Annotated in this window: 382 protein-coding genes, 6 tRNA genes, 1 other RNA gene, 4 pseudogenes and 1 riboswitch (1 of these 394 only partly in view); of the genes and pseudogenes, 223 read left to right on the top strand and 170 right to left on the bottom strand. The window is 65.5% G+C overall.

Going from position 1 to position 407,087, the window contains the following annotated elements; genetic code table 11:
- The 8 genes from CXY77_RS12430 to CXY77_RS12465 form a co-directional block, all read left to right on the top strand.
- Window positions 1-451 carry the 3' portion of a GntR family transcriptional regulator gene (locus tag CXY77_RS12430; protein WP_104130151.1) on the top strand. It extends 245 nt beyond the left edge of the window, so 451 of the gene's 696 nt are visible here — the last part of the coding sequence; the start codon falls outside the window, past its left edge; its stop codon occupies window positions 449-451.
- A gap of 31 nt (window positions 452-482) precedes the next feature.
- The gene (locus tag CXY77_RS12435) at window positions 483-2,018 is read left to right on the top strand and encodes an MmgE/PrpD family protein (protein WP_104089397.1); all 1,536 of its coding nucleotides are present in this window, start codon (window positions 483-485) and stop codon (window positions 2,016-2,018) included.
- Window positions 2,018-2,947 (top strand): methylisocitrate lyase, encoded by a 930-nt coding sequence (gene prpB, locus CXY77_RS12440; protein ID WP_092340579.1) that lies wholly within the window; start codon window positions 2,018-2,020, stop codon window positions 2,945-2,947. The genes CXY77_RS12435 and prpB overlap by 1 nt, the downstream gene beginning before the upstream one ends.
- Before the next feature lie 9 nt (window positions 2,948-2,956).
- Window positions 2,957-4,096, top strand: coding sequence for a bifunctional 2-methylcitrate synthase/citrate synthase (locus CXY77_RS12445; RefSeq protein ID WP_104130152.1), 1,140 nt, complete (start codon window positions 2,957-2,959; stop codon window positions 4,094-4,096).
- Window positions 4,097-4,189: 93 nt separating this feature from the next.
- Window positions 4,190-4,753, top strand: a complete 564-nt coding sequence (locus CXY77_RS12450; protein WP_104130153.1) for a phosphoribosyltransferase — start codon at window positions 4,190-4,192, stop codon at window positions 4,751-4,753.
- A complete protein-coding gene (locus CXY77_RS12455) occupies window positions 4,750-5,457 on the top strand; it encodes a Type 1 glutamine amidotransferase-like domain-containing protein (protein WP_104130154.1) in 708 nt (235 codons plus the stop codon). Before CXY77_RS12450 ends, CXY77_RS12455 begins: the two co-directional genes overlap by 4 nt.
- Window positions 5,458-5,528: 71 nt before the next feature.
- Window positions 5,529-6,251 (top strand): uracil-DNA glycosylase, encoded by a 723-nt coding sequence (locus CXY77_RS12460; RefSeq protein ID WP_104130155.1) that lies wholly within the window; start codon window positions 5,529-5,531, stop codon window positions 6,249-6,251.
- Window positions 6,244-6,822 carry a GNAT family N-acetyltransferase gene (locus CXY77_RS12465; protein ID WP_199181920.1) on the top strand — a complete coding sequence of 193 codons (579 nt, stop codon included), beginning with the start codon at window positions 6,244-6,246 and terminating at the stop codon, window positions 6,820-6,822. The genes CXY77_RS12460 and CXY77_RS12465 overlap by 8 nt, the downstream gene beginning before the upstream one ends.
- An 18-nt stretch (window positions 6,823-6,840) precedes the next feature.
- On the opposite strand, the gene CXY77_RS12470 is transcribed toward CXY77_RS12465, so the two are convergent.
- Window positions 6,841-7,659 carry an SDR family oxidoreductase gene (locus CXY77_RS12470; protein WP_104130156.1) on the bottom strand — a complete coding sequence of 273 codons (819 nt, stop codon included), beginning with the start codon at window positions 7,657-7,659 and terminating at the stop codon, window positions 6,841-6,843.
- Between the two features lie 77 nt (window positions 7,660-7,736).
- On the opposite strand from CXY77_RS12470, the gene CXY77_RS12475 reads away from it, so the two are divergent.
- On the top strand, window positions 7,737-9,167 hold the full coding sequence (locus CXY77_RS12475; protein WP_104130157.1) for an amidase: 1,431 nt from the start codon (window positions 7,737-7,739) through the stop codon (window positions 9,165-9,167).
- A 15-nt stretch (window positions 9,168-9,182) separates the two neighbouring features.
- Here CXY77_RS12475 and CXY77_RS12480 read toward each other — a convergent pair whose 3' ends face one another.
- The gene (locus tag CXY77_RS12480; RefSeq protein WP_104130158.1) at window positions 9,183-11,240 is read right to left on the bottom strand and encodes an MMPL family transporter; all 2,058 of its coding nucleotides are present in this window, start codon (window positions 11,238-11,240) and stop codon (window positions 9,183-9,185) included.
- 96 nt (window positions 11,241-11,336) lie between these two features.
- Between CXY77_RS12480 and CXY77_RS12485 the strand changes: the two genes are divergently transcribed.
- Together CXY77_RS12485 and CXY77_RS12490 are read left to right on the top strand one after the other, a co-directional pair.
- A complete protein-coding gene (locus tag CXY77_RS12485) occupies window positions 11,337-11,819 on the top strand; it encodes a Fur family transcriptional regulator (RefSeq protein ID WP_104089387.1) in 483 nt (160 codons plus the stop codon).
- Between the two features lie 46 nt (window positions 11,820-11,865).
- Entirely contained in the window at window positions 11,866-13,356 is a 1,491-nt protein-coding gene (locus CXY77_RS12490; protein ID WP_104130159.1) for a catalase, read from the top strand.
- A 67-nt stretch (window positions 13,357-13,423) separates the two neighbouring features.
- Here the strand turns inward: CXY77_RS12490 and CXY77_RS12495 are convergent, their stop codons facing one another.
- The 5 genes from CXY77_RS12495 to CXY77_RS12515 all read right to left on the bottom strand — a co-directional run bounded on the left by CXY77_RS12495 (window position 13,424) and on the right by CXY77_RS12515 (window position 18,133).
- Window positions 13,424-13,783, bottom strand: a complete 360-nt coding sequence (locus CXY77_RS12495; RefSeq protein ID WP_104130160.1) for a Fe-S oxidoreductase — start codon at window positions 13,781-13,783, stop codon at window positions 13,424-13,426.
- 9 nt (window positions 13,784-13,792) lie between these two features.
- Complete coding sequence (locus CXY77_RS12500; RefSeq protein ID WP_104130161.1) at window positions 13,793-15,259, bottom strand: NAD(P)/FAD-dependent oxidoreductase; 1,467 nt, start codon at window positions 15,257-15,259, stop codon at window positions 13,793-13,795.
- A gap of 169 nt (window positions 15,260-15,428) precedes the next feature.
- Window positions 15,429-16,217: a crotonase/enoyl-CoA hydratase family protein gene (locus CXY77_RS12505; protein ID WP_092340774.1), complete on the bottom strand. Its 789-nt coding sequence runs from the start codon at window positions 16,215-16,217 to the stop codon at window positions 15,429-15,431.
- Window positions 16,218-16,427: 210 nt separating this feature from the next.
- Window positions 16,428-17,261: an arginase family protein gene (locus CXY77_RS12510; RefSeq protein WP_092340591.1), complete on the bottom strand. Its 834-nt coding sequence runs from the start codon at window positions 17,259-17,261 to the stop codon at window positions 16,428-16,430.
- A 140-nt stretch (window positions 17,262-17,401) separates the two neighbouring features.
- Entirely contained in the window at window positions 17,402-18,133 is a 732-nt protein-coding gene (locus CXY77_RS12515; protein ID WP_092340592.1) for a PspA/IM30 family protein, read from the bottom strand.
- A 210-nt stretch (window positions 18,134-18,343) separates the two neighbouring features.
- Between CXY77_RS12515 and CXY77_RS12520 the strand changes: the two genes are divergently transcribed.
- Window positions 18,344-19,111 carry a gamma-glutamyl-gamma-aminobutyrate hydrolase family protein gene (locus CXY77_RS12520; protein ID WP_104130162.1) on the top strand — a complete coding sequence of 256 codons (768 nt, stop codon included), beginning with the start codon at window positions 18,344-18,346 and terminating at the stop codon, window positions 19,109-19,111.
- A gap of 39 nt (window positions 19,112-19,150) precedes the next feature.
- Here the strand turns inward: CXY77_RS12520 and CXY77_RS12525 are convergent, their stop codons facing one another.
- The 3 genes from CXY77_RS12525 to CXY77_RS12535 form a co-directional block, all read right to left on the bottom strand.
- Complete coding sequence (locus CXY77_RS12525) at window positions 19,151-20,398, bottom strand: PLP-dependent aspartate aminotransferase family protein (protein ID WP_104130163.1); 1,248 nt, start codon at window positions 20,396-20,398, stop codon at window positions 19,151-19,153.
- Between the two features lie 654 nt (window positions 20,399-21,052).
- A complete protein-coding gene (locus CXY77_RS12530) occupies window positions 21,053-21,253 on the bottom strand; it encodes a hypothetical protein (protein ID WP_092340595.1) in 201 nt (66 codons plus the stop codon).
- A gap of 169 nt (window positions 21,254-21,422) precedes the next feature.
- Window positions 21,423-23,249, bottom strand: coding sequence for a gamma-glutamyltransferase family protein (locus CXY77_RS12535; protein ID WP_104130297.1), 1,827 nt, complete (start codon window positions 23,247-23,249; stop codon window positions 21,423-21,425).
- Between the two features lie 302 nt (window positions 23,250-23,551).
- Here CXY77_RS12535 and CXY77_RS12540 point away from each other — a divergent pair, with 302 nt between their 5' ends.
- Window positions 23,552-24,058, top strand: a complete 507-nt coding sequence (locus tag CXY77_RS12540) for a hypothetical protein (protein ID WP_092340596.1) — start codon at window positions 23,552-23,554, stop codon at window positions 24,056-24,058.
- 50 nt (window positions 24,059-24,108) lie between these two features.
- On the opposite strand, the gene CXY77_RS12545 is transcribed toward CXY77_RS12540, so the two are convergent.
- From CXY77_RS12545 to CXY77_RS12575, 7 genes are all read right to left on the bottom strand, one after another.
- On the bottom strand, window positions 24,109-25,053 hold the full coding sequence (locus tag CXY77_RS12545) for an FHA domain-containing protein (protein WP_092340597.1): 945 nt from the start codon (window positions 25,051-25,053) through the stop codon (window positions 24,109-24,111).
- Between the two features lie 2 nt (window positions 25,054-25,055).
- Entirely contained in the window at window positions 25,056-25,328 is a 273-nt protein-coding gene (locus CXY77_RS12550) for a hypothetical protein (RefSeq protein WP_369827297.1), read from the bottom strand.
- 142 nt (window positions 25,329-25,470) lie between these two features.
- Window positions 25,471-25,749 (bottom strand): HPr family phosphocarrier protein, encoded by a 279-nt coding sequence (locus CXY77_RS12555; RefSeq protein WP_092340598.1) that lies wholly within the window; start codon window positions 25,747-25,749, stop codon window positions 25,471-25,473.
- Between the two features lie 53 nt (window positions 25,750-25,802).
- Window positions 25,803-27,554, bottom strand: a complete 1,752-nt coding sequence (gene ptsP / locus CXY77_RS12560) for a phosphoenolpyruvate--protein phosphotransferase (protein ID WP_092340599.1) — start codon at window positions 27,552-27,554, stop codon at window positions 25,803-25,805.
- Window positions 27,555-27,658: 104 nt separating this feature from the next.
- Window positions 27,659-29,671 carry a fructose-specific PTS transporter subunit EIIC gene (locus CXY77_RS12565; RefSeq protein WP_104130164.1) on the bottom strand — a complete coding sequence of 671 codons (2,013 nt, stop codon included), beginning with the start codon at window positions 29,669-29,671 and terminating at the stop codon, window positions 27,659-27,661.
- A complete protein-coding gene (locus CXY77_RS12570) occupies window positions 29,668-30,669 on the bottom strand; it encodes a 1-phosphofructokinase family hexose kinase (protein ID WP_104089380.1) in 1,002 nt (333 codons plus the stop codon). The genes CXY77_RS12565 and CXY77_RS12570 overlap by 4 nt, the downstream gene beginning before the upstream one ends.
- On the bottom strand, window positions 30,666-31,454 hold the full coding sequence (locus CXY77_RS12575) for a DeoR/GlpR family DNA-binding transcription regulator (protein WP_092340602.1): 789 nt from the start codon (window positions 31,452-31,454) through the stop codon (window positions 30,666-30,668). The genes CXY77_RS12570 and CXY77_RS12575 overlap by 4 nt, the downstream gene beginning before the upstream one ends.
- A gap of 173 nt (window positions 31,455-31,627) precedes the next feature.
- On the opposite strand from CXY77_RS12575, the gene CXY77_RS12580 reads away from it, so the two are divergent.
- From CXY77_RS12580 to CXY77_RS12600, 5 genes are all read left to right on the top strand, one after another.
- Window positions 31,628-32,824: an exonuclease SbcCD subunit D gene (locus CXY77_RS12580; RefSeq protein ID WP_104089377.1), complete on the top strand. Its 1,197-nt coding sequence runs from the start codon at window positions 31,628-31,630 to the stop codon at window positions 32,822-32,824.
- A complete protein-coding gene (locus tag CXY77_RS12585) occupies window positions 32,821-35,808 on the top strand; it encodes an AAA family ATPase (protein ID WP_104130165.1) in 2,988 nt (995 codons plus the stop codon). Before CXY77_RS12580 ends, CXY77_RS12585 begins: the two co-directional genes overlap by 4 nt.
- Before the next feature lie 160 nt (window positions 35,809-35,968).
- Window positions 35,969-36,508: a hypothetical protein gene (locus tag CXY77_RS12590; RefSeq protein WP_092340605.1), complete on the top strand. Its 540-nt coding sequence runs from the start codon at window positions 35,969-35,971 to the stop codon at window positions 36,506-36,508.
- A 387-nt stretch (window positions 36,509-36,895) separates the two neighbouring features.
- Window positions 36,896-37,225 (top strand): hypothetical protein, encoded by a 330-nt coding sequence (locus CXY77_RS12595; protein ID WP_092340777.1) that lies wholly within the window; start codon window positions 36,896-36,898, stop codon window positions 37,223-37,225.
- Window positions 37,222-37,518: a hypothetical protein gene (locus CXY77_RS12600; RefSeq protein WP_092111002.1), complete on the top strand. Its 297-nt coding sequence runs from the start codon at window positions 37,222-37,224 to the stop codon at window positions 37,516-37,518. Before CXY77_RS12595 ends, CXY77_RS12600 begins: the two co-directional genes overlap by 4 nt.
- Before the next feature lie 35 nt (window positions 37,519-37,553).
- On the opposite strand, the gene CXY77_RS12605 is transcribed toward CXY77_RS12600, so the two are convergent.
- The 5 genes from CXY77_RS12605 to CXY77_RS12625 all read right to left on the bottom strand — a co-directional run bounded on the left by CXY77_RS12605 (window position 37,554) and on the right by CXY77_RS12625 (window position 42,382).
- Window positions 37,554-38,414, bottom strand: coding sequence for an amino acid ABC transporter ATP-binding protein (locus CXY77_RS12605; protein WP_092340606.1), 861 nt, complete (start codon window positions 38,412-38,414; stop codon window positions 37,554-37,556).
- Window positions 38,401-39,069 (bottom strand): amino acid ABC transporter permease, encoded by a 669-nt coding sequence (locus CXY77_RS12610; RefSeq protein WP_092340607.1) that lies wholly within the window; start codon window positions 39,067-39,069, stop codon window positions 38,401-38,403. Before CXY77_RS12610 ends, CXY77_RS12605 begins: the two co-directional genes overlap by 14 nt.
- A gap of 9 nt (window positions 39,070-39,078) precedes the next feature.
- Entirely contained in the window at window positions 39,079-39,882 is an 804-nt protein-coding gene (locus tag CXY77_RS12615) for an amino acid ABC transporter substrate-binding protein (protein WP_104130166.1), read from the bottom strand.
- A 179-nt stretch (window positions 39,883-40,061) separates the two neighbouring features.
- The gene (locus CXY77_RS12620) at window positions 40,062-42,215 is read right to left on the bottom strand and encodes an ATP-dependent DNA helicase RecQ (protein WP_104130167.1); all 2,154 of its coding nucleotides are present in this window, start codon (window positions 42,213-42,215) and stop codon (window positions 40,062-40,064) included.
- Window positions 42,212-42,382 carry a DUF2087 domain-containing protein gene (locus tag CXY77_RS12625; protein ID WP_104130168.1) on the bottom strand — a complete coding sequence of 57 codons (171 nt, stop codon included), beginning with the start codon at window positions 42,380-42,382 and terminating at the stop codon, window positions 42,212-42,214. Before CXY77_RS12625 ends, CXY77_RS12620 begins: the two co-directional genes overlap by 4 nt.
- 458 nt (window positions 42,383-42,840) lie before the next feature.
- Between CXY77_RS12625 and CXY77_RS12630 the strand changes: the two genes are divergently transcribed.
- Together CXY77_RS12630 and CXY77_RS12635 are read left to right on the top strand one after the other, a co-directional pair.
- Window positions 42,841-43,587 (top strand): hypothetical protein, encoded by a 747-nt coding sequence (locus CXY77_RS12630; protein ID WP_104130169.1) that lies wholly within the window; start codon window positions 42,841-42,843, stop codon window positions 43,585-43,587.
- Between the two features lie 49 nt (window positions 43,588-43,636).
- Window positions 43,637-44,917, top strand: coding sequence for a M18 family aminopeptidase (locus CXY77_RS12635; protein WP_104130170.1), 1,281 nt, complete (start codon window positions 43,637-43,639; stop codon window positions 44,915-44,917).
- A 12-nt stretch (window positions 44,918-44,929) separates the two neighbouring features.
- Here the strand turns inward: CXY77_RS12635 and CXY77_RS12640 are convergent, their stop codons facing one another.
- Window positions 44,930-45,838, bottom strand: a complete 909-nt coding sequence (locus CXY77_RS12640; RefSeq protein ID WP_104089365.1) for an oxygenase MpaB family protein — start codon at window positions 45,836-45,838, stop codon at window positions 44,930-44,932.
- Window positions 45,839-46,336: 498 nt separating this feature from the next.
- On the opposite strand from CXY77_RS12640, the gene CXY77_RS12645 reads away from it, so the two are divergent.
- The 3 genes from CXY77_RS12645 (at window position 46,337) to CXY77_RS12655 (ending at window position 49,800) form a co-directional block, all read left to right on the top strand.
- On the top strand, window positions 46,337-47,800 hold the full coding sequence (locus CXY77_RS12645; RefSeq protein ID WP_092340614.1) for a sugar porter family MFS transporter: 1,464 nt from the start codon (window positions 46,337-46,339) through the stop codon (window positions 47,798-47,800).
- A 103-nt stretch (window positions 47,801-47,903) separates the two neighbouring features.
- Entirely contained in the window at window positions 47,904-49,142 is a 1,239-nt protein-coding gene (locus tag CXY77_RS12650; RefSeq protein ID WP_104130171.1) for an exonuclease domain-containing protein, read from the top strand.
- A gap of 223 nt (window positions 49,143-49,365) precedes the next feature.
- On the top strand, window positions 49,366-49,800 hold the full coding sequence (locus CXY77_RS12655) for a hypothetical protein (RefSeq protein WP_104130172.1): 435 nt from the start codon (window positions 49,366-49,368) through the stop codon (window positions 49,798-49,800).
- A 146-nt stretch (window positions 49,801-49,946) separates the two neighbouring features.
- Here the strand turns inward: CXY77_RS12655 and CXY77_RS12665 are convergent, their stop codons facing one another.
- Both CXY77_RS12665 and CXY77_RS12670 read right to left on the bottom strand, forming a co-directional pair.
- Window positions 49,947-50,333 carry a TraR/DksA C4-type zinc finger protein gene (locus CXY77_RS12665; protein ID WP_104130173.1) on the bottom strand — a complete coding sequence of 129 codons (387 nt, stop codon included), beginning with the start codon at window positions 50,331-50,333 and terminating at the stop codon, window positions 49,947-49,949.
- 72 nt (window positions 50,334-50,405) lie between these two features.
- Window positions 50,406-51,200 (bottom strand): RNase H family protein, encoded by a 795-nt coding sequence (locus CXY77_RS12670; RefSeq protein WP_104130174.1) that lies wholly within the window; start codon window positions 51,198-51,200, stop codon window positions 50,406-50,408.
- Window positions 51,201-51,466: 266 nt separating this feature from the next.
- On the opposite strand from CXY77_RS12670, the gene CXY77_RS12675 reads away from it, so the two are divergent.
- From CXY77_RS12675 to CXY77_RS20165, 7 genes and pseudogenes are all read left to right on the top strand, one after another.
- Entirely contained in the window at window positions 51,467-52,879 is a 1,413-nt protein-coding gene (locus CXY77_RS12675) for an MFS transporter (RefSeq protein ID WP_092340620.1), read from the top strand.
- 6 nt (window positions 52,880-52,885) lie between these two features.
- Window positions 52,886-55,043, top strand: a pseudogene (locus tag CXY77_RS12680) (molybdopterin oxidoreductase family protein).
- Window positions 55,036-56,688: an FAD-dependent oxidoreductase gene (locus CXY77_RS12685; RefSeq protein ID WP_104130175.1), complete on the top strand. Its 1,653-nt coding sequence runs from the start codon at window positions 55,036-55,038 to the stop codon at window positions 56,686-56,688. The pseudogene CXY77_RS12680 and the gene CXY77_RS12685 overlap by 8 nt, the downstream one beginning before the upstream one ends.
- Window positions 56,689-56,816: 128 nt before the next feature.
- Entirely contained in the window at window positions 56,817-57,029 is a 213-nt protein-coding gene (gene tatA / locus CXY77_RS12690; protein ID WP_104130176.1) for a twin-arginine translocase TatA/TatE family subunit, read from the top strand.
- Between the two features lie 65 nt (window positions 57,030-57,094).
- Window positions 57,095-57,850: a twin-arginine translocase subunit TatC gene (tatC, locus tag CXY77_RS12695; RefSeq protein ID WP_092340779.1), complete on the top strand. Its 756-nt coding sequence runs from the start codon at window positions 57,095-57,097 to the stop codon at window positions 57,848-57,850.
- A 222-nt stretch (window positions 57,851-58,072) separates the two neighbouring features.
- Window positions 58,073-59,026, top strand: a complete 954-nt coding sequence (locus CXY77_RS12700; protein ID WP_092340623.1) for a ferritin-like domain-containing protein — start codon at window positions 58,073-58,075, stop codon at window positions 59,024-59,026.
- 102 nt (window positions 59,027-59,128) lie between these two features.
- The gene (locus CXY77_RS20165; RefSeq protein ID WP_158252830.1) at window positions 59,129-59,287 is read left to right on the top strand and encodes a hypothetical protein; all 159 of its coding nucleotides are present in this window, start codon (window positions 59,129-59,131) and stop codon (window positions 59,285-59,287) included.
- Between the two features lie 61 nt (window positions 59,288-59,348).
- Here CXY77_RS20165 and CXY77_RS12705 read toward each other — a convergent pair whose 3' ends face one another.
- Window positions 59,349-60,986: a molybdopterin-dependent oxidoreductase gene (locus CXY77_RS12705; RefSeq protein ID WP_104130177.1), complete on the bottom strand. Its 1,638-nt coding sequence runs from the start codon at window positions 60,984-60,986 to the stop codon at window positions 59,349-59,351.
- 246 nt (window positions 60,987-61,232) lie between these two features.
- On the opposite strand from CXY77_RS12705, the gene CXY77_RS12710 reads away from it, so the two are divergent.
- Window positions 61,233-63,731 carry an RNA helicase gene (locus tag CXY77_RS12710; RefSeq protein ID WP_104089361.1) on the top strand — a complete coding sequence of 833 codons (2,499 nt, stop codon included), beginning with the start codon at window positions 61,233-61,235 and terminating at the stop codon, window positions 63,729-63,731.
- A gap of 136 nt (window positions 63,732-63,867) precedes the next feature.
- Here the strand turns inward: CXY77_RS12710 and CXY77_RS12715 are convergent, their stop codons facing one another.
- From CXY77_RS12715 to CXY77_RS12740, 6 genes are all read right to left on the bottom strand, one after another.
- Window positions 63,868-64,809 carry a sulfurtransferase gene (locus CXY77_RS12715; RefSeq protein ID WP_104089359.1) on the bottom strand — a complete coding sequence of 314 codons (942 nt, stop codon included), beginning with the start codon at window positions 64,807-64,809 and terminating at the stop codon, window positions 63,868-63,870.
- Between the two features lie 92 nt (window positions 64,810-64,901).
- Window positions 64,902-65,282 (bottom strand): LysM domain-containing protein, encoded by a 381-nt coding sequence (locus CXY77_RS12720; protein WP_233197385.1) that lies wholly within the window; start codon window positions 65,280-65,282, stop codon window positions 64,902-64,904.
- A gap of 216 nt (window positions 65,283-65,498) precedes the next feature.
- Complete coding sequence (locus tag CXY77_RS12725; RefSeq protein ID WP_104089464.1) at window positions 65,499-66,884, bottom strand: L-serine ammonia-lyase; 1,386 nt, start codon at window positions 66,882-66,884, stop codon at window positions 65,499-65,501.
- 107 nt (window positions 66,885-66,991) lie between these two features.
- Entirely contained in the window at window positions 66,992-67,333 is a 342-nt protein-coding gene (locus CXY77_RS12730) for a hypothetical protein (RefSeq protein ID WP_104130179.1), read from the bottom strand.
- Entirely contained in the window at window positions 67,287-68,387 is a 1,101-nt protein-coding gene (locus CXY77_RS12735; protein ID WP_104089357.1) for an acyl-CoA desaturase, read from the bottom strand. Before CXY77_RS12735 ends, CXY77_RS12730 begins: the two co-directional genes overlap by 47 nt.
- A gap of 155 nt (window positions 68,388-68,542) precedes the next feature.
- The gene (locus tag CXY77_RS12740; protein ID WP_104089356.1) at window positions 68,543-70,099 is read right to left on the bottom strand and encodes a dolichyl-phosphate-mannose--protein mannosyltransferase; all 1,557 of its coding nucleotides are present in this window, start codon (window positions 70,097-70,099) and stop codon (window positions 68,543-68,545) included.
- A gap of 62 nt (window positions 70,100-70,161) precedes the next feature.
- Here CXY77_RS12740 and rsmI point away from each other — a divergent pair, with 62 nt between their 5' ends.
- The 9 genes from rsmI (at window position 70,162) to CXY77_RS12785 (ending at window position 80,213) form a co-directional block, all read left to right on the top strand.
- Window positions 70,162-71,025, top strand: a complete 864-nt coding sequence (gene rsmI, locus CXY77_RS12745; protein ID WP_104130180.1) for a 16S rRNA (cytidine(1402)-2'-O)-methyltransferase — start codon at window positions 70,162-70,164, stop codon at window positions 71,023-71,025.
- Window positions 71,026-71,089: 64 nt separating this feature from the next.
- Entirely contained in the window at window positions 71,090-72,661 is a 1,572-nt protein-coding gene (gene metG / locus CXY77_RS12750) for a methionine--tRNA ligase (protein WP_104130181.1), read from the top strand.
- Window positions 72,662-72,668: 7 nt separating this feature from the next.
- Window positions 72,669-73,652 carry a TatD family hydrolase gene (locus tag CXY77_RS12755; protein WP_104130182.1) on the top strand — a complete coding sequence of 328 codons (984 nt, stop codon included), beginning with the start codon at window positions 72,669-72,671 and terminating at the stop codon, window positions 73,650-73,652.
- Window positions 73,649-74,521, top strand: a complete 873-nt coding sequence (gene rsmA / locus CXY77_RS12760; protein WP_092340637.1) for a 16S rRNA (adenine(1518)-N(6)/adenine(1519)-N(6))-dimethyltransferase RsmA — start codon at window positions 73,649-73,651, stop codon at window positions 74,519-74,521. Before CXY77_RS12755 ends, rsmA begins: the two co-directional genes overlap by 4 nt.
- 51 nt (window positions 74,522-74,572) lie before the next feature.
- Window positions 74,573-75,499, top strand: coding sequence for a 4-(cytidine 5'-diphospho)-2-C-methyl-D-erythritol kinase (locus tag CXY77_RS12765; protein WP_092340781.1), 927 nt, complete (start codon window positions 74,573-74,575; stop codon window positions 75,497-75,499).
- 55 nt (window positions 75,500-75,554) lie between these two features.
- Window positions 75,555-77,348 (top strand): ABC-F family ATP-binding cassette domain-containing protein, encoded by a 1,794-nt coding sequence (locus CXY77_RS12770; protein ID WP_092340638.1) that lies wholly within the window; start codon window positions 75,555-75,557, stop codon window positions 77,346-77,348.
- Window positions 77,349-77,530: 182 nt separating this feature from the next.
- Window positions 77,531-78,421 (top strand): MetQ/NlpA family ABC transporter substrate-binding protein, encoded by an 891-nt coding sequence (locus tag CXY77_RS12775; RefSeq protein ID WP_233197386.1) that lies wholly within the window; start codon window positions 77,531-77,533, stop codon window positions 78,419-78,421.
- Window positions 78,422-78,525: 104 nt separating this feature from the next.
- Window positions 78,526-79,554: a methionine ABC transporter ATP-binding protein gene (locus CXY77_RS12780; protein WP_104130184.1), complete on the top strand. Its 1,029-nt coding sequence runs from the start codon at window positions 78,526-78,528 to the stop codon at window positions 79,552-79,554.
- Complete coding sequence (locus CXY77_RS12785; RefSeq protein ID WP_104130185.1) at window positions 79,554-80,213, top strand: methionine ABC transporter permease; 660 nt, start codon at window positions 79,554-79,556, stop codon at window positions 80,211-80,213. The genes CXY77_RS12780 and CXY77_RS12785 overlap by 1 nt, the downstream gene beginning before the upstream one ends.
- Before the next feature lie 13 nt (window positions 80,214-80,226).
- Here the strand turns inward: CXY77_RS12785 and CXY77_RS12790 are convergent, their stop codons facing one another.
- Complete coding sequence (locus tag CXY77_RS12790) at window positions 80,227-80,718, bottom strand: MarR family winged helix-turn-helix transcriptional regulator (protein ID WP_104130186.1); 492 nt, start codon at window positions 80,716-80,718, stop codon at window positions 80,227-80,229.
- Window positions 80,719-80,841: 123 nt separating this feature from the next.
- Here CXY77_RS12790 and CXY77_RS12795 point away from each other — a divergent pair.
- The 3 genes from CXY77_RS12795 (at window position 80,842) to CXY77_RS12805 (ending at window position 83,372) form a co-directional block, all read left to right on the top strand.
- Window positions 80,842-80,913: transfer RNA gene (locus CXY77_RS12795), tRNA-Gln, on the top strand.
- A 35-nt stretch (window positions 80,914-80,948) separates the two neighbouring features.
- Window positions 80,949-82,394 carry a bifunctional UDP-N-acetylglucosamine diphosphorylase/glucosamine-1-phosphate N-acetyltransferase GlmU gene (gene glmU / locus CXY77_RS12800; protein WP_104130187.1) on the top strand — a complete coding sequence of 482 codons (1,446 nt, stop codon included), beginning with the start codon at window positions 80,949-80,951 and terminating at the stop codon, window positions 82,392-82,394.
- Entirely contained in the window at window positions 82,395-83,372 is a 978-nt protein-coding gene (locus CXY77_RS12805; protein WP_092340644.1) for a ribose-phosphate diphosphokinase, read from the top strand.
- Window positions 83,373-83,449: 77 nt separating this feature from the next.
- Here CXY77_RS12805 and CXY77_RS12810 read toward each other — a convergent pair whose 3' ends face one another.
- From CXY77_RS12810 to CXY77_RS12820, 3 genes are all read right to left on the bottom strand, one after another.
- Complete coding sequence (locus CXY77_RS12810; RefSeq protein ID WP_104089342.1) at window positions 83,450-83,815, bottom strand: hypothetical protein; 366 nt, start codon at window positions 83,813-83,815, stop codon at window positions 83,450-83,452.
- 111 nt (window positions 83,816-83,926) lie between these two features.
- Complete coding sequence (gndA, locus tag CXY77_RS12815; protein WP_369827301.1) at window positions 83,927-85,330, bottom strand: NADP-dependent phosphogluconate dehydrogenase; 1,404 nt, start codon at window positions 85,328-85,330, stop codon at window positions 83,927-83,929.
- A 154-nt stretch (window positions 85,331-85,484) separates the two neighbouring features.
- Window positions 85,485-86,267, bottom strand: coding sequence for a FadR/GntR family transcriptional regulator (locus CXY77_RS12820; RefSeq protein WP_104130298.1), 783 nt, complete (start codon window positions 86,265-86,267; stop codon window positions 85,485-85,487).
- Between the two features lie 259 nt (window positions 86,268-86,526).
- Between CXY77_RS12820 and CXY77_RS12825 the strand changes: the two genes are divergently transcribed.
- The 9 genes from CXY77_RS12825 to mfd all read left to right on the top strand — a co-directional run bounded on the left by CXY77_RS12825 (window position 86,527) and on the right by mfd (window position 97,698).
- A complete protein-coding gene (locus CXY77_RS12825) occupies window positions 86,527-87,699 on the top strand; it encodes a sugar ABC transporter substrate-binding protein (protein ID WP_233197387.1) in 1,173 nt (390 codons plus the stop codon).
- Between the two features lie 95 nt (window positions 87,700-87,794).
- On the top strand, window positions 87,795-88,718 hold the full coding sequence (locus CXY77_RS12830) for a carbohydrate ABC transporter permease (RefSeq protein WP_233197388.1): 924 nt from the start codon (window positions 87,795-87,797) through the stop codon (window positions 88,716-88,718).
- Complete coding sequence (locus CXY77_RS12835) at window positions 88,715-89,596, top strand: carbohydrate ABC transporter permease (protein WP_092340648.1); 882 nt, start codon at window positions 88,715-88,717, stop codon at window positions 89,594-89,596. The genes CXY77_RS12830 and CXY77_RS12835 overlap by 4 nt, the downstream gene beginning before the upstream one ends.
- A 2-nt stretch (window positions 89,597-89,598) precedes the next feature.
- Entirely contained in the window at window positions 89,599-90,132 is a 534-nt protein-coding gene (locus CXY77_RS12840) for a gluconokinase (protein WP_233197389.1), read from the top strand.
- The gene (gene dgoD, locus CXY77_RS12845; RefSeq protein ID WP_092340649.1) at window positions 90,119-91,267 is read left to right on the top strand and encodes a galactonate dehydratase; all 1,149 of its coding nucleotides are present in this window, start codon (window positions 90,119-90,121) and stop codon (window positions 91,265-91,267) included. The genes CXY77_RS12840 and dgoD overlap by 14 nt, the downstream gene beginning before the upstream one ends.
- A gap of 54 nt (window positions 91,268-91,321) precedes the next feature.
- Window positions 91,322-92,551, top strand: a complete 1,230-nt coding sequence (gene manD, locus CXY77_RS12850; RefSeq protein WP_092340650.1) for a D-mannonate dehydratase ManD — start codon at window positions 91,322-91,324, stop codon at window positions 92,549-92,551.
- 243 nt (window positions 92,552-92,794) lie between these two features.
- On the top strand, window positions 92,795-93,409 hold the full coding sequence (locus CXY77_RS12855; RefSeq protein WP_104089338.1) for a 50S ribosomal protein L25/general stress protein Ctc: 615 nt from the start codon (window positions 92,795-92,797) through the stop codon (window positions 93,407-93,409).
- A gap of 56 nt (window positions 93,410-93,465) precedes the next feature.
- The gene (pth, locus tag CXY77_RS12860; protein ID WP_104130189.1) at window positions 93,466-94,050 is read left to right on the top strand and encodes an aminoacyl-tRNA hydrolase; all 585 of its coding nucleotides are present in this window, start codon (window positions 93,466-93,468) and stop codon (window positions 94,048-94,050) included.
- Between the two features lie 18 nt (window positions 94,051-94,068).
- Entirely contained in the window at window positions 94,069-97,698 is a 3,630-nt protein-coding gene (gene mfd / locus CXY77_RS12865; protein WP_092340653.1) for a transcription-repair coupling factor, read from the top strand.
- 185 nt (window positions 97,699-97,883) lie between these two features.
- Here mfd and nhaA read toward each other — a convergent pair whose 3' ends face one another.
- Window positions 97,884-99,251 carry a Na+/H+ antiporter NhaA gene (nhaA, locus tag CXY77_RS12870; RefSeq protein ID WP_104089337.1) on the bottom strand — a complete coding sequence of 456 codons (1,368 nt, stop codon included), beginning with the start codon at window positions 99,249-99,251 and terminating at the stop codon, window positions 97,884-97,886.
- Window positions 99,252-99,398: 147 nt separating this feature from the next.
- Between nhaA and CXY77_RS12875 the strand changes: the two genes are divergently transcribed.
- On the top strand, window positions 99,399-100,151 hold the full coding sequence (locus CXY77_RS12875; protein WP_104130299.1) for a MazG family protein: 753 nt from the start codon (window positions 99,399-99,401) through the stop codon (window positions 100,149-100,151).
- Between the two features lie 3 nt (window positions 100,152-100,154).
- Here CXY77_RS12875 and CXY77_RS12880 read toward each other — a convergent pair whose 3' ends face one another.
- Window positions 100,155-101,237: an ABC transporter permease gene (locus tag CXY77_RS12880; protein ID WP_174776433.1), complete on the bottom strand. Its 1,083-nt coding sequence runs from the start codon at window positions 101,235-101,237 to the stop codon at window positions 100,155-100,157.
- On the bottom strand, window positions 101,234-102,241 hold the full coding sequence (locus CXY77_RS12885) for an ABC transporter ATP-binding protein (RefSeq protein ID WP_174776432.1): 1,008 nt from the start codon (window positions 102,239-102,241) through the stop codon (window positions 101,234-101,236). Before CXY77_RS12885 ends, CXY77_RS12880 begins: the two co-directional genes overlap by 4 nt.
- Before the next feature lie 95 nt (window positions 102,242-102,336).
- On the opposite strand from CXY77_RS12885, the gene hisS reads away from it, so the two are divergent.
- The 7 genes from hisS to CXY77_RS12920 all read left to right on the top strand — a co-directional run bounded on the left by hisS (window position 102,337) and on the right by CXY77_RS12920 (window position 109,138).
- On the top strand, window positions 102,337-103,590 hold the full coding sequence (hisS, locus tag CXY77_RS12890) for a histidine--tRNA ligase (RefSeq protein WP_104130190.1): 1,254 nt from the start codon (window positions 102,337-102,339) through the stop codon (window positions 103,588-103,590).
- A 116-nt stretch (window positions 103,591-103,706) separates the two neighbouring features.
- Window positions 103,707-104,987 carry a phosphopyruvate hydratase gene (gene eno / locus CXY77_RS12895; protein ID WP_104130191.1) on the top strand — a complete coding sequence of 427 codons (1,281 nt, stop codon included), beginning with the start codon at window positions 103,707-103,709 and terminating at the stop codon, window positions 104,985-104,987.
- A gap of 120 nt (window positions 104,988-105,107) precedes the next feature.
- The gene (locus CXY77_RS12900; RefSeq protein WP_233197390.1) at window positions 105,108-105,611 is read left to right on the top strand and encodes a septum formation initiator family protein; all 504 of its coding nucleotides are present in this window, start codon (window positions 105,108-105,110) and stop codon (window positions 105,609-105,611) included.
- Window positions 105,608-106,150 carry a DUF501 domain-containing protein gene (locus CXY77_RS12905; RefSeq protein ID WP_104130192.1) on the top strand — a complete coding sequence of 181 codons (543 nt, stop codon included), beginning with the start codon at window positions 105,608-105,610 and terminating at the stop codon, window positions 106,148-106,150. Before CXY77_RS12900 ends, CXY77_RS12905 begins: the two co-directional genes overlap by 4 nt.
- Complete coding sequence (locus CXY77_RS12910; RefSeq protein ID WP_092340659.1) at window positions 106,147-107,463, top strand: S8 family serine peptidase; 1,317 nt, start codon at window positions 106,147-106,149, stop codon at window positions 107,461-107,463. The genes CXY77_RS12905 and CXY77_RS12910 overlap by 4 nt, the downstream gene beginning before the upstream one ends.
- Window positions 107,464-107,485: 22 nt before the next feature.
- Window positions 107,486-108,988, top strand: coding sequence for an NAD(P)/FAD-dependent oxidoreductase (locus tag CXY77_RS12915; protein WP_092340660.1), 1,503 nt, complete (start codon window positions 107,486-107,488; stop codon window positions 108,986-108,988).
- Window positions 108,989-109,061: 73 nt separating this feature from the next.
- A tRNA-Leu gene (locus CXY77_RS12920) sits at window positions 109,062-109,138 on the top strand.
- A gap of 35 nt (window positions 109,139-109,173) precedes the next feature.
- Here the strand turns inward: CXY77_RS12920 and CXY77_RS21125 are convergent.
- From CXY77_RS21125 to CXY77_RS12945, 5 genes are all read right to left on the bottom strand, one after another.
- Window positions 109,174-109,692, bottom strand: coding sequence for a tyrosine-type recombinase/integrase (locus CXY77_RS21125; RefSeq protein ID WP_369831306.1), 519 nt, complete (start codon window positions 109,690-109,692; stop codon window positions 109,174-109,176).
- 343 nt (window positions 109,693-110,035) lie between these two features.
- A complete protein-coding gene (locus CXY77_RS12930) occupies window positions 110,036-110,875 on the bottom strand; it encodes a DUF6671 family protein (RefSeq protein ID WP_104130193.1) in 840 nt (279 codons plus the stop codon).
- On the bottom strand, window positions 110,872-111,189 hold the full coding sequence (locus CXY77_RS12935) for a transcriptional regulator (protein ID WP_233197391.1): 318 nt from the start codon (window positions 111,187-111,189) through the stop codon (window positions 110,872-110,874). The genes CXY77_RS12930 and CXY77_RS12935 overlap by 4 nt, the downstream gene beginning before the upstream one ends.
- A complete protein-coding gene (locus CXY77_RS12940) occupies window positions 111,186-113,624 on the bottom strand; it encodes a putative inorganic carbon transporter subunit DabA (RefSeq protein WP_158252831.1) in 2,439 nt (812 codons plus the stop codon). Before CXY77_RS12940 ends, CXY77_RS12935 begins: the two co-directional genes overlap by 4 nt.
- Window positions 113,621-115,075 carry a proton-conducting transporter membrane subunit gene (locus tag CXY77_RS12945; protein ID WP_092340664.1) on the bottom strand — a complete coding sequence of 485 codons (1,455 nt, stop codon included), beginning with the start codon at window positions 115,073-115,075 and terminating at the stop codon, window positions 113,621-113,623. Before CXY77_RS12945 ends, CXY77_RS12940 begins: the two co-directional genes overlap by 4 nt.
- Before the next feature lie 106 nt (window positions 115,076-115,181).
- Between CXY77_RS12945 and CXY77_RS12950 the strand changes: the two genes are divergently transcribed.
- The 7 genes and pseudogenes from CXY77_RS12950 to CXY77_RS12980 form a co-directional block, all read left to right on the top strand.
- Window positions 115,182-115,505 (top strand): helix-turn-helix domain-containing protein, encoded by a 324-nt coding sequence (locus CXY77_RS12950; RefSeq protein WP_104130195.1) that lies wholly within the window; start codon window positions 115,182-115,184, stop codon window positions 115,503-115,505.
- A 107-nt stretch (window positions 115,506-115,612) separates the two neighbouring features.
- Window positions 115,613-115,843, top strand: coding sequence for a ribbon-helix-helix domain-containing protein (locus CXY77_RS12955; protein ID WP_104130196.1), 231 nt, complete (start codon window positions 115,613-115,615; stop codon window positions 115,841-115,843).
- Window positions 115,830-116,177, top strand: a complete 348-nt coding sequence (locus tag CXY77_RS12960) for a type II toxin-antitoxin system PemK/MazF family toxin (protein ID WP_104130197.1) — start codon at window positions 115,830-115,832, stop codon at window positions 116,175-116,177. The genes CXY77_RS12955 and CXY77_RS12960 overlap by 14 nt, the downstream gene beginning before the upstream one ends.
- A 379-nt stretch (window positions 116,178-116,556) precedes the next feature.
- The gene (locus tag CXY77_RS12965; protein WP_104130198.1) at window positions 116,557-116,997 is read left to right on the top strand and encodes a GyrI-like domain-containing protein; all 441 of its coding nucleotides are present in this window, start codon (window positions 116,557-116,559) and stop codon (window positions 116,995-116,997) included.
- Between the two features lie 555 nt (window positions 116,998-117,552).
- Entirely contained in the window at window positions 117,553-117,828 is a 276-nt protein-coding gene (locus CXY77_RS12970; protein WP_255410028.1) for a DJ-1/PfpI family protein, read from the top strand.
- A 412-nt stretch (window positions 117,829-118,240) separates the two neighbouring features.
- A complete protein-coding gene (locus tag CXY77_RS12975; protein ID WP_233197392.1) occupies window positions 118,241-118,678 on the top strand; it encodes a GNAT family N-acetyltransferase in 438 nt (145 codons plus the stop codon).
- 61 nt (window positions 118,679-118,739) lie between these two features.
- A pseudogene (locus CXY77_RS12980) lies at window positions 118,740-119,220 on the top strand (2OG-Fe(II) oxygenase family protein); the annotation flags it as partial.
- A 20-nt stretch (window positions 119,221-119,240) separates the two neighbouring features.
- On the opposite strand, the gene pdxH reads toward CXY77_RS12980, so the two are convergent.
- A complete protein-coding gene (gene pdxH / locus CXY77_RS12985; RefSeq protein ID WP_233197393.1) occupies window positions 119,241-119,882 on the bottom strand; it encodes a pyridoxamine 5'-phosphate oxidase in 642 nt (213 codons plus the stop codon).
- A 254-nt stretch (window positions 119,883-120,136) separates the two neighbouring features.
- Here pdxH and CXY77_RS12990 point away from each other — a divergent pair, with 254 nt between their 5' ends.
- A complete protein-coding gene (locus tag CXY77_RS12990; RefSeq protein ID WP_140425527.1) occupies window positions 120,137-120,391 on the top strand; it encodes a hypothetical protein in 255 nt (84 codons plus the stop codon).
- A 44-nt stretch (window positions 120,392-120,435) separates the two neighbouring features.
- Here the strand turns inward: CXY77_RS12990 and CXY77_RS12995 are convergent, their stop codons facing one another.
- The 4 genes from CXY77_RS12995 to CXY77_RS13010 all read right to left on the bottom strand — a co-directional run bounded on the left by CXY77_RS12995 (window position 120,436) and on the right by CXY77_RS13010 (window position 121,586).
- Entirely contained in the window at window positions 120,436-120,696 is a 261-nt protein-coding gene (locus CXY77_RS12995) for a Txe/YoeB family addiction module toxin (protein WP_104130201.1), read from the bottom strand.
- Window positions 120,693-120,944, bottom strand: coding sequence for a type II toxin-antitoxin system Phd/YefM family antitoxin (locus tag CXY77_RS13000; protein WP_092340671.1), 252 nt, complete (start codon window positions 120,942-120,944; stop codon window positions 120,693-120,695). Before CXY77_RS13000 ends, CXY77_RS12995 begins: the two co-directional genes overlap by 4 nt.
- A gap of 106 nt (window positions 120,945-121,050) precedes the next feature.
- Entirely contained in the window at window positions 121,051-121,302 is a 252-nt protein-coding gene (locus CXY77_RS13005; RefSeq protein ID WP_369827295.1) for a type II toxin-antitoxin system RelE/ParE family toxin, read from the bottom strand.
- A gap of 8 nt (window positions 121,303-121,310) precedes the next feature.
- Entirely contained in the window at window positions 121,311-121,586 is a 276-nt protein-coding gene (locus CXY77_RS13010; protein WP_104130202.1) for a type II toxin-antitoxin system Phd/YefM family antitoxin, read from the bottom strand.
- 365 nt (window positions 121,587-121,951) lie between these two features.
- Here CXY77_RS13010 and CXY77_RS19950 point away from each other — a divergent pair, with 365 nt between their 5' ends.
- The 4 genes from CXY77_RS19950 to CXY77_RS13030 all read left to right on the top strand — a co-directional run bounded on the left by CXY77_RS19950 (window position 121,952) and on the right by CXY77_RS13030 (window position 124,105).
- A complete protein-coding gene (locus CXY77_RS19950) occupies window positions 121,952-122,383 on the top strand; it encodes an ArsR family transcriptional regulator (protein WP_140425528.1) in 432 nt (143 codons plus the stop codon).
- A 167-nt stretch (window positions 122,384-122,550) separates the two neighbouring features.
- Entirely contained in the window at window positions 122,551-122,694 is a 144-nt protein-coding gene (locus CXY77_RS20170; RefSeq protein WP_158252832.1) for a hypothetical protein, read from the top strand.
- Window positions 122,695-123,179: 485 nt separating this feature from the next.
- Window positions 123,180-123,425, top strand: coding sequence for a hypothetical protein (locus tag CXY77_RS20175; RefSeq protein ID WP_158252833.1), 246 nt, complete (start codon window positions 123,180-123,182; stop codon window positions 123,423-123,425).
- A 215-nt stretch (window positions 123,426-123,640) separates the two neighbouring features.
- Window positions 123,641-124,105: a GNAT family N-acetyltransferase gene (locus CXY77_RS13030; protein ID WP_158252834.1), complete on the top strand. Its 465-nt coding sequence runs from the start codon at window positions 123,641-123,643 to the stop codon at window positions 124,103-124,105.
- A 28-nt stretch (window positions 124,106-124,133) separates the two neighbouring features.
- Here CXY77_RS13030 and CXY77_RS13035 read toward each other — a convergent pair whose 3' ends face one another.
- From CXY77_RS13035 to CXY77_RS13055, 5 genes are all read right to left on the bottom strand, one after another.
- Entirely contained in the window at window positions 124,134-124,664 is a 531-nt protein-coding gene (locus CXY77_RS13035; protein WP_199181923.1) for a GNAT family N-acetyltransferase, read from the bottom strand.
- Window positions 124,665-124,894: 230 nt separating this feature from the next.
- Window positions 124,895-125,305, bottom strand: a complete 411-nt coding sequence (locus CXY77_RS13040) for a RidA family protein (protein ID WP_092340677.1) — start codon at window positions 125,303-125,305, stop codon at window positions 124,895-124,897.
- Between the two features lie 12 nt (window positions 125,306-125,317).
- Window positions 125,318-125,869, bottom strand: coding sequence for a dihydrofolate reductase family protein (locus CXY77_RS13045; protein ID WP_104089328.1), 552 nt, complete (start codon window positions 125,867-125,869; stop codon window positions 125,318-125,320).
- 35 nt (window positions 125,870-125,904) lie between these two features.
- Window positions 125,905-126,831: a Ppx/GppA phosphatase family protein gene (locus tag CXY77_RS13050; protein ID WP_092340679.1), complete on the bottom strand. Its 927-nt coding sequence runs from the start codon at window positions 126,829-126,831 to the stop codon at window positions 125,905-125,907.
- A 26-nt stretch (window positions 126,832-126,857) separates the two neighbouring features.
- Window positions 126,858-129,158: a hypothetical protein gene (locus tag CXY77_RS13055; protein WP_140425529.1), complete on the bottom strand. Its 2,301-nt coding sequence runs from the start codon at window positions 129,156-129,158 to the stop codon at window positions 126,858-126,860.
- A gap of 186 nt (window positions 129,159-129,344) precedes the next feature.
- Here CXY77_RS13055 and CXY77_RS13060 point away from each other — a divergent pair, with 186 nt between their 5' ends.
- Window positions 129,345-130,811 (top strand): glycoside hydrolase family 1 protein, encoded by a 1,467-nt coding sequence (locus CXY77_RS13060; protein ID WP_104130206.1) that lies wholly within the window; start codon window positions 129,345-129,347, stop codon window positions 130,809-130,811.
- Window positions 130,812-130,905: 94 nt separating this feature from the next.
- On the opposite strand, the gene CXY77_RS13065 is transcribed toward CXY77_RS13060, so the two are convergent.
- The 3 genes and pseudogenes from CXY77_RS13065 to CXY77_RS13075 all read right to left on the bottom strand — a co-directional run bounded on the left by CXY77_RS13065 (window position 130,906) and on the right by CXY77_RS13075 (window position 133,076).
- A complete protein-coding gene (locus CXY77_RS13065; RefSeq protein WP_104130207.1) occupies window positions 130,906-131,640 on the bottom strand; it encodes an ABC transporter permease in 735 nt (244 codons plus the stop codon).
- Window positions 131,637-132,390, bottom strand: a pseudogene (locus CXY77_RS13070) (ABC transporter ATP-binding protein). The gene CXY77_RS13065 and the pseudogene CXY77_RS13070 overlap by 4 nt, the downstream one beginning before the upstream one ends.
- 95 nt (window positions 132,391-132,485) lie before the next feature.
- Complete coding sequence (locus CXY77_RS13075; protein WP_092340790.1) at window positions 132,486-133,076, bottom strand: cysteine hydrolase family protein; 591 nt, start codon at window positions 133,074-133,076, stop codon at window positions 132,486-132,488.
- A 156-nt stretch (window positions 133,077-133,232) separates the two neighbouring features.
- Between CXY77_RS13075 and CXY77_RS13080 the strand changes: the two genes are divergently transcribed.
- The 3 genes from CXY77_RS13080 (at window position 133,233) to CXY77_RS13090 (ending at window position 135,467) form a co-directional block, all read left to right on the top strand.
- On the top strand, window positions 133,233-133,817 hold the full coding sequence (locus CXY77_RS13080; protein ID WP_104130208.1) for a heme-binding protein: 585 nt from the start codon (window positions 133,233-133,235) through the stop codon (window positions 133,815-133,817).
- Between the two features lie 187 nt (window positions 133,818-134,004).
- The gene (locus CXY77_RS13085; protein WP_092108227.1) at window positions 134,005-134,571 is read left to right on the top strand and encodes a LemA family protein; all 567 of its coding nucleotides are present in this window, start codon (window positions 134,005-134,007) and stop codon (window positions 134,569-134,571) included.
- Window positions 134,572-134,582: 11 nt separating this feature from the next.
- Window positions 134,583-135,467 (top strand): M48 family metalloprotease, encoded by an 885-nt coding sequence (locus tag CXY77_RS13090; RefSeq protein WP_092340685.1) that lies wholly within the window; start codon window positions 134,583-134,585, stop codon window positions 135,465-135,467.
- A gap of 79 nt (window positions 135,468-135,546) precedes the next feature.
- On the opposite strand, the gene CXY77_RS13095 is transcribed toward CXY77_RS13090, so the two are convergent.
- Window positions 135,547-136,767, bottom strand: a complete 1,221-nt coding sequence (locus CXY77_RS13095) for a winged helix-turn-helix domain-containing protein (RefSeq protein ID WP_104130209.1) — start codon at window positions 136,765-136,767, stop codon at window positions 135,547-135,549.
- Between the two features lie 115 nt (window positions 136,768-136,882).
- Here CXY77_RS13095 and CXY77_RS13100 point away from each other — a divergent pair, with 115 nt between their 5' ends.
- Together CXY77_RS13100 and ilvA are read left to right on the top strand one after the other, a co-directional pair.
- On the top strand, window positions 136,883-138,307 hold the full coding sequence (locus CXY77_RS13100; RefSeq protein WP_233197394.1) for an AI-2E family transporter: 1,425 nt from the start codon (window positions 136,883-136,885) through the stop codon (window positions 138,305-138,307).
- A 3-nt stretch (window positions 138,308-138,310) separates the two neighbouring features.
- A complete protein-coding gene (gene ilvA / locus CXY77_RS13105) occupies window positions 138,311-139,546 on the top strand; it encodes a threonine ammonia-lyase (protein WP_092340687.1) in 1,236 nt (411 codons plus the stop codon).
- Window positions 139,547-139,700: 154 nt separating this feature from the next.
- Here the strand turns inward: ilvA and greA are convergent, their stop codons facing one another.
- Together greA and CXY77_RS13115 are read right to left on the bottom strand one after the other, a co-directional pair.
- The gene (gene greA, locus CXY77_RS13110) at window positions 139,701-140,192 is read right to left on the bottom strand and encodes a transcription elongation factor GreA (protein ID WP_092340688.1); all 492 of its coding nucleotides are present in this window, start codon (window positions 140,190-140,192) and stop codon (window positions 139,701-139,703) included.
- A gap of 106 nt (window positions 140,193-140,298) precedes the next feature.
- Window positions 140,299-140,787: a DUF4307 domain-containing protein gene (locus CXY77_RS13115; RefSeq protein WP_158252835.1), complete on the bottom strand. Its 489-nt coding sequence runs from the start codon at window positions 140,785-140,787 to the stop codon at window positions 140,299-140,301.
- A gap of 100 nt (window positions 140,788-140,887) precedes the next feature.
- On the opposite strand from CXY77_RS13115, the gene mca reads away from it, so the two are divergent.
- Window positions 140,888-141,736, top strand: coding sequence for a mycothiol conjugate amidase Mca (gene mca / locus CXY77_RS13120; RefSeq protein WP_104130303.1), 849 nt, complete (start codon window positions 140,888-140,890; stop codon window positions 141,734-141,736).
- On the top strand, window positions 141,733-141,996 hold the full coding sequence (locus CXY77_RS13125) for a hypothetical protein (RefSeq protein WP_092340690.1): 264 nt from the start codon (window positions 141,733-141,735) through the stop codon (window positions 141,994-141,996). The genes mca and CXY77_RS13125 overlap by 4 nt, the downstream gene beginning before the upstream one ends.
- Before the next feature lie 6 nt (window positions 141,997-142,002).
- Here the strand turns inward: CXY77_RS13125 and CXY77_RS13130 are convergent, their stop codons facing one another.
- Window positions 142,003-142,704, bottom strand: coding sequence for a hemolysin III family protein (locus CXY77_RS13130; protein ID WP_092340691.1), 702 nt, complete (start codon window positions 142,702-142,704; stop codon window positions 142,003-142,005).
- A gap of 69 nt (window positions 142,705-142,773) precedes the next feature.
- Between CXY77_RS13130 and CXY77_RS13135 the strand changes: the two genes are divergently transcribed.
- The 3 genes from CXY77_RS13135 (at window position 142,774) to CXY77_RS13145 (ending at window position 146,309) form a co-directional block, all read left to right on the top strand.
- A complete protein-coding gene (locus CXY77_RS13135) occupies window positions 142,774-143,559 on the top strand; it encodes an isoprenyl transferase (RefSeq protein ID WP_233197395.1) in 786 nt (261 codons plus the stop codon).
- A gap of 61 nt (window positions 143,560-143,620) precedes the next feature.
- Complete coding sequence (locus CXY77_RS13140) at window positions 143,621-144,742, top strand: aminotransferase class V-fold PLP-dependent enzyme (RefSeq protein WP_104130210.1); 1,122 nt, start codon at window positions 143,621-143,623, stop codon at window positions 144,740-144,742.
- A gap of 217 nt (window positions 144,743-144,959) precedes the next feature.
- A complete protein-coding gene (locus CXY77_RS13145; RefSeq protein WP_369827294.1) occupies window positions 144,960-146,309 on the top strand; it encodes a PhoH family protein in 1,350 nt (449 codons plus the stop codon).
- A gap of 53 nt (window positions 146,310-146,362) precedes the next feature.
- Here CXY77_RS13145 and CXY77_RS13150 read toward each other — a convergent pair whose 3' ends face one another.
- The 5 genes from CXY77_RS13150 to xseA form a co-directional block, all read right to left on the bottom strand.
- Window positions 146,363-147,787 (bottom strand): aspartate ammonia-lyase, encoded by a 1,425-nt coding sequence (locus tag CXY77_RS13150; RefSeq protein ID WP_092340694.1) that lies wholly within the window; start codon window positions 147,785-147,787, stop codon window positions 146,363-146,365.
- A 65-nt stretch (window positions 147,788-147,852) separates the two neighbouring features.
- Window positions 147,853-148,503: a carbonic anhydrase gene (locus tag CXY77_RS13155; protein WP_092340695.1), complete on the bottom strand. Its 651-nt coding sequence runs from the start codon at window positions 148,501-148,503 to the stop codon at window positions 147,853-147,855.
- Complete coding sequence (locus tag CXY77_RS13160) at window positions 148,500-149,153, bottom strand: DUF4245 domain-containing protein (protein WP_092340696.1); 654 nt, start codon at window positions 149,151-149,153, stop codon at window positions 148,500-148,502. Before CXY77_RS13160 ends, CXY77_RS13155 begins: the two co-directional genes overlap by 4 nt.
- Window positions 149,150-149,404 carry an exodeoxyribonuclease VII small subunit gene (locus tag CXY77_RS13165; protein ID WP_104089319.1) on the bottom strand — a complete coding sequence of 85 codons (255 nt, stop codon included), beginning with the start codon at window positions 149,402-149,404 and terminating at the stop codon, window positions 149,150-149,152. The genes CXY77_RS13160 and CXY77_RS13165 overlap by 4 nt, the downstream gene beginning before the upstream one ends.
- Window positions 149,405-149,409: 5 nt before the next feature.
- Entirely contained in the window at window positions 149,410-150,627 is a 1,218-nt protein-coding gene (gene xseA / locus CXY77_RS13170) for an exodeoxyribonuclease VII large subunit (protein WP_104089317.1), read from the bottom strand.
- Between the two features lie 147 nt (window positions 150,628-150,774).
- Between xseA and CXY77_RS13175 the strand changes: the two genes are divergently transcribed.
- Complete coding sequence (locus CXY77_RS13175) at window positions 150,775-151,815, top strand: 4-hydroxy-3-methylbut-2-enyl diphosphate reductase (RefSeq protein ID WP_104089316.1); 1,041 nt, start codon at window positions 150,775-150,777, stop codon at window positions 151,813-151,815.
- Window positions 151,816-151,877: 62 nt separating this feature from the next.
- Here CXY77_RS13175 and CXY77_RS13180 read toward each other — a convergent pair whose 3' ends face one another.
- Together CXY77_RS13180 and fbaA are read right to left on the bottom strand one after the other, a co-directional pair.
- Window positions 151,878-152,453, bottom strand: coding sequence for a DUF6264 family protein (locus tag CXY77_RS13180; protein WP_140425530.1), 576 nt, complete (start codon window positions 152,451-152,453; stop codon window positions 151,878-151,880).
- Between the two features lie 4 nt (window positions 152,454-152,457).
- Complete coding sequence (fbaA, locus tag CXY77_RS13185) at window positions 152,458-153,483, bottom strand: class II fructose-bisphosphate aldolase (RefSeq protein ID WP_092340701.1); 1,026 nt, start codon at window positions 153,481-153,483, stop codon at window positions 152,458-152,460.
- Between the two features lie 209 nt (window positions 153,484-153,692).
- Here fbaA and glpX point away from each other — a divergent pair, with 209 nt between their 5' ends.
- Window positions 153,693-154,625 carry a class II fructose-bisphosphatase gene (gene glpX, locus CXY77_RS13190; protein WP_092340794.1) on the top strand — a complete coding sequence of 311 codons (933 nt, stop codon included), beginning with the start codon at window positions 153,693-153,695 and terminating at the stop codon, window positions 154,623-154,625.
- 120 nt (window positions 154,626-154,745) lie between these two features.
- On the opposite strand, the gene CXY77_RS13195 is transcribed toward glpX, so the two are convergent.
- Together CXY77_RS13195 and CXY77_RS13200 are read right to left on the bottom strand one after the other, a co-directional pair.
- The gene (locus CXY77_RS13195) at window positions 154,746-156,173 is read right to left on the bottom strand and encodes a DNA recombination protein RmuC (protein ID WP_104089313.1); all 1,428 of its coding nucleotides are present in this window, start codon (window positions 156,171-156,173) and stop codon (window positions 154,746-154,748) included.
- An 89-nt stretch (window positions 156,174-156,262) separates the two neighbouring features.
- Window positions 156,263-156,877, bottom strand: a complete 615-nt coding sequence (locus tag CXY77_RS13200) for an exonuclease domain-containing protein (protein ID WP_092340703.1) — start codon at window positions 156,875-156,877, stop codon at window positions 156,263-156,265.
- Between the two features lie 63 nt (window positions 156,878-156,940).
- Between CXY77_RS13200 and ychF the strand changes: the two genes are divergently transcribed.
- The gene (ychF, locus tag CXY77_RS13205) at window positions 156,941-158,014 is read left to right on the top strand and encodes a redox-regulated ATPase YchF (RefSeq protein ID WP_092340704.1); all 1,074 of its coding nucleotides are present in this window, start codon (window positions 156,941-156,943) and stop codon (window positions 158,012-158,014) included.
- Window positions 158,015-158,067: 53 nt separating this feature from the next.
- The gene (locus tag CXY77_RS13210) at window positions 158,068-158,742 is read left to right on the top strand and encodes an SDR family oxidoreductase (protein ID WP_104130212.1); all 675 of its coding nucleotides are present in this window, start codon (window positions 158,068-158,070) and stop codon (window positions 158,740-158,742) included.
- A 71-nt stretch (window positions 158,743-158,813) separates the two neighbouring features.
- Here CXY77_RS13210 and CXY77_RS20680 read toward each other — a convergent pair.
- Window positions 158,814-159,495 (bottom strand): annotated as a pseudogene (locus tag CXY77_RS20680) (transposase); the annotation flags it as partial.
- Between the two features lie 216 nt (window positions 159,496-159,711).
- Here CXY77_RS20680 and CXY77_RS13225 point away from each other — a divergent pair.
- The 7 genes from CXY77_RS13225 (at window position 159,712) to CXY77_RS13255 (ending at window position 165,053) form a co-directional block, all read left to right on the top strand.
- A complete protein-coding gene (locus CXY77_RS13225) occupies window positions 159,712-160,845 on the top strand; it encodes an acyl-CoA dehydrogenase family protein (RefSeq protein ID WP_198412712.1) in 1,134 nt (377 codons plus the stop codon).
- A 7-nt stretch (window positions 160,846-160,852) separates the two neighbouring features.
- Window positions 160,853-161,677, top strand: coding sequence for a phosphate/phosphite/phosphonate ABC transporter substrate-binding protein (locus CXY77_RS13230; protein WP_092340708.1), 825 nt, complete (start codon window positions 160,853-160,855; stop codon window positions 161,675-161,677).
- Between the two features lie 2 nt (window positions 161,678-161,679).
- Window positions 161,680-162,669: a radical SAM protein gene (locus CXY77_RS13235; RefSeq protein WP_199181924.1), complete on the top strand. Its 990-nt coding sequence runs from the start codon at window positions 161,680-161,682 to the stop codon at window positions 162,667-162,669.
- Window positions 162,670-162,680: 11 nt separating this feature from the next.
- Window positions 162,681-163,235, top strand: coding sequence for a TQO small subunit DoxD (locus CXY77_RS13240; protein WP_092340710.1), 555 nt, complete (start codon window positions 162,681-162,683; stop codon window positions 163,233-163,235).
- Window positions 163,232-163,627 carry a hypothetical protein gene (locus CXY77_RS13245; protein ID WP_092340711.1) on the top strand — a complete coding sequence of 132 codons (396 nt, stop codon included), beginning with the start codon at window positions 163,232-163,234 and terminating at the stop codon, window positions 163,625-163,627. Before CXY77_RS13240 ends, CXY77_RS13245 begins: the two co-directional genes overlap by 4 nt.
- Before the next feature lie 134 nt (window positions 163,628-163,761).
- Window positions 163,762-164,331: an HhH-GPD-type base excision DNA repair protein gene (locus CXY77_RS13250; protein ID WP_104089302.1), complete on the top strand. Its 570-nt coding sequence runs from the start codon at window positions 163,762-163,764 to the stop codon at window positions 164,329-164,331.
- A gap of 2 nt (window positions 164,332-164,333) precedes the next feature.
- The gene (locus CXY77_RS13255) at window positions 164,334-165,053 is read left to right on the top strand and encodes a DUF2461 domain-containing protein (protein ID WP_104089301.1); all 720 of its coding nucleotides are present in this window, start codon (window positions 164,334-164,336) and stop codon (window positions 165,051-165,053) included.
- Between the two features lie 39 nt (window positions 165,054-165,092).
- Here the strand turns inward: CXY77_RS13255 and CXY77_RS13260 are convergent, their stop codons facing one another.
- The 5 genes from CXY77_RS13260 to CXY77_RS13280 form a co-directional block, all read right to left on the bottom strand.
- Window positions 165,093-165,890 (bottom strand): hypothetical protein, encoded by a 798-nt coding sequence (locus CXY77_RS13260; protein WP_104130305.1) that lies wholly within the window; start codon window positions 165,888-165,890, stop codon window positions 165,093-165,095.
- A gap of 98 nt (window positions 165,891-165,988) precedes the next feature.
- A complete protein-coding gene (locus CXY77_RS13265) occupies window positions 165,989-168,322 on the bottom strand; it encodes a hydantoinase B/oxoprolinase family protein (RefSeq protein WP_104130215.1) in 2,334 nt (777 codons plus the stop codon).
- 52 nt (window positions 168,323-168,374) lie between these two features.
- A complete protein-coding gene (locus CXY77_RS13270) occupies window positions 168,375-170,501 on the bottom strand; it encodes a hydantoinase/oxoprolinase family protein (RefSeq protein WP_104130216.1) in 2,127 nt (708 codons plus the stop codon).
- Between the two features lie 2 nt (window positions 170,502-170,503).
- Window positions 170,504-170,959 (bottom strand): acetone carboxylase subunit gamma, encoded by a 456-nt coding sequence (locus tag CXY77_RS13275; RefSeq protein ID WP_092340716.1) that lies wholly within the window; start codon window positions 170,957-170,959, stop codon window positions 170,504-170,506.
- 41 nt (window positions 170,960-171,000) lie between these two features.
- Window positions 171,001-172,857 carry a hydantoinase/oxoprolinase family protein gene (locus CXY77_RS13280; protein ID WP_104130217.1) on the bottom strand — a complete coding sequence of 619 codons (1,857 nt, stop codon included), beginning with the start codon at window positions 172,855-172,857 and terminating at the stop codon, window positions 171,001-171,003.
- Between the two features lie 168 nt (window positions 172,858-173,025).
- Between CXY77_RS13280 and CXY77_RS13285 the strand changes: the two genes are divergently transcribed.
- Window positions 173,026-174,882, top strand: coding sequence for a sigma-54-dependent Fis family transcriptional regulator (locus tag CXY77_RS13285; RefSeq protein WP_104130218.1), 1,857 nt, complete (start codon window positions 173,026-173,028; stop codon window positions 174,880-174,882).
- On the opposite strand, the gene CXY77_RS13290 is transcribed toward CXY77_RS13285, so the two are convergent.
- The gene (locus tag CXY77_RS13290; protein ID WP_104130306.1) at window positions 174,869-176,146 is read right to left on the bottom strand and encodes an MFS transporter; all 1,278 of its coding nucleotides are present in this window, start codon (window positions 176,144-176,146) and stop codon (window positions 174,869-174,871) included. The two genes, CXY77_RS13285 and CXY77_RS13290, sit on opposite strands and share 14 nt — an antisense overlap.
- Before the next feature lie 204 nt (window positions 176,147-176,350).
- Here CXY77_RS13290 and CXY77_RS13295 point away from each other — a divergent pair, with 204 nt between their 5' ends.
- The gene (locus CXY77_RS13295) at window positions 176,351-178,015 is read left to right on the top strand and encodes an ABC-F family ATP-binding cassette domain-containing protein (RefSeq protein ID WP_104130219.1); all 1,665 of its coding nucleotides are present in this window, start codon (window positions 176,351-176,353) and stop codon (window positions 178,013-178,015) included.
- Window positions 178,016-178,033: 18 nt separating this feature from the next.
- Here the strand turns inward: CXY77_RS13295 and CXY77_RS13300 are convergent, their stop codons facing one another.
- Together CXY77_RS13300 and CXY77_RS13305 are read right to left on the bottom strand one after the other, a co-directional pair.
- Entirely contained in the window at window positions 178,034-178,975 is a 942-nt protein-coding gene (locus CXY77_RS13300; protein WP_104130220.1) for a Brp/Blh family beta-carotene 15,15'-dioxygenase, read from the bottom strand.
- Window positions 178,972-180,153, bottom strand: a complete 1,182-nt coding sequence (locus CXY77_RS13305) for a lycopene cyclase family protein (protein ID WP_158252836.1) — start codon at window positions 180,151-180,153, stop codon at window positions 178,972-178,974. The genes CXY77_RS13300 and CXY77_RS13305 overlap by 4 nt, the downstream gene beginning before the upstream one ends.
- Before the next feature lie 237 nt (window positions 180,154-180,390).
- Between CXY77_RS13305 and CXY77_RS13310 the strand changes: the two genes are divergently transcribed.
- A complete protein-coding gene (locus tag CXY77_RS13310; protein WP_092340722.1) occupies window positions 180,391-181,233 on the top strand; it encodes a bacteriorhodopsin-like in 843 nt (280 codons plus the stop codon).
- A 100-nt stretch (window positions 181,234-181,333) separates the two neighbouring features.
- On the opposite strand, the gene CXY77_RS13315 is transcribed toward CXY77_RS13310, so the two are convergent.
- Window positions 181,334-181,693 carry a LysR family transcriptional regulator gene (locus CXY77_RS13315; RefSeq protein ID WP_092340723.1) on the bottom strand — a complete coding sequence of 120 codons (360 nt, stop codon included), beginning with the start codon at window positions 181,691-181,693 and terminating at the stop codon, window positions 181,334-181,336.
- A 174-nt stretch (window positions 181,694-181,867) separates the two neighbouring features.
- Here CXY77_RS13315 and CXY77_RS13320 point away from each other — a divergent pair, with 174 nt between their 5' ends.
- Window positions 181,868-182,470, top strand: a complete 603-nt coding sequence (locus tag CXY77_RS13320) for an LON peptidase substrate-binding domain-containing protein (protein ID WP_104130222.1) — start codon at window positions 181,868-181,870, stop codon at window positions 182,468-182,470.
- A 3-nt stretch (window positions 182,471-182,473) separates the two neighbouring features.
- Here CXY77_RS13320 and CXY77_RS13325 read toward each other — a convergent pair whose 3' ends face one another.
- Together CXY77_RS13325 and CXY77_RS13330 are read right to left on the bottom strand one after the other, a co-directional pair.
- Entirely contained in the window at window positions 182,474-182,980 is a 507-nt protein-coding gene (locus tag CXY77_RS13325) for a hypothetical protein (RefSeq protein WP_140425531.1), read from the bottom strand.
- Window positions 182,880-183,905, bottom strand: coding sequence for an ABC transporter ATP-binding protein (locus CXY77_RS13330; RefSeq protein WP_104130307.1), 1,026 nt, complete (start codon window positions 183,903-183,905; stop codon window positions 182,880-182,882). The genes CXY77_RS13325 and CXY77_RS13330 overlap by 101 nt, the downstream gene beginning before the upstream one ends.
- A gap of 77 nt (window positions 183,906-183,982) precedes the next feature.
- Between CXY77_RS13330 and CXY77_RS13335 the strand changes: the two genes are divergently transcribed.
- The 4 genes from CXY77_RS13335 (at window position 183,983) to gcvP (ending at window position 189,388) form a co-directional block, all read left to right on the top strand.
- Window positions 183,983-184,609, top strand: a complete 627-nt coding sequence (locus CXY77_RS13335; RefSeq protein WP_092340726.1) for a DNA-3-methyladenine glycosylase I — start codon at window positions 183,983-183,985, stop codon at window positions 184,607-184,609.
- 31 nt (window positions 184,610-184,640) lie between these two features.
- A riboswitch (glycine riboswitch) is annotated at window positions 184,641-184,736 on the top strand.
- A gap of 170 nt (window positions 184,737-184,906) precedes the next feature.
- Window positions 184,907-186,055 (top strand): glycine cleavage system aminomethyltransferase GcvT, encoded by a 1,149-nt coding sequence (gene gcvT, locus CXY77_RS13340; RefSeq protein WP_104130224.1) that lies wholly within the window; start codon window positions 184,907-184,909, stop codon window positions 186,053-186,055.
- Between the two features lie 54 nt (window positions 186,056-186,109).
- On the top strand, window positions 186,110-186,481 hold the full coding sequence (gene gcvH, locus CXY77_RS13345; protein WP_092340728.1) for a glycine cleavage system protein GcvH: 372 nt from the start codon (window positions 186,110-186,112) through the stop codon (window positions 186,479-186,481).
- A 6-nt stretch (window positions 186,482-186,487) separates the two neighbouring features.
- Window positions 186,488-189,388 carry an aminomethyl-transferring glycine dehydrogenase gene (gene gcvP, locus CXY77_RS13350; RefSeq protein WP_104130225.1) on the top strand — a complete coding sequence of 967 codons (2,901 nt, stop codon included), beginning with the start codon at window positions 186,488-186,490 and terminating at the stop codon, window positions 189,386-189,388.
- A gap of 8 nt (window positions 189,389-189,396) precedes the next feature.
- Here gcvP and CXY77_RS13355 read toward each other — a convergent pair whose 3' ends face one another.
- A complete protein-coding gene (locus tag CXY77_RS13355) occupies window positions 189,397-190,203 on the bottom strand; it encodes a CPBP family intramembrane glutamic endopeptidase (RefSeq protein ID WP_104130226.1) in 807 nt (268 codons plus the stop codon).
- Window positions 190,204-190,487: 284 nt separating this feature from the next.
- On the opposite strand from CXY77_RS13355, the gene CXY77_RS13360 reads away from it, so the two are divergent.
- From CXY77_RS13360 to CXY77_RS13370, 3 genes are all read left to right on the top strand, one after another.
- Window positions 190,488-192,275, top strand: a complete 1,788-nt coding sequence (locus tag CXY77_RS13360; protein ID WP_104130227.1) for an ABC transporter family substrate-binding protein — start codon at window positions 190,488-190,490, stop codon at window positions 192,273-192,275.
- A 137-nt stretch (window positions 192,276-192,412) separates the two neighbouring features.
- Entirely contained in the window at window positions 192,413-193,945 is a 1,533-nt protein-coding gene (locus tag CXY77_RS13365; protein ID WP_104130228.1) for an ABC transporter permease, read from the top strand.
- Entirely contained in the window at window positions 193,946-194,986 is a 1,041-nt protein-coding gene (locus CXY77_RS13370) for an ABC transporter permease (protein ID WP_104089293.1), read from the top strand.
- Window positions 194,987-195,006: 20 nt separating this feature from the next.
- On the opposite strand, the gene CXY77_RS13375 is transcribed toward CXY77_RS13370, so the two are convergent.
- A complete protein-coding gene (locus tag CXY77_RS13375) occupies window positions 195,007-195,615 on the bottom strand; it encodes a PH domain-containing protein (RefSeq protein ID WP_140425532.1) in 609 nt (202 codons plus the stop codon).
- A gap of 50 nt (window positions 195,616-195,665) precedes the next feature.
- Here CXY77_RS13375 and CXY77_RS13380 point away from each other — a divergent pair, with 50 nt between their 5' ends.
- The 3 genes from CXY77_RS13380 to CXY77_RS13390 all read left to right on the top strand — a co-directional run bounded on the left by CXY77_RS13380 (window position 195,666) and on the right by CXY77_RS13390 (window position 200,061).
- Window positions 195,666-197,453, top strand: coding sequence for an ABC transporter ATP-binding protein (locus CXY77_RS13380; protein WP_104130229.1), 1,788 nt, complete (start codon window positions 195,666-195,668; stop codon window positions 197,451-197,453).
- 145 nt (window positions 197,454-197,598) lie between these two features.
- Window positions 197,599-199,509: a translational GTPase TypA gene (gene typA, locus CXY77_RS13385; protein ID WP_092340745.1), complete on the top strand. Its 1,911-nt coding sequence runs from the start codon at window positions 197,599-197,601 to the stop codon at window positions 199,507-199,509.
- A gap of 93 nt (window positions 199,510-199,602) precedes the next feature.
- Window positions 199,603-200,061 carry a hypothetical protein gene (locus tag CXY77_RS13390; RefSeq protein ID WP_104130230.1) on the top strand — a complete coding sequence of 153 codons (459 nt, stop codon included), beginning with the start codon at window positions 199,603-199,605 and terminating at the stop codon, window positions 200,059-200,061.
- A gap of 7 nt (window positions 200,062-200,068) precedes the next feature.
- Here CXY77_RS13390 and efeB read toward each other — a convergent pair whose 3' ends face one another.
- The 3 genes from efeB to efeU are packed head-to-tail and all read right to left on the bottom strand — an operon-like array spanning window position 200,069 to window position 203,464.
- On the bottom strand, window positions 200,069-201,376 hold the full coding sequence (gene efeB / locus CXY77_RS13395) for an iron uptake transporter deferrochelatase/peroxidase subunit (RefSeq protein WP_104130308.1): 1,308 nt from the start codon (window positions 201,374-201,376) through the stop codon (window positions 200,069-200,071).
- 20 nt (window positions 201,377-201,396) lie between these two features.
- Window positions 201,397-202,566 (bottom strand): iron uptake system protein EfeO, encoded by a 1,170-nt coding sequence (gene efeO / locus CXY77_RS13400; RefSeq protein WP_104130231.1) that lies wholly within the window; start codon window positions 202,564-202,566, stop codon window positions 201,397-201,399.
- Window positions 202,567-202,594: 28 nt separating this feature from the next.
- Window positions 202,595-203,464 (bottom strand): iron uptake transporter permease EfeU, encoded by an 870-nt coding sequence (gene efeU, locus CXY77_RS13405; RefSeq protein WP_104130232.1) that lies wholly within the window; start codon window positions 203,462-203,464, stop codon window positions 202,595-202,597.
- Window positions 203,465-203,626: 162 nt separating this feature from the next.
- On the opposite strand from efeU, the gene CXY77_RS13410 reads away from it, so the two are divergent.
- The 4 genes from CXY77_RS13410 to CXY77_RS13425 all read left to right on the top strand — a co-directional run bounded on the left by CXY77_RS13410 (window position 203,627) and on the right by CXY77_RS13425 (window position 207,652).
- Window positions 203,627-204,640 carry a PIG-L deacetylase family protein gene (locus CXY77_RS13410; protein ID WP_134505150.1) on the top strand — a complete coding sequence of 338 codons (1,014 nt, stop codon included), beginning with the start codon at window positions 203,627-203,629 and terminating at the stop codon, window positions 204,638-204,640.
- A gap of 59 nt (window positions 204,641-204,699) precedes the next feature.
- Window positions 204,700-205,023 (top strand): ferredoxin, encoded by a 324-nt coding sequence (gene fdxA, locus CXY77_RS13415; RefSeq protein WP_092340750.1) that lies wholly within the window; start codon window positions 204,700-204,702, stop codon window positions 205,021-205,023.
- Between the two features lie 9 nt (window positions 205,024-205,032).
- The gene (dapC, locus tag CXY77_RS13420; protein ID WP_304466266.1) at window positions 205,033-206,133 is read left to right on the top strand and encodes a succinyldiaminopimelate transaminase; all 1,101 of its coding nucleotides are present in this window, start codon (window positions 205,033-205,035) and stop codon (window positions 206,131-206,133) included.
- 232 nt (window positions 206,134-206,365) lie between these two features.
- Window positions 206,366-207,652 carry a citrate synthase gene (locus CXY77_RS13425; RefSeq protein WP_092340800.1) on the top strand — a complete coding sequence of 429 codons (1,287 nt, stop codon included), beginning with the start codon at window positions 206,366-206,368 and terminating at the stop codon, window positions 207,650-207,652.
- 114 nt (window positions 207,653-207,766) lie between these two features.
- Here the strand turns inward: CXY77_RS13425 and CXY77_RS20685 are convergent, their stop codons facing one another.
- From CXY77_RS20685 to CXY77_RS13455, 7 genes are all read right to left on the bottom strand, one after another.
- Window positions 207,767-207,994 carry a hypothetical protein gene (locus CXY77_RS20685; protein WP_233197396.1) on the bottom strand — a complete coding sequence of 76 codons (228 nt, stop codon included), beginning with the start codon at window positions 207,992-207,994 and terminating at the stop codon, window positions 207,767-207,769.
- A gap of 180 nt (window positions 207,995-208,174) precedes the next feature.
- Entirely contained in the window at window positions 208,175-208,426 is a 252-nt protein-coding gene (locus tag CXY77_RS20690) for an AAA family ATPase (protein ID WP_233197397.1), read from the bottom strand.
- 122 nt (window positions 208,427-208,548) lie between these two features.
- Entirely contained in the window at window positions 208,549-208,878 is a 330-nt protein-coding gene (locus CXY77_RS13435; protein ID WP_092340752.1) for a metal-sensitive transcriptional regulator, read from the bottom strand.
- A 224-nt stretch (window positions 208,879-209,102) separates the two neighbouring features.
- The gene (locus CXY77_RS13440; RefSeq protein WP_092340753.1) at window positions 209,103-209,366 is read right to left on the bottom strand and encodes a YHS domain-containing protein; all 264 of its coding nucleotides are present in this window, start codon (window positions 209,364-209,366) and stop codon (window positions 209,103-209,105) included.
- Between the two features lie 53 nt (window positions 209,367-209,419).
- Entirely contained in the window at window positions 209,420-211,738 is a 2,319-nt protein-coding gene (locus CXY77_RS13445) for a cation-translocating P-type ATPase (RefSeq protein WP_092340754.1), read from the bottom strand.
- A 64-nt stretch (window positions 211,739-211,802) separates the two neighbouring features.
- On the bottom strand, window positions 211,803-212,597 hold the full coding sequence (locus CXY77_RS13450; protein ID WP_233197398.1) for a DUF748 domain-containing protein: 795 nt from the start codon (window positions 212,595-212,597) through the stop codon (window positions 211,803-211,805).
- A 131-nt stretch (window positions 212,598-212,728) separates the two neighbouring features.
- Window positions 212,729-212,941, bottom strand: coding sequence for a heavy-metal-associated domain-containing protein (locus tag CXY77_RS13455; RefSeq protein WP_092340756.1), 213 nt, complete (start codon window positions 212,939-212,941; stop codon window positions 212,729-212,731).
- 155 nt (window positions 212,942-213,096) lie between these two features.
- On the opposite strand from CXY77_RS13455, the gene CXY77_RS13460 reads away from it, so the two are divergent.
- On the top strand, window positions 213,097-214,536 hold the full coding sequence (locus CXY77_RS13460; RefSeq protein ID WP_092340757.1) for an MFS transporter: 1,440 nt from the start codon (window positions 213,097-213,099) through the stop codon (window positions 214,534-214,536).
- Between the two features lie 286 nt (window positions 214,537-214,822).
- On the opposite strand, the gene CXY77_RS20695 is transcribed toward CXY77_RS13460, so the two are convergent.
- Window positions 214,823-214,969, bottom strand: a complete 147-nt coding sequence (locus CXY77_RS20695; RefSeq protein WP_233197399.1) for a hypothetical protein — start codon at window positions 214,967-214,969, stop codon at window positions 214,823-214,825.
- Between the two features lie 31 nt (window positions 214,970-215,000).
- Here CXY77_RS20695 and CXY77_RS13465 point away from each other — a divergent pair, with 31 nt between their 5' ends.
- Complete coding sequence (locus CXY77_RS13465) at window positions 215,001-215,615, top strand: HNH endonuclease signature motif containing protein (RefSeq protein WP_092340758.1); 615 nt, start codon at window positions 215,001-215,003, stop codon at window positions 215,613-215,615.
- A 205-nt stretch (window positions 215,616-215,820) separates the two neighbouring features.
- On the opposite strand, the gene CXY77_RS13470 is transcribed toward CXY77_RS13465, so the two are convergent.
- Together CXY77_RS13470 and dapD are read right to left on the bottom strand one after the other, a co-directional pair.
- Window positions 215,821-218,436 carry a penicillin acylase family protein gene (locus CXY77_RS13470; protein ID WP_104130234.1) on the bottom strand — a complete coding sequence of 872 codons (2,616 nt, stop codon included), beginning with the start codon at window positions 218,434-218,436 and terminating at the stop codon, window positions 215,821-215,823.
- A gap of 94 nt (window positions 218,437-218,530) precedes the next feature.
- Window positions 218,531-219,514, bottom strand: coding sequence for a 2,3,4,5-tetrahydropyridine-2,6-dicarboxylate N-succinyltransferase (gene dapD / locus CXY77_RS13475; RefSeq protein WP_104130235.1), 984 nt, complete (start codon window positions 219,512-219,514; stop codon window positions 218,531-218,533).
- A 17-nt stretch (window positions 219,515-219,531) separates the two neighbouring features.
- On the opposite strand from dapD, the gene dapE reads away from it, so the two are divergent.
- From dapE to CXY77_RS13490, 3 genes are all read left to right on the top strand, one after another.
- Window positions 219,532-220,644, top strand: a complete 1,113-nt coding sequence (gene dapE / locus CXY77_RS13480; RefSeq protein WP_233197400.1) for a succinyl-diaminopimelate desuccinylase — start codon at window positions 219,532-219,534, stop codon at window positions 220,642-220,644.
- A 27-nt stretch (window positions 220,645-220,671) separates the two neighbouring features.
- Complete coding sequence (locus CXY77_RS13485; protein ID WP_233197401.1) at window positions 220,672-221,907, top strand: hypothetical protein; 1,236 nt, start codon at window positions 220,672-220,674, stop codon at window positions 221,905-221,907.
- A gap of 93 nt (window positions 221,908-222,000) precedes the next feature.
- Window positions 222,001-222,177 (top strand): DUF3117 domain-containing protein, encoded by a 177-nt coding sequence (locus CXY77_RS13490; protein ID WP_092108645.1) that lies wholly within the window; start codon window positions 222,001-222,003, stop codon window positions 222,175-222,177.
- 77 nt (window positions 222,178-222,254) lie between these two features.
- Here CXY77_RS13490 and CXY77_RS13495 read toward each other — a convergent pair whose 3' ends face one another.
- Window positions 222,255-222,887, bottom strand: coding sequence for an O-methyltransferase (locus tag CXY77_RS13495; RefSeq protein WP_092340762.1), 633 nt, complete (start codon window positions 222,885-222,887; stop codon window positions 222,255-222,257).
- 87 nt (window positions 222,888-222,974) lie between these two features.
- Between CXY77_RS13495 and CXY77_RS13500 the strand changes: the two genes are divergently transcribed.
- Window positions 222,975-223,364 carry a sec-independent translocase gene (locus CXY77_RS13500; protein ID WP_092340763.1) on the top strand — a complete coding sequence of 130 codons (390 nt, stop codon included), beginning with the start codon at window positions 222,975-222,977 and terminating at the stop codon, window positions 223,362-223,364.
- 21 nt (window positions 223,365-223,385) lie between these two features.
- Complete coding sequence (gene ppk2, locus CXY77_RS13505; protein ID WP_104130237.1) at window positions 223,386-224,210, top strand: polyphosphate kinase 2; 825 nt, start codon at window positions 223,386-223,388, stop codon at window positions 224,208-224,210.
- A gap of 3 nt (window positions 224,211-224,213) precedes the next feature.
- Here ppk2 and CXY77_RS13510 read toward each other — a convergent pair whose 3' ends face one another.
- The 3 genes from CXY77_RS13510 to CXY77_RS13520 all read right to left on the bottom strand — a co-directional run bounded on the left by CXY77_RS13510 (window position 224,214) and on the right by CXY77_RS13520 (window position 227,882).
- Window positions 224,214-225,380 carry an Mrp/NBP35 family ATP-binding protein gene (locus CXY77_RS13510; RefSeq protein ID WP_104130238.1) on the bottom strand — a complete coding sequence of 389 codons (1,167 nt, stop codon included), beginning with the start codon at window positions 225,378-225,380 and terminating at the stop codon, window positions 224,214-224,216.
- Entirely contained in the window at window positions 225,377-225,934 is a 558-nt protein-coding gene (locus CXY77_RS13515) for a DUF1003 domain-containing protein (RefSeq protein ID WP_092340766.1), read from the bottom strand. Before CXY77_RS13515 ends, CXY77_RS13510 begins: the two co-directional genes overlap by 4 nt.
- Window positions 225,935-226,550: 616 nt before the next feature.
- Window positions 226,551-227,882, bottom strand: a complete 1,332-nt coding sequence (locus tag CXY77_RS13520) for a magnesium transporter MgtE N-terminal domain-containing protein (RefSeq protein ID WP_092341551.1) — start codon at window positions 227,880-227,882, stop codon at window positions 226,551-226,553.
- Window positions 227,883-227,991: 109 nt separating this feature from the next.
- On the opposite strand from CXY77_RS13520, the gene CXY77_RS13525 reads away from it, so the two are divergent.
- The gene (locus CXY77_RS13525) at window positions 227,992-228,507 is read left to right on the top strand and encodes a general stress protein (protein ID WP_092341532.1); all 516 of its coding nucleotides are present in this window, start codon (window positions 227,992-227,994) and stop codon (window positions 228,505-228,507) included.
- A 70-nt stretch (window positions 228,508-228,577) separates the two neighbouring features.
- On the opposite strand, the gene CXY77_RS13530 is transcribed toward CXY77_RS13525, so the two are convergent.
- Window positions 228,578-230,134: an aminopeptidase P family protein gene (locus tag CXY77_RS13530; protein ID WP_104130239.1), complete on the bottom strand. Its 1,557-nt coding sequence runs from the start codon at window positions 230,132-230,134 to the stop codon at window positions 228,578-228,580.
- Between the two features lie 86 nt (window positions 230,135-230,220).
- Window positions 230,221-231,261 carry an endonuclease/exonuclease/phosphatase family protein gene (locus CXY77_RS13535; protein ID WP_104089272.1) on the bottom strand — a complete coding sequence of 347 codons (1,041 nt, stop codon included), beginning with the start codon at window positions 231,259-231,261 and terminating at the stop codon, window positions 230,221-230,223.
- Window positions 231,262-231,349: 88 nt separating this feature from the next.
- Here CXY77_RS13535 and CXY77_RS13540 point away from each other — a divergent pair, with 88 nt between their 5' ends.
- Entirely contained in the window at window positions 231,350-232,219 is an 870-nt protein-coding gene (locus tag CXY77_RS13540) for a PHP domain-containing protein (protein ID WP_104089271.1), read from the top strand.
- Between the two features lie 121 nt (window positions 232,220-232,340).
- On the opposite strand, the gene CXY77_RS13545 is transcribed toward CXY77_RS13540, so the two are convergent.
- Complete coding sequence (locus CXY77_RS13545) at window positions 232,341-233,915, bottom strand: DEAD/DEAH box helicase (RefSeq protein ID WP_104089269.1); 1,575 nt, start codon at window positions 233,913-233,915, stop codon at window positions 232,341-232,343.
- Window positions 233,916-234,060: 145 nt separating this feature from the next.
- Between CXY77_RS13545 and CXY77_RS13550 the strand changes: the two genes are divergently transcribed.
- On the top strand, window positions 234,061-234,789 hold the full coding sequence (locus tag CXY77_RS13550; protein ID WP_092341527.1) for a ferritin-like fold-containing protein: 729 nt from the start codon (window positions 234,061-234,063) through the stop codon (window positions 234,787-234,789).
- A gap of 15 nt (window positions 234,790-234,804) precedes the next feature.
- On the opposite strand, the gene CXY77_RS13555 is transcribed toward CXY77_RS13550, so the two are convergent.
- Both CXY77_RS13555 and CXY77_RS13560 read right to left on the bottom strand, forming a co-directional pair.
- Window positions 234,805-235,113 carry a hypothetical protein gene (locus CXY77_RS13555; RefSeq protein WP_104130240.1) on the bottom strand — a complete coding sequence of 103 codons (309 nt, stop codon included), beginning with the start codon at window positions 235,111-235,113 and terminating at the stop codon, window positions 234,805-234,807.
- Window positions 235,114-235,118: 5 nt separating this feature from the next.
- Window positions 235,119-235,343, bottom strand: coding sequence for a DUF3107 domain-containing protein (locus CXY77_RS13560; protein ID WP_092108379.1), 225 nt, complete (start codon window positions 235,341-235,343; stop codon window positions 235,119-235,121).
- 95 nt (window positions 235,344-235,438) lie between these two features.
- Here CXY77_RS13560 and CXY77_RS13565 point away from each other — a divergent pair, with 95 nt between their 5' ends.
- Together CXY77_RS13565 and CXY77_RS13570 are read left to right on the top strand one after the other, a co-directional pair.
- Complete coding sequence (locus CXY77_RS13565; protein ID WP_233197402.1) at window positions 235,439-238,660, top strand: ATP-dependent DNA helicase; 3,222 nt, start codon at window positions 235,439-235,441, stop codon at window positions 238,658-238,660.
- The gene (locus CXY77_RS13570; protein WP_104130241.1) at window positions 238,657-242,028 is read left to right on the top strand and encodes an ATP-dependent DNA helicase; all 3,372 of its coding nucleotides are present in this window, start codon (window positions 238,657-238,659) and stop codon (window positions 242,026-242,028) included. The genes CXY77_RS13565 and CXY77_RS13570 overlap by 4 nt, the downstream gene beginning before the upstream one ends.
- Here the strand turns inward: CXY77_RS13570 and CXY77_RS13575 are convergent.
- On the bottom strand, window positions 241,911-243,059 hold the full coding sequence (locus CXY77_RS13575; protein ID WP_134379310.1) for a phosphotransferase: 1,149 nt from the start codon (window positions 243,057-243,059) through the stop codon (window positions 241,911-241,913). The genes CXY77_RS13570 and CXY77_RS13575 overlap by 118 nt on opposite strands.
- 86 nt (window positions 243,060-243,145) lie before the next feature.
- Here CXY77_RS13575 and nudC point away from each other — a divergent pair, with 86 nt between their 5' ends.
- Both nudC and CXY77_RS13585 read left to right on the top strand, forming a co-directional pair.
- Entirely contained in the window at window positions 243,146-244,129 is a 984-nt protein-coding gene (nudC, locus tag CXY77_RS13580; protein ID WP_092341524.1) for an NAD(+) diphosphatase, read from the top strand.
- A 2-nt stretch (window positions 244,130-244,131) separates the two neighbouring features.
- The gene (locus CXY77_RS13585; RefSeq protein WP_092341523.1) at window positions 244,132-245,841 is read left to right on the top strand and encodes an ATP-dependent helicase; all 1,710 of its coding nucleotides are present in this window, start codon (window positions 244,132-244,134) and stop codon (window positions 245,839-245,841) included.
- On the opposite strand, the gene CXY77_RS13590 is transcribed toward CXY77_RS13585, so the two are convergent.
- From CXY77_RS13590 to CXY77_RS13600, 3 genes are all read right to left on the bottom strand, one after another.
- Window positions 245,732-246,577, bottom strand: a complete 846-nt coding sequence (locus CXY77_RS13590) for a TOMM precursor leader peptide-binding protein (RefSeq protein ID WP_140425533.1) — start codon at window positions 246,575-246,577, stop codon at window positions 245,732-245,734. The genes CXY77_RS13585 and CXY77_RS13590 overlap by 110 nt on opposite strands.
- Window positions 246,578-246,717: 140 nt before the next feature.
- Window positions 246,718-247,728 (bottom strand): alcohol dehydrogenase AdhP, encoded by a 1,011-nt coding sequence (adhP, locus tag CXY77_RS13595; RefSeq protein WP_092341549.1) that lies wholly within the window; start codon window positions 247,726-247,728, stop codon window positions 246,718-246,720.
- A gap of 150 nt (window positions 247,729-247,878) precedes the next feature.
- Window positions 247,879-249,180, bottom strand: a complete 1,302-nt coding sequence (locus CXY77_RS13600) for a zinc-dependent metalloprotease (RefSeq protein WP_104130310.1) — start codon at window positions 249,178-249,180, stop codon at window positions 247,879-247,881.
- Between the two features lie 210 nt (window positions 249,181-249,390).
- Between CXY77_RS13600 and CXY77_RS13605 the strand changes: the two genes are divergently transcribed.
- The 14 genes from CXY77_RS13605 (at window position 249,391) to CXY77_RS13665 (ending at window position 265,425) form a co-directional block, all read left to right on the top strand.
- A complete protein-coding gene (locus CXY77_RS13605) occupies window positions 249,391-250,494 on the top strand; it encodes a PDZ domain-containing protein (protein WP_104089266.1) in 1,104 nt (367 codons plus the stop codon).
- Window positions 250,495-250,627: 133 nt separating this feature from the next.
- On the top strand, window positions 250,628-253,543 hold the full coding sequence (locus tag CXY77_RS13610) for a UPF0182 family protein (RefSeq protein ID WP_233197404.1): 2,916 nt from the start codon (window positions 250,628-250,630) through the stop codon (window positions 253,541-253,543).
- A 222-nt stretch (window positions 253,544-253,765) separates the two neighbouring features.
- Window positions 253,766-253,839 (top strand) — tRNA-Met (locus CXY77_RS13615).
- Between the two features lie 81 nt (window positions 253,840-253,920).
- Window positions 253,921-254,046 (top strand): hypothetical protein, encoded by a 126-nt coding sequence (locus CXY77_RS20875; RefSeq protein WP_255410030.1) that lies wholly within the window; start codon window positions 253,921-253,923, stop codon window positions 254,044-254,046.
- A gap of 228 nt (window positions 254,047-254,274) precedes the next feature.
- The gene (gene iolC, locus CXY77_RS13620; RefSeq protein WP_104089265.1) at window positions 254,275-255,237 is read left to right on the top strand and encodes a 5-dehydro-2-deoxygluconokinase; all 963 of its coding nucleotides are present in this window, start codon (window positions 254,275-254,277) and stop codon (window positions 255,235-255,237) included.
- On the top strand, window positions 255,234-256,115 hold the full coding sequence (locus CXY77_RS13625; protein ID WP_104130243.1) for a class I fructose-bisphosphate aldolase: 882 nt from the start codon (window positions 255,234-255,236) through the stop codon (window positions 256,113-256,115). The genes iolC and CXY77_RS13625 overlap by 4 nt, the downstream gene beginning before the upstream one ends.
- Before the next feature lie 36 nt (window positions 256,116-256,151).
- A complete protein-coding gene (locus CXY77_RS13630) occupies window positions 256,152-257,663 on the top strand; it encodes a CoA-acylating methylmalonate-semialdehyde dehydrogenase (protein ID WP_104130244.1) in 1,512 nt (503 codons plus the stop codon).
- An 8-nt stretch (window positions 257,664-257,671) separates the two neighbouring features.
- Entirely contained in the window at window positions 257,672-258,625 is a 954-nt protein-coding gene (gene iolB / locus CXY77_RS13635) for a 5-deoxy-glucuronate isomerase (protein WP_104130245.1), read from the top strand.
- An 11-nt stretch (window positions 258,626-258,636) separates the two neighbouring features.
- Window positions 258,637-260,523 (top strand): 3D-(3,5/4)-trihydroxycyclohexane-1,2-dione acylhydrolase (decyclizing), encoded by a 1,887-nt coding sequence (gene iolD / locus CXY77_RS13640; protein WP_092341516.1) that lies wholly within the window; start codon window positions 258,637-258,639, stop codon window positions 260,521-260,523.
- A 124-nt stretch (window positions 260,524-260,647) separates the two neighbouring features.
- On the top strand, window positions 260,648-261,646 hold the full coding sequence (locus CXY77_RS13645; RefSeq protein WP_104130246.1) for a Gfo/Idh/MocA family oxidoreductase: 999 nt from the start codon (window positions 260,648-260,650) through the stop codon (window positions 261,644-261,646).
- The gene (locus CXY77_RS13650; protein ID WP_092341514.1) at window positions 261,643-262,542 is read left to right on the top strand and encodes a TIM barrel protein; all 900 of its coding nucleotides are present in this window, start codon (window positions 261,643-261,645) and stop codon (window positions 262,540-262,542) included. The genes CXY77_RS13645 and CXY77_RS13650 overlap by 4 nt, the downstream gene beginning before the upstream one ends.
- A gap of 80 nt (window positions 262,543-262,622) precedes the next feature.
- The gene (locus tag CXY77_RS13655; RefSeq protein WP_233197405.1) at window positions 262,623-263,594 is read left to right on the top strand and encodes a sugar ABC transporter substrate-binding protein; all 972 of its coding nucleotides are present in this window, start codon (window positions 262,623-262,625) and stop codon (window positions 263,592-263,594) included.
- Window positions 263,591-264,631, top strand: coding sequence for an ABC transporter permease (locus tag CXY77_RS13660; RefSeq protein WP_092341512.1), 1,041 nt, complete (start codon window positions 263,591-263,593; stop codon window positions 264,629-264,631). The genes CXY77_RS13655 and CXY77_RS13660 overlap by 4 nt, the downstream gene beginning before the upstream one ends.
- Window positions 264,628-265,425, top strand: coding sequence for an ATP-binding cassette domain-containing protein (locus CXY77_RS13665; protein WP_104130247.1), 798 nt, complete (start codon window positions 264,628-264,630; stop codon window positions 265,423-265,425). Before CXY77_RS13660 ends, CXY77_RS13665 begins: the two co-directional genes overlap by 4 nt.
- An 87-nt stretch (window positions 265,426-265,512) precedes the next feature.
- Here the strand turns inward: CXY77_RS13665 and CXY77_RS13670 are convergent, their stop codons facing one another.
- The 8 genes from CXY77_RS13670 to CXY77_RS13705 all read right to left on the bottom strand — a co-directional run bounded on the left by CXY77_RS13670 (window position 265,513) and on the right by CXY77_RS13705 (window position 274,504).
- The gene (locus CXY77_RS13670) at window positions 265,513-266,235 is read right to left on the bottom strand and encodes a GntR family transcriptional regulator (protein ID WP_369827293.1); all 723 of its coding nucleotides are present in this window, start codon (window positions 266,233-266,235) and stop codon (window positions 265,513-265,515) included.
- Between the two features lie 123 nt (window positions 266,236-266,358).
- Window positions 266,359-267,495 carry a cysteine desulfurase family protein gene (locus CXY77_RS13675; RefSeq protein WP_092341509.1) on the bottom strand — a complete coding sequence of 379 codons (1,137 nt, stop codon included), beginning with the start codon at window positions 267,493-267,495 and terminating at the stop codon, window positions 266,359-266,361.
- 3 nt (window positions 267,496-267,498) lie between these two features.
- Window positions 267,499-268,377, bottom strand: coding sequence for a carboxylating nicotinate-nucleotide diphosphorylase (nadC, locus tag CXY77_RS13680; protein ID WP_092341508.1), 879 nt, complete (start codon window positions 268,375-268,377; stop codon window positions 267,499-267,501).
- A complete protein-coding gene (nadB, locus tag CXY77_RS13685) occupies window positions 268,371-270,032 on the bottom strand; it encodes an L-aspartate oxidase (RefSeq protein ID WP_092341507.1) in 1,662 nt (553 codons plus the stop codon). Before nadB ends, nadC begins: the two co-directional genes overlap by 7 nt.
- Window positions 270,032-271,342, bottom strand: coding sequence for a quinolinate synthase NadA (gene nadA / locus CXY77_RS13690; protein WP_104130248.1), 1,311 nt, complete (start codon window positions 271,340-271,342; stop codon window positions 270,032-270,034). Before nadA ends, nadB begins: the two co-directional genes overlap by 1 nt.
- Window positions 271,343-271,379: 37 nt before the next feature.
- The gene (locus tag CXY77_RS13695; RefSeq protein ID WP_369827300.1) at window positions 271,380-272,096 is read right to left on the bottom strand and encodes an NUDIX domain-containing protein; all 717 of its coding nucleotides are present in this window, start codon (window positions 272,094-272,096) and stop codon (window positions 271,380-271,382) included.
- Between the two features lie 91 nt (window positions 272,097-272,187).
- Window positions 272,188-272,952, bottom strand: coding sequence for a polyprenol monophosphomannose synthase (locus CXY77_RS13700; protein ID WP_198412786.1), 765 nt, complete (start codon window positions 272,950-272,952; stop codon window positions 272,188-272,190).
- A 4-nt stretch (window positions 272,953-272,956) separates the two neighbouring features.
- Window positions 272,957-274,504, bottom strand: a complete 1,548-nt coding sequence (locus CXY77_RS13705) for a glycosyltransferase family 39 protein (RefSeq protein WP_140425534.1) — start codon at window positions 274,502-274,504, stop codon at window positions 272,957-272,959.
- Between the two features lie 129 nt (window positions 274,505-274,633).
- Between CXY77_RS13705 and CXY77_RS13710 the strand changes: the two genes are divergently transcribed.
- Complete coding sequence (locus CXY77_RS13710; protein ID WP_092341504.1) at window positions 274,634-275,509, top strand: carbon-nitrogen hydrolase family protein; 876 nt, start codon at window positions 274,634-274,636, stop codon at window positions 275,507-275,509.
- Here CXY77_RS13710 and CXY77_RS13715 read toward each other — a convergent pair.
- Complete coding sequence (locus tag CXY77_RS13715; protein WP_233197407.1) at window positions 275,496-275,888, bottom strand: ATP-dependent DNA ligase; 393 nt, start codon at window positions 275,886-275,888, stop codon at window positions 275,496-275,498. The genes CXY77_RS13710 and CXY77_RS13715 overlap by 14 nt on opposite strands.
- A 142-nt stretch (window positions 275,889-276,030) precedes the next feature.
- Window positions 276,031-277,128, bottom strand: a complete 1,098-nt coding sequence (locus CXY77_RS13720; protein WP_104130250.1) for an alpha/beta fold hydrolase — start codon at window positions 277,126-277,128, stop codon at window positions 276,031-276,033.
- 194 nt (window positions 277,129-277,322) lie between these two features.
- On the opposite strand from CXY77_RS13720, the gene CXY77_RS13725 reads away from it, so the two are divergent.
- Window positions 277,323-278,396, top strand: a complete 1,074-nt coding sequence (locus CXY77_RS13725) for an alkene reductase (RefSeq protein ID WP_104130251.1) — start codon at window positions 277,323-277,325, stop codon at window positions 278,394-278,396.
- Between the two features lie 117 nt (window positions 278,397-278,513).
- Here CXY77_RS13725 and CXY77_RS13730 read toward each other — a convergent pair whose 3' ends face one another.
- Window positions 278,514-279,713: an aminotransferase class I/II-fold pyridoxal phosphate-dependent enzyme gene (locus CXY77_RS13730; protein ID WP_104089441.1), complete on the bottom strand. Its 1,200-nt coding sequence runs from the start codon at window positions 279,711-279,713 to the stop codon at window positions 278,514-278,516.
- Between the two features lie 147 nt (window positions 279,714-279,860).
- Here CXY77_RS13730 and CXY77_RS13735 point away from each other — a divergent pair, with 147 nt between their 5' ends.
- From CXY77_RS13735 to CXY77_RS13755, 5 genes are all read left to right on the top strand, one after another.
- A complete protein-coding gene (locus tag CXY77_RS13735) occupies window positions 279,861-281,552 on the top strand; it encodes a S1C family serine protease (protein ID WP_104130252.1) in 1,692 nt (563 codons plus the stop codon).
- Between the two features lie 139 nt (window positions 281,553-281,691).
- Window positions 281,692-282,747 (top strand): glycosyltransferase family 2 protein, encoded by a 1,056-nt coding sequence (locus CXY77_RS13740; RefSeq protein WP_369827299.1) that lies wholly within the window; start codon window positions 281,692-281,694, stop codon window positions 282,745-282,747.
- A 4-nt stretch (window positions 282,748-282,751) separates the two neighbouring features.
- Window positions 282,752-283,576 (top strand): CDP-alcohol phosphatidyltransferase family protein, encoded by an 825-nt coding sequence (locus CXY77_RS13745; protein WP_092341500.1) that lies wholly within the window; start codon window positions 282,752-282,754, stop codon window positions 283,574-283,576.
- A complete protein-coding gene (locus CXY77_RS13750; protein WP_092341499.1) occupies window positions 283,563-284,450 on the top strand; it encodes a glycosyltransferase family 2 protein in 888 nt (295 codons plus the stop codon). Before CXY77_RS13745 ends, CXY77_RS13750 begins: the two co-directional genes overlap by 14 nt.
- A gap of 19 nt (window positions 284,451-284,469) precedes the next feature.
- Window positions 284,470-285,744, top strand: a complete 1,275-nt coding sequence (locus tag CXY77_RS13755) for a CDP-glycerol glycerophosphotransferase family protein (RefSeq protein ID WP_104130253.1) — start codon at window positions 284,470-284,472, stop codon at window positions 285,742-285,744.
- 111 nt (window positions 285,745-285,855) lie between these two features.
- Here the strand turns inward: CXY77_RS13755 and CXY77_RS13760 are convergent, their stop codons facing one another.
- The gene (locus CXY77_RS13760; RefSeq protein ID WP_369831305.1) at window positions 285,856-286,701 is read right to left on the bottom strand and encodes a hypothetical protein; all 846 of its coding nucleotides are present in this window, start codon (window positions 286,699-286,701) and stop codon (window positions 285,856-285,858) included.
- Window positions 286,702-286,851: 150 nt separating this feature from the next.
- On the opposite strand from CXY77_RS13760, the gene CXY77_RS13765 reads away from it, so the two are divergent.
- A complete protein-coding gene (locus tag CXY77_RS13765) occupies window positions 286,852-287,166 on the top strand; it encodes a helix-turn-helix domain-containing protein (RefSeq protein WP_092341497.1) in 315 nt (104 codons plus the stop codon).
- Window positions 287,167-287,168: 2 nt separating this feature from the next.
- Here the strand turns inward: CXY77_RS13765 and CXY77_RS13770 are convergent, their stop codons facing one another.
- The gene (locus tag CXY77_RS13770) at window positions 287,169-287,912 is read right to left on the bottom strand and encodes an ABC transporter ATP-binding protein (protein ID WP_174774971.1); all 744 of its coding nucleotides are present in this window, start codon (window positions 287,910-287,912) and stop codon (window positions 287,169-287,171) included.
- Window positions 287,913-287,941: 29 nt separating this feature from the next.
- On the bottom strand, window positions 287,942-288,742 hold the full coding sequence (locus CXY77_RS13775) for an ABC transporter permease (protein WP_233197408.1): 801 nt from the start codon (window positions 288,740-288,742) through the stop codon (window positions 287,942-287,944).
- A gap of 177 nt (window positions 288,743-288,919) precedes the next feature.
- Here CXY77_RS13775 and CXY77_RS13780 point away from each other — a divergent pair, with 177 nt between their 5' ends.
- A complete protein-coding gene (locus tag CXY77_RS13780) occupies window positions 288,920-290,908 on the top strand; it encodes an aconitate hydratase (protein WP_104130254.1) in 1,989 nt (662 codons plus the stop codon).
- A gap of 45 nt (window positions 290,909-290,953) precedes the next feature.
- Here the strand turns inward: CXY77_RS13780 and CXY77_RS13785 are convergent, their stop codons facing one another.
- Window positions 290,954-292,429, bottom strand: a complete 1,476-nt coding sequence (locus tag CXY77_RS13785) for a hydroxymethylglutaryl-CoA synthase family protein (RefSeq protein WP_092341494.1) — start codon at window positions 292,427-292,429, stop codon at window positions 290,954-290,956.
- A 163-nt stretch (window positions 292,430-292,592) separates the two neighbouring features.
- Between CXY77_RS13785 and mvaD the strand changes: the two genes are divergently transcribed.
- The 8 genes from mvaD to CXY77_RS13825 all read left to right on the top strand — a co-directional run bounded on the left by mvaD (window position 292,593) and on the right by CXY77_RS13825 (window position 302,264).
- Window positions 292,593-293,585: a diphosphomevalonate decarboxylase gene (gene mvaD, locus CXY77_RS13790; protein ID WP_092341493.1), complete on the top strand. Its 993-nt coding sequence runs from the start codon at window positions 292,593-292,595 to the stop codon at window positions 293,583-293,585.
- Between the two features lies 1 nt (window position 293,586).
- Window positions 293,587-294,585: a mevalonate kinase gene (locus tag CXY77_RS13795; RefSeq protein ID WP_158252838.1), complete on the top strand. Its 999-nt coding sequence runs from the start codon at window positions 293,587-293,589 to the stop codon at window positions 294,583-294,585.
- Window positions 294,582-296,864, top strand: a complete 2,283-nt coding sequence (locus CXY77_RS13800) for a hydroxymethylglutaryl-CoA reductase, degradative (protein ID WP_104130256.1) — start codon at window positions 294,582-294,584, stop codon at window positions 296,862-296,864. Before CXY77_RS13795 ends, CXY77_RS13800 begins: the two co-directional genes overlap by 4 nt.
- 127 nt (window positions 296,865-296,991) lie before the next feature.
- On the top strand, window positions 296,992-298,644 hold the full coding sequence (locus CXY77_RS13805; RefSeq protein WP_104130257.1) for an ABC transporter substrate-binding protein: 1,653 nt from the start codon (window positions 296,992-296,994) through the stop codon (window positions 298,642-298,644).
- The gene (locus tag CXY77_RS13810; protein ID WP_233197409.1) at window positions 298,641-299,609 is read left to right on the top strand and encodes an ABC transporter permease; all 969 of its coding nucleotides are present in this window, start codon (window positions 298,641-298,643) and stop codon (window positions 299,607-299,609) included. The genes CXY77_RS13805 and CXY77_RS13810 overlap by 4 nt, the downstream gene beginning before the upstream one ends.
- Entirely contained in the window at window positions 299,606-300,466 is an 861-nt protein-coding gene (locus CXY77_RS13815; RefSeq protein ID WP_233197410.1) for an ABC transporter permease, read from the top strand. Before CXY77_RS13810 ends, CXY77_RS13815 begins: the two co-directional genes overlap by 4 nt.
- Complete coding sequence (locus CXY77_RS13820; protein WP_104130258.1) at window positions 300,463-301,992, top strand: ABC transporter ATP-binding protein; 1,530 nt, start codon at window positions 300,463-300,465, stop codon at window positions 301,990-301,992. Before CXY77_RS13815 ends, CXY77_RS13820 begins: the two co-directional genes overlap by 4 nt.
- 116 nt (window positions 301,993-302,108) lie before the next feature.
- Window positions 302,109-302,264 (top strand): hypothetical protein, encoded by a 156-nt coding sequence (locus CXY77_RS13825; protein WP_199181925.1) that lies wholly within the window; start codon window positions 302,109-302,111, stop codon window positions 302,262-302,264.
- Between the two features lie 65 nt (window positions 302,265-302,329).
- Here CXY77_RS13825 and CXY77_RS13830 read toward each other — a convergent pair whose 3' ends face one another.
- Both CXY77_RS13830 and CXY77_RS13835 read right to left on the bottom strand, forming a co-directional pair.
- The gene (locus CXY77_RS13830) at window positions 302,330-303,067 is read right to left on the bottom strand and encodes an NAD-dependent formate dehydrogenase (protein WP_255410034.1); all 738 of its coding nucleotides are present in this window, start codon (window positions 303,065-303,067) and stop codon (window positions 302,330-302,332) included.
- 164 nt (window positions 303,068-303,231) lie between these two features.
- Complete coding sequence (locus CXY77_RS13835) at window positions 303,232-303,615, bottom strand: LysR family transcriptional regulator (RefSeq protein WP_104130259.1); 384 nt, start codon at window positions 303,613-303,615, stop codon at window positions 303,232-303,234.
- A gap of 117 nt (window positions 303,616-303,732) precedes the next feature.
- Here CXY77_RS13835 and CXY77_RS13840 point away from each other — a divergent pair, with 117 nt between their 5' ends.
- The 10 genes from CXY77_RS13840 to CXY77_RS13885 all read left to right on the top strand — a co-directional run bounded on the left by CXY77_RS13840 (window position 303,733) and on the right by CXY77_RS13885 (window position 313,525).
- Window positions 303,733-304,494 carry a metalloregulator ArsR/SmtB family transcription factor gene (locus CXY77_RS13840; RefSeq protein ID WP_092341488.1) on the top strand — a complete coding sequence of 254 codons (762 nt, stop codon included), beginning with the start codon at window positions 303,733-303,735 and terminating at the stop codon, window positions 304,492-304,494.
- A complete protein-coding gene (locus CXY77_RS13845; RefSeq protein ID WP_104130260.1) occupies window positions 304,491-305,870 on the top strand; it encodes a SufS family cysteine desulfurase in 1,380 nt (459 codons plus the stop codon). The genes CXY77_RS13840 and CXY77_RS13845 overlap by 4 nt, the downstream gene beginning before the upstream one ends.
- Entirely contained in the window at window positions 305,867-306,187 is a 321-nt protein-coding gene (gene fdxA, locus CXY77_RS13850) for a ferredoxin (protein ID WP_092341486.1), read from the top strand. Before CXY77_RS13845 ends, fdxA (CXY77_RS13850) begins: the two co-directional genes overlap by 4 nt.
- A gap of 50 nt (window positions 306,188-306,237) precedes the next feature.
- Entirely contained in the window at window positions 306,238-307,701 is a 1,464-nt protein-coding gene (sufB, locus tag CXY77_RS13855) for a Fe-S cluster assembly protein SufB (protein ID WP_104130261.1), read from the top strand.
- Window positions 307,701-308,477, top strand: coding sequence for a Fe-S cluster assembly ATPase SufC (sufC, locus tag CXY77_RS13860; protein WP_092341484.1), 777 nt, complete (start codon window positions 307,701-307,703; stop codon window positions 308,475-308,477). The genes sufB and sufC overlap by 1 nt, the downstream gene beginning before the upstream one ends.
- Window positions 308,474-309,799 (top strand): Fe-S cluster assembly protein SufD, encoded by a 1,326-nt coding sequence (gene sufD / locus CXY77_RS13865; RefSeq protein WP_199181926.1) that lies wholly within the window; start codon window positions 308,474-308,476, stop codon window positions 309,797-309,799. Before sufC ends, sufD begins: the two co-directional genes overlap by 4 nt.
- Window positions 309,796-310,296 carry a Fe-S cluster assembly sulfur transfer protein SufU gene (gene sufU, locus CXY77_RS13870; protein WP_092341483.1) on the top strand — a complete coding sequence of 167 codons (501 nt, stop codon included), beginning with the start codon at window positions 309,796-309,798 and terminating at the stop codon, window positions 310,294-310,296. Before sufD ends, sufU begins: the two co-directional genes overlap by 4 nt.
- Before the next feature lie 3 nt (window positions 310,297-310,299).
- Window positions 310,300-310,851, top strand: a complete 552-nt coding sequence (gene sufT / locus CXY77_RS13875; protein ID WP_092341482.1) for a putative Fe-S cluster assembly protein SufT — start codon at window positions 310,300-310,302, stop codon at window positions 310,849-310,851.
- 64 nt (window positions 310,852-310,915) lie between these two features.
- Complete coding sequence (locus tag CXY77_RS13880) at window positions 310,916-312,088, top strand: folate-binding protein YgfZ (protein WP_092341481.1); 1,173 nt, start codon at window positions 310,916-310,918, stop codon at window positions 312,086-312,088.
- Window positions 312,089-312,175: 87 nt separating this feature from the next.
- The gene (locus tag CXY77_RS13885) at window positions 312,176-313,525 is read left to right on the top strand and encodes an MFS transporter (protein WP_369827290.1); all 1,350 of its coding nucleotides are present in this window, start codon (window positions 312,176-312,178) and stop codon (window positions 313,523-313,525) included.
- A 242-nt stretch (window positions 313,526-313,767) separates the two neighbouring features.
- Here CXY77_RS13885 and idi read toward each other — a convergent pair whose 3' ends face one another.
- The 3 genes from idi to CXY77_RS13900 all read right to left on the bottom strand — a co-directional run bounded on the left by idi (window position 313,768) and on the right by CXY77_RS13900 (window position 315,763).
- On the bottom strand, window positions 313,768-314,325 hold the full coding sequence (gene idi, locus CXY77_RS13890; protein ID WP_233197413.1) for an isopentenyl-diphosphate Delta-isomerase: 558 nt from the start codon (window positions 314,323-314,325) through the stop codon (window positions 313,768-313,770).
- Window positions 314,326-314,649: 324 nt separating this feature from the next.
- A complete protein-coding gene (locus CXY77_RS13895) occupies window positions 314,650-314,835 on the bottom strand; it encodes a hypothetical protein (RefSeq protein WP_092341479.1) in 186 nt (61 codons plus the stop codon).
- A 208-nt stretch (window positions 314,836-315,043) separates the two neighbouring features.
- Window positions 315,044-315,763 (bottom strand): phosphocholine cytidylyltransferase family protein, encoded by a 720-nt coding sequence (locus CXY77_RS13900; protein WP_255410035.1) that lies wholly within the window; start codon window positions 315,761-315,763, stop codon window positions 315,044-315,046.
- Window positions 315,764-316,404: 641 nt separating this feature from the next.
- On the opposite strand from CXY77_RS13900, the gene CXY77_RS20700 reads away from it, so the two are divergent.
- The 3 genes from CXY77_RS20700 to CXY77_RS13915 are packed head-to-tail and all read left to right on the top strand — an operon-like array spanning window position 316,405 to window position 319,362.
- The gene (locus CXY77_RS20700; RefSeq protein ID WP_369827298.1) at window positions 316,405-317,502 is read left to right on the top strand and encodes an ABC transporter ATP-binding protein; all 1,098 of its coding nucleotides are present in this window, start codon (window positions 316,405-316,407) and stop codon (window positions 317,500-317,502) included.
- Complete coding sequence (locus tag CXY77_RS13910; RefSeq protein WP_104089231.1) at window positions 317,478-319,052, top strand: hypothetical protein; 1,575 nt, start codon at window positions 317,478-317,480, stop codon at window positions 319,050-319,052. Before CXY77_RS20700 ends, CXY77_RS13910 begins: the two co-directional genes overlap by 25 nt.
- A gap of 25 nt (window positions 319,053-319,077) precedes the next feature.
- A complete protein-coding gene (locus CXY77_RS13915; protein ID WP_092341477.1) occupies window positions 319,078-319,362 on the top strand; it encodes a DUF3039 domain-containing protein in 285 nt (94 codons plus the stop codon).
- A gap of 8 nt (window positions 319,363-319,370) precedes the next feature.
- On the opposite strand, the gene CXY77_RS13920 is transcribed toward CXY77_RS13915, so the two are convergent.
- Window positions 319,371-320,732: a nicotinate phosphoribosyltransferase gene (locus CXY77_RS13920; protein WP_255410036.1), complete on the bottom strand. Its 1,362-nt coding sequence runs from the start codon at window positions 320,730-320,732 to the stop codon at window positions 319,371-319,373.
- A 42-nt stretch (window positions 320,733-320,774) separates the two neighbouring features.
- Here CXY77_RS13920 and murI point away from each other — a divergent pair, with 42 nt between their 5' ends.
- The 4 genes from murI to CXY77_RS13940 all read left to right on the top strand — a co-directional run bounded on the left by murI (window position 320,775) and on the right by CXY77_RS13940 (window position 323,968).
- On the top strand, window positions 320,775-321,644 hold the full coding sequence (murI, locus tag CXY77_RS13925; protein ID WP_104130315.1) for a glutamate racemase: 870 nt from the start codon (window positions 320,775-320,777) through the stop codon (window positions 321,642-321,644).
- Window positions 321,645-321,653: 9 nt separating this feature from the next.
- The gene (gene rph, locus CXY77_RS13930) at window positions 321,654-322,388 is read left to right on the top strand and encodes a ribonuclease PH (RefSeq protein WP_092341476.1); all 735 of its coding nucleotides are present in this window, start codon (window positions 321,654-321,656) and stop codon (window positions 322,386-322,388) included.
- Complete coding sequence (gene rdgB / locus CXY77_RS13935) at window positions 322,388-322,984, top strand: RdgB/HAM1 family non-canonical purine NTP pyrophosphatase (protein ID WP_092341533.1); 597 nt, start codon at window positions 322,388-322,390, stop codon at window positions 322,982-322,984. Before rph ends, rdgB begins: the two co-directional genes overlap by 1 nt.
- 75 nt (window positions 322,985-323,059) lie before the next feature.
- A complete protein-coding gene (locus CXY77_RS13940; RefSeq protein ID WP_092341475.1) occupies window positions 323,060-323,968 on the top strand; it encodes a cation diffusion facilitator family transporter in 909 nt (302 codons plus the stop codon).
- Between the two features lie 22 nt (window positions 323,969-323,990).
- Here the strand turns inward: CXY77_RS13940 and CXY77_RS13945 are convergent, their stop codons facing one another.
- The 4 genes from CXY77_RS13945 to CXY77_RS13960 form a co-directional block, all read right to left on the bottom strand.
- Window positions 323,991-324,725 carry a DedA family protein gene (locus tag CXY77_RS13945; protein WP_174774970.1) on the bottom strand — a complete coding sequence of 245 codons (735 nt, stop codon included), beginning with the start codon at window positions 324,723-324,725 and terminating at the stop codon, window positions 323,991-323,993.
- Window positions 324,726-324,848: 123 nt separating this feature from the next.
- Window positions 324,849-325,526 carry a DedA family protein gene (locus CXY77_RS13950; protein ID WP_092341473.1) on the bottom strand — a complete coding sequence of 226 codons (678 nt, stop codon included), beginning with the start codon at window positions 325,524-325,526 and terminating at the stop codon, window positions 324,849-324,851.
- Window position 325,527: 1 nt separating this feature from the next.
- Window positions 325,528-325,609 (bottom strand) — tRNA-Leu (locus CXY77_RS13955).
- A gap of 15 nt (window positions 325,610-325,624) precedes the next feature.
- Window positions 325,625-326,551: a LysR family transcriptional regulator gene (locus CXY77_RS13960; protein ID WP_092341472.1), complete on the bottom strand. Its 927-nt coding sequence runs from the start codon at window positions 326,549-326,551 to the stop codon at window positions 325,625-325,627.
- 159 nt (window positions 326,552-326,710) lie between these two features.
- Here CXY77_RS13960 and CXY77_RS13965 point away from each other — a divergent pair, with 159 nt between their 5' ends.
- The 11 genes from CXY77_RS13965 (at window position 326,711) to CXY77_RS14010 (ending at window position 335,278) form a co-directional block, all read left to right on the top strand.
- A complete protein-coding gene (locus CXY77_RS13965; protein WP_092341471.1) occupies window positions 326,711-328,117 on the top strand; it encodes an MFS transporter in 1,407 nt (468 codons plus the stop codon).
- A 99-nt stretch (window positions 328,118-328,216) separates the two neighbouring features.
- Entirely contained in the window at window positions 328,217-329,026 is an 810-nt protein-coding gene (locus CXY77_RS13970) for a 3-hydroxybutyrate dehydrogenase (protein WP_104130263.1), read from the top strand.
- Window positions 329,027-329,184: 158 nt separating this feature from the next.
- On the top strand, window positions 329,185-330,417 hold the full coding sequence (locus CXY77_RS13975; protein ID WP_092341469.1) for a CpaF family protein: 1,233 nt from the start codon (window positions 329,185-329,187) through the stop codon (window positions 330,415-330,417).
- Complete coding sequence (locus CXY77_RS13980; protein ID WP_092341468.1) at window positions 330,414-331,271, top strand: type II secretion system F family protein; 858 nt, start codon at window positions 330,414-330,416, stop codon at window positions 331,269-331,271. Before CXY77_RS13975 ends, CXY77_RS13980 begins: the two co-directional genes overlap by 4 nt.
- A gap of 13 nt (window positions 331,272-331,284) precedes the next feature.
- Window positions 331,285-332,247: a type II secretion system F family protein gene (locus CXY77_RS13985; protein WP_104130264.1), complete on the top strand. Its 963-nt coding sequence runs from the start codon at window positions 331,285-331,287 to the stop codon at window positions 332,245-332,247.
- A 42-nt stretch (window positions 332,248-332,289) separates the two neighbouring features.
- Window positions 332,290-332,466 (top strand): hypothetical protein, encoded by a 177-nt coding sequence (locus CXY77_RS20355; protein WP_166789937.1) that lies wholly within the window; start codon window positions 332,290-332,292, stop codon window positions 332,464-332,466.
- Between the two features lie 9 nt (window positions 332,467-332,475).
- The gene (locus CXY77_RS13990) at window positions 332,476-332,907 is read left to right on the top strand and encodes a TadE family protein (protein ID WP_338061591.1); all 432 of its coding nucleotides are present in this window, start codon (window positions 332,476-332,478) and stop codon (window positions 332,905-332,907) included.
- Window positions 332,882-333,340, top strand: coding sequence for a hypothetical protein (locus CXY77_RS13995; protein ID WP_104089223.1), 459 nt, complete (start codon window positions 332,882-332,884; stop codon window positions 333,338-333,340). Before CXY77_RS13990 ends, CXY77_RS13995 begins: the two co-directional genes overlap by 26 nt.
- On the top strand, window positions 333,337-333,783 hold the full coding sequence (locus CXY77_RS14000; protein ID WP_092341366.1) for a pilus assembly protein TadG-related protein: 447 nt from the start codon (window positions 333,337-333,339) through the stop codon (window positions 333,781-333,783). The genes CXY77_RS13995 and CXY77_RS14000 overlap by 4 nt, the downstream gene beginning before the upstream one ends.
- A gap of 257 nt (window positions 333,784-334,040) precedes the next feature.
- A complete protein-coding gene (locus tag CXY77_RS14005; protein WP_104130265.1) occupies window positions 334,041-334,310 on the top strand; it encodes a hypothetical protein in 270 nt (89 codons plus the stop codon).
- 83 nt (window positions 334,311-334,393) lie between these two features.
- Complete coding sequence (locus CXY77_RS14010) at window positions 334,394-335,278, top strand: DMT family transporter (protein ID WP_092341368.1); 885 nt, start codon at window positions 334,394-334,396, stop codon at window positions 335,276-335,278.
- Between the two features lie 47 nt (window positions 335,279-335,325).
- Here the strand turns inward: CXY77_RS14010 and CXY77_RS14015 are convergent, their stop codons facing one another.
- From CXY77_RS14015 to CXY77_RS14025, 3 genes are all read right to left on the bottom strand, one after another.
- A complete protein-coding gene (locus CXY77_RS14015) occupies window positions 335,326-335,976 on the bottom strand; it encodes a pentapeptide repeat-containing protein (protein ID WP_104130266.1) in 651 nt (216 codons plus the stop codon).
- A gap of 26 nt (window positions 335,977-336,002) precedes the next feature.
- Window positions 336,003-336,440 (bottom strand): nitroreductase family deazaflavin-dependent oxidoreductase, encoded by a 438-nt coding sequence (locus CXY77_RS14020; RefSeq protein WP_092341370.1) that lies wholly within the window; start codon window positions 336,438-336,440, stop codon window positions 336,003-336,005.
- A 223-nt stretch (window positions 336,441-336,663) separates the two neighbouring features.
- Window positions 336,664-337,953, bottom strand: coding sequence for an MFS transporter (locus CXY77_RS14025; RefSeq protein WP_092341371.1), 1,290 nt, complete (start codon window positions 337,951-337,953; stop codon window positions 336,664-336,666).
- A 66-nt stretch (window positions 337,954-338,019) separates the two neighbouring features.
- Between CXY77_RS14025 and prfB the strand changes: the two genes are divergently transcribed.
- The 5 genes from prfB (at window position 338,020) to ssrA (ending at window position 342,253) form a co-directional block, all read left to right on the top strand.
- Window positions 338,020-339,132 (top strand): peptide chain release factor 2, encoded by a 1,113-nt coding sequence (prfB, locus tag CXY77_RS14030; RefSeq protein ID WP_092341372.1) that lies wholly within the window; start codon window positions 338,020-338,022, stop codon window positions 339,130-339,132.
- 76 nt (window positions 339,133-339,208) lie between these two features.
- The gene (gene ftsE / locus CXY77_RS14035; protein WP_092341373.1) at window positions 339,209-340,285 is read left to right on the top strand and encodes a cell division ATP-binding protein FtsE; all 1,077 of its coding nucleotides are present in this window, start codon (window positions 339,209-339,211) and stop codon (window positions 340,283-340,285) included.
- On the top strand, window positions 340,282-341,196 hold the full coding sequence (gene ftsX, locus CXY77_RS14040; protein ID WP_092341374.1) for a permease-like cell division protein FtsX: 915 nt from the start codon (window positions 340,282-340,284) through the stop codon (window positions 341,194-341,196). The genes ftsE and ftsX overlap by 4 nt, the downstream gene beginning before the upstream one ends.
- 88 nt (window positions 341,197-341,284) lie before the next feature.
- Window positions 341,285-341,761: an SsrA-binding protein SmpB gene (smpB, locus tag CXY77_RS14045; RefSeq protein ID WP_092108491.1), complete on the top strand. Its 477-nt coding sequence runs from the start codon at window positions 341,285-341,287 to the stop codon at window positions 341,759-341,761.
- 117 nt (window positions 341,762-341,878) lie between these two features.
- Window positions 341,879-342,253, top strand: a transfer-messenger RNA (tmRNA) gene (ssrA, locus tag CXY77_RS14050).
- Window positions 342,254-342,482: 229 nt separating this feature from the next.
- Here the strand turns inward: ssrA and CXY77_RS14055 are convergent.
- Genes CXY77_RS14055 through CXY77_RS14095 form a run of 9 tightly spaced genes read right to left on the bottom strand, consistent with a single transcriptional unit; the run spans window position 342,483 to window position 352,154 of the window.
- Window positions 342,483-343,214 carry a PIG-L family deacetylase gene (locus tag CXY77_RS14055; RefSeq protein ID WP_092341375.1) on the bottom strand — a complete coding sequence of 244 codons (732 nt, stop codon included), beginning with the start codon at window positions 343,212-343,214 and terminating at the stop codon, window positions 342,483-342,485.
- Entirely contained in the window at window positions 343,211-344,377 is a 1,167-nt protein-coding gene (locus CXY77_RS14060; protein ID WP_104130267.1) for an XdhC family protein, read from the bottom strand. Before CXY77_RS14060 ends, CXY77_RS14055 begins: the two co-directional genes overlap by 4 nt.
- Window positions 344,378-344,394: 17 nt before the next feature.
- A complete protein-coding gene (locus tag CXY77_RS14065) occupies window positions 344,395-345,234 on the bottom strand; it encodes an SRPBCC family protein (RefSeq protein ID WP_092341377.1) in 840 nt (279 codons plus the stop codon).
- On the bottom strand, window positions 345,234-346,520 hold the full coding sequence (locus CXY77_RS14070) for a VWA domain-containing protein (RefSeq protein ID WP_233197414.1): 1,287 nt from the start codon (window positions 346,518-346,520) through the stop codon (window positions 345,234-345,236). Before CXY77_RS14070 ends, CXY77_RS14065 begins: the two co-directional genes overlap by 1 nt.
- Window positions 346,513-347,415 (bottom strand): MoxR family ATPase, encoded by a 903-nt coding sequence (locus CXY77_RS14075; RefSeq protein ID WP_104087827.1) that lies wholly within the window; start codon window positions 347,413-347,415, stop codon window positions 346,513-346,515. The genes CXY77_RS14070 and CXY77_RS14075 overlap by 8 nt, the downstream gene beginning before the upstream one ends.
- A 30-nt stretch (window positions 347,416-347,445) precedes the next feature.
- Window positions 347,446-348,360 (bottom strand): XdhC family protein, encoded by a 915-nt coding sequence (locus CXY77_RS14080; RefSeq protein ID WP_104130269.1) that lies wholly within the window; start codon window positions 348,358-348,360, stop codon window positions 347,446-347,448.
- 3 nt (window positions 348,361-348,363) lie between these two features.
- Window positions 348,364-350,757 carry an aerobic carbon-monoxide dehydrogenase large subunit gene (locus CXY77_RS14085; RefSeq protein WP_104087830.1) on the bottom strand — a complete coding sequence of 798 codons (2,394 nt, stop codon included), beginning with the start codon at window positions 350,755-350,757 and terminating at the stop codon, window positions 348,364-348,366.
- Entirely contained in the window at window positions 350,754-351,254 is a 501-nt protein-coding gene (locus CXY77_RS14090; RefSeq protein ID WP_092341382.1) for a (2Fe-2S)-binding protein, read from the bottom strand. The genes CXY77_RS14085 and CXY77_RS14090 overlap by 4 nt, the downstream gene beginning before the upstream one ends.
- Before the next feature lie 12 nt (window positions 351,255-351,266).
- Window positions 351,267-352,154, bottom strand: a complete 888-nt coding sequence (locus tag CXY77_RS14095) for a xanthine dehydrogenase family protein subunit M (protein ID WP_092341383.1) — start codon at window positions 352,152-352,154, stop codon at window positions 351,267-351,269.
- A gap of 129 nt (window positions 352,155-352,283) precedes the next feature.
- Between CXY77_RS14095 and CXY77_RS14100 the strand changes: the two genes are divergently transcribed.
- Both CXY77_RS14100 and CXY77_RS14105 read left to right on the top strand, forming a co-directional pair.
- Window positions 352,284-353,258: a LysR family transcriptional regulator gene (locus CXY77_RS14100; protein ID WP_092341384.1), complete on the top strand. Its 975-nt coding sequence runs from the start codon at window positions 352,284-352,286 to the stop codon at window positions 353,256-353,258.
- A gap of 20 nt (window positions 353,259-353,278) precedes the next feature.
- Window positions 353,279-353,944: a hypothetical protein gene (locus CXY77_RS14105; RefSeq protein WP_092341385.1), complete on the top strand. Its 666-nt coding sequence runs from the start codon at window positions 353,279-353,281 to the stop codon at window positions 353,942-353,944.
- 17 nt (window positions 353,945-353,961) lie between these two features.
- Here CXY77_RS14105 and CXY77_RS14110 read toward each other — a convergent pair whose 3' ends face one another.
- The 3 genes from CXY77_RS14110 to CXY77_RS14120 all read right to left on the bottom strand — a co-directional run bounded on the left by CXY77_RS14110 (window position 353,962) and on the right by CXY77_RS14120 (window position 357,248).
- Entirely contained in the window at window positions 353,962-355,479 is a 1,518-nt protein-coding gene (locus CXY77_RS14110) for a CYTH and CHAD domain-containing protein (RefSeq protein ID WP_104130270.1), read from the bottom strand.
- Window positions 355,480-355,525: 46 nt separating this feature from the next.
- Window positions 355,526-356,689 carry a globin domain-containing protein gene (locus CXY77_RS14115; RefSeq protein WP_092341387.1) on the bottom strand — a complete coding sequence of 388 codons (1,164 nt, stop codon included), beginning with the start codon at window positions 356,687-356,689 and terminating at the stop codon, window positions 355,526-355,528.
- A 115-nt stretch (window positions 356,690-356,804) separates the two neighbouring features.
- Window positions 356,805-357,248, bottom strand: a complete 444-nt coding sequence (locus tag CXY77_RS14120) for an Rrf2 family transcriptional regulator (protein ID WP_092341388.1) — start codon at window positions 357,246-357,248, stop codon at window positions 356,805-356,807.
- A gap of 54 nt (window positions 357,249-357,302) precedes the next feature.
- On the opposite strand from CXY77_RS14120, the gene CXY77_RS14125 reads away from it, so the two are divergent.
- Window positions 357,303-358,046 carry a trimeric intracellular cation channel family protein gene (locus CXY77_RS14125; RefSeq protein ID WP_092341389.1) on the top strand — a complete coding sequence of 248 codons (744 nt, stop codon included), beginning with the start codon at window positions 357,303-357,305 and terminating at the stop codon, window positions 358,044-358,046.
- Here CXY77_RS14125 and CXY77_RS14130 read toward each other — a convergent pair.
- Window positions 358,043-358,861, bottom strand: coding sequence for an inositol monophosphatase family protein (locus tag CXY77_RS14130; protein WP_092341390.1), 819 nt, complete (start codon window positions 358,859-358,861; stop codon window positions 358,043-358,045). The two genes, CXY77_RS14125 and CXY77_RS14130, sit on opposite strands and share 4 nt — an antisense overlap.
- 125 nt (window positions 358,862-358,986) lie before the next feature.
- Between CXY77_RS14130 and CXY77_RS14135 the strand changes: the two genes are divergently transcribed.
- From CXY77_RS14135 to CXY77_RS14145, 3 genes are all read left to right on the top strand, one after another.
- A tRNA-Lys gene (locus CXY77_RS14135) sits at window positions 358,987-359,062 on the top strand.
- Window positions 359,063-359,280: 218 nt separating this feature from the next.
- Window positions 359,281-360,450, top strand: a complete 1,170-nt coding sequence (locus tag CXY77_RS14140) for an enoyl-CoA hydratase/isomerase family protein (RefSeq protein ID WP_092341391.1) — start codon at window positions 359,281-359,283, stop codon at window positions 360,448-360,450.
- 23 nt (window positions 360,451-360,473) lie between these two features.
- Entirely contained in the window at window positions 360,474-361,250 is a 777-nt protein-coding gene (locus tag CXY77_RS14145) for an enoyl-CoA hydratase (protein WP_092341453.1), read from the top strand.
- Here CXY77_RS14145 and CXY77_RS14150 read toward each other — a convergent pair.
- Together CXY77_RS14150 and CXY77_RS14155 are read right to left on the bottom strand one after the other, a co-directional pair.
- Window positions 361,237-361,944 (bottom strand): response regulator, encoded by a 708-nt coding sequence (locus CXY77_RS14150; protein WP_092341454.1) that lies wholly within the window; start codon window positions 361,942-361,944, stop codon window positions 361,237-361,239. The two genes, CXY77_RS14145 and CXY77_RS14150, sit on opposite strands and share 14 nt — an antisense overlap.
- Before the next feature lie 7 nt (window positions 361,945-361,951).
- The gene (locus CXY77_RS14155; RefSeq protein WP_104130272.1) at window positions 361,952-363,622 is read right to left on the bottom strand and encodes a sensor histidine kinase; all 1,671 of its coding nucleotides are present in this window, start codon (window positions 363,620-363,622) and stop codon (window positions 361,952-361,954) included.
- A 135-nt stretch (window positions 363,623-363,757) separates the two neighbouring features.
- Here CXY77_RS14155 and CXY77_RS14160 point away from each other — a divergent pair, with 135 nt between their 5' ends.
- From CXY77_RS14160 to CXY77_RS14175, 4 genes are all read left to right on the top strand, one after another.
- Window positions 363,758-365,155 (top strand): cation:dicarboxylate symporter family transporter, encoded by a 1,398-nt coding sequence (locus tag CXY77_RS14160; protein WP_092341393.1) that lies wholly within the window; start codon window positions 363,758-363,760, stop codon window positions 365,153-365,155.
- 338 nt (window positions 365,156-365,493) lie between these two features.
- A complete protein-coding gene (locus tag CXY77_RS14165) occupies window positions 365,494-366,798 on the top strand; it encodes a glycine betaine/L-proline ABC transporter ATP-binding protein (RefSeq protein WP_233197415.1) in 1,305 nt (434 codons plus the stop codon).
- Window positions 366,795-367,721, top strand: a complete 927-nt coding sequence (locus tag CXY77_RS14170; RefSeq protein ID WP_092341394.1) for a proline/glycine betaine ABC transporter permease — start codon at window positions 366,795-366,797, stop codon at window positions 367,719-367,721. Before CXY77_RS14165 ends, CXY77_RS14170 begins: the two co-directional genes overlap by 4 nt.
- Window positions 367,722-367,842: 121 nt before the next feature.
- Window positions 367,843-368,730, top strand: a complete 888-nt coding sequence (locus CXY77_RS14175) for a glycine betaine ABC transporter substrate-binding protein (RefSeq protein WP_092341395.1) — start codon at window positions 367,843-367,845, stop codon at window positions 368,728-368,730.
- Between the two features lie 60 nt (window positions 368,731-368,790).
- Here the strand turns inward: CXY77_RS14175 and CXY77_RS20705 are convergent, their stop codons facing one another.
- The 7 genes from CXY77_RS20705 to CXY77_RS14205 form a co-directional block, all read right to left on the bottom strand.
- Window positions 368,791-369,201 carry a DUF1801 domain-containing protein gene (locus tag CXY77_RS20705; protein ID WP_134505269.1) on the bottom strand — a complete coding sequence of 137 codons (411 nt, stop codon included), beginning with the start codon at window positions 369,199-369,201 and terminating at the stop codon, window positions 368,791-368,793.
- A 167-nt stretch (window positions 369,202-369,368) separates the two neighbouring features.
- Window positions 369,369-370,370 carry an FKBP-type peptidyl-prolyl cis-trans isomerase gene (locus CXY77_RS14180; RefSeq protein ID WP_104087841.1) on the bottom strand — a complete coding sequence of 334 codons (1,002 nt, stop codon included), beginning with the start codon at window positions 370,368-370,370 and terminating at the stop codon, window positions 369,369-369,371.
- Window positions 370,371-370,510: 140 nt separating this feature from the next.
- Window positions 370,511-371,104: an energy-coupling factor transporter transmembrane protein EcfT gene (locus CXY77_RS14185; protein WP_104130273.1), complete on the bottom strand. Its 594-nt coding sequence runs from the start codon at window positions 371,102-371,104 to the stop codon at window positions 370,511-370,513.
- Window positions 371,105-371,114: 10 nt separating this feature from the next.
- Window positions 371,115-371,795, bottom strand: a complete 681-nt coding sequence (locus tag CXY77_RS14190) for an energy-coupling factor ABC transporter ATP-binding protein (protein WP_092341398.1) — start codon at window positions 371,793-371,795, stop codon at window positions 371,115-371,117.
- A complete protein-coding gene (locus CXY77_RS14195; protein WP_104130274.1) occupies window positions 371,792-372,400 on the bottom strand; it encodes a biotin transporter BioY in 609 nt (202 codons plus the stop codon). The genes CXY77_RS14190 and CXY77_RS14195 overlap by 4 nt, the downstream gene beginning before the upstream one ends.
- 90 nt (window positions 372,401-372,490) lie before the next feature.
- Window positions 372,491-373,012 carry a PKD domain-containing protein gene (locus CXY77_RS20180; RefSeq protein ID WP_158252839.1) on the bottom strand — a complete coding sequence of 174 codons (522 nt, stop codon included), beginning with the start codon at window positions 373,010-373,012 and terminating at the stop codon, window positions 372,491-372,493.
- 332 nt (window positions 373,013-373,344) lie between these two features.
- A complete protein-coding gene (locus CXY77_RS14205) occupies window positions 373,345-373,935 on the bottom strand; it encodes a hypothetical protein (protein ID WP_104130276.1) in 591 nt (196 codons plus the stop codon).
- A 323-nt stretch (window positions 373,936-374,258) separates the two neighbouring features.
- Between CXY77_RS14205 and CXY77_RS14215 the strand changes: the two genes are divergently transcribed.
- Together CXY77_RS14215 and CXY77_RS20185 are read left to right on the top strand one after the other, a co-directional pair.
- A complete protein-coding gene (locus CXY77_RS14215) occupies window positions 374,259-375,926 on the top strand; it encodes an HNH endonuclease signature motif containing protein (protein ID WP_158252840.1) in 1,668 nt (555 codons plus the stop codon).
- Between the two features lie 66 nt (window positions 375,927-375,992).
- Window positions 375,993-376,145 carry a hypothetical protein gene (locus tag CXY77_RS20185; RefSeq protein WP_158252841.1) on the top strand — a complete coding sequence of 51 codons (153 nt, stop codon included), beginning with the start codon at window positions 375,993-375,995 and terminating at the stop codon, window positions 376,143-376,145.
- Window positions 376,146-376,264: 119 nt separating this feature from the next.
- Here the strand turns inward: CXY77_RS20185 and CXY77_RS14220 are convergent, their stop codons facing one another.
- The 3 genes from CXY77_RS14220 to CXY77_RS14230 all read right to left on the bottom strand — a co-directional run bounded on the left by CXY77_RS14220 (window position 376,265) and on the right by CXY77_RS14230 (window position 378,910).
- On the bottom strand, window positions 376,265-378,109 hold the full coding sequence (locus CXY77_RS14220; RefSeq protein ID WP_104130279.1) for a glycoside hydrolase family 15 protein: 1,845 nt from the start codon (window positions 378,107-378,109) through the stop codon (window positions 376,265-376,267).
- 62 nt (window positions 378,110-378,171) lie between these two features.
- Window positions 378,172-378,564 (bottom strand): hypothetical protein, encoded by a 393-nt coding sequence (locus CXY77_RS14225; protein ID WP_104087846.1) that lies wholly within the window; start codon window positions 378,562-378,564, stop codon window positions 378,172-378,174.
- A gap of 157 nt (window positions 378,565-378,721) precedes the next feature.
- Window positions 378,722-378,910 carry a hypothetical protein gene (locus CXY77_RS14230; protein WP_092341404.1) on the bottom strand — a complete coding sequence of 63 codons (189 nt, stop codon included), beginning with the start codon at window positions 378,908-378,910 and terminating at the stop codon, window positions 378,722-378,724.
- Between the two features lie 159 nt (window positions 378,911-379,069).
- Between CXY77_RS14230 and CXY77_RS14235 the strand changes: the two genes are divergently transcribed.
- From CXY77_RS14235 to CXY77_RS14270, 8 genes are all read left to right on the top strand, one after another.
- Complete coding sequence (locus CXY77_RS14235; protein ID WP_233197416.1) at window positions 379,070-381,280, top strand: bifunctional alpha,alpha-trehalose-phosphate synthase (UDP-forming)/trehalose-phosphatase; 2,211 nt, start codon at window positions 379,070-379,072, stop codon at window positions 381,278-381,280.
- A 31-nt stretch (window positions 381,281-381,311) separates the two neighbouring features.
- Window positions 381,312-383,006 carry a dihydroxy-acid dehydratase gene (ilvD, locus tag CXY77_RS14240; RefSeq protein ID WP_092341406.1) on the top strand — a complete coding sequence of 565 codons (1,695 nt, stop codon included), beginning with the start codon at window positions 381,312-381,314 and terminating at the stop codon, window positions 383,004-383,006.
- Window positions 383,007-383,091: 85 nt separating this feature from the next.
- Entirely contained in the window at window positions 383,092-384,885 is a 1,794-nt protein-coding gene (locus CXY77_RS14245) for an acetolactate synthase large subunit (protein WP_092341407.1), read from the top strand.
- Between the two features lie 2 nt (window positions 384,886-384,887).
- Complete coding sequence (gene ilvN / locus CXY77_RS14250) at window positions 384,888-385,397, top strand: acetolactate synthase small subunit (protein WP_166792332.1); 510 nt, start codon at window positions 384,888-384,890, stop codon at window positions 385,395-385,397.
- Between the two features lie 46 nt (window positions 385,398-385,443).
- Window positions 385,444-386,472, top strand: coding sequence for a ketol-acid reductoisomerase (gene ilvC / locus CXY77_RS14255; RefSeq protein WP_092341409.1), 1,029 nt, complete (start codon window positions 385,444-385,446; stop codon window positions 386,470-386,472).
- An 81-nt stretch (window positions 386,473-386,553) separates the two neighbouring features.
- Window positions 386,554-387,267 (top strand): DUF998 domain-containing protein, encoded by a 714-nt coding sequence (locus CXY77_RS14260; protein WP_104130280.1) that lies wholly within the window; start codon window positions 386,554-386,556, stop codon window positions 387,265-387,267.
- Window positions 387,264-387,779, top strand: coding sequence for a DNA polymerase III subunit gamma/tau (locus CXY77_RS14265; RefSeq protein ID WP_104130281.1), 516 nt, complete (start codon window positions 387,264-387,266; stop codon window positions 387,777-387,779). Before CXY77_RS14260 ends, CXY77_RS14265 begins: the two co-directional genes overlap by 4 nt.
- Window positions 387,776-388,147 carry a bacitracin resistance protein gene (locus CXY77_RS14270; RefSeq protein ID WP_104130282.1) on the top strand — a complete coding sequence of 124 codons (372 nt, stop codon included), beginning with the start codon at window positions 387,776-387,778 and terminating at the stop codon, window positions 388,145-388,147. The genes CXY77_RS14265 and CXY77_RS14270 overlap by 4 nt, the downstream gene beginning before the upstream one ends.
- On the opposite strand, the gene CXY77_RS14275 is transcribed toward CXY77_RS14270, so the two are convergent.
- Window positions 388,148-388,543: a DoxX family membrane protein gene (locus CXY77_RS14275; RefSeq protein WP_092341413.1), complete on the bottom strand. Its 396-nt coding sequence runs from the start codon at window positions 388,541-388,543 to the stop codon at window positions 388,148-388,150.
- 86 nt (window positions 388,544-388,629) lie between these two features.
- On the opposite strand from CXY77_RS14275, the gene serA reads away from it, so the two are divergent.
- Window positions 388,630-390,222, top strand: a complete 1,593-nt coding sequence (gene serA, locus CXY77_RS14280) for a phosphoglycerate dehydrogenase (RefSeq protein WP_104130283.1) — start codon at window positions 388,630-388,632, stop codon at window positions 390,220-390,222.
- 58 nt (window positions 390,223-390,280) lie between these two features.
- Here serA and CXY77_RS20880 read toward each other — a convergent pair whose 3' ends face one another.
- Window positions 390,281-390,844, bottom strand: a complete 564-nt coding sequence (locus CXY77_RS20880; protein WP_134505267.1) for a TetR/AcrR family transcriptional regulator — start codon at window positions 390,842-390,844, stop codon at window positions 390,281-390,283.
- A gap of 274 nt (window positions 390,845-391,118) precedes the next feature.
- Between CXY77_RS20880 and CXY77_RS14290 the strand changes: the two genes are divergently transcribed.
- Entirely contained in the window at window positions 391,119-392,612 is a 1,494-nt protein-coding gene (locus CXY77_RS14290) for an MFS transporter (protein WP_233197428.1), read from the top strand.
- Between the two features lie 74 nt (window positions 392,613-392,686).
- Here CXY77_RS14290 and CXY77_RS14295 read toward each other — a convergent pair whose 3' ends face one another.
- Window positions 392,687-392,938: a DUF6458 family protein gene (locus CXY77_RS14295; protein ID WP_092341415.1), complete on the bottom strand. Its 252-nt coding sequence runs from the start codon at window positions 392,936-392,938 to the stop codon at window positions 392,687-392,689.
- Window positions 392,939-393,050: 112 nt separating this feature from the next.
- Between CXY77_RS14295 and CXY77_RS14300 the strand changes: the two genes are divergently transcribed.
- Genes CXY77_RS14300 through CXY77_RS14310 form a run of 3 tightly spaced genes read left to right on the top strand, consistent with a single transcriptional unit; the run spans window position 393,051 to window position 395,996 of the window.
- Entirely contained in the window at window positions 393,051-394,121 is a 1,071-nt protein-coding gene (locus tag CXY77_RS14300; RefSeq protein ID WP_104130284.1) for a 3-isopropylmalate dehydrogenase, read from the top strand.
- Complete coding sequence (locus CXY77_RS14305; protein WP_104130285.1) at window positions 394,118-395,215, top strand: branched-chain amino acid aminotransferase; 1,098 nt, start codon at window positions 394,118-394,120, stop codon at window positions 395,213-395,215. The genes CXY77_RS14300 and CXY77_RS14305 overlap by 4 nt, the downstream gene beginning before the upstream one ends.
- A 40-nt stretch (window positions 395,216-395,255) precedes the next feature.
- Window positions 395,256-395,996 (top strand): fumarylacetoacetate hydrolase family protein, encoded by a 741-nt coding sequence (locus tag CXY77_RS14310; protein ID WP_104130286.1) that lies wholly within the window; start codon window positions 395,256-395,258, stop codon window positions 395,994-395,996.
- A gap of 107 nt (window positions 395,997-396,103) precedes the next feature.
- Here the strand turns inward: CXY77_RS14310 and CXY77_RS14315 are convergent, their stop codons facing one another.
- Window positions 396,104-396,709, bottom strand: coding sequence for a TetR/AcrR family transcriptional regulator (locus CXY77_RS14315; RefSeq protein WP_104130287.1), 606 nt, complete (start codon window positions 396,707-396,709; stop codon window positions 396,104-396,106).
- Window positions 396,710-396,810: 101 nt separating this feature from the next.
- Here CXY77_RS14315 and CXY77_RS14320 point away from each other — a divergent pair, with 101 nt between their 5' ends.
- Window positions 396,811-397,845: an NADP-dependent oxidoreductase gene (locus tag CXY77_RS14320; protein WP_104130288.1), complete on the top strand. Its 1,035-nt coding sequence runs from the start codon at window positions 396,811-396,813 to the stop codon at window positions 397,843-397,845.
- Window positions 397,846-397,898: 53 nt separating this feature from the next.
- On the top strand, window positions 397,899-398,606 hold the full coding sequence (locus tag CXY77_RS14325) for a type 1 glutamine amidotransferase domain-containing protein (protein ID WP_092341421.1): 708 nt from the start codon (window positions 397,899-397,901) through the stop codon (window positions 398,604-398,606).
- A 102-nt stretch (window positions 398,607-398,708) separates the two neighbouring features.
- Here CXY77_RS14325 and CXY77_RS14330 read toward each other — a convergent pair whose 3' ends face one another.
- Window positions 398,709-399,782: an aminotransferase class V-fold PLP-dependent enzyme gene (locus CXY77_RS14330; protein ID WP_104130318.1), complete on the bottom strand. Its 1,074-nt coding sequence runs from the start codon at window positions 399,780-399,782 to the stop codon at window positions 398,709-398,711.
- Window positions 399,783-399,930: 148 nt separating this feature from the next.
- On the opposite strand from CXY77_RS14330, the gene CXY77_RS14335 reads away from it, so the two are divergent.
- From CXY77_RS14335 to CXY77_RS14360, 6 genes are all read left to right on the top strand, one after another.
- Complete coding sequence (locus CXY77_RS14335) at window positions 399,931-400,896, top strand: LysR family transcriptional regulator (protein WP_199181927.1); 966 nt, start codon at window positions 399,931-399,933, stop codon at window positions 400,894-400,896.
- Window positions 400,897-400,986: 90 nt separating this feature from the next.
- Window positions 400,987-402,510, top strand: a complete 1,524-nt coding sequence (gene gltX, locus CXY77_RS14340; protein WP_104130290.1) for a glutamate--tRNA ligase — start codon at window positions 400,987-400,989, stop codon at window positions 402,508-402,510.
- A gap of 104 nt (window positions 402,511-402,614) precedes the next feature.
- Window positions 402,615-402,686: transfer RNA gene (locus tag CXY77_RS14345), tRNA-Gln, on the top strand.
- Window positions 402,687-402,882: 196 nt separating this feature from the next.
- Window positions 402,883-403,077 (top strand): AlpA family transcriptional regulator, encoded by a 195-nt coding sequence (locus CXY77_RS14350; protein WP_104130291.1) that lies wholly within the window; start codon window positions 402,883-402,885, stop codon window positions 403,075-403,077.
- Window positions 403,070-404,275, top strand: coding sequence for a site-specific integrase (locus CXY77_RS14355; protein ID WP_104130292.1), 1,206 nt, complete (start codon window positions 403,070-403,072; stop codon window positions 404,273-404,275). Before CXY77_RS14350 ends, CXY77_RS14355 begins: the two co-directional genes overlap by 8 nt.
- 666 nt (window positions 404,276-404,941) lie before the next feature.
- On the top strand, window positions 404,942-405,502 hold the full coding sequence (locus CXY77_RS14360) for a recombinase family protein (protein ID WP_092341426.1): 561 nt from the start codon (window positions 404,942-404,944) through the stop codon (window positions 405,500-405,502).
- 26 nt (window positions 405,503-405,528) lie between these two features.
- Here CXY77_RS14360 and CXY77_RS14365 read toward each other — a convergent pair whose 3' ends face one another.
- Window positions 405,529-406,395: a DNA/RNA non-specific endonuclease gene (locus tag CXY77_RS14365; RefSeq protein WP_104130293.1), complete on the bottom strand. Its 867-nt coding sequence runs from the start codon at window positions 406,393-406,395 to the stop codon at window positions 405,529-405,531.
- A 130-nt stretch (window positions 406,396-406,525) separates the two neighbouring features.
- The coding region (locus CXY77_RS20190) for a hypothetical protein (protein WP_158252842.1) at window positions 406,526-407,087 on the bottom strand (562 nt) is incomplete at its 5' end.

The raw sequence follows: 407,087 nt of genomic DNA on the forward strand, positions 1-407,087 counted from the left end.
ACTGTACGAACTGCGCCAGGCGCTCGAGGTGCAGGCGATCCGCCTGGCCGCGACTCGGCGCGAACCCGCACCGTTCCTGAAGCTGCGCGACGCGTTTGTGACGGCGCCGGAGCTGCTGGACCAGGGCGATATCGGTGTGCACCGCTACTACGTGCTGATCGACGAACTCGAAGATGCCGTCGACGCGGCCGTTGAAAACCCCTTTCTCGTCGGCGCCCTGCGCGCCGTACGCACCCACTTGGCCCGTATCCGTCGGCTGGCCCAGAGAAATCCGATGCGGCTTCGTGCCGCAGCGTCCGAGCACCTGCTGATTATCGACGCCATCATCGCCGGCGACCCGTCGCTGGCAGCCCATGCCACCCATATTCATCTTCACCAAAGCCTCTTGAGCGTCCTCGCGACGATCGACGAGGACTCGGCAACTGGTGTCAATCCGGCTCTTGTCGATTAACGACTCCGGCCGACTAACGAAGGGATCCACCGTGCAACTGCACCACGTTCGAGTTCACAAGAGCGACGAGAATCTGGCCCGCGAGGACCAGCTGGCCTGGAAGATCGCCGAGGTCGCCGCCGACCCCGCTCTGGTCTCCGAGGAAGTGACCGAGATGGTCATCAACCGCGTCATCGACAACGCCTCCGTTGCCGCGGCCAGCCTGACCCGTCGTCCAGTGATCGCCGCTCGCTCGCAGGCACTCTCGCACCCGCGTTCCAACGGTGGCGACGGCGCGACCGTGTTCGGCCTCGCGCCGGCTCGCCGGGTGTCCCCCGAATGGGCAGCCTGGGCGAACGGCGTCGCCGTGCGTGAACTCGACTATCACGACACGTTCCTGGCCGCAGAGTACTCGCACCCGGGTGATAACATCCCCCCGATCACCGCCGTCGCCCAGCACCTCGCCGCCTCTCGCGGCCTGACCGGCGGCGACCTGATTCGCGGCATCGCCACCGGCTACGAGATTCAGATCGACCTGGTGAAGTCGATCAGCCTGCACGCCCACAAGATCGACCACGTTGCCCACCTCGGCCCGTCCGTGGCCGCCGGCATCGGCACCCTGCTCGGCCTCGACAAGGAGATCATCTTCCAGGCCGTCGGCCAGGCGCTGCACACCACGACCGCAACCCGCCAGTCACGGAAGGGCGAGATCTCCAGCTGGAAGGCGCACGCCCCGGCATTCGCCGGCAAGATGGCCGTCGAGGCCGTTGACCGGGCCCTGCGCGGCGAGACCAGCCCAACGCCCATCTACGAGGGCGAAGACGGCGTCATCGCCTGGCTTCTCGACGGACCGGAGGGCTCCTACGACGTATCGCTGCCCAAACCCGGAAGCATCAAGCGCGCGATCCTGGACAGCTATACCAAGGAGCACTCGGCCGAGTATCAGGCGCAGGCCTGGATCGATCTCGCTCGCAAGCTACACAACGAGCACCCGGAGCTGCTCGTGGCCGGTGCGATCAAGAGCGTCGTGATCCACACCAGCCACCACACTCACTTCGTGATCGGCTCCGGCGCCAACGACCCGCAGAAGTATGACCCCACCGCGAGCCGCGAAACCCTCGACCACTCCATTCCGTACATCTTCACGGTGGCGCTGCAGGACGGCACCTGGAACCACGTCGATTCCTACAGCCCCGAGCGCGCGGGTCGACCCGACACCATCGCCCTCTGGAACACCGTCACCACGACCGAAGATGCGGAGTGGACGCGTCGCTACCACTCCCTCGACCCGGCCGAGAAGGCCTTCGGCGGTCGCGTGGAGATCGAACTGGCCAATGGAACCCGCCTGGTCGACGAGATCGCCGTCGCCGACGCGCATCCACTTGGCGCTCGCCCGTTTGCCCGCGCGGAGTACATCAACAAGTTCCGCACCCTGGCCGCGCCGGTGATGGAGGTGTCCGAGATCGAACGCTTCCTCGCGCTGGCCCAGCGCCTGCCCGAGCTTGGTGCTGCCGACCTCGGGGGCCTGACCATCGTGGCCAAGCCCGGACTGCTCTCCGGGGTCGCCACGCCGAACGGAATCTTCTAATGCTGTACGCCGGCACGACCGCCGCCGACAAGCGGATTGCCCTGCGCCAGGGCCTAAAAAGCGGCAAGATTTTGCGCTACCCCGGCGCGTTCAACCCGCTGTCTGCCAAGCTCATTCAGCAGAAGGGGTTCGAGGGCGTCTACATTTCGGGCGCCGTGCTCTCGGCTGACCTCGGCCTACCCGACATCGGCCTGACCACCCTCACCGAGGTGGCCAGCCGGTCGCAGCAGATCGCCCGCATGACCGACCTGCCGGCGATCGTCGACGCCGACACCGGGTTCGGCGAACCGATGAACGTGGCCCGTACCATCCAGACCCTCGAAGACGCCGGCCTGGCCGGCATGCACATCGAGGACCAGATCAACCCGAAACGCTGCGGTCACCTCGACGGCAAGCAGGTCGTGGATGCCGACACCGCGATCAAACGCATCCGCGCAGCGGTCGACGCGCGGCGGGACCCGAACTTTCTCGTGATGGCGCGCACGGACATCCGTGCCGTCGACGGGCTGGACGCGGCCGTCACGCGCGCCAAACAGCTGCAGGATGCCGGGGCCGACGCGATCTTTCCCGAAGCGATGGGCAGCCTGGCCGAGTTTGAAACGATTCGCGCTGCGGTGTCGGTGCCGATCCTCGCGAACATGACCGAGTTCGGCAAGGGCGAGCTGTACACCGTGCAGCAGCTCGAAAACGTGGGCATGAACCTGGTGATCTTTCCGGTGTCGCTGCTGCGCCTGGCCATGGGGTCGGCCGCCCGCGGACTCGACGCGATCGAAGAGACCGGCTCGCTCACCACGATGCTGCCGGAAATGCAGCACCGCGCGGACCTGTACGAGTTGCTCGATTATGCGTCGTACAGTCAGTTCGATTCGGGTATCTTCGATTTCACGTTGAACCCGCACATTTCGACGCCCAGTTCGACGCAGGCCTAAAGGAGCACAATGTCTGACACCCAAACTGTCGAACCACACATCTATAAGGGACTGACCGGCGTCGTCGTCGACACGACCGCGGTCTCCAAGGTCAACCCGGAGACCAACTCGCTGCTCTACCGGGGCTACCCGGTGCAGGAACTCGCGGCGAAGAAGAGCTTCGAAGAGGTCGCCTACCTGCTCTGGCACGGCGAACTGCCCACAGACCAACAGCTCGCCGACTTCGAGGCACTCGAACGTTCGCTGCGGCACATGAGCCCGGTGGTCAAGCAAATCATCGACGAGCTGCCGCTGACCGCGCACCCGATGGATGTCGTGCGCACCGCGGTGAGCGTCATCGGTGCGAGCGACCCCGACGCCGAGAATCCGTCGGCCCAATCCGACCTCGACAAATCAATTCGTCTGTTCGCCCAGCTGCCCGCGATCGTCTCCTACGACCAGCGTCGCCGGCACGGACAGGGTCTGGTCGAGCCGCGTGACGACCTCGGCTACTCGGCAAACTTTCTGCACATGGCCTTCGGCGAGGTGCCGGAACTCGTCGTGGTCAACGCCTTCGACGTGTCGATGATCCTCTACGCCGAGCACTCCTTCAACGCGTCGACCTTCACCGCTCGGGTCATCACGTCCACCCTGTCCGACCTGTACTCGTCCGTGACCGGGGCGGTCGGGGCTCTTAAGGGTGCACTGCACGGCGGCGCGAACGAGGCCGTCATGCATACGTTCGCCGAGATCGGTCTCGAAGCCGGATCGGCGGCGCGGGCCGAACCGTGGCTGGAGAAGGCGCTCGCTGAGAAGCGCAAGATCATGGGCTTCGGGCACCGCGTCTACAAGAGCGGCGACTCGCGCGTGCCGACGATGCGGGCCTCGCTCGTCACCCTCGTGGAGCATTACCAGAAGCCGGAACTGCTCGAATTGTACGAAGCCCTCGAGACGGCGATGACGAACCGCAAGGCGATTCTGCCGAACCTTGACTACCCCTCGGGCCCGGCGTACCACCTGATGGGGTTCGACACCCTCACCTTCACACCGATCTTCGTGGCGGCGCGCATCACCGGGTGGACCGCGCACATTATGGAGCAGAAGAAGAGCAACGCGCTCATTCGTCCGCTGTCGGCCTATAACGGCGTCAATCAGCGGCAGGTGCCGTAGCGCTGTTCTTTTCAGAGCGGATGTCGCGCTGCCAGCTGGCAGCGCGGCATCCGCTGTGTGCGTGACGGGTCGGGATCTAGCTAGCATTGATGAATGACACTTGATGCCGAGGCCGTGCCCACTTCGCCCGCTATTGACCGCGAAATTCTGCAGTGGACCGACTTCGCTGAAGCGTCGCGCGAGTTGGCGACCCGAGTGCGGGAGAGCAGTTTTCACCCGGATGTCGTGATCGCCATCGCCCGCGGCGGCCTGCTGCTGGCCGGTGCCATCTCCTACGCGCTCGGCACCAAGAACTGCGGCAGCATCAACGTGGAGTTCTACACCGGCGTCGACGAGCGCCTGCCCGAGCCGGTGCTGTCGGCGCCGATGCTCGACGCACCGGCCCTGGCCGGCAAGAGGGTGCTGCTGGTCGACGACGTCTCCGACTCCGGCCACACCCTCGCGCTCGTCATTCGCCTGCTTGGCGAGACCGCCATGGAGGTGCGCACCGCGACGCTCTACACCAAGCCGCGCACCGTGCACGTGCCCGACTTCACCTGGCGCGAAACCGACAGGTGGATCGTGTTCCCCTGGTCGGCGCTGCCGCCGGTGCCGGGTGCGCCCGAGGATATTGCGCCCGAAGCGCTCGCCGACCTGACGGATGGGGTGCCCGCATGAGCGTGCACCTGGTCGGCGGCGGGGGAGACGCCGAGAGCGACATTCCGGTCTTCGCGACGTTCCTGTCCGAGGTCACGGCTCAGGCTTTCACAGCCGACCGCGACGAACCGATCGTGGCGATCATCACCGTCGGCCCGGGCTTAGCCCACGCCGAAGAACTGGCCGCTGCTCTCGGGCTTACCGCCGAGGCTCGACTGACCGTGCTCGCCCCCGGCGACGTCGCGGCCCTCACCTCCGTGTCCGCGGTCGACGGTATCATCATCGGCGGCGGCGTGACCCCCGACTATCTCGCCGCACTGCTACCGATCGCTGGGGAGATTCGCCGCCAGGTCTCGGCCGGCGTGCCCTACCTCGGTTTCTCGGCCGGCGCCATGATCGCCGCCGAACGCGCCCTGATCGGTGGCTGGCGCATCGGCGGCGTCGAGGTCACGCCCCAGGACGTGTCGGAGGGCCTCGACGAGATCACCCTCGCCCAGGGCATCGGACTGCTCGACGTGACGGTGGACGTGCACGCCGCCCAGTCCGGCAGCCTGTCCCGCCTGATCGCCGCGACCGAGGCCGGCCTCATCGACGGCGGCCTCGCCATCGACGAGAACACCGTGCTCGTGGTCGGCGAGGGGGCCCTCCGCGTGCTCGGAGCCGGCAGTGTCTGGAACGTCAGCCAGGCCGATGGCGGCGTGCTCGTGAGCACCATCGGTGCCTGATCTGCCCACCTGATGGCGGTAATTCAGCGGATACGCCCGCTTCCGCGCACGCGCCGCTGCGCAGTGCGCTCGTGAACCTCGACGCCCTTGCGGCCAGCGGTGAGATCGACCCGGGGTGGGCGCGAGCACTCGCGCCCGTGGCCGATGACCTGGCTCGGGTTTCCGAGTTTTTGACGAGCGAACGGGCCGCCGGCCACGAGGTGTTACCAGTGCCGGAGCACCTGCTGCGTGCGTTCCGGCAGCCGTTCGACGCCGTGCGGGTGCTCATCGTCGGGCAGGATCCGTACCCCACTCCGGGGCATCCAATCGGTCTGGCCTTCGCCGTCAATGCCGACGTGCGGCCCGTTCCGCGCAGCCTCGGCAACGTCTTCACCGAACTCGGCACCGACCTGGGCCTGCCGCGCCCCGAGCACGGCGACCTCTCCGCCTGGTCGAACCAGGGCGTGCTGCTGCTCAACCGAGTGCTCAGCGTGCGGGCCGGCGCTGCCGGTTCGCATCGGCGGCACGGCTGGGAAACCGTGACCGACCAAGCCATTCGCGCCCTGGTGGGGCGGCGACATCCGCTCGTGGCGATTTTGTGGGGCAAGGATGCCGCAGCGCTCACGTCCCTGCTCGGCGACACACCCGTGCTCGAATCGGCGCACCCGAGCCCGCTGTCAGCCCGGCGAGGATTCTTCGGCTCGCGCCCGTTCAGCGCGGCCAACCGGTTGCTCACCGAGCAGGGGGCGGCTCCGGTTGCCTGGGAGCTTCCGGTAATCTGGAACCAACCAGAAAGGGGAGTGCCCGGTGCTTGAGGAAGAATACGAGCCTCGTCGTCGGCTGCCCCGCCACCTGCGGCCGGAAGTTGCCGCCGAGGCACCGTTCGAATACGAGATGCGCGAGGTGCGGGCGACCGATCTGCCGCACATTCGCGAGATCTACAACTACTACGTGGCCAACAGCACCGTCACCTTCGACGAGGATGCGATGACGCTCGCCGAGTGGCGCGACAAGTTCTACTACCTGAACAAGCAGGGCATGCCGTTCATCGTCGCGGTCTCGCCGGCCGGCCAGATTCTCGGGTATGCCCTGGTCAGCCCGTGGAAGCAGAAGAAGGCCTACCGCTTCACGGTGGAGAACTCGATCTACCTCGGCGCCGCATCGACGGGCAAGGGTCTCGGGCGCGAGCTGCTCGGCGAGCTGATCAAACGCTCCAAGGCGGCCGGCCTGAAAGAGATCATCGCCGTCATCGCCGACCAGGGAGCGGATGCCTCGATCAAGCTGCACCGCGACTTCGGCTTCGAGGAGATCGGTCGCATGGGCAAGGTCGGCTTCAAGTTCGAGCGCTGGCTCGGCACGATTCTGCTGCAGAAGAGCCTGAAGTAGCCCCTCTCTCGCGACCTGTCAGAGGCGGGGGGTGTTCAGGCGGCCCACCGCGTTGAGCACCGCGCGGCGGGGGTAGATGCCCGCGACCCGCGCGAGCACGGCGTTGCGCGTTCCGACCAGCACAACGGATGGCGTCACCGAGCGGTCGAGCGCAGAGAAAGAGGCGCGCATGACTTCCTCTACGGTGAGCGGCGTCCCCTTCTTGCCGCCGCTGGTCTGGGCGACCTCGAAGAACTCGGTGTCGGCCGGGCCGGGGCAGATCGCGGTCACCTTGAGGCCGCTGGCCCTGGTCTCGTAGCTGACCGCCTCGGTGTAACTGAGCACATACGCCTTGGTCGCTCCGTAGACCGCCATGCGCGGCACCGGCTGGAACGCCGCCGTGCTGGCCAGATTCACCAGCGCCGCGGTGTGCGGATTCAGCGAGGCCGTCTCGACCAGGTCGGGCAGAAAAGCGTGGGTCAGCGCGGTCAGGGCGTGCACGTTGAGGGCCACCTGCTCACGTTCCCGATTCTCGTCGGAGTCGAGCACGGTGCCGAAGGTCGCGAAGCCCGCATTGTTCACGAGCGTGCCAATGGTGATCGAACGCTCGCGCAGGTCGCGCACCAGCTCGGTGACGGCATCCGCTTCGGTGAGATCGAGCGGAATCACGGTGGAGACCGTGCCGTATTTCTCGGCCAGGTCGACCGCGAGGGCTTCGAGGCGGGCCTGACGACGGGCGACGAGAACGAGATCCGCGCCGCGCTCGGCGAGCTTGTGGGCGTATCCGACCCCGAGTCCACTCGACGCTCCGGTGATAAGCGCGGTGGTACCGATGGGGTTGTACAAAGCGCTGGCCATGGCTTGAGGCTAGCTTTACTGCGCGTGCATAACCAGTGTTGGCTGCCCGCCGGTCCCGGTCGAACTAAGCTCGGCACATGGCTGATCCACACGAATTGACCGCCCTGGAACAATGGCAGGCCCTGCAGAGCCGCGAAATCAGCCCGAGCGAACTCACCGAGCATTACCTCGGGCGCATCGAGAAATTCAACCCGGCGCTCGGCGCTTTCGTCACCGTCACCGCGGATGCCGCTCGTGCCAGGGCCCGGTTCGTCGAAGAACGGATGCCCCGCACCGCCCCGCTCTGGGGTCTCCCATTCGCCGATAAAGACCTGTACCTGCGCGCCGGGGTACACGCCGGGTTCGGGTCGCGCCTGTTCGATGGCTACGTACCCGACCAGTCCGACGACCTCGTTCAGGCGCTCGACGACGCCGGCGGGGTCAGCCTCGGCACGACCAACACCCCCGAATTCGGCCTGGCCTCCTACACCGAAAGCCTCGCAGCGCCGCCCGCGCGCACCCCGTGGAACCTCGCGCTCGGTGCCGGCGGATCCAGCGGCGGCGCCGCCGTCGCGGTCGCAGCCCGGCTGCTGCCGTTCGCGCCCGGCTCCGACGGCGGCGGGTCCATTCGCATTCCCGCTGCCGCCTGCGGACTGGTCGGGCTCAAGCCGAGCCGCGGGCGCGTGCCCGCCGCCTCCGGCATCGACAAGCTCGGCGGCCTCCCGGTCGGCGGCCCGCTCGCCCGCACCGTAGCGGATGCCGCGCTGCTGCTCGACGCCATGATCGCTCCCCGAGACGGTCACCCCGACCACCACTACGCCCTGCGCGCCCCCGGCGATGAAACGCCGCTGCTCGCGGCGGCGGTGCGCGGCGAAGGCCGGTTTCAGCTCGGCGTCATGACCACCTCGGCCTGGGATAACGACTACTCCATAGCGATCGCCCCCGAAGCGCAAGCCGCCCTCGACCTGGCCGTCGCAGGGTTCGCCGCCCTGCACCACGGGCTCGAAGAGACCGCTTTGAAGCCCGACGCCAGCTACGTGCCGGCGTTCCGCACCATCTGGCAGGCCGGAGCTGCCGGTATCCCGGCTGAAACCGAGGCCGAGATCGCCCTGCTCGAACCGCTGACCCAGTGGCTGCTGGCCCGCGGCCGCGCGCTCGGTGCCCGCGACCTGGCCGAGGCGCTCGCCGCACTGACCGCGTTTGAGCGGTCGTTCATTCACCAGTTGTCAAAATTCGATGCCGTGCTGACCCCGGCCATGGCCCTGACGCCGCGACCGGTCGGCTGGTACGACGCCGACGACGCCGAGGCCAACTTCGCCCAGCAGGTGCAGTACACGCCGTTTACCTCGATGATCAACGTGAGCGGGTTGCCGGCCATCGTGCTGCCGGTGCACCAGACCGACGACGGCCTGCCGATGGGCGTGCAGCTCATCGGCAGGCCGGGCGGCGAGGCCACGCTGCTCGCGCTCGGCGCGCAGCTGGAGCGGCGCATCCGCTGGCAGGATCGGGTGCCGCCCGAGCCGGCGTAACCCTGGCAGCCGGGGCTACTGTCGGGTGGACACCGGCCGCGACGGCCACCAGAACCGGTCATCGACCAGAAACACCAGCGCCGGCACGAGCACGGTGCGCACGACGAGGGTGTCCAGCAGCACCCCGATGCAGACGATCACACCGATCTGGGTGAGGGCCACCACGGGAAGCACCCCGAGCACGGCGAACACCGCCGCGATCAGAATTCCGGCGCTCGTGATCACCGCGCCGGTCGACGAGAGCGCCCGCACCATGCCCTCGCGCGTGCCGTAGCGTTTGGCCTCTTCGCGGGCCCTGGTGGTCAGAAAGATGTTGTAGTCCACACCGAGTGCCACCAAGAACAGGAACGCGAACAGTACGACGTTGGTGTCGAAGGCCTTGAAACCGAGCAGGTTCTGAAAAATCAGGTTCGAGGCGCCGAGGCTGGCGAAGAAGGTGCCGAGCACGGTCACGATGAGCAGCACCGGCGCCACGAGCGAGCGCAGCAGCAGCGCCAGAATCAGAAAGACGATGCCGAGGATCAGTGGCAGAATCAGGTCCTGGTCGCGTTCGGCCGTGGTTTTCGTGTCGAGGGCCGTGGCATCGCTGCCACCGACCAGCGATTGCGACACCGCGGCCGGGGCATCCGCTAACTCGGTGCGCAGCGCGGCGATGGCCGTGAAGGTTTGGTCGCTGCCCGGCTCGCTGTCAAGCGTGACATCGATGCGGGTGAGGCCGCCGGCGTTCTCGCCAGCCACGGCCGAGGAGACGCCAGGGGTTTTCAGTGCGACCGCTACGGCGTCGGCGGATGCCGCATCCGGCGCCAGCACAACGGTCTGGCTGGTCAGCCCAGCCGAAAAAGACGCATCCACGATGTCCTGTGCAACGACCGACTCCGGGTTGCCGAGCAACTGATCGGTCTGGCTCAGCCCGACGGCGGCGCCGTTCAGCCCGAACGCGAGCGACCCGATCGCGAGCACGGACACGACCGTGATGATCACCGGATGCTTCGACACGCCTCGGCCGAGCCTGGTCCAGAAGCCGGTGCGCGTGGCGGCGGCCCCTGCCTGCACCCGCGGAATGAACGGCCAGAACAGCCCGCGCCCGCACACTACGAGGGCGGCCGGCAGCACGAGCAGGGCGAACAGGATGGCGATGATCACGCCGATGGCGCAGGCGATGCCGAGCGCCCGGTTACCAGCCAGTTCGGCGAACACCAGGGTGGCCAGGCTCAGCGCGACCGTTCCGCCGCTCGCCGCGATCGCCGGGCCGGCGCTCGTCACGGCGGTGCGCATCGCCTGGTTGCGGTTCTCGGTGTGCAGCAATTCCTCGCGGTAGCGGGCCACGAGCAACAGGGCGTAGTTGGTGCCCGCGCCGAAGACCAGCACCGACAGGATGCCCGAGATCGACGCGTCGAGGGCGAAACCGAGCGGCTCGGCCAGCGCCCCGGCCACCTTGCCGGCCAGGCCGTCGGCCAGGCCGACCACGACGAGCGGCACGATCCAGAGCACCGGGCTGCGGTACGTCACGATCAGCAGCACAGCCACGACGACCACGGTCACCAGCAGCAGGCGAAAATCAGCTCCGGCGAAGGCATTGGTGATGTCCGCCTGAAAACCGACCGGCCCGGTGACATAGGCGTTCAGACCGCTGGGCATTCCGGCCGACGCCGTAGAACGAATGTCGGTGGCCGTCTTCTCGACATCGGCCGTTGCCGTCGCGGCCTGAAGTGGCATCACGCTCAGGGCGGCCTGGCCGTCCTTGCTGAACTGGGGAGTCGCTGCCCGGGGGGCGATCGACGCGGCACCGAGCTCCTCGACGGCGGCGGTGATCGCGGTCTTGTCGGCCGGCGTTAGTGCGGCACCGTCGCGGCTCCAGACCACGATCGCCGCGGTCTGATCGGCCGAGGGAAACTCGGCGAGGAGCTTGGTGACCTGCGCGGCCTGGCTGCTTTCCGGCAACCCCGCGGCCGGAAAATCTGCGGATTCATTAGCCGGAAGCAGGGCGAACAACAGTCCGACGGCAATGATGGTACCGAGTAGAACCGCCCAGGCGGTGCGTTTGCCGGTGATGAAGCGTGAGATGGCGAGCACAGTTCCTCCCAGAACCTCGATAATCGCTATCCTAGCTAGGTAAACGGGGCTCCAAGATTGTTTTGAATTAATCAAAACAACTGCTAGGGTCGAAGTATGCCTTTGACCGATGCCAGCCACGATGACGCGGGGCTTCGCCTGGCCGCAGCCGACGCCGCCGCGCTGGCCGACAGCATCCGTTCTGCCGGTCTCAAGGTGACCGCGCCGCGGCTGGCGGTGCTGCGCGCCCTTACCGACAAGCCGCACTCCAACGCCGACGCCCTCTTCGGCGCGGTACATTCCGACCTGCCGGGCACGTCGTTGCAGGCGGTCTACGGGGTGCTCGCCTCGTTCACCGCCGCCGGGCTGGTGCGCAAGATCGAACCGGCCGGTTCGCCCGCGCTGTTCGAACGCCGAGTGGGCGACAACCACCACCACATCGTCTGCACCCGCTGCAGCGTGGTGCACGACGTGGACTGCGCCGTCGGCCACTCTCCCTGCCTTACTCCAGCGGATGCGCTCGGTTTCGACGTGCGCGCCGCCGAGGTCATCTACTGGGGCCTCTGCGCACGGTGCCAGGCCGACACTTTGGCCCCCTAAACTTCCCCCGACAACCTCGCGTTGCTGTTCACAATCAAGGAGCACCATGACTATCAAGCCCACAACAGACCAGACGGGAACGCCCGTCGCCAGCGACGCGCACTCCCTCACCGTCGGTGCCGACGGCGTTACCGCCCTGCACGACCGTTACCTGGTCGAGAAGCTCGCCCAGTTCAACCGCGAGCGCATTCCGGAGCGCATCGTGCACGCCAAGGGCGGCGGAGCGCACGGCGAGTTCGTCGTCACCGGCGACGTCTCCCAGTACACCCGCGCGGCCGTGTTCCAGCCGGGCACGAAGACCGAAACCCTGCAGCGCTTCTCCAGCGTCGCTGGCGAACAGGGCAGTCCAGACACCTGGCGCGATGTTCGCGGTTTTTCGGTGAAGTTCTACACGAGCGAGGGTAACTACGACATCGTTGGAAACAACACCCCGGTGTTCTTCATCCGCGACGGCATCAAGTTTCCCGACTTCATCCACTCGCAGAAGCGTCTGCCGGGCACGGGCCTCCGCGACGCGACCATGCAGTGGGACTTCTGGACCCTCTCCCCGGAGTCGGCACACCAGGTCACCTACCTCATGGGCGACCGCGGCTTGCCGCGCTCCTGGCGTGAGATGCCCGGCTTCGGTTCGCACACCTACCAGTGGATCAACGCGGCCGGCGAGCGCTTCTGGGTGAAGTACCACTTCGAATCCAACCAGGGCAACGTGGAGATGGAAGGCTCTGAGGCTGAGCTCATCGCGGGAGCGGATGCCGACTACTACCGTCGCGACCTCTCCGACGCCATCGCCGCCGGCAACTTCCCGTCCTGGAATGTCTCCGTGCAGGTCATGCCGTACGAGCAGGGCAACACCTACCGGTTCAACCCGTTCGACGTGACCAAGGTCTGGCCGCACGCCGACTTCCCGCTGATCCCGGTGGGCACCCACACCCTCAACCGCAACCCGGCGAACTTCTTCGCCGAGATCGAGCAGGCGGCGTTCTCTCCGGCCAACCTCGTTCCCGGAATCGCGGCGAGCCCCGACAAGATGCTCATGGCGCGCATCTTCTCCTACCCCGACGCTCAGCGCTACCGCGTGGGCACCAACTACGCGCAGCTGCCCATCAACGCTCCCCAGAGCCCGGTGAACAACTACTCGCAGGACGGCGCGCAGCGTCACCACTTCAACTCAGCCGACCAGCCGAACTACGCGCCCAACTCCCTCGGCGGCCCCGTCGCCGACCCGGCTGCTGCCGGCGAGGGTGCCTGGGAGGGGGACGGTACGCTGCTGCGCGCCGCCGCGACCCTGCGCAGTGAAGACAGCGACTTCGGCCAGGCCGGAACGCTGTACCGCGAGATCTACGACGACGCCGCCAAGGCCCGGTTCCTTGACACCATCACCGGTGCCATCAGCGGTGTGACCCGTCCAGAGGTCACCGAGCGCGCTATCTGGTACTGGACTAGTGTCGACACCGACCTCGGTGCCAAGCTGCGCGCGAACCTCGCCGTGTTCGCCGAAGCCGCTGCCGTTGACGCGGAGTACGTCGCCGCGAAGTAGCACGTCTCGGTTGATCACAACCGCCCGGCCTGTTCGCAGGCCGGGCGGTTTCGTGCATCCGCTCGCGCTAGCGGATGTAGCCGCCGTTTTTCAGGCCGGCTTCGATCTCGAAGCGGTTCGTGAGTGGATTGCGCCCGGCGACCGCGTAGAGCAGAGGAAAGACCATGCCGAAGCGCTGCCACTGGCGTTTGTGCACGGCCTCGTGCTCGAGCACGGCCGCGGTGACGTTCTGGTTGGTGAGGTAGCAGCCGCCCACACAGGAGCCGCCGCGTCCGAAGGTCCACGGCGGCATGCCGCGAAACACTAACAGTCCGGCCCGTTTTTCGACCCGCCCGGTGCTCCAGATCGAGCCCCAGACCAGCCCGAATGCGGTTGCGTACAGGAAGCCGGCGCGGCTGAACGGTGAATCGAAGAGGAGGCGGCGCATCCGCTCAGCCTAATTCTTCCGCCCGTCGTTCTCGGTGAACCCGGGACGACCGTAGGCCTCGAGCAGGCGCAGCCACACCTCGCTAAGAGTGGGGTAGCTCGGGACCGCGTGCCACAGCCGGTTGATCGGAACCTCGCCAACGATGGCGACCGTGGCCGAGTGCAGCAGTTCGGCGACGTCCTGCCCGACGAAGGTGACGCCGAGCAGTACCTCCCGGTCGAGGTCGACGATGGCCCGGGCCTTGCCGACGTAGCCGACTGCGAGCACCGCGGCGCCACCCAGGTTGGCCAGGTCGTAGTCCAGGATGCGGATGCGATATCCCGCCTTCACAGCGGATGCCGCGGTCAGTCCCACCGACGCCACCTCCGGGTCGGTGAAGATCACCTGAGGAACGGCGGCGTGGTCGGCCGTCGCCACGTGAGCGCCCCACGGTGCGTTATCGACCGGGGTGCCGGCCGCGCGGGTCACGATGGCATCGCCGGCCGCGCGGGCCTGGTACTTGCCCTGGTGGGTGAGGAGCGCCCGGTGGTTGACATCGCCGGTGGCGTAGAGCCAGTCGCCAGCGAGCGTTGGGGAGTCGCCCTGCACGAGCAGCGTGTCGTCGACGGCGAGCCAGTCGCCGCCGTTGAGGCCGACGGTGTTGAGGCCGAGGTCCTGGGTGCGCGGCGTGCGGCCGATGGCCACGAGTACCTTCTCGGCTGTCACCGTGCTGCCGTCGTCGAGGGTGAGCGTGACAGCGCCGCCTTCGCGGTGCGCCTCGGTGGTGGAGGGCCCGACGAGCACGGTGACGCCGTTCTCGATCAAGGCGGCGGTGACGAGTTCGCCGGCGAACGGCTCCTGGCCGCCGAGCAGGGGGCTGCGGGCGATGACGGTCACCGCCGACCCGAGCGAGGCGTAAGCGGCGGCCATCTCGGCGGCGACGACACCGCCGCCGATCACGGCCAGGCGGGGTGGAATCTGCTGGGCGCTCGTCGCGTCCCGGCTGGTCCAGGGGTCAATGTCTGTCAGCCCGGGGATATCGGGCAGCAGCGCCGCTGACCCGGTGCTGATGACGACGGCGTGGGTGGCGGTGAGAACGGTCACCGCGCCATCCGCTTGCGTCACGGTGACTTCTTTGATGCCGGTAAGGCGGGCGTGGCCGCGTACCAGGGCAATGCCGGCGGAGTCGAGCCACTTGGCCTGGCCGTCGTCTTTCCAATTGCTCGCAATGGAATCGCGTTGTTTCAGGGCGGCGCGCACGTCGACGGTACCGGTGACGGCCTCGGCGGCGCCGGGTACCCGGCGGGCTGCCGCGAGGGCGGCGCCGCTGCGCAGCAACACTTTCGACGGCATGCAAGCCCAGTAGGAGCATTCGCCCCCGACCAGGTCGCTCTCGACGACGACCGTGGTGAGGCCGCCCTGCGCGGTGCGATCGGCGACGTTCTCGCCGACAGCGCCGCCGCCGATCACGATGACGTCGTAGCTCTGACTCGACATTGAATCTCCTTGACGGGGGGTGGCGGTGTGCGGGTTTGGAGTAGCCTACCCGAGGTTCTGGCGAATGAGTTGGTCGCCTCGGCGGCTCCGGGCCCACCTTCTGGCCTTGGGCCCAGTTTATAAACTGGGCCCAAGGACGGGGCCTGGGCCCCGTCCCAAAAGGGAGGGGTCAGCGGCCCACGAAGATGGCGGGGGTTCGGGTGAGAAAGGACTGCATGCCGATTAGGGAGTCCTCGGTTTGCACCAGGCGGGCGAGGGCGGGCTGCAGCGCTGCCTCAGCGGATGCCGCCCCCTCCCGCTCTGCCAACCGCGCGTTGGCGAGGGTGGCCTGGATGGCGAGGGGCGCCTGGGCGGCGATCTTGTCGGCGAGCTCGAGGGCGCGGTCGACCTGGGTGCCGTCGGGCACGATCTCCTGCACGAGTCCCATTCGGTGGGCCTCGGTGGCGTCGAACAGGTCGCCAGTGAGCAGCCAGCGCATGGCATTGCCCCAACCCGCCGTGCGCGGAAACCGAATGGTCGCCCCGCCGAACGGCAGGATTCCCCGGGCCACCTCGATCTGCCCGAACTTCGTGGATTGCGCGGCGACCACGATGTCGCTCGCGAGCATCAGCTCGATTCCGAGGGTGAGACAGGTGCCCTGCACGGCGATGACGACCGGTTTGCTCACCGAAATGCCATCCACTTGCCACGGATTGATGCCGCCCTCCGGCACCATGTCGAGTCCGTTCGGGCCGAGCCTCGGGCCGATATCGGCGAGGTCCAGCCCGGCGGTGAAGTGCTCGCCGACCGCGTAGATCAGTCCGACGCGCAGTTCGGGGTCGCGGTCCAGCTCCCCGTAGGCGAGTGACAGCTGCTGCAGCAGGGCGAAATCGGCGGCATTGCGTTTCTCGGGCCGGTTCAGCCCGATCAGCAGAATGTGGCCGCGGCGTTCGGTGAGAATGCGGGGCTGGTCGGTCATGCGGGCCTCCATTGGCTGGTGTGAATTCTGACTCGTGTGAAATCCTGCGGTCCTGGCCGGACTGTATGGTCCTGCGCCCGGGCATAACTCCTGCAATTTGTGTGGGGTCCCACGGAGTTGCCCGGAAAGACACGGATACGCCGTCAGCCGGCCAGAAATTGCAGGAGTTATGCGGCAACGGTGCCCGCTGACTTTGTGGGGAAGCCGGGCTCAGCGCGTGAGCGCCCCGATGATGCGCAGGATGCTCGGGAGGTCGTCGTTCGCCGCCTCGGGCGAGGCGGGCGCGAACCCGGTGATGGTCGCGCCGGCGAGGGTGAACTCGGCGCGGAGCGCGGTGATCGCGCCGCCGAGATCGGCCACGCTCAGCCCGAATGGAATCAGGTCGCTCAGGCCGTCGAGCGCCGACGGGTCGAGTACGTCGAGGTCGATGTGCACGAAGACATGCGTGGCGCCGGTCGCCGCGATGGCCGCGACGAGCGCGGCCGGGTCGGCCAGCTCCGAGCACGACACGCTCACCAGGCTGCGCTCGTGCAGCAGCACGTCTTCGGCGTCGTCGACGTCGCGAATGCCGGCCAGCACCACGTTCTCAAGCGGCACGGTGCTCGAAGCCTGCAGGTCGAGTTCGGTCGGCCCCTCGCCGCTGATCGCGCGCAGCACCATGCCGCAGAACCCGCCCGACGGCGAGGATTCCGGCGTGTGCAGGTCGGGGTGGGCGTCGAACCAGACCACGGCCAGATCATTCGGATGCGTGCGCGCCGCGTGCTCCACCGCGGCCAGCGTGATGCCGCAGTCGCCGCCGATCGACAAAGCCCAGTCGGTGGTGTCCTTCAAAATCTTGGTGTGGCGCTCGCGCACCTGCGCGATCGCGGAGAACCGGTGCACGCCGGTATCGAGCGCATCACCGGCCTCGACCGGCACGTCGACCAGGCGCGTGGCCGAGAACGGCAGGTCGCCCTGAATGGCCGCCGCCCCGTCGACCAGGCGCATCGCGCGCGGAGAAATCGAACCCTGCCACTGCGGCACTACAACGAAGGTGGGAGCCATACCTCAGTATGGCGCAGCCGCCGGGGCCGCAAGCATCCGCTTCGCCAGCAGCGAATTTCTCCTCCGTCAAACGACGCCTCAGTGGACAACTTTGGTGGGTGTGACGGGCTCGCAACCACTCAAAGTTGTCCACTCAGCGACTAGCCCTCGATGGCTGCGGTGTTGCCGGCCTTGAGAGCCGCTAGTCGGGCATCCACTTCGGTCAGCTCGCCGAGGTCATCGAGGCTTTCGAACTGGGCATCGAGGCTCGACGCTGCGAGCTCCTGGGCACCGCGCACACGGGCTTCTTCGCGGCGGATCTTGTCTTCGAACCGGTTGACCTCGCTGGTGGGGTCCATCATATCGATGCTCTTGACGGCGTCCATCACCTGAGCCTGCGCCTGGGCGGTCTTCGACCGGGCGATCAGCTCGGCGCGCTTGTTGGTGAGCTGCACCAGCTTCTCTTTCATGGCGTTCAGGCCGGTCTTGAGCTGGTTGACGATGGCCGTCTGCGACTGGATCTGCGGTTCGGCGGCCCGCGCCTCCTTCTCGTCGCGGAGCTGGCGGCCGAGCGCGACCTTGGCAAGGTTGTCGAACTTGTCGGCGTCGGCGGCGTTGCCGACGAGGCGCAGGTCGTCGGCCTTGCGGCTGGCCGCGAGGGCCTTGTCGCCCCACTCCACGGCAGCTTCCTGATCTTCGCGGTGGTCGTCTTCGAGCAGTCGCAGGTTGCCAATGGTCTCGGCGATGGCGCTTTCGGCGTCGGAGATGCTGCTGGAGAAGTCGCGCACCATCTGGTCGAGCATTTTCGCGGGGTCTTCCGCCGAGTCGAGGATCGAGTTGATGTTCGCCTTCGCGAGCTGGGCAATACGGCCGAAGATGGACTGCTTGGTCATTCGGAGGTCCTTTCAAAGGAGTGACCCTGGGCGAGGTCTCGCCAGGAACGTGCGTGCCTGTTGCAAAGTTTAGGGTGACCGGCAGACACGAGTCTGGGAACCGTCGAAAATCCGAACCGGGAGCGATGTTGCCTCGTGTTACAGGGGCGCTCGCGTGCCACGCGCGCCTCGCCCACAATGGAAACAACACGACACGACGGGAGCCGCGCCATGAACCAAGAATTCACGAACCGGATGCTCGCCGTCGTCGAGGTCACCACCGCGCGTCCCGACCGCCCCGCGTATCACGCCAAGGTGCAGGTGCTCAATGCCCGCGTCGTCACCGAGGCCGACAAAGCCGGCTGGACCGTCACGCGGGTCGCTGCGGCCGACGTCACGCCCGCCGCCCTGCTTCGCCTCACAGCGGATGCCGACGCCCTCGTCATCGTCGGCGGCGAAGACGTCACCCCCAACCTCTACGGCGGCTCCACCGGCTATGAGGGCGAGACAGCGCACTTCGCCGCCGCCGACGAGGGGCAGATCGCTCTCGTGCAGCGCGCCCTCGCGCTCGGCACCCCGCTGCTCGGCATCTGCCGTGGCCTGCAGATCATCAACGTCGCCCTCGGCGGCAACCTGGTGCAGCACATCGACGACGGCATCCACAAAAACATCGGCGTGCCGATCGACCAGATCCTCTCCACCCACGACGTCATGCTCAGCAATGACAGCACCCTCGCCGCGAGCCTCGGCCGCGTCGACATCTCGGTGCAGAGTGCCCACCACCAGATCGTCGACCGCCTCGGTTCCGGCCTCGTTGCTGCCGCGCACGCTCCCGACGGCCTGATCGAAGCCCTCGAACACGAGACCGCGCCGATCACCGGTGTGCAGTGGCACCCCGAGGCGCCCGATGCCCCGGTCGACCAGCTGGCGCTGCTCCTGGCCGGCCTCGCCGCCCAGCACGACGCCCGGGCGCGGGTCACGAACGCGCTCGCCGCCTAAGTTCGCACCGCCGAAGCAAGCCGCAGCACCTCGCACGCCTTAGGCAGCAGCCGAGAACGTAGCATCGAGCGCCGCCACGAGATCCGCCACCAGATCAGCGGTGTCCTCGAGGCCCACCGAGAAGCGCAGGTGCCCGAACTCGCGAAACGCGGCCGGGTAGGCCGCGACGCGCGGCCCGGAATTGTCGACGTGCACGATGAGGGACTCGTCGTGGCCGAGTGACACGGCCGAGGTGATCACGCGCAGGTTCGCGACGAACCGGTTCTGCGTGGCCTTGTCGCCGGCGACCGCGAAGGCGAGCACCCCGCCGAACCCGTGCGACAGCTGTCGCAGCGCGACGGCGTGCTGCGGATGCGACGCCAAACCCGGGTAGGCCACGAACGCCACCCGCGGGTCGGCCTCCAGAAGGCGGGCGATGGCCAGCGCCGACTCGCAGTGCTGCCGAATGCGCAGCGGCAGGGTGACCGAGCCGCGCATGATCAGCCAGGCGTTGAACGGGCTGATCACACCGCCGACATCGACCATCGCGTCGAGCTTGATCCGGCGGATCAGCGCTGCCCCGCCGATCACCGCGCCGCCCATCGCATCGCCGTGCCCATTGATGTACTTGGTCAGCGAGTGCACGACCAGGTCAGCTCCGTGCGCGATCGGGCGAAACAGCGGTGGTGGCGTGAACGTGTTGTCTATGGAGAGCAGCGCGCCGGCCTCGTGCGCGATCGTCGCGACGGCCGCGACATCCGTTACCGCGGTCGTGGGGTTGCCGACCGTCTCAATGTGAATCAACCGCGTCGACGAGCGGATGGCGCCGCGCACCGCCGCCAGGTCCGTCGCGTCGACGAAGGTGGCCTCGATCCCGTACTTCTCCGGCAACAGCTCCGTGAACAGTCGATAGGAGGCCTCATAGGTCACGTTGGCGACGACGACGTGGTCGCCGCTCTTCAGCAGGGTGAAGAACACGGCGTGCAGCGCCGCGACCCCGCTGGCCAGCGTCACCGCGTCCTCGCCGCCTTCGAGCACGGCGAGCTTCTGCTGCAGGCCCTGCTGGTTAGTGCCGGTGTTGCGGGTGTAGAGACCGGGGGTCGCGCCCGACCAGCTCAGCGTCGACGGGTCCTCCGGCAGGGCATACGAGTTGGCCATGACGATCGGCGTGCGCAGCGCGCCCGACCCGGCGTCGATCTCGTTGCCGGCATGCACCGACTGGGTCTGGAAGCCCAGCGTGGTCGGGTCGTGTTTGTCGGGCCGCGGTGCCGGGCTCGTGGTGGGCGTCGGTTCGGTGCGAAGGCTCATTCCACCACGCTAGGCCCATCGCGGAGTGCGGCGCCGAACGTTACGCGCCATCGGCATCTGGCCGGGCCGAGATCACGAAAAAGCCCCGGCACTTCTCGCCTGGGGGGAGGTGAGAAATATACCGGGGCCAATCGTTGGAGTGGGGGAACTCCGTTTATAACCGTACGGGGGACGGCCTGAGAAGAGGCTGATAAAAATGGAAAAAGGAGTCTACCCCCACCGGGCAGCCAGCCGTTCCCGGTCGGTCGGTTTGTTATGCATCCGTTGCAACCGCAGGCATCGCGGGCCGCCCCCGTCCGGGTGCACCCCGCCGCGCTGTTTTAACTCTTTGGAAACATCTAGGAGACATCCCGACAAATCCACGTGGTCATTCGTGAGCAAGAAAAGTCACTGACAGTGAATTTACGAACAGTGACCCACCCGGATGGGAGGTCGAACAGTTGAAGATCGCAGGCTGTGGGTATCGACCACGAATTGCGCGAAGCGGATGCCGCCCACCAGCGCTACCCCAACCCCGCGCCGCCACAACGCGCGAGAGCGGAAAAATTGTTGCTTCAGGAGTGCTTAGGCAACGAATTTCCCGCTCTCGCGAACCGGAACGGGGAAGGCATCGATTGGTCGGGTGAGTCGATGTCGATCCCGGGGAGCAACGGGTCAGGCGGCCTGGTGTTTGCCGGCGCCGACCGCGCTCGTGGCGTGGGTCCAGGCGAGCAGCTCGGCCTGCGCGCGCCGACGGCTCGCAGCAGTCTGTTTGGGGGGTACCGGAACGTTCATGCGGGAGCCGGGGCAATCCGTGGTGGAGTTGGCCAACGAGTGATAGGTCGCGAACCGGGTATCCGACGTGATCCATACCATTTGCTGGCATTCTGGGCACTCTGTCTGCAACATTTTCACGATTGTCCGTTCCATCGCCGACTCGGGTAATCGGTTCGATAGCTCCAATCTAGTGGGGATAGACAGGTCAATGTCCTCCCCACTCGTGGGGACAGCAGAAAACCCGGAAGGGTGGTATTTTGCCGCGGAGTCAGCGACCGGCCGCGTAGCCCTGAGCCCCGCGCGGGTTAGCCGCCGCCTGCAGCAGCCCGGTCTGCGGCTCCCGAGTGACCGCCGAGATGCGGCCGAGTGCCCAGTCGCCGGCGCGGGTAATGCGGTGGCCACGCTGTTCCAGCTCGGTGATTACCGCATCGCCCAGCCGATCCTCCACCACGGCGCCGCCGGGCTCCCAGGTGCGCGGCCAGAACGAACCCGGAAACGAGGTGCTGTGAAACGCGGGCGCATCGATCGCCTGCTGCGGGGTGTAGCCGCCGACGATCGTGCGCAGCAGGTACAGCAACTGCCACTGGTCCTGCTGGTCGCCGCCGGGGGAGCCGAGCGCCGTCACCGCCTGCCCGTCCTTCAGCACGAGCGTCGGCGTGAGGGTCGTGCGCGGCCGCTTGCCGCCGGTCAGTGCCGAGGGTGCGCCCGGCTCGAGCCAGGTCATCTGCAGCCGGGAGCCGAGGCAGAACCCCAACTCGGGAATCGTCGGCGACGATTGCAGCCAGCCACCCGACGGCGTCGCCGAGACCATGTTGCCCCAGCGGTCGACGACGTCGATGTGGCAGGTGTCACCGCGCAGTTCGCCGGTCGAGAGCGTTTCGGGCTCGGCCACGGTGCGAGATGGTGCAGCGCTGGCCGGCGCGGCCACCGTCGGTTCGCCCACCCCAGCGGATGACCCCGCACCCTGATCTAACAGCGCCTCCGTTGTGTAGTCGGTGCGCAGTACCGGGTAGTACGGGGCGTGGCCGGGAACGATGCCCGGGCGAAACTCGTGCGAGGCGGTATCCGTGATGAGTGCCCGCCGGGTGGCCGCGTAGTCGGCCGAGAGCAGGTATCCGAGCGGCACAGAGTTAGTGGGCACCGCGGCATCGCCGTAGTAGGCCTCCCGATCGGCGATGCTAAGTTTCTGGGTCTCGAGAATCGTGTGCGCGCCCAGCGCGGTCGAGGGGTCGAGGTACTCGTCGCTGAAGCCGTCCAGAATCATCAGGGTCGCCAGCAGCGCCGGTCCCTGGCCCCAGGCGCCGGTCTTGGCGATCGTGTAACCCCGAAACTCGACGGTCACGGCCTCTTCGATGCTCGCTTCGAAGCCGGCCAGATCCGCCAGGGTCATAACACCGGCGTGGTCGGTTCCCGAGGAATGGCGGTGCGGCGTGTGCCCGAAGTTGACGATGGCCCGGGCCACGAACCCCTCCCGCCATTCCTGCCTGGCCGCGTCGATGCGCCCCTCGCGGGTCGCGACGGCCGCGTCCGCGCTGGCCGCGAGCAGACGGTCGAGGCTTCGCGCCCAGGCCGCATTGGTCACGAGGTCGCCGGCCTGTGGAAGGCGACCATCCGGCATCCACTGCGCTGCCGAGGTGGGCCAGTGCTCGGTGAACAGCGTCGCGACGGAGGTGATCGTGGCGACGACCCGTCCCAGAATCGGATGCCCGTCGCGCGCGTACCCGAGGGCGAACGCGAGCACGTCAGACAGCTCCCAGGTGCCGTAATCGCGCAGCAGCACGAGCCAGGCGTCGACCGCGCCGGGAACGGCCGCGGCGAGCACACCAGACCCGGGAACCAGGTCGAGGCCTTCCGACCGGTAGTGCTCGATGGTGGCGTTCTTTGGGGCCGGGCCCTGCCCCATCAAGATGCGGGGGGCATCCGGTTCGCTGGCGGTGACGAAGACGCCGGTCATGTCGCCGCCCGGACCGTTGAGATGGGGTTCGACGATGTGTAGCACGAAGGCGCCGGCCACGGCCGCGTCGAAGGCGTTGCCGCCGCGTTCGAGCACGGCCTGGGCGCAGGCCGTCGCGAGCCAGTGCGTCGAGGCGGTCATGCCAAATGTTCCCTGCAGGGTCGGACGGGTGGTGAAGGTGTTCGCAGCGGTATAGGTCACCCGTCTACCCTCGCACGAGTGTGGGCGGGGTGCCGGTCGGCACCCCGCCCACCGCTGATTACGGCGTGACCAGATAGCGGGTGAGCATGCCGACGGCTCGCCACTTCGACTCATTTACGTCGAATCAGCTCGATTTGTGCAATGATCAGGCGCACTAAGTGCCCGCTCAGGCCGGAGGTCTCCGGCCGGTCGAGCACAACCTGCGCGGCGCGGCGCGAACTCGACATCGGGAGAGACGCACCATGAACTTTGATTGGGAATTCAACGGATTGCCGCTGCACGTCCTCATCGTGCACGCCGTCGTGATCGTGGTTCCGCTGGCGGCACTGTGCACGCTGCTCACTGCATTCTGGCCGGCCGTTCGGCGGCGGCTGGGTATCGTGACGCCGCTCGTGGCCCTCGCCGCGCTCGCGCTGGTCCCCCTGGCGGTGCAGGCGGGAGAGTGGCTGCAATCCCGCCTCGTCAACGTCACCCCGCTGCTCGGAACCCACACTGCGCTCGGTCGCACCATGCTGCCGTGGGTGATCGCCCTGTTCCTCGTGGCCGTCGTGCAGTGGGTCTGGTATCGCTATTTTGTCGGTGCCGGCGGGCGTTTCGCATCCGCTGTGCCGAGCCGCAGGGGACGTCTAGTAGCCACCATCATTCTCGACCTGGCCGTTCTGGTCAGCGCGATCGGAGCTGTGGTGACCGTGGCGCTCATCGGAGAATCGGGATCACGCGCGGTCTGGACCGGTCTCTTCACGTCGTAACTTCCTAGCCCTGTGGGTGCCGCACAGAGGTGCGGCACCCACCGGGCCGGTCAGCTGCGCGGCCGGGGCGGCTGTGGTTTCTGGAAGGCCAGTTCGCCGCCGACGCGCCCGCCGAACGGGCGGCCGTGATCGGCGAACTCTTCCCGAAAATAGCCCATCCGCCACGGGCCCATTTCAAGCCGCGAACCGGTGCGCAGAATCTGTCCGTTGCCGATGCTGCGGCCGTCTTCGGCCGGCCGGGAACTGCCCCCGACCTCACCGATCGCAAACAGGCGGTACTCGTCGTTGTCATCGTGGCGAATCTCGGCGTGCAGGGGTTTCAGGCCGGGCAGTTGCAGGTCCGCGTCGGCCGACGAACCGATAGTCGTCGTGCCCGGAAGCAGGTTGAACTCTCGGGGCATCTGTCCGTTCCAATTCTTCGACCCCACGACGAAAATGAGGCGCGGGCGCCCGCTTCCCGGCGTGTAGTGCGTCGTCGTGACCCGGCGGCGGCTGCGCCGGTCGAAGGTCGGCGCGAGCGGAAACACGGTCGACGGTGGAAGCGGAATCGCCACCGGCATGCGGGCCTGCCCGCGCATGCGGGCCTGCACCAGCGGTCCGAGTGCATTTCTCGACCCGAGAACGATGTGCGGTGACCGCGTCACCAGACGTTGCGTGACGGATGCCTGTACGTCGCCCAGTCGGGCGATGAGCCCGACGGGGCCGGTGACGGACACCGTCAATCCACGATTCGCCAACTCGCCGGCCAGTGCGCGCAACGGTTCCAGGTTGAGTGCCCGGCCCTGCACGAACATTTCCGGGTTGCTCGTGTAGATGGTCACATCTCTGCCGTCTGCAGTGATCGTGCCTTGCATGGTGTCGGCGGCTCCAAAAGTGTCGCCGGTCGAACCGTCGGAGGAGCCATCGGGCCGGGCCGATGGCTCCTCCAGCGAGAAGGCGAGATCGATGTGCAGATCGATGTTCGAGGCCGGGGGCACGCTCGCGGAGGAGCCCATGATTAGCCGCGGAAGGGATCGGAGCCGACGGATTTCTGGTCGCTCGTCGTTACACGCAGGGTGCCGTTGAACTTCCACACGGCTCGCGGAGCGTCGGGACCGATATCGCGGGGAACCTCGACGACCATATCGATGAAGCTGTAGTTGATCGCTGCACCCTTGCCCGTGAGATAGGACCACATTTCCTGGCCGAGATCGGTCCAGTCCTTGATGGTGCGCTCCTCGGAGTCAGCGGAGTTCTCGACATTGCCCAGGTATGTCTGTCGTTCGGTCACGGTAAGTTCCTTTTCGCTCGCACAGAGAATGGTGCAGGTTCCGGCAAGTGCACCGGTCAGGAGGAAGAGAACCTCGAGATTTACCTAGCCTATTTACCTAGCTGTGTGGCGTAAAGGATTTTGGGTAAAACGGGAACGGGCATTATTCGGCGTCGAGGTCGGTCTCGAGAATCTTCACGAGTGAGTCGAGAGCCTCCTCGGCGCCCTCACCCTCGGCCCGCAGCACGACGGTGTCGCCGTTGGAGGCGCCGAGGCTCATGATCGAGAGGATGCTCGAGGCGTCCATGGCGTCGTCGGCCGGTTCGCCGGCCATGGCGATGGTCACTTCGAGGGGCAGCTCGCCCACAGCGGCGACGAAAATTCCGGCCGGGCGAGCGTGCAGGCCGACGCGGCTGGCGATGACGGCGGTTCGTTCAGACATGGGATCCTCCAGGGGTAGGCGCGTGAAAAGTACGGTGAAACGGGTGTGGCGGGTTAGAGCCCCAGCGTGTTAAGTATGGGTAGTTTCTCGCGAACGATGCGACGGGCATCCGCTGCCGAATGCGCTGTCAGAGCCAGTTTGGCCAGCTGCTCGGCCTCGGGGAGCGTCACGCTGGCGAGCACAGCGGCGACGGCGGAGAGAGCCCGTGCGGTCATCGACAGCGTCGTGACGCCAAGGCCGACCAATACGACCGCGAGGGCGGGGTCGGCAGCGGCCTCGCCGCAGACACCGACGGGTTTGTTGTGGCCCTCGTCGCGCGATCCGGCCACGGTCAGCCGAATCAGCTGGAGCACGGCGGGCTGCCACGGGGTGTTGAGGCCCGCGAGCGGGCCGAGCTGGCGGTCGGCCGCCATGGCGTACTGGGTGAGGTCGTTGGTGCCGAGGCTGACGAAATCGACGTGTTCGAGAATGCTCGCGGAGGTCAGGGCAGCGGAGGGGACCTCGACCATGACGCCGGGCGTTTTCAGGCCAGCTGCGGCACAGAGGCTGGCGAAATGTTCGGCTTCCTCGGCGGTGGAGATCATCGGCGCCATCACCCAGACCTGGGCTTCGGTGCCCTCGGTGGCCTGCGCGATGGCCTGCAGCTGGCGTTCGAGCACGCCGGGCGAAGTAAAATCGGTGCGGTAGCCGCGCACGCCGAGGGCCGGGTTGGGCTCGGAGGCATCGGTCAGAAACGGCAGTGGTTTGTCGGCGCCGGCATCAAGCGTGCGCACGACCACCTTCTTGCCCGGAAAAGCGTCGAACACGCCGCGATAGGCCTCAACCTGTTCGGCGATGGTGGGCTCGGTGTCGCGTTCCAGAAAGCAGAACTCGGTGCGCAGCAGCCCGACGCCCTGGGCACCGGCTGCCGCGGCCTTGACCGCATCCTTTGCGCCACCGACATTGGAGAGCAGCGGAACCAGGTGGCCGTCCTTCATTCGCCCGGTCCCGTCGAACACGGCGAGGGCGGCGGTGGTTGTCTCCCACGCCTTGGCGAGCGCGACCTCGTCGCCGCCGGGGTCGACCAGGACCGTGCCGGCGGCTCCGTCGACGAAGACCAGGGTGCCGTCAGTGAGAGAGTCGACCCCCACTGCGGCGACCACGGCCGGCAGCCCGAGGGCGCGAGCAATGATGGCCGTGTGCGACTGGGGCCCGCCGCTCGAGGTGACGAGGGCCATGACTTTCGCCGGGTCGAGGGTGGCGGTGTCGGCCGGCGCGAGGTCCTCGCCGACCAGAACGAACGGAGTGTCCGAATAGGGAATTCCGGGCGCGGGAACGCCGCGCAGCTCGGCGACGATACGCCCCCGCACATCGAGGACGTCGGTCGCTCGCTCGGCCATGTAGCCGCCGAGATTGTGCAGCATCTCGGCCACCGACGCGGCGGCGTCCCAGATTGCGCGTTCCGCCGAGGCGCCGTTGTTGATGAGCTTCACCGCGGCCTTCACCAGCATCGGGTCGTTCGCCATTAGTGCTGTGGCTTCCAGCACCTCCCGGCCGGTGCCCGAAGCCGAGGACGAGCGGGCCGTGAGGTTGGTCTGCACGGCTTTCGCCGCGGTGCGCAGCAGAGCGGATGCGTCTTCCGCGCTTGTTCCCGCAACCAGCTGCTCGCCGACTGCGGGTTCACGAACCGCTTTGGGCATCAGCAGGATGGAACCGATGATGCGTCCGGGGCTGACTCCGACTCCGGAGAAGGTGCGGCCGGTCTCGGCCTGGTCTGCCGGTGCCTGGCCTGCACCGGCACTGCCTGAAAGCGTCTGCACGATCATCCTCGATTCCTTCATCCCAGCATTCGGCTGGCGTCACTGTATTGCGGAACTGCGGTCGCGCGTGTCGTTTTGGCTGCGCTGGTTCGCGCGGCGCCGGCACCGGATCAGGCGTTGACGAGCACGGCTTCCGGAGCGTCAACCGGACGCTTCCGCACGGCGTAGCGCTTGAGTCCGACAACGGCAAACGCTGATACAACAGTACCGATCGCGATTGCGAGCAGGAACAACCAGAAGTTGTCGATCGCAAAGAACACGAAGACGCCTCCGTGCGGTGCCTTGCTCGTGATGTTCCAGGCCATCGACAGTCCACCGGTGACGGCGGCGCCGAGCATGCTGGCCGGAATTACGCGGAAGACGTCGGCGGCGGCGAACGGAATGGCACCCTCGGAGATGAAAGAGAGCCCGAGAAGCCAGGCCGCCTTGCCGTTCTCCCGCTCAGCGAGGCTGAACAGCTTGCGGTCGACCACGGTGGCCAGGGCCATCGCGAGCGGCGGCACCATGCCGGCGGCCATGACCGCGGCCATGATCTGCCACGGTGCCTGGTTGGCGAGGGTGGCTGCGCCGAGGCCGGCGACGGCGAAGGCGTAGGCCACCTTGTTGACCGGGCCGCCGAGGTCGAAGGCCATCATGAGGCCGAGAATGACACCGAGAATCACAGCGGATGCCCCGGTCATGCCGTTCAGCCAGTCGCTCAGTCCCACGGTCAGCAGGGCGATCGGACCGCCGAGCACGATGAACATCAACCCGGAGGCGACGATCGACGCGATCAGCGGAATGATGACGACGGGCATAAGGCTGCGCAGCCAGCGTGGAACGTTGATTTTGGCGATGTTCACAGCGACGACACCGGCGAGCAGTCCGCCGACGATGCCGCCGAGGAACCCGGCACCCATGAATCCGGCCACGGCACCGGCGACGAAGCCGGGAGCGATGCCGGGGCGATCGGCGATGGCGAAGGAGATGTAGCCGGCCAGGGCGGGAACCAGGAAGCCCATCGACAGGGCGCCGATCTTGAAGAAGACCGCTCCCAGATAGATGTTCAGGCCCCCGTCGGGAAGGTTGAACAGGCTGTTGTTCAGCACGACTGCATCGGCGACCTTGGTGATCTCGAAGCCGCCGAGGGCGAAGCCGAGGGCGATCAGCAGGCCTCCGCCGGCGACGAACGGAATCATGTAGCTGACACCGGTGAGCAGGGCTCGCTTGAGCTTCTGGCCCAGGTGCTCACTCTTCTCCTCTGACGAGCCCCCGAGGTCAACGGTGCCGCTGACGCGACGGGTGTTCGGGTTGAGCGCGGCGGCCAGGGCTTCCTCGATCAATCGTCCGGGTTCGTCGATTCCGCGCTTGACCGGGGCATTGATGACGGGCAGTCCGGCGAAGCGTTCCCGGCCACGCACGTCGACGTCGACGGCGAAGATGACGGCGTCGGCCGCTGCGATGACGGTGGGGTCGAGCGGGGTGAGTCCGGCCGAGCCCTGGGTCTCAACCTGCAGGTCGACTCCGACGGCCTTGGCGGCGGCCACGAGGGAGTCGGCGGCCATGTAGGTGTGGGCGATGCCGGTTGGGCAGGCCGTGACGGCGACAATGCGCTTCATGCCGGACCGTGCGGGGCCGGTGCCGGCGTTCGCGTTTTCGGCACTGCCGGCGGGGGCGCCGGCAGCAACCGGCACCGGGGCGACGACGTTGCCCACGAGTTCGACGATCTGCTGCGCGGTCGACGCGTCCCGCAGGGCCGCGGTGAAGTCGTTCTTCATGAGCGACCGGGCCAGCTTGGCCAGAATCTTCAGGTGCTCCTGGTCGGCGCCGTCCGGCGCCGCAATGAGAAAGACGAGGTCGGCCGGGCCGTCCTTGGAACCGAAGTCGACCGGCGTCGACAGGCGGGCCAGTGCCAGGGTGGGCTCCAGCACGGCCGTGGAACGGCAGTGCGGAATGGCGAGCCCGCCCGGGATGCCGGTGGCGGTCTTCGCTTCGCGGGCCAGGGCATCCGCGTAGAGAGATTCGATCTCGGTGGCTCGGCCGGCGCCGACGACGAGCTCGGCCAGGTGCCGAATGACGTCTTTCGGCTCGGTACCGAGATAGGTGTCCAGAGCAACAAGCTCCGGGGTAATCAGTGCACTCACTGGTCATCCTCCTTTGGATGTGTGGCCAGGACCGGCTCGGAGGCCAGGACTGGGGCAAGGTCCGTCACGGTGACGGCGCTGGGGTTGGTTTGGTGCAGGGCGGGAACAGTGGAACCGGGCAGGGAGGCGGCGGCAGCGCCGTGGGCGGCGGCTTGGCGCAGGCAATCGGGGGCACTCGCGCCGAGGTTGCTCTGCAGCAGGTAGCCGGCCAGGGCCGAGTCGCCGGCACCGACCGTGCTCACGGCGAGCATTGGGGGAGTCGTGGCGAGCCAGCTTTCGGCGGCAGTGACGAGCACGGCGCCCTTCGCTCCGAGGGTGGCGAGCACGGCGCCGACACCACCGGCGATGAGAACGCGAGCTGCGTCGACGACGAGATCGGGGTTTGCTTCGAGCGTGTCGCCGTCGAAGAGGCCGCTCAGCTCGGCGAGTTCCTCACCGTTGGGCTTGAGCAGGTCGGGGTGGGCCAGAGCTGCCGCGGCGAGCGGGCCGCCGGAGGAATCCACGGCGACTTTCGGCGCCTGGCTACCGAGTCGGGTGCGCAGCTCGCCGATGATGCGCGCGTAGAAGTCGTCGGGCACGCCGGGGGGTACCGATCCGGCCAGCACCAGCCAGCTCGCGCCGACCGACTGTTCCAGAACGAGTTCCACCAGGGCATCCTGCTGGGCGAGGCTCAGTACGGGGCCGGGTTCGTTGAGCTTGGTCGTGGTGCCGTCGGGTTCTGTGATCGCGACATTGCTGCGGAGGGGCGCGCCGATCGGCAGGCCGAGGTGTGGAATTGACTGGCTGGTGAGGGCGAGCAGCACCGGATCGTCGGCGTCACCGGGCAAAATGGCGAGGCTTGAAATGCCGCTCGCTTCGAGGGCGCGGCAGATGTTGACGCCCTTGCCGCCGGGTTCGCTGTGGGCGGCCACGGCCCGCTGCACCTCGCCGCGTTCGATCGGGCCGGCCAGCTCGATGGTGCGGTCGAGGCTCGGGTTGGGGGTCAGGGTGACGATCATGCGATCACCACGTCGACGTCGGCCGCGGCGAGGGCTGCGGCCAGATCAGCGGATGGCGGGGCATCCGTTATCAGGGTATCGATGGCCGCGAGGGCGGCGAAACAGACGAGGGTCTCCTGGTCGAGCTTGCTGGAATCGGCGAGCACGACGACGCGCCTGGCTGAGGTGACGATGGCCGCTTTGACGGCCGCTTCGACCGAGTCGGGGGTGCTGAGTCCGAAGGTGGCGCTGATGCCGTTGGTGCCGATGAAGGCGATGTCGGGGCGCAGCAACCCGAGCTGCGCGACGGTTCCGGCGCCGACGATGGCGCTGGTCAGCCCGCGCACGCGGCCCCCGAGAATGTGCAGCTGGATTGTCTCGTTGCTGGAGAGTTTGCCGGCGATCGGCACCGCGTTGGTGATCACCAGAAGTTGGTCGCCGCTGACAGCCGGAGTGAAGCTGGCCAGGCGGTCGGCGAGAAGCTCCGTGGTGCTGCCGGCGTCGAGCAGGATCGAACCGGTGCGACTGGCCGGAATCATGCGCATGGCGGCGTCGGCGATGCGCGACTTCTCGTCGAGGTGCTGGGTCTGGCGTTCGTCGAGGCTCGGTTCGGACAGGCTCAGGCGGTCGATGGCGACCGCGCCGCCGTGCACGCGCCGCAGCTGGCGGGCGGCTTCGAGGGTGTCGAGGTCGCGGCGTACGGTCTCGGCGGTGATGGCGAATCGCGTGGCGAGGTCGGTGACGGTGACCCGGCCCTGGGTTGCCACGAGTGCGGCGATCAAGAGTTGACGTTCTTCGGCGAACACGAATGGCTCCTCGACGGTGAGTGATGTTGGTCACGAAGTTGGTTTCATTGACTTTAGCTGTGTTTATTTTTGTTTGTCAAGAAAAGAGAAGATAAACAAAGAAATATTGCTGCGCAGCGGCACGCGGATGCTGCCGGTCGGGCATGTCGGTGGGCCCCGGTAGCGTAATTGGTATGAAGATTCTGCACACCTCGGACTGGCACATCGGGCGCACCTTCCATACCCATTCCACGCTCGAGCACCTCGGTCTCGTGCTGAACGCACTGGTTGCGGTGGTGGTGCAACGCGGTGTCGACGTGGTGGCCGTGGCCGGTGATGTCTTCGATTCCGCAATGCCCTCCAAAGAGAGCTACGCGCTGCTGACCGACACGCTGCGGCGGTTGAAAGAGGCCGGGGCATCCGTTGTGATGACCAGCGGCAATCACGACTCGGCCACCCGGCTCGGGTTTCAGGCTGAGTGGGCAGCGCTGGCCGGCATCCACATCCTGACCCGGCCCGAGCAATACGCCTCACCGATCACCCTCACCGACGAGCACGGCCCGGTTCATTTCTATGGCATCCCCTACCTGGAGCCGGCCCTCATTCGCCACCTGCACCCCGGTGTACCGTTGAAAACGCAGGAGCAGGTGCTCGACTTCGCCATGACGCGCATTCGGGACGACCTGGCGCTGCGCCTCACTGCGGCCGGCCGGGGTGGCCGCAGCGTCGTCCTCGCGCACTGTTTCGCGGCCGGCGTCGCCCCGGCTGCCGAGTCGAGCGATGTGGAGCGCGATATCACCGCCGGCGGGCTCGACCTCGTACCGCTGTCGGTGTTCGACGGCTGCGACTACGTCGCGCTCGGCCACATTCACGGGCGAGCCACCCTCACCCCGCGGGTGCGCTACTCCGGGGCGCCGCTGCACTACTCTTTCGCCGAGGCCGGCAAGCCGCGCGGTGCCTGGCTGGTCGAACTCGGCGCCGACGGCCTGGGCTCCGACGCTGGTGCCGTGGAGTGGGTCGACCTGCCCGTTCCGCGCCGGCTCGCGGTACTCACCGGCGAACTCGCCGACCTGCTCGCTGACGAGGCATTCGCCGACAACGAGGGCGACTGGGTGAAAGCCATTCTCACCGACCGGGTGCGCCCGCTCGACGCGATGCGGGCGCTGCAATCCCGATTTGTCCACGCGGTGACGCTCGAGCACCGCCCCACGATCACTCTCGATGCGGAGGGCTCCACCTACGCCGAGCGCATTCGCGCTGCCACGGGGGATACCGAGATTGTGGCTGGCTTCCTGTCGTTCGTTCGCAACGGGGTCGGTCCCAGCGAGTTTGAAAGTGCATTGGTCGCAGAACTGTTAAACGAACAGAGTGTGAAGGAGGTGAACGCATGAAGATCCAGCGACTGCGTCTGGCCGGATTCGGGCCATATAAGACTGAACAAATTGTCGATTTCGAACGTTTCGATGCCGACGGCATCTTTCTCATCACCGGCAAGACCGGCGCCGGCAAATCCAGTATTCTCGACGCTATCTGCTTCGCTCTCTATGACCAAGTGCCGCGGTTTCCCGATGGAAAGCAGCCGTTGCGTAGCGACTACTGCGAGCCCGATGATCCCACCTTTGTCGAACTCGACTTCAGCCTGCGCGGGCGTGAGTATCGCCTGTTGCGCAGCCCCGCCTACGAGCGGGCGAAGAAGAACGGCACCGGAACCACCACCGCGGCGCCCACCGCTGTACTGCAGGTGCTCCACGGCACCGAGTGGCAAGGCCTTGCGGCCAAACCACACGCGGTCGGCCTGGAACTGAGCGCGATCCTGCCCCTGAAGGCCGACCAATTCCTGCAGGTGATCCTGCTCGCCCAAAACCGGTTCCAATACTTTCTGCTGGCCAAGACCGATGAACGCCGTGCCGTGCTGCGCACCCTGTTCGGGACCACCCGATTTGAGCAACTGGAAACCGCGCTCGTGCAGCGCCGCAAATCACTCGACGACCGGCTCGCTGACGTGCAGCGCGACATCGTCGAACACACCACCGCTGCCATGCACCAGCTTCGGCTTTCTGAACCGCCCATCGCCCCCGACCTGGGCTGGTTTCAGGGCGCTCTGGCCGACTTGACCAGCGCAGTCGACGCCGCCGCAGAGGAGTCGGCCAGTGCGGCCGCTCTGCTGTCTGAAGCCACTGCCGACCACCGCGCGGCCACGGAGACCCAGCGGCGTCAGGGCCGCCGCGCTCTGGCCGACACCGCTCTCGCCACCCTCGACGGCCGCCGGGCCGAGGTCGAGGAAGAACGCAGCACACTGCTGCGGGCCGCCCGAGCGGCACGGGTCTGGCCGCACATTCGCAGCAGCCGGGCCGCGACTGCCGACTGGCAGGCCGTTCTGGCCGCTGAAACCTTGGCGCGGGTCGCCTGGCTGCCGTTCGGCGACAGCAGCGCCGGTGTCAGCGGCAGCACGGCGCAGAGCGAGTCCGAGCCGGCGCTGCGTCCGATCATGGACGCCCTGGTGGGACGGCTCGGAGCGCTCGCGGAGGTACTCGCGGAAGAGAAGCAGCTCCCTGCCCTGAACCACGAGATCACCGCTTTGTTCGACGTGCTCACCGGCCACACCAACGGTTTGACGCGTGCGCAGAATCGCATCGATGAGCTGCCTCAGCAGATCGATTTCGTCGGCGAGCAACTCGCGGCCGCAACCCTCGCCGCCTCCGGCGAGACTAACGCCGACGACGCCGTGCGCCGGTCCGACGCCGCGTTCACGGCCGCCGAAAACGTGGTGTTGTTGCAGACCGAGCTGGCCGGGGCGGGCGCTCAACTGCTCGACCGCAGTCGGGACAACGCGGCGGCCGCCGTTGCCTACGAGGCCCTCGTGGCTCGTCGGTTCGCCGGGCAGGCGTCCGAATTGGCCAGCCGCCTCGTCGATGGTGTGCCCTGCCCGGTCTGCGGTTCGGTCGAACACCCGGCTCCCGCAGCAGCGGAGGGCGAACAGGTCACTGCAGCCGACCTCGATTCGGCCCAACTGCAGATGCAGGGCCGGCAGCGCGAACTGGCCGATGCTCAGGAGACCCAGGCCGCCCTGACGAATCGTCTCGGGCAGGCGCAGGCGCTGGCCGGGCAACGAAGTGTTGACGAGCTCCGCGCCGAAGGCGTGGCTGCCCGGGCCCGGTTGGCCACCGCGCGCACGGCTGCCGACCTGGTCGGTGGGCTTCGGCAGGAAAACGCCGACCTGCGGGACGCCCAGGCCGACGCACGAGCCGCGGTGGTGAGCCTCCGGGCGGCACGCGATACTGCGGCAGACACCCACAGCGAACGGTCGGGGCAGCGTGACCTGCTCGTGGCCCGCGTGGGAGCGCAGCGTGGTGATCGCGATACCGTGACCGACCAGGCGCGCGCTCTGCAGCACGAGCTGGACTGCGCTCGCGCCCTCGACGACGCCCTCGTGCTCAGCCAGCAGCGCGCCGCGGCTCGTGATGCCGCCGACCTCGACCTCGCGAGCCAACTGGCGGAGCAAGCCTTTGATGACGAGGAAACCGCTGCCGCGGCGCGGCTCGACGAGCGCCAGACCGCACAGCTGGCGAACGATGTGCGGTCCTATGACGACCAGCGTGCAGCGGCCCTGGCGGCAGTGGCAGATCCTGAGCTGATCGATCTTGCGCCAGATCCGGTCGATCTTGAGCCATCCCGGCTGGCGTTCGCAGCGGCGAGCGGCGCGCGCGATGACGCTGTGGGCGCGCACAGCTCGCTCGCCGAACGTGCCGGCCAGCTGGACGTGCTCGTGCGGGGCGTTACAACGCGATTCGCGGCATCCGCTGATCTGCTCGACGAACACTCCCAGGTACGAGGCCTGGCCGACGTCGTGCAGGGAGACGAACCGAACACGAAACGGATGCGGCTGGAGACTTACGTTCTAGCCGCCCAGCTGGAAGAGATCGTCGTGGCGGCCAACCTGCGGCTGCGCACGATGACCAGCGGCCGCTACGCCCTCGAACACGATGACTCCCGAGTGAAGGGCGGTGCTCGGTCGGGACTGGGGCTGGCGATCCGCGATGAGTTCACCGGGCGAGCCCGGGCGACGCACTCTCTTTCGGGTGGCGAGACCTTCCTGGCCTCGCTTGCTCTCGCGCTCGGACTGGCGGAGGTGGTGACCGGGCAAGCCGGCGGCATCACGCTCGACACCCTGTTCGTCGACGAGGGGTTTGGCTCGCTCGACAGCGAGACCCTGGAGACGGCCATGAGCACCCTCGACACCCTGCGCGCCGGCGGACGCACGATCGGCCTGATCAGTCACGTCGACTCCATGAAAGAGCAGATCCCGGCGACCCTGCGTATCTCGGTCACCGACCAGGGCTACAGCCGAATCGAGGCCAACGCACCCGCCGAATGACCGTTCGTGGGCGGTACGGAATCGTTCCCGGACCGTCCAAGCGCCGTTCGAGGCCACCGGGCTGACCACAAGAGGTGGGCTTCAGCCATTGCCCATCCGCGGTGAGCCTGTCACGATCGGAGCGTTGCCGCAACGAAGCGAGCTGCGCCAGGGAGCCCGAATGAAGAAGATCCTCTATATCGACCTCGACAACACCCTCGTCAACGTGCAATCGGGGATCGACCGACTCACCAACGCCGAGTACATCCGCTATGAGAAGCGGCTCGACGAGGTGCCGGGTATTTTCGCCCGCATGGAGCCGATCAGCGGTGCCATTGACGCGTTTCACACCCTCGCCCAATCGTTCGACACCTACATTCTGTCGATGGCACCGTGGGGAAATGCGAGTGCCTGGCAGCACAAGCTGGAGTGGGTGCAGGAACATCTCGGAGTGGATGCCGGCGGGCCGGCCTATAAGCGGCTCATTCTTTCGCACCACAAGCACCTGAACCGCGGCGACTTTCTGGTCGACGACGGATTGGCCGTTGGCGCTGACCGGTTCGAGGGCGAGCTGATCAAATTTCTGACCCCGCTGTTCCCCGACTGGAACACGGTGACCCGCTACCTGCTCGAACGTGCCGACAACAATTCATCCCCGACGAGCGAGCCCTATTCTCGGCACCGCCCGGCGCTGCAGCGCGGGGCGGCGCTGCAGCGCTGACCGCGCATTCTACGGGCTTCGTACCGGTCCAAATGCTGTAACCCGATTTCGCTCATCGCGCAAGAAAACAGGTGAATTTGGCACTTGAGCAGGGGTGCTCGCCGTTGTATATTGATCCTGCTTAGACCAGTCCGATTGCCCTGCCGACCGGACTGGTCTTTCCTTGTCTGCCCTCCCTGCCGGCGACCTCGCTGACAACCCTGGGACGCCCCTGCCGCCGGCTCGCGGCGAATCATACAGGGTCCTGAAGTCTTGACTAGGGGTTTACCCACATGTGAATCTGGGGTAATCTCACTTTCAGACAGGCTCGGATGGGTCCCGGCGGCTTACCCGGACAGATTTGGGCCACCAGATGATTGGGTGAAGATGATGGTGGAACTAAAGAAGATGACGGAACTGAAATCGGATTTCGTTCCGATGGGTGAAGTCAGCGCTGATGAACGCTCCCGAATGGCGTTCGGTAAGGCTGGTGTGCACCGCGACGATCGTTACGCCGTCGCGGTGAACGCTGAGGGCGAGATCCTGCTCACCCCGCTCGTGTCCATTCCGCGCCGTGAACTCTTGGTGTGGGATGACGAAGGCATCCGCGCCGCTCTGGTGCGAGGTCTCGAGCACAGCAGCAAGGACGAGACCAACGAGGGTGGCGACTTCACCCGGTACGCCGATGAGGAGCACGCTGTCGACGAGTCGGCCGCGCCCGCCGAGCCTCAGTCATGAGTTTTACGCTTCTTCTCACGAGGGAAGCGGCCTCGGGATTATCCATCCTCGAAACAAAACCACAATTGGTCGGCCGTCTGAAGCGGGTGCGTACGGCCCTCGGCCGGCTGCAGCTGAACCCTGACGACCCGGCATTGCGCTCACACAAGTATGTGTCGCTCGCTGGCAAGAAGGGGGAGGCCGTCTGGGACTCCTACATAGAGCACCGCACGCCGACGGCCGGGCGCATCTACTGGCACTACGGTCCCGGCCTTGATCGCATCACCGTTGTGATAATCACGCCGCACCCGTAGCGGGTGCCGCGCCTGCACGCATCGGCTGCTCCGCTCTAGAACGGGTGGAGCAGCCGGTGCAGGAACTGGCGGGTGCGTTGCTGCTGGGGGTTCCGCAGCAGCTGCTTCGGGTCGCCGTGCTCGACGATCGTGCCGCCGTCGACAAAGGCGATCTCGTGCGCGACCTCGCGGGCGAATTCGAGCTCGTGAGTGACGATGACCATGCTCCAGCCTTCGTCGGCCAGCTCCTTGATCAGGCGCAGCACGTCGCCGACGAGTTCGGGATCGAGAGCGGATGTCGGCTCGTCGAATAAAAGCAGCTGTGGTCGCAGCGCCAGCGCGCGCACGATGCCGACGCGCTGCTGCTGCCCGCCGGAAAGTTCGAACGGGTAGCTGTCCCGCTTGTCGGTCAGTCCGACACGCTCGAGCAAAGCGAACGCCTCGGCAGTTGCCTCGGCAACCGGGCGGCGCTGCACCACGACCGGTCCCTCGATCACGTTCTGCAGAACGGTCTTGTGCGGAAACAGGTTGTAGTGCTGAAAGACCATGGCCGAGCGGTCGCGAAGGGCGGCCAGCTGTTTCGGCGTGGTCTTCGCGGCGAAATCAAGGGTCACGGGCACGGAGGTGGCTCCGCGTCCGGGCGTCCGGCCGGCACCGGGTCGGTCAACAGGGGAGGCTGCCGCGACCTCGATCGTGCCGCCGTCGGGCAGTTCGAGCCCGTTCAGGCAGCGCAGAATTGTGGTTTTTCCCGAGCCCGACGGACCGATCAGGGCGAGCACCCGGCCGCGGCCCACCGTGAGGTCCACCGATTCCAGCACGCGGTTGGTGCCGAAACTTTTCTGCAGGCCGCGCACGCGGAGTAGTGGAACAACGGGCTCGGCCGCACGATCTGCGGCCGGAAGATCAGCGGGCGACATAGCGGTCCAATCGTCTCTCGAGAAAACCCTGGCCGGTGGAGAGCACCAAACAGATGACCCAGTAGATGAGGGCTGCTTCGAGATAGAGCAGCATGAACTTATTGCTGAACGCAGCCACTTGCTGCGCCTCGCGGAACAATTCGGTGACCAGGATCAGCGAGGCCAGCGAGGTGTCCTTGACCAGGCTGATGAACGTGTTCGACAGCGGCGGCACCGACACCCGAGCTGCCTGCGGCAGGATGATGCGGGTGAGGGCGCGCCGGTGCGACATGCCGATCATGTAGGCGGCTTCCCACTGGCCCTTGGGCACCGAGAGAATTGCGGCGCGAATGACCTCGGCTGCATAGCCGCCGACGTTGATGGAGAAGGCCACCACGGCGCTCGGCCACGGGTCGATGGTCACGCCGATCGACGGCAGCCCATAGAAGATCACGAACAGTTGCACCAGGAGCGGAGTGCCGCGCACGATCGAGATGTAGCCGCGGGCGATGCCCGATAGCCAGCGGCGGGTCGACAACCTCATCAGGGCCAGCGCAATCGCGAGCACGAGCCCGATCGCAAACGACATCAGGGCGAGCGGAATCGTGCCTCGAATGGCGCCGTCCAGCATCGGCCAGAACGAGCTGACGAATAACTCCCAATCAGGCTGGATCATCGATGAGCGTTACTGGCTGACGTCGGCGCCGAAGTACTTGTCGGAGAGCTCGGCGAGCGTTCCGTCGGCCGTGAGGGTCGCGAGGGCTGCGCTCACGGCGTCGGCCAGCGCGGTGCCGTCCTTCGCGAAGGCGAAGGCGCTTTCCGAACGGTCTTCGGTCTCCGCAGCGATCTTCAGATTGTCGGCGCCGTTGGACTTCTGGTAGTCGAGAAAGGTGAGTTTGTCGTTGACTGTGGCATCGACTCGACCCTGTTCGACCAGGGCGACCGACTGGGCCCAGCCCTCGACTCCTTCGACGGTCGCGCCGCTCTCGGTGGCCAGGGCGTTCCAGTTGCTGGTGAGGGACTGCGCCGTGGTCAAGCCCTTGAGACTCGCGAACGACGTGATTGACGTGTTGTCGGCGGGAACGACGATGACTCCGGTGGAGTAGGTGTACGGCGTGGAGAACACGTACGATTCGAGGCGTTCTGGGGTTATCGACACCTGGTTGGCAATGGTGTCCCAGCGGCCGGCGGTGAGGCCGGCGAAGATGGCGTCCCACTGGGTCTCTTCGAATTTCGCTTCGACGCCGAGCTCGTCGGCAACGGCGCGGGCCACCTCGACGTCGTAGCCGGTGAGCTCGCCCGAACCGTCTTCGTGGAACGAGAACGGCCGGTAGGTGCCTTCGGTGCCGATGGTGAGGGTACCGGAGTCGAGCACGCTGCTGAGCGAGTCGTCGGTGCCAGTTGCGCTGTCCGCCGCGGGGGCGGAGCAGCCCGTAAGGGCGAGGGCAGCGATCGACAGCACGGCGACGGGAATGAATCTGAGCTTCATGAAAGGAATGCCTAACGAACTCGTTGGGGCGGGCGGGTTGTGCCGCGCTGCCCCAGAATGTGCGGAGGCCGCGGGTAGCGGCGTCCTAAGCGTAACAAGGCGCTGGCGGCCCTGAATATTCCTGTTACGTTCAATGAAGCGGCGCACTCGGCCGATCTGCCGGCCGCTCAGACCGCCGGCTAGGAGCGCACGGCCAGGGCGAACGGCAGCACCGCCGAAGCCCCGTGCTGGCGCAGTACGCGGCTCGCCACGGTCAGGGTCCAGCGGCTGTCGGCCAGGTCGTCGATGAGAAGAATGGGGCGGCCGGCGAACGGGGCAAGGGCCTCGGCCAGCTCGGGGCCCACAGCGAAGCGGTCCCACACGCTTGACAGCCGGTAGGCACTGTTGCCGCCCGGCTCCCCGGTGGGGCCGCCGTTCGCCCAACTCAGGGAGCCGAGCCACGGCAGCCGACCGATACTAGCGAGTGACGCTGCCACCGAATCGATCAACAACGGATGCCGCCGCGACGGCACCCCGACGATGGCCGCCGGCCGGTCGGCCCACCCCCACTCGGCGAGCACGCGCACACAGGCGGCCAGCATGGCCGGCGGGGCGGCGGCATCCGTGCCTTGCGTCTCGAACAGGTCGCGCAGGGGACCGCCCCAGCCGAGGTCGGTCAGTCGGGCCAGCGCGCGGCCGGGCTCGGCGCGATCGCCGAGCGCAATCTTTCCGGTCGCCGCGACGCCCAGGTTGTTCATGCCGGTGGGCCACTGGGCGCGTACGTCGATGGCGACGCCGACCCGGTCGAGCGATTTCGCGGCCGTCGCAGCGGCGTCGTCAGCCACATCGCTTGGATACCAGACGCCCTGGCAGTTGTCGCAGCGACCGCAGGCCACTGCGCTGTCGTCGTCGAGGGCTCGCTGCAGAAATTCCATCCGGCATCTCGTGGTGTTCTCAAATTCGAGCATGGCCTGCTGCTCGCCGAGCCTGGCGGCCGCGATGCGTTCGTAGCGCTCCTGGTCGTAGACCCAGGGCTGCCCGGTGGACTGCCAGCCGCCCTTGACCCGGTGCACGGCGCCGTCTACGTCGAGCACCTTGAGCAGCAGCTCGAGCGGCGTACGTCGAAGGTCGACCCGGGCTTCGAGCGCCGGCGTCGACAGGGGAGCTCCGGCGGCTTCGAGTGCGCCGATCACGGCGAGGGCCTTGGCCTGGTTGGGCATCGAGGCGGTGGCGAAATAGTGCCAGATGGCCTCGTCTTCGGCTCCGGGCAGCAGCAACACATCGGCCGACGCCGTGGCCCGGCCGGCACGGCCGACCTGCTGGTAATACGCCACGGGGGAGGACGGCGCGCCCAGGTGCAGCACGAAGCCGAGGTCGGGTTTGTCGAAGCCCATCCCGAGGGCGCTCGTGGCGATGAGGGCCTTGACCTGGTTGGTCTTGAGCAGCCCTTCGGATTCCTCGCGTTCGGCCGTGTCGGTCTGGCCGGTGTATGCACGCACGGCGTGACCGGCTTCGCGGAGCAGCCGCGCGGTGTCCTCGGCGGCCGCGACCGTGAGGGTATAAATGATGCCGCTGCCCGGCAAGTCACCGAGGTGGCTGAGCAGCCAAGCCAGCCGGGCCCGCGAATCGGGCAGGCGCAGCACCCCGAGTCGCAGCGACGACCGGGCGAGCGGGCCGCGAATGGTGACGACCTCGGCCGTGCCCGCCGTGGTGCCGGTGCCGGCACCGTTGAAGCCGGTGGCGACCATACCCACTTGCTCCGCGACATCCTGCACGACCCTGCTGTTGGCGGTGGCCGTGGTGGCGAGCACCGGGACGCCCGTCGGCATCTGCGCGATCAGCTCGCGCAGGCGGCGATAGTCTGGGCGAAAGTCGTGGCCCCAGTCCGAGATGCAGTGTGCTTCGTCGACCACGAGCAGGCCCACACGGGCGATCAGGGTGGGCAGCTGCTCATCCCGAAAGGACGGATTGTTCAGTCGTTCCGGCGACACCAGCAACACGTCGACCTCATCGGCGTCGAGCTGGCGCAGCACATCGCTCCACTCGTGCGCGTTCGACGAGTTGATCGACACCGCACGCACCCCGGCCCGGGCCGCAGCGGCCACCTGGTCGCGCATCAGCGCCAGGAGCGGAGAGACCAGAATGGTCGGGCCGGCGCCCTGGCGTCGAAGCAGCAGCGTGGCCACAAAATACACGGCCGATTTTCCCCACCCGGTGCGCTGCACCACGAGGGCGCGGCGGCGGTGGTCTACCAGGGTTTCGATGGCCTCGTACTGTCCGTCATGCCAGGAGGCGTCGTCTCGCCCCACGAGCGTACGCAGAATAGCCAGAGCGGATGCGCGGGTGTCGGTCATCCTTCAAGGGTGCCAGATGCCGCCGACACTGCGGGGCGCTGCACGACCTGGTAGACCGCACCATCCGGCGTGCGAGAAACCAGCCCCGCGTCGACGAGATACCGGCGCAGGGTGACGACGTCGTCCACGACCAACGCGAGACGGATGCCCAACTCGCGTTCCGACATTCGCTCTGGTGGCAGCGCAGCGGCGACCCATCCCAGTTAGTTCGTCACGATCAGGCTGCTTCGCCGGGTATTGCTCTATCCGCTCGTTTCGAATGAACCGTTCCGCACCGTCGCGCCGCACTTCGGGTGTGCTCTCCAGGAGTTCACCGAACACCGCGGTGACGGCATTACCGTCAGCATCGAGCAAACCGGCATCCTGGAGCGCGGCGGCGGCCTTCGCTCGTTTGGATTCGGCCAGGTCGGCAGACCCCTCAAGTGCCGCAGCGGCCCACACCGTCCTGCGATCGGGGTGGGCGAGTGCCGCGACGACGCGGCGCCATTGGTTAGCCATGTCCCCAGTGTGTTGCCCGCGGCAATCCTCTGCAACCTCCTCAGATTCTCACTGCTCTCGCTGGTCACTGGTGCGTGTCGCGGGGCATCCGTCGCGTTCCGACGGGATCGCTCAGTAGGCTCGGTGGGTGAACGTGATTCAGGAGATCGAAACGCGACTGCCGGAACAGGCCGTCGTCGGTTTCCGCCGACTCATCGGGCAGGCCCGCGTGAAAGATGCGGTGCTGTTGCAGGAACGGGCCATGGCGCGCATGGTAGCCCCGGCGCAGTGGATTCTGACCCGGGTCGGGGCCGACGGCATCCGCTTGACCAAAGCCGGGCACCTGCCGCCCGCGGTCGTCGTCGAAGCCTCCGCCGAGCTCGACTGGGGCTGGCCGATCAGCGTCAACCGCGAGGTGCACCTGCGACCGCTGCAGGAGCTGCGCGGGCACCTGCGCGACGTCGGACTGCTGCGGGTCAGCAAAGGAATGCTGGTGCTCACCAAAAAGGGCGCCGCCCTGTCCGGCTCTCCCCGCGAACTCTGGTGGCATCTCGCCCGCACCATTCACTCCAGCCGCACGCCCGCCGTCGCTGACGCCACCCGCCTGCTGCTGCTCTTCGTCGCGACCCGCGGGCTGGCTCGCCGCGACGACTACCTCACGACCCTGTCTCGCGCGCTCGGATCGCTGGGCTGGGTCCAGTCCGACGGCCAGGAACCGACGACGGAATCGGTCTGGCACCTCGTCGACACCAAATGGCGCCTGCTCGACCGGCTCGGCGCGTTCGAGCAGACCGAGGCCTGGCACGGCGACCGCGGCACCGTCACGGTCGGTGGCGCGGCCTTCGCGCGCGCTGCATTGCAGGCCGACGCACCGGATGACGCGCCCGCCGAGTAGGTAGCCGGCCGCGGCATCCGCTTGTCTGCGCGGGTGGTTGGATGGATGAATGGATGCCACACCGGACTACATCGCTGATTTCTCCGTTTTTCTGCAAGCGTCACCGTCGTCATATCACGCCGCCGCTGAAGTCGCCCGGCTGCTCGATGCGGCCGGTTTCACCCGGCTGAGCGAGTCGGAGGCGTGGACCGATGCCGCCACCGACTGCTACGTCGTGCGCGACGGCGCCGTGATTGCTTGGTCGCAGCCGGCCAACGCCGGGCCCACCACGCCGTTTCGCATTCTCGGCGCCCACACCGACTCCCCGAGTTTCAAACTCAAGCCGAAGCCCACGATCGGCTCGCACGGCTGGCTGCAGGCCGGCGTCGAGGTTTACGGCGGGCCGCTGCAGAACTCCTGGCTCGACCGTGAGCTCGAATTAGCCGGCCGGCTGGTCACGCAGGATGGCACCGAGCACCTCGTGCGTACCGGGCCGTTCCTGCGCATCCCGCAGCTCGCTGTGCACCTCGACCGCGAGGTCAACAACGGCCTCACTCTCGATCGGCAACGTCACCTCACGCCCGTCTTCGGTGTCGGCGAGGCATCCGAGGCTGACCTGCTCGCCCACCTGGCCGGTCTGGCCGGGCTCAAGGCAGCGGATGTTGCCGGTTACGACATCCTCAGCAACGACACCCAGCCGCTTGCCACCTTCGGGCTGGGTAACGAGCTGTTCGCCGCCGGACGCCTCGACAACCTTTCCTCGGTCTACGCCGGCCTGCACGCCCTCATCGCGACCAGCGACCAGAAATCGGGCGGCTCGATCAGCGTGCTCGCCGCATTCGACCACGAGGAACTCGGTTCGCAGTCGCGTTCCGGAGCGAGCGGACCGCTGCTGGACGACATTCTCACCCGCATCGGCCACGGCCTCGGCGCTACCGGCTCTGATCGCCTGCAGGCCTACGCCGAATCGTGGTGCCTGTCGGCCGACGCAGGACACGCCGTGCACCCGAACTATCCCGAGCGCCACGATCCGGCCAACCATCCCATTCTCGGCGGCGGCCCGCTGCTCAAGATCAATGCCAACCAGCGCTACGCAACGGATGCCCACGGCGCCGCCCTCTGGGCCCGCACCTGCGCCCAGGCGGGCGTCGACTACCAGGAATTCGTCTCCAACAATACGGTTCCCTGCGGCTCAACGATCGGACCGCTGACCGCGACCCGGCTGGGCATCCGTGTGGTCGACGTGGGCGTGCCGCTCTTGTCGATGCACTCGGCCCGGGAGCTGTGCCACGTCAACGATCCGCAGGCGCTCGCCGCGGCAACCGCAGCCTTCTTCGCACCGGAAGTGTAGCGGACCGCCGGCTCAGGCGGTCAGCTCGTCGGCACCATTGATGCGCGCGAGCCGCGCGCGGGCGGCATCCTCTGAGGTTGAAGAGGGACCGAGCAGGGTCCCCACCACCCCGAGAACGAGCCGGGTACCTAAAACAACAGGCAGACGAGACCGCTTGAGGCCCAGCATGTCGCGATACTCGCGGGGAATCGACGCCACGGCGCCGGCGAACATGATGCGGTAGAACGGCAGCATGCCGCGGCTGAGCGGCGGGTAGCGGATGAACCGCACGGCTTCCGCGACGCGTGCGTCACTTTTCAGGGTGCCGGAGCTGCGAAATCCCTCAAGCTGGGCGGCGAGTTCGTCGGCCGAATGCGGTGCATTCTGCACTCCAATGAGTTCGCCGGCCGTGGCCCATTCGTTGACGTAGCGGTCGGCGCCGCCCGGAATCGTGTCGCCCCAGAGCAGATGGGATTGCAGAAAAGCGTCGGTGAAGACGACGTGCACCCACGACAACAGCTCGGGATCACCCGCGGCATAGGGGCGTTCCTCGCCACGCGCGTCGAGGTAGGTGCCGCTCACCCGGTCGTGAAAATGGGCGACCCGACCGGATTCCCGCTGGGCGACGACGGTATCGGCGAAAGTCACCGTGATGAGCCACTGAATGGTGCCGGAGAGACGGCCGAGAGGGTCTGCGTGATACCGGGACCAGTCGTGCACGCCGGCCATAGCGCCCGGGTGCAGGGTCTGCATGAGCAGCGCGCGAATGCCGGCGACCATGGTCGCCATGCCCCCGTGAACGGCCCAAGCGGCACTGCCAGGGCCAAAGTAGCCGGCATCGTCGCCGGTGGCGATCTGGCCGACCCATTTCGGCCGACCTTCGCTGTTCCCCGAGAGCGTCACCAGGAGGTGCGAGCGCCAGCTGTCCGTGAATCTGCCCATTCTCGGATGATAGCCCCGACTCGCTGGACGCCCGCCGCGAACGACGGCGGCACAAGCGGTGAGTTTCGAAGTTCTTCGGGGAAGACCCGGCATTACTGGGCACGGGGCCCGGGCCGAGAACGGGGCCCAGTTTACAAACTGGGCCCCGTTCGCAACATGGAACATGTTCGTGGAAAACCCGAGCGAGACCAGTTCGAATCCCGTCATCACGGCGGTGAAGCAGGATCGGGAGATTCTGTTGGCGGCAGACGAGTTCCATCGCCACGGTCGACCAGGTCGGCGTCAGAAATCGTGCGTGAACTGGTCATGGCGGTACTCCCACACGGTCGTCGGCCGGGGCCGAAAGGACGACCCATCCGCACCTGTTGCGCAGAAGGCAATTGCTACGACAGCTGTACGCCGGTTCGGTCCCGGGCACACCCCTTGATTGCCCGCTCGGCACTGCATCCGCTGACACCCGAAGTAGGCTAGTTAGGTGAACAAGGGATACACAACACGATGACCGCGTCCGTGAAGGCAACTGATCTGGCAGCACCCAGTACCAACAGAAAAGTCATCGCGCTGGCCGTCGCCGGTGCCCTCGGCGGGTTTCTGTTCGGGTTCGATTCTTCGGTCATCAACGGCGCGGTCAATGCGGTGCAGCAGGAATTCGGGCTGAACGCCACTTTGACAGGTTTCGCGGTAGCGTGCGCGCTGCTCGGCGCCGCGGCCGGAGCATTCTTCGGTGGGCGCTTCGCCGACCGCTACGGACGCATCCCCATGATGGTGCTCGGCGGCGTCGTGTTCCTGATCAGCTCGATCGGCTCCGGCTTCGCGTTCGGCGTCGTCGACCTGATCGTCTGGCGGGTGGTCGGCGGACTCGGTATCGGTCTCGCATCCGTCGTCGCACCGGCCTACATCGCCGAAATTTCACCCCGGCAGATGCGCGGCCGGCTCGGCTCGTTGCAGCAGCTCGCGATCACCCTCGGAATCTTCACGGCCCTGCTCTCCGACGCCGTGTTCGCCGAGAGCGCGGGCGGCGCCGGCAGCGAGTTCTGGTTCGGCGTCGAAGCCTGGCGCTGGATGTTCCTGGCCGGTGCCGTACCCGCCATCGTCTACGGCGGTATCGCGTTCATCCTGCCGGAATCCCCACGTTTTCTCATTCTGAAAGACAAAGAAACGGATGCCCGCGCCGTCTTCACCCGGCTCTGGCCGAGCGGTGACGTGGACCGGGAGATTCGCGACATGCGCCGCTCGATCGAGGTCGATGCCCGCTCGCACAAGTCCGGTTCGCTGCGCGGCAGAGCGTTCGGTCTCAAGCCGATCGTCTGGGTCGGCATCATCCTCTCGGTGTTCCAGCAGTTCGTCGGCATCAACGTGATCTTCTACTACTCGACCACCCTGTGGTCGGCGGTCGGTTTCGCGGAATCGAACTCACTTACCATCTCGGTGATCACCAGTGTGACCAACATCCTGGTCACCCTGGTCGCGATCGCCCTGGTCGACCGGATCGGACGGCGACCAATTCTGCTGGCCGGGTCCATCGGTATGACGGTGTCGCTCGCCACAATGGCGGTCGCGTTCAGCCAGTCGGTCACTCTCGACGGTGAGCTCAGCCTGCCCGGGGCCTGGGCCCCGATCGCGCTGGTTGCCGCGAACCTATTCGTGATCTCGTTCGGAGCTTCCTGGGGACCGGTGGTGTGGGTGCTCCTCGGTGAAATGTTCCCCAACTCCATTCGCGCCAAGGCCCTCGGGTTGGCCGCGGCCGCCCAGTGGATCGCGAATTTTCTCATCACGGTCAGCTTCCCCCCGATGGCGGATGCGTCCCTGCCGATCACCTACGGGCTCTACGCTCTGTTCGCCGGGCTCTCGTTCTGGTTCGTGTTGCGCAAAGTGCCCGAAACCAACGGAATGTCACTCGAGGAAGCCGACACCCTGTTGCCGCCGAAAAACTCGGCCAGGAAGACTACTGCGACCAACTAAGCACTAAAGCAGTGCGCGGTAAAACCCTCAAGCCCCCGAACGGGCTGTCGCGTCGAGCGGGGTTTGCGGATAACTTCACAACACAAGATTGTGGAGTGTGACCATGCCCGAACGTGGATACGCCGTTATATGTTTGAAAACCACCGGACTGTTCCCGTATCAGCGGGATCGGGTCGTCGAGGTCGCAGTGGTGCACCTCGACGAGGGTGGTCGCATTGCTGAGCGCTGGGAAACGGTGATCAACCCCGGAAGCAACGCCGGCGACGTGGCGAACCACGGCGTCAGCACGGCCGAACTGCTTCGCGCGCCGACCTTCGAGCAGATTGCACCGCGCCTGGTCGATCTGCTGCGCGGCCGGGTATTGGTGACGCACAACGCCCAGTTCGTCACCGGATTTCTGATGCGCGAGTTCGAGCTGATTGGCTACGCCCCCGGGCGCGGACTGGAGGCGGTCTGCACCATGCAGTTGGCCCGCACGTATTTGCCCGGGGCCGGTCGGCTCCTCGTCGATTGCTGCGCCGCCTATGACATCGAAATCGGACCAGGCCCCGGTGCTCTGGTGCAGGGCGTGGCGTGCGCGAGCCTGCTGGCCGCCTACGTGCACGGCTCGCCGACAGCTGCACCGTGGATCGACGCGCTTGACCGCGCCGAGCGTTCTGCCTGGCCGAGAATTGCGGCGGGTACCGACGCCGAGTGGGTGCAGCGCGACCCGTTAACTCCGCGCGACGTGGTGGCAAGACCGAGCTTCCTGGCCCGCGCGGCCGTGAAACTCCCCGACTACACCGGCCCTGAGGAACACCTCGACTACCTCGCCCTGCTCGATTTGTGCCTGCTCGATCGGGTTCTCGGGCCTCGAGAAACACATGAACTTCGGGTCCTGGCCGAATTCAGTGGCATCAATGCCGCGGAGGGCACCGCGCTGCACCGTCGCTATTTCGAGGATCTCGTGCGGGTGGCCTGGTCGAACGGAGCTCTCAGCATCGCGGATTCCGCCGATCTGATCGCGGTCGCACGCATGCTCGACGTCGCTCCGGAGGTCGTTGCCGCAGCACTGGCGGCACCCGCATCGGTGGTGCAGCTGCCGATCGCGTCGATCGACACCTTGCTGCTGGAGCAGGGCGACATCGTCGTGCTGACCGGTGACATGGCCCGTGCCCGCTCCGACTGGAGCCGGGAATTGGTCGCACGGGGCCTGTCCCTGGGTACGGCGGTCACCCTGCGCACCCGGCTGCTCGTGGCCGCGGACCCGGCGTCACTCACCGGAAAGACCGGCAAGGCTCGGGACTACGGCATTCCGATCGTCTCCGAATTCGGCCTGCGCTCTCTCATCGGGGTGCGCTGACCGCGTTCATTCGTGGCGTGAGCCCTCGCCGGCCGATCATTTCTCTTCAACGTGGCCGAACCGCCAGGCGGCGAGGGCTATGACCCAGGCGAGGGCCAAAAAGGCGACCACCGCAAAACCTACGTTCCCTGGTCGAGGTGGCCGATCGTGGCGAGCGCGTCGAGCAGACCCCGACACGGACTAGCGCCGACCCCTCGCTAGACTGGCTGCCGGGGGCAATGACATGAAGAAGAACTACAAGGCGGCCGCGATTCTGCTGATCGTGCAGGGCGGACTGATGGAATTCAGCGTCTTCATCGGAGTCATTCCCCTGCTCCTGCTCGGGATAGAGCAGGGAACCATCTCGGAACATTTCTCGTTCATCGTGCCGTACCTGCAGGACAATCTTTATCTCATGATGGTGATGAGCGGAGTGTTCGGTGCCCTGCGACTGATCGGGGCGATCGGAATTCTGCGCGATCGCCTGTGGGGCCTGGCACTCTCGGTCATCAATTGCATCGTCACGATGGCACTGATGATCTCTCTTCTTCCGGCCGGAATTCTCGACGGAATCTTCTCAGGAACAGCACTGATCCTGATTCTGACCGCCTACTTCGGCACCCAGAAAATCTCCGATGCTGTGGCCGAAGCGCCGGCGAGGGTCGAGCAGCACCAATGACCTGTCGAACTGGTCAGAGGGTCGCCCGGCGCCAAGCCGGTGACGGCCACCAGCTCTCCCCAGCGGATGCGGCACCTGTCCAGCACCGTCAGTGCCGTACCCGACCGGCGGTCATCGCGCAGCAGTCCCAGCAACGGATTGCCGGGCTAGCGGCGGCGCGGAGCGGCTTTCTCCGCGCACATGATGCAGAGGTCAGCGGCCGGTTTAATCTCCAGCCGCCCTTGCGGAATGCGTTCGCCGCCGCGCACGCACAGGCCGTAGCTGCCGTCGACGATCCGCTGCAGGGCCCGATCGATCGCCGCGAGTTCTTGGACGGCTTCGCCCTGGAACCCCGACATGCGTGACCATTCGGCGCGCAGCGAGGACGCCTCAGCGTCGTGGGCGCCGTCGGCCGAGCCGTCGCTGCGCGAGCTTTGCACGCCGGCAAAGGTGTCTGCGAGGCGCTGGGACTCTAGGTTCAGTTCACGCCGGCGTTCGCTGAGAGCGGTCTCAAACGCGTGTAGTTGAGCGGGGTCAAAGGGTGAAACGGTCATGTTCCATGGTCTCACGGCCCGGTTGGCCGCTGTGGGCTGGTCCGTCAACGGGCCGGTGTGAGCAAGCGCGGCTCAGATCTGGCCGCGCAGGTACTCCTCGATCGTCACTCCGCGGGCCGTAGCGCGCTGCACCAGGCGCCGGTGTTCCTCGGCGCTGAGCGAGAGCATCACCCGGTGCAGCTCACTGGTGCTGCGCATCGCGTCGGGGCCGTGCGGGTCGGTGAGGTCGCGGTGGTCCTCGCCGATGTCATCCCCGAGGTCGTCGAACGAGAACAGCTCGTCGTGCGAGTAAGCGGCGGCCCGCTCGGTGACCCGGCCCGAGGTGAGGGTCGGCGCGCCCGTGCCGCTCTGCCCGACGGATGCCGCAGCTCGCGCCCCCACCACCGGTTCGGCTACCGCAGCAGCCCCGGCAAAACCAGGCCCGGCCGGTGCCGGCCGACCGCGTTGAAACGCCTCGGCCGCGCCGCGCGCACGCTCATCGGCAGCCTCGTTGAGCGGATGCCCGACATGTCCCTTGACCCATTCGAAGCGGTACCGGCGGCCGGCGATGGCCTTGTCGATCTCCTTCAGCAGGTCGAGGTTCATCACCGGTTTGCCGTCGCCCTTGCGCCAGCCCTTGGCCTTCCAGCCCTTCATCCACTTCGTCACCGAGTTGATCACGTACTGGCTGTCGCACAGCACCAGCAGGTCGTCGTCGATGTGTGCTGTCGCGCGAAACAGTTCGAGCACGGCCTTCAGCTCGCCCTGGTTGTTGGTGGCGTGCTTCCAGCCGCCGGCCGCCCACGACGAGTCGTCGACGTACCAGGCCCAACCGGCCGGTCCGGGGTTTCCGAGGGCAGAACCGTCGGCGGCGGCAGTGATCGTCATGTGCGGGCCTTTCAAACAGCGGATACGCAGGGCGCAGGTCGTCCAATTCTGCCACGCCCGGCATCCGCTGCCCGTATCACCGGACCACGCCTGGAATGTGTCCGTCATGTAACAGCGCCCCAACATCCCACCGAACAGCCTGTGATGATCTGGTGATCGGAAGGTAACGGGTGCCACGTTGGCCGGAAACACGCGCTGGCTAACGTCGAAGCAGGGAAGCCGCCCGGGCTGCCTGCAGCTCTGCACCACCTCCTGAGGGGATTTCGATGACATCCAGCACCGTTGAATCAGCACCAGGCACCACCGCACCCAGTACCGATGAGGCGGTGCTGGTGCACCGTCCGGGTCGATGGATCGACAATTGGAACCCCGAGAACAAGAAGCAGTGGCAACAGGGTGGCAAACTCATCGCCTCCCGCAACCTGAAATGGTCGATCTTCGCCGAGTTCCTCGGCTTCGTGGTCTGGCAGCTCTGGAGCATCGTCGTCGTGTCGCTGCCGGCCGCCGGCTTCACCTTCTCCACCGCCGAGGTGTTCTGGCTCATCTCCATGCCGAGCCTCGTCGGCGCCACGCTGCGCTTCCCGTACACCTTCCTGGTCCCCAAGTTCGGTGGCCGCAACTGGACGATCATCTCGGCCGGACTGCTGTTGATCCCTTCGATCGCTCTCGGCTTCTGCGTCGGCAACCCGGACACCCCGTTTGGCGTCATGCTGTTCGTCGCCGCGCTCGCCGGCTTCGGCGGCGGCAACTTCGCCAGCTCGATGTCGAACATCACCTACTTCTACCCGCAGAGCCAGAAGGGCTACGCGCTCGGCCTGAACGCGGCCGGCGGCAACCTCGGCGCTTCGATGGCCCAGCTCATCGTGCCGATCGTGATCACCCTCGGCGCTGTCGGTACCCTCAATATCTCGCTCGCCGGCTGGTTCTGGATCCCGTTCATCCTGGTGGCCATGTGGGGCGCCTGGAAGTACATGGACAACCTCACCAACGCCAAGGCCGACTTCGCCGGATCCATCGCCGCAGTGAAGGAGCCGCACTTCTGGATTCTCGCCGTGCTCTACATCGGCACCTTCGGTTCCTTCATCGGCTTCGCGAGCGTCTTCCCGAAGCTCATCGCCGACCAGTTTCCCGCCTACTCCACCTTCCAGGTCGCGTCCGCCTCGCTGTCGCTCGCCTTCATCGGCGCCTTGGTCGGTTCGCTGGCACGCCCGGCTGGCGGACGCCTCGCCGACCGCTTTGGCGGGGCATCCGTCACCGTCGCAGCCTTCGGCGTCATGGCCGTCGGTGCCCTCGTGGTGGTCGCGGTGCTGCCGCTCGGAAACTTCTGGGCGTTCCTCGGCAGCTTCCTGCTGATCTTCGTCGCCACCGGAATCGGCAACGGCTCGACCTACCGTATGATTCCGAGCGTGTTCTCGGCCAAGAGCGGAGTGAAAGACGCCCACCAGAACTCGGGTGACGTCAACACGCAACGCAAGACGGCAGCAGCCCTCGGCCTCATCTCGGCTGTCGGAGCCTCCGGCGGATTTATCATCCCGCAGGTGCTCGGCCACTCCAAGACAACGACCGGCGACTACTCCAGCGCGATCTACGCCTTCGCCATGGCCTACGTCGTCATGATGTGTGTCACCGCCTTCGTCTACCTCCGCCGCGGCTCGTCCGTCGCCGGCCAGAAGATCTAGGAACCCATGCCCGTGGCCCGAACCCACTGCCCGTACTGCGCCCTGCAGTGCGCGATGACGCTGACCCCGGTCGAAACGCCGGTTGAAACGGATGCCGCAGCATCCGTTTCGCAGGCCACCGCAGTCGTGACGGTCACGGGCCGGGAGTTTCCGACCAACCGCGGGGGCCTGTGCAAGAAGGGCTGGACCTCTGCTGAACTGCTCACATCGCCGGACCGCATTCTCGAACCCCTGCTGCGACAGGCTGACGGTACCTTCGAGCCGGCCTCCTGGAGCGACGCACTCGACCTCGTCGCCTCGAAACTCCGCGAGGCCCGGGCGGAACACGGGGCTGACGCGGTCGGCGCGTTCGGCGGCGGCAGCCTGACCAACGAGAAGGCCTACCAGCTCGGCAAGTTCACCCGAGTGGCGCTTCGTTCCAGCCGCATCGACTACAACGGCCGGTTTTGCATGTCGAGCGCCGCCGCCGCGGGAAACCGGGCGTTCGGCCTCGACCGGGGATTGCCGTTTCGGGTCGACGAGCTCGACGCGGCCGACACCATTTTGATTCTCGGCTCCAACTTGGCGCAGACCATGCCGCCGTTCATCGGCCACCTCGAGGGCGCCCGCGCCGCTGGCGGACTCGTGGTCGTCGACCCCCGCCGCACCGCGACCGCCCGACTCACCGACGACGGCGCCGGCATGCACGTGCAGCCGACCCCCGGCAGCGACCTCGTGCTGCTGCTCGGCCTGACCCACATCGTCATCGCCGAGAAACTCGCCGACCTCGATTATCTGGCGAGCCGCACCACGGGCTTCGACGCGGTGCGCCGCAGCGTGAGCCAGTGGTGGCCGGCCCGGGTACAGGAACAGACCGGCGTGCCGGTCTGGCAGCTGCGTGAACTAGCCCGGCGCCTCGCTGGCGGGGCTGCGCGCGGAGCAGCGACCGGCAGCGGCACCTACATCCTTACCGGGCGGGGCGTCGAGCAGCACGCCGATGGCACCGACACGGCCACCGCCGCGATCAATCTCAGCCTGGTGCTCGGCCTTGTTGGCACGACGCACTCCGGCTACGGCACGCTCACCGGCCAGGGCAACGGGCAGGGTGGACGTGAACACGGGCAGAAATGCGACCAGCTGCCCGGCTACCGCAAGATCAACGATCCCGCCGCGCGCGCATGTCGCTGAGGTCTGGGGTGTCGACCCCGATAGCCTGCCTGGCGTTGGGCTTCCCGCGGTCGAGTTGCTCAGCTCGCTGGGCGAGCCGGGCGGCATCCGCTGCCTGCTCGTGCACGGCTCTAACGTGGTCGTCTCGGCTCCGAACGCAAACCGGGTGCGCGCCGCCCTGAAAACCCTCGACTTTCTGGTCGTCGCCGACTTCTTCTTCTCCGAAACTGCGGTGCTCGCCGATGTCGTGCTGCCGGTGACCCAGTGGGCCGAAGAGGAGGGCACGATGACCTCGCTCGAGGGCCGCGTCATCCGTCGCCGCCTGGCCGTCGACGCGCCGGAGGGCGTGCGCAGCGAACTGTGGATCTGGCAGGAACTCGCTCGCCGGCTCGACTCGGCGTCAACGTTCAGCGCCGAAGCGTCCGAGGTGTTCGACGAACTCTGCCGGGCGTCGGCGGGAGGCCTGGCCGACTATTCCGGGCTCAGCTATGAGTTGCTCGACTCCGAAGAGCCGGCCTTCTGGCCGTATCCCGCAGGGTCCACCGGAACGCCCCGCCTATTTCTTGACCGCTTTGCCCACCCCGACGGCCGCGCCCACCTCGTCGCCGTCCAGGCCCGTCGCCTCGGTGCACCGGCGCAGGTCGACGGCACCCTCACGCTGATCACCGGCCGCCTGCTCGAGCACTACCAAAGCGGCACCCAGACCCGGCGCGTGCGCGAGCTCGCCGATGCCCAGCCGGAGGCCCGACTGCAGCTGCACCCGGCTACCGCGGAGCAGCTCGGCATCATCGACGAGGCCTGGGTCGAGGTCAGCAACGACCGGGGAACGGTGCGCTGCCGGGCCGAGGTGAGCACCGACATCCGCTTTGACACGGTCTTTCTGCCGTTTCACTTTGCCGGCGATCAGCGTGCCAACCTGCTGACGGACGACGAGACCGATCCCGTGAGCGGTATGCCCGAATTCAAGAAGACGACCGTTCGAGTGCGTGCGCTCGTGGAAGCAGGCGCCCATGTCTGAACACCGGAACCCTGAGCACATCGTGCTGGTCGGCTACGGCCCGGTCGGTGCCCGTTTCGTCGACGAGCTGCTGCCGCTCGTGCGGCAGGGCGCGGCGATACTGACCGTAGTCGGGGCCGAGAGCGCGGACGCCTACAACCGGGTGCTCATCGCCGAATATGCCGTCGGCAACGCCGACCGGGAGAGCCTGGATATCACCGACACGCTCGCCGCCCGGGAGGCTGGCGTGCACCTGCGCCTGGGCCTGAGCGTCACGGCCATCCTCCGCAGTCGCCGTGCGGTGTCGCTCAGCGATGACACGCTGTTGCGCTACGACCGGCTCGTGCTCGCCACCGGCGCCCGTGCCAACGTGCCCACCCTCGACGGCGTCACCCGCGTACACCGCGATCGCCAGGCGCCGCCAGCGGATGCCGCCACCCTCGACACCAGCGGCGCCCCACTCCCGCGCGGGGTCACCGTGCTGCGTGACCTCGACGACGCGCAGCGGGTGCTCGCGGCCGTGACTGCCGGAGCCCGCATCGTCGTGCTCGGCGCGGGCGTGCTCGGTATGGAGATTGCTCTCGCTGCGGCGACCGCCGGTGCCCAGGCCTGTGTGGTTTATCACGGCGAGATTCCCATGGCACGCAACCTCGACCGCGGCGGCGGCAGCGTGCTCGCGCAGAGCGCCCGCCGGGCCGGCGTGACCATGGTCAACCACTCTCGCGCCGAGAGCCTGCTCTTTCACGAGGACGACGACGGAGTGGACCGGTTCGACGCCCTGATCTGTGCTGACGGCAAGCAGATCCACGGCGACCTGCTGCTGCTCTCCTGCGGTGTCGGCGCCCGCATCGAGCTGGCCCAGCTGGCGGCCCTGCCGGTGTCGACCGGAATCCTGGTCGATGAAAACCTACAGAGCTGGGGAGACCCGCGCATCTACGCGATCGGCGACTGCGCGCACGTGGCTCCTGCGCCTCGCGCCGGCGCTTCCACCGCGCTGCCCTCCGGCGGGCTCAGCGGCCTGATCGGGCCGGGCTGGCGCCAGGCCGACTGGTTGGCAGCGCGATTCACCGTCGAGATGGTAGGCCGGGGTGCGGCGTTGCCGCTGGCGGCTTCGGTGTCGGCCGTGGTCATGCTGAAGGCCGAGGGCATCGACGTCGTGTCGGTGGGAAACACTGGCGCCGACCCGTGGGATCGTGCCGCTGATAACGCCAGCATCGACGCCCACGCTGCCGGCTGCTCCGGGGCACCGCTGAGCGTCTCGCAGTGGGCCGACCCCGAGCACGGGCGCTACGTGAAAATGGTCACCCGTGACGGTATTCTCGAGGGGTTCGTCTGCGTCGGCATGCCGCGCACCGCCGCCGAACTGACGCTGCTGTTCGAGCGCGGCAGCGAACTGCCAGCCGATCGCTCCGTCCTGCTGCGCTACGACGGGCCGGACTACGAGTCCTCCGCGGGCAGTGCGTTCGACCCGGGTGCGACCGTGTGCTGGTGCAACGGGGTCACGGTCGGAGCCATCGCCGACTCGGCCGCGGCCGGCAACACCAGCGTCGCCTGCATCAGCTCTGCCACCAGGGCCGGCACCGGATGCGGCGGCTGCAAAATGCGCATCATCGACGTTCTCGAGCGCTTCGCCACGTCCGAACCCGCCGCTGGAACAGCCGGGTAGGCATCCGTTTCTCCCGGATTTCTAGGGAAAATGTTACAACGCAAGAAAATGCTGAGCTTTAACCGGTTTCGCCACGGGTGTGGCCGTTACACTGCTGCACGACCGACTTGATTCGAGGGAGAATTTACATGCTCAGCAACCTGACCGGATGGCATTTTCTGATCATTCTCGTCGTGATTCTGCTCTTGTTCGGCGCTCCGAAACTGCCAGGGCTCGCCCGCAGTCTCGGTCAGTCGATGAAGATCTTCAAGAGCGAGATCACCCCGGAGAGCACCGAAGAAACACCGACCGACAGCAGCTCCGGCACCGATTCGAGCGGCACGCCGAACCCGAAGGTCTAGGCCAGATGGTCGTGCAGGGGGTGCGGAGCGCCCCGGATAAAGGTGCAAACAAGCGCACAGGCAAGATGTCTCTCGGACAGCACCTGCTGGAGTTGCGCAAGCGGCTCTTTCTGGCGGCCCTCGGCATCCTGGTCGGTGCGATCGCCGGCTGGTTTCTGTCGAGTTTCGTCTGGGACGGCCTGCGCGAGCCGATCTACGCGATCGTGCGAGCTCAGAATCGCAACGCGCAGATCAACTACCCCGACATTACGAGTGCGTTCGACCTCAAACTGCGCATCTCGTTCTATGTCGGCCTGATCGTCTCGAGTCCGATGTGGCTCTACCAGATTTTCGCGTTTCTCACCCCCGGGCTCACCCGCAAGGAAAAGCAGTACACCTTCGGTTTCTTCTTCACTGCCGTGCCGCTGTTTCTGGCTGGGTGCGCGGCCGGTTGGTACGTGCTGCCGCACGTGGTCGAGCTCATGACGAGCTTTGCGCCCCGACAGGATGCTGCGCTCATCAACGCGCAGAACTACTTCGACTTCGTGCTCAAGCTCATGATCGCCATCGGAATCGCGTTCGTGCTGCCGGTGTTCATCGTGCTGCTGAACTTCGCCGGGGTGATCAGCGCGCGCTCCATCATCAAATCCTGGCGCGTGGCGATGCTCGTCATTATTCTGTTCACCGCCATCGCGACCCCGGCCGCCGACCTGGTGTCGATGTTCCTGCTCGCCATTCCCATGGTGGTGCTCTACTTCGCCGCCTACGGTATCGCGGTGCTCCACGATCGCCGGGTGGCTCGCCGGCTACCCCCGGTCGGCAGCGACGGGCTCCTGCTCTGACTCGCTAGCTGGCACGAGCGGGCGCGGGCTGCCGGCATCCGCTCTGCTGGCGTCCAGTCGCGCCGGAAAACATACAGAAGGCAAAAACCTACAAAGTGAGCATAATTCTTATCGTTTGCTTACGTCCGTGTCCAGCCATCCGGGAGATTGATTTGAGCGGGTAGGTTGCCGTTGTTACTTCAGACACACCCGGCACATTCGCCAATCGACAGGAGAACAAGGATGTTTGATCAGGGTTTCATTACCAGCGCTATCAACCGCAGTGCAGAGAATTCTTCGGACCGCCGAAACTTTCTGCGGGCGGCTGGTGTGGCCGGGTTCGGTGTGGGAGCAGCCATGCTCGCCACTGGCTCACCGGCTTTGGCCGCGGAATCGACCGGCCCGGCAGCCGCGCCGAGTGACGCGTCCATTTTGAACTTCGCACTCAACCTCGAGTACCTCGAGGCAGAGTTCTATCTGCGGGCCACGACCGGCAGCGGGCTGCCCGACAGCATGACGACCGGAACCGGTACCCGCGGCGGCGTGACCGGTGGTCGAATGGTGCACTTCAAGACGTCGATCATCAAGAAGTACGCCGCCGAGATCGCCGCCGACGAGAAAGCTCACGTGGCCTTCCTGCGGTCCGCGCTCGGCAGCGTCGCCGTGTCACGCCCCAAGATCAACCTCGACGCGAGCTTCACCGCCGCCGCCCAGGCGGCCGGACTGGTCAAGCCCGGACAGAAATTCGATGTGTACGCGAACGAGGCGAACTTTCTGTTCGGCGCGTTCATCTTCGAAGACGTCGGAGTCACCGCCTACAAGGGCGCGGCGCCACTGATCTCGAACAAGACCTACCTCGAGGCGGCCGCCGGCCTGCTCGCGGTCGAGGCCTACCACGCCGGCGTCATCCGCAGCACGCTCTACGCGCTCGGTGTGGCGCTGCCCTCGGTGTACACGACCGTGCAGGCGATCTCCGATGTGCGCGACGCCGTCGACGGCCCGACCGACCTCGACCAAGGCATCGGCAACGCATCGAAGGCGAACCTCGTGCCGACCGACGCCAATGGCCTGGTGTTCAGCCGCAGCGCCGCCCAGGTGCTCAACATCACCTATCTCAACGCGGCTCCGGTGCGTTCGGGCGGGTTCTTCCCGGCCGGCGTGAACGGTGTCATCAACACCAGCGGTGCCAACGGCTAGCCCGTCATCCCAAAGCGCGCGGGAGTTGCGCCAGTACGCGGGAGGCGAAACTCCGGCGTACTGGCGCAGTTCCAGCGTCGCGCGTGACGCGGAAAAGTGCAGGTGGGGCCGCGAACACTGACAGTGACGGTGCGGGTGGCCGCTGAGGCCGAGCGGGCGACACTGTGGCGCGACGTGATCGTGGCGAGGGCGTTGTTCTTCGCGCCCTACGAGCACAAGGCCGGCTGCACCGTGCCGATCGCGGTGCTTTGCCCACGCTAGACCGGCCCGGGTGCAGGTTCAATCATGAGCTCGGCAGGCAAACCTACGCCCAGCGCGTCACTTACGAGACGGACACCGAAATCTCGTGCAGTCCGGTGGCCCCGTCGGGCGCGACGTCGGCGGTGGCCGACGTTTGCACGAGACCCTCGGCATCCGTTGCCCGCACCTTGACGGTATGGTTACCGATGGTCGCATCGCTCCAGGTGTAGGCCCACTGCCGCCAGGTGTCGACGGAGATCGCGTCGGCGAGGGTGGCGTCCTTCCACGGGCCGTCGTCGATCTGCACGGAGACACTGCTCACTCCCACGTGCTGCGACCAGGCGACGCCGGCGATGACGACGGATCCGGCGGGCACCGAGGTGCCGTCGCGCGGCACGTCGACCCGGGAGGACAGCTTGACCGGGCCGAGTTCGGACCAGCCGCGCGGAGTCCAGTAGCCCTGTTCCTGATCGAATCGGGTGAGTTTGAGCTCGACGATCCACTTCGTGGCCGAGACGTAGCCATACAGCCCGGGCACGACCATGCGCACCGGGTAGCCGTGCTCGAGCGGCAGTGGTTCGCCGTTCATACCCACGGCAAGAATGGCGTTGCGACCGTCGGTCAGCGCTTCGATCGGGGTGCCGGCCGTGAAGCCGTCCTGGCTCGTGGAGAGCACCATATCCGCCCCGCTCGTGGGCGTGGCGCGGGCCAGCAGCTCGCGAATCGGGTAGCCGAGCCAGGTGGCATTACCGATCAGGTCGCCGCCGACGTAGTTCGACACACAGGCCAGGGTGGTCGTGCTCTCCTCGAGTGGCAGCGCGAGCAGCTCGGCGAAGTCGATCTCGACCTCATTCTCGACCATGCCGGTGACTCTCAGCCGCCAGGTCGTGGGGTCGATCCGCGGCACGCTCAGGGCGGTGTCGATGCGATAGAAGTCCGCGTTCGGCGTGATCAGCGGGGTGATGCCCGCCACGTCGAGGCTTGCCCCGGCCGGTATTGCGGCCTGCCGAACGGATGCCGCTGGCAGCGTGAATAACGTGCGCGCGGCATCCGCTGCCCTGGTCGCTGCGGCGCTGAGCTGGCCGCCGACCAGGGCGAGCAGCCCGATGCCCGCAGTGACGCTGGTGTAGACGAGAAAGCGGCGGCGGTCGGGGCCGGGCGTTTCGGCGCGGTCCGAGGTGTCAAAGGGTGCGCCCGGTTTGAGCGCCCCGTCGCGTGTGGCGGCGGTGCTCTCGGTGGCTCGAAGTATCGGCAGCCTCGTGGTGAGGAAGGTCAGCGCGATCGCGGCGACCCCCATGGCGACAACCGGCGGCACCGCGTCGAGGGTGGAGGCGCTCGAGCGGGAGAGCGCCGCGAACAGGGCGATCGCGCCGATCAGCACGACAAGCAGACGGCCGAACGGCGGACGCCTCGATTCAAGAATGCCGGCCAGAGCGGCGACCACGGCCAACACGAGCACGATGGTGACGATGAGCACGAACTTGTCGGCCGTGCCGAACAAGCCGATCACGAGTTCTTTGACACCGGGCGGAACAATGTCGATGACGAGCGCGCCGACGGTCAGCACCGGGCTCGCGCCGGGGGCGATCCATGCGGCAGTCAGCTCGGCCAGGCCCAGGCCGGCCAGGGCTGCGGCGAGTCCCGCGGCCGCCGGGCGCCAGAGGGCCCGGGCGCGGCGGGGGGTCGCAGCCGCAGCGGTATCGGGGGTGACATAAACCATGCCGCCAGCCTAGAACCGGCGGCTGTGATTAGCACTCTGCCCGGGGTCCGCGCCGGTTTCGTCAGACATCCGTCACATCTTGGCTCCGGGTTTGGTGGCTAAGTCAGGAGATCGGCGCTGACATGACCGATTGCCCGGCCTTCGTGCACCTTTCCGAGGGGATTTCCTGAATTAGCCACGGGGGAGGGACGGCGTGGGTACCGTTCGGGGGCGGGAGCGGCAGAAGTAGTGCAGTGTTAAGGGACTATGTCTTTGCTTGCGCGCCTCGAAAACGAAACCGACCCCGACGTTCTCTTCGAGGCGTTCGAATCCTGGGCGACCGACCAAGGCCTCACCCTGTACCCGGCCCAGGAGGAGGCGGTCATCGAGATCGTCTCCGGGGCCAACCTGATCCTCAGCACCCCGACCGGAACCGGCAAGTCGCTCGTGGCCGTCGGCGCGCACTTCGCCGCGCTCTCGGCCGGCAAGCGCAGCTTCTACACCGCGCCAATCAAAGCCCTCGTGAGCGAGAAGTTCTTCTCCCTGGTCGAAACCTTCGGCGCCGAGAACGTCGGCATGATGACCGGCGACTCGAGCGTCAACGCCGACGCCCCGATCATCTGCTGCACCGCCGAGATTCTCGCCAACCTGGCACTGCGTAACGGCGAAGACACCGAGGTCGACCTCGTCGTGATGGACGAGTTCCATTTCTACGGCGACCCGGAACGCGGCTGGGCCTGGCAGGTGCCGCTGTTGCTCCTGCCGCGCGTGCAGTTCATCCTCATGTCGGCCACCCTCGGCGACGTGAAATTCATCAGTGACGACCTGACCCGGCGCACCGGGCGGCCAACCGCCGTCGTCACCGGGGTGGAACGCCCGGTCCCGCTCAGCTACTACTACGAGCAGACGCCGGTGCATGAAACGGTCGAAGAGCTGCTGCACACCGACAAAGCGCCGGTCTACATCGTGCATTTCTCCCAGGCGGCCGCCCTGGAACGCGCGCAGGCCCTCGCGAGCGCCAAGGTCGCCACTCGTGAACAGCGCGACGTCATCGCCGAACTGATCGGCGAGTTCCGGTTCACGACGAGTTTCGGCAAGACCCTGTCGCGGCTCATCCGCATGGGAATCGGCGTGCACCACGCCGGCATGCTGCCCAAGTATCGGCGGCTGGTCGAGCAGCTCGCGCAGCGCGGCTACCTGCGGGTGATCTGCGGCACGGACACCCTCGGCGTCGGCATCAACGTACCGATTCGCACCGTGCTGTTCACCGCTCTCACCAAATACGACGGCGTGAAAATGCGCCAGGTGAACGTGCGGGAGTTTCACCAAATCGCAGGGAGGGCCGGGCGGGCCGGCTACGACACGGCTGGCACGGTGGTCATCCAGGCGCCGGAGCACGAGAGCGAGAACCTCAAGGCCATCGAGAAGGCCGGCGACGACCCGAAGAAGAAGCGCAAGATCGTGCGCAAAAAGGCGCCGGACGGCTTCGTGTCCTGGGGCGAACCAAGCTTTCGCCGTCTGGTCGATGCCGAACCCGAGACCCTGTCGCCCTCCATGCAGATGACCGCGGCGATGCTCATCAACGTGATCGGGCGCGGCGGCGATGCTTTCGCCCACGTGCACTCCCTGGTCTTTGACAACCACGAACCGTGGCGCCGCCAGCTGGTGTTGGCCCGACGCGCCCTGGGCATCTACAAGACCCTGCGTGAAGCTGGAATTGTGGAGCAGAGCGCGAGCGGCAGCATCCGTTTGACCGTTGACCTGCAGGCGAATTTTGCGCTCAACCAGCCGCTGTCACCGTTTGCGCTGGCCGCGTTCGAACTGCTCGACCCGGAATCGCCTACCTACTCGCTCGACATGATCTCGATTCTGGAGTCGACCCTCGACAACCCGCGGCCCGTGCTCATGGGGCAACAGTTTGCCGCCCGGGGTGAGGCCGTGAACGCGATGAAGCGCGAGGGCATCGAATACGACGAGCGGATGGCGCTGCTCGAGGAGATCACGCACCCCAAGCCGCTCGAAGAACTGTTGAACTACACCTTCGACACCTATAAGGCTTCGCAGCCGTGGATCGCGGACTTCGAGCTCCGGCCCAAGTCCGTGGTGCGCGATATGTATGAGCGGGCGATGTCGTTCGGCGAGTTCATCGCGTTCTACAAGCTGGCCCGCAGCGAGGGCGTGGTGTTGCGCTACCTCTCGGACGCCTATCGGGCCGCGCGGCAGACCATTCCCGACGAGGCCAAGAACGAAGACTTGCTCGACCTCATCGAATGGCTCGGCGAACTCGTGCGTCAGGTGGACTCGAGCCTGCTCGACGAGTGGGAAGAGCTGCTGCACCCCGACCTAGCCGCGCACGAAGCGGATGCCCACGCGATCCTGCCGCCGCCGCCTCGCCGCCTGACCACCAACGTGCGGGCCTTCCGCATTCTGGTGCGCAACGAGCTGTTCCGTCGGGTGCAGTTGGCCGCGCTGGAACACTACGACGAGCTCGGCGAACTCGATCGCGAGCATGGCTACTCGGCCGATGTCTGGGCAGACGCGATGGACGGCTACTTCGCCGAGCACGACGAGCTACTCACCGGCGGCAACGCGCGCAGCTCCGACCTGCTCATGATCGGGGAGGGCGTCGAGGAGTGGACCGTGCGGCAGATTCTCGACGACCCGGCCGGCGACCACGACTGGGGGATCAGCGCGAGCGTGAACCTGGCCGATTCCGACGAGCTCGGCGCGGCGGTCGTGCGCGTCACCGGGGTGAACCGCCTCTAGCGCGGCGTCGCGCAGGCGCGTGCCAGTGGATCTGCCCAGGACTGTGCCCGATCTCGGTGGCCGCTAACGAACCGACCTAGCGGCCACCGAATTCCGGCGCGCTCACCGCGGCGGGCGTCGGCGCGGGTGCTGTGGGCTACGCGCCGGGCGCGTTCAGCGGCGCCGCGGCGTCGGCGGCCCACTCGTTGAGCGAGCCGTCGTAGATCGATACGTGCTCGTTACCGGCGCGGATGAGCGCGAGAGCACTCGCTGCCGCGGCGATACCGCCGCCGCAGTAGGTGACGAGGTGACCCGACGCACCCGCCGCTGAAGCCGTGACGGCTGGGGAAAGCGTTGCATCGAGCTGGTCACCGCGCAGGAACGCGTTCGTGGCAGGATCCACGAGCGTGCTGGCCGGCAGGCTGATGCTGCCGGGGATGTGCCCGGCACGCGGGCGGGAACCGGCCGTGCCGGCGAATTCCGCCGGCGGCAGGGAGCAAACGAGGGCGGCATCCGCTACGCCTGCCACGATGGACTCGACGAAGCTCTTGTCGACCCACAGCTCGGGACGCGGCGCTGCCGTGAACCCGCCGACGACCCGCGGACGCACGCCGCCGGTCGCAAAGGGGCGTGTTTCGGCGTGCCACTTGGTGAGGCCGCCGTCGAGCACGGCGACATCGTCGTAGCCAAAGGCGCGGAACAACCACCAGATGCGGGCCGCCCACTGGCCGACCACGGCGTCGTAGACGACTACGGTCGTGCCGTTGTCGATACCGACGGATGCCGCCGCCTTCTCGAACAGGTCGGCGTTCGGCCGGGAGAAATCAAATTCACCGGCCGGGTCGGAAAAGACGTCGAACAGGTCGGCGAACACGGCCCCGGGAATGTGCCCCTTGGTGAGGTAATCGTCACGACCGCTGAGGTAGCGGGGACCCGCCGCCCCCGACTCGGTCGTGGACGGGGCTAGCGCAAACACGGTGGCGTCGAGAATGACCAGGTTGTCGGAACCGAGATGATCGGCAAGCCACTGGGTCGAGACAACGGGGCTGGAGACAACGGGGCTGGACACAAGGCGCGAAGGCGGAACGGGAGAACTCATGGTGCAAGGCTAGCGGGGGCCGCCGACACCCGACGGAACCGGTGCCGGGTCGAGTCATCCGGCGACACAGTGGCCGGTGAAACTCCGGCCGGTTAGCGCGTCGTGGTCCAGTCCAGGTTGATGACCTGCTTGATGTAGATGTTTTCGCCGAGCCCCGGTACCGAGGGGTTCATGGTGAGCAGCAATTGCACCGGAATATTGAACCGCTGAGCGATGTCGAAGAACGCGTCGCCTTCGACGACGGTGTAGGTGAGTAGTGCGCCCGCACCGTCGGCGGTCGTGGTGCCGCGGGCTCTAGGCGTAGCGCCCTGGTCAGCGGCCGGCCCCTGCGGGAGCGGCACCGGCTCTGCGTTGGGAACGAGGTCGGGCACCGTCGGGTTCGGAATCAGCGCCGCCTCCTCGGTGGGAACGGGCGTCGGTGTCGGCGTGGGACTCGGTGTGGGCGTCGGCGTGACGGCCGGGGTGATGGTCACAGTGACGGCCGGAGCCGGTTCGCCGGCACAGCCAGCCATCACCACGAGCAGGAGAGCGGCAACGATGATGCCCCACGGGCGGCGTGCGAGTGTGCTGCGAATGGTTCAACCCTTTCAAGAGGCGCGATGCGACATCGTCGATGCACGCGTTCAGCCAGTTTAGGCTGCCGACATGGCGGCAACACGGAGCTGACTACCCCCATTCAGGGGTGTCCGTCAGCACTCGATGACGTTCACGGCGAGCCCGCCCTCGCTGGTTTCCTTGTACTTCGTCATCATGTCAAGTCCGGTCTGCCGCATGGTCTCGATCACGGTGTCGAGCGAGACCAGGTGGGTTCCGTCGCCGTGCAGCGCCAGCCGGGCTGCCGACACCGCGGTCGACGAGGCAATGGCGTTGCGCTCGATGCAGGGCACCTGCACGAGGCCCCCGACCGGATCGCAGGTGAGCCCCAAATGGTGTTCCATGGCAATTTCGGCCGCATTCTCCACCTGTCGCGGAGTGCCGCCGAGCACAGCGCAGAGCGCGCCGGAGGCCATGGCGCAGGCCGCGCCCACCTCGGCCTGGCAGCCGCCCTCGGCTCCGGAGATCGACGCGTTGGCTTTGACCAGGGAACCGATGGCCACAGCCGTGAGCAGATACCGACGGATGCCGGCGGCATCCGCTCCGGGAACGAAGCGCAGGTAGTAGTGACCGACGGCCGGGATGATGCCGGCCGCCCCGTTGGTCGGTGCGGTGACCACCCGGCCGCCAGCCGCGTTTTCCTCGTTCACCGCGAGCGCGAAGGCGTGCAACCATTCGGTGGAGGTGTCGCGGTCGCGCAGCGGCAGCCCGTCATATTCCTCCAGGCGCATACGTACCGCCGCGGCCCGACGCTTGACCTTGAGGCCCCCTGGCAGCAGCCCCGTGTGACTGAGCCCGGCGTCGACGCAGGTGTGCATGGCGTCCCAAATGGCGTCGAGGCCCGCGTCGAGTGTTGCGGCACCGTGGATCGCTTCCTCGTTGCGGCGGGCAACCTCGCAGATGGTGAGCTCGTGCGCGTCACACAGCGCGAGCAATTCGGCACTGGAATCGTAGGGGAGTGGTTGAGCGACACGGGCCTGTGCGCTCGAGCGTTCGGTGCCGCGGCGGATGAACCCGCCACCGATCGAATAGAAGGTCTCCTCGAGCAGGGGCGGGGCATCCGTTGCGCTGTCGGTCGCCCAGGCCGAGAGGGTGAGCGCGTTGGGGTGGCCGGGCAGACGGGTGCGCGGCTCGAAGCGCACGTCGCTCGTGCTGATCGGAATGCGGTGCCCACCGAGCAGAGTGAGGGTGGCGCCATCGCGCAGGCCGGACCAGGCGAAACGCACCTGGTCGGGGTCGCAGGTCTCCGGGCGCAGCCCGGTCAGCCCGGCGAGGACGGCGTCGGGCGTACCGTGGCCGAGACCGGTTGACCCGAGCGATCCGAAGAGGGAACAGCGGATGCGTCCCACCTCGGCCAGACGGCCGGTCGCCACGAGGTCTTCGGCGAAAACGCGGGCAGCACGCATCGGACCCACCGTGTGGGAACTGGACGGGCCGATTCCGATGGAAAAGAGGTCCAGGGCTGAGACGTACGCTGTCACGGTCTTCATGGTACGGCACCCGCACGCGGGAGTTAACCCAACAATGCCCCGCACCCTGAGGTGCGGGGCATTACCCGAGAGGTCCATGGACCTGCCGAGAACGGTGGCTACGCGATGGTGAACGTGATGGTCGACACGTAGGGGTCGACGGCGGTGCTGCCGACCGCATCCGAGTAGTTGGAACGGAAGGTGTTGGCCGGAACGCTCAGGGCGAAGGTCGGGGCGAGCGTGAGGGTGCCCTTGCCGAGGGTCGTCGTGTAGACGAGCGACTGGGCGACGTTGCGGATGGTGAGGGGGCAGCCGTAGGCGCGGCGTCGGAACCGGTTCCGGCGGTGGTACTGCCATTTAACTGCATCAGGCCGCCTCCCAGAGGGGAAACGGCCTGAGGCAAACTGGGTGGTGTTAGTGCGTGCGGAAGCGTTGCACCATTGGGCAATCGAACGGGTCACGCGCGGCCAGGCCCACCTTGTTGAGGTAGGCGATGACGATGCCATAGCTCTCGAAGACGCCGGTTTCGGTGTACTTCACGTTGTGGGAGATGCAGTATTCCTTGGCGATCTCCTGCGCCTTCCGCAGGTGCGGTCGGGCCATGTTCGGAAACAGGTGGTGTTCGATCTGGTAGTTGAGCCCACCCATGTAGGTGTCGATGAAGGTGCCACCGCGAATGTTGCGGCTGGTGAGAACCTGGCGGCGCAGAAAGTCGACGCGGCTTTCGGCCGGAAGCTGCGGCATCCCCTTGTGGTTGGGAGCAAACGATGCGCCCATGTAGACACCGAACACGGCCATCTGCACACCGATGAAGGCGAAGGCCATGCCGAGCGGCAGAAAGTAGAAGATGACGGCGAAGTAGGCGGTGATGCGCGTGACGAGCATCGTGATCTCGACCCAGCGTTCGCTGACCTTGTTCTTGCCGAAGACGGTTTTGAAACCCTGGATGTGCAGGTTGATGCCTTCGAACATGAGCAGGGGGAAGAACAGGTAGCCCTGCTTGCGGGTGACGATAGCGCCGAGCCGGCTCACCTTCTTGGCGTCTTCTTCGCGGAACACGATGAAGTCTGGCTCGATGTCGGGGTCCTTGCCGATGACGTTCGGCTGGGCGTGGTGCCGGCTGTGCTTGGTCATCCACCAGGCGTAGCTGATGCCGACGAAGAGGTTGGCCAGGACACGGCCGGCCCGGTCATTCGCCCTGCCGGAGGTGAACACGGCGCGGTGCGAGGCTTCGTGGGCCAGAAAAGCGAACTGGGTGAAGATGATGCCGAGCGCGCCGGCGATGATCAGCTGGTACCAGGTATCGCCGAGCAGAACGAACCCGGCAGCAGCGCCGAGCGTGGCCACGACGAGAATGGAGAAGACCATCCAGTAGAAACCGGTGCGACGGCCGAGAAGGCCGAGATTGCGCACGGTATGCAGGAGCGCCGAATATTCGGTTGTGGGGTTCTTTGTGTCTCCACCCGGCCGGGTCCTGATGATGCGGACCGAGGGTGCGGCTAGTGCTTCCGACATGAGGCCTTTGTGGATCGGGACTTCTCAGCCGGGACGTGAGCAATTACTCGTGGAGCAGATAATCGTCAGTCTACGTTCGCCGGAGCGTAATCCGTGCCTCATTCACACAGCATTCTCAGTCATTATATGCCAAAAATGGAATGTATCTGACCGATCTATCGCCAACTTGGCATCCAAATGTGGAGCTGCCAAAACGCGAATGGAGTCTGCATTCCGGTCCATTCCGGGAAGAAGAACGCGGTCAGCAGCAGCGCCACCCCGAGGCCGACAATGACGGCGCCAAGCGCTCCGACCCGCGGTTGGGGGTCATATTCGTACACCTGCGAATGTGCTGAATGCCGGTGTTCTGGCCTGGACAGTTCGGGAATTCGCTTGAGGAACATGCCGATGACGAAAACGAGGCCGAGCAGCAGATAGGGTTCGAACGCGATCGTGTAAAACTGAAAAACCGTGCGGTTCAGGTACATCAGCCACGGCAGGTAGCCGGCGACCATTCCCATGAGAATAAGGCCGACCCGCCATTCCCGGTATCGGGCCAGTCGGTAGACCAGGTAGAACAGCGCGGCGGTCGCCGCCCACCAGATCAGCGGGTTGCCGACCGAGGTGATCGCCTCGGAGCAGTTCTGAAACTGGCAGCCGAATTCGCCCTGACTGGAACCGCGGTAGTACATGCTGGTCGGGCGAATCATGAACAGCCAGGTCACCGGGTTGGCCTGGTACGGATGCGGCGTGGCGAGGCCCACGTGGTACGTGTATGCGGCCGCCTGGTAGTGCCAGAAACTCTGCAGGGTGTGCGGAACCCAAGCGAGCGGACCGGTCCAGGCCGCTCCAGCCCCGTCTGCCCACTCCCGGTAATACCCGCCGCGGGTGACGAACCAGCCCGTCCAGGACACGAAGAACGTGGTGACGGCCACGGGAACCAAGAGCAGGAACGTGGCGGGGGCCTGCTTCAGAATGGCGGCACTGGCCCAGAAAGTGACGCCGTTACGGCGCCGAGCGAGCGCGTCGACGACAACGAGGTAGACGCCGAAAGCGGCCAGAAAGTACAGCCCCGACCATTTCACCGAACTGGTCAGGCCGAAGGCGAGACCGGCGGCAAGCAGCCACGGTCGCCACCACAGGGTCGGGCCCCATCCGACGTCGCTCACCCCGGCCGTCCGGGCGGCCAGACGCGTCGCGTGCCATTGCCGATCCATCAGGATCGCCCCGAAACCGAGCAGTGCGAAGAACATCACGAAGTTGTCGAGCAGAGCAACCCGACTCATGACGATGGCATGACCGTCGATGGCGAGCAAAAAACCAGCGATCACGGCCAGTAGGCGCGACTGGAACAGCTTGCGGGCCACGAGCATGATGAGCACGACCGCGAGCACCCCGACCACCACGGTGGCCAGGCGCCAGCCCCACGGGTTGCCGGGACCGAGCAGGTTCATGCCGAGGGCGATGAGCCACTTACCGAGCGGCGGGTGCACCACGAACGACGGATCCGTCGTGAAGATGTCGGTCTGCCCGGCCTCGAACAAGGGATTGGCGTCGGCCGGCCAGGTGGACTCATACCCGTTATTGAAGAGGGTCCAGGCGTCCTTCACATAAAAGGTCTCATCAAACACGAGAGCGTGCGGCACGCCGAGGTTCCACAAGCGTAATCCGGCGGCCAGCAGGACCACGAGGAGGGGCGCGCCCCAGCGAACCCATCGACTAGTTGCGAGCACCTGACTATCGTACCGAGCAAGCGAAGAACGAAAGGCTCGCCCGAGGCTGCGAGAATTGCAGCATGATCATCCTTGCTGCCACCCCGATCGGAAATCTCGGCGACGCCTCCCGGCGCCTGATCGAGACCCTGAGTACCATCACGATCGTGGCCGCCGAGGATACCCGCGTCACCGTGCACCTGCTCAAAGCCCTCGGCATCGAGAATCGGCCCAAGCTCATTGCCCTGCACGACCACAACGAACGCGGCAAGGCCGCCGAACTGGTCGAACTCGCCCGCGACGTCGACATCCTCGTGCTGAGCGACGCCGGAATGCCCACCGTCTCCGATCCCGGCTTTCACTTAGTGGATGCCGCGGTGGCGGCCGGCGTGCAGGTCACCGCCCTGCCCGGGCCGTCCGCAGTGCTGACCGCTCTCGCCGTCTCCGGGCTGCCGACCGACCGGTTCACCTTCGAAGGCTTCCTGCCGCGTAAGTACGGTGAGCGGATCAAGCTGCTGCGTGACCTCGCCGCTGAACGCCGCACCATGGTGTTCTTCGAATCGCCCAACCGGCTGGCCGACTCTCTGCTCGACCTCACGGCCACGCTCGGAGCCGACCGTCGCGTCGTGGTCTGCCGGGAACTGACCAAGTTCTTCGAAGAGGTCAAGCGCGGCACGGCGGCCGAACTGGCCGAGTGGGCGGCGGCAGGCGTGCGCGGCGAGATCTGCATCGTCGTTGCGGGTGCTGAAGTGCGGGTACTGAACCTGGCCATGGGCGTGGCGGAGGTGCTCGACCTCGTGGCGGGCGGCATCCGCTTGAAGGATGCTGCGGCCGACGTGTCGGCGGCCAGCGGCCTCGGCAAGCGCGAACTCTACGAGCACGCGCTGCAGGCCAAGACCGGGGCATCCGCGCCGAAACCCGACCGGTCGGCCTTTCCTCTCGGTTAGGCCGCGAGGGCCCGCCCGGCGTAAGAGGGAGGAGATGCGGTGGCCTGGCGCATAAGATGAACGCATGTCCGCTGGCTCTTTTTACATCACCACGCCCATTTTCTACGTGAATGATGTGCCGCACATCGGGCACGCCTACACCGAGGTCGCTGCCGACGTGCTCGCGCGCTGGCACCGGCAGTCCGGCGATGACGCCTGGCTGCTCACCGGCACCGACGAACACGGCCAGAAAATTCTGCGCACCGCCATCGCAAACGGCGTCACGCCCAAGGAATGGGCCGACCGTCTGGTCGAGACCGCGTGGAAGCCGTTGCTGGAGACCGTCAATATCGCCAACGACGACTTCATTCGCACCACCGACGAACGCCACGAGGTGAACGCGCAGAAGTTTCTGCAGCACCTGCACGATGAGGGTCACATCTACACCGGCGAGTACGAGGGCTACTACTGCGTCGGCTGCGAGGAGTACAAGCAGATCAGCGACCTCGTCGACGGCACCGGTGACTATGCCGGCCAGCCGGTCTGTGCGATCCACTCCAAGCCGGTGGAACTGCTGCACGAGAAGAACTACTTCTTCAAGATGAGTGCCTTTGCCGACCGACTGCTGGCCCTGTACGAGGAGAACCCCAACTTCGTGCAGCCGGAAGCGGCCCGCAACGAGGTCATGTCCTTCGTCAAGCGCGGCCTGAGTGACCTGTCGATCTCCCGGTCGAGCTTCGACTGGGGCATCAAGGTGCCGTGGGACGAATCGCACGTCGTCTATGTCTGGTTCGACGCTCTGCTGAACTACATCACCGCGGCCGGCTACGGCCAGAACGACGAGGAATTCGCGAGCCGCTGGCCTGCCACCCACATCGTCGGCAAGGACATTCTGCGCTTTCACGCCGTCATCTGGCCGGCCATGCTCATGGCCGCCGGCATCGAGGTGCCCAAGCAGGTCTTCGGCCACGGCTGGCTGTTGGTCGGCGGAGAGAAGATGAGCAAGTCCAAGCTCACCGGTATCGCCCCGAGCCAGATCACCGACACCTTCGGTTCCGACGCTTTTCGGTACTACTTCATGCGCGCCATCAGCTTCGGCCAGGACGGCTCGTTCAGCTGGGAGGACCTCTCGGCCCGCTACCAGTCTGAGCTCGCCAACGGCTTCGGCAACCTCGCGTCCCGCGTGATCGCCATGGTCGTGCGGTACTGCGACGGCGTCGTGCCCGAAGCTGGCGCGTTGACGGCCGACGACCTCGCGATTGCCGCGACCGAACAGCGCGTGACGGATGCCTCGCGCGCCTTCATCGAGACCCTCGCCATCCACGACGCCCTCGCGAGCGTGTGGGAACTGGTCGACGAGCTCAACGGCTACATCACCCTGCAGGAGCCGTGGGCGCTGGCCAAGAACCCGGAGACGCGGGCTCGCCTGGAGAGCGTGCTGCACACCGCCGTGCGCGGCCTCGGCACCCTCACCGTGCTGCTCTCGCCGGTCATTCCCATCGCGACCGGCGAGCTGTGGACCGCCCTCGGTGGCGACGGCGCGCTCGCCGACCAGCGCATCGACCGGGCCTGGGAATGGGCCGGCGGCGCACACGTCAGCCCGCTCGAGCCGCTGTTTCCGCGCATCGAATCGATCGTGGAGCCGGCCGATGCCTAGCGACGCGATGCCCAGCGATTCCCTCACCAGTCTCGACGGAGGCGTCGACGGCTACGGCAGCGCCGTTCGGAAGCGCGAGAACACTCAGGGCCGTGACCTGAGCTACCCGCCGCTGCCGGAACCGCTCACGGTGCCCGTCTACGACAACCACACCCATCTCGAAATCAGTGACGGCGAGCATCCGCTCAGCTACCGGGAACAGCTTGATCGCGCCTCGAGCGTCGGCGTGCGCGGGGTGATCCAGGTCGGCGGCGACGTGGAAACGTCCCGCTGGTCGGCCGCGTGCGCCCTGATCGAGCCGCGCATGCTGGCCGCCGTCGCCATCCACCCCAACGAAGCGCCAGCACTCGACGCGGCCGGCACCCTCGACGACGCCCTCGCCGTGATCAACGAACTCGCCGGACAGCCGCGCGTGGTCGCGGTCGGTGAGACCGGCCTCGACTTCTTTCGCACCGGCGAAGAAGGCCGCGCCGCCCAGTTTCGATCCTTCGAGGCGCACATTCGCATCGCCAAGGAGAACAACCTGGCGCTGCAGATTCACGACCGCAACGCCCACGAAGCCGTCATCGAAACCCTGCTCAAGGTGGGCGCCCCCGAACGCACGGTCTTTCACTGCTTCTCCGGAGACGCCGACATGGCTCGCCTCTGCGCCGATCATGGCTGGTATATGTCGTTCGCCGGCAACGTCACGTTCAAAAACGCCTCCATGCTGCGCGACGCCCTGTTCGTTGCCCCACGCAACCTGCTGCTGGTCGAAACGGATGCCCCCTTCCTCACCCCCCTGCCCTACCGCGGCCGGCCCAACGCGCCCTACCTGCTGCCGAACACGCTGCGCGGCATGGCTGCCCACCTCGAAACGGATGTCTCCCTGCTCTCCGCTCAAATCACCGCCAACACCGAGCTGGTCTACGGCCGCTGGGACGCCGAACCGGTCACGGCCGCCCACGACGATCCAGGCCCGGACCCCACCCCGCGCGGCGGCATCGCATGACCGACGTTGCTGACGAGCCGAAGCCCGCGAAGACCCTCCTCGGTCCGGCTGAGATTCGCGACCTCGCCGAGATGCTCGGCGTCAACCCCACCAAGAAGCTCGGCCAGAACTTCGTCATCGACGGCAATACCGTACGGCGCATCGTCAAGGTCGCCCGGGTCGCACCCGGCGACACCGTGGTCGAGGTCGGACCAGGCCTCGGCTCGCTCACCCTCGGCATGCTCGAGGTCGGCGCCGCCGTCGTCGCCGTTGAAATCGACGACCGCCTGGCCGAGCAGCTGCCACTCACCGTCGAACTCATGCAGCCCGGCGCCAGACTGTCGGTCATCCGTGCCGACGCTCTGAAGATCACCGAGCTGCCCGGCGACCCCACCCGGCTCGTCGCCAACCTGCCCTACAACGTCTCTGTGCCGGTGTTGCTCTACCTGCTCGAGCACTTCGAGTCGATTCGCGCCGGTGTCGTCATGGTGCAGGCCGAGGTCGGCGAACGCCTCGCAGCCCCGCCCGGCAACAAGATCTACGGCAGCCCGAGCGTCAAAGCCGCCTGGTACGGCGATTTTCGCACCGCTGGCAAGGTAAGCCGCCAGGTGTTTTGGCCGGTCCCCAACGTCGACTCGATCCTCATCGCCTTCGACCGGCGGCCCCAGCCGCTGGAATCCGAGGAGCTCCGGCTCAAGACCTTCGCGCTCGTCGACGCCGCTTTCCAGCAGCGCCGAAAGATGTTGCGGCAGTCGCTGTCGGTCGTCCTTGGGGACTCGGCCACGGCATCCGCTCTGATGAGCGCGGCGGGCATCGACCCCGAGGCGCGGGGCGAGCAGCTCACCGTGCACGATTTTCTCGCCATCGCGCGCGTCTGGTCACCCGCGTAGCTGCGGCGGCGGTCGGTGCGGGCACACAGGCTGGGCTAAGTTAAAAGCATGATGACGACCGCCGGCACCACCGCTGTGCACGCGCGGGCACCGGGTAAAATCAACGTCTTCCTCAAGGTCGGCGCCGTCATGGAAGACGGTTACCACGACCTCGCGACGGCCTACCAGGCTGTCTCCCTGTTCGAGGACGTGCGTGCCACGCCGGCCAGCGACTTCTCGGTCGAGTTCAGCGGCAGCATCGACACCTCCGGCCTCGCCACCGGCGGCAGCAACCTCGCCATCAAAGCAGCCAGGGCCCTCGCCCGCAAGACCGGCTATCGCGGCGGCGTGCACCTCGAGATCGAGAAGAACGTGCCCATCGCTGGCGGGATGGGCGGCGGCTCGGCCGACGCCGCGGCCACCCTGCTCGCCTGCGACGCCCTGTGGGGGACCAGCGCCACCAAGGACGAGCTGCTCGCCATTGCCGCGACCCTCGGCGCCGACGTACCGTTCTCCTTCACCGGCGGCACCGCCATCGGAACCGGTCGCGGCGACCAGCTGAGCCCGGCGCTGGCCAAGGGAAAATTCCAGTGGGTACTCGCCCTGGCCGACTTCGGTATGTCGACGCCCGGCGTGTACCAGGAGCTCGACCGGCACCGCGATCGCCACGCGCAGGACATCTTTCCGGCCGAGCATCAGCCCAGTGTCGACGCGAACGTGCTGCAGGCACTGCGCGCCGGCGACCCGCACATGCTCGCCGACGTGCTGCACAACGACCTGCAGGCTCCGGCGCTGCACCTCGCGCCCGGGCTCGGCAAGGTGCTGCAGCTCGGCGAAGAGAACGGCGCCCTGGCCGGCATCCTCTCCGGCTCCGGCCCGACCGTGGCTTTTCTGGTAGCGGATGCCGACAGCGCGCTCGAATTGCAGGTCGCGCTCTCTGCCTCCCGCCTCAAGGTCGTGCGAGCCACCGGCCCGGTGCATGGGGCCCGCCTCATCTGAGCCTTCGCATTCGGCCCGGGATGACAGCGCCCAGCGTGCCGTAAACTCGGAGGCTATGGCACATCTTCTCGGGGCTGAGTCCCTGCACCTCGAATTTCCCACCCGCGTTATCTTTGACAGCGTCACCGCCGGCCTCAACGAAGGCGACCGCATCGGCGTCGTCGGCAAGAACGGTGACGGCAAATCCACCCTCATGCGTCTGCTGGCCGGCCGCATGGAACCCGACGAAGGCCGGGTCACCCGTCGCCGCGGCGTCACTATCGGCATGCTCGACCAGTCCGACGACCTCGCCAGCGGCCAGACCGTCGGCCACACCATCGTCGGCGGCATCGAAGAACACGTCTGGGCGGGAGACGCCAAGGTGCGCGACGTCATCGGCGGCCTCGTACGCGACATTCCCTGGGACGCCCTGGTCGACGACCTCTCCGGTGGCCAGCGCCGTCGGGTAGCCCTCGCCGCCGTGCTCATCGGCGACTACGACTGCATCTTTCTCGACGAGCCCACCAACCACCTCGATGTGGAAGGCATCTCCTGGCTCGCCGGGCACCTCAAGACCCGCTGGGCCGCCCAGTCGGGCGGACTTGTGGTCGTCACCCACGACCGGTGGTTCCTCGACGAGGTCTGCAACATCACCTGGGAGGTGCACGACCGCCTGATCGAGCCCTTCGAGGGAGGCTACGCCGCCTACATTCTGCAGCGCGTCGAGCGCGACCGCATGAGTTCGGTCGTCGAGTCCAAGCGCCAGAATCTCATGAAGAAGGAGCTGGCCTGGCTGCGCCGCGGCGCCCCGGCCCGCACCGCCAAGCCCAAGTTCCGCATCGATGCCGCCAACGTGCTGATCGAGAACGAGCCGCCGCCCCGCGATACCGTCACGATGCAGTCGATGGCCATGCAGCGCCTCGGCAAGGACGTCGTCGACCTCATCGACATCGGTGTGAAGTTCGGCGACAAGACCGTGCTGAACGACATCACCTGGCGCATCGCACCGGGGGAGCGCACCGGAATCATGGGCGTCAACGGGGCGGGCAAGTCCACCCTGCTGAACCTCGTCGCCGGCACCCTGCAGCCGACCAGCGGGCACGTGAAGCGCGGCAAGACCATCAAGGTCGCCGTACTCACCCAGCAGCTGTTCGAACTCGACGAAATCCGCAACGACCGCGTGAGCGACGTCATCGGCCGCCAGAAAACCAGCTACATGGCCGGCGGTAAGGAGATCACGCCCGGCCAGATGCTCGAACGCATGGGCTTTCTGAGCGCGCAGCTCACCACCCAGGTCAAGGACCTCTCCGGTGGCCAGAAGCGCCGACTGCAACTGCTGCTGATCGTGCTCAGCGAGCCGAACGTACTCATCCTCGACGAGCCCACCAACGACCTCGACACCGACATGCTCGCCGCCATGGAAGACCTGCTCGACTCCTTCCCCGGCACCCTGCTGGTCGTCTCGCACGACCGGTACCTCATCGAGCGCGTCACCGACAACCAGTACGCCGTCATGGACGGCGGCTTTCGCCACCTGCCCGGCGGCGTCGACCAGTACCTCGACGTGCGCCGCAAAGCTGTCGCCGGCCCCGCTCAGGGGTCGCCGACGGATGCCGCTGGCAAGGCCAAAAAGATCCCCACCCTGGGTGGCGCCGAACTGCGCAACGCCCAGAAAGAGCTCGGCTCGATCGACCGCAAGGTGGTCAAACTGCAAGAGCGCATCGCACTCAAGCACGAAAAGCTCGCCGCGCACGACCAGTCCGATTTCGCCGGTCTCGGCGCGCTCGGCGTGAAACTGACCGAACTGGAAGAGACCATCGCCACGCTCGAAACCCGCTGGGTCGAACTTACCGAGTTAATCGAGGGCTGATTCGAAAGAAGCTGTGACGTAGTGTGTCGGTGCGGGCCGCGCGTCGCAGCTTCGGCACGTATCGTTGAGGGGTACCTGCGCAGCCGCGGTACGCAGCTCCTCATGGGCGCAGCCTTCTGGTTTAACCGGTCATGGCAGCGTGCCCGGAGCAACCGGAACCCAGATCGCCCGAAGGAATCATCGTGAAGAAAAAACTCATAACCGCACTTGCCGTCCTCCCGCTGGTCGCACTGCTCGCCGGATGCGCCGGCGGCTCCAACGAGGCGGCGACGGGCACCGAAGATGACGTCATCAAGATCGGTGTCATCGGCGCCAGTGACCCGTACTGGGACATCTACCAGAAGGCTGCCGCCGACGAGGGAATTAGCATCGAACTCGTCGACTTCGCCGACTACCAGCAGCTGAACCCCTCCGTCAGCGAAGGCGAGCTGGACATGAACCAGTTCCAGCACCTCGTGTTCCTCGCGGACTACAACGTCTCGAGCGGCTCCGACCTGGCCCCGATCGGCTCCACCGCGATCTATCCTCTCGGACTGTACTCGACCGAGTATGACGGCCTCGACGACATCCAGGAGGGTGACACGGTCGCCGTTCCGAACGACGCGACCAACCTGGCCCGGGCCTTGCTGCTACTGCAGGCCGAAGACCTCATCACCCTCGACGAGGGTGGCACTAACCTCTCCGGTCTTGACGACATCGACGAAGACAACTCCAAGGTGACCGTCACGGCCCTCGAGCCGTCGCTCACTGCCGCTTCGCTCGCCGACGTCGCCGCGGCCGTCATCAACAACGACTTCGTCGAGAAGGCGGGCCTCACATTCGAGGGCGCCCTCGCCGCCGACGACCCGACCGACGCGGACGCGTTCGCGTACATCAACGTCTTCGCCTCCCGCGCCGACGACAAGGACAACGAGACTTTCTTGAAGCTCATCGAGATCTTCCAGACCAACCAGGACGTCCAGGATGGCCTCCTCGCCGTTTCCGGCGACACCGCCGTGCCGCTCGCCGCGACTACCGCCGAGCTTGAAGAGTCCCTCGCCGGCGTGACCACCGACGTCGAAAACGCCAAGTAGTCCCACCCGGTGCGCGAGTCAGCACTCTGTTTCAATAGAGCACAGGGCACGTCCCGAGCTCGGGAACTATGCAAGTTGCTCATGAGCGGTGAAGAAAGAACATTATGAGCGTTGTCTCGCTGCGGAACGTCAGCAAGAGCTACCCCAGCACGACGAAGGGTGGCGCCACGGTCACGGCCATCGACTCGGTGAGCCTCGACGTCGAGGCCGGTGATATTTACGGCATCATCGGCTATTCCGGCGCGGGCAAGAGCACCCTGGTGCGGCTCGTGAATGCGCTCGAACGCTCGAGTGGCGGCGAGATTTTCATCAACGGGCGCGACATCGCGACCCTGCCCGAGCGTGAGCTGCGTAAGATCCGGCTCGGCATCGGCATGATCTTCCAACAGTTCAACCTGCTCGGCTCGCGTACCGTCGCCGGCAACGTGGCTTACCCCCTCGAAGTCGCCGGTTTCCCGAAGAAGGACCGCGCGGCCCGGGTCGCCGAGCTGCTGAGCTTCGTCGGCCTGACCGATAAGGCGAAGTCGTACCCCGACCAGCTGTCCGGCGGGCAGAAGCAACGCGTGGGTATCGCTCGGGCGCTCGCGACCTCTCCGAGCATCCTGCTCGCCGACGAGGCCACAAGCGCGCTCGACCCTGAGACAACGCATGAGGTGCTCGCGCTCCTCAAACGAGTCAACGCCGAACTCGGCATCACGATCATCGTGATCACGCACGAAATGGATGTCATCCAGACCATCGCGACGAAGGTCGCGGTCATGGACCAGGGCACGGTTATCGAGCGAGGACCCGTGTTCGATGTGTTCTCGAATCCGCAGCAGGCGGCATCCGCCCGCTTTGTCTCCACCGTCGTGAAGGGGGTCCCCTCGGCGTCCGAGCTCGCGGTACTGCGTGAGCGCCACACCGGACGCATCGTGACTCTGTCGTTCCGGGACACCGAGATCGACCAGTCCGAGGTCTTCGGCCAGTTCGTGACTGCCGGGGTTCCGTTCCAGGTGATCTATGGCGGCGTCAACGAGATCCAGGGGCGCCCGTTCGGTCACCTCACCCTTGCCTTGCATGCCGACGACGCCCTAGTCGATGCCGCACTCGAACGGGTACGCCTTCTCACGACCGTCACGGAGGTGCGCTGATGGATGCGCTCAGCAATCTGTTGCCCGAACTCTGGACGGCGACGGGCGAGACGCTCTACATCGTCGCGGCGACCCTGTTCTTCGGCGGTATCGGGGGGCTCATCATCGGGCTGGGGCTGTACCTCACCCGCGGCGGCAGCATCCTCGATAACAAGCCGGTCTTCGTCGTGCTCAACGTTCTCGTGAACGTGATCCGGCCCATCCCGTTCATCATCTTCCTTGCCGCCGCCCAGCCGCTCGCGCGGGCAGCGACCGGTAGTGGGATCGGTAACGACGCCATTATTTTCACCATCTCGCTTGCGGCATCATTCGCGATGGGGCGCATCGTGGAACAGAACCTCCTCACCGTGACGCCCGGAGTGATCGACGCGGCTCGCAGCGTGGGTGCCGGGCCCATTCGCATCATCTTCACCGTGCTGCTGCCGGAAGCCCTGGGCCCGCTGATTCTCGGCTTCACGTTCATCTTCGTCGCCCTCGTGGACATGTCCGCGGTGGCCGGCTACGTGGGCGGCGGTGGGCTCGGTAATTTCGCCCTGCAATACGGCTACCGGCAGTACGAACCCGTCGTCACCTGGGCTGCGGTGCTCTTGATCATCATCCTGGTGCAGCTCGTGCAGTTCCTCGGCAACTCGCTGGCCCGCAAAGCCCTGCGCCGGTAGCTGTCACGGGGTCTTAGTCGAAGTCGAGGCTGAGCTTGCGCAACAGCGCGGCCAGCCGGTCCTGGTCGGTCACCGAGAGGGTGTCGAGCAGGTCGGCTTCGGCGTCGACCAGCCGGGTTATGGCGGCATCCACTCGGGTGAGTCCGGCCGGCGTCATGCCCACCAGGATGCCGCGACCGTCGGTGGGTGCGGAGCGGCGCGTGACCAGACCGCGGTCAACGAGCCCGTCGATGCGGTTCGTCATGGTGCCACTTGAGACGAGCGTCTGCAGCAACAACGCCTTCGGGCTGAGCTCGTAGGGCGTGCCGGCGCGGCGCAGGGCCGAGAGCACATCGAACTCCCACGATGCGAGCTCCGACCGGGAGAAGGCGGTGCGGCGGGCCCGGTCGAGGTGCTTCGACAACCGGGCAACCCGGCTGAGCACCTGCAGCGGCGCAAAATCCAGATCGGGCCGTTCGCGCAGCCACGAATCGACGATTCGGTCGACTTCATCATGGGCAGGCATTGCTCCATTATCCCGCTTACCCGGGGGTTTCTTCGCCCAGAGGCCGTCTGGCCGCCGTCAGCGGTGCTGCGCGCCGCTCAGAATCTGGCAGACTTGACTGGTTGCTGGCCTCGGCCGGCATGGTCCGCCATAGTGTAACGGCAGCACGGCAACCTTTGGAGTTGTTCGGTCCAGGTTCGAATCCTGGTGGCGGAGCCCTCACTTTCTTCACCAAATGCGTTAGGAATCTCGTGACAGACGCCCGCCTCGCCATTGTTGTTCTGGCCGCCGGCCAGGGTACCCGCATGAAGTCCAGCCTGCCCAAGCTGCTGCATCCGCTCGCCGGCGTACCGATCGTCAGCCACGTGCTCGCGACCGCGCGGGCGCTCGACGCCGCCCACGTCGTGACCGTCGTGCGGCACGAACGCGACCTGCTGGCCGCCGTCGTGGCCGAAGACCTGCCGGAGAGCACGATCGTCGACCAAGACGAGATTCCCGGCACCGGCCGCGCCGTCGAGCAGGCCGTCGCCGCGCTGCCGGCCGATTTCGACGGTGACGTGCTCGTGATCAACGGCGACGTCCCGTTGCTGAACGCCGCAACGCTCGCCTCCTTCATCGCCTCGCACCGCCAGGGCAACGCGGCGGGAACCGTGCTGTCCGCCTACCCGGACGATGCGACCGGCTATGGCCGCATCATCCGCTCGGTGGAGGGTGCGTTCGACCGCATCGTCGAGCAGAAGGATGCGACGGATGCCGAACTGGCCGTCACCGAGATCAACGCCGGCGTCTACCTGTTCGGCCTGGCCGCGCTGCGCCAGCAGCTCGCCCAGCTCACCACCGCCAACGCCCAGGGTGAGAAATACCTCACCGATGTGATCGAACTGTTGCGCCGGGCCGGCTCCGAGGTGAGCGCTGTTCCGGTCGCGGATGCCTGGATCGTCGCCGGAATCAACGATCGCGCCCAGCTGGGCGACACAGCCCAGAAACTCAACGCCCTCATCGTGCGCGGCTGGCAGCTGGCCGGAGTGACCGTGCAGGACCCGGCCACCACCTGGATCGACCTCAAAGCCGTGCTCGCGGCCGACGTCACCCTGCTGCCCGGCACCCAGATCATCGGCGCCACCGTGGTCGCAACCGGTGCCATCGTCGGCCCGGACACCACCCTGCGCGACTGCGAGATCGGCGAGAATGCCCGGGTCAATCGCACCGACGCGACCTTCGCGGTGATCGAGGCGGGGGCATCCGTCGGCCCGTTCTCCTACCTGCGCCCCAATACCGTGCTCGGTGCCGACGGCAAGATCGGCGCCTTCGTCGAGACCAAGAACGCGCAGATCGGTGCCGGCAGCAAGGTGCCGCACCTGAGCTACGTGGGCGACGCCACCGTCGGCGAGGGGTCGAATATCGGTGCCGGAACAATCTTCGCCAACTATGACGGCGTGGCCAAACACCACTCGGCGATCGGGTCGCACGTGCGCACCGGGTCGCACAACGTGTTCGTCGCGCCGATTACAATTGGTGACGGGGCGTACACGGGAGCAGGCACGGTCGTTCGCAAGAGCGTTCCGGCCGGCGCACTGGCCATCAACGTGACCCCGCAACGCAACATGGACGGCTGGGTTCACGCCAACCGTCCGGGCACGGCCGCGGACACGGCGGCGGTCAATGCCCCCACAAGCAGCGATAAGACTGGAGAATAGGTGTCGGAAATCAAGACCAGCGGCGACAAACGACTAGTACTGGTTTCGGGGCGAGCGCACCCGCAGCTCGCTCTCGACATCGCCACGGAGCTTGGTTCTGAGCTGCTCCACACCGACGCACGCACCTTCGCCAACGGCGAACTGTATGCCAGGTTCGACGAGAGCGTGCGCGGCTCGGATGCCTTCGTCATCCAGTCCCACACCGCTCCGATTAATGAATGGCTGATGGAACAGCTCATCATGGTGGACGCGCTCAAGCGGGCCTCTGCCAAGCGCATCACCGTGGTCGCTCCGTTCTACCCCTACGCCCGGCAGGACAAGAAGGGTCGCGGACGCGAGCCGATCTCGGCCCGCCTCGTCGCCGACCTGTTCAAGGTCGCCGGCGCCGATCGCATCATGTCGATCGACCTGCACGCCGCCCAGATCCAGGGCTTCTTCGACGGTCCCGTCGACCACCTCTTCGCGATGCCGGTTCTGCTCGAGCACTTCCGCGAGAAGCTCGACCCGGCGACCCTCACCGTGGTCTCGCCCGACATGGGTCGCGTGCGCGTCGCCGACATCTGGAGCGACCGCCTCGGTGTGCCGCTCGCCATCATCCACAAGCGCCGCGACCCACTCGTGCCCAACCGGGTCTCCGTGCACGAGATCGTCGGCCAGGTCAGCGGCCGCGTCTGCCTGCTCGTTGACGACATGATCGACACCGGACGCACGATCGCCCTGGCCGCCGAGGCACTGCGCGAGGCCGGCGCCATCGGCGTCGTCGTCGCCGCCACGCACGCCGTGTTCAGCGACCCGGCCGTTGACATGCTGCAGAACCCGGCCATCAGCGCCGTCGTCGTCACCGACACGCTGCCGATCCCGCCGGAGAAGCGCTTCCCGACGCTCACAGTGCTGCCGATCGCTCCGTTGTTGGCGCGCGCCATCCACGAGGTCTTCGACGAGGGTTCGGTCACCTCGATGTTCGACGGCGCCGCGTAGGTTCAGGCGCTGCCGAGGTGTGAGTTCGAGCCCGATTTTCGTGATTTTCGGGTCAAAACTCACACCTCGTTAGAGAATTATGTGCGCGTGGCCGGGGCCAGCTGGCGCGGCGCGGAGGGAATGATGCCGAGCGGCGTCACGAAGGTCTCGCGCTCGTTCACGTCGATCGCGTAGCACTGCCAGCCGAACCCGCCGGGCCCGGCGAACTCGAATCGCGCGTCGAAGTCCACGGCTGAGGGATAGTACTGGGCCACCGCGGTCACACAGGCGTTGCTGGCGGTGTCGGAGGCGACGCGCATGGTCGTGAGCACGCCCGGCACGACCAGGGCGATCAGCCCGAGCACCACGACGACGCGCAAAATGGTTGTGAAGTGCTTGCCGCGCAGGGGGCGGTAGTCGTCGTTCGGCTCGTAGCCGGAGAGCTCGGGGTGATTGTCAGCCATGGGTACCCCCATTCTCCCAGACCTGGGTGTGAAGCGACTCGGTTAAACGAAGCGGCCGGCGGCATCCGTTCTCTACGCGTGAGAAGTGGATGCCGCCGGCCGACACGGCCGCTAGTGCGTCGACGCCTCGGTGGCGATCTCGGTGCGGTCGCCGGACCACAGGGTGTGGAAGGTGCCGGGCATGTCGACGCGGTGGTAGGTGTGCGCACCGAAGAAGTCGCGCTGGCCCTGCACCAGGGCGGCCGGCAGGCGTTCGCTTGCGAGCGAGTCGAAGTAGCTCAGGCTCGAGCCGAAGCCGGGAACCGGGATGCCCGACAGCGCGGCGGTGGATACGACGCGGCGCCAGGCGGCCTCGCCGGCGGCGATGGCGTCGGCGAAGTACTGGTCAACGAGCAGACTCGGGATGGACGGGTCGTTGTTGTAGGCATCCACGATGCGGTTGAGGAACTGGGCGCGAATGATGCAGCCGCCGCGCCAGATGGTGGCGATGGCGCCCTTGTCGATGTTCCAGTTGTACTTGGTCGCACCGGCGATGATCGCGTCGAAACCCTGGGCGTAGGCAATGATCTTCGAGGCGTAGAGCGCCTGGCGCACGTCTTCCTGGAAGGTGTTGCCGACGACGGCGATTTCTGGGCGTGCCGTAATTGTGGCGCGCACCGGTTCGCGCTGCTCCGGGTGGGCCGAAACGGCGCGGGCGAAGACGGCTTCGGCGATGCCGCCGACGGGAACGCCGAGGTCGAGCGCGTTCTGCACGGTCCAGACGCCGGTTCCCTTGGAGCCTGCCTCGTCGAGCACGACGTCGATGAAGGGTTCGCCGGTCTTCGCGTCGACCTGGCGCAGAATCTCCGCGGTGATTTCGATCAGGTAGCTATCGAGCTCCCCGCCGTTCCAGTCGGTGAAGATATCGGCGATGGCCTCGGGGGAGTGCCCGCCGACCTTGCGCAGCAGGTCGTAGGCTTCGGCGATGAGCTGCATGTCGGCGTATTCGATGCCGTTGTGGATCATCTTGACGAAGTGGCCGGCACCGTCGGTGCCGATGTGGGTGACGCAGGGTACACCGTCGACGACGGCGGCGATGGACTCAAGAATGGGGCCGAGGGTCTTGTAGGCCTCCACTGAGCCGCCGGGCATGATGCTCGGGCCGTTGAGGGCACCCTCTTCGCCACCGGAGATGCCGGCACCGACGAAGTTGAGGCCCTTGGCGCTCTGCTCCTTTTCGCGACGAATGGTGTCGGTGAATTCGGCGTTGCCGCCGTCGACGATGATGTCGCCGGGTTCGAACAGCTCAGAGAGCTGGGAGATGACGGCGTCGGTGCCGCGGCCGGCCTGCACCATGATGATGGCGGTGCGCGGCTTCGTCAGCGAGGCGACGAAATCGGCGATGTCCTCGGAGGCGACGAAGTTTGCCTCCGGGTGCTCGGTCGTGAGCAGGCGGGTGCGTTCGGGGGAGCGGTTGTAGACCGCTACGGTGTTTCCCTCGCGGCCGGCGAGGTTGCGGGCGAGATTCGATCCCATCACCGCCAGACCCACGACACCAATGTTTGCCTGTGCTGAACCGGACTCTGACACGTTTTCTCCTTTGGGGCTGTACTGAACAGACCACCTACGAGTTTAGCGCACAGGCCTGAACGGTCCCGCAATCGGGGGACAGCATTGCGCAATGCTGGTCCTATTTCGTGGGCTTGCCGTCCCAGATGGAACTCATCTCGTTGAAGGCGCGTTCCATGATGCCGAGCATGGCTTCGTGGGCTGCCTCCGGGTTGCCGCGCTGAATCGCGCTGGCCACATCGACGTGCAGTTGCAGTGCTTCGTTGTGCGGATGCCGCGGCATCAGTCCGTAGTTCGTGCGCCCGGTCAGCACCTCGGCCACCAGGGTGTTGAGTTTGGCGAACATTTCGTTGCCCGAACTGGCCAGCACAAGACGGTGAAACTCGATGTCGAGCACGAGGAAAGCCTCGGGGTCGTCGGCCTGGCCGGCGGCCCACAGCTTGCCGGCCAGCCCCATCAGCTCGCTGGCATCCGCTAGGGGAGCGCGGATGGCGGCGAGCCGGGCGGCCTGCGGTTCAATGGCGGTGCGCAGCTCGGTCAGGGAACGCAATTGGGCGATGCGGGCCGGCGACGCGAGCCTCCAGCGGATGACCTGTGGGTCATACAGGTTCCACTCGGAGGCTGGCAGAATCTGCACGCCGACGCGACGGCGAGAAGCGAGCATACCCATGGAGGCGAGCACGCGGATGGCTTCGCGCACCACCGATCGGGAGACACCGTATCGTTCCTCGAGCTCCTCGATGCGGAAGACCGACTTGCTGGCAAGTTCACCGGCGCAGATGGCCAGGCCCAGCAGATCGACGACGCGCGCGTGCAGGCTGGTCGAGGGGGTTCCGTAGTCAAGGCTCTCGGGCAAGTCGACGAGCGGGTCGGCGCCCGGCCCGGTCGTCAGATTGTGCGTCATGCGCTTGATCATATCGTTCCGGCAATAAACTTGAATAAGTATGCTTTATTCGGTAACGTTTCCTCTCGAGACAGATGTAAAGATGCATTCTGTTGGGAACCGTGGCTCAAAGCGCCGGTTCTTTCGAATGGGAGACACAGTGAAGCGTCATTCAGTTGTTCGCGTTGCGGCCATCGTCGCAGCGACATTTTTCGCGGCGGGCACACTCACCGCGTGCAGTGCCGGTGCCGGTGATGACGGGGGCTCGAAAACTCTTCGAGTGACCCTCGCCAACCACGTGTGGACCGACACGATCAAGAGCAAGCTGCCCGAGTTCGAGGCAGCCACCGGCCTCACCGTCGAGCTCAGCCAGTACGGCGAAGACCAGCTCTCCGATCAGTACAACGTGAAGCTCAATGCGGGCACCGATGAGATCGACGTCATGATGTATCGCCCGCTCCAAGAAGGCAAGCTGTTCGCGAAGAACGGCTATCTGGCCGACCTGTCTGACAACGTCGAGTCGAACGCCGACTGGAACTGGAGCGACTTCCAGTCCGGGCCGGTCGAGTCGACCACCTACGACGGCAACGTCGTTGGCGTGCCGATCATCACCGAGCAGGAAGTGCTCTACTACCGCAAGGACCTCCTCGCCAAAGCCGGACTCGAGGTGCCGACCACGATGGACGAGCTCGAAGCCGCGGCCAAGGCAATCAAGGAACAGAACCCCGGCGTGGCCGGCTTCGTCGCCCGTACCGGCAAGTCCGCCGCCGTCACCCAGTTCTCCAGCTTTCTCTACAGCTTCGGCGGTGACTTCATCGACGAAGACGGCAACTCAGCTATCGCCAGCTCTGAGGCCAAGGAAGCCTACGCGTTCTACGGCGGACTGATCCGCGACTACGGTCCGGAGAATGTCAGCACCGACATGAGCTGGCCTGAGGCCATGGCCATCTTCACGCAGGGCCAGGCCGGATTGTACACCGAGGCCGACAGCCTCTACAAGAACGCGACCGACCCCGAGACTTCCAAGGTCTCCGACACCGTCGGCTTCGCACCGATGCCGGCCGGTCCTGGCGGTTCGGCCGCCTACAACGTGCCGTCCTGGGCACTCGGTGTCAACGCTGAATCGGCCTACACGGATGAAGCCTGGTCGTTCATCGAATGGGCCACCAGCGCGGACCTGACCCTGGAGGTGCAGCAGGACGGCGTTCCCGGTGCGCGCCAGTCGGTCTGGGAAGACCCGGAGGGCACGTCGACCTACCCGGCCGACCTTGCCGCCGCGATCGCCACGAGCACCAAGAACGGTGTCGGTCATGACCGCCCGCTCGTCATCAAGGTGCCCGAAGCGCGCGAGATCGTAGGAGATCCGATCGTCATCGCCATCACCGGCGGCGACTCCGACGCAGCAGCGGATGCCGCGAGCGAGGCTTTTCAGGGAATCCTCGACGACGAATAACCCGCACCACTGAGGCGGGGCGGATGCCCGAACGCGGTCGTCCGCCCCGCCACCCCCTTCTTTCTGAACGTGCACTACCAAGTGTGAGGTGAACGATGACCACAATGGTCACCACCAAGCCCTCAATGTGGAAGAACTATTCCACCTGGGCAAACCGTCATCGCAAGTGGCTCTTCGCCTCCCCAGCGATGATCTTCGTCGGGCTGCTCATCGCGGTGCCGCTGGGCTGGACGCTGTACCTCAGCGTGACGGACTCCGAGGGCTCGGTGCGCGCAGCATCCAACCTGGTCGGATTCAGCAACTACGTCGAGGTGCTCACCGACACGGATCGCTTCTGGCCCGCCGTGATGCGCACGTTCGTCTTCACCGGCGGAGCGCTGGCCATTGAGCTTGTCCTCGGCATGTGCATTGCCCTGCTGCTCTGGCGCCCGTTCCGCGGCGAGAAATGGGTTCGCGTCGCGATCCTGCTGCCCCTGGTCGCTACCCCGGTCGCCGTCGGCATGATGTGGCGCCTCATCTTCGACCCGAACATCGGCTTCGCCAACCAGGTGCTCAGCTGGATCGGTATTCCGGCACAGCCCTGGCTGTCCGGCCAGTACACCGCCCTGCCGACGCTCATGTTCGTCGATATCTGGCAGTGGACACCGATGGTCGTACTGATGCTGCTCGCCGGCCTCACCTCACTCTCCGACGAACCCGACGAAGCTGCGCGCATTGACGGCGCCAACGCCTGGCAGCGATTCTGGTTCGTCACTCTGCCACTCCTGCGGGCCACCGTCATCGTGACCATCGTGCTGCGCGGAATCGACGCCCTCAAGACCTTCGACATCCTCTATGCCACCAAGGGCAAGGGCGGCGGGTCATTCCACGAAGTCGAGACGCTGAACATCTATGCCTTCGGCCTGAGCTTCGACTACAACGACTACGGGATCGCGTCCACCGTGCTGATCCTGTTCTTCCTGCTCATCATCGCGATCATGTGGGTACTCACCTACCGCAGAAAGGCGAACCGGTCATGACAACGACCCTGCCAGCCCGTCCTGTCACCCAGACTCCGCGCCCGGTCGCGATTGCACCGCGGCGCCGCAAGCCGCGAGCGTACAAAATCTTTCGGGTCGTCGCCCTCACCCTCACGGTGCTGCTGTTCGTCGCTCCGCTGGTCTGGATGTTCGTCGCGTCACTCAAGACCAATGTCGACATCTACGACGCCAGCAAGACCCTGTTCTTCACGCCGACGCTCGACAACTACGACAACGTGCTCAGCCGCAATAACTATTTCGGATTCATCTTCAATAGTTTCTGGGTGGCGCTGTTGTCCACCGTCTTCTCCCTGCTCATCGGAGTTCCGGCCGCCTACGCGATGAGTCGTTTCGCGATGCACCGCTCCGCGCTGGTCGTCCTCATGGCACGCATCATTCCGGGCGTCAGCCTGCTCGTGCCGTGGTACTTCATCTTCGCCAACATGCGCATGGTCGGCGGCTTCGGCGTGCTGATTCTCTCGCACATGTTCGTCGCCCTGCCGCTCATCGTGTACATCATGATCAGCTATTTCGACTCGACTCCGCTCGAACTGGAGGAGCAGGCGCAGGTGGACGGCCTCACCCACATCGGCGCGTTCCTGCGGATCACCCTGCCGCTGTCGGTTCCGGGACTCGCGACGGCCGGCATCCTCTCCTTTATCTTTTCGTGGAACAACTTCATGTTCGCGCTGGTGCTCTCCGGCGCGAATACCAAGACCCTGCCGGTGGCGATCTTCAACTTCGTCTCGTATGCCAGCATCGACTGGGGAAGCCTGATGGCGGCAGCCGTCGTGGTCACCGTTCCGATCATGGTCATTGCGCTGTTCACCCAGAAGTACATCGTGTCCGGCCTCACCGCCGGTGCGACCAAGGGCTGAGGGTGGGCCTCCCGCCGATCGTCGTCATGGGTGTGCAGGGCTCTGGCAAATCGACCATCGGTGAATTTCTGGCCGAGCGCCTCGGTGCCCGGTTCCTCGACGGCGATACCCTGCACCCCGCCGCGAACAAGGCCGCCATGGCCGCCGGAAACGCGCTGCAGGATGAACACCGGCTGCCGTGGCTGCATGAGGTGGGGCGCTGCCTGGCCGGGGACTACCCGAACGGCATCGTCATCGCCTGCTCGGCCCTCAAACGCAGTTATCGCGACCTGCTGCGCGATCACGCCGTTGACCTGTTCGTGGTTGATCCGGAAGGATCGATCGACCTGATCGCAGCCCGGCTACGCGCACGCACCCACGAATTCATGCCTCCCGCGCTGCTGCAATCGCAGTTTGACACGCTCGAGGTACGCACACACGATGAACGCGGCGTAACCGTGGACATCGTCGAACCGCCCGGCACCATCGTCGAACGGATCCTTGCGGCTCTCGCCGCCGAAACAGAAAGCGGTGAGGCTGCCCGTGTCACACATTGAACGAGTGGAAACTTTTCTCGTGGCACCCCGTTGGCTATTCGTGCGGCTTGAAACCAGCGATGGCGTCGTCGGCTGGGGCGAAGCCAGCCTGGAAGGGCATTCGGATGCCGTGCGCGCGGTCGTCGAACAGTTCGCGGAATATCTCATCGGCGCCGACCCCGACCGCATTGAAGACCACTGGCAGGTATTGACCAAGAGCGGTTTCTACCGCGGTGGACCGGTGTTCGGCAGCGCTGTCTCCGGCATCGACCAGGCTCTGTGGGACCTCAAGGGCAAGTCGCTCGGGGTACCGGTCTACCAGCTGCTCGGCGGCGCGGTGCGCGATCGCATCCGCATGTACGGCTGGGTCGGCGGCGACGACCCGAGCGGCATCGCCGACGCGATCGCGGCGCAGATGGCCGTGGGGCTGACCGCCGTCAAGATGAACGCCTCCGGCATCATGAGCCGAGTCGGCACGGTCGCTGAAATCGACGGTGTGCTCGAACGGGTCGCCGCCGCGCGCGCCGTGCTCGGCCCCGACCGTGATGTGGCCGTGGACTTTCACGGTCGGTTCACGCTCGCCAATACCCGCCGGATCGCCCCGTTGCTCGAACCCCTGCGACCGTTCTTCATTGAAGAACCGGTCGTGCCGGAGAATTCCCACCTGATTGGTCAGCTGGCCCAGGCCACCTCGATTCCGATCGCGACCGGGGAGCGGCTCTACACCCGGCAGGATTTTCTGCCTGTGTTCGAGGCTGGCATCGCCGTGGCGCAGCCCGACCTCTCCCATGCCGGCGGAATCTCCGAAGTACGCCGCATCGCGGCGATGGCGGAGGTGTACGACGTACAGCTGGCCCCGCACTGCCCGCTTGGCCCGATCGCGCTCGCCGCCTGCCTGCAGGTGGGCTTCGCCACTCCCAACTACCTCATTCAGGAGCAGAGCATCGGCATCCATTACAACCAGGGCGCCGAAGTTCTCGATTACGTGCTCGAGAAGGAGCCATTGAAATTCGTCAACGGAAACATTGAACTGTTGACCGGCCCCGGTCTCGGCATCGAGATTGACGAGGCCGCAGTAAGGGCCGCCGACTCGCGCGGGCACACGTGGCGGTCGCCGATCTGGCGGCACGCGGACGGCGCACTGGCGGAGTGGTGACGGCCATCACCGTGCCGAGCCCCCTTCTGATGACACGCACGACCAAGGAGAACCATGAAGATCGACAGAGCAGAAGTCATCGTCACCAGCCCGGATCGCAATTTCGTGACCCTGCGCCTCACCACCGACGACGGGCTCGTCGGGCTCGGTGACGCCACCTTGAACGGCCGCGAACTGGCCGTGGTGGCCTACCTGCAGGAGCACGTCGTGCCGCTGTTGCTCGGCGCCGACGCCCACCGCATCGAAGATACCTGGCAGTTTCTCTATCGCAGCGCCTACTGGCGCCGGGGCCCGGTCACCATGGCCGCGATTGCCGCCGTTGACGTGGCGCTCTGGGATCTTAAAGCGCAGGCCGCCGGGATGCCGCTCTACCAGCTGCTCGGGGGAGCCAGCCGGGACAAAATTCTCGCCTACGGTCACGCATCGGGGCGCGACCTGCCCGAACTGTTCGATTCCATCCGCAAGCATCAGGCGCTCGGCTACCGGGCCATCCGGGTGCAGACTGCCATCCCCGGCCTGAAAGCCATCTACGGCGTTGCCGCGCAAACCCAGACCAGTGGCAAACGCTACGACTACGAACCGGCCCAGCGTGCGGCCAGGCCTGCGGAGGAAGACTGGGATACCCGCGCCTACCTGCGGCACCTGCCGACCGTGTTCGAGGGGGTTCGCGGCGAGTTCGGCGCCGAACTGCCCCTGCTGCACGACGGTCATCACCGGATGACGCCGATCCAGGCCGCGAGACTCGGTAAGTCGCTTGAACCGTACGATCTGTTCTGGCTCGAAGACTGCACCCCGGCCGAAAACCAGGATGCCCTGCGGCTGGTGCGCTCGCATACCACCATCCCGCTCGCGATCGGTGAGGTCTTCAACACGGTCTGGGACTACCAAACCCTGATCAAGGACCAGCTCATCGACTACGTGCGGTCGGCGGTCACCCACACCGGCGGCATTTCGCCCCTGAAGAAGATTCTCGACTACGCCGCCCAGTACCAGATCAAGTCCGGCATTCACGGCCCGACCGACATCTCCCCGGTGGGCATGGCGGCGGCGCTGCACCTCGACCTGGCCATTCACAACTTTGGAATCCAGGAGTACATGCAACACGGCGACGCCACCAACAGCGTTTTCGAACAGTCCTTCAGCTTTTCCGACGGCTACCTGCACCCCGGTAACAAGCCCGGTCTGGGCGTTCAGCTGAACGTGGACGAGGCCGGCAAGTACCCGTACCAGACGGCGTACCTGCCCTTCAATCGTCTGGCCGACGGCACCGTTCACGACTGGTAAGGCAAGCCGACGACACGCCCGGGCTGCAGGGGTGGCTCGAACTGTGTAAGATTGAAACGAACTTCGGCGAGGGATAGTGTCGTGCCTGCATTCTGGGCCGGCGGCATCCGTTATCGACGCGGCGGACGAGGCCTTGGGCTTTTCCTCACGCTGACATGCGTTCGAGTTGAATCAGTACCCCTCTTTCTCGGGCTTCGGCCCGTGAATCACGATCTGGGCTTAGGCCCCGCAAGGAGAAATACCATGGCTAGAGAAGTTACCGCCGTCGAGGCAGACCTCCGCACGAACTTCGGCAAGGGTGCGGCCCGCAAGCTGCGCGTACTCGGCAAGATCCCGGCCGTCATCTACGGCCACGGCACCGATCCGGTGCACGTGTCGCTGCCCGCCCACCGCATCGCCCTGCTGCTGCGTCGCGCCAACATGCTCCTCGAGCTCGACATTGAAGGCACCAAGCAGCTCGTGCTGGTCAAGGACGTGCAGAAGGACCCGGTGAAGGCCATCATCGAGCACATCGACCTCGTCGTCGTGCGCAAGGGTGAAAAGGTTCAGGTTGAAGTTCAGGTGCACATGTCCGGCGAGTCCTTCGCCGGCACGATCGCCGACTTCGACACCAAGACCCTGTTGCTCGAGGTTGAAGCCACCGACATCCCCGAGAACGTCACCGTGTCGATCGAAGGCCTCGAAGACGGCGCCCAGATTCACGCCAAGGACGTTCCGCTGCCCACCGGCGCCGTGCTCATCTCCGATGAAGACGCTCTCGTCGTGTACATCCACACCCCGCGTGGCGAAGACGAAGAAGAGGCCGAGACCGAGGTCATCACGGCCGGCACCCCGGCCGCTACGCCTCCCGCCGCGTAACACCTATTTTCACCTGGTTCCGTCTGGGCTTTCGCCCGCATATACGGAGGAATCCCCTGGATACGAACCTGTGGCTCGTAGTCGGGCTCGGCAACCCCGGGCCCGACTACGCCGGCAATCGGCACAACGTCGGCCAGATGGTGACGGCGCAGCTCGCCGACCGTCTCACGTCGAACTTCAAGCGTCACAAAACGGCCGCCCTCGTCGCCGAGGGACACCTCTCACCGGGTGGCCCCAAACTGGTGCTGGCCAAGCCCACCACGCTCATGAACGTCTCCGGCAGCCCGGTCGCCGCCCTGCTGCGCTTCTATTCGCTGCCCGTCTCCCGGCTCATCGTCGTGCACGACGACCTGGACCTGCCCTTTGACACGCTCAAGATCAAGGTCGGCGGGGGTCACGGCGGTCACAACGGCCTGCGCGACATCATCGCCGCCACCGGAACCAACGAATTCATTCGCATTCGCATGGGCATCGGGCGTCCGCCAGGTCGCCAGAACCCGGCCGATTTCGTGCTGCACGATTTTGCTTCCGCCGAGCGCAGCATTCTGCCCAACCTCATAGCGGATGCCGCCGACGCGGTCGAACTGATCGCCTCCGACGGCGTCGTGGCCGCGCAGCAGAAGTTTCACTCGCCCTCCTAGGCTGCGTAGACTCGTTCAGTGATCCTTCAGGGCTTAATCGCAGCGCTCGCGCGCGCCTCCACGTTCGATAACGCCCTCGCCTATGCCAGCCGGGACGCTGATTTCTCCCTGACCGGGGGCCTGCGTGCCCCGTTGCTGGCCGCGCTGCTCGACCTGCGCCGGGACGACGCTCAGGCCCTGTTCGTCATCACCGCGACCGGCCGCGAATCCGAGGCGCTGCGCGAGAACCTCGGCTGCTTCGCCACGAGCGCTGAAATCATTGACTTTCCGGCCTGGGAAACCCTGCCGCACGAACGGCTCAGTCCGAGCGCCGAGATCGTCGGCAAGCGCCTGCACGCGCTCCGCCGCATGCGCGAGTGGCAGGAGCAAGACGCGAGCGAGCGGCATCCGCTTATCGTCGTCGCCTCGGTGCGGGCCGCGCTGCAGCCGGTCGCCGACAACCTCACCGACTACGAACCGATCGAGCTCACGGTCGGCGGGCGCGGGCACGACCTCGCGGCGATCGTGCTGCAACTGGTCAACGTTGCCTACGCCCGGGTCGACATGGTCACCCGGCGTGGCGAGTTCGCCGTGCGCGGCGGCATCCTCGACGTATTCCCGCCGGTCGCCTCGCACCCCTACCGGGTGGAGTTCTTCGGCGACGAGGTCGAGCAGATTCGGCTGTTCAGTGTTGCCGACCAGCGTTCGCTGCCCGAGCCGGTCGAGTCGGTCAGCCTGCCGCCGAGCCGGGAACTGCTGCTGAGCCCCGCCGTGCGGCAGCGTGCCCGGGAAATGCAGCACGAGTTTCCGAGCCTGGCCGGACTGCTGGCCAAGATCGCCGAGGGAATCCCGGTCGAGGGCATGGAAAGCCTCGCTCCCGCCCTGGTCGACCGGCTGGTGCCGGTCACCCACTACCTGCCGACCAACGCCGCCGTCGCCGTGATCTCGCCGGAACGGGTCGCGAGCCGGGCCATCAGCCTTGCCGAAACCAACCGCGAATTCCTCGGCGCAGCGTGGAGTGCCGCCACGGCCGGTGCCGACGCCCCGATCGACCTCGAATCCGGTGATTTTCTCACCCTCGGGCGCCTGCGCGACAGCGTGAAGTACTCGGCGCCGGGGGTGCCCGCGACCGGTCACAGCTGGTGGACCCTGAGCACTTTTCAGGCCGCGCCGACCGATGCGCCCGTCTTGCCCGAACACCTCGAGATGGACGCACTGCTCACGATTCGTATCGAAGCGGATGCCGTCCCTACCTTCGCCGGCAGCGTCGACGGCGCCGTCGGGCACGTCGCAAGCCGGCTGCACGACGGTTGGGTCGTCGGCATCGTCGCCCAGGGAACCGGCCTCGTGGAACGAGCGGCGCAGGTGCTCGCGGAGCGTGAACTGCCGGTGCGCGTCGTGGACGTGTGGCCGCTGGAGCCGGAACCGGGTATCGCCTACCTGCTGAAAGCATCCGTCGATCACGGTTTCGAACTGCCGCAGAGCAAGCTCGCGCTGATCAGCGAGAGCGAGTTCTACGGTCGCACGGTCGGATATGACGCGCGTCAGATCAAGAAGCTCGCCAGTCGCCGCAAGAATGTCGTCGACCCGCTGCAGCTGGTGGCTGGCGACCACGTGGTGCACCAGACGCACGGTATCGGCCGTTTTCTCGAACTGACCCAACGTGAGGTGTCCAGTGGTGGCCGCAACCCGGTCAAGACCACTCGGGAATACCTCGTGCTGGAATACGCGCCATCGAAGCGCGGGCACGCCGGCGACCGGCTCTATGTGCCGACCGACCAACTCGACTTGGTCACGCGCTACGTCGGCGGTGAAGCGCCGACCCTGAGCAAGATGGGCGGCAGCGACTGGTCGAGTGCCAAGACCAAGGCGCGCAAAGCGGTGCGCGATATCGCCGTGGAGCTGGTCAAACTGTATTCGGCGCGCATGGCCAGCAAGGGGCACGCGTTCGGGCCGGACACTCCGTGGCAGCGTGAGCTCGAAGAGGCCTTTCCGTTCGTGGAGACGCCCGACCAGCTCACCACGATCGATGAGGTCAAGGCCGATATGGAACGGCCCATTCCGATGGACCGGCTGCTCAGCGGTGACGTCGGTTTCGGCAAGACCGAGGTGGCCATTCGCGCCGCGTTCAAGGCCGTGCAGGACGGCAAGCAGGTGGCCATGCTCGTGCCGACCACCCTGCTGGTCAGCCAGCACATGGAAACGTTCAAGGAACGCTTTGCCGGGTTCCCCATTCACCTGCGGGCCCTGTCGCGGTTTCAGACCGACAAGGAGTCCCGGGAGACGATCGCCGGCATGCTCGACGGCACCGTCGATGTCGTCATCGGCACGCACCGGCTGTTGTCGCCGTCGATCATCTTCAAAGATCTCGGCCTGGTCATCATCGACGAGGAGCAGCGGTTCGGCGTCGAACACAAGGACGCCCTGAAGAAGCTCAAGACCAACGTCGACATTCTTGCGATGAGTGCGACGCCCATCCCGCGGTCCCTCGAGATGGCGGTCACCGGCATCCGCGAGATGTCGACCCTGGCGACTCCGCCCGAAGATCGACACCCCATTTTGACCTTTGTGGGGCCGTACTCGCAGCGGCAGGTGGCCGCAGCCATCCGTCGTGAGCTGCTGCGCGAGGGCCAGATCTTCTTCGTGCACAACCGGGTCACCAGCATCAACCGCATCGCCGCGCAGATTGCCGAACTCGTGCCGGAGGCACGCATCGCGGTGGCACACGGACAGCTGCCCGAGGCACAGCTCGAACAGGTGGTCGGTGATTTCTGGGAGCGCAAGTTCGACATCCTGGTCTGCACCACGATCATCGAGACCGGCCTCGACATCAACAACGCCAACACCATCATCATCGACCGCGCCGACAAGTTCGGGCTGAGCCAGCTGCACCAGCTGCGCGGTCGGGTCGGTCGCGGGCGCGAACGGGCCTACGCCTACTTTCTCTACGACGAGAACAAGCCACTGTCGGAGACCGCGCACGACCGGCTCGCCACCATTGCGGCGAACAACGAGCTCGGCGCCGGTATGCAGGTTGCCCTGAAAGACCTCGAGATTCGCGGGGCCGGCAACCTGCTTGGCGGCGAGCAGGCCGGCCACATCGCGGGCGTCGGTTTCGACCTGTACCTGCGCATGATCGGTGAGGCCGTTAGTACCTTCCGCGGTGATGTCGCCGAGGGGCAGACCGAGCTGCGGCTGGAGCTGCCGGTGGACGCGCATATTCCGCACGACTTCGTCGACAGTGAGCGGTTGCGGCTGGAGGCCTACCAGAAGCTTTCCAGCGCAAGCTCGCCCACCGCGACCGACGACCAGATCGACCTCGTGCTCGACGAGCTGACCGACCGTTACGGCGAACCGCCGGTGCCGGTGCAGAACCTCGTCGCCGTCTCTCGGCTGCGCTGGCAGGCCCAGCAGGCCAACCTCAGCGAGGTCGTCGCCATGGGGTCGAACCTGCGTGTGGCACCGGCGGACCTGGCCGACTCGATCCAGGTGCGATTACAGCGGATGTATCCCGGCTCGCGTTACGTCTCCTCAACGGGGGCGCTCAGCGTGCCGATGCCGCGGCCGAACGGCGAGCCGCTCGATGACAACGCCCTGATCGAGTGGACGAAGACGCTGCTCGCCGCGATCTTTCCGCCGCCCGTGCCGGCAGTTGCGGGGCCGGCCTAACTTCAGGGGCTTCCCGCGGTGCGCGGGTGTTGTGCCGGTGCGCGCGAGGCGCACCTCCCGCGCACTGGCGCAGGTCCCGCGCCTCGCGTGGCGCGGCAGTTCTGGCCAGACCGGAACTCCCGCGCACTGGCGCAGGTCCCGCGCGGCCGACTCGAGTGGTGCTTGGCAACGGAACGTGTCGGTTGCTATCGGGCTTCTTCCGACTGGTAGACATCCGGAATGCCATCGTTGTCGCTGTCGATGGCTTCCTTCTCGGCGATCCGCCCGTAGTGGCGGTTACGCGAACGCAGGATCGCCGTGGCCAGCAAGGCGGCCAGGAGCGAACCGACCAGAATGGCGACCTTGGCGTGGTCGTCGTGCGGGCTGCCCTGGCCGAAAGCCAGTTCGCTGATCAGTAGCGACACGGTGAAGCCGACGCCGGCCAGCAGGGAGACCCCGATGACGTCGATCCAGGCCAGGTCGGGGTCGAGTGACGCCTTGGTGGTCTTGGTCACGATGAAGGTCGCGAGCAATACCCCGATGGGCTTACCCACGACGAGTGCAACGACGATGCCGATCGCGACCGGGTCGGTGAGTGCCCGATACAGGCCGTCGGCGCCGCCGATGGTGACGCCGGCCGAGAAGAAGGCGAATACGGGAATCGCGAATCCGCTGGAGAGCGGGCGAATGCGATGTTCCAAAGTTTCGGCCAGGCCGGGCCCGGCGTCGGGCCCACCGCCACGCTTGCTGCGCAGTACCGGCACGGCGAAGCCCAGCAGCACCCCGGCTACGGTCGCGTGCACGCCGGAACCGTGCACGAGCGCCCAGACGATGAAACCGAGAGGCAGAAGTAGCGTCCACGCCGCCCAAGCCCGCGTTCCGAAGAAGTAGGAGAACTTGTGGGTCAACACCCAGAACAGGGCCAGCGGCACGATCGCGAGCAGCAGCAGCGGAACATTCATGTCGGTCGTGTAGAAGAAGGCGATGATCGCGATGGCGAGCAGGTCGTCGACCACGGCGAGGGTCAGCAGAAAGATGCGCAGGGCCGGCGGGAGCTTTGAGCCGATCACGGCGAGCACGGCGAGAGCGAAGGCGATGTCGGTCGCGGTAGGGATCGCCCAGCCGCGCAGCGTCTCAGCTCCGGTTTCGAGGTTGATCAGCACGTAGATCACCGCGGGGATGATTACTCCACCCACGGCGGCAGCCACCGGCACGATGGCGCGGTTGACGCTGCGCAAGTCACCCGCAACGAATTCGCGTTTGAGCTCGAGCCCGGCGAGGAAGAAGAAGATCGCGAGGAATCCGTCAGCCGCCCAGGCGCCGAGGCTCAGCTCGAGGTGCCAAGGTGCGTAGCCGATCTTGTAGTCGCGAAAGGCATAGTAGGCGTCGGAGAATCCGGAGTTGGCCATGATGAGCGCGGCCACGGTGGCGGCGAGCAGAATGGCTCCGCCGACGGTTTCTTTGCGCAGGATACCGGAGATGCGCACAAACTCGTTGTGGCTGCCGCGGCGCAGAATGATCGCGGTTGACGGTGCAGATTTCGGGGGCGTAGGCAGATTGGATGGTTCGGTCATAAGAATTCCTCTGGTGTTTCGAGCGCGCACAAGCAACTGCCGACCAGACTTCCCGGCTCACCGTGCACCAGAATACACGACGTACCTGAGCGACCCTCTGGCAGCAGGCCCGCCTACGATTGAAACGACGATCCAGGAGTGCTGACCATGACGAACCCGCTGTTTTCCTCCGCCCCCGCACCGAAGCACGAGGTGCCGACGAGCTCGCTCGACACGCTCATCGCGACCGTCGCGCGGCTGCGCGCTCCCGGCGGATGCCCGTGGGACGCCGACCAGACGCACGCCTCGCTCGTGCGCCACCTGGTCGAGGAGACCCATGAACTGATCGAGGCGATCGAGGTCGGCAGTCGTGACGATCTGCTCGAAGAACTCGGTGATGTGCTCTACCAGGTGCTCTTTCACGCCGACCTGGCCGCGCACACGCCCGAGGAGGACTTCGATATTCAGGAAGTCGCTGCCCGGCTGACCGAGAAGATGGTCGGGCGGCACCCGCACGTGTTCGGTGATGTCACGCTGGAGACGGCGGAGGAGGTCTCGGCCGCCTGGGACGGTTTCAAGGCCGAGGAGAAGCCGGGGCGCACGAGCGTGCTCGACGGTATTCCGACCGGCATGCCGGCGCTGGCGCTCGCCGACAAGGTGCTCGGTCGGGCCGAGAAGATCGGCCTGCTCGATGCTGACGAGGGCTTCCCTCTTCCGATCGAGTCCGAGGCCGACCTCGGGCCGCTGCTGTTGGCCATTGTGGCGTCGGCTCGCTCTCAGGGCCTCGACGCGGAGCGTGCCCTGCGCGCCGCCGTGCGCGATCTGCAGGTGGAGATCCGCGGAGCGGAAGCCCCCACAGCTTCAGGCAACGCGGCCGATGACGACGCCTTCGACGCCGGAATCATCGCCTTCCCTTCCTGACATCTAGGCGATACGACTTCCGGTGGGGAGGTGCGTCGCGGGGGTGCGAGTGCGACGCCAAGCCCAGGTCAGGGCGCCCGCGCCGAGCAGCAGGTGAATGGTGAGGCCGATGAACCAGCTCGGCACCGCGCCGTCGTAGGTCTCCTGTGCGGTCGGTCCCTGCCCGTAGGCCTGGACGGAGCCGTTGGCAGCCTCGTCGCATCCGTTGTACTCGGTATACAACTCCGGCGCGGTCTGGGCTCCGCGAACGCCGACGGCAATCTGCCCGAACAGGTCGGTCGGGGAGCCGTTCTCATCGAAGCTGCCGGGCGCGGCATCCGCTACGACAACGTAGGGGTTCGCCGCGAGAATCCACCAGTAGTAGTCGAACCGCGGCACCGGGTAGGTCGAGGTCTGCGCGGTGGAGCAGACGATGTCGGACTGCTTGCCGGTTTGCTCGTCGTAGGTCGACGACACCACCTGGTAGTTCACACTCGTCGCGTCCTGCTGCGTGGCGGTACCGAGCAGGGCGAAGGCGATAAGCGTGCCGAGGCTGAGTGCCGCGACCACGAGATAGGTCAGCACGATCGAGAACAGCGGCCGGGTCAGGATGCCCGACAGCCCAACGCCGACCGCAGCGATGACCCCGAGCTCGGCGGCGAGCACGAGTACGGAGACGCTGATCGTGCCGAGGGAGACCTCGCCGAGAACGACCGCGAAGATGAGAAACGGTAGTGTCGCCGCGAGAAAGGCGAGCGCTGTGATCCAGGCGGCCAGAAACTTGCCGAGCACGAGCTGCCCCGTGCTGATCAGCGTGACCTGCGTGGTGGCGAGGGTGCCGGCATCCCGATCGCCGTTGATCGCATTGCCAGACAGCGCCGGCGAGACCAGCGTGCCGAGCAGCAGCACGAAGAAGATGATGGTCGAGAACACGCCGCCACCGCCGGACAGCCAGGCGGAGGTGGCCAGCCAGAGCAGAAAAGTGACGATCCCCACGAGCAGCATGAAGATGCCGAGCAGTACGTACCAGGAGACGCCGCGCACCCGTTGGCGCAGTTCCAGGGTGACGATCAGCCAGAGTCCGGTCAGGAACACGCGCTTGTTCATGGGGTTACCTCCGGGTTGACGACGATCGAACTGTGTCGTGCCGGTCTCTCCCGGGTGAGGTCGAGAAAGGTGTGTTCGAGGTTGCCGACGGCCGGGCCGAAATCGCAGACCGGAACCCCGCTCAGCACGAGGTTGTGCAGCAGGGCCGCGGCCGAGGCTTCGTTCTCGACCTGCACGAGGGTTCCGAGCTGGTCAACGCCGAGAACCTGCACGAGCGCACCGACCACGCCGGGGGTTGCCAGCGCACGTTCCAAGGCTGCTTCATCGAGTGAGCGGATGCGCCAGGCCCTGGCGCTCGCGCCGGCCGCGGCCACCTGCTCCGGGCTCGCTGTGCGGCCGTCGGACAGGTACACCGCGGCATCCGCCATCTCGTCGAGCTCGGCGAGAACGTGACTGGACACGAGGATGGCGGCGCCCTCACCGGCCAAGCGTCTCAGCAGCTGGCGCAGCGCGGCGCGGGCTGCCGGGTCGAGGCCGGAGGCCGGCTCGTCGAGCAGCAGTACGCCGGGGGAGTGCACGAGCGCCCTGGCCAGGCTCAGTCGTTGCTTCTGGCCCCGCGACAACACCCGCGAGGGTCGGTCGGCGAAGTCCGTGAGGTCGGTCAGAAGGATCAACTCGTCGGCGCGCACGGCGGCCTGCTCGCGGGTCATGCGGTACATGCGCCCGGTGGTCTGCAGGGCCGCGCGGGCGGAGAGGCTCGGCCAGGAGCCGAGGGTGTCTGGCATCCAGCCCATCAGGGCGCGCACGCGCTCCGGTTCGGTGACCGGGTCGTGACCGTTGATGCGAATGCTGCCCGCATCGGGTGTGAGCAGCGTGGCGAGCATGAGCAGCAGCGTGGTCTTGCCCGAGCCGTTCGGCCCGATCAGTGCCGTGACCGACCCGGCCGGTACCGTGAGGGTCGCATCGAGCAGCGCGAACACGCTGCCGAATGCCCGGCTCACCCCGGTCACCGCGATGCCGCTCGGCACGATCCCCTCCGAGCCGAAAATCGTCGTCGCTGACATAGCCACCACCCCCAGTTGTTTCCCCCGAGTCTAGGGGGGCTCCCGTTCGGGGCTGGGCGGTGAAACGCATCGACGGCACCTGAGAGAATTGCCCCATGGCTATTGCAGTGACCCCACCGCGCGGTATGCGCGATTTTCTCCCCGCCGACAAGGCCGTGCGTGAGCGTTCGCTCGGCATTATCCGCGACAGTTTTCGTGCTCACGGTTTCGATGAGATCGAAACTCCGGTCATGGAAGACGCCGCCCGCCTGCACTCGGGCCTGGGCGGCGACAACGAGAAGATCGCTTTCGCGGTGCTCAAGCGCGGTCTCAGCCCAGCGGATGTTGCCGCCGCGGCCGAGCAAAACGACCTCGCGTCCCTGGCCGACCTCGGCCTGCGCTTCGACCTGACGGTTCCGCTCGCCCGGTTCTATGCCACCCACCGTGCCGCGCTGCCCACCGTGTTCCGGTCGATTCAGATCGCTCCGGTCTGGCGAGCCGAACGCCCGCAAAAGGGGCGTTACCGCCAGTTCATGCAGTGCGACATCGACATCATCGGCGAAGCCGGCCAGCTCGCCGAGATCGAATTGATCACCGCGACGGCCGCAACGCTGGAAAAGCTCGGCCTCACCGGCTTCTGCATTCGAATCAATGACCGGCGCATCCTCTCCGCGCTGCTCGCCCACTGGAAAGTCGCGGCCGAGCTGACCGAGCGGGCGCTGATCGTGATCGACAAGCTCGACAAGATCGGTGTCGACGGCGTCTCCGCCGAACTGCAAGCCCTCGGCATCGACGCGCCCGACCTGGCCACGCTGCTCACCGAGCTCGGTACCGGCGGCTGGGCCCTCGGGGCAGGTGCGCCGGACTGGCTCGACCCGGCGGCCTTCGCCGACCTCGAAGCCCTTCGCGCTGCACTCCCCGGCGTCGACCTCGAGTTCGACCCCACCCTGGTGCGCGGCATGGGCTACTACACCGGCACCATCTTCGAAATCTCCCACCCGTCGCTTGGCTATTCCCTCGGCGGTGGCGGCCGGTACGACGGCATGATCGGTCGGTTCCTCGGCACCGACGTGCCAGCTTGCGGGTTCTCGATCGGCTTTGAACGCATCGTCGACCTGCTGCAAGCGGATGCCGCATCCGCTCTTAACGCGGTTGTGTTGGTGCACGAGAAGGACGCCGACCCGGTGAGTCTGGTCGCCCTCAAGCGCGACCTCGTTGCCGCAGGGCTGCGGGTGCGGCTGGAACGCCGCACCAAGAACCTCAAGGCCCTGCTCGATCGGGCCGGCGAGGCCGGCTACGGACGCTTCGCGTTTGTGACCGCTGACACCGTGACCAGCGACGATCTCGACTTCAAACCGCTCGGCGTCTGAGCGGACCGGCCGGCCCCTGCCGTTCAGCGGATCGGCTGACGGGTTTGGTTAGACTGAATCCGCGACACATCCGAGCGTCCACCCAGACGTTCACCCCGACAAATCAGGAGACAGTTGTGGCCCTAATTGAGGCAGTAGACGCACGCGAAATTCTCGACTCTCGTGGCAACCCGACCATCGAGGTCGAAGTTCTGCTCGGCGACGGAACAGTCAGCCGTGCTGCCGTGCCGTCCGGAGCGTCCACCGGCGTGTTCGAGGCCTACGAGCTGCGCGACGGCGACAAGGCCCGCTACCAGGGCAAGGGCGTGCTCAAAGCCGTCGAAGCCGTCATCGACGACCTCGGCCCCGCGGTCGAAGACATCGACGCGACCGACCAGCGCATTGTCGACCTCGTGCTTATCGAAGCCGACGGTACCGACAACAAGGAGCGTCTCGGCGCCAACGCCATCCTCGGCGTGAGCCTGGCCGTGGCCAAGGCCGCAGCGAGCTCGGCCGGGCTGCCGCTGTTCCGCTACCTCGGTGGCCCGAACGCGCACACCCTGCCCGTGCCGCTCATGAACATCATCAACGGCGGCTCGCACGCCGACAACGATGTCGACATCCAGGAATTCATGATCGTCCCGCTCGGAGCAGAGTCGTTCAGCGAGGCCCTGCGCTGGGGTGTTGAGACCTACCACTCGCTCAAGGCGCTGCTGCAGTCCAAGGGACTGTCCACCGGCCTCGGCGACGAGGGCGGCTTCGCTCCCAACCTGCCGAGCAACCGTGCTGCGCTCGACCTCATCGTCGAAGCCATCGAAAACGCCGGCTACGTTCCCGGCAAGGACATCGCCCTCGCGCTCGACGTGGCCGCGAGCGAGTTCTTCAAGGACGGCAGCTACAACTTCGAGGGCAAGAAGCTCTCGGCCGAAGAGATGAGCGCGTACTACGCCGAGCTTGTCACCGACTACCCGCTCGTCTCCCTCGAGGACCCGCTCGAAGAAGACGACTGGGACGGCTACGTGCACCTCACCGCATCGCTCGGCGACAAGGTGCAGATCGTCGGAGACGACCTGTTCGTCACCAACCCGGTGCGTCTGGCCAAGGGCCTTACGCTCAAGGCAGCGAACTCCATTCTGGTCAAGGTCAACCAGATCGGTACCCTGACCGAGACGATGGATGCCGTCTCCCTCGCCCAGCGCGCCGGTTACACGGCGATCATCTCGCACCGCTCTGGCGAGACCGAGGACACCTTCATCGCTGACCTCGCCGTCGCAACGGATGCCGGCCAGATCAAGACCGGTGCGCCGGCGCGCAGCGAGCGCGTCGCCAAGTACAACCAGCTGCTGCGCATCGAAGAAGAACTCGGCGAGGCCGCGGTCTACGCCGGTCGCACCGCGTTCCCCCGCTTCACCGCGTAACAGCGCCCCACAAGAAAGCACGGGAGCGGGCTCCCGACCACCGATTCGGCTGGTCGGGGGCCCACAGCTTTCACTTGGTACCATTTTCACCAGCACGTTCAGCCAGCGGAAGGAGTTGCCGTGGATCAGAAACGACCTGCCCAGAGCACGTCGGCAGCACGGCAACCCGCTGTTTCGGAAACCGAGACGCCCGCCGGCGGCTGGCTGCGCAGCATCCGCTTCTCCGGATTTTCCCTCGTGATGATGGTCGTACTGATTCTTGCCGTCGTGGTGCTCGCGCCGAGTCTGCGCACCTACGCCGAACAGCGGCAGCAAATCAGCCAGCTCAGTGCAGCTGTCGCCGACCAGAAAGCCGAGGTCGACCAGCTCACGAGCCAGCGGGAGCGCTGGAACGACCGCACCTATGTCACGACGCAGGCCCGAGAGCGGCTGTCGTACGTGCTGCCAGGAGACATCAGCTTTCTCGTCATCAACGATCTGCCGATCGTCGCTCCGCTCGAAGCGGATACGAGCCCGGTCAGCACCAATATTCAAAGCACCACAATTGATTGGCTGGGTTCCTTGTTCGCCTCCACCATGACGGCCGGCCTCGCTCCGCAAGCACCCGCACCGGTGGTGCCATGACCCGGCCGCCGTTCGACCCGTTCACTGCGGCCGATATCGATCTCGTTTCGGCGCAGCTCGGTCGCCCGGCCCGAAACGTGGTCGGCATCGCCGCTCGCTGTGTCTGCGGAGCGCCGACCGTGGTGGCCACGGCTCCCCGGCTGGCCGACGGCACCCCGTTTCCCACGCTGTACTACCTCTGCCATCCGGCCGCGACGGCGGCGATCTCTTCGCTCGAGGCCACCCAGGTCATGAACGAATACAACGACCTGCTCGCCGACGATGACGAGGTGCGGGCAGCTTACGAGCGCGCTCACGAAAGCTTTCTGTTCGACCGCGACCAGCTCGGCACCGTGCCGGAAATCGCCGGGATCTCCTCCGGCGGCATGCCGAACCGGGTCAAGTGCCTGCACGCCCTCGCCGCGCACTCCCTGGCCGCCGGGACCGGCGTGAACCCGATCGGCGACCTCGCGCTGGCGCGTGCGGCCTGGTCGCCCACGGTCTGTGTCTGCCTGGACTACACCGCGTTGGCCGCTGCTTCAGGGTCGGCTTCGGAGTGACCGCACGCTCTCGCCCTGTCACCACCGGTGTCGCGCTCGCCCTCGCCACAACGCTGTTCGCCGGCACTATCGCCGGCTCCGTCGTGGTCGACGCGCCCGCAGCCCACGCCGACCAGATTCGTGACCTGCAGTACTGGCTGAACGACTACGGGTTCACCGAAGCCTGGAACACCACGCGGGGCGCCGGCGTCACCGTCGCCGTCATCGACTCCGGGGTCAACGGCAGCGTTCCCGAGCTGAACGGCGTCGTGACCGGGGGAACGGATGTTTCCGGCCTCGGTTCCGCAAATGGCCAGACGCCGGTCGCCGGCGACGACGATGACGGAGAGCACGGCACTCTGGTGGCCTCGCTGCTGGCCGGTCGCGGAACCGGTGACGGCGCGGGCCTCATCGGGGTGGCGCCGGAAGCATCCATTCTGGCGGTGTCGGTCGGGTTCGGAAGCACCCGTTCCACGGTGAGTAACGATGACCAGATCGCGCAGGGCATCCGCTGGGCTGTCGACAACGGTGCTGATGTCATCAATATGTCGCTTACCCGCAACACGCTGTACTGGCCGGAAAGCTGGGACGACGCCTTTCTTTACGCGTTTGAGAACGATGTCGTCGTCGTTGCTGCGGCCGGCAACCGGGGGAGCGGTACCACCGAGGTCGGTGCTCCCGCGACTATTCCCGGTGTGCTCACTGTGGCCGGTGTTGACCGCAACAAGACGGCAAGTTTCGACGCGTCCTCGCAGGGAATCACTATCGCCATCGCCGCTCCGAGTGAGAAGTTGGTGGGTGTCATGCCGGACTCGTCGTACGTGCAGTGGGACGGAACCAGCGCGGCGGCGCCGATTGTGTCCGGGCTCGTTGCGCTGGTTCGAGCCGCGTATCCCAACCTTGACGCGGCGGGGGTCATGAACCGGGTGATCGCCACCGCGAACGCGAACGGGCAATCAGTGCCGAGCCCGATCTACGGCAATGGTCTGATCGATGCCGCAGCCGCGGTGACCCGATATGTCGCTCCGGCGACCGGGGCCACTCCGAGCGAGTTGCTGACGGAGTGGATCACCCTGCACCGTCGGGCCCAGATCGAGGTGGTTCCCACCGAGGAACCCGCCGCCGAGGCGCCCGCAGCCGTGGACGACGACCCGGCGCTACCGACCCAGAACGTGCTCACGGCCTGGCTTCCCAACCAACTGACATTGACCTATATTAGTCTGCCGCTCGCTGTACTCGTGGTGTTTGGTATCCTAGTAACGCTGTTGGGCATTGGGGCCACTCGGCAAATCAAGCGAATTCGGCGCAACCCCAAAGATTTCGCACAAACATAATCATGTAGGAGGCCTTCTCATCGTGCCCAAAATTCTCATTGTTGGTGGCGGCTACGCCGGTTTTTACACGGCGTGGAAGCTCGAGAAATGGCTACGATCCGGCGAAGCCGAGGTCACCATTGTTGACCCGCTGCCGTACATGACGTACCAGCCCTTCCTGCCGGAGGTGGCTGCCGGGTCTATCGAGCCGCGTCACGTGGTTGTGTCGCACCGTCGGCACCTCAAGAAGACCAATGTTGTCTCCGCCAAGGTTACGTACGTGAACCACGCCGAGAAGACGGCCACGATCACTCCGCCGATCGGCGAGCCGTACGAGTTCAAGTACGACATCGTCGTGGTCACGGCCGGTGCTGTGTCGCGCACCTTCCCGATCCCAGGTGTTGCCGACCAGGCCATCGGCCTGAAGACCGTCGAAGAAGCCGTCGCCATTCGCGACCGCGTGCTCACCAACTTCGACCGGGCCGCTGCCCTGCCGGCTGGCCCGGAACGCGAACGTCTGCTTACCTTCGTCGTGGTCGGTGGCGGTTTCGCTGGTATCGAGGTGTTCGCCGAGCTGCGCTCCTTCGCCACCTCGCTGCTTACCCTCTACCCGGAGATCAGCTTCGAAGAGACCAACTTTCATCTCATTGAAGCCATGGGTCGCATCATGCCCGAGGTTTCGCTCAAGACAAGCCTGTGGGTTATCGACAACCTGGCCGGTCGCGGTGCGCAGATTCACCTCGACACCCAGCTGACCAGCGCGGTCGACGGCAAGATCGAGCTCTCCACCGGAGAGACCTTCGAGACCGACCTCATCGTCTGGACGGCCGGAGTCATGGCCAACCCCACGATCGTGCGTCACACTGATCTGCCGATTGAAGAGCGTGGTCGTCTGCAGGTTCGTGCCGACCTGCGTGTTGGAACCGAAGACGACATCATCGCTGACGCCTGGGGTGCCGGCGACGTGAGTTGCGTTCCCGACCTGAGCGGTGGCGGTGTCGGCGGCAACTGCGTGCCCAACGCCCAGCACGCCGTGCGTCAAGGCAAGCTGCTCGCCAAGAACTTGGTCGCTGTGCTGCGCGGCGAAGAGCCCGTGCAGTACCTGCACAAGAACCTCGGTGCCGTGGCCGGTCTCGGCATTGGTGTCGGCGTGTTCCAGAGCGGTAACCTCGCCATCACCGGTCTGCCGGCCTGGTTCGCGCACCGCGGCTATCACGGCCTGGCCATGCCCAGCTGGGAGCGCAAACTGCGCGTCGTCTGGGGCTGGGTCAACAACGTGTTCCTCGGTCGCGATGTCGTGTCGCTCGGCGCCACCGAGAACCCGCGTGCTGTGTTCGAAGAGTTCGCGTCGCGTCCGAAGCCGCCGGCACCGGCTGCTGCTGCACCCGCAGCCAAGGCGCCGACGGCTCCGCGTGCGCCTCGTGCGCCGCGCAAGCCCACGGTCAAGGCTGCTGCAGCGGATGCCGCCGCTGGCGCCACGAAGGCACCCGCCGCGCAGGCGCCGGTTGCGGAGAAGGCGGCCGCTGAGGCATCCGCTTCGAAGTAGCTTTTCGGTAGGTGCTGCCGGGCGGTATTCGCGCTCGGCAGCACCTACGCTGTAACTGCCCGTCACCGGGTATGCCCCCATAGCCCAATTGGCAGAGGCAGACGACTTAAAATCGTCACAGTCTGGGTTCAAGTCCCAGTGGGGGCACCACGAGAATTTCTACTCTGATCTGGGATTTAACTTGGTCACCGGGGCCTCAGTACCCTGTTTGCCCACATTCCGCCCAGACTTGAAATCATTCGGGCCTGATCGAGGGCCACTGCGACGCTGTTCAGGTCGTCGTCGAAGAGCTCCGCGTACACGTCGAGGGTCATCGCGGCCGAGGCGTGGCCGAGCATCCGCTGCAGCGCTTTGACGTTCGCGCCGGCGGACACAGCCAAGCTCGCGGCGGTGTGCCGTAGATCGTGCGGCGTGACGCGCGGGAAAGTCGGATCGACCTCCCGGGCGCGTTTGAGGGCGTAGACCAGCCAGCCGTCCCGAGTTGACGGGGTGCGCTGGTGCGACAGCCCGTTGCCGAACAGGATCTGGTCGGGTGTCTTGTCGGCGCAAGCAGTGCCAGGCGGTCCGCCAGGAACGGCGGGAACGGAACCGTGCGTGCCTCGTGCGACTTGGGCGTGCCGAGGAGAATCTTGCCGCCGACCCGCACGGCGTTCTCCCGTACCGCCAGACGCCTGCGGGTGAGGTCCACGTCTCGCACCCGTAATCCGGTCACCTCACCCCAGCGTAGGCCGGTGTGGGCGAGGATTAGTATGACTGTTCCGTGCGTCGTCGCCGAGGTTGCGAGCAGGTCTACCTGTTCGTGTGAGAGATACGTGTGCGGTTTCTTCAACCGTAGGCTTCACCGAGCCTCAGATACCTCTCACCAACCGAGTTCAAGCAAGCCCGCTACGCGGCCCTCAACCGAGAGCCGCAATCCGCATAGGAACGGCAGTAAACCTGGGGCGATTCAGCGAGGGAAACAACGCCGTCGAGACCACTCGGGAAGGTGCCTCGGAATGAATCGAAATTCGTGGCGTCGTGGGGGTTGGCCTGGACGCGGGCGTCGGGTCAGGGGTTGCAGTAGTCACACCAGGTGGGGTCGGCGCGAGTGTTGTCGCGTGGGACTCTGGTTCGGTGGTCGCATTTGCCGCAGGCGTGGATGTCGGCGGCGATGACGCGGGTCGGGGAACCGCATTGGGAGCAGGGGAGGCCGTGTTCGACGTCGACTTGCCCGAACCCGGGGGTCTGACAGGTGGGGCATTCGGTGGCGAGACGTTGGGCCATTTGGGCGCAGAGGGTTCGGATGGTGTCTGCGCGGGAGGGTGCGTGGTGCGCCCGGTAGTCGGGTAGAACGATCACGGTGGACCCATTCTTGAGCATTGCTTGAACGGTCTGCTCAAGCTGGTCAAGGTCCGTGATGTTTTTGTGGGCGGTGGTTAGGGCAGCTTTCGTGCTTTGCACGATCACTCCTTGGGCGGGGAAGCCTAGCGCTTCACCGTAACGTCGGGCTTGGGGTGCCTCGGTGATGGTGCGGCCTCCGGGGATGGGGGAGGTGGTACGGGTGCCTTCAATGAGTTCCAGTCCGAGGTCGTCGTCGACGAACAGCAGAATCTCCATGTGCTCGACCGGCCCGAAGGTTGCGCTGAAGCTTCCCTCGGAGGCAAGACCGAGGGTACTGCTGGCCATTTGCATGCCGAGGCGAGCTTTTACGCGGGCGGCAGCTCTGGGGGTGAGGATGCGGGGGATATCGCCGGCGAAGGTTCCGAACTGGTCGGTGTCCAGTCCTTCGGGGGCGGTGACTGTCGCACCGAGAACGTCGCGGAATGCGTCGCGTGCGAGGTGTTCTTTGCCGTGCATGGTTGCGAAGGTGATGTGGCGGTCTTTGTAGTGCGTGGGGCGGAGAGTCATTGGAAGTACTCGGGGCGGGAGACGTAGGTGTCGGCTACGAACATGACTCCGCTGGAGGTGCTGAGCAGCTCGCGGATGGCGTCGATGAGCTCGCCGGCTTTGCCTGGGGGAAGGACGGTGATGAGCATGGTGAGGGTGTCGTATTCGTTGAACAGCAGGGCACCAGAGTGTTGGCCATGGTGGCCGATGCCAGACACCCCGGATACCGAGGTGTAGCCGGTGGCGCCGGCGGTGGTGATCAATTCGCGGATGGCGGAAGCGTCACGGGCGGGCACGATCACCTCCAGTCGAGTCATCTGAGTCAGGTTGTTCACAGTGAGGTCCCTTCCGTGGTCGAGTTTGTCGGTTTCCACCCGTAGGCGCCGTACTGGTGCCAGGGTTCGTGGGCGGTGCTGCGGGCGGTGAGGGTGATCCAGTCGTTGTCGAACAGGTTCCTCAGCACCTGGTTGCGGGAGATGATGACACCGATGCGCTCCAGGGGTGCCTCGATGATGACGGCCAACCGCATCGGCTCATGGAAGAGTGTTGTGCCGACCCCGACCGATTGCCAGGGCAGCCCGCGCCGGAGGTCCCCGGCCTGACCGGCGATCACTCCGATGGTGCCGATGGCGTTGTGAATGGTTTTCGTGCCCGCACCCAAGGTGTCGGGGTTGAGCGCGGAGAAGTAGTACTGGTGGTTGATCCACTGCGCGACCACAAGGGGGGCGGTCATGATTGTCTCCAGGGCGGTCCCGTCCGGGTCGAGGGAGGTGTCGTAGGAGTGCAGGAACACGCGCCGGCCGAGGTCGATCCCGCGGGTCAGGGTGCGGGAGCCGATGACCATAGCGGCGTTGCCGGCGAGCCCGAGCTCGGGGTACACCTCCGCCCAGTCATACGCCCGCGCCCGCACCCGTGCTGGGGACTGCCTCCTCGTCGCTCCCGGAAGATCTGCCGCGCGCTCGTTCAGGAGCGCTAGTCCAGCGTCGTAGTGCAGCTGATCAAACTGGCTAGTCAGGCCGCGGTGGGTGTCGGGGACGAGGTGATGGTCGAGCAGGGTGATGGTGTCGCGGGTGGTGTTGTGGTCGGCTGCGACGAAAACCGTGTCTTCCGGGATGTCGATTCCTCGCAGCATCAGCAGCGCCCGGACGGCCGGGTCGTTGAAGATTGTTGCGGCGGCGCGAGCGTTGGCAGCGCCAGGGTTTCCGCCACACGCGCCGCAGTCCAGGGCGGACTGGTAGAGGTTGTTGGCCGACTCGGAGGAATGTCCGGCCAACACCACCAGTGGTGCGAAATCGGTCATTCCCATCATCCTTACGGCGGTTTCGGCGATGCCGGCGCGTTCCTCGAGCGTGAAAGCGTCCGCGATCGTCACAGAACTATGCAGCGGAACTGAATGCCAGCGGTTCAGTCGTCGATGCAGTCTGGGTGCAAAGGTGCGTAGCATGCTGGTTGGACCGTAAAGCCAGCCGGCCGTTTCCGCGAACGCGAACGGGGTTGCGGTGCTGGAGTCAGCGTTGTGCACGGCCCGACGAAGCGCGTCCCGGGCACGACCGCGCGCCACATACTTCTCAGCGTGAACGGTGTCGGTCGGGTCCTCAGTGAGAGTGTGACGTGGCGTGAGCAGAGCGGGCAGCGAGTTGATGCTCCCGCGGGCGCTGTATCGGGCGAACCGGACGGGTACCCCGAAGAACCCGGCGAACCCGAACGTCTCCACCTCGTCCGTGATTTCTAGGTGACGTCGCATGCCTTCCGATCTGGGGTCGATGCACATCACCACCTGAAATGTGGGCCGCACTCCACGAGTCGAAGTCGCCGGGCTCAGGGACCGGATCAGGGTGGTGCGGTAGTGCAGTTCGTAGGCTTTCTGCCAGGTGAACGGGTGCTCAGTGATCGGGTGGTGGGCCAGCACGCGGGCAATGGCCGCCACGGCTTCACGCGTGGGTCGTTCACTGAGGCGCGCGGTGAGCTGTTCAGCCCGCTGCCAGAGCCCCGCCCGCTCATCGGCTACGCCAGCGGGCGACGGCAATGCTGCCACTGGGAGGGTGAGCACTGCTCGTAGGACGAACCGGCTGGCGAGGTAGGAGGTCAGGTCAATATCGCCGTGCTTCTCTGCCCGCCACTTGATGTAACCGACCCATCCTGGCTGGTGCTCCAGTTCTTGGGCGAGGGTACCCCGGATCAGTTCTGGGGCGATGGCGAGCCGGGCCAGCGCCCAGTCGAGGGCCGCGTCCGCCTGCACTGGTGCTTCCCGCAGGGTCCGTCGTGCGGCCCGAGGCAGACAGGGGTCCCGGAGGGCCAGGCGGCGCCAAGCCCCAAAGAACCCGTCTCCGATGTGAGGCATTGGCCACAGCGGATCCGGGGTCAGGCCCGCGGGCAACCATGCAGCCAGATACTCATCAAGCCACCGCGTCGAGCGCGAAGGTGCGGACGGTGTCGGGATCGGACCCCACGAGGCGGTGGTCATGTCGAGGACGGCGACTCGAACGGCGGGGACCGTCTGCCCGTCCACGCTGAACGTGGCGGAGGAAAGTTCCGGGATTCGTTCGCTGATTGCTTGGGCAAGGTCGGCATCGGTAATGCGGCCCTTCCTCAGATCCTCCAAATAGTCGTGCTGATCGCGGGTCAGCGCAACCCCAGCCGCGGTGACAGTGTGGAAAGGGTTGGCCTCGTGGCCGGCCAAGGGGTTCACGGCGATGAACGACTCCACCGGCCACCCGGACACGATGTTCCGGGCGGCAGACGCGATCTGCGCGCGAAGAATCAAACTCATGACACAACTCTCTGAACACTCGGCGGGCGGGATACGGTCGTCGTCACAGCGCGGGCATAGACGAGATTGCGGAAACCGGTGAGGCACTGGGTGCTGGCAAGCAGTTGCACGCCCAGCAGACTGAGCCCCGGAAGTAGCAGCAGCCATGCGGGGGCAGCAGTGATGGAGAAGACCGGCTGTAAGGCAGCGGTGAAAGTGTGGAGGAACGCGACGTAGCCGACCAGGAGGAGCACTGTCGCGCCGACACCGGACACGAAGGTGCGGAGCGTGAAGTGTGTGATCAGGGCGGAAGCCAGGGCGACGGAGGCGGTCAGGGAGACGAAGCCGAGCAAGCCGATCGTTGCCGCTGAGGCTGTGGGCGCCAGGACCAGTTTTGCGGCCAGCAGCGTGCCGCCGGGCACGAGGACACCCACCGCTACCGCGATGCCGTAACTGACACGGGTGCGAGGTTTCGGGTCAGGTAGGTCGCGGCTGACGGTGTGTTGGGTGATGCCCGCGCCGGCTCCCAAGAACAGTGCGGACTTGAAGAGGGAGTGAGCGATCAGGTGGAAGATCGCGGCGGCGAACAGCCCGAGGCCGCAGGCCATGATCATGAATCCCATCTGCCCCATCGTCGAAAACACCAACCGACCCTTCACGTCCGCACGCACCAACCGCACCGCAGCAGCGTAGGTGAGTGTTGTCGCTCCCACCAGAAAAACGATCGTCATGACCGAGGCGTGCAGAGCAATGGCGGGAGCGAACCGGAACAACAGGATCGCGCCTGCGTTGACGACACCGGCGTGCATCAGGGCGGACACAGGAGTGGGTGCCGCCAAAGTGAACGGCAACCAGCCGTGAAAAGGGATCTGGCTGGAGCGTGCGAACGCACCTGTCGCCAGCAGCCCGGCCACGATCACCTGCACCGGCACCGGCAGGCCCGTGACCACAGCACCCAGCCGGGCCCAGGACAGGTCCCCGCCACCCGCCACCAGCAGCACCACCACCGCGGACACGAACGCGGCATCGGCGAGGATGAACCTCACCGCGGTGGCCCGCTTCCCGCGCCGAGCCTGAGCCAGCGGAAAATACGTTCCCAGCAGCAGTACCAACGCCGCTCCCGCGCCGATCCACCCGACTGCAAATACCGCGACGGAGCCTGCACACACCATCAGAACGGTGAACCCTGTCAACAAGGCGGAGGCGGCCACAAACCAGAGCTGGCGTGAGTCGCCTCGAAGGTAGCGGATCGCGAAGCTCTGGATCAGGGCGCTGAGGCCTAGCACCAACGCCGATAACACCACCGCCAGGCCATCCACCTGCAGCGTCGACCGCTGGATCCCCACGCGCAGAGAGCCCGAGGAGAAGATGACCGGAATGGCAACGACCGTGACCAAAAATCCGACCCCCATGACCACCGCTACGAGACGTGCGACCACCTCCGCCGGCTGGTTCAGTTGGTTGCCGTTCATACCCGCCCTTCATAACACGTAACATAAAACACGATAAATATAACACGTGTTGTGGATCGGAAATCAGCAATGGGGAAAAGCGGGTCCCGTGGGGGACAATAATTTGATGACGCACTGGACGTTTCTGACCAATCACGCGCACGTGCTGCTGTGTGTGGCCGATAACCCGAACGTTCGGCTGCGGGACGTGGCAGTGCAGGTCGGCATCACCGAGCGGGCAGCGCAACGCATTGTCACCGAGTTGGAAGAGGCTGGCTACCTGGAGCGGGAGCGAGACGGGCGGCGCAACCTCTACCGCCTGAACACGGCGATGCCGCTACGGCACCCGCTGGACCGCGACCACCGCATCGGGGAACTGCTTGCCACCTTCGCCAACCCCACGAGCCGAGAGGTCGATGTCGATGGTCCCCCTCGATCTGAAACCCCGTGATATGCAGACCGCGGTCACGACCACTCGATAGTCGCTCGACGACCCACCCAGCGACAGCAGCCGACACTACCTACCCCACTGTGGCAGCACTGCGGCAGTATTTGGGTATGAAACTCAGCGTCAGTCTGCCCGACGAGGATGTGGCCGTCCTTGATGAATTTGCTCGCACCGCCGGGCTGTCCTCGAGATCTGCCGCTGTGCATCATGCGGTGAGTATGCTGCGCCTTCCCGAACTGAAGCAGGGTTACGGAGCCGCCTGGAACGAGTGGGAGGCCTCGGGGGACCAAGCCGCGTGGAGCGTGACCTCCACTGACGGGATCGCCGATGCTGCGCGGTGAGATCCGGCTCGTGGATCTCGATCCTGTGCGAGGAAGCGAGGCCAACAAACGACGTCCGGCAGTGATCGTCAGCAACGATCGCGCGAACTCGATCGCGGCGCGGCTTGGCCGCGGAGTGGTCACCGTCGTGCCTGTCACCAGCAACACTGACTGGATCTTCCCTTTTCAAGCTCTACGGCCCGCCGGCACGACCGGGCTGCCTCAGGACTCCAAGGCCCAGGCCGAGCAGGTCCGCTCGATCGCCGTCGATCGACTGGGCGCGATCCTCTGGCACGCCCCTGCAGAGGTCATGGCGCGCCTTGACGACGCATTGCGTCTTCACTTGCAGCTATAGAGAAACTGCCCTCCACGGCGAGATCCACTCCCGGACGTTGGGGTGTCCGTTGACCGTTCGGCTTACGGTCGGTGGTGGGTGGTGGCATTCTTCAACTCTGGCTATCCATAGACAAATTCGAGGATGATCGTTTGGGGGAACGGATGAGTGTGAATTGCTTGTATTTCAGGTTTTTCTCCTGTGAGATCAGTCGTGTGTGTTGGCAGAATTGTGTGCACCGGTCGAAGTGAACTTTCTGTCTGATGACCATCTGCCTACGGATCTGGATCCGACCATTCAGGCCATCAAACCGACAACAGTCCCTCTGGTTAGAGTGGCGAGGCCCTACCATTCTGGGATACACGAGTAAATCGTTCGGGGCCAAGCCTGGGAGGGACCAATGGAGATTGTTGAACTTGGTGAGACTGCCGTCATCGGAATCGAAGTTGTCGCTTACTTCGGCCAGCTACGCTCCGAGATGCCTGCGGCCTGGCGCGAGCTGTTTTCCCGTCAAGACGAGCTGCCCGCCTTAGGCACAGGCGTCTTCGTCGAGGCCAGCGACCATTTAGGCGACGGCCGTTACCGCGAGATTATTGGAGCAGTAGCTGTCGTCGCCGCCGTTGCAGTGCCTGATGGTATGGCTGTTGCGCTCCTTCCCGGTGGAAGATTCGTCCACCACCGGCATGACGGTTCGGTGGCAACCATCGCAGGCGGTTACCAGACGATTTATGACTGGGCTGCAGAGCAGGGATTGACTCTCGGGAACCGCAAGCTCGATGTCGGATACACGGCCGATGATGTTCAACAACCGCACGAACTTTACGTCGACATTCTCATCTGACGGCCGCCCCCATTCACGACGAGATCAGGCTATACCGGCCGAACCGCCGTGCAATGCCAATGATCCGCGCAGCTGTCGAAGTCGTCCGGATGCGGCAGCCTCGTCTACTTGTTGAGAGAGGGACTCGGTGGCAGGTCATCTTTCCCGTGTGGCACAAAATCAGCGAGTTCGGCAATTCACGCAGTCCACCCGAGATCTCTCCCGTTGACTGTTTCCCTTGCGGGCGTTCTCGTCCAGCCCGCCCACATTGCTCCTCCGACTCGCTGGGTGGAGCAGCCTTCGGTCGACAGACCTTGTTGGCCGGAGGCGATCTCGTCCTCGTCGCACTCATCGCATTTTTCAAGGCAGTGCTGAGTCTGCGGAAGCTATCGCGAGCGACCGGGTGGTTTTCCGCGCAATGACAAACCCAGATACGGCCAACCGCTCGGGCTGTCAGATGGCCTGGACGAATCTCACCGGCGCGTCTCGATTGTCCTCTTCGACGGTTTCGAGCTACTCGACGTTTTTGGCCCGTCAGGCCTACTCGGAATGCTGCCGTAGGCGTTTTCTGTCGAATTGGTCGGCTCCTCTCAAGGGCTTGTGAGGAGCAGTCAGGGTGCCGAGGTCGTGGCGACCGTTGGGTATCGTGACGCGAAACTTCCCTCCATCGTTCTTGTTCCTGGAGGACGAGGTACTCGCTCGCTCGTCAACGACGCCGAATTCTTCGAGAGGCTGGCAGCGTGGGCGAGCGAGGCAAGACTCGTGACGTCGGTGTGCACCGGGGTCGCTCTGCTCGCCGCGGCCGGGCTGCTCGACGGGTTTCGAGCGACGACTAATAAACGTGCGTACTGATGGGCGACGTCGTATGGTTCGTCCGTCGAATGGGTCACTCAAGCACGGTGGGTAGAGGACCGCAGCTGATGGCCGTCTTCAGGCGTTGCGGCAGGAATTGACATGATCGCCGCATTGGTTGTACATCTCTTCGGACCAGAGACTGCTGCGGCGGTGGCCGCCGCTGCCGAGCTCAAGATCCACACGGACCCGCACTGGGATCCCCTCGCTGCGGCAAACGGACGAAAGCCGTCCCGCAGAGGGTTCCCTTTCAAACACGAGGTGCTCGAGACCCCGCCTCGCGTGCTGGCACAGCCCGATGTCCCCCTGACGTGCCGATCCGTACCCTGGTCACATGTCAGCCTGAGTTCGCCTTGCGCGATCGGGAGACCTCGACGTCATCGAGAAGATTGAAAACGATGCCGACCAGCTCTTGATCAACACACTCAAGCCGGAGGGTTGGGCTGCCGCCCCCTCTGGAGCTGCTCGTGCGTCGCAGCCCGGCTTCATCCTTGTCGTCGAGCTCGACGACGGTCACGTTGGCGGGTTTGTTCATGTTCTCGAGGTCGACGGCCTGTGCCACTTGGAGCAGCTGTCCGTAGCGCCGGCGGAGGCGCGGAAGGGTTGGGGGCGGGCGCTCGTGGAGGCCGCCAAAATCCAAGCGCAGGAGCGCGGGTACCACCGCATCTCGCTTCGAACCTACGCGGACGTCCCATGGAATGCCCTGTTCTACGCAAGTGCCGGTTTTGTCGAGGAAGAGCCATCCACGCAATTTCATCGTTCCCTGGTCGGCGTCGAGGCCGAACTTGGACTTAACCAATATGGGCACCGGGTACAGATGGTTGCCTACGCTGAACCATCAACCCCGTAAGAGGTTCGTCTTTCGGAGTGAGGTCGTTGTGGAATCGGGCGGCCAAGCCGGCGATGCGACGAAACCGTTCACTGTGATGAAGATCGTGCGCTACCCCGGCAAGTTCGACCCGACGCCGAAGCAGGGCGTTGGCGCGCATAAGGATTCCGGCGTGCTGACACTCCTGCGTCGAACCGGGCAAGGGCGGCCTGCAGGTCGAGAAGGACGGTGCCCGGATCGATGCGCCGCCGCTGGATGGGGCCTTCGTGGCGAACATCGGCGAGCTGCTCGAGGTGGCCACCGACGTCTACCTGAACGCGACCGTGCACCGGGTGATCTCGCCGCTCATCGGCGAGGACCGGATCACGATCCCGTTCTTCTTCGGGCCGGCATTCGACGCGACGATCCCGCTCCTCACCCTGCCCGACGAGTTGGAGACCCCAGGCATCATGGCAGAACCGGAGAACCCGATCTTCACCACGTACGGTGAGAATGCGCTTAAGAGCCGGCTGCGCACGCATCCGGATGTGGCCGCGATCCACTACTCCGACCTCGCCAAGTAACCCCCGGCCGCGGGCCGCGGTTATGGCTGGAGCCGCTCCATCGTCCAGCCACCCGCGTCACCGGCCGTGAACCGCAGGCGGTCGTGCAGCCGGGACGTGCGGCCCTGCCAGAACTCGATCGCGCGCGGAACCACACGGAACCCGCCCCAGTCGTCCGGCCGCGGAATGTCCGTGTCGTCCGGATAACGCTCTTCCACCCGGCGTACCTGCTCCTCGATCAGGGCGCGGCTTGCGATAGGCCGCGACTGGTCGCTGGCGACCGCGGCGACGCGAGACGCCCTCGGCCGGCCTACGAAATAGGCGTCGCTGGTGGCGGCATCCGTGGGGCTTGCCGTGCCGTAGACGATCACCTGGCGCTGCATGGCATACCAGGGGAACAGCAGCGAGACGTCCGGGTTAACGCTCAACGCCCGGCCTTTGCGGGACGCGTAGTTGGTGACGAATTCGAAGCCGCTGCCGTCGAGGCCCTTGAGCAGCACGGTTCGGCTGCTCGGCCAGCCTTCCGGGTCGACGGTGCTTAGCACCATGGCATTCGGCTCGTAGAGCCCGGCCTGCTCCGCGGCAGCCAGCCACACGTCGAACTCGACCATCGGGTCGGGGTTGACCCCGGACTCGTTCAGGCTCACTGCGCCGTAGTCGGTGTGACTTGTCAGGGATTCCATCAGTATTCTCGCCCTCGGTTTGAGCCGCCGGAATACGAAAGCTCCCCGGCCTGCCCCTCCAGCCTAGGAGGAACAGGCGGACGGGGAGCCTGTGGCCGCGTGTGTGTCAGTCGCGCTTTTCATAATCGTGGCCTGAGTTGTGGCCCTGTAGTGGTTCCCTTTGCGGGTAGTTCGACTTCCGATGGTGCGCTCGAAGTTCGAGAAATCCTTCGACGTGGACATCATGGCGTCAGTGCCCGGTGTACAGTCCCGCCATGCCCTCGCTTATTCAGCAGAGAATGGCCCTCGAGCGTATTCGCACGTCCGCCATTGTGTGGACCGTGTTCGGCGGGTTTTGGGGCCTGCTTTCAATCGCCAACCTGCTTGTCGGCACAGAGCCGACGCGAGGGGCCCTATACCTTGCCGTCGCGGGAGGGCTGATCGCCGTTGGGCTTGTCAAAATGAGGCGATACCGACGTGAAATTACAGCGTTTGCGGTCGAGAATGGCCCCGACGCCGGCAAGCGTTAACTCCAGTCCGGGCGTCTCGTAGAGGGTTCCGCATACGGCCTGCGTTAGCGCCCGTAGTGGTATCGACATCCGGCGATACGGACTTCGTCGTTCTCGACCTTGTAGATCAGGCGATGTTCGTCTGTAATCCGACGTGACCAATACCCGCGGAAGCCGTGCTTGAGGGGTTCGGGTTTTCCGATGCCTTCATTGCCGTTGAGATTAACGTCGCTCAGGAGCGTATTGATGCGTTTGAGGATCTTGCGGTCTTGCGTCTGCCACCAGCAGTAGTCGTCCCAGGCATCCTCGTCCCAGATCAACTTCATTCATCAAGGGCGTGCTGCGTGCCGTGGCCGGCCTCGAGTCGATCGATCGATCCGAGGAGGCGGCGCGCGTTCGCGGGGTTCTTCAGCAGATAGGCGGTTTCCTTGAGCGACTCGTAGTCGTCGAGCGAGACGATGACCACGGGTTCGTGTCCTGCACGAGTGATAACAACTTCTTCTCGGTCATCCACCACTGCTGAGAGTGTCTCGGCGTACTTCGCCCGGGATTCTGAATATGTCATGGTGCGCATTGGGATCCTTTCACGTACAGAAAATTGTACGTCACCTTGATTACGACTACAAGATTCACCCACAGCTCCACCATCGTCGCGTAAGCCGTTCCTGTTGCGGGATCACTTATCGGGATTCGTATATCTCGCGACGATGTCCGAGTCGGAGGACGAGCATGATTAACAGGTCGTCGTGAATCTCGTAAATGATGCGGTAGTCACTCGTTCGGACCCGCCACTCGCCAGAGCCCCCGACGAGTTGGATCGCCTTGGGTGGCCGCGGATCGTCTGCCAAGAGGTCGATCGCTGCTTGAACTCGACGTCGGGCCTGCGGATCGAACTTGCGCAGTTGCCGTTCGGCGGCTGGTGCGATCTTCACCGAGTAAGTCATGCGAGGCCGAGGTCCGCCTTTACCTGTTCCCAAGGAGTCGGTTCGCTTTTCGTGCGACGCATCTCTTCACGCGATTCCTCAGCGGCACGAATATCGGCCATGTCTTCGGCCAATTCAATGAGGCGCTCCAAATCGTCGACGTCGATAACGGCCGCGACTCGCCGCCCGCGGCGAGACAAGAAGACCGGCCCGTGCTCGGTGCGAGCGCGGTCGATGATCGATGCGAGCTGGTCGCGTGCATCCGAGACGCTGACAGGGACTGTGGTCGACATGCTTCAATCGTACATTTCACCTACCTGATGTACAAGAGATCTTCAAATGTACAACTGGCCTCCCGCTCAGGGTTCCCTTACGAACACCGCAAGACTCTGTTGCGGCACAAACTTCAGCACACGTTGTTGTGCCGAGTGCCCCTGCCCTCGCTCCGGTCTTGTTTATCCACATAGCCGATAGTATTATCGCGTATGTGAACATACAGGCGCCAGCGTTAAGCCCGCTCTTCCGGTCAGATGCGCAGGGAGAAATTCTCGCACGGCTGTTTCTCAATGCCGATCGATCATTCACAATCGCCGAACTTGCTCGCGCCGCTAAGTCGCCGTATGCGAGCGCTCACCGAGAAGTCTCTCGCATTGTCCAGATGGGACTTGCCAGCACGGAGAAGCGCGGTCAGTCCGTCGAGGTGCGAGTGCGCGCTGATACGCCGGCCTTTCGGCCCCTCGCGGAACTGCTTGCCCTGACGTACGGGCCGGCTGTCGTGATACCCCAGCATTTGTCAGGGATATCCGGAATCGATCAGGCATTCATCTATGGTTCCTGGGCCGCCCGCCGTGCGGGGGAGCCGGGGGAGCCGGGGGATGCTCCAGCAGACATTGACGTACTCCTCGTCGGCAACCCGCCCCGTGGTGCTGTCAACGAGGCGGCACGCCGTGCGGGCACCAATTTGGGGCGCGAGGTGAACGTGCGAATAGTCAGCACGGCCGCGTGGGAGGCCGCCAGCACGGACCCGTTCTTGCGCACACTGATCGAGCGTCCGATCGTGAGCCTTGAACTTCGTGAGGAAAACCCATGATCAACCGTTGGGACCGCGGTAGATCCGAGGTTGACTTGCTTCTCAAGCAAGGCCGCCTTACGCGGGTCTGGTCAATCAAGGGTTGAAAGCCCGCGGCGAGGGTGCACACGCCGTTCTGCTTGAAGTGGCGATCGCTCAACTCGAGCCACCACGGCAGATTGAAATTCGTGAATTCGACTGGATGCGGCGGCTCCGCAACTCGACGCAATATTCCGACCTCGACCGCCCGTCGGCGAGTGTCGACGACGTCGATCAAGCCGTTCCCGCAGCAGGAGCGATCGTTGATCGTGCAGCTCGACTCTTTGAACTGATGCCGGCCTATTGACGGGGTAGAGACACCGAAAAAGGCTCTCGGGTTTGCCCACATTTTGCCCACAAATGTAGGAAAATGACGTGATTGTGGCACTACTCAAATGACCAAAAACGTTGATTTTATGCGGAACTTGCCCGATCGCGGAGTGGCCATTCGCCTCCCAATTGGTTTCAAGTTCCAGTGAGGGCTCCATGAATATTTCGCGTTGATCTCGGCTTTAACTAGGTAACAGGCTCCTCAGGTGCCCCGTTTGCCCAGAGCGCGGTGATGGTCATTTGAAGGTGGCATGTCAGCCGACGACTTCGCCGTGGAGGTTGGCATCACACCAGCGAACGTCGCCATGCTCAAGAACGGTTGCGCTCGAACGATCCCGATTTTCAACCACACTCGACATAATCAGCCTCTTCCTGACTTACCAGCCCGGCGTCATCGTGGTCTGGGACGACAAGCCCACATGCCAGCTCTATCCGCTAGATTCGGCCCATGACCAAACCACAAAGCGTCGGGCCATATGTGAAAGTGACGCAGCGCGGATGGCCGGAATGGGTTGCCGTTATCGACGCTATGGGTGGCCGGGAGCTTTTTCATCCCGACATCGTGCCGCTGGTACAACATGAAATCGCGCATCTGGAATTGAAAAATCACGGGTGGTGGGCGCAGGCCATCACGATCGCTTACGAACAGCACATCGGCCGCCGGACAGCGCGGCCCTCACTGCTATCAAGATGAACAGTCCGCTGATCGACCATTGCCAGAGATTCGGGTTGAGGATCATGAATGGTTCGCCGTCGAGGTGCACAAAACCCTGAAGTCGGTCCCAGAGCAGCGCTACAGCCGGGCGGCACACCGTAGTCAAAGATGCACATTCCCGCCGTGCGTCAGGACTGTGCAAGTCTCAATGAATGGATTGGCCAAGATCTGCACCTATTACGACTGCGCGCCTCGTGCTGGAACCGCTGTCGGTACTTCATGCCCCTTCTATGGTCGACGTCCTGGCCGCCCCCTCGCTCTATGACTTCACCGGCGGGGAAGCGCCGTCGCTCGAGCAGTTGGAAGACCGTTATGCGGCACAGGCAGTCGGGCACTCGGCGGATGGTTCGCAGTGGTGGTTGAACTGGGTCGTCATTCAGCGTGATGGCATGCAGCCGATCGGGTTCGTGCAGGCAACCGTCGAGAACGACGGATCGAAACTCGTAGCCGACATTGCCTGGGTGATCTCACCGACCTGGCAAAGGCACGGTTTCGCGTCGGAGGCCGCTCAGGGGATGCTCGAATGGTTGCGATCAAACGGGGTGGACCATTTCACGGCACACATCCATCCGGCCAATCATGCGTCAATGCACGTCGCGCACAATCAACAATTACACGTGACATCGTCCAAGAAAGATGGCGAAAATCGTTGGGAATAGGGGCTGCGCTGGGGGCTTCGACCATCCTTCACTTCAAAGTTGCCTTGTGGTCAGGCTCCGCTGGCGCACGTCGAATCATCCGAATCTCCTTGATTCCGTATTCTTCCTTGCACGAACCGTCGGGAATAAAACCGTGCTTACGGTAGAACGCCTGGGCTCGCGGATTGGGATCTGCTACCCAGAGCCCCGCCGCTGTTTCGGGAGAGATGACAGCGTCGAGGAGAGCTTTCCCGGCGCCGGTGCCGTGCGCGGATGCAAGCACGTAGAGGACGTTGAGTTGCTGGCTCCATGTCGCATCGGTATCCGTGGCGGCCGCGCTCTGTGCGATTCTGATCAGGTCGCCGTTCTGTTCCGCGACCGCGATTCGATCGTGAGCGAATCGATCATCCGTGAGCCCGATCGTCCAGAAGCGCTCTCTCGTCGACAGTAACGCTGGGTCGTCCAGCATCTCGTCGCGCATGATGCCCCGATAGGTTTCCTGCCAGGTGGCGACGTGCAGACGTGCCATGGCCGCCGCGTCCGTTGGTACCGCCGATCGGATGACAGGTTGCGTCTTCATACGTTCGATACTAATAACGAATGTTTCGTCAGGCTACTGATCAGCAAGTTTGGTCTCCCAGGCGCCATGTAGACGACTAGCCTAATGGCGACCGACACGGGATCGACCGAGTCGGATGCGGCAAGAGACGATGCATTGGTCAGAGCGCCAACCAGTGAAACGGCGACGAGATAAGCAGTCGCAGCGACTAGAGCGGATGCGGGGCGGTTGGCGGTATGCCCGCCCTGCGACTACGCCCCCCCGCCGAGACCTTGTTGGGGGAACGCAGCTACGGCTTCGATTTCGACGAGAGCGCCCGCGCGTGCTGGGGTGACCGCTAGTACCGTGACCGCGGTGCGACGGTTTCCCCAGACCGTGGCAGTGGCGGCGTACGCTTCACCGGGGTCGATGCCGGTCGCGAGATAGATCGTCAGCTTGACCACGTACTCCGGTCCGGTTCCCGCTTCGGCCAGAACGGCGAGCACGTTGCGCAAAGCCTGCTCGGTTTGCGCTCCGAGCCCATCGAGCAGCGCGCCGCTGCCATCAGTGCCGTTCTGCCCGCCAACGTAGAGCGTGGGCCCTGCGGGCGCGATCATGCCCTGCGCGAAGGCGGGGCTCTGAAAAAGCTCGGGCGGGTTGATCGGTGTGGGAAATGAAGTCATGGTGCTGTCCCCTCAGTCGGTGCGCAGGCCGTAGGTGAGCAGGGCGTTGCCCTTGCTCGTCGTCAAAGACTTCTGCAGCGTCAGCCGCGTCAGGGGATCGGTCGGCTCGAACAGGTGACGGCCAACGCCCGCCACGACGGGGTGCGTCATCACGGTGAGTGAGTCGAGCAGGCCGGCGAAGAGCAGTTGGCGTACGAGCGAAATTCCGCCGACCAGCGAAATCTCGCCGCCCGCCGTGTTCTTCAGGTCGGTCACGAACTCTTCGAGGTCGCCGGTGATCAGCGTGGAATTCTGCCAGGCCAGCTCGCCGGTCAGCGTGCGCGAGGCGACGAACTTCGGCACGGGATTGATGAAAGGGCCGAACGGGTCGTCATGCTCGGCGCTCGGCCAGTAGCTGGCCCACTGTTCGTAGCCAACCCGGCCGAGTAGCACGGTGTCGACGCGGTCCATCATCGCGGTCATTTCCGCGCCGAGCTCTTCATCGAAGCTGTCGAATTGCCAGAGGTTGGGCGATTCGACGACGCCGTCAAGGGACATGAACAGGCCGGCGGTCAGTTTTCGCATCAGGGCTCTCCTATGAGTCGGTGTGAAAAGGCATACTAACGCAGCCGGTCGAGGTAGCGAAGAATGACGCCTTCGCGCAGTGCCCACGGCGACACCTCGAGTTCGGCAGCCCCGAATGCGGCCATCGCTGCGCCTAGTACGATGCCTCCGGCCACGATCTGAAAAGTGCGGTCGGCGGTGATCCCGGGCAGGGCTGGGCGGGCTTCGGCGGGGATGCGCGCGAGCCGCGGCACCCAGTCATCCAGCTCGGCACGCCCCAGGCGCAGCCGGTCGGCCGCACCGACGCCATCGGAGGTGGTGCCGGCCAGGCGGGCCAGCGAACGGATCGCCTTAGATGACCCGACAATGTGGTGTGGGGCCGGCAGGTGCGCGAACGCGTCAACGGCATCGCGCAGAACGGATGCCGCGTGCTTACGCAACGCAGACACCTCCTCCGGCAGCGGGGGATCGTGGTGCAGAAAACCGATCGTGCTGCGTCCGGCCCCGAGCGGAAGCGACAGCGCGACCTCGGGAAACTCAGCTCCGCCGGCCGCGATCTCCAAGGACCCGCCGCCGATGTCGAACAGCAGAATGTTGCCGGCCGACCAGCCGTACCAGCGCCGCACTGCCAGGAAGGTCAGCCGGGCTTCGTCTTCGCCGGATAACACTTGCAGGGCCACACCGGTTTCCCGTTCGACCCGGTCGAGCAGTTCGGGGCCGTTGGTCGCGTCGCGCAGCGCCGAGGTCGCGAACGGCAGCAACTCGTCGATGTTGTGCTGCTGGGCAACATCCGCTGCGTGTTGTACAGAGGTGAGAACCGCGGCGACACCCTCGTCATTGATCGCGCCCTCGGGAGTGATGTAACGCATGAGACGCAAGACGCTCTTGTCGGCGGCCATCGGCACCGGCGGAGCGCCTTCGTGCGCGTCGACAACCAACAGGTGGACGGTATTCGAACCGACGTCGAGAACTCCTAGGCGCACATGTGTACGATACCGCTTGCAGCGTGCTAGCGCTGAGCGGGCGTGACGAACCGCTGCCAGGCCCACGCACTGGCGCACACCGCGGCGAAGGTTGCCGCCGTGATCCACAGCGTCAGGCCGGTACCCGCACTCTGCACCTGTTCCACCATCGGTGACAGCGCCGCGAACAGGATTCCGTACGTGACGACGGTCAGACCGGTCCAGACCAGCGGCGACCAGGACAGAATGCGACGCCCGCTAGTATGGCCGACGGGCACCAGAATCAGCACCGCTGAACCGATGGCGGCGAGCACGATCGTGTTGCCCGTCTCCGCGGCCAGCGACGTGACGAAATCACTGGCAGCGGGAAACAGCGAGCCGAGCGACCAGGCGAGAACGGCGAAGGCAGCCAGCGCGCCCACCCGCACCGCGGCGAGCTGGCCGCGCTGTGCGGTCGTGGGCTGTGCGGTCGTGGGCTGTGCGGCCGCGGGGTGCGCGCCGTGCGGGCTTACGGCATCCGTTGTGGCGGTGAGGGTGACGCTGCCGAGCAGCCCGAACAGCAGGGCGGGGTGAATGTCGAACAGGCGGGACGCGATCGCGGCCGCCGCGATGAGCAGCAGGTAGCGCGGCAGAAAGGTGACCGTTCCGCGCAGCCGCAGTACGCGCGAACTCCACCACAGCGGAACCAGAATGGCCACCGCATTGACCAGTACCAGCCCGATGATCACGGCGACGAGCAGGCGCAGGTAAGCCGGTTGGTCGACGATCGGACCGGACAGCATGACGAACGTCGCGGCCGCCAGGAGCGCCGCTCCGCCAGGCAACCAGCGGTTGAGCCGCACGGTGGGCGCGACCTCGTACTCCTCGCGCACCCGGTTGCGGCCCGCCAGTGAGGGCAACGCCCGAAGTGGTCGGCCGCCGCGGGAGCGGGAGATGGTGCCCGCGAGCAGGCGCAACGGTACGGCGATCAGCAGGAGCGCCCCGAGGGCGAGCAGACCGGCCTGCAACCAAGGAAACGGCGAGCCGGTGCCCGTCGGGCCGATCGCCGCCGCAAACCGAGTCGGGTCATTCCACTGGCCGGGAAAAGCGGATGCCGCAGCCCCCTCGTTCTCCGGCTCCGCCGCTTGCGGGTCTGGCGCGGTGGTCCCCGGCCCCGGGGTCGGCGACGGCTCTGCCGTCGGGCCGGGTGCGGCAACCGCGCCATCCGGTGACGGCGAAGCCGATGGGCTCGGAGTCGGCGTGACCGGTGGCGTTGCCGAGGCGGACCCAGACGGCGTCGGCGTGCTCTCAGCCACATAACTGACCGATGCGGGCGTCGAGCCCGGTCCGACATTGCCGGCGTTGTCCTTCTGCACGGCGATGACCGAGTACGACCCGGCAGCCACGCCACCGGCCGAGCAGGTCCAGGCTCCGCTGATCACCGGGGCGGAGCAGACCGAGTAGGCGCCGGCGAACACCGTCACGGTGGCGCCGGTTTCGCCGGTGCCGGAGTACTGGGCGCCGGCCACGGACACTTGCGCGCCGGTGCTCGGAGAGGTTACAACAGGGGCCTCCGGCGCGGTGACGTCGAACACGATCGCGACCGGTGTGCTCGCGTTCGAGGAAGTCGGTCTACTGAACGATGACGTCTGGCTGGCCGTCACATTCAGGCTGCCGTTACCGAGGCCGGAGAACAGGCAGGCCCAGGCGCCGGAACTGTCGGCGGTGCTGTTGCAGGTATCGCCGTTCGGCAGGGTCGCCGTCACGATGGCCTGGGGGTGCCCGGTTCCGCGCACCCAGCCGTTGGACTCCGATCCGGTCAACCCGCCGAGCACCGTCGGGGCACCGAGTACGGCAACGGAGATCTCGGCGCTCAGAGTTGGACTGCCGGTCACCACCACCCGCAGCGTGATATTGGGTCCGTTCTGCAGGTAGACGTTGTCGCAGCTCCACGAGGTCGACGCGTCGTTGACGATGCACAGCGGGTCACCGCCGCGCGGCGACAAGAGCTGGATTTCCTGGCTGGCAGCCTTCGACCCCGATACGGTGGTGCGGTTGCTGCCGACGAATTGCCCGTTGTTCGGGTGGCTGATCTGCGGAGCCGGCGCCGGGCCGGTCGTCGCGCTGGGATTCGGTTCCTCGGTCGCGGTCGGAGTAGACGCGGCCGGTGTTGACTCGGTCGCTGTCTCGTCTGCCGTAGTCTGCGGCGCCGAAGTCGCCGGAGTCTCTTCGGCCTGTGCGGTCGATAACGCGGGAGCCGCGAGCGCAATGGCGCAGCCGAGCAACAGGGCTGCGATCGCCGCAACGCTGCGGGAGTGCCGCGGGCGCGCCGACGTGCTCAAGACTGCGGTACGAGCCGATGCGGACACATTCACCCCCTGCCCCAATTTGAGGGGTAGTCGGCGGCAAAGTCAACCTCCCGCACCTGCAAACAGAGTAACAAACCAGAGGAATTCTTCGCGGACCCCAAAACCTACCGTCAGTCGGTCGTAAACGTGACACCCTCAAGAGAAGCGGATGCCCCGCGCCGCCCGCCGAAAAGAGCCGCACCCACCATGAATCCCACGCCCCGCAGCCCCGCAGCACCAGCGAATCGCGCCATCGCCGCCCGGGACTGGGAACACCGCGCCGGCGAGCTCGGCGACCGCCTGCCGACCGGGTTCGAGGTGGCCGTGGCCACCTCCGCCTTTCAGATCGAGGGCGCCGCGCGCGACGGCGGCCGCGGCGACAGCGTCTGGGACACCTTCAGCCAGGTGCCCGGTCGCATCCGCGACGGCTCGAACGCCTCCGTCTCAACCGACCACGTGAAGAACTACGGCGAAGACACCTCCCTGCTGCGCGACCTCGGCGTCGATTCCTACGCGTTCTCCTTCGGCTGGACCCGGCTGCAGCCGGAGGGCCGTGGGGCCTTGAACCGTAATGGACTCGCGTTCTACGATCGTTTGCTTGACGCGTTGTTGGCTGACGGCATCCGTTCGAGCGCTACGCTTTCGCACTGGGACCTGCCAGCGGTCCTGCGCGGCGGCTGGCTGAACCGCGACACGGCGGGCCGTTTCGCCGACTATGCGCACGCCGTGGGGGAGGCGTTCGGCGACCGGATCGACGCCTGGGTCACCCTGTTCGAGCCGGCCACGGTCACCACGAAGGGGTATGCGCTCGGCACCCACGCGCCCGGCCGTACCCTGCTGTTCGACGCGCTGCCGACGGCGCACCACCAGCTGCTCGCACACGGACTCGCCGTGCAGGCCCTGCGCGCAGCGGACGTGCGCGGACGCATCGGCCTCGTCAACTCGCACACCCCCGTGCAATCCGTCACCGACCGTGACCAAGACCGCTCCTACGCCGCCCTCTACGACCTGCTGCAGAACCGCCTGTTCGCCGATCCCGTTCTGCTCGGGCACTACCCTGACCCGCTCGAACCGTTCGCGGTTGAACTGCGCACCCTGCTCGAGGCCGACCCCGAGGACCTCCGCACGATTCACCAGCCGCTCGATTTCTATGGCCTGAGCTATTCTGAGCCCGCTCGGGTCGCCTCCGGCGCGACGGTGCTGAAGGCCCCCGATGGTCGAGCGATCCCGATCACGTCGTGGCCGTTTCACCTCGAGGCCTTCCGCGAACACCCCACCACTTCGGCCGGCGTCGTCAACGCCCCCGAATACGTCGCCGTGGCGCTCGCCGAAATTCTCGCACGCTACCCCGACCTGCCCCCGGTGTACCTCTCGCTGGCCGGTGGCGCCTTCGCCGACCAAGCGGATGCCCGCCACCAGGTGCAGGATCCCGCCCGCGTCGACTATCTGGCCGAACACCTCGTAGCAGCGCTCGACGCGACCGCGCCCGGTGGTGCGGCCGCCGCCATGGATCTTCGCGGCGTCACCTTCTGGTCGCTGCTCGACGCCTTCGAGTGGAACGCCGGCTACACCCAGCCCACCGGTCTCGTGCACGTCGATTTCACCGACGACCGCCGCACCCGCACCCCCAAGCTGAGCTACCGCTGGCTGCAGCACGCCCTGGCCAACCGCTAAGAACCGCTACACGTAGCGCTGGGTCGGGTTTTCCGCGGAGTTGCGAGTGTTTGAGTGGGGAGCGGAGACCCGACTCAGCGCCCCTTGACCGGCCTCATGGCGTGCGCCGCCGCAGCGTCACCGAGCCGAGCACGACGGCTCCCACGATCCAGGCGCCGATAATGATCAGTTCCCCGCCCACATAGGCGGCATCCTGCGAGTCGGTCGCGACCGCCTGCAGGGCGTCGATCGCGTGTGACAACGGCAACCAGTCGCTGATGGCCCGCAGCACATCGGGCAGCTGGTCGCGAGGCAGAAAGATGCCGCCGAGCAGAATCTGCGGAAACACCAGCGCCGGCATGAACTGCACCACCTGAAATTCCGTGCGAGCGAACGCGCTGGCGAGCAGGCCGAGGGTCGTGCCGAGCACAGCATCCGCTACCGCGACGGCGAGCAGCAGCCAGAGCGATCCGCTGATCTCCAACCCGCACACCCACACCGCGAACCCCACGGCGACGGCCGATTGCGCCACCGCGAGCAGCCCGAACGCGAGCGTGTAGCCGAGAATGAGATCGCCCTTGCCGAGCGGCATCGACAGCAGGCGCTCGAGTGTGCCGGTGCGGCGTTCCCGCAGGGTGGTGATGCTGGTCACGAGAAACATCACGATGAAGGGAAACAGCGCGATCATGCCCGGCCCGATCGTGGCGAATACCGGGGTGTCCGAGAAGATCCAGGCCAGCAGCCCGATCAGCAGGCTCGGCACCACAAGCAGCAGCACGATCGTGCGCGGGTCGTGCCGCACCTGGCTGAGTATCCGACCGGCAGTCGCGAGGGTGCGCTGCGGATTCATGAGTGGCTCCCGTCGCCGGGGCCGGCAAGCGGATGCCGCGCGATCAGCGCCAGGAACGCCCCCTCGGTATCCGCGGTGCCGGTCGAAGCCAGCAACCCCGCCGGGGTGTCATCGGCCAGAATCTCGCCGTCCCGCATGAGCAGCAGCCGGTCGCAGCGGCTGGCTTCGTCCATCACGTGGCTGGAGACGAGCAGGCTCGTTCCCGACGCGGCGAGCTGATGAAAGAGCGTCCATAGTTCGACTCGCAGCAGCGGGTCGAGGCCCACGGTCGGTTCGTCGAGCACGAGCAGATCGGGGGAGCCGAGCAGGGGCGCCGGCGAGCGACACCCGGCTGCGCTGCCCGCCGGAGAGCGACCCGACCAGCTGACCCGCCTGAGACGTGAGGTCGGTCAGGGTCAGTACCCGGTCGACGTCGCTGCGCGGGGCCCCCAGCACGGCGCGGAAATACTGCAGGTTCTGGCGCACGGTGAGGTCGTCGTAGACGCTGGCATCCTGCGTCACGTAGCCCACCCGGTGGCGCAGCGACGCCGATCCCGCCTCCCGGCCGAGCACCGTCACCGTACCGGACTGCACCACCTGCACGCCGACGATCGTTCGCAGGAGCGTGGTTTTGCCGCATCCGCTCGGGCCCAGCAGGCCCACCACGACGCCGCGGGGAACACTGACCGACAACCCGTGCAGCACCGGATGCTTCCCCCGTTGCACGTGCAGATCGGTCACGTCGACCGCGGGGGCGGATTCGTTCACCATGGTCGAACTCTCCGCCGCTGCACCCGCCGTGTCAAGCCCACAATGGGCGGTTTTGGCGGGCTCCGATGACCCATACGTCTGTCATCGCGACGAACTCACTGCAGAGACGCTGTGATCTTCTCGGTGGTGGCGATACGTGCGAAGCCGCCGGACTGCAGGTTCAATGCGGTCGTGGCCATGAGTTCATCAGCGCTACGACTTATCGTTCCCAGACCCGGAACCGTGGTCGTTAAGTCGAAAGTTCTTGTGGCGTCGAGTGGGACCACGACGTCGTAGCCCAGATTTCCGGCCATTCGCGCTGTGGTTTCGACACACATGTTGGTCTGGATGCCGCAGATAACCAAGCTTTCGATGTCATGCGCCTGTAACCACTCGTGCAGCGCGGGATCTCCGTAGAAAGCCGAGTTGACCTGTTTCGTGACGAAGAGACTTGGAGCCGCGTCGGCGATGAAGGACATGAGCCGATTTCCGTCCTGGCTGGGATGCAGCGTTGATTCCGGCGATTCGGAGTCGTGGCGCACGACGATGATGGGCCAGTCGTTTGCCCTCCACACGGTGAGGAGGGTTTCGATCTTGTCTTCACACTCGGGGTTGGAAGAATTTCCCCAGAAAGCGGTGTCGTTGAATCCCTCCTGCACGTCGATCACGATCAGGGCTTGGCGCTCGCGGTTCTGTTTCTGACTCATGAGATCCATCGAAGCGGATTCTCTTCGAACAGAACAGTGGCCTAAGCGACAGTGAACGATGAAATCGCGCCAGATGTCTTGGTGTCGCACGCTGGTGAGTGGCTTGACGGCCGCACTTGGGAGCGAGAACCCAGTCATCTGCAGTAGCTTCGGTGCGTGACCGAGCAACAGCCCTACCAAATTGTGAAGCAATATGAGGATTTCGAATTGCGCCGATACCCCGCGCATCTGGTGGCCGAGGTCACCATCGATGGCCCATTCGAAGACGCCGGTAATCGGGCCTTTCGCTACCTGTTCGCGTACATCACCGGCGCCAACCAGTCACTTCGTAAAGTCGCCATGACGGCGCCAGTGGTGCAAACGGATGCCGCCGAAGAGATCGCGATGACCGCGCCGGTACTGCAGCAGAGCGTGAAAGATGTCTCTGGCGCTGCGGCCGGGGAACAGTTCCGGGTGGCTTTCGTGCTGCCCAAGGCGATGACGGCCGAGACCGCGCCGCAACCCACGGACCCGACCGTGCACCTACGCACGGTGCCCGCCAGCCTGGCCGGTGCCCTCCGCTTCAGTGGACGCTGGACTCAGACTCGATACGAACAGCATCTCGAGGAGTTACACGCGGCGCTCGGCGCCGCCGGCCTCACAGCCCTGGGGGCACCGAGATTCGCCCGATTCGACCCGCCGTTCACGCCATGGTTTCTACGCCGCAACGAGGTCCTGCTCGACGTCGAAGAGCCCGGCTGAGCAGCGCTCGCCCTGCCTTCCCGGAAATCCCTGCGCGCCCTGAGCTTGCTTGGAGTGTCATGGGAAGCGGGTGGGAGCCTCCGGGGTCGCGGTTAGTATTGGCAGGTACGCACGGGGGGTCGTTTTTGGCCAGTTCATGTCTCCGTGCCAACGTACACATCTCGCCAATTTGCAAGGAGACGCTGCCATGGAATGGCTCATCCCGGTTTTGATCGTTGTCGCACTCGTCGCCATCGTGGGTATCTACCTGTGGTCGACCTACAACTCCCTCGTCACGCTCAACGTGCGCGTCGACGAAGCGTGGAGCGACATCACGGTGATGCTCAAGCGTCGTGCCGACCTGCTGCCCAACCTGATCGAAACGGTCAAGGGCTACGCAGCGCACGAGAAAAGCGTGTTTGAGAACGTGACCAAGGCTCGGGCCGAGACGCTGTCTGCACAAGGTCCGGCCGACGCATCCGCTGCTGAGAATCACATGCAGACCGCCCTGAAGAGCATCTTCGCCGTCGCCGAGGCGTACCCGCAGCTTCAAGCCAGCCAGAACTACCTGCAGTTGCAGGGTGCAATCGTCGACACCGAGGACAAAATCCAGGCCGCACGCCGTTTCTACAACGGTGGCGTGCGCGAAATGAACACCAAGATTAAGGTCTTCCCGAACCACCTCTTCGCCGTGAACCTCGGTTTCACCGAACGCGAATTCTTCGAGGTGGCCGATTCCGCAGCGATTGCGGAGCCGCCCCGCGTGCAGTTCTAACGGAGCACTAGATGTACAGCGCGATCGCCAAGAACAAACGCAACACCGTCTTCATCATCATCTTTTTTCTCGCCCTGATCACCGGTCTCGGCTGGCTTGCGGGCGTGGCCTACGGCATGAATGGGTATACCGCTCTTATTCTCACGCTTGTCATTGCGTCGGCCTATGCGCTGATCCAGTACTACGCGGCGGGACGCCAGGCCATCTCGATGAGCGGCGGAATCAGAGTCAACAGCCAATCCGACCACCCGAGGCTGTGGCGCACGGTCGAAAATCTTTCCATCACGACGGGCACACCCATGCCCGAGGTCTACATCATCAACGACCCGGCCCCGAACGCGTTCGCGACCGGTCGCGACCCCAAGCACGCGATCGTCGCGGCAACGACAGGCCTGCTCGACATCATGGATGACGCCGAACTCGAGGGCGTCATGGCCCACGAGATGGGCCATGTGCGTAACTACGACATTCGGCTCTCGATGATCGTCTTCGGACTCGTCGTGGCCATCGGCTTCGTGTCAGACATCTTCCTGCGCATGGCGTTCTTCGGGCGGGGCAACAACAGCAACGGCAACCCCGTTGTCATGGTGTTCGGCCTCGTCGCCATGATCGTGGCTCCGCTGATTGCGACGGTCGTTCAGCTCGCCGTGAGCCGCCAACGCGAATACTTAGCGGATGCCACGAGCGCGCTGACCACGCGCCACCCCGACGCGCTTGCCTCAGCCTTGGCGAAGCTCGGCGAGTACGGTCGCCCGATGAAGAAGCAGAACACCTCGATGGCGCACCTGTGGATCGCTGACCCGCTCAAAAAGGGCGCAATGGCGAAGCTCTTCGCTACGCACCCGCCGCTTGAGGACCGCATCGCGCGCCTCACCGCCATGGGCAGCAAGTTCTGACCTAACCGTCCCCCAAACCGGTGCGCGTCGGTCGATGGCGGTTTCGACGAGCTCGACCAGCGACTTGATGACGACGCGCCTACTGAAGTTCCGCGGCCAAGCCGTCGGCGAGGTTGCCGCGGGGTGCCACCACGATCTCACCGAGCCCCTGCCACAGCGCCGCCTCCCGCAGCACCTGCGCGAGCCGGCCCGCGGCATCCGCTGGCGCTGCAGGCTCGGCCCAGGCCGCCTGCACGCGCAACACCCCGGCCTGCCGGTCGTTCTTGAGGTCAACCCGGCCCACGACCGTATCACCGAGCAGAATCGGCAGCGAGTAGTACCCGAAGATCCGCTTTGGTTCCGGGGTGTAGATCTCGATGCGGTAGTGAAAGTCGTACAACCGCAGCGCCCGGGCACGCTCCCAGACCACCGGATCGAACGGTGACAGTATCGCCTGGGTGTCCATGGTGCGGGGGAGTCTGGCATCCCGATGCAGCCAGGCCGCTCCGGCCGTGCCGCGCGGCCCCCAGCCCGGCACCTCTACCGGAATAAGCTCGCCGACCTCGGCCAGCTCCCGAATGGCCACCAGGGCGGGTGCTGACTTCAGCCGAAAGTAGTCGGCGAAGTCCTTCACGGTGCCGATGCCGTGGGCACGGGCCGAGCGGCGCACCAGCTCGCGGTGGGCATCCGCTTCTGAAATATCCTGGCCGAGCAGCTCCGGCGAGAAGACCTGCTGGGGCAGGGCATAGACCCGTTCGAAGCGGATGCGCCCAGCGCTCACCACGTCGCCCCAGCGGAACAGCACTTCGAGCCCGGTCTTCACGTCGGACCAGCCCCACCACGGGCCGCTGCGCTTGTTGGCGTCGTGCTCGATCTCGCTCGCACGCATCGGGCCGTTGGCGGCGAGTTCGGCCAGCAGCCAGGCCAGCATCTTCTGGTTGGCGCTCGACCAGTTGCCAACGGTGCGCGCCGACCGGTCCCGATTTTGGTGCATGCGCCAGCGAAACAGCGGCCAGACGTCGGTCGGCAGAAAGGATGCTTCGTGCGCCCAGTACTCGGTGAAACGGGCCTCGCGTCCGGTTGTGAGGCGGTCGAGCTGGGACTTGTCGTACGGGCCGAGGCGGCTGAAGGCCGGCATATAGTGGCTGCGTTCAAAGACGTTCACGGAGTCGATCTGCAGCAGCTCGAGCCGGTTCACCAGGGCGGTCAGCTGGCGGATACCGACGGGAGTCGTCGGGCGGGCGCCGAACCTCTGCGCGGCCAACGCGATTCGCCGCGCCAGTGCGGGGGAAATCGTCGCGGGGGAGACTGTGTGAACCATCTTTTCGACTCTATCCGGCGAACCGGTATGCCGGCCATTCGGGCGGCGCAATCATCTGTTACGCCGCACGTGAGGATCGCGTCGTGAGGCCACGCAGCAGTCCTAGACTGGGCAAGTGAGTGAATCTACGGGCAATCCGGGGGCGCGCGCCCTGTTACGTCTGCGCCGCCGGCAGGGTCTTCAGCGAGCCCGTGCTGAGCGTGCACGGGCGAGCGCCGATCAGGCCGGTTCCGAACTCCTCCTCACCCCGGTTGAGGTGGTGACCCCGGCCCCCGTGCCCAACGGGGTTGACGAGAATCTGCCAGCCGGCATCCGCTTGGCTGGAGCGTGGTCCTGGCGCCTGATCATGATCGCCGCGGCTATCGCCATTCTGATTTTTCTCATCATTCAGCTACGGCTCATCATTATTCCGCTGCTGGTCGCGGTGCTGGTGTCCGCGCTGCTGGTTCCCCTCGTGGCCTTTCTGGTACGGCATCGGTGGCCCAAGGGGCTTGCCGTAGCCGTTGCGATGTTGGGCACGCTTGTGCTCGTCGCCGGCCTGGTCACTTTGGCTTCCACCCAGATCGCTGAGGGCACGGTCGGCTTGAGCGATCGCCTCACGGCAAGTTTCGACAACCTCAAGTCAGTGCTCGCGGCCTCACCCCTGCAATTGTCCGAACAGGAGATCAGCAGCTATCTGGATCAAGGGTGGAAAGCGATTCAAAACGACAGCGCCGTATTCATCAGCGGCGCCCTCTCGGTCGGTACCACCCTCGGGCATCTGCTCACCGGCCTGCTCCTGGCGCTGTTCAGCCTGCTGTTCATTCTCATCGACGGCAAGGCCATCTGGGCCTGGATCGTGCGATTCTTTCCCGTGCGTGCCCGTGCCGCCGTCGACGGCGCTGGCATCGCCGGCTGGACAACCCTCGGAAACTTCGCCAAGGTGCAAATTCTGGTGGCCTCCATCGACGCCGTTGGTATTGGTGTCGGTGCCGCTCTGCTCGGGGTTCCGATGGCCATCCCGATTGGTATTCTGGTGTTCCTTGGCTCCTTTATTCCCATCGTCGGTGCCGTGGCGACCGGCTCTGTCGCCATTATCATCGCCCTGATCTTCAACAATTGGGCTGTCGCCCTCGGCATGCTCGGAGTGGTTCTGCTCGTGCAGCAGGTTGAAGGCCACGTTCTGCAGCCGCTCATCATGGGAACGGCCGTGAAGGTGCATCCGCTTGCTGTCGTACTCGTGGTTGCTGCCGGTGCGTTGCTCGCCGGCATTCCGGGCGCCCTGTTCGCCGTACCGATAGCCGCCGTTTTGAACGCGATGACCAGTTACATTGCGGGTGGTACCTGGCGGTCGAGTCCGCCGACGGCGGTGCCTCCGACCGGATCGGTGCTGTGGCAGACAGTGCCGCAGAGCAGACCCGGCTACCGTTCAAGCGGTGCACCGGAACGCACCGCACGGGTGCGTCCGCGGAGCATCCGCACGGCTCGTGATGGCTCAGCCCGCAGCACCCCCTCAGATTTGAGCGCACCTCGCGCGCCGCAGGACAGTTCGGAGAACTAAGACATGCCAGAGACCACCCTCGTCGCACCCACCCTCGCTGAGTTCGAGGCGGCGCGCGCGGTTGTCGCCCAGGTCGCCGATGTGACACCGATGGAGAGCTCGCGGTACCTCGCCGACGTGCTGGGAGCGCCGGTGTACCTCAAGTGTGAGAACCTGCAACGAACCGGCTCCTACAAGATTCGCGGCGCCTACAATCGGCTGTCCAAACTGACCGACGAAGAGAAAGCCCGCGGCGTCGTCGCGGCCTCGGCCGGCAACCACGCCCAGGGCGTGGCCTTCGCTGCCCGTGAGCTGGGCATCAAAGCCACCATCTTCATGCCAGTCGGCGTCGCGCTGCCCAAGCTGTCGGCCACGCGGGACTACGGCGCCGAGGTCATCCTGCGCGGCACGACCGTGACCGAACCGCTGCTCGCCGCAGCCGAATATGCCCGCGAGACCGGGGCGATCCTCATCCCGCCGTTCGACCACGTGGATGTTGTCACCGGGCAGGGCACACTCGGCCTCGAAATCCTCGACCAGGTTCCCGACCTCGAGACGGTCATCGTTCCCATCGGCGGCGGCGGCCTGATCTCCGGGGTGGCCAGTGCGCTCAAGCAGCGCGCCGCACGCGATGGGCGCCGCATCCGCATCATCGGGGTGCAGGCGGAGAACGCCGCCGCCTACCCGCCCTCCCTCGAGGCCGGTGAAGCCACGATGATCAGCATCCTGCCGACCATCGCCGACGGCATCGCCGTCGCCAAACCGGGACTGCTCAACTTCGAGATCGTGCGCGACGCCGTCGACGAGATCGTCACCGTCAGCGAGGACGACACCGCCCGGGCGCTACTCGTGCTGCTCGAGCGCGCCAAGCTCGTCGTGGAACCGGCCGGAGCCGTGGCGGTTGCCGCCATCCTGGCCGGCAAGGTCACGCCCGCGGGGCCGACCGTCGCTATCCTCTCCGGCGGCAACATCGACCCGTTGCTGATGCAGCGGGTGATCAGCCACGGCCTCGCCGCGTCTGGCCGCTACCTCACGCTGCGCATCATGCTGCCGGACCGGCCTGGTCAGCTCGCGCGAATCTCCGAGCTGCTGGCCGAGGCCACCGCGAACGTCATCGAGGTACTGCACACCCGGCACGGCGTCGGCCTGCAGATCAGCGAGGTCGAGCTCGACGTCAGCGTCGAAACACGGGGGCCAGAGCACCGCCAGCACGTCGTCGACACCCTGCGCGCGGCCGGCTACGACCCGCAGATCGACTAGCCGCGCTTCCGGGTCCCCGTTACGGGCCCGGCCCCCGCGCATAACTCCTGCAATTTGTGACCGCTCCCCAACAGATGCCCGAAATTCCGGGCATCTTTTCTGCCCCGTCAGCAAATTGCAGGAGTTGTGGTGCTAAACCGACGGGTCGGGTCGGTCAGGCTCCGGTGAAGGTCTCCACGTTGGTGACGTGCACGGTGATTTCCTTGCCGTTTGGAGTGGTGTAGCTCGTCTTCGCGCCCACCTTTAGGCCGATGATGGCTGCGCCGAGCGGGCTCTGCTCGCTGAATACGTCGAGGTCACTGTTGGCGCCGATCTCGCGGCTGCCGATCAGAAAGCGGCTCTCGTCGCCGGCAATCGTGGCGGTGATAACGGTGCCGGGAACGACGATGCCGTTGCTTTCGGGGGCGTGGCCGACTTCAGCGGTGCGCAGCAGCACGGTGAGGGTGCGAATGCGCGCCTCCATCTTGCCCTGCTCTTCTTTGGCCGCGTGGTAGCCGGCGTTCTCCTTGAGGTCGCCCTCTTCGCGAGCAGATTCGATCTTCTTCGCGATGTCGCCCCGGCCGAAGTTGCTCAGTGTCGCCAGTTCCGCTGCGAGGCGGTCGTGGGCTTCCTGAGTTAGCCAGGTGACCGTTGTGTCGGTTGTCACGAGTGATCTCCTTTATTACGGTCGAATGTGACGCCCGAGCGCAGAAAAGCTCGGGGGTCGCGGATACAGCCGACGCCCCGACGATTGCCGGGGCGAGTACGTCAGTTTAGGTCAGCCAGCACTCGTAAATCAAACCCGTGTTGCTCAGGTCGGTGGTGCGTAAAATCTCGGTGAATGACCGGTTGTACAGCGTCGACGGCGGCAGATCTATGATCTTCCAGCCAACCACAGAATAGCTTTCGTTGAGGGCCTGCACCGCGCAACTCGCCGTGCGGTTCACTGGGAGCGACACCTCGAACGTCACGCTGACCGTGTGCTCATCGATGATGGTGTGCCCAATATCGCGTGCCTCGATTTGAGTGGATGCTCCATCCAGACCGGTCCACAGCACCCACGCTCCGAGTACCAGCACAAAAATACCGCCCAGAGCCCAGAGGATCCGTCGGTCGCGAAGCTTGCGATCGGGTGTACGCCCGTAGCGCGATTGGATCACGGCACTCTCGATCGGCGTGGGGGCCGACGTGTCGTCGGATTCGTCCAGGCGGTAGGGCTCGCGGCTCGGCTGAACTCCGGCAGGCGTGCTGTTTTGGGGCACTGGCGATTTCACACTTTCACGGGAGCGATTAGGCTGGTAACTAGGTTATCTGGCCTAAGGTTATCCGGCATTCTTGAGGAGTATGGTGACGCTGCGACTGATGGCTGTGCATGCCCATCCCGACGACGAGTCGAGCAAGGGCGCTGCAACGTATGCCTACTACCGCAGCCTTGGCGCCGAGGTGATGATCGTGAGTTGCACGGGCGGCGAGCGGGGCAGCATCCTGAACCCGGCCCTGAACGGCCATGCCATGGCTGAGCGCGATATCTCAGGTCTCCGCCGCCTCGAGATGCTGGGCGCGCAGCGTGCCCTCGGGGTGCAGCACCGCTGGCTCGGCTTCGAGGATTCCGGCATGAACGAGGACAAGTCGGTGCCGCCGAATTCGTTCGCTGATATTCCGCTGAAGTATTCGGCCGAACCCCTAGTCACGCTGGTGCGGGAGTTTCGTCCCCAGGTTCTGATCACCTACGACGAAAACGGCGGCTACCCGCACCCCGATCACATCCGTTGCCACGAGGTCTCCCTCGAAGCTTTTCGCGCGGCCGCTGCCCCCGACCGGTACCCGCAGTCGGGCGAGCCGTGGCAGATCGACAAGCTCTATTACGACCGCATTTTCAACCTCGAGCGCATCGATGCGATGTACCTGGCGCTCAGCGTCGCCGAGCCCGATTCTCCGCTGCTGGAACCGCTCGGGGCGGCTCGGGAACGCATGGAGAATTACCCGCAGCTGGCCACCACTCACGTGCCGGCAGGAGACTTCCTCGAAGCGCGCGACGAGGCCCTGCGCTCGCATGCGAGCCAGGTCGCCCCCGACAGCAGCTTCTTTTTCTGGCCGAACGATTTGGTACGCGAGGCCTGGCCGTACGAAGACTTCCAACTCGTCGAATCGAAAGTAGACACCGCAATGCCCGAATCTGATCTCTTCGCCGGAATTCCGGACAACGAATGATCTCCCTGTTGAACGTCGTACTCGCCGTCACACCGACCCCCGACCCCGATTTCGACCCGAACACTGTCACCCCCGGTGTCGTCGGGTTCATCGTCGTCTTCCTGATCGGAGCGGCGACCCTGCTGCTCGGTTTCGACCTGGTGCGTCGCATCCGCCGCACCACCTACCGCGCGGAAATCACCGCCCGGCTCGAAGCCGAAATCGCCGAGCGTGACGCCGACCAGAGCACACCGAAGACCCCGGGCGACAAGCCCGAATAACCAGCCTTACGGGTAGAGCGGATGCGTGGCGATCAACAGAATCGCCGCGAAATGACACAGGAACGCCACGACCGTCAGGGTGTGGAAGATCTCGTGAAATCCGAACACGCCCGGAACCGGGTTGGGCTTCTTCAGCCCGTAAACGACCGCTCCGACGGTGTAGCAGAGCCCGCCGATCAGAATGAGCGTCATCATGGTGGCGTTGGCCTGAAAAAAGTCCACGATGAACAACAGCGCGCCGTAACCGAGCACCAGGTAGAGCGGCACGTAGAGCCAGCGCGGCGCGTGGATCCAGAACACCCGAAAGATGATGCCGAGCCCGGCGCCGCCCCAGACCAGCCAGAGCAGCAGCGTGGCCTTCTCCGGCGGCAGCGCGAGCACGGTGATCGGCGTGTACGACCCGGCGATCAGCAAAAAAATGTTGGCGTGGTCGATGCGTTTGAGAATGATGCGGGTGCGCGGCTGCCAGGTGAAGCGGTGGTACAGCGCCGAATTGCCAAACAGCAGCATCGAGCTCAGCACGAACACGGCCGAGCTGATTTTGGCCGCCGACCCCTCAGCCAGCACCAGCAGCACGATTCCGGCCACGATCGTGACGGGAAAAGTTCCCGCGTGAATCCAGCCGCGCCAGGTCGGTTTCACATCCTCCGGATGGGCGTCAGCCGCCTCGATCAGCGGCAGATTGGGGATATCGTGCTCGGTGGCCATGCTGCAAGGATACGACAGGGCGAGCCCCGCGTGCCCCGAACGCCCGTCGGAGTGGACTAGCGTAACTGTGTGCAGAAACCCCAAATTCCCTCAGCGCGCGGCCTCCTCTACAGGCTGTATCAGCGCCGCCTGAGACGCGGACTGACGCCGGAGCATCTGCCCCGTCACGTGGCTATGATCATCGACGGCAACCGCCGCTGGGCCAGACAACTGGGGTTTCAGACGGCCGCACACGGTCACCGTGCCGGTGCCGCGAAGATGCGCGAATTTCTGGAATGGTGCGACGACCTCGGAGTTTCGGTCGTCACCCTGTACCTGCTCTCCTCCGACAACCTCACCCAGCGGCCCGCTGACGAACTCGCCGATCTAATCGAGATCATCGCCGATCTGGCCGAAGAGCTCTCGCACTATCGCGATTGGCGGGTGCAGCAGGTGGGGTCCAAAGCCGGCCTGCCCCTTCCGCTGGTCGCAGCCCTTGACGCAGCGGATTCCCGCACCAGCGACCGTAAGGGCCTGCACGTGAATCTCGCAGTCGGCTACGGCGGGCGCACGGAGATCACAGACGCGATGCGCAGCATCGTCGCCACCCACCACGCGCACGGTGGCACGCTGGAAGACCTCGCGGAGACGCTCACGCCCGAACTGATCGGCCAGCACCTGTATACCGGCGGTCAGCCCGACCCCGACCTCGTGATTCGCACCTCGGGTGAGCAGCGGCTGAGCGACTTCATGCTGTGGCAGAGCGCGCACAGCGAGTTCTACTTCGTCGAGGCGCTCGGGCCCGACCTGCGTGAGATCGATTTTCTTCGGGCATTGCGCGACTTTTCCCGCCGGCAGCGCCGGTTCGGCGGCTAGACCCGTTGGCGGGGTGAGACCAACGGGGGAGTATTCGTTTTCCAATTGATTGGACCCAAGCATGAATTCGCTCCCGAGCTTCACCGATGGCTTTCGTGATGAACCCGGCTACCTGAACTATGGCCGGGTCGGCCCGCTCTCCGACGCCGTCGTCGCCGAAACCCTCGGCCAGACCGAGGTGCTCTCGCGTGCCCGCTACGGCAGCCTCGACCACCTCGCCGAGCAGGATCTGCGTGCGCGCACCGCGGTATCCGCTCTCACCGGTTTCGCGCCTGAACAGGTCGTGCTGCAGCCCAACACCAGCTCGGGTCTGATGCAGGCCATGTTCGGTCTGACCGGTTCGGTGCTGTTATCAGCGGGGGACTTTCCCAGCGTGCCGTTCGCCGCAGTTCGGGCCGCTGAGTCCCTGCACGTGGTCACTCCGCTCTGGTTGCAGACCGAGCACGGCCGCGTCACTCCGGGGCAGATCCGCGACCAGCTCACCCCGGCCGTCGCCGCCGTTGCTGTGTGCCTCGTCGATTCCCGAACCGGCTATCGGGCCGACCTCGAGGGCATCCGTCAGGTCATCGGCGATCGCCTGCTCATCGTCGACGCTATCCAAGGCTTCGGCATCGTCGATGCCGCTTATGAGGCAGCGGATGTTGTCGCTTCCGGTGGACAGAAATGGACGCGGGCCGGCTGGGGCACCGGCTTTCTGGCCCTCAGCGAACGGGCGCTGGAACGACTCGTGCCGGTGTATTCGGGCTACGTCGGCACCGATACCGACGAGCCGTGGGACGAGGTGACCCCGCCGAGCCGCGCAGCCAGTGCCTTCCGGGTGACCAACGGCGACTCCATCGCGCAGGCCCGGTTCGCAGCGGCCCTCGAGCAGATCTCCGACGTCGGTGTCGACGTCATCCAGACCGCCATGAATGACAACGTCTCGCAGATCATCCAACTCGTCGACGAATTCGTCATCGAGATCGTCTCGCCCCGCGATGTTCGCGAACGGGCGGGCATCGTCGTACTCGAGCCGCCGGCTGAGCTGCTGACCACCCTCGTGGCCAGCCTGCACAACCACGGCATCACCGCGACCACCCGCGGCGCCACCGTGCGGCTCAGCGTGCACGCGGCCCTCGACCCTGACACGGTAACCATGCTGAGGGGTGCACTCACCGCCTACACGCTCGCCGCTACCTACTAGCATCGCCGCGGCCCAGACTCTGCGTCTGCCCCAACGTCAGGTGAACGTCAGATTTCGGTGGGCGTGTCGGGTTCCATTTTGCGCCGGTAAGTCGTAGCGTCACTTTTATCAGGTACGGCACCTGATCGAGACGGCCATATAAGTACGGCTCGAGAATTGCTTGATGGCCAGCTCGCCAAAGTGATCCGCGTCCTCGTGACGCAGGGTGGGAGTGGCTGTGACCGCTAATCGAACCGACCTTAATGCGACTGACCGGGTGGAAACATCCGCTTCGCAAACCGAGCGCACCTTTGTGTTGGACACCTCGGTGCTTCTGTCAGATCCGAAAGCGATTTTCCGCTTTGCCGAGCACGCCGTTGTCTTGCCCGTGGTGGTGATCAGCGAGCTGGAGTCCAAGCGCAACGACCCGGAGATCGGGTATTTCGCTCGGCAGGCGCTGCGTAACCTCGACGAGCTGAGGCTCAAGCACGAACGCCTCGACTTTCCGATTCCGGTTGGCGAGGGCGGCAGCCTGCGCGTGGAACTAAACCACTCGAACATGTCGGTGCTGCCGTCGGGCCTGCAATTGAACGACAACGATTCGCGCATTCTCGCCGTGGCCCTGAACCTGGCCAACGAAGGAATGACGGTGACCGTCGTCTCGAAGGACCTGCCGCTGCGGGTGAAGGCCGCATCCCTCGGCCTCGCTGCCGATGAATATCGGCACGAACTCGCGGTCGATTCCGGCTGGACCGGTATGGACGAGATCACCCTCAGCGCCGAGCAGATGAGCGTGCTCTACGACAAAGAGACGCTCGACTCGCGAACGGTGCAGGACCTGCCGATCAACACCGGGCTGGTCATCCACTCCGATCGCGGGTCGGCCCTCGGCCGGGTGACCAGTCGCGGCACGCTCAAGCTCGTGCGCGGCGACCGTGACGTCTTCGGGCTGCACGGACGGTCGGCCGAGCAACGACTGGCCATCGACCTGCTGCTCGACCCGGAGATCGGCATTCTGTCGCTTGGCGGACGAGCCGGAACCGGTAAGTCGGCGCTCGCTCTCTGCGCGGGCTTGGAGGCCGTGCTCGAGCGCCAGCAGTACCGCAAGATCATGGTGTTCCGGCCGCTGTACGCGGTCGGCGGGCAGGATCTCGGCTTTCTGCCCGGTGACCAGGGCGAGAAGATGGGGCCGTGGGCGCAGGCGGTATTCGACACGCTCGGCGCGATCGTCTCGGAGAACGTGGTCGAGGAGGTGATGGAGCGCGGCATCCTCGAGGTGCTGCCGCTCACTCACATTCGCGGTCGGTCCCTGCACGACGCCTTCGTGATCGTGGACGAGGCACAGTCGCTTGAACGCAACGTGCTGCTGACCGTGCTGAGCCGCATCGGTCAGAACTCGCGCGTGGTGCTCACCCACGACGTCGCCCAGCGCGACAATCTGCGGGTCGGCCGCTTCGATGGTGTGGCCAGCGTGATTGAAACGTTGAAGGGGCATCCGCTGTTTGCGCACATGACCCTGACCCGTTCGGAGCGCAGCGCGATCGCCGCCCTCGTGACCGAGATGCTGGAGGGCAACGAGGTCATGTAGCTGGTACGGCAAAGCGCCCGGTCCCTCGCGGGGCCGGGCGCTTTGTCGTGCTGTTACTTCTGCTGCGGGGGACGCGTCATGCTGAGCACGTCGAGGGCAGTGTCGAGCTCGGCGAGCGTCAGGTCACCTCGTTCGACGTGGCCCAGGGCGATGACGGCCTCACGCACGGTGAGTCCCTCAGCGACGGCCTTCTTGGCCACCTTGGCGGCGGCTTCGTAGCCGATGACCCGGTTGAGCGGGGTGACGATCGACGGCGACTTCTCGGCCAGCGCACGAGCGTGCTCGAGGTTGGCGACGAGGCCGTCGACGGTCTTGTCGGCCAGAACGCGGGTGGCGTTGGTCAGCAGGCGGATCGATTCGAGCAGGGCGGTTCCCATGACCGGGATACCGACGTTGAGCTCGAATGAGCCTGAAGCGCCGGACCAGGCGATGGTGGCATCGTTGCCGATGACGCGCGAGCAGACCATGAGCACGGCCTCCGGAATGACCGGGTTGACCTTGCCGGGCATGATCGACGAGCCGGGCTGCAGGTCGGGGATGTTGATCTCGCCGAAACCGGTGTTCGGGCCTGAGCCCATCCAGCGCAGGTCGTTGTTGATCTTGGTCAGTGAGACGGCGATGGTGCGCAGGGCTCCGGAAGCGTCGACGAGGCCGTCGCGGTTGGCCTGGGCCTCGAAGTGGTCACGCGCTTCGGTGATCGGCAGCTCGGTCTCCTGAACGAGCAGCTCGATGACCAGCTGCGGAAAACCGTAGGGCGTGTTGATGCCGGTACCGACCGCGGTTCCGCCGAGCGGAACCTCGGCGACGCGGGGGAGCGCTGTGCGAATGCGCTCGATGCCGAGGCGCATCTGGCGGGCATAGCCGCCGAATTCCTGGCCGAGGGTGACCGGAGTGGCATCCATCAGGTGGGTGCGTCCCGCCTTGACGGCCTCTTTCCACAGTTCAGCCTTGGACTCGAACGCGACCGCGAGGTGGTCGAGCGAGGGGATGAGCTCGTCGATCAGGGCGCTCGTGACGGCGATGTGCACCGAGGTGGGGAACACGTCGTTGGAGGACTGGCTCGCGTTGACGTGGTCGTTCGGGTGCACCGGGCGGCCGAGGGCGCGGGTCGCGAGGGTCGCGATGACCTCGTTCATGTTCATGTTCGAGCTGGTGCCGCTGCCGGTCTGGTAGACGTCGATCGGAAACTCGTTGTCGTACTGGCCGGTGATGACCTCGTCGGCGGCAGCGGCGATCGCGTCAGCAATGTCCTGCTCCAGCACGCCGAGCTGGGCGTTGGCGAGAGCTGCGGACTTCTTGATGCGAGCGAGAGCTGCGATCTGCGCGGACTCGAGCGTGGAACCCGAGATCGGGAAGTTCTCCACGGCTCGCTGTGTCTGGGCACCGTAGAGTGCGTGAGTTGGAACCCGGACCTCACCCATCGTGTCGTGTTCGATCCGGTAGCCGGCGTTTGCGGAGGTGTCCACCACTATGTGCATTCCCTTTCGGTGCTGTATGAGAGTCGTGCTGTGCGCAACGGGTGCGCGATTGTGAGGCGGCGGGTCTAAATGACGCCCACCACGATGTTGGGGTCGGCGTGCCCTTCGCGAAGAACGTAATTCGCACCGACGATAGCCAATGTACCTTCTGCGATGGCCGCGCTGATCAACTCGGACTGCTCGAGCATCTCGGTGACCGTGTCTTTGAGATGTTCCCGGCCCACGTGGCCGGCATCGACCAGCTGAGGGTCCAGAAAAGCGGATGCCGTCACCCCGCTCACGCGACGCACCGCCGGAACGATCTTTTCGATAACGTGATTGATGTGAACGGGCAGGGGCGGGGCATCCGTGCCTTGCGAATCGATGGCGGCGCGCACCGCACCACACTCGTCGTGGCCGAGCACCAGGATGAGTGGGACGTGCAGCACCGCGACGGCATATTCGAGCGAGCCGAGCACGGATTCGGAGATGATCTGGCCGGCGTTGCGCACGACGAACAGGTCGCCGAGGCCCTGGTCGAAGATGATTTCCGCGGCGAGTCGGGAGTCGCTGCAGCCGAACAGGGCGGCGTGCGGGGTCTGCTGGCCGACGAGCTCTGCCCGTCGGTCGACATCTTCGCGGTGCCGGGGGGTACCGGCGACGAAGCGCACGTTGCCCTCGCGCAGTTCGTTCCAGGCCTCAGCCGGTGACGGGGGAGTCGTCCAGGCGCGGTTCATTCGGCGGCGTTCTCTGCCACGTTGGGCGCCAGCGCGGTAGCGAGGGTCTCGAAGTCGCCGGTGGGTGCCGTGCCGATGAGCACGTAGGTGCTCGTGCCGGCGGTGGTGACGAGGGCGTAGTCGAAGTTGCCGCGATCGGCGGCAGCCGCGCTGTTGCGGTAAACGTCCCAGGTGACTCCGGCGATGCTGACCGTGTCGACGACGGGGGAGTCCGGCAGTTTCTGGGCGAGCCAGGTGGGGTTGGCGTCGAAGGCCTGGTTGAAGCCGATGTACTGGTTGTCGGGTGTGAGCAGCCCGATGTACCAGGAGGGTACCTGGCCGTTAGTGCCGGCCCGCCACTCGGCGTCGTTGGCGCTCCAGTCGCCCGGCAATACGGGGCTCGCGAGGGCGTGGTCCACGACGGGCTGCGTCTGGGCAGCGATGCTCGCGTAGTCGATGTCGCGAGTGATCGGGTTGTCATTGCGCGGCACCAGCAGCACGAGCACGAGCACAGCGCCCACGGTGACGAGCAGGGAGAGCACTAGATTGTTCACCGTCTTGTGCGAGCGGTACTTGCGCGAATTCTCGGCGAGCCGGTCGGCGGTCTCCTGCGGAGTCTCCGGCCGGCCGAGTTCGGCGACAACGCGCGGCGGTTTAGGGGCGCGGCTCATCTGGCGGTCGCGGTGTCTTCGCTGGCGGGCGCCGTCGCTGCCAGACGGGCGGCATCCAGTCTGGCTTTGGCGCCGATCAGCCATTCTTCGCAGCGGCGGGCGAGGGCTTCGCCGCGTTCCCACAGTGCGAGCGACTGCTCGAGGGTGCTCGAGCCCTGTTCGAGCTCGTTCACCACGCGGATGAGCTCATCGCGGGCCTGTTCGTAGCTGAGTTCACTGGTGTCTGCGGCGGGCGAGGTCATGGCATCCATTCTAATTATTTCGAAGCGGCGGCGTTGGTGGTGGCGGGAACGGTGCCGCTGGCCAGGGTGAGCAGAAGTTCGGTGCCTTCCGGGGCGTCGTCGGCGCTGCGCAGCACGTGGCCGCTCGGCAGCTGGGCGATCGCGTAGCCGCGGTCGAGGGTGCCCTGGGGCGACAGGGCCCGCAGCTGAGAGCGCAGTTCCACCACCGTGGCCCCGGCACGTTCGAGAACGCGCCCGGTGAGTTCGGCGCCGCGCGCCACGTAGCGGGTGAGGTCTTCGCTGCGGGAGTCGATGATCCAGCGCGGGTCGATCAGCACCGGTCGGCTACGCAGCTGGGAAATGCGGTCGATTTCCGACGAGAGGATGCCGGTGAGTCGGCTGCTCAGGCGTGCCCGGGCCTGCTGCACCCGGTTCAGTTCGTCGCTCACGTCGGGAACGACGCGTTTGGCGGCATCCGTTGGGGTAGAGGCTCGCAGGTCGGCGACGTCGTCGAGCAGCGGACGGTCGGCCTCGTGTCCGATCGCGCTCACCACTGGCGTCATGCAGGCAGCGGCGGCACGCACGAGGCTCTCGTCGCTGAAGGTGAGCAGGTTCTGAAAGTCGCCGCCGCCACGGGCGACGATGATGACGTCGACCTCTGGGTCGGCGTCGAGCCGCTGGATCGCGCTGGTCACCTCGCCGACGGCACGGTCACCCTGCACCGCGGCGTGCGCGACCCGAAAATTCACGGCCGGCCAGCGCAGCTGCGCGTTGCGGATGACGTCTTTCTCGGCGTCGGAATCTTTGCCGGTCACCAGGCCGATGCAGTGCGGCAGAAACGGCAGGCGCTTCTTGCGAGAGGCATCGAACAGGCCCTCGCTCGCGAGCTGTTTGCGCAGGCGTTCCAGTCGCTCGAGCAGGTCGCCGAGCCCAACGTGCCGCATCTCGAAGGCCTGCATGGTCAGCGTGCCGCCCTTGACCCAGAAGTTGGGCTTGACCAGGGCAACAACGCGGTCACCGGCTTTGAAATCGGCGGTGAGTTTGGCGCGCACCGACGACCAGATGGTGAAACTCACGGTGGCGTCTTCAGAAAGGTCTTTGAGCTTGCCGTAGACGTTGCCGCCGCTGGCACCCCACTGGGTGATCTCGCCCTCGACCCAGACCATGCCGAGCCGCTCGATGTAACCGCGGATCTTGCCCGAGAGCAGGGCGACCGGCCACGGCGTTTCGACGGTGGCGGGGGTATCCGTCATGCGGTGATCCTGGCGGTGGTGCTGATCGTGGCGCTGGCGTTGGGCACAGGCGGGTCCTCCCAGAGTTCTTCGGTCGTGCGTGCGTAGACTGAGGCGGTGAACACCAGCGCGCACACTACTAGCAAGCCGACCTCTATTGGCCTGGGCATGCCGCGCATTCCCAGCGCTCGCAACAGGCTTAAGGATACCCCGGTGGTCGGACATAAGCGGGTGCTGCTCGCTGCCCCGCGGGGTTACTGCGCCGGAGTCGACCGCGCGGTCATCGCCGTGGAGAAAGCGCTCGAGCACTACGGCGCCCCCGTGTACGTGCGCAAGCAGATCGTGCACAACATCCATGTGGTTTCCGAGCTGGAAAATCTGGGTGCCATCTTCGTCGACGAGGTCGACGAAGTGCCGCATGGTGCGCACATCGTGTTCAGCGCCCACGGGGTCTCGCCGGCCGTCGTCAACGCGGCCGCCGAGCGCGGATTGCAAGCCATCGACGCCACCTGCCCGCTCGTGACCAAGGTGCACCGCGAAGCCGTGCGCTTTGCCCGCGACGACTTTCAGATTTTGCTGATCGGCCACGAAGGCCACGAAGAGGTCGAGGGCACCGCCGGTGAAGCCCCAGAGCACACCACGCTCGTCGGCAGCCCCGAGGAAGCCGACACCGTTGTCGTGCGCGACCCCGACAAGGTGGTCTGGCTGTCCCAGACCACGCTCAGCGTCGACGAGACCATGGAGACCGTGCGCCGACTGCGGGCGCGCTTTCCCAACCTGCAGGATCCGCCCAGCGACGACATCTGCTACGCCACCCAGAACCGCCAGGTCGCCATCAAGAAGGTCGCGCGCGACTCCGACCTCGTGATCGTGGTCGGCTCCGCCAACTCGTCGAACTCCGTGCGCCTGGTCGAAGTGGCTCTGGAATACGGCGCGAAAGCTGCCTACCGCGTTGACTTCGCGAGCGAGGTCAAGCAGGAGTGGCTCGACAACGCGGCCACCGTGGGCGTGACGAGCGGGGCATCCGTTCCCGAAGAACTGGTCGACGAGCTGCTCGCCGCTCTCGCCGATGCCGGCTATGCCGACGTTGTGCCGGTCAAGACGGCCGAAGAAGACCTGATCTTCTCGCTGCCCAAGGAACTGCGCAAGGACCTTTCGGGCGAAACGGATACCCGTGCCTTCGGCGGTCGCGCCGCCGCAGCTGAGTAGACGGCCGAGCAACCGAAGGGCGGGAGCGCGATCGTTTCCGTCCCTCGGGGTTGCGCACTGCGTTACTGGCGGCTGAGAAACTCTATTAGGGTCGTGTCGATGGAGAGTGCAGCCACGGTGAAGGCGAACAGCACGACGAGGGACACGGCTCCACCGACAATCGGCACGTAGAAAGCCCGTCGATGACGCAGCAGCAGCCGCACGGATATCGCTGCCGCGGCGAGCCAGACGAATATCAGCACGATTGCGCCGGACGTCGTAATCGCACCGATGGATACAGCGGGATCGTACGTTCCCAGGCCCTCCTGCGTGTAGAACATTTGCATGGCCACCGGAAAACCGCCTAACGAGAATACGCCGTAGACATTTGCCAGGAGTCCGAAGGCGAGTAGGCCGATGGTCCACGGGCGGTCCCAGCCGGGAACGGTTCGCGGTCCGGCCACCGCCGCGGGAGCCTGCTGATTGTTGGGCGACGGTGTTACCGCTCCCGCCCCGGCAGTGGGGGAGGGAGCGGGGTCAACCCGGTTTGTGTCCTGCGGCGGCTGCCAGGTCCAGCCTTCAGGGGCGAGTTCGCCGTACTGGGGGCGCGGGCGTGGGTCTTTCGCGGGTGGTGGAACGGAGTCCGGGTTGTCTGTCATTGCTCTAACTGTTTGAGTGCCCGGCGGAGCCGAGCTGGCGGGTGGAATCAACCACGCGAGCGGCCATGGCCGACTCGGCTACCTTGCCCCAGGCGCGCGGGTCGTAAACCTTCTTGTTGCCGACTTCGCCGTCGACCTTGATCACGCTGTCGTAGTTCTTGAGCATGTAGTCGGCGATCGAGCGGGTGAAGGCGTACTGGGTGTCGGTGTCGATGTTCATCTTGACGACGCCGTTGGCGACGGCTTCGGCGATTTCGGCATCGGTCGAGCCTGAGCCGCCATGGAATACCAGGTCGAGAGGCAGCGCTGCGAGTCCGAACTTGGCGGACAGGCCGGTCTGAATCTGCTTGAGGAGTTCTGGGCGCAGCTTCACGTTGCCGGGCTTGTACACGCCGTGCACGTTGCCGAAGGTGAGGGCGGCCATGTAACGGCCCTGCTCGCCGAGGCCGAGGGCCTCGACCATCTTGATCGCATCGTCGAGCGTCGTGTACAGGTTCTCATTGACGTCGGCCTGCACGCCATCCTCTTCGCCGCCGACGGCGCCGATCTCGACCTCGAGAATGGCGTTGATCGCGCGGGTGCGTTTGAGGATGTCAGTGGCGATATCCAGGTTCTTGTCCAGCGCGATGGCCGACCCGTCCCACATGTGCGACTGAAAAATGGGGTTGCCGCCATCGGCTACCGCAGACTCCGAGGCTTCGATGAGCGGAATGACGAAGTCACCGAGCGCGCCCTCGGGGCAGTGATCGGTGTGAAGTGCCACGGTGATCGGGTAGTTGTCGGCGACCGAGTGCGCGAAACGGGCGAAGGCGAGCGCGCCGGAGGCCCGGTTCTTCACGGTGTGGCCGGCGAAGTAGTCGGCGCCGCCGGTGGTGACCTGGATGATGCCGTCGGATCCGGCTTCGGTGAGGCCCTGGAGGACGGCGTTGATGCTCTGCGACGAGGACACGTTGAACGCCGGGTAGGCGAACCCGCCTGTCTTCGCTTTGTCGAGCATGGCGGCGTACTGGTCGGGGGTTGCGATGGGCATTGCTTCTCCTCGAAAGTGTGCGGGGGTGTGACCCGAGTCTAGCCACGCCCGCCTCGGCGTGGTCCGTGCGCGATAAGGTGACTCGGGCGGACAATCCGCGCGACCCGCCGCGCATCCGTCGTATTCGAAGTCGAACTTACGTCCGGGAGGACCTTTTGAACAGCACCGAGACCGCCACTCTGTTTCAACACCCCGACCGTAACCTCGCGATGGAGCTCGTTCGAGCCACCGAGGCCGCCGCTATCCGTGCCGTGCCCTTCATTGGCCGCGGCGACAAGAACGCCGCCGACAAGGCCGCCGTCGACGCTATGCGCGCCTTCCTCGGCACCGTCAACTTCGACGGACTCATCGTCATCGGTGAGGGCGAAAAAGACGAAGCCCCCATGCTTTTCAACGGTGAGCACGTCGGCAACGGCCGCGGCCCCGCCTGCGATATCGCCGTGGACCCCATCGACGGAACGAGCCTCACCGCCGCCGGCCGCCAGAACGCCGTCTCCGTCATCGCCGTGTCGGACCGCGGCACCATGCTGGACGCCTCGTCGATCTTCTACATGGACAAGATCGTCACCGGTGCAGCCGGTCGCGGCGTCGTCAGCCTCGACCAGTCGATCGCCGACAACCTGCGTGAGCTTGCCAAGGCAGTGAAGAAACCAGTCGGAGAGCTGACGGTTGCCGTACTCGACCGCCCCCGCCACGCCGGCCTGATCGACGCGATTCGCAGCGCCGGCGCCGGAACCCGCCTTATGCTCGACGGCGACGTGGCTGGCGGTATCAACGCTGCGCGCTACGAGACCCGAATTGACATGTGCGTCGGCATCGGCGGAAGCCCGGAGGGCATCACCACAGCCTGCGCGCTCAAGGCGCTCGGCGGCTACATGCAGGGACGCCTGGCTCCGAAGGACGACGCTGAGCGTGCTCGCGGAGTCGCGGCCGGCCTCGACATCGACAAGCTGCTCGAAATCGACGACATGGTCAGCGGGGACAACACGTTCTTCGTGGCGACCGGTGTGACCGACGGCGGACTCGTCGACGGCGTGCGTCGCAAGGGCCCGATGATCCGTACCGAAAGCATCGTGCTGCGCTCGCGTTCGGGCACGGCCCGTCGCGTCATCGCCGAGCACCTCGCCGAGAAGTGGCTGTAGTCGCTTCGACCGGCTCGGAGCTGGCGTGCAAGACGGGCTCGTAACGCAAACTGCACGCCTCGGGTCTGTTTGTTCAGACTTGGGGCGTGCAGTTCTTCGTTCACACTCTCTGTCACCGACTTACACGTGTACCTCGGAATCCGATTCGCCGGCATCAGCGAGACGCCGGTCGATCACGCTATGTCTGGCCTCATTCAATTCAGCGCCGTCCAGTTGAACGGGCAGGTCCAGCTCGTCGGAAACAGATGCCGGCGCCTCCAACTCGGGCGCGGTCAGCTTGCGCGGCGAATCGTGAATGATTGCCGGTTCAGTGAGCAGCCCAATCTTGGTCTGGTCGATCCCCGGAAACTGCCGAGCGGTTACGAGCACCCGGGATTCGAGTGAGTTGGCGAATTTGTTGTAGCTGTCCACCGTGCGCTCGAGCGCCTTGCGCAGCGACTCGGCATGGCCGCTGAGCGCACCGAGCCGCTGGTACAGGGCATTGCCGAGGTCGAAGAGTTTCTGCGCCTCATCGGTGACGGCCTGCTGCTGCCAGGTGAAGGCCACCGTTTTCAGCACCGCCCACAGGTTCACCGGTGAGGCCAAGGCAACTCGCTTGCTGAACGAGTAGTCGAGAATTGACGGGTCGGCCTCGAGCGCCGCGGACAGCAGGGATTCGCTCGGAATGAAGGCGATCACGAACTCCGGGCTGGCATCGAAGCCTTCCCAGTAGGTCTTCTTGGCGAGCGCGTCAATGTGCGCGCGCACGGCCTTTACGTGCTTGTCGATCAGCAGCTTGCGGCGGGCACCCTCTTCGCCTGTGGCCGTGTAGGGAATGGTGCTGGCTTCGATGTAGTGCTCCAGCGGAACCTTGGCATCGATCGCGATCGACTTATTGCCGGGCAGCCGTACGACCATGTCGGGACGGCCAAGGCCGGCATCCGTCGTGATATTGGTCTGCGTGTTGAAGTCGACGTACTGGGCCAGACCGGCAGCTTCGACGACGCGCCGCAGCTGGGTCTCGCCCCAGACACCACGGGTGCTGTTGGAACGCAGGGCACTCGCGAGTGACTCGGTGGTCACCCGTAATTGCTGATCTGAAATTTGCGCCTGCTTGAGCTGCTGCGAGAGCGAACCGTACTGTTCACTGCGCTGCGTCTCGAGCTCGGTGACTTTCTCCTGCATGGTGCGCAGCGTCTCACGAACGGGGCTGAGGGCCTCGAGTACGAGGTGCTCGCGCTTCTCCCGCTCGGACTGCAATTGCTGATCTGACCGCTGGCGCTCGACGGCCTCACGTGACGTGGCCCGGTCGTGGTCGATCTGCGCCGAGAGACCGTCGACGGTGGCGAGAGCGGCCGACAGCTCACTCTGCAGGGCAGCGCGAACCGTGGCCTCGCTCGCTCGGGCCTCGGCGAGGGCTACCTGATGATGGGCTTCGAGCATGGCGGGGTCGTCACCCCCGGTAGCGGTGGCGCGCGCGCGGTTGCGTTGCAGCACCACCACGGCCAACAGGGCGCCCAGCGCGGCGCCGACGACGAGACCGACGATCAAACTCAGCAGTGGATCCATGCTTTAAGTCTGCCAGCGACCACTGACATCGCTGGAATGACACTCGGACCGGTCCACATGCCCGAGCCAATCCAGCCGGCTGAGCGCCGCTAGTTGAGCGCCATCGGCCCGTGCGTCGACGCGTGCTCCTTGGTGGCCGCTGGCCCGATCACGCCGATCTTGACCCGGGTCACGTGGGCCAGCTGCTCGATCGTGTCGACCTCGTGACGCCCTGCCGCATGGATCATGATGGCCGCACACGCCTCGGCGTCGGCCAGCGCGTTGTGGTGCGAGAAGTCCTCGAACCCGGCCGCCATGGCCGCGACCGGCAGACGGTACGACTCCAGGTGATAGGTACGGCGAGAAACCTGCAGGCTGCAGACATATTGAAAATCGGGCACCGGCTGGCCGGTCACGAGCGATGCTGTCTTGACCACGCCGAGGTCGAAACCGGCGTTGTGGGCGACGAGATAGTCGTCGCCGACGAAGGCGACCAGCTGCGGAAGCTGCTCGGCCCAGCTGGCGGCATCCACGACATCCGCTGCGGTGATGCCGTGGATGCGCGTGTTCCACTCGGAGAACTCGTCGTGGCCGGGCGGCGGTGCAATGAGCCAGTAGGCCGAATCGACGACCACGCCGTCACGCACTTTCACCATCCCCACTGAGCACGCCGAGGCGCCCGAGGAGTTGGCGGTTTCGAAATCGATCGCGGTGAAATTCAGCACGCCTCATGGTCTCACGGGCCACCGACAGAGCCCGCGCAGACGTGGCCGGTAGAATGGTCTCTCGTGGCTCTTACAATTGCAATCGTCGGACTCCCCAATGTGGGCAAGTCAACCCTGTTCAACGCCCTGACCAAGAACAACGTGCTCGCAGCGAACTACCCGTTCGCCACGATCGAGCCAAACGTTGGAATCGTGAACCTTCCCGATTCGCGCCTGGCCGACCTGGCGACAATCTATGGCAGCAAGACCCTGCTGCCAGCGCCGGTGTCGTTCGTCGACATCGCCGGCATCGTGCGTGGCGCGAGCGAGGGGGAGGGGCTCGGTAACAAGTTCCTCGCCAACATTCGCGAAGCGGATGCCATCGCCCAGGTCATTCGCGGATTCGCCGACCCGGACGTGGTGCACGTCGACGGCAAGGTCAACCCGGCCGGCGACATGGAGACCATCAATACCGAGCTGATTCTCGCCGACCTGCAGACCCTCGAGAAGGCCGTGCTGCGCTTCGAGAAAGAGGTCAAGGGCCGCAAGCTACCCGCCATCGTGCTGGAGACCGCGCTCAAGGCGCAGGCCATTCTCGACGGCGGCCAGCCGCTGTCGTCGGCCACGCTCGACATCGAGCCGATCCGTGAACTCGGCCTGCTCACCGCTAAGCCCTTCATCTATGTCTTCAACGTCGATGAGGCCGTGTTGCAGGACCAGGCCAGGCTCGACACCCTTGCCGCGCTCGTCGCTCCGGCGAACGCCGTGTTCCTCGACGCGAAGCTTGAGTCCGAGCTGAGCGAACTCGACGCCGAAGACGCCGCTGAGATGCTCGCCTCGACCGGTCAGGCCGAGAGCGGTCTCGACCAGCTCGCGCGCATCGGCTTCGATACCCTCGGGCTGCAGACCTACCTCACGGCCGGCCCCAAAGAGTGCCGTGCCTGGACCATTCACAAGGGTTGGACCGCGCCGCAGGCCGCTGGGGTCATTCACACCGACTTCCAGAAGGGTTTCATCAAGGCGGAGATCTTCTCCTTCGAGGACCTCATGGCCGCCGGTTCGATTGCCGAGGCCCGTTCCAAGGGCAAGGCCCGCATTGAGGGCAAGGAATACGTCATGCAGGACGGCGACGTGGTGGAGTTCAGGTTCAACGTCTAAGCTCGACCTTTTCGCGATCGTCATCACAGCAACATCAATCGAAGGAGACCATCGTGCCTGTCATCGCCATCATCGGAGCCGGACCGGGACTCGGCGCAGCAGTTGCGCGAAGGTTCGGGCGCGAAGGCTTCTCAATTGCCCTGATCGCCAGGAACCCGTCGAAACTAGACGCTATGGCAGCCGAGCTCACCACTGCCGGCTTCACCGCGAGTGCTTACGCTGCGGATGTCCGCACGCCGGCGTCACTCGAAGCTGCCCTTGCGAACGCGGCGGCAGAACTCGGGCCCATCACCGCGCTGCAATATAGCCCGCTCCCGTCGCGCGACTACCTGAAGCCCGTGCTTGAGATGACTCCCGAGCTGGCGTTAGAGGCCCTGCAATTCTCGGCCCTCGGGCTCATCCACGCGGTGCGTGCAGTGCTCCCGGCGATGCGTCAGGCAGGTAGCGGAAGCATCATCATGATCAACGGTGGAACCTCCGTGAAGGCCCGCGCCGACTTCGCCGGAACATCGGTCGCCTTCCCGGCCGAGAGCGCCTACGGCGAGATGCTCCACGATGCCCTCGCGGGTGAGGGCATCCGTGTCAACCAACTTGTGATTCCCGGCGGCATCCCACAGCTTCAGCTTGCCAACGGCATCGATGGGGTCGCCGATCGCATCTGGGACCTCCACGCCGTTGCCGGTCCGTTCCGCACCATGCTCATCCCGATTGAGGACGGTCGGGAGTAGGGCAGTAGCTGTCTCTATTCTCAATCGGACTGTAGGACGAGAGCAAAGTCAATTCTCTGACGTTGATCGGTTCGGCGGACGTCATCGCGGGTTTCGGTGGCCCATTTCACGACGTGGAACGGGTCGGCGCAGCGGATGGCGTTGGGGGCTTTGTCCGCGACAACACTGGCGATCCAGGCCGCACCATCGGCAGAAACATGCGTGATCTGGGCCGACCGCTCCGGTCCTAACGCGTCGATACATGTCGCGAGGGTGGCTTTGTCCTGGCCCGGTGCTGCCCACACAAGACGGCCGGAATCGTGGTCGACGACGCAGGTCAAATACCTGTGGCCGCGCTTTTAACTGATCTTGTCAATTCCGATCCGCGATGCGCATCAGCACAGGGAGGGCGGTCTTGGACGTTTGTGTGGCCAGCCACGGGACTTGGTCGTCAAAAAATAGGGTCTGACCGCTCTGGTGCCGGGCCCACCGCACGCCGGCGACGGTCACATCGTGGACGCGGCAGGACACACGCGGCGCGTCAGCTTCAAGGTGAACTTGAATTGAGCACACGTCCAACCCCCACCAGCGACGCCGCCCGTCACCGAGGTCGCAGCGTGGGCTGCGCTTCTGACAGGACTCGCATCGGTTCCGTTTCGACGCCATCGGACGCACCAACGCGATCAAAATCCTGCCCTCCAGATCAAGATCGACGTCCTCGACGAACGTGTTCTCGACACCGAGGAGAGTTCGCCATATTCTCCGTGCTCGCATGCCGCTTTTTCCGTTCCCGAGTTTCTTACCTTTGACAGTTAGAAACCTAGGAGGAGAGCCGCGTGCGGCCGTTAATGCGCTCCCAACGAACCCACGGATACTTCAGGAGAGCCAAAAATCATTCTCTTTGATTTGGCATCTCGATACGCAATACTTACCTGGTCGGCACCGCGGTAGTGGCGGCGAGAAACTTCAGCGACGATGCTAGGAGACCGGATGACCATGACACAGACGACGCTCGACGAGACCGTTGCGGAGGTGACGGCAGTGGCCGCCGCTCACGCCGAACAGGTCGATACAGACGGTACGTATCCGATCGCTGCGGTCGAGGCGCTGCGCCGGAGTGGGCTGCTCGGGCTGGTGATCAGCGAGGACGCCGGGGGCATGGGCGCCGGTCCGACCGAGTTTATCCAGGTGGTCGGCTCCATCGCTGCGGCCTGCGGCTCGACCGCGATGATCTACCTGATGCACGTCGCGGCGGCGGTGACAGTGGCATCCGCCCCTCCGACCGCGATGCCGGACCTCCTGTCGCGAATGGCGTCGGGCGAGGTGCTCGGCACACTCGCCTTCAGTGAAAAAGGATCGCGGTCGCACTTCTGGGCCCCCGTGTCGGAATCCGTCACCGACGGCGACGATCTGCGCTTTTCCGCCTACAAGAGCTGGGTAACCTCGGCCGGTCACGCAGACGTCTACGTCATGTCGTCGAAGAGCGCTGTCGACCCAGAGACCGTCGACCTGTACGCGATCCCCTCAGCCACCCCCGGTCTGGAGATCGCCGGCCCCTGGCGAGGGCTTGGGCTGCGTGGCAACGCGTCGAGCCCGATGTCGGTGTCGGTGAAGATTCCATCCGGCTATCGCATCGGCGAGGCGGGGAGCGGGTTCGGCACCATGATGGCCACCGTGCTGCCGTGGTTCAACCTGGGCAACTCGGCAGTGTCGCTCGGGCTCTCGCGGACCGCGGTGGATGCGGCGACGACCCATGTGACTGGGACCCGGTTGGAGCATCTGGATCAGGCGCTGTCGGCGTTACCGACCATTCGCGCTCAGGTGGCGAAGATGAGCATTGCGCTTGCGGCCCAGGGTGCCTACCTGGCTCTGGCGGCGGCACGGGTAGCGAGTCCCGCTGACGACACCGGATTGTTCGTGCTCGGAGTGAAAGCCTCGACGAACGACGCCGCGCTGACGATTACCGAATCGGCGATGCGGGTCTGCGGCGGTGCGGCATTCTCGAAACATCTTCCCATCGAGCGAGCCTTTCGGGATGCGCGGGCCGGCTCGGTCATGGCCCCCACGGCCGACGTGCTCTACGACTTCTACGGCAAGGCCCTCACCGGCCTTCCCCTGTTCTGAGCGCCGGATGTCACAACTAATCGGAGCGCCCCTGCTCGTCGGAGCCGTCGCGTATACGCCCAATGTCGTTCCCATCTGGGAGGGCATCCGTGATTACTTTGACGAGCCCGACACGGCCATGGATTTCGTGCTGTTCTCCAACTACGGCCGTCTGGTCGACGCTTTGCGGGCCGGAATGATTGACATCGCGTGGAATACCAACCTGGCTTATGCTCGCACCGTGCTGCAAACCGATGGGCACGTGCGGGCGCTCGCGATGCGCGACACCGACGCTGCGTTCTCGACGGTGTTCGTGGCGGCGGCGGGCAGCGGATGGTCGGGTCCCGGCGACATCGGCGCCCGGCGGCTGGCACTCGGCTCGGCGGACTCCGCGCACGCCGCGATCTTGCCCCTGCACTACCTTCGCGCGGCCGGCGTGAATGTGGACCACATGCAGCTGAAACGCTTCGATAGTGACATCGGCAAGCATGGTGACACCGGGCGAAGCGAGCTGGACGCGATCGACGCGGTTCTTGCCGGGGACGCCGACGTCGCCGCTATCGGCATCACGGTCTGGGAGAACATTGGCCGCGGTGAGCTGATGCCCGGGATGCTGGAACAGGTCTGGCAGACCGAGACCTACTCGCACTGCATGTTCACCGCCCTGGACACGCTTCCCGAGGCGGTGAGTGCTCCGTGGGTGGCAAAGTTGCTCGCCATGGACTGGGAGGTGCCCGCGCACCGGCGCATCCTTGAACTGGAAGGGCTCACCCAGTGGGTCGAGCCACACCTTGACGGCTACGCCGGCCTCTTCGAGGCGATTGCTGAGCAGGGCGTCGATTCCCGATGGTAGTCATGGCGCTCATGCGCACCGTCGAACAGTTGGCCGAGGGGGACACCGCCGAGTTCCCGGTGGCGTCGGCGAGCGAACTGGACTTGGTGCGCCGGTGGTGCGCGAAGACCGGCAACACGGTGGTCAGCACAATGATGGTCGAGCAGGATGCCGGTTACGTCACCGTCGGTCGCGGACGACCGCGCAACCCGGCGACGATGATCCCCGCCGATCGGATGCCCGGAGCCCGGCTGTGGCTCTATACCAATTTTCATTGCAACCTGGCCTGCGATTACTGCTGTGTGGCGTCTTCACCGAGAGCCGACCCGCGGCTGCTGAGAATCGAGACGATTGAAGCCCTCGTTGCCGAAGCCGCAGCGTGGGGCGTGCGCGAGCTCTACCTCACCGGCGGTGAGCCATTCCTGCTGCCCGATATCGATGCGATCGTGCGGTCCTGCGTCGACCGGCTGCCGACCACGCTGTTAACCAACGGGATGCTGTTTCGTGGTCAGGGACTGCGCAAGCTGCAGGCGATGCCGCGCGCTGGCTTCGCTCTGCAGATCAGCGTGGACTCGCCGACCGCGGAGGTACACGACTCGCACCGCGGCGTTGGGAGCTGGAAGCGGGCGCTAGCCGGCATTCGGGTGGCACTCGACGAGGGCTTCACCGTGCGGGTCGCCGCGACCATCTCGGCGCACGATGACCCGGCATTGGATGAGATGCACGCGCTGTTCGATGGGCTCGGGATTCCGCGGGCCGATCAGGTGATCCGTCCGATCGCCCTCCAAGGGGTCGCCGATGAAGGGTTCGCATTCTCGCGGGAGTCGCTAATTCCCGAGGTGACTGTGACGGCCGACGGCATCTACTGGCATCCGGTCGCTGCACTCGATGAGGATGCCCTCGTCAGCCGGCAGATTCTGCCGCTCGCTCCTTCTCTCGACCGGGTCAGTGAACTCTTCGCCGAGCAGTGGTCGTCGATGACGGCCGCGTCAACTCTCTTCGCCTGCGCCTGAATAGGAACACCATGACGGGTATCGGAACGCCAGTGAACGCCAGGGCACTGGACGTCAACGCCATCGCTGCCGGCCGGCCAACTCGCGTGGTGCTCGCGGCCGTGCGGATCGCTGTGGGGCTGATGTGGCTGCAGAACGTGAACTGGAAAAGACCGCCCGACTTCGGTCAAGAAGCGGGCAACGGGCTGTATCAGTACACGAATTACGCCGTGGAGAACCCGGTTCTGGCGCCCTTTACCTGGCTGGTGCAGAACGTCATCTTGCCGAACTTCGCTCTGTTCGGCTGGGCGGTACTCCTCGCAGAATTCTGCCTCGGTGCGTTCCTGCTGGTCGGGCTCCTGACTCGCTTCTGGGCGATCGTTGGAATACTGCAGACGATCGCAATCACGCTCTCGGTGCTGAACACACCGATGGAGTGGCACTGGAGCTATTACCTGATGTTTGCAGCCCAATTCGTGATCCTCGCCACCGCCGCCGGGCGTGTCACAGGAGTCGATGGACTGCTTCGCCCCCGCTGGTCCCTCCGCTCGGGCCCGGTAGCCCGGCTGGCGATGGCGGTCTCGTGAACGCTCCCAACGGCACCGCACCGGTACGCGTTCCCCGCGCCTTGAGTTGGCGTACCCGCGGTCTGCTCGTCGCCGGGTTCACAGCGCTCAGCGCATTGTTCTCCCTCGTGGACTACACACCGTTGCATTTTGTTTCGGTGAACCTCATACAAGGGTTACTGCTGGTCGGTTTGGCCGCTCTAGCCGCACTGGGCTGCGTGCTGCGCATGCCCGTGCTGCTTCTCGTGGCCGGCGCGATTCTGATCGTCGCGGGTCTGGTGCGGCTGGTGACCTACGCGCAAACGATCGGTATCATTGCCGGTTCAGTGAACGCCGCCGCGCTGATGGTTGGGTTCGGCGCCGCCTTGGTCGCGATCTGGATAACCTCGCGGCCGATGCCATCGACCGTATAAGGCGCGTCGGCGACACGACCGTCTTCCCAACGCACGGCCGACGGCTTCTCTGCGTGGTTGATGGCGCGCGCGTTGTCGGCGACGCGGCGACTCAGCGGTTTAGCGGTTCAGTGGCGCAGTGGCAGACTGGGCGAATGACGACACTGCACCTCACCGGCGATGCCGCAGCAGACACCTTGCTCAGCGAGAACCCGTTCGCCCTGCTTGTGGGCATGCTCCTCGACCAGCAGATTGCCATGGAGACTGCCTTCGCTGGCCCGGCTAAGATTCACGACCGCATTGGCGCACTCGACCCGGCCACGATCGTGGCCTACGACGCCGAGGCCTTTGTGGAGGTGTTCCGCCAGTCACCGGCCGTGCACCGTTTTCCGGGCTCGATGGCCAAACGCGTGCAGGAGGTCGCCGCGGTCATCGTCCGCGACTGGAACGGCGACACGGCGTCGATCTGGACCGCTGACGACCCGGCCGGCCCGGAGATCCTGCGCCGGCTCAAGGCGCTGCCCGGGTTCGGCGAGCAAAAGGCGAAGATCTTTCTCGCGCTTCTCGGCAAGCGGCTCGGGGTCGACGCGGACGGCTGGCGCGAGGCATCCGCTCCCTATGGGGAAGAAGGGTCGTTCCGATCGGTGGCCGACATCGTCGACCCCGAATCACTCACTCGCGTGCGCGAGACCAAGCGGGCCGCCAAAGCGGCGGCGAAGGCGTAGCGGTGGGTGCGCACTTCAGCGCGGCGACCTTCGATTTTCTTGACGAACTCGAGCACCGCAACGAACGCGAGTGGTTTCAGGAACACAAAGCGATCTACGAGGTCGAGGTGAAAGAGCGGATGCTCGCGGTCATCGAGTCCCTCAACCGGGCGATGGGCGACTTCGCCGGTGACTATATTCGCCCGCCGAACAAGGCCATGTTGCGCATCTATCGCGATGTGCGTTTTTCCCACGACAAGACGCCGTACAAGACGCATCTGGCTGCCTCCTGGCCACGGCAGGGGTTGGAGAAAGCCGGAGGGGCTGGACTCTTTCTACAGGTCGGGGTGCACGGCGTGCTGGTGGCAGGAGGCGCCTACAGCCCACAGCCGCCGCAGTTGCGGGCTATTCGCGACTATGTGCTCGAGCATCACCTGAAGCTGCGTTCTCTGCTCGCCGCGCCCGCGCTCGCCCGCCTTGCCGAGCCGTTCGGCGGCAACAAGCTCACCCGCCCGCCGCGAGGCTTTCCGATCGACCATCCAGCGGGTGACCTGCTGCTCAATCGCAGCTGGGCGGTGTTTTCACACTTGCCCGGTGACAAGGCCCTCGATGACAATTTTACCGACCTCGTCATCGAACGCTTTCGAGCAATCCAGCCGGTCGTTGACTTTCTGAACATTCCGCTGGCCACGGCCACCCCGCTCGAGCAGGAAGCTGCCGTGGGTCGGCGTCGCTCCGCCTGACCGCGACCGACCGAACGGATGCCCGCAAGCCAGCGCCGGCTAGACCAGCGCCGTGATGCGACTCAGCACTCGCTCCGGAACGGCGTGCTGCGGCACTTCGCCCACCAGAAAATCGCCGTCCGGCAGCGTGCCGGAGTCGCTCGACCAGAAATCCGCACCGATCACCGCGCCGCGGAGCGCGCTGCCGTGCAACTCGACCCGATCCTCATGGCGCAGGGCGAGCGCCCACCGGTAGTGATCGGTGACGTTGGCGATCGGAGAATAGGTCGACAGCGGCACCGGCTCGAGAGCGGGGCCGCGATCATCCAGCAGCACCGCCATCAACGGCAGGGCGGCGAATCCGCGCAGCCAGTCGGCGACATACATCGACGCGTTTTCGGCACTGTCGGCGTCGAGCCCTGACACGTCCGCCGACCCGGAAAACGGATGCGTGCGCGCCAGCCACTGCATCGGTGACGGAATCTGCAGCACGACCGGCACCCGCTGGGTTTGGCTGAAGATGGTGGCCAGTTCGATGACGAACGCCGTCGTCGCGGCATCAGTGAGTAGGGTGCGCAGGGCATAGCCAGTGCGGGACTTGGCGCTCATTGCCGCCTGCAGGGTAGGGTCGCCGGCGACGCGTTGCGCGTAGAACCGGTCGAGGCTAAGCAGCGCGAGGTCGGACTCCAGTACGCCCTGAACCTGGCCGAAGAAGTGAGCGTAGGCCATCGGCTCCTGCCACGGCACGGGCTTGCCCTGCAAAAAAACGGATTGAGCGTAGTCATGGCTGTCGAGTACGACCGCCCGGCGGCGGCCCGACGTCGGCTCGGCCAGAAGCTCAGTCAGCGAAAGTGACAAGGTGTCTCCCATCAATCAATCAAACAAACAAAACGTTCGACCCGCGGCTGCGGGGCCGTAAGGAGACGGCCCCGCAGCCGCGGGTCAGCAGGTGGATATTAGGACTTGTGCGCGACGACTTCGCCGTACTTCTTCTCAAGTTCCCGCACGCGGGCTTCGAGCTTGCCGATCTTGAGAACCCGACGGTCCGGAATCATGATCAGCGGGAGTTCGGCGAGCTTGCCCTTGACCCGTTCCGGCTCCGCTCCACCCCAGTGGGTGGCAATCAGATTTTCGTCGTCGTCCTGGCCCCAGGAACCGAAGTAGTGCAGCTCGGCCGGCGGTTCTTCCTGCACGAACTTCTGCACGAACTCCTTGTAGGGAGTGCCGCGCGAAATACGATCGCGCCGCATCTGTGCCCGCAACTCGGCCGTCTGGTGCTCGTGCACGACGTAGGTGCCGGGCTCCCAGACCACGCCGTACATGGTCGACGCCGTGTGGGCGCTGATGCGGTCGAGTTCCAGGTCGGTCACCACGAGCTCAGGGTCGCGCTCGAGCACGTCGCCGTAGCCGCCGCCCGCTCCCTGGGCGATCATGTAGAGCTCGCCCTCCTTCGCCACGTCGAACTGCAACCCCATGTGCGAGGACTGGTAGTCGCCGCCCTCAAACGGCTGCTCGTTCATCACTCGTTCCATCGAGAGGTTGAACTGCGTCGGGTCCTTTTTGATGATGTCGTAGATGTTGACATTTTTCACCATCGCGAGGGGATACACGGGGCAACCGTAGCCACCGAACATGCCGGGCACGGAGGAGAACTTTGATCCGCTCGTGACGGTCATGAAACCCCAGCTGGGTGTGCCGCGCGAGGCGACCATCATTTCGTAACCCATGCCGCCGCGAAACTTGCCGAAGCCCTGATTGTCACGAACGAGACGCTTACTGACCAGCTGGAGAAAGGGGACTTCCTCTTCCATCACTTCCTGCTCGCCGATGTCGGCCATCGCGCAGAACAGCGGGGCAACAGCATCCTCGCCATCACGGAACGCTTTCGCTCCGCCGCCCATGCCGTTCAGGTCGGCGCAGAGGTTGCCGACCTGTTCGCCGTTTTGGGTGGTGCCGCCCCAGAGAAAGTCGTTGATCTGGTTGAACCAGGGCGCGACGACGTTGGAGTATTTCTGCGGTGCCGAGAACTGCATTTTGGCAAACGCACTCTGCAGCGCGGAGAAGCCGCGGAAGGAGGCTTGCAGCGACTGGCCTACGGGGGCGTCGTAACCGGCATCCGCCCAGCTGTGCTCTTCGGTGATGACTTCAATCGGGCTCATGGCACCGGTGGAGCGTGGCAGGTCGGGCCACCAGTACGACAGAATCGCCTGCACCATGAACGCCTTGGTTGAGGCGAGTGGCGAGTTGATGGCACGGTTGAGAATTTCGGGGCCGGTACCGGTGAGGTCCACGATCATACGCTCGCCCTTGATGGTGATCTTGCAGGCGAACTTGATCAAAATGTTTTCTTTCAGCGTTGAATCGACGAACTGGTTGAAAGTAACCGTGCCGTCGGGTAGTTCGGCGATGCGGCGACGCACCTCGGTTTCCACGTCTTCCACGGTGACGCGCAGAGAGGCAACGAATGTCTCCTGCCCGACCTCGTCGATGAGGCGGTCGACGGTGTCCATGATGCGGCGCACGGCGCCCATTTTCACCTTGATGTCGGCGAGCATGAGTTTCGGGTCGCGGGTCGAGTGCTGCAGAAAAGTCAGCAAGTCGCGCCGCAGGCGGCCCTTTTCCACGATCTTGATCGGCGAGGCCCGCAAGCCGTCATCGAACGGTGTCTCAGAGCCGCTGGGCATACCGCCCGGCTCGCAGGCGCCGTTTTCACCCTCGTGAATGGTCGCGCCAACCCAGGCGATGATGATGCCGCCGCGAATGACCGGTACGAGCATCGATTGATCGGTGTTGTGCACCATGCCGAAGCGGGAGTCGTTGTGGAAGAAACCGTCACCCTCGTTGATGCCGACGGTGGGCTCATCCTTCCAGTTCTTCATGATGTAGCGGATGGGGTGGTGCAGCACCGAGGAGAATGCGATCACACCACGGTTGGAGAGGTAGGTGACGTCACCCTCGGCGGTGTAGACCGCGCAGGACAGGTCCGCCCATTTGGCGCCGGGAGCGGCGCCCATGCTCTCGCACATTTCGAACGCTTCGTCGAGGGCGCCGGCCAGGCGCTTACGGATGCGGTCGATCTCGAGCGGGTCGATGCCTTTAGCGATGCACTCCTCCTCGTAGGCGGTGCGCGGCATGATCTCGTGGTGGCGCATGATCGCCGGGTCTGGTCCGAGAAAGAGGGTGGTCTCGTCCATGAATTTATCGACCCACTGCTGTTCCTGATCGGTCAATAGCTGGGCTGCGTCGTCGTTTCCGCTGGCGGGCACGAACTCGTCGGTTGTCAGTGTCATGGTGCTCAAGCTCCTTTGCTTATGCGAGGTGTTACGGGGATGGAAGACACGGTCAGTCGCTCAGCAGCCATACCGCTCCCTGCACGGTCGGCTCCAGGCGCCAGCCCGGTTCCACCAGATAGGTGGTGTTCTCGGTCGTGACGATCGCCGGACCGTGAATCACGTATTCGTGGTGGAGCGCCTCGGCATCGTAAACGGGGGTGTCGACCGGGCCGGCAATGCTGGTGAAGTGCACCGATCGGTGCGAGACCGGCGCCGGCTTGGACTTCTCGCCGCCGATCTTGATCGACTCGAATTGAATGACCTCGCCCTCGATGAACGACGCGACCCGAATCGTCTGTACGCGGATGCCTGCCTCCGGTGCCTGGGTCCCCTCGCCATAACGCTCGCCAAAGATCTCGGAGAACGTCTTGATCAGGTGCAGCACATCGGCGACCCCGTTGACCCGGTTGATGTCGAACGCTACGGCCGTTGTGACGAGTTGGTTGCCGTATCGCATGTCCATTTCGAGCCGGTAGCGCACGTCGGCGCGATCGTAGCCCTGGCGCACGAGGTCTTCGGCGCCCTTGGCCTCAAGCTCCTCGATGTACCCGTTGAGCGCGTCGTACTGGTTGTACAGGCTGCGCTTAATGGCTTCGTAGAGCACGACGTAGGCGCTGCGCTCGTGAATGTGCAGCGGTCGCATGTTGCCAGCCCCGAGCGCCGAAAACACCGACGCGAAGGGCGGAAACAGGATGCGGCTGATACCGGCGCTCGCCGCGATACCGCAGGCGTGCAGCGGGCCGTTGCCGCCATAAGCCAGCATCGTGTAGTCCTCGATGAGGCCGCCGCGCGAGCGCAGCTCTTTCTCGATACCGATCGCCATCTGCTCGTCGACGGTCTTTTTGATCACCTTGGCCACCTCGACGGCGTCGAGGTCGAGCTCGTCGCTGAGCGTCTCGTCGATCACATAGATCGATCGCTTCTTGTTGAGCTTGATGTGCCCGTTGGCGTAGTTGTCGGGGTCGAGGTAGCCGAGCACTAGGTCGGCATCGGTGACCGTTGGACGCAAACCGCCACGGTCGTAGCAGGCCGGTCCGGGGTCGCTTCCGGCCGATTCGGGCCCGATCTGGATCGCGTGGTGAATGCGGTTGTAGGCGGCGATCGAGCCGCCACCAGCACCGAGGGTGTTGAGGTGGATCATTGGCGCCGAGACCATCCAGCGTCCGATGGTGGGCTGGAAGTCGTAGTGCCGCACTCCGCCCTCGGGTACCAGTCCGATGTCGAATGAGGTACCACCCATATCCATCGACACGACGTCGCCGAGCCCGGTCGATTCGGACAGGTGCTGGGCCGCGCCGACGCCGGCGATCGGTCCGGAGTGAATCGTCTGCAGGGCATCCGTTGAATTGGGCTGCGCCATGCCGCCCGAATTGTGGATGACGAGCATCGGCTTCTCATAACCGGAGTCACGCAGGTTGTTGGAGAGTTGGTTGAGCGCGTGAAACATGGTCTGGTGCAGAAAGGCATCGACAACGGTGGCCATGGCCCGCACGTATTCGCCCTTACGGCCAGATACCTGGCTGCTCAGCAGCACGGGAATCGACCCAAGCTCGTGCGTGGGGTACTCGTCAAGGATGATCTCCAGAATGCGATCCTCGTGTACCGAGTTCTCGGTGGCGTTGGTCAGCGCAATGACGATGGCTTCGGCACCGTTGTCGACGAGTTCGCGTACTTGGGTGCGCACGTCGTCGTACATCAGCGGCACGAGCACCTCACCGACCGAGTCGATGCGTTCTTTCACAGAGCGGATGAGCCGGCGCGGCACGAGCGGGTCCGGCCGCTGGGCATCGGGCATATCGCCCTGCTTGACCCCGTCGAGTCCCTCGCCGTAGCCGCGGCCGCGGGAGAGTGGGATGGTGTCTTCGAAGCCGTGGGTGACGATGGCCGCGACCCGTGGCCCCTTGCCCTCGATCAGGGCGTTGGTGCCGAGGGTAGTGGCGTAACGCACCGAGTCGACCTCTTTGAGCGCGGTCTCGCGGCTGATGCCGGCCCGATCGCAGGCCCGGTCGAGGGCTTCGTTGAAGCCGAGAGCGAGGTTGTGGTGGGTGGTCAGCGCCTTCGACTCGATGTAGACGTCATCCCAGACGAAGAAACAGTCGCTGAAGGTGCCGCCGATGTCCACGGATATGCGTTTCACGGTCAGCGCCCTTCGGTGCGGTGGGAGTGGGAGTGTGCGGACACGGAATCGAACCGGGCGCTGAGGTCGGTCTCAGCGTTTTCGCCCGGACCATAGTTGACGATCTCTTCGGGGTTACCACCGTGGGCCTCCCACTTTTCACGCAGCGAATCGATGTCCCAGAGCATGTCGACGGTCGGCGGGTGCCCTGGCGGCAGGTATTCCGCTTCGATCTGCGTGCCGCAGGTGGGGCAGTAAAACTCCAGAATGCGGCAGAAGGTGGGGTCGGGCGAGAAAGTGAACTCGTACTTTTCCGGGTCAATTACCGGGGGATGAATTTCCCGGGGGTCCCGGTCGTAGACGAGGGTGCCTTCCTTGTAGTTGCCGCGGGCGTCGCCGAAGTCGTGGGCGCACACGCGGCAGATCCACCGCTCCGTGTCGAGGTCGATGAGCAGGTATTCGGTCATGGGAACGCGCATTGTGTTTGTACCTTCCTTGGGAAACACGAGTGGGTTGAGGGTCAGAGCGTGTCGGCGAGTTGCAGATCGCCGGCGGTGGAGACCGTGAGAGTCCAGCCGAGCGGCACGCGCGCGGTGAAGAACGGTCCCTCGACAATGGCCGGTCCGGCCGCCGTGGCACCGGGCTTCTGGTCGTCGAGTTGGTAGACGGCAACGCTGTCGATCTGAGTGGAAGTCGAGCGCACCTGCCGGGCTCCGGCGGCGACGGCGGCGCTCGCCGCAGCGGGCACCCCGCTGGCGATCGTCGGGTGCGGCAGCCGGAAGGTGGCCTTGAGCGTCAGGATCTCTTCTTCATCTTCGACGATCGTCGACCAGTCGAGTTCGCACTCACTCAAATCGTGCCCCTCCTGGAACATGTCCTTTCCGGCATCCGCTTGCATTGACGTGCGCACCGCAGCGACCTCGGCAGCGGAGAAACCCGTCACGCTGGTTTCGTAGGACTGCGCGACGTCGGAAAAGCTGATGCCGTAGGCGGAGAACACCGCGGCGAGCCTCGGCACAAGCACCCGGTGCGCCCCGGCAATGCGTGCGGCGCTGCAGGCGTTCATCGGTCCGCCACCGCCGAACGCGGCGACGGTCGTCTCGCCGGTTGGGCTGACCAAGTCGGCGAAGGACCGGGCCAGATGGCTGGAGTAGCTGGCCTCCATGCGAATCAGCGCTTCCTCGAGACTGATTCCGAGCGGATCGGCAACGGTCTTCGCGATGACCGCCCGCGATCGTGCGGCGTCGAGGGCCATCTCACCATTTAGGTAGGTGGCCGGGTCGAGCACGCCGAGTAACAGGTTGACGTCGGTGATCGTGGCCGACGTTCCGCCGAAACCGAAGCAGGCCGGTCCGGGCGCGGCGCCGACACTCTCCGGTCCGACGGTGATCTCGCCGTCGTGCACGGCGATGATCGAGCTGCCGCCGACGCCGGTTGAACGCACATCGCTCATCTCATACGAGATGTCGACTCCCTGGATCGATCCGCGCCGGTCGACGGCGATAGTGGAATTGGCGACGGCGCCGACATCCGTTGTGGTGCCGCCGACGTCGATCATGAGCACGTTGTCGAGCCCGTAGGCCTCGGCGAGGGCGCGCGTGCCCTCGAGTCCGCCGCGTGGTCCGGAGGAATAGGTCTTGAGGGCGACCGACTTGGCCACGCGGGAGGAGGCACCGTCGTTGCGGTAGATCAGCAGCGGGTTCTTTACCTTGTAGGCGCGCAGCCGGTGTTCGGCGCTGTACAGAAAACGCTCGACCGTCGGGTGCAGGAAGGAGTTGAGAATGCCCGACCAGACCTGGCGCTGGCGGGAGGTGTCCGAAGCAAACTCACGCGAGAACAGAATCGGCACCGAACCGAGCAGGTGTCGGGGAAAATTCTTGAGCATGGTGCGCTTGAACAGGTGCTCGCGCTCGGCGCTCAAGCTGGCGACGACGAGCCGCTCAGCGCCGGCAGTGGTCAGCCGGTTGATCTCGGCGACGAATTGCTGGGCGAGGTCCTCCGGAGCGCCTTCGGCGGCGATAATACCGACGCGGGCGCCGATCAGATCCAGAAACAGCCCCGCCGTGTCAACCGACGTGCCGAGCGCGCCCGGCAGAGAAGGATCGTCGGTGATCAGCCCGATCATCGGGCCCTTGCGCTGCACGAGCGCATTGGTGCCCTGTGTCGACGAATAGCGGATGTGCTGGGTCGAGTGCAGCAGTTCGGCCAGGTTTGCGTCGCCGAACAGCTGAGCGGATGCCTTGGTCATCGCGTCGAACAGACACTGCGACAGGTCGACCGGGGTGGTGAGGGTCTTGGTGAACGTGAAATCCGTGCCGCTGGCGACGACAATGTCGGTGAGGGTTCCACCGTTGTCGATGTTGATCAATCGTTCCATGAGCGCTCCTTTGCGATGCAGTTGTGAGTGACCGATGCTCCCTGGGGAGTCACTCCAGCAAGAATGACCCCGCAGTCACAACGTGGCGTGTCCCACATTGGGACACCGCACCGCTAGCGCTCGTGGGGTTGCAGAGGGCATGCTTGCAGAGTCCACAAGGGAGTAGATATGCATAGAGTCGCCGATCGGCGAATCAAGATTGCCGCTGCTCGCGCCAATTTTCTGCGCTTCGGCCATGCCGAAACCCAATCGGTTCCCGGCCCGGTGGCAGCTTCCTGGCAGCGATCCGTCTCGGCCGGCGTTGATGCTGCCTCGTCGCACGCGGTGTTTCACAGCGACCTCGATCTCACCGGTCGGCTCATGCGCTGCTCGGCCCCGGTCATTGCGCGACTGAGTGAGGAGATGGCAGAGATGCCGCTGTCGATCGTGCTGACAGACTACAGAGCGAGAATTCTGAGTCGTTCCGAAACCGACAAGACCATCGGAACTCTGCTCGACGAGGTGTCGCTTGCGCCGGGTTTCAACTACGCCGAGGCCAGCGTGGGCACGAACGGCATCGGCACCGTGCTCGAGTCGGGTCAGTCGTTGTACATAGTGGGACCTGAACATTTTCTGGAGCACCTGCAGCCGTTCGCGTGCGCCGGCAGCCCCATTCGGGACCCGCTCACCGGCCGCGTCGAGGGGGTGCTTGACATCAGCTGTCTGAGCGAAGATTCCAGTCCGCTCATGCATTCCCTGGTACGGTCCGCCGCGCGTGAGATCGAGCGCAACCTGCTCGTCGACCGCAGCCAACGGCAGCAGGCACTGTTCGAGGCATATGTGCGAGTCGATGCCCGCACCCGCGGAGCCGTCATGGCGATCGGTGGAACCGTGGTGATGGGCAACGCCGTAGCGCAGAGCCTATTCTCTCCCGACGAACAGTGGACCATTCACGAGCACGCCCGGTACTTGATGATCGCCCCGGGGCAGCCGGTCGACGAGATCGAACTCTCATCGGGCAAGGTCGTGCAGATTCGGGGCAAGCGCGTCGTGGTGGGACCTGACGTTGCCGGCGTCGTCGTCGTCGTCGACATCCTGTCCGAGCCGGCGCCGGTACCCGCATCCAGGCTCACGCTGCCGCCGCTGCGTGAGCAGCGGGTGACCGAACCGGCGCCTGGCGGCGTTGCCGCGTCATCGGCGATCCTCCGCGATGTATCTTCCTTGCTCGGCAAGCGCGCCTCGAGCAGCATAGTTACTGCGATCACCGCTGGCGCCGCGCTGCTTGTTCTGGGTGAAGCTGGCGGCGGCAAGGTATCGCTGCTCGCCGAAGTCTACGGCCAGATCGTTCCGCTGGGCCGTAAAGTCGTGTTCCGCGCTGACGAGCTCAACGAGCGCGGCCTGCACTCGATCATGGACACCGACCTGGCCACTGGCGACGCCCGGCCGACGCTGTACATCTTTCGCAATTTCGACCGCTTGAGCGAGACGGTCGCTGCGGAACTGGACGCATTTCTGGTCATTCGGGAGGCGACGGCCGCCTCGGGCGGCATCGCCGCTACGGTGTCCCAGCCAGACCTGCAGGCAGATCTGGCTGCTGCCCGCCCCTACACGACCCTGCTGCACCATTTTGAGACTTCCGTCACGGTCGCGCCGCTTCGGCATCGCATCGAAGACCTGCCCGACATTGTCACCCGGGTGCTCGCGCGGCGGGCCGGACTTCGCCCCGCCACCGTGAGCGCGGGCGCGATGCGGGTGATCTCCCGCTATCCCTGGCCGGGCAACATTCGTCAGCTCGAAGAGGCGCTCGACACCGCCCTGCGCACACGCCCGGTAGGTGCCATCCAGGCCGAAGACCTGCCCGCCTACTGCCACGGCGGCGCACCCCGGCTGTTGTCGGCGCTCGAAGCGGGGGAGCGCGACCTGATCGTCGGCGCTCTGCACAAAGCCGACGGCAACCGGATGCGCGCCGCCGAGTCACTGGGAATCGCCCGGTCGTCCCTCTACCGCAAGCTCAAAAGCTTCGGCATCAGGGTCACCGACTCGTAGTCGCGGCTGGCCGCATCCGCTTGATCGACCAGACCACCACGACGGCGACGAGCGCCATCGCGCAGAGGCCGAGAGCGGAATACCCGGCCAGCGCCAAGATTGGACCGGCGATCGCGCCGCCGAGCGCGCCGGCCGCGTTCATGGACAGGTCGGAGAATCCCTGCAGCGAGGAGCGATCCTCAATGTCGACGGCCTCCGACACGAGCGCCGAACCCGCCACAACGGATGCCGACCAGCCCAGTCCCAGAAAGATGAGGCTTACGGTCATGGTGCTCTGCGATCCGTCGCTGAGCCAGGCCACGGTGAGGGCGACGAGCAGCAATAGTTGCCCACCGAGAATGACCGGCAGGCGACCGAGCCGGTCGGAGAGGGCGCCGAACACGGGGGAGAAGGCATACATTCCGGCCACGTGCAGGCTGATGGTCAGCCCCACGATCGTGAGGGTGGCGCCGTGGTCACGCAGGTGCACCGGCGCCATCGACATCAGGGCCACCATCGTGGCGTGACTGAGGGCAATGACCAGCACCGCATAGCGGGCCGCCGCGTTGCTCCGCAGAATAGCCAGGCCGCCACTGGCCCGGCGGATTCCCGCACTCGTCGTGCGCGCTGCCAGCGCCGTCAGCAGGGGGTCGGGTCGCAGGCCGAGAGCGTAGACGAAGGCGGCGGCGACCGTGGCCGCGAGGGAAAACGCGAACGCGCCCGTCATGGCCGGAAGACCGAGGGCGGCGCCGAGCGCTTCGCCCGGTCCGAACAGGTTGGGGCCGAGCACGGCACCGATCGTCGTCGACCAGACCACGACGGAGAGATCCCGCGCGCGAAAGCGCGAGGTGGCCAGGTCGGTGGCGGCGAAGCGGGCCTGCAGGTTGGTGGCCGAGCCGGCGCCGAGCAGCATCAGAGCCAGCAGGAGCAGCGGAAAGATGTCGACGGACACCGAGAGGATGGCGAGTATCGCGCCGGTTCCCGCAATGAGCGAACCCGTTGCGAGCGATACACGGCGCCCGCGCGCTTGCGCCAGGCGGGCCAGTGGTACGGCCACGATGGCCGCGCCGAGGGTGCTCATGGTGGCGGCCATGCCCGACCAGGCGCTCGATCCCGACAACTGCGCGGCGAGGAGCGCGCCGAGCGACAGCGTTGCTCCCATTCCGATGCCCCCGAGAATCTGGCCCGTGATGAGTAGCCGCACCACGCGCTTCTGCAGGGCGGTGTGCCCCACTGGAACCGGTAGCGGTGCCGTCGATTCGGCGGGCGTCGTGTCCTGTGTCATCGTCTGCTCCCCCTGGTACGGCATCGGAAGGCCCGCGTTGCCGTGCACCTGAGGTTCACTCTATCGAGCAGCCCGCGTAGCCCGGTTTGCATCATCGTAGTATACCCCATTGGGTATAAGCGATTCCGGTCAGTGAGCAGCGCACCTGCCGCTAGCCTCGCGCATTTGGCAATGGGAACCTGCGGTCAATGAGACTATGGAGCAATGACCGGAACACTCGTGGCCAAGGGCCTGGCCGGCGGCTACGCGCACCGCACCCTCTTTGAATCGCTCGACCTCACCGTCGCCCCCGGCGACGTCATCGGCGTGGTCGGTGCTAACGGGGCCGGCAAGTCCACGCTGCTGAACCTGCTGGCGGGGCTCGGCGAGCCGCAGGCCGGCACCATCACGCTCAGCCCAGCGGATGCCTTCGTCGGCGCGCTCCCGCAGGAACACGAACGTGTGCTCGGCGAAACGATCGCCGGCTACATCGCCCGGCGCACCGGCTGCGCCGAAGCGACGCTTGAGCTGGATGCCGCAGCATCCGCTCTCGGAGACGGGCAGCCGCGCGCTGACGGAATCGACCCGGCCGACACCTATTCGACCGCGCTCGGGCGCTGGCTGGCCAGCGGCGCCGCCGACCTCGACGAGCGGCTGCCCATCATGCTCGCCGACCTCGGTCTCGCCCTCGGCGAGAATCTCAGCGCAGGCAGCCTGATGACCGCGCTTTCTGGCGGACAGGCCGCGCGCGTCGGGCTCGCGGCCCTTCTGCTCTCCCGTTTCGATATCGTGCTGCTCGACGAGCCCACCAACGACCTCGATCTTGACGGACTCGAACGCCTCGAAGCCTTCGTCACTGGCCTTCGCGGCGGCGTCGTGCTGGTCAGCCATGACCGCGAATTTCTCGCCCGCTGCGTCACACGGGTGCTCGAACTCGACCTCGCGCAGGGCGCGAACAGGGTGTTCGGCGGCGGCTACGACTCCTACCTCGAGGAACGCGAAACGGCCAGGCGGCACAACCGGGAGAACTACGACGAGTTCGCCGCCAAGAAGGCCGACCTCGTCGGACGAGCCAGAACCCAGCGCGAGTGGTCGAGCCAGGGCGTGCGCAACGCCATCAAAAAGGCGCCGGACAACGACAAAATCCGGCGCAAAGCCTCCGTCGAGTCGAGCGAGAAGCAGGCGCAGAAGGTGCGCCAGATGGAAAGTCGCATCGCGCGCCTCGACGAGGTCGAGGAACCCCGCAAGGAGTGGCAGCTCGAGTTCACCATCGGTTCAGCCCCGCGCTCGAGCGCGGTCGTGGCTACCCTGAACAACGCCGAGTTTCGGCAGGGCGACTTCGTGCTCGGCCCCGTCTCCTTGCAGGTCAACGGCGGCGAACGCATCGGCATCACTGGTCCCAACGGCGCCGGCAAATCCACCCTGCTGCGCGCCCTGCTCGGCCGTCAACAAGCGGATGCCGGCAGCGCTCTCATCGGTGCCAGCGTTGCGATCGGCGAAATTGACCAGGCCCGGGCGCTTCTGGTCGGGGCACGGCCGCTCGCCGCGAGCTTTGAAGTTCTCGTGCCCGAGCTCTCGCCCGCGGAGGTGCGCACCCTGCTGGCCAAGTTCGGCCTGAAAGCCGACCATGTGAACCGCCCGGTCGACGACCTGTCGCCGGGGGAGCGCACGCGGGCCGGACTGGCGCTGCTGCAGGCACGTGGTGTGAACCTGCTCGTGCTCGACGAACCAACCAACCACCTCGACCTCGCGGCGATTGAGCAACTGGAACAGGCGCTCGAGCGCTATGAAGGCACGCTGCTGCTGGTCACCCACGACCGGCGCATGCTGGCCAACGTGCGCACCGACCGGCACTGGAATGTCGACGCGGGCCGGGTTCTCGAAGTCTGACGGTCACGTCCTGACAGGTCACCGGGGCAGGGCCATCAACTTCTTTTGGTGCCGTTTTTCGTGGGTAACCACGATCATGTGCGGTACTGTGAGGCCGGCCAGGCCGATGAACAGCACCTGCAGAATCTGCTCCGGCATATCGCCGCTGGGGCCGATGACGAACAGCAAAGCAGCGACCGCGAGGATTGGCACCACGGTGTACACCACCACGATCAGGGTGGGTAGTCGCCCGCCGCCACGTTCCTCGGCAAACCCCGCCCTCAAATGCCGAAAGCTGTGCAGAGCACAGAAATACACCAAAAAGAACACCAGCGGTTCGCAGGCCAATGCGAGCACCGATGCCAGCACGATTTCCACGCTCTCATGCGGCCGATGCCGCACTGCGGCGACGGCCGCCACCAGCAGCCCGGCCAGAGCGAGCGGTGCCAGCCCTGCCTGCACGCCCGACACCATCGCGCCGCCAGCACCGGCAAGTACCACGTAGGCAGCGCCCACTTGATCCGGATGTGAGAAGGCCGGTACGCTCAGCAGCCCGAATCCGGCGAGAAAGCGTAGCCACACGCCACGATCAGCGTTCCAATCAGACCCGAAATGCAGCGCCGACACGATCAGGAATGCAACCAAGCTCAGCACCGGGGCGACCAGCCAGAGCAGCACGACACCGACCACAATCACGATGTATACCGTGTTGAACGCGGCAAAACCCAGCGGGGTTCGCCAGAGCCCGGCGCGACGCGCGATCAGTGGATCGAGGGCACCGTGCGGCAGACCCAGCACGGTGACGAGCACGCCGAGAAGTACGACCTGAAGCATAGGTGAGGGCATCGGCAGGCCGAACGCGAGCAGGACCAGCGTGGTCAGTGCCAGACCGGAGAACACCATCGTTTCGATGGGGACGTGGCGGAGCCGGGCCGTTGCGCGGGCGGTACCGACTCGGGGCGCGGCGACCTGCTCCATCATTGCGTCTCGCCCGAGCCCGTGGTCGCAGTGGGCGTGGCGACCGGTATGGCCTGTGCAGCCGATGCAGAGGTGAAGACTGTGGGTGCGGCCACCTGGGCGATGAACGGGCTCCAGGGCAGGCTTAATATGATTTTGGCATAGTCAGTGGCCCGGGCGCCGTCGCTGAGGAAACGCACCAGGGTTGCCGGCGACACACCGCGAGCCAGAGCGAGAAAATACTCTGCAGTGCGTTCCGGGTGCGCGCGAACGGCCTGGAGAAAGATGCGGTCGAAGGTTCGTCGTAGCCATGGTTCTTCGGGATGCCCCACCGCTTTCTGCCCCGCCAGGAGACGATCCGTGCACATTTGCGCCCACCGTTGAATACGCAAGAATCCATAGCCTGAGGCGGCTCGCAAAGCGCCGCCCGCATTGCCGGCAAGCACCACCCCGGGTATCTCCGGCACGGTCTGGCGGCCCAGTCCCATGGCCAGCACCCCACCCTCGGTGCGCACCCGACGAACGTCATTTAGACCCAAGCCCGATAAAACGTGGTCCAACTCACCGGCCAGAAGTTCCCGTTTGATCGGCGCTGTGCCGAAGCGGGTCCACTCCACGATGGCCCGGTTCGGACCCAATGGCAGCGCGTACACGAAGCTCAGGCCTTGCTCGTCGGTGGCAAGCGACCCCATCAACGTCACCTCGGTCGGGTCGAACGGATGCTGCCCGCCACACTCGAATTCAACGCCCACAAAACTTTGGTACAGCATCGCCGCAGCGGGCCGTGGTCGCGTATCGATCACCTGACGGGCCAGCAGCGTGCCGGCGCTGGTTTCGACCCGCACACCGTCCGGCACCGCACTTACCATTTCGGCGCGCACGCCGAGACGCAGGTCTACACGCGGCGACTGAGCGATGTCGGCCTGCGCGCTGGAATAGAAGTCGATGCCACGAATGTACTGGTAGAACAATTCCGGAACCTGGTGCCGAACCGCGCTACCTGCGGCATCAGAAAAGCTCCACGTCGTCCAGCGATGTGAAACCAGGTGCGAGAGTTCGTGTTGTTCTGGCTGCCAAAAGCACCAGCTGCGGTCATCCTGGTACGCGGTGCGCGGTTCGACGACGACCACGCGCGGGCCGGATGGCGCGCGCGCCAGCCGGGCCGCCAAGCTGAGCCCCGCCAGTCCCGCACCGAGCACCACAACGTCAGCGTCTTCGACAGAGTTCATTTGTGCTCTATTTCTCTTAACCACATGCTGAGGTGGGGTGAAACTGTTGCACGATCGAGTCGGCTGCGACAGCTGAAGAAATCTACGGATGAATAGCTACTACCTATGGACGAGGATTTGGAGTAGGTTTCCTAATATACCTAGCTAGGTTACCTAATTAGGTGCTTTATCTCCCTTACAATCAGCGATTCTCGAGCATCAGAGGCCATTTTGATACCTGATTCACTAACCCAACTGCAGTACGACACCATCTACAACATCTTCTCCCTCGTGATTGCCTCGCAGCTTTTCACGTCCATCTTTCTGGTTATCAGCCTGCCGCGCGTATTGCCGCGATACCGTCAGGCGCTGACTGTCGCGGCGATCGTTTGTGGTATCGCGGCATATCACTACTTCCGCATCTTCAATTCCTTCACCGAAGCATTCGTGACCGAGGCTGTCGGCGGCCGCGGTGATTATGTTCAGGTCGCGGGAGCGTCATTCAACGAGGGATACCGCTACGTCGACTGGCTGCTGACGGTTCCCTTGCTTCTTCTTGAACTCGTGGCCGTTCTGGCCCTGGCCCGCAAGGTGCAGAGCAGCCTGCTCACGCGACTCATTCCTGCTGCTGCCCTCATGATCGCTCTCGGCTACCCCGGCGAAATGGCGTCGGACAACCTCACCCGCGGCATCTTCGGTCTGCTCTCCTCGCTTCCCTTCGCGTATATCCTCTACGTGCTCTTCGTTGAACTGACCAAGTCGCTCGACCGCCAACCCGCCACTGTGCGCAAGACCATCAGCTTGCTGCGACTGCTCTTGCTGGCAACGTGGGGCGTCTACCCGATTGCCTACCTGCTGCCCGGACTTGGTATCGACGGGTCAGACGCATGGGTCGGCCTCCAGATCGGATACTCCGTAGCAGATATCCTGGCCAAGTGCCTGTACGGCCTGATCATCTTCCGGATCGCGCGGATGAAGTCCTTCTCAGATGACCAAGCCTTTGCCGAGGTCGAACTGACTCTGGAGGAGGCGACGAGCCTCAAGCAGCCTATCGTTCAGAATCGGCGGAAATAGTCGACGAAACCGTCGACGTGAACGGGACTTGCCCGACCGGTAATCGGTCCTGCGGGTCCCGTTTTGGCCGCCACGTGCATCGCCAAACAATCGTCGCGGATCAGCGCGACTGGCGCTTCTTGCCGAGCTTCGGCTGGCCCTTCACCGCGGGGGCGCGGCCCTTGCCCTTGTTGGCCTTGGCCTTACCGCCGCCACCTGAACCGCCTGAACGGCGCGAACCGCCGGAACCGCCGGCGGCCTGGGTCAACTCGAGGCGTGCGTCGTCCAGGAAGGCAACCCCGATCTCAGTGAGGGTCGTGCTCTCGGCGGCACGATCGAACAATGCATAGCCGAGTTCGGCCTCGACCTGCTTCACCGAGGCGCTGAGGGTGTCGCGGGAGATGCCGAGTGTCTGCGCGGCGCGGGCGAAATCGGGCGCCTCAGCGGCCGCCACGAAATGTGCCAGCAGGGTGATGTCCACGTGAAGCCTCTCGTCGGTTGCGCGGGTTGCGCGCAGCCCTTCTAGGCTACGCGCCGAAACCGGCCGAACCCACCGCTGCACGTACGGAGGTCCCACCACTGCACCCAGCAAATCTTCACCGCGAACAGGTGCCGGGGGCTAGGCGCGGCGCCGTCAACGTGGTTCGCTGGGAGCATGACGACCCTGCCGATGTTCCCCCTGGGATCCGTGCTGTTTCCTTATATGCCGTTGCAACTGCGGGTGTTCGAGGAACGCTACCTCGTCATGCTCGCGCGCGTGCTCGATTCCCCGCCGGCTGAGTTCGGCATCGTGCTGATCGAACGAGGCCAAGAGGTCGGCGGCGGCGAACGCCGGTTCAGCATCGGTACCGTAGCCCGGGTCACCCAGCTGGAGGCGCCAGAGGGCTATCTCGGCCTGGTCGTGCAGGGCGAGCGCAGGATCGAGGTGACCGAGTGGATGCCGGAGAACCCGCATCCGCTTGCCACCGTGCGTGAGCTGCCCGACCTGGAATGGGACGATGCCTTGTTGCCGCGGCGGGAACAGGCGGAGCAACTCGTGCGCCGAACCCTTTCGCTGGCGAGCGAATTCGCCGACCAGGAGTGGTCGCCCGAGGTGGAGCTCTCGCACGATCCGACCGCGGCCGCCTGGCAGCTCGCCGCGATCGCCCCGGTGGGACCGCTCGACCAGATCGCTCTGCTGCGCTCCGACAGGATGGCCAGCCTGCTCGACAACATCATCGAGCTGACCGAGGCCGCGGCCGAATCCCTGGCCTGGTGACGGTCACCGAGGTGTGAGTTTCGCGCCGAAAAGTCGAGAATTTTGGCCCGAACTCACACCTCGGCGGCGAACCTGGACGCCAATGTCGCGCTGGCGCAAAGAAAGCGCTGCGAGTGCGGCCAGGACGAGTGAGAGCCCGAAGAAGACGACGATCGTCGTGACGCTCGCGCCCGTACTGAGCGGGCTGGTGCCGAACGCCCAGTAGTACGGGCTCAGGTTGTGCAGCCACTCCAGGCTCGCGCTCTGGCTGCCGAGGGCGTTGAATACGTAGCCGAGCACGGCCACAGCGGCACCGGCAGCGATGCCGCCGATGCGTCGCCCGGTCAGCGCTCCGCCGAGCAGCGCGGCGGATGCCGTCAGCAGATTCACCCCGCCGAACAATAGGCACATGCCGAGCAGGTTTCCCACTTCAATCTGCAGTTTCGACGAATCGTTGAGCGGCAGCACGACCAGGAACAGCAGCGCGGAGAGCGCGAGGATCTTTACCGCGATGGCGCAGAACCGGGCCACGGCTACCTGTACCCGGGGTGACCCCGTGCGCGAGGGTGAGTTCGAGCCGCCCGGATTCCTCGTCGCCGCCGAGAGCGCCCGCGCCCCAGCTGGTCGCCGCAATGCTCAGGAGCAGAAACCCGATCAGCCCAAACAGGGTCGCCTGGGTATACCCGGCACCGGTGGCAGCCAGGTCGGTGGGGCGGATGCCGCTGGCCACCAGGCGCAGGTGACGGATGGCCGTGGCTCGCAACTCCTCCACACTGTTGATCGTGACGATGCTGCCGCCCCGCAGAATGGCGACCTCGTCGGCCGCCTGCTGAATTTCACTGATCACGTGCGAGGAGAGAAAGACGGCCTGGCCGCGGTCACGGGCTTCGCGCACCAGCCGAAGGAATTCCTGCTGCATAAGCGGGTCGAGGCCGCTCGTGGGTTCGTCGAGCACGAGCAGCTCGGGCTGGTGCATGAACGCCTGCACGATGCCGAGCTTCTGCTTGTTGCCCTTCGACAGCTTTCGTACCGGGCGGTCCAGGTCAAGCCGAAGCCGTTCGGCCAGCTCCTGCACGTGACCGGCGGCAACCGGCCCCGAGATGTCGGCGTAGTGCGCCAGTAAGCGGCGCCCGCTCGTGCGCCCCTCCAGAACCAGCTCGCCCGGCAGATACCCAATGCGGCGCCGCAGTTCCGGCCCCGCATTGCGCGAGCGGGTACCGAGCACGGTCGCCTGCCCCGACGTCGGCCGAATAATGTCGAGGAGCGCCCGCATGATCGTGGTCTTGCCGGCCCCGTTGGGCCCGATCACCCCGAACACCGTGCCGCGCGGCACCTGAAAGGTCACCCCGTTTAGCGCCCGATTGTGGCCGAACTGCTTGACGAGGTCGACCACGTCGATGGCGGCACCCGGTGGAGTGACTCCATCGCGAACGTGCGTGGACCGACCGAGTGCAATGTGGCTCACGAAGGCTCCTTGGCTCTCGCTGCGATTTTAGTCCTCGACCGTGAGGCGGGCAGTATCTAATGGTTTAGATGATAGAAACTTCACCAGCGGATGCCCCACCGTCCGCTTCCGGCGCGATCATCGGCCCCGACGGCCTCAGACGCCCGGCCTGGGCCGCGGTCGACCCGATGTTGCGCGACTACTACGACACGGAGTGGGGCGTTCCGGTACGCAGCGAACACGCCCTGTTCGAGCGCATCAGCCTCGAGGCGTTTCAGTCTGGGCTGTCCTGGGCCATCATTCTGCGCAAGCGCCCAGGGTTTCGCGCGGCCTTCGCCGACTTCAACCCCGATCGCATCGCCGCCTTCGACGACGACGACGTGGCCCGGCTGCTGAACGACGAGATGATCGTGCGCAACCGCCTGAAGATTCGCGCCACCATCACCAACGCCCAGGCCACCATCGCCCTCCGTGAGCAGGGCGGTCTGGTCGACTTCGTCTGGTCGTTCCAACCCGACGAAACCCCCGAGCCGGCAACGCAGGCCGACGTACCGACTCGCTCCGCGGCATCCGCTGCCCTGTCGAAGGCCCTGAAGAAGGTCGGCTTCGTCTTCGTCGGACCGACCACCATGTTTGCGCTGATGGAGGCGATCGGCATGATCGATACCCACCTGCAGGGCAGCCACCGTCGCGGCAGCAGCGGGGTGTGGGGCTAGGCTGGGCGCTACCAACTGAATATCGGGCCGAATGGTCGATGCGGGAGAGTTCGGCGCGAGCGCGTACGAACACCGAAGGAGCAATCCTCCCCGACAATCTCTCAGGTACTCGTACCGCATCGAACTGGCCACTCTGAAAAGAAGACCGGGCGCTTACCGGTCTCGCCCACGGTGAAAGTCAGCGTCCGCGCTGGTGAAGCTCTCAGGCACGAGCGACAGAGGGGGAGTTCCCACGCGGCTCAATCGAGTCGCGAACACCGCCGCGGCCGGCTCTCGGCCCTGTCACCCGGAGAACTCATGACCTCGGCCGATTCCAGCACCCCCGCACCGATCGAGCGGTTCTCGCCCCTGCACCAGGCGCACGTCGATGCCGGCGCCAGCTTCACCGACTTCGCCGGCTGGCAGATGCCGGTGCGCTACTCGAGCGACCTTGCCGAGCACCACGCTGTGCGCACCGCGGCCGGCCTGTTCGACCTGTCGCACATGGCCGAGATTCTGATCGAAGGACCGGATGCCGCCGCCTACCTCGACTACGCGCTGGCGGGCAAGCTTTCGATGATCGAACTCTGGCAGGCCAAATACAGTCTGCTCCTGGCCGAGAATGGCGGCATCATCGACGACCTGGTCGTCTACCGTCTGGGCGACACCAAGTTTTTGGTCGTAGCCAACGCCGGCAACCGGTTCGCCGCCTTCGAGGCGCTCGCGGAGCGAGCCACAGACTTCGACGTCGCCGTGGTCGACCAGAGCGATGACTACGCGCTCATTGCCGTGCAGGGCCCGAACGCCCTCGCCATCCTGGACGCGACCGTGGGCGTCACCGACCTGGGCACCGACCTGCACTTCATGAAGTATTACCGCATCACGGATGCCTTCTTCCGCGGCCACCCCCTGCTGGTCGCCCGCACCGGTTACACCGGTGAAGACGGCTTCGAGCTCTACCTTGCGGCCGAGCACGCCCGCGAACTGTGGAACGCACTGGTCGTAGCGGGCGCCGACCAGGGACTCGTTCCGGCCGGGCTCGCCAGCCGCGACACCCTCCGGCTGGAGGCCGGCATGCCGCTGTACGGTCACGAGCTGACGCTCACGACCTTCCCGGCCCAGGCCGGCCTCGGCCGCGTCGTCAACCTGAACAAGGAGAACGATTTCGTCGGCCGGGCCGCGAGCGTTGCGGGGCCGGAGGGTGGGGCATCCGTTTTGGTGGGCCTGATCGCCGCCGGCAAGCGCGCCGGTCGCGCCGACTACGAGATCTTCCGCAGCCTCGATGCAGCGCACAGCGACGGCGTCATCACGAGCGGCGCGCTCTCGCCGACACTTGGCTACCCGATCGCCATGGCCTACGTCACCCCCGACCTGGCCCGCCTCGGCACCGAGGTGTACGTCGACGTGCGCGGTACCCGCCTCCCAGCAACCGTCACCTCGCTTCCCTTCTATAAGCGCGTCAAATAACTCTTCCCTGTTGAACCAATTCTGAAATCCGTGCAACCTGCGAAAGGCAACACCATGACAGACACATCGAAACTGCAGTACACCGCCGAGCATGAGTGGGTTCTGGTCGAGGGAAACGTCGCGACCGTCGGCATCACCGCCTACGCCGCGGAGAAGCTCGGCGACGTCGTCTTCGTTGAACTGCCCGACGTGGGCAGCACCGTCGCCGGCGGCACGGTCGTCGGCGAGATCGAGTCGACCAAGTCGGTCGGGGAACTCTTCGCACCGGTGAACGGCACCGTCACGGCCACCAACGACGCCGTGGTGGAGAGCCCCGAGCTCGTCAACAGCGACCCGTTCGGCGAGGGCTGGCTGATCAGGGTGGAGTTCGAGACCCTTCCCACTCTGCTCACCTTTGCCGAGTATTCAGCCCTGATCGGGGAGTAATCGCAGATGAGCCACGCTTTCGCGCAGCGTCACATCGGAACGGATGTTGACGCCCAGTCCCACATGCTCGCCACGCTCGGCTACGCCTCGGTCGACGACCTCGTCTCCGCGGCCATGCCGGCGTCGATCCACGCCGACCTGTTCCGCCAGGACGCAGGCAGCGCCCTGCCGCCCGCCGCGACCGAGAACGAGGCCGTTGCCGAACTGCGCGCCCTCGCCGACCGGAACACGGTCAAGCGCTCCATGATCGGCCAGGGCTATTACGACACGTTCACGCCCGCCGTGATCAAGCGCAACGTGTTCGAGAACCCCAGCTGGTACACCGCCTACACGCCCTACCAGCCCGAGATCTCGCAGGGCCGGCTCGAAGCGCTCATCAACTTTCAGACCATGATCGCCGATCTCACCGGGCTGACCACGGCCAATGCGTCGATGCTCGACGAGTCCACCGCGGTCGTCGAGGGCATGCTCCTCGCTCTGCGCGCCTCCAAATCCGGGTCGCGTCGATTTATCGTCGACTCGGATGCCTTTCCCCAGACCCACGCGCTGCTCGTCCATCGCGCCGCCGCCCTCGGCATCGAACTCGCTCAGGTCGCACTGACAGAGCGGACCACCGCCGAGGACCTCGGCGACTACTTCGGTGTCTTCGTGCAGTACCCGGCGGCCTCCGGTCGAATCTGGAACCCATCCACCGTCATCGCCCTCGCCCACGAACATAAGGCGCTCGCCGTTGTGGCCGCCGACCTGCTCGCCCTCACCCTGCTGAAATCGCCCGGCGACCTCGGCGCCGATGTGGCCGTCGGCACCAGCCAGCGTTTCGGCGTGCCGATGGGCTTCGGCGGACCGCACGCCGGCTACATGGCCGTTCGCAAGGGACTCGAACGCCAACTGCCCGGCCGCCTGGTCGGGGTGAGCGTCGACGCAGCCGGCCACCCGGCCTACCGCCTCGCCCTGCAGGTGCGCGAACAGCACATTCGCCGCGACAAGGCCACCTCGAACATCTGCACCGCCCAGGTGCTGCTCGCCGTCATGGCCGGCATGTACGCGGTCTACCACGGACCCCAGGGCCTGAAAGCGATCGCCACCCGGGTGCACGAGCGGGCCGGCGCCCTCGTTGCCGCCCTGCGCGCCATCGACGTCGACGTACCCACCGACGCCTTCTTCGACACCATCCAGGTCAACGTGCCGGCGGGCGCCGCCGAGGTCGTCGCGAAAGCCGCCGCCAGTGGCTACAACCTGCGCCAGGTCGATGAGAACACGATCAGCGTGTCGGTCGACGAGACCACCACGCTCGCCGACCTGTCCTATGTCGTCGGCGCGTTCGGTGGCCGCTCGGCGTTCGGCCACGTGGACTTCGACGCCGTGCAGCACGGACTGCCAGCCGAGCTTGATCGGACGAGCGATTTTCTCACCCACCCGGTGTTCAACACGCACCGGTCGGAAACCAGCATGATGCGCTACCTCAAGCGCCTCGCCGACTATGACTACGCGCTCGATCGCGGCATGATCCCGCTCGGATCCTGCACTATGAAGCTCAACGCGGCGAGCGAGATGGAAGCCGTCAGCTGGCCTGAATTCGCCGGAATCCACCCGTTCGCTCCCAAAGCGGATGTCGAGGGCTACCTTCACCTCGTGCGCCAACTCGAAACCTGGCTGACCGATGTCACCGGCTACGACTCCGTATCGCTGCAGCCGAACGCCGGCAGCCAGGGCGAACTGGCCGGACTGCTCGCCATTCGCGGGTTCCACCAGTCGAACGGTGAAACCGGTCGCACGGTCTGCCTGATCCCGTCGAGCGCACACGGCACCAACGCGGCATCCGCTGCACTGGCCGGCATGCGCGTTGTGGTCGTGGCCTGCGACGACCTCGGCAACGTGGACCTGGCCGACCTGCACGCCAAGATCGCCGAGCACGCCGAGAACCTTGCTGCCCTCATGATCACCTATCCGTCGACCCACGGGGTCTACGAGCACGAGGTCGCGACGATCTGCAAGGCAGTGCACGACGCCGGCGGCCAGGTCTACGTCGACGGCGCCAACCTCAATGCGCTGCTTGGTTTCGCCCGCTACGGCGATTTCGGCGGCGACGTCTCGCACCTGAACCTGCACAAGACGTTCTGCATTCCGCACGGCGGCGGCGGTCCCGGTGTCGGCCCGGTCGCGGCCAAGGCGCACCTCGCGGCGTTCCTGCCGGGACATCCGCTCGCCCAGAGCGACGAGCACTACCTGCTCGGTGCTGCTGGAGCCACCGCCACCGTCGTGCACGGCGGTGGGCCGGTCTCGGCGGCGCCCTATGGCAGCCCGAGCATTCTGCCCATCTCCTGGGCCTACGTGCGCATGATGGGAATCGACGGCCTCAAACAGGCCACCGCCGCCGCCGTGTTGGCCGCCAACTACGTCGCCAAGCGCCTGGAGAACAGCTACCCGCTGCTCTACTCGGGCGAAAACGGCCTGGTCGCGCACGAGTGCATTCTCGACCTGCGGCCGCTCACCGCGGCCACCGGCGTGAGCGTCGACGACGTGGCCAAGCGCCTCGTCGACTACGGCTTCCACTCGCCGACCATGAGCTTTCCGGTGGCCGGCACGCTCATGGTCGAACCCACCGAGAGTGAAGACCTCGGCGAGATTGACCGCTTCATCGACGCCATGATCGCGATCAAGGCCGAAGCGGATGCCATCGCCGCCGGCCGCTGGCCCGCCGACGACAATCCGCTGCACAACGCCCCGCACACCGCTCAGTCCGTGATCGAGGGGGAGTGGGAGCATCCGTATGACCGGGCCACCGCTGTCTACCCGCTCGCGTCCCTGGTGCGGAACAAGTACTGGCCGCCGGTGCGCCGCATCGACAACGCCTACGGGGACCGCAACCTGGTCTGCGCCTGCCCGCCGCCCGAGGCCTTCGAGTAGGGGGTATCTCAGCTGGCCGGGGCGAGCAGCCCCGGCCACCAGCCCAGCGCGAGCGGATAGCCGACAAAAGAGAGAATGTCGAGCAGCCAGTGCGTCACCACGAGCGGCATGGTGCGCCCCCAGCGGGTGTAGCACCAGCCGAACACGACGCCCATGGCCACGTTGCCAAAGAATGGTCCGACACCCTGGTAGAGGTGGTAGCTGCCGCGCAGCACGGCCGAGCTCACAATGATGGTCCAGGTCGACCAGCCGAGTTCGCGCAGCCGCGTGAACAGGTAGCCCACCACGATGAGTTCCTCGAGCAGCGCTGCCTTGAGGGCGGCGAAGACGAGAATCGGAATGGTCCACCAAAAGGTATCGAGCGGCGAGGGCACCACGGCCACTGTAAAGCCGAATGCTCGGCCGGCCAGGTAGAGCGCGAGCCCCGGAATGCCGATGACGAGGAGAAGCCCGAAGCCGCCGAGCAGATCCTTGCCCGGTCGGGTGAAGTCGAAGCCGAGGCGGGTGAACGGGCTCTGGCCGGGCCGCCACAGCAGAAACAGCACCAGCGCTACAGCGGCGAGGCCGAACGCAATGCCGAGAAATTGGTAGGTGAAGTCGAGCCACTCTCGTGGCGACTGCGACCCGTTGAGCGTTGCCGACTGCTCGGCGAGGGGGGTCGTATCGGTCAGGCGGGCCACGATCGACACGATCGAGTACACGGCCGAGGCCCCGAGCGAAAGGGCGAGCACGATGCCAATCTCCCAGAACAGTCGCGAACGATCGGGCAGGTTTCGCTGCGGCCCTGACGGCTGTGAAACGGATGCTGTGGGCATGGCTCTATCCTGCCATCGCGGCATCCGCTGCCCGGCCCGGCCCCGGCGCCCGCTGGATATCATCGCTCGGGGCTGGCGCAAACGATGCAAAATAGGCGCTACAGCCGCCGAGACGCAGTATTTGTGCAGAATGCCCGACTTCAACGAAAAAAAATGGAGCTATTTCATAACAGTTCGGCAATTTGCTTGGCAAAGCTGTGGATTTCTCTCTAGGGTCGTATCTATCCGCGCTCGACCCACGGCCGTGATGCCGTGGTCGACGATCACTTCGCCCAGGAGGAATCTTGTCCATCAGAGGAAAACTGTTCAGGAAGAGTCTCAGCGGGGTCGCCGTTCTTGGCGTCGCCGCCCTCGCCCTGACCGCATGCACCACATCCGGCAGCACCGGCACGAATACGGATACCGCGGCCACCGGCGGCACGGTGACGGTCGCGGTGGTCAACGACTTCACGTCGTTCAACAACCAGACGCCCCAGTCAAACCTCGACACCAACGGCCAGGTCGGTTACCTCATGGGTAACTACGGCTCCGCCTTCTCCTACATCGACAAAGACTTCAAGATCGTGCACGAAGACAAGTTCGGCACCTTCGAAAAGACCAGCGACGACCCGCAGACGGTCACTTACACGCTCAACCCCGACGACAAATGGTCGGACGGTGAGCCCGTCACGGCCGACGACATGGTGCTATCCTGGGCGACCCAGGCTGGCTATTTCAACAGTTCAACCACCGATCCCGACAGCGGTGACGTGGTCTCTGGCACCCAATACTTCGAGATCGCCGCGAGCACCGCGGGCCTCGACACGACCGCCTTCCCCACGGTGAGCGATGACAACCTGTCGATGACCCTGGTCTATGGCACCCCCTACGTGGACTGGGAGCTGGTCAACCCGATCGGCCAGCCCGCCCACATCGTGGCCAAGAAGGCCGGACTCAGCTCTGCCGGTGACCTGACCGCCCTGATGAAGAGCCTGCCCAAGGGCGACCCGGCCAACCCCGCTGCGGCCGACCCCACGCTGAAGGCCGCCGCCGACTTCGTGAACACCGGCTACGACGTGACCGCGTTCCCGACCGACCCCGACCTGCTCGTCTCGAGCGGCCCGATGGTGCCGACCGGCTGGACCCCCGGCCAGTCCTTCACCATGGAGCGCAACAAGTACTATGTGGGTGGTATGATCCCCAAGATCGACAAGATGATCCTGCGCGTCATCCCCGACGCCAACGCCCAGGTCACCGCCCTTCAAAACGGCGAGGTCGACATCATCAACCCGCAGGCATCCGCTGATACGCTCACCGCTCTGGAGAATACCGGAGCCGACGTACTGACCGGAGACCAGGTGTCGTATGACCACCTCGACCTGCGCTTCGACCAGCCGGTCTTCGCCGACATCAAGGTGCGCCAGGCGTTCCTGAAGACCATCCCACGTCAGCAGATCCTCGATTCCATTGTGACGCCGGTCAACCCCGACGCCAAGGTGCTCAACTCGCAGATCTGGGTTCCCGCCAACGAACCGTACGCAGATTCCGTCGCCAACAACGGCTCGAAGGACTATGCCGACGTGGACATCGAGGGCGCCAAGGCCCTGCTGGCCGGCGCCACCCCCTCGGTGCGTATTTTGTACAACACCAACAACCCGAACCGGGTCGATGAGTTTCAGGCCATCCAGGAATCGGCCGCCAAGGCCGGCATCACCGTCGTTGACGCTGGGTCTCCGGACTGGAGCAGCCTGCTCTCGGGCGGCGACTATGACGCTTCACTATTCGGCTGGATCAGCCCCGGTGTCGGCTCGGCCGGCATCTCGCAGATCTTCTCGACCGACGGTGGTGGAAACTACAACCAATACACGGGAACGAATGACGACGCGATTGCAACCCAGACCACTCTGGATCCCGACAAGTTGATCGCCCTGGAAAAGAAGATGGACAAGCAGATGTTCGCGGACGCTTACGGCCTGCCGCTCTTCCAGCTGCCCGGTGTGTTCGGTGTCGCCAAGCGCGTGAGCGGTGTGGAGTACATGGGTAACCAGACCGGTCCGTTCTGGAACTTCTGGGAATGGTCCGTCAGTAAGTAGCGAGGTCGAAAGACGCGGCTTGATCGCGCAGTTGGGCTCCTGGGTTCGCCCAGGAGCCCAATTGGCGGGTCGGGCGGCATCCGTTTTCTTGTCGTACCCGACGTACGAACCAACTCCTACAGTGAGGTAGCCCCGGCATGGTGAGCTTCATCCTGAGACGAATTCTCGTTTCCATACTCATCCTGATCGCCGCATCGTTTCTGATGTACGTCATGGTGGGCTACTCGGCCGATCCGCTTCAGGACCTCACGAGCAGTAATTCGCCCAATAAGCAGCAACTCATCAATGCCCGCGTCTCGCTCCTCGACCTTGACGTTCCGCCGCCCCTGCGCTGGGTGCTCTGGCTCGGGGGCGTGGCTAAGTGTGCCATTCCCTTCGCCAACGCCTGCGACCTCGGCTCGACCGTCTCCAAGGCGCAGGTCGTCGATATTCTGCCCAACGCCCTAGCCGCAACGGTGCAGCTCGTGACGTTCGCGCTCGTGCTGGCCATTCTGCTCGGCGTCACGATCGGCATCATCACCGCCCTCCGCCAATACAGCGGCCTCGACAATACGGTCACCTTCGTCAGCTTCTTTCTGTACTCGCTGCCCGCCTTTCTGGTGGCCGTGCTCCTAAAAGAATTCGTCGCCATCGGCTTCAATGACTTTCTGCGCGACCCGGTGATCGGTAGCGTCGCGCTCGTGGTCATCGGCCTCGTCATCGGCGCCATCTGGCAGTCGCTCCTCGGCGGTGACGGGCGGCGTCGCCTCGTGGTGTTCCTCGTGTCAGGTCTCGCGACCAGCGGTGTTCTGCTGCTGATGAGTGCGACCGGGTGGTTCATGCACCCCGGGCTCGGAGCGATCCCAATCATTCTGCTGGTCGCCGCGATCGCCCTCGGCTCGGCCACTCTGCTGGCGGGGCTGCGCAACCGTCGGGCCCTCATCACGGCGGGGATCAACGCCGCGATCGCCATTGTGGCGTACTTCACCCTGCAGCCCCTGTTCGACGTGTCGAGTGCCGGCACGCTGTTCATCCTCGCGCTCGCCACCGCTGCCGTGGGCCTGGTCAGTGGTTTCCTGGCCGGCGGCTACGACCGCGGCCAGAACATGCGGGTCGGCCTCGTCACGGCCCTGCTCTCGGGCACCGTCGTGCTACTGGACCGGTTCATGCAGTCCTGGGGCGATCTGCTCACCGCCACCAACGGACGCCCGATCGCGACGGTGGGCTCGAAGACCCCGGGGTTGAGCGGCGATGTCTGGCTGGGCGGGCTTGACGCCTTCGCCCACCTCACCCTGCCGACCATCGCGCTGCTGCTGATCTCCTTCGCCGGGTACACCCGGTATTCCCGCGCCGGCATGCTCGAGGTGCTCAGCCTCGATTACATTCGCACCGCCCGCGCCAAGGGGCTGCCCGAGCGCACCGTGATCGTGCGCCACGCCTTTCGCAACATGCTCATTCCGCTCACCACCCTGGTGGCCTTCGACGTCGGCGCCCTGCTCGGTGGCGCGATCATCACCGAGAAGGTCTTCGCCATCCCCGGGATGGGCAGCCTGTTCAATGCGGGACTCCAGCGCGGTGACCTCAACCCGGTGATGGGCTATTTCCTGATCGTGGCCGCCATGGCGATCACTTTCAATTTTCTGGCCGACATGGCCTATGCCGGGCTCGACCCCAGAGTGAGGATCCGCTAGATGTCCACACCAATTGGCTTGGGGCCGACCCCGCCCGAGATCCCCGCCGACGAACTCGCCGTCGCGAGCGCGATCCCCGAAAGTCAGGGACGCCTGATCTGGCGTCGCTTCGTCGGCAACAAGGTGGCCGTCGCCTCCGTCATCATCCTCCTGCTCATCATCCTGTTTTCCTTCTCCGCCATCGGCATCGGCCCGATCCCCGGCTGGTGGCAGTACGGGTACAAGGCGCTCAACCCGCAGGTGAACGGCGGCAACCCCACCCTCTCGCTGGTGCCACAGTTTCTCGGCGGCAACGGTATTTCGCTGGGCGAGCATCCGTTCGGCCAGGACCGCATCGGCAAGGACTACTTCGCCATGACCATGCGCGGCATTCAGAACTCCGCGCTGGTCATGGTGGTTCTCGGCCTCATCGCGACCGTCGTGGGCGTGGTGGTCGGGGCCATCGCCGGCTACTACCGCGGCACCGTCGACGCCATTCTCATGCGGGTCACCGACGTCTTCATCGTGATTCCCGCCCTCGTGATCGGCTCCGTCGTGGGCCACTGGTTCGGCGCTCTCGGCGCCCCGGTACTGGCGATCATGCTCGGCTTCTTCTCCTGGATGGGCATCGCCCGCCTGGTGCGCGGCGAATTCCTGTCGCTGCGGGAACGCGAGTTCGTCGAGGCCGCCCGGGTCGCCGGGGCGAGCGACATGCGCATCATCTTCAAGCACATCCTGCCCAACGCCATGGGTGTCGTCATCGTGTCGGCGACGCTCATCATGGCCTCGGCCATTCTGCTCGAGACGGCGCTGAGTTATCTCGGCTACGGCATTCGCTCTCCCGATGTGTCGCTGGGTCTGCTGATCAGCTCGAATCAGTCGGCGTTCCAGACCCGGCCGTGGCTGTTCTGGTGGCCCGGCGCGTTCATCGTGTCGCTCGCGCTGCTGGTGAACTTCGTCGGCGACGGCCTGCGCGACGCCTTCGACCCGCGTCACCGCCGGTTCAAGCTCAGCAAAATGCGCGAAACCCGGCCCGAACCGGAGCTGGAGGCGCAGCCGTGACCCCGCTAGGCCAGCAGGCTTTAGGCCAGCAGAATTGCGACAACGGATGCCACGGCGCCCGCCGCCAGCACGCCAGCCCGACCCCAGGCCCACACGACCACCACCGGCGTCTGCGCGGCGAGCCCGCCGTCGATCAGACCGCTTCGCTGCAGGGCGTCCCAGCGTGCGCGCACCAGTTGCGCCGCCTCGCCGGATTCACTCCCGGGCAGGTCGCCGGGGCGTGGGGAGCCGCTGACGTAGGGCACCGGGTCTGTGCTCTTGCGGCGCCCGGAGCTGGTCAGGCTGCGGCCGGGGGCCGGAGCGCAATACACCGCGAACTTGCGCCCCGGCGTGTAGAGCGTGAGCGCGAACTTGGTGTCGACGTGCACGAGCGCCGCCCACGGCACCACGATGGTGCGCAGCGGATTGCGAATGGTCACGGCCGTGTCGCTGACGCGCAGGTCGGGGCGCCACAGTACCTCCCAGACGAACAGAACCACGAACAGTGCCGGAACGACCAGCCACCGGTTCGACAAAGTCGGGAGCAGAAACACGCTCACCGCGCTAGCGGCGGCAACGCTCGCGAACACGGCGGCGATGATGCGGTTGAACCGCGAGTAGAAGAGATTCGGGTCGGCAGCGACGGGCATGCAGCCATGCTGCCAGAAATTGAACTCACCCACAGCGAAAGCAGGACTTCATGACCGACCAGGTGACGACCACATTCTCCGGCCCCGTACTGCAGGTCACCGACCTCACCGTGCACTTCGGCGTCGATAACGTCTGGGTACCGGCCGCCCTCAAATTGAACTATTCGATCGAGCGGGGCAAGGTGCTCGCCATCGTCGGCGAGTCCGGCTCTGGCAAGAGCGCGAGTTCCATGGCCATCCTCGATCTGCTCCCCGACAACAGCCGCATCTCCGGAAGCGTCAAGCTCAGCGGCCGGGAACTCATGGGCCTGAAGCCGGCGCAGATGCACAAGGTGCGCGGTGGCCAGATCGCCATGATCTTTCAGGAGCCGATGACGGCGCTCAACCCGGTCTACACGATCGGGTTCCAGATCATCGAAACCCTGCGCGCCCACTTCGGCATGTCACCGTCGCAGGCCAAGGCACGCGCCCTCGAACTGCTCGACATGGTCGAGCTGCCCGACCCGCTTAAGGCGTTCAACTCGTACCCGCACCAGTTGAGTGGCGGGCAACGCCAGCGCGCGATGATCGCCCAGTCCATCTCCTGCGACCCGCAACTGCTTATCGCCGACGAGCCGACCACCGCCCTCGACGTGACCGTGCAGGCCGAGATTCTTGATCTGCTGCGGAGTCTGCGTGATCGACTGGATAGCGCCATCCTCTTGATCACCCACGATATGGGTGTGGTCGCCGACCTGGCCGACGATATCGCGGTTATGCGTCGCGGTGTCATCGTGGAACGCGGCACCGTCGATCAGATCTTCAACGAACCCACCCACCCGTATACGATCGCCCTGCTGCAGGCCGTTCCGCACCTCGGTCAGCGCGGTGACGAAGCGATCGATATGACCGCGGCGCTCGCCATCGGCACCGACATCGTCGTGGATGCGGTGCTCGCAGCACGCATCGAGGTCAACGAGCGGCTGGCAAACGAGGCGGCAACGGCTGCACGCAATGACAGCCGCGAAGTGGTCGTCAAGTTCGACGATGTCGTCATCGAGTACCCCAAGCACGGTCGCGTCGCGGCCTTTCGCGCCGTCGACAAAGTCAACCTGTACGTGCGCCAGGGGGAGGTGCTCGGGCTTGTTGGCGAGTCGGGGTCAGGTAAGACCACGCTCGGTCGCGCGGCCATCGCGCTGCTGCCGATCACCGAGGGAGCGTTGAACGTGGCCGGTCACGACATCTCGAAGGCCAACCGGGACGAAATTCACCGACTGCACAAGAGCGTCGGCATCGTCTTTCAAGACCCGTCGTCATCGCTCAACCCACGGATGCCCATCGGCGACAGTATCGGGGAACCCCTCAAACTAGCGAAGGGTCTGAAGGGTGCCGCGCTCAGCGCCGAGGTGGAGCGACTGCTCGACAGCGTCGAGCTGCCACGCGCCTACCGCAGCCGCTTTCCGCACGAACTTTCCGGCGGCCAGAAACAGCGCGTCGGCATCGCCCGCGCGCTCTCGCTCGAACCGAAGGTGCTCATCGCCGACGAGCCCACCAGCGCGCTCGACGTGTCGGTGCAGGCCCGAGTGCTGGAGCTGATTCAGGGCTTGCAGAAGCAGATGAACTTTGCCTGCCTGTTCATCACCCACGACCTCGCCGTCATCGATGTGCTCGCCGACCGCATCGCGGTCATGCACCACGGTCGCATCGTGGAAACCGGCACGCGCGACGAGATTCTGCGCTACCCGAAAGACCCCTATACCCAGCGTCTGCTGGCGGCCGTTCCGATCCCCGACCCCACCGAACAGCGTGCCCGCCGCGAGCTGCGCCGCGAATTATTGGCCGCCGGCATCGATGAGTAACCGGCTGACTCCTCGTAACGAGCCAACGGGTCGAGTGGGAATCATACGGTAGGATAGTAATTTGGGTCACATTATGACCCCTGGTATCCATTCTTCGTCGCGCGCGAGACTCTGCGGCACTCATTCTTCGTAAGGATCTATTTTTATGGCGATTGCTACACGCAATAACCTCCGAAATGTTGCAATCGTCGCTCACGTTGACCACGGTAAGACGACGCTGGTTGACGCGATGCTCAAGCAGACCGACTCCTTCGCTGACCACTCTCACGTTGAAGAGCGCGCGATGGACTCGAACGAACTCGAGCGCGAAAAAGGCATCACGATTCTCGCCAAGAACACGGCGGTTTCGTACAAGGGCATCCACGCCACCGACGGTCCCATCACCATCAACGTGATCGACACCCCGGGCCACGCTGACTTCGGTGGCGAGGTCGAGCGCGGACTGTCCATGGTTGACGGCGTTGTTCTCCTCGTTGACGCATCAGAGGGCCCGCTGCCGCAGACCCGTTTCGTGCTTCGCAAGGCGCTCGAAGCCAAGCTCCCCGTCATCCTGCTGGTCAACAAGACCGACCGTCCCGACGCGCGCATCGACGAGGTTGTGGCCGAGAGCCAGGACCTGCTCATCGGCCTCGCGAGCGACATGGCCGACGACTTTCCCGACCTCGACCTCGACGCCGTGCTCGACGTGCCCGTCGTCTACGCGTCCGGCCGTAACGGTGCCGCCAGCTGGAACAAGCCCGAAGACGGCACGCTGCCCGACAACGACGACCTCGAGCCGCTGTTCGACGCCATCCTCAAGCACATCCCGGCACCGACCTACGATGACACGCACCCGCTTCAGGCGCACGTCACCAACCTCGACGCCTCGCCGTTCCTCGGTCGCCTCGCGCTGCTGCGCATCTTCCAGGGCACCATCAAGAAGGGCCAGACCGTGGCCTGGGTGCAGCAGGACGGCACCGTCACCAATGTGAAGATCACCGAGTTGCTGATCACCAAGGCGCTGGACCGCTACCCGACCGAGAGCGCCGGCCCCGGCGACATCGTTGCCGTTGCCGGTATCGAGAACATCACCATCGGTGAGACCCTCGCCGACCCCGACGACGTTCGCCCGTTGCCGACCATCACGGTCGACGACCCGGCCATCTCGATGACCATCGGCACCAACACCTCGCCGCTCATGGGCAAGGTCAAGGGCCACAAGCTCACCGCCCGCATGGTCAAGGACCGCCTCGACCGTGAGCTGGTCGGTAACGTCTCGCTCAAGGTCGTCGACATCGGACGCCCGGATGCTTGGGAGGTGCAGGGTCGTGGAGAACTGGCCCTCGCCATCCTGGTCGAGCAGATGCGCCGCGAAGGCTTCGAGCTCACCGTCGGCAAGCCGCAGGTAGTTGTGAAGCGCGTCGACGGCAAGGTGCACGAGCCGTTCGAACACCTCACCATTGACGCGCCCGAGGAATACCTCGGCGCCATCACGCAGCTGCTCGCCGCTCGCAAGGGTCGCATGGAGAACATGGCCAACCACGGCACCGGCTGGGTTCGCATGGAATTCATCGTTCCGTCGCGCGGCCTGATCGGCTTCCGCACGCAGTTCCTCACCGACACGCGCGGTACCGGTATCGCCAACGCGATCCTGCACGGCTACGAGCCCTGGGCGGGCACCATCAACACCCGTACGAACGGTTCCATCGTGGCCGACCGAAGCGGCGCGGTCACCCCGTTCGCGATCATCAACCTGCAGGAGCGCATGTCGTTCTTCGTGCAGCCGACCAGCGAGGTGTACGAAGGCATGGTCATCGGCGAGAACTCGCGCGCCGACGACATGGACGTGAACATCACCAAGGAAAAGAAACTGACCAACATGCGTCAGTCCAGCTCCGACACGTTCGAGTCGATGACACCGCCCAAGCAGCTGTCGCTCGAGCAGTGCCTCGAATTCGCCCGTGAAGACGAGTGCGTCGAGGTCACCCCGGCCGCCGTGCGTATTCGCAAGGTAGAGCTGACGGCATCCGCTCGCTCGCGTCAGGTTTCGCGCGTGAAGAAGATGGACGCGAACTAACCCTTCGCACCACGATGCCCTCTCGGTTCGCCGAGGGGGCATTGTTGCGTGCGGAGGCCGCATTAGAATTCAGACGAACTTGAAGGACTTGACATGACTATTTCCTCCCGTAGCCGCCGCCTCGTGCTTGCGCTCATGATCGCCGCCACCCTGCCCGCGCTGGCGGCCTGTTCGATCGGCGACACCGTGCAGCAGACCGTGAACGGGGTCGTGCAGGATGCGACCGGGGGCGACGTCAGCCTCGATGGCTCGCTCCCGAAAGACTGGCCGGCCGAAGTGCCGCTCATCGACGGCGAGGTTCTGTTCGCCACCGGCGGCATCGGCGAGGGCGAGGTCGGTGGTTGGGTCGTCACGATCAAGGCAACGTCGGCCACGCCGATCGAGGATGCCCGGGCGCAGCTTCTCGCTGCCGGGTTCAGCGTGGCTGTAGGTGTTCCGGGTGCCGACTCCGAAGTGGTGACCGTGACGAACACGACCTACGGCGTCGTAGTCGCGGGGAACGCCGATGGCATTTTGTACACGGTGACGCCGCTGCCTGACGCGCTGAAGTAATCGCGCGTTATGCGAAGAGGGCGGACCCGACGTAGGCTCCGTCGGCGGCTCCGGCCGGAACCACGAACAACGCACTCCCGACGTGGCGAATGTACTCGTTGAGCGCATCGTGCTTGGCGAGGTTCAGCTGCACGGTCGTGAACTGGGTCGGCGAACGCTGGAAGCTGATGAAGAACAGCCCGGCCTCGAGGCGGCCGAGGTCATCGTTGCCGTCGACGAAGTTGTAGCCCCGGCGCAGCAGCTTCATACCCTTGTTCTGCATGGGATGCGCGAGCCGCATGTGGGCAGCGGCGCCGATGAGTGGCTGGTCTTCCCGACCGGCGATCGTGAAATCGGGCTCGCTGAACTCGGTTCCACCGGAGAGCGGTGCGCCGGCACCTTTGGTGCGGCCGAACACCGTTTCCTGCTCACTGAGAATGGAGCGATCCCAGGTTTCAATGGTCATGCGGATGCGCCGCGCCACCAGGTAAGAGCCGCCGGCCAGCCAGGCCGGCCCGTCGGAGGACGACACCCAGACCTGGTCGTTGACCACGTCGGGCTGCTCGGCCTTGATGTTGGCGGTGCCGTCCTTGAACCCGAACAGGTTGCGCGGGGTGGCCTGGGCCGTCGAGGTCGACGAGGTGCGCCCGAAGCCGAGCTGCGACCAGCGCAGGGCTGCCCGCCCGAAGGCGATGCGGGACAGGTTGCGAATGGCGTGCACGGCCACCTGCGGGTCATTGGAGCAGGCCTGGATGCACAGGTCACCATCACTGCGGCCGGCATCGAGGTCGTCGCCGGGAAAGTGCGGCAGCGGCGTGAGGTCTGCGGGGCGGCGGGCCGCAATGCCGAAGCGATCGACGCCATCCGCTGTTTCAAACAGGGTCGGGCCGAAGCCGAACGTGATGGTAAGGCCAGCCGTGGGCAGTCCCTGGGCCTCGCCGGTGTCTTCGGGCGGGGCGTCGTAGGGGCCGCTGACGGCACCGTACTCGCCGATATCCTGGCCGGCGGTCATGGCGGCGGCGGCGATGGTCCAGTCCTGTAGCAGCTCGATCAGCTCCGCCCGCGTCGTGCCGGCCGAGACGTCGAACGCGGCGAAGTGCAGGCGATCCTGCGCGGGCGTGACGATGCCGGCCTGATGGCTGCCGTAAAACGGGTAGACCGCCGAAGCGGATGCCGCCCCCGGCGACGCAGACGCCGCCAGCGCCACCCGGTCCCCGGCTGCCCCCAGCCCGATGCCGGCCACGCTGGCCCCGGCGAGGCCGAGCAGACCGCGCCGGGACAGGCCGCGGGCTGGCACGGCCAGATCGGCGGACCCGGTGCGCTTATCGCGTTTCACGGTGCGCTTCGCGGAGCGACTCACAACACGAGCGCTGCGGTGAGCTGGTTCAGCGGCTCGCCAAGCGCGTTGACCTGGTCGGCGAGGGCTCGAATCTCGGCCGGAGTGAGGTCGGTGTAGAGCGTGAAGCCGTCGCCGACCCGCTGGGCGTCGAGCAGCGCCTGCAGCGAGCCGAACTCGGTGTCGAGCGACGCGGCCAGGTCGGCATCCGTTTTCAGCAAGATGGGACGCACCCCGTCGTAGAGAACTTTGGCGCCGTCAACGTTGGCCTGGAAGTCCCAGAGGTCGGTGTGGGACCAGATCTCTTCCTCGCCGGTGACCTTTCCGGTGGCGACCTCGTCGAGTAGGCCGATGGCCCCGTTGGTCTGCTGCGACAGGGTGAAGGTGAGCCCTTCAACCTTCTCGTGCAGGGTCGCGGTGTCAGCGACGAGTTGTTCGGTGAGTGCCGCACGCTGGTCGGCGGTGTAGGCAACGAAGCCAGCCTCAGCGTCCTGCGGCCAGAGGTCCTTCTCGATGGCGTGCCAGCCGGTCCAGTTTTGGCCTTCTTCGAGGTCGGCCTCGCGCAGGTCGAGCTTGGGGTCGAGGTCGCCGAACGATTCGGCGATGGTCTCCACGCGCTCCCAGTGCACCCGGGTGGAGGCGTACAGGCTGCGGGCGGTGTCATCGTCCTCGGCGGAATAGGCTGCGGCGAACGCGTCGGTGCCGGTGACGAGCTGGTCGATCTGGTCGCTCACGTAGGAGCCGTAGTTGGTGTTGGCGGTGACGATCTGGGCGGCGAGGTCAACGTCGACGGTGGCGGCGGCATCCGTTTTGGTGGCGGTGAACTCGGCCTTGCCGACACCGTCGCCGGTCATGCCCGGCTTGCACGCGGTGAAGTAGCTGCCGGCATCGAGCTGTACCACCAGGTCGCGGCTGAGGCCGGGGCCGATATTCTCGGCCTCACCGACGATGCGCAGGCCGTCCTCGGCCAACAGGTAGAACTCGGTCACTTGGTCACCGGAATTGGTGACCGAAAAACGGATGCTGCCGGCCGGTGCCTCGTTCGCGCTCACCGCGCAGTCGGTCGCGCTGCTGTCCACGGTGAGGGCCGTGTGGGTGGCTGCCGGGTTGTTGGCGACACAGCCGCTCAGGAGGCCGATTCCGAGAATACCGAGGCCGAGCAGGCTGGCGGAACGTAAGACACGGGGCATGGAGATCCTTTGAACTGGGCGAGAAAAGTCAGTGCGCGGCGACGGGCGTGGGCGCCGGCGCGGTTGGTGCTGCCGGGGCCGGGCGGGCGCTCGTGCGGCCGTGACGGCTCTTTCTGATGAACACCGTCAGGGTGGGCACGGCATAGGCCAGCCAGGCGAACATCTCCAGCCAGGTGGTGGCGGGGGAGAAGTTCAGGGTGCCCTTGAGCAGAGTGCCGTACCAGCTGTCCGGCGGCACGGCGGCGCTCACGTTGAAGGCGAGGGCGTTCAGCCCGGGCAGGATGCCAGCCTCCTGCAGGTCGTGCACACCGTAGGAGAGCACGCCAGCGGCCACAACGATGAGGATGGCACCCGTGTAGGTGAAGAACTTCGACAGGTTGATCTTGAGCATGCCGGCGTAGATCAGAACGCCCAAGCCGATCGCCGTCAGGATGCCGAGGGCAGCGCCGAGCAGCGGCATGGTCGTTGCGCCGGTCGCCTGCACTGCGGCCCAGATGAACAGGGCCGTTTCAATGCCCTCCCGGCCGACGGCGAGGAAGGCCACGAGTACGAGCCCTAGGCCGGCACCGACGAGGTGCTTGTCGATGTTGCCCTGCAGGTGGCCTTTGAGGTCGCGTGCGGTGCGCAGCATCCAGAACACCATCCAGGTCACCAGGCCGGTCGCAACGATCGACAGCACGCCGCCGATGGTCTCCTGGGCAGTGAACGACAGCCCATAGGTGCCATAGGTGAGCAGCGCGCCGATGCCGAGGGCGAGCAGCACGGCCAGGGCCACACCGAGCCAAATGCGCGGCAGCACGTCACGTCGACCGATTTTCACGACGTAGGCGATAAGAATCGTCACGATCAGCGCGGCCTCAAGGCCTTCGCGCAGGCCGATCAGGTAGTTTGCGAGCACAGGGTCCCTCGAACAATTCGGGCAATGGTTTCGGGCGAAAAAATTTGGTAAGGCTAACCTTACCGATGATGACTTTAGTCCGAACCGCGCGATCGTGTCTAGTTATGATTTGATTCGGGCACAGCTATTACCCAGCAAGGAACAGCCCGCAGAGCAGAAACGGTGCGTACGCCCATGGTCATGTCCGGCAGCGGCGAGCGAATTCTGTTCGTGCATGCCCGGCCTGGCGATGAATCCGCCCTGACCGGCGGCACGATCGCACGGCTCCGCGCCGATGGGTCGCGGGTGGTCGTGCTCTACGCCGCCGCGCCGGCCGAAACGAATGCCGCCGCGCTGGCCGCTGCCCCGACCGCCGCGTGGGTCGCAACCGATGATGCCGCTGTCTCCGGCGCGCTGGCCGAACTGGGAGCGCGCAGCTGGCACCGCCTGCCGCCAGAGCCCGACCTCACCGAGACGCTGCACACTGCGATTGACGAGCTCGGTGCGACGGCCGTGGTCGTAGGAACCGTCACGGATGCACTGCGCGAGATGGCGACGACCGCCGCACACGAGGCCGGGCTGCCGGTGTTCCTTGCCCGCACGGTGCGGCAGGCGCCCGGCCAGCGCCTCATCGCGATCGACGTGGGAGACCACCTCGACCAGAAGCTGCGCGCGCTCGCCCACTTTTCCGCGCGCTGGGGCGTGACCGACCGCACGCGCACCCTCGCCGACGGCAGCACCGACCTGATCACCGACACGGAAACCTTCCTCAGAACGGATGCCCCACGCCGCTCCCTGCCGCCGCCCGCGCCCCGCCCCGCTCGCCTCACCATCGCGAACCGGTCGCTGGCCGGTCTCGGGGGCTTGGCTGCGGGCATCCTCTTTGGCGTGCTGGGAACCATCGCGCACCAGGCCACCCTGACAGTGTTCGGCGCGGAGCTGCCGATCGGCCTGGCCATCGCGTTCGTCGGCATCGGCGCGCTGCTGCTCGGGCTGCGCCTCGTGGTGGGGGACCGTTTCGTGGTCGGACTGGCCGCGGCTGGGCTGCTCCTGACCATTTTCGTGCTGTCCCTTCGCGGCTCAGGCGGATCGGTGCTCGTGCCGGCCGGCCTGCCGGGAACCCTGTGGACTGTCGTTCCGGCGCTCATCGCGGCGTTCGTGCTGGCTTGGCCGAAACTGCCGCCGCGCCGCCGATAAGGGGCGCCGACCGAGGGGCGTAGAATCAGGAGTCCGCTCTCGAAGGGAATCCCCAGCCTGTGACGTATGTGATCGCTCTTCCGTGCGTCGATGTGAAAGATCGTGCCTGCATCGACGAATGCCCGGTGGACTGCATTTATGAGGGCGAACGTTCCCTTTATATCCATCCAGACGAGTGCGTCGACTGCGGAGCCTGCGAACCGGTCTGCCCGGTCGAGGCCATCTACTACGAAGACGACCTGCCCGAACAGTGGGCCGACTACTACAAGGCCAACGTCGAATTCTTCGACGACCTCGGTTCCCCGGGCGGCGCCGCCAAGGTCGGCGTGCTCGCCAAGGACCACCCGGTAATCTCCGCACTGCCGCCGCAGGCTACGCACTAAGCGGTCTACGTGCTGAAGCCGCTTCCCGATTACCCCTGGGACCAAATGGTCCCCTTCGCTACGCAGGCCCGGCAGCACCAGGGCGGCATCGTCGACCTGTCGATCGGTTCGCCGGTCGACGCCACGCCCGACGTGGTGCAGCAGGCGCTGCGCACGTCTTCGGATGCCCACGCCTACCCGCAAACCGTCGGTACGCCCGCCCTGCAGCAGGCGATCATCGCCTGGTATGCCCGGCGCCGCGGCGTCACCGGACTTCAGCCGAAGAACGTGCTGCCCACGATCGGTTCCAAGGAACTCGTTGCGCTCATGCCGTTCATGCTCGGGCTCGGCGAGGGCGACACGATCGTGCACCCGCGAGCCGCCTACCCGACCTATGCGATCGGCGCCGCCATTGCCGGCGCCACTGCCCTGGCCTCCGACGATCCCGCCGAGTGGCCGGAGTCGACCCAGCTGATCTGGCTGAACAGCCCCGGCAATCCGGACGGCCGGGTGCTGTCCGTCGAAGACCTGCGGGCCGCCGTTGCCCGCGCTCGAGAACTCGATGCCGTCATCGTGAGTGACGAGTGTTATGCCGAGCTCGGCTGGGACGCCCCCTGGGATTCCGAGCCGATCCCGAGCATCCTCGACCCGCGAGTGATCGAGGGAGACCGCCGCAACATCGTGGCGATCTATTCGCTCAGCAAGCAGTCCAACATGGCCGGGTATCGAGCGGCCTTCGCCGCGGGCTGTGGCGGCGTGCTCGGGCGGCTGCTCACCGTGCGCAAGCACGCCGGACTCATGCTCCCGGCGCCGCTGCAGGCGGCCATGATCGCCGCCCTCGGTGACGACGAGCATGTCGCCGTGCAGAAGGAGCGCTATCGTGCGCGCCGCGCTGTGCTGCGCCCCGCCCTCGAAAAGGCCGGCTTTCGCATCGATCGGAGCGAAGCCGGGCTCTACCTCTGGGCGACCGAGGGACGACCCGCGTGGGAATCCATTGAACGGCTGGCGGCACTCGGCATTCTGGCCGGCCCGGGGCCGTTCTACGGCGATGTTTACCCGGAACACGTGCGGTTCTCGCTGACCGCGACGGATGAGCGCATCGCTGCTGCCGCATCGCGCCTTCTGGCCTGAAATAGCCCCCATCTGGGGTGGACCTCTGTGGACTATCACCAACGAACCGCCCGAACTCTTAGCTGATGCAACAGTAGGCGGTCAGGCCGATTAGGCTGTAATCGCGACAGAATCGACCACAGCAGTTTCACCACTGGCCGATTCAGTGACGCGTCGCCACATTTCATCCGGCAGTGATACCCGAGGAGGCTCCGTGACCAACGTCGCGCAGCAGACAACATCCGGCGAACCGATGAGCGCTGACCCCAACAAGGTCACCCTCACTTTCCCCGGCGGGAGCGCAGAGTTCCCGATCCTGACCAGCGTGGACGGTGTGTCGAGCATCGACATCTCCACCCTGACCAAGAAGACCGGCCTCACCACGCTGGACTACGGTTTCGTCAACACCGCGGCCACCCGCTCCGCGATCACCTACATCGACGGCGACGCGGGCATCCTGCGCTATCGCGGGTATCCGATCGAACAGATCGCCCAGAACTCGAACTTTCTCGAGACGGCCTGGCTGCTGATCTACGGCGAGCTTCCCAGCGCAAGCGAATTGGCCAACTTTGACGATCGCATCCGTCACCACACGCTTCTGCACGAAGACATGCGCCGCTTCTTCGACTCCCTGCCGCACAAGGCGCACCCGATGAGCGTGCTCGCCTCCGGCGTATCGGCCCTGTCGACCTTCTATCAGGACTCGCTCGACCCGAAGGACCCGGAGCAGGTCGAGATTTCGACCATCCGCCTGCTCGCGAAGCTGCCGGTCATGGCCGCCTACGCCCACAAGAAGAGCGTCGGCCAGGCTTTTCTCTACCCCGACAATTCGCTGAGCTTCGTTGACAACTTTCTCAAGCTCAACTTCGGCAACATGGCCGAGCCGTACGAGATCAACCCGGTCGTCAGCAAGGCGCTCGAACGCCTGCTTATGCTGCACGAAGACCACGAGCAGAACGCGTCCACCTCCACGGTTCGACTGGTCGGTTCGACCGAGGCCAATCTGTTCGCATCGGTGTCCTCGGGCATCAACGCTCTGTTCGGCCCGCTGCACGGCGGTGCCAACGAAGCCGTGCTGTCGATGCTCGGGGAGATCCAAGCATCCGGTCAGGGCGTCGAAAAGTACGTCGAACGTGTGAAGAACAAAGAGCAGGGCGTGAAGCTCATGGGCTTCGGCCACCGGGTCTACAAGAACTACGACCCGCGGGCTACCCTGGTCAAGGAGAGCGCCCACGAGGTGCTCGCCGCTCTCGGGGTGAAGGACGACCTGCTCGACATCGCGCAGGAACTCGAGCACATCGCGCTGAGCGACGACTACTTCAAGGAACGTCGCCTGTACCCCAACGTCGACTTCTACACCGGCGTCATCTATAAGGCCATGGGCTTTCCGACGCGCATGTTCACCGTACTCTTCGCGATCGGCCGTCTGCCCGGCTGGGTCGCTCACTGGCGTGAGATGAACGAGGATCCGGCGACCAAGATCGGCCGCCCGCAGCAGCTCTATGTGGGCTCCGCGGCCCGCGACTACCCGCGCCGGTAGACAGGCTCGTTAGTCGCGGCACCCATTACAGATGAGGGGTAGGGGTGCCCTCATCTCTAACCGGTTCCTCGAAGTGCGCAGCGGCGTCAGCAGCCGGGGACGTGCGCAGCGGCGTCAGCAGCCGGGGACGTGCGCAGCGGCGTCAGCAGCCGGGGACGTGGGCTCGGCGTTGCAGTCTTGGGCGACGAGCACCGTGGATTCTTTGGCGGCGACGACGGTGAACCGTGCGGAGGGGACGGAGACGATTCCCTCAATGGGTCGCCAGCCCTGGTCGCCGAAGCTGTAGTCGGCTCGGTAATCGACGGTGAGGGTGACCGTGTAGGCGCCCTTGAATGTGTGCACGTGGCTGGTGGGGGTGGTCGAGAATTCGGCGAGGCCGAGGTCGGCCCAGCTGCCGCCGCCGGTGGGACTCGATCTAGAGCTGCCGTCGCCGTAGCTCCAGCGGTACCCGATCGGTGTGAAGAGAACCTGGGCGGGCTGGCCGAGCAGTAGCCCGTCGCCGATCTGAGCGGATGCTGCCGCCTAGAAATTCGCGGCGGTCGGCCCAGCCTTTTCCAATGCCGCTCGAGGATGAAGAGTAGTTCTTCGCGCGCGCGGGCTCGGTAGTGGTGTGAGAATCCGAATCGGCTGTACCGCTGGGGGGTAGTCGCGGAATCTCTGATCGGGCTTGCCGGTGAGTATCATCGCGAGGTGGGTGCGGTCCTGGCGATCGCGGAAGAGTTCCAGGGCCGTGGGGGTGAGGCGTTCTGCTTCGTCGATGATGAGTAGTTCCACCAGGCAACAGGGTGGCCACCCCGTGCTGGGGCTGACCCATCAGTCCTGCGGTGTCTCTCCGCACGAGGGGCTGCGCCCGTCCACGCGTCTGCTCGTTCCTGCGTGAATTCAGCTGGCAGCCGTCAAGAGCGAACGAGGCGGGCTATGGCGTCGGAGGCTTCCTTGATCTTGATGTCTGCCTGCTCGCCGCCGAGCTTGGCGGCGTCGACGACGCAGTGCTTGAGGTGGTCATCGAGGAGTCCGAGTGCAACGCCTTCCAATGCTTTGGTGAGGGCCGAGATCTGGGTGAGGATGTCGATGCAGTATGTTTCCTCGTCGACCATGCGGTGGATGCCACGGGCCTGGCCTTCGATGCGTTTTAGACGAGCGAGGTATTGGCTTTTGTCACCGATGTAGCCGTGCGTGGTGTGGCACGGCTCTGCGGTGGCCCCGGTGGGAGTGATTTTTTCCATGTCGTTGTTCTTCGTTCTTCCTTCTTCGTTCTTCGCGACGGTACCGTCATGGTGATGGGTGTGCGGGCCCGGACCCGCGGGGCCCAGGGTAATCCGTGGTCCCCGTGTTCCGGGTACTCGCTCATAGTCTCTACCCTCTGGGTGGCCTGGGTTCGGGTCGGTATGGATCTCTGACAAGAATGGTTGGGGTGGTGCCGGCTCCCGCCGGCACCACCCCAAGATACTCAAGTGGCCGTGGCGTATTTTGCGGGAGTAGCGTCGAACAGGGGTCCGCAGCCTGCGCAGCAAAACCAATAGCGAATACCCTCGTAGTCGCGGAAGAGGCCTGTGGATTCCGCGTCTGCCTTCACGACCTGGCTTCCGGTCATGACGGGGCACTCGGCGAGGTCGTCACCGCTGGCGGCGAGTAGGTTTTCGGCTGACAGAGGAATGGCAGCGGCGACAAGGGCATTGTTGTCGGCGGTGGCACTGCAACAGCTGTTACTCATTGAAGGGTTTCCTTTCGATGGAACGGGAAGTGTTTCCTTTTGGGCGGGGACAGTCAGACGCCTTGCAGTTGCCGCACGGGAGTGTGCAATGCTGAGGTGGACGCCGTGGTGTTCGCCTTGGACTTGAAGGACCGGAGGCGAAGGCTGTTGCTGACCACGAATACGCTCGAGAGCGCCATAGCGGCGCCGGCGAGCATCGGGTTCAGCAGTCCGAACGCGGCCAGCGGAATGGCCGCGACGTTGTAGGCGAAGGCCCAGAACAGGTTTGTCTTGATGGTGCCCAGGGTCTTGCGGGACAGGCGGATGGCATCGGCGGCGGAGCGGAGGTCCCCGCGCACCAGTGTGATGTCCGCGGCTTCAATCGAGACGTCCGACCCGGTTCCCATCGCCAGGCCCAGGTCGGCCTGGGCTAGGGCCGCGGCGTCGTTCACGCCGTCGCCGACCATCGCCACGACTTTCCCTTCGGACTGCAAGCGGGTGATGACGTCGACCTTGTCTTGGGGCATCACCTCGGCAATGACCTCGGTTATTCCGGCCTCCGCTGCGACGTGCTCGGCGACCACCTTATTGTCTCCGGTCAGGAGCACGGGGTTCAGCCCGAGTGCTTTGAACTGGGCGATCGCCTCGGCGCTGGTGGCCTTGACGGCATCGGCGACGACCAAAACCGCACGGGCCTGACCGTCCCAGGCGACAGCGACCGCTGTCTTGCCCTGAGATTCCGCGGTGGCCTTTGCGAGGGCGAGCGTCTTGGGAAGGTGAAGGGACCAGTCCGCCAGTAGGCTCTCGCGCCCGACGAGCACGGCATGGCCATTCACAGTGCCCTGCACGCCCTTGCCTTGGACGTTCGTAAACGATTCCGGTACCGGAAGTGAGCCGATCTGCTGGGTTGCGCTTTTGGCGATGGCCTGGGCGATCGGGTGTTCGGAGGCGTCCTCCAATGCGCCGGCCAGCCTCAGAACGTCCTCCCGGGTGGTTCCGTCGATGGTGAACACGTCAATCAGCGTCATCTTGCCCGTAGTGACCGTTCCTGTCTTGTCGAGGACGATCGTATCGACCTTGTGGGTGGACTCGAGTACTTCCGGGCCTTTGATGAGGATGCCCAGCTGGGCGCCCCGTCCGGTGCCGACTAGTAGCGCGGTTGGGGTTGCGAGTCCGAGGGCACAGGGGCAGGCGATAATCAGGACCGCGACGGCGGCCGTGAAGGCGGCGCTGAGCGGGAAGCCGGCACCGATCCAAGCGCCGAGCACCCCGATGGCCACGGCGATGACGATCGGTACGACGATTCCGGAGACCTTATCGGCGAGGCGTTGGACCTCGGCTTTGCCCGACTGGGCGTCCTCGACGAGCCTGGCCATCTGTGCCAGCTGGGTGTCCGAGCCAACCCTGGTGGCACTCACGACCAGACGGCCGCCGAAGTTGACGGTTGAGCCGGTCACGGCGTCGCCCTCACCGACTTCGACTGGGATCGACTCGCCGGTGAGCATGCTCGCATCCACCGCCGAGGTACCCGCGACTATCACCCCGTCCGTGGCGATCTTTTCACCCGGTCGTATGACGAACTCATCGCCCACCGACAACTGCTCGACGGGGATCCGTGTTTCGACCCCGTCCCGAACAACCGCGACGTCCTTAGCCCCCAGCCCGAGCAGTGTGCGCAGGGCAGCCCCCGCCTGGCGCTTGGACCTCTTCTCGAAGTATCGCCCGGCCAGGATGAACATGGTCACTCCGGCGCCGACCTCCAGGTAGATGTTCCCGGCGCCGTCGGAGGGGTTGATCGTGAACGAGAACCCATGGGTCATGCCCGGCAGTCCGGCTGTTCCGAAGAACAGTGCGAAGAGTGACCACAGCAACGCAGCGGACGTGCCGACCGAGACCAGCGTGTCCATCGTGGCCGCGCCGTGGCGCAGGTTGGTCCACGCTGCCTTGTGAAAGGGCCAGGCCGCCCACACGATCACGGGAGCGGCCAGCGTCAGGGACGCCCACTGCCAGTAATTGAACTGCAGCGCCGGAACCATGGCCATCATGATGACCGGCAACGACAGCACTATGGACGCGATCAGCCTGTTCCGCAGCGATGTCAGCTCGGGGTCGGGCTGCTCCGCATCGTCGCTCGCCGGGTGGGCCGTTTTCGGTGTGCGGAGCGCCGCCGTATAGCCGGTCTTTTCGACCTCGGCGATCAGCGCCAATGGGTCCAGTCCGGCGGGAGCGGTGACCTTCGCCTTTTCGGTGGCGTAGTTGACGGTCGCGATCACGCCGTCGAGCTTGTTCAGTTTCTTCTCGATTCGCATCGCGCAGGAGGCGCAGGTCATCCCCCCGATCTCTAGCTCGATGGTGTTGCCCAGCGTTTGCGGCTGGGTCGATGTTGCGGACATGGGTCCTCCTCGGTGGTGCGCTTCCTGATCACGGGATGGGCCAGGCGCGCGGTGTCTATGGTGGTCAGTGCCCGGAATGTTCGGCAGGTTCGCCCGGATCCGCAAACTGGGCGGGCCCGGTGGCGGTTAGGACAAATTGGGCCGTGTGGACCTGTTCGTCTACCTGGAAGTCCAGGTAGAGCAGGTAGCGTCCCGGGGTCGGGGCCTCGGTCATGAATGTCACGTCCGGGCCGGAGACGGCGCCGGGCCGGGGTGCTTCGCCCTCGGGGTGGACGTGGAGGTAAGCCAGGTCCCCTTCGCGCAGGGCGACAAGGTGTCCGTAAGAACCCAGGTACGGCTGCAGTGTTGTGACCGGTTCTCCATCACGGGAAACCGAGACAGTGAGCATGGCCTGTTCGCTGGTGCTCAGCGTACCGGCCAGGTCCACGTTGTAGCCATCGACCGTATCCGCGGCAGAAACTGGAGCCGGCGTGGCGGGGGTGAATTCTCCGGCCGCCTGGACCGTTCGGGTCAGAGTGATGTTCTGTCCCGTTGCTGCCGGGACGATGTCCGCGTAGACCCGGTAGCTGCCGGCGGCGTTCCACTTCCAGGGCAGTGACCATACGCCATGGGCATCCATGGTTGGGTGCACGTGGCGGAACTGGGTCCCGTCCGTGCGCACGATGATCAGATGGAGTTTCTTGTCATGGGAGGCCTCGAAGTCGGTGACCGGCGTTCCTGTGGCGTTGGAGATCGTGAACGCGAGTGTTCCCTCCTGATCTGCCATGCCGGGGGACGAGATCTCCCCCAGGAGGAACCCGTCCTGTTCCATCGACAGGCCCTTCACTGATGCGGCCAGCTGTGTGTCGTTGCTGTCCATGACATGTTCTTCCGTTGGCTGCGTCCAGGCCGCCGTGGTTTGGGAGGGAACCACTGCGCCTGCGGTAGCAAATGAAGCGGTAAATAGGGCCGCGAGTCCCACTCCAAAGAGTCCGAGCTTTAGGGGGACCTTCATGGGACACGCACCGCCCCGTAGCCGGCTTCCTCGACCGCTGCGAGGACGGCTGTGTCGTCTAGCTCGGCCTGGCTGGTCACGACAAGCTTTCCGGTCTTCGCGCTCACGTCGATCGACTGGATGCCTACTATCTGGCTGACCTCTTCCCGGATCGTCGTCTCGCAATGACCGCAGGTCATCCCGGTCACCTGATATTCGCGCATTGTCATAAAACTCTCCTTTGCTGAATCGAACACATACCCCTAGGGGGTACTAACATGCCCAACAATATACCCACTGGGGGTATTCCTGTTACCATACCCCCGTAGGGTATAAATCTGAAGTGTGGAATCGCCGACTACGGCGAAAACGAAGGGAATCTGGAATGTCTCAATCAATACCGGGACGGGGAAAGAAGAGGCTCGCGCTTTTCCTCATCGCACTCGCGCAGTTCGTCGTGATCATGGATACCTCAATCGTGGGCGTGGCGTTGCCTCGCATGCAGGAGGAACTGGGCTTCAGCCCGGAGAATCTCTCCTGGGTTTTCAACGCCTACGTCATCACATTCGGGGGGCTCCTCTTGCTCGGCGGGCGTCTCGGGGATGTCTTCGGCGCCCGACGAATGTTCACCACGGGCTGGGTCGTACTGCTCGTCGGCTCCGCCGTCGCGGGGCTTGCCGGAAACGTCGCGTTGGAGTTGATTGGACGCGGCGTACAGGGAGCCGGCGCGGCACTCATCGCACCCGCGGCACTCACGCTGCTGATGAAGACGTTCGGGTCGAGCCCGAAGGAGCTCGGTGGCGCGCTGGCCCTTTATGGTGCGGCCGCACCGGCAGGGGGAACGGCAGGCGTGTTCCTCGGCGGGGTCATCACCGAGTACATGTCGTGGCCCTGGGTCTTCTTCATTAATATCCCGCTCGCCCTCGTGGTCATCGCTCTCGTCGCCACGGCGCTCCCGGCAGACGGACCGCGGATTCGCGGCTCCATCGACACCGCCGGCGCCCTATTGGTCACCGCTGGACTTGCCCTCGGTGTCTTCGCGATCGTCCGAGCACCTGAGTCTGGATGGGACAGTCTAGAAACGTGGGGAACTCTCGCCGGAGCGGTCGCCTTGCTCGGATTGTTTGTGCTCGTTCAGGCTCGCCGGAAGCAGCCGCTAATGCGATTGTCGATTTTCCGGATCCCGAATTTAGCCGCGGCCAACCTCGCCCAGTTATTGCTCGCCGCCGCGTGGATCCCAATGTGGTTCTTCTTGAATCTCTACCTGCAACAAGTTCTGGGTTACTCGGCGTTCCCCAGCGGTGCCGCGCTCCTACCAATGACCGCATTCACCATGATCACCATGATCCTGCTTGCACCGAGACTCGCTGCGCGATTCGGTCCGAAAGTGATGACGGTGAGCGGTCTCGTCGTGCTCGCAGGCGCCCTGATGTGGTTGTCCTTCGTTCGCGTGGACGGAAACTTCTGGGTGGATGTCCTCCCGGCGTCGCTTCTGGCCGCACTCGGGATGTCCCTGGCGTTCATCCCGACCCTCGGCACGGCGATCTCCAGCGCTCCGCCGCAGGAGGGCGGCCTCGCTTCCGGCCTCGTCAACACCAGCTACCAGGTCGGATCCGCTCTCGGGCTAGCGGCGATGACAGCCTTTGCAGCCGCGAACGGTGCGACGGAAAGTGGGAACCTTCCGGCGCTGACCACTGGATTCTCTTCGGCATTCATCGGTGCAGCCTCAATTGCCCTGGCCGGCGCCCTGCTTGCTGCAATTACGCTCCGTGCCCCCACCCGCGCGCCGGTCGTCGAAAAAGAAGCCATCGCGACTCGTCAGTGACAGCGGTCGGGTGCGGTCACGGCGTCGGTGGCCGCACCCAATAGACCGTTAGCTTGTCTTAGCATTGAGTGGTGTGAAGAGGTAGTGGCCTTGACCTCGCATGGTGGAAACCTCAACAGAGAGAATATTTATCACGGGAAACACGCCGGGAATTCACTCCTGAGTTCAAAGATGAGGCCGTGAAGGTTTCGGCAGATTGAACCCCGCAATCCTTCGTATACAAGAAACTGACACTGGCTCTGGAGCAGCGCGGCAATCAGCCCAATCCCTCTGCGTCAAGTAGCGATCATAGTTCGCCGGTCTCTCCGATGCCGAGGTGCTCGCGGCGCGGGTCGCTCAGGCCGCCGCGGATGCTGCTGCCACGGCCGCCGCTGCTGCCGCGGGCCCAGTCCACCGGGACGGCCGGGACGGCCACGCAGACCACTCCGAGCACGCAGCCTTCCCCGGCCGCGCCAGGAACGGGGGTGTTCGGCTATATCGAGGACAATTCGGCTCCGGTGTCAGCGGAGACCATTGCCCGACATCTGTGTGACACCGGCTACCTCGGTATTCTGCTCGACCAAGCCGGGCAATCCCTCAATGTTGGCCGGGATGCACGCCTGTTCAACCGCGAGCAACGCCGCGCCCTCGCCGTGCGTGACGGCGGATGCCGCTGGCCCGGGTGTGACCAACCACCGTCGTGGAGTGAAGCTCACCACATTCAAAACTGGGTTGATCTGGGCTTTTCCAACATCGACCAGGCCATACTGCTCTGTGTTCTGCACCATTTGTTGCTGCACAACCGGCAGTGGAAGATCCTGTTCCTCGATGGAGAGTATTGGCTGCAACCCGCCGTCGAATTCGACCCCGAGCAGACACTGATTGCGCTGCCCAGCAAGAACCCGCTCATGCAGGAGCCGCTGCGGCTCGACCCGCCCGAAGTGAACCCGCACGCAACGGCGACCGCAGACCGCGGCACGTTGGGCGATGTCGGTCTCGACCGGCGGATGGTGGCGCCCCGCAGGCTGGGGCGTGTTGGGCGATGGCGGTCCCGACTCGCGGGATCGCGGGGCCCGAGACCGCTGAAACGGGAGCTCTGATGTGTCACCAAGATTTAGCGTGTTGGAGTGCGAGGGAGTCGTCAGTAGCCGGCAGAAATTGGCCGTTGCCGCAGGGAATCGTCTTTATACCTGGTTTCGCGGGGTCTCCGTTCGAGCACACGGTCGAGGGGGTGTCGGCGTCGTCGACTCGCTGCGTCCCCTCCGCGCCGCTGTCCGTAACGAGCGCCGCTGCTCACCCGGGGCCCTATGAGGCCGGCTCGAGCGTCAGGGTGTTGGTGGCGACGGCGTTGATGGCGGCCGGCGTGAACAGCCACGGACGGGTCTCGTGATCACGCCAGAGTGGCGCCTGGTCGGTGTAGTTGGGGTGGAAGGCGTGACCGGATGCCCCGGTGAGATTGATCCAGGTGGAGTCATCGAAATTCTCCAGGCTCACCACCTGCCGCATTGACGGCACCCAGTCCACCTGGTAGCCCTGGGTGGCATCCCAGCCGACCGCGTTGACGACGGCCGAACCTCCGGCGAGCTCGTACGGCCCGCGGTTGAATAACCACTCAAGCGGGGCGATGCCGGACTTACCGAAGCTCTGGTTGGTGAGTTCCAGGGTGTGGATGCTGCCCCACTGCCAGTCCTGTGGGTTGGAGCCCATGAGATCGGCGGCTTCGGCCGCGGCATCCGTCATCACGCGTCGCAGCATGCTCTCTTGGCCAACGGTGCCGTAGGAAGCGTTCGACCACCAGGGGGAGTTTGGCTGGTCGAGAAGGCTCGTGACCACGGAGAACGCGCGGTCGCCACCGGTGAGAGCAGCGCCGTCGTCGATCTTGCCGGTGAAAATATCGTGCAGCAGGGTGCGCCAGATCACGTTGAAGTACGCCGCGGCCGCGCTGTCGACGTCGACCTGGTAGTCCCAGCCGTCGAGCAACTTCTGCGCTTTGGCGGCGTCACCGGTGAGCCGCACCTGCTGCAGCGCCGGAACGAGCGTCGCTGCGATGGCACTGTAATTGTCACCCTGAATTTCGCTCATCAGTTCGGCTGTCATCGGGGTTTTCGCGGCGATGAGCTCCTGCAGCCGAGCCGTGATCTGGTTCGCCCGGTAGCCGAGGTCCCAGTCGGCGGTCAGCAGGTATGGGTAACTCGGGTCGGTGGCCGCGTTATTGGCCGTGACGATGTATCCGCTCGGCGGATTGAACGTGCTGGGCAGGGCATCAAAGGGGATGTATCCGGTCCAGCCGTACTGGCTGGTCCAGCCGGGAACGGGCAGGGTGCCGTTGCCACTGGCCCGAATGGGAATGAGCCCGGGCGCCTGATAGCCGATATTTCCGTCGACGTCGGCGTAGGTGAGGTTCTGCGCCGGCACCTCGAACAGGGCGGCCGCGGCGCGAAAACTGGTCCAGTCGGTCGCCTGGTTCAAAGCGAAAATAGCGGATGCCGTGTGCCCCGGCGTGAGCGCCGTCCATTGCAGGGACAGCTCGTAGCTGGTCTGCTCCGCGCCGGCCTCGGCGGCGGGGGCGGGTGTCAGCCCGGTGGCCTCGGGAAAGTCGCTCGCGATCCGCTGGTAGCTGGTGCCGTCGAACCCGCTCAGCAATGGCCCGTGTTCGGTCGAACGAATCTCGATCTTCACGTCGTCACCACCGGCGACGGAGATCTTCTCGTCGCGCAGCAGCAGGGGTTTCGCAACACCGTCGAATTCGTAGTTGTCGCCGGTGACCTTCTCGATGTAAAGGTCGGCGACGTCGGGCCCGAGGTTGGTAAACCCCCACGCGATGCGCTCATTGTGGCCGATGATCACGCCGGGCATGCCGGAGAAGCTGTATCCCGCCACGTCGAACGGGCAATCTGCGGTGATCGACTGGCAGCGTAACCCCACCTGGTACCAGACCGAGGGTAACGCCGGGCCGAGGTGCGGGTCGTTGGCCAGCAGCGGCTTGCCGGTATCGGTGAGGGCGCCGGAGACCACCCATGAATTCGAGCCGATCTCCCCGCCGGCCGGCCCGAGCAGTTCGGGCACCGACCCGAGGTGCGCGCGCAGCTCGGCCAGGGCTCCGGCGTAGGAGTCGACCGAAGCCAGCGCGGCGGGGGCATCCGTTGAATCCGGGGCCGGCTCGGCGGCTTGCGGCGCCCCGGCCGATGGCAGGGTGAGGGCCTGACTGCCGGTGATGGTGGGATGCTGCGCGGCCGGATAGTCGGGATGCAACTGGCTCACCTCGGTGGGCGTGAGCGTCGTCGACAGCAGAGCCCGGTCGATTTCGTCGTCGAGGTTGGAGCGCAGGTCCCAGGCCATGGCCTTCAGCCAGGCCACGGAATCAGCCGGGGTCCACTTTTCGACCTCGTACCCGGGGTTTTGGAGGCCCAGCACGGCATACTCCAGCGATAGATCGGCGCCCTGATGGGTGTCGAGGTAGGCGTTCACTCCGTCGGCATAGGACTGGTAATAGCCGAGAGTCACCGGGTCGAGCAGGGCCACTTCCTGCTCGGCGACGGCTCGCCAGCCGAGGGTGCGCACGAACGTGTCGGTACCGATCTGGCTCTCGCCGAACAGCTCCGAGAGCCTGCCGCTCGTGACGTGGCGGCGAAAATCCATCTCCCAGAACCGGTCCTGGGCGTGCACGTAGCCCTCAGCGAGAAACAGGTCGCTCGCCGTCTTCGCGGTGATCTGTGGAATTCCGTACGTCTCGCGCGTGACCGTGACGGCGCTTGAGAGGCCGGTGATCTCGACGTTGCCCGCGAGCGTTGGGAATGACCGCGTGACCGTATAGACACCGAGCCCTGCAGTGACGAGCACCAGGCCGACGACGGTCGCGAGTGCGATCAGTAATCGCCGAAAGCGGCGGTGCCCCTTGCTGCGCGGTGCGTCGGTTCCCACGTCACTCCTTCGTGAATCGCGCGTTCCCGCAAGAGCGGATGTACGCTACCCGGATGCTAGCGGAACCCACCGACATCCGCTTGTCAGCACCAGCTCAGGCGTGCAGTGCGGCGTTCAGCGTGATTCCGCTGCCACTGCGGGCGAGCACCTCGACGGCGCCGGAGATGGAGTTGCGGCGAAACAGCAGGTTAGGCACGCCGGAGAGCTCGACCGCTTTCACCGTGGCGAACGTGCCGTCGGTGAGCCGTGGTTCGCCGACGAGCACAACCTTGGTGCCGGCCGTCACGTAGAGTCCGGCCTCGACCACGCTGTCATCGCCGATCGCGATGCCCACGCCGGAATTGGCTCCGAGCAGCGCGCGCGCGCCGATCGAGATGCGCTGCGTTCCGCCACCTGACAGGGTGCCCATAATGGATGCGCCGCCACCGATATCCGCGCCGTCACCGACCACGACGCCCTGCGAGATGCGGCCCTCGACCATGGAGGAACCGAGGGTGCCGGCGTTGAAGTTGACGAAGCCCTCGTGCATCACCGTGGTGCCGGGGGCGAGGTGGGCGCCGAGCCGCACGCGGGAGGCATCTGCTATTCTCACGCCGGTCGGAACGACATAGTCAAGCAGCGGTGGAAATTTGTCGACGCCGCTGGCCTGAATGCCGGCGCGCTGCAGGGTCGGGCGCAGGCGGGCGAAATCGGTCGGCACCATGGGACCGGCGTTGGTCCACACGACGGTGGGCAGAAAAGCGAAGATGCCGTCGAGGTTGATGCTGTTCGGCAGAACGAGGAGGTGCGAGAGCAGGTGCAGCCGCAGGTAGGCATCCGACGTGCTGGCTGGTGCCGCGCCGAGGATGATTTCCACAGTGACGGCTTCGAGGCGTACCGCGCGGCGGGCGTCGTCGCCAGCCGCTTCGCTCAACTCCGCCGGAACGATCCAGCGATCGCGGCCGGTCGGCAGCGCGCCGAGTACCGGGGTGGGAAACCAGGTATCCAGCACGGTGCCGTCGGTGGCGACGGTGGCGAGGCCGTATCCCCAGGCCTGGGTCGGTGTGGCAGGAGCGTTTTCGGAAACTACGGAGGGCATACCTCTAGATTAGTAGGGTGACTTCTAGACTTCCGGCCCCAGCAAAAACCACCGTGCTCGACCTGACAGCGACGTCAATCGAACTGACTAGACAAATCTGCGACCTGGAGTCGGTGTCGGGCAATGAGACTGCCCTCGCCGACGCGATCGTGGCGGCGCTTCACGGTTTCGACCACCTCGAGATCATTCGCGACGGCGACACCGTCGTCGCCCGCACCAACCTGAATCGTGCGCAGCGCGTCGTCATCGCCGGCCACATCGACACAGTGCCGCTCAACGACAACCTGCCCACCCGCTACGAGACCATCGACGGCACCGACTACCTCTGGGGCCGCGGCACCGTCGACATGAAGGCCGGCGTGGCCGTACAGCTGAAGCTCGCCGCCGAACTGACCGAACCCGGGGTCGACGTGACCTGGATGTGGTACGACCACGAAGAGGTCTCCGACGAGCTCAACGGCCTCGGCCGGCTCGCCCGCAACCGGCCCGACCTGCTTATCGGCGATTTCGCGATTCTCGGCGAACCGACCCGAAGCCAGATCGAGGGCGGCTGCAACGGCAACCTGCGCGTCGAAGTTCGCACGTTCGGCCTGCGCTCGCACTCGGCGCGCAGCTGGGTCGGCGAGAATGCCATTCACAAGGCCGCCCCGATTCTCAACATTCTGGCCGGCTACCAAGCCCGCGAGGTCGAGGTTGAGGGCCTGGTCTACCGCGAAGGGCTGAACGCGGTCGGCATTACCGGCGGCGTCGCCGGCAACATCATCCCCGACGAGTGCATGGTGCACGTCAACTACCGTTTCGCCCCCAGCCGCAGCGCCGACGAAGCCGTCGCCCACTTGCGTGAGTTGTTCGCCGGCTACGACCTCACCGTGGTCGACCGTGCCGAGGGCGCCCGGCCCGGCCTCGACGCCCCGCTCGCCCGCGAATTCCTGAACGCTGTCGGCGGTGTCGCTACGCCCAAGTACGGCTGGACCGACGTCGCCCGCTTCTCCGCGCTCGGCGTTCCGGCCGTCAACTACGGTCCCGGCGACCCGCTCAAGGCGCACGCCGACGACGAACGCGTCGCCGTGGCCGAGATCACGGCCTGCGAGAACGGCCTGCGCGCCTGGCTGAGCGCATCCGTTCGTTAACGCAGCGACAGAACAATGACTGAGCGGATGCTCCGCCCCCGCAGGCAGACCGCGCCCCGGTCGCGCGCCCGGCGGCTGCCAGCGGCCTGGCACGCCCGCTACCGGCTGACCCCGTGGTGGGGCAAGGTCGTCGTGGTCTGGGCGCTGTCACGCCTGGTCACGACAAGCCTCATCCTGGTGCTGGCGAGCGTACAGGGCCCCAACGCGTGGACCGGTGCCAGCCCGAAATACACCGATTTCGCGACCATGTGGGACGGTCGCTGGTACAACATCGTCGCGGCGGTCGGTTATCCCAGCGTGCTGCCGCTCACCGATGGGGGACAGATCGGCGAGAATGCCTGGGCGTTCATGCCGGGCTATCCGGTGGTGGCCCGGCTGATCATGGAACTGACCAATTTTCCGTGGGCGCCGGTGGCGGTGTTCGTGTCGGTCGGTTTCAGTCTCGGCACCGCCCTGCTGTTCTACCGCCTCATGGCGCGGGTGCAGTCGCCGGCGACCGCCCTGTTCTCGGTGGTGCTGTTCTGCGTTGCCCCGCTGTCGCCGATTCTGCAGTTCGCCTACGCCGAGTCGATGTACCTGTTCTTTCTTACCCTCGCCCTCTACCTGCTGCTCGAGCGCCGCTACTGGCTGCTGTTCCCGGTGATCGCGGTGATGGCCCTCACCCGGCCGAGCGGACTCGCATTTGCCCTCGCCCTCGGGCTGCACGTGATCTACCGCTTCGTCACGCGCCGCCGCGACCCGTTTTCCGTCGCCGAGCGGATGCTGGCGGCCTCCGTTGCCGTCTTCAGCGCGCTGATGGGACTGGCCTGGCCGATCGCGGCCTGGGCCGCCACCGACGACCTGATGGCCTACACCGACACCGAGTTGGCGTGGCGGGCACCGTACATCGGCTACGTGGAACTGGTTCCGTTCACGGCCTGGTTCCAGGGCGGCGTCTGGTGGCTCGGTAGCCCGTGGGGCATCGCGGTGGTCACCGCCCTCATCTTGACCTTCGCCGTGCTGCTGTTCACGCCCGCAGTACGGCGGCTCGGCGTGGATCTGCGGCTGTGGGTGGCCAGTTACGGGCTGTACCTGCTCGCCGTATTCTTTCCGCAATCGAGCACGTTCCGGCTGCTCATGCCGATGTTTCCCTTGCTCGGTGCGGCCGCGCTACCGCGCAGCCGCATCTATCGAGTGTCGATCGTTCTGCTCTTCGTGGCCGGCCAGTGGGGCTGGCTGCTGATCTGCTGGGGCGTCGATGGTTACGACTGGACTCCGCCGTAAGAAGCCTGATTTGACACTGAGTCCGACCCTAATTTACGTCTCGGGCCGAGATAGTCGATAATGGGTATACAAAGACGAATGGAAGGGGAGTTCATGGCGGCCATGAAGCCACGTACCGGAGACGGTCCAATGGAGGCTGTAAAAGAGGGGCGCCTGATCATCGTGCGTGTACCGCTCGAGGGTGGGGGTCGGCTCGTTGTCTCCGTCAACGACGCCGAGGCCAAGGAACTTCACGATGCACTTGCCGGGGTTGTCGCTGCGGCGAAGTAGCCTCGTGTTCCTATAGTTAATACAGCAGAACGGCCACGCAGGTATTGCGTGGCCGTTCTGGTGTATCTGGGAACGTTCTAGGCGCGCAGCTTGGTGATCTGCAGCAGCCCGTCGCCGACCGGGGACAGCGCGCTGATCACAGCGCTCGATGCGGCGATCTCGGTCAGCAGAGTGCGAAACCCGGTCGCGACATCGTCGCGCTGAGCCGGGTCGGCCACCCGTCCGCGCCACAGCGCGTGCGCGACGAGCACCGTGCCGCCCGGACGGGCCAGGCGCAGTCCGTGTTCGACGTACTCGATGACCGACTGTGGGTCGGCGTCAATAAACACAATGTCGTAAGAATTCTCGTTCATGCGGGGCAGAACCTCGCCGGCCTTGCCCGTGATGAGGCGCACCCGGTTCGCCGGAATTTTCGCTTCGATGAAGTTCGCCTTCGCGTGCTGCAGGTGGTCGACCTCGGTATCAATCGAGGTGAGAGTTGCGCCGGGAGCTCCGGTCAGCAGCCAGATCCCCGAGACTCCGGCCCCGGTACCGACCTCGAGGATGCTGCGTGCCCCGGTGGCCGCCGCCAGAACGGCCGATTGCGCCCCCACCGAGGGCGGAATGGCATCGATCCCCAACTCGAGGGATTGCTGGCGCGCCTTGGCGATAGCTTCGGACTCCACGACACAGTCGTCGGAGAATTTCCAGTTCAGTTCAATGTCAGACACAAATAACTCCAGTAGATGATTAGGTCAAGACTAGGGCCGGGGCGCGTGTGGTCTGTGGATGCCTCGCCGGGCAGTTACTCTAAGGACATGTTTGGGCTGACGTTCGAGAAGATTCTTCTGATCGGGATCATCGCTGTCTTCTTGCTCGGCCCCGACAAACTACCGCACTACGCCGCGCAGCTCGCTCGCCTCGTGCGCCAGTTGCGCGATATGGCCAACGGGGCCAAAGACCGCATGCGCGATGAAATGGGTCCGGAGTTCGACGATCTGGACTGGAAAAAACTGGACCCGCGCCAGTATGACCCGCGTCGCATCATCCGGGAAGCCCTCGCCGACGAAGACCCGTTCAAGGAACAGTCCGCAACGATTTCTCGCGCCGAACCCAACCCGGAGGGTGCATACCTGAAACGTAAGCGGGCACGGGAAGCGGCCCTGGCCGCGCTCGAACCGGCCCCGTTCGATACTGAAGCCACGTAGTTCCGGTCTGACGGAGTCTCGATGTCGAAAACGCCTACAACCGTTCTGCGCGTCAAGAAGAAGGTCTACGAGGCCGAACTGGCCCGCCTGCAGGCCGAACTGGTCACGATGCAGCAGTGGGTGAAGGCATCCGGTGCCCGTGTCGTGGTGATATTCGAGGGCCGCGATGCCGCGGGTAAGGGCTCGGCGATCAAGCGCATCACCGAATACCTGAACCCCCGCGTCGCACGCATCGTCGCCCTGCCGATGCCCACCGAACGTCAGCGCGGCCAGTGGTATTTTCAGCGGTACATCGAGCACCTGCCATCGACCGGCGAGATCGTGCTGATGGACCGCTCCTGGTACAACCGGGCCGGCGTCGAACGGGTCATGGGCTACTGCACGAGTGACGAATATCGCCGGTTTCTGCACCAGGCACCGTTGTTCGAGCGGATGCTGGTCGAAGACGGAATCCTGCTGGTCAAGTACTGGTTCTCGGTGTCTGACCTGGAGCAGGAACGACGTTTTCGATCACGCCTGAACGACCCGATGCGGCGCTGGAAGCTCTCCGAAACCGACGTGCTATCGATCACTAAATGGGTCGATTATTCCAAGGCGAAAGACGAGATGTTCGTGCACACAGACATCGCCGAAGCGCCCTGGTGGGTGGTGGAGAGTGAAGACAAGCGTTCGTCCCGGCTGAACGTGATCAGCCATCTGCTCTCGCTCGTGCCGTACGAGAAGATCGACCCGCCGAAGGTGCACATTCCGCCGCGTCCGCCGGACTCCGACTACGAGCGGCCGCCGCGCGAGGAGAACCACCAGGTTCCCGACCACGCGGCGACGCTGGTCAAGCCGAAAGAGTAGGCGCTAACGCGGCGTGAGCCCGAGGCTGAGGCCGGCCAGGCCACGCGCACGGGTTTTCATGCTGTGGGCCAGCGCCAAAATGGCGCGGGCTGCGGGGTCGTCGGGCGCGCCGAGCACAACCGGCAGTCCGTCGTCGCCGCCGGTGCGCAGGGCCAGGCTGAGCGGAACCTGCGCGAGCACCGGTACCGGTGTCTCCTGACCGACTGAGAGCCGCCTGGCCACTTCGGCGCCGCCGCCGGAACCGAACAGTTCGAGCAGGCTGCCGTCGGGCTGCACCAGGGCGGACATGTTCTCGATCACCCCGTAGACGCTTTGCCCGGTCTGGCGGGCCACGATTCCGCTGCGTTCCGCCACATCGGCGGCCGCCGCCTGCGGGGTGGTGACAACGATGACCTCGGCGTGGGGGAGCAGCTGGCCGACCGTGATGGCGACGTCGCCGGTTCCTGGCGGTAGATCGAGCAGCAGCACGTCGAGGTCGCCGAAGTACACGTCGGTGAGAAACTGCTTGATCGTGCGGTGCAGCATCGGGCCGCGCCACGCGACCGCGGCCGACTTGTCATCGATGAACATGCCGATCGAGATGACCTTCACGTCGTGCGCGATCGGCGGCAGAATCATATCGCCGACCTGGGTCGGTTTCACCGCGAGCCCGTCGTGCACGAGGCCGAGCAGGCCGGGAATGCTGAAGCCGTGTACGTCGGCATCCACGATGCCCACCCGCAGTCCTTCGCCGGCCAGGGCCACCGCCAGGTTCGCGGTGACGGTGGACTTGCCCACGCCGCCCTTGCCGCTCGTGATCGCGTAGACGCGGGTGAGTGACTCCGGGCCGAACTGCACGCTGCGCTCCACCTGGCCGCCGCGCAGCTTCTCGGTGAGCGCGGTGCGCTGCTCGCGGGTCATGATCGCCACCGCGACGCTCGCCAGGCCGACCCCAGCCACCGACTCGGCGGCGGCCAGAACGTCGCTCTCAATGCGCGCTGCGGCCGGACAACCAGCAATGGTCAAGCGGATGCCGACGCTCACCCGCCCGGTCTCGCTCACCGTCACCCCCGACACCATGTCGAGGTCGGTGATGGGTTTGCGAATCTCCGGGTCGGTCACCCGGGCCAGGGCGGTGAACACGCGGGCGCGGATGCTGTCGGGCGTTGAACTCAGTGGGGCAGGAGTCATGCGGTGGGGCGGCTTTCGTTGGTGATGTCGGAGCCTGTGGGTTCATCCAGGTGACTGCGCTCATCCAGGTGTTCGAGCAACGCACGCAATTCGGCGCGAATGAAATCCTTCGAGGCCATGTCCTTGATCGCGATGCGCAGGGCCACGACCTCGCGGGCGAGGTACTCGGTGTCGGCGAGGGTGCGTTCGGCCCGCTGCCGGTCCTGTTCGAACTGCACCCGGTCGCGGTCGTCCTGCCGGTTCTGAGCGAGCAGGATCATCGGCGCGGCATAGGACGCCTGCATCGACAAAACCAGGGTCAGCGCGATGAACCCGAGTGCGACGGAGTCGAAGCGCCAGTCCACCGGAGCGAGGGTGTTCCAGGAGATCCAGGCGACGGCGAACAGGGTGAGCCCGAGCAGAAACCACGGGGTGCCCATGCCGCGGGCGATCGCCTCGGTGAAGCGTCCGAACCGGTCCCGACTGTGTCCGCTCCGATTCAGCCCAACGATGTTGCTCGTCCGCAGGCCCTTGGGGGCGTCCAGGCGCAGGTCGGCGCGGTTATTGCGGGCCACGAGTCGTCCTTTGCGCTCCGGGCAGTATTGGTATGGTAATGCTGCCGGTTCGGCGGTTATTGTGGGCCACGAGTCGTCCTTTGCGCTCCGGGCAGTGTTGGTATGGTAATGCTGCCGGTTCGGCGGTTATTGTGGGCCACGAGTCGTCCTTTGCGCTCCGGGCAGTGTTGGTATGGTAATGCTGCCGGTTCGGCGGTTATTGTGGGCCACGAGTCGTCCTTTGCGCTCCGGGCAGTGTTGGTATGGTAATGCTGCCGGTTCGGCGGTTATTGTGGGCCACGAGTCGTCCTTTGCGCTCCGGGCAGTGTTGGTATGGTAATGCTGCCGGTTCGGCGGTTATTGTGGGCCACGAGTCGTCCTTTGCGCTCCGGGCAGTGTTGGTATGGTAATGCTGCCGGTTCGGCGGTTATTGTGGGCCACGAGTCGTCCTTTGCGCTCCGGGCAGTGTTGGTATGGTAATGCTGCCGGTTCGGCGGTTATTGTGGGCCACGAGTCGTCCTTTGCGCTCCGGGCAGTGTTGGTATGGTAATGCTGCCGGTTCGGCGGTTATTGTGGGCCACGAGTCGTCCTTTGCGCTCCGGGCAGTGTTGGTATGGTAATGCTGCCGGTTCGGCGGTTATTGTGGGCCACGAGTCGTCCTTTGCGCTCCGGGCAGTGGAATGCTGCCGGTTCTCAGTTCGCTGCGGGCTGCGGCCCGGCGGCGCACATCATCATTGCCGTCGTGGCTGCGCCAGTCGTCGGGCAGCAGGTAGTCGAGCACGTCATCAATCGTCACCACCCCGACCAGTCGGTAGTTCTCGTCGACCACGGGCACCGACACCAGGTCGTAGCTCGCCAGGATACGGCTCACTTCGGCGGCCGACGTGTCGGCGGTGACCGGGTCGAGTCCGGCGTCGAGCAGCGTGCCGAGGCGTTCGTGGGGCGGGTAGCGCAGCATCCGCTGAAAATGCACCATGCCGAGGAATCGGCCGGTGGGAGCTTCGTAGGGCGGCAGGGTCACGCAGATCGCCGCGCCGAGCGCCGGGGCCAGGTCGTGCCGACGGATGCGCGCGAGTCCTTCGGCGACGGTGGCGTCGGCTGAAACAATGATCGGTTCGGTCGTCATGAGCCCGCCCGCGGTGTCGGGGGCGTAGGAGAGCAGAAAGCGTACGTCTTCGGCTTCTTCGGGCTCCATCAGGTCGAGCAGCTGTTCGCCGCGCTCCTCTGGCAGCTGGGCGATGAGGTCGGCGGCGTCGTCGGGCTGCATCTGGTCGAGCACGTCGGCGGCGCGGGCGTCGCCGAGGCTGGTCAGAATGCCGACCTGGTCGGTTTCGGGCATCTCTTCGAGCACGTCGGCGAGGCGATCGTCCGGCAGTTCACCGGCTACCTCGAACATGCGCTCGCGCGGCAGGTCGAGCAGGGTGTTGGCAAGGTCGGCGGGCTTAAGGTCGGAGTAGGTCGCGATGAGGTGCTCGGCGGATTGCGCCTGGCCCTTGGTTTCTTTTTCGCGTACCTCGGCCCAGGTGGCGAAGGTCGTGACGCCCTTGACGAACGGTGAGGCGCTGGTTTTGGGGCGGCGCACGAACAGTTGGCTGATGGCCCAGTCCGCCTCCGTGCCCTCCTTGATCGCGACGTCTTCAATCGTGGCTTCGCCGGAACCGTCGGTGAAGAGCACCTTGCGGCCGAGTAATTCGGCGATGACGCGCACCTCGCCGCCGCGCTGTTCGTAGCGGCGCACGTTGATCAGGCCGGTCGTGATGATCTGGCCGCTGCCGATGCTGGTGACCCGATTGATCGACACGAACACGCGGCGTTTGCCCGGTATCTCCACGATCAGGCCGACAACGCTGGGCGGGTCGTTTTTTCGATACACCACGAGAACATCGCGCACCTTGCCCACGCGGTCGCCCGCGGGGTCGAAAACGGTGCACCCGGCCAGTCGGGCAACAAAAACTCTGGTGGCACTCACACTATAAATGTAGGCCACTGGCCTGATAATCGTTGCCCGGCACGAAGGGTTCATTTTCGCTGAACGACCACTCAGCCCCGCAGTCCGGCCGTCATGAAAGAATGGGGCCATGAGCAACCAGAGCCTTTTCTCCCGACGCCGCCCGGTGCTGCCCCCCGTGTTGCCGCGCGGGGAGGTGCTCGCCACCTACAGCACGTACGCTGACGCGCAGGCCGCCGTCGACACGCTGGCGAAGGCCGATTTTCCGGTGAAACAGCTCTCGATCGTGGGCAACGACCTCAAGAGTGTTGAGCGGGTGACCGGCAAACTGACCTACGGCCGGGTCGCGCTCGCGGGGGCGGCATCCGGTGCCTGGCTCGGAATCTTCTTCGGCATCCTGTTCTTTCTGTTCTCGCCGACCGGATCGAGCCTGCCGTTCGTGTTCGCCGCCCTCATCATGGGCGCCGGGTTCGGCATGCTGCTCGGGATCGCAAGCTACGCCATCAACCGGCGCCGGCGTGACTTCACCTCGACCATGCAGGTCATCGCGACCAGTTACCAGATCATCGTCGATCCCGAATTGGTACACCGTGCCCGCAACCTGCTGGGCGACGAGCCCCCGGCACCCGTCACCCCCTCTGAATAGTCACGCGAGAGCGCAAAAAGTGCCCGATTGAGATTCTCAAACGGGCACTTTTTGCGCTCTCGCGAACCGGTTAGCGCTTGGACGCCGCCAACCACGCCTCTACCTCGGTGGCGGTTCGGGGGATCGCGGCCGAGAGGTTTTCGGCACCGGTCTCGGTCACCAGGATGTCGTCTTCGATGCGCACGCCGATGCCGCGGAATTCGGCCGGAACGGTGAGGTCGTCGGGCTGAAAGTACAGGCCGGGTTCGATGGTGAAGACCATGCCCGGTTCGAGTACGCCGTCCATGTACATGTCGCGGCGGGCCTGCGCGCAGTCGTGCACGTCGATGCCGAGATGGTGGCTGGTGCCGTGCACCATGTAGCGGCGGTGCTGGCCGTTCTCTGGCTGCAGGGCCTCGTCGGCGGAGACCGGAAGCATGCCCCACTCGGCGGTGCGGCGCGCGATGACGTTCATTGCCGCAGCGTGCACGTCGCGAAACACCACGCCGGGGAGAACGACGGCGAAGGCGGCATCCGCTGCTTCACGAACGGTCTCGTAGACCAGACGCTGAACGTCGGTGTAGACGCCGTTGACCGGGAGGGTGCGGGTGATGTCGGCGGTGTAGTAGCTGTCGAGCTCAACGCCGGCGTCGATGAGAATCAGGTCGCCGGGGGCGACGACGCCGTCGTTGCGGGTCCAGTGCAGGATGCAGGCGTGCGGGCCGGACGCGGCGATGGTGTCGTAGCCGACCGTGTTGCCGTCGCTGCGCGCCCGGGTGTTGAAGACGCCCTCGACCAGGCGCTCGCCGCGGGCGTGCTGGCTCGAACGCGGCAGGTCGGCGATGACATCGTCGAAGCCGCGCGCGGTCGCGGCGACGGCGAGGCGCATCTGCGCAATCTCGTAGGCATCCTTCACCAGGCGCAGTTCGGAGACGTCGCGGGCCAAGCCGGCGTCGGGCTCGTGCTCGGCGTTGATCTCGATGCTGAACGGGGAATCGGGGGCGTTGCTGCCGAGTACCCGTTCCGCGGCGAAGCGCAGGCGGGCTTCGTCGACCTGCTCGGTGAAGGTCGGGTCGGCCTCCCGCAGCACGAGGGTTTCGCTGTCGACGGCGTTCAGCACTCCGGCGAGCTCGGCGATGCCGCGCACATCGAGAGCCAGATCGCTCGCGACCTGGGCCACCGATGGGCGCGGGCCGATCCAGAATTCGCCGATGTCGGGGTTGGCGTAGAACTCGTCGGAGTCGCGGCCGGCTCGTTCCCGAAAGTACAGTGTGGCGTCGTGGCCGGCATCCGTCGGTTCGAGCACGAGAACGGCGCCGGGTTCGCTGTCGCTGCCCCAGCCGGTGAGGTGCGCGAAGGCGGAGTGTGCACGAAAGGCGTAGTCGGTGTCGTTGGAGCGCTGCTTCAATCGGCCGGCCGGAATGATCAGGCGCGCTCCGGGGTACTGGGCAGAGAGCCGCGCACGTCGGGCGGCGGCGAAGGGCGCCTGTTCGCGGGCGGGCGGCAGCACGTCGGTGCGATCGGCCCAGCCGCTCGCGATGAACGATTTGAAGCCGGTAGATCCCGGTGTGGTCGAACGGTTCTCGTTCGAGCGCACGGGTGGAGTAAGAGCAGCGGGAATAAGAGCGGAAGCAGTGGTATCAGCCATTGCACCATTCTCGCACCGCACTCTGGGCGGCGGCCGATCACCGAGGCGCAGATGCTGCGATGACCGGATGCCGGTGCCTGCGCGGTCTACGCGGCCGGTGTGAGCGTGGCCACGATCGGCCGGTGATCGCTGCCGGCACCGTCGAGCGACTCGATCACCTGCAGCGCGCTCACGTGCCAGTTCGGGGTAGCCATGACGTGATCGATGGGGCTGCCGAGCAGCGCGGGAATGCTGGTGGGCCAGGTGCCGACGGCCGCTGCGCCGGCCGATAGCGCGGCATCCCCGCAGTTTCCGAGAACAGCGTCCGGCGCACCGGCGCGGTCGGCCATGTGATCGAGGGTCGAGTTAAAATCGCCCGCCATGATCACGTTGTCGGCCTGACACTGGGTGGCGAGCCAGTCGAGGTCGCTGCGCCAGTTCGACATTTCATACTGGATCGGGGCCACGGCATGTACGGCCACGATGGTCGGTCCGCTGCCGTCCACCGGTTTGGCGACAACGGTCGGCAGCACGTTGGTGTTGCCCGGCGGGCCGGACCCGGCCGCGTTGCTCACGGCGTAGTCGCCGAGTTCCGGACTGATCAGCAGGGTGGTGGAACGAGCCTTCGACACCAGATCGAAGGCAAGTGTGTGCACCCACATGGGCCGGCCGGCGTCGCGCATCAGTTTGGCGATCAGGACACCGGTCGCCTCTGTTGTTTCGGGCAGGGTGACGATGTCGGCATTCTGAGCCACCGCTTCCGCGGCGATGACCGCGGCGCCCGGAGCGTCTCCCAGTGTGTTCCAGCTGAGCACGGTGACGGAGTCGGCGGAACTAGTCGGCGCCGTACTGACATCGGCGGTATCAGCGGTGAAGCCGCGGGAGGCGAGAATACCGAGATTGGCCACGGCGAACAGGGCGAGCAGTACCATGACCATGCCGAGGGTTCGCCGCAGCGGCCGAATGAAGCGCAGCAGACCGAACAGCACGAGGCCGACGATCGCACCGATCACGGCGATCGCCCGAAACGACACGAGGTGTGCGACGACCCAGGTGTTGTGCAGGCCGAACGCCTGCGGCCAGGTCAGGACCAGCAGGAAAACGGCGGCAGCGATGAGAATCAGTGCCCGGAAGAGTCGCGTGAACATTGTTTTGAACTGTAGATGAGAATTCTGGGGAATCCCCAGCGCTTCGCGCAGAGAGGAGGGGGCTCGGGTGGACAACTAGCATGGGGTGATGGCAGTCGCGCGGCAATTCCAGGGTCCGATCGATCTGCACGCGCACTCCAGCGTGTCGGACGGTACCGAGACGCCGGCCGAGCTGGTTCGTGCGGCATCCGCTGCGGGCCTGGGCACGATTGCCCTCACCGACCACGACTCCACGGCCGGCTGGGCCGAGGCATCCGCTGCCGCTCGCACCGACCGAATCACGCTTATTCCCGGAATGGAATTCAGCACGCGGGTACAGTACGCGAGTGTGCACCTTTTGGCATATCTCTTCGACCCGACCGATCCGGCCCTGCTGGCCGAGATGACCAGGGTGCGGGCGGCCAGGCTCAGCCGGGCCGAGCAGATGGTCGCTCGCATCGGGGTCGACTACGACCTGAGCTGGGACGACGTACTCGCCCAGACCACCCCCGATGCCACCGTTGGTCGGCCACACATCGCCGACGCCCTCGTGGCCCGCGGCCATGCCCGGAACCGCAGCGCGGCCTTCGCCGATATTCTGCACTGGAAAGCCGGCTACTTTCAACCGCACTACGCGCCCGACCCGCTGCGCGCGATCGAACTGGTGCGTGCCGCCGGGGGAGTGCCGGTCATCGCGCACCCCGCCACGCGCGGCATCAATGAGGTCGTCGAAGAGTCCCGGCTGAAGACCATGGTGGAGGCCGGCCTGTTCGGCCTCGAACTGGGTCACCGTGAAAACAACCCGGAACCCACCGCTCGGCTGTACGAACTCGCCGCCAAGTTCGGGCTGTTGGTCACCGGCTCGAGCGACTACCACGGTACCGGCAAGCCCAACCGGCTCGGCGAGAACACGACGGCCCCCGAGGTGCTCGACCGCATCATCGCGCAGGGGCGCGGCTCAGCTCCCGTCTACGGCTGATTCTCAACGGCTGACCGCAATAGCGGATGCCGGGGCACCAATACACAAATGCCCGGACCCAGGCTGGCACGGTCGAAACGGTGTCAGCCCGGATGCCGGGCCCTCATGATTTGATCAGCTGCTAGATGCTGCTGCCGGTCTGCGGTGAGCGACGACGGGTGCGGCTGCGACGCAGCGGCGCGTTGTTGCCGTCGTGGTGCTCGGCTCCGCCGCCATCGTGAGTGCCGGCTGCCGGGGTAGCGGCCGGGGCATCCGGATTGGTGCTGGAACTGACGCGAGTGCGCGACCGGGCGGGCCGGCCTTCGTCGGCGCCGGTGGTCACCGGGCTCGTTGCCGCCCGATCGGCTGCGCGCGTTGAATCACCACGACCGCGGCCACCCTCGGATCGACCACCGCGCGGTGCGCCGCCGGACCGACCGGAGTCCGAGCGACCGCCAGCGCCGCTGCGTGCCCCGCCCGAGCGACCGGCGCCACCGGTGCGAGTGTCGCCAGCAGCGACGTCTTTAACCGGGGTTGCACGCAGGCGGCCCTTGGAACCGGCCGGAATGTTCAGGTCGGTGTAGAGGTGCGGCGACGAAGAGTAGGTTTCCATCGGTTCGGGCTGGCCGAAGTCGAGCGCCTTATTGATCAGCGACCACTTGTGCAGGTCGTCCCAGTCGACGAAGGTGACGGCGATTCCGGTCTTGCCGGCGCGGCCGGTGCGACCGACGCGGTGCAGGTATGCTTTCTCGTCTTCGGGAATGGTGTGATTGATCACGTGGGTGACGTCTTCGACGTCGATACCGCGAGCAGCGACATCCGTTGCGATCAGGATTTCTTTCTTGCCGCTCTTGAAGCTGGCCATGGCGCGTTCGCGCTGTTCCTGGTTGAGGTCGCCGTGCACGGCCGTGGCATTGAAGCCGCGGTCGCCGAGTTCTTCGACGAGCTTCGCGGCGGCGCGCTTCGTGCGGGTGAAGATGATGGTCTTGCCGCGGCCCTCGGCCATGAGGATGCGGCCGATGACCTCGTCCTTGTCCATGTTGTGGGCACGGTAGACGAGGTGCTCGATGTTGGCCTGCATGAGGCCTTCGTCGGGGTCGGTCGCACGAATGTGGATCGGGCGGTTCATGAAGCGACGGGCGAGGGCCACGATCGGCCCGGGCATCGTCGCCGAGAACAGCATGGTGTGGCGAGTGGACGGCGTCTGCGCGAACAGCTTCTCAATGTCGGAGAGAAAACCGAGGTCGAGCATCTTATCGGCCTCGTCGAGCACCATCTCGCGCACGTTGGCAAGGGTGAGCAGACGCTGGCTGGCCAAGTCGAGCAGGCGCCCGGGGGTGCCGACCACGATCTGCGCGCCAGCCTTGAGCTGTTCGATCTGTCCCTCGTAGGCCTTGCCGCCGTAGATGGAGACGATCTTGGTGTTACGGCCGGCCGCAGCGAGCTCGAGGTCCTCGGAAACCTGAACGCACAGTTCTCGGGTTGGAACGACGATGAGTGCCTGCACGCCGGGCTCGGGGTCGAGGCCGAGGCGCTGAATGACCGGAAGGCCGAAACCGAAGGTCTTGCCGGTGCCGGTCTTGGCCTGGCCGATGATGTCCTGGCCGGCCAGGGCGAGGGGGATGGTCTGGGTCTGAATGGGGAACGGTTCGAGGATGCCCTTGGCTGCAAGGGAGTCGACCATGTCCTGGTCAATATTAAGTTCGGAGAAAGTCACGAATGTATGCCTGTCATTAACTGGAAGCGAAGTGCGCCCGTTTTTGCGTCTCGGGCAGCGGCCGCCGATCCTTGCCGGCGACGTAATTCCACCTTACTGCCCCGCCTGTACCGCGGCCACAGGCGCGCTGTCCTAAGCTAAGCCCGTGGTCACGTGGTTCGGTCGGCGCCCGCAGCGCAATGAAGCTCCCCGGCTTTCCGCCCGCGGGGCGCTCCAGCCAACCGAAAAAGTGGACATCAGTTCCCTCGCTCCCGGTGTGCAGCATTTTCTCGGCCAGGCCGCCTACTGCGAGCTCGGCGAGTTCGAAAGCCTGGCCCGCGCCGTGGCGACAGCGCCGAACCTCGCCGTGAAGGAAGGCCTCAGCGCCGCCGCCGGTCGGGCCCTGAGCAAGCATCACGGCCTGATCACCGAGATTCGTCGCCGCGGGCACGAGCCAGCCACCGAGATGGCCCCGTTCGTCGCCGGCCTCGATGAGTTTCGCCAGAAGACCAGCGGTGCGAACTGGCACGAGCTGCTGCTGAGCTGCTACCTCGCCGGCGGTCTTCTCGACGACTTCTTCATTCGACTCTCTGACGGCCTGCCGCGCGACATCGGCCCGCGGGTGGCGCAGCTGCTCGGCGAGGATTCCGGCACCGACGTGCTCGTGCACGAACTGCAGACCGCCATCGAAAACGACGTGGCGCTCGGATCCCGGCTGGCCATGTGGGGTCGCCGACTCGTCGGAGACACCCTGCTCGTGGCCCGGTCGGCGATGCCAGCCGCCGATCCTGGTACTGACCGAGGCGACGGAGCCGAGGCGCGCATCGAACCGGTCTTCACCGAGCTCATCGCCGCACACACCCGCCGCATGGACGGACTCGGCCTCACTGCTTAGCGAGCGCCCCGAACGCTACGCGGTGTCGGGCGAGCCGGTTTTGGCGAGGAGTTGCAGCATCCGCTGGTCGGCGTGAATACGTCGTCGACTAATCACCAGGTTCAGCACAACGGATGCAGCGGTGGCGGCCCCGAGAGACACCCACCAGATCCACCCGCCGGCCCAATCCCAGCCGAGCCAGGTCAGCCCGACCCAGACCGCGGATGCCGCGACCGTTCCGATCGCCGGAACCAGCACCGAACCCTGGGTGGACCGCCCGGGCAGAAAATACCGCGCGGCGAGGCCGATGACCGCGCCGAACAGCGCGACGAACAGCAGTTCCATGTGCGTTAAGCGACGAAACCGACGCGGCGTGACTCTTCGCTGCCGAGTTCGACGTAGGCCAGGCCCACGGTCGGAACGATGTAGACGCGACCCTTGCTGTCGCTGAGCTTCAGGTAGCCGGTCTGACCGGAGAGGGCCGCCGCAACGGTCTCCTCAATCTCGGTCGCTGGCTGCGAAGTCTCAAAACCAATCTCCCGGGGAGAGTTGAAAATACCAATGCGAATATCCACCGAACTGCCTTTCGTAGCCTTGCGCCCAGAGTACGACAGAACGCAGACCAGCCCTGACCGATTTCACTGTCGGCGCAACCCGTTACCGTTGAAATGTGACCAACCTCGACCTTGATGCCGCCCAGCAGGCCGTTCTCGACCTCCCCGACGGGGTGAGTGGCGCGGTGATCGGCGCGCCAGGCAGCGGCAAGACCATGACGCTCGTCGAACTCGTGGCCGATCGGGTCTTGAACCGTGGCTATTCGCCGAGCGAGGTTCTGGTGCTGGTGCCGACCCGCGCCGGTGCCACAGCCCTGCGCGACCGGCTCGCACTGCGCCTCGGTGTGCCCACCAACGGTCCGCTGGCTCGCAGCGCCAACTCGGTGGCCTTTCAGATTGTGCGTTCCGCCGTGGCCCAGGCCGGTGATCCTCCGCCCACGCTGCTCACCGGTGGCGAGCAAGACCAGATCATCGCCGAACTGCTGCAGGGCCACCTCGACGACGGAGCAGGGCCGGCCTGGCCGGCCACGCTCGGTGCCGACGTGCGCCGCCTGCGCGGTTTTCGCACCGAACTGCGCGACCTCATGATGCGAGCGGTGGAATACGGGGTGACCCCTGGCCAGCTCGAGCGTTTCGGCCTCGGTCGGCCGGAGTGGGTTGCGGCGGCCGAGTTCATTCGCGGCTACGAGGAGGCCAAAGACCAGGCTCGCCCGGGCCAGTTCGACTCCACCGAGCTTGCCCGCTATGCCGCCGCGATCGTGGCCGGTGCCGAGGCAGGAATGGCGGGCGTTGCAACACTCGGTTCGCTGGCCGGCTTGCGCTTGATTGTGCTCGACGATGCGCAGGAGGTCACCCAGGCCACGCTCACCCTGCTCGCCCAGTTTCAGGCGCGCGGGGTAGCGATCGTCGCCGTCGGCGACCCCGACATCAGCACCGGCTCGTTCCACGGTGCCCACCCGGATGCCCTGGGCCGTCTCGGCTCGTACCTGCGTCCCGGCGTGCCCGCAGACGGCGGCCGGGTGGCCGCGCCGATCGTGCTGGGGACGGTCTACCGGCACAGGTCGGGCATCCGTCGTGTCGTCGCGGAGATCACCAGCCGGATCGGGGCGGCGGTGGCTGGAACCCAGCGTGCCGCGGCCAGCATCGAACAAGCCAGCATCGAACCGGCCACGATCGAACAGACGAGTGTGGCGGCCGTTCCGGGCGAATATCTCGACCAATCCGTGCACACCGTCGTTGCCAGCAGCCCGGCCGATCAGCTCGCTGTGATCGCCCGGCTGCTGCGCGAACGCCACGTGATCGACGACATTCCGTGGTCCCGCATGGCCGTGATCGTGCGCACCGGGTCGCTGGTCCCTTCGATCTCCAAGGGGCTCGCAGCCCTAGAAGTGCCGACCCAGATTTCGACGGCGAGCACCGCGCTGCGCGACGAGTACGCGGTGCGGGCCTTCATCCTGGCCCTCGAAGTAACCCTCGGCCGTAAGCCGCTCGCCCCGGAAGCAGCGACCCTGCTGCTGCGCGGCCCGCTCGGCGGACTCGACCCGATCACCCTGCGCCGGCTGCGCGCAGCGCTGCGCCAACAGGAGCTGGCCACTGACAACGCCGAACCGCGCAGCGCTGACGACCTGCTCGTTGCCGCCCTCCTCGACCCCGAGCTGCTCCTCACCATCGACAACCGCACCGCCCGCCGTGCGGCCGGCTGCGGAGCCAGCCTGCGCCAGGCCAAAATCGAATACGACGCTGGCGCCACCATCGAAGAACTGCTCTGGGGCCTGTGGCAGCGCAGCGGCCTCGAGCGAGAGTGGAAAGAACAGTCCACCGGAACCGGAATCGTCGCCGACGAAGCCAACCACAACCTCGACGCCGTCGTCGCCCTGTTCTCCGCCGCCCAGCGCTATGTCGAGCGCACGCCATCGGCCCCGCCGGTATTGTTCCTCGAACACCTCGTCGACACGGATGTGCCCGAAGACACCCTCGCGCCGCGCTCGCTCGGCGCTGCCGTCATCGTGTCGACGCCGAGCGGCACCATCGGACGGGATTTCGACATCGTCGTGCTCGCCGGCGTTCAGGCCAACGTCTGGCCCGACCTGCGCATCCGCGGGTCACTGCTCGGCGCCGGTGACCTGGCCCTGGTTGCTTCGGGACAGGGCGATACGGGGCTGGCCGGAACCGCTGCCCGCACCCAGGTACTCCACGACGAACTGCGCATGTTCGCCCAGGCCGCCAGCCGGGCCACGACCGAACTGCTCGTCACCGCCGTAAGCAATGAAGAGAACGAACCCTCGGTGTTTCTGCGCCTGCTGCCCGCGCCTGAGCCCGACCTGGGCGTTGACGATCTTGGCCGCTACCCCCTGTCGCTGCGCGGCCTGGCCGGGCGGCTGCGCCGCGACCTAACCCGCGCCATCCGCTCGCCGGCTCGCACCGACTCCGAGACGGTCGCCCGGGCAGCGGATGCCGCGGCCACGCTGGCCCGCCTGGCCAGCGAAAACGTGCCCGGCGCTGCGCCCGACCAGTGGTACGGGCTGACCGACCCCAGCACCGTGCGCCCGCTCAACGATCCAGAGGCCGGCGACGAGCCCGTGCGGGTCTCGCCGTCGCGCATGGCGGCCTTCGAAACCTGCCCGCTGCACTGGCTGATCGGCCAGGTCGGCGGTGGCAGCTCGAACACCGCAGCGAACCTCGGCACGATCATTCACAAGGTCATGGAAGACGCGACCGATCGCCGGCCCGAAGCGCTCTGGCAGGGCGTGGAGGCGCGCTGGAATGAGCTCGACTTCGACGCTGACTGGCAGTCGCGCGTGCAGAAGGTCGCAGCCAGGGAGCTCACCGACCGGCTCGCCTCCTACCTGCTCGATTTCGAACGCGGCGGTGGTGAGCTTTTGAGCGCCGAGGGCACCTTCACGCTTGAGGTGAGCGGTGCCGTGCTCTCCGGCACCATCGACCGGGTGGAACGCCAGGCCGACGGCCGGGCCGTGATCGTCGACCTGAAAACCGGCAAGGGTGACGCGACCAGCGATGTCGGCGTCGCGGAGCATCCGCAACTCGGCGCTTATCAGCTAGCGTTCCAGGACGGCGTCATCGAGGGCGTGTCCGGGGACATGGACCTGGCCGGGGCCCGCCTGGTCATCGTCTCGTCCGGCACGGTCAAACAGAATTACCGCAATCCCACCCAGCCCGCCTTCACGCCGGAGCAGCTCGTTGCTTTCCGCGAGCGGGTCGGTGCCGACGCGACGGGCATGGGCGGCGCCACCTTCATCGCCGAGATCACCTCGCACTGCCTCGACCCGCGGTCCCACGGGTCCTGCCGAATCCACGTCATCAAGCAGGTCAGCTCATGAGTCTCAGCACGACGATCTCGACAATTTCGGCCCTCGACATCGCCGCGCAACTCGAACTGCCGCCGCCCACCAGCGAACAGCAGGCGGTGATCGAGGCGCCGCTCACTCCCACCCTGGTGGTCGCCGGAGCCGGCAGTGGCAAGACCGAGACCATGGCCAACCGGGTGCTCTGGCTGCTCGCGAACGGCCACGCCCGTCCCGACCAGATTCTCGGGCTCACCTTCACGCGGAAGGCAGCCGGCGAACTGGGAGAGCGCATCAACCGGCGCATCACCGAGCTCGACCGAGCCGGCCTCATGCCGATGATCGCCGGCACCGATGACGGCGATGACTCCACCGCAGCGGCGGGTTCCGACCTGTTCAACACCCCGAACGTCTCCACCTACAACTCCTTCGCCAGTCGCCTGTTCACCGACAATGCTCTGCTGCTCGGCCGGGAACCGGAGTCAATTCTGCTGAGCGAAACGAGCGCCTGGCTGCTCGCCCGGCGGGTCGTCATCGAGCACGGCGACGGCCGCCTCGTGCCGTTCGGCAAGAGCCTCGACCAGGTCACCGACGCCGTGCTGCAGCTCAGTCGCGCCCTCGCCGAGAACCCGCCAGCCTGGCACGACGGCGCCCCGGGAGCGCCGCACGACCTCGCCGCTCTGGCCCAGAGTTTCGCCTACCTCCCCGATCTGCCCTACGGCAATCCGCGCAAGAAGAAGCCCTACGATTCGGCGGTCGAGTCCCTGGCCTCGGTTGCACCGCTGCCGGTGCTGGCCGAACTCGCCGCGCACTACAGCAGCGAGAAGCGGCGCCTCGGCCTGATCGAGTTCTCCGACCAGGTGGCCCTTGCACTCCAGGTCTGCCAGAAGGTCGATGCGGTCGTCGACCGCTACCGCGACCAGTATCGGGTGGTGCTGCTCGATGAATACCAGGACACCTCGGTGTTGCAGACCGAGCTGCTGCACACCCTGTTTCGTGACCACCCGGTGATGGCGGTCGGTGACCCGCACCAGTCGATTTACGGATGGCGCGGTGCCAGTTCCGCAAACCTGCTCGGCTTCGCGCAGGATTTCAGCGCCGCAGCGTCCGCTCCGACGATGTCGCTGTCGTTCACCTGGCGCAATCCCGCTCGCGTGCTGGATACCGCCAACGCCCTCGTCGCGCCGCTCAGCGAAGCCTTGCGGGCCAAGCCGGGCGGAATCCAGGTCGAAACGCTCAAGGTGCCGACCGGCACCAGACCAGGCACTGTCGACGCGGTCATGGCGCAAACCATCGCCGAGGAGGCCGGCGCGGTCGCCGACTGGTTTGCCGCCCGGCTGGTCGGCGACCACGGGCCCGCCGACTACAGCGGCGCGATGCTGTTTCGTGCGCGCCGCGAGATGGACTACTTCGCCGAGGTACTGCGGGCGCACGGTGTGCGCGCCCACGTGCTCGGCCTCGGCGGGTTGCTCTCGACCCCGGAGGTCGCCGATGTCGTGAGCGTGCTGCGTGTGGTGCACGACCCGGCTGCCGGCAGCGAACTGGTACGCCTGCTCAGCGGCGCCCGCTACCGGGTCGGCGCCCGCGACCTCGCGGCGCTCGCCGACGTGGCGCGCTGGCTGGCCGGACATGACTGGGCGCAGCAGGCCATCTCGGCCGATCTACGGGGCAAGCTGCGGGCATCCGTCGCCAGCGACGAGGGCAGTTCCCTCGTCGATGCGCTCGATTTTCTCGGCACTGCGCCTGACTCCCACGGCCAGTTCGACGGGTTCAGCGAGCTGGGGCGCGCCCGCGTGCAGTCGGCCGGTCGGCAGCTGGCCTGGCTGCGATCCCGCGCCGGCCTGCCGCTGCTCGACTTCGTGCGCCTGATCGAGCAGGAATTTCGGCTGGACATCGAACTGACCGCGAACGAGGCCAACGATCTCGGACTGGCCAACCTGTACTCCTTCCACGACACGGTTGCCGCCTTCCTCGACAGTGACGAGCAGGGCACCCTGGCCAGTTTTCTGCGCTGGCTGAAGCGCGCGGAGCTGCAGGATGACCTCGGCCCGCGCGCCGAACTCTCCGAACAGGGCACCGTGCAGCTGCTCACGATTCACGGCGCCAAGGGCCTGGAATGGGACTTCGTAGCTATTCCCAACCTGACCGAGAAGAGCCTCCCCGCGGCTGCTCGCGACACCAGCGGCTGGCTGCGTTTCGGCGAACTGCCCTACGGTTTTCGCGGCGACCGCTCCGAACTGCCCGAACTTGAAATCATCGGCCACGAGACCCAGCTCGACTACGAGCTGGCTTTCCAGACCTACAAGGCCGAGCTGGCGACACGGCACGACGACGAAGAACGCCGGCTCATCTACGTGGCCACCACCCGCGCCAAACGAGAGTTGCTGCTGACCGGCTCGTTCTGGGGCCCCGGATCGACCATGCGGCGGCCCAGCCGCTACCTGACCGAACTCGCCGAGGCCGGCCTCATCCCCGCCATCCCCGACACGAGCGACGAGGTCGTCAAGCCGGATTCCGCCGAGGACGGCACCGAACTGTGGCCGTTCGACCCGCTCGGTACCCGTCGCGCGCTCGTTGAAGCCGCAGCGACCCGCGTGGCGGGCAGCCAAGCGGATGCCCCCACCCGCTGGTCCCACGCGGTCACCCTGCTGCTCGAGGAACGCGCCCTGCGGCTGGCCGGTGGCGCGGCGGCCCCCGTACCCACCCGCATTCCGGCCTCCCGGTTCAAGGATTACGTCGACGACCCGGCCGGAGTCGCCGCCGAGCTGCGGCGCCCGATGCCGCAGCGTCCCTATCGGGCCACGCGGCTGGGAACTCTGTTCCACTCCTGGGTGGAGAGCCGCGCCGGCGGTGCCACCGGTAGCGACCGCGTCGATGCCGCACTGAACGAACTCGACTTCGGCACCGACGACGACGGCGGTACCGGCACGCTGAGCGACCTCGGGGTGCCGGAGCAGGAGCAATTCGCGGTACTACAAGCTACCTTCGAACGGTCCGAATGGGCCGATCGGGCGCCCGTCGACGTCGAGATTGAAATTCACCACGTGCTCGGCGGCCAGGTCTTTGTCTGCAAGCTCGACGCCGTCTACCAAACGCCGACCGGGTTTCAGGTGGTCGACTGGAAAACCGGGCGGGCACCAAAAAACGCCGCCGACCTCGAACTCAAGCAGACGCAGCTCGCGCTCTACCGATTGGCCTATGCCCGGTGGAAGGGGATCGATCCGAGCATTGTCGACGCGGTGTTCTACTTCGTGGCCGACGACACCGTCATAGCCCCGGAGCGTCTCTACTCCGAGGCAGACCTTCTCGCCGCCTGGTCTGGGGCGATGACCCCGGTGCTCGACGAAGCATCCTCGGAGTCGTCGTCGGATTCGGAATCGATGGTCAGTCCCGAGAAGTTGTAGCTGTCGGTGTGCATCGCTGCGTGCTGGTCGTAATCCCGAGCGGCGCGCGGCATGTGGTCGAGCATGGTCTCCACGTCGTCGACGGTCATGATCGGGCCGGTTTCGGGGGAGAGCGGCTGCTGGGTATGGCTGTGCACGGTATCGACGAGCCCGTCGAGCATGGCGACGGCGTCATCGACGATGGACTGGTCGTGGCTGCTCGCGCCGTGCAGCAGCCAGCGGGCCAGCTCGAGCTCGGCATAGAGCATGGCGCGCTGGGTGATGTGGGTATCACTGCCCTGGCGTGCGTTCGAGTAGGCATCGATGGCCAGTTCGGCGGCGTCACCGCGCGCGGCAAGCAACCAGTGCAGGTCGCGGGCCGGGTCACCGACGGCCAGGCCCGACCAGCCGAGAATGCCCGACACGGCGTCGTCGGTGATCAGAATGGAATCGGCCGACATTGACCCGTGAACCACGGCCGGTGCGAACTGCCACAGCGCATCGTCGTCGGTGGCCTGTTCCCAGCGGCGCAGAAGCGCGGCGGGCAGGTAGCCCGTGTTGGCGGCGCGGTCGATCAGGTCGATCGTATCCTTGCGACACTGTTCCGCGCTCTGCTGGGGAAGCCCGGCGGTGCCGATGAAGGCGCTCGGCAGTGAGTGGATCGCGGCGATGGCCCGCCCGATCGACCCGGAGACGCCCTCGTGCCCGGTGAGGGCATCCGCATCGAAACTGTCACCGGCCAGCAGCTCGTAGACGACCGCGCGGGTACCTTGAATCGGCGTCTGGCCGACATATTCCGGAACGTCGAACGGCAGCCGGCTGCGATTGCCGGTGGTGAGCGCGCGCAACGCCACGAGGTCAGCGGACTGCTCCGTTTCGGCCGACTGGCTGGTAGGAACGCGAATGATCAGCGCCCGCCCGTCTCTGTCGATGACGAGCGCCGAGTCGAACAGTCCGTGCGCGCCGGCACTGTGCTTACGGGCGTAGGCCACGTCGAGCCCCGGAACAGCGGAGGTGGCTAACGCGGCTAGAGTGAGTTGAGTTCTGGCCATGCCTACTAGGTTAGATCGAATTACGCACCTGCTGGTTATTCGCCACGCCTCCACACCCACGTTCTCGCAGAGCTCGGAGATTCACCATGTCGTTCACTTTCACGACGCGGTTGCCGCTGTCTCGGCACGCGATCGACCGCGATCATCTCAGCCGTGGCGTTCCCGGGCTGTTCGACCAGCTCTGGGCGGATGCCGCCACCCGCGTTCTGCCCGTCTGGCACGGTAAAATTCTGCTCGCGCCAAAGGACCACACCGGCGCCGTGCACCTCGCCCTGCTGTCGCCGACGAGCCTGCCGATGAGTGCACAGAACCCGAGCCTGCGCGTCTACCTGGGCCGGTCGCTCTCGACCGACCTGCCCGAAGCATTCGGGACGCAAATCGTCGCCGTGCAGCTCGATGATGCCGCCGCTGTCGGCCTCGAGTCCGATTCCACGCGCTGGGTCGGCCTGCGCACGGTCGCGACCGTGCTGGATGACCGTGACGCCGGCCTGTTTACCGAGGCCCTCGGCGTGCTCAACTGGCACGCCTCACACGCTCACTGCCCGCGCTGCGGCGCCGCAACTGTGGTCGAAGAGGGCGGTTGGGTGCGTCGCTGCCCGGTCGACAACAGCCAGGTTTTTCCGCGCACAGACCCGGCCGTGATCGTGCTCATCACCGACGCCGACGATCGCATTCTGCTCGGCTCCAACGCTATGTGGGAGAACAACCGATATTCGTTGCTCGCGGGTTTCGTCGAACCCGGCGAGGCCCTGGAATCGGCCGTGATCCGCGAAATGTTTGAGGAATCCGGCCTGAGGGTCACCGACCCGGCCTATGTCGGCTCGCAGCCGTGGCCGTTTCCGGCCTCGGTCATGTGCGGGTTCACGGCCCGGCTAGCCGACGACCAGCCCGCCCACGACCTGCTGCCCGATGGCGCCGAGATTCTGGCGCTGCGCTGGTTCAGCCGGCAGGAACTGCAGGACGCCGGCGAGTGGATGCTGCTGCCCGGCCCGTCCTCGATCGCGCACGCCATGATCGAGCGCTGGCTCGGCGCCCCGCTGCCCGCCGCGACGGAACTGATCCGACCGTGACGGTGACCGCCGATTCCTTACTGAAAGGCCTCGACGAGCAGCAGCGGATTGCCGCCGAAGCGCTGATCGGCCCGGTCTGCATGCTCGCCGGGGCCGGCACCGGCAAGACCCGCGCCATCACCCACCGCATCGCGCTCGGCGTGCTGACCGGCGCCTATGCTCCCAACCGGGTCATGGCGCTCACCTTCACGAGCCGCTCGGCCGCCGAACTGCGCGGTCGTCTGCGGCAGCTCGGCGCCGGGGGAGTGGCCGCGCGCACCTTCCACGCCGCCGCGCTGTCCCAACTGAACTACTTCTGGCCGCACGTCGTCGGCGGGCAGGCACCACGCATCCTTGACGGCAAGGGGCGCATTCTCGGCCACGCCGCCGAAGCCCTGCACCTTAAAATCGACACCGCCACCCTGCGCGACCTCGCCGCCGAGGTGGAATGGCGCAAGACCAGCGGCCTGAGCATCGAGCAGTACGCTGCCGGCATCGCCAGACGCAGCCTGCCCGGTCGGCTCGATGTGGACCAGGTGGTCGCCCTGCAGCAGACCTACGAGAAGCTCAAAGACGATCGCAAACAGATCGACTTCGAAGACGTGCTGCTCGCCATGGCTGGCATGATCGAGGCCGAACCGTCGGTGGCACTGCAGGTGCGCGAACAGTACCGATTCTTCGTCGTCGACGAATACCAGGACGTCTCCCCGCTTCAGCACGACCTGCTCGCACTCTGGCTCGGCGACCGCCGCGACCTCTGCGTCGTCGGCGACGCCAGCCAGACCATCTACTCCTTCGCCGGCGCCCGCAGCGACTACCTGCTCGACTTTCCCAAACACTACGAGGACGCCACCGTGGTGCGGCTTGAGCAGAACTACCGGTCAACGGCGCCGATCGTGGCCACTGCCAACCAGCTCATGCGCGGCCGTTCCGGCGCGCTGACCCTGCACGCCGCACAGTCCGACGGCGGCCCCGATCCGACAGTGCGCGGCTATGCCTCCGATATGGCCGAGGCGCGCGGCGTCGCCGAGCAGATCCTGCATCTCATCGACACCGGCACCAAACCCGAAGACGTGGCCGTTCTGTTCCGGGTCAACGTGCAGGCCGCGCTGCTCGAAACGGCGCTGACCGAGGTGGGGGTGAGCTACCAGATTCGCGGGGCCAAACGGTTCTTCGACCTGCCGGAGGTGAAGCAGGCGGTGATGAGCCTAAGGGCGGCATCCGTTTCGATCGTCGGGGAACCGCTGTTCAAGTCGGTCAGCGACGTGTTGCGTTCGCTCGGCTGGAGCCAGACGGCGCCGGAGACGCGCGGCGCGGTGCAGGCTCGGTGGGAATCCCTCAATGCCCTGATGGGGCTGGTCGACCAAGCCGCACCGGGAACCACATTTCGCCAGTTCACCGACGAGCTGATGGAACGCCAGGCCGGCCAGCACGAACCGACCGTGTCGGCCGTGACGCTCGCCACGATGCACTCAGCTAAGGGCCTCGAATGGGATGACGTGTTCGTGGTCGGGCTCAGCGAAGGTCTCGTGCCGATCAGCTATGCCAGCACCTTCGATCAGATCGACGAGGAACGTCGTCTGCTCTACGTCGGCATCACCCGGGCCCGCCGCCGACTCGCGCTCAGCTGGTCGTCGTCGGGTGTGCAGGCTCGCGCGCCTCGGGAACGGTCTCGTTTTCTGCAAGAGCTTGGCAGCCGCACCGCTCGTGGAGCCGGTGCTCGCTCCGCGTGACGGTACCGGTGACGGCGTCGATGCTCAACGACCGGGCGAACACCGCTGACCGGCCCGTCTCCAGGCGATCCTGTACGAGCCCGGCCACTCGGGCGGCCACCTCAAAACTCAGCCTGGGCGTTTCACTCGGGGCCTGTCGCGGGGCCAGCTGGCAGGCCATGGCCGGCCATGCCGGATCAGTGTCAACGTGTGCCAGTTCCAGGCAGGTCAGGCAGGGCCCCTGGCCCGGTTCGACCAGCGGCCCGACCCGCGCCGCGCTGTCGCTGAACACCACCGGAAGGTGCGGAATATCACGGCGCAGCCAGTGTCCGTGACGCTCGGGTGAGAAAACGTACTGCCCGACCAGCACGGCCAGGTCGGGTTCGTCGCCGGGCAGCGGATCCTCGATGCCGAGGTTGGACAGCAGGGTGCGCACCCGAAAAGCGGTCGGCCCGACGCCGTCAACGAGCACGGTGCGGGGCAGGGGCGTGACCTTGGGTTCTGCATCGTCCGGCACGTACAGCAGTGCCGGCTCGAGCAGTTCGAGCAGGTGCGCCACCTCCGCAGCGGATGCCCCGGCGAGGGTTCCCAACAGCAGCGCACCCGATCGATGCACCCCAGCAGTGAGGGCTGACAGCACGGCTTCGTGGGCGAGAGTGAGCCCGCCGATCGTGACGATGGCGTGGTCCACGCCGAGTTGGACGCAATCCGGTGTGCGCCAGACCAGTGGGTATCGTGGGTTCAGTCGGAGGGCCATGCCGACATGATGACGCACCTGGCCAGAACGCGGAGAAGTTATCCACAGGCACACCAGAGGTGCGGGCGCGACCACGCTCGAACATTGGGATTCGAACGTATCCGCAGCCCGCACCTCAGTGCAGATCGTGGTGGGGCAACCTAGTAGCGGATGACCACGCGACCGTCGATCTTGCCGTGCTTCATCTCGTCGAGTACCTCGTTGACCTCGTCGATGCGGCGTTCGGAGACCGTGGGGTGAATCTGGCCGCGCGCGTAGAACTGCAGGGCTTCTTCCATGTCCTGGCGGGTACCCACGATGGAGCCGCGAATAGTGAGGCCCTTGAGCACGATGTCGAAGATCGGGGCTGGGAAGTCTCCCGGCGGCAGGCCGTTGAAGACGATGGTGCCGCCACGACGGGTCATGCCGATTGCCTGGCCGAAGGCGGCCGGGTGAACCGCGGTCACGAGTACGCCGTGCACTCCGCCGGTGGCTTTCTGAATGGCGGCGACCGGGTCTCCGTCGAGAGCATTGATCACGAGTTCGGCACCGTGCTTGCGCGCGAGCGCGAGCTTGTCGTCGGCGATGTCGACGGCGGCAACGCGCAGGCCCATCGCCTTGGCATACTGCACGGCGATGTGACCGAGGCCACCGATGCCGGAGATGACGACCCACTGGCCCGGACGGGCCTCGGTCATCTTGAGGCCCTTGTAGACGGTGACGCCGGCGCACAGCACCGGGGCGATTTCGATCGGGTCGGCGCCGTGAGGAATGCGCACGGCGAAGCGGGAGTCGACGAGCATGTACTGTCCGAACGAACCGTCGACGCTGTAGCCGCCGTTCTGCTGCGCTTCGCAGAGGGTCTCCCAGCCGGTACGGCAGTACTGGCAGCTGCCACACGCGCTCCAGAGCCACGCGTTGCCGACCAGGTCGCCGACGGCGAGGTCATCGACGCCGGCGCCGAGGGCGACGACCTCGCCGACACCCTCGTGGCCGGGAATGAATGGCGGGCTCGGCTTGACCGGCCAGTCGCCCTCAACGGCGTGCAGGTCGGTGTGGCAGACACCGCTGCTGATCAGTTTGACCAGGGCCTGGCCGGGGCCGGGGGTTGGTACCGGTACCTCATCGATGGTGAGGTTCTGGCCGAACTCGTGCACGACGGCCGCGTGCATGGTCGTGGGCACCCGGGTGGATTTTTTCGGATCGCTCTCGGTAATCGTCATTGCCAAACTCCTTCGTTTGGGACATTTCGTCCGTTGCACGACGGTAGATCAGCAAAGGTTGCCGCAACGTTGCGCCCCCCTGAGGGGTAGAAAAGTGTTCTATTCCTCGTGCGGGCGCTCGGCACCGTCATCGCGCAGCAGGTCTTCGAGAGCCTGGTCGACGTCGTCGAGCACGTCGGGCTCGCCACGAGCCGCACTCGTGAGGCGAGCAATGAGCTTCTGGGGATCGTCGATGTCCTGCTCGGTGGGCAGCAGATCGGGGTGCGACCAGAGCGCGTCGCGCGCTTCGTTACCCACGGCATCCGTCACGGCCTGCCACATGGCAGCAGCCTCCCGCAATCGGCGCGGGCGAAGCTCAAGACCGACGAGGGTCGCGAAGGCGGATTCGGCTGGGCCACCGGAGGCTCGGCGGCGTTTGACCGTCTCGGCGATGGCATCCGCTTTGGGCAGTCGGATGGTGGCGCGAGCGGTGACGATGTCGACCCAGCCTTCGACCAGGGCGAGCATCGTTTCGAGGCGGGCCAAGGCTGAAATCTGTGACTCGTCCTGTTGCTGGATGAGCGAACCGTCGACCATGGCCTGACGCAGGTCTTCCGGGTTCGACGGGTCGAAGCTTCCGGCGAGTTCTTCGAGCCGGCTGGAGTCGATACTGATTCCGCGCGCGTAAGCGGTGACCGCGCTGGTCAGGTGCAGGCGCAGCCAGCGGGCATGACGAAACAGACGGGCGTGGGCGATCTCGCGCACGGCCAGGTAGATCTGCACCTGGTCTGCGGGAACGTCGAGGCCGTTGCCGAAGTCGGCAACGTTCTGGGGGAGCAGTGCAGCCTGCTGCTCGCCGAGCAGCGGAATGCCGACGTCGCCGCCGCTGACGACCTCGCTGGCGAGCTGGCCGACGACCTGGCCGAGCTGCATGGCGAACAGGGTGCCGCCGATACTGCGCACGAGCTGGCTCGCGTTGGCGACCATGCCCTGCATCTCCTCGGGCACCTGCTCGGCGAAGACGCGGGTCAGAGAGTCGGAGATGCTCGTGGCAACGGGTTCGGCCAGCTGAGTCCAGAGCGGCATGGTCGCGGTGACCCATTCGCGGCGGGTCATGAGGCGTGGTTCAACGGTCAGTTCGGCCACGGAGATGACGTCATCGAGCCAGAGCGCCGCAATGTGAAAGGCCTGACGCAACTGGGTCTGCTGCTCATCGGTCGCCATGAGCTGGCCATTGGCCGCTCGCTGCTGGCCCTGGGTGAGCGCAATCTGCCAGTCCACGCCGGTGCCCTGGGAGTTCATGGCACCCTGGAGCTGTTGCATGAGGGCGGCCACGCTGGCCGGATCGTTCGGCAGGCCGGCAGCACCGGCAAGCTGGCTCGGGTCGATTCCGCTCTTGCCGCTCAGAATGTCGCGCAGCATGTCACGAAACTCGTCGCTCGGCTCGTTCGGGTTCTGATCGTTCGGGGGTAGGGAGTCGTCGGCCACTTCAGGCCCCTCTCAGTTGCATACTTCTACGCTAGTGCGAGTAGCCCGCTCGGGGCAGGGAAATATCCTAGGCTGAAGGGCTTGCTGTGCGCCCGTCGCGAACACGACCCGTAACCAGACCAGTACCAACACGGAAGGAGCACGGTGGCTCTCTTCACCCATGACTCACCGGCACCCACCAGTGCACGGCGCCGGCGCCCATCGTTCGGCTGGATGGCGCTGCTGATCGCACTCGTCGCCGGGGTGATCCTGGGTATCATGCCGGCCCCCTACGTCATCGAGAAGCCAGGCCCGGTCTTCAACACCCTCGGCTCTGCCACCGACGCCGATGACGTCGAAACGCTGCTCATCACCATCCCCGACGAGACGGTCTACCCGACCAAGGGCACGCTGGATCTGCTCACCGTGTCGTTGCTCGGCAATCGGGAGAACCGCCCGAGCTGGCTCACGGTTGCCGGAGCCTGGCTCGATCCGAGCGAGGCCGTACTGCCCATTGATCAGGTCTTTCCCGAGAACGTCAGTACCGAGCAGCGCGACGCGCAGTCGAGCGCCGACATGATCAATTCCCAACAGGATGCCATCGCCGCCGCACTCACGCACCTCGGCTACGACTACCCCACGACGGTCACGGTGGTCAGCCTGCCCGATGGTTCTCCGGCCGCGCGAGTCATCGAGCGCAAGGACCAGATCGCCGCGGTGAACGGCCAAGCGGTGGCCAATGTCGCCGAACTGCGCGCTGCCCTGCAGGTCAACGGCGCTGATAAGGCGGCGAGCATCGACATCCTGCGCGGCGGTGTCGCGCAAACCGTCTCGGTCACGCCGATCGACAACGACGGAACGGTGGTGGCCGGAGTCAACGTGTCGGTCACCTATGACTTTCCGTTCGAGGTGCAGATTCAACTCGACAAGGTCGGCGGCCCCAGTGCCGGGATGATGTTCGCGCTTGGCATCATTGACAAGCTCACCCCTGGCCAGTTGCAGGGCGGCGAAAACGTGGCCGGCACCGGAACCATCGATCAGTCCGGCGCGGTGGGACCGATCGGCGGCATCCAGCAGAAACTGCACGGCGCACTTGAGAGTGGGGCAACCTGGTTTCTGGCCCCAGCGGACAACTGCGACGAGGTGACCGGCAATATCCCCGATGGTCTGACCGTGTTCTCGGTTTCGACGCTCGATCAGGCGCTCACGGCCCTCGAGGGAATCAAGACCGGCGACACGAGCGACCTGCCCACCTGCCCGGTTAAATAGCGAAAGATTATAGTCCCCTCGACGCGTGGCAGTGATGACTCTCTCAGGGGCGCTTAAGTAAGATAGAGGCTGACCCTGATCATGTAGTCAATGATCACCCTGTACCCAACGACTGAGCGCAAGAGGCCAATTCGTGAGTTCATCAGCAGCCGACAACGCCCCACGGCGCAGCCGAGCCCCGCTAGCAATCACCGCAGCAATTATCGCAGGGTTGGTGATCCTGTTCTTTATCTTCGCCGGACTGTATACCGATGTGTTGTGGTTTGACCAACTCGGGTTCCTTAATGTGCTGACCACCCAGTGGATCGCCGGCAGCGTGCTGTTCCTGATCGGGTTCGTCGCCATGGCCGTGCCGGTGTGGGTGAGCATCCAGCTGGCCTACCGCCTGCGCCCGGTTTACGCGAAGCTCAACTCGCAGCTTGATCGCTACCAGCAGGTCATTGAGCCGTTGCGTCGCCTTGCGATGTACGGTATCCCCGCCCTGCTCGGCCTCTTCGCCGGTGTGGCCGCAGCCACCCGCTGGCAGACCGTGCTCATGTGGCTCAACCGCACCGAGACCGGGCGCGTTGACCCGCAGTTCAACTTTGACATCTCCTTCTATCTGATGGACCTGCCGTTTTACCAGGCCGTGCTCGCCTTTGCATCCGCTGTGGTGCTCATCGCGGCCCTCGTCACGGTCGCGACGAGCTACCTCTACGGTTCCATTCGGGTGTCCGGCCGCGAGGTGCTCATCTCCAAGGCAGCACGTGTGCAGATCGCCGTCACTGCGGCGCTGTACCTGTTGCTGCAGGCAGTGAGTATCTGGTTCGACCAGTACTCCACCCTCACCAACCAGGGTTCGCTCATTACCGGTGCCGGCTACACCGACGTAAACGCCACCATCCCCGGCCGTGCGATTCTGGCCGGCATCGCCGCCGTCGTCGCCCTGCTCTTCATTCTCACGGCCATCATCGGCCGCTGGCGCCTGCCGGTCATCGGAACCGCGCTGCTGATCGTGTCGAGCCTGCTGATCGGCTCGCTCTACCCCTGGGTCGTCGAGCGCTTCCAGGTGGAGCCGAGCGCCAAGGCCCTCGAGGCCCCGTATATCGAGCGCAATATCGACCTCACGCGTGATGCCTACGGCGTCGCCAACATCGAGGAGATCGCCTACGACGCGAAGACCACCGCCGAGCCGGGCGCCCTGCGTGCCGACGCCGCGACCACCGCGAACATCCGTATCCTCGACCCAGCACTGGTGAGTGACTCGTTCGGCCAGCTCGAGCAGTTCCGCCAGTACTACCAGTTCCCGAATAATCTCGATGTCGACCGCTACATGATCGACGGCGTGTCGCAGGACACCGTCGTCGCCGTTCGTGACCTCAACCTTGACGGCCTGAACACCGGTAACACCTGGGTCAACTCGAAGACCGTCTACACCCACGGCTATGGTGTGGTGGCCGCTTACGGCAACCAGCGCTCGGTCGACGGGCAGCCCGTGTTCCTCGAATCCGGCATTCCCACGAGCGGTGCGCTCGGTGATTTCGAACCGCGCATCTACTTCGGCGAGACCTCGCCCGAGTACTCCATCGTCGGCGCCGAAGACGGCGTCGATCCGATCGAGCTGGACTATCCGTCGGGCACCGAGGGTGCCGGGCAGACCTATACGACGTTCTCCGGCGACGGCGGACCGAAACTCGACAACGCGTTCAAGAAGCTCATCTACGCGCTCAAGTTCCAGTCCGAGCAGATCTTCCTGGCCGCGTCGGTCAACGACAAGTCAGAGATTCTCTACGATCGTGACCCGGTGACCCGCGTGCAAAAAGTTGCGCCGTACCTGACACTGGACTCCGACGCCTACCCTTCGGTCGTCGACGGGCGCGTGAAGTGGATCGTCGACGGGTACACCACGTCGGCGAGCTACCCGTACTCGACCCCGGTGAGCCTGAGCGACGCCATCGCCGACACGCAGACGCCGGCTCAGCCGTATGCGCTGGACAGCATCAACTACATGCGCAACTCGGTCAAGGCCACGGTTGACGCCTACAGCGGCGAGGTCACCCTCTACGCCTGGGATGACACCGAGCCGCTGCTGCAGACCTGGCAGAAGATCTTCCCCTCCACGCTCAAGCCCATGAGCGAGATGAGCGGCGACCTGATGAGCCACGTGCGCTACCCAGCCGACCTGTTTAAGGTGCAGCGGGCCATCCTCGGCCAGTATCACGTCACCGATCCGGGTTCGTTCTACTCCAAGGACGACGCGTGGATCTCGCCGAACGACCCCGACTCGCCCGCGACCAACCCCACCCTGCAGCCGCCGTACTACCTCACCATGCAGGTACCCGGATCGGACAAGCCGTCGTTCTCGATGTACTCCACTTTCCAGCCGGAAGCGACCGGTGAATCCAGTCGTAACGTGCTCTACGGCTACCTCGCCGTGGACGCCGACGCTGGATCAGTAGACGGTGTCAGAGCGGATGGTTATGGCCAGCTGAGACTCCTCAACCTGCCCAAGGACGGCACCGTGCCCGGTCCCGGCCAGGTGCAGAACGTCTTCAACGCCGACCCGACCGTCTCGACCGAGCTCAACCTGCTGCGGCAGGGATCGTCGACCGTGCTGAACGGTAACCTGCTGACCCTCCCGGTCGGTGGCGGACTGCTCTACGTGCAGCCGGTCTACGTGAAGTCAACGGGTGAGACCAGCTACCCGCTGCTGCAGAAGGTGCTCGTGGCCTTCGGTGATCAGATCGCATTCGAAGATACCCTGAACGGTGCCCTCGACGTATTGTTCGGCGGCGACTCTGGTGCGACGGCCGGTGACACGGCCGTACCGGACACGGCTGCCACGGGTGGTGCGACCGGTGAGACGCCGGCCACGGGCACGGACGTGCCCAGCACCTCGACCGGCGATCCGGCAACGGATGCTGAACTCAAGTCGCTGCTCGCCGTCGCCAAGACCGCGATTGCCGACAAGGCAACCGCACTCGCCGCCGGCAACTTCGCCGACTACGGCACGGCGGACGCCAAGCTCTCCCAGACGATCGCGAGCATGCTCGCCCTGCTCGGCGAGTAGTTCGTACCCCGAACAACCGGACGCAAGCCCTCACCCGTCTCGGGTGGGGGCTTGCGGCCTTTGTGCGCTGCGCCGCGGGAGGGGGATTTTGAATATTTTCCTTGCGGCGAGCCATTCCATGGTGTTTGATGCCATTAGAGATGCAGATTCGGTGCCCAATTGGCGATATCAACCCAAAGTGGTCAACCGAGCTTTCAGGGTGTGCTAGATTTGTACTTGTAGCGCGGGGTGGAGCAGTTCGGTAGCTCGCTGGGCTCATAACCCAGAGGTCGTAGGTTCAAATCCTGCCCCCGCAACAGATGCCCCCGGAACCCTTGGTTCCGGGGGCTTTTTCGTGCCGGTCTCCTTATCCGTGGCAGTGCCGTAGCGTTGCCGTCATGAGCAATGACGCGACCATGGCCATCGACACCGAGCTGGCCGATGCGCGAGCAGCCACCACCTTTGTGGCCGGCGGGCAGCATCCGTTTAGTCGTCGCTGCACCCTACGCGACAACCATCGGTGATGACGACGCTGCGAGCGTTGTCTCCGGGAGTCTCGCCAACCTCACGGGCTGGGCGACGGGGCGAACGACGCGGAGCATTTCTTCAGCTGAGACACCCGTTCCGGCGGCACCGCGCTGGCTCTGAAAAACTTATTGTGAATATGTCATGACATTAAGCTCAATGGGCGCTACTGTGGAGGAACGGCGACAAGCCGACCACTTCTAGTTCAGAAAGTTGTACATCGGCGTATGACGACTTCACCGCGATCCCCCCACGACGTGCTCACGATCGGCCGCGTCGGCGTTGATATCTACCCGTTGCAGGACGGTGTCGGCCTCGAAGATGTCTCGACCTTCGGCAAGTACCTCGGGGGCAGCGCCACCAACGTCGCCGTCGCGGCTGCGCGCCACGGACTGAACTCAGCGGTGATCACCCGCACCGGAAACGACCCCTTCGGCAATTACATTCACCAGGAGCTCCGCCGCCTCGGCGTGAGCGACGAGTTCGTCTCCGGCGTGCCCGACCTGAACACGCCGGTCGTGTTCTGCGAGATCTTTCCGCCCGACGACTTTCCCCTCTATTTCTATCGGGCACCCAAAGCTCCCGACCTGGTCATCAATGCAGACGAACTCGACCTGGACGCCATCAAGAACGCCCGCATCTACTGGTCGACCGTCACCGGCCTCAGCGAAGAACCCAGCCGATCCGCTCATTTCGCGGCCTGGCAGGCTCGTGGTCGCAGCCCGCTAACCATTCTCGACCTCGACTACCGGACCATGTTCTGGGCCTCACCCGAAGAGGCGAGCGCCCAGGTGGCACTCGCCCTCGGCCAGGTGACTGTTGCCGTCGGCAACAAGGAAGAGTGTGAAGTCGCCGTCGGCGAGACCGAACCGCTTCGGGCCGCCGACGCACTGCTCGAACGCGGCATCGAACTGGCCATCGTCAAGCAGGGTCCCAAGGGCGTGCTCGCGAAAACGCGCACCGAAACCGTCGAGGTGCCGCCGTACTTCGTCGACGTCGTCAACGGCCTCGGCGCCGGCGACAGCTTCGGCGGGGCACTCTGCTACGGACTGCTGCAGGACTGGCCGCTGCGCCGTATTCTGCAATTCGCCAACGTGGCCGGCGCCATCGTGGCCGGCCGCCGCGAATGCTCGACAGCAATGCCCACGACCACGGACGTTGAAGAAATTCTGAAGGGACTGTCAGCATGACCACGCTGGACTTCGACGCCCTGCGGCATGCCCGCGCGACGCAGCCCGAGCGCATCGGCGAAATTCTTGCCAGCCGCACCCGCCGCGAGCTGATTCGCGGCGACGGGCGCCTGTTCATCGTGGCCGCCGACCACCGCGCCCGCGGTGCGCTCGGTGTGCGCAACGATGCCAACGCCATGGCCAACCGCTATGACCTGCTTGAAAGCATCGCCACCGCGCTCTCCCGCCCGGGCGTCGACGGCGTGCTGGGCACCCCCGACATCATCGACGACTTGGCCCTGCTCGGTCTGCTCGACGACAAGATCGTGGTCGGTTCGATGAACCGCGGCGGGCTCTGGGGTTCGTCGTTCGAGATGGACGACCGCTACACCGCCTACGACATCGACAAAATCAAGCGCGACCGGCTCGACTTCGCCAAGAACCTCGTGCGGATCAACCTCGAAGACGCCGGCTCGCTGGCTACCCTCGAGGCGACAGCGCTCGCCGTCAGCGAAGCGGCCAAGTGCGGCATTCCCATTATGCTCGAACCGTTCATGAGCTCCTGGGCCAATGGTCGCGTCAAGAACGACCTCACAACGGATGCCGTCATCCTCTCGATTGCCATCGCCGAGGGCCTCGGCAACTCCAGCGCCTACTCGTGGCTGAAGCTGCCGGTCGTTGCCGACATGGCTCGCGTTATGGCCGCCACCACCCTGCCGACCCTGCTCCTCGGCGGTGACCCGGTCGGCGAACAGGAAGAAACGTTCGACTCCTGGCGGAACGCCCTCGGGCTGCCCGGCGTGCGCGGCCTCGTCGTTGGCCGCAGCCTGCTCTACCCGAGCGACGGCAACGTCGAGGCGGCCATCGATACCGCTGCCGAACTCGTGCACGGCGTCTGAAACGTTCATTCACTCTCGTTCAGAAAGAAGACCACTATGCCCGGAACAACCACGGATTTAGCCCTCGTCGCGCACTGGATCAACGGAAAGGAGCAACCGGGAATCTCCGGTCGCACCGCCCCGGTTTACGACCCCGCCCTGGGCACGGTCAGCAAAAACGTGTCGCTCGCCGACCAGGCCGAGATCGCAGCCGCCATCGCGAGCGCCAAGGCCGCCTTCCCAGCCTGGCGCGACCTGTCCATGGCCAAGCGCCAGCAGGTTCTATTCAGCTTTCGCGAACTGCTGAACGCCCGCAAGGGCGAGATGGCCGAGATTATCACCAGCGAGCACGGCAAGGTGATTTCCGATGCCCTCGGTGAGGTCTCCCGCGGCCAGGAGGTCGTGGAATTCGCCTGCGGTATTCCGCATCTGCTCAAGGGCGACTACTCCGAAAACGTCTCCACCGGCGTCGACGTGTACTCCACCCGCCAGGCCCTCGGCGTTGTCGCCGTGATCAGCCCCTTCAACTTTCCGGCCATGGTTCCCATGTGGTTCTTCCCGCTCGCCCTCGCGGCCGGCAACGCCGTCATCCTCAAGCCCAGCGAGAAGGACCCGAGCGCGGCCATCTGGATGGCCAAGCTGCTCAAGGAAGCAGGCCTCCCCGACGGCGTGTTTACCGTGCTGCAGGGCGACAAGGAGTCCGTCGACGGCCTGCTCGAGCACCCCAATGTGAAGGCCATTTCCTTCGTTGGTTCGACCCCCATCGCCCAGTATGTCTACGAGAGCGGCACTCGCCACGGCAAGCGCATACAGGCCCTCGGCGGAGCCAAGAACCACATGCTCGTGCTGCCAGACGCCGACCTCGACCTTGTCGCAGACTCGGCCATCAACGCGGGCTGGGGCAGCGCGGGGGAGCGCTGCATGGCCATCAGCGTGATCGTCGCCGTCGAACCGGTCGCCGACGTGCTGATCGAAAAGATCGTGACCCGCATGAACACCCTCACCGTTGGCGATGGCCGCCGCTCCTGCGACATGGGCCCGCTCGTCACCGAGGTGCACCGCGACAAGGTCGCCAGCTACATCGACATCGCCGCCGCAGACGGCGCCACGATCGTCGTCGATGGCCGCGGCATCGAGGTGAACGGCGACCCGAACGGATTCTGGCTCGGCCCGACCCTGATCGACGCCCTGCCCGTCACCTCCAAGGCCTACACGGAGGAGATCTTCGGACCGGTACTCTCAGTGGTACGCGTGGCAAGCTACGAAGAGGGCGTCGACCTGATCAACTCCGGAGCGTTCGGCAACGGAACCGCCATCTTCACCAACGACGGCGGCGCGGCCCGCCGTTTTCAGAACGAGATCGAGGTGGGCATGATCGGCATCAACGTTCCGATCCCCGTGCCCGTGTCGTACTTCTCCTTCGGCGGTTGGAAAAACTCACTGTTCGGCGACATCAAGGCCCACGGCGTTGAGGGCGTGCACTTCTTCACGCGCGGCAAGGCCATCACCAGCCGCTGGCTCGACCCGAGCCACGGCGGCATCAACCTCGGCTTCCCGCAGAACGCCTAGGCCCCGCCATGACAACGCCATCCGCTGCCCCTCACCCGCGCGACTGGTTCTACGCCCGGGGCTCCCTCGAGCGTGACGGCTGGGAAACCGTCGTCGACACCGCAATCAGCGGATGGCGCTACACCGGCATCCGCGTCGCCGCGGTGCCCGAGGGTGGCTCAGCACAGCTGGCGGCGGAGGCCGTCGAACGCATCGTAGTGCCCCTCGCCGGGGCGTTCACGGTGCGCTACACCCTCGCGGGGGAGGCCGAGCCGCGGGTGCAGGTTCTCGCGGGACGGGCATCCGTTTTTCACGGCCCGACCGACACCCTCTACCTGCCCACCGGAACCGCGCTGTCCATTGAAGGTGCGGGCCGGGTGGCGGTGGCCGAAGCGCCGACCGATCAGGCGCTGCCGGTGGCGTATATCCCCAAAGCGGATGTCCCGATCGAGTTGCGCGGGGCGGGTCGCTCCAGCCGCCAGGTGCACAACTTCGGCACCCCGGCCAGTCTCGCGGCCGACCGGCTGATCGTGTGTGAGGTGATTACGCCGGCCGAGAACTGGTCGAGTTACCCGCCGCACAAGCACGACGAGCACCGGGAGGGCGTGGAGTCGAGGCTCGAGGAGATCTACTACTTCGAGAGCAACGTCACCCGAGGCCAGGTCGCGCCGGAGACGGCGCGCCCGTTCGGTCTCATGCGCACCTATTCATCCGAAGCCGGAGATATCGACATCTCGGCCGAAGTGCACACCGGCGACGTTGCCCTCGTGCCCTTCGGCTGGCACGGCCCCTGCGTTGCAGCGCCCGGCTACGACCTCTATTACCTCAACGTGATGGCCGGCCCTGACCCCGACCGCTCGTGGCGCATCAGCGATGATCCGGCGCACGGCTGGATTCGGGGCACCTGGTCGGGCCAGGAGTTCGATTCCCGGCTTCCTTACACTTCAGAACCCGCAGTACTCCGAAAGGACACACCAGCGTGACAACCCGACGCATGACAGTCAGCCAGGCACTCATCGAGTTCCTCGCCCACCAGTACACCGTGGACGGCGATGTGCGCCAACGCACGATCGCGGGCACCTTCGGCATCTTCGGACACGGAAACGTCGCCGGCATCGGCCAGGCCCTCAAGCAGCTGTCCGTGGACGACCCAACCCTCATGCCGTATCATCAAGCGCGCAACGAGCAGGGAATGGTGCACGAATCGGTGGCTTTCGCCCGGATGCGCCGACGTCGGTCGACCTTCGCCTGCACCGCCTCGGTCGGCCCCGGTGCCACCAATATGCTGACCGGGGCCGCCCTTGCCACGATCAACCGGCTGCCCGTGCTGCTGCTGCCGTCCGACACCTTCGCCACCCGGGTGGCCGACCCGGTGCTGCAGCAGTTGGAACTGCCGCACGACGCGAGCATCAGCGTGAATGATGCCTTCAAACCGCTGTCGCGCTTCTTCGACCGGGTGCAGCGCCCCGAACAGCTTTTCTCGGCCGCGATCGGCGCCCTGCGGGTGCTGACGGACCCCGTAGAAACCGGCGCCGTCACGCTGTGCCTCCCCGAGGACGTGCAGGCACAGGCTCTGGACGTGCCGGTGGAGTTTCTCGCTGATCGGGAGTGGCGCATCCGTCGCCCCCGGCCGGATCGGGGCGTCATCGACCAGGTCGTGCGCGCCATCCGTGAGGCCAAGCGCCCCATGATCGTGGCCGGCGGCGGCGTCATCTACTCCGACGCCGCAGCGGCGCTCGCCGCCTTCGCCCTGCACACCGGCATTCCGGTTGGCACCTCGCAGGCCGGCGTCGGTTCCCTCGTCTGGGACCACCCGCAGAGCCTCGGCGCCGTGGGCGCCACCGGAACGACAGCCGCCAACCGCATCGCCCGGGACGCCGACCTCATCATCGGAATCGGCACTCGGTACAGTGACTTTACGACCGGCAGCCGCACCGCGTTCCAGCATCCCGGCGTGCGCTTCGTCAACATCAACGTGGCGTCCTTCGACGCGATTAAGCATGGCGCAGCCATCGCGGTGGTAGCGGATGCCCGGGAAGCGCTGCTGGAACTCACCGAGGGTCTCGATCGCTACCGGGTCGACGCCGAATTTGCCGATCGCATCCGCTTGGAGAAAGCGGAGTGGAACGCGGTGGTCGACGAGGCCGTCACCCCGAGTGGTCGGCCGTTGCCGGCCCAGTCGGAAATCATCGGCGCGGTGCAGCACGCCGCAGACCCGCGCGACGTGGTCGTCTGCGCGGCCGGCTCGCTGCCCGGCGACCTGCACAAGCTGTGGCGGGTGCGAGATGAACTCGGCTACCACGTTGAATACGGCTTCTCCTGCATGGGCTACGAGATTGCCGGGGGCATCGGCGTGCGCCGGGCTGCCCCCGACCGTGACGCGATCGTCATGGTCGGCGACGGCTCGTACCTCATGATGCACACCGAGATCGTGTCGGCGGTGGCTGAGGGCGTCAAAGTCATCATCGTGCTGGTGCAGAACCACGGCTACGCCTCGATCGGTCATCTGAGTGACACCGTGGGGTCGCAACGGTACGGCACGCAGTATCGTTTTCGCGACACGGCCCACAACAACTTTGAAACGGATGCGACGCTGCCGATCGACCTGGCGGCCAACGCGGCCAGCCTGGGTATTTCAGTGATCAGGGTCGAGCCCGGGCCAGACGCCATCGCTGATCTGGCCGCGGCCGTGGCCAGGGCGAAGGCCTCCGTGACAGCGACGCTCATTCATGTCAACAGTGACCCCCTGCTGTTCTCACCGGACACGGAGAGCTGGTGGGACGTTCCTGTGGCCGAGGTGTCGGTCCTGGACAGCACGACGCAGGCGCGCCGTGATTATGTGGCGCAACGTGAGAATCAACGCCCCTATCTGGGGTCCTAGCTCATCCGACCAAGATTTGTAAGTATGTTAAGACAAAGCCTTGACGACCGCTTGGCAAGCGTATACCGTGGTCAAAAGCAACAACATTAGGACATTAAAACAAACTCAATGTGGAGGCTATAAAGTGCGATTCGTAGTTCTGGGAGCCGGCAGGATCGGGCTCTCTCACGTCGGCACGTTGAAGGCGCAGGCCGGAGTCACCGACCTGCTGATCGCGGATCTCGATCCGGCCCGCGCTGCGTCCGCGGCGGCCTCGGTCGGCTCGGCCTCCGCCACGATCGACGAGGCGTTCGCCTCGAAGCCAGACGGCATCGTCATTGCCGCGCCGACCTCGGCCCATGCCGAGCTCATCGTGCGGGCCATGCGCGCCGGCATCCCGACGTTTTGCGAGAAGCCCCTCGCCGAGAATCTCAGCTCGAGTATCGCGCTCGTCGAGGAGGTCGAGCGTCACGACATTCCCGTTCAGATCGGGTTCCAGCGCCGTTTCGACGCCGGCTACACCGAGGCCAAGCGTGCCCTGCAGAACGGTGACATCGGCGAACTGCGACGGATGCACGTGCTGACCTGCGACCCGACGCCGCCCCCGGCCGAGTACATTCCCACCAGCGGAGGAATTTACCGCGACTGCCACATTCACGACTTTGACATTCTGCGCTGGGTCACCGGCCGCGAGGTCGCTACGGTCTTCGCGACCGGTGCCAACCGCGGCGCCTCCTTCTTCGGTGATGCCGGTGACGTTGACGAATCCGCTGCTCTGCTGACACTCGATGACGGAACCCTGGTTACCGTGCAGGGTTCACGTTACAACGGTGCCGGCTACGACGTGCGCATGGAACTGTCCGGAAGCCTCGGAAACCGTTCGGTCGGAATCGACGAGCGCGTTCCGCTGACCAGTGCAGAGCCGGGCGTCAGCTTTCCCAGAGAGTCTGCCTGGCCCAACTTTCAGGAGCGGTTCGCTTCCGCCTACGCTGCGGAGCTGGCCCGATTCGTCACCGTCGCCGCGGGCGAGACCGTCAGCCCGTGCACCCCTCGGGATGCACTGGAAGCGCTGTACATCGCCGAGGCCGCCGAACTGTCCCGTGCCGAGGGACGCCTGGTGCGCCTCGATGAAGTCAGGCGATGACCGTGGCAGAAGCATCCGTTCATCTCCTGAGCCGCATCGCTGCCGCACCGATTTCCTGGGGGGTCTGCGAGGTTCCCGACTGGGGGTTTCAGCTCGCGCCTGAGCGTGTTCTCGGTGAGATGCGCGACCTGGGCGTCGTGGCCACCGAATTCGGTCCCGAGGGTTTTCTTCCGTCTGGTCCGATCGACAAGGCCGAAACCTTGGCGGCTGCCGGTCTGAAGGCCGTCGGTGGTTTCGTTCCGATTGTGCTGCACGACGCGGGAAACGACCCGGTTCCGGCTATCGAGGCCGAACTCGACTCGTTTCTGGCAGCGGGGGCGACCCGCCTCGTTCTCTCGGCCGACACCGGTCAGGTCGGCTACGACTCCCGCCCGACGCTGAGCGAGCAGGAATGGGACACACTTCTCGCCAACCTCGATCGGCTCGTGCAGACCGCGGCCGCCCGCGGCGTGGTGGCCTCGATTCACCCCCACGTCGGAACAATGATCGAATCGAGCCATGACGTCGAGCGGGTATTGAACGGCTCACAGATCGGGCTGTGCCTCGACACCGGACACCTGCTCATCGGCGGGACCGACCCGGTCGAACTGGCCCGCGACAACGCCACTCGGATCAGCCACGTGCACCTCAAAGACGTGCGCCGAGCCCTGGCCGAGAAGGTGCAGCGCAAGGAACTCACCTACACCGATGCGGTGCGCCAGGGCCTGTACACACCGCTCGGTACCGGTGACATTGACATCCGGGCAATTGTCACCTTCCTCGAAGGGGCCGGCTATGCGGGCTACTACGTGCTCGAGCAGGACACGATCCTGACCGAGAACCCGGCAGAGGGCCAGGGCCCACTCGCGGATGTGCGCACCAGCATCGATTTCATCGCCGGTTTGGCGACTCCCTAAGACTCTTCACGACCGACATCACAATCCGCACCACACACGGCACCGCCTCAGTCACAATGTATCCAATGGAGGATCCACTTATGAAGCTCAAATCTCGCTGGATGGCGGCGCTCGTCGTCCTGCCGCTCGCCCTCACCGGTTGCACGTCCACAACGAACACGGCAGCCACCACCGACGCTGCGGCCTCGGGCGACCCGGTCACGATCGCCGTCGTAACCCACGGCTCCCCGGGAGACACCTTCTGGGACGTCGTCAAGAGTGGCGCGGAGCAGGCCGGAAAAGACCTCGGCGCCACTGTCACCTACCAGGGCGATGGTGACCCGGTCAAGCAAAGCCAGCTCATCGACGCCGCCGTTGCGACTCACCCCGACGGTCTGATCGTCTCGATGGCCAACCCGGACGGCGTCAAGAACGCCGTCGAAAAGGCCGTCGCCGCCGGTATCCCGGTGATCACGATCAACTCCGGCCTGGAACAGTCCCGGGAATTCGGTGCCCAGACCCACGTCGGTCAGAGCGAGTTCATCGCCGGTCAGGGTGCGGGCGAGCAGCTCGCCGCTGCCGATGTCAGTAACGTCATCTGCGTCATTCACGAGGCCGGCAACACCGGACTGGAAGAACGCTGCAAGGGCGCAGCTGACACCCTCGGCGGCAGCGTCACCAACGTTCAGGTCGACGTCGCGAACGTCGCCGACGCCCAGAACACGATCAAGAGCAGCCTTCTGGCTGACCCGTCCATCGATGGCGTCCTCACCCTGAACCCGGGTATCGCTGTAGCGGCCAGCCAGGCGATCGAAGAAGCGGCCAGTTCGGCGAAACTCGCGACCTTCGACGTGTCCTCCGACGTCACCCAGCTCATCCTCGACGGCAAGATTCTGTTCGCCGTTGACCAGCAGCCGTACTCCCAGGGCTACCTGCCGGTGACCTTCCTCACCCTGCAGGCTCGCAATGGCGACGTCGTCGGTGGCGGCATGCCGGTCTACTCCGGCCCCGGCTTCGTCACCAAGGACAACGCGGAGCAGGTCGCGAAGTTCGCGAAGAATGGAACGCGATGACCCGTACCGCACCCGCGGTTACCGACGAACGGATTAAGCCCGCCGGTCTGATCATCACGCTGCTGCGCCGACCCGAGGTCGGCGCGGCGGTGGCCGCCCTCGCCATCTTCATCTTTTTCTCGGTCTCGACCCAGGCCTTTCTGACTCCTGCCGGCGTGGCCACCTGGCTCTACTCGGCATCACTGTTCGGCATCATGGCCGTCGCCGTGGCCCTGCTCATGATCGGCGGGGAGTTCGACCTCTCCGCCGGGGCCATGGTCGGTACGACCGGACTCATCGTCGGAATCGTCACGACCGAGTGGGGCGTCAACATCTGGCTCGCCCTCGTGATCGCCTTGGCGATCGCACTGGCAATCGGTGCGGCGAACGCCTTCGTGGTCATGAAGACCGGGCTGCCGAGCTTCATCGTCACCCTCGCCACCTTCTTCATTCTGCAGGGGGTGAACCTGGCGGTCACCAAGATCATCACCGGTACGGTCTCCATTCAGGGCATGAGCGCCGTACCCGGCTTCGATGCCGTCAAGGTATTCTTCGGTTCCTCGTTCGCACTCCTTGGCATGGACGTGAAAATCTCCATCGTCTGGTGGATCGCCCTAACCGCGCTGGCCACCTGGATTCTGCTTCGTACCCGCTCGGGAAACTGGATCTTCGCGGTCGGTGGCCAGATCACCAGCTCGCGCCAGGTGGGCGTGCCGGTCATGAAGGTCAAAATGGGCCTCTTCATGACCACGGCTGGCGCTGGTTGGCTCGTCGGAATGCTCCAGCTGTTCGACGTGTCAACGGTGCAGGCCACGACCGGCATCGGCCAGGAGTTCATCTACATCATCTGCGCTGTTGTTGGCGGTTGCCTGCTGACCGGCGGCTACGGATCGGCCATCGGTGCCGCTCTGGGTGCCCTGATCTACGGCATGACCCTGCAGGGCATCGTGTTCGCGCAGTGGGACAATAACTGGCTCAAAGCGTTCCTCGGTGGCATGCTGCTGCTTGCCGTACTCGTCAACCTCTATGTACGCCGCCAGGCAGGAGTTCGCTCATGACAGACGCACAGGCATCCGCTGACCCGCCGATTCTTGAAGTTCGGGACATCGGCAAGACCTATGGTTCCATTCTGGCGCTGCAGGGTGTGTCGGCCTCGGTCGGTGTCGGTGAGGTCCTCTGCGTTCTTGGGGACAACGGTGCCGGCAAGTCCACGTTCATCAAGATTCTGTCCGGGGCCCACGCGCACACCCACGGCAAGCTCCTCGCTTATGGGGTCGAGCGCACCTTCGGCAGCCCGCGTGAAGCCCTGGATCTGGGCATCGCGACGGTGTATCAGGACCTGGCCGTAGTTCCGCTCATGCCGGTCTGGCGCAACTTCTTTTTGGGCTCCGAGCTGACCCGAGGTTTTGGTCCGTTCAGCCAGCTGGACGTCAAGGGGATGCGCCGGATCACCAAGGAAGAGCTGGCCAAGATGGGCATCGACCTGCGCGACGTCGACCAGCCCATCGGCACCCTGTCGGGTGGTGAGCGCCAGTCGGTGGCCATCGCCCGAGCCGTGTACTTCGGCGCGAAGGTCGTTATCCTCGACGAGCCGACCTCGGCTCTGGGCGTCAAGCAGGCCGGCGTTGTGCTGAAATACATCGCCCAGGCGCGCGACCGCGGCCTTGGCGTGGTATTCATCACGCATAACCCGCACCACGCCTATCCCGTCGGTGACCGGTTCCTGCTGCTCAAACGCGGAACCAGCCTGGGGGACTTCAAGAAGAGCGAGATTACCATCGAGGAGATGACGAAGCTCATGGCTGGCGGAGCGGAACTCGACGCCCTCGCCCACGAGCTCGCCCGCGCCTGAACCACGCTGGCTGCACAAAGAATTCTGGCCGTCTGACCTTGGGGGGTCAGGCGGCCAGTCTTCGTTGCACGGTTTCCGAAACGCTGGCTATTTTTCGACCAGGGTCACTTCGAAGGAGTAGAGGTCGGGGCGGTAGCAGTGCTGCCCGAACTCAACGGCGCGGCCCGAATTATCGAAGGCCGTGCGGTCCATCGTGAGCAGGGCTGAGCTCTTCTCGATCTCCAGTAGCGCTGACTCTTCGGCGGTGGACTTGCGGGCGCCGATGTGCTGGCGGGCCACCCGCATCGTCACGCCGCGTGAACGCAGCACCTGGTAGAGGCCGTGGGCGACGAGATCAGTGGGCTCGATACCGATGAATTCCGCTGGGAGCCAGTTTTCCATTACGGCGACGGGCACGTCGTCGGCCAGGCGCACGCGGCGCAGGTGCAACGTGGGGCTGCCCTCGTCGACGCCGAGACGCTCGGCGGTTTTCGCATCCGCTGGCTGGGATTCGAGCGTGAGCAGGTGGGTGGACGGCACCTTGTGCGTGTTGGTGAGGTCGTCGTAGAGGCTGGTCAGCTCGACTCTGCGGGTGACCTGGCCGTGCACGACCTGGGTGCCGATGCCGCGGCGACGTACCAGCAGACCCTTGTCGACGATTTCCTGGATGGCGCGGCGCACGGTGGGCCGGCTGAGGCCCAGTCGCTGGCCGAGCGCGACCTCGTTCTCGAGCCGTGACCCGGCGGGCAGTTCACCGCTCAGGATGGCCTTTTCGATGCGCTGCGAAACCTGAAAGTACAGGGGAATCGGCCCGGATCGCTCCAGATCCATGAACATTCCCATAGGGAGGACGTTTTCTTCCTGCGCGCTCACCTGACACCTCACTGACAAGCCAAGAGCTTTGGCTAGTTGTCATGACATTATCAGGTCATAGCGACGCTGTCAGGAGGCGGGTCAGGCACCGAGGCTGGCGACCGCAGCGACCGCTGCACGAACGGATGCCGCCGCCTCGACCGCGTCCGCCGCGCTCGTGCCAACACCCAGCGCGAACCGCACCGCAGTGTGAGCGACCTCGGCCGTGAGGCCCATGGCCGTGAGAACGTGCGAGGGCTCGCTGCTGCCGGCCGCGCAGGCGGACCCACTCGAACAGACAATGCCGTGCTGCTCAAGCTCGAGCAGCACCGCCTCGCCGCTCGTGCCCGGGAATACGAACGACGCGGTGCCCGGCAGCCGTTCAGTGGCGTGGCCGGTGAGCCGGGCCGAGGGCGTGTCGCGCAGCACGGTGCTGATGAACTCGTCGCGAAGAGTGCTGGTGCGGGCGGCGGCGAGTACGCGCTCCTCACCGGCCAGGCGCAGGGCGACGGCGAGGGCGACCGCTCCGGCGACGTTCTCGGTGCCGCTGCGTTTGCCGCGCTCCTGGCCGCCGCCGTGCAGCAGCGGTTCGATCGGAAGGCGTCCGCGCAGAAAAACCGCGCCGATGCCGGGGGGAGCGCCGAGCTTGTGGCCGGAGAGGCTCAGCGCGTCCACGCCGAGTGTGGTCACGTTCAGGTCGAGCCAACCGCCGGCCTGCACCGCGTCGGTGTGGAACGGCACACCCTGCGCGACAGCGGCCAGTTCGGCCACGGGCTGCACGGTACCGACCTCATTATTGGCGTAGTGCACCGAGACCAGGGTCGTGTCGGAACGGAGCGCGCGGGCCAGGTCGGCGGGGTCGACGCGGCCGGCGGCATCCACTGGTAGCAGGGTGATCTCGAAACCGTGCAGCCGCCGCAGGTAGTCGCAGGAGTCGAGCACAGCCTCGTGCTCGATCGGAGTGGTCACGATGTGGCGGCCGCGCGGGGCGCCGAGGGCAACGCCCTTGATCGCGAGATTGTCGCTTTCGGTGCCGCCGCTGGTGAACGTGACCTCGCCGGGCCGGCAGCCGAGCGAGGCGGCGACGCTGCGGCGCGCCTCCAGCAGGGCGGCAGCGGCGGCCTCACCGACCTGGTGGTGGCTCGATGGATTGCCGAAGCCGCTTGTGAGGTGCGGCCACATGGCCTCGAGGGCCTCGCGGCGCACCGGGGTCGTCGCGGCGTTATCCAGGTAAATCATGGGTCAGAGAGCAAACCCAGCCGGCGTGTTCACCCGAATGGCCACGTCGAGGCCGAGGTCGAGCGAGTGCACGCTGTGCGTGAGTGCTCCGACCGAGATGACATCGACACCGGATGCCGCAATGTCGCGTACGGTCTCGAGCGATACTCCGCCGCTGGCTTCGACGATGGCGCGACCGGCGACCTGCTGCACGCCCGTACGCAGGTCTTCCGGGCTGAAATTGTCGAGCATGATCGTGTCGATGCCCGCAGCGAGCACGCCTTCGATCTGGTCCAGCCGGTCGACCTCTACCTCGAAGTGGGTGGTGTGCGAGAGACGAGCGCGAACGGCACGCAGTGCCTCGGTGAGGCCGAGCGGCCCGGCGGCGAGGATGGCGAGGTGGTTGTCCTTGGCCATCACCGTGTCGGACAGGCTGAACCGGTGGTTGTGGCCGCCGCCGTCGCGCACGGCCGCGCGTTCCAGGGCGCGGAGGCCCGGCGTGGTCTTGCGGGTGTCGACGATGCGGGCCTTGGTGCCGGCCGTCTCGGCGACGTACCGGGCGGTCAGGGTGGCGATTCCGCTCATCCGCTGCACGAAGTTGAGCCCGATACGTTCAGCCTGCAGGATGCCGCGGGCCGGGCCGGTCACCTCGGCCAGCGTGGCGCCGGCGACGAAGTGGTCACCGTCGGCGACGAACTGGCGTACCTCGATGCGGGGGTCGGTGAGGGCGAAGGCGGCGGTGAACACGGCACTGCCGCTGTACACGCCGGGTTCGCGGGCTTCGAGCCTGGCCGTCGCGACGGCATCCTCGGGGATGAGCACGGCCGAGGTGAGGTCGCCCCAGGGGGCGTCTTCGTCGAGGGCGGCTTGCACGACAACGTTGATGGAGTGATTGCTTAGCATGCGATGGCCTCCTGGGCCGGAACGAGTTCGAGTGATTGCGGGCGTGACTGGGAGCTGCGTGCTTGCGAGACTGAGCGGGCCAATTCGGGCCGGGTCTCGGCGAAGTCGGAGCGGTAGTGCGCGCCGCGCGACTCCTCGCGGGCGAGGGCGGCGGTCACGAGCAGGCGGCCAAGGTCGAGCAGGTTGCGGTCTTCGAGGGCGGCGACCGCGGTGCTGGCGGGGTCGGGGGCTGTCCACTCGGCGAGGTTGGCGGCGGCTGCGGCCAGGCCGGCGCCGGAGCGGTGGACCCCGGCGGAGTGCCAGAGGAGTTGCTGGAGTGTTGTGCGGTCGACCAGCGTTGCTCGATCGGCTGACGGTGATCCTATGGCGGTCTCGACGGGCTCGACCGACGGGTGGGAGAGATCCGCAGAGCGGATCGCCTTGTCGAAATGGTGTGAGAAGGCAGAGACCGGCGAGTGGGCGTGACCTTCCGAGCCGGTGGGCCAGGACTGGTCCAGCGCGCGCACCGCGCGGTCGGCGAAGACGGCGGCCTCGAGCAGCGAGTTGGAGGCGAGCCGGTTGGCACCGTGCGCCCCGGTGCGGGCAACCTCGCCGACGGCGAACAGGCCGGGCCGGGTGGTGCGAGCCCAGGTATCCGTTTCGACGCCGCCCATCCAGTAGTGCGCGGCCGGGGCCACCGGAATGGCTTCGACCGCCCAGTCCAGGCCCGCGGCACGGCAGGCGGCAGTGATAGTGGGGAACCGGTTTTCGAGCAGCTCGCGGCCGAGCGCGGTCGCGTCGAACAACACCGGGGCGCCGCCCTGCCGTTCCATCTGGCGGGCGATGGCCCGGGCGACGACGTCGCGTGGGGCGAGTTCGGCGTCGGGGTGCTCGGCCAGCATGAAGCGCTCGCCGAGCTGATTTCTGAGCACGGCGCCTTCACCGCGCACCGCCTCCGAGACGAGCGGCGTGCCGGGCACCGCGAGGGCGGTGGGGTGAAACTGGTAGAACTCCAGATCGGTAACGGATGCCCCGGCCCGCCACGCCGCCGCCACGCCGTCCCCGGTGGCGACCGCGGGGTTGGTGGTGTGCGTATAGAGGGCGCCGGCACCGCCGGTGGCGAGAATCACGGCGTCGGCTTCGAGCGAGCGCTGCACGCCGTCGGGGCCGAGTACCCGGGCGCCGCTCGCTGCGCCGGCGTCGTCGACCAGCAGGTCGACCAGCATGGTGTGTTCCCATACCTCGATCGCGGCCCGGCGCCGAACGGTCGCGACGAGCGCCGCTTCGACCGCGGCGCCGGTGGCGTCACCGCCGGCGTGCACGACCCGGGAGCGCGAGTGTGCAGCTTCCAGTCCGCGAGCCACCCCGGATTCGTCGCGGTCGAAGTCCACGCCGAACCGAATGAGGTCGCGCACCCGCGCCGGTCCCTCTTCGCAGAGCACTCGCACCGCAGCCGGGTCGCACAGTCCGGCGCCGGCGCGCAGCGTGTCGAGCGCGTGGGCGTCCACCGAGTCGTCACGAAACAGGGCAGCGGCGATGCCGCCCTGCGCGTACCGGGTATTACTCTCCGGCAGCACCGACTTGGTGACGAGCACCACGCGGTGCCCGGCATCCGCTGCGCGCACAGCGGCCAGCAGGCCGCCGAGGCCGCTCCCGATGACGAGAACGGATGACATCAGGCGCCGACCAGAACCGGCGGCCGGGCCGCCAGCATCCGCTCGAGGGCCACCCGGGCGTTACCGGCGACATCGGAGGCCACCGTGATCTGGTTGAGAACTTCGCCCGGTGCCTCGCCGCCGCCGACGAGCGCTTCGAGCACCCAGGCCAGGTAGCCGGCGTGGATGCGGTACATGGTGGAGCAGGGGCAGATCACCGGGTCGAGGCAGAAAATCTCGTGCTCGGGGTGCTGGGCAGCCAGCCGGTTCACGAGGTTGATCTCGGTGCCGATCGCGAAGGTCGTGCCGGCGGGGGCCGCGGCGATGGCTTTCGCGATGAAGTCGGTGGAACCGGCCGAGTCGGCAGCGTCGACGACCGCCATCGGGCATTCCGGGTGCACCAAGACCCGCACGCCGGGGTGATCGGCGCGGGCGGCGTCGATCTGCGGCACGGTGAAGCGGCGGTGCACGCTGCAGAAACCGTGCCAGAGCACGACCCGGGCTTCGTCGAGTTCGGCAGCCGTGTTGCCGCCGAGCGGTTTGGTCGGGTTCCACATCGGCATCTGCTCCAGGGGCACGCCCATGGCCTTGGCGGTGTTGCGACCGAGGTGCTGGTCGGGGAAGAACAAAACGCGCTGGCCGCTCTCGAACGCCCACTCCAGCACGGTCTTGGCGTTCGACGAGGTGCAGACGATGCCGCCGTGCTCGCCGCAGAAGCCCTTGAGCGCGGCGGAGGAATTCATGTAGGTGACCGGAATCACCGGAACCCGGCCGGAGGCATCCGCCCCGGTGCCGTACAGCTCTTCGAGCTGTTCCCAGCACTCGGTGACCGAGTCGATGTCGGCCATGTCTGCCATGGAGCAGCCGGCAGCCAGGTTCGGCAGAATCACGGCCTGATCGGGCCCGGAGAGCAGGTCGGCGGTTTCAGCCATGAAGTGCACGCCGCAGAATACGATCGCGGCCGCGTCGGGGCGGCTCTGCGTGGCCTGGGCGAGCTGAAAGCTGTCGCCCACAAAATCGGCGTGCCGCAGCACCTCATCGCGCTGGTAGAAATGGCCGAGAATCACGACCGAGTCGCCGAGCACGTTCTTGGCCTCGACGATGCGGGCGCTGAGTTCCTCGGGTGAGGCGGTGCGGTAGCGCTCCGGCAGGGCGCCCTGACGGGGGGATCCGGCCGGAATCACGTCGCCCATCGAGGAGCCGGGGCCGTAACCGGGGGTGCCGGCGTCGAATTCCCACGGCGCAGTCGCCAGATCGGGACTGCACGTGCTGCCGGCGGCTTTGCCGGTGCCGATGAGACGAATGGTGGTCTCGACCGAAGGAATAGTCATGGTCGTGCTCCTTGAGAATGAAGAGGGGTGGGGGGAGTTAGCGGGTTGGTCCCGGCGGGTCGTGCTCGTTGGCCCGATCGTCGTACCGGTAAAGCCGTGCGGGCCGGTGGCGGGCACCCGCCACGTGCTGATCGGTGCTGATCAGGGTGCCGCTCGACTCCATCGAGCGACGAAAGTTGGCCGGGTCGAGCGCCTTCTGAAGCACGGCCTCGTGCACGTCGCGCAGCTGGGCGAGGGTGAAAGTGTCGCCGAGAAAGGCGTGCGCGATGCGGGCGTATTCGACCTTCGTGCGCAGCCGCCAGAGGGCGTATTCCACGATGCGGTTGTGGTCGAACGCCAGCGGCGGCAGCTGGTCCGCGGCAAACCAACGAACGTTTTCACCAACGGATGCTCGCTCCGCGACCTCCGAACGCACCAGCGCCCAGTACACGACGGAGACCACGCGAAGGCCGGGGGAGCGGTCGATATCGCCGAACGTGTACAACTGCTCCAGGTAGCGCGGCGACAGGTCCGTGGTTTCGCGCAGGGTGCGACCGGCAGCGGCTGCGAGCTCTTCGTCGGCCGGCAGCCATCCGCCGGGCAGCGCCCAGAGATCTCGGTGCGGGTCGCGGGTGCGGCGCACGAGCGGGAGCCAGAGTGTCTTCAGGCCCGACTCGTCGTCGGGGCGCAGGGCGAAGATCACGGTCGAAACCGCCAGGGTCGCCTGCGCGCTGCCGCGTTCCAGCAGACTCTTCTCGGTCAGGTGGTGCTCCAGCACGGGGATCCAGTCGTAAAGGTCAGTGTGACTTTAACTGCTGGATTCATCATATAGTCAAATTGACTCAAACACCCGAAATGTTTCCGATTCAGGCTCCGCGTGCGGCCGCGGCGGCCTCCCGCGCGCCGGACCGGCTGATGCCCATTCCGGTCACGCCCCACAGAGTGACCCGAGCCATCGCCTCGATGGCGATGCGTGGACTCATCTTCGACGATCCGCGTACCCGCTCGACGAAGGTGATCGGCACCTCGACGACGCGCAGGTTGGCGCGCACCGCGTGCAGCAGCATCTCAATCTGAAAGCAGTAGCCGAGGCTGTCGACGCTCGAGAGGTCCATACGCTCGAGTGCCCTGGCCGAGTAAACCCGGTAACCGCCGGTGGCGTCGCGCTGCGGCAGCCGCAGCAGCAGACGGGAATACCAGGAGCCGCCGCGGGAGAGTGCGCGCCGGTGCCAGGGCCAATTCTCGATGGCCCCGCCGGGAACCCAGCGTGAGCCCATCACGACGTCAGCCGTGACGGCGGCATCGAGCAGCGTGGCGAGTTGCTCCGGCAGGTGGGAGCCGTCTGCGTCGAGCTGCACCAACCGGGTATAGCCGCGGCCGAGGCCCCAGCCGAAGCCGTCGAGGTACGCCGCGCCGAGGCCGGTCTTCTCGGTGCGGTGCAGCACGTGAACGCTGGAATCCCGAGCCGCGATCGCGTCGGCGAGGGTGCCGGTGCCGTCGGGCGAAGCGTCGTCGACGACCAAAATGTGCACCTCGGGCACGCTGGAGCGCAGTCGATCCACGATCGAGGCGATGTTTTCGGCCTCGTTATAGGTCGGTACGAGTACCAGCGTGTTGGTGGTGGTGGGCACGACGTTACCTCGTCATTTCGATGATGCGGGTGCGGTTGACCAGTGTCGTGTCGGCGACGCGGAAACCCTGGAGTTGAAGCGTGTGGACATCCGTTTCTTTCCGCGAATCTGCACTCCCCGAGTATTGCAGCAGCCACACCGTGTTGAGGTTCACTACGCTCGGCAGCACGTCGGTCAGAGGTGCGACCTCGTCCCACAGCCAGGTCGTGTCAGCGTACGGGCGGGTCAGGGTCACGTCGCGCAGTCCGGCGAAAGCGTTGGGGTAGAGATGCATAGCTAGCCGGGGCAGGCGTGACGGGCGCACGCTCTGGTCGAAGACCACGCCGTCGTCCGGCGTTGCCCGGGCGGCGATGATGTCGGCTGCCTGGCGCCAGTCACTGCCCTCATTCTTGCCGTAGTCACCGCGTTGCACCGCATAGGCGGGCACGATCACGGCCACGAGGGCCAGGACACTCGCGACGCGCAACCAATTGCTGGCCAGTGCCGCCACGCCCACGGCGATCACAATGCCCACCGCCGGGGCGCAGAGCGAGAGGTAGCGCAACGAATACATCGGCGCGATCAGGTGGGTGCCGATGAGCAGAATCGCGCTCGGCACCAGCATCCAGGCCAGAAAAATCGTCAGTCCCGTGCGGCGCGGCAGGCCGGCCGAAAGAGGCCTGCCGGGGCGGCGCAGGAATACCGCGATCACAGCCACGAGAATGAGCGACCAGGCCATGATCGCCACCGGAATGGTGTCGAACCACTGCATGACGGCCGCTTCGCTCACGCTGACCTGGGGTCGTCGGCCGATGAACGCGATTTGTTCCCGCTGCGCTGAGCCCGCCAGCACTATCGGGGCGGCCAGCAGCAGCCCGATCGCGCTGGCGCCGACCCAGAAGAAAACGCTGCGCCACAGCGGATGCCGGCCGCCAAGAACGAGGACCGCCACCGCGTGTACCGGCAGCAGCAGCGCCAGGAACAGGAAGACGTAGATGCCGAGCGCGAGCAGCACGGAATAGGAACCCCAGAGCAGGATCTGCCGGCGCCGACTCCCGGCGCTGCTTCGGACAGCGTGCACGAGAAGCACGGTCAGCCAGACCCCGATGGCCGTGGCGATGGCGGTGGATCGCGCCTCGGAGCCCATATAGGTCACCCGCGGAATTATCGCGAAGACCAGTCCGCCGGCGATGGCAACCCGAGACCCCATGAAGAATCGCGCCAGAACCACCGTTCCCGCAGCCGCGACGCCGATCGCGATCGCGCTCGGCAGCCGGGTGGCGAGCTCGGACGCACCGAACAGGTCGATCCAGCCGTGCAGAAACAGATAGTAGAGGCCGTGCACGGCATCGACGTTCTCGAGCATGCCGAACAGCGAGGGGAGCGATCGTTCGGCCGACATGACGCTGGCCGCCTCATCGCCCCAATACGACGGCTGCCAGGACCAGGCGAACGATACCAAAAAGGCCACGAGGCCCACGAGACCCGCTGACCAGGCGGGTGAAAGCCGTCGCCACAGGCGTCGTCCGGGCACCGGAGGGGCCACGAGATGCGGAGCGATAACGGAAGTCACCCTATGAACCTACCCAGCAAATGTTAACGGGAGCCTTCGATAACCCCTCAGTTGACTGCGAAGATCAAACCTTTCGCCGGTTGGCATCGGTATCGGCATGCTGATCGAGCGGCCAGCTAGGCTTTCGCCATGACTCCAGGCGCCGCAACGCATGAATCCGCAACGATCGATTCCGATGCGGTCGGCGTGGCCGTTGCCCAGTTCGCCCCTGGGCCAGATCGGGCGCTTAACCTCGGCACCATGCGGCAGCTGGCCGAAACGGCCGCCGGTCGTGGCGCCCAGCTCGTCGTTTTTCCCGAGTACTCGGCATTCTTCGAACCGAAACTCGGACCGTCGTTTGTGGCGGCCGCCGAACCGCTCGACGGAGAATTCGTGACCGCGCTGGCCGCGCTCGCCGCCGAACTCGGCATCCACATCGTGGCCGGCATGCTCGAAACGACCGTGGACCCGGCCAGGTTCTCGAACACGCTCGTCACTCTCGATGACACCGGGCACCTCGTGGCGACCTACCGCAAGCTGCACCTGTACGACGCGTTCGGCGACCGTGAATCGGAGTGGGTGCTGCCCGGCACCGTGACCGACCCCGAGACCTTCGATGTCGGCGGCCTGCGGGTGGGGCTGCAGACCTGCTACGACATCCGCTTTCCCGAGGTCACGCGTCGACTCGTCGACGCGGGAGTCACCCTCGTGCTCGTGCCGTCGGAGTGGGTGCGTGGCCCGCTCAAAGAACACCACTGGCGTACCCTGCTGACGGCCCGGGCGCTGGAGAACACCGTTTTTGTGGCGGCCGCCGATCAGACCCCGCCGATCGGCGTTGGTACCAGCCTCATCATTGACCCGATGGGCGTTGCGCTGGTCAGCCTCGGCGAGGCAGCGGATGTCGCCGTCGCGTACCTCACACCGGCCAGAGTCACCGCCGTGCGCGCTATCAATCCGGCCCTCGCACTCCGACGCTTCACCGTCGTGCCGCGCGAAGCGGCACCTATGAGAATCAGCGTTCGGTGACGCTGGCCTTGGTCGCGCGGGTCTGCGCGGCCGCTCGAATGCCGATGGCCGGTTCTAGCTTCGGGGTCGCATTGGCGTCAACGGCGGCGCTTTCTTCCGCGGTTACCACGAGCCCCTGCGAGCTGTTGGCCGAGCGGGTCAGCTGGGCGACCCAGTTCGGGTTGATGCTCGGTGCGTGGCCGCCGGCAAACTTGAAATAGAGCGGAATCGCCGGGTGCAGCCAGGCAGAGCTGCGGCCGTCGCCGACGACGGCGGCATCACGCCAGGACAACAGAAAACTTTCGCCGCGGCGAAGCTTTTGAATGATTACGAGCTGCAGGTGTGCCAGCATGCGATCTTCGAATTCCACGACGACACGGTCGTACGTGAGAGAACCCATGATTGCCACTTCCATTTCGCTGCGATCGGTTGCGCTCACTGAGAGCCGGGAGCCGGAACGAATGAAAGCGAAGAATGCACTTTGGAATTGAACCGGGCACTGCTGATGACTGTCCTCCGTTTGGGGGGTAAATACAAGGTTTTCAGGAAGTGCCCAGCTGACTCGAAGTCAATACGATCGGTAGTGGGGCCGCGAATTCGAGCCGCAGCAGCACCTCGAGCGGGCGCTCGATCTGACCGAAATGCCCGGCGCTGGCGATCGTGCTGATCACGCACTGCGGCACGACCGAACGGAGCTTTCGGTCGTCCTGGGCCGTGACGAACACGTCTCGGTCGCCGTGCACGGAGCGCACCGGGCAGCTGATCTGCGCCCAGCTTGCGGAGGCGTCGTAGGCGCCGGCACGGGTCGCCGCCAGCACGAAACCGGCCGGCCGCATCTCGGCGCCGAGGGCGGCGACCACGCTTGCATCGACGGCTTGGCCGTACCGAAACAGTGGAGCCACCAGGAAGCGCAGCAGGCCGAAGCGCGTGACCGCCCGTACCAGGTCGCGGCCGAGCGGGCCAGCGAGTTGCAGCATCCGCATGGTCTGGAACAGCGCTGAGAAAGCAGGCAGCGCAAAGAACCGGCGAACTGGGTGCCGAACGCTGTCCTGGACCGAAAACGAGGTGGCCGAGACCAGGCCGACGGATGCCGTGGCGCGCGTTTCGCTCGCCGCCAGCGCCAGTGCGATGAACCCGCCCATGGAGTGACCCACAACGTTCCAGCGTTCGTAGCCGAGGGAGCGCGCCAGGTCGGCGACCAGCTCGGCCATCGACTCGAGGCCGAGCGTCGAACGGTCGGCCGGAAGTGGCGAGTCACCCCACCCCGGCAGGTCGGGGATGATGAGATCGGTCAGGTCGCGGGCGGTCGCATCGGCGGCCTGAAGCAGGGGTGTCCAGGTGGTCCATGACCCGGCGGCGCCGTGCAGCAGGATGGTCGCGGTCGTACTCGCGCTGCGGCGTCCGTGCCGTACCGTGACCGTTCCGCCCCTAAGCCGCATGGAACTCGTGGTGAGGCCGAAGTGGCGGGCATCCGAGTCGAGCGGGAACGGGCTGTAGCCCAGCGCGGTGGCCGGTGGTGCCGGTTTTGGCCGGGCGGGAACGTGGGGGCCGGGGCGCGGACCGGGCTTCGGTGAGTCCAGAGCGCAGAGCGGTGACACGGCGTGGTTTCGGATCGCTGGTCGGGACATCAAGATGCTCATGGTGGTAGTTCGGTGCCGCAGACCAACCGGATTGCCCGCCTGGCCATCCAACTGCACGCGGCCGTCCAGCCAATTGACAGGCAGGAATATCGCGCGCCTGTGGCCCGTTGCTGCCTACGGGCACCCAGGATCCACCTAGTGCCCCCAACGAACGTGTCCGGTCTGATTGCCGGCTGATTGTGAAAGAAGTGCCCGTGAATCTCTTTTCTCCGCTGAACCTGGGCGACCTCGAACTCCCCAACCGTCTCGTCATGGCGCCGCTGACCCGCATCCGCTCCGGCCAGTCCGGTGTGCCCGGAGACCTGGTTGCCCTGCACTACACGCAGCGCGCCTCGCTCGGCCTGATCGTGAGTGAGGGCACCTACCCGAGCCACGCCGGCCAGGGCTTCCCCGGCCAGCCCGGGCTGGTCGAGCCGGAACAGTTGGCCGGCTGGAAAGCCGTCACCGACTCGGTGCACGCCGCCGGCGGTCGCATCGTCGCCCAGGTCATGCACGCCGGCCGGGTCACTCACGAGGCCACGAACGGCGGCTTCCCCGTCGTCGCGCCGAGCGCCATCGCCATCAATGGCACCACCCGCACCTACGACGGCAAGCAGGCTTACCCGGTGCCGCACGCGCTGACGACCGAGGAACTGCCCGGCATCATCGCCGAGTTCGTGCTCGCCTCGCAGAACGCCATCGCGGCCGGATTCGACGGCGTTGAACTGCACGGCGCCAACGGCTACCTGCTGCACGAGTTCTTGTCACCGGCCTCCAACGTGCGCGACGACTCCTGGGGCGGTTCACCCGAACGACGCGCCAGGTTCGTCATCGATGTCGTGACCGCCGTCGCCGCGGCGATCGGCGCCGACAAGGTGGGCCTCCGCATCTCACCGGAACACAACATTCAGGACGCGCTCGAAACGGATGCCACCGACCTCGCGGCCACCTATGGTGCCCTCGTCGACGGTCTGGCTCCGCTCGGCCTGGCCTACCTCAGCGTGCTGCACGCCGACCCGCGCGGAGAATTCGTGCAGAACCTGCGCATCCGCTTCGGCGGCGTGTTCCTGGTCAACAGCGGATTCGGCGCCATCACCGCGCGCGACGAAGCCCTGGCCCTGGTGCGGGACGACGTGGCCGACGCTGTGGTCGTGGGGCGCGCCGCCATCGCGAACCCCGACCTGGTGCATCGCTGGCAGAACGACCTTCCCGTGAACGACCCCAACCCGCTCACCTACTACGCCGACGGTGCCGAGGGCTACACCGACTACCCCGCTCTAGCGTCGTAACCCCGCGTCACCCCCACTCATGCGCTGGGGTGCATAACTCCTGCAATTCCTATGCCGTCAGCGAAAGTTCCGTGTCATTGCGGCGTTCAGAACCCGGTGTCGCAGAAATTGCAGGAGTTATGAACGGGAGAGGGCCGCCAGCTGGGCCGAGGCCTGCTCGAGCAGGGGCTCCTTCTTGCAGTAAGCGAAACGCACCAGGGGCGCGTACTCGGCCCGGTTGCCGGGGGAGCAGAACGCGGCTATCGGCACCGCGACCACCCCGGCCAGCCCGGGCAGCTTTCGGCACAGCTCGGTGCCATCGGTGAAGCCGAGCGGTGTCGCATCCGCCACGATGAAATACGAGCCCTGCGGCACACTGATTTCAAAACCGGCCGCCCGCAAACCGGGCGCCAGCACATCACGTTTGGCCTTCATATCGGCGGCGATTCCATCGAAGTACGCATCGGGCAGGCCGAGCCCCACGGCGATCGCCGGCTGGAACGGCGCCGCGTTCACGTAGGTGAGAAACTGCTTGACCGCGAGAATCGCCGTGACGATGGCGGCCGGCGCACTCAGCCAGCCCACCTTCCAGCCGGTGAGGCTGAACGTCTTGCCGCCCGAGGAGATGGTGACCGTGCGTTCCCACGCTCCCGGCAGGGTCGCGATCGGGATGTGCGGCGCGCCAAAGGTCAGGTGTTCGTAGACCTCATCGGTGACGACGAGTGCGTTGTGCTGGTGGGCGAGCTCCACGATCAGCTCGAGCGTTTCGCGGGGAAAGACCGCTCCGGTGGGATTGTGCGGATCGTTCACGATGATCAGCCGGGTGCGGTCGGTGACCGCGTCCCGCAGCGCGTCCAGGTCCGGCTGAAAATCGGGGGCACGCAGCGGCACGGTGCGATGGATGCCTCCGCCCAAGCCGATCAGACCGCCATACGCGTCGTAAAAGGGCTCAAAGGTGACGACCTCGTCTCCGGGCTCGATCAGTGCCAGAATCGTCGCGGCGAGAGCCTCGGTCGCTCCCGCAGTCGCCAGGATTTCGCTTCCCGCGTCGAGAGTCAGTCCGTAGAACCGCTGCTGGTGCCGGGCGATCGCCTCGAGCAGAATCGGCTGGCCTCGGCCCGGCGGGTACTGGTTCACTCCGTCGCTGATCGCTTGGCGGGCCGCCTCGAGCACCACGGCCGGCCCGTCTTCATCAGGAAAGCCCTGTCCGAGGTTGATCGCACCGGTGCGCGCGGCGAGAGCGCTCATCTCGGCGAAGATGCTCGCCGCAACGCTGCCGTCCGCGGCGAGAAGTCCGGCACCTCTGGCTGTGCGTTGCCAGGCGCCGGAAATGGTCAGGGCTGGTTCGACCCGTGAAGAGTGCTGCATGGTTTCCAAACTATCGCCTCGGCAACGTCTCGGCTTGATCATTGAATGCTCTCAGTGTGTACATATCGAACGTTCAGGTTTGGGCGCAAAGCTGGCAACGCTTGGAAGGAGCACCCGATGACTGACAACACCAATGATTCCGGCACCACCCCCGACAGGTCCGATGATGCCGCCGCTTTTGAAGTGAATGATTCCGGCGAGGCTACCCCGCCCAGCACACCACCGACGGTGCCACCGACCGACGTACCGGCCGCGCCCTCGGCCCCTACTGCGCCGCCATCGAACGCCGTACCGGTCGTTGCAGCACCGAGCCAGCCGGCAGCATCCGTTTCACCGGAGCCCGTCGTGAACGCATCCGCCGAGAACCGGCCCGCAGACAACGTCCCCGCTGACAGCTCTCCCGCCGCCAACCAAACGGTTGCCTACCCCACGGATTCCGACCCGACGGATGCCTTCGGTCGCCCGATCGAGACCCCGACAGCGTCGTCCTCCGCCTACGCCCCGAACGCCGTACCCCAGGCCTATGCGACAGCAGACTCCTACCCGACGGATGCCTATACCAGCCAGCCCTTCGCCGCTAAGACCAAGGAATCCGGTCGCCGCAAGGGTAGTGTCGCGCTGATCGCGGCCCTCGCCATTGGTGCGCTCGTCGGCGGTTCGTCCGGCGCCGGCATTACCGCCCTCATGATGAACGGCCAGAACAACGGTGTACCCGTCAGCCAGGCCTCCGGCCCGAGCAACGTCGTGGTGAACAACACCAAGAGCGTCAACCAGATCACCGCCGTCGCGGCCAAGGCCTCGCCGAGCGTCGTGACCATCGACGTGTCCAGCAGTTCAGCGGGCGGAACCGGCTCCGGCGTCATTCTCACCGACGACGGCTACGTGCTCACCAACACCCACGTGGTCACCCTCGACGGCGCAGCCTCCGATGTGAAAATCGAGGTCAAGAGCAACGACGGCAAGCTCTACGCCGCGACCCTGGTCGGCACCGACCCCATTTCCGACCTCGCCGTGATCAAACTGACCGACGCGAGCGGTCTCACTCCCATGACCTGGGGCGATTCCTCCGAGCTCAACGTCGGTGACAGCGCCATCGCCATCGGCGCCCCGCTCGGCCTCTCCGGCACGGTCACCGACGGCATCGTCAGCGCTTTGAATCGCAGCATCACCGTCGCGAGCTCGGCCGCCCCCACCTCGCCAGACACCACAACGCCCGACGAAGGCCAAAGCCAGAACCCGTTCTTCTTCGACTTTCCGAACCAGGACGGCACCCCGTCGCAGGGCTCGCAGGCCGCCACCGCCAGCATTGCGCTCCCGGTGATTCAAACGGATGCCGCCATCAACCCCGGCAACTCCGGCGGCGCGTTGCTCAACGGCAGCGGTGAACTGGTCGGCATCAACGTGGCCATAGCGAGCGCCGGCAGCACCACCTCCTCGTCGGCCGCCGGCAGCATCGGCGTCGGGTTCTCCATCCCGTCGAACTTCGCCAAGCGCATCTCCGACGAGATCATCGCCAACGGAAAGGCCACCCACGGCCTGCTCGGTGCGAGCGTGAAGGACGCGTCCAGTTCGACCAGCAGCACGGTTGGTGCGCTCATCAGCGAGGTCACCTCCGGTGGCGCCGCTGCCAAGGCCGGTCTGGCCGCCGACGATGTCATCACCAACTTCAACGGTGTGCCGATCACGGACTCGATCGACCTCACCGCGCAGGTGCGGGTGCTCCCGGCCGGCGGCAGCGCCGATCTCACCTACGTGCGGGACGGCAAGTCGATCACCGTCTCGGTCACGGTCGGCGAGCTCTCAAGCTAACCGCTCGCTTCTGTTCCTTCCCACATCGCGTCGCCGGCTCGCCGGCGGCGCGATGTGTTTGTCAGTGGGTGCGTACCACCGGGCGCACGGCCATTTCGTGGGCTGGTAGGCTCGATCGTCCTACCCAATAACCGGAAAGCTGGCCAGCCAGGTGCACCAACGTGGTACGGGTCTTCTTCCCGGGGTGTCGTATGTGATGCCCGTTCTCAACGAGGCGACGCACGTGCGAGCCGCCGTCGAAAGTCTGCTCGCCCAGGACTACCAGGGAACGTTCGAAGTCACTCTGGCGCTCGGACCGAGCATTGACGGCACGACCGAACTGGTCGAGGAAATGGCCGCCGTTGACGCGCGCATTCGGGTCGTAGCCAACGAGGTCGGATCAACTCCGGCCGGCCTGAACATCGCCATCCGTGCCTCCCAGTACGCGGTGGTCATCCGCGTCGACGCGCACTCCGTGCTGCCTCCTGAGTACGCCCGCATCGCCGTCGAGACCCTCGTACGTACCGGAGCAGACAATGTCGGCGGCATCATGGATGCCCGCGGCATCAGCGCATTCGAGCGCGCAGTGGCCCGCGCTTACGGCACCCGGATCGGGCTCGGTGGCACACCGCATCACGTTGGCGGGGCGGAAGGCGTCGCCGAAACGGTGTACCTCGGCTGCTTTCGCACCGAGAGCATCCTGAACGTCGGCCTGTTCGACGAGGGCGTCAAACGGGGCCAGGACTGGGACCTGAACCGTCGCCTCCGCGAAGCAGGCGGCACGGTCTGGTTCACCCCGAAACTGCGTGTGCTCTATCGCCCGCGGCCGACCCTGGCCCAGCTGGCCCGGCAGATGCTCTCGACCGGGCTCTGGCGCGGTGAGCTGGCCAGGCGGTATCCGGCGGCCAACGGCATCCGCTATTTCGTGCCGCCGGCGATGGTGCTGGGAGTGGCACTCGGACTGCTCCTGGGCATCGTCGGCGTGGTGCAGGCCGCCCTCGGTGCGGCGCCGTGGCTGCTGCTGGGCCTGATCGTTCCCGCCGGGTATCTGCTCATCGTGGTCGCTGCGACGCTCGCAGTTGCCCGGCCGGACGGATTTCGTGCGTCCCTCAATTTTCTCGTAGTCTTACCCTGCATTCACTTCTGCTGGGGGATCGGGTTCGTGCTCGGTTACCTGAAACTCACCAGCAATATCACGGCACACACGGGAAGGTGAGCAGATGACCAGTTCGCCGAATATCGCCCGCGACCCCGCTGTCAGGCCGGAGTCGATCGCGCATCTGCGCGCTGTCGCCCAGCCGCCGGAGGTGCGCCTGCGCGCCAACGCTGAGCACTGGACGGCGAGCCTATACCTGCGCGACCTGTCGCCGTACCTCACCTGGATGCTGCTGAAGACGCGTATCTCCGCTAACGGTGTGACCGCGCTGATGATCCTGGCCGGCTGGTCGACCGCTGCGGCCCTGCTGATCCCCGGAATCTGGGGGGCGCTACTCGCTCTCGCACTCAGCCAGGTGCAGATGCTCATCGACTGCTGCGACGGCGAGGTGGCGAGGTGGCGCGGTACTTCCTCGCCGGCCGGGGTGTTCCTGGACAAGGTTGGGCACTACTCCACCGAGTCGCTCATTCCCATCGCGCTTGGCATTCGGGCGGCCGCCTACCCGTTCGAATCGCCCGACGACTTTCTCTGGACCAGCCTGGCGCTGCTGCTCGCCCTGATCATCGTGCTGAACAAGGCGCTCAACGACATGGTGCACGTCGCCCGCTCCAATGCCGGCCTGACCAAGCTCGCCGATACCCACGGTGAGAAGACGCCCACCTCGAGCCTGATCGCCCGGGTGCGCCGGCTGGCCCGCTTCGTACCATTCCACCGGCTGTACCACTCGGTCGAACTGACCATGGTGATCTTCGCCGCGGCCGTGATCGGGTTGTTCGTCGGGCAGCCGCTCGTCGACCGGGCCGTGCTGGCCGTTCTGGTTCCCCTCGCTTTCTTGTCACTCATCGGGCATTTCGTGGCCATCATGGCGTCCAAACGTGTCCGTTCCTAACGAGGCCGTCCCGACGGTCGGTGTTGTCGTGCTCACGCAGGGCACCCGTCCGGTCGACCTCGACCGGGGCATCCGCTCGGTGCTGGCACAGCAGGGCGTGACGCTCGACGTGGTCTGTGTCGGCAACGGCTGGCAGCCGACCGAGCTGCCGGCCGGCGTGCAGACGCTCGGGCTCCCCAGCAACCTCGGCATTCCGGCCGGCCGCAACCGGGGGGTGTCGCGCGTCACCGGCGAGTACCTGTTTTTTCTCGACGACGATGCCAGCATTCCCGACCCGAATTTTCTGATCGAGGCGATCGGCAAGCTGCGCTCCGACCCGACGATCGGGCTGCTGCAGCCCCGCGTCGAAGACCCGGCCGGAATCGAATCGCCGCGGCGGTGGATTCCCCGCATCCGTAAGGGTGAAGCGACCACGCCCGGACCGGTGTTCTCGGTCTGGGAGGGGGCTGTGCTGCTGCCGCGCGCGGTTTTCGACGCGACCGGCGGCTGGGCCGAACCGTTTTTCTACGCCCATGAAGGAATTGAACTGGCCTGGCGGGTCTGGGACCAGGGCCGGGTCGCCTGGTATGCCGGCGACCTGGTCGCCAACCACCCGGTGATACTGCCCACCAGGCACGCCGACTACTACCGGCTGAACGCCCGCAACCGGGTCTGGCTGGCCCGCCGCAATCTGCCCGCCCTGTTGGTACCTCTGTACGTGGGCTCGTGGACGGCCATTCAGGTGCTGCGCTGGGCGCCCCGCAACCGGCCGGCGCTGCGCGCCTGGTTCGGCGGCTGGCGCGAAGGGTGGCAGAGCGATCCGGGGCCGCGGCATCCGCTCCGAGCCCGCACGGTCTGGCGGATGACCCGCGCCGGACGCCCGCCGATCATTTAACGGAAGGTAGTCTTGTTCGGTGGTAATTCGGAAAGACGTCAGGCGTGCAGTCAAACTGTTCAAGGATGTTGTGGCCTCCCGCAAGGCCCAACACAGACTCCAGGGTCCGCTGAAGGCGCGCGAGCTGCGCGAAGATAATCACTTCAAGATCGCCGTTTACTTTGCCGACGGGCCGGTCAACATCTACCAGATGCGGCAGTGGTACCAGCCGCTCGCCACACTCGCCAAGACCTGGCCGGTGCTCCTGCTCAGCCGTACCGGTGGCGGCACCCTCAAGCTCATGGATGAGTCACCGGTTCCCGTTGCCTATGTGCGCACGGTTCCACAGCTCGAGCAGATTGTGGCCGAGCAGGACATTCGCATCGTGTTCTACGTCAACCAGAACCCGCGCAACTTCCAGATGATGCGCTACGGGCGCTGCTGGCACGTTTTCATCAACCACGGTGAGAGCGACAAGATGTACATGATCACCAATCAGTTCAAGGCTTACGACTATTCCTTCGTCGCTGGGGACGCGGCTCTCGCCCGCCTGGACCGCGTGCTCTGGGACTACGACTTCGACAAGCGCGCCATCAAGATCGGGCGACCCCAGGCCGACTACTTCAGTGGTGAACTGCCGTACACGCCAGATGAACGCCAGGTCGTGCTGTACGCCCCCACCTGGGAGGGCGACCGGGGCGCTGCCGCCTACGGGTCAGTCGCGACCCACGGGGTCGCCCTGGTCACCGCCCTGTTGGCTACCGGCACCCACCGGGTCATCTACCGGCCGCACCCGCGCAGCGGTGTCGTCGACCACACCTACGGTGCCGCCAACAAGAGCATCATCGCCGCCATCGCTTCGGCCAACGCCCGCAACCCGCACGCGCAGCACGTCTACGACGCGGGCCCTGACCTCGGCTGGCAACTGGCTGCAGCGGATGTCGCCATCGTCGACATCTCCGCCATGGTCTACGACCGACTCGCCACCGGTAAGCCGCTCATCATCACCCGTCCGGTGAACCCGACGGCCGTGATCGACACCAGCGGGTATCTCTCGGACTGCGAGTGGTTGCACGCCGAGAACGCCGCCGGCATCGCGGCTGCCGTCGAACGGCTCACGCACGATGAGGCTGTGGTGGAACGCCTGCAGGGGTGGGTGCAGCGCTACTTCGGCGACACCACGCCGGGCGTCGCGACGGAGCGACTGCACGCGGCCGTTGCGCACCTGATGGAGGAGTGGGATCGGTTCGCGGCCGTGCATGACGCTGATATCGCGATTGTGCCCGATCCGGCGTCGATTCCCGACGCCGAGTAGTGAAGCGACGCGGCCAGGTGCTGCACGCGCGGTCCTCTGCTGCGCGCGCGCGTGGCAGGCCGGCAGCGCGAGCATCCGCTCACAGCGCGTGCAGCAGGCGGGCGCGCGACGCTACGTGGCTGAGGGATCCGTCGGCCACGAAGCGGATGCCGGCGGCGCGGTCGGCACGGCGGCCACCGACCTGCCCCGTCGCGTTTCGCGTACCGTGATCTCGCGCACCCGGGGCTCCAGATCCGGCTGAAAACCGGCCGGTGCCGGGCCGAAGGCGAGGCGTGAGGCGTGCATGACCTTGTTGCCCAGAATGTGGTTTCCGGCACCGCCGATCACGGCTCCGATGCCAAACGGCAGGGCCTTGCCGAGCAGGCTGCCGCTGCCGCGGGTGGCGAACTGGCGCAGAAAAGCACTCTTGAGCCGGTCGGTCAGCGGGCCGAGTATTGCGCGGGGCAGGCTGTTGGTGATGAGCTCACCCCAGTAGGTGTTTCGTGCGGTTCCCGAGCCGGTCACCTGCCCGGCGAGCTGCCGCACCAGATCGCTGCCCTCACGGCCGAGCATCATGGTCATGACGAGGGCGCGGGCTCGCTCCGGGTCTTCGACCGCGATGCCGTGTACCTCGCTCACCGACTGGGTGAACAGCGCGGTCGCCTCGAGAAAGCCGGCGGTCTCCACTCCAGACAGGGCGAGCGTGATGCCGGTGCCGACGCCGGGGATGACCGCGGTGGCGCCCACAGCCGCGCCGCCGGCCGTGACGGCTGCCAGATAGCGTTTTTCCAGAATGCGCACGATCTGCTCGGGGGAGGCGTAGGGATTGCGCCGTCGGATGCTGCGAATATGGGCGAGCACAACCGGTCGGTGAACGGCCAGAACCCGATCGAAGCCCCTGACGAACCCGTTCGGCAGCGCGCCGCCCTGTGGAGTACCGCCGGTCGACGACAGCATCGGTGTGCTCTTCCTGGCCATTGCTCGCTCTCCTCGGTTGCGTCTCGTTGAGTGTACGTGGTGCAGAGGGGCGCGCGTTGGACGCGCGGGCGGGCGCCGAACTACAAATACTATGTTTCGCCAAATGTCCACCCGCTAGTCAAGAGTCCTCTGTGCCACTACAACTGAGGAATGCTCGAGCCCAAATCAGAAGCCTCCCGACTGCTCGGCCTCCGCCTGCGGGAGCGCCGCCTGGCGCTCGGGCTCAATCAGGAGTCCGTCGCTCTGCTCGCCGGACTCAACGTTTCGAATTACGCCCGCATCGACCGGGGTCACGGCAACCCGACGATGTACACTCTTATTCGGCTGGCGGCCGTGCTGCAACTCGAATTGAGTGAGCTCGTGACCGGTCTAGCAGTTGAGCAGCTACCGCCGACTCGCGACGCCTACATCGCGATCGACTTTCGTCGTTCCCAGGAAGCTCTCGCGACTCGGCGACTTGGGTAGGGTCAGGCTGCCGGCTTGACGCCGTAGTCGGTGTTATAGCGTGCGAGCACGTCGGTGATCGGCCCGTCGAGCACCAAGTCCCCCTTGTCGAGGTAGAGACCGCGGGTGCAAAAGCGCCGCAGATCGCGCTCATTGTGCGAGACGATGAACAGGGTGCGACCACCCGCGAGAAGTTCTTCGATGCGGCGATAGCATTTCTCCCGAAAAGCCTTGTCGCCCACGGCCAACACCTCGTCGACCAGCAGAATGGGTTCTTCGAGCCGGGAGATCACCGCGAAGGCGATGCGCACCTTCATCCCGCTCGACAAATGCTTGTACGGGGTGTCGATGAAATCGGCGATCTCGGCGAATTCGATGATCTCGTCAAAGCGTGCGGCGATCTGCTTGCGGGTCATGCCGTGCAGGCCCGCGGTCAGATACACGTTGTCGCGCACGCTGAGGTCGTCGACAAACCCGCCGGTGATTTCGATCAGCGGCGCGACGCCCTCGATCACGTGCACCGTACCCGTATCGGGCAGCACAACGCCGGTGACGAGTTTGAGCAGGGTGGACTTGCCCTGCCCGTTACGCCCGACGACACCGATGGCTTCGCCCGGTTGCACGCTGAAGGTGACGTGCTGCAGGGCCCAGAATTCACCCGGCCGGCTGCGGCGTTTGCTGGCGCCGAAGAGATCCTTGAAATTGCGACGTCCGCGCCGATTCCTGCGAAAGCGGATGCCGACATCCTGTAGCGAGATCACCGGCATTCCTGGAATGGGCGCTTTCCCCTGGGCCACTAGATCTCCTTCAAAACGGCGCGTTCGGTGCGGCGAAAGACCAGGAGTCCGAGCCCGAGAAAAAGGAGGGACAGACCTGCGCTGATCGCGACCGCGAACCAGTCGAGTTGCTCGGGAAAGAACGCTGCCCGGTAGAGGCTGAAGATGCCGTTCAACGGGTTGAAGGCGGCCCAGAAGTGCAGTTCGGGCGGCAGGTCCGTGGTGCTGTAGATGATGGGGGAGGCGTAGAACAGAAAACGCAAAATGAGTTTGACGGCCCGCTCCAGGTCGCGAAAGAACACCACGAGTGGGGCGACCAGCAGGCCGACACCCGCGGTCAGGGCGGCCTGAATCAGAATGGCGAGGGGAAAGAACAGCGCGTCGGCGTTCAGCTCGGCGCCGTACAGAATGGCAAACAGGGCAAGCACCGGAATCGAGGCGAGAAACTCGATGCCTTTGGAGAGTACGAGGCGGTTCACCCAGATGGTGCGGGGGATGCGGGTGGAACGGATGAGCTTTGCCTCGCGCAGAAAAGCGCGGGTGCAGTCCGAGACGGCGCCGTTGAACCACATCCAGGGCAGCAGGGCGGCCAGCAGGAACACGATGTACGGGTCGGTGCCGACGTTTTTGTCAAACACCTGAGTGAAGACGAACCAGTAGATGCCGGCCATCACGAGCGGATCGAGAATGGACCAGAAGTAGCCGAGCACCGAGGTGGAGTAGCGCACGCGCAGGTCGCGCTCGGTCAGCAACCACAGCGAATGCCGATACCGTGCGATCGGCGTGCGCTGTTCTGGGCGCACCTGGGCATAACTACTCACGTGATCTATCGTATGGGAGCCTGACTTGGTCCCTTGCCAGCCGGCCCTTACTGGTCTCTTGCTCACACGCCCTCAAACGCTGGTCGTTAATCCCGCATTCGCGTAGATTGAGACTCTGCGCACAACGTCGATGCGTGATTGTCGACACCGGACCCGCACACGAGCAAGGGAGTCAATATGGCCTACAACGTCGCTCAGAAACTGATCGCCTCGCACTTGGTAGTGGGGGAGATGGTTCCCGGCACCGAAATCGGCCTGCGAATCGACCAGACCCTGACCCAGGATGCGACCGGTACCCTGGTCATGCTCGAACTGGAGGCACTCGGTCTCGACTATGCCCGCACGGAAGTGTCGGTGCAATACGTGGACCACAACCTGCTGCAGGCCGACAGCAAAAATGCCGAAGACCACGACTTTCTGCGATCCGCCTGCCAACGCTTCGGCATCTGGTTCTCCAAAGCCGGTAACGGGGTATCGCACCCGACGCACATGCAGCGCTTCGGCATCCCCGGCAAGACCATGGTCGGTTCGGACAGCCACACCCCGGCGGCCGGCTCGCTCGGCATGCTCGCCATCGGCGTCGGCGGCACCGAAGTGGCGCTCGCCATCGCCGGCGAACCGCTCTACATTCGCATGCCCCAAATTTGGGGCGTGCGCCTGACCGGGCAGCTGCCGCCGTGGACGAGCGCCAAGGACGTCATTCTCGAAATGCTCCGTCGCCACGGTGTGAAGGGCGGCGTCAACCGCATCGTCGAGTATTACGGACCGGGGCTGGCCACCCTGACCGCCATGGATCGGCACGTGATCGCGAACATGGGTGCCGAACTCGGCGCGACCTCGACAGTGTTCCCGGCCGATGACCAGGTGCGCACATTCTTACGCGCCGAGGCGCGCGAGGACGACTTCGTGGAATTACTCGCCGATGCTGATGCGACCTACGACGTGACCGAGGAGATAGACCTGGCCTCGATCGTTCCCCTGATCGCCCTGCCCAGTTCGCCGGGCAACGTCGTTCCGGTCAGCGAAGTCGCTGGCCGACCGGTCGAGCAAGTGGTGATCGGGTCATCCGCTAACCCAGGTCTGCGAGACTTCGCGATCGTCGCGGCGATCACCAAGGGGCGGCAGTCGTTCCCCGGGCTGTCCCTCGACGTCAACCCAAGCTCCCGCCAGATTTTGCAGGACTTGACCAAGATGGGCGCCACCCTCGATCTCATCGGGGCCGGTGCGCGGTTGCACCAGTCTGGCTGCATGGGGTGCATCGGAATGGGACAGGCCCCGGCCAACGGCAGCATCAGCCTGCGCACCATGCCGCGCAACTTCCCAGGCCGCTCGGGCACGCAAGAAGACTCGGTTTACCTCTGCTCCCCAGAGACCGGGGCTGCAGCCGGGCTGACCGGAAAAATCACCGACCCGAGAGATCTCGCTGACCTGTTTAACATGGACTATCCGTCGATCACCCTGCCGGAGTTCTCCAGCGTCAACCTGACTATGCTCGAGGCGCCGCTGCCCGCTGCGGAATCGCTCACCGTCGCGCTCGTCAAGGGCGAAAACATTTCGTCGCTGCCCGTCTTCGGTCCGCTCGCCGAACGCATCGAGGTTCCCGTTGCCCTGATTGTCGGCGATGATATTTCAACGGATGAGATTCTTCCGGCCGGTGCGCGTGTCTTGCCGTTTCGCAGCAACGTTCCCAAGCTCGCCGAATTCACCTTTGATCAGGTCGACCCTACCTACCCAACCCGCGCCGCACTCACCCGAGACACGACCGGTCACATGATCGTCGCTGGGGCGAACTACGGGCAAGGGTCTTCTCGCGAGCACGCAGCGATCACCCCGCGATTCCTCGGGCTGCGGGTTGTGCTGGCGGTTTCGTTTGCGCGTATCCACTGGCAGAATCTGGCGAACTTCGGCGCGCTCGCGCTGCAATTCACGGATGCCGCCGATCACGACCGCATTGGCCAGGGCGACGTGCTGGTGCTCGACGGTATTCGCGAGGCTCTCACCAACGGCACCGAGATTATCGTTCGCAACACCACCCGCGATGAGACTTATTCCGTGCGGCACGAGCTTTCGACCCGCCAGATTGAGATGCTCCTGGTCGGCGGCCTCATTCCGTGGCTGCGTGCCCGGCACGCGCAGGGCGAGCCCGCGATCGGCACGACCGAGTAGGAGCGAGAGGCAGAACGCGGTCGGCGCAGGTCTGCCCCGTTTGGTTTATTCGGCGCTGCCGACGACGTAGCGGTAGTACTCGACGCCCTCATCGAAGAAGTCCGGCCCATTCGACGTGCCGACGTGATCGATCACGAACTCATCGCGGGCGGGCGGGGCGATATTTTCGATGCGGCGTCCCTCGTGCACATCGATGTACTGCGCTTCGTTCAGATCGATCGCGCCAACCAAGGCTGACTCAAAATTGATTCGCCTGGCCGCTTCTTGCCAGCCGGCGACAACGCGCAGTGGCAGCGCCTCCGCAGCGTCGCCACTGCCGTAGCCGAGGGCCAACCAGTTCTGATCGGTCAGCTCGATGCGATCGGTCAGGGCCTGCTGCAGGCCAGCGGCGAGCCAGGCCGGAAGAGCAGCGGTGTAAAGATTACCGAGGTCGCGCATGGCTTCGGAGCCCAGCCTGAGCTTGTCCTCGACGAGCGTGTCCCAGAGCGGGGTTTTGCGCAGCTGGTTGCGCACCTTGCGGGCCAGGGGAAAAACGTCGCCGGTGTTTTCGGCGAGATCGGCGCCGTTACCGTGAAACGGTGATGGCGCGAGCAGCTCCTCGAGGAGCAGATCGGCATCGACACCGGCGTCGGCAGCGAGTGCGCGCAACTGGTCATGGCCGTCGTCATCATGAGCCAGAGCGAACAGGAAGGCCATGACCCACCCGGTCGTTGGCATCTGGTGGTATGGGCGGTGCATGAAAACCGCGTCGATGTCGTGAAAATAGTCGAGGCTTCGGCCGGGGCGTTTCTCCAGCATGGCCGTCATGGCGTGGTGGGTGGCATCGATGTAGCAGCTGGTGGAATAGTGTCCGTTGAACATGGGCAGATCCTGCACCTGTCCGTCATCGCGCGCCGGCTGATTGCGAAAACGGGCAAACGGCTTGCGAAAATCGGCCACGCGGTAGTCGGAGTCGCTGCCGGCTGCGGCGAGGTCCACTTCGAGCAGGCGCGCGTCGCTCTCCAGCAGCATCGCGACCGCGCCGGCACCCTGCGTGGGCTCTCCGCTGCCGCCGCGCGCGTACTCCGCAATATCGGCGCACACCACGATGGCCTGGCGACCGCGGCCATCCGTTGCCAGATAGCGCAGCGCAGCTTTCACGCCGTAGACGCCGCCCAGGCAGGCCTGTTTGAATTCGGGCACTTCGCAGTCCCGAGCCAACTGAGGCAGGCCGGCCGCGGCCAGGGCCTCATTGACCATGCCCTTGACGATGACCGCGCCGGCAGAATTGTCGGTGCTCGACTCGGTGCCGAGCGCGAGCAGCCCAACCTGGGACGGGTCGATGTCGTAGTCCCGAATCAGGCGCCACACCGCATTGGCGGCAAAGGTGTACACGCTCTGCGCGGGGGCGCGCATGCGAAAACTTCGGCCGACCACCGAGCGGAATTTCTCCCAAGGCTGGTCATTCCAGGCACACCACGCTTCGAGCTGCACGCGATACGGCGGGAGATAGAGGGAAAAACCACTTATTCCAGGAGCCAACTGAGTCTACTTAACTTTTCAGGTGCTTGCTTGACCGCACCGGGTCGTGAACACACCGTCATTTTAGTCGGCGAAGCTGCGAGTAGTCCGGCGCGGGCTGGTTCGGCCGGATACCGTCGGGGCTCCCGGCTAAAATAGAGGCAGAACCGATCGGAGCAGCCCTGTGTCACAGACCCTCGAGGCCGGCGCTACGGCGCGCGCCCGCGCACATAGCAATATCGCGCTGGTCAAATATTGGGGTAAGAACGATGTCGTTCTCAATACCCCAGCCGTCGGATCGATTTCCGTCACCCTCGATGCCCTCTTCACTGATACCCGGGTGACCTTTCGTTCGGGTCTCGCTGCCGATGAATTCTGGCTGAGCGGATGCCGGCAGGAGGCCACCAAGGTCGCCCGCGTTCTCGATCTCGTGCGTCAGGCCCGAGGAACGCACCTGTTCGCCGTCGTGGAGTCCGCGAACAATTTTCCGACCGGAGCCGGGCTGGCCTCGTCGGCATCCGGTTTCGCCGCTCTCGCCGTCGCTGCCAGTGGCGCTGCCGGGCTCACGCTCACCGACCGGCAACTGTCGATTCTGGCCAGGCACGGCTCCGGTTCGGCCGCCCGTTCCATCTTCGGGGGCTACGCCCAGATGCATGCCGGCAGCGCCGCTGACGGCTCGGATTCCTACGCCGTGCAGCTGCTGACCGGCGCGGACTGGCCGCTCGCCGTGGTTGTCGTCATTACCGAGCTGGGTGCGAAAACGATCACCTCCACCGTCGGAATGGGGGCTAGCGCTGCCAGTTCACCGTTCTATCCGGCCTGGCTGGCGACGGCCCCCGGTGATCTCGCTGATATGCGGGCCGCGATCGCCGCCCGCGACTTCGTGCGGCTGGGCGAACTCTCCGAGTACAACTGCCTCAAGCTGCACGCCCTGATGCTGACCACCCGGCCGGCGCTGATCTATTGGAACGCCGCGACGGTCGCGGCGATGCACGCCGTTCGGGATCTGCGCGCGTCCGGCGTGCCGGCCTACTTCACCATCGACGCCGGGCCGCAGCTGAAGGTGCTCTGCCTACCCGGGGATGTGCCCCTGGTTCAGGAGGCGCTGTCGAACGTTGCCGGAGTGCACGAGGTACGCCCGAGTGCTCTCGGCCCGAGCGCCTACCGGTTGGACTGACGTGGCATCCTTTTCGTCGTCGGCACCCGGAAAATTGTTTCTGCTTGGGGAGTATGCCGTCTTGCACGGGGCGCCGGCGCTGCTGGCAGCCGTCGATCGTCGGGTGACCGTTACCGTCATACCTGCCGGGTCGTGGCGGCTGCACGCCCCCAGCGTGGGCATCCAGCATCTCGACCTCGATGAGGAAGGTCGCCTTCCCGCCACCCTCGACGCGCATACCCGTTCGACCCTGCGCCTGTTCGACGCGGTGCGTGTGGCGGTGCGGGCGTGTACAGCCGGCTCTGGCCCGTTCGAGATCAGCATGGACAGCTCGTCATTCGTGCGCGATGGCCATAAATTGGGGCTCGGATCAAGCGCCGCGGTGGCCAGCGCGCTCACTGCGGCCCTGGCAGAGGCCTCCGGGCTTCACCTCGATCGGCAGGCGCTGTTCACTCTGGCTCATTCGGCCCATCGGGCCGCGCAACACGGCACGGGCAGCGGCGGGGATGTCGCCGCGAGCGTGTACGGCGGTCTGCTCTCCTACACCGTCGAGACTCCGCCCGTGCAGATGCAGTGGCCCAGCGACCTCAGCCTTGTGGCCGTGATTACCGGTGCTGGCTCGGCGACGACCGATCTGGTCGGTCGGGTCAACGATTTTGCCGTGCAGAATCCGGCGCAGCACGACCAGGACCTGGCGCGCCTGATCCGCCTCGCCCACTCGGCGCACTCAGCGCTCGCCGACCGCGACGGTTTTCTGCGCCTGGTCGATGACTACTTCACGGCGCTGGCCCTGCTCGACGCCCACGCCCAGGCCGGCATCGTGACCGAGCGCCACCTTGAGCTACGCGCGGTGGCCGAGCGTGCTGGCGGCGTGTTCAAGACCTCCGGCGCCGGCGGCGGCGACGTCGGGCTCGCCTTCAGCGCGAGCGGCGCGCCCGCCGAACGCCTCGAAAGTGCGCTGGCCGACGCCGGGGCATCCGTTGTGCCGTTGGAATTCGGCGCGTTAGGGGCCCGGTTATGACCGGCTCCCGCATCGCGAAGTTCTATCAGCTGTCGGTGCAGAAACGACTGGATTTGTTGCACAAACGCGGCACGTTGAACGATGCCGACTATGCCATGTTGCAGCCGGGTACCGGGCTGCTCGACGCCGAAACCGCTGACCGACTGACCGAAAACGTGATCGGCGTGTTTTCCCTGCCGATGGGGCTCGGGCTCAATTTTCAGATCAACGGTCGCGACTACCTGATTCCCATGGTGGTGGAGGAACCGTCCATCGTGGCGGCGGTCAGTTCCACCGCGCTTCTGGTGCGCCAAAACGGCGGTTTTACCAGCACGGCCGATGAGCCGCTACTAATCGGCCAGGTGCAGGTCGTTGACGTCGCCGACCCGGCGTTGGCGCGTCTAGCTCTGCTCGCGCAGACGGAACAAATTCTGCGGCTCGCCAACAGCGGCCACGCGAAGATGGTCGCCCGCGGCGGCGGCGCGCGCGGTGTCGAGGTGTATTTGCGGGGAGCGACGGCGCAGAACGGTGAGCTGCTGGTCGTGCACCTGCTGGTCGACACCCGCGATGCGATGGGGGCGAATCTCGTCAACTCAATGTGCGAGAGCATTGCGCCCCTGGTCGAGCGAATCAGCACGGGGCGGGTGTTCCTGCGCATTCTCTCGAACCTGACTGATCGTGCCCTCGTGCGTGCCCGCGCGGTCATCCCGCAGGCAGCGCTGGCCACCGGGGAGTACTCCGGTGACCGCGTTCGTGACGGCATCATTCTGGCTGCCGAATTCGCCGAGCTGGATCCCTACCGGGCTACCACCCACAACAAGGGCATCATGAACGGCATCGACGCCGTCGCGATCGCGACCGGCAACGACTGGCGAGCCATCGAAGCGGCCGCCCACGCCTATGCCGCTCGCGGTGAGCACTACGCGCCGTTGTCGACCTGGCGGGCGAACTCGGCTGGTGACCTGGTCGGCGAGCTGACGATGCCGCTCAAGGTGGGCACGGTCGGCGGGCAGGTGGAATCAAACCCGGCCGTGCGAATCGCCCACAGCATCCTGAGAATCGGGTCGGCGCGCGAACTGACCGAGGTCATGGCGGCGGCGGGGCTGGCCCAAAACCTGGCCGCGCTCAAAGCGCTCTCCACCACGGGAATCCAACACGGGCACATGCGCTTGCACGCCCGGGCGGTCGCGGTGGCCGCCGGCACCAGCCCGGCGCGCTTCGATGAGGTTGTGGAGCAGCTCGTCGTCGGCGGCGAGATCAAGGTGTGGAAGGCGCGGCAAATTCTGGCAGACCTTGAAGCCCCGCCGCTGGCCGCCAGCGCCCCCGCCGCCGTAGTAACAGCCATGCCCCCCACGCGTGCACCGCAGGGTGCGGCCGGGCACGTCGGTTACGGCAAGATCATCCTGCTCGGGGAACACTCCGTGGTGTACGGTCGGCGGGCCATCGCCGCGCCCATCGGCCTCACGGTGCGCGCCGAGGTCGGGCGCGGTACGCCTGGGCAGGCGCCGATCATCACCGACTGGGACGCGGATGGTTCGGTGCAGGAACCGATCAGCGTCGACGTCTCACACCGGGTCGCCACGTTGATCGCCGCACGTCTGGGTTTGCCGCAATCCGGCGTGCGGGTCGACGTGTTTTCTGAGCTGCCGCGAGCGAGCGGTCTAGGGGCGTCGGCCGCGTTCGCCGTCGCTCTCATCCGGGCGACCGCCGAGTGCTTCTCCATTCGGCTCAGCGACGAGCAAGTGTCGAGTCTGGCATTTGAGTGCGAAAAGATCGTGCACGGCACACCGTCCGGCATCGACAACACCGTTGCCACGTTCGGCCGGCCGATTCTTTTTCAAAAAACGGATGCTCCGAGTGGTCACGAAATCCGCGACATCGTCACACCGAATCCGATTCCGATCGTGATCGGTCTCACCGGTATGCACGCCCTGACCTCGCACACCGTGGCCGCCGTGCGCGCGGCGTGGCAGCAGCGCCCCGCGCGTTACGATGCGATCTTCGATCAGATCGACTCCCTGGTCGGGGAGGGGGCCGACGCCCTGCGCCGGGGCGACACTATCGAACTGGGCGAGCTGATGAACATCAACCAGGGCCTGCTCAATGCCCTGCAAGTCTCGAGTCCCGAGCTCGAGCAGATGGTCGCCATCGCCCGCCGGGCCGGTGCCCTCGGTGCCAAGCTGACCGGCGGAGGCGGAGGCGGCGCGATGATCGCCGTGGCTGGGTCTGCTGGCGCCGAACCGATCCGTGCCGCCTTGCGCGGGGCCGGTTACACCACCTACCTGACCGAGATTCGGTAGATAGTTGATGACGGTCATTTGCTGTCGCTGTTAAATTAGGACATGCTTACGTCATGTTAATAGCCCACCGCTAGGCGGAGTCAACATGCGTCACCGTTCGACCAGTATCTGAGAAGAGACCCCACCTATGCGCACTCGCGCACATTCAACATCCCGACTTCGCGCCGCCGCCGCCGTCATTGCCGCCATCGCTCTGGTTTCCGGATGCGCTGCCACCTCCCCGAATGCCCCCGCCAACGCGAACACGCTGACCTACGCCATCAACGGCGGCACGCTCAGCGGCGGCAAGATGGACATCCACTCGTCGGCGTTCCAGGTCACCGCCCTGGTGATGCGCAACTCCTTCGACTCCCTCGTCTATGAGAAAGCCGACGGCTCGTTCGTGCCATGGCTCGCCACGTCCTGGCAGATCTCGGACGACGGCCTGCACTACACGTTCGATCTGCGGGGCGATGTCACGTTCCACGACGGCGAACCCTTCAACGCCGAGGCCGTCAAGGCTAATTTCGAGCACGTCGTCGCCCCAGAGACGGCGTCAGCGGATGCTGCCAGTCTGATCGGGTACGCCGAAACCGGCGGCTTCTACGCTGGCACCGAGGTCATCGACGAATTCACCGTTCGGGTGAACTTCAGCCAGCCGTACGCGCCATTCCTGCAGGCGGTGAGCACCGCCAAGCTTGGCTTCTACTCGCCGGCCACTCTGCGGGACAACGCGGCGCAGCTTTCGGCCGGTGGACCGGGCATTTCGGTGGGAACCGGACCTTACGTGCTGAGCGAATATACGCCAGACCAGAGCATCGTCTTCACCGCAAATGAAAACTACGACTGGGCGCCGGAGGGCAGCTCCCATCAGGGCGCGCCCGCCATCGACACGCTCGAGTTCCGCATCCTTCCCGAATCCTCGGTGCGCACGGGCGCCCTCACGAGCGGCCAGGCGCAGATCGCCAGCGACATCACTCCGAACACAGTCAGCCAGATCGGCGACGACTTCTCCATCCAGAACGTGACGATGCCTGGCCTGCCGTACACCCTGTTCCTGAACGAGGCGCACGGCGTCTTCGCCGACGAGAACGTGCGCCGTGCCTTCGCGCTCGGGGTCGACATCGGTCCGGCCGTCGAGACCATCTACCAGGGACAAGCGGAGCGCGCCTGGAGCATCCTCTCCCCGGCCACGCCCAACTCCTACGACCCGAGCCTCGAAGACAGCTGGGCGTTCGACCCAGACCAGGCCAATGCGCTGCTTGATGCGTCCGGCTGGACCGAGCGCGACTCCGAGGGCTACCGCACCAAAGGTGGAGCCCGACTGAGCGCCCAGTGGCTCGCCTACACCCCGGTCTCCGACGCCAACGCAAGCCTCGGCGACGTGGTGCAGTCTGACCTGCGCGACATCGGGTTCGAAATCGTGCGCGACAACCGTGAGATCGCCCAATACTACGAGGCCTTCGACGCACGCGACTATGACCTGTCCGACTGGAGTTTCCCCAGCGTCGACGCCGACGTCCTGCGCGCCCACCTGCACAGCGGCGGCTATAAGAACGGCTCGTCTACGGCCGACCCGGTCGTCGACCAGCTGCTCGACGACGCCATCGCCACGAGCGATCCGACCGAACGCGAAGCGCTCTACCAGCAGCTGCAGCAGTGGAACGCGACCCATGTGGTCATGGTGCCGATCACGGTACCCACCGCCATCACCGCCTACATCAAGACCATCGAGAACCTGAGCTTCGATCTGTACGGGCAGCCGCTCTTCTACGAGGCGTCCCTCACGACCGCGCCGTGACCGCGCACCGCGAGGGCCGTGCGCGTCGATCCGGCCGACCGGGCGCCCGCCTGGCCGGCCGGATCGGCGGCATGATCCTCGTGGTGTGGGGCGCCGCCACCGTGGGCTTCTTCTCGCTGCGGTTGATCCCCGGCGACCCGGTGAACGTGCTCGTGGGGCTCGGCAACGTGTCGCAGCGAGTGCGCGACCAGATCCGAGCAGACTGGGGCCTCGTCGACCCGCTTCTCCTGCAGTATTTCCACTACATCGGCCGCCTGCTGCAGGGTGACCTCGGCACGTCGTATCGCATGCAGCAACCCGTCGCCGCGGTGATCGGCCAGCAACTCGCGCCGACGATGCAACTGATGGGCCTCGCCATCTCGTTCGCCGTGCTGCTCGCGTTCGGGTCGGCGCTGCTCGGCCGCGGCAGGCGCACCGGCCCGGTGGCTGGCCTGCTCGAGCTCGTGGCGGTGTCCTCGCCCACGTTTTGGATCGGCCTGGTGCTGATTGGTGTTTTCGGCTTCGGACTGGGTTGGTTCCCCGTGGTCGCCACCGCCGGGTTCGGCGCGCTCGTGCTGCCCGCCGTGACCCTCGCCATTCCGGTGGCCGGCATTCTCAGCCAGGTGTTGCGCCAGGGCCTCGACGACGCGGCCGCTCTGCCCTTCGTCGACACCGTGCGCGCCCGTGGAGCGAGCCAGACCCGCCTCGTGCTGCGGCATACCCTGCGCCACGCCGCAGCGAACAGCGTCACCCTCACGGGTTACATCGTCGGTTCCTTGCTCGGCGGTTCGGTGCTGGTAGAGACCGTCTTCGCCCGTCCCGGACTCGGACGCGTGGCCCTGAACGCCATCGTCAATCGGGATGTGCCTGTGGTGCTGGGCATTATTGTGCTCGCCGCAGTGTCGTTCTCGTTGGTCAACCTGCTGGTCGACTTCGTGGCCGACCGTCTCGACCCGCGCCTGGCGACCGAGCAGGCCTACGCGTGAGCATTCTCGCCGCCGCGCGCTCCCGAACCGCCCGCACCCGACGCGTGACCCGGATGCCCACACCGGCCCTCTGGGTGGCCGCCGGCTTCCTACTGCTCCTCTTGCTGTCCGCATTGTTTCCTCGGTTGTTCACCGGGGCTGATGCCGTGCGCACGGACATCGGCGCTGCGCTGCTGGCGCCCGGCCCTGGGCATCCGTTTGGAACCGACCAGGCCGGCCGCGACGTGTTCGCACGTGTCATCTATGGCTCGCGCTACTCGCTCGCGATCGGCTTCGGGGCTACCCTGATTGCCCTCCTGGCGGGCCTGGTGATCGGCTCTCTGGCCGGGCTGATGCGCCGGGTCGGCGACGGTGTATTGAGCCGGGCGATCGAGATCGTGATGGCGTTTCCGGAATTTCTGCTAGCGCTGATCGTGATAGCGATCATCGGGCCAGGGGAGGCGAGTCTGCTGATCGCGGTCGCCATCGCGGTGATTCCGTCGTATGCCCGCGTCGCCCGGGTACAGACCCTGGTGGTGAAGCGGGCCGGCTACGTGGAGGCCGCCCGCACACTCGGGGTGTCGCCGGCGGTCACCGTGCTGCGGCACGTGGTGCCGAACACGCTCGGGCCGTTGCTCGTGATGGCCACGATGGGAATCGGCACGGCCATCACGGCCGCCGCCGGCCTCAGTTTTCTCGGCCTCGGACCGAAGCCGCCCATACCGGAGTGGGGGCTCATTCTCTCCGAGGGACGCAACTTTCTCGCTACAGCCTGGTGGATCGCTGTGTTCCCTGGAATCGTGATCACCGCGACCGTGGTCTCGACGAGCGTTCTCGGACGGCACCTGCAGGCCAGCGCGGCGGGGCGGCAACGATGAGCGTCGTGAGTGTGCGCAACCTGCGCGTCGTCGTGCCGGGCGGGGCCGCCGTGGTCGATGGGGTGTCGTTTCGCATCGAGGCTGGGCAGTGCCTCGGCATCGTGGGGGAGTCCGGTGCCGGTAAGACCCTGACCGCGCGTAGCCTGATCGGGCTCGCCGGCACCGGGGTCACCGCTGACGAACTGACGGTGGCCGGCGTCGACGCCCGCGCCCTCTCCCCTCAAGGCTGGCGGGGCCTCCGCGGGGCGCGGGTCGGGCTCGTGAGCCAGGACGCTCTGGTCTCTCTCGACCCGCTGCGCCGAGTGGGCGCCGAGGTGGCCGAACCGCTCGAGGTGCACGAACCGCAGCTCGGCCGTGTCGACCGTTCTCGCCGCGTGCTGCAGCTGCTCCGGCAGGTGGCCATGCCCGATCCGGCCCGGCGTGCCCGGCAGTACCCGCACGAGCTCTCCGGCGGGCTGCGCCAGCGCGCGCTTATCGCCGCGGCACTGGCGGCATCGCCGTCGCTGCTGATCGCCGACGAACCCACGACAGCTCTCGACGCGACGGTGCAGGCGCAGGTCGTGCGACTGCTGCGTGAGCTGAAGGAATCTGGCCTCGCCCTGTTGCTGATCAGCCATGACCTGTCGATCATCTGCCAGCTGGCCGACCAGGTGGCGGTCATGAAGGACGGCCGATTCGTGGAAGTGCAGGCCGCGGACGCCCTGTTTGCCGCGCCGCAGCATCCGTATACTCGTCAGTTGCTGGCCGCTGCCGCGCTGGGCACGGCCACGGCGCCGAAGCCGGGCCCCGTGGTGCTCGCCGCACACGACCTCGCCAAGGCATACGGAACGCTGACGGCCGTCGACGGGGTCTCGTTCGAACTGCGAGCCGGCCACACCGTGGGCATCGTGGGCGAATCAGGCTCGGGAAAGAGCACCGTGGCACGGATGCTGCTGGGCACGCAGTCGCCCGACCACGGTTCGGTGCTGCTGCACGGTGAGCCCTGGAGCGGCCTGCCGGAATCCCAGCGCCGGGCCCGGCGGGGATGTCTCCAGATCATTCACCAGGACTCGCTGAGCGCCTTCGACCCGCGGGCGACGGTGCTGCAGATTCTGTCGGAGGCTATCGCTCTCGACGGGATTCCGCGCCGGTGGCGCACTGCTCGGGCGGTGGAATTGCTCGCGCAGGTGGCGCTGGCGACAGGGCTGCTTGGCCGGCGCGCGCACGAGCTCTCCGGCGGGCAGCGGCAGCGCGTGTCGATCGCCAGGGCGCTCGCACGGCGGCCGAGCATCCTGGTGTGCGACGAGCCGGTCTCGGCGCTCGACGCGCAGGTTCAATCCCAGGTGCTCGCGCTGCTGGCCTCTCTCCAGGAATCCACCGGACTCGCCATGGTGTTCATCTCGCACGACCTCGCCGTGGTTCGGGCACTGAGCCACGAGATCCTCGTGATGAAGGAGGGCGTTGTTGTGGAGCAGGGGCCGGCGGTCGATGTCTTTGCGGCGCCGCAGCATCCGTTCACCCGCGAGCTGCTCGCCGCCCACGGGTAAAACCGGCGTTTCTGCGGTGACCCGGCGCTCGCGGCACGTGTTTGCGACCGCGGCACTGGTTGGAACGCGTGCCACGACCTGGGAGAGAACCACGCTGTTCCCGGGCGGCTGGCGTCGTGACCGGGGACGTCGCGACCGTCGACAAGGACGGCTTCCCCACGATCGTCGACCGCGCTAAAGCACTCACTATCACCGGTGGATGCAACCCCGCGCGCCTGCTCGGCAAGATCCTGCGCAAACAGGTGCGTGAGCAGGTGCTGACCACGCTCTGACCCGGGCAGCAGTTCCAAACCCGCGGATTGGAATCCCGCCGCAGTCATCGCGGCGTTCCCCAGTACTACATCGGTGCTCTCGCTGTCTGAGCGGACAGAGTCGACCCAAACACGTGGCGGGTCATGCCGTTGTGCGACATCGTGCGCCAGGGGTGGTCGGCCGCTGGCGGCTGCGGATACCAGACGTCGCCGGCATATCCGGCGATTTGCGCGGACTCCAACGCGCGAACGATCGCGTCGCGGTCAGTGATCTCGGCTCGGGCCGTGTTCACGATGTACGAGCCTCGTTTCATTGATGAGATCAGGGCGTCGTCGAAGAGGTGATGCGTCTGTGGATGCAGCGGTGCATGGATCGGTACCACGTCGACGGCCCGCACGAGCGAGGCCGCATCCGGGTGGACGGTCAGCGCAAGTTCGCGCTCGATTTCGGGGGACAGCCTGTTCTTGTCGGTGTAGTGCAGGTGAACATCAAAGGGTGCGAGTCGGCGCAGAACGGCACGACCGATGCGGCCGGCCGCGATGACACCGACGTTCATTCCCTCGATGTCATAGGCGCGCTCGACGCTGTCGGCTATGTTCCAGCCACCAGTGACGACCCCTTCGTGCGAGGGGAGGTAGTTGCGAACGAGAGCGAGGACTTGCATAACAGCGTGCTCGGCGACACTGATGCTGTTGCTATAGGTCTCTTCGACCACGGTGATGCCGTGGCTGATTGTTGCGTCGAGATCAACGTGATCCGAACCGATGCCGGTCGTGATCGCGAGCTTCAATTTTGGCGCCTTCGCGATCCTTTCTGCGGTCAAATAGGCCGGCTAGAATGGTTGGGAAATCACGATGTCAGCGCTCGCGAGTTCCCGTTCTGGGTAGTTATCAAGTACAGAGATGCTGTCGCGTGCGCACTGCGGCGGGTACCCGGTGACAGAATCTGGGTAGAGGACGAGAAGAATCTTGGCCATGTGGCCTCTTTCTATGACGCCGGTTTGGCAGGTGTCGCGCCCAGCGGATGCGCGGCACAAAACGCCGCAACCGGTAGCGCGACCGTTGTCGATGCGCTGGGCACGACGCCAAGACGCAGTACGCCGGTCACGCCGGATTTGAGAGCGTGAACCTCCGCCTTGAGCGTGTCACGCTCCGCCACAATCCGTTTGGCCCGCATCACCACGAGTTCGCCCTCCGGCGTCAACCCCTCAAAAGCATGACCACGGTTGATCAGTGAGACATTGAGTTCCTGCTCCAGCTTGCTGATTCCCGCGGAAAGGGCGGGCTGGGAAACGTGACAGGCCGCAGCCGCGTGCGCGAAGTGTCGTTCCCGTGCGACAGCGACAAAATATTCCAGTTGGCGAAAAAGCACGCGTTCTCCTTTGACTCGAGGGTAACGACCCCACCGCCTGCTCGACTCTAGTTGCTGCCAGACGGTGGACCGGCGCGTTGACTTGCCAGCCGAGCTGAATTAGGACATGCTTATGTCATGTTAATAGCTCACCGCCGTGGAACCGCTGGCACAGACGGGTCGAACCCTGGAGCGAATGGTCTGGAGGAACGCACCTGGGACCGCGTGCGGCAGATGCTCGCCGAGGATGGCCCACTGACCGCAGCCGATCTGGCCGCGCGCTTGGGACTGACGCCCGCCGCCGTTCGCCGCCACCTCGACCAGCTCGCCGAGGAAGGGGCCGTCGAAGAACACGTGCCCGCTACGTCAGGTGGCCGCGGCCGGCCGGCCCGCGCCTATGTCCTCTCCGCGTCCGGTCATGCCGGTCTGGGGGCTGACTACGCCGATGTGGCGACCTCGGCGTTACGCTTTCTCGCCGAACGTGCCGGAGCGGATGCCGTTGGCGAGTTCGCCCGTGAACGCAGCGCACAACTCGAGCGAGGCTACGCCGCACAACTGCCCTCGACCGGCGGAGATGTCCGCGCCCGTGCAGAGGCACTGGCGTCGGTACTGAGCGATGAAGGTTTCGCGGCGACGATCCGGCCGGTCGGAGCTGACCTGCCAGCGAATGGTGTGCAGCTGTGTCAGGGGCACTGCCCCGTTCTGCATGTCGCGGCCGAGTTTCCGGAGTTCTGCGACGCTGAGACCGAGGCATTCTCCCGGCTGCTCGGAGTTCCGGTTCAACGACGCACGACTCTGGCTGGGGGCGCACACAGCTGCGCGACGTTCATCCCCCTTGACGCTCTGGCCACGACTACCAGCTCGGACACGAACAATTGTAACGACGGGACAAATGCATGAGTACCAGTGCAGGACTAATCACGGGAGTGCATCCGATCACCCGCCCCGAGGCCATCAATTCTGACGTCGGCGCGAACGCGGCATTCAGCATCGAGGAGTCGGCCGCCATCCGTAGCGATTTTCGGATTCTCTCGCGTCTCGTGCGTGGCGGAAAACCATTGGTGTACCTCGACTCCGGGGCCACGTCACACAAACCGCACCAGGTACTCGATGCCGAACGCACCTTCTATGAGCAACACAACTCCGCGGTTCACCGTGGTGCTCATCAGCTGGCCGAGGAAGCCACCGAAGCATTTGAATCGGCGCGCGCGACCGTTGCACGGTTCATCGGCGCACAAACTAACGAGGTGGTGTTCACCAAGAACGCTACCGAAGCTCTGAATCTCGTGGCGTATTCGTTCAGCAACGCGGCCGCTACCGGGGCCATGGACGGCGTCGAAGCGGATGTCGCGGCGCGGTTCAAGCTCGGCGTGGGCGACGAGATCGTGATCACCGAGATGGAGCATCATGCCAATCTCATTCCCTGGCAGGAACTTGCCCGGCGCAGCGGCGCTACCCTGCGGTGGATCGGTGTCACCGATGACGGTCGCTTAAACCTGAACAATCTGGAGACGGTCATCAGCGACCGTACCAAGGTGGTCGCCTTCACGCACGTGTCCAATGTTTTGGGTACCATCAATCCGGTTTCGTCCATTGTGGCTCGGGCCCGGAAGGTCGGGGCTCTGACCGTGCTCGACGCCAGCCAGTCGGTGCCGCACCTGGGGATCGACGTCGTCGATCTCGACGTGGACTTTCTTGCCTTCAGTGGCCACAAAATGTTCGGCCCCCTCGGGGTCGGTGTGCTCTGGGGCCGCTCTCGCCTCCTGGAAGCCATGCCCCCCTTCCTCACCGGAGGCTCGATGATCCACACCGTGCACATGGAAGGCTCAACCTACGCCGCGCCGCCGCAACGTTTCGAGGCGGGTGTCCCGGTGGCCGCGCAGGCCGTTGGCCTGGCTGCGGCCTGTGATTACCTGACCCGGTTGGGGATGCCGCGGGTGAGCGCCCATGAGCAGGCCCTCACCGAAGTCCTGCTGGCCGGCCTGGCCCAACGCCCCTGGATCCGTGTCGTCGGACCGGCCGACGGTGCGGAGCGTACCGGTGTGGTGTCTTTCGTGGTCGACGGCGTGCACGCGCACGACGTTGGCCAAATCCTCGACGATGCCGGAGTCGCGGTGCGAGTCGGCCACCACTGCGCCTGGCCATTGCACCAGCGTCTGGACGTGGCCGCGACCACGCGAGTGACCTTCGCGGCCTACAACACGGTCGCCGAGATCACCGTGTTGCTCAACGCTCTCGACCAGGTCCCGGCGGTGTTCGGGGTGGAGGTACTGTGACCTACGTCATCGCCTTGCCCTGCGTGGACGTCAAGGACAGGGCATGTATTGATGAATGCCCCGTCGATTGCATTTATGAGGGTGACCGGGCGCTCTACATCCACCCCGATGAGTGCATCGACTGCGGAGCCTGTGAACCAGTCTGCCCGGTCGAGGCGATCTTCTACGAAGATGACGTGCCGGAGCAGTGGGCCGACTACTACAAGGCCAACGTTGAGTTCTTCGACGACATCGGCTCCCCGGGTGGAGCGGCCAAGGTCGGCCCATACGCCAAGGATCACCCGCTGATCGCGGCACTTCCCTCACAGCGTCGCTGACCGAAACGATCGGGCTGCTCGCAGCCAACAACAACTGACATGGAGACGAAATGAGTGCACCCACAACCTCGACTGGTATCTCTGACGAGGTCCGCGCATTAGCGAACCAGGAATACCAGTATGGATTTGTGACCGATCTCGAAACTGACGTCGCACCCCGCGGGCTGAACGAAGACATCATCCGACTGATTTCGAGCAAGAAAAATGAGCCGGATTGGCTGTTGGAATGGCGGCTCCGTGCCTACCGGCACTGGACCACGCTCACGGCACCGACCTGGCAGCACGTCACCTATGGGCCGGTCGACTACCAGGACATCATTTACTACGCCGCTCCCAAGCCGAAAAAACGCGTGGAGAGCATGGACGAGGTCGACCCGGAGCTGCGGGAGATGTTCGACAAGCTCGGCATTTCGCTCGGTGAGCAGGAGCGTCTCAGCGGCGTGGCGGTCGACGCGATCGTCGATTCGGTCTCGGTTGCCACGACGTTCAAAGACAAGTTGGCCGAGGTTGGAGTGATCTTCTGCTCCTTCTCGGAAGCCGTTCAGGAGCATCCGGATCTGGTGCGTCAGTACCTCGGCTCCGTGGTTCCGTACAACGACAACTTCTTCGCCTGCCTGAACGCTGCGGTGTTCACCGACGGTTCGTTCTGTTACATCCCTAAGGGCGTGCGCTGCCCGATGGAGCTGTCCACCTACTTCCGCATCAACGCCGCCGACACCGGCCAGTTCGAGCGAACCCTGATCATCGCCGAAGACGGCGCTTATGTCAGCTACCTCGAGGGCTGCACGGCACCCGTTCGTGACACGAACCAGCTGCACGCCGCCGTGGTTGAGCTGGTGGCACTGGACGATGCCCAGATCAAGTACTCGACGGTGCAGAACTGGTATCCCGGAGATGCCGACGGCAACGGCGGCGTGTACAACTTCGTCACCAAACGGGGTATGGCTTCCGGCCGCAACGCAAAGATTTCCTGGACCCAGGTGGAAACCGGCTCCTCGATCACCTGGAAGTACCCCGGCGTGGTTCTTAAGGGTAACAACTCGGTCGGCGAGTTCTACTCGGTGGCATTGACGGCCAGACGTCAGCAAGCGGATACCGGCAGCAAGATGGTGCACATCGGCAAGAACACCAAGAGCACCATCATCTCGAAGGCTATTTCAGCCGGTCACGGGCAGAACACCTACCGCGGTCTGGTGGACATGCGACATTCGGCCGTCGGAGCCCGCAACTTCACCCAGTGCGATTCGCTGTTGATCGGCAAGGACAGCGGTGCACACACGCTTCCGTACATCGAGGTGAAGAACCAGACCGGGCAGGTTGAGCACGAGGCATCGACCTCCAAAATCGGCGAGGAACAACTCCTGTATTGCCGGCAGAGGGGTATCCCGGAAGAAGAGGCGGTGTCGATGATTGTGAACGGTTTCTGCCGTGAAGTATTCAAGATGCTGCCCATGGAATTCGCCGTTGAGGCGCAAAAACTGTTAACCGTAAGCCTGGAAGGAAGCGTTGGCTAATGCTGAAAATCGAAGAACTGCACGCCAGTATCGAGGACAAAGAAATATTGCGAGGGGTGAATCTGCAACTGAAACCGGGTGAGGTGCACGCGATCATGGGCCCGAACGGTTCGGGAAAAAGCACCTTGGCCAGTGTATTGATCGGCCGCGAGGGGTACCAGGTCTCTGGCAGCGTCACGTATGAGGGTCAGGACCTGCTGACCTTGTCACCGGAAGAGCGCGCTGCCGCCGGTGTATTCCTGGCCTTCCAACATCCGGTTGAGATTCCCGGCGTCGGAAACATGTACTTCATGCGCACCGCCTTGAACTCCCTGCGCCGCCAGCGTGGAGAAGAAGAACTGGATCCGGTGGACTTTCTGGCGCTGGCTCAGGAGAAGATGAAGCTCGTTGAGATGGACCAGACCTTCATGAATCGCTCGGTCAACGAGGGATTTTCCGGCGGTGAAAAGAAACGCAACGAGATCCTGCAAATGGCGATCCTGGAACCCAAACTCGCGATTTTGGATGAGACCGACTCCGGTTTGGACATCGACGCTCTAAGGGTGGTCGCCAGCGGGGTGAACGCCCTCCGGAGCGAAGGCCGCAGCATGCTCGTCATCACGCACCACCAGCGCCTTCTGGACTACATCGTGCCCGACCAGGTGCACGTGATGACCGCCGGCCGGATCGTGCGTTCCGGGGGCAAGGACCTGGCCGTCGAGCTCGAAGCGCACGGCTACACCGGTACCCAGGAAGCTGACGCAGGTCGATTGAGCACGGCCGGGATATCGCGATGACCGTTCTGAGCGCGGCCAGCGGAGTGCTCGCTGGCTTCGAACCTCGGCTCGGCGCGCGTGATCCCGCCTGGCTCGCCGAGGCGCGGGTAGCCGCCCTCCAGTGGGTGGGTGAGCACGGCTTCCCGACCCACAAGGATGAGGACTGGAAATACACCGGGTTGGCCCCGATCCTCGCCGTACCGTTCGATGCCGCCACGGTGGCATCTGGCATCCGGGTGACGGCAGAAATGATCGACGAGGCTGCGGTCGATCTCGGTGGTCCACGGTTGGTCTTCGTCAACGGCCATTTCTCGTCCGAATTCTCGCGAGTGACCGGGGTGCCGGCCGGTGCGGTCGTCACGACCCTGGCCGCGGTGCTGGCAGCCGGGCCTGACCGCCTCGAACCCTTTTTCGCGCATGCACCGGGAGTGCGTCACGCCTTCGCAGCATTCAATGACGCTCTGGCCGAGGATGGCGCATTCATTCATCTTCCCAGCGGCACCATCGTGGACGAGCCGATTCAGCTGGTCTACTTCTCCGACACCGGTGGAGTCCCGCTGATATCCAGCCCACGTTCGGTGATAATCGCCGATTCGCACTCTCGTGCCACGATCGTCGAGACCTACGCCGGGGTCGATTCCGACGTGTATTGCACCAACGCCGTCACCGAACTCCTCCTCGCCGAAGACGCCCACATTGAGCACTACAAGGTGCAAAACGAGCCGACGAGTGCTTTCCATGTGGCGCTGCTGTCCGTGCGGCAAGGGCGGGGCAGCCGATTCTCTTCCCGTTCCATCATGCTCGGCGCCAGCATCGCCCGGCACGAGGTGCGAGTTCAACTGGATGGCGTCGGCGCCGAGGTCAGCCTCGACGGCGTCTACCTGCCCCAGGGCGATCAACTCCACGACAACACGATCTTCGTCGATCACGCCGCGACAGACTGCACAAGCCACCAGCTGTATAAGGGAGTGTTGGACGGCCGGGCACACGGTGTGTTCAACGGCCACATTATGGTTCGTCATGGCGCTGACGGTACCGATGCGAACCAGAAGAACAAGAACTTACTGCTCTCCGACCGCGCCGAAGTCGACACCAGGCCCCGGCTGGAAATCTATACCGATGATGTGAAGTGCACGCACGGTGCTGCGGTGGGCCAAATGGATGAGGAGGCTCTGCTGTACCTTCAGACGCGTGCCATCCCGCTGGAAGCGGCCAGGGGCCTGCTCATCTACGCGTTTGTACACGAAATGGTGGACCGGATCGAGTTGGATCCACTGCGCGCCCAGTTGGAACGCGTGGTCGCCACCCGGTTCGGGAGTGACGCCACTGTGGTCGCTCCATGACGGCCGGCCCAGGGATCGCTTCGGTCAGTGCGGGAATCGCGGGTCTTTACCAGGAAATGATCATCGACCATGGCCGCCGGCCACGGAATTTTCGCACAATCGACCGTGCGACGTGCTCGATCGAGGCCGTTAACCCGCTATGCGGCGATCAGTTGACTCTCGCCATTCAACTCACCGACGGCGTCATCACCGACGTTGCCTTCACGGGGAGCGGATGCACCATTTCCCAGGCATCCGCTTCCATGATGACCATGGCCGTCAAGGGTCTGGCCGAGGAGGAAGCCCTGACGCTGTTCGCTCGCGTGCACACCATGCTCACCAGCGAATCCGAGGGGGAAGCGGCATTGGCCGAGGTGGGCAAGCTCGCGGTGCTCTCTGGCGTATGGGAGTACCCGACCCGGGTCAAGTGCGCCTCCCTGGCTTGGCAGGCGTTGCGCAATGCGCTGGAAGGTGACGACCGCGCGGACGGCAGCCGTGTCGTCGGGACGGAGAAGTAGCCGATGGACTCAGGCCAATACAAGATCGTCGAACTCGAACACAGCTGCCAGGCGACGGTGATTCCGGGCGGGCAGCCGATGCTGCTTCAGGCCGGCGAGCAGGTTGTCATAACGCAAACCCTCGGTGCGAGCGTCACCGTCCAAACCGCAATGGGCTACCTCGTTCGGATCAGTGCCGAAGACTCGGCCGCGCTCGGTCTGAGCCGACCGGTCGCCGAAACCGTGAATATGAATGACGGTCCGTTTGACCTGGACCAGGTGCTCGATGCGCTCAAGAACGTGTTCGACCCGGAAATTCCGATCAATGTTGTCGATCTGGGTCTGATCTATCTGTGCCAGGCGGAGCCGCTGCCCGATGGCACCCACCGGGTCGAAGTCAACATGTCAATGACCGCTCCGGGCTGCGGCATGGGCGATGTGCTCAAAGAGGATGCCCGCACCGCAATTCAGGCGGTTCCGGGCGTCGGCGAGATCGATATCGAACTGGTTTGGGACCCACCGTGGGGCCAGGACAGGATGTCGGAAGCCGCTCGGCTCCAACTCGGAATGTACTAACCAGGCACGACAATATCGGGCAGTTGATGGCGCCCAATGGAGACAGATGAATTCAACGCAGGGAATGCTCGCTCCGCAGATCTCCGTCGGGAACGCGCCGGTCGTGTTCAACGAATTTCTGAACCGGCCCGGCGCGGTCGGTGCCGACCAGGCGGTCGATGCCGGAGTGGCCGCCCACTATGGGGACCCGCTCGCCGAGCAGCGCGCACTGGCTGCAGGAACCGCGATCGTGGACCTCTCACACCGGGCCGTGATTACCATCAGCGGTCCAGATCGCCTCAGCTGGATAAATTCATTGACCAGCCAGAGTGTCGCCGGTTTGGCGCCGGGCGAATCCTCGGAGACCCTTCTACTCAATATGACCGGGCGGATCGACTATGCGGTGCGCCTGTTTGATGACGGAACCGATCTGTGGCTGCTGCTGGAGCGAAACGAAGTAGCAGGGCTGCTCACATGGTTGGGCAGCATGCAATTCGCGCTGCGGGTAGAACTGCTGGATCGTTCCATCGAATTCGCGACCATCGGCACCCTCGGCCAGCCGACGCTTCCGGTGACGGCCCCTCATGGGCTTCCCGTGGTCTGGCGGGACCGGTGGATGAGCGTTGGCCCGGGTGGATTTCAGTACGCGAAGGCGACCAGGCATCCGGCGGCGGGCTGGACCTACAGCGAGGTATTGGTGCCGCGAAGCGCCCTGGCGGGGATCGTCGCCTCCGATATTCCTGTCGCTGGACTGGACGCCCTCGAGGCCTTGCGCATAGCAGCCTGGCGGCCGCATTTTTCCTCGGAGGTTGATGAAAAGACGATTCCCCATGAACTTGATTGGTTGCGCACAGCCGTGCACCTGAACAAGGGCGGTTATCGCGGCCAGCAGACGGTGGCCAAGGTGCACAACATCGGGCATCCCCCGCGCCGACTCGTGATGCTCTACCCGGAAGATGCGCACAGTGTTGATAAACACAGTGTGCGGCCCTCGCGCGGCGACGAAGTTGTGGCACCGAACAAAGACGGTGCGGACCAGATCGTCGGGCGGGTGACTTCGGTCGCCCGGCATTTTGAATTAGGTACGGTCGCGCTCGCGGTCATCAAACGCGGCACCGATCCAACGGCCGAACTTTTGGTGCGAACGGCCGGCTGCGATATTCCGGCCAGGCAAGTCGTGATCGTCCCGCCAGACGCGGGCGCCGCAGCCACAGTAACCGTTTCTCGGCTGCCGCGCCGGGGCTCGGTGCCACGGTAATCACGCGCGTAAAATATTGGTTGATTGTTCTGGTCCAAGTGAAGTGGAAACCGTGTGGCCGAAGTTCCCGCAAATGTCAATCGAGCAGTGCCCGTGAACGTCCCGGCACGATTGACGCGTACCGCCCGATTGGATGCCCTGCCGTTTACGCGGGAACATCGACGTCTTCTGGTCGGCTCCGGCCTGGGCTGGGCGTTGGATGCCATGGATGTGGGGCTCATCTCCTTCGTGCTGGCCCAATTAGCGGTGCAATGGAACACGACCGGCATGGAATTATCCTGGATCGCGTCCGCCGGTTTCGTCGGCATGGCAGTGGGCGCCGTTCTCGGTGGACTATTGGCCGACCGCATCGGACGCCGCCAGGTATTTGCGCTGACCCTCCTCGTTTACGGCGTGGCGACGGGAGCATCCGCTCTTTCCGGATCGGTGGCCGTGCTGATCGCCTGGCGATTCCTCGTGGGGCTCGGCCTGGGAGCCGAGCTTCCGGTCGCCTCGACCCTCGTTAGCGAGTTCGCGCCGCCACGGATTCGCGGTCGCATCATCGTGCTGCTGGAATCGTTCTGGGCGATTGGCTGGACCATAGCGGCCGTGATCGGATTTCTCGTGGTGCCGTCATCAGAGAACGGATGGCGCTGGGCCTTGGCTGTCGGTGCGGCCCCGGCACTCTACGCCGTGTTCGTGCGCCTGCGACTTCCGGAGTCGGTTCGTTTTCTCGAGTCGCGTGGGCGGTTTGTAAAGGCAGAGTCGACCGTTCGCCGATTCGAACTCTCGGCCAAAGTAACGGTTCCACCCCCAGAATCGGACCCGGCCGTTCAGGGCGGAGTCGAACGAAAAGATTCCACAGGGGGCTTGGCCGCGCTGTGGTCGCCGAGCCTGCGTGGCCGCACGGCCGCCCTGTGGTTGGTCTGGTTCTGCGTGAACTTCTCCTATTACGGTGCTTTCATCTGGTTGCCTACCGTGCTGGTCGCCTCCGGCTTCTCGCTGGTGCGTTCCTTCGCGTATACGTTGATCATCACCGTGGCGCAGCTTCCGGGCTATGCCGCATCGGCGTATCTGATCGAACGGTGGGGCCGACGTAGCACCCTCGCTGTCTTCCTGATCGGCTCCGCCAGTTCGGCTGCCCTGTTTGGCATCGCAACGGATAGCAGCCAAGTGATCGCAGCGGGCATGTTGCTCTCGTTCTTCAACCTCGGAGCGTGGGGAGCACTTTACGCGGTGACACCGGAGGTTTATCCCACTCGCATTCGGGCTACTGGCGCGGGGTGGGCGGCCGGCAATGGCCGCATTGCCGCCATCCTTGCACCACTGGCCGTGCCCCTACTGCGCGAGGCCGGCGGGACGGGGCTGCTTTTTGCAGTTTTCGCGGGGTTCTTCGTGGTTGCCGCGCTCGGCACCTTCGGACTCCCTGAGAAACGAGGCCAGGCTCTGGCAGAATGATGGGCGGCGTAGCCGCGAGCTGCTGTTGACACCGCTTAGAGTTGGGCGCGCCCGACTCGCGCAAAACAGTGGGCGGCCAGGCCGATGTCGATGGTCACCAAAATGATCTCGAGCCAAAGCGTGCAGCGGCGCACTGACCACAACATTGCGGGCAACTCCGGATGCCGATGCAGCGTTCACGTGGCCATTTTCGTCCCGGGCTGACGCTCGCGGGTGAAACAACCGAGTTCGATCGGGCCGAACTAGTCGTGCGGAAAGAGCAGGGGAAGTTGCAGGGTCAGCCAGGGGCTGAACGCCCACGGGGTGGTGCGCACCGCCATCACAAGGTCGTCGCGAGTCACCCACCGCCATTCCATGACCTCGTCGGCACGGGGCTCAACCGTCGAGTACGTGACTGCCGTGAAAACCGGGCATATTTCGTTTTCCACGATTTCCGACGCGTCGACTGCACGGTACCGAAAATCGGGCAAGACCAGGGTGAGTTCGGTCAGCCCGATGCCGAGTTCATGGCCCGCCCGGCGTAGGGCAGCATCCGCCAGGGTTTCACCGGGTGCCGGGTGACCGCAGAAGGAGTTTGTCCACACGCCGGGCCAGGCCTTTTTTATCAGCGCCCGTCTGGTGACCAAAATGCGCCCGTGCTCATCGAATACATGGCAGGAAAAAGCAAGGTGCAGGGGAGTATCGAGGTCATGCACGAGCGCTTTGTCGGCCGTACCGATGGGCGTTCCGTCCTCGGCGACCAACACCACGGTCTCGACCTCTAGAGTGTTGCGGTCGTCGGTCAAGCTATCCTTCGCCACGTCGGTCCATCCTCTGAAAGTCTCCTAGTTCAAATCTACGCCAGCGGCGCGCTCACATTTTTGTTCGATCGTTCTGTCGACCCACTTCGACACCTTCATTCTCTGCCTTGCGTGGAGCGAATCCGGCATCCGCCGGGCAAGCCGAAAGCAAAGACAGACCCTTCGCGGGGCCGACAGCCAAGTTGAGGGTCATGCCCCGAACGGCTGTTTCCAGTATCAACGTCAAGCTGTTTGGAGTCCCTTGGGTTGATTTCTGGCGATTTTCTCGGGCAAATTGATCCCGACGACGCCAGCTCGCGCGGGTGTTTTCGGTTGTGTGCGGAATCATTCCGGGTTCTTCTGGTGGTGGGCGTGTAGTGTGAGCTCACGCTTGAGGTCGGCCTCTCGCCACGCGGTCTCGAACATGTCCACCGCTAGATGGTTGCTCTCGCGCTTCTCGACCCGGAAGCCGACGATCTTGCGAGACCAGATGTCGAAGATCGAGTGGGCCTTGAAGGCTTCCCCCGCCACGGAGTGCGCAGATCGGCAATGTCCCACGACTTATGCCGACGTCGGCATAACACGACCGCACGTGCATGGGTCCCGTCGCGATCAGCACCGGCTTCACTCGGGGCGTCTTGTACCCGCGAAGTGTGGGCACGATGGCAACGGTTAAACCTTTCCAGAACGACAAAACCCCCACGCCGAAGCGTGAGGGTTTTGTCGTGTGGTGTGCCGGTTAGACGAACAAGTTGGCGCGCTCAAGGTCTTCAGCGAAGTCCACCTCGACGGCGTAGAAATCGGAGATGTTCACCGGCTCCACCAGCATTCGGTTCTGCTCGATGGCCAGCTCGATGCCGCGTTCGAAGTAATCCTGGTCGGCCACCTTGCTTAGCTGGCGGATGAGGGTGGCCTTGTCGGCGCTCGACACGTAGTTGATGCCGACGGCTTCGCCGAGGCCGCCCTTGACGGTCTTGGAGAGTTCCTTGATGTAGCCTTCGGCACTCGTGGTGTACTTGACCTCTTCATCGGACACTTTGTCGGTGTTGACGGTGACGAAAGACTGGTCGCGGGCCATCATGGCGGCCGCGCGGTCGAGAATGGCCGGGTCAAAGACGACGTCGCCGTTCATCCAGAGCACTCCGCCGGGCTTCGACGCTTGCAGGGCGCGTAGCAGGCTCTTCGACGTGTTGGTCTGATCGTACTCTTCGTTGTAGACGAAGGAAGCCTGCGGGAATGCTTCGATGATGTGCTCGAGTTTGTACCCGACGACGATCGTGACCTTGGCAGCGTTGCCGAAGGCGTGGTTGATGTTGTCGAACTGCTGCTGCATGATCGTGCGGCCGTCGTTCAGTTCGGTGAGCGGCTTGGGCAGCGAACGCCCAAGGCGGCTGCCCATGCCGGCCGCCAGAATGACAACTTGCGTCTTGACTGCGCGCACTTTTGCCTGCGTCGTCACGATTATCTCCTCAAGAATGGTTGGGGCTACGCCGCAAAACCCACTCAGTTGCGAAGAGTTTGCTTAGGATTCACCCACATGTTCACGTAAAGACACACCGTTATGTCAATCTCACCATAACCTTTTGGGTCGTTCCATAGGAAGAATCTGCTCAGCACGTGTCCATTTCGTGACCCGGCGTGGAGCGTGCTCACAGGTTGAAACGGTGGCTGCGACGTCTTCCGCGCCCCCGGGGCAGCGGTCCTTGGTAGGTTAGCGGAGTGACTTTTGTGCCGCCCCACCCCGAACGTGACGACGAGTCTGTCGCGAACCGCGCAGCCGAGTCGACGGCGCCGCTCGCCGCTAAGCCGTTGGCCAGCAAGCCAGCCATGCGCAAACCAGCCGTGCGCAAGCCAGCCGTGCGCAAACCAGCCGTGCGCAAACCGGCGGTGCGTGAGCCAGCCGTGCGCACGACGGCGACTACCAGGCCAGCTGCTGCCAGGCCTGCTGTTGCCAAGCCGACTGCCGACAAACCGGCAGCGGTGAAGCCTGCTGCCAAGCCTGCGGTGACCAAGGCGGCTACTGTCCGGCCGGCTGCCGGCGTGCGTCAACCAGCAGCGCGCAAACCCGCGGTGCGTAAACCCGCGGTGCTCAAGCCGACCGTGAGCACGTCGACGACGCCGAAGAAACCGACGACGCCGAAATCCCCTGCCGTTGCCGGGTCGGTCAGGCCGAATCAACAGACGCTCGCCGAGAATTCCACCGACGAAACCACGCGGCCCTACGCGACCCGCGATGCGCTCGTCACGATCGAAGCGGAAGCGTCGCTTGCTACGCCGGTGGCACCGCTGCCGGAACCGACCAGCGATCCGGCCGTCCAGACAACGCCCACCACGGACACTCTCAGCACGGCCGCACAGCCAGCCGTGAAGTCCGTTAGCCCCCGAGACGTGAAGCCGACCGTGAAGCCGGCCGCCGATGCGACTTCGATCGTGCAAGCCCCGATCGTCATTGAAGCCGTCGGACTCGTGAAGAGGTACGGTCACAACGTCGCGGTCTCCGATCTCGACCTCAGCGTTCGAGCCGGTTCGTTCTATGGCATCGTCGGGCCGAACGGGGCCGGAAAGACCACGACCCTATCGATGATCACCGGGCTGCTGCGGCCCACCGCCGGAAAAGTCCTGGTCCACGGTATCGACGTCTGGGCCCGGCCCAATGAGGCCAAGCGCGTGATGGGCGTTCTGCCCGACCGACTTCGCCTCTTTGACCGCCTCACCGGCGCACAACTCCTCTATTACGCGGGCACCCTGCGCGGCCTCGACAACGACACCGTGCGCGCCCGCTCGGCCGACCTGGCAGCAGCGTTCGGCCTCGAGGACGCCCTTAACCGTCTGGTCGCCGACTACTCCGCCGGAATGACCAAGAAGATCGCCCTCGCCTGCGCCATGATTCATTCCCCGCGTGTGCTCGTGCTCGACGAGCCGTTCGAGTCGGTCGACCCGGTTTCCGCGGTCAACGTCACCGAGATTTTGCAGAAGTACGTCGCCGCCGGCGGAACCGTCGTGCTGTCCAGCCATGGCATGGACCTGATCCAGCGCGTCTGTGATCACGTTGCCATCATCGTGCAGGGCCGTGTCCTGGCGGCGGGAACCGTCGACGAGGTGCGTGGAGAGAAGACGCTGGAAGATCGGTTCGTCGAACTCGCCGGCGGGCGCAAGGTCGCGGAGGGCATGGAATGGTTGCACAATTTTTCGGACTGAAACTCCGGCTGCTCGCCAACCTGTTCCGTCGTAGTCCTTGGCAGGTCGTCGGCCTCGTCGTCGGACTGCTCTACGGCCTCGGCGTCGCCATCACAATTTTCGTTGCGCTGATCGCCCTGCGGTTCGTCGGAGACCCCGCACTCATTCGTGATTCGCTTATTGTGGCCGGATCGGCCGTGGCGCTGGGCTTTCTGGTCATCCCGATCGTGGTCGGCATCGACGACAGCATGGACCCACGCAAGTTTGCGTTCCTCGGAATTTCCAACCGTTCATTGTCGCTCGGTCTAGCCGGCTCGGCGCTGATCGGCGTTCCGGCACTCACCCTTTCGATCGTGCTGCTCGGCACCGTTTTCACCTGGTCGCGCGGCATCGGACAGACCCTGCTCGCTCTGGTATCCGCCGCGCTGATCCTCGCGACCTGCATTCTGCTGTCGCGGGTGAGCGCATCCCTGGCAGCCTTCCTCCTGTCGACCAGACGCTCGCGGGAGTTTACCGGCATGATCGGTGTCGTCCTGCTGGTCGTGATTTCTCCACTCGTTGTGGTGCTGCTCAGCACGGACTGGGGTCGCCATGGCCGTGGCCTGCTGGCCACCCTCGCCACGATTTTGGGCTGGACGCCGCTCGGCGCAGCGTGGGCTGCTCCAGGGGATGCCTCCACAGGCGCCTGGGGCGCTGCCATTCTCAAGCTGCTCATCGCTGCGGTTTCTGCCTACACCCTGTGGCTCATTTGGCAGCTCGTCGTTGCCCGCATGCTGGTCTCGCCTGGCCGTGAGGCCGCGGCGAAAAAGTACTCAGGGCTGGGCTGGTTCGACCGGTTGCCGCACAGTTCCGTTGGCGCGATCGCCGCACGCACCTTCACCTATTGGGCGCGCGACTCGCGGTATTGGGTGTCGCTGATCATGATTCCGATCGTTCCGATCATCGCGATCCTGCCGCTGAGTATCGTCGGCGTGCCGCTGCACTACCTCGCTCTCGTGCCAGTGCCGCTCATGTGCATTTTTCTCGGCTGGACCATGCACAACGACGTTGCCTACGACAGCACGGCCATCTGGCTGCACGTGGCTTCCGGAACGCGCGGCCTGGCCGACCGTATCGGCCGGCTCGTTCCCGCGCTCGTCATGGGCATCCTGCTCATCGGTATTGGCTCGGCCATCAGTATTTCGTTCTACGGAGACTGGTCGGTGTTGCCGTCAATGCTGGGGGTGAGCACGTGCATCCTCTTGGCTGGTTTGGGTTTCTCCAGCTATACGTCCACCCGCTTTCCGTACCCGGTGACCAAACCCGGTGACAGCCCGTTCGCCCAGCCGCAGGCCTCAGAAACCGCTTCGGCGCTGGTGCAGTCGCTGACCTTCACCGGATCGATCGTGGTGGCGCTGCCCGCGCTCATCTTCGCCTACCTCGGAATCTTCGAGGATCCGGCCTGGCATCTGCGCGCGCTCGGCGCGGGCCTTGGCCTCGGCCTCCTCGCCGTGGTCGTGGGAATCTGGGTCGGATCTCGCGCCTTCGACCGGCGCGGTCCGGAGATGCTCGCCTCCGCCCAGCGCGCCTGACCGGCCGACTGCTTAGACTGTTCTCATGACTGAAATTCGTGCGAGCATTGCAGAACCCGGCCAGCCCGGCGGCGGAACGTCCACGCTCGACCGTGAGCTCGAAGAACTCCTGAACCAGGAGCAGATCGAGCCCGGCGATCACGAACGGTTCTCGCACTACGTCCCGAAAGACAAGATTCTCGAATCTGCCATTTCGGGCAAGCCGGTCAAAGCCCTGTGCGGCAAGAAATGGCTACCGGGCCGTGACCCGGAGAAGTTTCCGGTGTGCCCGACCTGCAAGGCCATCTACGAGAAGATGAAGGCCAAGTAGCTCCGCGGCTAGCGGTATGAGGTGGGAATAACGGCTTCGCCGCGCCCCAATCGAAAAGCCTCGATTGGCAGTTCCTGCATAACGGATGCGTTGTGTGCGCGTGCGCGCAGCGTTCCGGCTGCTCCCAGGTACCGTTCGTCGACACGGCCGTCCTGGATCAGCGGAACCAGCAGCGCCCGCTCCAGGCCGCTGCCGGAGTCGGACGGGCTACCGGGGCCGTCGCCGAGCAGCACGATTTCTTCCTGGGCGGTCCCGACGGCATCCACTCGGCGGAGTGCATTCTTGCGGCCGCCGATGGAGAGCTTTGCGGTCGACGTTTTCGCGACGGAGATCCAGTCGTCGCCGTGGCCCTTGTGCGCGACCAGCTTGTAGACCAGGCCGGCGGCCGGTTCGCCCGACCCGGTGACGACGGAGGTACCGACGCCGAAGGCGTCCACCGGACTGGCGGACAGGGCCGCGATGGCGAATTCGTCGAGGTCGCTGGTGACCGTGATCTTCGTGTTGACCGCGCCGAGTGCGTCGAGCTGCGCGCGTGCTGCGGCAACGACGGTGGGCAGATCGCCAGAGTCGATGCGAATCGAGCCGAGGTCCGGCCCCGCGATCTTGACCGCCAGGGCGATGCCGGCCGGTACATCGTAGGTGTCAACGAGAAGTGTCGTGGCGGAACCAAAGGCATCCACTTGCGCCTGGAACGCTTCCTCCTCGCTGTCGTGCAGCAAAATGAACGAGTGGGCCGCGGTACCCATGGTCGGCAGACCCCACTGGCGGCCGGCCTCCAGATTGCTGGTCGATGCGAAGCCGGCGATGAAAGCGGCGCGGGCGGCGGCGACCGCCGAGTGCTCGTTGGTGCGCCGGGATCCCATCTCGGCGATCGGGCGGCCCAGGCTCACCGAGACCATGCGCGCGGCGGCGCTGGCAACGGAGATGTCGTAGTTGAGCACACTGAGAATGAGGGTCTCCAGAATGACGCCCTCGGCGAAGGTGCTCTCCACCAGTAGGAGGGGCGATCCGGGAAAATAGGCTTCACCCTCTTGGTAGCCCCAGACATTACCGCTGAAGGAATAATCGGCCAGATAGTCGAGGGTGGGAGTGCGTACGACCGAGTTCTCGGCGAGCCAGGTCAGCTCGTCGGTGTCGAAGCGAAACTGACGAATCAGCTCGAGCAGGCGACCGGTGCCGGCAACGATGCCGTAGCGGCGACCGGCTGGCAGGCGGCGGGCGAAGGCCTCGAACATGCAGGCACGATCGGCGGTGCCGCTCTGGATGGCGGCATCCACCATCGTGAGCTCGTACCGATCGGTGCGCAGTGCTGGTGTGAGGCCGGCTGGGCCACGGTGTGCTGGAGCGAGGAACGCGGGGGACGGGGTCACCCGGCACAGCTTATCCGCTTGGTCGGGCTAGGCTTGATCACCGTGACGGATGCACCGATTGGTATTTTCGATTCCGGAGTGGGCGGCCTGACCGTCGCCCGGGCGATCAAGGACCAGTTACCCAACGAATCCATTCTGTATATCGGTGACACGGCCCACTCGCCGTACGGGCCGAAGAAGATCGCCGACGTGCGGGGATTCGCCCTCGCTGTGCTCGACGATCTCGTGGCGCACGACGTGAAACTGCTCGTGATCGCCTGCAACACCGCGTCAGCAGCGATGCTGCGGGATGCCCGCGAACGTTACAGCGTGCCCGTGATCGAGGTTATTCAGCCCGCTGTGCGCCGCGCCGTCGCCACCACTCGCAACCAGCGCGTGGGGGTCATCGGCACCCTCGGCACCGTCAACTCGCGCGCCTACAACGATGCCTTTGCCGCCGCGCCCCAGATCACCCTGTTTAGCCAGGCCTGCCCGCGCTTCGTCGAGTTCGTCGAGGCCGGAGTCACGACCGGTGACGAGGTACTCGCCGTCGCCGAGGAATACCTCGCGCCGCTCCGCGCAGCGCAGGTCGACACCCTCGTGCTCGGCTGCACCCACTATCCCTTTCTGCGCGGCGCCATCTCCTACGTGATGGGGGAGGGCGTCACCCTCGTCTCAAGCGACACCGAAACGGCCAATGACGTCTATCGGGTGCTCGTGAGCCAAGGCCTGGAACGTTCACGCACCAGTCCGCCCAGCTACCGGTACGAGGCCACCGGCGACAGCGCCGAGGACTTTCTGGCCCTCGCCCATCGCCTGATCGGGCCGGAGGTCAGCCGGGTCGACCTGATCGAGACCGGCACGCTCAACCTCGCCGACCTGGCAGCAGCCAGTGGCCTGCCCCCACAGTCCCCACTACACCCGAAACATTAGGAGTACACCGTGACCGAAACCCTGCGCGCCGACGGGCGCAGCAACGACGAACTGCGCCCGATCACGATCGAGCGTGGCTGGAGCGACCAGGCCGAAGGATCGGCCTTGATCTCCTACGGCCGCACCAAGGTGCTCTGCACCGCGTCGTTCACCAATGGCGTTCCGCGCTGGATGAGCGGCAAGGGCAAGGGCTGGGTCACCGCTGAGTACTCGATGCTGCCGCGTTCGACCAACAGCCGCATGGACCGCGAATCGGTCAAGGGCAAGATCGGCGGTCGCACCCACGAGATCAGCCGCCTGATCGGCCGCAGCCTGCGCGCCGTCGTTGACATGAAGGCGCTCGGCGAGAACACCCTCGTGCTCGACTGCGACGTTCTTCAGGCCGATGGCGGGACCCGCACCGCAGCCATTACCGGCGCCTACGTAGCCCTCGCCGACGCCCTCGAGTGGGGACGCACCAAGAAGTTCATCTCGCAGAAGGCGCAGCCGCTCATCGACAGTGTCTCGGCCGTGTCCGTCGGCATCATCGGCGGGGTGCCCATGCTCGACCTCGCTTACACCGAAGACGTGCGCGCCGACACCGACATGAACGTCGTCGTCACCGGGCGCGGCAAGTTCGTCGAGGTGCAGGGTACCGCCGAGGCTGCGCCGTTCGACCGCAGCGAGCTCGACACTCTGCTCGACCTCGCACTGAAGGGCGCCGTCACCTTGACCGAATTCCAGACCAGCGCGCTGGCGAGCTGATCGTGCAGATCGTTCTGGCCACCCACAACGCCCATAAGGTCGAGGAACTTCGGCGCATTCTGGCCCCGCAACTTCCCGGTGTGGAGGTGCTCGCCTATGACGGCCCCGAACCGGTCGAGGACGGCATCAGCTTCACCGAAAACGCCCTGATCAAGGCTCGTGCCGCCGCAGCGCACACCGGACTGCCGGCGATCGCTGACGACTCGGGCATCTGCGTCGACATTCTCGGCGGCGCACCCGGAATCTTCTCGGCGCGTTGGTCGGGGCCAGCCAAGGACGCCGGCGAGAACCTGCGCCTGCTGCTCTGGCAGCTTAGTGACGTGTCCGAGGAACACCGCGACGCCCACTTCACCTGTGTGGCCGCCCTCGCCCTGCCCGACGGTACCGAGCGGGCCGTGACCGGCGAATGGCCGGGGCAGCTTCTGTTCGAACCGGCCGGCGCCAACGGGTTCGGCTACGACCCGATCTTTCTGCCCGAGGGCTACGCCATTTCGGCCGCCGAGTTGTCGGCCCACGTGAAGAACCAGGTCAGTCATCGGGCGATCGCGTTGGAGGGTCTCGTACCGGTGCTGCGCGAGGTGCTCGGTCAGGCCTAGCGTGCTGAGAACGGCATTCATTCCCAACTAGCCCAGCGGCTGGCGACCGGCCCCTCCCCGCCCTAATCTTGAGCCATGGGCCACGATCACGCGCACGGCACCGGCTCGAACAGGCGGCGACTGACCCTCGCCATCGGCATCGTGGCGTCCGTGCTGCTGCTCGAAGTGATCGGTGCCGCTCTGACCGGATCGCTCGCGCTGCTGGCCGATGCTGGCCACATGCTCTCCGACCTGTTCGGTCTCATCGTCGCTCTGACCGCTACCGTGGTCGCGGCACGTCCGGCGACCGACCGGGCCACCTTTGGCTTTCAACGGGCCGAGGTGTTCGGCGCGCTGATCAACGGTCTGATTCTGCTCGGCGTGGCCGGCGCCGTTTCGGTCGCCGCGATCGCGCGTCTCATTAGTCCGAGCGAGAGCGCGGTGCTGCCCACTCCCATGCTCATCGTCGCCATCATCGGGCTGGCGGCGAACATCGCCGGAATAATGCTGCTGCGCCCGGCGGCCGCTGGGTCGATCAACATGCGCGGCGCCTACCTCGAGGTACTCGGGGACGCGCTCGGGTCGGTCGCCGTGATCGTCGCGGCCATCGTCATCCTCCTGACCGGTTTTACCGGGGCGGATGCCGTCGCCTCGCTGGTCATCGCCGCCATGATCGTGCCGCGCGCCTTTGTGCTGCTTCGTGACGTGGTGCGCGTGTTCAGCCAATCGACGCCGGCCGACACCGATATTTGCGAGATTCGACGCCATCTCCTCGGCACTGCCGGTGTGGTCGCCGTGCACGATGTGCATGTCTGGGCCATCACCAGCGGAGCCCATGTGTTCACCGCACACATTGTCGTGGAGGCGACGGTGCTCGCACGCGGCACTGACGCTCTGCTCGATGAGCTGTCCGGATGCCTCAGCACACACTTCGACGTCGCACACTCGACGTTTCAGCTGGAACCAACCGAGCACGCCGAGCACGAAGACCACCAGCACCGTTGAATTTGCTGGAGCCCTGAGCCGATCAGCCCTCGTGGCGCCCGTTGTGGTTGGTCTTGAACGTCTCGGGGTCGAGCAGGTGGCTGCCGGTCTCGCTCGTGGGCTGGCCGCGCAGCCGGCGGGCCTTCACGACGGACTGCACGTAGTGGTACACCGTGGGGATGAGGGTGACGACCACTGCGCCGAGCAGGATCAGGTCGATGTACTTCGTGACGAATTCGGCCACCGGTGGAATGTAGCCCAGGAAGTATCCGCCGAAGGTGAGGCCGGCCCCCCAGAGCAGTGCGCCGATCAAGTTGTATAGGGTGTATTTACGGTAGTCCATGTGGCCGACGCCGGCGGCGACCGGTGCGAAAGTGCGCACGATCGGAACGAACCGGGCGACGATGACGGCGACGCCGCCGAATCGCACGAAGAATGCGTTCGTGCGGTCTACGTTCTTGATGCTGAACAGGCCGGATTCCTTGCGTTCAAAGACGCGGGGACCGAATTTATGCCCGATCAGATAGCCCACCTCACCGCCGAGGAAGGCCGCGAAGCCGATTGCCAGCGCCACCCACCAGATGTCGATCCGGATGACGCCGGCGGCGGGAAAGGCGAGCAGTCCGGTGATGACCAGCAGGGTGTCGCCCGGCAGCAGAAACCCGACCAGGAGGCCGGTCTCGGCAAAGACGATCGCGCAGACGACGAGCAGGGCCCAGGGGCCGGCCGACTCGATGATGTGCGTCGGGTCGAGCCAGGGAATCAGTGCGGTGTGAATCACGCGGGGAACTCCAGTCGGCGGGGGGCAGACGTTCGGGTAACGACGGCGGATGCCGAGACACAGGGTATCGCCTCATGGTGAGAAAATGCCGGGCTGCCACCCCCTGAAACAGGGGGTAGGTCAGCCGACTGGGGGGCTGATTTCGAGGTCTCTGGCCGTGGCATCCGCTTTACGCTGGGCGCGGTCGATGCGCCAGGTGCGAAACCCGACCACGATCGACGCCGTGATGAGCACGCCAGCGATAATGTACGCCGCACTCTTGACGCCGGGGATCGTCGCCGCGTAATAGCCGGTGAGGGTGAGCCCGACGCCCCAGGATAGCGCTCCGAGCAGATTGCTGGTGAGAAATTTGTAGTAATTCATGCGGCCGACGCCGGCGACCACCGGAACGAAGACCCGAGCCCACGGCATGAATCGGGCGATGACCACGGACCACCAGCCGAACTTGCGGTAGAAGGATTCGGTTTTGATGATCGCGGCCTGGGTGCGTCGACCGCCGTGACGTTCGAGGTAGCCGCGCCCGTAGTGACGACCGAGCAGAAACCCGACCTGGTCGCCGAGGAACGCCGCGATGCCGGTGCCGATGACCAGGATCACGATGTTGATGTTGCCCGTGGAAGCGGCCACGAGGCCGGAACCGAACAACAGCGAGTCACCGGTGATGAACGGAATGAACACGCCCAGAAAAAGTGCTGTTCCGGCGAAGACCAGACCCCAAATGAGCAGGTAGAAAAGAACGGCGCCCGTATGTGAGAGTACGTCGTTCAACGTGCTGTCGAGTGCTGAAATAGGGACCATGTGCGGGAGAGGGGACTTGAACCCCCACGCTCGAAAGCACAGGAACCTAAATCCTGCGTGTCTGCCAATTCCACCACTCCCGCGGGTGTGTTCCTAGTCTAGATGGTGGGGTCGTTGCCGAGCAGCGCTGCCGCATAGGACTCCATCTGGGCGCGGAGCGCAGCGACGAGCGCCGCCACCGCCGGCAGCCGCAGTGACTCGGTGCGGAGGACCATCCAGTACGGCAATCGTTCCTGAAAATCTTCCGGCAGCAGGCGCACTAGATCACTGTGCTGATCGGCCATGAAGCAGGGTAGGAATCCGATTCCGGCGCCGGCCCTGGTTCCCTCGACGTGCACGAACACGTTGGTGGAGCTGAGCGACTCCCGCATCTGCGGGACGAGCCGCCGGGGGGCGTCGAGGTCGTCGACCTGAAGCATCGAATCCACAAAATAGACCAGCGGATGCTCGGTCAGCTCGGCGATGGTGGTCGGTGTGCCGTGGGTCTTCAGGTACTGGCGTGAGGCGTACATTCCGAGGTTGTAGTAGCCGAGCAGAATGGACTCGGCCCGGTGCACCTGGGGTTCACCGACGACGATCTCGATGTCCAGCCCCGAACGGTGCTGCAGGGCGCGGCGGGTGACGGTGACGATTTCTACCCGCAACAGCGGATGCCGTCGCTGCAGGGTTGCCACGGCCGGAGCCGCGATGTAAGCGCTGAAGCCGTCCGTCGCCGACATGCGCACCACGCCGGAGATCTGTTGGGCTTCACTGTCGGAGCCACGCAGCAGGGTGACGGCGGATTCCACTCCCTCGGCCGCGGTGCGTGCGCGTTCTCCGAGCTCGGTCAGCTCCCAGCCGCCGACGGCGCGCGCCAGCAGACGACCGTCGAGGGCCTTTTCGAGGGCCGCGATGCGCCGCGACACGGTGGTGTGGTTCAGGCCCAGGCCCTCCGCCGCGGTGGTGAACCGGCCGGTGCGGGCGACGGCCAGAAAGATGAGCAGATCGTCGGGATTGGGAGCGGTACCTATCGCTGGAAAGGTCATATCTGCAATTATGCACACGCGTTCTGTCGTTTTGGCTCTTGTTGCCCGACCGTCGTGCGTGAATACTCAGTCAAGTCGTGCTTCTGTTGTAGACGACCGAATCCTTCCCGCACACCTCACGCCAAGTACGTGTCATTGACGACACAAAGGAGACAGATAATGAGTGTCAATCAACGCGTTGGGGCTGCCGGTTCCGGCAAGGCCACGCGCACCGCTGGCAGCGAAACCGAGAAATCCGGCCTCAAGAAGATTGTCGCCGCTTCCATGGTCGGCACGGTCGTGGAATGGTACGAGTTCTTCCTCTACGCGACTGCCGCCAGCCTGGTTTTCGGCACGGTCTTTTTTCCTAACGCCGGCAGTGAGCTTGACGGCATCATCGCCGCGTTCCTCACCTATGCTGTCGGATTCATCGCCCGCCCGCTTGGTGGCATCGTCTTCGGTCAGATCGGGGACAAGCTCGGACGCAAGCACACCCTGCAGGTGACGATCATCATGGTCGGTGCCGCCACCTTCCTGATGGGCTGTCTGCCCGGCTTCGACACCATCGGCTACTGGGCTCCGGCGCTGCTCGTGGCCCTCCGCTTCATCCAGGGCTTCGCCGTCGGTGGTGAGTGGGGCGGCGCCGTTCTCCTGGTCGCCGAGCACAGCCCGAACCAGTCCCGCGGTTTCTGGTCGAGCTGGCCGCAGGCCGCCGTTCCGTTGGGCAACCTGCTCGCCACGCTCGTGCTGCTCACTATGACGTGGATCCTTCCGCCCGAGCAGTTCCTCAGCTGGGGCTGGCGTGTGGCCTTCTGGCTCTCTGCGATCATCGTCGTGATCGGTTACTACATTCGCACCCATGTCAGCGAAGCCCCGATCTTTCTCGAGGCCCGCGCGCAGGTTGAAGCTGAGAAGGCCATCAACTACGGCGTGCTCGAGGTCGTGCGCAAGTACCCGAAGGGTATTCTCGGAGCCATGGGGCTGCGGTTCGCCGAGAATATCCTGTATTACATCATCGTGAGTTTCACGATCGTCTACCTGAAGACCGTGCACGAATACGACACGGGGCAGTTGCTGATCGCCCTGCTCATCGCGCACGTCGTGCACTTCATCGTGATTCCGCAGGTCGGCCGGCTTTCCGACCGCATCGGCCGCAAGCCCGTCTACCTGGCCGGTGCTGTGCTCGGTGCCACCTGGGCGTTCTTCGCCTTCCCGATGTTCGACACGCTGAACCCCGTGCTCATCATCCTCGCCGTCACGGTGGGCTTGTGCTTCCACGCCCTGATGTACGCGGGCCAGCCCGCCATCATGGCTGAGATGTTCCCGACCCGCATGCGTTATTCGGGGGTGTCGCTCGGCTACCAGGTCACGTCGATTCTGGCCGGCTCCATGGCGCCGATCATCGCGGCCGCCCTTCTGCAGCAGTACAACACCTGGGTTCCGGTTGCCATCTACATCATGGTCGCCTGCGCGATCACGGTGGTCGCCGTAGTCACTCTCAAGGAGACCAAGGGAGTGTCGCTGCGCGAGGTCGACGCCGTGGACGCCCGCAAGCACGGGCTCGAGCCCGTGAGTACCGGCAACTGACCCGGCTTGTGTAACCCCGGTCCGAGAGGCGGGGCGCCGTTGGTGCCCCGCCTCTCGCCGACCCGCCCCGTGCAGCGATCGTGCAATCTAAGGAACATCATGACTGATCTCACCGACGCCGTCAGCGTCAGCGCTATTCCCACCGCCGAACAGCCCCTCGCGGGGCGTCGCGCCCTGGTCACGGGCGGTGCGAGCGGCATCGGCGCCGCCGTCGTGCGGGCGCTCGCCGCCCGCGGCGCGCACGTCGTCGTCGCCGACATCGACACGGCTAGTGCTACGGCACTGGCCGAGGAGGTGGGCGGGTCGATCTGGACCGTCAACCTGATGGACACCGAGGCCCTCAGCGACGAGGCCCTGGCCACGGCACTGAACGGCGTCGACATTCTGGTCAACAACGCCGGAATCCAACGGATCAATCCGATCCAGTCCTTTGCGCCGGCCGATTTTCACAATATTCTGACCCTCATGTTGGAGGCGCCGTTCCTGCTGATTCGGGCAGTGCTGCCGCAGATGTACGCGGCCAATTTCGGACGCATCATCAACGTGTCGTCGGTGCACGGCATTCGCGCCTCGCCGTTCAAGAGCGCCTACGTGGCGGCCAAGCACGGGCTCGAGGGCCTGTCCAAGGTGACCGCGCTCGAGGGCGGCGCCCACGGGGTTACGAGCAACTGTGTGGCTCCGGGCTATGTACGCACGCCCCTGGTCGAAAAGCAGATCACCGACCAGGCACTCGTGCACGGTATTCCGGAGGCCGAGGTGCTCAGCAAGATCATACTCACCGAGAGCGCGATCAAGCGGCTGGTGGAACCGGCCGAGGTCGGCTCGCTCGTGGCCTGGCTCGCCTCCGACGACGCCGCCATGGTCACCGGTTCGAGCTACACGATGGACGGCGGCTGGTCGGCCCGCTGACGCTGAGTCGACATACTGCACCGGCCAGGCTGGCCCTGACGGATGATCGCAACGGATGCCCGACATCCGTTGCGATCATTTTTGCTGTTCAGGGAACAGAAAAACAAGCCCTGTGCATAACTTGCCCGAGAATTCTTAAAACAGGCCATCATTCGGGGATGACCGAAGCCGTTCGTATCATCACAGAGCAAGTGCGAATGCGGGTGCGCCGTGAAGGCGTCGACCTGGCAGCGAACAACACCCTGGTGGAGCAGTATGTGCGCGACGAACTGCGCCGCTACAGTGAGCGGGCGCTAGGCGGGCTCGCCCCAATGATCGCTGACGAGCACCAGGCCGCCCGCGAGGTTGTGGCAGCGCTCACCGGCTTCGGCGTGCTGCAGCCGTTTCTCGACGATCCGGAGATCGAAGAAATTTGGATCAATGGTCCGGCCCGAGTATTCGTGGCGCGCGACGGCGTGCCAGAGCTCACGACTTTGTTGCTCGCCGAGCAGGACGTGCGCGACCTGGTCGAGCGGATGCTGCAGGCCTCCGGCCGCCGCGTCGACCTCTCGTCGCCCTTCGTCGACGCCTCCCTGCCCGACGGTTCCCGTCTTCACGTGGTGATCCCCGACATAACGCGCAAATACTGGGCCGTGAATATTCGCAAGTTCACCCGGCGCATCCGCGACCTCAACCAATTGGTCGGGCTGGGTGCGCTCACCCAGCAGGCCGCTGATTTTCTGCGGATCTGCGTGCTCGGCGGGCAGAACATTCTGGTGTCCGGTGCCACGCAGACCGGCAAAACCACGATGCTGAACGCTCTGCTCTCCTCGACCCGGCCAGGCGAACGCATCGTGACCGTCGAGGAAACCTTCGAACTCGATCTGTCGGCGCGGGACGTCGTCGCCATGCAGTGCCGCCAGCCGAGCCTGGAGGGCACCGGGGAGATCACCCTGCGGCGCCTGATCAAGGAGTCGCTGCGGATGCGCCCCGACCGGCTCGTCGTCGGCGAGGTGCGCGAGGCTGAGAGTCTCGACCTGCTCATCGCCCTCAACAGTGGTCTGCCCGGGATGTGTTCGATTCATGCCAACAGTGCCAGGGATGCGCTCGCGAAGCTCTCGACCCTGCCGCTGCTGGCCGGCCGCAACATCGACTCCTCGTTCGTGCTCCCGACCGTGGCAGGCTGCATTGATATCGTAGTGCACTGCGAAATCGACCGGCACGGCCGAAGGCGGGTCACCGAGATCATCGCCCCGAGCGGCCAGCTGGCGGGGTCGACGATCGAGGCGAGCCCGCTGTTCCTCTCGCCGCACGGGCACCTCGAGCCCACCGGTTCGCACCCCACGAAGCTCGCCAAGTTTCGTGCGGCCGGCGTCGACCCGGCGTCGGTGTTGCGGCAGGGGGCCGCATGACTCTCGTACTGGGGTGCCTGCTGGGTAGCGGTCTCGTGCTCGTTCTCGCCCCGTTCCTCTGGCCGGCCGGATCCACGCCCAAACGTGCCGGAGTGGGGGAGCGGATGCGGGTGCGCCTGGTTCAGGGCGGCCTGCGGTCGGTGCCGGTGCCGGCGTTCCTGGCGCTGTCTGCGATCGCGGGGGTGGCATCCGCTGCCCTGGTGCACGGAATCTTCGCTGTTCTCGCGCTCAGCGCGGTCGCCGGGCTGGTCGGGCTGCTGCTGCCGTGGCTGATCGTGTCGTGGCGGGCGGCGGCCAGGCGTCGCGCCAACCGCACGGTGTGGCCCGACGTCGTCGACCATCTGGTGTCGGCTCTGCGCTCCGGGCTGGCGTTGCCCGACAGCGTGAGCAGCCTCGCCCAGGCCGGACCGCCGGCGACGCGCACCGCGTTCGCGCAGTTCGAGCGTGAATACCGCGCCACCGGCAATTTCACGTACTGCGTTGACGAGCTCAAACGTTCCCTCGCCGACCCGGTCGCCGATCGCATTCTGGAAACCCTGCGGATGGCGCGAGAGGTCGGCGGAAGCGACCTCACCCTCGTGCTGCGCAGCCTTGCCGCCTGGCTCAGGCAGGATGCCGCGGTGCGGCTCGAGGTGGAAGCCCGCCAGTCGTGGGTGGTCAATGCGGCCCGCCTCGGCGTCGCAGCTCCGTGGATCATTCTGGTTCTGCTCGCCTCCCGCCCCGAAGCCGCCATCGCCTACAACTCGCCGGCTGGCATTGTGGTGATCGCGAGCGGCCTGGCCCTGTCTGTCATCGCCTACCGAGTGATGATCGCCCTCGGCCGTCTGCCGGAGGAACGCCGATGGTTTTCGTAGGCGGGTGTCGTCGATGAGCGCCGCCCTGAGTTCGTCTGCCCTGAGTTCGTCTGCACTGGGCTGGGCCGTACTGTGCGGTACCGGCCTCGGTGTGGGGTTGTGGTCGCTCGTTAGCCTGACGCCGCGGCTGACCCGGCCCCGACTGATTGACCGCGTGGTGCCCTACATCCTCGATATTTCCCCGGAAGCGCGCCACATTGTGGCCCGGCGAACGGTGAACCCGCTTCCCGTGCTCGGCAGCCTGTTCGCCCCACTGTTCGGCGCGCTCACTCGGGGGCTGTCGAGTCTTCTCGGCGGCAGCGACACCGTTGCCCGGCGTCTGCACCAGTCCGGCTCGGCGAAAACTGTCCTGGAGTTTCGCTCCGTGCAATTGGTCTGGGCGTTGCTCGCGTTCGCTGTTGGAACGGTGGTCACCATCGTTGCCCTGCCCGAACTTTTGCTGCCCGCCCGTCTGGTTGTACCGTTCGTTGCAGCGATCGGCGGGGCGATGCTGCGGGATTGGCTGCTCCAGCGCGCAGCGACCGCACGCTTGACGCGCATGCGCAGCGAACTGCCGACCATTCTGGAATTCCTCACCCTGTCCCTGTCGGCAGGGGAAGGCATCCTGGACTCGATCCGCCGGGTGTCGCGTACGAGCTCGGGGGAGCTGTCGCGAGAATTCGCCGGGGTCGTCGCCGACGTGCACATCGGGGTGCCGATCGGGGCGGCGCTGCAGTCACTGTCGCGCAGCATCCAGTTGCCGGAGGTGACCCGGTTTGTCGACCAGGTCACCGGTGCACTCGACCGTGGGTCGCCGCTGGCCGAGGTGTTGCGAGCGCAGGCGCAGGACTCCCGCGACCAAACCAAACGCACACTGCTCGAGCTGGCCGGCAAGAAAGAAGTCGCGATGCTCGTGCCACTGGTCTTTCTGATTTTGCCGATGACCGTTCTGTTCGCAGTTTTTCCCGGGCTGGTTGTTCTGCAGGCCGGGTTCTGAACGCACCGCCCGTACCTCCCTCCCACCAGAAAAGAGAATGCTATGAACCGAATCATGCTTCGCCTCCAGGGTCTGCTTCGCGATGAAACGGGTGACGTGCCCGGCTGGGTGCTGATCACGTTAATGACGGCCGGATTGGTACTCATAATCTGGGGACTCGCCGGCCCCGCCCTCAGCGGGGTGTTCCAGCAGGCCATGGATCGCGTCAGTAGTTTCTGACCGGTCGGCGTGGACAAACTCGGTAACCGGATGCGACACCTCGCCTGGCCCGGCCCTCAGCGGCTGCGGGACGAGGCTGGTTCCGCCGTGGCCGAATTTGTCATGGTGGTGTCGCTGCTGACCTTTCTGACGCTCATGGTCATGCAGCTGGCCCTCGCGCTGCACATTCGCAACACCGTGCTCGACGCTGCCGCCGAGGGTGCCCGCTACGCGACCCTCGCCGACAGCAGTCTGTCCGCGGGGGCAGAGCGCACGCGCGATCTGATCACGACGGCCATTGGCGCGAGCTATGCCACCGATGTCGTGGCCCAGTTCGGAGTGAGCGCCGGGTTTCCCAGTGTCGAAGTGCGGGTGATCGCACCGCTGCCGCTCATGGGGCTGCTCGGTGCTCCGCGCGGATTGGAGGTGGTCGCTCATGCTGCGGTCGAATCGTTGGAATAGCCGCTCTGAGGCTGGCTCTGCCTCACTGGAGTTCATCACGGCCGGGATGATTCTGCTGGTTCCCCTGGTCTACCTGGTGCTCGCACTGTCAGCCCTGCAGGGTGGTGCTCTCGCCGTGGAGGGCGCCGCCCGGCAGGCAGCCAGGGTCTACGTACAGTCCCCGGACGAGGCCACGGCCACGGTGCGTGCCCGCCGAGCCGTCGCGTTCGCGCTCGAGGACTACGGCCTTTCGGTCGGGGACGCCGAGGTGCAGATCGAGTGCGCTGGCGGTTCGAGTCACTGCCTGACTCCACGGGGGCTCGTGACGGTCACCGTGCGCATCGGCATCGCGCTGCCGCTTGTGCCGGATCTGCTCGCCCTGAACCAGAGTGCGAGTGTGCCCATGACTGCGGAGTCGTCGCAGCTCGTGTCCCGGTTTGGCAGCCTCGGATGAGAAGACGTCTGCCGCCCGCGTCGAACGAGGACGGCTCCACCCTGCTGCTCATTATTTTCTACGGCTTTCTGGCGCTTTGCCTCGTACTCGTGGCCCTGTCAGCGACGTCGCTCTATCTCGAACACAAACGGCTGCTCGGCCTCGCCGACGGTGCGGCGCTCGCCGGGTCCGAGGCGTTCACCCTCGATGCGGTTCAGGTCGGGGTGCTCGGGCCGCGGCCATCGCTGCGCTCGGACGACGTTTCCGCGGCGGTCGATGAGTACCTGCGGCTCGTTCCGCACGACTCGTTCGAGGCGCTGGCCGTGACGAGCGCGGTATCCGCTGACGGGCAGAGCGCGTCGGTGACGCTGCGATCCTGGTGGCGCCCACCGGTACTCACCCTCGTCGTGCCCGACGGCGTGCCGTTGGAGGTGACGGTGGTCTCCCGAGCGGTCTTTCACTAGTTCTGCCCGTGAGGTCGCGAAAAGTCGCACTGGTAATTTCAGAATAGAAGCGTACGATGCACAGAAACGTAGTCGACAATGGAAGCCTCCTACCTCGTAGGGGGCTTCGCGTTTTTGCAGGAAGTCGACACTCGTGCCGACCCCGGTCCCGGTTGGTAGTGCCGGCGATCTCGGGTCGTCGTTCATCCGGGCTGGTCGCCGCCGGATGACGTGGCCCAGGATGGCGGCTGAGCAACACCAAGATCGGCTGTGAAATCATGGATGCACTACTGGACGCTCAGATTGTGGAGCAGCTCGACTTCGAGTCCCTTCTCCCCTGTGAGGGAGTGCACCACGACCGCGGATTGAGTGGTCATGATCCGGCCGAGTCGGGCGGTTTCATGGTGATTTCACCGTGCTGCGGTCCCAAAGTGATCCAGTGTTCCTCGCGCGTTGACGCGATGCGGGTGTCGGGCGTGCTGTACTGCGGTGATTGCCAGCACGAGCACCTGATCAGCGAATACCAGTTCATCCCGCTGCAACTGTAGACCCAAGTTTGCGCCCGCATTTCAGAGCGGATGCCGCGAGCGGTACTGTCGGGAGGTGCCTCGACGGCGCCGACAGGAGCAATGTGCGTACCAGGCGGGACAAACTGAGCGGTGCGGGAGCTCAGCTCGCCACCGAGGTCAGCATCAATTTCGGCTCCTCACTGGCCGGACTGCTCATTCCGGTCGTCGGTTCGCCCATCGTCGTCGCGGCCCGCCAGATCGTCATGGTCATCGTCGTGCTGCCGCTCGCCCGGCCCCGGCTGAGAAATCTGACCTGGGCCCGAATCTGGCCAGCGCTGGCCCTCGGCGTCGTGCTGGCCGTGATGAACCTCACCTTCTACCAGGCCGTCAACATGCTGGGACTCGGCATCGCGGCGACGATCGAATTTCTTGGACCCTTCGCCCTGGCCCTGGTCACCAGCCGCCGCATCCTGGACTTCGTGTGTGCTGCGGCCGCCGCCGGGGGAGTGTTCCTCTTGACCTGGTCGGACGGCACGCTCGACCCGCTCGGCATCGTGCTCGCGCTCACCGCGGCGGCCTCATGGTTCTGCTATATTCTGCTGACCCGCAAGGTGGCGACCGAATTCGCCGGCCTCGAGGGTATCTCGATCGCCAGCCTGGTCAGCCTCGTGATCGTGGTGCCCATCGCCCTGTTCACCCTGGATCTGTCGGCCTTCACCTGGGGTATCGTCGGGCTGCTGCTGCTCGTGGGCGTAGTCTCCTCGGCCTTTCCGTACACCCTCGACACCTACATTTTGCGTCGGATCAGCCCCCGCCTGTACGCGATCATCACCAGCTTCGGCCCGGTCATCGCGGCCGGTTTCGGCGCGCTCGTGCTCGGTGAGACCTTCACCCTGCTGCAGCAGATTGCCATCGTGGTCGTGTGTGTGGCGGCCGGCGCGGCCATCGCGACCCAGCGCGACCGGCCGACGTCCGACCTCGAGCTGACCGCGACCGCCATTCCCTGAGCCGGTCTCAGCTGCGGGGGCCTATCGGGCACTGGTGTCCGGCCGTGCTATTCGATGCGCAGGCCCAGGTGGGCGGCGAGCAGCGGCGCCAACAGGCTCAGCTGGGCGTCATCGAGGGTGGCGCCGCGCAGTCCTTCGAGGCCGTGCACGGCCGAGAAATCACTGGAACGCAGGTCGACATCTTTGAGCTTGGCACCGCCGACATCGAGCGTGCCGATGCGGCAATTCTGCAGTTCCAGGCGCTGCACGGTGGCACTACCGAGGTCAAACTCCTCGATGATGCAGTTGCTCAGGAGTACATCGGTGAGCGTGGCGTTGCGCAGGTTCACGAAATCGAGCTTCGAGCCGTCAATGTGCACCGACCGGAGTGTCGCCTCGTAGGCCGCGACCGAGCCAAGCCGGGCGTGCTCGATGCGCACGTCCCGCCAACTGGAGCGCGGCGCGCTGAACACCGGTGCGTGCAGGTCGGTCATGAGGCACTCCGCGAAGGATGCCCCGCGCAGTTTGGCCTCGTGCAAAGGCACCTTGCCGAATTCGCACTCCCCGAAGGAGATGCCGGTCAGGTCGCGGCCATCGAGGTCGACGTCCGTGTAGCGTTCGGCCTCCCGACCGTCGCCGGAGCGCAGCTGCGAACCGTCGTCGTCGGTCAGGTCAGGCAGGGTGATGCGGTCGATGGACGCCTTGCGGGTGCTGGGCACTCTGTGGGTGCTGGCCTTCGCCACCCTCAGGCGGTGGGTTCGAGTACGAAGACGGGAATCTCGCGGTCGGTCTTGACCTGGTAAGCCGCGTAGTCGGGGAATGCCGCCACGGCGCGCTCCCACCAGACGGCCTTCTCGTCGCCGGTGACCTCGCGGGCGCGCATGTCCCACTTCTGCGGGCCGTCCTGCAGCTCGACCTCGGGGTGCGCCACAACGTTCGCGTACCAGACCGGGTTCGTGGGGCTACCGCCGAGCGAGGCGACAGCGGCATACTGGCCGTCGTGCTCAACGCGCATAAGCGGCGCCTTGCGCAGCTTGCCGCTCTTCACGCCGACGGTCGTCAGCACGATGACGGGCATGCCGCGCAGGGTCGTGCCCTCGGTGCCGCCGGACTTCTCTATCTGGTCGACCTGGTCGCGCACCCACTGGGAGGTGCTTGGTTCGTATTCTCCGATGAGGGGCATGCCTGCCGTAACGCGCCGGCCGCCGGGAACATTCCGCCCGGCTGGCCACGGCGAGTCGTACTTGAGTCGAGACACTCCTGGTAACGCGGCCTGGGCAGCATAACTCCTGCAAATCGTGGGCCTGATTTGCGGATGCCTGTAATCTCCCGAGAGTCTTCTGGCCGGCGCGCAAATTGCAGGAGTTATGCTGCCTGAGTAGGTGGAGTGGGGTATGGCAGGTTGGCTAGAGCAGGCGGCCAGGGCGGTGCGGCGCGTATCGGGGAATGTAGCGGCGCAGCAGAACGGCGCCACAGAGGCCGATAGCTCCCATGACCCCGCTGGCCACCGACAGGGACACGAGGGCGGTGATCCCAGCCACGGCCAGCGGTGCCGCGGCGCTGCCGAAGTCGGCGGTGAACCGCCACGCGCCGAGGAACGGTGCCGGATTCGGGCGCGGCGCCAGGTCGGCGCCGAGCGTCATGAGCAGGCCGCTGCCGATCCCGTTGGCCAGCGACAGGAACATGGCCACGCCGATGAACCACTCCACGTTGCTCGGCAGGTCGTGGGTGAACGCGAGCGCCAGGTGGCCCGCGCCGAGCCCGATCATCGAGGGCAGGGCGCTCCAGATGCGGCCGAACCGGTCCATGATCTGGCCGCTGACATAGAACAGGGCGAAGTCGATTGCGCCGGCGATGCCGATGATCAGCGCGGTGTCGGGGGCGCTGATGCCGATGCTGACCGCCCAGAGCGGCAGCATCACCGTGCGGCTGGCTCGCATCGCCCCGATCAGACCGGCGCCGGTGCCGAGCCGCAACAGTACTTCACGGTGACTCCAAATGGTCTGGAATAATCCCTGCACCGGCACGGCCGGTCGCGCCGTTCCGGTGCTGCTGATGGCGCCCGTGCTTGTGTCGGTGGCGTCGAATACAGTCTCATCAGCGGACGGAGTGGCGAAGGTTTTCGACGGGTCCGGCAACAGCAACAGCATGACCGACGCGCCGACGCAACAGACGATGAACACCCAGAACACGGCCTGGGTGCCACCGGTGAGGTGAATGAGTCCGGCCGAGAGAAAGGGGCCTACGAACCAGCCAGCCCGAAATACACCGCCCAGGGTCGAGAGCGCCCGCGCTCGATAGACCAACGGCACATAGTTGGTCATGAAGGCGTGCCGGGCCAGGGCGAAGATCGCCGTGGCCAGTCCAACCAAAAAAATACCGAGACCCAGCACGAGCGGGTTGGGAGCCACAATGCAGACGATCACGGCACCGATGGTCAGAGCGGATGCCCCGATCATCGCGTTGCGCTCGCCGATACGCGAGACGATCCATCCGCTGGGAATGTCACCGACGAGTTCGCCGAGCATGACCATCGCCGCGATGACGCCGGCGATGGCGAGAGACGCCCCGAGATTGCTCGCCACCACCGGAATCAAAGGGATGATCGAGCCCTCACCGATCGAAAAGAGCAGGGTCGGCAGAAACGCCACTAGGGCGACCGAGCGCAGGCTGAAGGGGCGGTCGGCGTTGCTCATCGGTTTCGATGCTACTCCCGGCGACCCGGCCCCGCCGCAAACTTCGCCCGGTAGGCTGAACGGAACATGATTGACTTGGATTTCTCAGTACAGATCGCCGCGCTGCGGACCACGTTCGGCGACATCCGCTCGGTGATCGACATTGATCGACTGCGCGCGGACATCGACGACCTCAGCGGCGAGGCTGGCATGCCCGATTTGTGGGACGACACCGACCACGCCCAGAAGGTGACCAGCGACCTCAGCCACCGGCAGGCGCAACTGGCGCGCATCGAGAGCATCACGACCAGGCTCGACGACCTCGAGACTCTCGTCGAGATGGCCAACGACGGCCAGGGCGATCAGGAACTGGCCGATGAGGCCACCGTCGAGCTCGCGAGCCTGCAGAAACTGCTCGGCGAGCTCGAGGTGCAGACCCTGCTCAACGGTGAGTTCGACGAGCGCAACGCCGTCATCACCATTCGCGCCGGCGCCGGGGGAGTGGATGCCGCCGACTTCGCCGAGATGCTGCTGCGTATGTACCTGCGCTACGCCGAACAGCATGACTACCGCACCACTGTGCTCGACATCAGTTACGCCGAAGAGGCCGGCATTAAGAGCGCGACCTTCGAGGTCGACGCGGCCTATGCCTTCGGCACGCTCAGCGTCGAGGCCGGCACCCACCGCCTCGTGCGGATGAGCCCGTTCAACTCGGCCGGCAAACGGCAGACCTCGTTCGCCGCGGTCGAGGTGGTGCCGTTGATCGAGCAGACCGAGTCGATCGAGGTGCCCGACGGTGACATTCGCGTGGATGTCTTCCGCTCGAGCGGTCCCGGCGGCCAGTCGGTCAACACGACGGACTCTGCCGTGCGCATCACCCACCTGCCCACCGGCACCGTGGTGAGCTGCCAGAACGAGAAGAGCCAGATTCAGAACCGCGCCGCCGCCATGCGCGTGCTGCAGTCGCGCCTGCTGGTGCTCGAGCGCGAGAAAGAGGCAGCGACCAAGAAAGAGCTGGCCGGCAACATCACCGCGAGCTGGGGCGACCAGATGCGCAGCTACGTGCTCGCGCCCTACCAAATGGTCAAGGACCTGCGCACCGAGTACGAGGTGAACAACCCCAGCAACGTCTTCGACGGTGACCTCGACGGATTCATCTCGGCCGGCATCCGCTGGCGCAAGAAAGCTCCCGAAGACTAAACGGATGCTGAGGCTTCGGCCCCTCAGGTATGTCGCTGTAGGGAAAACGCCTACGGATGCCTAGGCTCTAAGAGCTATGATCCGTTTTGATCACATAACCAAGAAGTACCCCGGCACCACTCGGCCGGCACTGAACTCGATCGACGTCGAGATTTTGCGAGGCGAATTCGTCTTTCTGGTCGGCGCCTCCGGATCGGGCAAATCGAGCTGCCTGCGGCTCGTGCTCAAGGAGGAAAAGCCCACCAGCGGCAGCATTCACGTGCTCGGCCAGGACCTACGGTCGATCTCGAACCGCAAGGTGCCCTACTTTCGCCGCAACATGGGCGTGGTCTTTCAGGACTTTCGCCTGCTGCCGAACAAGACGGTGTTCGACAACGTCGCGTTCAGCCTGCAGGTGATCGGCAAGAGCCGCGGCTTCATTCAGGAAGCCGTGCCCGACACCCTCAAAATGGTCGGGCTGGCCGAAAAGGCCCAGCGCCTGCCGCACGAACTCTCCGGTGGTGAGCAGCAGCGCGTGGCCATCGCCCGCGCCATCGTGAACAAGCCGCAGATTCTGCTGGCCGACGAGCCCACCGGAAACCTCGACCCCACCACGAGCGCCGAGATCATGTCGCTGCTCGCGAGCATCAACGCGGGCGGCACTACCGTGATCATGGCCACCCACGAGGCCGGCATCGTCGACAAGATGCAGCGCCGCGTGATCGAACTCGTGAACGGCGAGATCGTGCGTGACGAACGCCAGGGCGGCTACGCCACCGCTTCTATTCCCGTCGTACTTCCCGCAGCCATAGCGGATGCCCCCACCAGCGCCCCCGCGCCCGTCGCGTCGGTCTACGCCCGGCCGGCTGCTGCACCCGAACCAGCGTTGACGCATCCGTCTGCCCCGGTTCCGGAGACCAGCGTGTCGCTCCACCAGGCTGCGGCAGCTGCCGTCGCGGCGGCGTCGACCGCGGAGCCCGAGCCGGTCGCCGCGACCCGCGTGGCCCCGGTGCCCGCCGTTGACGACGAGGTTCCGCCGATGACGCGCCCGGTGCTTCCGGTTGCCCCAAACGATGCCCCAGAGCAGCTCACCCTCGCCGAGAAACTCGGCCTGCGGGCGCCGGGGGAGAAACCCGACCAAACGGGCGAGCAGAACGTGGGGCCGACCCGATGAGGCTCGGTCTGGTGCTGTCCGAGGCTGCGAACGGGCTGCGGCGCAACGCCTCGATGGTCGTCTCCGTCGTGCTCGTCACCTTTATCTCGCTCACTTTCGTCGGTGCGGCCATTCTCATGCAGATGCAGATCGGCCAGATGAAGAACTTCTGGTACGACAAAGCTCAGGTCGGCATCTACATGTGCTCCGACATCTCGCCCGGCGAAACCTGCACCGGCGGCGACGCGTCGCCGGAGCAGATCGCCGCGGTCGAGGCTCAGCTGAAGTCGCCGACACTGGCGCCGTTCATCGACAACTACTATTTCGAGACGCACGAGCAGGCGTTCGAGAACTTCAAGAAGCAGTTCGCCGGCAACCCGGTCGCCGACTATGTCACGGCCGACCAGCTCAACCAGACCTTCTGGGTGAACCTGAAGGATCCGTCGCAGTCAGCGGTGCTGGTGGAGAGCCTATCGGGGGTCGCTGGTGTTGAAAATGTCGCTGACCAGCGTAAATACCTTGACCAGATCTTCTCAGTGCTCAACGTGGCCAGCTATACGGCCATCGGAATCGCCGGTTTGATGCTGATTGCGGCGGCGCTGCTGATTGCCACGACCATCCGTTTGTCGGCGTTCTCCAGGCGGCGAGAACTCGGCATCATGCGGCTGGTCGGTGCCAGCAACCGCTTCATTCAGACACCGTTCATTCTGGAGGGCGTGTTCGCTGCCCTGCTTGGCTCGCTGCTGGCGGGAGGTGCGATCGTGGCGCTCGTATACTTCTTCGTGCAGGGCTATCTCGGCGCGAGGCTCACCGGCTTCGCCCTGGTCGGCATGGATGATGCGCTCGTCGTGGTGCCGATCCTGCTCGTGGTCGGTGCGGTGCTGGCCGCCTTCTCGGCGAACTTCGCGATCACCCGCTACCTCAAGGTCTAACGTTTAAGCGGATGCCGCTAGACTGGTGGGCTGTCTACCGGATCGGCCGGCGGCATCCGTTTGAATGAAAAGAATTGAGGTGAGGTGCATGCCCAGGGAACGTGGCGAAAAGGTCGTGGCGACCAACCGCAAGGCCCGACATGACTACCTCATCAGTGACACTTACGAGGCCGGGATGGTCTTGAGCGGCACCGAGGTGAAGTCCCTGCGCGCCGGGCGAGCGACCCTCGTCGACGGCTACGCCTTCATCGAGGGCGGCGAGGCCTGGCTGGATGCGGTGCACATTCCGGAGTACTCCGGCGGATCGTGGACCAATCACCCGCCGCGTCGTAAGCGCAAACTCCTTCTGCACAAGAAAGAGATCGTGAAGATCAGCCACAAGACCAAGGAGGGCGGTTACACGCTCATTCCGCTGCGAATTTACTTCGCGGACGGTCGGGCCAAGGTGGAGATCGCCGTGGCCAAGGGCAAGAAGGAGTACGACAAGCGCCAGACGTTGCGCGAACGCACCGACAAGCGCGAATCGGATCGCGCCATGTCGGCGCAGCGCCACTTGGGCGACTAGGCGCCCCAGGCCTTCTGTTGTAAGATAGGGGGCTGCACCGAAACTGGTGCAGATTGGTAACTCAACAGCGTGTGACACGAACCCGTCGCTCTGCGCTTTAAGGCGTGCGATGTGTATGGGGATGATCGGTTTCGACATTGTTTGCGCAATTGTGAGAAGCGGGTCGAGGATGCAGGGTTATCTCGTAAACGATCTCTGCAAAACAATAAGTGCCAAATCAAACCGCACTGACTTCGCTCTCGCTGCCTAAGCGAAAGCACTAACGAAGTCCGCCAGACCGGGAATGCTCTCTACCCTGATCCTGACGCCATTTAGAGAGCTTGCTTCTACATTGAGCCACGGGGCGTAGAGGGACTTAAACGAAGGCTGGGCCTGTCGGAGTAGATGCCAGTGGCAAATTCCGGGGCCGAGAAAGCGATTTCACTGGATACACCCGTAGAAGGCATATGACCACAGCAGTGGACCGGGGTTCAATTCCCCGCATCTCCACCATAGGTTCTGTCACACGCTGTTGAGCTTCCGCGCTCTACTGAGGCCGCCTAATTGGGCGGCCTCAGTATTTTCAGCGCACTATTTAGGCACCCTGATCGTGCCGGGACAGTCTTGGTAGCGGTGGTGGCGTTCAGAACTGCGGAAATTTCTGTCCAGAGCTGTGGATTTCGGCACTTCCAGGCCGATTTCGCGGAAATCTCCGCAGGTGCAGCGTTCAGGGCGTGGTGGGTCAGCGCAGGCGCAGGCCGATCGCGGTGCGGATGGGGTCGCGCTGACCCCCGGAGTGCACGATGAAGTCGCCGTCGACCGTGAGCTGGCTCGCGTGGCAGCGCAGAGCCGCCGCGACGGTGTCGTGTTGGGTCTCGAGGTCGAACCATTCAGCATCCGCTGTGGGGGTGTCGATGATCTCGGCGTAGGGGATCGCGAGGCTGCGGCTGGCGCGGAGGGCGGCGTCGTGCACGCGCACGTGATCGGGATGGCCGTAGCCGCCCGTGGCGTCGTAGCTGATGACGAGGCTCGGTCGCACGTGTCGGAGAATGGCGACGAGGTCAGTGGTGATCTCGGAGAGCGGTGCGCGAGCGAGGGCATCCGCTTCTGAACCGGCGGCCGGGCCGGCCAGCCCGGGACGTATCCACTCCATGCCGGAGTCACGGTAGCGGCGTGCGGGCAGCCCGGGCGCGCGGGCCGGTTTGTCGCCGAGCCAAAAGCCGTCGTTGATGCCGAGGGTGAAGGCGGCGCGTTCGAGTTCGCGCTCGCGCTCTTCCGCCAGGGCGGGGGTGCCGGCAAGCATCGAGAGCGACCCGGCAACGACTTCACCGCGCTCACCGCGCGTGGCGGTGACCAGGCTGATACGGATGCTGCGGCTCGCCAGATACGCGATCAGCCCGCCGGTGCTGATGGTCTCGTCGTCGGGGTGCGCGTGTACGAACAGCACCGAGGTGACGGAGTCGAGAATGCTCATACGTCAATCAATCGGTGGCCGGACGGCGGGTACGGATCGACGAGGTCGTCGTGGTGGATGGCGTCGACGAGGGTGTGCAGAGGCTCGCCGCTTCCGCCCCACTGCAGCGAGATGATCTCGGCAGCGATCGAGACGGCCGTCTCTTCGGGCGTGCGCGAGCCGAGGTCGAGCCCGATCGGGCTGCGCAGCCGGGCGAGCTCGGTGTCGGTCACGCCGACCTGGCGCAGGCGTTCCAGGCGGTCGAGGTGCGTGCGCCGCGATCCCATCGCACCGATGTACGCCACCGGTGGGCCGTGCAGGGCCGCTTCGAGAAGGGGAACATCGAATTTAGGGTCGTGGGTGAGCACACAGATGACGGTGCGGGGGTCGATGAGGCCGCCGACGATCTGCTCCCGCAGGTAGCGGTCTGGCCAGCTGACGATGACTTCGTCGACGCCGGGAAACCGGGCATGGGTGGTAAAGACCCCGCGGGCGTCGCAGACCGTGACCCGGTAGCCGAGAAAGGTGCCGAGGCGGGCCAGGGCGGTGGCGAAGTCGATCGCCCCGAACACGAGCAGGCGGGGCCGGGGCGCGTAGCTCGCGAAAAACACCTGCATGCCCTCGCCGCGTCGCTCGCCATCCGGGCCGTAGGTCAGCGTCGTGTTGCGACCGGCGGCGAGCAGTCCCTGGGTGTCATCGCCGATCGCGTGGTTCGCACGATCAGAGCCGAGGTCACCCTCGAACCCGTCCGGCCGCACCACGAGGTGTCGGCCGATCCAGGCGGCGTCCGGATGCTCGATCACCGTCGCGACGCCGACCGGACGCCCGGCAGCCACGTCGTCGTGCACCCCTTCGAGCAGGCTGAAGGTGTCGCGCGAGACGGGTTCAACGAAGACATCGAGGATTCCGCCGCAGGTGAGCCCCACCGCGTACGCGTCGTCGTCGCTGATGCCGTAGCGCACGAGCTGCGGCACGCCGTCTTCGGCCACCTGGGTGGCCAGTTCGTAGACGGCGCCTTCGACGCACCCGCCCGAGACCGAGCCGGCCACGGTGCCGTCCGCGCTGACCAGCATGGAGGCACCGGCCGGGCGCGGCGCGGACTGGAAGGTGCGCACAACCGTGGCCAGACCGGCGGTAGCACCGTTCTGCCAACCGCTGAACAGAGTATCCAGTACTTCACGCATCGTGGTCTCCCTTCGCTCTAGCGGCCGGACGCGCGCCGACCGATTTGGTATGCGATGAACGCTACCGTGGCCAGCAGTCCCAGAAGTTTCACCGGGTCGCTCAGCTGGTCGGTGATGACGCCTTTGACCAGGGTCATGGCGTCCAGGCTCGGCGCCGCAGCGGGTGCCGAACGGTGCGGGGCCGCCCGGTGCCCGCCGGCGGGTGCGACGCGGGGCGGCACCGGGCGGGGCGGCAGGCCGGGCCGGGCCGGGGCATCCGCTGTGACGTCGGGCAGCGTGTCGGCGGCGGGGGCGTCTCCCGGCGGAATGTCGGTCACATCGGTGACCGCCCGCGGGGAGGCCTGCGCGAGGGTGGCTGGATCGTCGACGTGGTCGCCGACGGGAGTTGCAGTGCTGCCGTCGTCAGACCCGCCGCTCTCGATCAGCTCCTGCAGATTGCCGGCAAACAATCCCATCATCTGCTCGGTGACGCTGCTGATGACGCCTTTACCCATGGCCGCAGCCTTGCCCGACAGGGACAAGTCAGCACTGACCGTGCCCTGGGTCACGCCGTCGGTTTCGACCAGCACGAGCGTGACCGTGGCCTGGGCCGTGCCCTGCCCGCGAGTTTCCTGAGCCTTGCCCGAGAAGACGGCGCGGTGCGTGTCAGCGTCGCGCTCGTCGACATTCATCTGGCCGCGGTACTGCATGGTCACTGGGCCGAGTTTGACCTTCATACCCACCTGGTAGTTGTCATCGGAGAGCTTGTTCAGAATCTGCGCTCCCGGCACGCAGCCGGCGACACGCTCGAAGTCCATCAGGGTGTTCCACACCGTGTCGACGGGGGCGGCGACGGTGAAGGTGGTGTCGATTTGCATCAGGGTGTCCTCTGCTGAGTCATGACGATTGGGTGGGAAGTTGGTCGGCGAGCGGATGCCAGCGGGTTGTTCTCCGATAGGTCGCCGCGAATTGCGGCCGCCACCTCGGCAAGGGCGACGTAACTGTGCCCGCTGACGAAGGCGTCGCAGTAGGGCAGGGCGGCGGCCATGCCCCCGACCAGTGGCCGGTAGTCCACGGCGGCCTTGCGCGGATTCACCCAGACGATGCGGTGCGCGAGACGGCGGAGCCTCGCCATCTGAGCGTCGACGTCGCCCGGGTCGTCCTGCGCCCAGCCATCGGAGAACACCACGACCACCGCTCCCCGGGCCAGGCCGCGGCGTCCGAAGTCGTCGATGAACCGACGGATGCTGGTCGCCAGCCTGGTGCCGCCGGCCCAGTCGGTCGCGGTGGCGGCCGCCTGCGCGAGCGCCTGGTCCGGGTCGCGCAGCGCGAGCTGCCGGGTCAGGCGGGTGAGGTGGGTCGAGAACACGAAGGCTTCGGCGCGGGCGCCGGAGGCAGCGCCCTGCAACAGCGAGAGGAACACCCGGGTATACGGCTCCATCGAACCGGACACGTCGCAGAGCAGTACGAGCCGTCGCGGTTTCGGGCGGCGCCGAGTGAAGTGCAGGGCGATCGGGTCGCCGCCTGTGCGCTGCGCGGCCCGAACAGTGCGGGCCAGATCGAGCCGGTCACGGCTGTGTGGCGTCGGATGCGCGCGCCGACTGATCCGGGTCGGCGTCGACAACACGATGCGGGCCACGAGCTGGCGCAACCGGGCCAGCTCCTCGGGCGCGAGATCGGCGAAGGCCATCTCGTGCAGGTGCTCGTCACGGGACGCCATGGCGAGAATGGCATCGCGCTCGGGGCCGTCGCTGTCGTCGCTCGAGTCCGCGCCGGGCAGCGGCGCGGGTGGGCTGGCCTCGGATTGAGGCTCGGGAGCGCCGGCCGGTCGGTTGGTCGGCGGGGCGGCCTTCGTGCGGGTTTCGGAGCCGATCGCCGGGGGAGCGTTGGGGTCGCCGCGGCTTTCGGCCGGGTCGAGCCGGCCGTCGAACACGGCGCTGAACACCGCGTCGAAGCGGTTGAGGTGCTGCTGCCGGGAGACGAACACGATGCGGCAGGCCCAGTACAGGGCGGCCCGGTCGGTCGGGGGGATGAGTCGAAGCGCCTCGGCCAGCCGGGCGGCCCGGTCGGGCGAGACCGGAAGCCCCGCCCGGTGCAGGGCGGTGCTGAAGCCGGCGGCGAGAGCCGCCGCTTCGACCGGTGGGTGCCGCACGCGGTCAGGCACCGGCAGCCTCGGCGACCCACGCGGAGCCGCGGGACGCTACCAGGTCGAGATCGTCCCGGTTCTTCAGCACGGAACCCCAGGTCTGCTCGACCGCGCGGGCGCTGAGCTGTTCGATTCCGAGCACGCCGAGGGCGCTCACCCAGTCGATGGCCTCGGCGATTCCGGGCGGTTTGACCAGGTCGAGCGAGCGCAACCGGGTGATCGCGGCCGCGGCATCCGTCGCGATGGCCTGCGAGCTGCTGGGCACCCGACGCCGCACGATCTGCGCGATCCGCTCCGGACCGGGGTAGTCGATCCAGTGGTACAGGCAGCGCCGGGTGAGGGCATCGTGCAGGTCGCGGGTGCGGTTGCTGGTGAGAATCACGATCGGCGGGTGGGTGGCCTCGACGGTTCCGAGCTCGGGAATGGTCACGGCCGCCTCGGCAAGCAGCTCGAAGGTGAAGGCTTCGAACTCGGCGTCGGCGCGGTCGATTTCGTCGAGCAGCAGCACGGCCGGGCGCGGGCCGGCATGCTCGATCGCCCGCAATAGCGGGCGGCGAAGCAGGTAGTCCCGCCCGAACAATTCCGTTTCGGCCAGTTCAACGCCGCGCGCCTCCGCCAAACGGATACCGAGCAGCTGCCGCGGGTAGTTCCACTCGTACAGGGCTTCTCCGGCGCTGATTCCCTCGTAGCACTGAAGCCGAAACAGTTCGGTGTCGAGCAGCCGGGCCAGCGCCTTGGCAATCTCGGTCTTGCCGACCCCGGGTTCGCCCTCGAGCAGCAGCGGCTGCCGCATGCGCACGGCCAGAAACACCGCCGTTGCGAGGCCCTCATCGGCCAGATAGTCCTCGGCGTCGAGGGCGTTCTGCAGCGCGGCGACGGAGGGGACCAGTTCGGCCACGGAATCCGCGCTCATTGCTCGCACCATTGGCGACAAGGCAGGGCTCTAGCGCGCGGTCGCATACCGCTCCGGATTCGCCAGAAACGCTGTGCGGCATCCCGCCGCACAGAAATACACGTTCTCGCCGCCATGCTCCACCTGCAATGACGAGGGCAGCGCGGCCACCGTCATGCCGCAGACCGGGTCGATCGCGTTGCCAGCCGGTTCAGCGGCGTTCGCCGCGTCAACTGCAGCAGCATGAGACGGATGCCCGCGCCCGGCCCGTTCCTGCACCAGCTGCGCGAAAATGGACACCGCGATCTCGCCGGGCGTGCGCGCCCCGAGGTCGAGCCCGGCCGGACTGAACACCCGCGCGCGCTGTTCGGGCGACACGTCGAGCGAGGCGAGTACCGCCGCGCCCCGCTTCGGACTGGCCACGAGCGCGATATAGGGCACCCCGGCAGCCAGGGCGGCCAGCAGCGGCGGCTCTTCGTCGCGGCCGTGGGACGCGACGATGAGGGCGGCGTCGCCGGCCTGCGGGGCGGCGGTCGCGCCATCCGCTTGCACGAGGTCGAAACCCACGAGCGGTGCCAGGGCGGCGAGTGCGTCGGCGTCGGGGGTCGACCCGACGACGACGAGGCTCGGCAGCGGAATGCGCGGTTCGAGAAAGATCTCGATCGCGCCGCCGCTCACGCAGGGGTTGGAGACCTCGACGGCGCCGTCTTCCACAATGCTCGACGGCGCACCCGCCACGACTTTGAGCAGCAGCGGCTGGCGGCTTTCGAGTACCTGCAGACTGTACAGGCGAACGGATGCCTCCACGCACGTTCCCCCGACGAACCCGTCAATCTCGCCGGTCGCGCGCACAAGCGCCGTGTCCCCGGCGTGCGCGCTCGTGGGGCGCTGGGCGCGCACGACCGTCGCGTGTACGAAGGCCTCACGGCGTGCAACGAGCTCCCGCTCCAGGGTTGCCTGGCCCACGGTTTACACCGGAGGTCTCGTGCGGCCTTGCATGGCCTCCCACACCCGGGCGGGCGTGCAGGGCATGTCCATGTGCACGACGCCAAACGGGGCGAGGGCGTCGACGACGGCGTTGACGACGGCCGGGGGAGAACCGACCGTGGCCGATTCGCCGACGCCCTTGGCGCCGATCGGGTGGTGCGGCGACGGAGTCACGGTGAAGCCGGTCTCCCAGTCGGGCACCTCCATGGCGGTGGGAATGAGGTAGTCCATGAACGAGCCGCCGAGGCAGTTGCCCTCGGCGTCGAATTCGATGAATTCCATCAGCGCCATTCCGACGCCGTCGGTGAGGCCGCCGTGAATCTGCCCCTCGATGATCATCGGGTTGATGCGGGTGCCGCAGTCGTCGACGGCGATGAACCGGCGTACCTTGACGTGACCGGTGCCCGGATCGACGTCGACGACGCAGATGTAGGCGCCGAACGGAAAGGTGAGGTTGGGTGGATCGTAGGTGACTTCGGCGTCGAGGTTGCCGTCGATGCCCTCTGGCAGTGCGACCGTGCCGTGGGCGCCCATCGCGATCTCGGCGATGGTTTTGCCCACGCTCGGGTCGCCCTTGACGAACCAGCGGCCCTTCTCCCATTCGAGGTCTTCCGGGCGGGTTTCGAGCATGGCCGCGGCGATGAACCGGGCCTTCTCCCGCACCTTGCGGGCCACGAGGGCCACGGCGGCGCCACTGACCGGGGTGGACCGGCTGCCGTAGGTGCCGAGGCCGAACGGGGTCTGGTCGGTGTCGCCGTGCACGACGTCGATGTCCTCCGGCGGAATGCCGATCTCCTCCGCCACGATCTGCGCGAACGTCGTTTCGTGGCCCTGACCCTGGCTCTGCACCGAGATGCGCACGACCGCCTTGCCGGTGGGGTGGATGCGCAGTTCGGCGCCGTCGGCCATGCCGAGGCCGAGAATGTCCATGTCCTTGCGGGGGCCGGCACCGACCGTTTCGGTGAAGAAGGAGATGCCGATGCCCATCAGTTCGCCGCGTTCGCGTTTTTCCTTCTGTTCGCGGCGCAGTTCGTCGTAGCCGGCCATCTTCATCGACAGCCGCATGGTGGGTTCGTAGTCGCCGGAGTCGTACTCCCAGCCGGTCTTGTTCGGGTAGGGAAATTGCTCGGGTTTGATGAAATTCTTCAGCCGCAACTCGGCGGGATCCATCTCGAGTTTGCGGGCCAGGATGTCGACCATCCGCTCGACCAGATAGACCGCTTCGGTGACCCGGAACGAACAGGCGTAGGCCACGCCGCCGGGTGCCTTGTTGGTGTACACGCCGGTGACGGTGCAGTGCGCAGCGGCAAGATCGTAGCTGCCGGTGAAGATGTGAAAGAAGCCGGCCGGATACTTGGTGGGCTGGGCGGTGGCGTTGAAGGCACCGTGGTCGGCGAGCACGTTGGTGCGCAGGCCTAAGATCTTGCCATCCTTGGTCGCCGCGATCTCGCCCTGCATGATGTAGTCGCGGGCGAACGAGGTGCTCATCAGGTTTTCGGAGCGGTCCTCGACCCATTTCACCGGTTTGCCGGTGACGATCGAGCCGACCACGGCGAGAATATAGCCCGGGTAGATGCCGACCTTGTTGCCGAATCCGCCGCCGATATCGGGGGAGACCACGCGAATCTTATGCTCCGGAATGCCGGAGACCATCGCGAACAGGGTGCGGTGGGCGTGCGGGGCCTGCGTGGTTTCGTACAGGGTGAGGCGGCCGTCGATGGGGTCGAAGTCGGCGACGGCGCCGCAGGTTTCCATCGGCGCCGGGTGCACGCGCGGGTAGACGATCTCCTGCGTGACCACGACGTCGGCGCTGGCGAAGACGGCATCCGTTTCGGCCTTGTTGCCGGCTTCCCAGTCGAAGATGTGGTTGTCGGTGCGGCCTTCGAGGTCGTCGCGAATGACCGGAGCGCCCGGATCCATGGCCTTGCGGGCGTCGACGACCGGCGGCAGTACGTCGTACTCGACCTGGATCAGTTCGAGGGCGTCGCGGGCCGCATAGCGGTCTTCGGCGACGACGAACGCCACCTCCTGGCCCTGAAAGCGCACCTTGTCGGTGACGAGAACGGCCTGAACGTCCATCGACAGGGTCGGCGCCCAGGCCAGGCCGAGTGCCTGCAGGTCGCTGCCGGTGATCACGGCGAGCACCTTGGGGTGCGCGAGGGCCTCGGTCGTGTCGATCGAGACCAGCCGGGCGTGGGCGACGGGAGCGCGCAGAATGGCACCGTGCAGCATGCCGGGCAGCACGATGTCGTCGACGTAGTGGCCCTTGCCGCGCACGAAGCGCGGGTCTTCCTTACGCTGCATGCGGCCGTGGCCGACGGGCCGATCGTGGTCGCCGGCGGCCGGGTTCGACGGGCGGTCCTCAAGGATGGTCATGCGTGCACCTCTTCATCAGTTGTTTCAGCGGTGGCCCCGACCGGATGCTCGGCCGCCCACTGAATGGACCGCACGATGGTGGCGTAGCCGGTGCAGCGGCAGATCTGGCCGGAGATGGCTTCGCGAATCTCCAGTGGTTCGGGATGCGGGTTGTGGTCGAGCAGCGCGCGGGCGGTGAGCATCATGCCGGGAGTGCAGAAACCGCACTGCAGTCCGTGCTCCTCCATGAAGCCCTGCTGCACCGGGTCGAGGGTGGCGCCGTTGGCGAGTCCCTCCACGGTCGTGATCGCATGCCCGTCGGCCATGGCCGCCAGTACCGTGCAGGATTTCACCGGCTGGCCGTCCATCAGCACCACGCAGGTGCCGCAGTTGGTGGTGTCGCAGCCCCAGTGCGTTCCGGTGAGTCGCAGGTCGTCGCGAATGAAGTGCACGAGCAACACCCGCGGTTCGATCTCGCGAGTGACGTCGGTTCCATTGATGGTCATGCTGATCTGCATTGGGCTCAACTCCTAAATCGTAATCTCGGAAACGGATGCCGCGGCGCGACGACAGGCCGCCCGCAAGACCCGACGGGTCAGTTCGTCGGCGAGGTGCCGCTTGTAGTCGATCGGGCCGCGCTGGTCGGCGAGGGGATCGCAGGCGAGGGATGCGAGGCGCCCGGCCTCGGTGAAGAGTTCCTCGGTGGGAGCCTGGCCGACCAGCACCGCTTCGACCTCGGTGACATTGCGGTCAAGTCCGACGGCGGTGAGTCCGACGGCCACCTGGCTGATCGCGCCGGCGGAGTCGAGGCTGACCGAAGCGCCGGCCGCGGCGACGGCCCAGTCGCCGACGCGGCGCTCGACCTTTTCGTAGGCACTGCTCGAGTCGGAGCGAATGGGTATGCGCACCTCGATCAGCAGTTCGTTCTGGGCAACGGCCGTCTCGTAGGGGCCGCGGTGGAAGTCGGCCATGGACAGCATCCGCTCACCGGCCGGACCGCGAACGACGGCCACCGCTTCGAGAACGTGACAGACCGTGGAGAGATCTTCGGCCGGGTCGGCCTGGCAGAGCGAACCGCCGATGGTGCCGCGGTTGCGCACGATCGGATCGGCGATGACCCGTTCGGCGTCGGTGATGATGGGAAACAGGCGCTTGACGTCGTCGGATTCCAGCAGGGTCGTGTGTCGGGTCATCGCGCCGATACGCAGCACGTCCTTATCGACGAGCAGGTAGTCGAGCTCGAACAGGTCGTTGATGTCGATCAGCCAGTCGGGGCGGGCGAGGCGCAGCTTCATCATGGGGAGCAGGCTGTGGCCGCCGGCGACGACCCGGGATTCGGCCCCGTGACGGTCGAGCAGGGCGAGAGCGTTGTCGACCGAACTGGCGCGAACATAGTCGAACGGAGCCGGAATCTGCACGGGCTTCTCCTCACTGAGAAGTTTCCATGGCACCGCGCATCGTTGCGCGACACCGTTGTGTGCCACAGCTTGCTCCCCGCTGCCGAGACTGTCAATATCGACCTAAGGGAAAGGTTATGAGCTGTGGCAATGACGCTGAATCAGCTGCGGGCCTTTGCCCTGGTGGCCCGACTCGGGTCGCTGCGTGCGGCCGCGGCCGCCCTGAACATCAGCGAACCGGCGGTGTCGTCGTCGCTCGCCGCGCTGCGCCTCGACCTCGGTGACGCCCTGTTTGTGCGTGCCGGCGCCGGCATCGCCCTGACCGCCGGCGGGCGGGCGCTCGCCGACCACGCCCAGGAGATCGTGGGCCTGGCCGACCAGGTTCGCTGGGAGGTGTCGCACGCCGAGGAATCCACCGCGAACCTTCGGGTCGTCGCCACGGCCGGGTTCGCCGAGCACGCGGCCGGTCGGCTGCTCGACGCGTTCACCCGTCGGGTGCCCGGTCATTCTGGCGGCATCGATGTGGTGGTCGAGTCCGCCGATGACGTGGGGTCGCTGCTGCAGGACCACGCCTGCGACGTGGCGCTCGGAGCGAGGCCGCCGCAGGGAAACCAGCTGGAAGTGGTGCCCTTTCTGCGCTACCAGCGGGTGCTGGTGGCCGCGCCGGAGCATCCGCTCACCCGGCTGCCGGCGTCGCTCACCGCACTCCTGAAAGAACTGTGGTTCAGCGGTCCGGCCGGGGTGGAGGAGTTCACCGCCGAGAGCCGCTGGCTGGCGGCATCGTTTCTCGCCTCAGCGCTCGGAGTGCCAGAGATCGTGCCGCTCAGCAGCGAAACGGATGCCCTCGCCGCGGTTCGCGACGGCGAGGGCATCATGCTCGCGTTCATGCACATCGTGCGGGCCGAGGTGGCGGCCGGATCGCTCGTGGTGCTGCCGATGCCGAACACGCCGATTGCCGGGTTGTGGTGTGCGAGCACCCTCGATCACGGTCGGGCACCGGCCGCAGCGCGCACCCTGCAGCGGTTCGTGACGACCGCCGAGGCCACCGCAGCGATGCTCGCTCCTGGCGGTTCCCGCGGCGTCGCGCGTCGCGGCAGCAAGGTGCACGTGGCCCTCTGGAGCTGAGTCTGAGTAGACTGGGGTGTATGGCAAACTCACAGCTTCGTGACAATTCAGCGTCCGCGTCCTCCCTCACCGGGTTCGTCGGCGGGGGACTGCTGCTCGCCTCGGTCGTCGTCACGGTGATCTCGCAGCCCGCACTGTTCGCCTATATCGGACTGATCGGCCCGGCTCTGTTCGCCGCGGCCCTACTGGTGTTCGCCTTCGGGGTGCGGGGCGTGGGCAGCGTCACAGCGCGCCGTCCGGTGGGCACGACAGCTCTGGTTCTGCTGGCGTTCTGGCTGTTTCTCGGGTCGGTGCAGAGCGTCGTCATCAGCGACTTCTTCTCGAACGATCCCGCTCCGACCCTGCTGATGGCCTTCTCCTACGCGGACTCGTACGTGCAATTCGCCCTCGCGCTGGTGGCCGTCATGCAGATCGCCCGGATCGGCGCCGTGCCGTCCCCGTTCAACTGGGTGCCGGCCTGGGCGGTAGGCGCGGCCACCGCAACCTGGCTGCTCTCCCAACTGCTGGGCGCGGGCCTGGCCACCTTGACCGGACCGAATCTGGTGGTCTGGGTTCTGATCGGACTGGACGGCCTGGTGCGGATCGGCGGCATGATCCTGCTCGGCGTCATCGCCATCGTTCTCGCCGATCGGGTCAATCGCAGCACCGTTGCCGCCCCGCCCCTGATCGGGGCCGACCAGGTCTGATCCAGCGCCTGACAGCGTCAGGGGCGCCGCGACCATGCTTTCCAGAAGCGGGCTTGGGCGCTTGAAGCCTGCTCCTGCTCCTTCGCGTGCAGCCGGCCATAGCTGAAGGTGTTCTCCCCGCGCAGGTAGGCTTCGACCCCGCCGCGCTTGAGCAGGCGATCACGGGCGATGACGCTGTCGTGCTGTTCGCCCAGGATGGTCTGCAGCTTCTGGGCGAAGCGGCTCACTCGGGCCGAGCGCTTGGGGCTGAGCGGATGCGCCGTCTCGGCCGCGTAGCGCAGCCGCTTGGCGCGCTTACGAGCGGTGTGCAGGGCGAGATCCCGTTCCGATCCAGGCACGGTCTTGGCGGCCAGGCGCACGGCTCGGCGCAATTTCTTCCACTCCTTGGTGACCAGGGCCGGTACGACGACCCGGGCGTCCTGGTCGGCCGCGGCGGTGAACGGCGGAGTGGCGACGAGGGAATCGAGGGCGTCGAGCAGTCGAAAGTAGCGGTGGCTGTCGAGGGCGGTGACGAGCGTGAGTTGCGCGGAGTGGGCATCCGTTTCGGAGCGGCTTTCGAGGCGTTCGCGAATCGGGCCGAGGAGCAGCGCGGGGGATTCGCGATCGAGCAGGCCGACCAGGTGCCGCTGCAGTACCTCTTCGTCGCGAGAGCCGCCGAGCACGGCGGCGAGCCAGCCGAGTTCGGTGCGGAGATGCTGCACGACCCCGGGATCAACGAGCGAACGATAGGTGGCCAGCACCGAGCGTAGCCGACGGGTGGCCACGCGCATCGCGTGCACAGAGCCGGCAGCGTGCTGGCGAACCTGCGGGTCGTGCCGGCGGATGACACCGATCTGCTCGGTCAGGCTGGCCAGCAGAACGTTGCCGGCCGGGCCGTTCGGGGTGGGACGGCGCTGCTTTGTGGTGCTCTCTGCCGGGAACCGGTCGCCGAGGGCGCGGGCGAGCTTGGAGGCGTGCTGTGACACGAGGATGCCGCCGCTCGCGAGCACAGACTGGCCAGCATCGAGCAGGTCCTCCGGTCCGTCGACGAGTTCGATCTCCCATTCACGCCAGGCGGCCGAGGCGGGTTCGTGAAGGAGCCGTTGGGCCTCGACCCGGTCGTCGCAGAGCACGGCGAGGGTTTCGCCGCCGGCGCCGATCAGGGCGTGCACGACGCGGGTGGTGCCGAGGTGCACCACGGGAACGAGCGGGGAGTCGCGGGTGTAGACCCGCACGAGCTGGGCGAGCGACCCGGGTACGGCATCCGCTTCGTCCTGCAGGTGTTTGCCGATGGGAGCGTGTACTTCGCGTCGGCGTCCGACGCCCTGCGGCAGTTTGAGGTGCCAGCCCGCGTCGTCGCCGCCGGTGCGGCGGCGCAGGGTGATGTGCGCACGCGCCAGCACGAGGTCGTTCGTGTCGAAGTAGACGGCCGCGAGGTCATGGGTTACCGGTTCGGCGACGGCCTGCACGCCGGGCAGATTGTTCAAGCGCGGCAGCAGGGCCAGCTCGTCGACGTCAAACTTAAGTTCTATCTCGATACCACCATTAGCGTCCACGGTTCAAACCTAGCGCGGTCGCGCCAGGCTTGAACCGTGCGGTGGGTCAGGCGTTGGCGAGCCACAGGTCGGGGCCGAAGATTTCATAGTGGATGCGATCGGCTGGCACGCCGGATTCCAGCGCCTGGGAGCGCAGGCTGCGCATGAACGGGAGCGGTCCGCACAGGTAGATCGAGGCATCCGCCGGGATGGTCACGTTCGCGAGGGACATGAAGCCCTCGTGGTGGCCAGCGCTCGGGATCTCCAGCCAGAGCTCGAGTTCGGCCGCCTCGAGCAGGGCGACGTCTTCGTTCATCTGGTCGCGCAGCGCCCAGCGCTCGAGGGTACTCTCGGCGTGCAGCACGAGCACCTCGCGCTTGGAGCCGGTGTCCACCAGGGAGCGCAGGATGGAAGCGCTGGGCGTGCAGCCGATTCCGGCCGAGGCCAGGATCAGCGGTCCGGTGCCGTGGTCGAGGGTGATGTCGCCGCACGGAACGGAGAGGATGAGGGTATCGCCGACCTGCACGTCGCGGTGCAGCACGGGGGAGACCTCACCGTCGGCATCGAGCTTGGTGGTGAAGACGCGGGTCGTGGCCGTGCCGGCCGAGAGGGAATACTGACGCACCTGACGGATGCCGTCGGGCATGACCGCGGTGACGCTGACGTACTGGCCTGGCAGGGCGGGCGTCACGGGGGTATCGTCGGCGGGTTCGAGGGTGAACGTTATGGCGTCGGTTCCGGCCGCTTCCTTCTTTACGACGATCCACGGGGCGAGCGGCTTATCGCTGGCGAGGCCGGAGTAGAGGCCCTTCTCCATCTTGATCAGGGCGTGGGCCATCAGCCAGTACACCTCGGTCCAGGCGGCGGCGATCTCGGCGGTGATGACGTCGCTGAGTTCGTCGGCGATGCCCTCGAAGAGGTACTTGTAGACGATGTCGTACTGCTCGGGCTGAATATCGAGCGAGACGTGCTTGTGGGCGATGCGGGAGAGCATGGCCTCTGGCGTGGTGTCGGGGTTCTGCAGCAGATGGGTCGCGAAGACGGCGATGCTGCCGGCCAGCGCCTGCTGCTGCGAGCCATTCTTCTGGTTGGACCGGCTGAACAGCCCGTCGAACAGTTCGGGGTGGGCCGTGAGCATGCGGTGGTAGAAGTTTTTCGCGATCTCGGGCATCCGCTCACCGACCAGCGGCAGGGTCGCTTCGATGAGTGGTTGGGACTGGGGCGAAAGCATGAATACTCCTTCTGCGTGTCGGCACCCGTTTGTGGGGGCCTTCATTTAAAGTAGCATTTGATATACCAATTAAACGGGTGTTTTCTACAAGTCGTAGAAATTAGGGACTTTAGTCCTACCGCACCAAACCCAGTTCGACCAGCACTGGACCGTTCGCTTTTCCGTGCGGGAGGCTGGAGATAACGAGGTCATCCAGCTCGCGGTAGAAGGCTTCCCGCGCGCGGCGCAGGGCGCCGCGGAGGCCGCATCCGCTGATCAACGGGCAGGGACCGTTGGGGGTGTCGCAGGCGGCGAGGTCGGTGCGCGTGTCGAGGGTGCGCAGGAGCGCTCCAACCGTGACCTCACGGCCGAGCGCGCTGATACGCACGCCGCCGTTTCGGCCGCGCAGCGCCTCGACCAGACCGAGTTCGCGCAGGCGCAGCAGCGCCTTGCTCACGTGGTTGTAGGGCGTGCCGACCTCGGCGGCGACGACCCGCGAGGTGAACGTCACGCTCTCCGGTGCCGCTGTAAGCAGCATGACCACCCGCAGGCAGACGTCGGCAAAAGCGTTGATCCTCATGCCTCAACTGTAAGGGCGACGGTTCCACTGTCGATATGAGAGAGAATGGGGTAAGTGAACACTGAGTCGGAGACGCTGTTTGAGATAATCCGCTTTGTGGACCTGGCTGGCGTGCTGGCCAACGCCATTCTTGGCGGCGTCGCGGCCCGCACCGCACGCCTCGATATTGTCGGTTTCGTGGTGCTCGCGATTATGAGCGGGCTCGGTGGCGGAATGATTCGCGACACCCTGCTGCAGCAGGGCACCCCGGCCGCCCTGCTTGACCCGGCCTACCTGATCTGCGCGATTCTCGGCGGGGTCATCGCGTACTTCGTCACGTTCAACGGCCGCTGGACCCGACGCGTGCTGCTGCTGCTCGACGCGCTCGCCGTGGGCTGCTGGTCGGCGGTGGGTGCCCAGAAAGCGCTCGAGGCCGGTCTCGGCTGGCTGCCGGCCATTCTGCTCGGCATCATCACCGCGGTCGGCGGCGGCATGGTGCGCGACATTATGCTGCTCAAGGTGCCGACGATTTTCGGCGGCAACACGCTCTATGCCACGAGCGCCCTGCTGGCGAGTACCGAGATGGTCATTCTAAGCAAGCTCGGGTTCGTGGCGATCGGAACCGCCGTAGCCATTCTCAGCGGCTCGGGGCTGTCGCTGCTGGCCAAACGCTACGGCTGGATTCTGCCGACCGGCTACGCACTGCGCATACCGAAGCCCATTCTGCTGCTGAATCCCCGGGCCTGGCGCCAGCGCCGGCTCGACGCGCGCAACGCCCGCAACGGCATTTTCCCCGACGATCCGGGTGCGTCGGTCTAACTGGGCTGCGTGGGATTCAGAACCGCGAGCGTCGCCGCGTGCAGCAGTCCGTTGGTGGCCAGGGCGCTGCCGTGCCACGGGCCGGGCTGGCCGTCGGCCGAGGTAAAGGTGCCCCCGGCCTCCTGCACGATCGGGGCCAGAGCCGCCATGTCGTAGGGCTGCAGGTCGAATTCGCCGGCCACGTCGAGGTGGCCTTCGGCCAGCAGCATGTACGACCACATATCGCCATAGGCGCGGGTACGCCAGACCTGGCGGGAGAGCGTCACGAGCTCGTCCAGGTGCCCGGCTTGGTCCCACTGCTGCAGGCTGCCATAGCTGATGGAGGCCTCGGCGAGGGTCTCGATGCCGGAGACGTGCAGGCGGGTGGGGGCGGCATCCGCTTCTCGTCTATCGCTTGACCAGGCGCCGCTGCCGGCCGCGGCCCACCAGCGTTTACCAAGGGCGGGGGCGCTGACCACGCCGAGAACGGGCACGCCGTCAATGGCGAGGGAGATGAGGGTGGCCCAGATCGGGATACCACGCAGGAACCCGGCGGTGCCGTCGATGGGGTCGATGATCCACTGGCGCGTGGTCGACCCGGCCGTGCCGAACTCTTCGCCGAGGATGCCGTCGTCGGGGCGGTGCTCGGCGAGCAGGGCGCGGATGGCGCGCTCGACGGCCTGGTCGGCATCCGTTACCGGGGTGCGGTCGGGTTTGGTCGTCACGACGAGGTCGAGCGCGGTGAAGCGGGCGCGGGAGATGGTGTCGGCGGCGTCGGCGAGGGCCAGGGCCAGCTGGAGGTCGTCGGAGAGGGCGTAAATTCGCGGTTCGGTCACCCTTCCAAGGATAGTAATTTCGTGAGCGGATGCCGGTCCTTCGTGCGTTCCCGCCTCGATTGGCGTCGGGCCCCCGTAGGGTGTTAGGGTTACACGTTGCCGCGGGTCATTCCCGGCTTTCATACGCACCTCTAGCTCAATTGGCAGAGCAACTGACTCTTAATCAGTGGGTTCCCGGTTCAAGTCCGGGGGGGTGCACCACCAGCCCCGCTGTCACTGCTTTTGCAGTGCGGCGGGGCTTTTTTGTACCGTTTCGCGGCTCTGCGCGCCCGATCTCGTGGCACGTGTTTGCGAAGGTGGCACTGGTTTGAACACGTGCCAACTTCTCAAACGCGGGCCATGAAGAATGTCGCGCCACCGCACCTCGTTAGACTGGGCCGCACCGCACCTCCGACCCGCAGCGACGCGGAAAGGTCCCTATGCCCCGCACGGATTCGATCACCACAACCTCCGATGACAGCACGAGGGCGGCGTCGGCGACCGGCGCCGGCGCATCCGCTGTCTCTGACAACGAGGTGCTGCTGCAGCGGGACGGCCCGCTGGCCCGCATCGTCCTGAACCGGCCGAATGCCCTCAACGCTCTGACGCACGGCATGATCCGCACCATCGCCGCAGCCCTCACCGACTGGGCCGACGACCCCGCCGTGCAGACCGTGCTGCTCACCGGCAGCGGTGACCGCGCCCTCTGCGCCGGCGGCGACATCGTCTCGGTCTACCGCGACGCCCGCACCGACCCCGACGAGAACGCCCGATTCTGGGCCGACGAATACACCCTGAACGCCCAGATCAAGCGGTACCCCAAACCGTTCGTCGCCCTGATGGATCGCATCGTGCTCGGCGGGGGAGTCGGCCTGTCTGGTCACGCTTCGCACCGCGTCGTCACCGAACGCACCAAACTGGGAATGCCGGAGACCACCATCGGCTTCGTACCCGACGTCGGCGGCACCTACCTGTACTCGCGGACCCCCGGCGAACTCGGCACCCACCTCGCCCTCACCGCCGCAACCATGACCGGCGCCGACGCCATCGCTCTCGGCCTCGCCGACAGCTTCGTCGAATCCACCCAACTCGAATCCCTCGCCGACGCCCTCAAGCGGATGCCCGCTGCCGCGGCCATCGCCGAGCACGCGTCGACCGTGCCGCCGGCCCCACTGCTGGCCGAGCGCGCCTGGATCGATGAGTGCTATGCCGGCAACGACGTGGCCACGATCATCGACCGGTTGCAGACATCATCCGTCACTGCGGCCGATGACGCGGCCGCCGCGATTCTGGCCAAGTCGCCCACCGCGCTGCGCGTCACCCTCGAATCCCTGCGTCGCGCCCGCGATCTCAGAACCCTCGAAGAGGTGCTCGAGCAGGAATACCGAGTGTCGCTGCGCATGGTGGCCGGCCACGATGTGATCGAGGGTATTCGCGCCCAGGTCATCGACAAGGACCGCAACCCGGCGTGGCAGCCGAGCACGCTGTCCGACGTCTCCGACGCCGACATGCAGGCGTACTTCGCACCGCTGGGAGAGCGCGAACTGCGCTTGCCGCGCAGTAAGACCCACGAAACCAGACAGACCACCGAACGAGAGGCCACCGCGTGAGCGACAGCACCCAGCCCGAGAGCATCGACACCTACAAGAACATTCTGCTTGAACGCCACGGCCGGGTCGGCGTCATCACCCTGAACCGTCCGAAGGCGCTGAACGCCCTCAACTTCGCCACCATGCAGGACGTCGTCGGTGCCGCGACCCGGCTCGACGCCGACCCCGAGATCGGCGCGATCGTCATCACCGGCTCTGAGCGGGCCTTCGCGGCCGGTGCCGACATCAAGGAGATGTCGACCATGAGCTACATGGATATGTATCTCAAGGACTGGTTCGCCGGCTGGGACCGCCTCGCAGCCGTGCGCACCCCGGTCATCGCCGCCGTCTCCGGCCACGCCCTCGGCGGTGGCTGCGAACTCGCCCTGATCTGCGACTTCATCATCGCTTCCGACACCGCCACCTTTGGCCAGCCCGAGATCAAGCTCGGGGTCATCCCGGGCATGGGCGGCTCCCAACGCCTCACCCGCGCCGTCGGCAAGGCCAAGGCCATGGAAATGATCCTCACCGGCCGCACCATCGACGCCGTCGAAGCCGAACGCGCCGGCCTCGTCGCCCGAATCGTGCCCGCCGCCGACCTGCTCGCCGACGCCCTCGCCACGGCCACCGAGATCGCCGCGAAATCGGCGCCGATCGCCATGCTCGCCAAGGAGGTCGTGAACGCGGCCTACGAGACGATGCTGGGGGCCGGCATCCACTTTGAACGTCGCCTGTTTCACTCCGTGTTCGCCACCGACGACCAGAGCGAGGGAATGGCCGCCTTCGTCGAGAAGCGCCCCGCGGTCTTCACGAACCGTTAGCGGTCTTCCAGCTGTACTCATTCTCGGGACGCCCCGGCGTACCGTAGCGGGGAGCGCGCAGCACGAGGCCGGTGTCGGCCAGATACTCCAGATACCGCCTCGCCGTGACGCGTGACAACCCGAGCGGCTTCATGAGCTCACTCGCCGACACCGGCGCGACCTGTGCCTGAAGGTAGGCGACCACCGGGTTCAGGGTCGACTCGGCCAGCCCCTTGGGCCTCGGTATGTCGGTCGGAGCGCGCAGGCTCGCAAAGGCATGGTCGACCGCTGACTGCGTCACAACGGATGCCTGCCCATTCAGTTCCGCACGAAAATCACGGTAACTGGACAATTTCGTGGCGAAGGTGGAGTAGGTGAATGGCTTGATCAGGTACTGCACCACCCCGGCCGCGATCGCCCCGCGCACATTCTCCAGGTCCCGCACCGCGGTGATAGCGATGATGTCCGTGGCCAGACCGGCCGCCCGAATGCGCCGACTCACGTCGAGCCCGTGGCTGTCGGGCAGGTTCATGTCCATGAGCACGAGGTCGATCGGAGTGCCGGCCGAGGCGGCCGCCGCGACCCGGCGAAACGCGTCCTGGCCGGTACCGGCCGTGCCGACGAGCTCGAACCCGGCCAGCCGCCCGACATAGACGGCATGGGCCTCGGCAGCGAGCGGTTCGTCCTCGACGACGAGCACGCGAATGCGCGGCAGCGATGACTCAGGCATGGTCGACCTCGGCAGGATATGCACGAATGACAGCGGGAATGACGACCGTGAAGACGGCGCCCTCACGTCGCCCGATTGTCAGCGTGCCGCCGAGGCGGGTGACCGCCTGCCGAACCAGGGCGAGGCCGAGACCTCGACCACCCACTGAGCGACCGGGCGTCGTGACGCCGGTACCCGTGACGCCGGTACCCTTGGTGCTGAACCCGAGCCGCAGCACATCGTCGATCACCTCTGGTGCCACACCGGCGCCGCTGTCGGCCACCTCGATCGTGACGGCCTGCTCGGTCGATGACACGGTGACCGACACCCGACGCGGGTCCGCGCCGGCGGCCGCCGCGTCGAGGGCGTTATCGACCAGGTTGCCGAGCACCGTGACCAAATCCTGAATGGACAGCCCCGACTCGGCGAGCGTGCCAGACGCCGTCACGGTAAGGGTGATCCCCAGCTCGTTGGCCTGCGCCGATTTGCCCATGATCAGGGCACTGATCACCGGTTCGTCGACCGAACCGACCATCTCGTCGGCCAGCCGCTGACTCAACTCGAGATCCTCGGTGGCGAAGTCGAGAGCCTGATCGGTGCGACCGAGTTCCATGAGCGACACGATGGTGTGCAACCGGTTGGAATGCTCGTGGGTCTGCGCCCGCAACGCGTCGGAGAGGGTCTGCATAGACTGCAACTCGCTGCCCAGGGTTTGCAGATCAGTGTGGTCACGAATCGTCGCCACGTATCCCATCGGGGTCGCCCTGGAGCGACTGGCCGAAGCCACGGCCGGTTCCTGGCTGACCACCAGCACCCTCGTGCCGGTCACATGAATCTCATCGTGCGCCGAGCGACCGCTCCGCAGCAACTCACCGAGGCTCGGCGGCAGGCTCAACTCGGCCAGGGCGGGCGGGGGAGTGGCGCTGCCAGCAGCCGGCCGCGGCGGAATGCCGAGCAGCTGCGCCGCCTGGTCGTTGTAGAGCACGAGGTCGCCGTGCAGGTCGACGAGCACGAGTCCCTCGCGCACCGAGTGCAGCACCGAGTCGTAGTAGACGAACAGCTGCGCGAGACGTTCAGGACCCCACCCGAGCGTGACTCGCCGCAGGTAGCGGCCGAGCAGCCAGGTCACTACCGATCCCGAGGCGAGCAGCCCGAGCGCCAGCCCCAGTACCGACGGCAGCCGGGCGTTCAGGGCGATCGTGATGTTGCTCGTCGTGGTGCCCACCGCGACCAGCGCGCGAACGGTGCCGCCGGCATCCGTTGCCGGTACGACGGCGCGAACGGATGGCCCGAGCGTTCCCGTGCTGATTTCTGTGAAGGCCGTTCCGGACAGAGCCGGTTCGATCGCACCGATGTAATCCTTGCCGATCTCAGTCTGCGTCGGATGGGTCCAGCGGGTGCGGTCGGGGGCCATGATCGTGATGAAGTCGAGGCCGGCATCCTGGGTGAGATCGAGGGCATAGGGCTGCAGCGTCGCGCTCGGGTCGGCCGACTCGCTGGCCGCGAGTACCAGCGGACTGTCGGCGATGGCGGTGGCGACCGCGAGCATCCGGTCACTGGTTTCGTCGTAGCCGCGATCGCGGGCATCCACGAAGAATGCTGTTCCGACGAAGACCGTGAGCACCACGATGAACAGCGCGTGCGCGAAAAAGAGCCGCTTGGCGATGCTCCATTCCCTACGCACTGCCGGCCCCTCTCTTCGTTTCGTGAACAATATGACCGTAACCGTGCGCGAACGAGCGGCAGCGACCAGTGTGGATCCATTGCAGCAGCCGGAGCCCGTGGTGGGCCAGGTTAAGCCTAGACATAGGAGTCTGACATGGCATCGACGCCATCAACCCGTACCAAACTCATCAAGTCCGGCAAGCCGAAGAAGAAGATCGACTCGTCGCACTACCTCTACATGGCCGTCATCGTCGCGGTCGTGCTCGGTATCGTCGTCGGCCTGGTCTGGGGCGGAGAGAAAGGCTTCGCGGTCTCGCTCAAGCCGCTTGGTGACCTGTTCATCGCGCTGATCCGAATGATGATCGCCCCGATCATCTTCTGCACGATCATTCTCGGCATCGGCTCGATCGCCAAAGCTGCTACCGTCGGCAAAATCGGCGGCCTGGCCCTCGGCTACTTTCTGATCATGTCCACCTTCGCACTCGGCATCGGCCTGGTCGTTGGCAACATGATTCACCCGGGCGAGGGCATCAACCTCGCCGACGCCACCTACAAGGCCACCGAATCCGCTGACACCCAGTCGTTCCTGCTCGGAATCGTGCCCACCACCCTGTTCTCGTCGCTGACCAGCGGCAACATTCTGCAGACTCTCATGGTGGCCCTCATCGCCGGCTTCGCCCTGCAGCGCATGGGACCGGCCGGTAAACCGATTCTCGAGGGAATCGCCCACGTGCAGGCTCTGGTCTTCCGCATTCTGATCATGGTCATGTGGCTTGCCCCGATCGGTGCCTTCGGCGCCATCGCCGCCGTCGTCGGCGCCACCGGAATCCAGGCCGTGATCAGCCTGTTCACACTCATGGTGGCCTTCTACATCACCTGCATCATCTTCATCGTGGTCATTCTCGGCGGCCTGCTCAAGATCGTCACCGGCGTGAACATCTTCAAGCTGATGCGCTACCTCGGCCGCGAATACCTGCTGATCGTGTCAACCTCCTCCTCCGAGGCCGCCCTGCCGCGCCTGATTGCCAAGATGGAACACCTCGGCATCTCCAAGCCCGTCGTCGGTGTCACCGTGCCCACCGGCTACTCCTTCAACCTCGACGGCACCGCGATCTACCTCACCATGGCGTCGCTGTTCATCGCCAACGCGCTCGGCCAGCCGCTCGCCCTCGGCGAACAGATTGGCCTGCTCGTCTTCATGATCATCGCCAGCAAGGGAGCCGCCGGAGTCTCCGGTGCCGGTCTCGCCACCCTGGCCGCCGGGCTGCAGGCGCACGCCCCGCAACTGGTCGGCGGTGTTGGTTTCATCGTGGGCATCGACCGGTTCATGTCCGAGGCGCGCGCGCTGACCAACTTCACCGGCAACGCCGTGGCGACCGTCATGATCGGCTCCTGGACTAAGGAGATGGACCGGGTGCAGGTGGATCGCGTGCTTGACAAGCTCGAACCGTTCGATGAGCGCACCATGCTGACCCACGGCCACGTGAGCGCCGCCGAGACCCAGCGCAGCACTGAGCAGGCCGCGCAGTCGCAGATCCTGGACCGCGTCTAGCAGAAATCGCTGGCTGAAAAATAGCCAGCACTAGACTCGCGCTAAGGGTGCCGTCCGGAGGAGTCCTCCCGGGCGGCACCCCCGTTTAAGCGGTGATTTCGGCATGCCTCAAAGTCAGTGTGTTAGGATTGTCTACGGTCTTACAACCCTTCACCAGGACGCGCACGCGTAGCCCCCATTTGAGATGGAACGGCCGCCTTCGTATGGTGTGGTACCGAAGGATGCGATCCCATGATCGCTCCAGCCCGCGGGCCGCTCGGCGCCAACCCGTCCGCCAAGAGAGCTCGCCCCATTGTCAGTCGTGAAATTGGCTACGTTTGGCGTGCACCGGAGAACGCGTGACCGAGAGTATTCCTCTTCAAGAAACCATTGCCGTCAAGGCAGATCACCTCTACAAAGCATTCGGACGCCGTCCGCACGAGATCGTCAAGAAGCTCAAGGCCGGCAAGAGCCGCGCTGAGATCTCGTCGCACGGAGTTGCCGCCGTCATCGACGCCTCCTTCGAGGTCAAGAAGGGCGAGATCTTCGTCGTGATGGGCCTGTCGGGATCGGGCAAGTCCACCCTCATTCGCATGCTCAACGGACTCTGGGACACTACCTTCGGCACAGTAAGCGTCGGCGGCACCGACATCACCGACGTGTCCGCCAAGGAACTGCGCGATGTACGCCGCAAGAGCATCTCCATGGTGTTCCAGCACTTCGCCCTGCTGCCGCACCGCACCGTGATCGACAATGTCGCCTACGGGCTCGAAATTCAGGGCATGGGCCGTACCGAACGCCTCGCCAAGGCGCGGACGATCATCGATCTGGTCGGCCTGGCCGGCTGGGCCGACAACCTGCCCTTCGAATTGTCCGGTGGCATGCAGCAGCGGGTCGGGCTCGGCCGTGCCCTCGCCGCCGACACCGACGTACTGCTCATGGACGAAGCCTTCTCGGCTCTCGACCCGCTCATTCGCCGCGAGATGCAGGAACAGCTGATCGAGCTGCAGGCCGCGCTCGGCAAAACCATCATCTTCATCACGCACGACCTCAACGAGGCCATGTTCCTCGGCGACCGTATCGCGGTCATGCGCGACGGCCGCATCGTTCAGATCGGCACACCGGAAGAGATCCTCACCGACCCGGCGAACGACTACGTCGCCCAGTTCGTGCAGGACGTCGACCGGGCCCGCGTGCTCACCGCCGCGAGCGTGATGGAACCCGTGCGAGCGGTCATCACCAAGACAGCCGGCCCCCGGGCCGCGCTGCGTACAATGCGCGACCTGCAGACATCCGTCACCTTCGTACTCAACCGCGATCGCAGCTTCGCCGGCATCGTGCGCGATCGCGACGTTCTCAAGCTTGTCAAGCGCGGCGAGACCGACCTTCGCGCCATCATCCGCGATGACGCCACCGCGGTCTTGCCCGAAACCGTCCTGGTCGACTTGGTCGAACCGTCGGTCGAGAGCGAACTGCCCATCGCCGTCGTCGATGAGAAGAACCGCCTGCTCGGCGTGATTCCGCGAGTCACCCTGCTCGCCGCGATCGGCAACGTCACGACCAATACCGGCCCGTTGCCCGTCGTGATGCCACCGGCCACCATCTCGGTCAGCCAGATCGCCGAGATTCTGGGCGACACCGCGCTGGAAGGAGTTGAAGCGTGAACGAGTTCCGAATCCCTGTGGGTTCCTGGGTCGAAGTCTTGTTTGATTTCGTAACCGAGCACTTCAGCTTCTTCTTCGACTTCGTTCGTCTTGCCTTTGCTGGCGCTTTTGAGACCGTCGACTATCTGCTGGTTTCCCCGCCGTTCTATGTGATCATCGGTCTGGCCGGTCTGCTGGCCGTGGCGGCTCGGGGGTGGAAGTTCTTGGCCGGGACAGTCGTCGGCCTCCTGCTGATCGTTGGCATGAATCAATGGGAAAATGCCATGGACACGCTTGCCCTCGTGCTCGTTGCGAGTGTGATCGCCATTGCGATGAGCATCCCACTCGGTATTCTGGCGGCCAAGTCGAAGGCAGCCTCGAGCGTCATTCGTCCGGTGCTCGACTTCCTGCAGACGATGCCCGCCTTCGTCTTTCTGATTCCGGCGCTCCTGTTCTTCCGCGTCGGTGAGGTGCCGGGAATCGTAGCGACTATCATCTTCGCGATGGCGCCGGGGGTGCGCCTGACGGAGCTGGGGATTCGCGGGGTCGACCCAGAGATCGTCGAAGCCGGGTCTGCCTTCGGTGCCTCACCGGGGCGCATCCTGCGCCAGATCCAGCTACCCCTCGCCCTGCCCACGATCATGGCTGGCATCAATCAGGTCATCATGCTGTCACTCTCGATGGTCGTCATTGCTGGAATGGTCGGCGCTGGCGCCCTCGGTGCGGAGATCATGACGAGTCTTAGCCGGATCGATATCGTGCTTGGTTCCGAGGCTGGTCTGGCCGTCGTAATTCTCGCCATATTCCTCGACCGAGTCACCGCCGCGCTCGGTACCGGCAAGACGCCCATCAGTCGCTTCATCGCGTTGCGCAAGAGCCGCGCGCCGGCATCCGCTTCGGTGGAAACCGCAGCTCCGGTCGAACCCGAATTGGTTCGTCTGTAACCCACACACTCACGGGCGAGCGAGCGCCCGTGTCCATCGGCGGTTGTCATAGCACTCAGATCGGCCGCCAGCACCAAGAGCCAACCCTGCCACCCTTCGCGGGTGTCGAGAATGGAAACACATGAAAATTCGTACCAAGTCATTCATTGCAGGAGGAGCCATTTCGCTCCTCGCCCTCAGCGGGTGCGCTTCCGCTGAAACTGCCACTGTCTCCAACGGCGACAACGCGGATATGAGCCTGGCTGTATTCAACGGCTGGGACGAGGGCATCGCCGTTTCCGAGCTGTGGAAAGCCATTCTCGATGAGAAGGGCTACAACGTCGAGCTGGAATACGCCGCGGAGGCCCCCGTCTACTCGGGCCTGGCCACCGGCGATTATGACCTCAGCATGGACATCTGGCTGCCTGACACCCATGCGTCCTACCTCGAAAAGTATGGCGATGACATCGTCGACCTCGGTGCATGGAATACCGAATCCAAGCTCACCGTCGCGGTGAATGCGGATGCCCCGATCGACTCCCTCGCGGAACTGGCCGAAAACGCCGACCTGTTCTCCAACCGGATCGTCGGCATCGAGCCCGGTTCAGGCCTCAATGAGGCCATGGAAGAGCGGGTCATCCCGACCTACGGCCTCGACGGTATGGATAACGTGACGTCGTCGACCGCGGGGATGCTCTCCGAACTCACCAACGCGACCGACAACGGCGAGAACATTGTCGTTACCCTCTGGGAGCCGCACTGGGCCTACGGAGCGTTCCCGATCAAGAACCTTGAGGACCCCGAGGGAACTCTCGAGAACATCGAGAGCATCCACTCCTACGGCAGCACCGAGTTTGAAGCTGACTTCCCGCAGGCCGCCGAGTGGATCAATAACTTCGAGATGGACCTCGATACGCTGTATTCCCTTGAAGAGGAAATGTTCGTCAACTACGACGGTCAGGACTACGCGCCGATCGTCGCCAAGTGGATCGAAGACAACCAGGAATACGTAGACGGCCTCACCAGCTAGTCACGGATTCTGCACGAAAAACGGCCCGCGTCCTTGGACGCGGGCCGTTCTATTTAATGTTTACGCGGCTTCGAGCTCGCGCACCTGCCGCAGCCAGCCGTTGAAGAGATCGCTGTCGAAATCATCCACGCCGCGCAGCTTGTACTCACTCATCTCTGCCGACCCACTGGCATTGAGCTTGCCCGAATCATCGGTGATGGCCTGGCCGCGCCAGAACAACACCGTGACGAAGGTGGGGTAGGCCTTGAATCCGGCTACCGGCAGCTCGTCGTCGAGCCAGACCGGATGCCCGTGCCACAGTTCCGTAGACGTCTCCGGCAGGCCCAGGTCGAACGTGTCGCGGAGCAGGGAGACGACGCTCGCGAGCGGCTCGGCCGGAGCGGCGACGTATTCGTCGATCGTGGTCGGCTTGTGAGCGGATGCGACGGTGGCGGGAGCGGGCGTTGAGATGAGTGTGGAAGTCAGGTGAATAGCCTCTTTCGTGGTGGAGTTGGCGTACGGCGCTGGCCGAACGGATGCGTTTCTCCCTCCACACTCTCATGCCGTTCCCATTTGCGGCTGGGCAGACACTCAGGAACCGGAGCAAAAAACACCGCCCGCCGACCCGAAGGTCGATGGACGGTGCCAGGGAGACAATGCTACGCGGCGGGCGTCGCTGCCGTGCCGACGATGTCAACGACGAAGACGAGAGTGTCCGTGCCGCTGATGCCAGCCTGGGTGTTGCCCGCTTCGCCATAGCCCTCGCTCGGCGGCAGAACGGCGATGACCTGGGATCCGACGGTCTGGCCGACGAGTGCAGCACCGAAGCCCGGAACGACCTGGCTGGTGACGAACGTGGTCGGGCCAACGGTGGTCCAGGATGAGTCGAAGGTTTTGCCGGTACCCCAGATGACTCCGGTGTATTCGACCGAGACGGTGTCGCCGTCGGCGACGACGGCGCCGTCACCGAGCTTCGTCGTGGCGATCTGCAGATCGGTCGGCGGGTCGGTGTCGGGGATGGTGATGGTGGGAGCGCCATTATCGGCGAGCTCAACGGTAGGCAGGCCAGGCACGACCGGCTGGTCCACCCCGTCAGCGCGGTCGGCGAGGTTCGTGATCGAGATGACGTCGGTGACGAAAACGACCGAGTCCCCGGCGGCGATTCCGAGCTGGGTATTTCCGTCTGCGCCGAACGCGTCGTCCGCAGTGCTGACGGTGACGATGCGGTCGCCTTCAACGGAACAGTTGACGGCCCGTACCAGCCCCTTGAGGAACGTTTCGCCGACGGTGATGGTCTCGCTGGTACCGCTGGTCGGGTAGGTCGTTTCCTGCACCGTAGCGCCGGTCGTCCCGTTGTAAACCGAGAGTGACACCCCAACCAACGAGCCGGCACCAGCCTCGGTGGTGCCCGTTCCCTTGATCGCCACGGTGCGCTGGGTGGCCGCCGGCGTCAACGGCTCGGCGAACTTGAACGCGGGCACGGCGCCGAAGTCGCCGGTCACGGCGACACCATCGGACACAGCGCCGGGCGCGGTGCACTCGCTGAAGGCGGCATCCGCTGCAGGGGCGGAACTGGTTGCCTCGGGAGTACCGCTGCTTCCGCAGGCGGTCAGCGCGAGCGTGAGGCCCACAATGGTCAGGAGCGCGGGAATTTTCGACACGGGGCCTCTTTCGAGAACGTAGCTGTGGGCAAGCACTGATTGGTGAATGTCTTGGTGGCGCAGACGGCCAAGTGCCCACTCTGCCACGGTTCGCCTATGAACCGGCTGAGTGGATGCGACGGCGCGCCGCCCAGCGCACTTCAGTCGTCGAGACCGCGGGCGATCAGGGCCTCGCCCAGGGCATCCGCTGCGTAGAGCGAGCGCACGACCACCGGAACGGCGATCGACAAGAGCGAGCCCTGGGTACCGCGGGCCGTGCGGGCCTCGAGAACCTCGCGAACGATGTCGGAGACAAGAGGAATGCAACGGATGGTCAGGGCCACCAGCAGCCCCACCCGGTCGGCGTCGATGAACCGATTGAACGGACGCAGCAGGGTCTGGAAAGCTTCCAACACCGCGGTGACCGTGGTCGTCATCGTGAACAGGGCGGCCAGGGCCACCGCAACGACAAGGCGGCCGGCCATCAGTGCGGCGACAGTCCAGCCCGAGAGCAGACCCTGAATCGGTACGGCTACCAACAGAATCAGCAGAATCGGCGCGATCTGGGCGACGGCCGCGCGCAGGGGCACCTGGGCGATGAGGAACAACAGTACGACTCCTGCCGCAGCGCCGCTGACTACCCACGGGTCAGACGAGGTGCCGATCAGCAGCACGCAGAGCGAGAGCAGAAGCAACTTGAGCAGTGTCGGTGCCCGGTGAATCAGTGAGGTTCCGGGGCTGTAGAGGCCGATCACGCGCGGCTTCTCACTGCAACAGGGCGCGGTAGGCAGCGAGGGAGTCGGCGGGCGCGCCATCGGCGACCACGGCACCCTCTTCGATCACGATCACGCGGTCGAACTCCTCGACCAGGTGCAGGTGGTGGGTGACCACGATGACCTGTTGGGGGAGCGTCTGCAGCAGTTCGGAGATGCGTCGGGCATTGCGGGCGTCGAGCAGGGTAGTCGGTTCGTCGGCCACGATTGTGGCCGGCTCCGCCACCAGTACGGCCGCGAGGGCGAGCAACTGCTTCTGACCGCCGGAAAGACGGTGCGCCGGATGGTCGGCGTGCTCGCTCAACCCGAACTGTTCGAGGGCCGCGGCCGTGCGCTCGGCGATCTCGGCGGCAGACAGGCCGCGACGGCGCAGGGTGAATGCCACGTCTTCCTGCACGGTGGGCATCACGATCTGATTGTCGGGGTTGGTGAAGATGAACCCGACCTTGCGGCGCACCTCGCGGGCGTGGCGGGCCACATTCTGCCCGTCGACCGTCACGACGCCGGTGGTTGGCGTGACGAGCCCGTTGATCATGCGCACGAGCGTGGACTTGCCCGAACCGTTCGCGCCGACAATGCCGATGCGATGCTCGGTCAGGCTGAGGTTCACATCGTGCAGCACGGTGCGGTCGCCGAAGGACTGCCCGACCTGCTCGAAGTGGATAATACTCACGCTCGGGCCTGACGACCCTTCGGCAGCGCGATCAACCCGGGGTAGGCCTTGTGTACCTGGCCGGCGACGAGCACGGTCAGCACGACCTTGATCAGGTCGCCGGGGATGAACGCGACGTTCAGGCCCAACGTGGTCCACAGCGGCAGGCCGAGGTTCAGGGCCATGACCGGAACTCCAACCAGATAGACGGCGACGATTCCGCCCAGAATCGTGGCACCGAGAGCCAGCCAGAACGGATACTTCGGCAGCAGCCGGGCGGTGAGGCAACCAGTGACGAAGGCGCCGAGCAGCCAGCCGTAGAGATAGCCGGCCGCCGGGCTCACCGTGAACACGCCGATGCCGCCGCGCGCGCCGGCCAGCAGGGGGAGTCCAACAGCCGTGAGCACGAGAAACAACAGCACGGCGAGGGTTCCCTTGCGCGGGCCGAGGATGGCCCCGGCGAACATCACTCCGAGTGACTGCAGGGTGATCGGTACCGGCCCGATGTTGAGCGGTCCGGCCAGGCCGAGCGCCGCGATGAGGGCGGCGAAAATGGCGATCTGGGCGAGATCGCGGGCGGGCAGAATACGTCGAGAACGGGTGCTCGAGAGAACGGTATCGGTCATGGTTTCAAATCTAGAATTCGGTGCCCGCCGGCCGCTGAAGAATACCTACAACAAAATGCCGGGAACTGTAGAGGTCGTGATTTGAGCGCCTCAGCAGCCGGGGCCGTGGGGGTTGGTGTTGCAGTCTTCGGCGACGAGCACGGTGGATTCCTTCGCTGCGACGACGGTGAAAGGGGCGGAGGGAACGGTGACGATGCCTTCGACGGGTCGCCAGCCCTGGTCGCCGAAGCTGTAGTCGGCGCGGTATTCGACGGTGAGGGTGACCGTGTAGGTGCCCTTCTTCGTGTATTTGTGGCTGGTGGGGGTGGTGGAGAATTCGGCGACGGCGAGGTCGGCCCAGCTGGCTCCACCGGTCGGGGTAGAGGCGGTGCTGCCGTCGCCGTAGTTCCAGCGGTAGCCGATCGGGGTAAACATGACCTGTGCGGGTTCGCCCAGCAACAGGCCTTCGCCGATTTGAGAGGATGCTCCGGCCCAGAAATTCGCTGGCAGTCCGACGATGGCCCAGCCGTTGGGTTCCATGCCGGTGGCGGCGGCGTAGGCGGGGAAGTTCTGCAGGTCGGAGACGCGCACGATGGTCGAGGGGGAGCAGACCGTGCAGGGGGTGGCGGCCACTTGGGAACGTATCAGGGGCAAGTGTGAGTCGTTACCGCACGGAGCCCAGGTCACGCCGAGCATTTTCGGGTCGCCGTTCGCGCACACCCTCGGGACTGCGGGTACGGGGTCTCCAGCCCGCCACCGACGGACATGGGGTGAATGTCCTGAGCCTTTCGAGGTTTCGGTTTGATCGGCGGTCAGGTCAACGCTCCCACCGTTTGCCTTACCGCCGGTCTCGGGCGCCTCCGGGCAGACACCCGCCTTCTGCTCGGCAGGAGTGCACCCCGGAGCGTTGGCGTGAGAAGGCGATGATGGTGCGAGGCTAAGCACCATCACCGTGGAAAGGCCGATTACGAGCAGAAGTTTGAACCGGACCATATTGGAGACTCCGAAATCAGTAGTTGTTGGGAATTCCGATTCGGCGTAACGAAAACGACAACCATGGGTGATCGTCCGGGGCGATCTGCTTTGACAACAGATTCACCCAACGTATTGACCGTGTCAGAGGAGCTGAGATCCAGGCAGAGATAAGTGCGAATCTCCCAGGTGGAATCTGCCAAGGCTTGGGACGATTGAATGGTCATCGAATCAAACAGGGTGACCCCCGTGAATGACCAGCCGTTTTTGTCCATCAGATCTCTAGCTCGCTCGACACCTTGCTTTTCCGAACCCGTCGTGAGGGACAAATACTCCTTCCACGAGCCGGAATCGGTTCCATCGGCCGTGTCACCGAGCGCGAGGTATTTTGTGTATGTTGCCTTCGCGGCCACGAGGGCATCTTCGTTCGAGGCGAACAACGGGGGAGTCTCGGTCGGCGCTGCCGTCGCCTCGGCGGCGGGTTCCGACGAGCCGTGGGGAGACGGAGTGGGAGCGGCCGAGCATCCGCTCAGTGTGCCGGCGGCGAGAAACACCATTGAAGCGATATGCACGGCTTTGTGCATGGGGCGACGACGCGGTCGGGTTCGCATGCGGTCACCCTCGACCGGATTGCTATAATCCCGTTTAAGTTATGCACAGGCGTGGTGCACGCGCCGAATTCAGGATAAGAGTGCGGCAGACAGCGATGTGTTCGGTGTCGGTGCTCGTCTTTCAACGAGAACACGATAGGCCCGGACGTGACCGTGCCAGCCTTATGGCGGTGGCTCCGGTGGCTCCGGTGGCCCGTTGGAATCAGCTCGTTGAGTCTTCTTTGGCGGGGTCTACCTATTTAGTGCCTATATGCATGACATTTCCTCGTGTCGGTGGTCGGGTGTTGTCTTAGATCATGACCAGCATGGCGATGGAGCTCACCCGGGCAGCGGCCGCTGTCGTAGCGCTGGGCGGGTCCAGTGCTGAGTTCGCCGGTCTCTCCGATGCGGAGGTGCTCGCGGCGCGCGCCCCGATTGCCGCGTTGCTGCGGCTGAGTAACACGGTGGCGGCGTTGCTCGCGGGCACGATTGCGGAGCGGTCGCGGCCGCAGTTGGGCCAGTCCGGGTTGGCGGCACGCCACGGGTTTGGCAACCCGACGCTGATGGTGCAGCACGCCACCGGCCTCAGCCGCATTGAGGCCGGTCGGCTGCTGGCGGTCGGGGTGCTGATGAGTGAGACCGAGACAGCGGAGCGCGAGGGGGCGGCCGCCCGGGAGGCGGCGCGGGTCGCGCAGGCCGCGCAGGCCGCCGCGGATGCTGCGGCCGACGCGCAGCGGGCATCCGACTGGGCAGCGGCCCAGTGGGAGGCGCGGGAGGCCGATCGGGCCGCGGCATGGGCCGAGTTGTATCCGGGCCTGCCGCTGCCGGAGGGTCCACCCCGCCCCGTGCCGGTGGTCGCCGTGGCGCCGGTCGTCCCGCCCACACCGGTGCCGCCTCTGCCCCTGGTGCCGCCGGTGATCGTACCGTGGCAGGCGCCGATCGTGCACGCCGTCGCCGCCGGCACGTTCTCGCCCGGCGTCGGCGATGCCCTGCTGCGAGGCCTGGGCAGTCTGGATCAGGCGATCACCGCGGAGAAGCTTGGCGTCGCGCTGCGTGTGTTGCTGGTGGAGGCTCCGGGCCTGAACACGGAGCAGGCGTTCAAACGGGCCAGGCGGATGCGGGATGAATTGGATGCTGCGGGCATCCTCGCGCGGGAGAAGCAGGCCCGCGACGACACCCGGTGGTCGTTGTGGCGGCGGGCCGATGGCATGGTCACGCTGCATGCGTTGCTGCCGCCGGAGCAGGGCGAGCTGTGGATCGCCACCTACGACGCATTGACCAGCCCGCGGCGCGGTGGGGTGCGGTTCGTGGATCCGGAGCGGGCGGCGTGGGCGCGGAGCGTGAAGGATGACCCGCGTACCGTCGATCAGATCGCTGCGGATTCGTTCACCCAGCTGCTCAAGCTCGGCGCTGAGGCCGACCCAAACACCCTGTTCGGCGGACGCCGCCCGGTCGTGCAGATCATTGTCACCGACCACGACCGCCCCACCACCATCCCCGACCCCCGCGCGGCGGTACCCAGCGCGACCGCACCCACGCGGCCGCCTACTACCCCAACGGATGCTCCGGTCACGGCCGCCACGGCCACCACCGCCACGCAGCCTGCCGAGACTGCCGACACTGCCGAGGTCGCCGGAACCGCCGATCGCAGCGCGGCCACGCGGGCCCAGTCCACCGGGACGGCCGGGACGGCCACGATGGCCATGCCGAGCACGCAGCCTTCCCCGGCCGCGCCAGGAACGGGGGTGTTCGGCTATATCGAGGGCAATCCGGCTCCGGTGTCAGCGGAGACTATTGCCCGACATCTGTGTGACACGGGCTATCTGGGTATTCTGTTCGATCAAGCCGGGCAACCCCTCAACGTTGGCCGGGATGCACGCCTGTTCAACCGCGAGCAACGCCGCGCCCTCGCCGCGCGCGACGGCGGATGCCGCTGGCCCGGGTGTGACCAACCACCCTCGTGGAGTGAAGCTCACCACATTTAAAACTGGGTTGATCTGGGCTTTTCCAACATCGACCAGGCCATACTGCTCTGTGTTCTGCACCATTTGTTGCTGCACAACCGGCACTGGCGGGTCCTATTCCTCGACGAAACATACTGGCTGCAACCTCCGGTCGAGACTGATCCCGAGCGAACCCTGATTGCGCTGCCCAGCAAGAACCCGCTCATGCAGGAGCCGACGCTGCTCGAAGCGCCGCAGTAGCGTTACGCGGCGGCCAGCTCAGACCGGTCGCGTTGGACGATTGCGGTCGACAAGCTCAACCGACGAGATGGTTGGGCTCCGCACCTTGGGTCCCGACGGGGCGGGACGATCGAGGGGCTCTACCCGACGATCAGGCGGTGCGACCTACGTGCCGCCTCGGTGCTCGCCGCCGAGTCGGCGAGCACCGAGGCGGCGCGGCTGGCCATGATCGCATCCGCTGCCCGCACCAGCGCCAGGTGTGAGAGCGCCTGCGGAGTGTTGCCCATCTGGTGTCCGTTGGTCACGTCGTATTCTTCCGAGAGCAGCCCCACATCGTTCACGAAGCCGAGCAGGGTGTCCATGAGCGCGGTGGCGTCGTCAAGGCGTCCCGAGGCGGCGTATTGCTCGACCAACCAGAACGAGCAGGCCAGAAACGGATGCTCACCCGGCGGCAGGCCATCCACGGCGGCGCGCGTGCGATACCGCAGGAGCAGGCCATTGTGGCTGAGATCCGCCTCGATCGCGGCCACGGTGCCGAGCATGCGCGGATCAGTGGGCGCGCAGAAGCCGACCTGCGGGAGCACGAGGAGGGAGGCATCCACTTCGGTGCTGCCGTAGTACTGCACGTAGCTGTTTCGAATTACGTCAAAGCCGCGGCTCTCGATGTCGGCGCGCACCTCGTCACGCAGGGTCTTCCACCGGTCGAGCGGACCGTCGAGGCCGTACTTCTCGATGCCGCGCACCGCACGGTCGAAGGCGGCCCAGACCATCACCCGCGAGTGGGTGAACTCGCGGGCTTGACCGCGCACCTCCCAGATTCCCTGGTCGGCACGGCGCCAGTTTTTCTCGAGAAAGCCCATAAGGGCACGCTGCAGCGGCCAAGAGAACTCGTTCTCCTGCACCCCGGCCGCGCGGGCAGCGTGCAGGGCCACCATAACCTCGCCGATCACATCGGACTGAAACTGGTCGACTGCGCCGTTGCCGACCCGCACGGGGGAGGCGCCATCGTAGCCGGGCAGGCTGGTAAGTTCACGCTCGGGCAGATAGCGCTCGCCGGAGAGTCCGTACATGACCTGAACATCGCACGGATCGCCGGCAATGGCGCGCAGCAGCCAGGCCCGCCAGCCGTCGGCTTCCACCTCGTAGCCGTGGCTGAGCAGTACTTCGAGCGTGAGTGAGGCGTCGCGGAGCCAGACGTAGCGGTAGTCCCAGTTACGAGTGCCGCCGGCCTGCTCGGGCAGCGACGTCGTCGCCGCCGCCACGATGCCGCCGGTCTGCTCGTGGGTCAGGGCGCGCAGCACGAGCAGCGAGCGCACGACCTCGGCGCGCAGCGGCCCCTCGTGACTGCAACTCGACGCCCAGTTCTGCCACCAGGCGCAGGTCGAGGCGTGGACAGCGTCAATGTCGATGGCCGGCGGAACCTCGCGATGCGAGGGATACCAGGTCATCTGCGCGTCGACCGTCTCGTCGGCGGTGACCTCGAAGTGCGACACGTGGCGATGATCCGAGGCGCGTAGCTTGGGGCCGCGCACCACGATGGCGTCGGGGCCGGCGATCGCCACGAGGCCGCGCACCTTCTCGCCCTTCAGCTGCCGCACCCAGGGCACGGTCGTGGCGTAGCCGAAGCGAAATCGCAGGTCCTGGACCATCTGCACCGTGCCGCTGATGCCGCGCACGCGCCGCACCAGGTCGGCCCGACCGTCGCCGTGCGGCATGAAATCGAGCACCTCGACCTGGCCGGTAGCAGTGGTCCACACCGTCGAGAGCACGAAGGTGTCGCCCTGGTAGCTGCGCACGGCCGTGGCTGTCATATCGGCGGGGGCCAGTAGCCAGCGGCCGTGGTTCTCGTCACCGAGCAACGCGCCGAACAGCGAGGCGGAGTCGTAGCGCGGCAGGCAGAGCCAATCGATGCTCCCGTCGCGTCCGACGAGGCCCGCCGAGTGGCAGTCACTGATGAGCGCGTAGTCCTCGATATTGAGTGCCATCAGGCCATCCTGTCAGCAGCAGGGTGAGAATTCGCTCCGGATCGGCGCGGCGGGCAGCCGGATCAGGCGACCAAACGAGCCGAGGCGAGCGTTGCTGACGCCTTGTCGATCCAGGCAGCGGATGCCGCGGCCACCTCGGCATCGCTCGTCGGGGCCGGCACCGGCAACGCTGCGCCCGGTTCGCTCCAGTTGGTGATCGGCGCCGGAGTCCAGGACAGCGCGGTTGGCTCACCGCTGGTCTCACCGCGCAGTGCGGCTTGCTCGGTCGTAATGGCCTCGGTGAGCTCGGTCGCGATCTCCCTGGCTTTCAACCCGTGAAAGATGACCTCGGTGTCGTCCGAGCTGCGGGCTACCAGGGTCCAGGCGCCGTGCTCGCCGACCAGCGCACTGAGCTTGTCGTGCAGCAGCTCGAAGATTTGCTCGTCGCGCAATACCGGAGCCGGAGCGATACTCATCCCTGCGCTCGCGGCCAAACGTCGGCGTCGACGACCAAACATGACAAGCCCCTTCCAAACACACGATCACTCTGTTGCAGCCAGCAACAAACTTCTTCGTCCATTTTCGGTGACATAATGCCTGTGGGACGGTGGACACGCCGCAAAAGCGCGGAAGTCAGCTCGCAATCTTGCGTTTATTGGCATCTTCGATGACGGTGCCGACGGCGACAGCGGCGCTCAGAGCCCAGCCGAGCCACAGCATTACCAGGCGCCAATCCCGGGGGCCGTGCCGCGTGGCCTGCACGGTGTTCCAGCCGCCGGCAATCACGCCGATCATCGCACTATTGAATACGAACTTTCGCATGTGAACCTCCGGCATCAGGTTACCCGGGAATGGGCGCGGAACGGCTGGTAACCTTGGTAGGGCAACACAGGTGTGCACGTCGGGTGTGCCCGGAACGGATGATCCATTACTTCTTCAGCCGAATCCACACGGTCCCAGACTGACCTAGCAGCGCCCATCGTGCCCGTCGATACTCCGGCCGGCACCTACACGCTCGTCGTCGTCTCGAACCGCCTGCCGGTGGATTATGAGGAGGGTGCCGACGGCGCCGTCACCTGGCGTACGTCGCCCGGCGGGCTGGTCACCGCGCTCGAACCGCTGATGCGCTCTTCGCACGGAGCCTGGGTCGGCTGGCCGGGCGTCGCCGACCGCGACTTCGAACCGTTCGAGAACGACGGCATCTCCCTCGTACCGGTGCGGCTGAACGAAGCCGACATTGAGGACTACTACGAGGGCTTCTCCAACGACACCCTGTGGCCGCTGTACCACGACGTCATCGCGCCGCCGAGCTTTCACCGCGAGACCTGGGATGCCTACGTCGCGGTCAATCGCCGATTCGCGGCCGCCGCCGCAGCGGTGGCCGCCCCGGGTTCCACGGTCTGGGTGCACGACTACCAGCTGCAGCTCGTGCCGCGCATGCTGCGCGAAGCCCGCCCCGACCTGGTCATCGGATTCTTCAATCACATTCCATTTCCGCCATATGGCATATACGCGCAGCTGCCCTGGCGCAAACAGATCCTGCACGGCCTGCTCGGCGCCGACGTCATCGGCTTTCAACGGGGAGCGGATGCCGGCAACTTCTCCCAAGCGGTGCGTCGCCTCTACGGCTATCCCACCCGCGGCGTCGTCATCGACGTACCGACCGGCGAGAACGGCGACAGCCGACGCGTCATCGCCAAACACTTTCCGATCTCGATCGACGCGGCCGCCTACGAAGAACTCGCCCGGCGCCCCGAGATCCAGGCCCGCGCACGGCAGATTCGTGAAGACCTCGGCAACCCGAAAACCCTCATGCTCGGCGTCGACCGGCTCGACTACACCAAGGGCATCGGGCACCGCATCAAGGCCTTCGGAGAACTGCTCGCCGACGGACGCCTGAGCGTCGAAGATGTCACCCTGGTGCAGGTCGCCAGCCCGTCCCGCGAACGCGTCAGCACCTACATGGCCCTGCGCGACGAGATCGAACTCGCAGTCGGCCGCCTCAACGGTGATTTCTCCACCATCAGCCACACCGCCATCAGCTACCACCACCACAGTTACCCGCGCGAAGAAATGGTCGCGATGTACCTCGCCGCCGACGTGATGCTGGTCACAGCCCTGCGCGACGGCATGAACCTCGTCGCCAAAGAATACGTGGCCGTGCGCTTCGACGTGGACGGCGTTCTCGTTCTAAGCGAGTTCGCCGGCGCCGCTGACGAACTCAAACAGGCCATCCTGATCAACCCGCACGACATCGACGGCACCAAGGATGCGATCGTGCGCGCGGTCGAGATGCCCAAACGTGAGCGCACCAGACGTATGCGCGCGCTCCGCCGCAAGGTCGCCGAGAACGACGTCGCTGCCTGGTCGGCGTCGTTCCTGCGCGCGCTCACCGGGGGAGCGGCAGTACCGGCCGGAATCCCGGACGACCTCGATCAGGCGCTGCAGAGCATTGCCGGCGCCGAAAATCTGCTGATCGCCCTCGACTTCGACGGCACCCTCGCCCCCCACGTCGACCACCCCGAAGACGCCCGCGCCATCGCCGGCACCCGGGAAGCAGTGCAGGCCCTCCTCGACCTGCCGGGCGTGCGCGTCGCGTTCGTTTCCGGCCGGGCACTGGTCAGCCTGCAACACGTCGCCCAGCCGCAGAGCGCGGTGCTGCTCACCGGCTCGCACGGCATCGAGGTGCAGCTGGACACCCCCGAGATCGAGCTCAACCTGCTCTCCACCGAACTCGAGCAACTCGACACCCTCGCCCGGGTGCTCGAAACCATCTCCGGGTCCATTGCCGGCACCACGATTGAACGCAAGCCCGCCGGCCTGGCCTTGCACACCCGCCTGGCCACCGAGAAAGACGGCCAGACCGCGCAGGGTCAGGCGCGCGACCAACTCGGTGACCAGCTGCCAGGGCTGACCATTCGAGAAGGCAAGAACGTGCTGGAATTCTCGGTGCGCTCCAGCACCAAGGGTGATGCCCTCGCGAAACTGCGCGATTACACCGGCGCCGACCGAGTGTTCTACGCCGGCGACGACGTGACCGACGAGGATGCCTTCGCCGCCCTCGACGAGGATGACGTCGGTCTCAAAATCGGTCAGGGCGCAACCCTCGCCGGCTACCGGGTGCGCAGCCCGCAGGAGGTCACCCAGGTTCTGGTGCGCATCGCCGCATTGCGCTCTGGCCGTTCGCTCTGACCGGGCCCGCCAAGGTTCTAGACTCGGAAGCATGTCTGAGATCGATGTGAAACCCCGTAGCCGCGACGTCACCGATGGGATCGAGGCCACCACCTCCCGTGGCATGCTCCGTGCTGTCGGCATGGGCGACGCTGACTGGGACAAGCCCCAGATCGGTATTGCGAGCTCCTGGAACGAGATCACACCCTGCAATCTCTCGCTGGACCGCCTAGCCCAGGCCGCTAAAGAGGGCGTGCATTCCGGCGGCGGCTACCCGCTGCAGTTCGGCACCATCTCCGTCTCCGACGGCATCTCCATGGGGCACGAAGGAATGCACTTCTCCCTCGTCTCCCGTGAAGTCATCGCGGACTCCGTCGAGGTCGTCATGCAGGCCGAACGCCTCGACGGCAGCGTACTGCTGGCCGGCTGCGACAAGTCCCTGCCCGGCATGCTCATGGCCGCCGCCCGCCTCGACCTCGCGAGCGTGTTCCTCTACGCCGGATCGATCGCCCCGGGGTGGGTCAAGCTCAGCGACGGCACCGAAAAAGACATCACCATCATCGACTCGTTCGAAGCCGTCGGCGCAGTGAAGGCCGGGCGAATGAGTGAAGCGGATGCCAAACGCATCGAGTGCGCGTTCGCTCCGGGTGAGGGCGCCTGCGGCGGCATGTACACCGCCAACACCATGGCGAGCGTCGCTGAGGCCCTCGGAATGAGCCTGCCGGGGTCGGCGAGCCCGGCATCCGCTGATCGTCGCCGCGACTACTTCGCCCGCCGCTCCGGCGAAGCCGTCGTCAACATGCTGCGCCTCGGCATCACCGCCCGCGACATTCTTACCCGCAAGGCGTTCGAGAACGCCATCGCCGTGGCCATGGCCTTCGGCGGATCCACTAACGTCGTGCTGCACCTGCTCGCCATCGCCCGCGAGGCCGAGGTCGAGCTCACCCTCGACGACTTCAACCGCATCGGCGACAAGGTTCCGCACATCGGCGACCTCAAGCCCTTCGGCAAGTACGTCATGAACGACGTCGACCGTCAGGGCGGCGTTCCCGTCGTCATGCGCGCGCTCCTTGAAGCTGGCCTGATTCACGGCGACGCGCTCACCGTCACCGGCAAGACCGTGGCCGAGAACCTTGCCGAGATCGACCCGCCCGACCTCGACGGCGAGGTGCTGCGCACCCTTGACAACCCCATTCACAAGAGCGGTGGCATCACCATCCTCAAGGGCACGTTCGCCCCCGAGGGGGCTGTGGTGAAGACCGCCGGATTTGACGCGACCGTGTTCGAAGGACCGGCTCGGGTGTTCGAGCGGGAACGCGGCGCGATGGACGCGCTTACCGACGGCAAAATCTACAAGGGTGACGTGGTCATCATCCGCTATGAAGGACCCAAGGGTGGGCCGGGTATGCGCGAGATGCTGTCGATCACGGCCGCCATCAAGGGCGCGGGCCTCGGCTCCGATGTACTACTATTAACGGACGGTCGATTCTCAGGCGGCACAACCGGACTGTGTATCGGCCACATAGCACCCGAAGCGGTGGACGCAGGTCCAATCGCCTTCGTGCGCGATGGGGATCTGATACGGGTCGATATCGCAGCTCGCACGCTGGACCTACTGGTCGCACCTGCAGAGCTGGCAGCTCGCCGAGAAGGCTGGGAGCCTCTTCCCCCGCGCTACACCCGTGGCGTACTTGCAAAGTACGCCAAGCTCGTGCACTCCGCCGCTGAAGGCGCCATCACGGGGTAACAACTCGTACCGGCTAGCCCGGGTGCCCGGTGGGCACATTGTTAGATGTCGAAACGACCGATTTCGAAGTAGGGATTCAACGATCATGACCACGGAAACCAGTCCCGTGCCCTCGGCCCCCGCTTCTGCGGAGCCGGAAATGCTCACCGGCTCGGGCGCGATCATTCGCACCCTCGAACTGCTCGGCGTCACTGACGTCTTCGGTATCCCCGGCGGCGCCGTTATTCCGCTCTATGACGAGCTCATGACCCAGACCAAAATTCGCCACATTCTGGTGCGGCACGAACAGGGTGCCGGCCACGCAGCCGAGGGCTACGCCTCTGCCACCGGTCGCGTCGGCGTCGCCATCGCCACGAGCGGTCCGGGCGCCACCAACCTCGTCACCGCCATAGCGGATGCCTACATGGACTCGGTTCCGTTGCTCGCGATCACCGGCCAGGTCTTCTCCACCTCGATGGGAACGGACGCCTTCCAGGAGGCCGACATCATTGGCATCACCATGCCGATCACGAAGCACTCCTTCTTGGCCCGTACCGCGGAAGAGATTCCGGCCGCGATCGCTTCGGCCTATCACATCGCATCGACCGGCCGCCCCGGCCCGGTGCTCGTGGACATCACCAAGGACGCGCAGCAAAACCTCGCGCCGTTCATCTGGCCGCCCAAACTCGACCTGCCCGGATACCGGCCGATCGTGAAGGCCCACGGCAAGCAGGTGCAGGCGGCAGCCCAGCTGCTGCTCGCCGCGAAGAAGCCCGTGCTGTACGTGGGCGGCGGTGTCATTCGCGCCCACGCATCCGCTGAACTGCTCGCGCTGGCTGAGGCGACCGGTGCACCCGTCGTAACCACCCTCATGGCCCGTGGTGCCTTCCCCGACTCGCACCCGCAGCACCTCGGCATGCCGGGCATGCACGGCACGGTTCCGGCCGTGCTCTCGCTGCAGGAAAGTGACCTCATCATTTCGCTCGGAGCACGCTTCGACGACCGGGTGACCGGAAAGATCAGCGAATTCGCGCCCAACGCGAAGATCGTGCACGTTGACGTCGACCCGGCGGAGATCTCCAAGATCCGCCTGGCCGATGTACCCATCGTCGGTGATGCCAAGGACGTCATTGCTGACCTGACTTTGGCCTGGGCCGACGCCGCCCAGGGGACTGCCGCCGACACGACCGAGTGGTGGACCTATCTGCACGGCCTGAAGGAGGAGTTCCCGCTCGGTTTCACCGAACCGACCGACGGACTGCTGGCCCCGCAGTATGTGATCCAGCGCATCGGTGAGCTCACCGGCCCCGAAGCCGTGTATGCGGCCGGCGTCGGCCAGCACCAGATGTGGGCGGCGCAGTACATCAAGTACGAACGCCCCAACTCCTGGCTCAACTCCGGCGGCGCCGGCACCATGGGCTATTCCGTGCCCGCGGCCATGGGTGCCAAGGTCGCCGAACCCGACCGTGTGGTCTGGTCGATCGACGGTGACGGCTGCTTCCAGATGACTAACCAGGAACTCGCGACCTGCACCATCAACAAGATTCCGATCAAGGTCGCGATCATCAACAACTCCTCGCTCGGCATGGTGCGCCAGTGGCAGTCGCTGTTCTACGACGGACGTCACTCATTCACCGACCTCAACACCGGTCACGGCACCGCCATGGTGCCGGACTTCGTCAAAATGGCGGATGCCTATGGCGCGCTCGGCATTCGCGTCACCAGCAAGGACCAGGTTGATGACGCCATCAAACTGGCCCTCGCCACCAACGACCGCCCGGTCGTGATCGACTTCATCGTGAGCCCCGGCGCCATGGTCTGGCCGATGGTTCCGCAGGGAGTCAGCAACAGCTTCGTGCAGTACGCCAAAGATCACGCACCGACCTGGGGAGAAGAATAACCGTGACGAGCCACGTTCTGAGTCTGCTCGTCGAGGACAAGCCCGGCCTGCTCACGCGCGTCGCCGGCCTGTTCGCGCGCCGCGGCTTCAACATTGAAAGCCTCGCCGTGGGCCACAGCGAGATCCCCAGCCTGTCCCGCATCACGATTCTGGTCGACGTCGAAGACATACCGCTCGAGCAGGTGACCAAGCAGCTGAACAAGCTGATCAACGTCATCAAGATTGTCGAGCTCGACCCGGCCCAGTCGGTGCAGCGCGAACACCTCCTGATCAAGGTCAAGGTCGACAACACCACCCGTTCTCAGGTACTCGAAGCCGTGAATCTGTTCCGAGCCCGCGTCGTCGACGTTTCAACGGATGCCGTCGTGATCGAGGTCACCGGCGACAGCGGAAAGACGCAGGCGTTGCTGCGCGTGCTCGAGCCGTTCGGCATTCGCGAGCTCGCGCAGTCGGGCCTGCTCGCCATCGGCCGCGGTAGCAAGTCGATCACCGAGCGCGTCTTCAAAAACTAACGTTTTCAGCTTTTTCTAACAATCAATTCACGAGGAGAGATACACATTGTCTGAGATTTTCTACGACAAAGACGCCGACCTGTCGATCATTCAGGGCAAGAAGGTGGCCGTCATCGGCTACGGCTCGCAGGGTCACGCCCACGCACAGAACCTGCGCGACTCCGGCGTTGAGGTCAAGATCGGCCTGAAGGACGGCTCCAAGAGCAAGGCCAAGGCCGAAGAAGCTGGCTTCACCGTGCTCTCCACGGCGGATGCCGCTGCCTGGGCCGACGTCATCGTCATCCTCGCCCCCGACCAGGTGCAGCGTCACCTCTACAAGGACGACGTCCTTCCGAACCTGACCGCCGGTAAGGCGCTCGTCTTCGGTCACGGCTTCAACATCCGTTTCGGCTACATCACGGCTCCCGACGGCGTCGACGTCGTCATGGTTGCCCCCAAGGGACCCGGCCACACTGTGCGCCGCGAATTCGAAGCCGGTCGCGGCGTTCCCGTGATCGTCGCCGTCGAGAAGGATGCCTCTGGTAACGCCTGGCCGCTCACCCTGAGCTACGCCAAGGCGATCGGTGGCCTGCGCGCCGCCGGTATCAAGACCACCTTCACCGAAGAAACCGAAACCGACCTGTTCGGCGAGCAGGCCGTGCTCTGCGGTGGTACCTCACAACTGATCCAGTACGGCTTCGAGGTTCTCACCGAAGCCGGCTACCAGCCGCAGGTCGCCTACTTCGAGGTGCTGCACGAGCTCAAGCTCATCGTCGACCTCATGTGGGAGGGCGGCATCGCCAAGCAGCGTTGGAGTGTCTCCGACACTGCCGAGTACGGCGACTACGTCTCCGGCCCGCGCGTCATCGACCCGAGCGTCAAGGAGAACATGAAGGCCGTTCTCGCCGACATTCAGAGCGGCGCGTTCGCCGAACGTTTCATTGCCGACCAGGACAACGGCGGCGTGGAATTCCTCGCCCTGCGCAAGAAGGGCGAAGAGCACCCGATCGAGGCCACCGGCCGCAGCCTGCGCAAGCTGTTCGCGTGGAACGCGTCGAACGACGACGACTACACCGACGGATCCGTGTCGCGCTAGCGGTTTCCGCTTAACTGCATCACGAAGGGGCCCTCGTTCGCGAGGGTCCCTTCGTGCGTTCACAACGAAAGACTGGTCGGTATGGCAATTCCCGGCACCAGCACCCGCCGGTTGCGTGTGGTGCGGCATAGCCTGACGACCGTCGCCATGGTCGGTGTCGTGCTGTATGCGCTCATCGACGTGGTGCTGCAGTTTTTGCCGCCGCATTACAGCCCGATCAGCGACGCCGAGAGCAATCTCGCCGTCGGCCCGTACGGCTGGATCATGAACCTCAACTTTCTCGGCCGCGCCGTGTTCTGCGTTGCCGTCGTCGTCGCGATTGCCCTGACCGCGCGGGCCCTGTTGCCCCGGCGTCGGGACGTACTACTCGGTCTGGGCCTCGCGCTGCTGCTCATCGGGGGAGCCAGCTCGGCGGTACTCGCCGTCTTTCCGACCGACGTCAGCGCTTCCCACGAGAGCACCCTGCAGACCTCGACCACGGTCGGCGTCATTCATCTCGCCGTCGCATCCTTCGGCTTCGTCACGGCGCTCATCGCTATCGGGCTGCTGACGATCTGGCTGCGGGTTCGAGGCCTGCTGCCGAGGGTGCTGCCCTGGGCGATTGCGTTCTCTGCGATCACCCTGGCCGGGCTGTTGCTGGTCGTCGCGGCCAGTGTCTGGCTGCCCGGCATCGTCGGTCTCGCCGAACGTGTGGCCCTGGTCGGGATTCTGGGGTGGACCTTTTCGGTGAGCGCCGGCATCCGTCGCCGGCCAAACCGTCAGCATCGGCAGCAACCGGATACTCTGGAAAAATGAATGCCACACGCGACGACGATGCGCTGAACTGGGCCGGCGACGACGACCCGACCCTGGTGCCGACGGGAAGCGGTCGGGCCGCGCCCGAACCAACCGGCCTACCGGAGGGATGGACTATCCCAGAGCAGTCAGTGTCAGCCCAGCGAGCGGTCGAAACCGAGCCGGCCGATGCTGGCACTGAATCGGATGCCGAACCGGATGCCGAACCGCAGAGCGCAGCGGTCAGTTCGGTCGCCCTCGTCGGCATGGGCATTCTCGCCGGCATGTACCTGCTGTACACGATCGGCTGGTTCATTGGAGTCGCTCGCATCGAGAAGCCGATCAGCGACCCGGTCGCCGAATTTATGTTCTCCCTCGGCGCCTGGCTCGCCGTGGCAGCGCCGCTGGTTTGGTTCGGGGGCACCTTCTGGCTCACCACGAGCCGTCCGCGGGCCCGACTGGTCTGGCTTCTGATCGGCGTCGTCGTTCTCGCCCCACTGCCCTTCATTATCGGATCAGGAGCGGGATCATGAGTGACACAGACGAGCGCACCGGCGACGCGACCACAGCCATCCGTCGTCGACCGCCGCGCTGGCTGCTGCTCGCGATCGCGATCTTCTTCGGGCTGTTCTATGCCTACGACGTGTGGGAAGCCATCGGCAACCTGGCCCTGCTCAACCTGCTGGCGCAGTCACTCGACACCCAGCTGAGCGCTTTCGGCTGGACCGTGCTGATTTTCGCGGTGATCCTGCCGATTCTGGTCTACGCGCTGGCCTACTGGCTCGGACGTAACCGGGCTTTCGGCGTGCAGGCCCTGACCCTGTTGGTCGGGCTCTGCGCGGTTGCCGCTGTATCGCTGGACCTCGGTGCCGTATTCAGCCTGGCCCGATTGATCGTCTAGTCAGAGCACCGCGAGAACGATCAGGATCATCAGCACCAGCTGGGCGATGAGCCGGGGGACGAACGGAATCGCCACCCGCCCAAAGCGCTTCGGATGGCGCGCAGCGTAGGCGTTGGCCGGAAACACCGCAGCCAGAAAGAGCACCAGCGCCCCGGCCGCGAGCACCCTGGTCGAGGGAACGAGCAGGCCAACGCCGCCGACAATCTCGCACACTCCGGTGAACAGTACGAGATTGACCGGGCTGGCCAAACCATCCCGGCGTAGGCGCGGCGGAATCATTGCCGCCATGGTGCGCTTGACCGCCGGTAGAAAATGGGTGACTCCGGCGCCGATGAGTACCACGGCGAGAATCACGCGCAGAACCAGTTGGAGTCCGTCTATTACGTCGCTGCTCATTGGTCTATTGTGCAGCCGGTAGGGTGGAAATCGAGTAGCGCCCTTTGTCGCGCCGCCGACACTTGCAATCTAAGGATCCGATTTTATTGTCGAAGCCCGTCGTCCTGATCGCCGAAGAACTTTCCCCCGCCACCGTTGATGCCCTCGGGCCCGACTTTGACATTCACCACGTCGACGGTACGGATCGCTCCGCGCTGTTCGCCGAGCTTGCCACCGCGCAGGCAGTTTTGGTGCGCTCAGCCACCAAAATGGATGCCGAAGCCATCAAAGCGTCGCCCTTTCTGAAGGTCATCGCCCGCGCCGGCGTCGGCCTGGACAACGTTGACATCAAGGCCGCCACCGCAGCCGGTGTCATGGTCGTCAACGCACCAACCTCCAACATCATCTCGGCCGCCGAGCTGACCGTGGGTCACATCCTGAGCTTGGCCCGGCACATTCCGGCCGCGTCAGGCGCCCTCGCCGACGGAGCCTGGAAGCGCTCCAAGTACACCGGCGTCGAGCTCTACGAAAAGACCATCGGCATCATCGGCCTCGGCCGTATCGGTGCGCTCATCACCGCCCGCATGCAGGCGTTCGGTACCAACGTCATCGCCTACGACCCCTACATCACCTCGGCCCGCGCCCAGCAGCTCGGCGTGACCCCGGTCACCCTCGACGAACTGCTCGCCCAGTCCGACTTCGTCACGATCCACATGCCGAAGACCCCCGAGACCACCGGCATGATCGGTGCCGCCCAGCTGGGGCTGATGAAGCCCACCGCGTTCGTCGTCAACGTCGCCCGCGGCGGACTCATCGACGAAGACGCACTGCACGAAGCCCTCGTCGCCGGCACCATCGCCGGCGCCGGCCTCGACGTGTTTGTCAACGAACCGCCGACCGGTTCGCCGCTGCTCGGACTCGACAACATCATTACCACCCCGCACCTCGGCGCTTCGACCGACGAAGCGCAGGAAAAGGCCGGCGTCTCCGTCGCCAAGTCCGTGCGCCTCGCGCTCTCCGGCGAACTCGTTCCCGACGCGGTCAACGTGGCCGGCGGCGTCATCGACCCCTACGTGCGCCCCGGCATCCCGCTGGTCGAGAAGCTCGGCCAGGTGTTCTCCGGCCTCGCCGCGCACAGCCCGCTCACGAGCGTCGACATCGAGGTGCGCGGCGAACTCGTCGAGTACGACGTCAGCGTGCTCAAGCTCGCTGCGCTCAAGGGCATCTTCACGAACGTGGTCAGCGAAACCGTCTCGTACGTCAACGCACCGCTGCTGGCCGAGCAGCGCGGTGTCACGGTGCGCATGCTCACCGACGCCGAATCGCCCGAGTACCGCAACGTGATCACGCTGCGTGGTGCCCTCGCCGATGGTTCGCAGGTCTCCGTCTCGGGTACCCTCACGGGCACCAAGCAGATCGAGAAGATCGTCGAGATCAACGGCTACGACGTGGAGGTTCCCTTCGCCAAGAACCTCATCGTCATGCTCTACGCCGACCGCCCGGGAATCGTCGCCGTGTACGGTCGCGAATTCGGCGAGGCTAACATCAACATCGCCGGCATGCAGATCGCCCGTCACGTGGCCGGCGGCAAGGCGCTCAGCGTGCTGACCGTCGACTCCGAGGTTCCGGCCGGACTGCTCACCGCGGTGCGCGCCGCGATCGACGCCGAGATCGTGGTGGCGATCGACCTCACCGAATAGGCCTGTTTAGAACGGATGCGAGTGGGCGCCTGCCCTGTAGGCGCCCACTCGTGTATCTCTAGGAGCCGGGCAGAAGCCGGCCGATCAGGGCAATCAGCCGCGCCATCGCCGCATCCGTGGGATCCTGCGGTGCCAGCTCGTTCTCGGCCAGTGAACTGTTGACGTAGAGACCGTCGCTGATCAGCATGATCGCCTGGGCGGTATCCGGGTCGTGCACGGCCTCTTCGATCACCGACAGCCAGCGCCGACGAATATCGGCGAGCACCTGCATGGCACGGGGATCCCGGCCCTGGGCCAAACGCGACCCGGCAATATAGGCGCGGTCGAGGGGACTGCCGGTGTGCACCGAGGTGCGAATGAGATAGTCGACTGGGCCGGCCGGGGCGGTGCGAATATTTTCGGCGTCCTGCAGGGCGAGCGCGTCCAACCGTGCCAGAACACCGTCGACCAGGGCGTCCTTCGACGCGAAGTGGTACAGCAGACCGCCCTTGGAGACTGCAGCGGCCGCCGCGACGGCATCGAGCGTCGCCGACCGCTCGCCGCCCTCGACCAGCAGGTCTTCGAAGGCGTCGAGCAGACGATCCCGGGTGGGAACGGATGGTGCGGCAGCATTTTTCGGCATATGGGCCATGGTAACGAACACGCAAACTCTCGGTCGGGCACGGGCGAACTAGACAACTATACCGTCTAGCCGGTACAGTTACATTTGTCGCTCCGCCCGTGGCGGTCGAGAAAGAACCCAGAAAGTGAATGAGATCGTGTCTGCCCCCGCTGTTCCCACCAATTCCATTACCCTGCCCGGTATCGCCTCGAACCACGCCGACCAAAGCCGTGCGGCAGAGAGTCGAAGCAGCGAGACGCGGGCAGCCGGATCGGCCAGCACCGCGGCATCCGCTTTGCCAGTACGGCACGACCGCAGGCGCTGGTGGGCCCTCGCGGTGCTCATGCTACCGGTACTGCTCGTGTCGATCGACAACACCGTGCTCAACTTCGCCCTGCCGGCGATCTCCACGGCCACCCTGCCGAGCGGTGTGCAGCTGCTCTGGATGGTTGACATCTACCCTCTCGTGCTGGCCGGACTGCTCGTGGCAATGGGCAGCCTGGGCGACCGCATCGGACGTCGCCGCCTGCTGATGATCGGTTCGGCCGGCTTCGGTGTGGTCTCGGTGTTCGGGGCCTTCGCCCCGAGCATCGAGGGGCTCATCATCGCCCGCGCCGCCCTCGGATTCTTCGGCGCCATGCTCATGCCGTCGACTCTGTCGCTGCTGCGTTCCACCTTCGTCGACCGCGACCAGCGTCGCCTCGCTATCGCGATTTGGGCCACCGGCTTTGCGGCTGGCAGCGCCCTTGGCCCGGTGGTCGGCGGCATTCTGCTCGAGCACTTCGCCTGGGGCTCGGTCTTTCTGATCGCCGTTCCCGTTCTGCTGCCGCTGCTCGTGCTGGCGCCAATTCTGGTGACCGAATCGCGGGATCCGCACCCGGGGCGCATCGACCTGCTCAGTATTGCCCTCTCACTCGGCACCATGCTGCCGATCGTCTACGGCATCAAGAGCATCGCCGAGCACGGCGTGACCTGGATCACGGTCGCCCCGATCGCGCTCGGACTGGGGCTCGGCGTCTGGTTCGTGCGTCGACAGCTGCATGTGCCGAACCCCATGCTCGACATGGGGCTGTTTCGACGCGGCGCTTTCAGCGGCGCGGTCGGCGTCAACCTGCTCAGTGTCACGGCGCTGGTCGGCTGCCTGTTCTTCATCTCGCAGCACCTGCAACTCGTGCTCGGGCTGTCGCCGTTGAACGCCGGGCTGGTGCTCGTTCCCGGCCTGGCCGCGATGATCGTGGCCGGACTGCTGATCGTGCCGATTGCACGCCGGGTACGGCCGTCGCGGGTGGTGCCCGTGGCGCTGCTGGTGTCGGTGGCTGGATTCGCGTCGATCGCGCTGCGCGGCGGTGCAATCGATGCGTTCTGGATCGGCGTCGCCTTCGTGCTGCTCGGCATCGGAATCGGCGCGGCCGAAACCGTCTCGAACGAGCTCATCGTGGCGACCGCGCCGGCCGACAAGGCAGGGGCGGCATCCGCTGTGTCTGAAACAGCCTACGAACTGGGAGCGGTGCTCGGAACGGCCGTACTCGGCACCATCCTCACCGTGTCTTACCGGGCGGCAGTACTGTTGCCGGACGGCCTGAGCGCGGCCGACCGGCTGGCGGCGGGGGAGACTCTCGGCGGAGCGGTGTCCGTGGCCGGCCATCTTTCGCCCGTGGCCGGGGAGCAGCTGCTCGAGTCGGCCCGACACGCCTTCGACAGCGGTGTGGGCCTGACCGCCTGGATCGGCGTCGCGCTGGTGCTCGGAGCGGCCGTCGTGGCGCTGCTGTCGCTACGCCGGGCCCGCTAAAGCCCGCGAAAGCGGGTGACGCGTTGTTTCGCGAGTGCTCAAGCAACACTTCACCCGCTTTCGCGAGCTGTGGGTTAGAGGTCGTCGATCGAGTTCTCGCGACGCGTGACCTGCTCGCCGTTCGCCGGGTCGGCGATCGTGCGGGTGGTGCTCACGCTATTGCGGCGGCGGGTCATCAGTACGATGCCGAGGATCGTCACGAGCGCTCCGGCCGCGAGCAGAATATAGCCGACGAGCGTCAGATCAATGCCGGTGACGGTCACGTCGAGGGCCCACACCAGAATGGCGCCGACGACGAGCAGAAAGATTCCTAGTCCGATACTCATGATTTCCTGCTTTCCGTTGGTGGTGCGCTAGGGACAAGCCTAGGCACTTCGGTGAGAAAGGTAAGGTTTGACTATACGCAATTCAGGTGATCATTGACTGTTTCGGAGCCACATGTCTCGTACTATCAAACTCGCTGTCATTCCCGGAGACGGGATTGGACCGGAAGTTGTCGCCGAGGCCGTGAAGGTACTCGGCGCCGTCACTGCCCGCGATGACGTCACGATTGAGACGAGCACCTTTCAGCTGGGCGCCGCGCGGTTCCTCGAAACCGGTGATGTACTCACGGATGCCGACCTCGCGTCGATCCGGCAGCATGACGCGATTCTGCTCGGTGCTGTCGGCGGCGTTCCCGGCGACCCACGCCTGAAAGACGCCAACATCGAGCGTGGGCTGCTGCTCGGCCTGCGCTTCGCACTCGACCACTACGTGAACCTGCGGCCCTGCACGATCTACCCCGGCGTCACGAGCCCGCTCGCCGCGCCCGGCGTGGTCGACTTCGTCGTCGTGCGCGAAGGTACAGAGGGCCCCTACGTGGGCAACGGCGGCGCCATCCGTCGCGGCACGCCGCAGGAAGTCGCCAACGAGGTGTCGGTGAACACCGCCTACGGGGTGGAACGCGTTGTGCGGTACGCCTTCGAGGTGGCCCAGGGTCGCGAGCGCAAACGCCTCACCCTCGTGCACAAGACCAACGTGCTCGTTTTCGCCGGCGGCCTGTGGCAGCGCATCGTGAACGAGGTGGCCGCCGAGTACCCCCAGGTTGCGGTTAATTACCTGCATGTCGACGCGGCGACCATTTTCTTCGTCACGAATCCGAGTAGATTCGATGTACTCATCACCGATAACCTTTTTGGCGATATTCTCACCGACCTGGCAGCGGCAATCAGCGGCGGCATCGGCTTGGCGGCCTCCGGCAATATCAACCCGACGGGTCGCTTTCCCAGCATGTTCGAGCCGGTGCACGGCTCGGCCCCCGATATCGCAGGCCAGCAACTCGCCGACCCGACCGCGGCCATCCTCTCGGTGGCACTGTTGCTCGATCATCTCGGGCTGACGGATGCCGCGGCTCGCGTCAACGAGGCGGTCGCCGACGACCTTGCTCGCCGCTCCGCTCTCGTGCGACGCAGCACCGCTGAGGTGGGAGACGCCATCGTGACCCTTCTGACAGACAAGGTACTGAAATGACCGTGACTTTCCCCCTGACTTTTGCCCTCACTCCGTCGACCGACGCGCGCGCCGAGACCGAACGGGAAGAGATTCTGGCCGACCCGGGCTTCGGCAAGCACTTCACCGACCACATGGTCACGATCGACTGGTCGGTCGAAGCCGGCTGGCACGACGCGCGGGTCACCCCGTACGGCCCCCTGCTGCTCGACCCCGCCTCCTCGGTGCTGCACTACGGCCAGGAGATTTTCGAGGGCCTCAAGGCCTACCGGCACGCCGACAATTCGATCTGGACCTTCCGGCCCGAAAAAAATGCGCAGCGTCTCCAGCGTTCCGCCCACCGCCTCGCGCTGCCCGAACTGTCGGTGGCAGACTTCATCGAGTCGGTCAAGCAGATGATTGCCATCGACGGCGATTGGGTGCCCTCGGCACCCGAGACCAGCCTGTACCTGCGTCCGTTCATGATCGCCAATGAGAGCTTTCTCGGGGTGCGTGCCGCCCACAAGGTGAGTTTCTACGTGATCGCGAGCCCCGCCGGCGCCTACTTCGCCGACGGCGTCGCCCCGGTGAAGATCTGGCTCTCGACCGAGTACTCCCGCGCCGGCCGCGGCGGGACCGGCGCCGCCAAATGCGGCGGAAACTACGCCGCCTCGCTGCTGCCGCAGATGGAAGCCTATGAGAACGGCTGCGCCCAGGTGCTCTTTCTCGACGGGGAGACCGGCAGCCACATCGACGAATTGGGCGGCATGAACGTGTTCTTCGTGTACGGCACCGACACGCTCGTCACGCCGCGCCTGACCGGATCTATCCTCGAGGGCGTCACCCGCGACAGCATCATGCAGCTCGCACGCGACCGCGGAATGACCGTGGAGGAGCGCGAGGTGACCCTGGGGGAGTGGCGTGAGGGTGTCGCATCCGGCGCCATCACCGAGGTCTTCGCCTGCGGAACCGCCGCCGTGGTCACGCCGATCGGTCAGGTCAAGGCGAAGGACTTCACCATCGGCGACCCGGATGCCCCCGCCGGTCGGATCACCCTGTCGCTTCGGCAAGAACTCACCGACATTCAGTATGGACGCGTGCCCGATCGTCACGGCTGGCTCACTCGACTAAACTGAAGCTTTTGGCCCTGTCTCGGGGCCGCGGAAGGCGCACAACGTGAAGATCGCACGCTATAGCTACCAGGGCGCCATTGCGTTCGGCATTGTTGACGAGCACGAACTGGTCGTTCTCGCGAGTGACCCGATGTTCGCCGGCTTCGACACCACCGGCGACCGCGTGGCTTTGGCTGACGTGAAACTGCTCGCCCCGGTGATTCCGCGCTCCAAGATCGTCGCGGTGCAGCAGTCGGGCGCCGAGCCGGTGTTTGTACTGAAGCCCAACACCGCCGTCGTCGGGCCGGGCGACGCTATCGTGCTGCCGGCCGCCTCCGAACGTGTCGAGGTCGACGGCCAACTCGCCATTATTATCGGCAAGATTGCTAAGAATGTCTCGGTAGCGGATGCCACCGGCCGCGTCTTCGGCTACACCGTCGCCACGGTCGTCACCGCGACCGACCTCGCCGAGCGGGATACGACCCGGGCCGGCGCCTTCGACACCTTCCTCCCGTTCGGACCCGTCATTGAGACCGACTTCGACGACGCGGCCACACCGCTGCGCGGCCTGATCAACGATGAGGAATTTCAGGCGGTGGAGCTCGGCGACGACGATTCGACCCCGACGGAGGAGACCGTCGCGGCCCTCGTCGCGTACGCCTCCAGCGTGTTCACCCTGCTGCCGGGCGACGTGATTCTGGCCGGGCCGATGGACACCGCCGCCGCCGTCGAGGACGGCGACACGGTCTCGATGTCCATCGCAGGCATCGGAACCCTGGTGAACCCGGTCGTTCGCCCGGCCTGAGTTCGTGCGCCCCGTCGCTCCGGGCGCAGGTTCGGTAGCTGGGCGCACCGTATAACCTGCGCCTGGCTACACAAGGTGCGCCCGGACAAATAACTTGATCTTGTGGCTCAGATCACAGGGTCCGGGAACCAGTCCCTGATCTGGTTCGACGCCGTGGACAGCAGGGCGATCGCCTCGTCGCGGTTGACCCGGGCCATCAGCATCGCGCTGATCGACAAGGAAGTCAGGGTGCGCACGCGCTCGTCGACGGATTCCGCCGCTGACGGCGACGGGGCTGCGGCGTTTTCGAGCGCGTGTCTTAACGCCTCGGCCAGTTCGATGCGATATCCCTCCACGACTGCGCGGGTCGGCTCGTCGTGCGCGGCGAGGCCGGCCGCGCAATTGACCAGAAGGCATCCGGTCTGCGCTGAGTCGGGGGCCTGCGTGACCGTTGCGCGGGCGAGGCCGGCGAAGTACTCGAGCAGGGCTGAGGAATCGCGGGGGCCCGCTCGCAATCCGGCCAGCCGTGGCCGGATCACCGTCTCCAGATAGTCGGTGACTGCGGCGTCGAAGAGCCCGCGTTTGCTCCCGAACGCGTGGTACAGGCTGGACCGCCCGACGCCCGTGGCCGCCTCCAGCTCGGCCAGGGATGCGCCGTCGAACCCCTTGTCCCAGAAAAGGTTTCGCGCAGCCTGCACGACCACTCCGCTGTCAAAGGTCTGCATCCGCCCCATGTTCGCTCCTTGAATCCTGTCCGACGATCGGACAATTTTGTGTACCGATGAGTCTACTTTATAGTAAAACGATCGTTCTAGAACTAGCAGAGGAGCCGACCATGGCGTCAAATACCGTCAGTACCCAGATCCAGCTCGTAAATCGTCCCGTCGGTTGGCCGACGGATGCGGACTTCCGCACCGTGACTGTCGACCTGCCGGAGCTTGCAGTCGGCCAGATTCGAGTCGCGAATGAATTCATCTCCGTCGACCCGTACATGCGTGGCCGGATGAACGATGTGAGGAGCTACATACCGCCGTTCATGCTCGGTGAGACCATGACCGGCGCGGCTGTCGGCCGCGTCATCGCCTCCGCAAACGAGGCGTTCGCCATCGGCGACGTCGTCACCCATCAGTACGGCTGGCGTGACCTGGTGCAGGAGGACGCCGCCGGCTTCAGGGTCGTTCCCGAGCTCCCCGGCGTTCCGGCCTCCGCTTACCTCGGCGTGCTCGGCATGACTGCACTGACTGCCTATGTCGGCCTGCTCGAGATCGCACAGCTCAAAGAAGGCGACACCGTGTTCGTCTCCGGCGCAGCGGGCGCGGTCGGCAGTATGGTCGGCCAGATCGCCCGGCTCAAGGGGGCCAAGCGCGTCATCGGCTCGGCCGGATCGCCCGAGAAGGTGGCCCTGCTCACCAGCAAGTACGGCTTTGACGCCGCGTTCAACTACAAGGACGGATCCATCACAGACCAGCTGGCCGTCGCAGCGCCAGACGGCATCGACGTTTATTACGACAATGTCGGAGGTGAACACCTCGAGGCAGCCCTCGCGTCGTTCAACGACGGCGGGCGTGCTGCCCTGTGCGGCGCGATCTCGCTCTACAACAGCACGGATGCCCCGGCCGGCCCCAACAATATGTCCAACATCGTCACCCGCGGCCTCACCCTCACGGGCTTCACGATCGGCAACTACTGGTCGCACCTCCCGGCGTTCTCCGCCGAGATGGCGAACTGGTTGGCTTCCGGCGAGATCGTCTTCGACGAGACCATCGTCGACGGCGTCGAGAACACCGTCGCGGCGTTCCTCGGCCTCATGCGCGGCGAGAACACCGGAAAGATGGTCGTGCGCACGGGCGAAACTGTTCCGGCGCTCTGAGCCGAATTCACACGCACGATTCCACGAAAGATTTCACAGTAAATGGAGACACTATGACTCACGTACTTTTCGTAGTCAGCGCCGCTGACCACTGGACCCTCACTGACGGCAGCCAGCACCCCACCGGATACTGGGCAGAGGAGCTCGCTGAGCCGCACCGCCTGTTCACTGCGGCCGGCTGGCAGATCAGCATCGCCACACCGGGCGGCGTGGCTCCGACAATCGATGCGGTCAGCCTCCGTGCGGACGCGGCCGGCGGAGAGGAGCGTGTGGCGCAGCTCATCGACTACATCGGAACCATTTCCGCTCAGCTCGACGAACCGCTCAGCCTCAACGACATCAACGTTGGCGATTACGACGTGGTCTTCTACCCGGGCGGTCACGGCCCGATGGAAGACCTCGCCTTCGACGCCGTGTCGGGGAGCATTCTCACCGAAGCGCTCGACACCGGTCGCATCCTCGGCGTACTCTGCCACGCTCCAGCCGCGCTGCTCGCTGCCAAGCGCGCCGACGACAGCTGGCCGTTCACCGGCTACCGGATGACCGGCTTCACCGACGCCGAAGAGGTTCTCGGCGGACTGGCTCCGAAGGCTCCGTGGCTCGTGCAGAGCCGTCTGGTCGAACTGGGAGCCGATTTCATCGCCGGTGAATCGTTCGCGCCGCACATGGAGATCGACCGCAACCTGTATACCGGCCAGAACCCTGCTTCGTCGGGTGCCCTCGCCGAGGCGATCATCGCGGCCGTCGCCGATAAGGCATAACGGCGGGCGACGTCGGGCCCAGGGGCCCGACGTCGCTGACAGCGAATGTTCGCCCGGCNAGGGGCCCGACGTCGCTGACAGCGAATGTTCGCCCGGCGTTGTCTAGCCGCGGCGCAGCGCGTCCAGCACGGCGTCCACGTCGTCCCGATCGTTCCAGAGGTGGAACGCCACGCGGGCTCGACCGGCGCGGCCTGATGCGGTGATTCCGGCGGCGGTGAGGCGAGCGAGGTCGCGGCCACCGGCATCCGGCCAGCTGATGATGGCCTGGCCGAGTCGGGGCAGGTCGAGTCCATCACACAGGGCGTCGCCGAGGGCCACGTTGTGGGTGGCCACCTCGGCCAGGTCGAGGCGGCGGAACAGGTCGATGGCGGGCTCGGCGCCGACCCAGGCGGGCCAGGCCGGCGACACGTCGAACCGGCGGGCATCGGAAGCAAGTGCCATCGCCGGACCGTAGCAGGAGGCCCACAGGTCGTCTCCCGCGTACCATCCGGCGTTGATCGGGTGCAGTTGTGCGGCGAAAGTCTCGGCGACCGTGAAGAACCCAACGCCGCGCGGGGCGCCGAGCCACTTGTAGCTGTGGCAGATGGTGGCGTCGAACAGCGAGGCGTCGACCGGCATCCACCCGGTAGCTTGGGTGGTGTCGCAGAGGGTGAAGGTGCCCGTTGCACGGGCGGCGGCCCGGATGGCGTCGCTGTCGGCGAGGGTTCCGGTGGCGGACTGCACGAGCGAAAACGCGACCAGCCACGTGTTCGCGGTGAGGCTCGTGGCCAGGTCGGCCAGATCCACCTGCCGCACGGTCACTCCGCGGTGCGCCTGGGCGAGGAACGGGAACACCATCGAGCTGAAGTCGCCACGCGGCAGCACGACTTCGGCGCCATTGGGGATGCTGGCGGCGACCAATCCGGCCATGACCGAGGTCTGCGAGCCGATCGCCACGCTGTGGGGTGTGACGTTCACCAGATCGGCGTACCCGACGCGTACCCGCTCGACGACCTCACCGTAACGGGAGGCGCAGGCTTGGCCGCCGGCCCAGGCCTCGGTATCGGCGCGCATCGCAGCGATCGTTTCGATCGTGGGCAGTCCGAGGGTGCAGGCCGCGAGGTAGCCGCGGCCCGAAGTGTAGCGGGTGCGGGCTTCGGCGAGGGTCACGGTGCTCGTGCTCGTGTAAGCGATCATGCCGGTGCCCGGGTGGGTGGCCGTATTGGCGGTGGGGCTGCTCGTGCTCGTTGCTGCAGGGCTCATATTTCTAGTGTGACCACCCAGCACTCATGCGACAACGGTCAGTATTCGATGCAATGCATAACCAGCAATTATGATTGAGCGCATGATCCATCTGCCCGGCGAGAGCCCCGACCTCGACGCCAACGCCCTGCGAGTCGTGCGGGCGGTGCACGAAACCGGATCCATCACCGCAGCGGCCGTCGCCCTCGGTTACAGCCAGCCGGCCGTGAGTCAGCAGCTCAAGCGGCTTGAGCAGCGGCTCGGACTCTCCGTGGTTGAGCGGGTCGGGCGTGGCGTTCGCCTCACCGAAGCCGGCCTCGTGCTGGCGCGGCACGCCGTGACCGTGGCCACCGCGCTCGATGCGGCGGCCGGGGAGATCGCCGAGCTGCAGGGGCTGCGCGCCGGGCTCGTGCGTCTCGTGGCGTTTCCGTCGGCATCCGCTACCCTGGTGCCGAGCTTGCTGGCCCGCATGAAGGCGCGGCATTCCCAGATCAGCGTCACCTATCTGGAGGCGGAGCCGCCGGAGGCCGTCGCCGCCGTGCGTGAGAACCGTGCCGATCTGGCCATCACGTTCAGTTACCCGGGGGACCGGGTGGATCCGCACCGGGATAGCGCTCAGGGGTTGCGGGTGGCGACCCTGCGGCGAGATGAGATGATGCTCGTGCTGCCGGTCGGGCATTCGCTTGACAGCGTTACCCCGATCGACCTGGGCGAGCTCGCCGACGAGAACTGGGTGGCCGGCTGCCCGCGCTGCCGTGGACACCTGCTCGACCTGTGCGATCGGCGCGGATTCGCGCCGCGCATCAGCTACGAGACTGACAACGTTGCCGCCGTCTTCGGCCTCGTTGAAGCGGGCATCGGTGTTGCGCTGCTGCCGGCCCTCGCGATCGAGTCCGTCGGCCGGCGCGCGGGTGTCTCGATTCGCGCCACGACCGGACGTGATCATCGCACCCTGCACGCCGTGACGGCGGTCCGGGCCGAGCGCGTGCCCGCCCTGGCTGCGGCATTGGGCGTGCTTGATGCGATCTCGCTGTTGGACGTTAGTTCGGATCCCGGGCCCATCTTATGAAAGCGGGCCCACGATTGATCATGGGCCCGCTTTCTGGGTCCGGGCCCGGAAAGAAGTAGGTCAGGAATCGCGCAACTAGAATCATGAGTAATGCCTGACACCACTGCACACCCGTTCTCAACCGCCACCGGAACCGACGTTCGCGTGCGGTTCTGCCCCTCGCCGACCGGAACGCCCCACGTGGGCCTCATCCGCACCGCCATGTTCAACTGGGCCTATGCCCGGCACACCGGCGGCAAGATGATCTTCCGCATCGAGGACACCGACGCCGCCCGTGACAGCGAAGACAGCTTTCTGCAACTCGTCGACGCCATGCGCTGGCTGCAGCTCGACTGGGACGAAGGCGTCGACGTCGGCGGCCCCCAGGCGCCGTACCGCCAGAGCGAGCGCTACGACATCTATCTCGGCGTGATCGAGAAGCTCAAGGACAGCGGCCACATTTACGAGAGCTTCGTCACCGGCGAAGAGATCGAAAAGCGCAACCGCGACCTCGGGCGCGACCCCAAGATGGGCTACGACAACTTCGAGCGCGACCTAACCGAAGACCAGAAGGCCGCCTACCGGGCCGAGGGCCGCTCCCCGGCGCTCCGCCTGCGCGTGCCCGACACCGAGCTCTCCTTCGACGACCTCGTGCGCGGTGAAATCACCTTCCCGGCCGGCTCGTTCAGCGACTTTGTGGTGGTGCGCCCGAACGGGCATCCGCTCTACCCCTTCGTCAACCCCGTCGACGACGCCCTCATGGGCGTTACCCACGTGCTGCGCGGCGAAGACCTGCTCTCGTCGACGCCGCGCCAGATCGCGTTGTACCACGCGCTCATCGACATCGGCGTGACCACGTTCGTGCCGCGTTTTGGCCACCTCCCCTACGTCATGGGCGACAAGAACAAGAAGCTCAGTAAGCGTGACGCCGAGGCGAACCTGTTTCTGCACCGCGACCGTGGATTCATCCCCGAGGGCCTGCTCAACTACCTCGCCCTGCTGGGCTGGTCGCTCTCGCACGACCGCGACGTTTTCTCGATCAATGAGTTCACGGCCGCCTTCGACGTCGTGAATGTCAACCCGAACCCGGCCCGCTTCGACCTCAAGAAGGCCGAGTCGATCAACGGCGACCACATTCGCCAGCTCGATGCTGCCGACTTCGCCGCCCGGCTGGTGCCCTACCTGGTGACCGCCGGCGTGTTCGGCGAGAATCCGAGCGAGGCCGAACTGGCCCTGCTCGCCCAGGGAGCACCGCTCATCCAGGAGCGCATCGCGCTGCTCGGCGAAGCCCCCTTCATGCTCGGATTTCTGTTCGTGACCGGCGCCGACCTGGTTCTCGAAGCGGATGCCCTCGCCTCGCTCCCGCAGAACGCCGCCGACATTCTCGGCGCAAGTCGCACCGCACTGGAAAGTATTCCGTCTGCGGAATGGACTACCGATCGCGTACACGCCCTGCTTGCCGAGACGCTCATTGAAGGCCTCGGCCTCAAGCCGCGCGTTGCCTTTGGGCCCCTGCGCGTCGCGCTCTCGGGTCGCAAGATCTCGCCGCCGCTGTTTGAATCCATGGAAATCCTCGGTCAGGCCGAGACCCTGGACCGCCTGGATCGGGCCCTGGCTGCAATTTCGGCAGCCTGACGCTCGGGCCGGAGGGGCTTCGACTCGCCGGGGGACACCCCGGTTTGGCCTCTCCGGCCCGAGTGAGCTAGGCTACTACTCGGCCCGATCTTCGGATTAGGCATTGGGGTATGGTGTAATTGGCAACACGGATGATTCTGGTTCATTTGTTCTTGGTTCGAGTCCAGGTACCCCAGCACTAACAGGCGCAGGATTCCGCGGCGAAATCACTTATCGCCCACCCTGACCGACAGGCCCGAAACAGGCCGAATTACCGTAAACTACACCAAAAACCCCCTCGGGGATTGTTTGGTCGTTGTTGTGCCCTGCCCGATACGGGCTCGTCCTGGCCTGGTCGGGCTGCCCACGAGCTCCCTGGCGCACCTATTGCGTATGGACACGACGACGCAAATCACTCCCACGTTTCTCACCCAGCGCGAACTCGCCGAGCTGCTCCGAATGCCCGAGCGCACGCTCGAGGACTGGCGCTTGATGCAGACTGGGCCGCCCTATCTCAAGCTCGGCAGGCTCGTGCGGTACGACGTGCAGGACGTGCTCACCTGGGTGCACGAACACCGCCATGGTTAGGCCGCAGATCGCCGCCGGTGAAGTGGGCTCAATTGACGTGCGACAACTGGCCAGCGGCCGATATCGTGCCCGCGCCACCAACCGTGACGACAGCGGGGCACTGCATCGCCTTGCCGTGACGGCCAACACCCGTGACGACGCTATCGCCGAGATCCATCGTCAAGCCAGGGCGATGGCCACTGGTGGTGCCGGGGCCCTTTCGCCGTCGAGCACCATCGCCGACACGGTCGAGCTCTGGTTGTCGCAGGTTCTCACCCGTGCCAAGGCTGGCAGCCTGTCGTACTCGACCTACGAATCGTACGAAACAACGGCCCGCGTGATCATCGTGCCGCGGTGTGGTGGAGTGCGGCTCGACCACCTGACCGTCGGTCGCTGCGACCGTATCCTGCAGCGGATTCTGGAGGAAGAATCGATCTCGAAAGCCCGGCGAGCCCGCGCAGTGTTGAGCCTGGTGTGTGGCTACGCCGTGCGCGACGACGCCATGACCCAGAATCCCGTGCGCGACGTGCAGCGCCTGCCGATGTCACCGCGAAAGGAATCCGCACTCACCCCCGCGCAGATCACCGGTATCCGCGGTCGCATGCAGGTATGGCGGCTCGGGCGCGAGGACGGACCCCGACCCAATTACCGCGCCCTGATCGACGGCATGGATATTATGATCGGCACCTCGCTGCGCATTGGCGAGTGCCTCGGCCTGCGCCGCTGTGACGTAGATATGACGACGCTTCCGCCTACCCTCATCGTGAACGGCACAATCGTCAGCACCAAGGCCCAAGGAACGCACCGCAAGAACTCTCCCAAGCGGTCACGGCAACGGCGGAGCATAGCCTTGCCGTCGATGGCCGCAGCGGCGGTGCGACGGCGGCTGGCACTTGCGGAGCAGGATCCGGAGGCTTTCCTGTTTCCCACCAGGACTGGTCGCTCCCTCAGCGTCAGCAACTACGAGCGCCTGCTACGCGCATTTGTTGAGGATGTGCGTGGTGGTCTTGTCGAACTGGGCGTCGACGTCGACGAGTACACCACGCACATCTACCGGCGCACGGCGGCCACGCTGATCGAGCGGGCGGCCGGGATCACCCTGGCCTCTCGACTTCTCGGCCATGCCAACGAGCAGACCACGCGAAACAGCTACGTGGTCACGGCCGACATAGTCGATCCAGTGACGGCGGAAATTTTCGATGAAGTGCTCGGCGAGTGAGCGATCTCGGTGTCCAGAGGATGGTCACAGATTAACAAAGAAGACTCTCTTGGGGAGACCGCAGAATGCCTGCCCTGGACGACGTGCTCGTAGAATTTAGCCGGCACAGAATAGGACGCACCGCAACGCCCGGCAGTAAATAAAGGAAACGCACGGAAGCGTACTTTTCAATCATGGCAGTTCCTGACGGTCAGATCCGGGCGGCGCTTTTGCTCATCTAGGCGAGGGCTCAAGGGATCGAGCAGTTGGTTAGATCCCACCGGTACGTCGGAGACCACTTCTCGCAACCCGTGGGCTGCGAGACACATTGACGAGACAGATCGACCATGCACGATTGTGGAGAGCGAGGCAGAACGCATTCCGTCCAGTGACCAGGATCAGGGCATTATTGTTCAAGGGCGACGGATGAGCCGGTATGTCTCGAAACGTGTGTTTTTACTGGCGTTACCATTTTTGTAGGCAAGGACGCTTGCGAGACATTTAGAAGCGTCAATGGGGAAGCTGAAAGCGTCGAAGTAAGCAACGAACTGTCAATTTGGCGTGTACCCCAACTCGACGTCAGACGCTCTCATCGAGTATTGTCAGGATAGGGTCAAATTTTGATTGGTGGACATCCCTCATGACTGGGTCTTAGACTTCAACCTGACGGAACAGGGGAAAAGTCACATGACGGGTCAACGCGTTGGATACGTGCGAGTCAGTACTCTCGATCAGAACACCATCCGTCAGCTTGCTGGCGTCGAGGTCGATCGGGTGTTTGAGGATAAGGCGTCGGGAAAGGATCAGAACCGGCCCGAGCTGGAAGAGATGATCAAGTTCGTCCGAGATGGCGATACCGTTCTCGTGCATTCCATGGACCGGTTGGCCCGCAACTTGGATGACCTTCGCTTGATCGTGCGCCGGCTCACGGCGAAGAAGGTCCGGGTTGAGTTCGTGAAAGAGCAGCTCTCTTTCACGGGCGACGACAACGCGATGGCGAACCTGCTTTTGAACGTCATGGGAGCGTTTGCTGAGTTTGAGCGGTCGTTGATTCGTGAACGTCAACGTGAGGGCATTGCCCTGGCAAAAAAACGTGGCGTCTATCGCGGCCGCACCCCATCACTGGACATGGCCCGTGCGGCTGAGCTGCGCGAGAAGGCTGCCGCGGGCGTGCCGAAATCTGTGCTTGCTCGAGAGTTTGGGATCAGCCGCGAAACCGTCTACGTCTACCTCCGCGCCGGGGCCTGAGCTGGCGGAAGAGGATTCGGTGCGGTTTAGAGATGGATGCCTGCGGTGTCGACCAGTTCAACCCAGCGCGTTCGACGATCGGCGCCTTCTCGGATCGCTGGGGCTTGGGCGTAGACGTCTGCGTCGGATAGGGCGGTCAGGTTGAGTCCGGTGAGGTCGGTGATGTCGACGATGGGTACTTGATAGGTGCGGTAGGGTCCGAGCGACGGGGGATTGCCGTACATGAGGGCTTGAGCGCGGACCGTGTCGAGGTCGATGTCTTCTAATTGTGGGCTTTGGTCGAGGACGAACCCGGCAGCGTGAAGAACGGTGGATCTTTCCGTGGTCGTGGTCCATGCTGCGATCTTCCAGAACGCTTGGGGGATCTTTACGCCGCGATATATCGGATCCGGGGTTGAGAGTACGGGGGCGGTGAAGACGCTGATGCGGTTGCCGTTTGTGCGTGCGTAGGTGAGGACGTGGTCCTCGAGGCCGAGCCAGAGTTGTTTTGATTGGTTAAAGGTTGCGGCTTGCGGGGCGGCGTTGGTGTAGGCGAAGGTGTCGTAATTCGCTCGCCGGGCTGTCGTTGTGTCGCCCCAGACCGGGTCTTGGCGCCGGACGAGGTGTCCGCGGTCGAGGTCGTTTCTGGCGTAGACGGCTTCCCCGGTCTGTTCGTAGGGCGGGATACGGGAGTCGAGGTGCCAGTCGTCGCCTCGGTCAACGGTAATGAGCTGGTCCCCGTCGATGTTGACGCCGGTTGCGATGGCGAGGCGCCGTGCGGGGTCGAGGAGCACGGTGAAATGTGTGTAGAGCAGTTCACGAATCAGGGTTCCCGGGGGACGGGTCGGGAGCGGCAGAGGAATCTGGAGGAAATCGGCGTTGTATCCAGCAGGATAAAGTAATGCGGCGTCCATGGTGATAGTCAAGCAGCCAGAGCCGACAGTTGGGGCTTCCGGATCTATATGGCGGTGTTGATGGGAAGATCCACTGTTGCTTCCACCATGTGAAACCGCCCTCGTTAGGGTGCTCGGAAACCATCCACGGTTACGTCAGAAGAGCTATATTTTGGCTCGGCGTTAACGCCGGTGGATGAGTGCTGTCGAGCCCATCTACTTTCATCTGCCGCCGTCTACTGCGCCGAGCTGAGCCTACCGACATGTGCTCGGGCAATGTATGCAGTGTCCCGAGCTGCATTAGGTGAATCAGTGCAGCATCGACGTCATCCACCGATGCGTCCGTCATCGCGTGCAGGAAGCGTGTGACCTTTGGTTGATGCAGCGGTTGCGGACGTTGAAGAGCTGGGCTGGAAAGGGCGAGGGCTTGCTTAAGACAAGGCGCTGCAGCGGGCAGCCAGCGAATCTGGTCTTGATTGTAGTCAGTGTCGAGATATAGGGTCAGCGTCTCCATCGTGCGGTGTGGTGTTCCGATGTACCAATCGTCCGCCGACAGGAGCGCTAGCGAACCGGGCAACATCTCGAACTGACCAGCCTTATGGGCGATCGTATAAGAACCGCGCACGAGGTGTATGTCGGCGGACATGAGAAGCTGCCCGTAGGCGGCCACGGAATTGCCCGCTGACGGCCAGGAGATCTGCCCGTTGGTGGCC

The organism is Cryobacterium sp. N21 (genome assembly GCF_002929575.1).
Classification (GTDB): Bacteria; Actinomycetota; Actinomycetes; order Actinomycetales; family Microbacteriaceae; genus Cryobacterium; species Cryobacterium flavum.

Coding starts and splice junctions, on each gene's coding strand:
- prpB (WP_092340579.1), top strand. CDS start 2,018: ATGCTGTACGCCGGCACGACCGCCGCCGACAAGCGGATTGCCCTGCGC.
- CXY77_RS12445 (WP_104130152.1), top strand. CDS start 2,957: ATGTCTGACACCCAAACTGTCGAACCACACATCTATAAGGGACTGACC.
- CXY77_RS12450 (WP_104130153.1), top strand. CDS start 4,190: ATGACACTTGATGCCGAGGCCGTGCCCACTTCGCCCGCTATTGACCGC.
- CXY77_RS12455 (WP_104130154.1), top strand. CDS start 4,750: ATGAGCGTGCACCTGGTCGGCGGCGGGGGAGACGCCGAGAGCGACATT.
- CXY77_RS12470 (WP_104130156.1), bottom strand. CDS start 7,659: ATGGCCAGCGCTTTGTACAACCCCATCGGTACCACCGCGCTTATCACC.
- CXY77_RS12475 (WP_104130157.1), top strand. CDS start 7,737: ATGGCTGATCCACACGAATTGACCGCCCTGGAACAATGGCAGGCCCTG.
- CXY77_RS12485 (WP_104089387.1), top strand. CDS start 11,337: ATGCCTTTGACCGATGCCAGCCACGATGACGCGGGGCTTCGCCTGGCC.
- CXY77_RS12490 (WP_104130159.1), top strand. CDS start 11,866: ATGACTATCAAGCCCACAACAGACCAGACGGGAACGCCCGTCGCCAGC.
- CXY77_RS12495 (WP_104130160.1), bottom strand. CDS start 13,783: ATGCGCCGCCTCCTCTTCGATTCACCGTTCAGCCGCGCCGGCTTCCTG.
- CXY77_RS12500 (WP_104130161.1), bottom strand. CDS start 15,259: ATGTCGAGTCAGAGCTACGACGTCATCGTGATCGGCGGCGGCGCTGTC.
- CXY77_RS12505 (WP_092340774.1), bottom strand. CDS start 16,217: ATGACCGACCAGCCCCGCATTCTCACCGAACGCCGCGGCCACATTCTG.
- CXY77_RS12510 (WP_092340591.1), bottom strand. CDS start 17,261: ATGGCTCCCACCTTCGTTGTAGTGCCGCAGTGGCAGGGTTCGATTTCT.
- CXY77_RS12515 (WP_092340592.1), bottom strand. CDS start 18,133: ATGACCAAGCAGTCCATCTTCGGCCGTATTGCCCAGCTCGCGAAGGCG.
- CXY77_RS12520 (WP_104130162.1), top strand. CDS start 18,344: ATGAACCAAGAATTCACGAACCGGATGCTCGCCGTCGTCGAGGTCACC.
- CXY77_RS12525 (WP_104130163.1), bottom strand. CDS start 20,398: ATGAGCCTTCGCACCGAACCGACGCCCACCACGAGCCCGGCACCGCGG.
- CXY77_RS12530 (WP_092340595.1), bottom strand. CDS start 21,253: ATGGTATGGATCACGTCGGATACCCGGTTCGCGACCTATCACTCGTTG.
- CXY77_RS12535 (WP_104130297.1), bottom strand. CDS start 23,249: ATGACCGCCTCGACGCACTGGCTCGCGACGGCCTGCGCCCAGGCCGTG.
- CXY77_RS12540 (WP_092340596.1), top strand. CDS start 23,552: ATGAACTTTGATTGGGAATTCAACGGATTGCCGCTGCACGTCCTCATC.
- CXY77_RS12545 (WP_092340597.1), bottom strand. CDS start 25,053: ATGGGCTCCTCCGCGAGCGTGCCCCCGGCCTCGAACATCGATCTGCAC.
- CXY77_RS12555 (WP_092340598.1), bottom strand. CDS start 25,749: ATGTCTGAACGAACCGCCGTCATCGCCAGCCGCGTCGGCCTGCACGCT.
- ptsP (WP_092340599.1), bottom strand. CDS start 27,554: ATGATCGTGCAGACGCTTTCAGGCAGTGCCGGTGCAGGCCAGGCACCG.
- CXY77_RS12570 (WP_104089380.1), bottom strand. CDS start 30,669: ATGATCGTCACCCTGACCCCCAACCCGAGCCTCGACCGCACCATCGAG.
- CXY77_RS12580 (WP_104089377.1), top strand. CDS start 31,628: ATGAAGATTCTGCACACCTCGGACTGGCACATCGGGCGCACCTTCCAT.
- CXY77_RS12585 (WP_104130165.1), top strand. CDS start 32,821: ATGAAGATCCAGCGACTGCGTCTGGCCGGATTCGGGCCATATAAGACT.
- CXY77_RS12590 (WP_092340605.1), top strand. CDS start 35,969: ATGAAGAAGATCCTCTATATCGACCTCGACAACACCCTCGTCAACGTG.
- CXY77_RS12595 (WP_092340777.1), top strand. CDS start 36,896: ATGACGGAACTGAAATCGGATTTCGTTCCGATGGGTGAAGTCAGCGCT.
- CXY77_RS12600 (WP_092111002.1), top strand. CDS start 37,222: ATGAGTTTTACGCTTCTTCTCACGAGGGAAGCGGCCTCGGGATTATCC.
- CXY77_RS12605 (WP_092340606.1), bottom strand. CDS start 38,414: ATGTCGCCCGCTGATCTTCCGGCCGCAGATCGTGCGGCCGAGCCCGTT.
- CXY77_RS12610 (WP_092340607.1), bottom strand. CDS start 39,069: ATGATCCAGCCTGATTGGGAGTTATTCGTCAGCTCGTTCTGGCCGATG.
- CXY77_RS12615 (WP_104130166.1), bottom strand. CDS start 39,882: ATGAAGCTCAGATTCATTCCCGTCGCCGTGCTGTCGATCGCTGCCCTC.
- CXY77_RS12620 (WP_104130167.1), bottom strand. CDS start 42,215: ATGACCGACACCCGCGCATCCGCTCTGGCTATTCTGCGTACGCTCGTG.
- CXY77_RS12625 (WP_104130168.1), bottom strand. CDS start 42,382: ATGTCGGAACGCGAGTTGGGCATCCGTCTCGCGTTGGTCGTGGACGAC.
- CXY77_RS12635 (WP_104130170.1), top strand. CDS start 43,637: ATGGATGCCACACCGGACTACATCGCTGATTTCTCCGTTTTTCTGCAA.
- CXY77_RS12640 (WP_104089365.1), bottom strand. CDS start 45,838: ATGGGCAGATTCACGGACAGCTGGCGCTCGCACCTCCTGGTGACGCTC.
- CXY77_RS12645 (WP_092340614.1), top strand. CDS start 46,337: ATGACCGCGTCCGTGAAGGCAACTGATCTGGCAGCACCCAGTACCAAC.
- CXY77_RS12650 (WP_104130171.1), top strand. CDS start 47,904: ATGCCCGAACGTGGATACGCCGTTATATGTTTGAAAACCACCGGACTG.
- CXY77_RS12655 (WP_104130172.1), top strand. CDS start 49,366: ATGAAGAAGAACTACAAGGCGGCCGCGATTCTGCTGATCGTGCAGGGC.
- CXY77_RS12665 (WP_104130173.1), bottom strand. CDS start 50,333: ATGACCGTTTCACCCTTTGACCCCGCTCAACTACACGCGTTTGAGACC.
- CXY77_RS12670 (WP_104130174.1), bottom strand. CDS start 51,200: ATGACGATCACTGCCGCCGCCGACGGTTCTGCCCTCGGAAACCCCGGA.
- CXY77_RS12675 (WP_092340620.1), top strand. CDS start 51,467: ATGACATCCAGCACCGTTGAATCAGCACCAGGCACCACCGCACCCAGT.
- CXY77_RS12685 (WP_104130175.1), top strand. CDS start 55,036: ATGTCTGAACACCGGAACCCTGAGCACATCGTGCTGGTCGGCTACGGC.
- tatA (WP_104130176.1), top strand. CDS start 56,817: ATGCTCAGCAACCTGACCGGATGGCATTTTCTGATCATTCTCGTCGTG.
- tatC (WP_092340779.1), top strand. CDS start 57,095: ATGTCTCTCGGACAGCACCTGCTGGAGTTGCGCAAGCGGCTCTTTCTG.
- CXY77_RS12700 (WP_092340623.1), top strand. CDS start 58,073: ATGTTTGATCAGGGTTTCATTACCAGCGCTATCAACCGCAGTGCAGAG.
- CXY77_RS12705 (WP_104130177.1), bottom strand. CDS start 60,986: ATGGTTTATGTCACCCCCGATACCGCTGCGGCTGCGACCCCCCGCCGC.
- CXY77_RS12710 (WP_104089361.1), top strand. CDS start 61,233: ATGTCTTTGCTTGCGCGCCTCGAAAACGAAACCGACCCCGACGTTCTC.
- CXY77_RS12715 (WP_104089359.1), bottom strand. CDS start 64,809: ATGAGTTCTCCCGTTCCGCCTTCGCGCCTTGTGTCCAGCCCCGTTGTC.
- CXY77_RS12735 (WP_104089357.1), bottom strand. CDS start 68,387: ATGTCGGAAGCACTAGCCGCACCCTCGGTCCGCATCATCAGGACCCGG.
- rsmI (WP_104130180.1), top strand. CDS start 70,162: ATGATCATCCTTGCTGCCACCCCGATCGGAAATCTCGGCGACGCCTCC.
- metG (WP_104130181.1), top strand. CDS start 71,090: ATGTCCGCTGGCTCTTTTTACATCACCACGCCCATTTTCTACGTGAAT.
- CXY77_RS12755 (WP_104130182.1), top strand. CDS start 72,669: ATGCCCAGCGATTCCCTCACCAGTCTCGACGGAGGCGTCGACGGCTAC.
- rsmA (WP_092340637.1), top strand. CDS start 73,649: ATGACCGACGTTGCTGACGAGCCGAAGCCCGCGAAGACCCTCCTCGGT.
- CXY77_RS12765 (WP_092340781.1), top strand. CDS start 74,573: ATGACGACCGCCGGCACCACCGCTGTGCACGCGCGGGCACCGGGTAAA.
- CXY77_RS12770 (WP_092340638.1), top strand. CDS start 75,555: ATGGCACATCTTCTCGGGGCTGAGTCCCTGCACCTCGAATTTCCCACC.
- CXY77_RS12780 (WP_104130184.1), top strand. CDS start 78,526: ATGAGCGTTGTCTCGCTGCGGAACGTCAGCAAGAGCTACCCCAGCACG.
- CXY77_RS12785 (WP_104130185.1), top strand. CDS start 79,554: ATGGATGCGCTCAGCAATCTGTTGCCCGAACTCTGGACGGCGACGGGC.
- CXY77_RS12790 (WP_104130186.1), bottom strand. CDS start 80,718: ATGCCTGCCCATGATGAAGTCGACCGAATCGTCGATTCGTGGCTGCGC.
- CXY77_RS12810 (WP_104089342.1), bottom strand. CDS start 83,815: ATGGCTGACAATCACCCCGAGCTCTCCGGCTACGAGCCGAACGACGAC.
- gndA (WP_369827301.1), bottom strand. CDS start 85,330: ATGGGATCGAATCTCGCCCGCAACCTCGCCGGCCGCGAGGGAAACACC.
- CXY77_RS12820 (WP_104130298.1), bottom strand. CDS start 86,267: ATGACGCACAATCTGACGACCGGGCCGGGCGCCGACCCGCTCGTCGAC.
- CXY77_RS12830 (WP_233197388.1), top strand. CDS start 87,795: ATGACCACAATGGTCACCACCAAGCCCTCAATGTGGAAGAACTATTCC.
- CXY77_RS12835 (WP_092340648.1), top strand. CDS start 88,715: ATGACAACGACCCTGCCAGCCCGTCCTGTCACCCAGACTCCGCGCCCG.
- manD (WP_092340650.1), top strand. CDS start 91,322: ATGAAGATCGACAGAGCAGAAGTCATCGTCACCAGCCCGGATCGCAAT.
- CXY77_RS12855 (WP_104089338.1), top strand. CDS start 92,795: ATGGCTAGAGAAGTTACCGCCGTCGAGGCAGACCTCCGCACGAACTTC.
- nhaA (WP_104089337.1), bottom strand. CDS start 99,251: ATGACCGAACCATCCAATCTGCCTACGCCCCCGAAATCTGCACCGTCA.
- CXY77_RS12875 (WP_104130299.1), top strand. CDS start 99,399: ATGACGAACCCGCTGTTTTCCTCCGCCCCCGCACCGAAGCACGAGGTG.
- CXY77_RS12880 (WP_174776433.1), bottom strand. CDS start 101,237: ATGAACAAGCGCGTGTTCCTGACCGGACTCTGGCTGATCGTCACCCTG.
- CXY77_RS12885 (WP_174776432.1), bottom strand. CDS start 102,241: ATGTCAGCGACGACGATTTTCGGCTCGGAGGGGATCGTGCCGAGCGGC.
- hisS (WP_104130190.1), top strand. CDS start 102,337: ATGGCTATTGCAGTGACCCCACCGCGCGGTATGCGCGATTTTCTCCCC.
- CXY77_RS12905 (WP_104130192.1), top strand. CDS start 105,608: ATGACCCGGCCGCCGTTCGACCCGTTCACTGCGGCCGATATCGATCTC.
- CXY77_RS12930 (WP_104130193.1), bottom strand. CDS start 110,875: ATGACTCTCCGCCCCACGCACTACAAAGACCGCCACATCACCTTCGCA.
- CXY77_RS12940 (WP_158252831.1), bottom strand. CDS start 113,624: ATGAGTTTGATTCTTCGCGCGCAGATCGCGTCTGCCGCCCGGAACATC.
- CXY77_RS12945 (WP_092340664.1), bottom strand. CDS start 115,075: ATGAACGGCAACCAACTGAACCAGCCGGCGGAGGTGGTCGCACGTCTC.
- CXY77_RS12950 (WP_104130195.1), top strand. CDS start 115,182: ATGACGCACTGGACGTTTCTGACCAATCACGCGCACGTGCTGCTGTGT.
- CXY77_RS12955 (WP_104130196.1), top strand. CDS start 115,613: ATGAAACTCAGCGTCAGTCTGCCCGACGAGGATGTGGCCGTCCTTGAT.
- CXY77_RS12960 (WP_104130197.1), top strand. CDS start 115,830: ATGCTGCGCGGTGAGATCCGGCTCGTGGATCTCGATCCTGTGCGAGGA.
- CXY77_RS12965 (WP_104130198.1), top strand. CDS start 116,557: ATGGAGATTGTTGAACTTGGTGAGACTGCCGTCATCGGAATCGAAGTT.
- pdxH (WP_233197393.1), bottom strand. CDS start 119,882: ATGGAATCCCTGACAAGTCACACCGACTACGGCGCAGTGAGCCTGAAC.
- CXY77_RS12990 (WP_140425527.1), top strand. CDS start 120,137: ATGCCCTCGCTTATTCAGCAGAGAATGGCCCTCGAGCGTATTCGCACG.
- CXY77_RS12995 (WP_104130201.1), bottom strand. CDS start 120,696: ATGAAGTTGATCTGGGACGAGGATGCCTGGGACGACTACTGCTGGTGG.
- CXY77_RS13000 (WP_092340671.1), bottom strand. CDS start 120,944: ATGCGCACCATGACATATTCAGAATCCCGGGCGAAGTACGCCGAGACA.
- CXY77_RS13010 (WP_104130202.1), bottom strand. CDS start 121,586: ATGTCGACCACAGTCCCTGTCAGCGTCTCGGATGCACGCGACCAGCTC.
- CXY77_RS19950 (WP_140425528.1), top strand. CDS start 121,952: ATGGGACTTGCCAGCACGGAGAAGCGCGGTCAGTCCGTCGAGGTGCGA.
- CXY77_RS20175 (WP_158252833.1), top strand. CDS start 123,180: ATGACCAAACCACAAAGCGTCGGGCCATATGTGAAAGTGACGCAGCGC.
- CXY77_RS13035 (WP_199181923.1), bottom strand. CDS start 124,664: ATGAAGACGCAACCTGTCATCCGATCGGCGGTACCAACGGACGCGGCG.
- CXY77_RS13040 (WP_092340677.1), bottom strand. CDS start 125,305: ATGACTTCATTTCCCACACCGATCAACCCGCCCGAGCTTTTTCAGAGC.
- CXY77_RS13045 (WP_104089328.1), bottom strand. CDS start 125,869: ATGCGAAAACTGACCGCCGGCCTGTTCATGTCCCTTGACGGCGTCGTC.
- CXY77_RS13060 (WP_104130206.1), top strand. CDS start 129,345: ATGAATCCCACGCCCCGCAGCCCCGCAGCACCAGCGAATCGCGCCATC.
- CXY77_RS13065 (WP_104130207.1), bottom strand. CDS start 131,640: ATGAATCCGCAGCGCACCCTCGCGACTGCCGGTCGGATACTCAGCCAG.
- CXY77_RS13075 (WP_092340790.1), bottom strand. CDS start 133,076: ATGAGTCAGAAACAGAACCGCGAGCGCCAAGCCCTGATCGTGATCGAC.
- CXY77_RS13085 (WP_092108227.1), top strand. CDS start 134,005: ATGGAATGGCTCATCCCGGTTTTGATCGTTGTCGCACTCGTCGCCATC.
- CXY77_RS13090 (WP_092340685.1), top strand. CDS start 134,583: ATGTACAGCGCGATCGCCAAGAACAAACGCAACACCGTCTTCATCATC.
- CXY77_RS13095 (WP_104130209.1), bottom strand. CDS start 136,767: ATGGTTCACACAGTCTCCCCCGCGACGATTTCCCCCGCACTGGCGCGG.
- ilvA (WP_092340687.1), top strand. CDS start 138,311: ATGCCAGAGACCACCCTCGTCGCACCCACCCTCGCTGAGTTCGAGGCG.
- mca (WP_104130303.1), top strand. CDS start 140,888: ATGGCTGTGCATGCCCATCCCGACGACGAGTCGAGCAAGGGCGCTGCA.
- CXY77_RS13125 (WP_092340690.1), top strand. CDS start 141,733: ATGATCTCCCTGTTGAACGTCGTACTCGCCGTCACACCGACCCCCGAC.
- CXY77_RS13130 (WP_092340691.1), bottom strand. CDS start 142,704: ATGGCCACCGAGCACGATATCCCCAATCTGCCGCTGATCGAGGCGGCT.
- CXY77_RS13140 (WP_104130210.1), top strand. CDS start 143,621: ATGAATTCGCTCCCGAGCTTCACCGATGGCTTTCGTGATGAACCCGGC.
- CXY77_RS13150 (WP_092340694.1), bottom strand. CDS start 147,787: ATGCACATAGTGGTGGACACCTCCGCAAACGCCGGCTACCGGATCGAA.
- CXY77_RS13155 (WP_092340695.1), bottom strand. CDS start 148,503: ATGAACCGCGCCTGGACGACTCCCCCGTCACCGGCTGAGGCCTGGAAC.
- CXY77_RS13160 (WP_092340696.1), bottom strand. CDS start 149,153: ATGAGCCGCGCCCCTAAACCGCCGCGCGTTGTCGCCGAACTCGGCCGG.
- CXY77_RS13165 (WP_104089319.1), bottom strand. CDS start 149,404: ATGGATGCCATGACCTCGCCCGCCGCAGACACCAGTGAACTCAGCTAC.
- xseA (WP_104089317.1), bottom strand. CDS start 150,627: ATGACGGATACCCCCGCCACCGTCGAAACGCCGTGGCCGGTCGCCCTG.
- CXY77_RS13175 (WP_104089316.1), top strand. CDS start 150,775: ATGCCGCGCATTCCCAGCGCTCGCAACAGGCTTAAGGATACCCCGGTG.
- CXY77_RS13180 (WP_140425530.1), bottom strand. CDS start 152,453: ATGACAGACAACCCGGACTCCGTTCCACCACCCGCGAAAGACCCACGC.
- fbaA (WP_092340701.1), bottom strand. CDS start 153,483: ATGCCCATCGCAACCCCCGACCAGTACGCCGCCATGCTCGACAAAGCG.
- glpX (WP_092340794.1), top strand. CDS start 153,693: ATGGAGCTCGTTCGAGCCACCGAGGCCGCCGCTATCCGTGCCGTGCCC.
- CXY77_RS13195 (WP_104089313.1), bottom strand. CDS start 156,173: ATGGATCCACTGCTGAGTTTGATCGTCGGTCTCGTCGTCGGCGCCGCG.
- CXY77_RS13225 (WP_198412712.1), top strand. CDS start 159,712: ATGACCATGACACAGACGACGCTCGACGAGACCGTTGCGGAGGTGACG.
- CXY77_RS13230 (WP_092340708.1), top strand. CDS start 160,853: ATGTCACAACTAATCGGAGCGCCCCTGCTCGTCGGAGCCGTCGCGTAT.
- CXY77_RS13235 (WP_199181924.1), top strand. CDS start 161,680: ATGGCGCTCATGCGCACCGTCGAACAGTTGGCCGAGGGGGACACCGCC.
- CXY77_RS13240 (WP_092340710.1), top strand. CDS start 162,681: ATGACGGGTATCGGAACGCCAGTGAACGCCAGGGCACTGGACGTCAAC.
- CXY77_RS13250 (WP_104089302.1), top strand. CDS start 163,762: ATGACGACACTGCACCTCACCGGCGATGCCGCAGCAGACACCTTGCTC.
- CXY77_RS13265 (WP_104130215.1), bottom strand. CDS start 168,322: ATGACACTGACAACCGACGAGTTCGTGCCCGCCAGCGGAAACGACGAC.
- CXY77_RS13275 (WP_092340716.1), bottom strand. CDS start 170,959: ATGCGCGTTCCCATGACCGAATACCTGCTCATCGACCTCGACACGGAG.
- CXY77_RS13280 (WP_104130217.1), bottom strand. CDS start 172,857: ATGGAACGATTGATCAACATCGACAACGGTGGAACCCTCACCGACATT.
- CXY77_RS13285 (WP_104130218.1), top strand. CDS start 173,026: ATGCATAGAGTCGCCGATCGGCGAATCAAGATTGCCGCTGCTCGCGCC.
- CXY77_RS13290 (WP_104130306.1), bottom strand. CDS start 176,146: ATGACACAGGACACGACGCCCGCCGAATCGACGGCACCGCTACCGGTT.
- CXY77_RS13295 (WP_104130219.1), top strand. CDS start 176,351: ATGACCGGAACACTCGTGGCCAAGGGCCTGGCCGGCGGCTACGCGCAC.
- CXY77_RS13300 (WP_104130220.1), bottom strand. CDS start 178,975: ATGATGGAGCAGGTCGCCGCGCCCCGAGTCGGTACCGCCCGCGCAACG.
- CXY77_RS13320 (WP_104130222.1), top strand. CDS start 181,868: ATGACGACCCTGCCGATGTTCCCCCTGGGATCCGTGCTGTTTCCTTAT.
- CXY77_RS13335 (WP_092340726.1), top strand. CDS start 183,983: ATGATAGAAACTTCACCAGCGGATGCCCCACCGTCCGCTTCCGGCGCG.
- gcvT (WP_104130224.1), top strand. CDS start 184,907: ATGACCTCGGCCGATTCCAGCACCCCCGCACCGATCGAGCGGTTCTCG.
- gcvH (WP_092340728.1), top strand. CDS start 186,110: ATGACAGACACATCGAAACTGCAGTACACCGCCGAGCATGAGTGGGTT.
- gcvP (WP_104130225.1), top strand. CDS start 186,488: ATGAGCCACGCTTTCGCGCAGCGTCACATCGGAACGGATGTTGACGCC.
- CXY77_RS13355 (WP_104130226.1), bottom strand. CDS start 190,203: ATGCCCACAGCATCCGTTTCACAGCCGTCAGGGCCGCAGCGAAACCTG.
- CXY77_RS13365 (WP_104130228.1), top strand. CDS start 192,413: ATGGTGAGCTTCATCCTGAGACGAATTCTCGTTTCCATACTCATCCTG.
- CXY77_RS13370 (WP_104089293.1), top strand. CDS start 193,946: ATGTCCACACCAATTGGCTTGGGGCCGACCCCGCCCGAGATCCCCGCC.
- CXY77_RS13375 (WP_140425532.1), bottom strand. CDS start 195,615: ATGCCCGTCGCTGCCGACCCGAATCTCTTCTACTCGCGGTTCAACCGC.
- CXY77_RS13380 (WP_104130229.1), top strand. CDS start 195,666: ATGACCGACCAGGTGACGACCACATTCTCCGGCCCCGTACTGCAGGTC.
- typA (WP_092340745.1), top strand. CDS start 197,599: ATGGCGATTGCTACACGCAATAACCTCCGAAATGTTGCAATCGTCGCT.
- CXY77_RS13390 (WP_104130230.1), top strand. CDS start 199,603: ATGACTATTTCCTCCCGTAGCCGCCGCCTCGTGCTTGCGCTCATGATC.
- efeO (WP_104130231.1), bottom strand. CDS start 202,566: ATGCCCCGTGTCTTACGTTCCGCCAGCCTGCTCGGCCTCGGTATTCTC.
- CXY77_RS13425 (WP_092340800.1), top strand. CDS start 206,366: ATGAGCGCTGACCCCAACAAGGTCACCCTCACTTTCCCCGGCGGGAGC.
- CXY77_RS13435 (WP_092340752.1), bottom strand. CDS start 208,878: ATGGAAAAAATCACTCCCACCGGGGCCACCGCAGAGCCGTGCCACACC.
- CXY77_RS13440 (WP_092340753.1), bottom strand. CDS start 209,366: ATGAGTAACAGCTGTTGCAGTGCCACCGCCGACAACAATGCCCTTGTC.
- CXY77_RS13445 (WP_092340754.1), bottom strand. CDS start 211,738: ATGTCCGCAACATCGACCCAGCCGCAAACGCTGGGCAACACCATCGAG.
- CXY77_RS13450 (WP_233197398.1), bottom strand. CDS start 212,597: ATGGACAGCAACGACACACAGCTGGCCGCATCAGTGAAGGGCCTGTCG.
- CXY77_RS13455 (WP_092340756.1), bottom strand. CDS start 212,941: ATGACAATGCGCGAATATCAGGTGACCGGGATGACCTGCGGTCATTGC.
- CXY77_RS13460 (WP_092340757.1), top strand. CDS start 213,097: ATGTCTCAATCAATACCGGGACGGGGAAAGAAGAGGCTCGCGCTTTTC.
- dapD (WP_104130235.1), bottom strand. CDS start 219,514: ATGCCCTCCGTAGTTTCCGAAAACGCTCCTGCCACACCGACCCAGGCC.
- CXY77_RS13485 (WP_233197401.1), top strand. CDS start 220,672: ATGCTCCGCCCCCGCAGGCAGACCGCGCCCCGGTCGCGCGCCCGGCGG.
- CXY77_RS13490 (WP_092108645.1), top strand. CDS start 222,001: ATGGCGGCCATGAAGCCACGTACCGGAGACGGTCCAATGGAGGCTGTA.
- CXY77_RS13500 (WP_092340763.1), top strand. CDS start 222,975: ATGTTTGGGCTGACGTTCGAGAAGATTCTTCTGATCGGGATCATCGCT.
- ppk2 (WP_104130237.1), top strand. CDS start 223,386: ATGTCGAAAACGCCTACAACCGTTCTGCGCGTCAAGAAGAAGGTCTAC.
- CXY77_RS13510 (WP_104130238.1), bottom strand. CDS start 225,380: ATGACTCCTGCCCCACTGAGTTCAACGCCCGACAGCATCCGCGCCCGC.
- CXY77_RS13525 (WP_092341532.1), top strand. CDS start 227,992: ATGAGCAACCAGAGCCTTTTCTCCCGACGCCGCCCGGTGCTGCCCCCC.
- CXY77_RS13530 (WP_104130239.1), bottom strand. CDS start 230,134: ATGGCTGATACCACTGCTTCCGCTCTTATTCCCGCTGCTCTTACTCCA.
- CXY77_RS13535 (WP_104089272.1), bottom strand. CDS start 231,261: ATGTTCACGCGACTCTTCCGGGCACTGATTCTCATCGCTGCCGCCGTT.
- CXY77_RS13540 (WP_104089271.1), top strand. CDS start 231,350: ATGGCAGTCGCGCGGCAATTCCAGGGTCCGATCGATCTGCACGCGCAC.
- CXY77_RS13555 (WP_104130240.1), bottom strand. CDS start 235,113: ATGGAACTGCTGTTCGTCGCGCTGTTCGGCGCGGTCATCGGCCTCGCC.
- CXY77_RS13570 (WP_104130241.1), top strand. CDS start 238,657: ATGAGTCTCAGCACGACGATCTCGACAATTTCGGCCCTCGACATCGCC.
- CXY77_RS13575 (WP_134379310.1), bottom strand. CDS start 243,059: ATGGCCAGAACTCAACTCACTCTAGCCGCGTTAGCCACCTCCGCTGTT.
- nudC (WP_092341524.1), top strand. CDS start 243,146: ATGTCGTTCACTTTCACGACGCGGTTGCCGCTGTCTCGGCACGCGATC.
- CXY77_RS13590 (WP_140425533.1), bottom strand. CDS start 246,577: ATGGCCCTCCGACTGAACCCACGATACCCACTGGTCTGGCGCACACCG.
- adhP (WP_092341549.1), bottom strand. CDS start 247,728: ATGCACGCGGCCGTCGTGCACGAGTTCGGCCAGAACCTCACCATCGAT.
- CXY77_RS13600 (WP_104130310.1), bottom strand. CDS start 249,180: ATGCTGCGCGACATTCTGAGCGGCAAGAGCGGAATCGACCCGAGCCAG.
- CXY77_RS20875 (WP_255410030.1), top strand. CDS start 253,921: ATGAGCAATGACGCGACCATGGCCATCGACACCGAGCTGGCCGATGCG.
- iolC (WP_104089265.1), top strand. CDS start 254,275: ATGACGACTTCACCGCGATCCCCCCACGACGTGCTCACGATCGGCCGC.
- CXY77_RS13625 (WP_104130243.1), top strand. CDS start 255,234: ATGACCACGCTGGACTTCGACGCCCTGCGGCATGCCCGCGCGACGCAG.
- CXY77_RS13630 (WP_104130244.1), top strand. CDS start 256,152: ATGCCCGGAACAACCACGGATTTAGCCCTCGTCGCGCACTGGATCAAC.
- iolB (WP_104130245.1), top strand. CDS start 257,672: ATGACAACGCCATCCGCTGCCCCTCACCCGCGCGACTGGTTCTACGCC.
- iolD (WP_092341516.1), top strand. CDS start 258,637: ATGACAGTCAGCCAGGCACTCATCGAGTTCCTCGCCCACCAGTACACC.
- CXY77_RS13650 (WP_092341514.1), top strand. CDS start 261,643: ATGACCGTGGCAGAAGCATCCGTTCATCTCCTGAGCCGCATCGCTGCC.
- CXY77_RS13655 (WP_233197405.1), top strand. CDS start 262,623: ATGAAGCTCAAATCTCGCTGGATGGCGGCGCTCGTCGTCCTGCCGCTC.
- CXY77_RS13660 (WP_092341512.1), top strand. CDS start 263,591: ATGACCCGTACCGCACCCGCGGTTACCGACGAACGGATTAAGCCCGCC.
- CXY77_RS13665 (WP_104130247.1), top strand. CDS start 264,628: ATGACAGACGCACAGGCATCCGCTGACCCGCCGATTCTTGAAGTTCGG.
- CXY77_RS13670 (WP_369827293.1), bottom strand. CDS start 266,235: ATGGATCTGGAGCGATCCGGGCCGATTCCCCTGTACTTTCAGGTTTCG.
- CXY77_RS13675 (WP_092341509.1), bottom strand. CDS start 267,495: ATGATTTACCTGGATAACGCCGCGACGACCCCGGTGCGCCGCGAGGCC.
- nadC (WP_092341508.1), bottom strand. CDS start 268,377: ATGCTAAGCAATCACTCCATCAACGTTGTCGTGCAAGCCGCCCTCGAC.
- nadB (WP_092341507.1), bottom strand. CDS start 270,032: ATGTCATCCGTTCTCGTCATCGGGAGCGGCCTCGGCGGCCTGCTGGCC.
- nadA (WP_104130248.1), bottom strand. CDS start 271,342: ATGACTATTCCTTCGGTCGAGACCACCATTCGTCTCATCGGCACCGGC.
- CXY77_RS13710 (WP_092341504.1), top strand. CDS start 274,634: ATGACTCCAGGCGCCGCAACGCATGAATCCGCAACGATCGATTCCGAT.
- CXY77_RS13715 (WP_233197407.1), bottom strand. CDS start 275,888: ATGGGTTCTCTCACGTACGACCGTGTCGTCGTGGAATTCGAAGATCGC.
- CXY77_RS13720 (WP_104130250.1), bottom strand. CDS start 277,128: ATGAGCATCTTGATGTCCCGACCAGCGATCCGAAACCACGCCGTGTCA.
- CXY77_RS13735 (WP_104130252.1), top strand. CDS start 279,861: ATGACTGACAACACCAATGATTCCGGCACCACCCCCGACAGGTCCGAT.
- CXY77_RS13745 (WP_092341500.1), top strand. CDS start 282,752: ATGACCAGTTCGCCGAATATCGCCCGCGACCCCGCTGTCAGGCCGGAG.
- CXY77_RS13760 (WP_369831305.1), bottom strand. CDS start 286,701: ATGGCCAGGAAGAGCACACCGATGCTGTCGTCGACCGGCGGTACTCCA.
- CXY77_RS13765 (WP_092341497.1), top strand. CDS start 286,852: ATGCTCGAGCCCAAATCAGAAGCCTCCCGACTGCTCGGCCTCCGCCTG.
- CXY77_RS13770 (WP_174774971.1), bottom strand. CDS start 287,912: ATGCCGGTGATCTCGCTACAGGATGTCGGCATCCGCTTTCGCAGGAAT.
- CXY77_RS13780 (WP_104130254.1), top strand. CDS start 288,920: ATGGCCTACAACGTCGCTCAGAAACTGATCGCCTCGCACTTGGTAGTG.
- CXY77_RS13800 (WP_104130256.1), top strand. CDS start 294,582: ATGACCGGCTCCCGCATCGCGAAGTTCTATCAGCTGTCGGTGCAGAAA.
- CXY77_RS13805 (WP_104130257.1), top strand. CDS start 296,992: ATGCGCACTCGCGCACATTCAACATCCCGACTTCGCGCCGCCGCCGCC.
- CXY77_RS13820 (WP_104130258.1), top strand. CDS start 300,463: ATGAGCGTCGTGAGTGTGCGCAACCTGCGCGTCGTCGTGCCGGGCGGG.
- CXY77_RS13840 (WP_092341488.1), top strand. CDS start 303,733: ATGTTAATAGCTCACCGCCGTGGAACCGCTGGCACAGACGGGTCGAAC.
- CXY77_RS13845 (WP_104130260.1), top strand. CDS start 304,491: ATGAGTACCAGTGCAGGACTAATCACGGGAGTGCATCCGATCACCCGC.
- sufB (WP_104130261.1), top strand. CDS start 306,238: ATGAGTGCACCCACAACCTCGACTGGTATCTCTGACGAGGTCCGCGCA.
- sufC (WP_092341484.1), top strand. CDS start 307,701: ATGCTGAAAATCGAAGAACTGCACGCCAGTATCGAGGACAAAGAAATA.
- sufD (WP_199181926.1), top strand. CDS start 308,474: ATGACCGTTCTGAGCGCGGCCAGCGGAGTGCTCGCTGGCTTCGAACCT.
- sufU (WP_092341483.1), top strand. CDS start 309,796: ATGACGGCCGGCCCAGGGATCGCTTCGGTCAGTGCGGGAATCGCGGGT.
- sufT (WP_092341482.1), top strand. CDS start 310,300: ATGGACTCAGGCCAATACAAGATCGTCGAACTCGAACACAGCTGCCAG.
- CXY77_RS13880 (WP_092341481.1), top strand. CDS start 310,916: ATGCTCGCTCCGCAGATCTCCGTCGGGAACGCGCCGGTCGTGTTCAAC.
- CXY77_RS13910 (WP_104089231.1), top strand. CDS start 317,478: ATGGTTGCACAATTTTTCGGACTGAAACTCCGGCTGCTCGCCAACCTG.
- CXY77_RS13915 (WP_092341477.1), top strand. CDS start 319,078: ATGACTGAAATTCGTGCGAGCATTGCAGAACCCGGCCAGCCCGGCGGC.
- CXY77_RS13940 (WP_092341475.1), top strand. CDS start 323,060: ATGGGCCACGATCACGCGCACGGCACCGGCTCGAACAGGCGGCGACTG.
- CXY77_RS13950 (WP_092341473.1), bottom strand. CDS start 325,526: ATGGTCCCTATTTCAGCACTCGACAGCACGTTGAACGACGTACTCTCA.
- CXY77_RS13960 (WP_092341472.1), bottom strand. CDS start 326,551: ATGACCTTTCCAGCGATAGGTACCGCTCCCAATCCCGACGATCTGCTC.
- CXY77_RS13965 (WP_092341471.1), top strand. CDS start 326,711: ATGAGTGTCAATCAACGCGTTGGGGCTGCCGGTTCCGGCAAGGCCACG.
- CXY77_RS13970 (WP_104130263.1), top strand. CDS start 328,217: ATGACTGATCTCACCGACGCCGTCAGCGTCAGCGCTATTCCCACCGCC.
- CXY77_RS13975 (WP_092341469.1), top strand. CDS start 329,185: ATGACCGAAGCCGTTCGTATCATCACAGAGCAAGTGCGAATGCGGGTG.
- CXY77_RS13980 (WP_092341468.1), top strand. CDS start 330,414: ATGACTCTCGTACTGGGGTGCCTGCTGGGTAGCGGTCTCGTGCTCGTT.
- CXY77_RS13985 (WP_104130264.1), top strand. CDS start 331,285: ATGAGCGCCGCCCTGAGTTCGTCTGCCCTGAGTTCGTCTGCACTGGGC.
- CXY77_RS20355 (WP_166789937.1), top strand. CDS start 332,290: ATGAACCGAATCATGCTTCGCCTCCAGGGTCTGCTTCGCGATGAAACG.
- CXY77_RS13995 (WP_104089223.1), top strand. CDS start 332,882: ATGCTGCGGTCGAATCGTTGGAATAGCCGCTCTGAGGCTGGCTCTGCC.
- CXY77_RS14000 (WP_092341366.1), top strand. CDS start 333,337: ATGAGAAGACGTCTGCCGCCCGCGTCGAACGAGGACGGCTCCACCCTG.
- CXY77_RS14005 (WP_104130265.1), top strand. CDS start 334,041: ATGGATGCACTACTGGACGCTCAGATTGTGGAGCAGCTCGACTTCGAG.
- CXY77_RS14020 (WP_092341370.1), bottom strand. CDS start 336,440: ATGCCCCTCATCGGAGAATACGAACCAAGCACCTCCCAGTGGGTGCGC.
- CXY77_RS14025 (WP_092341371.1), bottom strand. CDS start 337,953: ATGAGCAACGCCGACCGCCCCTTCAGCCTGCGCTCGGTCGCCCTAGTG.
- prfB (WP_092341372.1), top strand. CDS start 338,020: ATGATTGACTTGGATTTCTCAGTACAGATCGCCGCGCTGCGGACCACG.
- ftsE (WP_092341373.1), top strand. CDS start 339,209: ATGATCCGTTTTGATCACATAACCAAGAAGTACCCCGGCACCACTCGG.
- ftsX (WP_092341374.1), top strand. CDS start 340,282: ATGAGGCTCGGTCTGGTGCTGTCCGAGGCTGCGAACGGGCTGCGGCGC.
- smpB (WP_092108491.1), top strand. CDS start 341,285: ATGCCCAGGGAACGTGGCGAAAAGGTCGTGGCGACCAACCGCAAGGCC.
- CXY77_RS14055 (WP_092341375.1), bottom strand. CDS start 343,214: ATGAGCATTCTCGACTCCGTCACCTCGGTGCTGTTCGTACACGCGCAC.
- CXY77_RS14060 (WP_104130267.1), bottom strand. CDS start 344,377: ATGCGTGAAGTACTGGATACTCTGTTCAGCGGTTGGCAGAACGGTGCT.
- CXY77_RS14065 (WP_092341377.1), bottom strand. CDS start 345,234: ATGCAAATCGACACCACCTTCACCGTCGCCGCCCCCGTCGACACGGTG.
- CXY77_RS14075 (WP_104087827.1), bottom strand. CDS start 347,415: ATGAGCGCGGATTCCGTGGCCGAACTGGTCCCCTCCGTCGCCGCGCTG.
- CXY77_RS14085 (WP_104087830.1), bottom strand. CDS start 350,757: ATGACCATCCTTGAGGACCGCCCGTCGAACCCGGCCGCCGGCGACCAC.
- CXY77_RS14090 (WP_092341382.1), bottom strand. CDS start 351,254: ATGCAGATCAGCATGACCATCAATGGAACCGACGTCACTCGCGAGATC.
- CXY77_RS14100 (WP_092341384.1), top strand. CDS start 352,284: ATGACGCTGAATCAGCTGCGGGCCTTTGCCCTGGTGGCCCGACTCGGG.
- CXY77_RS14105 (WP_092341385.1), top strand. CDS start 353,279: ATGGCAAACTCACAGCTTCGTGACAATTCAGCGTCCGCGTCCTCCCTC.
- CXY77_RS14115 (WP_092341387.1), bottom strand. CDS start 356,689: ATGCTTTCGCCCCAGTCCCAACCACTCATCGAAGCGACCCTGCCGCTG.
- CXY77_RS14120 (WP_092341388.1), bottom strand. CDS start 357,248: ATGAGGATCAACGCTTTTGCCGACGTCTGCCTGCGGGTGGTCATGCTG.
- CXY77_RS14140 (WP_092341391.1), top strand. CDS start 359,281: ATGCCCCGCACGGATTCGATCACCACAACCTCCGATGACAGCACGAGG.
- CXY77_RS14160 (WP_092341393.1), top strand. CDS start 363,758: ATGGCATCGACGCCATCAACCCGTACCAAACTCATCAAGTCCGGCAAG.
- CXY77_RS14175 (WP_092341395.1), top strand. CDS start 367,843: ATGAAAATTCGTACCAAGTCATTCATTGCAGGAGGAGCCATTTCGCTC.
- CXY77_RS14195 (WP_104130274.1), bottom strand. CDS start 372,400: ATGACCGATACCGTTCTCTCGAGCACCCGTTCTCGACGTATTCTGCCC.
- CXY77_RS14205 (WP_104130276.1), bottom strand. CDS start 373,935: ATGCACAAAGCCGTGCATATCGCTTCAATGGTGTTTCTCGCCGCCGGC.
- CXY77_RS14215 (WP_158252840.1), top strand. CDS start 374,259: ATGACCAGCATGGCGATGGAGCTCACCCGGGCAGCGGCCGCTGTCGTA.
- CXY77_RS14220 (WP_104130279.1), bottom strand. CDS start 378,109: ATGGCACTCAATATCGAGGACTACGCGCTCATCAGTGACTGCCACTCG.
- CXY77_RS14225 (WP_104087846.1), bottom strand. CDS start 378,564: ATGAGTATCGCTCCGGCTCCGGTATTGCGCGACGAGCAAATCTTCGAG.
- CXY77_RS14230 (WP_092341404.1), bottom strand. CDS start 378,910: ATGCGAAAGTTCGTATTCAATAGTGCGATGATCGGCGTGATTGCCGGC.
- ilvD (WP_092341406.1), top strand. CDS start 381,312: ATGTCTGAGATCGATGTGAAACCCCGTAGCCGCGACGTCACCGATGGG.
- CXY77_RS14245 (WP_092341407.1), top strand. CDS start 383,092: ATGACCACGGAAACCAGTCCCGTGCCCTCGGCCCCCGCTTCTGCGGAG.
- CXY77_RS14260 (WP_104130280.1), top strand. CDS start 386,554: ATGGCAATTCCCGGCACCAGCACCCGCCGGTTGCGTGTGGTGCGGCAT.
- CXY77_RS14265 (WP_104130281.1), top strand. CDS start 387,264: ATGAATGCCACACGCGACGACGATGCGCTGAACTGGGCCGGCGACGAC.
- CXY77_RS14270 (WP_104130282.1), top strand. CDS start 387,776: ATGAGTGACACAGACGAGCGCACCGGCGACGCGACCACAGCCATCCGT.
- CXY77_RS14275 (WP_092341413.1), bottom strand. CDS start 388,543: ATGAGCAGCGACGTAATAGACGGACTCCAACTGGTTCTGCGCGTGATT.
- CXY77_RS20880 (WP_134505267.1), bottom strand. CDS start 390,844: ATGCCGAAAAATGCTGCCGCACCATCCGTTCCCACCCGGGATCGTCTG.
- CXY77_RS14295 (WP_092341415.1), bottom strand. CDS start 392,938: ATGAGTATCGGACTAGGAATCTTTCTGCTCGTCGTCGGCGCCATTCTG.
- CXY77_RS14300 (WP_104130284.1), top strand. CDS start 393,051: ATGTCTCGTACTATCAAACTCGCTGTCATTCCCGGAGACGGGATTGGA.
- CXY77_RS14305 (WP_104130285.1), top strand. CDS start 394,118: ATGACCGTGACTTTCCCCCTGACTTTTGCCCTCACTCCGTCGACCGAC.
- CXY77_RS14315 (WP_104130287.1), bottom strand. CDS start 396,709: ATGGGGCGGATGCAGACCTTTGACAGCGGAGTGGTCGTGCAGGCTGCG.
- CXY77_RS14320 (WP_104130288.1), top strand. CDS start 396,811: ATGGCGTCAAATACCGTCAGTACCCAGATCCAGCTCGTAAATCGTCCC.
- CXY77_RS14325 (WP_092341421.1), top strand. CDS start 397,899: ATGACTCACGTACTTTTCGTAGTCAGCGCCGCTGACCACTGGACCCTC.
- CXY77_RS14330 (WP_104130318.1), bottom strand. CDS start 399,782: ATGATCGCTTACACGAGCACGAGCACCGTGACCCTCGCCGAAGCCCGC.
- CXY77_RS14335 (WP_199181927.1), top strand. CDS start 399,931: ATGATCCATCTGCCCGGCGAGAGCCCCGACCTCGACGCCAACGCCCTG.
- gltX (WP_104130290.1), top strand. CDS start 400,987: ATGCCTGACACCACTGCACACCCGTTCTCAACCGCCACCGGAACCGAC.
- CXY77_RS14350 (WP_104130291.1), top strand. CDS start 402,883: ATGGACACGACGACGCAAATCACTCCCACGTTTCTCACCCAGCGCGAA.
- CXY77_RS14355 (WP_104130292.1), top strand. CDS start 403,070: ATGGTTAGGCCGCAGATCGCCGCCGGTGAAGTGGGCTCAATTGACGTG.
- CXY77_RS14360 (WP_092341426.1), top strand. CDS start 404,942: ATGACGGGTCAACGCGTTGGATACGTGCGAGTCAGTACTCTCGATCAG.
- CXY77_RS14365 (WP_104130293.1), bottom strand. CDS start 406,395: ATGGACGCCGCATTACTTTATCCTGCTGGATACAACGCCGATTTCCTC.